Source organism: Brevundimonas sp. NPDC058933 (genome assembly GCF_049315965.1).
Classification (GTDB): domain Bacteria; phylum Pseudomonadota; class Alphaproteobacteria; order Caulobacterales; family Caulobacteraceae; genus Brevundimonas.
In genome coordinates this window covers 113,116-565,137 of record NZ_JBMOSL010000001.1, presented here as the reverse complement: position 1 = coordinate 565,137, position 452,022 = coordinate 113,116, and the positions used below count along the sequence as shown (strand labels likewise).

The window sequence follows — 452,022 nt, the reverse complement described above, 5'->3', positions numbered from 1 at the left end:
CGGCCGAAGAAGCGCTCGCCTTCATCACAAAGGCGGGTCAGGCGGCCGGCTATCTGGCGGGCGAGGACTTCCACCTTGGCCTCGATGTCGCCTCGACCGAGTTTTTCAAGAACGGCAAGTACGACCTGTCGGGCGAGGGCAAGAACTTCGACGCTGACGGCATGGTTGGCTATCTGGCTGACCTGGTCGAGCGTTTCCCGATTGTTTCGATCGAGGATGGTTGCGCCGAGGATGATTTCGACGGCTGGAAGCTGCTGACGGACCGCTTGGGCGACCGCGTTCAGTTGGTCGGCGATGACTTGTTCGTGACCAACCCGCGCCGTCTGGCCGCAGGCATTGGTGAAGGCCTGGCCAATTCCATCCTGATCAAGGTCAATCAGATCGGCACCCTGTCGGAGACGCTCGACGCCGTCGATATGGCCCACCGCGCCGGCTATACCTCGGTGATGAGCCACCGATCGGGAGAGACTGAGGACTCGATCATCGCCGACCTAGCCGTCGCCACCAACTGCGGTCAGATCAAAACGGGCTCGCTGGCTCGTTCGGACCGCACGGCCAAGTACAACCAGTTGCTGCGCATCGAAGAGATGCTGGGAGACCAGGCCGTCTATTTCGGCGACGGCATGCTGCTGAAATAGACGTCTGTCGCACGCGCCGATGCAGCGCCGCCTCCGAAGCTCGGAGGCGGCGTTCGCAATTACGGCCAAGCTACGGTTCGTTAGGCATTTTCGGTCAGGCTCAGGAAACCTTGTTTACGCTCAGAAGGAGCGTTCGTAGTGCCCGAACAGATGAAGCCCTATCTGCCATCCGCCTTTCTGCTGTTCTTGATCGTCTATCTGGGCGTTCAGGCCCTGACCGGCGAGCGTGGGCTTTTGAGTGGTGGCGAGCGTGACGCGCTTCTTTCGAAGCGTGCAGACCAGTTGGCGCATTTGACCGAGCAGCGCCGCGATCTGGAAGTCCGCGTCCGTTATCTGCGCACAGAGAGCCTTTCCAGGGATCTTCTCGAAGAGCGGGCGAGAGCCGTTCTAGGCTTTGCCGATCCGCGCGACTACGTGGTTCGCCTGAACGCCCCTGCCGCGCACAACTCTGGCGCGATCCGCGCCTCCTGAACTATTGTTACAGCTTGACCGGCTCGCTTTGCGTTTCGGGAACGAAGGCTGCTAAAGCCCCTTTCCGTAACGATAAGAGTCCCTGAAAGTGGGGGCGCAGCCGGGAGATGCCGGATGGCGAAAGCCGCCGCTCAGAAATCCTCGTCCAGCGTGGACGACAACAAAATTCCGAACACGCCTCAGGCTTCCAAGGAAGACCTGCTGCGCTTCTACCGCGAGATGGTCCTCATCCGCCGCTTCGAGGAGCGCGCTGGCCAACTTTACGGCATGGGCCTGATCGGCGGCTTCTGCCACCTCTACATCGGCCAGGAGGCCGTGGCGGTGGGCGTTCAGGAGAGCGTCCGGCAGGGTCACGACAAGATCATCACCGGTTACCGTGACCACGGCCACATGCTGGCCGCCGGCATGGACCCGAACGCCGTCATGGCCGAGTTGACCGGCCGTATCGGCGGATCGTCCAAGGGCAAGGGCGGGTCGATGCACATGTTCGACACCGCGACCGGCTTTTACGGCGGTCACGGCATCGTCGGCGCCCAGGTGGCGCTGGGCACCGGCCTGGCCTTCGCTGGCAAATACCGTGGCGATGACAGCGTCTCGTTCGTCTATTTCGGCGACGGCGCCTCGAACCAGGGTCAGGTGTACGAGAGCTTCAACATGGCTCAGCTGTGGAAGCTGCCGGCCATCTACATCATCGAGAACAACCAGTACGCCATGGGCACGAGCATCGAGCGCTCCTCGTCCACGACTGAGCTCTACATGCGCGGCGCCAGCTTCGGCATCCCGGGCGAGCAGGTCGACGGCATGGACGTGCTGGCTGTTCGAGACGCCACGGCCCGCGCCGTGAAGCGCGCCCGCGAAGGCGGCGGCCCCTACATCCTGGAAGTGAAGACCTACCGCTATCGCGGCCACTCCATGTCGGACCCGGCCAAGTACCGGACCAAGGAGGAGGTCGACGAGGTCAAGAAGACCCGCGACCCCATCGACCACCTGAAAATGCTGCTCGCCGCCGCCAAGGCGACCGAGGAAGAGCTGAAGGCCATCGACAACGAGGTGAAAGCCATCGTCGCCGAAGCCGTGCAGTTCGCACAGGAAAGCCCTGAGCCGGACCCGTCCGAGCTCTATACTGACGTCTACGTGGAGGCCTGATCCGTGACGGACATTCTGATGCCGGCGCTGTCCCCCACGATGGAAGAGGGCACGCTGACCAAGTGGCACATCAAGGCAGGCGACACCGTGTCGGCCGGTCAGGTGATCGCCGAGATCGAAACCGACAAGGCGACGATGGAAGTCGAAGCCGTCGATGAAGGCGAAGTGCTGGAAATCCTCGTCGCCGAGGGTTCCGAGAACGTGAAGGTCAACACGCCGATCGCGCGTCTGGCCGGGGAAGACAGCGCGCCTGCGCCCAAGGCCGCCGCCGCTGAAGCCCCCAAGGCCGAGGCCGTTCCGGCTGCTGCCGCAGCTCCGGCCGCGCCCCGGGTTGAACTGCGCGACCCGGAAATCCCGGCCGACGCCAAGCTGGTCAAGACGACCGTGCGCGACGCCCTGCGCGACGCCATGGCCGAGGAAATGCGTCGTGACGACCGGGTATTCCTGATTGGCGAGGAAGTCGCCCAGTACCAGGGCGCCTACAAGGTCAGCCGGGACCTGCTGCAGGAGTTTGGCGACAAGCGCGTCGTCGATACCCCGATCACCGAGCACGGCTTCGCCGGCCTCGGCGTCGGCGCCGCCATGGCGGGCCTGAAGCCCATCGTCGAGTTCATGACATTCAACTTCGCCATGCAGGCGATCGACCACATCATCAACTCGGCCGCCAAGACCCTTTACATGTCCGGCGGTCAGATCCGCGCCGACATCGTCTTCCGCGGCCCGAACGGCGCGGCCAGCCGCGTTGGCGCCCAGCACAGCCAGGACTATTCAGCCTGGTACGCCCAGATTCCGGGCCTGAAAGTCATCGCCCCCTATGACGCCGCTGACGCCAAGGGTTTGCTGAAAGCCGCCATCCGCGATCCCAACCCGGTTGTCTTCCTCGAACACGAAATGCTGTACGGCACCGAGTTCGACGTGCCGGAAGTCGACGATTACGTCCTGCCGATCGGCAAGGCCAAGGTCCGTCGTGAAGGCAAGGACGTCACCATCACGGCGCACGCCCGCATGGTCGGCTTCGCCCTCCAGGCCGCTGAAAAGCTGGCCGAGGACGGCATCGAGGCCGAGGTCATCGACCTGCGCACCCTGCGTCCGCTGGACCATGAGACCATCGTCGAAAGCGTCAAGAAGACCAGCCGCCTGGTCTCGGCCGAAGAAGGCTGGGGTCCGATGGGCGTCGGCGCCGAGGTCGTGGCCCGCGTGATCGAACACGCCTTCGACTACCTGGATGCTCCGCCCCTGCGCGTGCACCAGGAAGACGTGCCGTTGCCCTACGCCGCCAACCTGGAAATTCTGTCGCTGCCGGGCGTGGACAAGATCGTCGCCGCTGTGAAGCAGGTGATGGCGTGAGCCAACCGCCTGAGTTCCAGATGACGACGCCGGACAGCGTCGCCGCCGATCCGCAGGCTATCGAGCTCCTGCGCATGTGGTGGTCAAAGGATGAGCCGGTCATGTCGGTGAAGCCTGCCTTCAACGACCCGATCAAGTTCGGCGAGCTGCTGGCCTATGCCGCGCGTCACATGGCGCATGCCTACGCTGAGCGTCACGGCCACAACGAGCGTGAAGCTTACAACCGCATCCTGCAGGGTCTCTCCCAAGTCGTGAAGGCGGACAATGTGCAAACTGTGGCCGAGCCTGTGGCTCAAGCTAAGGGGAACGCATGATGGACGCCGCTGCGCTTGATCAACGGTCGCTGCCCGTTCCCGACGGTTTGAACGCCCCTGAGGACCAGATCATCGAACTGGCCCGCGTCTGGTGGAATGGAAACGGTCCCATCATGAACATTCGTCCGGCTCTGGCTGAGCCGGCCAACATCGGCGTCGTCCTGGCGGAACTGGCCTGGCACTATTCGCAGGCCTATGCCGAACATCACGGCTTTGATCAGGCTGTGGCGTTCAAGGCGATCTGCGACAGCTGGGACACGGCGCACGCCAAGGCCGCCGAGGTAGTCGAGACCGCTAATACGGAGTCCGCTCAATGACCGACATCCTGATGCCGGCCCTGTCTCCGACCATGGAGGAGGGCGTCCTCGCCAAGTGGCACGTCAAGGTCGGGGACGTTGTCTCCGCCGGCGACGTCATCGCCGAGATCGAAACCGACAAGGCCACGATGGAAGTCGAGGCCGTCGATGAAGGCGAAGTCACCGACATCCTGGTCGCCGAAGGCACTGAAGGCGTGAAGGTCAACACGCCGATCGCCCGCCTGAAGGACGAGGGCGGGGCTGCCGCGCCCCAGCCCGCCGCCAAGACGGAAGAAGCCCCCAAGGCTGAAGCCGCTCCGGCCAAGGCGGAGGCACCCAAGACTGCTGCCCCGGTGGCGCCCGCTCCGGCTGCGCCGAAGTCGGACAGCGGCGAGCGCATCTTCTCTTCGCCCCTGGCCCGTCGCATCGCCGCCCAGAACGGCGTCGATCTGAAATCGATCAAGGGCACCGGGCCGCACGGCCGTATCGTCAGGCGTGACGTCGAAGGCGCGCCAAAGGGCGCCGCTCAACCCGCCGCCTCGATGGCGACCGCCGCCGCGACCTCGGGCATCGCCCCGCGTCAGGCGCAGTCGCTGGCCCAGATGGGCATTCCGGACGGCAGCTACGACCTGATCCCGCTGGACGGGATGAAGAAGGCCGTGGCGCGTCGCATGGTCGACAGCATCCAGAACGTCCCGCACTTCCCGCTCTTCATCGACGTCGAGATCGACCAGCTGATGGCCGTCCGCACGAAGGTGAACAAGATGCTGGAGCCGCAGGGCATCAAGGTTTCGGTCAATGACTTCGTCATCAAGGCCGCGGCCCTGGCGCTGAAGATGGTGCCGGAGGCGAACGCCTCCTACACTCCCGAAGGCATCGCCATGCACCACAACGCCGACGTCTCGATGGCGGTGGCGATCGACGGCGGCCTGATCACCCCGATCATCAAGAAGGCCGAGACCAAGGGCCTGGCGCAGATCGCGACCGAGTCCAAGGACCTGGCCAAGCGCGCGCGCGAACGCAAGCTGAAGCCCGAAGAGTTCCAGGGCGGCACCTTCTCGGTGTCCAACCTGGGCATGTTCGGCATCAAGCAGTTCACCTCGATCATCAACGAGCCGCAAGGCTGCATCATGAGCGTGGGCGCCGGCGAGCTTCGTCCGGTCGTCAAGGACGGCCAGATCGTGCCAGCCACGGTCATGACCGTGACCCTGACCTGCGATCACCGGGTGGTCGACGGCGCGACGGGCGCTCGCTTCCTGCAAGCGTTCAAGCCGCTGATCGAAGATCCCGTGGCTATGCTGGCCTAAGGGGAGGGTGAGGTCATGACCTCGGTCTATGACTTCTCCGCCCGCGCCATCGACGGCACGGACGTAGCGCTGGACCGCTTTCGCGGTCAGGCGCTGCTGATCGTCAATACGGCGTCCAAGTGCGGCTTCACGGGTCAGTATGACGGGCTGGAGAAGCTGCACCGCGACTTCGCCGATGCGCCGTTCGAGGTTCTGGGCTTTCCCTGCAACCAGTTCGGCGCGCAGGAGCCGGGCAGGGCGGCGGAAATCGCCGCCTTCTGCGCCACCAGCTTCGACGTGACCTTCCCCCTGTTCGACAAGGTGGAGGTCAACGGACCGAACCGGCACCCGCTCTACGCCTGGCTGACCCAGCAGAAGCGCGGCTTCCTCGGCTCCCAGGCCATCAAGTGGAACTTCACCAAGTTCCTGACCGACCGCGAGGGCCGCGTCGTCGCGCGCTATTCGCCCCAGACTGAACCCGAGGCCATCAAGGCCGACATCGAGAAGTTGATCTGACCATGGCTGCTGAATTCGATCTCGTCGTCATCGGTTCGGGCCCTGGCGGTTACGTCGCGGCGATCCGGGCCAGCCAGTTGGGCCTGAAGGTCGCCATCGTCGAGCGCGAGAACCTGGGCGGCATCTGCCTGAACTGGGGCTGCATCCCGACCAAGGCCCTGCTGAAGTCGGGCGAAAAGTTCGAGAGCCTGTCGCACCTGAAGGAATACGGCCTGTCCGCCTCGGGCGCCTCCTTTGACTTCGACGCCATCATCGCGCGCTCGCGCGGAGTCGCGGCGACGATGAACAAGGGCATCGGCTTCCTGATGAAGAAGAACAAGATCGAGGTGATCGAAGGCTCGGCCACGCTCGAGAAAGGCGCTGCGGCTCCCAAGGTCGTAGTCGCTCTGAAAGCCGGCGGCGCGCGCGCCATCGAAGCCAAGACCGTCATGCTGGCCGTCGGCGCCCGCGCCCGCGCCCTGCCGCAGATCGGTCTGGAAGCGGACGGCGACAAGATCTGGGCCTATCGCGACGCCCTGGCCCCGAAGAAACTGCCCAAGACCTTCGTCGTCATCGGCTCGGGCGCCATCGGCATCGAGTTCGCCAGCTTCTATCGCGCCCTGGGCGCTGAGGTGACGGTCGTGGAAGCCGTCGACCGCATCATGCCGGTCGAGGACGAAGAGGTCTCCAAGGCCGCCCAGAAGTCGTTCGAGAAGCGCGGCATCAAGTTCAAGGTCGGCGCCAAGGTCACCAAAGTCTCCAAGGATTCCAAGGGCGTGAAGGTCGCTGTTGAAGTGAACGGCAAGGCGGAGACGCTGGAGGCCGAGGTCTGCATCTCGGCCGTCGGCATCACCGCCAACACCGACGGCATCGGCCTGGAGGCGCTGGGCGTCGAGCTGGACCGCGGCCACATCAAGACCGACAGCCACTGCCAGACCAACGTCAAAGGCCTCTACGCCATCGGCGACTGCGCCGGCGCGCCCTGGCTGGCGCACAAGGCCAGCCACGAAGGCATCCACGCCGCCGAGCACATCGCGGCCTACAAGACGCCGAACGTCCATTCGCCCATCGCCGGCTGCACCTACGCCCAGCCCCAGGTCGCCTCGGTCGGCATCACCGAGCAGGGCGCACGCGCCGAGAAGCGCGAGGTCAAGATCGGCCGCTTCCCGTTCCGCGTGAACGGTAAGGCCGTGGCCGCTGGCGAGATCGACGGCTTCGTCAAGGTCATCTTCGACGCCCAGACGGGCGCCCTGATCGGCGCTCACATGATCGGCCACGAAGTCACGGAGATGATCCAGGGCTACGTCACCGCCATCACCATGGAAGCGACGGAAGAAGACATCCACGGCATCGTCTATCCGCACCCGACCATGTCTGAAGCCATGCATGAGGCGGCTCTGGACGCCTACGGACGCGTGATCCACATCTGATCATCGTGACACCGCTAAAACGACAAAAGGCCCCGAGTCATTTCGGGGCCTTTATCATGAAAAGGATAAATATTAGGCGCGAGAGCAGTCGGATAAAAGCAGGCGCTTTACCTTTCCACTAGCTGACGTTACTCTGCGAGCGCTCAAGGCTAAACGTTTGGCGGCTCCCGTGTTGCTTCCGTGCAGGGACCAAGTAAGGTATGCAAACTCAGCCGCTGGAAAGTCGCCATTGGGTCTGAACGGAACGACCCTTCCAAGCTCTTCGATGTAGGCACGACCATTTCGGCTAATGGAATTGTATCGGGTTACGCTTCCGTGAAGCACTTCTAGAACTCTCGACTCTTCCTGAGTATTTACCCACTCCTTAGTCTCCGGTGTAAATTCTAAAAGCACAGTTCTAGGTGTGCTTATTTGTATTTTCTGAACGCCTTCTTCTCCGATCACTCTGTGGCCGTCTTGAAGGCTGCCCTCAAGAACTTCAGAAAGATAATCTAAATCGGCTGGCTCGACCTTCCCGATCGGAGGGGACTTGGCGTTGTAAATCTTGGCCAATGTAATATTTTCTGGTTCAGCATCCTGCTTTCCAGTAGCTCGACTAAAAGCTGTTTTTATAAAATCGTATATTGCCGGCGCTGCGATAGCGCTAACAACTGAAGATGTTGCAGGATATGCCTCAATTAGGCATATGAGCTCAAATACAAAGCTGCCTCTTTTTGGGGGCTTTATGTAAATTTTTGCGTTGTTCAATACTGTTGCTCGAGCGCTGACTTCGCCCGTCATGTATGCGTTTAGTGCAATATGAAATGCGCGAGTTATTCCATCGATTGATGTAGCGCCATCATAGCCAGGTAGGGCATGATCATCCGCCTTGCCTCCTTGATATTGTATTTTAAAGCGAATTTCTGATGTGCGCAGATCTTGGGACATAATTCCGTTCTGAATTGCGCCCTCTAGTTGAAGAGGGCAGCCATCCTTATGTGCGGTGAAGCTTTACGACTTATATCGGCGTTCGCTGTCCGCCCGTTATGTTTGCTGGGTCCCGTTTAGGCGAAGGAAGTATTGTTAGATTTTCTAAACTGTGGCTAAGAGGGTCGCCCTCTTCTCCACGGTTCGGAACTTCCATGATCGTCGCGCCTGATGTTCTCGGCCTGATCGGCAATACGCCTCTGGTGCGCCTTAAGCGCGCGTCGGAGCTGACGGGCTGCGAGATCCTGGGCAAGGCCGAGTTCATGAACGTGGGCGGTTCGATCAAGGACCGCGCGGCGCTCAGCATTATTCGTAAGGCGCGGGCGTGCGGCGCGCTGAAGCCCGGCGGCGTCATCGTCGAGGGCACGGCGGGCAATACCGGCATCGGTCTGGCCCTGGTCGGGGCGGCGCTGGGCCATCCCGTCGTCATCGTCATGCCGCGCAGCCAGACGGACGAGAAGAAGCGGGCGGTACGTCTGCATGGCGCCCGTCTGATCGAGGTCGATCCGGCCCCCTTCGCCAGCCCCAATCATTTCGTCGCCTATTCCCGCCGTCTGGCTGAGGAGTTGAACGAGAGCGAGCCGAACGGCGCCTTCTACGCCGACCAGTTCGACAACCTGGCCAATCGCGAAGCCCACTACGAAGGCACCGCGCCCGAAATCTGGAAACAGACCGACGGCGAAATCGACGGCTTCATCTGCGCCGTCGGTTCGGGCGGGACCCTGGCCGGATGCGCCGCCTATCTGCGGGAGCAGAAGCCCGAGGTCCGCATCGGGCTGGCCGACGTTCCGGGCGCAGCCCTCTACAGCTGGTTCACCGAGGGCAAGCTGGCGAGCGAAGGCTCCTCGATCACCGAGGGCATCGGCGTCAACCGCATCACCGGCAATCTGGAGGGGCTGGCGGTCGACCATCCCTATCGGATCGAAGACGCAGAATTCCTGCCCATCCTGTTCGATCTGGTCAAATACGAAGGCCTGTCTCTGGGGCCGTCCAGCGGGGTCAACATCGCCGGGGCCATCCGCATGGCGCGCGACCTGGGGCGGGGCAAGACCATCGTCACCGTCCTGTGCGATGCCGGCCAGCGCTACGCCAGCAAGGTCTATGACCCCGCCTTCCTGAGCGCGCGCGGCCTGCCGACGCCGGAGTGGCTGGGCCGATGAGCCGCAAGAAGGACGTCGCCGCCGAGAGCCGCATCCCGCCGCTGAACGCGCTCAAGGCCTTCGAGGCCGCCGCGCGCCGCCTGAACATCACCCGGGCCGCCGAAGAGCTGTCGGTCACGCCCGGCGCCATCAGCCAGCAGATCCGCATTCTTGAGGAACACGCGGGCGCGCCCCTGTTCCACCGCGAGGGGCGTCAGATCGCCCTGACCGACCTCGGGGCCGAGCTCTACCCGTTGCTTCATGACGGCTTTGACTATCTGAAACGGGCGGGGGATCTGCTCTATCGACCTAATCGCCGCCACGCCCTGGCGATCAGCGTGCCGCCGTCCTTCGCCGCCAAGTGGCTGGCCCCCCGCATCGCGCGCTTCTCCGCCGCACATCCCGAGGTGGAGGTCTGGATGTCTGCCGATATGCGGCTGGCGGACGTTGGGGGCGGTCGGGTGGATGTGGCCGTCCGCTACGGGCGAGGCGACTACACCGGCGTACGTTCTGAGCGGTTGCTGACCGCGGACGTGACACCGGTTTGCAGCCCAGCCTTGCTGACCGGCGCGCATCCGATGAAGCGACCTGCGGATCTGGGGCGCCATGCCCTGATCCATCTGCGGCCGAGCGATTTGGAAGAACCAAGACCGGATTGGCCGACATGGCTGGCCGCTCGCAAACTGGACCAGATCGACGCCTCGGCCGGCCCACGGTTCGACCAGACCGCGCTGGCGATCGAAGCGGCGGCCCACGGTCAGGGCGTCGCCCTGGCGCCCTACGCTTTCGTCGCCGACGATCTGGCGTCAGGCCGTCTGGTTGCGCCCTTCGCAGACGGGGCGCTTTCCACCGAGATGGCCTATCATGTGCTGACCCGGCGCAGCGGCGTGTCAGAACCTGCGCGTGCATTTGTGCGATGGATGAAATCTGAGATCCAGGCCGCCGAACAAGGTGCGGACGACCTCTAGCCAGCTCAGTGGAAATCTCGCGATCCCGGCAGGATGCGGACGTCGCGCGGATGCCGGTGGGGTGGTTGTCTGGGAGACTGAGGATGGGCGACGATGTCGGCGCGGGCCAGCTGGATTTCGGTCGCATGGTCCTCCGATAGACGGGCGAGGTCAGCGGTCCGGTCGGTGACGCGGCGGGCGACGACGTGGACGACGCCCTCGGGGCTTTTCTCGACCACGCCTTCGACCTGCATCAGCCGGGCGGCCATGACCTCGCGGCGGAACTGTTCCAGCATCCGGGCCCACAGGACGATGTTGGTTATGCCGGTCTCGTCCTCCAGGGTGATGAAGACGGCGTTGCCCTTGCCCGGTCGCTGACGTACCAGGACCACGCCCGCGACCCGCACGACGGTGCCGCCGCGTCTGGATTCGGTTTCGGCGCAGGTCAGCACCCGGTCGGCGGCGAAGACGGGGCGAAGAATGCCCATAGGGTGGGCCTTCAGCGACAGACGCACGGTTTGATAGTCGGCGGCGACGTGCTCACCCAACGGCATCAAGGGCAACTGCGCGTCTTGTTCGGAGCCTAGCTCGCGGGCGCCGCGCTCGCGCGCCTCGGCGGCGGCGAACAGGGGCAGGGGAGCGTCGTCTGGCAGGCGCCGAACTGCCCACAGAGCCTCGCGTCGGTCCTGACCCAAGGAGCGGAAGGCGTCGGCGTCGGCCAGCTTGCGCATCGCCGCAGCAGGCAATCTAGCACGCCGGGCCAGTGTCTCGATGTCGGCGAACGGTTCCTCGGCTCGTGCCACCGACAGGGCCTTGGCCCAGTCTTCTCTAAACCCGTCGATCTGGCGCAGGCCAAGCCTCAAGGCCGGTCCGCCCGGCGTCGGCTCCAGGCTGTTGTCCCAATCACTGTGCGAGACATCGATGGGCCGCACCTCGACCTCGCCGACCTCCTGCGCCTCACGCACGATCTGGGCCGGGGCATAGAAGCCCATGGGCTGACTATTCAGCAGGGCGCAGGCGAAAGCGGCTGGATGGTGGTGTTTGATCCAGGAGGAGACATAAACCAGTTGCGCGAAGGAGGCGGCGTGGCTCTCGGGGAAACCATAGGAGCCGAAGCCCTTGATCTGGTCGAAGCAACGCTGTGCGAAGACGGGATCATAGCCGCGCTCAACCATCCGCCCCACCATCCGCATCTCATAGGTATGCAGACTGCCGTCACCGCGGAATGTGCCCATGGCCTTGCGCAGGCCATTGGCCTCGGCGTCGGTGAACTCGGCAGCGACGATCGCCAGCTTCATCGCCTGTTCCTGAAACAGGGGAACACCGAGCGTCTTTTCCAGAACCGCCTTCAGTTCGTCTTCAGGGTAATCTGGCCCCGGTTTTGAATAGTCTGGCAGCTCAACTCCATTTCTGCGACGCAGATAGGGGTGGACCATGTCGCCTTGGATGGGGCCGGGGCGAACGATGGCGACCTGAATGACCAGATCGTAGAGGCGGCGGGGTTTCAGCCGAGGCAGCATGTTGATCTGGGCCCGGCTCTCGACCTGAAATACGCCGATGGACTGACCCCGACACAGCATGTCGTAGACTGCGGGGTCGTCCTGGGGGATCGAGGCCAGATGGTGATCCACGTCATGATGCGCACGCATCAGATCAAAGGCCTTGCGGATGCAGGTCAGCATCCCGAGCGCCAGAATATCGACCTTCATCAGGCGCAGGGCGTCGATGTCATCCTTGTCCCACTCAATGAAGGTGCGGTCCGGCATGGCCGCGTTGCCGATGGGGACCATTTCGTCCAGCCGGTCCTGGGTCAGAATGAAGCCGCCGACGTGCTGGCTGAGATGACGCGGAAAGTTTAGCAGGCGCGAGGCCATGTCGACCGCGCGGGCGATCATGGGATTGGTCGTGTCCAGCCCCGCCTGAACGACGTGACGATCGCCAATCTCGGTCCCCCAACTACCCCAGTGGCTGGAGGCCAGACGGGCGGTGACGTCCTCGGTCAGACCCAGCGCCTTGCCGACCTCGCGGATGGCGCTGCGCGGGCGGAAGTGGATGACGGTGGCGGCTATGCCCGCGCGATGGCGGCCATAGCGCTCATAGATGTGCTGAATGATCTCCTCACGCCGCTCATGCTCGAAATCGACGTCGATGTCGGGCGGTTCGTTGCGGTCCTCGGACAGGAAGCGTTCGAACAGCAGATCGGATTCCATCGGGTCGACCGAAGTGATCCCCAGAACATAGCAGACCGCCGAGTTGGCGGCCGAGCCTCGACCCTGACACAGGATGCGTTTGTCTCTCGCTACGCGGACGATGTCGAAGATGGTCAGGAAATAGGCGGCGATTTTCTTGCGGGCGATGAAGACCAGTTCCTTGTCCAGCAGGGCCTGGACCTTGTCGGGAACACCGTCGGGATAGCGCATGGCGGCGTGGCGGCCGGTTAGGTGCTCCAACCAGGCTTGCGGGGTCCAGTCCGGCGGGATCGGCTCTTCTGGGTATTGATAACGAAGCTCAGACAGGTCGAAGGTCGCGCGCGACAGTAGCGCGGTCGTTTCAAATATCGCGTCGGGCGCGTCACGGAACAGGCGCGTCATTTCTGAGACGGGCTTAACCCAGCGTTCGGCGTTGGCTTCCAATCGGAGGCCGGCGCTTTCGACGGTCACACCTTCGCGTATGCAGGTCAGGACATCCTGCAAGTCGCGGTCCCCGGGTGTGGCGTAGAGGACGTCGTTGGACGCTAGTAGAGGAACGCCCGCCCGCATAGCCAAGGTTTTCAGACGGGCCAGCCTGCGCCGGTCGTCGCCGCGCCTGTGCATCGTCACGCCCAGCCAGACGGCGCCGGGCGCGGCCTCGGCCAGACGGGTCAGTATGGCTTCAAGACCTGTCAGCCGGTCCGGCGGCATGAGGATCAGCAGTAGCCCCTCGACATCGGCCAACAGGTCGCCAAGGCCGATCTCGCACTCGCCCTTTTTTGCGCGGCGATTGCCCAGGGTCAGCAGTCGGGTCAGCCGCCCCCAACCTGCCCGCGTTTCGGGGTAGGCGATGATATCTGGCGTCCCGTCGTTGAAGACCAGCCGCGCCCCGGTCAACAGGCGGAAATCCTTCCCTCGCTGCTTCACCGCTTCGGACAGGGCCGGATCGTTCAGCGGGTCCTCGATGAAGGCGATCTCGCCGGGACTACCGCCATCGCGCACCTTGTCAGGCGGAATCAGGCCCTCGGCCCGCAACTCGTTCAACGCGCTCCAGGCCCGCACCACCCCGGCTACAGTGTTGCGGTCCGCCAGCCCCAGACCGGCATGGCCGCGCAGGATCGCCGTCGCCACCATTTGCTTGGGTGAGGAGGCTCCGCGCAGGAAGGAGAAGTTGCTGGCCGCCGCCAGCTCGGCGTAATCGCCGCAAGGATCGAGCGTGCTCATGCGAAGAGGCCATGGATGAACCAGCGAGGCTCGGGCGTCTCGCCATAGAGGCCCTGACGGAACAGCCAGAAGCGACGACCGTCCTGATCCTCGATGCGGTAGTAGTCGCGGGTGCGCTGGTCTGGCGCGCGCCACCATTCGCCGCTGATCCGCTCCGGCCCCTCGGCGTGCGCCACCTCGTGCAGGACGCGGCGCCAGCGGAACTTCAGAGGATAGCCGTCGGGCACCTCGGCCAAGGTCTCGACCGGCTGGGGCGGGTCGAACATCTGTAGAGGACGCAAGGGCGGGTCGTCGGGATCAAGCTCGGGCCAAGCCCCGTCGCCGGGGCGGGCCGAGGCCGGGATCAGCCGCGCCGCACGTTCGGGAATGTGGGAGGCAAAGGGCTCGAACCGCAGCACCGCCCCTGGCCCAAGTCGGGCGGTCAGCCGGTCGATGAGGCGACTGAAAGCTTCTTCTCCCGGCGTCTCGCGCTCCAGTCCTGGCTGGGTCGGCGTCAGGGTCTGGGTCCAAGGCGCCGACATGCGCATCTGGTCGAAGCCGAAGCCGGGGTCCAGGGGGTTGGACAGGGCCGCCATGCGTTCACGAAACAGGCGCAGGGTCGCGGGCGCGTCGCGCGTCGGACGGCCGGTGCGGACGACGATGCGGCGCACCTCGCCGTCCACGCGATAAAAGCCGGCCTCGAAAGCGCGCCCGCCCTGACCTGCCAGATCCAACTGATCCATGGTCTCGACCAGCATGTCGGACAGGACGCGCTCGATGTCCTCGGGCGCTGAGACCGGCTCGAAGAAAACGCGATCGACGACCACGGGGGCAGGCGGCCGATGCGGAGTAATACGCACGTCCTCGTCGCCCAGAATCCGGGCCAGACGGGCGGGGAAGTCGGCGCCGAAACGGGCGGCCAGAGGCGCACGCGGGCGATCGTCCAGATCGGCCAGACGTTTCAGCCCGGCGCGGCGCAGGGCCTGCTCCTCCTTGTCCGAAAGCTCCAGGGCGGCAACCGTCAGACGGCGGGCGGCGTCGCGATCCCGGCCTGGATCGAATCGGCCGCCAGGACCGAAGCGGGCCAGGGCGCGGGCGACCTGGGGCGTTCCCGCCAAAGCGCAGCGAGTTTGGAGCTTGGCGCGTCCGGCGCGGGTATGAACCCTCTGCAGCAGTTCCACCTCGCCGCCGAACAGGTGAGCGCAGCCGGTCACGTCCAGCATCAGACCGTGCGGCGGATCCAGAGCAATCATGGGGGTGAAGCGGCCGAAATCCTCCAGCACCCGCGCCAGCAGGGCGGCGTCGGCGTCGGGCCGGTGGGCGACGGTGCGAAGACTGGGCGTCCGCGCCTGCGCATCGGCCAGGGCCAGACCGGGGGTCAGTCCCGCCTGCGCCGCCGCAGGATCGACGGCGGCCAGCCGCAGGGCGCCCTTGATCTTCTCGACCAGGACGACAGGCGGCGCTTCAGGCGGCGCGTCGTTCTCTTGTTCCTGTCCCCACTCCTGGCGCCGCAGCCGATCGCTGGGCAGCCAGGGGAACCAGACCGCCAGATAGCGGCGCGGGCGGGCGGAATGTCCGCTGCTCACGATCCCACTCCATAATCCAGGTTCCGGTTTCCCCGCCGCCGCGTCGCCGCAGCAGGGTCGCCGAAAAAGACGGTCGTCCCGGAGCTCCGGCTTCCAGGGGTTCCGAGGCGCAGGATCCGATCGACCAGCGGGTCTCGGCCGCGCTGGGGCAGGGGTCCGCGCCCGACCGGGCTAGAAACAGCGTCGCCCCGTGGATCTCGGCTGCCAGCGCCAGCCGCCGACTGGCCGTCAGGCTGAGCGCCTTGGCCTCGCCCCAGGCGCTCAGCAGGACCGCGCCCACCGCGGAACTGCGCAGGGCGTCTTCGCCCACCGCAAGCAAAGTCTGAATATCGCGCGCCCGCACCAGCATAAGGTCGCGCGGCGCCAGTCCCATCTCATGCAGGCCGGGCCCGTACGGTCGCCCCGCTTCCTGGCTCATCATCTCATGCAGAACCCAGACGATCGGTCGCCCCTCAGACGCCCGCGACGCCATCCCCAGACCGAAAGCGTTGACCGCAACGGCATCGGCGGGCGTGGCGGCGTAGAGATCGTGCAGAACGCCTGTGGCCAGAGGCGCAAAGGCGTTGTCGACACACTCACTGGCCGACACCTCCAAGCGACGACCGGTAGAGCGATTGAGCGCTTCCAGTCGGGCCTTAAGCGTCCGCAGCGCATCAGGTTCAGAACGAATGTTCGTCATTTGTTCTTTATGCGCTCCCGTTTTGTCGAGATCAAGCGGAGGCGCGCGCGGCCCATGCGACATTGATGCGATTGTCGTGGACAGGGGGCGTGCTAGAAGACCTGATGGGATTCAGCGCGATCAGGCGGGGGGTGTTGGCGGCGTTCATGGCGTCGTTCCTGGCCCTCTTCGTTCTGGTCCCTGCCGTCGACGCCATGAGTTGCGGAACTGAAAGCGAAGCCTCCGAGGTCGCCGTTCTGGTGATCGACGACCCCAGCAGCGCCCCTCATTCCGACGACGAGACCCATGCAGTCTGTTCACATGGGCATTGCCACCACGGCGGCGCCTCTACGCCTGCGCGTCAGGACGCGTCGCTGGATGGGGTGTCCGGGCGAGGGGTTCTGCTGACGTGGCCTGCTCATCGGCTGATCTCACATCCGCCTGCCGGTCCGGAGCGTCCTCCCAGGGGCTGACGTGATCAGCGCGCTTCCGCGCGCCTTTCATGTCAACATTCCGGGAAACAGGACATGCCATCCCCTTATCGTCGTTCGCCGTGCATCACGGCGGGCTGCGCCATGGTCGCGCTAGCGACTGCCATCACCGGCCCTGCCTGGGCTGATCCCGCGCCTGCGTTTGAAATCCTGCTGCAACAGGTTGGCGCCTCACCAACAACCATTGAGGCCGAGGCCCTGCGAGACGCTGCTGACGCCCGCGTCCGACAGGCTCGGGTTCGCCCCAACCCCACGCTGGGGCTGGATGTCGAAAACGTCTTCGGTAGTGGACCTTTCGAGGGCTTCAGCAACGCCGAGACGACACTTGGGGTCACTCAGAATCTAGAACTCTGGGGGCGGCGTGGCGCTCGGTTTAATGTGGCTCGGGCCGAGGCAGGCGCGGCGCTGTTTCGTCGCGATCTTGCCGTCGTCGACGCCGCTGGGCGTCTGGCCCTGGTCTATGCCGAGGCCGAGGCCGCCGAGCGGCGCTTTGATCTGGCCGAGGAGGCGTTGGGTGTCACTCTGGCTGATGCCAGGGCGGCGCTGACCCTGGTCGAGGAAGGCCGCGAGCCCATGGTTCGCGCCCTTCAAGGCGAAAGCGAAGCCGCCACGGCTCGCGCGACACTGGATGAGGCTCAGGCCGAACGCGACGCAACCTTCGCCCGCTTGACCGTGGTCGCCATGCTGCCGACGCCGGTGACGTCGATAGAGACAAGCCTGCTTGATCAGGTCCCGTCAGCGTCGAGGTCTGGAGCCGAGACCACGCCCGTCGTGCGTGTGGCTGAGGCCGAACGCGATGCGGCGGAGCGGCGGGTCGCGGTCGAGCGCATCCAGTCCCGTCCGGATGTCAGCGCTTCGCTGGGCCTACGTCGGTATGAGGCCGAGAAAGCGACCGCCCTGACCTTGGGGCTCAGCCTGCCCTTGCCGCTGTTCGACGGGAACCGGGGCAATATCGAAGCCGCCCAGGCCGAGCTTCGCGCCGCTGACGCTCGCCTGATGGGCGCACGTCAGTTGGCGCAGGCTGATCGCAACGCCGCACTCGCGCGGCTCAAGGCCTCGACCAGCTGGGTGACCGCTACCGACGCCGGGGTGACGGCGGCGCAGGAAGCCTATCGCCTGTCGCGCATCGGCTTTGACGCCGGACGCATCTCGCAACTGGAGCTGCGTTCGTCGCGCGCCGCCCTGATCTCCTCCCGCAACGCCGCCGTCGATGCCCGCCTGGCGCGGGTTCGCGCGGAAATCGATCTGGCGCGCCTGCAAGGCCGCGTCCCGTTTGGAGCTGCTCAATGAAACGCCCGACTGGACTGAACAAGATCTGGCTGATGGCCGGGGCCGCTGCAGCCGTCCTTCTGGGGGGCGCAGGCCTCTATATGCTCAACAGCCAACCAAAAGCCTTGCCGACCGGAGCTGTCGAAGACGGCCACGTCGATGAAGGCGTCGGGGCGACCGCACAGGAGGGCGTCGTAGAACTGTCGGCGGCGCAGATCGAGGTGGTCGGCATCGCGGTCGTTACTGTGGGAAGCGGGGGTGGGGGCGAAGTGCGGTTGTCCGGCCGCGTAGAGCCGATGGTGGACGCCCGTGCTTCTGTAGCCGCTGCAGTCGCGGGACGCGTCGAGCGTGTTCTGGTGGCGCCGGGCCAATCGGTGCGTGTCGGTCAGGCGCTGGCCGTACTGGTCAGCGGCGACGCCGCCGCTCTGAGCGCCGACGCCGACGCAGCCCAGGCCACGGCGGTCGCCGCCCAGCAGGCGCATCGCCGTGAGGAGGATCTGGCTAATCAGGGCGTGGTGGCGCGGCGTGACGCAGAGGTCGCTCACGCACAGGCCCTGGGCGCCGAGGCCGCCGCCCGCGCCGCGCGGGCTCGTTCCGCCGCCGCCGGATCGCCCGACGCCATGGGACGCGTACGCGTCGGCAGCCCCATTTCGGGCCTGGTCACCAGCGTTCAGGTCGGGCCCGGTGGATTTGTGGCCCAGGGCGGCGTCATCGCAGAGATCACCAATCCGGCGCGCGTCGAAATCGTGTTCAACGCGCCGCCCGCCGTGGCCGCTCATGTCCGCGCGGGGAGTGCGATCCGCGTCACGACACCTGCCGGCGAAGTGGAGGCTGTGGTGACCGGCGTGGCCACAGGCGGCGGCGAGAGCGGCGCCACGGTCATCCATGCGCGTTCGACAGGCGGCGTCCTGCCGCCCGCAGGGTCGGCGGTAATGGGGACGGTTCTGACCGGCGAAACGGTCGCTGGCGTCACCGTCCCCTCCGACGCCGTGCAAACCGTCGAGGGCGCGACCGTCGTCTTCGTTCGCACGGCGACCGGCTTCCGCGCCGTGCCCGTACTGGTCGGACGACAGGCGGGCGGGCGGTCCGAGATCGTGCGGGGCCTGAGCGGCGCCGAGCGCATCGCAGGCGCCAACGCCTTTCTACTGAAAGCCGAGCTCGCCAAGGGCGAAGCCGAGCATGGCCACTAGGGGCGACGGATCATGTTCAAAGCTATTATTGAGGCGTCCGTCCGCTTTCGCTGGTTCGTCGTTCTGGCCGTGGCGCTCGTCGCCGCGCTCGGTCTGTTCGAACTGACCAGGCTGCCGATCGACGCCGTTCCCGACATCACTAACCGACAGGTCCAGATCACGACGGTCGCGCCGGCGCTTGCGCCCGAACAGATCGAACGACAGGTCACCTATCCGCTGGAAACCGCCATGTCCGGCATCCCCGGCCTGGTCAGCACCCGATCGCTATCGCGCAACGGCTTCAGCCAGATCACCGTCGTCTTCACCGACCAGACGGACATCTACTTCGCCCGCCAGCAGGTATCCGAGCGGATGCGGCAGGCGGCGGACAGCCTGCCTGAAGGCGTCGAACCCAATCTCTCAGCCATCACGACGGGCCTGGGCGAAGTGCTGATGTGGACGGTCGACTACGTCCCGTTCGGCCCCAAGACCACGGTCGCGACCGGCAAGCCCGGCTGGCAGGCGGATGGCGCCTATCTGACGCCGGAAGGCGAGCGGCTGATCACGCCGCAGCAACGCGCCACCTATCTGCGCACGGTTCAGGACTGGATCATCGCCCCGCAGATGCGGACCAGTCCCGGCCTGGCCGGGATCGACGTCAACGGCGGCTATGTGAAGGAATATGCGGTGCGGCCCGACGCGGCGGCCCTGACCCGCTACGGCCTGGGTATGACCGATCTGGCGCAGGCGCTGGAGCGCGCCAACACTCAGGCCGGCGCCGGCTATATTCAGCGGGCGGGGGAGGCGCTGGTGGTCCGCACCGACGCCCTGGCCGCGACCGTCGAGGATCTGGCCCAGTCGCCGGTTGTCAATCGCGGCGGCCTGATCGTCCGCGTCGCCGACGTGGCCACCGTCGAGATAGGTCAGGCCCCACGCCTCGGCGGCGCCAGTCGCGACGGCCACGAAGCCGTCCTCGGCACCGCCCTGATGCTGGCCGGCGAGAACAGTCGCACCGTGGCACAGGCCGCTGCGGAACGGCTGGAACAGGTGGCCGCATCCCTGCCGCCGAACGTCGTCGCGGTCCCGGTTCTGAACCGCAGCGATCTGGTCAATTCGACGATCTCGACCGTGGCGCGCAACCTGATCGAAGGCGCCCTGTTGGTCATCGTCGTGCTGTTCCTGCTGCTCGGAAACTTCCGGGCGGCGGCGATCACGGCCCTGATGATCCCGCTATCCTTCCTGTTCGCCGTCATCGGCATGAACCGCTTCGGCATCAGCGGAAACCTGATGAGCCTGGGCGCGCTCGACTTCGGCCTGATGGTCGACGGCGGCGTGGTGGTGATCGAGAACACCCTGCTGATGCTGACCCGGAAACGCGGCGAACTGGGGCGGATGCTGACCCGCAGCGAGCGCCTCGGCGTGGCCGTGCAAGCGGCTCGTCGGATGGTCAAGCCGGCGGCCTTCGGCCAACTGATCATCCTGCTGGTCTTCACGCCGCTGCTGATGCTGGAAGGGGTGGAGGGCAAGACCTTCGTGCCTATGGGGGCGACGGTCATGCTGGCCCTGATCGGCGCCTTTGTCTTCTCCTTCACCTTCGTGCCGGCGATGACGGCCCTGTTCGTGCGCGAGCCTAAGACGGTTCATCTGGGAGCAGACGGTCAGGCCGAGGAGCAAGAGACCCGCATCCTGCGCTTGGCCCGACGCTGGATACAGCCGGCCATAGGCGCGGCGGTGGCGCGTCCCAAGACAGTCCTGATCGCCGCCCTGGCGACGCTGGTGGTGGGCGCTGTCTCCTTCATGAGTTTAGGCCGGGAATTCATCCCGACCCTGGACGAGGGCGACATCGCCATGCAGGCCCTGCGCGTGCCGTCGGCTTCGCTGGAGCAGTCACTGGTCATGCAGATGACCCTGGAACGCGCCATCAAGGCCCAGCCCGAGGTCGAGACCGTCTTCTCGCGCACCGGCACGGCCGAGGCGGCGGTCGATCCCATGCCCGCCAATATTTCGGACGCGGTCATCATCCTCAAGGACCGCAGGGATTGGCCTGATCCCAGGCTGTCGAAGGAAGACCTGATCGCACGCATCGAGCAGGTCGCCAGCCAGCAGATCGGCAACAGCTTCGAGTTCAGCCAGCCGATCGAACTGCGGTTCAACGAACTGATCTCGGGGGTGCGGACCGATCTCGCCGTCATGGTCTATGGCGACGATTTCGACACGCTGCAAAAGACGGCGGAGCAGGTCGCGGCCAAGCTGCGGGCCACGCCCGGATCGGCCGATGTGCGGGTGGAGCAGGCATCCGGCCTGCCGACCCTGACCATCAGCGTCGATCGGTTTGCGGCGGCCAACTACGGCCTGTCCGCCGCCGATGTCTCGGAGGCGGTCTCCACCGCCATAGGCGGCGCCGAGGCGGGACGCATCTTCGAGGGCGATCGTCGCTTTGACGTGGTCGTGCGTCTGCCCGACGACGCGCGCAATGATCCCGCCACCCTGGCCGCCTTGCCTATTGTTTCGAGCTCGGGCGTCGTTGTGCCTCTTTCTTCTGTGGCCCGAATCCACATCGCCGAGGGCCCGAACCAGATCAGTCGTGAGAACGGCAGCCGCCGCATGGTGGTCCAGGCCAATGTGCGCGGACGTGATCTGGGCGGCTTCGTGACCGAAGCGCAGAGGTCCGTAGCCGAGGTCGCTCTGCCAGTTGGCTATCGGCTGGATTGGGGCGGGCAGTTCGAAAACCTGAAGCGCGCCGAGCAACGCCTGGGCCTTGTGATCCCTGTGGTTTTCGTTCTGATCGGCTTTCTGCTGTTCATGGCGTTGGGATCGTTCACGGAAGCGGGGCTGGTGTTCGCCTGCGTTCCTCTCGCGCTCGTCGGCGGCGCGTTGGCGCTGTTGCTCAGAGACATGCCGTTCTCGGTTTCGGCGGCGGTCGGATTTGTCGCCGTGTCCGGCGTCGCAACCCTAAACGGCCTGGTGTTGATGCAAGCCATCCGAGAGCGCCTGCGCGCTGGGCTGGATCCCGCGGAGGCGGCGATCGCAGGGGCGTCCGGCCGTCTTCGAGCGGTGCTGACCACAGCGCTCGTTGCCATTGTCGGATTTGTCCCCATGGCGTTGGCGCATGGGGCGGGGGCCGAGGTCCAGAAGCCGCTGGCTACTGTCGTCATCGGCGGACTGTTGACCGCCACGGCTCTGACGCTGCTCGTGCTTCCCGCCTTTGCGGCGTGGACGCACAAAGCCACGGGGGCGAGGGCCTGATGCGAGGGGCCTGCCTGCCAGAAGGCCGGGCATTGCGAATGGTTATCATCTCAGCTAGTCGCTGAGGGGGCGGACCTTTGTCCGCGCGGTGGGACATCATCGAGATAGTCCCGCCGGACCGACCGGGTCACGCCAGGAGCTTCGCCGATTGCCGGAAACGATTGATCTTCCACGGTCCAAGCGGCTGAAAGCGCTGACGCACGAAATCCATGATCGGCTGGACAAGTCGATCATGGAAGCGTCGTCGTTCGACAGCATCGAAGGCTACATCCGTTTCGCCGGGGTGCAGTGGATTTTCCACCGCGACATAGACGCCCTGTATGAAGACGCCGACCTGATGATGCTCCTTCCCGGATTGCCCGAACGGCGTCGTTTATCACTGATCGCAGCTGACCTGGCCGACCTGGGAAGTGGTGCGCCGACAGTGGAGACGCCTCCGGCCTTCCAACATTGTCGGGCGGTGGACACAGCCGCCGCGCTAGGCTGGCTTTATGTGGCTGAGGGCTCGAACCTCGGCGCGGCCTTGCTGCGCAAGGCGGCGGCCAAGCTTGGCCTGTCCGACAACCACGGTGCGCGACATCTGGCTCCAGCGGGCGAAGGTCCTGCCGCCCACTGGCGCGCTTTTACCGCCGCGCTGGACGCCGCTGTCCTAACGCAGGATGAAGAGGATCGCGTGGTTGCGGGCGCCAAAGCTGCCTTTACGCGAGTTCAGGCCTTGGCCAATGCCGCGCTTGGGTGAGCCTGAGGCGGTGACTGGCCCGTCGTCTGTGCGAGAGGGCGGGGTGGTTATCGGTATGGTTTTGTCGCGGTCTTGAGTCCCCCGAAGCACGTGAGGGCTGTGCCCGCCTGTTGCCGAATGCAGATGCATGGGCGATAAATTTCGGGTGACCAGACCCCCAAAGATCGGCCTAATCCTTCTGGCGGTCGCCTGCGTGCTCGCGGGATGCGGCGGCATCGACCGTTCTCTTTGGAATATGGCGCGTGGATACGTCGGGGCGAGAGCGACCGCGCTTGATACCTCTCTGATATCTGAGGAAGCGCAGGCTCGCGGCGCCCTGCTGTTCGCCTTCGGCGACTATGGCGGGCTCGACACCGATGCGATGCGAACCGTCGCTGTGCCGTGGAAACTGACCTCCGCCGCCCTGGTTATGGAACAGTCGCCCAACGACGTGTCTCAGGCGTCTTTGAGACGAACTCTGGCAAACTACGGGTTCCTCTATCCCGTCGAGATAGCCAACTGGCCAGTAGATGCGGGGCCGCCACCCAAGCCGGAGGCTGTGCTCGGCGTCAGCCTGGGTGTGGCTCGACGCAGCCTGCCGCCGATTGAACTTCAGATCGGCAACATTGGTTGTGCTGCATGTCATGCAGCACCGTCCTACGAGGCTGACGGACGTCCGACTCCGAACAAGGTCTGGCTGGGCGCGCCCAATCCGTCGCTCAATCTGGAAGCCTATACCCAAGGGCTCTATGTCGCCCTGTCGGCCGGCATGGCCGACCCTGATCGCCTCATGACGACGGTGCGGCGGCTCTACCCGGACGTGACCGACCGCGAGCTGGCGACGCTTCGGTCCTTTGTCCTGCCGCGCGTACGCGAGCGAATGGCAGCCATTGCAGTGACGGGGCAGGGCGTTCTGCCCTTCTCCAACGGTCTTCCCGGGGCGACAAACGGGGTGGCGGCGCTGAAGTTGCAGCACGGTCTGCTGGCGGCTGATCCGGCGACCATGATGCGAGAGGTGGGCTTCACCTCGATTCCTCACCTGGCTGATCGGGGCTGGCGTAGCGCCCTGCTGTGGGACGGCGCTTATGCGCCGCCCGGACAAAAGCGATTCCGGGCCATGAGCAAGGCGGACCTGACGGACGCCCATCGCGAAGACCTGGCTGCCATGACCGCCTATTTCACCGTGCCCAGCATGGGCGTGTCAGGCTCGCAGGCCCGAAGATCGGTCTCCGATGTGAAAACGGCTTGGGTCTTCCTGCAAACTGTGCGGCCGCAGCCCTTCCCGGCAAAGATCGACGAGGCTCGCGCCAATGCCGGGCGAGAGATTTTCCAGCGCGCCTGCGTTTCCTGTCACGGCGTCTATGTCGAGACGGCAAGGGGCCCGCGGCTGGCCAGCTTTCCCAACTGGGCGGGGGATGTCGGCACGGACCTTACCCGCGCCGAGGCAATGACGCAGGTTCTGGCGGAGCGGGTCAACGCCTCGCCGCTCCGTGCCTCAATCTCGGCGGCGCATACCGGCGTCTATGCCGCGCCTCCGTTGACCGGGGTGTGGCAGAGCGCGCCCTACCTACATAACGGATCCGTACCCAGCCTTGCGGCCCTTCTGGGTCTGGAACCTCGACCCGCCCGATTTATTGTCGGCGGCCATGCCATGGATCTGGAAAATGTCGGCGTGGCCTATCCGGACGGATATCAGCCTTACTCGCAGCCGGCGTGGGTGGACACACGGAAGCGCGGTCTGGGCGCTGCGGGTCATGAGGCGCCGTTCGCCGACCTGAGCCGCGATGAACGGCTAGCGCTTCTCGAATACCTGAAGCGGCTCTGATCAGAAGATCAGATCAGAGACCGGGCGCCGCGCGGGCGGCGGCAGGGCGCTTTCAGGGACAAGGCCGAGGCGGAAGGCGGTGACCAGCTTCGTTCCGGGCGGTTGGCCGAACCGCGCAGCAAGAGCTTCGGCGGCCGCCCTATCATCCGCCAGCACCGTCATCGGGGCGGCCGACAGTCCCAGTCTCGTCATCTCGAGCCATACCCGATGCCAACGACGGCCCGTCTCGAACGGCGTCTCACCAATGGGGCGGCGCAACAGTGCGATCGCTGCGCTGGATTGCACCACTGCGGCTTCTCCGGTCAGTGCGCCGGCCAGCCCTAGGCGATCAAGAAACTCGAACATGCCTGGCTTCAACACGACGCCGGCGCCGGCGGCCTCCAGTCCCGACATCTCCATTGCCCGCGCATTCAGGCCGTCGACGGCCCAGGAGGGATGGCGTCGCGACAATCGCATCCAGGCCAGCAATTCAGCCCGGAACCGGGCATCGCGAAAACTCTTCAAGCTGGCCTGGTCGTTGAGATGCGCAACCTGGTCGATGTCGGGCCGCTCTCGCAGTATGGTCAGATCGGGCGCGGTCTGGGCCAGTGCGTCCAGTATCGGGACGGCGCGGTCGGGCAGGAACCTGCCCCGGTAGGTGCGGCGCGCGGTGAGGAAGGACGCCAGCGGATCCGGGTCAACCTCTCCGGTTACAATCAGGCGGGCGATCTCGCTGCCCTCAGGCGCCGTCACCCTCATCTCCATCCCGCGCAGGCTTGCGGCGAGAATGAACCCCTCTACGGCCGCCCCGTGGCTGGCCTCGACGTCGCGGCCGGTCGGGTCGCCGACAGGAAGGGTACGGCGGGAGGCCTGGGCTGCCGCTACGGTGGTCGCGTCGATCTGGCGCCAGATGGTGGGCTGGATATTGTGAACATTGGGCGACAGGGCCGCGTCAGCGATCAGGGCGGCGAAAACCTCGGGGCTCATGACCAGCCCTTGTCCAGAACCTTGCGGAAAAGATGGGTTCGGTGCAGTCGTTCGCCGCCGATACGCTGCATCTGACGCAGGCTGGCCCCGTTGGGATCGGCGATCCAGGTGACGCCGCACTCGCGATAGCCGCGTTTCTGCAGAGCGCCGATGACGCGCCAGAGCATGGCGGGATTGACCCCCTTGCCTTGCGCCTCAGGCATCACGGAATAGAGAATAAGGACCGCCCGACGCGGTCGAAACTGCATCTTCAGCCAGGCCAGAAGAGCGCGAGGCCCATAGGTCGCGGCGGCATCACGCACGAAGGGGTTCAGGTCGGGAATACAGATGGCCACACCCATAGGCCGGCCCTTGTAGTGGATCACCGACGACAGGGTCGGGTCGAGGACCCACATCATTTCCCCGGCCTGAAACTCAAACTCCTCGGCGGTCAGGGGCACGAACATGGGGTTGGCGTCGAACCCGCCGTTCAGGCAAAGGCGCGCTTCTTCCATCCGCGGCTTGAAGCGACGCCGGTCGATGGGCGCGAAGGTCCAGTCGTTGGATTCCAGAATAGCCTTGGCGCCGGGTGTCAGGAGCCCATTACGGTTCGCCTCGCCGGGATGAAAGCGAAAGGTCGACATGGGAAATTCGGCCGCATAGCCGATGGCCTCCAGCTGCGCGGCCAGATAGGGCGGCGACCAGACCATGTCGGTGAAGGGAACATGCTCGAAGCCCTCCGTCACCAGGCCGACCTGCTGCATGGCGGTCAGGTTGAAGGGACCGGCGACCTCGGTGTCGCCATGTCGATGCGCGAAGGCCTCGATCCCGTCGAACAGCAGGCGCAGCGCCTCTGGATCGTCGGCGGCGTCGAGGAAGCCAAAATAGCTGCGCGACAGGCTGTGACGTTCGTTCGACGCCGGGTGCCGGTGCGCCGTGGCCCGCGCGACGGGCTGACCATCGCGCAGCACGACCAGAGCCTCCAGGTCCCCGCCGCCCTTCAGCAGCGGGTTCTTGAGCGGGTTCAGATAGCGCTTCAGGTCCGAGCGCATAGGCGAGACGTAGGGCGTGTCCTTTGGATAGACGACAAAGGGCGTGCGGAAAAAAGCTTCGAAATCGTCGCGGACCAGAGTCAGGCTCATGTGGTTGCTCCGGCCGGGCGGGCGGCGATCAGGCTCGCCATTTTCTGGAACAGGACCATGGCCCGCTCGTCCTCTTCCGTACGGGTGGATCCGCCCAGCGCGATCAACGCGACCCGCAAGGGCGTGGCGCTGATCAGGATGGCGTGGGTCGAGGCGTGACGCCGCAGCAAATCCCGGAGCTGTTCGCAGGCCTCACGATCATTGTCGGCTGGCGCACGCTCCAGTTGGACAAGATCGGTTACGGCCCCGTCCACGAAGGCTGCCAGCAGCCGGCCGTCGTCATAGGCGGATAGGTCCGGGCCTTCGACCAGAACAAGGCCCTGGAGGGGCGCTGCGCGCGACGCGGTATCGATGAAGCGGGCGAGTTGGCTGGTATCGGCCGCCGCGAGCGCCTGCTCGAAGAGGCGGCGCTGCTGATCCCCGCCGCCGGATTGAAGTCGCAGCAGAACCGAAAGGGCCAGCAGGGCCGAGACCGTGATCGCCAGCACGCCCTGGGCCTCCAGCAAGGAGGCAGGCGGGCGGGAAAACAGCAGGGCGGCGGCCAACAGGACGGAGGTCATGGCGGCCAAAGCCAACTCCTTCAGCGCGTCGACCCAGCGACGTGGCGCGCTGGCCCCGGCCGCTGCCGCATAGGCCAGGCCGAGCATGCCGAGAGCGCTGAGCCCGAACGACGAACCGAGCCCGAAATCCGTCAAGGCCAGAAGGCCTGCCGCCAGCAGGGCGCGGCCATAGGAATCCAGCGCCGCATTCTCCATCGGGGCCAGCGTGGCGCGGTCGCGAAACATGATCAGGCCGAGAACCAGGGCCAGGGCCAAGGGCACATAAATGGCCAGGTTGAAGGCCCGCTCCAGTCCCGATCCCGCCAACCCGGCGGCGACGACGCCCAGGATCGTGCCCCCTGCAACCACCAGCTTGATGGCCAGGGGCGCATGTCGCCGCAACAGATTCTCGGCCAGCAACAGGGCGCTCAGCGGCAGGGCGCAGGCCAGAATCAGGCTTGCCAGGCCGAACGCCTCGACGCCCGTCGCATTGGCCAGCGCCCGGAAGACGTAGAAAAGGCCGGCCAGGCCAAAAACGAGCATCAGTACGTTCTGGACCGTGGTTCGACCGGGGCGGCGGGCCAGCACAAGAGCCACGGCTAGCGCCCCCAAGGCGCCGAAGCCATCGACCAGCATCTGGGTGTCGGCGGCGGTCATCATCCCAACAGACGCTGCATCATCCGGCGCACCAACCAGCCCTTGGCCCAGGCCAGCGGGCCGGGCAGGGGACGCTCCCCCCGCGCTTCACGCACGTTCAGGAACCAGCCGCGACAGTCTGTGCGCGTCCGCCGTCCCATGATCAGGGACAGGGCTTCGCCTGCCATCAAGGCGCCCGCCGTGACGACCATGGGGGCGAAACTCATCCGCTTGCGCTTGCCTGCGGCCATATCAGCGGCGGCTTGAAGATCGACATGGGCGTGGGACGAGGAATGGGTGAGCACCCATTCGATTTCTTTCAGAAAGGCTTTGCTCGCCTGATCGACGGTAATCTCGCGCCAGGGCGTGCCGCGCGTCGGATAACCGAGGCGGTCTTCGGGGCGAGGGTCGGCAGGCCGCACCAGGACGACTGAGGGCAGGGGCGAGGCATAGGCGTCGATGACGCTGGCCCCGCAGCGTTGAGCCACGCGATACAACTCCACCGTCGCCGCTACGTCGTCGCAGCCGTTAACGATGACAGGATAGTCGCGCGCCAGCGTCTCCAGTTGGTCGGTCCATTCGGCCCCCAGCACGGTCAGTTCCAGGTTCGGGTTGATCTTCAGCAAGCCCTCGGCCGTCACATCCGCCTTGGAACGATCCACGGTATCGGTGAAGGCAAAGACCTGGCGGTTCAGATTGGAGACCTCAAAGGTGTCGATATCAGCTATGGCGATGCGGCCGACCCCGGCTCGGACCAGCAACTGCACGCAGGCTCCGCCCATGCCGCCGACACCGGCGACGAAGACGGCGGCGCCCTTCAGCCGCGCCTGCTCCTCTTCGCTGATAAAGCCCAGGTTGCGGGTGGTCATCTCCGCATAGAAGTGCGCGGTCATCGGGTCTCTTTCCAAGGGCGCAGGTCGCCCCAGGGGCGACTGGCTGAAAGCCAGTAGATCAGGGGTAGAACCGCCATGCGCGCCGCCATGATAACGACCAGGCCGCCTAGCCCCATGGCCGTGGTCGGCGGGGCGATCTTGCGCAGATAGCGCCCTGCCGCCGCCATATCGATGCGGCCGATCTGGATCAGGTCGTCGCCCCGATCGTAGTTCAACTGCTCGCGGCAAAACGCGTTGTACGAAGCCATCCTGTGAGGCGCGGCCTGTTCGAAGGCCTTCTTCAGGGCGTCCGAGCCGCCGGTATAGGCGTCGATGATGACAAACCGCGTCTCGTCGAATCCCGCCTCTGGGCCGACGCCAAAGGCTGTCCTGTGCCGGGCCATTATCTGGCGCGCGAGGGTCAGATGATCGAAGCTGCGCCTCGTACCTGGACGCGGCGAGGGGAAGACGTCGGAAAAGGTCTCGGCCACCATGCCGACGACGGCAGGAACCTGGCTGACATTGGAGACCCACAGGGCACGCCCCTGCCCAGCCAGAAACATCAGCACGCAGGTCAAGCCGTACAGGGTCGCCGACAGGCCAAGCCCCCGGAACGAGGGATCGACCATCACCAGCCCGAGATGCATCACCTGAGTTGATCGGCCCTCCATTTCGACGTCCAGAAGCGACAGGATGTTGAAGGCGACGGGGCGGGCGGCGTCGCCCTTGCCCTGGTAGACCACGGTCACCACGCATTGCCTCAGACGCTCGGCGTCTCCGCCCAGAACGCCATAGGACAAGGCCTCCTGATCCAGCGTCAGCGCTGCAACCGCGCGCAGGTCGGCCGTCAGCGCCTCAACCTCCGCAGGAGAAAGGGCCAGCCCCGGGCGTTCGACAATACGTGTCGTGAGGTCCCGGCCCGAGCGCCAATGCAGATTGATCATGCAACCGTCATTCGAGGGACGACCCACGCGGGTGCGCCAGCTTTACAGGAGGGTTTGCTCCTGGCCGCGTCAAGACGAGGGATCATACCGGCAAATGAGCGACGATCAATAAATTGTGGAAACAGGCGTTTCTACGGACTTCCGAAAACGCGGCTCTGCTATGCGCAGAGGATGGGCAGACGTTCAGATCATACTCGGCAGGAACTGGAGCGCCTCTTCGTAATAGAGGGCCACAGGCATATGGCCGAGGTTGGTTTTGCGCGCTTTTCGGCGCGTGAGGTGGCCAAGCGCGTCGGCTACTCAATCGGCACCCTATACAATGTGTTCGGCACCCTGGATCAGCTTCTGATCGCCATTAACACGCGGACATTTCAACTCTGGGCTGACGACGTGCGTCAGGCCCTGGAGGCGAGTGGACCGGATAAAATCCGGTGCCTGGTGGAAGCCTATTTTCGGTTTGCGCGCGCCAATACCCACAGCTGGAGGGCCATATATGACCATCACCTGCCAGCAGACGTGATCCTGTCTGACGAGCAGAACCTGCTTCGGGGCGGCCTCACTCAAATCATTCTGGAACAGGTCGAGGCCGTGCTTCCGCCCGAGGCGCAACCGGGCGCCCCGCGACTGACGCGCTCGCTGATCGCAGTGGTTCATGGTCACTGCGTCTTTGACCTGAACGGCAGCTTCGAGCTGATGGGCGTGGATCAGCCTGTCGAGTTAGCATTGGAGCGCGTCCGTGAATGCCTATGTGAGCGCTCCTAGATCCTTGGACTCCAAGTGATCGAATCCTGAGTATCTGCTGGTTCTTGGTTTCTTGGAATCCGGGGCGCGGGACAGCAGATGCCAATACCGGTCTCAGCCCTAAGACGTAGAGCGAAGCGATCGATAAAGAGTGCTCCGCGATACGCCTAAGGTCGCCGCGATCTCAGCCATAGTCTGATCTGGGTGCTGCATCAGGTGGCGTGCTTACGTCAGTTGCTTGGGGGAGAGGGCAGGGGGCGCCCGCCCATTCTGCCTCAAGCACGCGCAGCGGCTAGACCCGCCATTGTCCTTTCACGCGTCAGGTCACGCTCCATTTCGGCAAGCGCCGCCATCATATGGAAGAAGAAGCGGCCCGCCGGCGTGGTTGTATCAATGCCATCCGTCAGGCTTCGAAACTCCACGCCGTCCTGGTTCAGCTTCGCGACGAACTCGACGAGCTGACGCACAGTGCGCCCGCGGCGATCAAGCTTCCACACGACCAGCGTATCGCCCGACCGCAGATGAGAAAGGGCGGCGGCGAGACCAGGACGATCGGCTACCACTCAGCTTGTCGGAGAACATCCGCTCGCAGCCAGCACGCTCCAGCGCATCAACCTGGAGTTCCAGATTCTGCTCTTCTGTAGAGACCCTCGCGTAACCCAGCAGCATTTGTCTCAAAACTCGACAGCGATGCGCCAAGAGAGACGCTGATTTCGCGACGGGCACGCTCACGCGTGATGGGATCTTGAGAAATGGGCCCGTCCAAAGGACGGGCCCTTATCGTCTCGACCATGCCTGTCCGAGACAACGCCGGAGCCAGAGCATCTTGGCTCCCTCGGGAGGTCCGGAATATCGGGCGAAACCCGGACTCCGATCGGCGCCCTGTCAATCCATCGCCGTGGCCATCTTCAGCCGATCCATGCCGGACGGCGCCTTCACGTCCTCGAAATCGAAGGCGACGTGCTTGATCTCGCCCGTGAACGGGAACAGGCCGCGCCCCTCGTAGTCGTCGCAGACGGGGGAGACGCAGTCCATGCCGACATCCATGGTCTCGGTGCCGCAGCGCATGGGAATCTGTTCGTCGATCCGGCACTGCGAGACGACCTTGCCGTCCACCGACAGCGCCGCCGTCGCCGGGCTGCCGGGTGTCGGTCCATCCGGCAGGAAGGTCACCTTGATCTCATGCTCGCCGGGAGCCAGCTTGTCCGGCGACAGCGCGTCAAACCGCTTCATGCCGAAGAAGTTGTAGTGGAACCGTGCCTTGCCCTCCCACAGGAACAGCGAGAAGCCGGCGGCGTCCCCGCCCAGGGCGAAGATAACGCCTTCGGCGCCGCCATCCGGAATGACCACGGGCGCGGTCAGGGTGAAGGGTATGCCGATCAGTCGCGGCCCGCTGCCTTCCGGCAGGCGCACCAGGCCGGGATAGAAGGTCACCTGCTTGCGGCCGTGGAAGTAGCTGGGCCGCAGCGTGACATCCAGCCGCTCTGAGAAGCGGTCGTCGATCGGCAGGACGTTGTATTTGGCCGCGTCGCCCATGAACAACGACTTCAGCAGGGTCACCCGTTCGGGCTCCTTATCGGCCAGGTCGACGGCCTGACTGAAGTCCTCCTGGATATTGTACAGTTCCCACTTGTCGTCGGTGAAGCTGAACGATCCCGCCGTCTCCCACGGCAGGCGGCCGTGGCGGCATGAGGCGATCCAGCCGTCGGCGTACATGGCGCGATTGCCCAGCATTTCGAAATACTGCTGGGTGCGTGTGCTCGGCGCGTCGCCGGCGCCCTTTTCGAAGGTGTAGGCGAAGCTGACACCTTCGATCGGTCGCTGGATATAGCCGTTGACCTCCCTGGCCTCCTTGATGCCGACCACTTCCATCAGGGTGGGCATCAGGTCGATGACATGGTGGAACTGCGACCGCACGCCGGTGTCCTTGATCCGCTCGGGCCAGGACACGATCATGGCGTTGCGGGTGCCGCCGAAGTGAGAAGCCACCTGCTTGGTCCACTGGAACGGACAATCGCCGGCCCAGGCCCAGCCCACGGCGTAGTGTGGCGAGGTGCCCGGCATGCCCCAGCGATCCATGAAGCCGATCGCCTCGTCGATGCTCGGTTGCCGGCCGTTCAGGCTCATGACTTCGTTCGGCGTGCCGACCAGCGACCCTTCGCCGGACGAGCCGTTGTCGCCCAGGATGTAGATCACCAGAGTGTTGTCGAGTTCGCCGAGCTCCTCGATCGCGTCGACCACGCGCCCGACCTCGTAGTCGGTGTGTTCCAGGAAGTCGGCGTAGTTCTAGGCCTGCACCGAGAACAGGGCCTGATGTTCTTTGGGCTGGCTGTCCCAGGACGGAATCTGTCCCGGCCGCTCGGTCAGCTTGGTGCCCTTGGGAATGACCCCCATCTTCAACTGGTTCTCGTGGACGGTTTTGCGATACTCGTCCCAGCCCATGTCGAAGCGGCCCTTGTTGCGCCCGCGCCAGTCCAGCGGCGGCTGGTGCGGCGCATGGGCCGAGCCGGTCGACAGATAGGCGCAGAACGGCCGATCGGGCGCGATCGCCTTCTGCTGGCGAATCCAGCCCATGCACTTGTCCGCTAGGTCGATGGTCAGCTGATAGCCTTCATCGGGCGTCTTCGGCGCCTGGATGGGCGTCGTATTCTCCAGCAGCGACGGATAGAACTGGTCCGTCTCGCCCGAGATGAAGCCGTAGAAATAGTCGAAGCCCTGGTTGGTCGGCCAGTTGTCGAACGGCCCGGCCGGACTGGTCAGATTGTCCGGCACGTTGTGGTTCTTGCCAAACCAGGCGTTGGTGTAGCCCGCCTGCTTCAGCATCTCGGCGAAGGTGGCGCAACTCTTGGGAATGATGCCGCAGTAGCCCGGATAGCCCGTCGCCATCTCCTGGATGACTCCCGAGGCGACCGAGTGGTGGTTGCGGCCAGTCAGCATGGCCGCCCGGGTCGGCGAGCACAGCGCCGTGGTGTGGAACTGGTTGTAGAAGAGCCCCCGTTTGGCCAGCCTCTCGGCCACCGGCATGCGCACCAGCCCGCCGTTCACGCTGGGCCAGCAAGCTGGCCGAGAACGGCCTGACCTATTCGCAGTGGCATACGACGGCCCTGTGTTCGCCGACGCGGTCGACCTTCCTGACCGGTCGCAACCACCACCTGAACGGCATGTCGTGCATCACCGAAGGCGCCCAGGGCTACCCGGGCTGGAGCGGCCGGACCCCGGCCGAATGCGCCACCATCGGCCAGGTGCTGCAGGAGTCGGGCTGGAGCACCTTCTGGCTGGGCAAGGAGCACAATATTCCCGAACAGGACATCGCCGGCGGCGGCTATCGTTCGGAATGGCCATTGCAGAAGGGCTTCGATCGCTTCTACGGCTTCCTGGGCGGGGAGACGAACCAGTGGTATCCGGACCTGACCGAGGACAACCGTTTCATCGACCAGCCCTACGGCCCCGAGGATGGCTACCACCTGTCCAGGGACCTGGTGGATCAGGCCCTTCAGATGATCCGCGACCAGAAGGCCAGCAATCCTTCCAAGCCGTGGTTCATGTGGATGTGCCCGGGCGCCAACCACGCCCCGCACCACGCGCCCAAGGAATATATCGACAAGTACAAGGGCAAGTTCGACGACGGCTATGAAGCCTATCGTGAATGGGTCCTGCCGCGCATGATCGAGAAGGGGCTGCTGCCGGCCGACACCAAGCTGACCCCGCTGAACCCGCTGCCCGAGGACGTGGCCAATCCCGGCGACGCCGTTCGTCCGTGGGATTCGCTGAGCGCCGACGAGAAGAAGCTGTTTTCGAAGATGGCCGAGGTCTACGCCGGCTTCTCGGAATACACCGACGTCCAGATGGGGGGTCTGATCGACTATCTCGAAAAGTCCGGCCAGCTGGACAACACCATCGTCTTCTATTGCGCGGACAACGGCGCGTCCGGCGAAGGCAGCCCCAACGGGTCGGTCAACGAGAACAAGTTCTTCAACAACTATCCCGACGAACTCTCGGAAAACCTGAAATACCTGGACGTCCTGGGCGGGCCGGAGACCTACAACCACTATCCGACCGGCTGGGCGGCGGCCTTCTCGACGCCGTTCCAGATGTTCAAGCGCTATTCGGAATACGCCGGTGGCACCTGCTGTCCGATGGTCATTTCCTGGCCCAAGGGCATCAAGGCCAAGGGCGAGGTCCGCAACCAGTATCACCACTCGACCGACATCGTGCCGACCATCCTGGAGGTCTGCGGGGTCGAGATGCCCAAGACCTATCGCGGCGTCGAGCAATACCCGCTGTCCGGCGTGTCCATGCGCTACAGCTTCGAGGCCAGCGCCGATGCTCCGACGAAGAAGAAGCGCCAGTACTACGCCATGCTGGGCACGCGCGGCATCTGGGAAGATGGCTGGAAGGCCGCGGCCCTGCACGCGCCGCTGACCGGCAAGGGTCACTTCGATCAGGACGAGTGGGAACTGTACAACGTCGACAAGGACCGTTCGGAATCCACCAACCTGGCCAAGGAGCATCCGGACAAGGTTGAGGCGCTGGTCAAGGCCTGGTTCGAGGAGGCCGAGATCAACAAGGTGCTGCCGCTGGACGACCGCAGCGCCGCCGAGATGCTGGCCATGGAGCGCCCCGGCTCAGAGCCGCCGCGCGACCGCTATGTCTACTATCCCGGGACGTCGCCGGTGCCGGAAGGCGTGGCGGTCAACATCAGGGGTCGATCCTACAAGATCCTGGCCGATGTCGAGATCACCGACGCCGACTGCTCGGGCGTGGTCTTCGCCCACGGCTCACGGTTTGGCGGGCACAGCCTGTTCATCAAGGATCGCAAGCTGCACTACGTCTACAACTTCCTCGGCATCAAGCCGGAGCAGAAGTTCGTCTCCGAACCGCTCAAGCCGGGCAAATACACGTTCGGCATGGAGTTCCTGCGCGAGAAGGCCGGCGAGTACGGCGAATCCCACGGCGCCACCACGCTTTACGTCAATGAGAATGCGGTCGCCTCCGGTCCCATGAAGACCCAACTGGGCAAGTTCACCCTGTCCGGCGACGGCCTGTGCGTGGGTCGTGACAGCGGCGACGCCGTCAGCGAGGAATACGCCTCGCCCGGCGCGTTCAAGGGCGGCGAAATCCAGTTCGTCGCCGTCTCGGTCGAGAAGGAACAGTATATCGATCTTGAGAAACTGGCGGCGGCCGCGATGGCCGTCGACTGACGACGTCTGCTGTTGGTTGGCGTCGACAGGCATGGCGACGTTGACCATTGGAGGCCCGCTTCGCGAGAAGCGGGCCTCTATCTTCATGATGGGGCCGATAGGTTGGCGCCTTCCGGGCACCGGTGGATTTGAGCCGGACTAGTGTTGTTGGTCGAAGGTCGGCATTTCGGCAGCTGATGAATGTCCGCACCTGGCGCATCCGAGACCCCGGGCGCCGCCAAAGACGCCTACTCACCGGAGGTCATCGGGATGCCGCTTAAAGCGCTGCATTGCCGGGTGATCTGGCGATCACCCGGCAAAAAGCCTTTGAGAAACTTAGAGCTCCTGCGCAGTCGGGCGGAACAGTATTTCGTTGATCCCGACATCCTCGGGTTCATTGATGGCGAAAGCGACCAGCCGCGCCAACGTCTCAGCGGGCACGCCAATCTGACCCACATAATCCTGGTTGGCCTTCTGGACGTCCGTCTCGCTGATGTGGTCGAGGAGTTCAGTCTTGACTGCGCCGGGGGAGATGATCGTGGCCCGGATATTGTGGGGCGCCATCTCCTGACGGAGGCCTTCCGACAGGGCGCGCACTGCGAACTTGGTGGCGGAATAGACGGCCGAACCGCCGAACAGCTTGTGGCCCGCGACCGACGACACGTTGATGATGTGACCGGACTTCTGGGCGATCATGTGGGGCAGGGCGGCGGCGACGCCATAGAGGACGCCTTTCAGATTGACGTCGATCATCTGGTCCCATTCGTCGACCTTGACCCGCTCCAGCGGCGACAGGGGCATGACGCCCGCGTTGTTGATCAGCACGTCGATGCGGCCATAGGTCTCGACGGCGGCGCCGACGAGACGCAGGAGGTCTTCCCGCTTCGTCACGTCCGTCGCCACGGCGATGGCCTTGCCGCCTGCTTCGGCGATCTCGGCCACGAGGGCCTCGATGCGATCGGTGCGCCGCGCGCCGAGGACGACGTTGGCGCCCTTTTCGGCCAGGTGTCGGGCCGCCGCCGCGCCCATGCCGCTCGATGCGCCGGTGATGACGACGGTCTTGCCGGTAATGTTGTCGGTCATTGGTCTGCCTTTGCTTCGGTGGCCGACGTGTCGGCGAGATACTGTTCGTCGGTGACCTGCTCCATCCAGGTGACGGGCGAGCCGTTCTGGCTTTCCTGGATGGCGATGTGGGTCATGGCTTCATGGGGCGTGGCGCCGTGCCAGTGCTTGTGCTGGGGCGGGCACCACAGGACATCGCCGGCGTGGAACTCCAGCTTCGGGCCGCCCTCGATCTGGGTCCAACCGACGCCCTCCGTGACGATCAGGGTCTGGCCCAGCGGATGGACGTGCCAGGCCGTGCGGGCGCCCGGCTCGAAGTGGACGACGGCGCCGCCCACGCGCGAGGGCGCCTCGCGCTGGAACTGGCCGCTGATGGTGACGCGGCCGGTGAACCATTCGGCCGGACCGTCGATGGTGGTCTGGTCGGCCTTGCGGGTGATTTCCATGACGGGAGCGCTTTCTCGCGACTGCGTGAGGGTTTCGCCGCCGAGCAGGGCGGCCGTGGCTGAGAGAACTGAACCGATCAAGCCAGATGCTCCTCGAAGAAGCGCGTCAGCCGGTCGAACGGGATGACGTCGAGGCGGTCATAGAGATCGACGTGGCTGGCGCCGGGGATGATCAGCAGTTCCTTGGGCTCCGCCGCCGCCGCGAAGGCGGTCTCGCTCATATAGCGGGAGTGGGCGTTCTCGCCGTGGATCAGCAGGATCGGTCGCGGGGAAATCTCGGCGATATAGGTCAGCAGCGGCATATTCATGAACGACAGCGGGTTGGTCTGCGTCCAGGCATTGCCCGAGTTCACCGCCCGCGAATGGTAACCGCGCGGCGTCATATAGTAGGCGTGGTAGTCGATCATGAACTGCGGGTCGCCGCCCTTCAGTTCGTTGGACGCAGGGCCGTAGGCGGGGCTGCCGTTGCGCGCATCCTCCCAGCGCTGGCGGCTCATCTGCTCCAGTGATTGGGCCCGCTGCTCGGGCGTGACGCTGTCGTTGTAGCCGCGCGCCGACACCCGACTGATGTCATACATGGTGCTGCTCGCGACGGCCTTGACCCGCTTGTCGGCCGCGACGGCGTTCAGGGCCATGCCGCCCCAGCCGCAGATGCCGATGACGCCGATCCGCTCCTGATCGACCGAGGGGTGCAGGCCGAGGAAGTCCACCGCCGCCATGAAGTCTTCGGTATTGATGTCGGGCGAGGCGACATTGCGGGGCTCGCCGCCGCTTTCGCCGGTGAAGGACGGATCGAAGGCCAGGGCCACGAAGCCCCGCGCCGCCATCGTCTGGGCATAGAGACCCGACGACTGTTCCTTGACCGCGCCGAACGGACCGCCGACGGCGAGCGCCGCCAGGCGCTGTCCGTCGCGACCCTTGGGTCGATACAGATCGCCGCTCAGGGTAATGCCGTAGCGGTTGGTGAAGGTGACCTTCTGGTGGTCGACGGCTTCGTCGCGGGGGAACACCTTGTCCCAGTCGCTGGTCATGGTCTGCGCCCTTGCATTGGAGGTGGGGAGGAGGGAGGCGGCGGCCAGGGCGGTCACGCCGGCGCCGGTCAGTTTCATCAGGCCGCGACGGTCCATCGCGGTCGACTGGCGGGTCTGAAGGTCGGGGGAAGTCGGGGTCATGTCGGGCTCCGTGGGTTTCTGTTCAGCGGGGTTTCAGCAGGGTGCGGCCGTCGCGGACGATCAGCACGGCCATGGCGGCGAGGGCGACGCTGGCGATCAGGACGGCGTGGATCGAGAGGTGGTCGAGCAGCAGGCCGCCGACGACGGCGCCCAACAGGATGGAAGCCTGGACGGCGGCGACCATCAGACCGCCGGCGGCTTCAGGCGCGTCTTCGGCGTTCTGCGACATCCAGGTCATCCAGATCACCGACATGGCGGTGTTCATCGCGCCCCAGACGATCAGAAGAAGGCCAGCCGCGATCGGCCAGCCGCCCAGGACCAGCAGCCCGGCAGTGACCGCGCCCATGATCAAAGCGGGCAGGCGCAAAAGCCTGGAGACGTCACCTTTGATGAAGCGACCAGAAGCCCAGGTGCCGACGAACCCGGCGCAACCAAGCGCGAGCAGCAGGATCGACAGGCCGGTGACGCCCACGCCCGTCACCTGTTCGAGGAAGGGGCGCAGATAGGTGAAGAGGGTGAAGGCCGATCCCCACGACAGCATCGAGGCGATCAGGCCGATCAGGAAATAGCGGCGACGCAGCAGGTCCAGCATGTCGCCGATCCCCCGCTGTCCACGGGCGGGCAGCGACGGCAGGGCGACGATGTGCCAGGCGAGATTGGCGACGACGAGCGGCGACAGCGCCCAGAAGACTTCCCGCCAACCGAACAGGCCGCCGAAATAGCTGCCGATCGGCGCGGCGAAGGCGGCGGCGATCGCCTGCCCGCCATACATCAGCGCCAGGGCGCGCGGCACGTCCGACGGCGGGACCAGCCGCATGATGACGGATGTCGCCAGCGCCCAGAAGCCGCCGATGCACAGGCCCAGCAAGGCGCGGCCGACCATCAGAACCTCGAAGTTCGGGGCGGCTGCGACCAGCACCAGCGAGGTGCCCATCAGACCCGTCAGGCCGACGAGAACCCATTTGCGGTTCAAACGCCCCGCTACTGTGCTCACCCCCAGGCTGGCGATGACGGCGAACAGGCCGCTGATCGAGACGGCCTGACCGGTCTGCCCGACGGAGGCGTCGAGACCCTCGGCCATAGGCGTCAGCAGGCTGACCGGCATGAACTCCGAGGCGATCAGCAACGCGACGCACAGCGCCATCGACAGCACCGCGCCCCAGGCGGCGATCGGTGTCGGAGCTTTGGATGTCGGTGCGGTGGCCGCCAGCAACGTCGTCTCCCTCATTCTTCGAGAGACAAACTAGGCGCTGGCCTTCAAAGCGATTAGCCATAGAAATCGGCATGGACTAATCGATACAGACGATTAATCGAGGAGGCCGTCGATGGCGGGATCGGACCTGAACCAGTTGACCTGGTTCCAGATCGTCGCGGAGGAACGCAGCTTCACCAAGGCCGCCGCCCGGATCGGCGTGGCCCAGTCCACCCTTAGCCATGCCATCCGTCAGCTTGAGACTCGTCTCGGCATCCGGTTGCTCGACCGCACGACGCGCAGCGTCGCGCCGACGGCGGCGGGCGAACGTCTGCTACAGACGATCACCCCGCGCCTGGCCGAGATCGAACAGGAGATCGAAAGTCTGACCAGCGTGCGGGACCGGCCGGCGGGCTCTATCCGTTTGACCCTGTCCGACCATGCCCTGGACAGCGTGGTCTGGCCCAAGCTGAAGCCGGTCCTCGCCGCCTATCCCGACATCAAGGTCGAACTGATCCTCGACAGCACCTTCCGCAACATCGTCGAGGAGCGGTTCGATGCCGGCGTCCGGCTCGGCGAAAGCGTCGAGAAGGACATGATCGCCGTGCGCATCGGCCCCGACTGGCGGCTCGTCGCCGTCGCCTCATCCGGCTACCTTACCAAACGCGGCAGGCCGGTTCATCCGAAGGACCTCGTCGCCCATTCGTGCATCAACATGCGCCACGAGTCGGCCGGCAGCCTCTATGCCTGGGAGTTCGAGAAGGACGGTCAGGCCCTGCGCGTTCGCGTCGACGGCCAGGTCACCTTCAACAATTCCTACGCCATGATCGACGCGGCGGTCAGCGGGCTGGGGATCGCCTATGTGCCGGAAGACATCGTCGCGTCCCGCATCGCAAACGGCTCACTGGAACTCGTCCTCGACGATTGGTCTCCGATGTTCGACGGCTATTTCCTCTACTATCCGAGCCGCAGACAAAACCTCGCCGCCTTTCAGATCGTCGTGGACGCCCTGCGCTATCGATCAAGCTGAAGGTCTGGTTTCCAGCCAGACGTCAATGTCCGCTGCTGGCGGATACCGTTGAAAAAGTCGGCTGACTAACGGGACAGCACGGCTCGGTTGTCAGGCTGTGACGCGGTTCGCGACGCTTCAGGCCTTCAGGCGGGCGCCGGTGCGGTCTGTAAGGGGATCAGGCGGGCCATTTTGCGCAGGTTCTGGGCGGTGGCGGCGAGGAGGAACTCGTCTCGGGTCGAGCCTGAGGATGCGCTTGAGGTGGGCGAACAGCATCTCGACCTTCTTCCGTTCCGCTTGGGCAGGATCACAGACAGAGACAGACCATGAGTTTGAGGCTACCTCGGCCGGTGCATGAGCGGATGAAAGCTCTGGCAGCGCGCCGCGGAACTCGAGCCGCAGATGCTTACGTTCAAGCAGTGTCAGCGTTTATCCGTAATCGGCTTGCAACCCATCCGCACATTTTCGCTGTCGAGAACGACGCTGTGCATATCACCATCAGCATTCCTGAGACTTTTGCGCAAGATGTGCGTGACGCCGCTAGAACGCGTCGCGTGACAGCCAACGAGCTCATCTACACCGCAGTTAGCTGTGAGCTGGAAAGCCCTGATCCGACTAGCGAGTCCGACGAACCAGGGACCGGAATCCAGACAACCAGGCACCGAACGCCGGATCTATTGGCGAATCCAGCGAACTTGGCGCGCTGACACCTAAGAGCAATACGCTAACACAAAGTTCGCATAATATATCTTATGCGATTAAGCCGTCCTGCGAGAAGTGTCGGTTTTCCAGTAACGAACCACAATTGACCGCCGTTTCGATTGTTTTCCGAAATCGCACCAGAATTGATTTCCCAGCTGCTCCAGAATTTCTTCCGGCGCCCTTTCTCCAGTGTCACTCAATCCGAAGGCGTTCGATGGCGTCCTGAGTGATCCGATCATTGCCCCGAGGAATCAGGGCGCCTCCTGACCGAACTGCGCGCCCTCTCCTGCGTCTTTCAAATAGGCCCAAGACGGAGCCAAGGTCCGGCCACGAGTTTGGCTTGGACAGGGAGCGCTTACACGATGTCGGAAAGCTCATTCCCGATATGAGACAGATGGCGCGCGCGGCTCCTCCTAGCGAGACGAGCCGTCCCGACGCACCGATATTATTCGGGAAGAGGCTGACAGCGGCTCGGCAAATTTCACGCAACCCCATTTATTAGTTAAGAAACTATTAATTTCACTTGATTGAAAAAGCGAAATTCGATCAACGATGTCCCAAATTGGAATGGCCCGGCTTTTGAAGGGCAGGTTCCGAAGATGATCGCCGCGGGGGCGTTCGGGTGATTGGGGGGCGGGCCTTGTTCGCACGCTTGTTGAAAATGGCGACCATCTGCGTCGCCGCCGCGACGCCCGCAGTCGCCGGGAGCGCCCGCGCGCAATCGACGGATGGCGTCGAGATCGCTGTGACGGCGTCGGTGATGGAGCGCTGCGGCTTTTCCAGCGACGCGGCTGCAGTGCTGAACGCGTCCGCTGACCTGGAGGACGCCCACTCGCAGAGCCTGGTGTTGCGCATCGATTGCAACACGCCTTTCGCAGTCACCGCCAGGTCAGAAGAAGGACGTCTGACCAACCGGTCTGCGTCCGATGATCTGTCGGGCTACGCCTTCAACAAGGTCTACGGCCTCAGCCTTGATGTCGATACCGACACCGGTCTGGTCCGCAGCGGCCGCTGCCTTTCCACGGGCCTGGTCGAGGGTGGCGACTGCATACTGGCCCGCCCGAGCGGCCTGGTTTCTGGCGACGGCGTCTCAATTGGCGGCGACGCGACCCTCACTGTTGATTGGCCCGCTCAGTCGTCGCTCGGACGCCGACTGGCGGCGGGCGACTACAGCGACACCGTCACCATCAGCATTGCAGCGCGCGCATGACGCGTCGCTTCACCTCATTCGTGTCGGCGCTACCGCGTTGGCCGAACCCCTCGGGACAGGGCGTCTTGCTCTGCTCGATCATCCCGCCGGTCAAGACCGGCCCTATGTTCAGGACTCCCAACATGAACCGTATTGCTTTCGCCGCCGCTTCGGCTGCTGCCCTGCTGGTCGCCGGCGCCGCTTCGGCCCAAGACACGCAATCTGTCGCCATCAACGCTTCGGTTGCTGCGAAGTGCGGCGTTTCGGCCCAGCAAACCACCGTCACGCTCGGCGCTGATCTGACCGACGCCGACGCCAAGGTCCGCACCGGCGTCACCACCGAAATCGCCAACGCCCTGAACGGCGCTCGCATTATCGCCTTCTGCAACGGCGTGAACAACACCGTCGAAGTGAAGCGCGCTGTCCTGGCCCGCACCGGCTCGACCGGCTCCGGCCTGACCGACGGCGGCTTCGCCCAGTTCATCAACTACAACCTGGACGCCTCGCTGAACGGCGTCGCCCTGGACTCGACCAGCTCGGCCGGCGCCAGCACCGTCGCCTCGCGCTTCGGCGGCCACATCAGCCTGTCGGACAGCAACACCCACGTGCGCTTCGCCCAAGCCGCAAGCAACGGCGCTCCCGTCGCTTCTTCGAACGGCTCGACGCCGACCGCCACCAACTGGTCGTCGCTGACCGACCGTCGCCTGGCCGCCGGCACCTACACCGGTTCGGTTGAAGTGACCGTGACGCCGAGCGCCTAATCACGGCCCGTTAATCCCGATTTCACATGACCGGGATATCGCCGGACCGGCCTGATCAGGCCGGTCCGGTTTCTTTCCTACCCCTAGTAAATTCAAGGAATGCCATGTTCGGCGGTGCGTTGCGGACTTTACAAGCCATCTGCCTGGCCGGAGCCGCGCTTCTCGCATCGGGTATTCCAGCCGCCGCGCTGAATGTGCAGCCGGTCGTTCTCGATCTCTTGTCGTCAGGACGACGCAGCTCAGCCGTCGTCACCTTGCAGAACACCTTCACCACGACGGTGCCGGTCGAACTGGTGGCTCGCCCTGTTGAACTGGTGGACGGCGAATTCCGCGAAACCGATGCGGAGAGCGAAGATCTCCTCGTCTTTCCCGCCACCGCCACGGTCGAACCCGGCCAGTCCCAGGCTTTCCGGGTCCAGTGGGTAGGCGATCCGGCTCCGACCGCCAGTCGCCACTACTATGTCTCGGTCGCGCAACTGCCTGTGCAGTTGCCCGAAAACGAGAACGCCGTGCAGGTGCTCTATAATTTCAAGGTTCTGGTCAGCGTTGGCGCCAGCGGCGCCCGGTCCGCCCTCAGCGTCGCCTCTGCAGCGATCGAAACCGACAAGGATGGCCGCATCTTCCCGGTGATCCATGTCAGCAACACCGGCGCAACCTACGGCTATGTGGGACGTGGCCGCTTGACCGTCACCCAACGGGACGCGGCAGGCGCCGTCATCTTCCGCGAGTCGTTCGAGCCGGATGAAATTCAGCGTCGCATGGGTCTGGGCCTGATTCCTTCAGGCGCGACCCGTCGCTTGCCGATCAACCTGGACCTGCCGAGCGCCGAGGGTTCTGTCGTGGTGGACATCGCCCCGGTTGAAGGGCGCTGATCTGATGAAGCTCTGGCCTCTGGCAGTTGTTACTGCCGCCGCCGGCTCCATGACTCCGGCGTGGGCGACCACATACAACGAAGTCATTCAAACGGCGCCTGCCCCCCTGCCCGATCGCCTCAATCCCTCGGGGCGCGACATCCCTCTGGGCGGCCCGCTCCGCGACGGACAGTTCGTTCTGGGGGAGGTTGACTACATTCTGACGGCCGACGACCGCATCCTGGTGGATCTCGCCACCTTGATGCCCCTCATCGAGCCACGCGTCTCGCCAAGCGACCTCTCTCGCATCCGCCTGGCTGTGGCCGGTCAGGACAGGCTGTCCACGGACGCTCTGGCCGAGTTGGGCTTGCCGCTGGCCTATGATCCCGCGACCTTTGGCCTGGTGCTGACGCTCGATCCAACTATGAGACCCCGCCAGGCCATCAGCATCGCTGGCTCAAACTATGGGATCGTCGGCCGACTGGCTGAACCGGCGAAACTGTCCGGCTACATCACCGCCTTCGCCACAGCCGACTACATCCATCAGGGCCTGGCGGACGACACCGGCTTCGACACTCCGACCATTCTGCTGGACAGCGCCGTGCGCTACCAGGGTTTCGTCCTCGAGAATGAAGCGACCATCAGCAACGACTTCGGTCGCGACGGGACGCGGCTTGTCTATGACGATCTGGCCCGCACCGCCCGCTATACAGCGGGCGACCTGGAGCCGGTCTCACGCGGATTCTCCGGCGCATCTTCCATGGCCGGTCTTTCGATCGTGCGTTCCTATGCGGAACTGGAACCACAGCGAAACGTCCAGCCACGCGGCCAACGCACCTTTACGCTGGAGCGGCCTTCGACCGTCGAGACTTTCATCAACGGTCGGTCGGTTCAGCAGACTCGGTTGAACCCGGGCACTTACGACATTCGCGATTTCCCCTTCGCCCAGGGTGCGAATGACGTGCGGCTCGTGATCCGTGACGACTCCGGCCGCGAAAACGTCATCAACTTCTCGCTCAATTTTGACCGCAGCCTTCTGGCGCGGGGCCTGACGGAATTTGGCTTCTTCGGGGGCCTGGAGAGCAGCCCGGACGGCAGCGGCATTGACTATTCGGACACGTTGGGAGCCTCCGGTTTCTACCGGCGCGGCCTGACCGACGAATTGACGGCGGGCGGCAACTTCCGCGTCAACGACAGTGGCGGCGTCCTGGGCGCTGAAATGGTCTGGGCCTCGCCGATCGGAACCTTGGGCGGCGACATCGCCGCTTCGTCGATCAACGGCATCGGCGAAGGCTATGCCATCAACGCCAGCTTTGAACGTACTTTCGGCGACGGCTTCAGCGCCGCGCGCACGGTGACAGCCACCTTCCAGACGGTCAGCGAAGATTTCGCCACGCCAGGGGCCTTGGCCGCGGACAATCGTTACGCCTGGGAAGCAGGGCTGACCTATGCCCACACCATCGGTGCAACACAGTATGTCACGACCGACGCTTTCTATTCGGCCGGACGGGGCGCCGAACCGGACCAGCGCACGCTTCGCGCCACCTATGGCTGGCGGGCCAGTCCGCGCCTGCTGTGGAGCCTTGAGGGTATCTATGAAGATCGCCGGAACCAGGAAGAATACGGCGTTCGCCTGGCTCTAACCTATCGCTTCAGCCAGTTTTCGAGCGGCACGGCCGAGGTCGATACGCGACGCGACCGCGCCCGCGTAGGCTATCAGACGTCGCGTGGACGCGGCGTCCACTCCTGGAGCGCAGCGGCCAATATCGACCGCTCGGAAACCGCCACCGGGGTCAACGCCTCGATCACCAACGTGCTCAACCGCGTCGAACTGGGCGCCAGCCACCAGACCTTCTTCGATGCTGACGGCGGCGATATCACGGACCAGCGGACCTCGCTGCGCGCAGGCGCGTCTCTGGCCTTCGCAGACGGTGCGTTCGGGGTATCGCGTCCCATCTACGACAGCTTCGCCCTGGTGCGTTCGCATCGGTCGCTGGACGGCGCCCGTGTCTACGTGGAGCCGCGCGACGAGTTCTTCTCGGCGCGATCCGGCCCCCTCGGAGGCGCAGTCTCGCCAGAGCTCAGCGCCTATTCGCCCCGCGTCCTGACCTTCGACGTTCCTGACGCCCCGCCGGGGTACGACCTGGGCGCTGGCTCGGTTCAGGTGCTCCCGCCTTATCGGTCGGGCTATCTCATTACCGTAGGTTCGGACTACTTCGTATCCGCGGTCGGCCAATTGCACGATGGGACGGAGCAGCCCCTCAAACTTTGGGTCGGACAGGCTGTAGAATTGAACCATCCGGAACGTCCGCCGGTGCGCATGTTCACCAATGCCTCTGGCCGTTTCTCGATTCAGGGGCTGCGCCCCGGTCGCTGGCGCATTGAAAGCTCGCCGTCCTCCTCAACCGTCTATATTCTCGACGTTCCCGCTCAGGCTGATGGCCTGGTGCGGGTCGGCGTCCTTCGCCCGGAGAATCGCTGATGAAAACGCTCTTGCTCGCTGCGTCCGCCGTCCTGGCCCTGGCTGCACCTCAGGTCGCAGCCGCCGGCTGCGCCGATTTTCAGATCACCGGCACCGATCTGTCGCTGACCTATGATCCCTTTTCGGCCGCGCCGATCGAGCGCAGCTTCACCTTGCGCGTGCGCCGGATCGACAGCGCGGCCACGGCGGTCCGTTTCCTTCTGGCCGACACGGATTCTCCGGCCGCGGCTCCCCGGATCGGCACAGGGCCCGGAGGGTACGACATTCGCTGGAATCGCGACACATCCCGCCAGGTCTTCGTCGGCGGAGCTGAGCAGCCCAACGCCACCAACGGCGCCCTGGTCGGCTTTGGCCAAGGCCCGTCTGGCGACGTTGTGACAGAAACGCTGAGATTCAGCCTGCCCGCCGGTCAGGACGCTGCAGCCGGGGATTATTACGAGGCTCTGGAGGCGCGCTTCGTCTGTTACTCCGGAGACCAGATGCTCGGGTCTCCCGATTTTCAGCAAGGCGCGGGTCTCGCCGTGGACCTGAACGTGCCTGAGCGCATCTCGACCTATGTGGGGGCTGCAGGAATCCGTCGGGGAGAAATCGCCTTTGGTCCGCTGAACGCGGCTGGCGGCGTGGCTTCACGCGGTCTTGTTGTAACGACCCAGTCCACTGTGCCGTATGACATAGGCGTGGCTTCTCGCTGGGGGCGTCTGCAGCGCCGTGAGGGCGACCTCTATGGCCTGGACTACGCCATGCGGCTGTCCGGCGTGCCCGTTCAGGCCGGTTCCATCTTGAGTTGCACGCGTACGCCCGCGCCCTCTGGTCGCGCCCACCCCGTCCAGGTCGATCTGGCTCAGGATCAGGCGGCCAGGATTCCAGCAGGCGGCTATTCTGATGTCGTGACCCTGACCTTCACACCCCGTGCAGGACTTTCGTCGCCCGACGGCTGCTCGAACCGTCTTTAATCTCGCCTAGAAGATCGCGCCCTTCGGCTGGGCTTCGATGTTGACCGCAACAGGTTCGGACCCTTCGGCCAGAACGAGCGTCATGTCGCGTTCGCGATAGGCCGGACGGTTGCTGTCAACGATGACGGTCCGGGTCGCACCGGAAGCGATGGGAATGCGCTCGCCGCCCAGAACGACAAAGGCGCCTTCGAGCCCCGCAGGATGCAACAGCACCAGACGGTACCCTTCGACATTATTGCAGAGCTCGGTCAGTCGACCGAGCATCTGCTCGCCCTCACCTATCGTCGGCGCGGCGCCGCCGTCCAGTGAGACACGGCATACCGTGGCTACCCGACCCATGATGTTGATGACCGGCCCCGCAGTCGCCGGCTCCGCCAGCAGCATGACGGCCGCCAGAGAGAACAATACGCCTTTGGCTCGGTTCGCGCTCATCAGACACCCCTTATTTCTTAGGTGACCCTAGGCGACGAGGCTCAAGGTCGATTTAAGCAGGATGGTGAACTTTGGTTATCCAAGATGTCTCAATGCGAGATGCTGGATGATGGCCATTAAACTCCATACCGTGGTCGCCACGGTTTGGTTCCGCAGATGGATTTGTCCAGGCGCTACAGAACCTGTCTGGCTTCGAGACTCGGCGCGTGGAACAAGCCAGGATCATCAAGCGCATCGCGAACGGCCTGGAACCGACTACGGCTGATGGGCAGGGGGGAGCCTTCATCCATCAGCAACCTTCCCCTTGCGCCATCACGCTCGAAGCCACGGACATGGGCGAGATTGGCGATCACCGAGCGGTGGGTCCGCAGGAAGGTCGTCGGCAGTTCTGCCTCGAGTCGATCAAGGCGAGCGGCATGTAATAGCTGACGCCCTTTCGTCAGTCGCAGTTCGACATAGTCGTCCGCCCCAACCACGGCCATGATGTCTTCGAGGGGCACACGTTCAACCCCGCGCGAAGACGCTACCGTCAGACAGTGTGGTCGCGCGGCGGCGCGCGTCAGCGCAGCCTCACGCTTCTGATCATCGCGCCCCAGTCTCACGACCTCAGCCATCAAAAGGGGAAGTACAAGTCCCGCCGCGAAGAGATAGTAGGATAAGTCGATCAGCCAGGCAGGAAACAGCGTCCCGATCGCCAGAAAGACGCCCAGATAGGCCAGAGTCAGACGCGCCCCCGGGAGCCGACGATACACGGCGACCGCCGCCACAGCCGCTGACAGCGCCATCCCGATGATCAGGGCCAGCACGGTTTTCATATCAAACCCGTGCGCCAGATAGGTCGCCCCGACGGCTGCTACTGCAAGCAAGGTGAGCGAACGTCGCGCCTGCGGCCAGAAGCGCGAAACAGCATAGCTGACCAATAGAATTGCAAAGGCGGCGGTTAGAAGCCAGATCCCCACAAGCCGTAAACCGTGAACTGGATAGGCGTAGGGCGCCAGCGCCCGAAGGCTTTCGAGGATGGCCTGAAAACCCGCGATGCCTGCCAGAGCGGTTAAAGCCAGGCTCGAGCTCGTACGACGCAGGCTGTAAATGACACCAAAACCGAAAGCAGCGGCGAACAGGGCTCCTGCTGCGATGAAGGCGATCCCGAGCGGAACCGTGCGTGACGGCCAGGGATAGGCGGCGACTACAATTGCGGCGACGGGGCCATCCAGACGCACCGTCCCATGGAAGGACGACATGTGAACGACCACGACGTTGTCTGAAGGACGCCACAGACCCTCGGGTATGGGGAAGGCTGATTCATAACGACCGGGCAGTTCTATCGCTCGCGAAGCGCCCGGTTGTCCGTTCGCGCCCAGCTTCCGCCCATTGAGCCAGACCTCCGAGGAAGCGACGCCGACAACGTAGAGCGCGACGAGATCGTCGCCGGACGGCCTCTCCACAACGGATCGAAGCCAAAGCTCCCGGCCTTGCGGATCAATCACCCCTTTCAACGGGCGACAGTCGCTCAGCACCGGGCCCGCTGAGCCTGCCTTGCCGCGACACGCCTCCCACGCCTCCTGCGCCCGCAACGTCGTCGGGAGCGAGATGAAGAGAATCGCGATGAAGAGAATCCGCCACATGTCGACGACCTTATCGCCGTTCACCGGAAAGCGCTGCTGTTCGCCGACACAGAGACGCCATTCGCCGAGGGGCGCTCCGCTCGGGCGGAAATCCTGCTTCAACCCTCACCATGACCCACGCATCTCTGAACCGTCGCTCCATCCTCCTCGCCGCCGGCCTCGCGGTTCCGGCTCTGGCCATTCCCTGGAAAGCCCAGGCGCAAGAACAGCCCGGGCCCTTCCGCTTCACAGCTGGCAACGGCCTGGAGACTGATGCGGAACGCGGCTTCTTCGAGGTTCCGGAGGATCGACGCCTCCCTGGCTCGCGTCGCATTCGCCTCGGCTATGTGCGCTTTCCCTCGACGTCGCCCAACCCGGGCCCGCCTATCGTCTATCTGGCCGGCGGGCCGGGTGGCTCCGGCGTCCGCACAGCGATGGGGCCGCGATTCCCGATCTTCATGGCCTTGAGGGAAGTGGCCGACGTTATCGCCTTCGATCAACGGGGAACCGGCCTGTCGGCCAGTATTCCCGACCGGGCTTCAGCCACCCCCTACCCCGCCATGACCCACGCAGGCATGAGCGCCTGGTATCGCGAGGAGATGCAGAAGGCCTGGATCGACTGGACCCGCGCCGGCGTCGCCATGACCGGCTATAACACCGAGCAGAACGCCGACGACATTGAGGACCTGCGCCGCCATCTGGGCGCGGAGAAGGTAAATCTGTGGGGTATCAGTTACGGCACGCACCTGGCCCTTTCGGTGCTGAAACGGCATCCGAATTCGATCGGGCGAGTCGCTCTGGCCAGCCTCGAAGGTCAGGATCAAACCATCAAGCGACCAGCGCACATCGACCTGTTTCTGGACCGGGTCGATCGCTTGATGGGCGCGGACACCGCAGTTCGCGCGGCAATCCCGAACATGCCCGCCCTGATGCGCCGTGTGCATGAACGGCTGGAGGCCGATCCGGCGACGGTGACCTTCGCCGGTGAAAGCGGCTCGGTCGACGTGAAGGTGGGCGGTTTCGGGATCCAGTATATGGCCTCCGCGATGGTCGCCAATCCCCCGTCGCTATCCATGCTGCCGAAGGTCTATCTGGCGCTTGACGCAGGCAAGACTGAAGTCTTGGCACCCCTGATTCCACCGCCCCACCGTTTCTTCAACATCTCCGGCATGCCGGAGGCGATGGATCTTGCATCAGGCGTTTCTCCCGCACGCCTGGCGCTGATCGAGAAGGAGGCCAGGACTGCGGTATTGGGCGACTCCTTCAACCTGCCGATGCCGCATCTGCTAGGTTCCATTCCCGGGGTAGACTTGGGCGAAGATTTCCGTTCGCCCATCCGTATCGAGACCCCCGCGCTTCTTGTGGCCGGATCTCTCGACGGCCGCACTCCGCTTGAGGAACAGGCCGAAGTGATCGCCCAGTTCGAGAATAAGGCGCAGGTGATGGTCGAAAACGCAGGCCACAATGTCTTCGAGGCGCACCCGGAGGTCGAGACCCTGCTGGTTAAGTTCTTCGGCGAAGATGCAGTCGGCGACACCCAGCTCAGCTTGCCGCCGCCCAAGTTCCTGATCGCTTGAGGAGCGAGGGGCTCACGGCAGGCGGCCGGAGCTGTCAGCTCCGGCCCGCCGCGTCATAGTCGATCAGACCGCCGTCCCGGGTCACGCTGAAACGTTTCAATGGTGAGGTGTCGAAGGGTTTGGCGAATATGGTCGAGACCTGCATCAGAGCGGCTTCGGCCTTTTCGACCGTAAGGGTCAGAACTATGAAACCCTTGGCCGACTGGTCGCAGAAGACGACCTCGTCGTTGGCCTGCATCAGCGCTGCGCCCAGAGGGAAGCCGCCCAGGGCGTCGCCGATGGAGGGGCTGGAGACGGCGCTGGTTCCGAACTCGACGGCGCGGCGCGTGCCGCCGGCGTCCTTCAGCTCATTGACCCAGAAGGCGTGGCTGTCGCCCGCCAAAACGATGGGCTGTACCCCGGCTTCGGCGAAGGCGGCGTACACGCGTTCGCGCCCCGCCGGATAGCCGTCCCAGGCGTCTAGGTTGAACGGCAACCCCATCCTGAAAAGGAACAGCGCTTGCTCGAACTGCTCGCGGAAGGCCTCGGGCGCCTGGGCGATCAGACCCTGGACCTGCTCGGGCGTCATGGTGCGTGAGACGTCGGGGCCGACGACGCGGGCGGTGACGACCTGATTGCCCAAGACCTGCCAAGGACGGCCGGCCGCCTTGGACGACGTCAGTTCCTGCGTCAGCCAGGCGCGCTGTTCGGCGCCCATCAGGTCGCGGGCGGGATCGTTCAGCTTGACGCGGAAGGCGTCGATATCCAGCACCGGCTCGCCGTCCGGTCCCGCCTTGGCCGTCAGGTCCTTGGCGTAGTCGAGCGGTTCGGTGCGACCGGTCAGGCGCGTCTCAACCATCATCAGGCTGGCCAGGTCGCCGAAGTGGAAGCTGCGGTTGATCGCTTCCTTCAGCGCGCCCTGCCCCGCCTCGCGGATCGGCATCCACTCATAATAGGCCTTCAGCGCCGCCGCCTTGCGCACGGCGAAATCGCCTTCGGTCTCGGGCTGGTGGTTCTCGGCCCCTTGCAGCCAGGCGTCATTGGCCGTTTCGTGGTCGTCCCAGACGCAGATGAAGGGCGCACGAGCGTGGGCGGCCTGCAAATCGGCGTCGGTCTTGTACTGGGCGTGACGGATCCGGTAGTCGGCCAGGCTGACGATCTCATGACGCGGCTCAGGCGCGCGGTTCAGCGCGGCGCCGGTGGCCATGCCATAGGCGTCGGCCTCGGCCCCGTATTCGTAGATGTAGTCACCCAGGTGGACCACGGCGTCCAGCGCCGGCAGGGCCGCGATGGCCTCATAGGCGTTGAACAGACCGCCGGGATAGAGCTGGCAAGACACCACGGCCAGGTTGACCGGCGTCACACCCTCGGCCGCAAGGGTGCGGGTGCGCCCCGTAGGTGAGCGGGTCTCGCCGACCGCGAAGTCGTAGCGATAGTCGTGGCCGGGACGCAGGCCCGACGCGTCAATCTTGACGGTGTAGTCGCGCCCTGGGCCCGTTTCAAACCGGCCCGACGCGACGACCTCGCGGCCCTCGCCGTCCAGCACCCGCCACGCTACGGATACTGGGCCGCTGAAGCCCGCGCTCGGCGTGACGCGCGTCCACAAGATTACCCTGTCCGTTCCCGGATCGCCGGAAGCGACGCCGTGGGCGAAGGCGACCGAGGCCGCCTCCGCCATCACCGGAGTCGCGCCGACGGCCGCCCCGGCCCCGAACAGGCCCAACAGGCCGCGACGGTTCATGGTCATGCTGGCGGCCCTCAGTAGCGAACGGTGAAGGCCGCGCCGAAGCTGGCGGGGCGTCCGGCGATGAAGGTCGGCAGGCCCAGCCCGTCGCCCGTATTGCCGGCGTCCTTGATGTATTCCTCGTCCAACAGGTTGTCGCCGAACACCTCGACGCCCCAGTTCCCCGAGGCCGGGGCGTAGCGGACCCGCAGGTTCAGCAGGCCGTAGCTGTCCTGGAACTCGTCCTGGGCCGTGTCGGCCACGAAGTTCTGGGTCTGCAGGGCCGGGATGTCGTTGTTGTCGTCGAAGAAGACCTTGGACTGCCAGGTATAGGTCGGTTGAATCTCGATCTCGCCGCCCGTCACCGGCAGACGCCAGATCGCGCCGATCGAGGCCATGTTGTCGGGCGACAGGCGGAAGCTGTTGCCGTCATACAGACCCGCCTCGAAGCGCGAGTGGTTGTAGCCATAGGTGCCGAACAGGTCGAAGTTGTCGGCGGCGGCCCAGAAGATCTGACCCTCGAAACCATAGGCGCTGGCCTCGCCCGCGTTCGTCGTGATGAAGCGGGTGCCTTCCTGAACCGTCGTCTGGAAGTTCTCATAGGCGTAGTGGAAAACAGCACCGTCGAGACGCAAACGACCGTCCATCAGCGCCGCCTTGGCCCCGATTTCGAAGCTGTCGACCGTCTCGGCATCGATGACCTTGAAGGTCGGCGCGCCCAGCGGGGCGGCCGGGCCGCTGACGCTCAGAACCTCAGGACGACGGCCCCGGGCATAGTTGGCATAGAGGCTGGCGTCGTCGGACAGGGCGTAGCGCGCCGTCAGGCGCCATGTGAAGCCGTCGTCCTCGTGATCCTCATAGACGAAGTCGCCGTTGTTGGCGGTGGGCTGCGCCGTCAGGCCGAACAGCGGCAGGACCGAGGCCGGCAGATTGACGGCATTCGCATTGGCCAGGCCGCCCAGCAGGGCCGGAACCTGGGCGGCAGGCACGGCTCCCTGCAGCACCGCCAGCAGCCCGCCCGCGATGGAGCGGCCGTTGGCGACCGAGCTGGCGTAGCCCGTGGTCTTGTCGTCGCGGGTGTAGCGAACCCCGCCCGCGAACTCGAGCCGGTCCGTGGCCTTGAAGGTCAGGTCGGCGAACAGGTCGTAGGAGGTCAGCTCGGCGCTGTTGATCGGGATCTCGATATGGGCCGACTTCAGGTTCGCCGCGATCGGCGCGGCCAGCGCCCCTGCCCCCAGCGGCGTCAGCGTCGCCTGCAGGAACTGCCTCGCCACCGTCGGATACTGGGAAATCGGCAGGGTGTTTTGACCGACCGCCGTCGGCGATCCGTCCAGCAGCCCGGCCAGTTGCGCCAAGGCGATGCGCTCGTCGAACTGGGTCGGGGTGCGCTGATAACCTTCCTCGCGGAACCAGCCGGCGCCGGCAAAGCCGGACAAGCGGCCGCCATCGTCCCAGTTCAGTCGAAACTCCTGGCTCCACTGTTCGCCATAGGCCTCCTCCGCCGCTGTCAGCAGCGGCAGCGACAGGCCGTCGGCGTCGAAGGTTTCGTAAGAGTCAAATTGACGATAGGCCGTGGTCGAGTTGAGCGATAGCGACGGGCTTAGCGTCCACTTCACCAGACCCGTCACGCCCCAGACCTTGCGGTCCAGACCCAGGCTCTTGCCGCCGTCGAAGGCGGCGCCTGGCGTCAGGGCCGCGCCGTCCCACGGCGCGCGGCCGCCCAGAACCGCGCCCGTGATTGGGTCAGCCGGATCATAGGCGATGGACTTGAACGAGGTACCGGTGGCGGCGTCAGTCTGATAGTTGGCGATCAGGTCTGCGCGCAGCGTGTCGCTCGGTGTCCAGGCGCCGGACAGGCGGAAAGCCTTGGTCTCGATGCCGTTGTAGTCCTCGCCGCCCAGCAGGTTTTCCACCGAGCCGTCGCGGGTCTTCATCCGCGTCGCCAGGCGCACGGCCGCGTTCTCGCCCACCGGCGCGTTCACGAAGCCCTCGACCAAGCGGTAGTTGTAGTCACCGGCCTCGGCGCGCATCTCAGCGCCGAACTGGCCCGGGCGGGCGCGGTTCTGCACGAGATTGACGGCCCCGATCAGGGCGCCACGACCATAGAGGGTCGACTGCGGCCCCTTGGCGATCTCGACCCGCTCCAGATCGAACAGCTCGACATAGGACCCGCGCGACTTGGAGATCGACACCCCGTCCTGGAAGACCGAAACGCGGGGCTCAGCCGTCGCCGCGCCCGAGTCCGAAGTGATGCCGCGCATTACGAAGCCGGGGTTGTTCGGCGACTGGTTCTGCACCAGGAAGCCGGGCACGAAGGCCGACAGCTGCTCGAACTCCTGAACGCCGAGGTTCTCAAGGAACTCTCCGCTGTAGGCCGTCAGGGCGAAGGGCACCTCAATGGGGTCCTGGGCGCGGAGCTGGGCCGTTACGACGACGTCATCGACCGTCGAGACGTGATCCGCTCCTGCGCTTTGCGCCTGGGCGGCGCCCGCCACCAGGCTGAAAACCGCCGCGCTGGTCAGCAGGACTGCCTTGTTTCTCACGCACTTCATCATCGCATCCCCCTTGAAGGTCCGGGGAGGCGTAGTGGGCGTCGGTGTCGGACCGGCGACGTCCCTGCAAATCCACAGTGAAGCTGAAGCCTCAGTTCGGCGACGACCAGTCAGAGGGCAAACCATATTCGCCCAATGGAAAAGGGAGGCGCCAGCCCGGCCCCTCCCTTTCCACGAGTTTACGGGCCGCGATTTCGCTAGTCCACAGTCAGAGCTTCTACGCGCGCCACGCCATCGGCGCCCTTGGTGAGCCGGAAAGCATCGAGTTCACGCCCCGTCGCGGTGAATGCGCGATAGGTCACGGCGTCCGGCGACACGTCCAGGGTCTGGAAGGTCTGGGTACGCGAGGCCGAGCGCGACGCCCAGCCCAGGTCGGCAACGGGGTACATCTTGGGTCCCGCGACTGATACGACGTAGGTCGAACCGCGATCGGACGGCTGGCTCGGGCCTGCATTGAGCATGGGGCCCGTGCCAATGGCTCCCCGCGCATAGCCGTGATCGTGGGCCTGCAGCACCAGATCGACGCCATACTTGTCGATCAAGGGTTTCAAGGCGTCGCGCACACGTGAGTTATCGCGATCCGGGTCGATCGAGAACAGGGGGAAGTGGAGGAAGAGCGCCGTCCAGCGGTTCGGGTTGTTGGCCAGAAGCCCGTCCAGCCAGCGCACCATCTCGGCTCGCATGGCCTCGTCGCCATGGAACAGGGGGGCATCGACCGAGATCAGACGCAGACCCTGATAGTCGACGGTCCAGGCCGTCTCCTTCAGCTTCTCGACGCCCGCCGGGCCGGTTTCCGGCAGGGTGTACTGACGCCGCCACTGAGGGTTCAGCACCGGGCCGCGGCCGTATTCGTGATTGCCCGGCGTCGGCATCTGCGGCGTCTGCGCGTAGAGGAAGCCGCCGGCGGCGAACCATTCGCCCCATTCGTTGTCGCTGTCGTGGCGGTTGATCAGGTCGCCGGCGTGGATGACGAAGGCGGCGTCCCCGGCCTTGCGGAAGGCCATCCTCATGGTGCGCGAGGCCTCGCTGAGGATGTTGTTCTGCATGTCCCCCATGTAGAGGAAGGTGAAGGGCTTGGCCGTCGTCGCCGCCGTGCGGAACTGCAGCCATTCCGACCAGAGCGCTCCGTCGCCGACGCGGTAGGCGTAGACCGTCTCCGGCTTCAGCCCCTTCAGCACGGTCGAATGATAGGCCGCCCGGAACTCGGCCGCCTCGCGCACGGCGATGGTCGCGTCGTCGGTGACGGCGGTCACGCGGACCGCCTGCTGGATGAAGTCGGGGCCGTCCTGGGCCTCGGCGTATTCGATGAAGCCGAGCAGGCCCGGCGCGGTGCGCCAGGTCACCGCCATCTCGTGCGCCGGATCGGCGGTCAGGTTCAGGATGATCCGTTCCGGCTGCTCGGTCGGAGGGACCACGGGCCGGTCCGAGGCCTGGACCGGCGCGGGTTCGGGACGCAGCGGCCGCTCCGCCGTCTGCGCCATCGTCTGTCCGCCCAGGGCCGCCAGCGCGGCCCCGAGCATCAGGGCGTGGGTCGTTTTCATGCTCCCCTCCCCGATCAGAAGACGTAGGTCAGGCCGACCGAGATCGACCGCCCGTTCTTGATGTAGGCGCGGCTGGAGCTCGTGCTGGCCCCGGCCGTGTACCAGTAGGTGTGGTTGTCGAAGAGGTTCTGCACCTGCAGCGAGGCTGTCGCCCCGTTCCACAGCTTGCGCCGCACGTTCAGGTCCACGAACTCGTAGTCCTGCTCATAGGGATTGTTGCCGAAGTCCTGGATGCCTTCGAGGAACTCCGACTGATAGCTGTAGGCGGCGTAGGCCTCCCAGCCGTCCCGCGCCCAGAAGATCTGAACATTGGCGACCGCCTCGGGCGTCTCCATCAGCGGCAGGGTGTAGCCCTGCGGGTGCCATGAAATGCCGGTCTCGGCCTCGGACTTCTGCAGCGTCAGGTTCACGCTGGCGCCCAGCGCCGACAGCGGACCCGGCAGCCAGTGGAAGACCTGCTGGGCGCTCATCTCGACGCCGTAAACCCGCGCCCACTTGCCGTTGTTCGGCTTTGAGACGGTCACGCCGTCGGGGCCGATGTTCACGCCCGAGGTCCCGTCGCGGATGTTCGACGACGAGGAGCGGTAAAGGAAGTTCTCGATGTCCTTGTAGAACAGGCCCAGCGAATAGGCCCCCGTGTCGCCGTTGTAGCGCTCGACCGACAGGTCGTAGTTGATCGCCTTCATCGGCTTCAGGTCCGGGTTGCCCTGCTCGATGGAGACCAGCAGCCACTCGTTCGTCGGGTTGACCGTGCCGTTACCGTCCGGATCGCTGTCGTAGCCATACTCGCGCGCAGAGGACATGCGGGCGATGTCGGGACGGGCGAAGCTGGTCCAGATGGCGGCGCGCACCTTGGTCCGGTCGTCCAGATCGTAGTTCAAGTGGATCGATGGCAGGACGTTGATGAAGTCGCTCTTGTCCGTCGCGTAATGCGCGCCCTGAACCTCGTCGAGGATATAGGCGTCGATCTCGTTGTTGGTGCTCTCGACACGCACGCCGCCAAGGATCTGCGCCTGACCGAAACGGGCCGTCGCCATCAGATAGCCGGCGAAGATGTCTTCCTTGAAGGTGAAGCTGTCCTCGCCGCTCAGTTCGGCGTTGCCGGGATCGGTGGCGAAGCCGTCGAAGAAGTCGCTGTCGCCCTCCATGGCGCGCTGCAACTCGGCCAGCATGGCCTCGTTGTCGATGACCGTGCCCAGGCGATAGAGGCCAGAGTATTCGCCGTCGAACAGGCTGGTGACCGCCTTGCCGTAGAAGCGCGAGAAGTCCGCCAGGGTGCCTTCGGCGTCCAGATCCAGGAACTCGCCATTATAGGTCGAGCGTTTGGAGCTGTAGAACTTGCCGCCCATCTTCACCGCTTCCAGCCAGGTCGAGACCGGACGCCATTCGACGTTGACCTGGCCCTGCCACAGCACTTCTTCGGCCCCGCCGATCTCACCCGACAGACCGGCGAAGTCGTACTGGGCGTTGTCGTGGATCGCCGCCATGCCGGCGTCGTTCAGCACCCATTTGGGAAAGCGGCTGTCGCCGAAGTTGACGACGTCGACGCCCTTGTTGCCCAGCCAGCCATACTTGTCGCTGCGGAACTCCATCTCGTAGCTGTCGTCGATATTGTCCTCGGACTTGGCGTAGGACAGGTCGTAGTCGATGGTGAAGTCACCCCCACGGCTGACGCCGCCCAGGTTCAGCGACATCAGCGAACCCGTCTCGCGCGAGCCTTCCCAGAAGCGGCGCAGGCGGAAGCCCTGCGGGTCCCAGGTCCCCGAGGCGCCGTCGAGCGAGTAGTAGGAACGGGTCGAGCGGTCGGCGTCGGTGATGCGGCCGTCGCGGTCGCGGTCCACAATCTGGGCCGTGGTGTAGCTGTAGATTCGCCCCAGCTTGGCGTCCGTGCCGATGATGGCGTCATCCGGCCGGGCCAGACCGGTCATGGCCTTGTCGACCTGGGTCAGGCGGGTCGAGTTCTTGCCGGTGTCGTTGCGAAAGTTCAGGCGATTGCCGAACTCGTCTTGGGTGTATTCGTTGAACTGGCCGCGCAGGTGAAAGTCATGAGCGTCGCCGCGATAGTCGAGGCTGGCGTTCAGGCCGCGCCGCTCCACCTCGGTCTCGCCGAAGGCCAGGTCCATGCCGCGCATGACGAAGGTTTCGGGATCCCAGCCCAGGGTCTCGCTGTCGGCATACCAGACCGAAGGCTGGTTATCGCCGTCCACGCCGTTCTGCTCGAACTGCGACTTGCGGCGCGACCAGCTGCCGGTGACGAACAGGCCCCAGTTGTCGTTGAACTGGCGTCCGAACGAGCCGGCGATCTCGCCCGACTTCTCGTTGTCGAACTTGTCCAGCATCCCGGCCGAGGCCGATAGGACGCCATAGGTGGCGTCATGGTCGAAGGCCGTCGGCGTGCGGATGTCGATCGACCCGCCCAGGGCGTCGCCGTCGCGATCCGGCGTCAGGCTCTTGATGACGGTGATAGAGTCGATGCCTTCCGGCGGCAGAAAGCTGAGGCGGACGCCACGATAGAAGTTGTCATCGCGCGAGCCGGTCCCGCCCATGCGGACGCCGTTCATTGTGTAGTTGTTCAGCTCGGTCGACAGGCCGCGGATGGTGATGCGGTCGCCCTCGCCCGTCGTGTGATTGCGTACGGCGTTGACGCCCGGCAGGCGCGACAGGGATTCAGCCACGTTGTTGGCCGGCAGGTCGCCCATGTCGTCGGCGCTGATGACGTCGGAGATGAAGTCGGCCTTTCGCTTGGCGTCCAGCGACCGGCGCAGGCCCGCCGCATAGCCGACCACCTGAACGTCCTCGACCTCGAAAGCTTCAGGAGAAGCGACGCTAGCTTCATCAGATTGACGCACCAGGGTCAGCACGCCGCGCACCTCCCGCGCCTCGACCCCCGATCCGGCGATCATCCGACGCAGCGCCTCACGCGACGTCATCGCCCCCGAAACGGCGTTGGAGGTCCGTCCCCGCGTAAGCGCGGGATCAAAGACGATCTGCAGCCCCGTATCGCGTGACAGGGTCTGCAGCGCCCGGCCAAGGTCCTGGGCCGGAATGGCGATGGCGACGCGCGCCTCGGCGCTGCTGGTCGCCTGCCAGGCGTAGGCAGGCGCGGCGACAGACGCCAGAACAGCGACGGCGGCCGCCGTGAGGAGGCCGGTCTTGTGGATACGCATTCGATAGATCCCCTTCGATCGAACTTGATCGTTACGGGGTTAGACGGCGACCGAAGACGTCCTGACACCTGTCATGAAAACTTGCTCTCAAGGTCGCTTAACCTTCTGATATTTCAAATTGATCCGCCTGCTGACGAGTCAGCTTGAAGCCGTGGATCCTTACCATGGCGGCTAGGGCGTCTTCCGGCCGGTCATAGGCGAAACGGCCGCTGATCAGCGCGCGCCCTACAGTCGGACCCGACAGTGTGACCTGGACGCCTGTGGCGCGCTCCAGGTCCTCGACCACGCTGGCCAACGTCGCTTCGTCAAATTCCAGCCAGCCTTTGGCCCATGAGGGCACGTCGGTCTCCGGCTCCGGGCGTATCAGGGTTGTCCGTTCGATCACACCGCCCGACACCAATGCTCGCTCGCCGGCGAGGATCTTCATCGTCATGCCCCGGTTCGACACTACCCGGACGCTCCCCTCGAACACCACGACCTCGACCATCCTGCCTTCGGGCGTTCGGCGCTGATCGACATTGAAGCGGGTGCCGACGGCGGTGACGCGCACCCCGTCAACCTCGACCGAAAAGGGTCGGCTTCTGTCAGGCGCCACTTCGAAAAAGCCCTCGCCTTTCAGGCGCAGAACCCGTTCGTGCGCGCCCAGATCCACACGCACTTCGCTCTGTCCGTTCAGCCGAACTGCCGAGCCGTCCGCAAGGGCGATGGGCTCCGGCGCACCGCGCCTCCCCACGATCAAATCGCCCCGAGACGACAGGCCGCCGCCGATCAGAACGACGGCCGCCCCTATCCCGGCTGCCAAAGCGGCGCCTGCTATCGCTCCGCGCGGTCGCAGTCCGAGAGACCTTCGCGACGATCGTGTGTGCGCGACGCGTTGCGTCGCCCAGATCACGGCTGCGTCCTCAAGCAGCGCCTCGTGCCGCCGTAGAAGGTCTGCTCGGTCTGGTCGCCCGTCCAACCATTGATCCAGCGCCGTCTGCTGAACTTCGGACCAACCGGCGTCGCGGCGCATGTCCGCCCACAACGCAGCGTCGCGGTCGTCCCTGGGGTTTACAGATCTAGTCGACATGGCGGCCCTCCGCCGTCTGGCGCAGCGTCTGCGCCGCGCGGCTGTAATGCTTCTGCACCGCCTCTATGGACAGCTTCAGATCGCGGGCGATGGCCTCGTACGTTTCGTCGCCTGCGCGGCGCCTCACAAAAACCTCCCGCCGCAAAGGCGGCATGGCCTCCAGCGCTTTCTGGCACAGCTTCAGCCGCTCACTCATGTCCAACGCCTCCAGCGGCGTCGCCCCGCTGTCGATAGGAAGCTCGGCCTCGCCGAGGTCGTCGATCGGCACGCTGGCGACACGTCGCCCGCGATCGATCAGAATATTGCGCGCTGCACGCATGGCGTAGGACAGCGGGTCCGTAATCAGGGTTTCGCGGGCCCGCACCAGCACGCGCATGATCGCCTCCTGCGCGACGTCCTCGGCGTCGCCCGCAATCGCCAGACGTCGCCGGACATAGGCCAGAAGCACCCGATTCTGCGCCGCGAGCGTCCGGCCCACTTCCTGTTCGTGACTGATCACACGCGACACTCCCCCACGAAGCGTGGCTATAAGCAGCCGATGTGACAAAGGCGATAAATTTCAATGTCGGTTTGAAAGCGTCGCCACCCTCTCGCCAAAGCCAGGCGGGCCGCGCCCATGTGTGTCCATGGATCGGTCGTTACTTTGGGAATGGACGGCGCTAGAGAACCGTCAAACTCGGGAGCGGTGCATGAGCCACGAACACCAAGAACACGACGAGGACGGCGGCGGCTTCGATATCGACGACTGGTCGCGGCTGAAGCCCTTCACAGGGGTCGTGGCGACTCTGGATGATGTTCAGGCTCGCAGGGCCATTTTCGCCCTCGGCGAAACCGAAGACGCCAGACCCATCGCAATGGACCTGCCGCAGCCGCTCATCTGGTGGGAAGACGACGGCGAGCAGGCCGCCGTGGCCATACAGGCTGAAGCGCACATCGGGCCCGACGGCGAGACTATGGAGGTTCTCGGCCTGATCCTTCCCGACGGAAGCGGAGCGGTCGCCCTCATGGACGACGTCGATCTGGTCGATGATACCGATCCGACATGGCGCCATCTGGTCGCCAATGCGGTCGACGCCGCCGACAGCTACGAAGGCTAGTCAAGGTCGTCGCTCCCGCAGGATGGCGATCCCGCGGGAGATATCAGACGTGTGGCCGCGACCTAGAAGTTCGCCGTCACGCTCAGGGTCACAGTCCGCGGCGCGCCATAGAAGCCGATCACGGAATCGCCCGTGATGGCGCCTGGGAAGTTGTATCCCCCTGCGCGATACCGCTCGTCAGACAGGTTCCGCCCCGCCAAGCTGACGCGATATCGTGCATCTTGCGCCGTCCACATCAGGGTGACGTCGTATAGCCAGTAGGCCCCTTGGTCGAGCAGCGGGATAGCCGTCTCGAACATCTGGGTCGCGCCGCGATAAGAGGCCATCGGCGTGAAGATCAGAGAGCCCCGATCGCCCAGATCGACGCTGTATGGCAGCGCGATATTGGCGGTCCAATCGGGGGTATTCTGGAACTCGCGCTGATCAGCCATATTTTCACGCTTGCCAGTCAGCGGATTGAACGTGACGAACTTGTTGAACTTGGCGTCCAGGTAGCCCAGCGTCAGACGCGGGACGAAGCTGTCAGTGACCCTCGCGCTCGCCTCCAGCTCCCAACCCCAGATCTCGCTGGAGCCGGCGTTGTCGACGAAGCTGACGACCGAGGCGGGCGGGATGAAGAACTGCGAGGTGATCTGCTGGTCGGTGTAATCCGACTTGAACAGTGCCGTAGCGAAGTTGATGCGATGATCGAGCAGCGAGCCTTTCAGCCCCAGCTCATAGGTATCGACCAGTTCCGGCTGATAGCCGTCGATCGTCTCGGGATAGAGTGAGGCGTCGCCGCGCATGTCGAAGCCGCCTGACTTGAAGCCTCGTCCGTAGGAGGCGTAGCCCGTCAGTTCCGGCGTGAACCTGTAGCTGGCGCTGATCCGCGGCGTGAACTCGGAATAGGTGTCAGAGTTGGTGTAGTCCGTCGAAGGGCGTCCCGCCGGAATGGCCGCGCTGTTGCCGAAGAACGGGCTCTTTATGCCCAGATAGTTCTGTCGAAGCTGATCAACGCTCTTCTTGTCCTGGGTCCATCGACCTCCGACCGAAAGCGATAACTGGTCCGTAAGATCATAGCTGAAGTCGGCGAAGACGGCGAAGCTCTCGGTGTCCACCTTGCCGCCGGTGAAGGTTGTCAGACCCGCCGGCAGGCCGGGCCCCATGCTTGGATACAGTCCAATGACCGTGTCGAACGCGCCTTCAGCGGAAGCATCCATGTAGAAGACGCCTGCCACCCCCTGCCAACGCTCGCCTTCGAACAGCAGTTGGAACTCCTGAGTGAACTGGCTGTCGGCATAGTAGCCGGGGATATCCAGGATGGGCTGCGGCAGGCCATCAAAGTCGATGCCGTCTCCCTTGGTGTCGCCATCGCGCCAGGCCGTAACCGACTTGAAGGTCAGGATGTCATTGACGTTCCATTCTCCCGCGAGCGACAGGCCTCGGGTGCGAACATAGCCTTCGTCGCCAATGCCGGCGCGAGTGTCATAGATGCCGTCAGTCGTCGGCGCCTTGAGGCGATAGCCGTGACGGGCGTTGGAGTCGTCCTCGGTGATGTCCCCCGCCAGGCGGAAGAACAGGTTGTCGGCAGGGGTCCATTCGACACTGAGGCGGCCCGCCGTGACGTCCTTGTTGTAGTGATCGGCGCCCGTAGTCAGGTTCGTGCCATAGCCGTCGCGTGTGTATCGCGCGATCGCGCCGCCGACGCGCAGTGTCTCGGTGATCGGCGCGGAACCCGAAGCGATCAGATCAACCTGATTGTAGCTGCCGTAAGCGCCTTTCAGGCTCAACTCCGGGTCCTGGCTCAAGCGTTTGGTGACGTATTTGATCGCGCCGCCGATGGTGTTTCGACCATAGAGAGTGCCTTGCGGTCCCCGCAGAACCTCCAGCCGCTCGATGTCAAAGATATCCAGAACCGCGCCTTGCGGACGAGCCACGTAGACGTCGTCGACATAGAGACCGACACCCGGCTCGAAGCCCCACAAAGGATCCTGCTGGCCGACGCCGCGGATAAAGCTGGTCAGGGTGGAGTTTGTACCGCGCGCGATCTGGACCGTGGCGTTTGGCGTCTGCTGCTGCAAGGTGGTGATGTCGGCGGCGCCGGTCTGTTCCAGCCGCTCAGCGCTGACAGCGGTGACCGCGACCGGCACGTCCTTCAGGGATTCTTCGCGGCGCCGCGCCGTGACGACCACGTCGTCGATACTGGAGGCCTGCTCGGTGTCTGGCGTCTGCTGGGCCAAGGCCGGCGCCGCGCAAAGCGAGGCCGTGATGAAGGCGCTGGTCATCAGCGCCAGACGCAACTGTCCTGTCGATCGCATTCTCGTTTCCTCTCCACGCGGTCGTTTGGTCGCCGCTGATCTGTGTTGGCCTGACGGTGGTCCGCGAACGGCCTCGCTGTCAACATCATTCATTTGCTCGTGAATGATGTTTCATAATGCGGCTCGACAGCTGACCGAGCGTTGTTCATTCTCAAGTGAACGAGCGTGGCGAAGATCGCGCCTCAAGGGACGGATTTATGGATCAGATCAATCTGGCCGCGACCTCGCCCGTCGTGCGCACCCCGTCTGGCGACCTGCGCGGTCGTCGCGAAGGCCCGGCGAACGTGTTTCGCGGCGTACCCTATGCCGCCGCCCCGGTTGGCGACCTGCGCTGGAAGGCGCCGCAGCCGTTTGCGCCCTGGGACGGCGTGCGCGAGGCGGCGGATTTCGGCCCCTCAGCCCCTCAGGCCGGCCCGTCCGACGTGGCCGACATCGTCTCCATTGGCGGAGCGCCCGAACCGACCAGCGAAGACTGCCTGACGCTGAATATCTGGGCTCCTGCCGAGATCACGCTTCCAGCACCGGTCATGGTCTGGCTCCACGGCGGATCCAACAGGATGGGGGCCGGCTCCCTGCCCTTTTATGACGGCACAGCATTCGCCCGGGACGGGGTGGTGCTGGTCAGCGTCAACTATCGCCTGGGGCAGCTCGGCTTCTTCGCTCATCCGGCCCTGACTGCCGAGGCCGCTCCTGACGAGCCCTTGGGCAATCAAGCCCTGCTGGATCAGATCGCGGCGCTGGAATGGGTGCGCGATCACATATCCGCCTTCGGCGGGGATCCCGCCAACGTCACTCTGTTCGGGGAGTCGGCCGGCGGCCTCGACATCCTCGCTCTCATGACGGCGAAGCGGGCGCGCGGGCTGTTCCACAAGGCCATCGTCCAGTCCGGCGGCGGCTGGCTGCCCGCGACGCCGCTGAAGGCCGCTCAAAGACGCGGCGTCGCAACCGCGACCGCTCTCGGCCAGATCGCCCCTGCTCCGTCAGCCCTGCGCGCCATTCAGCCTGAACGCCTCGCGGCCATCGAAGGCGCGTTCGGCCCGGTCATCGACGGCCGGCTTCTGGACCGCGACCCGATCAGCGCCTTCGCACGCGGTGACTTCGCCGACGTGCCGCTGATGATCGGGGTCAACAGCGGCGAGGATTCCCTGCTCAACTACGGCGGCGGACTGAAACGTTTTGGCAAGTTGATCAAGCCGAACGTGGCGCTTGCCCGCCTCTATCCCCAGGCGAACGTCGACGAGGAGCAGTTGATCCGCCTCGGCTTCCGCGACTTCGCCTTCGCCGCCCCCGCGCGTTGGATCGCCTCGCGCCCCCGCCAGTCGAAGGCCTGGCTCTACGCCTTTGACTACGTGGAAGAAGCCCGGCGCGAGACCATGCCGCGCGCCGCCCACGCCGCCGAAATCTTCCACGTCTTCGAGACCCTGGACGCCCGCCCCGACGGCGCCCCGCCCGCGACGGAAGCTGACCGAGCCGTCAGCGCCGCCATGCACGTCCGCTGGATCGACTTCGCCAGAACGGGCGCGCCGGGCGCGGATTGGCCCGCCTATGTCCCCGCCGACGACGCCTGGATGGTGTTTGGCGACACGCCCGGCGGCGACGTGCGGCGCGGTTGGTGGAAGGCGGCATTGGACCATCATGGGCGCAGGGGTGGACTGCTGATCCTCCTGCTGCGCGGGCGGGATCGCCTGAGAACCCTTTTCTCGGCTAAAGTCGTCCGATGACCCCGACCGAGACCAGGCCGCGCTCGAAAGCACCCGCAAAGGCCAAGGGGCCACCGAAACCCAAGGCGCAGCGCCGCGAGGAGACGACGACCCGCATCCTCGATGTGGCTGAGGCCCTGTTCGCGCGCGACGGCCTTCACGGCGTCACCCTGAAGGCGGTAGCCAAGGAGGCGGGGGTCGATACGGCCCTGCTGCACTATTATTTCGACGACAAGAACCGGCTGTTCTCAACCGTCTTCGGCCGCCGCGCCGAGGTGGTGAACAGGCTGCGCCTCGACAGTCTGGATCGCTATGAGGCCGAGCACGGCGACGCCATGACCGTGCGCGGCGCCATCGACGCCTTCCTGCGCCCGCTATTCGTGCTGTTCGACAACGGTGACAAGGCGTGGCTGAACTATGCGGCCTTGGTGGCCCAGGTAAACAACACCCCGGTCTGGGGCGGCGACACCATGCACAAGCATTTCGACCCAGTGATCGAACGCTTCATCGGCGTGCTTAAACGCATCGCGCCCGACACGCCCGAGCGTCAGATCTACTGGTTCTATCACCTCTTGTCAGGATCCCTGACGCTGTCGCTGGCGCAGACAGGTCGTATCGACGTGCTGTCCGGGGGCCTGTGCAAGTCGTCCGACATGGGCGCCATCTGCGACGCCATGGAAGCCGTCTTCACCGGCGGATTTGAGGCCATCCGCCAAGCCTAGTTTGCCGAGGATCAAAGGGTGAAGCGACCGCTCCACCCGTCGAATGCGACCTCAACGTTGTCGGGAAGTTTTTTCTTTAGGGCGCGGTAATCCAGATCAATATGCAGATTTGTCAGAACCGCCCTGCCGACCCCGACGCGTGCGATCCATTCCAATGTCCTGTCGACGTGAGCATGGGTCGGATGGGGCGTGTAGCGTAGCGCGTCGACAATCCAGAGGTCAGCGCCCCGCACCGCCTCAAGCGCCGCCTCATCCAGATCAGACACGTCACTGGAGTAGGCGACCGGCCCCAGCCGATAGCCCACAGAGCGGATTGGCCCGTGCTCCTGATCGAAGGTGACGACTGGAATCCGCCCTCCTGCGCCATCAATGCCCCAAGCCTCGCCGTGCGGCGGAATGCGCTGACCTTCCAGAATGGCCGGATAGCCGTGATGGCTCTCGAAGATATAGTCGAACCGTTTGGTCAGGGCGTGATGGGTAGCCGGGTCCATCCAGGCCTGGATGCGCCGCCGCGCTTGGATGGCGAAGACCCTCAGATCGTCGATCCCGTGGGTCTGGTCGGCGTGGTCGTGGGTATAGAGGACGGCGTCGACATGGCGGATTCCGGCGGCCAGCGCCTGTTGCCGCAAGTCTGGCGAGGTGTCGATCAGGACGCTGGTGGTCCCGTTCGGCCCATGACGTCGCGCCAACATGGAACAGCGGGTGCGTCGGTTCTTGGGCTCGCCCGGATCACAGTCGCCCCAGTCGCCGTCGCCACGCGGCACGCCGCCGGACGAGCCGCAACCGAGGATGACGATTTCCAGTTCGCCCGCCTCGCTCATTCGGCAGGCCGGGGGATGCGGTCGAACAGGGCGAAGAAGGCGTCGGTTGTGCGCTGCTCGGCCTCCTGCGGCGTCCAGCCCCGAACTTCCGCGAGCTTTTGCAGCACCAGTCCGACATAGGCCGGTTCGTTGCGCCGCCCACGATGCGGGATGGGCGCCAGATAGGGGCAGTCCGTCTCGACGATTATGCGGTCCCCCGGCATCCGACGAATGACCTCGCGTACATCTTCCGCCGCCTTGAAGGTGGCGATGCCGGAAACGGAGAACCATGCGCCGAGTTCCGCTGCCGTTTCAGCAAGTTCGATACCGCTCGTGTAGCAGTGCATCAACAGTTTGAACGGCCCCTTGGCGTGTTCCTCACGCAGGATGGCGGCCATCATGTCGTCGGCCTCGCGCGTATGCACAACCAGCGGCAGACCGGTGCGGCGCGCAGCGTCGATGTGCTGGCGGAAGACTGCTTCTTGCTCGTCGCGCGGGCTGAGGTCGTAATGGAAATCCAGGCCGCACTCGCCAATGCCGATGACGCGCGGACGCTGCGCCAAGGCGACCAGCTCGTCGGCGGTCAGTTCGATGTGGTCCTTGGCCTCGTGCGGGTGAGCGCCGACGGTGCACCAGATGTCGTCGTGCGCCATGGCCAAGGCGTGGGTGGCCTCAAAGGTCGACAGCTTGTCCGAAATCTCGACCATCAAACGCACGCCCGCCTCACGAGCACGGGCGATGACTTCGTCGCGGTCCTCGTCGAACTGGTGGGCGTGCAGGTTGACGTGACTGTCGATGATCATTGAATGGCCTTGGTGCGGGCGATGTCGGCCAGGGCGCCGGCCAGGACGTCTGCGCGGTCCAGATTGATGGCGGCCGTGCGGTCCGGCAGCTCGGCCAGCCGGGCCCAAAGTTCAGCCCAGCGCGCGCCTTGGCCCGCCGGAGCCTCAAGCGCCCTCGCTTTCACCGCCGCGATCAGACGATCCATCAGCGATTCAAACCGAATCTGACCTTCTGCGCCCCGGAAACCGTCAGCGACGGCCAACTGCTCTGCTCTGTCGACGGCGGCCCCGAACACCCAACTACGGGCCAGGGCGTCGACCTCCTGCATCGTGCCCGACGACAGGGCCAAGGCCGCGCCGGGCGAGCCGCCGGCCATGTCGGCGGCCAGTCGCGCGTCGTCGGGTTCGGCGCCCGTGCGGTTGCGTACCAGGGTCTCCAGTTGGTCCGGCGTCCAGATCGGGAAGCTGAGACGACGGCAGCGCGAACGGATCGTCGCCAGCAGCCGACCCGGCGCATGGGTCGCCAGAAACAAGACGCCGCGCTCAGGAGGTTCCTCAAGAATCTTCAGCAAGGCATTGGCCGCATTGACGTTCAGATCGTCGGCAGCGTCAATGATGGCCACGCGATACTGGGCCTGAGACGGGCTCTTGGCGAAGAATCCGGGCAGGTCGCGCGCCTGATCGACCGAGATGGTCTTCTTCTGCTTGCCGCCCTCGACCAGCCGCTCCAGCACCAGCAGATCGGGATGGGACTGGGCCGACACCAACTGGCTGACAGGATCATAGGGGGAAGCCCCCAGCGGCCCGCGCGCGGGATCGGGGGCGGCGCCCAGCAGGCGGCGCGCGGCGCGATAGGCGAAGGTGGCCTTGCCGGAGCCTTCTACGCCGCACAACAGCCAGGCATGGTGCAGCCGGCCCCGGTTCAACGCGTCGAGAAAGGCCTCTTCGGCCGCGACGTCCGGGACCAGGTCGAACCGGTCACGCGGGTGTTCGCTCACAGCAGCCGCTCGGACACGGCGTTCCACAGGCGTTCGGAAACGGCCTCGAGTTCGCCCGTAGCGTCAATCACGACACAGCGTTCCGGGTGACGGCGCGCCACGCCCAGAAAGCCCTCGCGAAGCTTTTGGTGAAAAGCCAGCCCCTTGGATTCGAACCGCGTCTCGAACAGGCCGCGGCCAAAGGCGCGCTCCAGCCCGACCTCGACCGGCAGGTCGAACACCAGGGTCAGGTCCGGCTGGTCATCGGCCACGATGGCGGCGTCCAGGGCTTCGATCAGGGTCTCGGACGCACCGCCCCCCGCCCCCTGATAGACGCGGCTGGAATCGGCGAAGCGATCACAGACGACCCATTTGCCCTCGTCCAGGGCTGGCCGAATGGTACGCTCCAGATGGTCCGAACGCGCGGCGTACATCAGCAGGGTTTCAGTGCGGGGCGACCAGCGCTCGGCGTCCCCCGCCACGACGATGTTTCGGATCACCTCAGCGCCCGGCGATCCGCCCGGCTCGCGCGTCTGGATGGCGTCAATACCACGCGCGCGCAGTTGTTCGACCAACAGGCGCGCCTGAGTGGTCTTGCCGGCCCCCTCGCCGCCTTCGAATGTGATGAACTTACCGCGTTGCACCCGCGCACAATGGCGAGCGCGGCGCGACAGGCAAGCCTTAACCGCCCGATATCAACAGGGCGTCGCCAAACCCGCGTGCGATAACGGCCTGACGGGCCTGTTCGGCGGCGTTGGCGTCCGGCCAAGGGCCAACGATCACGCGAAACAGGAACTGCCCGTCGCTGCGAATGTCTTGAACCGAGGCTCGGTCGCCTAACCGTTCGGCGATTCGCCTCGCAGCGCGGCGGTCGGAATAGGCCCCGGCCTGCACCCAATAGGCCGATGCTTCCGAAATTACCGGCGCTGAGGGCGCCACGGCCCCTGCGGTAGGCGTCGGTTTGGCCGCGGACGGAGCGGCTTCCGCACGCCGCATCGTAGCGCCGCCTCCGGTTCTGGGCGCGCGCCCCACATAGCGCACCCGCACTTCTCCCACGCCCTGTGACAGCAGGCCGAGTTCCTCAGCCGCCGCGCGCGACAGGTCGATGATCCGGCTGTCGACGAACGGGCCCCGGTCATTGACGCGCAAAATGACGCGACGTCCGTTGGCGCGGTTGGTCACCTCGACCAGGCTCGGCAGAGGCAGAGTCTTGTGCGCCGCTGTCAGCGCGGCCATGTCGAACCGCTCGCCGGTCGAGGTGGGACGGCCGTTGTGCTGCGCCCCATACCAGGACGCCAGGCCCACCTCGTCATAGTTCGGCTGTTCGGCCGGTCGGTACCAGCGGCCCCGGATCTGATAGGGCCTCATGGTGCCGGAAACGATGGGCGCGGGATCGGTCACGGCCGGAGGGCGCAGCGGCGCGTCACGCCCTCCCCCAAAACTGGCGCAGGCCGCCAGGGTGGAAAAGGCGGCGGCGATCAACGCGCCTCTCAGCAATCTCGCCATCATGGCCATACGCACTCCGGTTCACTCGAAGTGATCATCACCGAGGAGGTTTCCGGTTTGGTTAACAAGGCGTTTGGGCTATGCGTCCCCGCATCACGGCGACGCCTTCGCGCCCGCGTCCAGTTTTTGAAGCGAGCGCCTTGAAACCTTCTCTCTATCAGACCCGCTCAGGAGTTTTCGCCCTGGCGACCCTGTGCTGCATCCTGTGGGGCAGCGCCTATCCGGCCATCAAGAACGGCTATGCCCTGTTGCATATCGCGCCGTCGGACATCGCCAGCCAGATGCTGTTTGCAGGGTGGCGGTTCGCGCTCGCCGGCGCGATACTGTTGCTTGTCGCAGCGGCGCTGAAGAAGCCGGTCCTGGGCTTGAGCGCGCAGCAAGTCCGTCAGGTCGCCCTGCTCGGATTGACCCAGACAGCGATCCAATACGTTTTCTTCTATGTCGGCCTCGCCCATGCGACGGGGGTGAAGTCGTCGATCATGAACGCCACGGGCGTTTTCTTCAGCGTGGTTCTGGCCCACTTCATCTACGCGAATGACAGGCTGGGTCTTCGCAAGCTGCTCGGGTGCGTGATCGGCTTCCTTGGCGTGGTCGTGGTCAATCTCGGCGGCGGCGCGCTGGGCTTTGATTTCAGCCTGCTGGGCGAAGGCTTCGTCATTATCGCCGCATTCGTTCTGGCGGCGGCTTCGATATACGGAAAGCGCTTATCGAATGACATCGACCCGATGGTGATGACGGCATGGCAGTTGTTCATTGGCGGCGTCGTTCTGACGGGGCTGGGCATGGCTGGCGGGGGTCGTCTGGAGGCGCTCAACCTGCAATCCGGCGGCCTGCTCCTTTATATGGCGCTTCTTTCCTCGGTTGCATTCGCGGTCTGGAGCCTTTTGTTGAAACATAATCCGGTCGGCCTGATCGCGGCATTCAACTTCCTGATTCCCGTGTTCGGGGTGGCCCTGTCGGCCATATTCCTCGGCGAATCCCTGCTGAGGTGGAGCTATCTGGCGGCGCTGGTTCTGGTCTGCGTCGGCATCTGGCTGGTGACCCGCCCTCCCGTACCCGCCGCAAGCTGACCACTTACGCGGCGTGACTGCGCTTTCTGCTTGGGCGGCGGCGAACTTGCCGCTATGCACGCCTCCGCGCGCTGTCTCGACTCGCGCTGGACAGGTGGCCGAGTGGTTTAAGGCAGCGGTCTTGAAAACCGCCGTAGGTGAGAGCCTACCGTGGGTTCGAATCCCACCCTGTCCGCCACGGCTCAGTCGGCTCGCTGTCCCGCCGATCACGCTCGAAATACAGAACTCGAATTTTTTCCCTCAAAGGAAGAACCGCGGCCCAGCTCACGACTTGCCGCTTAAGGAGCGAAGGCTCTTTCCGGCGAACCAGAAAGAGCCTCGATTTTATAAATTATGTGTCGTAAGTTACGCGCCTTATAAGCAAGGCCTGACCTAAAACCTAAAGGTCAGGAAGGTCCCGAGGTAGGACTGGTCCTCGGCCGTGCCCGTTTCCTTCAGGAAGTCGCCGGCCTTGGTGTAGTTGGCAACGCCCATCAGCGAGACGTAGGGCGTCAGCGCATAGCGGGCGAAGACGCCGGAGCGCCAGCCGACGTAGGAGGACTGACCTTCATTGGCCCCGCGCAGCACCATGCCGGACAGGGCATAGAGGCCGTCGTCCTTGCTTTGACGCCAAAGGCCGGCGGTATTGGCGCCGAGCGTCAGCTTGGGCGACGGACGCACCATCACCTCGGGCTGCAGCAGCACCATGTTGGCGAAGCCCAGATCGGTGCGCAGGGCCGCCGGCTGCGGGAACAGGGGATTGAAGCTGTTCAGCTTGCCGTCGTTGGGATCCTTGTCGCCAGAGCCGACATCCAGGCGCACGGCCAGGCGCGGCGACCACTTCACGCCCGAGAAGGTGCGGCCGCCGACGGCCGAGATGAACCAGGCGTCAATGTCGAGGTCGCGGAACGAGCCCCACTGTTTGACCGCCTCGACCTCATAATCCCAGGGCGCGACCTTGCCGGTCAGCCGCACCGACAGGGTGTCGCGGTCGTCGCGGCCCGCGACCTGACCGTCAAACGGCGTCACCAGACGGTCGGTGTTGGCGTAGAGCAGTTCCAGCTTCGGCGCCGTCGCCCCCTGCCCCAGGGTCTTGGCGGCCGTCGCGCCATACAGGCGATAGTCGAAGTTGGTGGCGTCGTCCCACGAGGCCTTGCCTTCCCGCAGAGCGTAGCCGGCGAAGGCGCCGCCGCTCCAGCCGGTCGGGCTGTCATACAGGACCCGCACCATGTCCAGCGCCATGCGGGCGTTGGCCCCCTCGCGCATGTCGAACAGGCGGAAGCCGCCCTGGCCGAACTCCTGACGGCCGGCACGGACGCGTAGACTTCCACCGCCCAGATCGGTCCTGGCCTCAAGGAAGGCCTGATGCAGGTCGGTACGGTTTTCCTCGATCACCGGCTCGCCGCTGTCGAGGCCCGAGGTGCGGGCGTCCTGCACGTCGACGAAGGCGCGCAGCGATGACCCCAGGTTCAGTTCTCCCCAAAGACGGGCGCGGGTCTGGAAGTCGCCGCCGGTGTCCTGGGGACCGCGACCGAAGCGTTCATTGTCACGGTTCTCCGCGCGGAACCGCAATTCACCGCCGAAGCTGGCCCAGACGGGGCTGCCCTCGCCGCCGACCGGCACGTATTTGAACTTCGACCAGGTCGACGTGCGCTTGGCCGGGTCGGCCAGATAGGCGTAGCTCTCGTCGTGGTTGATCAGCTTGAACGGCGGCGGCGCGGCCGGGGTCGCGGGAGCAACTGTCGGAGCCGTCTGGATCGGCGCCTCGGCGGTGGCGGGCACGGGGGCGTGCGAAAGCAATGCGGCGGCGGCCGCAGCAGCGATACTCATGGATTTCCTCCGGGAAAGGGCGCGGTTGGCTCCGCGCTCGGTTCGATTGGGGTGATGGATTACTCGGCGTCGGGCTGTCGGCCCGGGACGGCGTTCTGGAAGGCGGGTAGTTCGAGGCAGGCGGCCTCCAGCGCCAACAGGCGCGGCCAGCGCACCTCGACGCCGAAGCGACGGGCGTTGCCCAGTTGCGGCACAATGCACAGGTCGGCCAAGGTCGGAGCGTCGCCGAAAGCGAAGGGTCCCGGCTGGCCGGCCAGCAGCTTGTCGACGGCTTCGAGGCCCTCCTCGATGACGGTGGCGGCCCAGGCCTGGACCTGCTCCTCCGCCAGACCGAAGTCACGCAGGCGTTGCAACACCTTCAGGTTCTGCACCGGGTGGATGTCGCAGGCGACGGCCTGGGCAACCGCCCGAACCTTGGCCTTTTGCACCGGATCGGCGGGCAGCAGCGACGGCGCGGGCGAGACCTCGTCGAGGTATTCGATGATGGCCAGCGACTGGGTCAGGACCGCACCGTCGTCGGTGACGAAGGCCGGCAGCAGGCCTTGCGGGTTAAGCGCCAGATAGTCCGGCGCCCGCTGCTCGCCCTTGCGCAGGTGGTGGATGACCTGCACGGCCTCCAGTCCCTTGAGGCCAAGGGCGATACGAACCCGCCAGGAGGCCGTGGAGCGGAAATAACCGTGCAGGATCATGGGTCAGACTCCGGCGCGACGACGCACGCCGCCGAGGGTGAAGACCGCGATCGAGGCGATCACGGCGGGGATCACGGCCAGCAGGATCAGGTTCTGCGGGCTCCAGCCGGCGGCCAGCAATACGCCGCCGACCAAGGGGCCGACGATGGCGCCGATGCGGCCGACGCCCAGGGCCCAGCCCACGCCGGTGGCGCGGATGGCGGTCGGATAGACGGCGGCGGTCAGGGCGTTGCAGCCGATCTGGGCGCCGACGACGCCGAAGCCGGACAGGGCCGCGCCGAGCAGAAGAACCGTCAGATTGGTGCCGCCGAAGGCCAGCAGGGCGATGAAGGCGGCCGAGGCGGCATAGGCCGAACCCAGGACGACATAGGGGCTGAGCTTGTCGATCATCCGCCCCAGAACGATGGCGCCGACGACGCCGCCCATGTTCAGGGTGGCGGTGGACAGGATGGCCATGCTGAGCGGCAGACCGGCGCCCTTCAGCAGGGTCGGCAGCCAGTTCACCAGGAAGTACATGACCAGCAGGTTCATGAAGAAGGCGACCCACAGCAGCAGGGTCACCGGCGTGCGGCCCTCACGGAACAACTGGAAGACCGAGAAGCCCTTGGCGGCCGACGTCTGCTCGTGCTTCAGACCGGCGATGAACTCGCCGACCGAGGCGTCAGGGTCGATCTTCTTCACGATGGGGGCGATCTTGTGCTCCGGCGCGCCCTTGGCGACCATGAAGCGCACCGATTCCGGCAGCATGAAATAAAGCACCGGCAGCAGCAGCAGCGGCAGGACGCCGCCGACCACGAAGACCGAATGCCAGTCCCAGGTGGCGATCAGCCAGGTCGAGACCAGGCCGCCGATGGTCGAGCCCAGCGGGAAGCCGCAGAACATGACCGTCACCAGGGTCGCCCGCAGGCGGGCCGGGCCGTATTCGCTGGTCAGGGCGATGATGTTGGGCATGGCGGCGCCCAGACCGACGCCGGTGATGAAGCGGTAGATCAGCAGCTCGTTCATCGAGGTCGAGAAGGCCGTCAGCAGGGCGAACAGGCCGAAGATGAAGGTCGAGATCAGGATGACCGTCTTGCGGCCAAACTTGTCCGCCGCCGGGCTCAGGGTGAAGGCGCCGACCGTCAGGCCCAGAAGGCCGATGGCGAAGATCGGGCCGAACGCCGACGGGGCCAGACCCCAGTCCTCGGCGATCTTGGGCGCGACGAAGGCGATCGACTGGGTGTCGAAGCCGTCGAGCATGGCGATGATGAAGCACAGCGCCGTGACGCCGAACTGTAGCGGGCCGAATTTGGCCCGGTCGATGACGGCGTTGCCGCCCCCCTCACCCATGGCTGCCATATGTGTCGTCCTCCTGCGGAGGGCGCGTCTGTCGCGCGCCTCTCCGTGTGTTGATGATGCGTGTGAAAAGGGATCAGGCGGCGGGCGGGCCGACCTTGATGTTGAGCGGGGTCAGGCCGTCGATGGCGACCGTCATGGCGTCGCCAGGAACCACCGCGCCGACGCCTGCGGGGGTGCCGGTGTAGATCAGGTCGCCAGGCTGGATCTCCCACAGGCCCGACAGGTAGGCGACGATGTCCGCCACCGGCCAGATCAGGTCGGCCAGGTCCGCTGACTGCTTGACCTCGCCATTGACGGTCAGTTCGATCTTGCCGTGTTCGGGATCAAAACCTTCGCCCGCCTTGTGGATCAGGCCCAGCGGCGACGACTGCTCGACGTTCTTGCCCGTGTCCCACGGACGGCCCTGGGCGCGAGCCTCCAGCTGCAGATCGCGGCGCGTCATGTCCAGGCCAGTGGCGTAGCCCCAGACGTGGTCCAGCGCGTCCCGGGCGGCGATGTTGCGACCGCCCTTGCCGATGGCGACGACCAGTTCGGCCTCATAGTGGAAGTTCTCGGTCTTGGACGGGTAGGCGATGGTCGCGCCGTCCAGCACGACCGTCTCGGCCCAGGCGGTGAAGAAGAAGGGCGGCTCGCGGTCCGGGTCGCGGCCCATTTCGCGGGCGTGGGCGGCGTAGTTGCGGCCGACGCAGAAGATGCGGCGGACCGGGAATTCGTCCCCGGCGTTGGTCGGGGCAAGCACGGGCGCTTGCGGTTGGAACAGCAGGCTCATGCGTTCTCTTCCTTGTAGAGGTTCAGTTTTTCCTGGCAGGCCTTGTCGGAGTATCCGAACAGGACCAGTCGGCTGGCCGCCTTGAAGGCGACCGATTTCCACGACGGCGCGACGACGATGTCGCGCGGCTTCAAGGCGATGGTCTCGCCCTCGATGACGGCCTCGCCCGTTCCTTCCACCACCACGAAGATGGTCCCTTCGGTCGAGCGCCGCGGCTTGCTCTCAAAGCCTTGCGGCAACAGGCGCACATGGGCCGAGATGGTGGCCATGATCGGCCCGCCATTGATCGGGTTCATGAACTCCAGAGCGTGACCGAGATGCGGGTCGATCTCAGCGCCGCCCTCGGCCATGGCGTCCAGCGCGGGCCGCCACTCGGCGTAAGGGTAGTGGAACAGCGGCTGATGCGCCGGGCGACGGTCCGCCGTGTGTCCCTTCAACGGACGCATGTTGCGTCCATAACGGTTCAGGCTGTCGCCGGCCGGGGCCTGTTCGGGGAACTGGTCCTCGGCGTAACCCTCGGCGAAGCTGGCGTCGAAATGGCGGACGGTGGGGATGTCGAGGCCATCCAGCCAGATCATCGGCGTATCGGTCGGGTTGCCGTGGTCGTGCCACTGGCCGCCCGGCGTCAGCACCAGATCGAACGGCCGCATCACCGCCTTCTCGCCGTCCACCGAGGTATAGGCGCCCGAGCCTTCCATGACGAAGCGCAGGGCGCACTGGGCGTGACGGTGAGCGGGCGCGATCTCGCCCGGCAGGATCAGTTGCAGGCCGGCGTAGAGGCTGGGCGTGATCGACGACAGGCCCGGCAGGCCGGGGTTTTCCAGGATCAGCACCCGGCGCTCGGCCTGCTTGGCGCTGATCAGGTCGCCCGCCCTCATCAGATAGTCGCGGGCCTTGTCATAGGACCACTTGTGGACCTTGGCCGGCGAATCCGGTTTGGGCAGGACCAGGGCCGACAGCTTCTCCCACAGCGGATAGAGGCCTTCCGGCTCCATCTGCTCATAGAGGGCGTTCAGCTGGTACTGCTGGTCGTTGGACAGGACTTCGGTCACGCCTCAGCCCTCCATGCCGACGTGCAGCAGGCCGTCCTGAAGCTTGACCGGGAAGCTGCGCACGGCCACCGAGCACGGGGCGTCCACCGGCGCGCCGGTCTTCACGTTGAAGGTGCCCTGATGCAGCGGGCATTCGATCAACTCGCCGTCGAGGAAGCCGTCGGACAGGCTGGCCTGCCCGTGGGTGCACAGATCGGCCGTGGCGAAATATTCGCCGTCCACGACATAGAGGGCGATGCTGAGGCCATTGGCGCTGGCCTTGGCCACGCCGTGCTCTTCGAGGGCCGAGGGCGGCAAGGTCGCCACCCACGACAGGGTCGCGGCTTCGGTCATGCGGGGTACACCAGACTGTTGGGGATCATTTCGGAGTCGAAGACGACGACGCGCTCGACAAAGCGCAGGCGGTCGCCGTCGCGGACGATGCGGTCATGGCAGACGGCGGACAGGATGATGTCCGACTGCTTGTCCACCAGGGTCTGCACCACCAGCAGGTTGTGGCGGACGCTGACGCTCGCCTCATCCTGAGCCGTCACGCGCGGCGCGGTGGGGAAACGGCGATAGTAGCGCGGGGCGTACATCTGGGTCCGCGTCAGGCCGGTCACCCGGTCCTTCAGCATCCCCCGGCTCTCGGCCTGCATGGTGCAAAGGGTGTAGCCGGCCTCATAGTTCTCGCGTGGGATCACCCGATACAGGCAGTCCTCGGTGAAGAAGTCGGGCCAGGCGTGCAGATCGACGTCGTCCAGCACGCCGTAATAGGCGTCGTACAGGTCGCGGATTTCGTCGCGGGCGATGGTCTCGGTCATGCTCACAGGCCCATGACCTTGCGCCAGTAGCGGTACATGCCGCGCACGGCGGTTTCCGTGACCTGGTGATCGGTCGGCGCGATCTCACGACCGCCCATCTGCAGAATGAAGTGCCGGTCCGGCGAACCGGCGGCGCCCTGCTGGGTCATTTCCAGAACCTCGCCGTCGTCGGCCGAGACGAAGCCGGCGGGGCCGAACAGATTGGCCTGACGCGTGCGGCGCAGGCGCATCTCCGGCGTGTCGTCGGCGTAGCACCAGTGGGTCCAGTGGAAGTCGAAGCCGGCGACGCCCTTGGGCACGATCTGGCGCGTGGTCAGGCTGTTGACCTGCTGTTGCAGGATCACGCTGGGGAAGATGGTGATCATCCCGACGGTTTCCTCGCCGGGAAACTCCTGCACCACGTCCATGACGCGGGGATCTTCCAGCACCAGATCGCTCTGGAAGTTGCGGATGTCGGACATGGCTTCCGACGCCTGCTGCTCGCCCTTCCGCGAGATCAGGATGCCGTGACGGCCTTCGTCGTCGATATCCACGGCGGACTTCTGGTCGGCGCGGAACAGGCCGAAGGTGGCGAAGAACACATGCAGCAGGCCCGCATGATAGGGGTCCTTGATGTTCTCCTGCATCTGCTTCCAGTTGGCCGGGATGTGCTGACGGTTGTAGCCCAGCACCTCCAGCTTCCGGCCGTCATAGACGCGGGTATAGTGCTTCCAGAACTTCTCGCCGAGATACTCGCGGAAGGGCGGCGTCTCGTCCGAGAAGGTGGCCCAGACCACGCCGTTGACCACCTCGACACGCAGCTTGTTCAGGCTGTGGTCCTTGGGATCGAAGTCCGACGGCATGCCGCCCTGACGCTTGACGCCGCGACGGAAGGGCACGCCCTGCAGGTCGCCGTTCAGCGCATAGGACCACTGGTGATAGGGGCAGATCAGCTCCTTGGAGTGGCCGGTGCGGGTCTGGCAGAACTTGACGCCCTTGTGGGCGCAACGGTTCTCGACGACCGAGATCTCGTCCTCGGCTGAGCGAACCATGACGCAAGGCTTCTCGCCCAGGGTCGTCGTCTTCCAGTCGCCGACCTCGGCCAGCTCGCACTCCAGACCGACATAAAGCCAGTGCGGCCCATACCAGATCTTCTGCAGTTCCTCGGCGTAGATCGCGGGGTCCGTATAGACCCAGTAGGGCACGGCGGCGTCGACGTCGGCCGGCCATGCGCGTCGGTTTTCGCCTTCCGGCGGGCGCACTGGGATGTTCACTGAAAAAGCTCCCGGACAAGAATTCGAAGCAGCGATCTCATGTCGCCGTTGACCGCATTCGTGTCGTGGTTTTTGATCTATGTCAAACGCGTTGCATACTGTGCATAGCGTAAGGGAGATCACAAATGGCTGAACGCATCATCATCCTGGGGGCCGGACACGCCGGCGGCGCGACCGCTATCGCCTTGCGTGACTTGGGTTTTTCGGGCTCCCTCCTCGTCGTCGGCGACGAGGCGCACCCCCCCTACGAACGTCCAAGCCTGTCCAAGGAATACCTGTCCGGCGCAGAGGCCGATCCGGTGTGGTTGGCGCCCGTCGAACGATGGACCGAGCTGGATGTGACCCTGAAACTGGGCGCCGAAGCCGTCGCTATCGACCGCGACAGGGGTGAGATTCGTCTGGCCGACGGATCGGTCGAGCCCTTCGACAAGCTGGTGCTGGCCATGGGCGGCCGGGTGCGCCGCCTGCCCCTGCCCGACCACCCTGCCGTCCGCTACCTGCGCACCGCCGACGACGCCCGCGCCATCGCGGCGGCGGCCGAACCGGGCGCCCGCGCTCTGGTGATCGGCGGCGGCGTGATCGGGCTGGAGGCGGCTTCGACCCTGCGGGGCCTCGGTCTGACCGCCACGGTGATCGAGGCGGGTGAGCGCCTGCTGGGCCGCAACGTCCCGGCTGAGGCCGCCGAATGGCTGGCCGCCGCCCACGCCCGCATCGGCGTCGAGGTGAAGCTGGGCCGATCCTTGCGGGCGCTGGACAACGCGCCGGACGGCTCAGTTATTGCCCGACTGGACGACGGCTCGACTATTGAGGCCGACCTGATCGTCGTCGGCATCGGCATCATCCCTTCGACAGAGATGGCCGAGGCTGCGGGCCTGCCGGTCGCGGGCGGGGTTCTGGTCGGTGATGACTATCGCTCGCCCGCTGACGACCGCATCTTCGCCGTCGGTGATCTGGCCGCCCGGGTCCGCGACGGCGCCGCCGCCCGACTGGAGACCTGGGCCCACGCCCGGACCTCGGCGCGCGCCGCCGCTCTCGCCATCCTGGGTCAGCCTGCCGAAATAGAGCCTACGCCCTGGTTCTGGACCGCCCAATGCGGCCACAACCTGCAAATCCTGGGCGATCCCGCAGCAGGCGATGCGGTCGTGGCGCGCGGCGAGGCGGTGCGCCTCTACCTGCGCAACGGCGTGCTGGTCGGCGCTGTCTGCCTGGACCAGCCGCGAGACTTCGCCACGGCGCGCCGTCTGATGGGCAAAAGTCTGATCGCTGAGACCGCGAGCGATCCCGCGACTGACCTGCGCAAGGCCGCCGCCTGAACCGTCAGAACGACGGGCGGACGCCGCCCGTCGCCAGCGTAATCTCGTCGCAGACCTCGATCAGGCGTTCGCGCGCCTGATCGTCGTATTCCGCCTTGAATACGTCCGTGGCCAGAACCGTAGCGGTAAAGATCGCTTCGCCCTGCAGGTCGAAGATCGGCACAGCGGTCGCGCGCAATCCGGGGATCAGATTTCCCCGGACGGCCGAATAGCCGTCCCTCTGGACGCGCGTCCGAAGCTCTTCGACATTCACGGGCTGAAACTGCGGCTGGGTCTCGCGCTCGACCATCTGCCGCGTCGCCGCCGGGGGCCGGAAGGCCAGAAACACATGGCCCGTCGCCGAACTCAGCAGCGGCAGGGGCGAGCCGACCATCAGCGAGGTCGAGATGGCGGGCGTGCCCATGATCCAGCGCACCACGATCGGGCCGGTCGGCCCCAGCGCGCCCATCTGCACCGTCCGCCCCGTTTCCGCGACATAGTCGGTCAGGGCAATCGCCGCCTCGCGAAAGCTGTCCATCCGCGACAGGGCGGCCAGCCCCAGGCGCAAAGCGCCCGAACCCAGCTCATACCGCCCCGTCGCCGCATCCTGACGCGCCATGCCCGCCGCGATCAGACTGGCGAGATAGCGGTGCGCCTGCGATGACGACAGGTCGGATGCCTGAGCGATCGCCCCAAGCGCCGCTCCCCCGTTCTGCGACGCCAAAACGTCCAGCACGCGCAGGCCAATACCCACCGACTGAATTCCCTGACGTCGATCCCCCGCTTCGCTCATAGAGTCGCCCGTTATCGTGAAGGCTCAATGATGTCAGAGCCAGGCCTTAAGCCCAACCACAAAGCGCACGGCGTCCGGATCCAGCCCGCGCGCCTTGACGTAGTCAGCGGTGTTACCCAGCGAGCGCGTCCACTCGACGCCGACATAGGGTGCAAACTCCTTGCGGATTTCGTAGCGCAGGCGAAGGCCCGCTGTGACCGAGGTCAGCCCCGCCCCGATCTCCAGCTCGGGAATGTCGCTGGTGGAAATCGCCACTTCGATAGCCGGCTGCAGAATCCATTTCTGGGTGATGCGCTGGTCGTACTCGGCCTCAGCGCGTGCGGTCAGGTCACCCTCGGTTGACAGGAAGGCGGCGGCGCTCATCTCGAACCAATAGGGGGCCACGCCCTGAACCCCGACAGTCAGGTGGGTGGTGTCGTCACCGTCCGAGCGGAAGTCCTGGCGCACGCCCGCCTGCACGTCCCAGAAGGGCGCGACGGCGCGGCTGTAGAGCGCCTGAACCTCGGCCTCGTGCAGCTTGCCGTCCAACGCGCCCTCCCCCTCGGTCTTCCACCAAAAGCGGTTGATGTCGCCGCCGCTCCAGCCCTGGGCGTTCCAGCTATAGCCCTCCTCGCCGTCGCCGAAACCGGCCTCGAGCGTGTCGATCAGGACGGCGGTCGTGCGCACGTCGCCGTTCTCGGCCAGCAGTTGTTTACGCGAGGCGGCCATGACGGCCGGGTCGAACAGCAGGTCCGCCGCATGGGCGGGCGCGGCGCGGGCTGCAGCCGGCGGCGGCGTCTCGACCATGCGTCCGTCGGCGGCGTCGACACTGGTCGGGATGTTCGGCGCGCCGGTCGCCATGCCGCTCATGTCGTGCCCGGCGTGGGGGTCGGCGGCAGGCGTCTGGCCCATGTCGTGGCCAGCGTGCGGGTCAGCCGCCAGCGCCATGTTGTGACCGGCATGAGGGTCGGCGGCGGGGGCCGTCTGCATCCCGCTCATGTCATGCCCTGCATGCGAGTCGGTCGCAGCCGCCGGAGCGGCGCTCATGTCATGACCCGCGTGCGGGTCCGCCGCCACCGGGGTCGCAGGCGCAGCAGGCCGAGGCGCGGCGGCGCGTGGCTTGGGGTTGGGCGCGGGTCTCGGGCGCGCCTGCGGCGGACGAGCGGGCGCGGCCTGGGCGCCGTGGCCTGCATGCCCCCCGTGGGCCTGGGCGACGGCCGAACCGGCGGCCAACATCAGGGGCAGAACCGCGACGGCGGCGAACAGGGCGCGGCTCATCGGGCGGCGCCTTCCAGCGGACGAACCGTGACGACGTTGAACATCCCCGCATGCATGTGCATCAGCAGATGGCAGTGGAAGGCCCAGTCGCCCGGCGCGTCGGCGGTCAGGTCGAAAGTCACCTTCGAGCCTGGCGCCACATTGACCGTGTGCTTCAGCGGCTGATGGCCGTCGTGACCGTTGACCAGTTCGAAGAAGTGGCCGTGCAGGTGGATCGGGTGGGCCATCATGGTGTCGTTGACCAGGGTGACGCGGACCCGCTCGTTCAGCTCGAAGCGGATCGGCTCGACCAGCTCCGAAAACTTGCGCCCGTCGAAGCCCCACATGAACCGTTCCATGTTGCCGGTCAGGTGGATTTCCATGCTGCGCGACGGCGGGCGCGTGTCCTTGTTCGGCTCCAACGAGCGCAGGTCGGTATAGACCAGCACCCGGTGATCGACGTCCTGCAGGCCCTGCGGCCGCTCGCCCAGACGGTTGGCAGGCGCGGGCGAAATCATATCCACCCCGACGCCGACCGCCATGTCGGCTGGGGCGTTGGCCGGGTCGCGCATGCTCATGGCGCCGTGGTCCATCGGCGCGGCGGCGGCTCCCGCCGCTGCACCATGAGCCGAATGGTCCATCCCCGCCATTGAGCCGTGGTCCATGCCGCCCATGCCCATATCGGCCATGGTCAGGTTCGGCGCCTTGCGCAGCGGCGGAACCTCGGCCGTCATGCCCAGACGCGGCGCCAGGGTGGCGCGGCCCATGCCCGAGCGGTCGATGGCTTCGGAGACGATGGTGTAGGCCCGATCCTCGGTCGGACGGACGATGACGTCATAGGTCTCGGCGACCGAGATCTGGAACTCGTCGATCTCGACTGGACGCACATGCTCGCCGTCGGCTTGGACGACGGTCATGGCCAGACCCGGGATCCGGACATTGAAGATCGACATGGCCGAAGCGTTGATGACGCGCAGACGCACCCGCTCGCCGGGCCGGAACAGGCCGGTCCAGTTCTCCTGCGGGCCGTGGCCGTTGATCAGATAGGTATAGGTCGTGCCGTTGACGTCGAGGATGTCGCGCGGGTCCATCCGCATCCCGCCCCACATCCGGCGCTCGGCCAGATCCATCCCGTCCGCGCCGTCCAGCAGGCCGGCCAGCGTGGTCTTCTGCATGTTGAAATAGCCGGGGCTCTTCTTCAGCTTGGCCAGGATTTCGTGCGGATGCAGGAAGCTCCAGTCCGACAGGACCAGAACATGCTCGCGGTCATAACCGACCGGATCGACGCCCGCCGGGTCGATGACGATGGGGCCATAGTGGCCCATGGCCTCCTGCATCCCCGAATGGCTGTGATACCAGTACGTGCCCGACTGCCTGATCGGGAACTCATAGACGAAGGTCTCGCGCGGCTTGATGCCGGGGAAGCTGATCCCCGGCACCCCGTCCATCTGGAACGGCAGCAGCAGGCCGTGCCAGTGGATCGAAGTGTCCTCGTCCAGGGTATTGGTCACCGACAGGCGCACGTTCTGCCCCTCGCGCATTCGCAGCAAGGGCGCGGGCAACATGCCATTGACGGTGAAGGCGTGGCCCGTGCGGCCGCCGACGGTGAAGTTGGAGTGGCCCACGGTCAGGTCGATGTTGGGCCCCGTCAGCGTCGGCAGGTCGGCGCGCAGCCCCGGCGACCCCGTCTGCGCCCAGGCCGGCATCAGGCCTTGAAGACCAAAAATGCCTCCGCCCAGCGCGGCGCCATGCAGCAGTGTTCGACGATCAAGAGGGCCGCTGATCATGGCTACGCACATCCTTTCGGAAACAATCTTCCGGTTGGATAGACCATCACGACTGGCCGTTGACCTTCCCATGACAGGAAGGTTTAGAGGAGAGAGACTCGAACGACGAAAGGGTCTTCCCATGCCTGCCCCCGCCTCCAGAATCCTTGATCTGCCTGTGATCGGCATGACCTGCGCCAGTTGTGTCGGGCGGGTGGAGAAGGCCCTTCGCGCCGTGCCCCGCGTCAATGAGGCGCACGTCAATCTGGCGACGGAACGGGCCCGCGTCGTCATGGACGCCGAAGGATCACCGGCTGCGGTCGCCGTCGCCATCCGCACCGCCGGCTATGAGCCGCTGGAAGAAGAGATCGCCTATCCAGTCCGCGACATGACCTGCGCCAGCTGCGTCGGCCGGGTGGAGAAGGCGCTTGCCGCCGTGCCTGGCGTGCTGACCGCCAGCGTCAACCTGGCCACCGAACGGGCTACAGTCCGCTTCCTTTCCGGCGCCGTCGCCTTCCCCGATCTGGCCGCCGCCGTGCAGCAGGCCGGCTACGTTCTCGAACAACCCGATCAGGCCGACGCCGACGCGGGCGACCGCGAGCAGGCCGCCCGCGCCGCCGAGATCCGCAACCTGGGCCGCGCCGTCCTGATCGCCGGGATCGCCACCCTGCCCCTGTTCGTGCTGGAGATGGGCTCGCACTTCATCCCCGGCATGCATCACTGGCTGGCCGAAACCATCGGCGTGCAGACTTGGCGGGTGGTCAGCTTCGTCCTGGCCAGCTTCGTCCTGTTCGTTCCGGGCCTGATCTTCTTCCGCAAGGGCGTCCCCGCCCTGCTGCGCCGCGCGCCGGACATGAACTCTCTGGTGGTGCTGGGCGCCAGCGCCGCCTGGGCATTCTCGACGGTCGCCACCTTCGCCCCCGGCGTGCTGCCGACCGGCACGGCCAACGTCTATTTCGAGGCCGCCGCCGTCATCGTCACGCTGATTTTGGTCGGGCGCTGGATCGAGGCCCGCGCCAAGGGGCAGACCAGTCAGGCCATTCGCCGCCTGATGTCGATGCAGGCCAAGACCGCCCGCGTCCTGCGCGACGGCATTGAGCAAGATGTGCCGATCGACAGCGTCCAGGCCGGCGACCTGATCGCCGTCCGCCCCGGCGAGCGCGTCCCCGTCGACGGCGTCGTCACCGAAGGGTCGTCTTACCTCGACGAATCCATGCTGACCGGCGAACCCATCCCGGTCGAAAAAGGCGTGGGAGCCAAGGTTGTCGGCGGCACGCTGAACACCACGGGCGCCTTTCGCTTCGAGGCGCAGCAGGTCGGCGCCGAAACGGTTCTGGCCCAGATCGTCCGCATGGTTGAAACCGCCCAAGGCGCCAAGCTGCCCATTCAGGCCCTGGTGGACCGCGTCACCGGCTGGTTCGTGCCAGCCGTCATGGCCATCGCCGTCCTGACCTTCGCCGTATGGTATCTGTTGGCGCCCGAGCCGGCGCTGGGCATGGCCCTGGTCGCCGCCGTCTCGGTGCTGATCATCGCCTGCCCCTGCGCCATGGGTCTGGCGACGCCGACCTCGATCATGGTGGGCGTAGGCCGCGCCGCCGAACTGGGCGTCCTGTTCCGCAAGGGCGAGGCGCTGCAAGCCCTGCAAGGGGTTCAGGTCATCGCCTTCGACAAGACCGGCACCCTGACGGCGGGTCGCCCCGAACTGACCGACCTGACCGTCGCCGAGGGCTTTGACGAGGCTGAGGTCCTGGCCCTGGTCGCCGCCATCGAGGGACAGTCGGAACACCCCGTCGCCCGTGCACTGGTCGAGGCCGCCGCCGCGCGCGGCCTGAGCATCGCCCGCCCCGAGACTTTCGATTCCATCCCCGGCAAGGGCGTGGCGGGCGTGGTCGAAGACCGTCGCATCGAAGTCGGCGCCGACCGCTACATGGCCGAACTGGGCCACGACGTCACCGTCTTCGCCGAAGCCGCCGCCCGTCTGGGCGACGAGAGCAAGACGCCGCTCTACGCCGCCATTGACGGCAAGCTCGCCGCTGTCATCGCCGTGGCCGACCCGATCAAGCCGAGCACGGCCGCCGCCATCCAGGCCATGCATGGCCTGGGCCTGAAGGTGGCCATGATCACCGGCGACAACCGCCGCACCGCCGCCGCCGTCGCCCGCCTGCTGGGCATCGACGAGGTCCACGCCGAGGTCATGCCCGACGGCAAGGTGGCCGCGATCAACGCCCTGAAGGCCGGCGGTCGCCGCGTCGCCTTCGTCGGCGACGGGGTCAACGACGCCCCGGCCCTGGCTACCGCCGATGTCGGCCTGGCGGTCGGCGGCGGCGCCGACGTGGCCATCGAGAGCGCCGACGTCGTCCTGACCGGCGGCGACCTGCGTGGCGCGGTCAACGCCATCGGCCTGTCGCGCGCCACCATGAGCAACATCCGTCAGAACCTGGCCTGGGCCTTTGGCTACAACGTCCTGCTGATCCCGGTGGCGGCGGGCGTTCTCTATCCCGCCTTCGGCTATATGCTGTCGCCTATGCTGGCGGCGGGAGCCATGGCCCTGTCCAGCGTCAGCGTCGTGTTGAACGCCCTGCGCCTGCGCGCTTTCAAGCCCGCCAACGAAGGAGCCGCCCAATGAACATCGGCAAGGCCTCTCTCGCCACCGGCGTCTCGGCCAAGATGATCCGCTACTACGAATCCGTCGGCCTGATCCGACCGTCCGAGCGGACCGAGAGCAACTATCGCGACTTCAGCGAGCGCGATCTGAACGATCTGCGCTTCATCCGCCGCGCCCGCAGCCTGGGATTTTCAGTCGAGGAGATAGCCCGCCTGCTGTCCCTGTGGCGCGATCACAATCGCCCGAGCCGCGAGGTAAAGGCGCTGGCCGAGAAACACGTCGCCGACCTGGACGCCCGCATCGTGGAGATGCAGGCCATGGCGGACGCCCTGCGCGACCTCTCCCGTTGCTGCGCCGGCGACGATCGCCCCGAATGCCCCATCCTGTCGGATCTCGCAGGCAGGGCGCCCTCGGATATCCAGAGCACCGGTAGGAAGAGATAGGTCGAAAAATCGAAAGCCGACTAGGCGCCCGGATGAGCGGAGCCCAAGGCGGCCTTCGCTACAACCGCGAGAAAACCCAGAATCACGATTGATCCCAGAACCAGAAGGGTTCTGAAATGCCGGTGGAGAAAATAGAGAATTTCGCCCGCCATCGCCGCTTTCCAGTGATACGCGCCCCATATTGGCACAACACTGGACAAACGCAGCAACAACCGTGCGTGACCGGTTAGACGAGGCGACTTTGAACGACGGCGGCGCCAATGAAGCTGGCGAACAGCGGGTGCGGCTTGAACGGGCGGCTCTTCAATTCGGGGTGGTACTGGACGCCGATGAACCACGGATGGTCCTGACGCTCGACCGTCTCGGGCAGGACGCCGTCTGGCGACAGTCCGGCGAAGACCAGGCCGGCCTTCTCCTCGATCGCGTCGCGATAGTTGATGTTCACCTCATAGCGGTGACGGTGACGTTCGCTGATCTCGGTCGAGCCGTAGATTTCGGCGATCCTGGAGCCTGCCTTCAGCGTGGAATCATAGGCTCCCAGCCGCATGGTGCCGCCCAGGTCGCCGCCCTGCTGTCGCAGCACGCGCTGGTTGCCCTGCGTCCACTCGGTCATCAGCCCGACCACGGGTTCCGCCGCCGGGCCGAATTCCGTTGAGGTCGCCTTAGGGAAACCGGCCAGATTGCGAGCGGCCTCGATCACCGCCATCTGCATTCCGAAGCAGATGCCGAAATAGGGAATCTTGCGCTCCCGCGCAAAGCGAGCCGCCTCGATCTTGCCCTCCGCGCCGCGCTCGCCGAAACCGCCGGGAACCAGCACGGCGTGTGCGCCCTGCAAGCGTTGTTCGCAGGCCTCCGGGTCGCCTTCAAAGGTGTCGGCCTCGACCCAGTCGATGTTGACCTTGACGTTGTTGGCCACGCCGCCGTGGTGCAGCGCTTCGATCAGGGATTTATAGGCATCCTTGAGCACGGTGTACTTGCCGACCACGGCTATGGTGACTTCGCCGTCGGGGTGCAGGCGGCGACGCACGATCTCTTCCCAGCTCGACAGGTCAGGCTCGGGCGCGTCGGTGATGCCGAAGTGCGCCAGGACTTCGCTGTCCAGACCTTCGTGGTGGTAGTCCAGCGGCACAGCGTAGATGTCGGCCGAATCCATAGCCTGGATTACGCCGCTCTCCCGGACGTTGCAGAACAGGCCGATCTTGCGCTTTTCGTCAGCAGGGATCGGCTGCTCGCAACGGCACAACAGGATATCCGGCTGGATGCCGATGGAGCGCAGTTCCTTGACCGAGTGTTGCGTCGGCTTGGTCTTCATCTCGCCAGCCGTCTTGATGAACGGCAGCAGGGTCAGGTGAACAAAGCACGACTGGCCTCGCGGCAGGTCCTGCCCCAGCTGGCGAATGGCCTCAAAGAAAGGCAACCCCTCGATGTCGCCGACTGTGCCACCGATCTCGACCAGGACGAAGTCCACGTCCTCGCCGTCATCGGTCTTGGCCGGGCTGAGGCAGAACTGCTTGATCTGATCGGTGACGTGCGGGATGACCTGAACGGTCGCGCCCAGATAGTCGCCGCGACGCTCCTTCTCCAGGATGGTCGAATAGATGCGCCCGGTCGTGACATTGTCCGACTTGGCCGCCGAGACGCCCGTAAAGCGCTCGTAGTGGCCCAGATCGAGGTCAGTCTCTGCGCCGTCGTCGGTCACGAAGACCTCGCCGTGCTGATAGGGGCTCATCGTGCCCGGATCGACGTTGAGATAGGGGTCCAGCTTACGCAGACGGACCTTGTAACCTCGTGCCTGCAGAAGAGCGCCGAGAGCGGCGGAGGCGAGGCCTTTTCCTAGCGAGGAAACCACGCCGCCGGTGATGAACACATAGCGAGCCATGGGCGGACACCTTACTCCATGATTCGCGGCGGGAGCATGGCCCGACGCAAAACAACTGTTGAACAAAAGAAGAAAGCGCGCCCTGCGGCGCGCTTTCGAGGATTTCGTAGCTGTCGGCGGCTTACTGCGCCGGAGCGGCCGGAGCCTGCGAAGAAGCAGCCGGAAGGCTGGCTTCCAGATCGTCCAGCGACGGAGCGACCGGAGCAGCCGGCGTGGGAGCCGCCGGAGCGGTTGGAGCCGTCTGCTGTTCGTTGCCGACTGCAATGGCGCCGACGGCGTCAGCGTCGATCACCGAGCGCGAGCCGCGAGCGAAGTTGCCGGCGACGGTCAGGCTGATGGCGCACACGAAGAAGAGCACGGCCAGAACCGAGGTGGCCCGCGTCAGCAGGTTGCCCGCGCCGCGCGCAGTCATGAAGCCCGACGGGCCTCCGCCCATGCCCAGGGCGCCGCCCTCAGAGCGTTGCAGCAGGATCACGGCCGTCAAGGAGACCGAGATCAGGATCATGGCGACGAGAAGGATGGTCTGGAGCATGGTGTCAATCATGTGGGCGCGCAGATGCGCCGATCAAGCGGCGGCGTCTAACACCGATGCGGGACCGGGGCAAACGCCGAACGAGTAGAGACGTGAAATCCTGCGCCTAGGCGGCGCGGATGATGCCCAGGAAATCCTCGGCCTTCAGCGAAGCGCCACCGACCAGAGCTCCGCCGACTTCGGCCACAGCGAGAATTTCGGCCGCGTTCGACGGCTTGACCGAGCCGCCATACAGGATCGGCGCAACGCGACCGCCCTCGCCCAGCCTGGCCACCATGGCTGCACGCACGGCGGCGTGGACTTCCCCGATCTGTTCGAGTGTCGGCGTCAGGCCGGTGCCGATGGCCCATACCGGTTCATAGGCCACTGCAAACGCCTTGCCCGACAGGCTGTCCGGCAGCGAACCCGCGACCTGACGGCTGACGACCTCGACGGCCTGCCCCGCTTCGCGCTGCGCCAGGGTCTCACCGATGCAGATGATGGGCTCCAGATCAGCGGCCAGAGCAGCCTCGACCTTGGCGGCGACATCGGCGTCGGTCTCGCCGAAGCCTGCCCGACGTTCTGAGTGGCCTAGAATCACCAAGGTTGCGCCCGCGTCAGCCAGCATGGCGGCCGACACCGAACCGGTAAAAGCGCCGGACACTTCGGCGTGGCAGTCCTGACCGCCCAGTTCGACAACGCCGCCCGCCAGGGCGCGCGCCATTCTTTCGGTCAGGGTTGCAGGCGGGCATAGGGCCACGCGACAGTCTGCAGGCTGTTGCTGCAAGGCTTTCGCCAGGGTTTCAGCCTCGCCCAGACTCGCGCCCAGACCGTTCATTTTCCAGTTGCCGGCGACCAGCTTCACAGATTGTTTCATGGCGGCCTGTTTAGGCGCCGTTGTCGCGGAAGCCAAGATGTTGGGTTGCGTCCGCTTGCGGCGCCCTAGGGACTGCCCCTATAGGCGAGCGTGGCGCCCCTTTGACGCCGGCCCTCGTCAGGTTCTCTCTCGATGATCACGCTGTTCCGCAACTTCTCCAAGTCGAAATGGGCTGCGGGCCTGTTCGCCTTGATCATCCTCAGCTTCCTGATTGTGGGGGCGCAATCGGATGTCTTCTCGAGCTTTGGTCCCAAGCATGTGATCGACGCGGGCGAACGAAGCGTCAGCGGGCCGCAGTTCCGCGCCGACTTCGAGCGCGTGCGCAACAATCTGCAAGAGCAGGCCGGCCGCCCCGTGTCCTTCGAAGACATGGTCAAGGAGAACATCCACACCCAGTTCCTGGAAAGCCAGACGCAGCGTATGGGCTTCCTCGCCTGGGCCTGGAACGCTGGCATCCGTCCCGGCAAGGAACTGGTTCTGAAAGAAATCCGCCAGATCCCGGCCTTCTTCAACCAGGTGTCAGGCCAGTTCGATCAGGATCGCTATGAGCAGGCTCTGGCCGCTCAGGGCATGACCTCGGCGATGCTGGAGCAGGACCTGCGTGACCAGTATGTCGCCAGCCAGTTCGGCGCCGCCGTCTTCGCCGGCGCCCGCGTGCCCCGCATCTATGGCGCGCTTCTGGCGGGCCAGGCGCTGGAGAGCCGCGACGGTCGCTGGTTCACCGTGACGCAGGCGATGGCCGGATCGGCCTCCGCTCCGACTGACGCACAACTGACCGCTTTCCTGAATGAAAACGCAGCTCAACTGCGTCGTCCCGAGTTCCGCATGATCTCGATCGTGCTGTTCAACCCCGGCCCCGGCAGCCAACCGACCCCGATCTCCGAAGAACGCATCCGCGAACGCTTCGAGTTTCGCAAGGCCGCCCTGTCGAACGCCGAGAAGCGCACCTTTGTGACGCTGACGCTTCCGAACAAGGCCGCCGCCGACAAGGTCGCTGCCGACCTGCGCGCGGGCAAGACCCCAGCCGAAGTCGCTGCAACCAACAAGATCGAGGTCAGCAGCTACAACGACACCCCGCAAAGCGCCTTGGGTGATCCCGCCGTCGGCGCCGCCGTCTTCGCCCTGCCCGCCAACCAGGTCTCCAACCCGATCCAGGGACGTCTGGGCTTCACCGTCGCCAAGGTGACCGCGGTCGCCGCCGGAGCGCCTGCAACTCTGGAAAGCGTCCGCAGCGCCCTGGTGGAGGAGCTGCGCGCCGAAGACGTGAAGGGCGAAACCTACGCCAAGGTCGAGAAGTACGAAAAGGCCCGTCAGGAAGGGAAAAACCTGGCCGATGCGGCGCAGTTGGTTGGCGCCCGCCTCGTGCAACTGCCCCCCTTCACCGCTGACGGCCGTCTGCCGGACGGCCAGCCGCTGAACGCCCCGCGCCAGATTTTCGAGTCAGCCTACTCCCTGTCCAAGGGCGGCGAGAGCGACATCATCGACGCGGGCGAAGGTCAGTACTTCGCCGTCCGCGTGGACGACATTCGTCCGGCTTCGTTGCCGACCCTGGCCGAGGTCCGCGCGCCGCTGGCCCAGCAATGGACCCTGCGTGAAAACGCTCGCCGTCTGTCGGCCAAGGCCGAGGAACTGGCCGGTCGCGTCCGCGCTGGCGAGGACATCGCCAAGGTCGCCGCTTCGGCTGGCGCTCAACTGACCGCCCGCACCGGCGTCCAGCAGAGCCAGGCCAGCCAGACCGAACTGGGCGAAGGCGTCCTTCGCGGCCTGTTCGGTCAGGGCAAGGGCCAGGTCTTCACCGGCGCCCAGTCGGAAACCAGCTTCGTGGTCGGCCACGTCGACGCCATCCACGGCGCCGTCCCGGCTCTGGCCGCGCCGCTGGTCGAGCAGGTCCGCCCGCGCCTGACCCAGGCGCTGGCCAACGCCATGGTCGAGCAAAGCTTCGCAGCCGCCGCAACGCGCATGAAGGCCAAGAACGACCCGGCGGCCGCCATCGCCGCGCTGGGGATCGAAGCCCCCGCCGCCGCTCCGGCGGCTCCGGCCCCCGCGCCTGCGAAGAAATGAGTGCAGGCGTCGGACATGAGGCTGAACGCGCCGCGTTTGTCTCTGGCCTGAGCGCAGGCCGCCCCCAGGTCGTCGTGCGTCGCCTTATCGACGACCTGGAGACGCCCGTTTCGGCCTTTCTCAAGGTCGGTCACGGGCGGCCCTACGCCAGCCTGCTGGAGTCGGTCGAAGGCGGGGCGGTCAACGGCCGCTATTCGATCGTCACCCTGGCCCCCGACGTGGTCTGGCGCTGCCGTGACGGCCAGGCCGAGACCGCGCGGGGCGAGGCTGTCCTGTCCGATCGCTTCATCGCCGAAGACCGGCCCGCGCTGGAATCCCTGCGCGCCCTGATCGCCGCCACCCGGTTCGACCTGCCGGACGACCTGCCGCCGATGGCCGCCGGTCTGTTCGGCGTCTTCGGCTACGACATGGTGCGTCTGCTGGAGCCGCTCGGCCCCGCAAACCCCGACCCGCTCAACCTGCCTGACGCCGTCATGGCCCGGCCGTCGCTGGTCGCCATCTTCGATTCGGTGAAGCACGAGATCGTCTTGATCGCGGCCGCCTATCCCGATGGCGCCGCAGACGCAGACACGGCCTTCACCGCCGCCGTCGCGCGTCTGGACGACTTCGAGGACCGGCTGCGCAGCCCTCTGCCGATCCAGCGTGAGGCCGATCAGGTTCCGGCCCCCGACTTCCATTCGCCCGTCGACGCCAAGAGCTTCGACGCCATGGTCGCCCGCGCCAAGGACTACATCACGGCGGGCGACATCTTCCAGGTCGTCCTCAGCCACCGCTTCTCGGCGCCGTGGAGTCAGGACCCGTTCGCCTTCTATCGGTCCCTCCGCCGCGGCAACCCCTCGCCCTATCTCTTCTTTCTCGACTACGTCGACTTCCAGCTGGCCGGGTCCAGCCCGGAAATTCTGGTCCGGCTGAAGGACGGTCGCGTCACTATCCGCCCCTTGGCCGGCACGCGCCCGCGCGGCGCCACGCCGGAACTGGACCGGGCGCTGGAAGCCGAGCTTCTGGCCGATCCCAAGGAACGCGCCGAACACCTGATGCTGCTCGACCTGGGCCGCAACGACGTCGGTCGCGTCTCATCGCCTGGCTCGGTCGAGGTGACGGAAAGCTTCGTCGTCGAACGCTACAGCCAGGTCATGCACATCGTCTCCAACGTGCACGGCGCCGCTGATCCCAGGCTGGATGCGGTGGACACCCTGCTGGCGGCGCTGCCCGCCGGGACCCTGTCAGGCGCGCCCAAGGTTCGCGCCATGAGCATCATCGACGAACTGGAAACCGAGAAGCGCGGCGTCGGCTACGGCGGCGGCGTGGGCTATATCTCGGCCAATGGCGAGGCGGACATCTGCATCGTCCTGCGCACCGCCATGTTCGCCCAGAACAAGATCTTCGTTCAGGCCGGCGCCGGCGTCGTGGCCGACAGCGATCCTGCGGCCGAATACGCCGAAACCCTGGCCAAGGCACGCGCCCCGATGAAGGCGGCCGAGGACGCGTGGCGATTCAACGCGACGACTCGCGGCCAGGGCGCCGACGGCAAGATCTAAGGATTGGAAACCGTGGAACCCTGGTCGAACGACACGCGGGGGCCCACGACCATGGTCCCCGCCAGAAGCACCGCCGCCGTCGCGGCGAAGGCGGCCGCCGCCAGCAGGCGTAGCGGTTTCGGCTGTTCGATGGGCGGCTCGTTCAGCATGGCCCGGGCGTCGCGGATGGCGTTCATGGCGGTCAAGACGGATTTCTTCCGATGGCGATGCTCCTGTATCGCGCGGACAGCTTAACGTCCGCTTTCCTCCCGCCTTCGCTTGGCGCGTCATCCCTCCCGTCCTAAGAACCCTGCCATGATCCTCGTCGTCGATAACTACGACAGCTTTACCTACAACCTGGTCCACTACCTCGCGGAGCTGGGCGCCCAGACTCATGTCATCCGCAACGACGACCTGACGGTGGAAGAAGCCTGGGCCTTGAAGCCCGAGGCCGTGCTGCTGTCGCCCGGCCCCTGCGCGCCGGATCAGGCCGGCATCTGCCTGCCCCTGATCACGACCGCGCCGCTCGACATGCCCATCTTCGGCGTCTGCCTGGGCCATCAGGCCATCGGTCAGGCCTTCGGCGGCGACGTCATTCGCGCCAAGACGCTGATGCACGGCAAGACCTCGCCTATCGAGCATGAGGGCCGCAGCCTCTTCGCCGGCCTGCCCTCGCCCTTCACCGCCACCCGCTATCACTCTCTGGCCGTGCGTCGCGAAACCCTGCCGGATGAGCTGGAAGTCACCGCCTGGACCGCCGACGGCGAGATCATGGGCCTGGCCCACCGCGCCCGGCCGATCCACGGCGTGCAGTTCCACCCGGAATCCATCGCCACCGAACACGGCCACGACATGATCGCCAACTTCCTCGACCTGGCGGGCGTCAAGCGCCTGGCTATGGTCTGACGACATGGACGGTTTCAAGCCTTTGCTGGCCAAGCTGGTGGACGGGCGCGTCCTGACGTCGGATGAGGCCCACGACTTCTTCTCCGCCTGTCTGCGCGGCGAGCCGACCCCGTCCCAGGTCGCCGCCGCCGTCACCGCCCTGCGCATCCGCGGCGAAACGGTGGACGAGATCGTGGCCTTCGCCACCGCCATGCGCGACGCCGCCCTGTCGCTGGATCATCCGTTCGACGAGGTGATCGACACCTGCGGCACCGGCGGCGATGGCCAGCACACCTATAATGTCTCGACCGCCGCCGCCTTCGTTCTGGCGGGCGCGGGGCTCAAGGTCGCCAAGCACGGCAACCGCGCCATCAGCTCCAAGTCTGGCTCCTCCGACGTCCTGGCGGCGCTGGGCGTCAACCTCGACGCCACCATCCCGCAACAGGCCCGCGCCCTGGATCAGGCCGGGATCGCCTTCCTGTTCGCTCCCACCTATCACGGGGCCATGCGTCACGTCGGCCCGGTCCGCGCCGAGATCGGTTTCCGCACGGTTTTCAACCTTCTGGGACCGCTTTGTAATCCAGCACACGCGAACCGTCAGGTCATGGGCGTCTATGATCCGGCCCTGCTGAAGCCTCTCGCCGAGGTCCTGGGCCGCCTCGGCGCCCGGCGCGCCTGGACCGTCCACGGTCAGGGTCTGGACGAACTGACCACCACAGGCCCGACCGAGGTGGCCGAGTGGAAGGAGGGCGCCGTCCGCCGCTTCATCGTCACGCCCGCCGACGCAGGCCTGCCGCTGGCCACGCTGGCCGATCTGCGCGGCGGCGACGCCGAGCATAATGCAGCCGCCCTGACGACCCTGCTGGCGGGCGCGCCCGGCCCCTATCGCGATATCGTCGTGCTGAACGCCGCCGCCGCCCTGGTCGTGGCCGACCGCGCCGCCGACCTGCGTGAGGGCGCCGAACTGGCCGCCGCCGTCATCGACGACGGCCGCGCGGCTGCTGCGCTGGAAACCCTGGTGCGCGTCACCAACACCCCCATCGAACCGGAGGCCGCATGACCGACGTTCTGGCGAAGATCGCCGCCTACAAGCGCGAAGACGTGGCCGCCCGCAAGCTTGCCACCTCTCAGGACGCCATCGAGGCCCTCGCCGCCCAGGCCTCAGCCCCGCGCGGCTTCCGCGCCGCCCTCGAACGCGTCGCCGAGGAAACGGGCCGCCCCGCCCTGATCGCTGAGATCAAGAAGGCCAGCCCGTCCAAGGGCCTGATCCGCGCCGACTTCGACCCGCCCGCCCTGGCCAAAGCCTATGCGTGCGGCGGCGCGACCTGCTTGTCCGTCCTTACCGACGGCCCCAGCTTCCAGGGCGACGACGCCTTCCTGGCCGCCGCCCGCGACGCGGTCGCCCTGCCTTGCCTGCGCAAGGACTTCCTGGTCGATCCCTGGCAGGTGGCCGAGAGCCGCGCCCTGGGCGCCGACTGCATCCTCATCATCCTGGCCATGGTCGACGACGTCCTGGCCGCCGACCTGCTGGCCGAGGCCGAGCGCTTCGGCATGGACGCCCTGATCGAGACCCACGACGAAGCCGAAATGGCCCGCGCCTGCAAGCTGGGCGGCGATCTGGTGGGCGTCAACAATCGCAGCCTCCGCACCTTCGAGGTCGACCTCGACGCCACCGAGCGCCTGTCCATGCTCAGCCCGGTCAAAGCCCTGCTGGTGGCCGAAAGCGGCATCTTCACCCCCGACGACGTCCAGCGCGTCGCCGACGCCCACGCCCAAGCCATCCTCGTAGGCGAAAGCCTGATGCGTCAGGACGATGTGGAAGCGGCGACGAAGGCCCTGCTGTCGTTAAGCTAGTGTCGGATATCGGCTTGGCAGGAAATGTCCGCAGTCGACCCGTCGCGGACATTGCGGCTTTCAGCCGCGCGCCTTCTCTAGGATGAGCAAAGCTGGCTTGCTCGTCCTCTCACAACGCTTTTTCCCCATAGACGCCTCACAATGCGAACATCGACGTTGTTGCCCACAGCGCATCTATCAGAAGGGTAAAGACGTACCCTGTCCCGCACCCCGTCAGCCACAACGTAAGCGACCCGATATGAACCCATTTCGGTCTCGCTCATTCCAAAGCCAATAAGCTTGCCACTGACGGCAGTGCTTTGCCCGATTGGCCATAGGAGCATTAGGACGAAGAAAAGAATGAGCGAAGTGACGCCGAGGGTCGTTAGGCAGCCACCGGCGTTGGCACCATTGATGTGCCACCAAAGCTTCGCGTTTTTGGCGAGATCGTCCATGCCGCATCTCCAGAAGGTAGCAGGCTATCGGCTGATACGTCCGCTTCCCACCCATAAGCGAACTTCGGTTTACGCCCCCTATCTGAAGTTGGGGGCGTCCGCTTTTTGGCCGCTGGGCCAAGGCCCGGTTTGGGGCCAGATGCCTATGTGGCAGTCGACCCGTTGCAAACATGCGGAAGGTCCGCTTTCTGTCAGGGGCGGGGATGTCTGGTCTGGCCGGGCCAATGACGGAGGGAGACCAGTTGATGATATCCGGGGCTGCCGATACGGTCAGTCCATGATCGCAGCGCTCGTCTCAGTTCTAGCCCTTCAGGTTCCTTCAATCCCGCCCGCCCTACCTCAGGATCCGGGGCCTGAGCGGAGATCTGCCGCTTCAGCGCTTTTCAATCCTGATCCGAACACTTCGGAAAATAGTTGGGGGCTCCAGATTGCTGCGAGCAAGTTTGCCGGGGACGTCCTGAGCGAGCGCAACGCCAACGCTTATGATCGTGACACGCTTCTCTCCGATCGCTTCATCGCGCGCGTGAGGGCTGCGCCAGGCCCGTTGATCGATGAGGCAATCCATTGTGTCGCCGAGCCTTTAGCGCAAAGTCTCTACGTGCCAGATTTGGAGGCGCTAAAACATTTCGCCCGAAGCCCCGTCGGTCGACGGTTCTGGGACCACTACGTGCAAAGCCAACCTTGGCAAGCCTGTTTCGCCGTCCCTGTTCGAAGGCACCTCGAACGCTATGTTGAAGACGATTTGGCCGCCGTAATCACTGAGACACCGGTTCGGTAGCGTCTTATCGTCAGCCGTCATAGACGTTCGCAAGGCCCGCTTGCGGGCCAGGGCGCGGATGGTTGGTTTTAGGCTTGGAGCCAATGTCTGCAATCCTCCCATATGCGACGTTCAGAGGGACTGCTTTGAGTGGCAAAGCCTCCTGCCGGTGGAACTCCCGCCGACCACTGGGTTCCAGCGCCCACGCCAGTTGAATGCGGTCGAGTTGACATTCAGCAAGAACACTTACAGAACATCGGCAACGGTTCACGCCTTGTTCTGGAAGCCTTGCGACCATGCTCACCAAGAAGCAGCACGAACTCCTGATGTTCATTCACGAACGGATTCAGGAAACGGGCGTCTCGCCCTCCTTCGACGAGATGAAGGAGGCGCTGGATCTGGCGTCCAAGTCGGGCATCCACCGCCTGATCACGGCGCTGGAGGAACGCGGCTTCATCCGCCGTCTGGCCCACCGCGCCCGCGCGCTGGAAGTGACCAAGCTGCCGGAACAGGCCACGGCGGGCGCGCCGCGCGGCCACGCGGGCTTCAAGCCCGGCGTGATCGAGGGCGGCGGTCGTCCCAAGACGGCCGAACCCGCCAACGACACCCGCGAACTGTCGATGATGGGCAAGATCGCGGCCGGCACCCCCATCGACGCCATTGAGCATGAAACCGCCCGCTATCCGGTCCCGGAAGCCATGCTGGGCGCGGGCGAACACTATCTGCTCGAGATCGAGGGCGACTCGATGATCGAGGCCGGCATCCTCAACGGCGACATGGTCATCATCAAATCGACCGCCGACGCCTCGTCCGGCGAGATCGTCGTGGCCTTGGTCGAAGGCGAGCAGGCCACGCTGAAACGCCTGCGCAAGAAGGGGGCCTCCATCGCCCTGGAGCCCGCCAACCGCAACTACGAGACCAAGATCTACGGCTCGGATCAGGTCGCGGTTCAAGGCAAGCTGGTCGGCCTTATCCGCCGCTATCACTGAAGTCGGGATTGGCCTGACGCGTCCAGGGCCTACGCCCTCGCACGTCAGCGGCCCACACCGCCTTCCAGCCCGCGTCGACACGCCACAGCTCGACCGAGCCGCCGCGCCCATAGTCCACGCCGTCCAGCACCAGCCGCCCTGCGCATGACCGCGGCAGCGAGGCCAGCTCGGCCCGGCTGCTGACGACCGCCGCCGAGCGACACAGACTATCCAGTTGTTCCGCCGTCGGCGTCCTCTTGCCCCACCAAAGCGCGACCGGCCCGGCCTGTTTCGTTTCCGGCGCGCAGAAGGATCGCTTGCAGGTCCAGCCCTCCTCCACGCGCGGCGTCAGTTCCAGCCCGCGCCGCCTCGACCACAGGTCCGCCGCGAACTGGCGCACGCCGGGACGCACCACGACCGCCGTCCCTGCCTGATGAAACGCCGCATTGGTCCCTCCATCGCCGATCCACAGGTCCGGCGCCGCCGGGCGCGGCCAGATCAGCACCGCCGCCGCCAGCGGCAGGCCCAGCCACCTCAACCGCCCCCGCCACAGACAGATGAACAGGATGCCGAGGAAGGCCACAGGCAGAGCCGCCGCCGGGGCGCTCGCCACCGTCTGCACCGCGCCCGGCAGACCCGCGGTCCAGTGGCCGATGGCCAGCATCATCTCCACCCCCTTGCCCGCCAGCCAAAGGAAGGGCGCGCCCAGCCCCAACGGCTCCAACGCCGCCCCCAGCGCCAGCGCCGGCATCAGGATGAAATCCGCAATCGGCGCCGTCCCCAGATTGGCGATCAAGCCATAGACGGCCGTCCTGTTGAAATGCTGCATGGCGAACGGCCCCGTCGCCATGCCCGCCACCAGGCTGGCGGTGCAGGCCACCAGCAGCCAGCTTCCCAGCCGCTGCGTCGCCACGATGGGCCAGGGCGCCGAAATCTCCTTGATCCGGCGCGGCCAGACCTCGACCAAGGCGACCAGAGCCGCCGTCGCCGCAAACGACATCTGGAACCCGGGCGTGACGATGGCCTCGGGCTGCAGCAACAGAACCGCAAAAGCCGCGACCGCCAGGGCGTGCATGGTCACCGCCTGCCGGTCCAGCAGGATGGCGACAAAGGCGATCGACGCCGTGATCGCCGACCGTTCCGCCGGCGGCGGCGCGCCCGACACCACCAGATAGGTCCCGACCGCGATCAGCCCCGCGACCGCCGCCACCTTCTTGCCCGACACCCTAAGCGCCAGCCATGGCCAGGCCGCGACGCCCAGCCGCACGGCGAAGAAGACGAAGCCCCCGACTATGGCCATGTGCAGGCCCGAGATCGACAGGATGTGCGCCAGCCCGGAATCGCGCATGGCGTCCAGATCCTCGCGCCCGATCCAGGTCTCGTGTCCTGTGGTCATGGCGGCGGCGATCCCGCCCGTCCGCTCGCCCAATCGCGCCACGATGCGCTGCGCCAAGGCATAACGCGCCGCATTGATCTTCATCGCCATTCGCACCCGCCAGGGCGGCTCGGGCAGGACCGTGGGCCGCGTCTGCCCCAGGGCGAACAGCGTCCCGCCCATCCCTTGGAAATAAGCGTTACGACCAAAGTCATAGGCCCCCGGACTGGCCGGCGACGGCGGCGGATTCAGAATGCCGTAGAGCCGCACCGCCGTCCCCGGCGCCGGGGGCTCGCCCCGTACGGTGGCCCTCAGCCGGACCGGCGTCGCCTCGGGCGCCAGCCCCCTTATCCTCACCGGGGCCACGACGATTCGCGCCCCGCGCTCGCCCGGGCTGTCCACATCCATGACCCAGGCCTCGACCACGGTCGGCTCGGCCAGGGCCGGTGCAATCGGCCCGCTGACCGCCTCGGTTCTCAGCTTGGCCACCGCCGCCCCGCCGCACAGACAGGCCAGCATCAGCAGGATCAGCGTCCAGCGCTTCGCCAGCCCAAACCGCCGCGCCGTCAGCCAGGCCCCGCTACTCAGCACCGCCGCCACGATCAACGGCCAGGTCGCCGGTTCGCTCTTCAAGGCGAAATAGGCCGCGCATCCGCCGCCGAAGAAGACCGGCGCCCACAACCGCCAGCGATCCGTCTGCGCCGCGACTTCATCGCGCACCGCGTCAAGAACCCTTAAGGCAAGGCTTCGCTTTGGCGCGCGCGGGCGTATAAGGGCCTCCGCAACGGACCCCTTGTTTATGACCTCCCCTTCCTCGACTGTCGTCACCCGCTTCGCTCCCTCGCCTACAGGCTACCTGCATATCGGCGGAGCGAGAACTGCGTTATTCAACTGGCTGTACGCCAAGAGCCGGGGTGGGAAGTTCCTCATCCGCGTCGAGGACACGGACCGCGAGCGTTCGACCGACGACGCCGTGAAGGCCATCTTCGACGGCCTGTCCTGGCTGGAGCTGTTCGGCGACGAGGAACCCGTTTTCCAGTTCGCCCGCGCCGACCGCCACCGCGAGGTCGCCGAGTTGCTGCTGGCCTCGGGCCATGCCTACCGCGACTATCTGACGGCCGAGGAAACCGGCGCCCTGCGCGATCAGGCCAAGGCCTCGGGCAAGGACTTCGTCTCGCCCTGGCGCGACCGCGAGCCGACCGTCGACGATCTGGCCAAGCCCCACACCGTCCGTTTCCGTCGCCCGCTGGATCAGGCTGTCCTGGTCGAGGACGCGGTGCAGGGCGCGGTGCGCTGGGATTCGGGATCGCTGGACGATCTGGTCATCCTGCGCTCGGACGGCGCCCCGACCTACAACCTCGCCGTGGTGGTGGACGACCACGACATGGGCGTGACCCACGTCATTCGCGGCGACGACCACCTGAACAACGCCGCCCGCCAGAGCCTGATCTATGATGCGCTCGGCTGGGCCCGCCCGACCTTCGCCCACATCCCGCTGATCCACGGCCCTGACGGCGCCAAACTATCCAAGCGCCACGGCGCCCAGGCCGTGCACGAATACGCCGAGATGGGCTATCTGCCCGAGGCCATGCGCAACTATCTGGCGCGTCTGGGTTGGGCCCACGGCGACGACGAATTGTTCAGCGACGAACAGGCGCTGGAATGGTTCGACCTGACCGGCGTCGGCAAGGCTCCCGCCCGCCTCGACTTCGACAAGCTGGCCCATGTCAACGCCCACTGGATCAGGCTGGCCGACGATGACCGTCTGGCCAAGCTGACGCTGGACGCGCATCTGGCCAATGGTCGCGCGCTGCAGCCCGACGACGAGGCCCGCCTGTTGCGCGCCATGCCCTTCGTCAAGGACCGCGCCAAAACCGCTCTTGAACTCGCAACCCAGACCGAGTTCGTCCTCAAGGCCCGCCCGCTCACCCTGGACGAGAAAACCCGCGGTTTGCTGACTGGCGAGGGGGCAGACCGCATTTCACGACTCCGTGAACGGCTCCGCCTTTTCCAAAGCTGGGACGTTTTCGCGCTTGAGGCTGAACTTAAAGCGTTTGCCGAAGAAGAAGGCGTAGGCTTTGGAAAGATAGGGCCTTCCATGCGAGGCGCCTTGACCGGGGGATCAGCGTCCCCCGACATAGCAAGAATTCTCGCAGCGCTTGGTCGAGACGAAGGTCTCGGGCGCTTGGATGATGCGCTGCAACAGACTAAGTGAACACCCATAACCATGCAGGCTGGACGCCTCCCCGCGCCCGGCCCGAAGAAAAATAAGGGGCCTAGATGACTGAACAAGCTAAACCCGCCGGCACGGCGACCTTCACCTACGGCGACAAGAACGTCGAACTTCCTGTCCTGGCGGGCTCCACCGGGCCGGACGTCATCGACATCCGCAAGCTGTACGGCGCGACCGGCGCCTTCACCTTCGACCCTGGCTTTACGTCGACGGCGGCCTGCGAAAGCGCCCTGACCTTCATCGACGGCGACGAAGGCGTGCTGCTGCACCGCGGCTATCCGATCGACCAACTGGCATCGCAGTCCAACTTCGTCGAAGTCTGCCATCTGCTGCTGCACGGCGAACTCCCGACCGCCGCCCAGTACGAGAAGTTCGAAAACAGCATCACCATGCACACCATGCTGCATGCACAGTTTGATCGCTTTTTCGAAGGCTTCCGCCGCGACGCCCACCCCATGTCGATCATGGTCGGCACCGTCGGCGCCCTGTCGGCCTTCTATCACGACAGCCTCGACATCCATGATCCGGTGCAACGCGACATCTCGGCCATCCGCCTGATCGCCAAGATGCCGACGATCGCTGCGCGCGCCTACAAATACCACATCGGCCAGCCCTTCATCTCGCCGCGCAACGACCTGTCGTACGCCGAGAACTTCCTGCGCATGTGCTTCGCCGTTCCGGCCGAGGACTATGTGGTCGACCCGGCGCTGGTTCGCGCCATGGACCGCATCTTCACCCTGCACGCCGATCACGAGCAGAACGCCTCGACCTCGACCGTCCGCCTGGCCGGTTCGTCGGGCGCCAACCCGTTCGCCTGTATCGCCGCCGGCATCGCCTGCCTGTGGGGGCCGTCGCATGGCGGCGCCAACGAAGAAGCGCTGAACATGCTCAAGGAAATCGGCACGCCGGACCGTATTCCTGAGTTCATTCAGGGCGTTAAGGACAAGAAGTACAAGCTGATGGGCTTCGGCCACCGCGTGTACAAGAACTACGATCCGCGCGCCAAGGTCATGCAGCAGTCGGCCTACGAAGTGCTGGCGGCCACGGGTCGCGAGAACGACCCGCTGTTCCTGGTCGCCAAGGAACTGGAACGCGTCGCCCTGTCGGACGAGTACTTCACCTCGCGCAAGCTGTTCCCGAACGTCGACTTCTATTCCGGCATCACCCTGTCGGCGATGGGCTTCCCCACCACCATGTTCACCGTCCTGTTCGCCCTGGCCCGCACCGTAGGCTGGATCTCGCAGTGGCAGGAAATGATGGCCGATCCCTCGCAGAAGATCGGTCGCCCGCGTCAGCTCTACACCGGCCCGACGCAACGCGACTATGTGCCGATCGAACAGCGCGGCTAGCCAGGCCGTGTCGGGTCGAGAAGGCAGAGCCTTCTGATCACGGCCCGCCAAGAATGAAAAACGCCGGGGCGGAAGCTCCGGCGTTTTTTGTTCGCGCTGCTCCGCGGAACGGGCCAGCCATGCTAGGAAGCCACGATGAGCGACCATGACGACGCCCCTTCCGCCGAAACTCCAGTCCAACGCGCGCTGCGCCTCAAACAGGCAGCACTAAAGGCCCGCTCGGGCCCGCCGCAAAAAGGCGGCTTGAAGCGCGATCAGTCCGTTACCGTAAAGTCCGGCTCCAACAAGCCCTGGATGACCCGCTAAACGGCCGCCCGGAGGTCGGCGCGGGGGTGGAAAGCCGACAGGCTAGTGTTTACGCTAACAAGGCAGGCCGAGCCTTCAGCCCTTCCTATTCGCAATCACCCGCAACACCGCATCCGCCGCCAGTTCAGACGGATCGGGACCGCCGCGCCCCATCAGGTCCAGCGCCGCCGTCTGACCCGCGGCCTGGTCGGCTGCGGCCTTCGGGTCGGCCAACAGGCGCCCGACCGCCTCGGCCAACTTCTCGGGCGTAGCGTCGTTCTGGATGAACTCTGGCGCGATGCGGTCATCGGCGGCGATGTTAAAGAGCGTAATGTGCCTGGCCGTCACCAGATTCTTCATCAGCATATAGCTGAGCCCGTCGATCTTGTAGGCGATGACCATGGGGGCGCCGGCCAAGGCCAGTTCGGTCGAGACCGTGCCGCTGGTGGCCAGCGCGACGTTGGCGGCCTTCATCGCATCGTACTTGTCGGCCTCCTGCACCAGATGGGCGCGGAACGGCCAGGCGGCGACGCGGCCGGCCACATCGGCGGCGACCGTACCGGCGGCGACGACAGCGATCTCCAGCGACAGGTCCACCGCCTTCAGACGCTTCACCGTCGCCTCGAAGACGGGCGTCATGCGGGTGATCTCGCTGGGCCGACTGCCCGGCAGGACCAGCAGCAGGGGCGCGTCGGCGGCGATGCCGCGCGCTGTGCGGAAGCGCGCGCCGTCAGCGCTGGCCATGTCGACGTGCAGGGCCTGCGAGCCCACGACCGTCGTCGGCAGACCCTCGCGCTCGAACCACGGCGCGTCGAAACTGTAGAGCGACAGCAGGTGATCGACGCTGGCGGCGAGCGTCTTGGCTCGACCGGGCCGCGAGGCCCAGACCTGCGGCCCGACGTATTTGATCAGCGGCACGCCCGGCAGGACCTGACGCAGCGCCTTGGCCACGCGGATGGTGAAACCCCAGCTGTCGATCAGGACGACGGCGTCAGGCCGCTCGGCCTTGGCCAGCGCGACCGTGTCGGCCACCCGGCGTTTGACCAGCCCATAGGCCTTCAGGCCCTCGATCCAGCCCAGGATGGACAGTTCGGCGATGGCGAACGGGCTGACCACGCCCTCGGCCGCCATTTTGGGACCGCCGACGCCGACGAAGGCGATATCCTCGCCCAGCCGCATCTTCAAGGCATGGGCCAAGCCAGCGCCCAGAGCGTCGCCCGAAGCCTCGGCGGCGACCAGCATGATCTTCAACGGACGGCTCATGGTTTCTCTACCTCGGCCACGCCCCAGACGAACAGGCCCAGACGGTCAGCCGTCTCGACCAGCGCCTCGTGATCGATGATGATCAGTCGCCCGGCGAACCCGCCGATACCCGCCAACCCCGCAGCGGCGGCCAGTTCGATCGTGCGGGGTCCGATCACCGGCATGTCGACGCGCAGATCCTGGATCGGCTTGGGCGCCTTGCCCAGCGCGCCCTTCGGCGCGCCCGGCGCGCCGTGCAGGTCGGCAGGCAGACCCGCCACGCGGCGCAGCATCTCATCCGTGCCTTCCTGCGCCTCGACCGCCAGGACCAGGCCGTCGCAGACGACCGCGCCCTGACCGATATCCAGTTCGCCTGATTTTTCAGCGACGTGCAGCGCCTTCTTCAGGTCTGCCAGTTGCTCCGCTGTCGGCGACACAGCGCCGAGCGCACCCGCCCTCAAAGCTTCACCGCCCAGAATGTCGTCCGCGCCCTCGACTGCATAGCCCTCGGCCTCGAACACCGACAGGATCTTGCGCAGCAGGGCGTCGTCGCCCTTGGTCGCCGCCGCCACGATGCCGGGCAGCAGGGTCGCGCCCTTGAAGTCGGGCTTCAGGTTCTTGAAATCGGGGCGGTTCACATATCCAGCCAGACAGACGGCTTCGCAGCCTTCCGCCTTCATCGTCTTCAGGATGCGGCCGATCTCGGCCATGCCAAAGTCGGCGCCCGGCCAGCGCTCCAGATGGGCGTCGGCGAACCCCGTCAGACGGATGACGAAGACCGGCCGTCCTTCGGCCTCGCATCGCGCCGCGATCTTGGCGGGTAGATCGCCGCCGCCCGCGATCAAGGCCAGCTTGGGCGCCGAAATCACTGCGCGTCCGGCAGACAGAGCGGTCGCTTCGCGCCGTCGCGGATGAAGGCGACGATCTCCATGATCTCGGGCAGGTCGATATAGGCCGCCTCGACCCGGCTCAGACGCTCGGCGAAGACGCCCGCGCCCTCGAACAGGTCGCGATAGGCGGCCAGCAGGCGGCGCACCGCGTCCTTGCCATAGCCCTTGCGCTTCAGCCCGATCAGGTTGAGGCCGTGGAGGCTGGCGTGGTTGCCCCAGGCCGAGCCGTAGGGAATGACATCGCGCGTGACGGCGGCCAGACCGCCGACGATGGCGCCCTGCCCCACCCGGCCGTTCTGGTGCACGGCGCACAGGCCGCCCAGGAAGACCTTGTCGCCTATCCGGGCATGGCCGCCCAGGGTGGCGTTGTTGGCCATGACGACATGGTCGCCTACGACGCAGTCATGGCCCACGTGGGCCCCGGTCATGAACAGGCCGTTCGAACCGACGCGCGTCACGCCCGTGCCCTGCGGCGTGCCCCGGTTGAAGGTGGCGTGCTCGCGGATGACGTTGTCCGCGCCGATCTCCAGCCGCACCGGCTCGCCCCTGTAGCCATTGTGCTGCGGGTCGCCGCCGATGACGGCGAAGGGATGGATGACCGTCCGCGCACCGACGCTCGTGTCCTGCTGGACCACCACATGGCTGACCAGCGTGACGCCGTCGGCCAGGATCACGCCCGGCCCGACGATGCACCAGGGGCCGATCGCGACGCCGTCGGCAATCCGGGCCGAGGCGTCGACCACGGCGGTCGGGTGGATGGTCACGCGGCGGGCTCCGCCACAGTCACGACCATGGCCATGAACTCGGCCTCGGCGGCCAGCTTTCCGTCAATGAAGGTCTCGCCCCGGAACTTGTAGGCATCGCCCCGCGCGCGGATCACCTTGACCTCCATGCGCAGCTGGTCGCCGGGACGGGCGGGCTTCCGGAAGCGCACGCCGTCGATCGACATGAACATGATGACCTTGTCGGCCACGGCCACATCCAGCGACTTGGACATCAGCAGGGCGCCCGTCTGGGCCATGGCCTCGACGATCAGGACGCCCGGCATGACCGGATCGATCGGGAAGTGACCGGGGAAGAAGGGTTCGTTGTGCGTGACGTTCTTGATGCCGACGATGGAGGTCGCGGCCACGAAATCCTCGGCCTTATCGACCAGCAGAAAGGGATAGCGGTGCGGCAGACGCCGCATGACTTCGGCGTAGTCGATCTTGTTGTCTTCGCTCATTCTTTCGATTCCTTCGCGCCCTTCTTCCGGGACGCCTCTTTGGACAGCCATACCGTCTCGCGCAAGAACTGGCGAAGCGGCTTGGCGGGATAGCCGGACCAGATCTCACCCGGCGGAATATCCGCCAGAACGCCGCCGCCGGCCGCGACGCGTGCGCCTTCGCCGATGGTGATGTGGTCGCCCACGCCCGCCCGGCCGCCGAAGATGCAGTTGTCGCCGCTGGTGACAGAACCGGAGATGCCGGTGTGGGCCGCCATAAGGTTGTTGCGGCCGATGACGCAGTTGTGGCCTATCATGACCAGGTTATCGATCTTGGTGTTCTCGCCGATGACCGTGTCGTCATAGGCGCCGCGATCAATGCAGGAGTTGGCCCCAACGGTAACCCCGTCCTGCAGGATCACCCGCCCCAGCTGAGGAATATCCACCGGGCCCGCCTTGGATCCGGCAGCGCCGAAACCCGCCTCTCCGATGCGCGCGCCCGCCAGCAGCTTCACACGGTCGCCAAGCAGGGCGAAGCCGACGGTGACGCCAGCGCTGATCAAGCAATCGCGGCCGATCTGGACACCGGGGCCGATGACCGTATTGGCGCCGATCCGCGTGCCGCGTCCGACGCGGACCCCTTCGCCCAAGACCACGCCTGGCTCGATCACGACGCTGTCGTCCTCGGCGGCCTCAGCTGCGCTAGTCGCGCGGTCCAGCCGCAGCGGCCGGTGCAGCAGGGCGGAAGCCCGCGCCCAGGCGGCCTGAGCCTCGCTGGACACGATCACCGCTGCTCCCGGCGGCGCCGCTTCCACCGCCGAGGCCGGGACAATGACGCATCCCGCGCGGGTTTCAGCCAGGGCCGCCGCAAACTTCCGGTCGCCCAGAAACGCAATCGCGCCCCGGTCCGCAGTGGACAGGGGCGCGACGGCCGAGATGACGACCTCGCCGCCCCGGACCACCTCGCCGCCGATTTTCTCGGCGAGGACGGCGACCGTCAGGGGCGACAGGGTCTGAAAGAACCTCGGATCGGGCATGGCCCGTCTTACGACTGCGGCTGAGCCGGAACCGGCATACGGTTGAAGCTGAGAGTCGGCAGGGCCGTGTTCAGACGCTGGATGACCAGCGGCGTCACGTCCATGGTCGGGTTCATGATGAAGACGCTTTCACGGTCGACCAGGATGCCGCAGCCCTTCTCCTGATAGACGGCGACCAGGATCGGCTCGATGGCTTCCGAAATCTTCTTACGTTGCTCACCCAAGGTATAGCGAAGTTCGGCGTCACGGGTCTGTTCCAACTGCTGCGCTTCCTGAGCGCGCTGTTGCAGCGCCTGGCGACGCTGAGCCAGTTGGTCAGCCGGTATGGTCGAGGCGCCCGTTTGCAGAGCCTGATACTCGGTTTGCAACTGCTGGGCATAGGGCGAGATTTCGCCCTGAACTTCCTGCGCCAGTTGCTCCATGCGGGTCTGCACGGCCTGGCCGACGGTCGATTGGGCCAGCGCCTGCTGGTTGAAATAGACGCAGACGCCGGGGATTACCGGGCCGGGGTTGGCGGGGCCTTGCGATTGAGCCAGAGCCGACGAAGCGGCGAGCGAAGCAATGGCGAATGCGCCGATGGCGAACAGTTTCATCTTGAACCTTTGAGCAGTCTGGAAGGCTGCGGTTAGAACTGGGTCGAGGTGGAGAAGCGGAAGGTTTCGGTCTTGTCGTAGTCTTCCTGCGACAGAACCTTGGACAGGTCGAAGCGGATCGGACCCATCGGCGAACGCCAGTGAATGCTGACGCCAGCCGCCGCTCGTAGAGCCAGATTGTCGACAATGTTGGGGTTCGGCTGACCCGTGACAGTGTCGATCTGATAGCGGTCGTCCAACATACCCAGCGTGCCGAAATCGGCAAACAGAGAGGTCTTGATGCCATATTCATCGGGCAGATAGTTGGGCACCGTCAGTTCAACCGTGCCGATGGCGTAGAAGTTGCCCCCCAAGGCGTCGGTCGTGGTCAGATCGCGCGCGCCCATGCCCGCGGTTTCAAAGCCGCGGAAGGTGTTGCCGCCCTTGAAGAAGCGATCATTGATCCGGATCGGATCGCCGTTCCAGCCGGAAACATAGCCGGTGGAGCCTTGCAGGCTGACAACCCAGTTGGGGCTGAAGCCATAGTACCAGGAGGCGTCCGCCTCGGTTTTCAGATAGTTCACGTCACCGCCGATGCCGGCGAAGTCCTGCCTCAGCGAGGCCGACCAGCCGCGCGTCGGGCGAACCGGGTCGTTGGTGCGGTTGACCAGCAGCGTATAGCCGGCAGACGAGTTCAGGAATTCCCCCGCCTGATCACACAGCGCCGAAGATCCGGTGCCGTTGCAGTAGCCCGACGGAATGATGACCTCGTCCGATTTCAGGAAGTAGCGGACGCTGAAAGAGGAATAGCCGTTCAACGGATAGCTGAGGCGCAAGCCGCCGCCGGTCGAGCGATAGTCGTAGGAGGAGTATTCGCTCAGGTCATAGCGGGTGTGGAACAGGTCGAAACCGGCGCGCAGGTCCCGTCCCAGGAACTTCGGCTCGGTAAAGCGGAAGTCGATCTGTTGACGCAGGGAGCCCCATTCTGCACGGGCCACGACATTCTGGCCCCGTCCCCGGAAGTTGCGCTCCGTGATGCCCAGATTCAGCACGAAGGAGTCGACCGAGCTGAAGCCCGCGCCGACAGAAAGCTCGCCCGTCGGCTGCTCTTCAACGGTGACGTTGACGATCGAACGATCGGGCGCGCTGCCGCGCGTTTCTTCGATCTTGACGTCCTTGAAGAAGCCCAGCGCCCGCAGGTTATTGCGCGAGCGTTCCACCAGCGAGCGGTTGAAGGCGTCGCCTTCACCCACCATCAACTCCCGACGGATCACTGAATCCAGGGTTCGCGTATTTCCGACCACGTTAATCCGGTCGATATAGACGCGCTGCCCTTCCTTGATATTGAAGGTGATATCGACCTTGTCGGTTTCGGGATTGGCGCGATAGCTCGGGTTGATCTCGACAAAGGCGTAGCCTGCCGACCCGGCAGCGAACGTCAGGGTGTCGACCGCGCTCTCGATACGATCACTCTCATACAGATCACCCGAACGGATCGGCAGAAGCCGCTGCAGGAAGTCGGCGTTCAGGCGATCGTTTTCAGTGACGACCTTCACCTCGCCAAAGGTATAGCGGTCGCCCTCGTCCAGCGTCAGCGTCATCCCGAATGCACTGCTGTCCGGCTTCAGTTCCGCCACCGACGACAGGATACGGAAGTCGTAGTAGCCGCGGTTGGTGTAGAACTTCCGCAGCTGCTCGCGGTCGTAGTCCAGCCGGTTGGGGTCGTAGTTGTCATTGGAGCTGAACAGGCGCCACCAGCTGGACTGCTTGGTGACCATGACCTCACGCAGATCGCTGTCTGAGAAGGCTGTATTGCCCAGGAAGGTGATGGCGGCGACGCCGGTCTCGGGCCCCTCATCAATCTCGAAAACGACATCGACGCGGTTCTGATCCAGTTGCACCAGCTTCGGCGTGACGGTGGCCGAGATGCGACCCGACAGCCGGTACAGTTCGACAATCTTGCCGACATCTTCCTGCACGCGCGCACGGGTGTAGATGCCGCGCGGCTTGATCGTGACCTCGTCCTGCAACTTCTTCAGTGCAAGCGCCTTGTTCCCCTCGAACGTCACCTGGTTGATGATCGGGTTTTCCGCGATCTCGACAATCAGATCGCCGTTGGGTTGCAGGCCCAGTTGCACGTTGGCGAACAGATTGGTTCGCGAAAGGGTTCTCACAGCCACGTCAATCACGGCCGCATCGATCGTGTCGCCCGGCTGGATCGGCAGATAGGACAGGACCGTTGTCTGGTCGATGCGCTGGTTGCCGCGCACAAGAATACGATTGACCACAGCGCGGTCTTCGGCCGGAGCCGTGACGACCACTTGCGGATCCTGCTGGGCGGCGGCCGGCGCTGCAGCAGGCGTCGCCTGCGCGAGGGCCGGACCGGCCAGGCCGGCGGCGACGGCCAACGCCAGTGCGCTGGGTCCAAGGATACGGCCACGGGTTCGGATCATAAGGCGACTGTCGTTCTGAATCATTCGGGGAACCATCGGGGGCTGGCGTCGGCTCACGAGACGAGCCCGCCGAGGAATTTGAAGAGATTGAGTTTCTGCAGGTCGTTCCAGGTCGCGAACAACATTAAACTGGCCAGCAAAGCAAGACCGACCCGATATCCCGCCTCCTGAACCTTGGCCGCTACCGGCCTCCGCGCCATCGCCTCATAGGCGTAGAACACCAGATGCCCCCCATCTAAAACCGGAATGGGCATCAGATTTAGAAAACCGATTCCGACCGAAAGTATGGCGGCGAAGCTGGTCAGCGTCAGCAGAAGATTTCCCGCCATCGCCCAGGGATCGGGATTGGCGGCGACAGCAGCGTTCGTCAGGGCGCCAGAGGCCTTGGCTATACCCAGGGGACCGCTGAACTGATCACCAGACTCGCGGCCCGTGAATATGCGGCCGATATAGGTGAAGGTGGTGTTCAGGATGGCGCCGGTTTCCTTGAACCCCTGCCCCACAGCGGCCACCGGCCCGTATCGGACGTGACGCACCTCGTTGCGGCTGGATCCCAGCCCGAGACCAATTCTCCCGATCGAAACCCTGCCCGCGATAGGATCATTCTCAACTCGACGCTCGGGCGTGGCGGTCAGAAGGACGTCCGCGCCGGCGCGCTCGACCGTAAAGCGAACCGGGTCGCCGCTGCTCAGGGCTACGACACGCGTTACTTCTCCGCCATCGGCGATCAGCTTGCCGTTGACTCGGGTGATCAGGTCGCCAGGCAGAAAACCCGCGGCGGCGGCAGGCGAGTCCGGCTGCACCTGCAAGACACGAGCGGGACGCTGTTGGACGCCGACCAGGCTGAACAGCAGGGTGAAGATGAAGATGGCCAGTACGAAGTTGGCGAAGGGTCCACCGGCCACGACCAGAGCGCGCTGCCATAGAGGCTTGAAATACAGGTAATCACGCTCGGCGCCCGGGCCATGAACGGCGACGACTTCTTTCTTGAGCGCGTCCAGGCCAGCCTTGTCCGGCACGCCCGTCGCATCCAGATCGCCCGCGAATTTGACGTAGCCGCCCAGCGGCAGCCAACCCAGACGCCATTCAACGCCTTGTTTGTCGGTGCGCTGGAAAATGGCGCGGCCGAAGCCGATGGAGAAACGCTCCATCTTCACACCAAAGGCGCGCGCGGTCAGGAAGTGGCCCAGTTCATGGACGGTGACGACCAGAGTCAGCACCAGCAGAAACGGCACGACATAAATCAGGGCCTGCCCAAGAACACCTAGCATCCCAGTCATGTCTCCTGTCGCCCTCAGGCAGCAATCGCGAGCGAGGCGATGATGTCGTTCGCAATCCTTCGCGCCATAACGTCCACGGCCAGAGCCGTGTCGCAGGCGTCGTCGGACCCGGAACTCACCCCCGAGATCGTCGCGCGCTCCAAGGTGTCGGCGACGACTGCGGCAATATTGAGAAAGCCCAGCCGACGGTCAAGGAAGGCCAGGGCCGCCACCTCGTTGGCCGCATTGAAGATGATGGGCGCCACACCCCCCGCCGCCAGGGCCTCTCGCGCCAGCCTGAGGGCCGGGAACCGCGCCTCATCCGGGGCCTCGAAGGTTAGACGCCCCAGAGCCGCAAGGTCCAGCTTCGGTGCAGGCCAGGCCATGCGATCAGGCCAGGCCAGGGCGCAGGCGATCGGCGTCTTCATGTCCGGCGGCCCCATCTGAGCCAGGGTGGAACCATCGATATACTCCACAAGGCTGTGGATAATCGATTCGGGGTGCACGACAACATCGATCCGGTCACCGCTCATGGCGAACAGATAGGCCGCCTCGATCAGTTCCAGACCCTTGTTGGCCATGGTGGCGCTATCAACGGAGATCTTGGCGCCCATGCTCCAGTTCGGGTGGGCGACAGCCTGCTCCGGCGTGATTCGGCTCATGGCCTCCCGCTGCAGGGTGCGGAAAGGGCCGCCGGATGCGGTCAGCACCAGTTTCGCGACCTGTTCGGGCGCGTCCGCGGGGAAGACCTGAAAGATGGCGGAGTGCTCGGAATCGACCGGGATCAGCTTGCCGCCGCTACGCTTGACCCGATCGATCAGCGCTGGTCCGCAGCAGACCAGGCTTTCCTTGTTGGCCAAGGCCAGGGTCGCCCCCGTGCCGGCGGCGGCCCAGGCTGATCGCAGGCCAGCCGAGCCCACGATGGACGCCATGACCCAGTCCACCGGGCGACTGGCGGCCTCGACGATAGCCTGGGGGCCCGCAGCCGCTTCGATACCCGTTCCCGCCAAGGCCTCCCGCAAATCGGAAAGGCGCGCAGGGTCCGCGGTGACAGCCAATCGAGGACGCCAGCGCCGCGCCTGGTCCGCCAAGCGAGCGATATTGTTCCCGCCCGTCAGGACCTCGACCTGAAACGCGCCCGAACCAGCCTTTTCGGCCTGATCCATAAGATCCAGCGTGGATGTTCCCACCGAGCCGGTCGAGCCCAGGACGCTGACCTTGCGGACAATCATGCGCCCGGCCCCATCATCAGGACGATCACGCGCCCTGCCGCCACGACCACAACCGCGAACATCAGACCATCGACCCGATCCAGCAGCCCCCCATGGCCGGGGATGATATTGCCCGCGTCCTTGACCCCGAAGCGCCGCTTCAGCGCCGATTCCCACAGATCACCCGCCATGGTGGCCAGCGCTGCGGCCAGACCCAGGACCCCGCCCCAGAAAATATTCAACCGGCCCATCTCGAGCCAGCCAGCCATCGCTGCGCCGGCGATCATTCCGGCGAGCAGGCCGCCGATGAAGCCGGACCAGGTCTTGTTCGGCGAGAAACGCGGCCACAGCTTGGGCCCGCCGACGGCGCTGCCGACCAGATAGGCTAGAATGTCCGACGCCCAAGCCACGGCGAAGACCAGGACGGTCCAATAAAGGCCCTGCGCGTCGTTCAGATCACGCAGCCAGATCAGGAGCACGCACGGCCAGCCGAGATAGAGGACGCCATAGGCGGCATCCAGCGCCTCGCCGCCGCGCGACCGCGCAAACAGTCCTGCCGCCAGCGCGCCGAAGACGAGCAGGATCAGCGCCAGCGACATCTGCCCGATGTGCGCCGCAACCACAGCGATAATGAGCGCGAGCGCGACCGCCGCTCCGACGGAGCGCCAGACCCTCGGCGCGCTCATCCGCGCCCATTCAAAGGCCAGCAAACCGCAGGCCGCCACGACCAGGGCGCAGAACCAGGCGCCGCCAGCCCAGGTGGCCAGCACCGCAGCCGGCGCCAGCACCACAGCCGAGGCCGCTCTCAGGCCGATGTCGCCTATCTTCAGGGCCATCAGTTCGCCGCCGTCTTCGCTGCGGCCGCATCCGACAGCACGTCACGGCCGCCGTAGCGCCGCTCGCGATTACAATAAAGGGCGACCGCCTCGCCCAGCGCCTCGGGCCCATAGTCTGGCCAGAGGATGTCCTGAAACACCAGTTCGGCGTAGGCGGCCTCCCAAAGCAGGAAGTTCGACAGCCGCTGCTCGCCGGACGTCCGCACGATCAGGTCGACAGGCGGCGCGCCGGCGGTCGAAAGGCCAGCGCCAAGGTCGTCCTCCGTCAGTTCTCGTGCCAACTGCCCTGCCCGCGCCTGATCGACCAATCGTTGAGCCGCATCCACTAGATCGGCGCGGCCGCCATAGTTAAAGGCGACCTGCAAAAGGAAGCGGTCGTTGCGGGCGGTCTGCGCTTCGGCGCGGTCCACGATCGCTGCGATGTCGGCAGGCAGACCCTTGCGGCGTCCCAGCACCCGAATACGCACGCCGGCAGCCTCCAGCCGCTTCAGGTCGCTGCCGACGAACGAGCGGACCAGCCCCATGAGATCTGACACTTCGTCCGCCGGACGGCTCCAGTTCTCGGTTGAGAAGCCGAACACCGTCAGGCAGCGGATGCCGAAGTCCGGGGCCGACTTTATCGTTCGTCGCAACGCCTGAACCCCCTCCCGGTGCCCCACCACGCGCGGCAGGCCGCGCCGCTCGGCCCAGCGTCCGTTGCCGTCCATGATCAGGGCGACGTGGCGTGGCCCCTTATCAGGCGCCGTGGCGACGGTATCGGCCGACATTCTGCATTTCCCTCCCGACGCTTTGCTGCGTCAGACCTGCATGATCTCGACTTCCTTGACCTTCAAGGCCTCGTCGATCTTCTTGATGGCGGCGTCCGTGTCCTTCTGGACCTCGGCTTCCATCTTCTTCTGTTCGTCCTGGCTGATCTCGGTCGCCTTCTCGGCCTTCTTCAGGTCGTCATTGGCGTCGCGTCGCACGTTGCGCACAGCGATCTTCTGCTGTTCCGCATACTTGCCGGCCAACTTGACCAGGTCCTTGCGGCGCTCTTCTGTCAGCGGCGGGACCGGAATACGCAGGGTCTGGCCGTCGACGATCGGGTTCAGGCCAAGGCCCGCCGCGCGAATGGCCTTCTCCACCGGGCCGACCATGCCCTTGTCCCAGACGCTGACCGAGATCATGCGCGGCTCGGGCACACTGATGGCGGCGACGGCGTTCAGGGGCGAGGTCGAGCCGTAGGCCTCGACCTGAACCGGATCCAGCAGGCCCGAGTTGGCTCGGCCGGTGCGCAGACCCGCAAAGTCTTCCTTCAGCGAGGTGACGGACTTTTCCATCCGTTCCCGGTAGGTCTTGAGGTCAGGCTTGGCCATGGTGGTTCCTTGGTCTGATCGTTCGAAGCGGTAGCCGCTCAGGCGGCCTTGTTATTGGTGATGACGGTGAAGGTGCCTTCGCCGCGCAAGGTCTTGCGCAGCGAGTCTTCCTCGCGGATCGAGAAAACGACGATCGGGATCTCGCTGTCGCGCATCAGCGCGATCGCCGAGGCGTCCATGACGCGCAGATCCTTGGCCAGGACGTCCTGATAGGTCAGCGTCTCATAGCGGGTCGCGTTCGCATCCTTCTTGGGGTCGGCGGTATAGACGCCGTCCACGCTGGTTCCCTTCAGCAGGGCGTCGCAGCCCATTTCAGCGGCGCGCAGGGCGGCGCCTGAATCCGTCGTGAAGAAGGGAGCGCCGACGCCGGCGGCGAAGATCACCACCCGGCCCTTTTCCAGATGCCGCATCGCGCGGCGGCGAATATAGGGTTCGGCGATGGCCGCCATGGGAATGGCGCTCTGGACGCGCGTGTCGACGCCGATCTTCTCCAGCGCGCCCTGCATGGCCAATGCGTTCATGATGGTGGCCAGCATGCCCATATAGTCGGCGTTGGCGCGATCCATGCCTTCAGCCGCCTTCGACAGCCCGCGGAAGATGTTGCCCCCGCCGATGACCAGGCAGATTTCGACGCCCTGGCGTGCAACCTGGGCCACCGCGGCCGCCACGACATCGACCGTCTTCATGTCAATTCCGTAGGACTGCTCGCCCATCAGGACCTCGCCCGAGACCTTCAGCAGGACGCGCTTGTATCGGAACTCGGAAGGGGCGTCGGGCATGGGTCTGGTCCGTGGATACAGGGGTTAAGCATCCGCGCGAGGTGAATCGGCGGCTCATCATAGACGAAGGGCGCGCCGGCCATCAAAGCCGAACGCGCCCTTTTGAAAATTCTTCCCTTTCGGGAAGAAACTTCGGTGTTAGTTGCCGCCGGTCATCGAGGCCACTTCGGCCGCGAAGTCCATGGTTTCGACCTTCTCGACGCCTTCACCCAGCGCCAGACGGACGAAGCCGGCCAGGTGCAGGTTGGAGGAGCCCAGTTCCTTGGCCGAGTTGGCGACCAGTTGTTCGATGGTCACGTCCGGGTCCATCACGAACGGCTGCTTCGACAGCACCACGTCCTTCTGGAACTTGTTGATCTGGCCTTCCACGATCTTGGCGATCATGTTTTCCGGACGGCCTTCTTCCTTGGCCTTCTCGGTCAGGACAGCGCGTTCCTTCTCGATGGCGGCCGGGTCCAGATCGTCGGTGTTCAGCGACAGCGGAGCGGTCGCCGCAACGTGCATGGCGATCTTGCGGCCCAGTTCACGAAGGGCGGTCTTGTCGCCTTCGCCTTCCAGAGCCACCAGCACGCCGATACGGCCGACGCCCGGCGAAACCGCGTTGTGGACGTAGGTCGAAACCACGCCTTCCGAGACCGAGAGACGGGCGGCGCGGCGCAGTTGCATGTTCTCGCCGATGGTGGCGATCATGTTCGTCACTTCGTCCTGGACCGTCTTGCCGGCTTCCAGTTCGGCGCCGTGCAGCGCTTCGACCGAATGATGTTCCAGACCCAGTTGAGCGAACGACTTGGCGGCGTTCTGGAACAGGTCGTTGCGGGCGACGAAGTCGGTTTCCGCGTTGAACTCGATGGCGGCGGCGACTTCGCCCTTGCCGTCTTCCTTCGACGCGACGGCGACCAGGCCCTCAGCGGCGACGCGGTCGGCCTTCTTGGCGGCCTTGGACAGACCCTTGGCGCGCAACCAGTCGATCGCTGCTTCGATGTTGCCGTCGTTTTCGACCAGCGCCTTCTTGCAGTCCATCATGCCGACGCCCGAACGCTCGCGAAGCTCCTTCACGAGGGCGGCAGTGATCTCGGCCATGTTCTTCTCCTGAAAATTCAAATGAGCGGCCGGGCATGAATAGCCCGGCCGCATGTCAGTTTGGCGTAGGCCCGATCACTGACCGGGCCCGAGAGCGTCTTAGCCCTCGACCTTTTCTTCAGTCGTCGCGAGCAGTTCTTCAGCAGCGCCTTCGGCACCGGCCGGAGCGGCTTCGGCTTCAACCGGAGCAGCAGCGGCTTCACGCAGCATCGGCTCAACCGGAGCTTCCGAGGCGCCCAGGTCGATGCCCGAGGCCGAAGCGCCGGCGGCCAGGCCGTCCAGAACGGCGTCAGCGATCAGATCGCAGTAGGTCTGGATGGCGCGTGCGGCGTCGTCGTTGCCCGGGACGGGGTAGGTGATGCCGTCCGGGTCCGAGTTGGTGTCCAGGATAGCGATGATCGGAATGTTCAGCTTGCGGGCTTCCTGGATCGCAATCGCTTCCTTGTTGGTGTCGATCACGAACATGATGTCCGGGATCGAACCCATGTCCTTGATGCCGCCGAGCGACAGTTCCAGCTTGTCCTTCTCGCGCTGCAGGTTCAGCAGCTCTTTCTTGACGCGGCCTTCGCCGCCGTTGGCCAGCAGGGTTTCCAGCTCGCGCAGACGGGCGATCGAGCCCGAGACGGTGCGCCAGTTGGTCAGCGTGCCGCCGAGCCAGCGGTTGTTCATGTAGTACTGGGCGCAGCGCGTGGCGGCCTCAGCCACCGGGCCGGCGGCCTGACGCTTGGTGCCGACGAACAGGACGCGGCCGCCCTTTGCGGCGACGTCGCGCACGGCCACCAGAGCCTGGTGGAACAGCGGCATCGTCTGCGACAGGTCGATGATGTGGATGTTCGAGCGCGAGCCGAAGATGTAGCGGTCCATCTTCGGGTTCCAGCGGTGCGTCTGGTGACCGAAGTGAGCGCCGGCTTCCAGCAGGGTACGCATCGAGAATTCTGGCAGTGCCATGATCGTGGTGTCCTTTTTCCGATCAAACCTAGCGTGGGCGAGTAAAAGGACCTGCGGTCCCTCGGAACGGTGCAGGCCGGGATGTCTCCCCGGACCGCGCCACGCCCACGTGCGAAGTGCGCGCGCTCTCTAGGCCTATTGAACAGAAAAGGCAAGCCAATCAGTCAGAAGCTGCGCCCGTCCACGCGCGTCGCCGTCCAGCTCCAGGGCTCCACATCGGTCAGCGTCCGCACATTGATCGCCGCGACCTCGGATCCATCCGGCGCCACGCCATAGCCGAAGGGCTGAACCCCGCAGGTCTTGCAGAAGCGGTGATCAATCTTGTGCTGGTTGAAGAAGTAGGAGGTCGTCGCCTCCTCGCCCGCCGTCTGGCTGAAGGCTGAGCGCGGCGCGAAGGCCAGGACAAAGCCTTTTCGGTAACAGTGCGAACAGTTGCACTCGATCAGGCCCTCCAGCCCGACCTCGACCTCAAAGGCCACCGCACCGCAGTGGCAGGCCCCCTTATGCACGGCCATGGTCGAACCTCCTTCAGGATGTCGGCAGACTGTATTCCAGATCGTAACTGTGGACGCCGTCTGCGATCGCCAGGTGGAACACCCCGGCGATCCCGGCCAGTTCCCCTGCCCCCGATCCGGGCACGATGGTGATCAGCAGCTCCTGCGCGCCCCGGTCCATCAGACCGCGATGCACCAGGGTAAACGCGCCCTCACGGCCATCGATAACGCCTCGCACCCGCTCAAGAGCAACGTAGGCGCCCGACCGCTCGGGGCTCATGGTCGCCAGCATCTCGCCGGCGGCGGTTCCGGTCAGATCGCCACGAAACGTCTTGGCCAGCAGCATCCGGCCCGGCGCGTCCGGCGCCGCACCGGGCGCGGGGTGAACCGGGGTGATGACGACATCAAAGGTTCCGCGAGCCTTCCGCACGATCTGGTCCTCGCCCATTACGCGTCCTCCAGCATGACCACGCCCGGCGCCGACTTGAGCGCTCCGCGCAAGGCGGCGTCCAGACGATAGCGCCCCGGCAGCTTGATCTCGACCTCGGTGCGGCCGCCCAAGGTCGCCTGCAGCCAGACCTCGCCGCCCTTGCCCTGAGCCCGCGCCCGATCCAGTCGCGCCTTGAGCGCCTCGGCGTCCGCCGACTGCGCCGACAGCACAACCCGCAGCCCGATCTGGGTATCGTCCAGCAGCGTCTCCATCCGACTGGCGTCGTCGCCGAAAAAGCGCACCTCGCCGTCCGCCGACTTGGCCCGCACCTTGACCAGAACCGAGGTTCCAACCTCGAGGATATCGCGGCATCGCCGCAGCTGTTCAGGCGGGAAAAGGCATTCGAACTCGCCCGTGGGGTCCGAGAAGGTGACGAAGGCGAACTTCTCGCCGCTCTTGGCGCTGGCCCGCTCCTGACGACGGCGCACGACGCCGGCCATCAGGAAGGCTTCATGCCCGGCCTCGGCCAGTCCTTGCGCCTCGGCCACGAAGGTCACGCGCTTGCGCTTCAGCGCCGGCGTCAGATCCTCCAGAGGGTGGCCCGACAGATAGAAGCCGACCGCCGACAACTCCTGATCCAGCTTGTCCGGTCCGGCCCAGGGCTCGACGCTGCGCAGCCGCGGCCGGGCCGCCCCCGCCTGATCCGCCCCGAACAGGCTGACCTGGGACGAGGCGCGCTCGGCGGCCACGCTCTGGCAATAGGCGATCAGGATGTCAGCCTGTTCAAACAACTGTCGACGGTTCGGGTTGAAGCTGTCAAAGGCGCCGGACTTGGCCAGACCTTCCAGCGCCCGCTTGTTGACCGCCTTGGGATCGACCCGTTCCAGGAAATCGAAAATGTCGGCAAAGGGTCCGCCCGTCTCGCGCACCTCGACGACGTGCTTCATCGCCTCCAGACCCACGTTGCGGATGGCGCCCAGCGCATAGAGGACGCTGCCCTGCCCGTCCTTCCACTGGACGTCGAAGTCCGCTGAGGAACGGTTGATGTCAGGGGCCAGGACCGGCACCTCGAAGCGACGGCAGTCCTGATAGAAAACCGCCAGCTTGTCGGTGTTCGACAGGTCGAGGCTCATGGAAGCGGCAAAGAACTCGACCGGGTGATTGGCCTTCAGCCAGCCCGTCTGGAACGAGATCAGCGCATAGGCGGCGGCGTGCGACTTGTTGAAGCCGTAGCCCGCAAACTTGGCCACCAGGTCGAAGATGGAGCCGGATTGCGCCTCGGGGACGTTCTTCTCGGACGCGCCTTTGACGAAGCGGAGGCGCTGGAAATCCATCTCCTCCTTCTTCTTCTTGCCCATGGCCCGGCGCAGAAGGTCGGCTTCACCCAGGCTGTAGCCCGCCAGGACCTGGGCGATCTTCATCACCTGTTCCTGGTAGATGATGACGCCGTAGGTCTCGGTCAGGACCTCGGTCAGGGAGGGGTGTAGATAGTCCACCTCGGCACGGCCGAACTTCCGGTCGATATAGGTGTCGATCATCTCCATCGGCCCCGGCCGATAGAGGGAGATCAGAGCCGTAATCTCTTCAATCGACCCGCAGCGCATCTTGCGCAGGGTGTCGCGCATGCCCTGGGATTCCAGCTGGAACACCCCGACCGTCTGGCCCGAGGCCATCAGCTCATAGGTGCGCGCGTCGTCCAGCGGCAGCAGGTTCCATTCCGGCGCGGCGCCGCGCCGTTCCAGATACTCCCGCGCCCGGTCCAGCACCGTCAGGGTCTTCAGACCCAGGAAGTCGAACTTGACCAGACCCGCCGGTTCGACCCACTTCATGTTGAACTGGCTGGCCGGAATGGTCGAGCGCGGGTCCTGATACAGCGGCACCAGTTCGGTCAGAGGCCGGTCGCCGATGACGATGCCTGCCGCGTGGGTCGAGGCGTTGCGATACAGCCCCTCCAGTTCCAGCGCCGTCTCCAGCAGGGTCCTGACCGAGGCCTCGGCGTCGCGCGCCTCGCGCAGGCGCGGCTCCAGATCAATGGCCTGGGCCAGGGTCACCGGGTTGGCCGGGTTGTTCGGCACCATCTTGCAGAGCCGGTCCACCTGCCCCAGCGGCATCTGCAGCACCCGGCCGACGTCGCGCAGCACGGCCCGCGCTTGCAGGGTGCCGAAGGTGATGATCTGGGCCACTCGGTCCTTGCCGTAGTGGTCCTGCACATAGTCGATCACCTCCTCCCGCCGCTCCTGGCAGAAGTCGATGTCGAAGTCGGGCATGGAGACGCGCTCGGGGTTCAGAAACCGCTCGAACAGCAGGCCGAACCGCAAGGGGTCCAGATCGGTGATGGTCAGCGACCAGGCCACCAGAGAGCCGGCGCCGGAGCCCCGTCCCGGGCCCACGGGAATGCCGTGCAGCTTGGCCCATTTGATGAAGTCGGCCACGATCAGGAAGTAGCCGGGGAAGCCCATCTGCTGAATGATCCCGACCTCCCATTCGAGGCGGGTCCAGTATTCCTCTTCCGGTGCGGCAGGCGTGACCTGTTGCAGGCGGGACTTCAGCCCCTCGCGCGCCTGGTGCGCCAGTTCGTCAGGTTCGGAACGACCGGCGCCGGTGTCGAAGCGCGGCAGGATCGGCGCCCGCGTCGGCACCAGGAAAGCGCAGCGGCGGGCGATATCGATGGTGTTGTCGCAGGCCTCGGGCAGGTCCGAGAACAGCTGGCGCATCGCCTCCGCCGTCTTGAACCAGTGTTCCCCGGTGATGCGGCGACGGTCTTCCTGGCCGGTGAAGGCGCCGTCGGAAATGCACAGCAGGGCGTCATGTGATTTCGCCTGCGCCGCCTTGGCGTAATAGACGTCGTTGGTGGCGACCAAAGGCACGTCATTGGCGTAGGCCCAGTCGACCAGGCCACGCTCGGCGACCGGCTCCTGCGGCAGGCCGTGACGCTGCAGTTCGACATAGAAGCGATCGCCGAAGACCCGCTGCATCTCGGCCAGGGCTGCCTGGGCCTCAGCGGGCTTGTTCTGGACGAACAAAGGATCGATCGGGCCGTCGGGACCGCCGGACAGAAGGATCAGCCCCTCGGACTTATCCACAACCAGTCCCCAGGGCACGCCGGGCTCCGACATCTCGCCCGCGTCGAGATAGGCTGCGGACGACAGGGCGCAGAGGTTGAGCCAGCCCTGCTCGTTCTGGACCAGCAGGACCACGGTCGAGGTCTTGGCCCAACGCTCGGCGACCTGGCCGCCGATGCCCAGTACAGGCAGGGCGCAGGCGACGATGGGCTGGACGCCCGCGTCCTTGGCGGTCTGGCTGAATTCCAGGGCGCCGAACAGGTTGGCGCGGTCGGCCACGGCGACGGCGGGCATGCCGGCGTCGGCCGCCATCTTGCCGATCTTGCTGGCCTTGATCGCCCCTTCCAGCAGGGAATAGGCGCTGCGGACCCGCAGATGGACAAAACCCTGACTGTTCGCCGTTTCCGCCAATACCAACTCCGCTGATCCCGAAAACCGGGACCTCCTGACCCACTGCCGCGCAGCCGGTCCTAGACCATGCAGGGAGTCGATGCGGCGATCACGTCACCAGGAAAGACGCCTGCCAGATCATCCAGACGAACCCGCCGCACGACGCAAGCGACAGCATATCCCTCACCCAACGCGACATCGGCTTATCCCCAGTTAGCGTGTTCCTGAAACGTTCTATATTCCCGGTTTGTTCTCATTGCAAGACCCCGTGAACGCCTACAGCCATCCGTCTTCCCGGCTTGCGCGTATGTTGAAGAGAATGACCGGGAGTGTCCTATGTCGCGCCTTCTGCCTCTGATCGGCCTGATCCTGACGGCGGCCTGCTCGCCCAGCGAAGCGCCCGCCTGCGCCGCGCCGCTGGAGCCCGTGCCGCCGGGCTATCAGACGGCGGTCTTCGCCGGCGGCTGTTTCTGGTCCAGCGAAAAGGCGTTCGACGGCCTGCCCGGCGTGCGTTCGGCGGTGTCGGGCTTCGTCGGCGGCACGCGGCCCAACCCGACCTATGAGCAGGTGATCCGAGGCGGGACCGGCTATCGCGAGGCAGTGCAGGTGACGTTTGATCCCGCCGTCGTCAGCTATCGCACCCTGGTCGATCGCTACTGGCGCACTATCGACCCCACCGATCAGACCGGCCAGTTCTGCGATCAGGGCCCGTCCTATGTCACGGCGGTCTATGCCACCGAGGCCCAGACGGCGACCGCGCAAGCGTCTCGCCGAGCGGCCCAGGCCGCGCTGGGCGCCAAGGGCTCGCGCTTCACCACCCCGGTCTATCCCGCCATGCGCTTCTGGCCCGCCGGCGCCGAGCATCAGGATTACGCCCGCCGCCGCCCCGCCCAGTATGAAGCCTATCGCGTGGGTTGCCGTCGCAGCGTCAGGCTGCGCGCCCTGTGGGGCGACGCCGCCGTCGGCTGATCAGCAGCCCTGACCTCAGTCGGCTGGCCTCAGTAGGCTTGGGCCTCGGCGGCGCGTTCTTCCAGATGGCCGTCCTTCAGGGCGAAGACGCGGTCCATGTGACCGGCCAGCTCCATGTTGTGGGTGGCGATCAGGGCGGCGACGCCCGTGGTCTTGGCCAACTCGCGCAGGGACTCGAACACCGCATGGCTGTTGGTCGGGTCCAGGTTGCCGGTCGGCTCGTCGGCCAGCAACAGACGCGGGCTGTTGGCCAGGGAGCGGGCGATGGCGACCCGCTGCTGTTCGCCGCCCGACAGTTGCGCGGGCTGGTGGGTAAAGCGCTCGCCCAGACCCAGGCTGGTCAGCAGGGCCTCGGCCCGGCGGCGGGCTTCAGCCTCGGAATGTCCGGCGATGCGCATGGGCAGAGCGACATTGTCCCTTGCATCAAATTCCGGCAGCAGGTGGTGGAATTGATAGACGAAACCGATCCGCGACAGGCGCAGACGCGTGCGTGCGCGCTCGTCCAGACTGCCGACGTCTTCGCCGTCGATCATGACCTGACCGCTCGTCGGGCGCTCCAGCAGACCGGCGGCGTGCAGCAGGCTCGACTTGCCGGAACCCGAAGGTCCGATGAGGCCGACGACCTCGCCCGGCATGATGTCCAGATCGACGCCGCGCAGCACGGTCAGCCCGCCCGAAGCCGTCGGATAGGTGCGGGTGATGCCGCGCAGGCGAAGCGTCGGCGTGGTGTTCAGCGGACTATTCAAAGCGCAGGGCCTCCACCGGGTCGATCCGCGACGCGTTCCACGACGGCGGCAGGCTGGCGAGGCAGCTCATGAAGAAGGAGAAGACCGCGACCCAGGTCACGTCCCACGGATCGACCAGGGCCGGGATGGCGTCCAGCATGTAGACGTCGGCGTTGAACAGCTGGACCCCGGTGACGCCTTCGATGAAGTGCTGGATCGCGCCGATGTTCAGGCAGAACAGCAGGCCCAGCACCAGACCGGCGATGGTGCCGCCGATGCCGATAGCGGCGCCGGAGATGAAGAAGATGCGCAGGATCGACGACGGGCTGGCGCCCACGGTGCGCAGGATGGCGATGTCGCGGGTCTTGTTCTTCACCAGCATGACGATGCCACTGATGATGTTCATGGCGGCGATGGCGACGACCAGGCCCAGGATGATGCTCATGGCTACGCGCTCGACCTTCAGCGCGCCCCAGAAGGCGGCCAGACGGGTGCGCCAATCGGTGACGATGCTGCCGGGACCGGCGGCCTGCTGCACAGGCGTCAAAAGGCTTTCAACCTGGTCAGGCTCGCCCACCTTCATCTCGATCACGTCCCAGACGCCGTCCTTGCCGAAAAAGAGCTGGGCCTGCTCCAGCGGCATGAAGATGAAGGCGCGGTCGTAGTCGGCCGTGCCGGAACTGAAGATTCCCGCGACCCGATAGGTTTTTTCCAGACCGCCGAGGTTTCCGAAGGCGCTGTCAGCCCCGGTCGGCGAATAGATGGACAGGGCGCTGCCCACGCTGAGCCCCATCTGATCGGCCAGAGCCTTGCCGATCAGGATATTATCGCCGCCGTACTCGCCACGGCCGAAGTCAGCGCGCATTTCGGGCGTCAGGCTGTCATAGACGAATCTGGTCGAGGCCAGATCCTGAGGCCGCACGCCGCGCACGACGCCGCCGGTCATCTGACCGCCGGCTCGGAACATGGCGGGGGACTCCGTCAAAGGGGCCACCGAGACTACCCCCGGCACGTCGCTGATGCGCTTCAGCGCCGCGTCCCGATCCGGCGATGTCAGCACCGGCCCCTGCACATACATATGCCCGTTGAATGACAGCATCCGCCCCAGCAATTCAGCGCGAAATCCGGCCATGATGCTCATCACGCTGATCAGCACCGCCACGGCCAGCATGATGCCGATGAAGCTGATGATGGCGATCAGGGCAACCCCGCCCTCCTTGCGCTTGGCGCGCAGGTAGCGGAGCGCCAGCCCGATCTCCCAGGAGGAAAAGGCGCCGGCGGGCTTTACGGCAGGCGGCGCGGAGGCCGTCGCGGCGTCAGTCATTTCGTCAGCAGCTCCAGAGCGGCGTCCAGCGGCAGGGTTTGCTTCTCGCCGGTGGCGCGGCGCTTCAGCTCGACCACGCCGTCAGCCAGGCCCTTGGGACCGATGGTCAGTTGCCACGGCACGCCGATCAGGTCGGCGGTGGCGAACTTGCCCCCCGGACGCTCGTCGGTGTCGTCGTAAAGGACGTCCTTGCCCAGGGCTTCGAGTTTGGCCACGGCCTCTTCACAGGCGGCCGAGACGGCTTCGTCGTTGGCGCGCAGGTTGATCACCACCACGTCGAACGGGGCGACCGAGTCCGGCCAGATGATGCCGCCGGCGTCGTGGCTGGCCTCGATGATGGCGCCCATCAGACGCGACACGCCGACGCCGTAGCTGCCCATGTGGACCTCGGTGTCCTGACCGTCTGGTCCGGCGACCTTGGCCTTCATCGGGGCCGAGTATTTTGTGCCGAAGTAGAAGATGTGGCCGACCTCGATGCCGCGCGCCGACAGGCGGTCGCCCTCGGCGGTCTGGCTCTCGAACTGGGCCGCGTCGTGCATTTCCTCGGTCGCGGCGTAGAGGGCCGTGCGCTCGTTGAACACGCCTTCCAGCTGCTCGACGCTGAGGTTGTGGCCCGGCGCGTCCATCTCGACCAGCTTGCGGTCGCAGAAGACCTCGCTCTCGCCGGTCTCAGCCAGGACGATGAACTCGTGGCTCAGGTCGCCGCCGATAGGGCCGGTGTCGGCGCGCATCGGCACGGCCTTCAGGCCCAGACGCGAGAAGGTGTTCAGGTAGGCGGCGAACATCCGCTTGTAGGCGATGCGGGCCGAGGCCTCGTCCAGATCGAAGGAATAGGCGTCCTTCATCAGGAACTCGCGGCCGCGCATGACGCCGAAGCGCGGGCGGCGCTCGTCGCGGAACTTCCACTGGATGTGGAAGAGGTTCAGCGGCAGGGCCTTGTACGACTTCACATAGGCCCGGAAGATATCCGTGACCATTTCCTCGTTGGTCGGTCCGTACAGCAGCTCGCGCTCATGACGGTCGGTGATGCGCAGCATCTCGGGGCCGTAGGCGTCGTAGCGGCCGGACTCACGCCAGAGGTCGGCCAGTTGCAACGTCGGCATCAGCAGTTCTACCGCCCCTGCCCGCTCCTGCTCCTGACGCACGATGCCTTCGATCTTGCGCAGGACGCGCAGGCCCAGCGGCAGCCAGGCGTAGATGCCGGCGGCCTCCTGCTTGATCATGCCCGCGCGCAGCATCAGTTGGTGCGACACGATCTGGGCGTCGGAAGGGGCTTCTTTGAGGGTCGGCAGGAAGTAGCGCGACAGGCGCATGTGAGAATCTCTGCAAAATCAGTCTGGCCCGAGGTTAACCGGGCGAATGGGGCGAAAGCTAGAGCGCAGGTCCGCGCGAAAAGTCCGGCAGCGGCATCCACCCCGTCCAGACGATGAAGACGATGAAGGCCCAGACGATGGCCGACACCCAGGTCGTAGTGATGAACTTCTTCTTCAGCTGGGGATTGGCGGGCGCGCCCCACTGGCTGCCGTCGGTCGGCGGCGTCTCGACCTGCTTGGACGAGCCCAGCGGCAGGATCGTGAACAGCACGATCCACCACGAGGTCAGATACAGCGCCACCAGGGTGAAGGGGCCAAGAGGCATCGGGGCATTCCATCCATCGGTTCGTGCGCCCTTCGCATTCCGCTCACGTCAGGCGCGGGCTAAGGAAGGGTGCGAAACAAGGACGCCCTCATGCCACAGATCACCCTGGAACACTCCCCCCATTTCGACGGGACAGATTGGCGCGCCCTGGCGCTGCAAATCCATCAGTTGTGCGTCGATGTGGTCGGCGCGACGACCCAGGCCTGCAAGACCCGTATCGTCCGCTGCGACGACCTGATCATCGCCGACGGCGATCCGGCCCAGGCCATGGTCCACTGTGACCTGCGCATCCTGACCGGACGGACGCAGGAGCAGAAGACGGCGCTGGGCGAGGCGGTGCAGGCGGCATTGCTGGCGGGGGTGAAGCCCTACGACGGCCCGGCGCAGATTTCGGTCGAGATCGGGGCGCTGGACAAGGACAATTATCGCAAGGTGACGCTGGGCGGGTAAAAGCGTCCTTTCCTCCCCATTTCATGGGGAGGAAAAGCTTAAGGATGCGGCCGCCCGATGCCGTAGCGCGCCGCCCAATACGGCAGGATGTCGTCGTCCTGCAAGAACCGGGCGCCGGTCTCTGCGCTGACCTGGGCGTCAGGCCAGTCGAACTCGCCGTCCAGCACCAGCACGGGGCAGCTCTGGTTGGCCTCTCCCACCTCGGCCACCACGGCCGCGCGCGGACGGGGGTGATCCAGATGTGTGACCTGGACCTGCTCACGCAGACGCGGATAGAGGCTCAAAACGCCCTCGATCCGCGCGCCGGGCGGGCAGTACCAGGGCCCGCCCTGATCGTCGAACCAGTCGGCGTTCAGCAGATAAAGCCGGTCTGTCATTACAAACGCAGGATGACGGTTTCGACGATGGGACGGCGATCCCAGATCTGCTGGCTGGCCTTCTTCAGCACGCGGCTGACGGCCTGTTCGACCACCAGTTCATCGTCCAGCGCCTCGCCCTTCAGCTTGCGCACGGCCTGTTCGGCGCGCTCGGCCAGATCGTCGAGGATGTCGCCCAGCGGACGGTCTTCGTCACCCGGCAGGCCGATGCCGCGCACGTCGATGTCGCTGACGATCTTGCCGCGCTTGTCCATGGCGAAGCTGACGACCAGAACGCCGTTTGAGGCGGCATGCTTGCGCTCGCGCAGGGCCTCGCCCGCCTCCTCGACCAGCATGCCGCCGTCGACGAACAGACGGCCCGAGGGCACTTCGTCGATGATGGCTGCAGGTCCGGGAGCCAGACGCACCATGTCGCCGTTGCGCGGGGTCACGGTTTCCGGAACCTGCATATCCTTGGCCAGGAGGGCGTGCTCCATCAGGTGACGGCGCATGCCGTGGGTCGGCACCGCGATCTGCGGACGGGCCCAGCTGTACATCTGGCGCAGTTCATCCCGGCACGGGTGGCCCGAGACATGGATGCCGGGATGGTCCTTCTCGGTGTAGAGGCGCACGCCCCGGTCTGCCATCTTGTCCTGAAGACGGCCGATGGACAGCTCGTTGCCCGGAATGACCCGCGACGAGAAGATGCAATGGTCGCCCTTGCCCAGCTTGATGAAGGGGTGGGTGCCTTCGGCCACGCGCGAGAGGGCTGCGCGAGCTTCGCCCTGGCTGCCGGTGCAGAGGTAGAGGATCTCGTCCTCGGGCCAGACGCGAGCTTCCTGTTCGGTAAGGAAAGGCTTCACGTCGCTGAGCATGCCGACCGACTTGGCGGCTGCCGTGATGCGGTGCATCGAGCGGCCGGCCAGAGCCACGCGGCGACCGGCGGCTTCGGCGGCGCGGATCACGCTGTCCATGCGCGCCACGTTGGAGGCGAAGCAGCCCACAGCGATGCGGCCCTTCAGTTCCGAGATCAGGGCGGCCATAGCCACCTTCACGCCGCCCTCGGAACCGGCCGAGCCTTCCACGAAGACGTTGGTGCTGTCGCAGACCATGGCCAGCACGCCCTCGTCGCCGAGACGCTTGATAGCCTCGACATCGGTGCGCTCGCCCACGACGGGATCGTCATCGATCTTCCAGTCGCCCGTATGAAGCACCGTGCCCAGGGGGGTCTTGATCGCCAGACCATTGGGTTCGGCGATCGAGTGGGTCAGCGTCACATAGGTCACGTCGAACGGACCCAGGTTCACCTCTCCGCCCAGCGGCACTTCGTTCAGCTCGACCTGATCCAGGATGTTGGCGTCGCGCAGCTTTTCGCGGATCAGATAGGCGGTGAAGGGCGTCGCATACAGGGGCGCCTTGATGCGATCCCAGAGCCAGCCCAGGGCGCCGATGTGGTCTTCGTGCGCGTGCGTCAGCACGATGCCCAGGATGGTCTCGCCTTCCAGGAAGGAGGGATCGGGCACGATCACGTCCACGCCCGGCGTGGAGGGGTCGCCGAAGGTCACGCCGACATCGACGATGATCCATTTGCGGTCGTGCGCCGGCCCGAAGCCATAGGCGTTGAGGTTCATGCCGATCTCGTTCGAGCCGCCCAGCGGCAGGAAAACGAGTTCGTTGGAGTCAGATTTTTTCATATGGCCCTAAAGGTGGGTATTCCGCCGCCAGATTTCGAGTAGGCCGCGGATGGTCAGGTCCGGATCGAACCGGTCGATTGATTCTGTAGAGCCCTCAAAGAGGGAGGCGACGCCGCCGGTGCCGACGACCGTCATGGGCTTGCCCCACTCGGCCTTGATGCGGTCCACCAGGCCCTCGATCAGGGCGATATAGCCCCAGAAGACGCCGGATTGCATGGAGGTGACGGTGTCGCGCCCGATGACGACCTCGGGGCGTTGGATGGCGATGCGCGGCAGCTTGGCCGCCGCTTCGTGAAGGGCTTGCAGCGACAGGTTGATACCGGGGGCGATCAGTCCGCCCTCGAAGGCGCCCTGCCCCCGCTCGGCGCCGCCGGACACCACGTCGAAGGTCGTGGCCGTGCCGCTGTCAATCAGCAGCAGGTCGCCCTCATAGACCTGCAAGGCGCCGATGGCGTTGACCAGACGGTCGGCCCCGGCCTCGCTGGGCTTGGGGATGCGCACCTCGATGCCGAGGTTGACGTTCTCGCCGATCACCAGGGGCTCGACGTGGATATAGCGCCGCGCCAGGTTGCGTAGGTTGAAGATCGACTGCGGCACCACGCTGGAGATGATGCAGCCGTCCAGATCCTTCATGCTGAGGCCCGAGCTGAGCTTGGCGCCGCCCATCTCGAACAACTGATGCAGCCAGACGGCGTATTCGTCGGCCGTGCGCATGGCGTCGGTCGCCGTGCGCCACTGGGCGATCCATTCCGTGCCGTCGTGAACGGCGAACAGGGTGTTGGTGTTGCCTTGCTCGATCGCCAGCAGCATCAGGCGGCCTCTCCGAAAAAGACATCGCCGGCCGAGATGACCCGCAGGCTTCCGTCCGACAGTTTCAGACGCAGCGAACCGTCCGCCTCGACCCCGTCGGCCGTGCCGGTCAGGGTCTCGTTCGTCAGCCGCGCCGTGCAGGGACCGTGCAGACCGGGCGTCCGCGCGATCCAGGCATCGAGAATGGGTTGGAAGCCCAGGGTCGTCCAGCGGTCCAGCCAGACGCCGAAGGTCTCGGCCAGCACCTTCGCCGCCTCATCGACGGTCGGCGCAGAGGCGACGCCATGCGCCAGATGTTCAGCGATGCAGGTGGCGGGTCGTTCGGTGTCGCCCGGCGTCTGGGTCAGGTTCACGCCGATCCCGACCGCCAGCCAAAGGCCGCCTGACGGCGCCGGGCCGGACTCGATGAGAATGCCGGAGGTCTTGCGACCGTCCAGCAGCACGTCATTGGGCCATTTGATCGTGACCAGGGCCGCCGGGACATAGCGGTCCAGCAGGTCCGCCACCGCCAGCGAGGCGGCGAAGGTCAGTTGCGCCGCCTCGGCGGGCGATTTCTGCGTCAGCAACAGCAGCGAGGTGAAGAGATTTCCGCTGTCGCTGCCCCACTGGCGTCCGCGACGGCCACGGCCAGCCGTCTGGCGTCGCGCCGTGATCCACAGCGGTCCGACCTCGCCTGCCTCGGCGCGGCGACGCGCCTCGGCGTTGGTGGAGTCGGTTTCGTCGAGGATCAGAACCGGTGCGTCCAAAGACCCTTACCCGACCCCGACGCCCGAGGCGGCGGCGCGGGTCAGCGGCTCCAGCCAGGTCAGGGCGACGATCACCAGCGGGAAGCAGAAGGCGGCGGCCGCCAAAGCGATCCACTTGGCTTCCAGCGGCGACTTGTCGGTGGCGACCTCGGTTTCCGCGGCGTCGAACCACATCACCTTGATGATGCGCAGATAGTAGAAGCCGGCCACGACCGAGGCGACCAGACCCGCAGCGCCGGCCATCCAGTAGCCCGCATCAGCGGCGGCGCCGAAGACGAAGAACTTGCCCCAGAAGCCCGACATCGGCGGAATGCCGACGGCCGACAGCGATAGGATGGTGAGGGCGACCGCCATCAGCGGGCGATCCCTCTTCAGACCCGCCAGATCGGCGATCTTGCGGATCGGACGGCCGCTGCGGCTCAGCGACAGCAGGACGGCGAAGAAGCCGAACTGGTCGATGACGTACAAAGTCATGAACATCAGCGTGGCCTGAACACCGGCTTCGGTGCCCGCCGCCACGCCCAGCAAGGCGTAGCCGATATTGATGATCGAGGAATAGGCCAGCAGGCGCTGGATGTCCTTCTGCATCAGACCGCCGAACGAACCGACGGCGAAGCTGATCAGCGAGATCAGGATGATGACCTGGGCCCATTGACCGTGGGCCACGCCGAATCCTTCGACCAGGACGCGGGTGATCAGGACCATGGCCGCAATCTTGGGCGCAGTGGCGAACAGGGCCACGACCGGGGTCGGGGCGCCTTCATAGACGTCGGGCGTCCACATGTGGAACGGCGCGGCCGAAACCTTGAACGCCAGACCGCAGATCAGGAAGACCAGGCCGAAGATCAGGCCCGGGCCGGGGTTGGCGGTCGCGAAGGCGGCGATGTCTACGAAGCGCATCGAACCGGCGAAGCCGTAGATCAGGCTGGCGCCGTAAAGCAGCAGGCCCGACGACAGGGCGCCCAGGACGAAATACTTCAGGCCCGCTTCCGAGGCCTTCAGGTTGTCGCGGTGATAGGCGGCCAGCACATAGAGGGCCAGCGAATGCATTTCGATGCCGATGTAGAGCGAGATCAGGTCGCCCGACGAGGCCATCATCGACATGCCGACCGAGGCCAGCACGATCAGGACGGGGTACTCGAACTTGGCGATGCCGTTGCGGTGAATCCAGCCGTCGCCCAGGACGATGGCGACCGCCGCCGACAGGAAGATGGCGACCTTGCCATAGACGGCCAGAGGGTCGGCCACATAGGCGCCGTTGAAGGCCGTGCCCAGCGGGCCGACGGCGGCCAGCACTGAAGCGACAGCCAGCAGCAGGATCGACAGGCCCGAGATCAGGCGCGTCGACTTCTCGCCGGTGAAGGCACCAAGCATGAGCAGCACCAGCCCGCCGACCGCAAGGGTCAGCTCCGGGGCCGAAAGATGAAGGGCGGAAGACAGATCAGTCATTATGCTCTCACCCGCCGATGGCTGCGCGATAGGCGGTCGTCAGGGCCTCAACGGTCGGCCCGGTGTAGTCGAGGACGGCGTTGGGATAGAGACCCAGCCAGATGGTGCCCACGATCAGCGGCACGAAGATCAGCAGCTCGCGCTTGTCGATGTCCGTGATGGTCTTCAGCGCCGGGTTGGTGATCTCGCCGTACATGACGTTGCGGAACAGGGTCAGGGCATAGACCGCCGAGAAGATGACGCCCGAGGCCGCGATCAGGGCCGTCCAGGTCGAGACCTGATAGGCGCCGGTCATCGTCAGCACTTCGCCGATGAAGCCCGAGGTGCCCGGCAGGCCGACGTTGGCCATGGTGAACATCAGGAAGATGGCGGCATACCAGGGCATCCGCGCCGTCAGGCCGCCGTAGAAGGCGATCTCACGCGTATGCATCCGGTCATAGACCACGCCGACGCAGAGGAAGAGCGCGCCCGAGATCAGGCCGTGGCTCAGCATCTGGAAGACCGCACCCTGAACGCCGGTGTCGTTGCCCGCGAAGATGCCCATGGTCACGAAGCCCATGTGGGCGACCGACGAATAGGCGATCAGCTTCTTGATGTCCGTCTGACGGAAGGCGACCAGCGACGTATAGACCACGGCGATCACCGACAGGGTGAAGACCAGGGGCGTGAACATCTGCGACGCCTGCGGGAACATCGGCAGGTTGAACAGGATGAAGCCGTAACCGCCCAGCTTCAGCAGGATGCCGGCCAGGATGACCGACCCCGCCGTGGGCGCCTGAACGTGGGCGTCGGGCAGCCAGGTGTGGACCGGCCACATCGGCATCTTGACCGCGAACGAGGCGAAGAAGGCCAGCCACAGGATCGGCTGAACGGCCGGGTCGAAGGCGTACTGCTTCAGCTCGGGAATGCTGGTGGTGCCCGTCTCATGGGCCATCCACAGCATGGCCAGCAGCATCAGCACCGAACCCAGCAGGGTGTAGAGGAAGAACTTGTACGAGGCGTAGATACGGTTCGCCCCGCCCCAGATGCCGATGATCAGGAACATCGGCACCAGGGTGCCTTCGAAGAAGATGTAGAAGAGGAACAGGTCCAGCGACGTGAAGACGCCGATGACCAGGGTCTCCAGCACCAGGAAGGCGATCATGTATTCGACGACGCGCGTCTCGATCGACTTCCAGCTGGCCACGATGCAGATCGGCATCAGGAAGGCGGTCAGCAGGACGAACAGGATCGAGATCCCGTCCACGCCCAGGTGGTAACCGGCGCCGGCGAACCAGACGTAGTTCTCTACGAACTGATAGGCCGGGTTCGACGGGTCGAACTGGGCGACCAGCAGGACGGACACGGCCAGCACCACGAGCGTGGTGCCGAGCGCGATCCAGCGCGCGGCCGGAGCCGCGGCGTCCTGGCCGCCCTTGTTCATCATGCCGGCCAGAAGCAGCAGGCCGGCGCCGACCAGCGGCAGGAAGGTGACGATGCTCAGAATGTGAGGCACGAGGCTCAGGCTCCCCACGTGAAGATGGCGAAGGCAAGGAACGCAGCCACGCCGATCAGCATCACGAATGCATAGAAGTAGACGAAACCGGACTGGAAGCGCGACAGCCAGCCGCCCGATTTCAGCGAAGCCCAGGCCGCGCCATTGGGGCCGAGACCGTCGATGATCCTCACGTCGCCGATCTTCCAGAAGAAGTCGCCGATCGCCTTGGCGCCCTTCACGAAGACGACGTCATACAGCTCATCGAAGAACCACTTGTTGTAGAGGAAGGTCCACAGCGGGCCCTTGCGCTCGGCCCACTGCTTGGCGACGCCTTCCTTCAGGACATAGATCCAGAAGGCGGCAGCGGTGCCGAGCAAGGTCACGACCAACGGCGACCACTTCACCCAGGTCGGGACGTTGTGGCTCTCGTGCAGGACGTGGTTGTTGCTGCCGACGAAGATGGCGCCGCGCCAGAACTCGGCCTCATGGTGACCGATGAAGTGCGGGGCGAAGATCATGCCCGCGAACACAGCGCCGATCGACAGCACCAGCAACGGCACGACCATGGGCAGCGGGCTTTCATGCGGCGAAAGCGGACCATGGTGATGGTCGTCGTGCGCATGATCGTCGTGAGCGTCATGGCCGTCCAGCGGCTCGGAGTGCGTCTCCAGCTGGGCTTGCGAGGCGTGGTCGTCGGCGGCGTGATGACCGTCGTCCTTCCACTTGGCCGTGCCGTGGAAGGTCATGAAGACCAGGCGCCACGAGTAGTAGGCCGTCAGCAGGGCCGCCGAGATGCCGATGACGAAGGCGAACATGCCCGCGACCGAGTGGCCGCTCGTCGCCGCCGCATAGGCGCTCTCGATGATGGAATCCTTGGAATAGAAGCCGGCGAAGCCGCCGACGCCGGGCAGGCCCAGGCCGGTGATGGCGATGGTGCCGATCATCATGACCGCATAGGTCACAGGCAGCAGCTTCCACAGGCCGCCCATCTTCCGCATGTCCTGCTCGTGGTGCATGCCGTGGATCACCGAACCGGCGCCCAGGAAGAGCAGAGCCTTGAAGAAGGCGTGCGTGAAAAGGTGGAACATGGCGGGCTGATAGGCGCCCACGCCGGCTGCGAAGAACATGTAGCCCAGCTGCGAACAGGTCGAATAGGCGATGACCCGCTTGATGTCGTTCTGCATCATGCCGACGGTCGCGGCGAAGATGGCCGTGATGCCGCCGATGATAGCGATGAACAGGGACGCCGTCGGCGCGTGCTCATAGAGCGGCGACAGCAGGCAGACCATATAGACGCCGGCGGTGACCATGGTGGCCGCGTGGATCAGGGCCGACACAGGCGTTGGGCCTTCCATGGCGTCCGGCAGCCAGGTGTGCAGGAAGAACTGGGCCGACTTGCCCATGGCGCCGATGAACAGCAGCACGCCGGCCAGATCCAGAGCCGACCAGTTGTAGCCCAGGAATTCCCAGCCCGTGCCGACCTTGCCGGCGATCTGCGGGAACAGTTCGGCGAACTGGATCGTGCCGAACATCCAGAAGATGGTCATCATGCCGAGCAGGAAGCCGAAGTCGCCGACGCGGTTGACCACGAAGGCCTTGATGGCCGCAGCCGAGGCCGTGGACTTCTTGTACCAGAAGCCGATCAGCAGATAGGAGGCGAGACCCACGCCTTCCCAGCCGAAGAACATCTGCAGGAAGTCGGCGGCCGTCACCAGCGCCAGCATCATGAAGGTGAACAGCGACAGATAGGCGAAGAAGCGAGGACGGCTGTCGTCCTCGGCCATGTAGCCCCAGGAATAGAGGTGAACCAGCGACGACACCGTCGTCACCACGATCAGCATGGTGGCCGACATGGCGTCCACACGGATCGACCAGTTCGACTGGAAGTCGCCGACGTGGATGAAGGGCGCGATGTGGACGGTGAAGGCTTCCAGCCCGCCCCAGGTCCACTGGCTGAACACGATCCAGGAGATCGCGCACGAGAAGAACAGCAGGCCGGTCGTGACCGACTGCGAGACGATGTTCCCGATCCTGCGACCGAAGAAGCCGGCGATCATCGCCCCCAGAAGGGGGGCGAAGACGCCGAGAGTGACGAGAGTCTGGATAGTCACGGTTCCGATCAGCCCTTCATCACGGAGGCGTCGTCAACCGCGATATCGCCGCGGTTACGGAAGAAGGTCACGAGGATCGCCAGGCCGACGGCGGCTTCTGCCGCAGCGACGGTCAGGACGAACATGGCCATCAGCTGACCCGACACGTCGTTGAGATAGGTCGAGAAGGCGACGAAGTTGATATTCACCGCGAGCAGGATCAGCTCGACCGACATCAGGATGATGATGACGTTCTTGCGGTTCACGAAGATGCCGAACACCCCGATGGTGAACAGCATGGCGGCGACCGCCAGATAGTGCTGGAGCGAGATGTCCATCACAGAAGCTCCTCGGGGGTGACACCCTGGCCGGTGGCGACCGACTTGACCTCGACGGCCTTGGCGCGTTCGCGGTTGGCCTGGGCGGCCAGGTCCTGGCGACGCACGCCGGGGCGATGACGCAGGGTCAGGACGATGGCGCCGATCATGGCGATCAGCAGCACAATGCCCGCAGCCTGGAAGAAATAGACGTAGTCCGTGTAGAGGACGCGGCCGATCGCCTCGACGTTCGACACTTCGGGACCGGACACGGCTGGCGCGAGCGCGGCCTTGGCCGCCCCGCCCTGAACCACGGTGATCGACACCATGATCATCTCGGCCAGCAGGACGCCGGCGACGATCCCCGCCAGCGGCAGGTAGCGGGCGTAGCCTTCGCGGAGGCGGACGAAGTCGACGTCCAGCATCATGACCACGAACAGGAACAGCACCGCGACGGCGCCGACGTAGACGACCACCAGCAGCATGGCCAGGAACTCGGCGCCCAGCAGGACGAAGAGGCCGGCGGCCGAGAAGAAGCTGAGGATCAGCCACAGGACGGAGTGCACGGGATTGCGCGCGGTCACGACCAGAAGGCCCGAAACCACGGCGACCGTCGCCAGAAGATAAAACGCTATGCCTTGCAGCATGGGTGGGACAAAGCCCCCTTCAAAGTCTTGCGCAGCGATCCCATGGCGGAATCGCGGCTCGGTTTAGCGATACGGAGCGTCGAGTTCCAGATTCTTCGCGATCAGCCGTTCCCAGCGGTCGCCATTGTCCAGCAGTCGGGCCTTGTCATAGAGCAGTTCTTCGCGCGTCTCGGTGGCGAACTCGCTGTTCGGTCCCTCGACGATGGCGTCAACCGGGCAGGCCTCCTGGCACAGACCGCAGTAGATGCATTTGACCATGTCGATGTCGTAGCGCGTCGTGCGGCGGCTGCCGTCGGCGCGCGGTTCGGCCTCGATGGTGATGGCCTGGGCGGGGCAGATAGCCTCGCACAACTTGCAGGCGATGCAGCGTTCCTCGCCGTTCGGATAGCGGCGCAGCGCGTGCTCGCCGCGGAAGCGCGGCGACTGCGGGTTGCGCTCGAACGGATAGTTCACCGTCGCCTTCGGCTTCATCATGTACTTCATCGACAGGCCGACGGCGCCGAACACGTCGGTCAGCATCGCGCCCTTGGCCGCCTGAACGATACGGGTCAGCATTACGATTTCACTCCGGCGCAGTCGCGTTGATAGCGCGCGCTTTCCTTGTCGAGGGTCTGGCAAAGGCGCTGGCGCTCGGCGTCCTGCCGCTGCACCTGCTCCATCTTGCGTTCCCACTGATAGACCGAGACCGGGTCGGCCTCATAGGCCGCACAGGCCGACGCCAGAATGGGCGCGGCCAGGGCGATGATCATGACGACGGCCCGTTTCATTCGCCCACCTGCCGCTTGCAATCGTCGCGGTCGAAGCGCGGATCGTCGCGCGACAGACGCTGGCAATAGGCGCGCTTGTCAGCAACCTCGCGACGTTCCCGCTCGACCCGCTCCAGCCGCGCCCCTGCACTCTCAGGCGCAGCCGGGCTCATCGGCTTGAAGGTGCAGGCCGACAGACCGGCGACGAGGGCCAGCGCAAGCAGTGATGTGGCGCGAACGCCCATCACGCACCCACCGCGAAGACACGCCAGGCCGCCACGGCCACCACGGCGATCAGCGACGACGGCAGGAAGATCTTCCAGCCCAGACGCATCAGCTGGTCATAGCGGTAGCGAGGCACGAAGGCTTTCACCAGGGCGATCATGAAGAACCAGAAGACGATCTTGGTCGCCAGGACCAGGAAGTAGAACAGGTTGGCCAGGAAGGTCGGCCAGCTGTCGAGGAAGTCAGTCGGGAAGCCCGGATTCCAGCCGCCGCAGAACAGCAGGCTGATCATGGCGCACATGAAGACGATGTTGGCGTACTCGCCGATCATGAACAGCAGGTAGGGCGTCGACGAATATTCGACCTGATAACCGGCCACCAGCTCCGACTCCGCCTCGGGAAGGTCGAAGGGCGGGCGGTTGGTCTCGGCCAGGGCCGAGATGAAGAAGACAATGGTCATCGGGATCATGACCACGATGGTCGGCAGGGTGTCGAGGCCGCCGCCGAACATGTTCCAGTTCCAGATCCAACCGGTCTGCTGGGTCACGATCTCGGTCAGGTTCATCGTCCCCGCCAGCAGGATGACGTTGATAATGACCAGGCCCATCGAGACCTCATAGGACACCATCTGCGCCGCCGAACGCAGCGAGCCCAGGAATGGATACTTCGAGTTCGAAGCCCAGCCGCCCATGATGATGCCGTAAACGCCCAGCGAACTGATCGCGAGGATGTAGAGCACGCCGACGTTCAGGTCAGAGATCACCCAGCCCGGCGCGAACGGGATCACGGCCCAGGCGATGAAGGCCAGGATGAAGGTGATCAGCGGCGCGGCCAGGAAGACGACCTTGTCGGAACCCGACGGGACGACGATTTCCTTGAGCACGAACTTGAAGAAGTCAGCGAAGGACTGCAGCAGGCCGAAGGGGCCGACCACGTTGGGGCCTTTGCGCATCTGCACGCCGGCCCAGATCTTGCGGTCCGCCAGCAGCAGGAAGGCGAGCGAGATCAGGATCCCGACCGTGACGATCAGGATGCCGCCGATGGTGACGAGGGTCCAGCCGAGGGGGGTGGCCCAGAAGGAGTTCGCAGCGTCCATGATTTACTCCGCCGCCAGGGCGACCGGCGCCGTCCGCTCAGCGGACAGTTGGGCCATCGTTTCGCTGGCGCGCGCGATCGGGTTGGTCAGGTAGGGATCGACGATGGTCGACACGAAGGCGACGTCGCCCAGATCGCCCTTGGCGCCCAGAGCCGCCACGTCGAACGACTGAGCCGGCGCCAGATAGTCGATGCGGCCGAAGGTAGGATGGTCGCCCATCAGCTTGGCGCGCAATTGTTCCAGGGTGTCGAACGGCAACTTCTGGCCGACCCGTTCCGACAGGGCGCGGATGATGGCCCAGTCTTCCTTGGCCTCGCCCTTCGGGAAGACGACGCGTTCCGCCATCTGCACCCGGCCTTCGGTGTTCACGTACAGGCCCGACTTCTCGGTGTAGGCGGCGCCCGGCAGGATGACGTCGGCGCCGTGCGCGCCACGGTCGCCGTGCGAGCCCAGATAGACGCGGAAGGCGTCGGAGGCCGAAGCGTTCACTTCATCGGCGCCCAGCAGGAACAACACGTCCAAAGCGCCCGGCTTCAGCATGCCGGCCACATCCAGACCGCCCTCGGCGGGGACGAAGCCCATGTCCAGGCCGCCGACGCGCGCGGCGGCGGTGTGCAGGACGTTGAAGCCGTTCCAGCCGTCCTTGACCACGCCGACCTTCTTGGCCAGCACGCCCAGGGCGTGCAGCACGGCCGCGCCAGTGTCGCCGACCAGGGCGCCCGCGCCGACGATGATCGCCGGGCGTTCAGCCTTGGTCAGGAAGTCGATCGCCGCCTTGGGCAGCTTGCCGACCGTCTTCGAACCGGCGCCCAGGTAGTTGTAGTCATAGGTCAGGTCGACCTGTTCGCCGACGACGCCGATCTCGGCGGCGCCCTTCAGCCAGACCTTGCGGATACGGGCGTTTAGCAGCGGGGCCTCGGTGCGCGGATTGGCGCCGACGATCAGGATGGCGTCAGCGTTTTCAATGCCTTGCAGGCCAGAGTTAAACAGCCAGCCCTCGCGAGCCCCCTGCCCGATCGCGGCGCCGTCCTGACGGCAGTCGGTGTTGGCCGAGCCCAGGGCGCGGAACAGATCCAGCGTCGCCTTCATCGACTCCGCGTCCTGCAGGTCCCCGGCGATGACGCCTATGCGGTCAGCCGAAGCCGCCTTGATCTTGGCGGCGACAGCGTTCAGGGCCTCATCCCACGAGGCGACGCGCAGCTTGCCGTTCTCACGGACATAGGGCTTGTCCAGGCGCTGACGGGCCAGGCCGTCGACGGCATAGCGGCTCTTGTCCGACAGCCACTCTTCGTTGATGCCCTCATTCACGCGCGGCAGAACGCGCATGACCTCGGCGCCGCGCGCATCGGCGCGGATGTTCGAGCCCAGGGCGTCCATGACGTCGATGGTCTCGGTCTTCTTCAGCTCCCACGGACGATAGTGGTACTGCCAGGGGCGGTGCGTCAGGGCGCCGACCGGGCACAGGTCGTTGACGTTGCCCGACAGTTCGCTGTCGATGTTCTTTTCGAGATAGGTCGTGATCTCGGCGCCTTCGCCGCGCGAGATCATGCCGATGTCCGGCACGCCGGCCACTTCGGTGATGAAGCGAACGCAACGCGTGCACTGGATGCAGCGCGTCATGAACGTCTTGACCGTCGGGCCCATGTTCTTTTCCTCGACCGCGCGCTTGTTCTCGCCATAGCGCGAACCGTCACGGCCATAGCCGACCGCCTGGTCCTGCAGGTCGCACTCGCCGCCCTGGTCGCAGATCGGGCAGTCCAGCGGGTGGTTGATGAGCAGGAACTCCATCACCCCTTCGCGGGCCTTCTTGACCATCGGCGTGTCGGTGAAGATTTCCTGACCTTCAGCGGCCGGCAGGGCGCACGAAGCCTGCGGCTTCGGCGGTCCGGGCTTCACCTCGACCAGGCACATCCGGCAGTTGCCGGCGATGGACAGGCGTTCATGGTAGCAGAAACGCGGGATCTCGTGCCCGGCGCGCTCGGCGACCTGCAGCACGGTCATGCCGGGTTCGAACTCGGTTTCGACGCCGTTGACCTTGGCGATAGGCATTACGATTACTCCGCCGCGATCGCGTGGCCGGCGAAGTTCGCGCGGCGGCTGCGGTAGGTGTTGATGCGGTCTTCGATCTCGTGACGGAAGTGCCGGATCAGGCCCTGAACGGGCCAGGCGGCGGCGTCGCCGAGGGCGCAGATGGTGTGGCCTTCGACCTGACCGGCCACGTCGAGCAGCAGGTCGATCTCCGACGGATCGGCGTCGCCCACGGCCATGCGTTCCAGCACGCGCCACATCCAGCCGGTGCCTTCGCGGCACGGCGTGCACTGGCCGCAGCTCTCATGCTTGAAGAAGTAGCTGATGCGGGCGATGGCCTTAACGATGTCAGTGGACTCGTCCATCACGGTCACGCCAGCCGTACCCAGCGACGAGCGCATCTCGCGCATGGAGTCGAAGTCCATCAGCGCGACTTCAGCCTGTTCGCGCGTGATGACCGGGCAGGATGCGCCGCCGGGGATGATGGCTTTCAGATTGCCCCAACCGCCACGGACGCCGCCGCCGTGATCCTCGATCAACTGACGCAGCGGCATCGACATGGCTTCTTCGACCACACAGGGCGTGTTCACATGCCCCGACAGGGACATCAGCTTGGTGCCGGTGTTGTTCGGACGACCGAAGCTGGCGAACCAGTCGGCGCCGCGACGCAGGATGGTGCCGACCACAGCGATCGATTCCACGTTGTTCACCGTGGTCGGGCAGCCGTACAGGCCCGCGCCGGCCGGGAACGGCGGCTTCAGGCGCGGTTGGCCCTTCTTGCCTTCCAGCGATTCCAGCAGAGCCGTCTCTTCGCCGCAGATATAGGCCCCGGCGCCGTGGTGGATATAGACGTGGAAGTCCCAGCCGTGGACGTTGTTCTCGCCGATCAGCCTGGCCTCATAGGCCTGCTTGACGGCGGCTTCCATGCGCTCGCGCTCCAGCACGTATTCGCCGCGCAGGTAGATGTAGCAGGCGTGGGCCTGCATCGCGAAGGAGGCGATCAGCGCGCCTTCGATCAGCAGTTGCGGATCATGACGCATGATCTCGCGGTCCTTGCAGGTCGCGGGCTCGGATTCGTCGGCGTTGATGACCAGGTAGTGAGGACGATCCTTCACTTCCTTCGGCATGAAGGACCACTTCAGGCCGGTCGAGAAACCGGCGCCGCCGCGTCCGCGCAGGCCCGAGTTCTTGACGTTGGTGATGATCCAGTCGCGGCCAAGGTCCAGCATGTCCTTGGTGGCGTTCCACGCGCCGCGTTGCTTCGCCCCCTCCAGGCCCCAGTCATGGAAGCCGTAGAGGTTGGTGAAGATGCGGTCCTTGTCTTCGAGGATTCCGACCATGAGCCCTTAAAGTCCTTCCGCCATGCGGCGTTTATGGTGGCGGGTGCGCATGAAGATCGAACCGATCACCAGCGCCCAACCCACGGCCAGGACGCCATAGGCGCCCGTCACCGCATCTTCCGTAAGTCCGAACCGGCCTTCACGAGCGAACAGCACCAGTCCGGCCGCCACCACGATCAGCGCCATCCCGCCCCAGCGGAACGGCCAGCCGACGCGACGCAGCTCGGCCCGGTAAGCCGCCCTGCCCTCGTCCGTGTCCAGGTTCGGTCGCGTCATCAGGCCGGCGCCTTCTCAACGACCGGTTGCGAGTTCGGCAGCGACATGATCTTCTGTGCGCGCGAGCCGTCGTACAGCGTCGGATCCTTCAGGACCAGGGCGCCGCCCTCAGGCTCGGAGGTGTGACGACCGACGCGCGAACCCGGCTTCGGCGACTTGCCGGCGGCGAAGTCGTCGATGATCTGGGCCATCGTCTCGGGCGTCAGGTCTTCGTAGTAGTAGTCGTTGATCTGGGCCATCGGCGCGTTGGCGCAGGCGCCCAGGCACTCGACTTCCTGCCAGGTGAAGCGACCGTCGGCGGACAGGACGTCCTTGGGACCGATCTTCTCCTTGCAGACCCGCATCAGCTCATTGGCGCCGCGCAGCATGCAGGGCGTGGTGCCGCAGACCTGGATCAGGGCGGCTTTGCCGACCGGCTCCAGCTGGAACATGGTGTAGAAGGTCGCGACCTCCAGCACCCGGATGAAGGGCATGCCCAGCAGTTCGCCGATGGCGCGGATGGCGGGTTCCGAGACCCAGCCTTCCTGCTTCTGGACCAGCCACAGGATCGGGATCACCGCCGACTGGCGACGGCTTTCAGGGTATTTCTTGATCCACCACTCGGCCTTGGTCTTCGTGTCCTTTGAAAAGGCGAAGGATTCAGGCTGTTCCTTGGCGAGGCGACGAACGCTCATCGGTCCACTTCTCCGAACACCATGTCGAGCGAACCGAGGATGGCCGACACGTCCGCCAGCATGTGGCCCGTGTTCATCCAGTCCATCGCCTGCAGGTGACGGAACCCGGGGGCCGACAGCTTGACGCGGTAGGGTTTGTTGGTGCCGTCCGACACCAGATAGACGCCGAACTCGCCCTTGGGCGCCTCGACGGCCGCATAGACCTCGCCTTCCGGCGTCTTGAAGCCCTCGGTGTAGAGCTTGAAGTGGTGGATCAGCGCTTCCATCGAACGCTTCATCTCACCGCGGCGCGGCGGGGTGATCTTGTTGTTCTCGGTGATGACCGGTTCGCCGGGGCAGTTGCGCAGCTTGTGGATGCACTGTTCCATGATGCGGATCGACTGCTTCATCTCTTCGATGCGGCAGAGGTAGCGGTCCCAGCAGTCGCCGTTCTTGCCGACAGCAATGTCGAACTCGAGGTCGGCGTAGCAGTCGTAGGGCGTAGCCTTGCGCAGATCCCAGGCGATGTCCGAACCGCGCAGCATGACGCCCGAGAAGCCCCAGGCCAGGGCCTGCTCCTTGGACACCACGCCGATGTCGACGTTGCGCTGCTTGAAGATGCGGTTCTCGGTGACCAGGCTCTCGATGTCCGCCAGCTTGGCCGGGAACTCGGCGCACCAGCGGCCAATGTCGTCGATCAGTTCCGGCGTCAGGTCCTGATGGACGCCGCCGGGACGGAAGTAGTTGGCGTGCAGACGGGCCCCGCAAGCGCGCTCGTAGAAGACCATCAGCTTCTCGCGCTCTTCGTGGCCCCACAGCGGCGGGGTCAGGGCGCCCACGTCCATGGCCTGCATGGTCGTGTTCAGCAGGTGGTTCAGGATGCGGCCGATTTCCGAATACAGGACCCGGATCAGCTGGCCCCGGTACGGGACGTCCAGTTCCAGCAGGCGCTCGATGGCCAGGCAGAAGGCGTGCTCCTGGTTCATCGGCGAGACGTAGTCCAGCCGGTCCAGGTAGGGGATGTTCTGAAGGTAGGTCCGGGCCTCCATCAGCTTTTCGGTGCCGCGATGCAGCAGGCCGATATGCGGATCGACGCGGGTCACCAGCTCGCCGTCCAGCTCCAGCACCAGACGCAGCACGCCGTGCGCGGCCGGGTGCTGCGGGCCGAAGTTGATGGTGAACTTGCGATCGTCCATCGCCCGCGCGTGCGGGGTCAGGCCGTCTTCGTAGTCCTCGAACGGGTCGATCGCCCTGGGGGCGGCCGTCGTGGGGGTGTTTTCGCCAACAGCCATTACTTGGCTCCCGCCTTCTCGTCGCCCGGCAGGACCGGAGCGGGGTACTCAGCGCCTTCCCACGGAGAGAGGAAGTCGAAGTTGCGATATTCCTGGGCCAGCTTCACCGGCTCATAGACCACGCGCTTCTGCTCTTCGTCGTAGCGGACCTCGACATAGCCCGTCATCGGGAAGTCCTTGCGCAGCGGATGTCCCTCGAAACCATAGTCCGTCAGGATGCGGCGCATGTCGGGGTGATCCGAGAAGATCATGCCGTACATGTCGAAAGCCTCGCGCTCGAACCAGCCTGCCGACGGGTAGACCGACGTCACGCTGGGGACAGGCTGAACCTCGTCGGTCGAAACCTTGACGCGCACCCGCGCTGCGCGGGTCAGCGACAGCAGGTGATAGACAACCTCGAACCGCTCGGCGCGGTCGGGATAGTCGGCGCCGCAGGCGTCCATAAGCAGCTGGAAGCCGAACTGATCGCGCAGGGCCGTCATGACCTCGACGATATTCTCGCGTGCGGCGATCAGGGTCAGCTCGCCGTAGGCGACGACGGCCTCGACACCGAGAGCGGCCACCATTTCGGTCCCCAGCGGGGTCAGGGCGGATTCGCGCTCCGCGACGCGCACCAGCTCGCTCATCGCTCGATCGTCCCCGTGCGGCGGATCTTCTTCTGCAGTTGCAGGATGCCGTACAGCAGAGCCTCCGCTGTCGGCGGGCAGCCCGGAACATAGACGTCCACCGGCACCACGCGGTCGCAACCGCGCACGACGCTGTAGCTGTAGTGGTAATAGCCGCCGCCGTTGGCGCAGCTGCCCATCGAGATGACGTAGCGCGGGTCCGGCATCTGGTCATAGACCTTGCGCAGGGCCGGAGCCATCTTGTTGGTCAGGGTGCCGGCGACGATCATCAGGTCAGACTGGCGTGGCGAACCGCGCGGCGCGGTGCCGAAGCGTTCCAGGTCGAAACGCGGCATCGACAGGTGGATCATCTCGACAGCGCAGCAGGCCAGGCCGAACGACATCCACATCAGCGAACCCGTGCGGGCCCAGTTGATGACGTCGTCAAGCGAGGTCGTCAGGAAGCCCTGCTCGCCGACTTCGGTGTTCACCGCCTCGAAGAACTTGTCGTGAATCTTGGGGTCGTAGCCTTCCACGGTCGAGCGCGCGGCCGAGCCGGCGGGGACCAGGGGCGACGCCAAGGGCGACGAAGGCGCGATTATTGCCATTCCAGCGCTCCCTTCTTCCATTCGTAGATAAAGCCGACCGTCAGGACGCCGAGGAAGACCATCATCGACCAGAAGGCGAAGACCATGCCGCCGGTCGACAGGTCGAACATCGACACCGCCCACGGGAAGAGGAAGGCCACTTCCAGATCGAAGATGATGAAGAGGATCGACACCAGATAGAACCGGACGTCGAACTTCATGCGTGCGTCATCAAAGGCGTTGAAGCCGCATTCGTAGGCCGACAGCTTCTCAGTGTCGGGATTTTTCGGCGCCAGAGCCCAGGCGGCCAGCATGAAGCCGAGGCCAAGGACGGCGGCGATCGCCAGGAAAACGACGATCGGGAGGTATTCCAGAAGAAATGCGTTCATTCGAGCTGCCTCGCCCGCCGAGGGAGGGGGCGGATTCGGGGCTTCTTAGACCCAACCTCGCCGGGGTTCAAACCCATGTCGGCAAAGGTTTTTTGTTGAGAACGGTTCGCAAGCTTATGCGCGTTTTGCCGCAGGCCCCGACATTGCCAGTCGCACCGCCGATACGCGTAAATGGAGGCTTCCCAATACCGTTGTAATGAAGGTCGCAGCATGAGCCTGGCAGCCCGCTTGCTGAACACCATCGAGCGCGTCGGCAATCGCCTGCCCGACCCCGTATTTCTCTTTCTGTGGCTGATCCTGGGCCTGGTCGTGCTCAGCATGGTCGGCGCCGGTCTGGGGTGGTCCGCCGTCAACCCCGTGACCGGCGACGTGCTGCAGGCGGAGAGCCTGTTGTCGCCCGCCAACCTGGAGCGGCTGTTCATCGGCATGCCGCGCACCCTGGCCGATTTCCCGCCGCTGGGGATCGTGATCACAATTATTTACGGCGCCTCGGTCGCCGAGCGGACCGGCATGTTCTCGACCGCCATTCGCGGCGCCCTGCTGAACGCGCCGCGATTCATCCTGACGCCCATCGTGGTGGTGACAGGCATGGTGTCGCACCATGCCTCCGACGCCTCCTATGTGGTCGTCATTCCGCTGGCCGCTGTCATCTTCGCCGCCGCAGGCCGCCACCCGCTGGCCGGTCTGGCCGCAGGTTTCGCCGCCGTCTCGGGCGGCTATGCAGGCAACCTCTTCCCCGGCGCCAGCGACGCGCTGATTCTGGGCATCACAGAACCCGCCGCCCACCTGATCGATCCGTCCTACGCCGTCAGCATCGCCGGCAACTGGTTCTTCATCGTCGGCGTCGTCTTTGTCTTCACCCCAATCGTCTGGTTCCTGACCGACCGGGTGATCGAGCCGCGCCTCGGCCCCTGGGTTCCCAGCTCCGCCGCTCCCGCCACCACTGAAGAGAAGCAGCCCCTGTCCGGCATGGAGAAGCGCGGGCTCGTCTTCGCCGGCCTGACCATCCTGTCGATGATTGCGCTGTGGACCCTCATCACCCTCCTGCCGGGATCGCCCTTCGTTGACGCCGACGCCGAGCCGGCCCAGCGCTTCAACCCCCTGTATCGTTCGCTGGTCGCCTTCTTCGCACTGACCTTCTTCGGCGCAGGCGCAGCCTTCGGCGTCGGCTCCGGCTCGATCAGGAGCCACCACGATCTGGTGCGGATGATGCGCGAGGGGATCAGCCAGCTGGCCCCCTATGTCGTCCTGGCCTTCTTCGCCGCCCACTTCGTTGCCATGTTCAACTGGTCGGGTCTCGGCCCCATCCTGGCCGTCAACGCCGCCGGCTCCCTGCGCGAACTGGCCCTGCCCACGCCCCTGCTGCTGATCATCGTGGTGCTGGTGTCCTGTATCTTCGACCTGTTCATCGGCTCGGCCTCGGCCAAGTGGTCAGCCCTGGCCCCCATCGTCGTGCCCATGTTCATGTTGCTGGGGATCAGCCCCGAGATGACGACCGCCGCCTATCGCATGGGCGACAGCGTCACCAACATCGCCACGCCGCTGATGAGCTACTTCCCGCTGATCCTGACCTTCGCCCAGCGCTGGGACCCTCGCTTCGGCCTTGGATCTCTGATGGCCACCATGCTGCCCTACGCCGGAGCCTTCCTGGTCGCCGGCCTGATCATGGTGGCGGCCTGGGTGGCGTTGGATCTGCCGCTGGGGCCGGGCGTGGGCGTTCACTATACCCCGCCGCCGCCCGCCACCGCCTCGCACCTGCCGGTGGACGGCGGAATAGCAGGCCCCGTCGCCCCGCCACAGGCCGCCGCCGCTGCCAAGTAACGGAGCCCGCGCTATCTTTTCACTTATCCACAGTCGGGCCGCTTGACAGTAACGGGCCTCCCCGCCTAAACGACGCCCCTCGCCGGGACGCATTGCTTCCCGGCGGGAAACGCGGGTGTAGCTCAGTTGGTTAGAGTGCCGGCCTGTCACGCCGGAGGTCGCGGGTTCGAGTCCCGTCACTCGCGCCATTCTCTTAAAGAACAAGAGAATGGCGCGCCCCCGCCCTCCCCTTACATAGTATAATACTGGCATAGCGTTTGCGCCGACTGTTGGAGCGCGCAAGATGCATGTCGATGCTGGCCGCGTCATTCTGGTTGTCCAAAGACACAGCGGTCCCCCTGGATAGCATCAGCGGATTCGCATTTTCCCTGATCGCGAGCGTGCCGCCCGAACCCCGCCGCTACGGGTGCCGCGCCAAGGCCGCGGGGAAAGACGCCCCGCCGCCTTCCCGGAAGCCTCAATGGCCGCCAGAACAGTCCAGCAGACTCGACGTGGCGACATGTCACTCAGACTCCCGAAGCAACGCCACGGGCAGCAGCTAGTCAGCGTCGAAGCCGTGCATTACTATGAGGGAACAGTTGAAAGGGTCGCTGCTCATGCCCCGAAGGGCAGATGGCTGGGGAACTAGGACTCGAACCTAGAATGACGGTACCAAAAACCGTAGTGTTACCATTACACCATTCCCCAGCAGGACCAGTGCGCCCCGCAGTTCGTTGCTGCGAGGAGCGGTGAGATACGCCAAGGCTTTCTGGGATGCAACACCTGAAAACAGAAGAATTTTCATTGGGCCGCGACTTTTTTGAAAGCGGCAATTTCCCCGCTTGCGAGGTCCGGAACCCGTGGCTATAAGCCCCCTCCTCGGCGCAACGACGGCCTCTGGCCTGCGTCGAGACGAAATGTCGGAGTGTGGCTCAGTCTGGTAGAGCACTGCGTTCGGGACGCAGGGGTCGGAGGTTCGAATCCTCTCACTCCGACCATTTTTCTTAAATCGCTGGATGATTTCCCCATCATGGGGCCGTGCATTCGCGCGCCCGAGCATTAAGCTCTGCGGCATGATCAAACTGCTTTCCCCAACCGAAGTCGTCGCCTTCTGGATCGAGGCCGGTCCTCAGAAATGGTTCGCCAAGGACGCCGCTTTCGACGCGGCCTTCACCGAGCGGTGCCGCGATACCCATTTCGCCGCCGCCCGCCGCGAACTGGACCACTGGACCGACACGCCCGACGGCGCACTGGCCCTGATCATCCTGCTGGACCAGTTGCCGCGAAACGCCTTCCGCGACACGGCGCATATGTTCGCCACCGATTCACTGGCCCTGATGTTCGCCAAGGCGGCGATCGCGCAGGGTCATGACCGCAAGGTGGCCGCCGACCTGCGCCCCTTCGTTCTGATGCCGCTGATGCACTCGGAATCGCTCGCGGATCAGGAAAGGCTTCTGACCCTGCTGACCGAATCTGAATCGCCAGAGACATTCAAATTCGCCGTCATCCACCGCGACATCATCGCCCGCTTTGGCCGCTTCCCTCATCGAAACGCCAGTCTGGGACGCGAGACGACGGAGGAAGAAGCCGCCTTCCTGAGCGGAGACGGCTTCAAGGGCTGAGCGGCAAGCTCCCGATCGCCAACCCCAGAACCGACAGATTGATTGTACGCCCGTCAGACCCCTCTGACGGGCGTACCCATTTGTGATCATTCCGCCCACAGGTCTGGCCCGTTCGAGCCGTTGCAACGCGTGCATTTCATGCACAATGCGAATCATGACCGCCGCCCTCGCCCTCGCCGATCTTGAAACCCGCAGCGGGGCGGCTCCGGCTGATCACCCCGAATGGCAGTATCTCAACCTGCTGCGCGACATTCTCGACAACGGCGTGCGGCGCGACGACCGCACCGGCACCGGCACGCTCGGCGTCTTCGGCCGTCAGATCCGCTTTGACCTGTCGAAGGGTTTCCCCCTTCTGACCACCAAGAAGCTGCACACGCGGTCGATCTTCATCGAGTTGCTGTGGTTCCTGCGCGGCGAGACCAATATCGGCTGGCTTCAGGAGAACGGCGTCGGCATCTGGGACGAATGGGCGGACGCCAACGGCGACCTGGGCCCCGTCTATGGCAAGCAGTGGCGCTCCTGGGCCGCGCCAAACGGCCAGAGCATCGACCAGATCCAGAAGCTGATCCACGGCCTGAAGACCAACCCCAACAGCCGCCGCCATATCGTCAGCGCCTGGAACCCGGCCGACGTGGACGACATGGCCCTGCCGCCCTGCCACTGCCTGTTCCAGTTCTTCGTGGCCGACGGAAAGCTGAGCTGCCAGCTGTATCAGCGCTCTGCCGACGTCTTCCTCGGCGTGCCGTTCAACATCGCCTCCTACGCCCTGCTGACCCTGATGCTGGCCCAGGTGCTGGGGCTGGAGCCCGGCGACTTCGTCCACACCTTCGGCGACGCCCACCTCTATCTGAACCATCTGGAGCAGGCCGAGCTGCAACTGACCCGCCAGCCCCTGCCCCTGCCCACCCTGACCGTCGCCCCGAAATCCGATCTGTTCGCCTATGAGCTGTCGGACTTCGTGCTGAGCGACTACGCGCCCTGGCCGCACATCAAGGCCGCCGTCGCGGTCTGAGCCTCATGAAGATCGCTGACCTCAAGGCGGACGTCCTCCGCATCTCCGACATCTATGCGCGCGAACATTCCATCGACCGCGACCGCGCCGGAAATGGGGATTGGGCCCTGCTGAAGTTGCAGGAAGAACTCGGCGAAATGACCAAGGAGCACCTGAACCTTTCAGGTCGCGCGCGCGGCAAGCCCGACGCCGAGGCCCTGGCTGACGAAGCCGCCGATGTCCTGGGGATGCTGCTCATCTACTGTGAGCGTGCCGGGATCGACATCGAGGCCGCGATGCAGCGCAAATGGCTGAAGTGGCTGGAAACATCATAAACCGTCGTTACGTCGTCTAGCGGATTTTCGGAATTCGGCGCAACCTCCCCTGATCCGCGTCAATGCGGGCATGGAACGGGAGGGTTGTCATGTTGAAGAAGTTTGCGGCCGAACTGGTCGGGACGATGGTGCTGGTGCTGTTCGGGTGCGGGGCCGCCGTGCTGGGCGGGTTCGACCATGTGGGGCAGTTGGGCATCGCCCTGGCCTTTGGCTTCGCCATCATCGCCATGGCCTATGGCATCGGCCCGGTGTCGGGCTGTCACGTCAATCCTGCGGTCAGCCTGGGCGCCTTCGTCGCCGGGCGGATGAGCGCCAGGGACATGCTGATCTACTGGGCGGCCCAGTTCATCGGCGCCATCGTCGGGGCAGCCATCCTCGGCATGATCGCCAAGACCGGTTTCGCCAGCCTGGGCCAGAACGGCTTCGACGCCGGATCGCCGGGCGGATACGGCCTGCACGCCGCCCTGAGCTTCGAGATCGTGGCCACCGCCATCTTCATCATCGCCATTCTGGGCGTGACGGGGGCCAAGGGGCACGGCGCCTTCGCCGGCGTCGCCATCGGCATCACCCTGGCGGTCATCCACATCGTCGGCATTCAGGTGACCGGCGTGTCGGTCAATCCAGCCCGCAGCTTCGGCCCGGCCCTGCTGGTCGGCGGCCAGGCCCTGAGCCAGGTCTGGGTCTTCTTCGTCGCCCCGGCCATCGGCGCCGTGATCGGCGCGGCCTTCTTCCGCTTGAAACTGCTGGAGCCAGAGGCCTAAGTCCGATTCCGGGGGCGGCGTTCAGCCGTCCCCGCCTTTCGGAGTTCGCCAGTGTCTGTTCCCAAGATCGCCCTCGTCGTCGCCCGCGCCCGCAACGGTGTCATCGGCCACAAAGGCGACCTGCCGTGGCGGCTGCGGTCCGACCTGCAACGCTTCAAGGCCGTCACCGTCGGCAAGCCCTGCATCATGGGCCGCAAGACCTGGGAGAGCCTGCCGCTCAAGCCCCTGCCGGGCCGTCTGAACATCGTCCTGACCAAGGACGGCTCCTATGAGACCGAAGGCATGTCCAAGGGCGCCCTGGTCTGCTCGAACCTGGGCGAGGCCCTGTCCATCGCGCGCGAGACGGCGGAAGAGGACGGCGTGGACGAGGTCTGCATCATCGGCGGCACCGCTCTGTTCGAGATGGCTCTGCCCCGCGCCCAGCGCCTCTACATCACCGAGGTCGACGCCGAGCCCGAGGGCGACGCCCATTTCCCGACCTTCGACGAAACCGCCTTCGTCGAGATAGCCTCCGAGCCCCATCCGGCTGGAGACAAGGATGACCACGCCTTCACCTTCCGCACCCTCGATCGCCGCTGAACCGGAGACACGACCATGATCGTCGCCACCACCAATGACCTGACCGGCCACCGCATCGTCCGCCATATCGGCATGGTGCGCGGCGTCACCGTGCGCTCGCGCAACGCCATTTCCGACGCCATCGGCGGGGTCCAGTCGATGCTGGGCGGTCGCGTAGGCGTCTACGTCAAACTGGCGGAGACGGCGCGGCAGGAGGCCTACGACGATCTCGTCGCCCATGCGCGCGACATGGGCGCCAACGCCGTCCTGGCCATGCGCTACGACGCCAACGAGATCATGCCCGGCGTGACCGAAGTCCTGGCCTATGGCACCGCCGTCGTGGTTGAGCCGGCCTAGAGACCGAGGCTCTCGGCCACCCGCGCCGCCACCGCCGCGAAGCGCTGTGCCGCCTCGCCGTCCGGTTCGGCCGAGACCAGCGGCTGCCCGGCGTCGCCCGCTTGGCGCAGGGCGGCGTCCAGCGGTAAGTCGCTAAGGAATGCCACGCCCAGCCGGGCGGCTTCGGCCTCGGCCCCGCCGCGCCCGAAGACGTCGCCGCTCATGTTCTCGATCAGGCCCAGGGTCGGCACATTGACGCGCTGGAACAGGGTGTGGGCCCGGCGCGCATCGGCCAGCGCCACCTCCTGCGGGGTCGAGACGATGACCGCCCCGTCCAGCGGCGTTTTCTGGATCAGGGTCAGTTGCACGTCGCCGGTGCCGGGCGGCAGGTCCACCACCAGCACGTCCAGCGGCGCGTCTTCCGTGCCCCAGCGCGTCTGGGTCAGCATCTGGGTGATGGCCTGCGACGCCATCGGCCCGCGCCAGATCATGGCGTCGTCAGCCTTGGTCAACAGGCCGACCGACATCGCCTTCAGCCCATGGGCGAAATGGGGAACAATGGCCCCGTCCACATAGTCCGGCTGGCCGGACAGCCCCAGCATGGTCGGCAGCGACGGCCCATAGACGTCGGCGTCCAGTATCCCGACCGACAGGCCACGTGCCGCTAGAGCCGCCGCCAGATTGACCGCCACCGTCGACTTACCGACCCCGCCCTTGCCGCTGGCCACAGCCAGAACCCGCTTCACATGGGCCGGACGCTCGGTCGGCACCGGCGCCTTGGCCCGCCCTTGATCGGTCGCGGCCTTCGACAGGCCCGCCGTGCGACGGGGAGCCGCAGCCGCCACGGCCTCGGCGGTCAGCACGACCGAGACCCGCGCCATGCCCGGCATGGCCTTCAGCGCCGCCTCGGCCGCGTCGCGCACGGGGGCGTAGATGGCCGTCTCGCCCGCCGGAACCTCCATGACGAAGCCCGCCCGGTCCTCGGTCACCGTCAGCCCCTGAACCAGACCGGCGGCGACCAGCCCCTGTCCCGATTTCGGGTCCACAACGGCGTCTAGGGCGGCGATTACAGCGGTGCGGTCGATCAAGGTTCTGCTCCTTGGCCCTTGCCGGGCCGGTCGCGGGCGTTCTATCGCCCTCTGGTCCTGTCCGCGAGCCTGTTCCTTTGACCAAAACGCCCCGCCTCACCCTGATCGCCGGCCCCACCGCCTCGGGCAAGTCGCGTCTGGCGCTGGAAATGGCCGAACGGACCGGCGCCGTCATCGTCAACGCCGACAGCCAGCAGCTCTACGCCGACCTGCGCATCCTCACCGCCCGCCCGTCGATCGAGGACGAAGCCCGCGCCGAGCACCGCCTCTATGGCGTCGCTGACGCGGCCGAATCCTGGTCGGTCGGCCGCTGGACCCGCGCCGTCATGCCCCTGCTGGACGAACTGGCGGCGCAGGACCGGCCCGTCCTTCTTGTCGGCGGCACCGGCCTCTATTTCAACGCCCTGACGCGCGGCCTTGCCGACATCCCTGCCGTGCCTGACGAAGTCCGCGACGCGGTCCAGGCCGATTATGACACTGAGGGTGAGACCACGTTCCGTCGTCGCCTGGCCGAGGTCGATCCGACCGCCGCCGCCGCCATCACGCCCGGCGACCGCCAACGCCTGATCCGCGCCCTTAGCGTGTCCAGCCACACAGGCCGCAGCCTCACAGACTGGATCGCCGACACGCGCCCCCTTCTGGCGCCCGGCGGTTGGACCAGCCTGGTGCTGGAGCCGGAGCGCGCCAATCTCTACGCCTCATGCGATCTGAGGGTCGGCCAGATGATCGAACAGGGCGCACTGGACGAAGCGAAGGCTCTGGCAGACCGCCATCTCGATCCTGACCTGCCCGCCATGAAGGCGGTCGGCGTGCGCGAACTGATCGCCCATCTGGCCGGCCAGACCTCGATGGAACAGGCCGTAGCGCAGACTCGGCAGGCCACACGCAACTACGCCAAGCGGCAACTGACCTGGTTCCGCAACCAGACGCCGGACTGGCCGCGCGCCTAGGTCAGACGCGACGGGTCCAGGATCACGTGCCGGATGCGCGTCCGGTCATGCGTATAGGTGACATGGACCAGCCCGTCCGACGCCTGAACCACCGCGGGATAGGCGTAGCCGTGCGGCAGGGCTTCGCTCTCCAGCGTCAGCACGTTTCGCCATGACAGGCCGTCTGCCGACAGACCGACATTGAGTGGATAGCGCGGCCCCCGCCCCGGTCGGGCAGGTTCATGACCGGCATGATTGTAGATCATCAGGTGGCGCCCATCCGACAGCGTCGACGCATCCGTGCCCGAGTTGGGATTGGGCAGGTCCACAGCGCCGATGGGGCTCCATGTCCGCCCGCCGTCGTGCGACCAGCTTGACGCCAACGCCCCCTGACGCGCCCGCGCCACGGCCTGAAGCGCGCCGTTCGGATGAACCAGGACGCTGGGCTGGATGGCGTCGATATTCAGCGGCGAGCCGACCGGATCGGTCAGGGTCCAGTGACGCCCTTGATCCGTGCTGATCTCGAAATGCAGCCGCCAGTTCGCGCCTGCCGCCGACCCCATGCCTTCGCCCGCCTCGGTGCTGGACGGCGAAAGCCACGTCCCATCGGCCAGAACGACCGGCTTGTTCTTGATCGGCCCCAGAATCCCATCGGGCAGACGACGCGGCGCCGACCAGGTGCGACCACCGTCCGGCGAGGTCATGACCATGCCCCACCAATTAAAGGGATCCGGCCCGACCTTGTAAAACAGGATCAGATCGCCCTGCGGCGGTTGAAACAGCACGGGGTTCCAGGTCGGGTGACGCGATCCGTCGGGCTGAACGCCGTCGGCCAGCTGCACCCCCTCGGTCCAGGCGCCGTTCTCGAACCGGGCGAACCATATGCAGACGTCCGGGTGCTTCTCATGCGTGCCGCCGAACCAGGCGGCGGCCATGACGCCTCCCTTGGTCTCCACGATGGTTGAGGCATGGCACTGCGGATAGGGCGCCTGATCGTAGATGAAGCCGGAGCGGACAACGGCGCTCGAACCGTCTTCGTCTCTAGCCGCCGCAGCGCCCGCCGTGGCTGCGAAACCGCCCCCGAGACCTGCGCCCAGTCCCAGCCCGAGGCCCAATCCCAGTCGTCTGCGCGTGACCTCGACCATTCTGCACCCTCATTCTTATGGGCGGAATGCTTGCGGCCGTGTCTACCGGTGTCAATCGCCTTGGCCAGTGACAAATCAGCCGAAAATCCCGGGCGCGCGCGACCTTCCCCTTGGATGATCCACCGAGAAGACCTATATTGGATTTGTCCGGGTTCGCCCGGACTATGGCGATAAACGCGCTTGTAATAAGCGGACCGGACCCGGGTGCGATTCCCGGCGGCTCCACCAAATCTCTCACCGCGTTATCGGCGGGAGCTGCGGGGCCGACTAGCATCGACGGACGTGTAAAGAAGATGCTTTTGCCCGTCTTGGCCCACCGTATCGGGCCATTTTATAACTGCGAACGATAACTTCGCTGGAGAAGTCCGCCTCGCCGCGTAATGCGGTTCGGTTGATTTCGAACACTTAAGTCCTGGGGGTTCAGATCCTCAGGCGGGGCCCGGAGGGCGCCTGGCAACAGAAGCCCTCCACTTTCCTCACATCGGTCTCTTCCGTCACTCGCCTGTCGCGGGTAACAGTCGCGCGTCCCCAGTTTCGAGGCCCCGATGACGGATCAAACTCCCCCGGTCGATGAGATGTTCTACGAGCAACTCGCCCAGGACGCCCTGCGCGGCGTGATCCGCTCTGCGCTGGAACGCGCGGCCGAGCCCGCGGGCATTCCCGGCGCGCACCATTTCTACATCACGTTCAAGACACGGGCGCCCGGCGTCTCGGTGCCGCCGGACGTGCTGGCCAAGTATCCCGACGAAATGACCATCGTCCTGCAGCATCAGTACTGGGACCTCGACGTCCAGCACGACCGCTTCTCGATCATGCTGAAGTTCGGCGGCATGCCCAAGGTCCTGGCCATGCCCTATTCGGCGGTGACCCGCTTCTACGACCCCAGCGTCCAGTTCCTGCTGCAGTTCGAAGAGCCCGAGATCGTCGAGGCGGAGATCGCCCCTCTGTCGCCCCCGGCCCGCGACCCGAACGCCGCCCCGCCCCCCTCGGGCGACGACGACGGTCCCAAGGTGGTCTCTCTGGACCAGTTCCGGAAGAAGTAGGCCGCCCACAACGGACGAATCGCTCTTCCGCTAGGGTGTGGAAAGCGGACCAAGCTGGTTTATGCAGCCCGGATTTCTCCGACGTGCAAAAAAGGCGTGACCGCCGCCATCGCACGCTGGACGTATTCGGCCTTCTCGCCGACGGGCGCGACGTAACGGATAGCTTCTTCCGCGTCACGCTGAGTCGCCAAGCGCGCAATCATCCAAGCGGCCAGGTATTGCGAGGCAAGGCAGCCACCGGCGGTTGCGACATTGCCGTGCGCGGCGAAGGGCGCATCCACGACATTGACGCCCGCCTCGATGACCCAAGGCTTGGTCGTCAGATCGGTGCAAGCGGGCAGGTCGCCGATCAGCCCCAGCTTGGCCAGTAGAAGCGTGCCTGAGCACTGAGCGCCGATCAGCTGACGCGTCGGGTCCAGCGGCAGGTGCGACAGGAAGGTGGGATCGGCGGCGTAGTCGCGGGTCTTGATCCCGCTGCCAATCAGCACCGCGTCAGCGTCGGCCAAGAACTCCAGCGGCTTCTGGCGCTGGATCGTTACCCCAGCCATTGAAGTAACTTCCTGCGTGGGACACGTGATGTGGGCCGCCCAGCCCTGTGACTTCATCCTGTTCAAGATGCCTGCTGCGATGAAGGAATCCAGCTCGCTGAATCCGTCAAAGGTCAGGATGGCTATTTGCATGACTGGCTCGGGGCGGGGAGATGAGGAGGAAGACGGCACGTTCGCCGAGTTACAATCCCGACTCAAGACCGGACATCTGAATGTCCGCAACGGGTCGATTTTTGGTTCTGCTCTTAAGCCGCCGGTCGAAAGCGACCCCGCCCTCACCGCCTCGGAAACACCCGGATCGTGATCCGCTCGCGTTCGCCCTCGTTCCGCTCGACCAGCAGGCGCGCGACCTGGCTGTCGTCGTGGAACAGATAGCCCTTGATGGCGTCCAGCAGGGCCTTGGCCAGGTTGTCCAGGTCCATCCACGGGGCGTCTCCGACGTGCTCCATGCGGATCTCTACGACATAGTCGCCCCAGGCCGGGCGTGACGTCCACTCCTTGCGGAAGAACTCATAGGCCAGCGGCTTGTAGTATTTGGCCTGAGTGGTCAGGCCATCGATGGTGATCTCGACCACATCGCCCACCTCGCGTCCGCGCACCTTGCCTGTCCCGATCCAGCCTTCCACGCGCGCTTTGCTCCGTTCGCCAATGGTCGGGCCGCCTTGCCCCGCCGCGTCTGCGTGCTACACCGCCCGGCATCTTCCCGCCACGTCTGAGAACGAGCCTGCGATGACCAGCTTCCGCACAGAAACCGACACCTTCGGCCCCATCGAGGTCGCCTCGGACCGCTACTGGGGCGCGCAGGCCCAGCGCTCGCTCGGCAACTTCAAGATCGGCTGGGAAAAGATGCCCCTGCCGGTCGTTCGCGCCCTGGGCATCGTCAAGCGCGCCGCCGCCGAGACCAACCGCGACCTCGGCAAGCTGGACGCCAAGCTGGCCGACGCCATCATCGCCGCCGCCAATGAGGTGATAGAGGGCAAGCTGAACGACCACTTCCCGCTGGTCGTCTGGCAGACGGGGTCGGGCACCCAGTCGAACATGAACGCCAACGAGGTCATCTCGAACCGCGCCATCGAGATGCTGGGCGGCGAGATGGGCTCCAAGAAGCCGGTCCACCCCAACGACCACGTCAATATGAGCCAGTCGTCGAACGACACCTATCCGACGGCCATGCACGTCGCCTGCGCCGAGCAGGTGGTCAACGATCTGCTGCCCGCGCTGAAGCACCTGCACGCCGCCCTGGACGCCAAGTCCAAGGCCTGGGCCCACATCATCAAGATCGGCCGCACCCACACCCAGGACGCCACGCCCCTGACCCTGGGTCAGGAGTTCGGCGGCTACGCGCAACAGGTGGCCAACGGCATCGAGCGCATCGAGCAGACCCTGCCCAAGCTGATGGAACTGGCCCAGGGCGGCACCGCCGTCGGCACCGGCCTGAACGCCCCGGTCGGCTTTGCTGAAAAGGTCGCCGAGCAGATCGCCGGCATCACCGGCCTGCCCTTCACCACGGCGCCGAACAAGTTCGAGGCCCTGGCCGCCCACGACGCCATGGTCTTCAGCCATGGCGCGATCAACACGGTCGCCGCCTCGCTGTTCAAGATCGCCAACGACATCCGCTTCCTGGGTTCCGGCCCGCGTTCGGGTCTGGGCGAACTGGCCTTGCCCGAGAATGAGCCGGGCTCGTCGATCATGCCGGGCAAGGTCAACCCGACCCAGTGCGAAGCCCTGACCCAGGTCTGCGCCCAGGTGTTCGGCAACAACGCCGCCCTGTCGTTCGCCGGCTCGCAAGGCCACTTCGAGCTGAACGTCTACAACCCGGTCATGGCCTACAACTTCCTGCAGTCGGTCCGTCTGGTCGCCGACGCGGCCATCAGCTTCACCGACAACTGCGTCGTCGGCATCGAAGCGCGCGAGGACAACATCGAGCGCGGCCTGAACAACTCGCTGATGCTGGTCACGGCCCTGAACGGCAAGCTCGGCTACGACACCTGCGCCAAGATCGCCAAGACCGCGCACAAGAACGGCACCACCCTGCGCCAGGAAACCGTCGGCGGCGGCTACCTGACCGACGCCGAGTTCGACGAAGCCGTCCGCCCCGAGAAGATGATCTCGCCGGGCTGAGGCGCTTCGACAGACTGGCCAAGGACGGCGGCGAGAGCGATCTCGCCGCCGTTTCTCTTTGGATTATCGGCTGCGGATCATAGGCCCACCGGCGCCATCGCGCCCCGCCATGCGTGATCCAGGGGACGCCCCTGATATGGCGAAAGGCCCCGCCTGTAACAGCGGGGCCCCGGTGAAGTCGCTTTAAGGAAGGCTAGTGCTTCTCGGTCCAGCGCGCCTTGGCTTCATCCTTGGTCAGGTTCAGGTGAACGTGCTCGTCCACATGATCGACCCAGCTGACCGGGATCATGTGGTGCTTCAGGCCTGCGCCCATGTCGAACTTGGCCAGTTCGATCTGATCACCCATCACGTGGTCCACCCGACCGACGTGGCCGCCGTCCGACCCCACGACTTCGAGATGTTCCTTGATCATCGAGGCGTTTATCATCCTGGTCTCCATTGCTGATTGCGGATGATGGGGAAACGACCCACCCGCTTTCGGGTTCATCACAATGTCGACCAAGGAAGTTCACGATGTCGCTGACTAGACGCCAGTTCCTTCAGACCTGATGGGCGAGGTCGTCAATCTGAACAAGGCGAGGAAGGCTCGAGAAAGGGCTGAGGCCAAACGCGCCGCCGACGCCAATCGCCTCGCCTTCGGCCGCACCAAGACCGAGCGCCTGACCACGCAAAAGGAACGCGACCGCGAAGCCCAGAAGCTGGACGGTCACAAGCTGGACGAGCCTGAAAACTAGGCCGCCGCCGACCGTTTCGGCGCGCGGATCAGGAACAATTGTCCCGCCAGCACAAGACCCAACCCTAGGAAGGCGACCAGGCCGAACCTCGCCCCCTCGAACAGCACCGACACCAGCATGGCGATCGGCGGCGTCAGGGCCGAGATATAGCTGGCCAGGGCATAGCCCCGCATACGGGCAATGGTGAAATACAGGCCAAACGCAATCACCGAGCCGAACAGCGACAGATACAAGAGCGAGATGACATAGGCCGGGCTCCACGCCACCGACCAGGACACGCCGGTCACAAGGCCATAGAGCGCCAGCGCGGCCGTGCCATAGGCCATGGCCCAGGCCGTGCCGGGCAGGACCTGAGCCCCCGCCTCCTGCCCCTTCCAGGCGAACCAGTTGCCGAACGCCGAGGCCACCACCGCGATCACGGCGAAGCTCACGCCCTCGACCGCGTGCAGGCCCAGCCCCGCGCCCATGACCTCGCCGCCCGACAGGACCGCCACCCCGATCACCCCCATGCCAGCGCCCAGCCAGGCCGCCGAAGCCGCCTTCTGCTTCGATGCAACGCGGAACAGGATCAGGTTCAGGAAGGCCAGGGCCGCAAAGATCACCGCGACCACGGCCGAGGCGATCTTCTCCTCGGAGGCATAGACGAAGGCGTAGCTGATCGAAAACGAGAACAGCCCCTGCCCCATGGCCATCAGATGCTGCGGCCGGTTCATGGCCAGCCGCCCGCCCGTCGCCTTGACCACCAGAGCCAGCACCGCCGCCGCGATGGCGAAACGCATCACCACCGACACCACCGGATCGACCGCGCCCAGTTGGAAGGTGATGGCGTACCAGGTCGTGCCCCAGATCAGGGCGCAGACGCCGATACCGCCGATCGCCAGCGTGGCCGGGGACATCAGTGGCTTCACGGGTTCGGTCACGGATAGGGCCTCAGGGCGACTCAGTGGAAACGAAAGCGGAACCTCCGTTAACACCGGATCGCGAGCGCCGCGTCTCACGTCTTGCAGCCTTATGTGACGCTGGCGCGTTCTGCTAAGCTCGCCTTCTTACAGGATTCCTCCTCATGCGCTTCCTTCCGCTGATCGCCCCGCTCGCCCTTGTGGTCGCCGCCTGTTCCAGCGTCGCCGCGCCAGAGACCGGCAGCACGTCAATCGACGTCACCGCCGCCTATCGCGAACGCATCATGCTGCCGCCGGGCCATGTGCTGACGGTCAAGGTCGAAGACGTCAGCCTGATGGACGCCCCCGCCCGCGTTCTGGCGGAAACCAGCAAGCCGCTGGAAGGCCGAGGCCCGCCCTACGCCGTCATCCTGTCCGTGCCGAACAGCGAGATCGATGCTCGCCACAGCTACGCCGTCCGCGCCGAAATCCGCGATCCGGGCGGCGCCTTGCGCTTCACCACCGACACCCGCCATTCCGTGCTGACCCAGGGCGCGTCGAACAAGGCCGACATCATCATGGTCGGCGTTCGATAGGCCGTGAGCAGCCTCGCCAAGCGTTCCGTCCTGCTGTCCGGCCACGCCACCTCGGTGGCGCTGGAGCCGGAGTTCTGGGCCGTGCTGGACGCCATCGGGGCTGAACTGAACCTCGGCCGCGCCGCCCTGTTGATCCGCATCGACGCCTGGCGCGGCCGTCGCCCCCTCGCCTCGGCCTGCCGCGTGCTGGCCCTGCAATGGGCCGGCGGCGACCGCAGCTTTGCAGGAACCGAGCCATGACCAACGACAGCCGTCTGATCCCCGCCGCCGTCATTGGCGGTCTATTGGCCGTCGGCCTGATTGGCGCCGGCGCCTTGATTGGTCAGGGCGTGGTCAACGCTCGCGCCGGCGACCGCTCCGTCACTGTGCGCGGTCTGGCGGAAAAAGACGTCAAGGCCGATCTGGCCGTCCTGCCCATCCGCTTCACCGCATCCGGCGAGATCCTGTCGGAGGTTCAGGCCCGCATCGACGGCGACCTCATCATCGTGCGCCAGTTCCTCAAGGCTCAAGGCTATCCCGACGCCTCGGTCGATCTCGGCCCCCTGGGCGTCGCCGACACCCGTTCACGCGAATACGCCAGCCAGACCGGCGGCCCTCGCTTCATCCTGAACCAGACGGTCATCGTACGGACCAGCGACGTGGACCGGGTCCAGACCACCACACGCAACCTCAACGATCTGGTGCGTCAAGGCGTGGTGCTGCAGGACTTCCAGTGTCCGTCCTACATCTTCACGCGCCTGAACGACGTCCGCCCGGCCATGATCGCCGAGGCCACCGCCGCCGCCCGCACCGGCGCCGTCCAGTTCGCCAAGGACTCCGGCGCGCCTCTGGGTCCCATCAAGTCGGCAGGTCAGGGCTCGTTCGAAATCCTGCCCCGCGACGGTAACGGCGACGAAGCCACTTCGCTGAACAAGAAGATCCGCGTCGTCACCACCATCAGCTACCGTCTGAAATAGGCCCCGGGCGTCTCATCCCGACGAATGCGGGATGAGACGGGGCCGCATGGCCTTAGGCCGGAGCCTCAGACACGGGGGCCGCCACGGTCGGCGGCTCGGCGGGACGTGGCACGTCGGGCAGACGCGGCGCTTCCGGCAGCTTGGGCGCGGGGACATTGATGTCGAGGTTGACTTCCGGCGCCTCTGGCACGGCGGGTGCTTGCCCTCCGGAGTAAACAAACCAGCCGATGACGGCGACAGCGACGATCAGGCCTCCGACGATGAAGGCCAGCATGCCGCCGCCTCCCTTTCGCTCGGGCGCCGTGTTAATCGTAGTCTGGTGCACCACGCGTTCTGGCGGTGGGATATTGGGATCAGTCATCTAGCATCTCCTCACTGGCTGCCCGGGACGGCCGGGGCCGATACCTCTGGCAGCTTCACCTCGACATCGACGTTCTTGGTTTCCGGCGCCCCGCCCCGTCCGAACAGGAACCAGGCCAGAACCGCCACCACGACCACCAGGCCGCCGACGATAAAGGCCAGTCCGGCGTTTCCGCCTCCGCTTGAGCTCTCAGCCATTCGTTTCCCTTCCATGCTCCCCTGAGGTCGGGAGAACGAGGGTCAGGCTTGACGGTTCCCGCAGGCCATTTTCCATCGGGGCCTGACTTTGGCCGCTGTGCTGCTTATGTTCTCTTTCGAATCCGCCCTGCGTGAGCCGCTTATCCAGTGACCGACCTGCCCGCCCCCCGCATTTCCGACCTCGCGCGCGGTCAGTCGCCGCAAGGCGCCGCCGACTACCTGTCCGGTCTGAACCCCGAGCAGAGGCTGGCGGTCGAGACGACCGAGGGGCCGGTTCTGGTCCTGGCCGGCGCCGGCACCGGCAAGACCCGCGTCCTGACCACCCGCCTGGCGCACATCCTGGCCACAGGCCGGGCCAGGCCCTGGGAACTGCTGGTCGTCACCTTCACCAACAAGGCCGCACGCGAGATGCGCGAGCGGATCACCCACCTGATCGGCCCCTCAGCCGAGGGCCTCCGCTGGCTCGGCACCTTCCACTCGGTCGCGGCCCAGATCCTGCGCCGTCACGCCGAACTGGTCGGGCTGAAGTCCAGCTTCACCATCCTGGACACCGACGATCAGGAACGGCTGCTGAAGCAACTTCTCGAAGCCGCCAATATCGACACCAAGAAGCACACGCCCAAGTCGCTGGCCCACCTGATCGACCACTGGAAGAACCGCGGCTGGACCCCCGAGAAGCTGCCGCCGGGCGAGGACTTCGCCAACGGCAAGGGCCACGCCCTCTACGCCGCCTATCAGAAGCGGCTGGCCACGCTGAACGCCTGTGACTTCGGCGACCTGCTGCTGCACAACCTCACCATCCTGTCGCAGCACGCTGATCTTGCGGCGGAATATCGCAATCGCTTCCGCTACATCCTGGTGGACGAGTATCAGGACACCAACGTCGCCCAGTACCTTTGGCTGCGGCTGCTGACCGCCTCGACCGGCAATGTCTGCTGCGTCGGCGACGACGATCAGTCGATCTACGGCTGGCGCGGGGCCGAGGTGGACAACATCCTGCGCTTCGAACGCGACTTCCCCGGCGCCAAGATCGTCAAGCTGGAGCGCAACTACCGCTCGACCAAGCACATCCTCGGCGCCGCCTCGGCCCTGATCGCGACCAATCAGGACCGTCTGGGCAAGACCCTGTGGACCGAGGACGACAGCGGCGACAAGGTCCGCGTGCGCGGCGTCTGGGACGGCGAGGCCGAGGCCCGCCTGATCGCCGACGAGATCGAGACCGCCCGCAAACAGGGCATGAAATACCGGGACATGGCCGTCCTGGTCCGCGCCTCCTTCCAGATGCGGGCGTTCGAAGAGCGCTTCGTCATGCTGGCCGTCCCCTATCAGGTCATCGGCGGCCCCCGCTTCTTCGAGCGCGCCGAAATCCGCGACGCCCACGCCTACCTGCGCCTGATCCAGTCCGAGGACGACGATCTGGCCTTCGAGCGCATCGTCAACGTGCCCAAGCGCGGCATCGGCGAGACCAGCGTCCAGAAGATCCTGCACATCGCGCGCGAGAACGGCGTCTCGGCCATGCAGGCGGTTCGCCACCTGATCACGACGGATGAGCTTCAGGCCCGCACCCGGACGCCCCTGGCCAACTTCGTGCGCGACCTCGACCGCTGGCGCGATCTGGCGACCATGGGCACGCCCCACTGGCAGGTGACCGAGACCCTGCTGGACGAGAGCGGCTACACCGATATGCAGAAGGCCGACCGCACCAGCGGCCAGACACGCCTCGACAACCTCAAGGAACTGACCCAGGCCATGCAGTCCTTCGAGACGCTGCAAGGCTATCTGGAACACGTCTCCCTGGTGATGGACCTCGACCGGGCCGCGCCTGAGTCCGAGAGCGGGGCGGTGCAGATCATGACCCTGCACGGCGCCAAGGGGCTGGAGTTCCCTCTGGTCTTCCTGCCCGGCTGGGAAGAAGGCGTCTTCCCCTCGCAGCGCAGCATCGACGAGAAGGGCGTGAAGGGCCTCGAAGAGGAACGCCGCCTCGCCTACGTCGGCGTCACCCGCGCCAAACAGGACGCGCGCATCAGCTTCGCCGCCAACCGTCTGGTCTATGGGCGCTGGACCTCGCAACTGCCCAGCCGGTTTGTCGACGAACTGCCGCTGGCCCACGTCGAGCCCCAGTCGGACACCGGCTATTACGGCGCCTCAAGCGGCATGAAGGAGGCCAAGAGCCGCTGGGACGACGCCCCCTCCTTCGGCAGCGGCTACTCCAGCCCCGGCTGGAAACGCGCCCAGAGCTTCACCGCGACCCAGACGCCCAAACCCGCCTATGCCCGCCGCGCAGTGATCGAGGGCGAAGGCCGCCTGATCGCCACCGCCGACCCCAAGACCGGCTCCGGCTGGTCGCGCGGCGACCGCGTCTTCCACCAGAAGTTTGGCTATGGCGCCGTCCGCGCGGTCGAGGGCAACAAGCTGATCGTCACCTTTGAAAAGGCGGGCGAGAAGAAGGTCATCGACACCTTCGTGGAGAAGGCGTGAGCCGGCGATCCGCTTCTCCACAACTTCTCGGCCCCTGCCCTCTCCAGCTTGCGTCTCGCAGGTGCGGAGCCTACCAGAACGAACTCCGAATCGCCCCAGACTGTGTAAATGGCTGACCTCTTCTCCACGCTCGACGACGCTGAGCCGACCCAACCGAGCGTGGCTGAAAAGACGCCCGCCCCCGTTGCCCCTGTGGCGGTTGTCCCGGTCGCGCACGAACCCAAGGTCGAACTGGCGACGCACGCCAGCACGGCGACCGCAGCCGCCACCGGCTATTCCGCCTCCTCGATCGAGGTGCTGGAGGGGCTGGAGCCCGTCCGCAAACGCCCCGGCATGTATATCGGCGGCACCGACGAGCGCGCCCTGCACCACCTGTTCGCCGAAGTCCTCGACAACGCGATGGACGAGGCCGTGGCCCGCCACGCCAAACTGATCACCGTCGATCTGGACGCCGACGGTTTCCTGTCGGTGCGCGACGACGGCCGCGGCATTCCCGTCGATCCCCACCCCAAGCATCCGGGCAAGTCGGCGCTGGAAGTCGTCATGACCGTGCTGCACTCGGGCGGCAAGTTCTCGGGCAAGGCCTATGAGACCTCGGGCGGCCTGCACGGCGTCGGCGTTTCGGTGGTCAACGCCTTGTCGGACCAGTTGGACGTCACCGTCTGGCGCGACGGCTTCGAATGGCGCCAGTCCTTCAGCCGCGGCCTGGTTCAGGCCCCCATCCAGCAGGTCGGCCCCTCCAAGAAGAAGGGCACGCGCATCCGCTTCCATCCGGATGAGCAGATCTTCGGCGTCGGCGCGGCCTTCAAGCCCGCCCGCCTCTACCGCATGGCGCGCGCCAAGGCCTATCTGTTCCGCGGCGTCGAGATCAAGTGGACCTGCGCGCCGGAACGGATCACCGACGCCACCCCGGCTGAGGCCACCCTGCACTTCCCCGGCGGTCTGGCCGACGCCCTGGCCGAGCGCGTGGGCGAGCTGGAAACCGTCACCCCCGTCTTCGCCGGCCGCGCCGAGCGCAAGGGCGAGGCGGGCGCGCTGGAATGGGCCGTCACCTGGTCGCCCATCGGCTTCGGCGACGCCGACAGCTTCATCGGCTCCTACTGCAACACCGTCTCGACCCCCGACGGCGGCACGCACGAGGCCGGATTCCGCTCCGCCCTGGTCAAGGGTCTGAAGGCCTATGGCGAGCTGACCAACGAGAAGCGCGCGGCCCAGATCACGGCCGAGGACGTCATCGCCAACGCCGGCGCCCTGATCTCGGTCTTCATCCGCAACCCGGAATTTCAGGGCCAGACCAAGGACCGCCTGTCCTCGCCCGAGGGCCAGCGCCTGACCGAACAGCTGCTGCGCGACCCCTTCGACCACTGGCTGACCGAAAGCCCCAAGCAGGCCAACGCCCTGCTCGGCTTCGTCATCGACCGCGCCGAGGACCGTCTGCGCCGCCGCAAGGACAAGGAGGTCCAGCGCGCCGCCGCCACGCGCAAACTGCGTCTGCCGGGCAAGCTGTCCGACTGCTCGCGTCAGTCGGCGCAAGGCACCGAACTGTTCATCGTCGAGGGCGACTCGGCTGGCGGCTCGGCCAAACAGGCGCGCGACCGCACCACCCAGGCCATCCTGCCCCTGCGCGGCAAGATCCTGAACATCGCCTCGGCCACGGCGGACAAGCTGCGTCAGAATATCGAACTGTCGGACCTGGCCCTGGCCCTGGGCGTCCAGCCCGGCAGCCGCTTCAACATCGAAGACCTGCGCTACGAGCGCATCGTCATCATGACCGACGCCGACGTGGACGGCGCCCACATCGCGGCCCTGCTGATCACCTTCTTCTATCGCGCCATGCCCGAGACGATCCGCCAGGGTCGCCTCTTCATGGCCCTGCCACCGCTCTATCGGATTTCGGCCGGCCCCCTGTCGGAATACGCCCGCGACGACGCCCACCGCGACGAGCTGCTGGCCACCGTCTTCAAGGGCAAGAAGGTCGAGATCGGGCGCTTCAAGGGCCTGGGCGAGATGATGGCCTCGCAACTGAAGGAGACCACTATGGACCCGAAGAAACGGACCCTGGCCCGCGTCTCCCTGCCCGACAGCGAGGACGAGATCGAGGACCTGGTCGAGCGCCTGATGGGCCGCAAGGCCGAGGCCCGCTACCAGTTCATCCAGGAAAACGCCCGCTTCGCCGTGGCGGACCTGGACGTCTGACCCAAATCAACCGTCATCCCGGCCGGTCTGCAAGACCGATCCGGGACCCAGGCAGCAACTTCAAGCACGGCCGTCCTTCAGTTTGGATGACAAGCCTGGGTTCCGGGTTCCGCTACGCGGCACCGGAATGACGGTGCTAAAGGCACGAAAGAGGCCTTAGCCCTTCAGCAGCCGATCCCGCGCCGCGTTGACGCGCGCGGCCAGCCCTTCAGTCCCGCCCTGGTCGGGATGCGCTCGGGCCATCAGGCGACGCCAGGCGGCCTGCACCGCTTCGGGCGTGGCGTCCGCAGACACTCCCAGAATGGCCCGCGCCTCAGCCTCGGTGAGGTGTTCAGCCGATGGCGCACGCAGCGGCAAGGTGCGGATTCGCGACTGGACCGCCAGCCACAGCCCCGCCCCCGCCAGCCCGATCGCCGCCAGCCAGACCCCGCGCGACGCAGCCAGAACCGCCCCCGCGAACAGGGCCGTGCTGAGGATGGTCGCGGAGATGCGCCAATGCCCGCGCCGGGCGCGTTCGGTCTGGCGTCCCAGACGGGCCAGCGCCCAGACCGCCACAGCGGCCAACGCCAGCCAGATCAGGCCCATGCGACGATCAGGCCGCCGCCGCGTCCAGCGGAGCCAGGGAGCCGCCTTGCGCGTCGTCCAGACCCAGGGACTGCATCAGGTTACGCAACTCCTGACGCGCGGCCACGTGGGCCAGCGACACCGACACTGGACGGATGTCGTTCGACAAGTCGGCCACGGTCAGGCCGAACGGGAACAGCTCACGATAGATGACCCGGTCGCGCAGGCCCGGCCCGACGCGGAAACCGACTCGCTTGGCCAGCTTCATCATCTTCTCTTCCAGACGACGACGGTTGCGGGCCTCTGCCACCGCCAGACGGTTGGTGACCACGACCCAGTCGATCGTCACCTGACGGCCTTCCGTGATGGCGCGATGCTTGCGCGCCTCCCAGACGCTCTCGGAATAGATGGAGGGTTTTTTCAGATCCAGCGTCACCGGATCAACCTCGCCCAGAAGGTCGAAATCGACGAAGCTGTCGTTCATCGGCGTGACGATCTGGTCGGCGCGGCCATGCGCGGCGCGCGACAGGGCCGTGTCCCCGCCGGGCGTGTCGATCAGGATGATGTCGGCCACGCCTTGCGCCTCGGCATAGGCGGCGTCGAAACGGGCCAGTTGCTCCGCCTCGTCGGCCTTGGCCAGGGCCTTGCCGTCGCCCATGTCCGGGACGATCGGCATGGGCAGAGGCTGTTCGTTGGCCGCCGTCCACGCCCCCCGGTTGGAGAAGAACCGCTCCATCGAACGCTGACGCAGGTCCAGATCGATGATGGCGACCTTCTTGCCTGCGTGCAGCAGGCCGGTGACGATGTGAATAGCCAGGGTGGACTTGCCCGCCCCGCCCTTTTCATTGCCGATGACGATGACCTGAGGCTGCGCCATGATGAATCCCGATGTTTCGACGGGCGCGACTCATGCGTTCGCTCCCCATCCCAGACGCCCTAGATCGGGCCAAGGGGGTCAGTCGTCAACGAAACCTTAAACCGCGCCTGTGGAAGACGCCGGCGCTGCGTCCCGAATGCACCACGGATCAGACGCGGCAACGCTGGCGCAAAGGGCCTTGGCCTGGGCCGATCCGGCGCGAACCTTCAGCCGCACCAGACGCCGACCGTTGACTTCGACCGGCTCGAAGACCGGGGTCAGACCGCGCGTCCCCTGGCCCAGCTGATCCCACGCCGCCTGGGCCGAAGCCTGGCTGGCATAGGCGCCCAACTGGATCAGGGCGCTGGAAGATGCGGCCACCACAGCGGGCCGAGACGGCTTGGCCGGCTCTTGGCCGACCGTCGGCACGGCGGCGGGCGCCTCGGGATCCTTAAACGCCGGCGGCATGGCGGGCAGGATAGCCGCCGCCTGGGAGGTCAGCCCATCGCGAGCGTCCCATAGCTGATGCGGGGTCAGAAGCTCGACCTTGAGCGGACGCAGGCCTGCTGCCTCTGCGTTACGCGGTTCCGCTGGCTCGCGTGCAGGTTCGGCGTTGCGAACCGACAGGGGAATCCCCGCGACCTGGTCCGCCACCTTCTCGAACCGATGCGGATCGGCCTCCGTCATGCCGCAGCCGGCCAGCAGCGCTGCAAGGGCGCCGACCGAACCAAGCCGCAAGATGACAGAGGCGTTCATGACGCCACAATGGACGCCGCCCTTTGAGACCGGGTTAACGTTCCGCGCCGGGTCAGCCGATGGCGCCGACGCAGCCTTCCACGTCACCCGGGGCCACGTCGGCGTCGGTCAGGGCCAGGGTCCAGCCGTGGTTGGTGTTCAGGCCCCAGCGGCGCGCGCCCGAGCCGTCGCCGGCGTCGCCGCCGACCGTCACCACCACGCGGCGGCCCGTCGGCAGGGCCGGCGGATCGATCTTGCCCACGGCCAGCGAAGTCGGGGTGTCGCCGCCGTAGCCGTCGAAGACGCTCAACATCGACCATTCGCGACGCAGACCCATCCACCAGGCATCGTCGGTGTTGATCGACAGCACGGCCACGCCATGCCCCTCGGCGGCGTGCGCCAGCGCGGCCTGAGGGTCGCGGACCAGTTTGATGTCGGCGGCGGCGCCGAAGCGCAGACGGGCGCCGTCCACGGCCCTGGAAGGATCAATGGGGGCCCAGACGTGGACCTGCAGCCGGCCCTGACGGGCCAGACCCCAGCCGACGATCTCGCGCCACAGGTGCTCGACCGCCTCGCGGTTCTCGGGTTCGCACTGCTTCAGAACGCGGGCCTGAACGGCCTGTTCGCGGTCGGGGCGCAGCTTGGTGTGGGGGCCGGTCGGCGCGTCCTTGGCCTTGCCCACCTGGGCAGCGACGGCCAGACGGCGCTCGAACAGCTCAAGGATCTGGTCATCCAGGCTGTCGATCTCGGCGCGCAGAGCGGCCAGCGCCTTCTGCTCGGGGCTCAGCTCGGCGGCTTCAGCGGGCCAGACTTGCTGGAGAGTGGAATTGGGCATGGGATTTGGCTTTCAGCATTCGAATTTCGATGGGGGATGCGTGTGATCGCGTCGCCGCTCTGCGTCAGAGCGGTCGCCGGTGAGACAGTCAGAGCTTGAAGAAACTCGACGCCTCAGCCGGCGTATCGAAAGCCGTAATAGCCGTAGCCAAAATAAAAGCCGGCCACCGCGCGCGTGGTGGTTTCAAGGGTCATTTGTGCGCGCAGCGAGGACATGAATCCGGTCCGGTTTCAGGATCAGGGTTGATCCGATCCCTCTTAAGCGCGCAAAGACTATGCGCGGTCAACCCCCTGAGCGAAATCGGTTCGAATGTTTTCGCATTCGAACCCAGATATTCGCTCAAGAATTATGCGAGAGCCTGCTTCACGACATCGGTGGAATCGCGAAGCGATTTCACCTCAACCGATCAGGCTCTTGGCGCACTAAGCAGGACAAATCGCGTCCGATTGTCGCTGAAATCCTGCAAATCGTTGCGCAGAACCGACAGGCCATAGACCTCGGCCGCACGCGCAGGCGCCACGGCGGCGCGGGTCACGTCGCCCGCTTCCGCCACGGCGGCGGCGGCCCCGCCGGTGTCAAAGGCCTCGACCGACGTAATCTTCATCTCGCCCAGCGCCTTCGCGCATTGCTGTAGGGCGACCGGGTGGCTTTCCGCCGTCCTGATGTCCGACAGGCGTGCTTCGGCCAGGCCGATCAACGCCAGCCGGATCGGTCGCCAGGCTTCACTGACCACCGTCAGGCCCGCCTCGCGCACCAGGCTGGCGGCGGGCTCGACCGTGCCGATAGTCGAGTTCTCGACCGGAATCAGCGCCGACTGGCAATCGCCGGACAGCAGGGCCTCAATGGCCCCCTGAAACGTCTCAAAGCCGACCGCCTCGTCCCACGGGCGCAGGTCGAGGCAGGCTTCGTGGCTGAAGGCCCCGGGCGCGCCCTGATAGGCGACGCGGCCCGGCCCTTCGTCCTGGGTCGCCGTGGTCACGCGGCCTCGGCGCGCGCCTGACGGCCTACCTTGAGCCGTTCAGCCACCAGGAAGGCCAGTTCCAGCGCCTGATCCGCGTTCAGGCGCGGATCGCAGTGGGTGTGATAGCGGCTCGACAGTTCGTCCTCGGTCACGGGCTGGGCGCCGCCGATGCACTCGGTGACGTTCTGGCCGGTCATTTCCAGGTGAACGCCGCCGGGGTGGACGCCCTCGGCCTCCGCCACATCGATGAAGGTGCGGACCTCGCCCATGACCCGGTCGAACGGCCGGGTCTTGTAGCCGTTGGCGGCCTTGAGCGTATTGCCGTGCATCGGGTCGATCGACCAGATGACGCGCTTGCCCTCGGCCTTCACCGCCCGCATCAGGGCCGGCAGTCGATCGCCGACCTTGTCGTGGCCGAAACGGCCGATCAAGGTCAGACGGCCCGGAATATTGTTCGGGTTCAGGGCGTCGATCAGCGGCAGGATGTCCTCCGCCGTCATGGTCGGCCCGCACTTGACGCCAATCGGGTTCGAGATGCCGCGCATGAACTCGATGTGGGCCCCGTCCAGCTGACGGGTGCGCTCGCCGATCCACAGCATGTGGGCCGAGGTGTCGAACCACTCGCCCGACGAACCTTCTAGGCGCGTCAGAGCGCTCTCGACGTTCAGCAGCAGGGCTTCATGGCTGGTGAAGACCTCGACGCGCGACAGATCAGGATGGGTCTCGGGCGTGACGCCGACCGCCTCCATGAAGGCCAGGGCCTCGGTGATCTTGTCGGCCAACTCGCGATAGGCCGCGCCCGCGCCGTTGTCGGCGAAGCCCAGGGTCCAGCGGTGGATGTTGTAGAGGTCGGCATAGCCGCCGCCGGCAAAGGCGCGCAGCAGGTTCAGCGTCGAGGCCGACTGATTATAGGCCTTCAGCAGGCGCTGCGGATCGGGCACGCGCTCTTCCGGCGTGAAGCCCATGCCGTTGATGATGTCGCCGCGATAGGACGGCAGCTCGACCCCGCCGATCTCTTCCAGCGGCGACGAGCGCGGCTTGGCGAACTGACCGGCGATGCGGCCGACCTTCACCACCGGCTTGCGCCCGGCGAAGGTCAGGACCACCGCCATCTGCAGGATCAGGCGGAAGGTGTCGCGGATGTTGTCGGTCGAGAACTCCTTGAAGCTCTCGGCGCAGTCGCCGCCCTGAAGCAGGAAGGCGTTCCCCGCCTCCACCTGTGCGAGATGCTGGGTCAGTTTGCGGGCCTCGCCGGCAAACACCAGGGGCGGCATGGCCCGCAGCTCGTCTTCGACACGCGCCAGTTCGGCCATGTCAGGATAGTCCGTCGGCATATGCACGACGGGCTTGTTTCTCCAGGATTCAGGGGTCCAGCGCTTACTCATGCCGCCTAGATAGCCCTCCAGGCGGCCTTGGACAATAAATGTTGCGTCGCAGCGCCGTTTTCAGAGCGGCGACCAGGCCTCGTCGGCGGGCAAGGGTGCAAACAGGGCCTCCAGCGTCTCGTTGGTAACGCCCGACAGATCGGCCGGCGACCACTGCGGCGCATTGTCCTTGTCGACGATGACGGCGCGGACGCCTTCCTGGAAATCGTGGGTCTGCACCACCCGACCGCCCAGCGCATATTCCATCGCCATGTTGTCAGCGAAGGAGGCGATCGTCGCGCCGGTGCGTATCTGGCGCAGCGACACCTTCAGCGACTGCGGCGACTTGGTCTTCAGCGTCTCAAGCTGCTTCAGCGCCCATTCCGAGCCGTCAGCCTCCAGCGCGGCGAAGATCTCCTCGACCGTGTCAAAGGCGAACAGCCGATCAATGGCCTCGCGGTGGGCGTCCAGCGGCGCCGGCCCTGCGTCACCCGCCAACCGGTCCGCCACAGCCTTGGGGTCAGCCGGTGCGGCCAGCAGTTCGGCCTTCAGCGCCTCGACGCCTTCGCTCGGCACGAAATGGGTGTGTATGCCCAGGGCCACCGTATCCGCCGCCTTCAGCCGCGCCCCCGTCAGCGCCAGCCAGACCCCCGTCTGTCCCGGCAACCGCGACAGGAACCAGCCCCCGCCCACGTCGGGGAACAGACCGATGCCCGTTTCCGGCATGGCGTAGGTGGTGCGCTCGGTGGCGATGCGGATAGCCGCCGGCTCGCTGATCCCCACGCCGCCGCCCATGACGATGCCGTCGACGATGGCCGTGATCGGCTTGGGGTATTCGAACATCAGATGGTTCAGCTGATACTCGGTCTTGAAGAAGGCTTTGGCCTCCGACGCATCCCCCGCCCCGCTCTCGGCGATCATGCGAATGTCGCCCCCGGCGCAGAAGCCGCGCTCGCCCGCATGGTCGATCAGCACCGACCTGACGGCGTCGTCGCCCCGCCAGGCCATCAACGCCTCGATCATCGCCTCACACATGGCCCGGTTCAGGGCATGGATAGCCTTGGGCCGGTTCAGGATGATGCGGCCGACGCCGCCTTCGATGCGGGTGATGACTTCGGGTTCGCTCACTTGATCGTTCATCGCGCCAGCTCCCGCGCGATGATCACGCGCATGATCTCGTTGGTGCCTTCCAGAATGCGGTGCACCCGCAGGTCGCGCACGATCCGCTCCAGCGGATAATCCTTCAGATAGCCATATCCGCCGTGGATCTGCAGCGCCTCGTCGGCGATCTGGAAACAGGCGTCGGTGGCCAGACGCTTGGCCATGGCGCACCACTTGCTCTTCTCGGGGTGATCGTTGTCGATAGCCCAGGCCCCGCGCAGCACCATCAGCCGCGCCGCCTCCAGGTCCGTCGCCATATCGGCCAGACGGAACTGCAGCGCCTGGAACTGGCCGATGGCCTGGCCGAACTGCTTGCGCGTGGCGACGTAGTCCTGCGCCGTCTCCAGCGCCAGCCGCGCCCCGCCCAACGAGCAGGCGGCGATGTTCAGCCGTCCGCCGTCCAGACCGGCCATGGCGTATTTGAAGCCCGAACCCTCTTCGCCCAGCAGGTTGGCGACCGGAATGCGGCAGTCGTCAAAGCTGACGATGGCGGTCGGCTGGGCGTTCCAGCCCATTTTCTTTTCCTGCGCCCCGAACGACAGGCCGGGCGTCCCCGCCTCGACCACCACGGCGCTGATCCCCTTGGCGCCTTCGCCGCCCGTGCGGACCATGACGACATAGACGTCCGACGTCCCTGCGCCCGAGATGAACGCCTTGGACCCGTTCAGCACATAATGATCGCCGTCGCGCACCGCCGTGGTCCGCAGCGCCGCCGCGTCCGACCCCGAGCCCGGCTCGGTCAGGCAGTAGCTGGCGATCTTGTCCATCGTTGTCAGCGACGGCACGAAGCGCGAGCGCAGGTCGTCAGATCCGAACTTGTCGATCATCCACGTCGCCATGTTGTGGATCGAGATGAAGGCCGCCGTCGCCACGTCCCCGCGCGACAGCTCCTCGAATATCACCGCCGCCTCGACCCGGCCCAAGGCCATGCCGCCGTGCTCTTCGCCCGTATAGATGCCGCAGAAGCCCATCTCGGCCGCCGACTTCATCACATCGACCGGGAAATGCTTGTCCTCGTCCCACCGGGCCGAATGCGGCGCCAACTCGGCGTCGGCGAAGGCTCGCGCCGCGTCCTTAATCGCGCGCTGGTCGTCGTTGAGGGCGAAGTCCATGATCTATACTCCCGACTCTGGCCCTCTGACGGGGCGTTCGCGGCGCTTCTAGCGGCTGGCCGCCTGCGCGTCACCTTGGTGATGCCTCAGCGCCCCACATTCCGCTCATCCCGGCGGACGCCGGGATCCAGTAAGAGCTACGCGCGCATCGCGAATGTCCCGAGGGTGCAACAGCGTGAACTTCAAACGACCAATCCGAAGCCAAAGCACTGGATCCCGGCGTCCGCCGGGATGAGCGGTTGGGTGGGGCGACCACGGGTGGACAGTTCGCCTTTTGCCTCGCTCCCCGCTTTGTTCTAAGCCGCCCTTCATGACCCTGCCCCTCGCCCCCGCCGCCTTCCCCTACGCCCGTCCGCGTCGCCTGCGCTCGCAGCCCTGGGTGCGCCGGCTGGTCGCCGAGACGACCCTGACGCCGGCCGACCTGATCTGGCCGATCATCGTCCACGACGGAGCCGAGGACCGCGTTCCGGTCGCCTCCATGCCGGGCGTCTTCCGCCTGTCGCCGAAAGAAGCCGCCAAGGCCGCCGTCGAGGCCCGCGACCTGGGCATCCCCATGATCGCCCTGTTCCCGAACGTGGACGGCGCCATCAAGGACAGCGTCGGCACGGCCGCCAGCGACCCGGACGGCCTGATCCCCGACTGCATCAAGGCCATCAAGGACGCCGCGCCCGAGATCGGCGTCATGACCGACGTGGCGCTGGACTGCTACACCGACCACGGCCACGACGGCGTCATGGAGAACGGTCGCATCCTTAACGACGCCAGCATCGAGCGTCTGGTGGAACAGGCCTTCATCCACGCCCACGCCGGCGCCGACGCCGTGGCCCCCTCCGACATGATGGACGGCCGGGTCCAGGCCATCCGCGAAGCGCTGGAGGCCAACAGCCTGCCCGACACCCTGATCATCAGCTATGCCGCCAAATACGCCTCGGCCTTCTACGGCCCCTATCGCGACGCGGTCGGCTCGTCCAAGTCCCTGACCGGCGACAAGAAGACCTATCAGATGGACTACGCCAACGCCGACGAGGCGCTGCGCGAGGTGGCGATGGACATTTCCGAGGGCGCCGACGCCCTGATCGTCAAGCCGGGTCTCCCCTATCTCGACATCGTCCGGCTGGTCTCGGAGACCTTCAAGATTCCGACCTTCGCCTATCAGGTGTCGGGCGAGTACGCGATGATGCAGGCCTCCATCGCCAACGGCTGGCTGGAGGAAGACCGCGCCATCCTGGAAACCCTGCACGCCTTCAAGCGCGCCGGCGCCTCCGGCGTCCTCACCTACTTCGCCCCCAAGGCGGCAAGGCTGCTGGGGGCCTGACCGGTTCACGCCGTCGGGTCGACGGCCTGTCCATACTTGCCGCGGAAATAGGTCAGGGCGTCGCCGGGGTGGGTCTCAAACGCGGCGACCCGGCCCACGATCACCAGATGGTCGCCCATGACGATGCGGTCGTGGGTTACGCAGTCCAGCCGGGTCACGGCGTTGCGCAGGCGCGGCGGGGCCGGATCGCCCACCTCGAACTCGTCTTCCGACAGGGTGCAGACGCCCCAGGCGAAGCGGTCGGACATGGCCTGATCCTCGACCGGCAGCATATGCACGGCGAAGCGCTCGGCCCCGGCGAAAGCGTCGTGGCGGTCCGACTTCGCATCGAGGCACCAGAGCACCAGCGGCGGATCCAGCGACACCGAGGTGAAGCTGTTGACCGTAATGCCCAGGGGCCCCTCGGCCGTATGGGCCGTCACCACGCAGACGCCGGTGGCGAAACCGCCCAGCGCCTTGCGATAGGCCTTGGCGTCGAATTCGGAAGGAAATGAGGACCCGGACACAGGCCTGACCTAAGCCGTGGACGCCGACGCGGCAAGACCGCGTGAAAACCACCCCGCCGAAACCGCTTCTTAACGGCGACGTGGGATTCAAGGCCAACGAACGACGTTAAGATTGGCCTGCCCATGTCCGTGAGCGATCGCCCGATCCTCATCAAGAAGGTGAAAAAGGTTACGGCCGGCGGCCACCACGGCGGCGCGTGGAAGGTCGCCTATGCGGACTTCGTGACCGCCATGATGGCCTTCTTCCTGCTGATGTGGCTGATCAACACGACCGACCCGGAGCAGAAACGCGGCATCGCCGAATATTTCGCCCCGGCCAACGTCTCGGCCTCGACCTCCGGCTCCGGCGGCATTCTGGGCGGCACCGCCCTGGGCGACGACGGCGCCAAGAGTTCCGGCTCCATGGCCATGGTCGAACAGCTGGCTCCCGAGGCGCCGGAATCGCCCGAAGAGGCCGGGCAGAGCACAAACCTGTCCGCCGCCAGCGAATCCTCCCTGCGCGCCGAGATCGCCAAGCGCGAGGCCGCCGACTTCTCCAGCGCCGCCGAAAGCCTGCGCCAGGCCATGCAGGCCATGCCCGAACTGGCCGAACTGTCGAAACAGCTGATCATCGACCAGACGCCCGAGGGCCTGCGCATCCAGCTGGTCGATCAGGAAGGCCGCTCGATGTTCGAGAACGGCTCGACCCGCCCCAACCCGCGCGCCCAGATGCTGCTGCGGGCCATCGCCAAGGTCATCAACCAGCTTCCCAACCGCATCTCGATCACCGGCCACACCAGCGCCGTCGCCGGCTCCAGCCGCGCCAGCGGCGCCGGCGACTGGTCGCTGTCATCGGCGCGAGCCGACGCGTCGCGCCTGACCCTGCAAGCCGCCGGCGTGAACGCTGACCGGGTCTATTCGGTCGCGGGCAAGGCGGGATCCGACCCCCTATATCCCGACGATCCCTCGCTGGCGGGCAACCGCCGCATCGCCATCGTACTGCTGCGTGAGGCCCCCGTTCTGCCGACGGACACCAGCCTGTGACCGCGAGCGCCGCTCTCACGGCGCTTGCGAAATCATCCGGTTGCGCGCCAAATCGGGACATGAAGATCAGCGCGGCGAGAACCGAAACGGACATGAGGCCGTGACCCAGCATTTCCCCGCGCGGCAGTTGCGGTTCTTCATGACCTCGAACGCGCCCTGCCCCTATCTGCCCGGCCAATTCGAGCGGAAGGTCTTCGCCAACCTGCCCTTCAGCGACGGCGCCGACGTCAACGACGCCCTGACACAGGCCGGTTTCCGCCGCAGCCAGAACATCGCCTATCGCCCGGCCTGCGAGGCCTGCGCCGCCTGCGTCTCCGTCCGCATCCCGGTGGCCGAGTTCGCCTTCTCACGCTCGCAGCGCAAGATCCTGAACCGCAACGCCGACCTGTCGCGCGATCTGGTCGAGGCCGAGGCGACGATGGAGCAGTTCGACCTGCTGCGCCGCTACCTGACCACGCGTCATCCCGGCGGCGGCATGAGCGACATGAGTTGGTCCGACTATGTCTCGATGGTCGAGGACACGGCCGTCCGCACCCACCTGATCGAATACCGCCTGCCCGCCACCGATCAGGGCCCGGGCGATCTGGTCGGCGTCTGCCTGACCGACCTGCTGCACGACGGCCTGTCGATGGTCTACAGCTTCTTCGACCCCGAGCTTGAGCGCCGCAGCCTGGGCCAGTTCGCCATCATGGATCATCTGCGCCAGGCGAAGCTGGTCGGCCTGCCCTTCGTCTATCTCGGCTACTGGGTCCAGGGCTCGCCCAAGATGGACTACAAGGCGAAGTTCCGCCCGATGGAGGCCCTGCGCCCGTTAGGTTGGGAACGGCTCGCCTGACTCTCTCCCTCCCCTTCATGGGGAGGATGGCTGAGCCTGAAAGGCGAAGTCGGGTTGGGGCGCTTGGGTGATCCGAGCTCTGCGCGCAGTATCGCCATGCCCTCCCCACCCGGTCGCTGCGCGACCACCCTCCCCATGGAGGGGAGGGAGAAAGACGTCAGGTCAGGTCGTCGGAACCGCCGTCCCGGACGTGACCGACGGCGTCGGCCCTTCGTCTCGCCCGCCCGCAAACTTCACCAGGGCCGCGATCCGCTTCTCGATCGGCGGGTGGGTGGCGAACAGGCCTGAGAAGCCCGTCTTGTCCGCCGTATTGTCCAGGAACATGCCGCGCAGCTCATCCGGCGCGCTCAACTTCGACTGGCCCGAGACCTTCCTCAACGCCGAGATCATGGCGTCCGGGTTCTTGGTCAACTCGACCGCCCCCGCATCCGCGACATATTCCCGCGTCCGCGACAGGGTCATGCGGATGACCGCCGCCAGGCCGAAGCCGATCACCCCGATGGCCAGGCCGATCAGGATCAAAGGCATGGCATTCTTGTTGTTCCCCCCACGACCGCCGCGCACATAGAACAGGCTGCGGAACACCAGTTCGGCGACCACGCTGATGATCCCCGCAAAGATCGAGGCGATCACCATGGTCCGTACGTCCATGTTGATGACGTGGGTCAGCTCATGGGCCAGGACGCACTCCATCTCGTCGCGGCTCAGGGTCTGCATCAGGCCGCGCGTGACGGTGACGCTGTAGTTCCCCTCATGCAGGCCCGACGCATAGGCGTTCAGCGAGGGGTTCTCGATGATCCTCAGCGTCGGCGTCCGCAATCCGCGCGAGATCGCCAGGTTTTCCAGCAGGTTGTAGAGCTCGGGCTCCACCCGCCGCTCCACCTTTCGCGCGCCCGTCATGGCGTCGATCATCGCCTGGTTGCCGAAATAGGCGATGACGAACCAGATGGCGGCAACGACCAGGGCCGCCGGCACGGTCCAGCCCAGCATGGACGCCGCCAGCGCAAGGTCCTGCGACAGACTGCCGCCCGAGTTTGGCAGCAGACCAAACCCCATCATCAGCACCTGAATGCCGAACAGGATCAGCACCAGCAGCACAGGGAACCCGGCCAGCAGGATCGCCGACCGGGTGTTGTTCTGCCAGATGTGGGTCTTGAGGCCGACGGCCTGACCGAAAACCGCCATTGGGGCTTAGAACTTCACCGTCGGCGGCGCCGCGTTCAAGGCCGCGCGTTCACCCTCGCCCACGTCGAAGAAGGGCTTGTCCGACGCAAAGCCGAACATGCCGGCGAACAGCACAGTCGGGAACTGGCGACGGACGGCGTTGAACTCGCTGACGGCGTTGTTGAAGAAGCGGCGCGCGGCGGCCAGCTTGTTCTCGATATCCGACAGGTCCATCTGCAACTGCTGGAAGTTGGCGTTGGCCTTCAGGTCCGGATAGGCCTCGGACACGGCGAACAGGCGGCCCAGAGCCCCGGTCAGCATGTTCTCGGCCTGTACCTTCTCATCGACGGTGCGCGCCCCGGCGGCGGCGGCTCTAGCCTGGGTCACGGCGTCCAGGGTGCCGCGTTCGTGCGTGGCGTAGCCCTTCACCGTCTCGACCAGGTTGGGGATCAGATCCTGACGCTGCTTCAACTGCACGTCGATGTCGGCGAACGACTGATTGGCCGCCTGATCCAGCGCCACCAGTTTGTTGTAGGCCCCGACGACGACGAACAGCAGAACGACGACGATGACGCCGATGATGATCCAGGTGATCATTGAGCCTCCTCCAGCATTTCAGGAGGAATATGCGGGGCCGCAGCCTCGGCAACCAATGAATTCGGCGTCACCTTCTCCTCCCCATAAAATGGGGAGGTGGATCGACGGCGTAGCCGTCGAGACGGAGGGGCGACTTGGTTTCCGCCGCCGTCAGCCCCTCCACCGCTACGCGGCCCCCCTCCCCACGAGTGGGGAGGAAAGCAAATTTACCGGAACTTGCGCATCCCGCGCGGCCCCTGACGCCCGGCGCTGGCGCGCTTGCCCAGCCAGTCTTTCCAGTCGGGCCAGTTGCGACGACGACCGCCGCCGTCGGCCCATTCCGGTCCCGTCTCGGCGTTGAACACCGCCACGTCGGCCAGACCGCCCTGCTTGTAACCCTGCAGCTTGACCCCCTTGCCGCGGCCCATTTCGGGCAGTTCGGCGATGGGGAAGATCAGCGCCTTGATGTTCTCGCCTATGGTCGCGACGTGGTCGCCGGTGACGCGCAGCATGGCCAGCATGTCGCCGTTCAGCACCTGTTTGCCGCCGCGCTTCTGAGCCAGAAGCTCGTTTTCCGGCGCGACAAAGCCGTAACCGGCCTTGGACGCGACCAGAAGCTTCGCATTCGGTTCGTGCGCCAGAACATTGATAATCTCGGCCTTTTCATCGAGATCGATCATCAGACGCAACGGTTCGCCGTGACCCCGCCCGGAGGCCAGCTTATCGGCCCCGATGGTGAAGATGCGCCCGTCAGAAGCGCCTACCAGCAGCTTGTCCGTGGTGAAGGTCGGCACCAGGAAGGCTAGGCTGTCGCCCTCCTTGAACTTCAGTTCCGACGGGTCCTCGACCTTGCCCTTGGCGGCGCGAATCCAGCCGCGTTCCGACAGGATGACCGTGATGGCCTCGCGCGGGATGAAGGCTTCCGGCGCCACGAAGGCCGAGGCGTCCACCGCCTCGCCGATGGTCGTGCGACGCGGCGAGATCAGCGCCTTGCGCACGACCTCCAGTTCCTTGGAAATGGCCTTCCACTGCTTGCCTTCCGAAGACGTCAGCGCCTTCAGCGCCGCAAGTTCTTCCGACAGAGCGTTGAATTCCTTCTCGATCGCCATCTCCTCGATCCGCGCCAGCTGACGCAGGCGGGTGTCGAGGATGTAGTCGGCCTGGGGCTCGCTCAGACCGAAACGCGCGATCAGGACGGCCTTGGGCTGCTCCTCCTCGCGAACGATGCGGATCACCTCGTCCAGGTTGAGGAAGACGATGCGCAGGCCTTCCAACAGGTGCAGTCGCTTCTCGACCCGCTCGATCCGCCATTGCGACCGGCGGTTCAACACCACGCGGCGGTGATCCAGGAAGGCTTGCAGGCAGTCCTTCAGACCCATGACGCGTGGCGTGCCCGTGGCGTCCAGCACGTTCATGTTGATCGGGAAGCGGACCTCCAGATCGGACAGCTTGAACAGGCTCTCCATCAGCATCTCGGGCTCGATGGTGCGGTTCTTGGGCTCCAGGATCAGGCGGATATCTTCCGCCGACTCGTCGCGCACGTCGCCCAGCAGCGGCGCCTTCTTGTTCTCGATCAGGTCAGCCAGGGCCTCGATCAGGCGGCTCTTCTGCACCTGATAGGGCATCTCGGTGACGATGATGCGCCAGACGCCGCGGCCCAGGTCCTCGGTCTCCCAGCGGGCGCGCAGACGGACCCCGCCGCGACCCGTCTCATAGGCGTCGAGGATGGAGGCATGACCTTCGACCGACACCCCGCCGGTCGGGAAGTCCGGCCCCGGCACAATCTGCACCAGTTCCTCGGTGGTCGCCTCGGGACGCTCCAGCAGCAGCTGACAGGCGTCGATCAGTTCACCGACGTTGTGCGGCGGGATCGAGGTCGCCATGCCCACGGCGATGCCAGACGACCCATTGGCCAGCAGGTTGGGGAAGCCGGCGGGCAGGACCACCGGCTCCTCGTCCTGATCGTCATAGGTGGCGCGGAAGTCGACCGAGTCCTGATCGATGCCGTCCAGCAGCAGGACGGCGGCGGGCGTCAGCTTGCACTCGGTGTAGCGCATGGCCGCGGCGCTATCGCCGTCGATGTTGCCGAAGTTGCCCTGCCCGTCGACCAGCGGATAACGCTGGGCGAAGTCCTGGGCCAGACGGACCAGAGCCTCATAGATCGAGGCGTCGCCGTGCGGGTGATAGCCGCCCATGACCTCGCCGACGACCTTGGCGCATTTGCGCGCCGCCGCCTGCGGGTTCAGCCGCATCTGGTGCATGGCGTACATGATGCGGCGGTGCACCGGCTTGAAGCCGTCGCGCACGTCGGGCAGGGCCCGGTTGGTGATCGTGGACAGGGCGTAGGCGAGATAGCGCTTCGACAGCGCCTCGCTCATCGGCTCTTCGACGATGCGGCCGCCTTCAGGCGTCGGGGTGTGGATGGTCATGTGTTTTCGAATCGGTGATCTGAACGACAAAGTCTAGCGCAGCCTGCGGCTGACGCGGGGACGATCCGCGCCTATCTGTGGAGGGTCGCCGCCGAACAGGTCAGGACCCCGCCATGAAGACCGCCCTCACCGACCGCCTGGGCCTCGATCTGCCGATCATTCAGGCCCCGATGGCCGGGACCTCCACGCCCGAACTGGCCGCGGCCGTGTCGAACGCCGGGGCGCTGGGCTCTATCTCCATCGCCTCGGTCGATGCGGTCGAGGGACGGCGTCAGATCCAGGCGCTGAAGGCCCTGACGACGCGCCCGTTCAACGTGAACCTGTTCTGCCATGCGCCCACGCCGCCCGATACGGCGCGCGACCGCGTCTGGATCGACAGCCTGCGCCCACTTTTCTCTCAGTTCGGCGCCGCCCCGCCCGAGACGCTGACGGAAATCTACCAGAGCTTCCTGACCGACGAGGCCAAGCTGGCGGTCCTGCTGGACGAGAAGCCGGCCGTGGTCAGCTTCCACTTCGGCCTGCCGCAGCCTGACCAGATCGCCGCCCTGAAAGCCGCCGGCTGCCGCCTGATCGCCAGCGCCACCACGCCGCAGGAAGGCCGTCTGGCCCAGGCGGCGGGCATCGACATGGTCGTGGCCCAGGGGTTCGAGGCCGGCGGCCATCGCGGCGTCTTCGATCCGGCCGACGATCCGCGCTTCGCCACCCTGCCCCTGACGCGGCTTCTGGCGCGCGAGTTGGACATCCCGGTCGTCGCAGCGGGCGGCATCATGGACGGCGCTGGGATCGCGGCCGCGCTGGCGCTGGGCGCTGCGGGCGCGCAGCTGGGCACCGCCTTCGTCTCCTGCCCCGAGTCCGCCGCCAACCCCGCCTATCGCGCGGCTCTGGCCGGTCCGCGCGCCGAGCGCACCCGCGTCAGCCCGGTCATCTCGGGCCGCCCCGCGCGCGGCGTCGAAAACGCCTTCATGCAGCGCGCCGACGAAGCCCTGACCGCCGGCTATCCTTACGCCTACGACCTCGGCAAGGCGCTGAACGCCGCCGCCAGCGCACAGGGCGACGACGGCTACGCCCCGCAGTGGGCCGGTCAGGCCGCCCCGCTGGGCCGCGGCCTGCCCGCCGCCGAACTGGTCGAGGCTCTGGCGCAGGAAACCCGAGACGCCATCGCCGATCTTCAGCAGCGTCTGTAACCTCGACGCCATCCGATGCGTAGTCCGCAGCGTAACCCAAGGTCTGAACCCAGAGGACTGCCACGATGCTCCTGATCCTGCTGTCCTATCTGGCCGGGGCGCTGACCATTGTCAGCCCCTGCATCCTGCCCGTCCTGCCATTCGTCTTCGCCCGCGCGGGCCAGCCCTTCCTGAAGAGCGGGCTGCCCCTGCTGCTCGGCATGGCCCTGACCTTCGCCGGCGTGGCGACGCTGGCGGCGGTCGGCGGCGGATGGGCGGTTCAGGCCAATCAGGTCGGGCGCTGGATCGCCCTGGCGGTCATGGCGGTGCTGGGACTGACCCTGATCATGCCCTCGCTGGCGGACCGGCTGACCCGGCCTCTGGTGGCGCTCGGCTCGCGCCTGACCGAGAAGGCCAGCGCGGAGCAGCAATCCGGCGGCGGCGTCTGGCCCTCCTTCCTGCTGGGCGTGGCCACCGGCCTGCTGTGGGCGCCCTGCGCCGGGCCGATCCTGGGCCTGATCCTGACCGGCGCCGCTCTGCAAGGGGCCAGCGTCGGCACGACCCTGCTGCTGGCCGCCTATGCCGCCGGGGCCGCGACCTCGCTGGCTCTGGCCCTGCTGATCGGCGGCAAGGTCTTCCAGACGATGAAGCGGTCGCTGGGCGTCGGCGAATGGGTGCGAAAGGGTCTGGGCGTTCTGGTCCTGATCGGGGTCGTCGCCATCGCGCTTGGCCTCGACACCGGCCTGCTGACCCGCCTGTCGAGCGGCGGCACCAACCGCATCGAGCAGAGCCTGCTCAGCCGCTTCGGCGCCGCCCAGCCCATGAACGCCGCCCGCGCCCCGCTGAACGCCCTGCCCGTCGAAGGGGCCATGCCGCCCCTGACCGGCGCGACCGAGTGGATCAACAGCCCGCCCCTGACCACGGAACAGCTGCGCGGCAAGGTCGTGCTGGTCGATTTCTGGACCTACTCCTGCATCAACTGCGTGCGCACCATCCCCTATGTCCGCGCCTGGGCCGAAAAATACCGCGATCAGGGTCTGGTGGTGATCGGGGTCCACACGCCCGAGTTCGCCTTCGAGAAGTCACCCGCCAACGTCCGCGACGCCGTGCGCCGCTTTGGCGTCACCTACCCCGTGGCGATGGACAACGATTTCGCCATCTGGCGGGCCTTCGACAACCGCTACTGGCCCGCCCACTACTTCATCGATGCCAAGGGAAACATCCGCTACCATCACTTCGGCGAGGGCGACTACGAACACTCCGAGCGGGTCATCCAGCAGCTGCTGAAGGAGGCCGGCGCCGCCAATGTCGATCAGGCTGTCGTCCAGGTCCGCGCGCAAGGGGCCGAGGCCGCCGCCACCGCCGAGGTCGCCTCCCCCGAAACCTACGTCGGCTATGCCCGCGCCAAGCACTTCGCCTCGCCCGGCGGCTTCGGCTTCGACGTCCGCAAGACCTATGTGGCCGCCCCTCTGAAACTGAACGACTGGAGCCTGTCCGGCGACTGGATCGTGCGGCCCGAACACGCCGACCTGCAGACGCCGGGCGGACGCCTCGCCTTCCGTTTCAAGGCCCGCGACCTGCATCTGGTCATGGGACCGAGCAACATGGGCCAGCCCGTGCGCTTCCGAGTTCGCATCGATGGTCAGGCGCCAGGCGCCGACGCCGGCGTGGACATTGACGCGCAGGGCCTGGGCCGGATCGACAGCCAGCGCCTTTATCAGCTGGTGCGCCAGTCGGACGGCGCCCGCGAACGCACCTTCGAGATCGAGTTCCTCGACCCGGGGGTTCAGGTCTTCGCCTTCACCTTCGGCTGACTAGAGGCGCCCGGCCTCGGCCAGCCGCTCGATCATCCACACCCGCGCGGGCGGCAGCGGCTTGTTCAGGGCGTGAAAGACGAACTGTTCCAGGAAATGCCCGGTCAGCGCCAGCCCGGCCTTCACGTCGCCCTCTCCCAACCCCGCCTGCGCCCCCAGCATGAAGGGCGGCAGGTTCAGCAGCTTGTCGGCGTAGGGCGCGCCCGCCTCGCGGCTGACGGCGCGGCCCGTGCGCGGGCTGACATAGATCAGGTCATCCATCGACCCGGTGGCCGCACACCGCGACAGATCCAGGCCAAAGCCCAAATCCTCCAGCAGCCCCGCCTCGAACCGCACGAAGATGGCGGGCCAGACCTCTGGCAGGGCGAAAGCCCCCATCATGGCCTCGAAGGCCAGGAAGGCCCCCGGATGCGGCTCGCGCTCGGGCAAGGCCCCCTGCGCCACCGCAACCGCGGCGTTCAACCCGACCAATGCCAGCGGATCGTCGAACAGGGCCGCCGGCCCCTCGCCCACCGGCTCCAGCCGTGCCGACCCCAGCTGGTCCGAGGTCCTCGACCTCAGGTCCGCCACCACCCGCGCCCCGGCCTGCAAGAAGGGCCTCATCTTGCGCGACGCCCCGCCCGCGACATAGGCGGCGCGACGTCCGTGCCGCTCGGTCAGCAGTTCGACCACGGCGCCGGTATCGCCATGCGCCCGCGCCGACAGGACGAAGGCGTCGTCCTGAATCTCCATCAGTCGGCCTTGATCACGTCGACGACGGCGCGCGCCTTGTCGTTCGGCACGGCGAAGCTGAGGACATACTGCTCGATCTTCCAGCCCTCGTCGGTCAGCCGCAGCACGCCCGATCCGCGCGTGGTCCCATAGGCGTCGTTGTCCAGCACCTCGTCAAACCAGGCCAGGCAGCGGCAGTCGATTGGGGCGATGGTCACGGTCCGCGTCACCGGCCGATAGGTCCAGCCCTTGCCTTGCGAGAAATAGGGCATGGCGTAGGCCCTGAACTCCGGCAGGCTCCACCGCTCGGTCGCATCCGTGCCGATGAAGCGGCCGTCCGCGGTAAAGGTCTCGAAATAGGCGTCGCCGTCGGCCTTCGACGCCGCGGCGTGCATGGCGTCCAGCACCCGCTCGACAGGGGCGGTCTCGGCTTGCGGCGCAGACGCGGTCTGAACCGGGGCAGCGGACAGTTGAAGCATCATCAGAACGGCGGTGATCATGCTGATGTTCTAGTCCTGTTCTCTCGCAGGCGAAAGCACAGGCTTCTCCCTCGTGCCCGCGGAAGGAAAGATACCCCGCCCCGCGCGTTCAACCTCCTAAAACTCGACAACACGGAGAGGTCTCATGAAAATCGTCACCAGCCTCAGCTTCCAGGGCCAGTGCCGCGAGGCGCTTGAGTTCTACGCTCGTGTTTTGGGCGGCACGGTCACCGCCGCCTTTCCTTATGGCGACGGCCCGCCCGATATGCCTGTGGACGCCAAGTACAAGGACTGGCTGATGCATGGCTGGCTGGACGTTGGTGATCAGTCGATCATGGGCGCCGACATCCCGCCCGAGTTCGCGCCGAACATCGACAAGCCCAAGAACGGCTTCGACGTCTCCTATCACACCGACGATGTCGCCAAGGCGCGCAAGGTCTTCGACGACCTGTCCGAAGGCGGCAAGGTCGGCATGGCCTTCGCATCCGCCTTCTGGTCCCCAGGGTTCGGCACGTTCACTGACAGGTTCGGCATTCCGTGGATGATCAACACCAACCCGGCGGCGGACTGGCAACCTGGCGGCTGAAGGCTTTGTGATAGCGCATCGCTTCGACCAAAGCCGTATTGGAATCAGGATGATGCGGCGCCTATCTCCGCGACAGTCCCCAAGCCCTCATGGGCAGAAGTCGTCAGGTTTCCGATGTCCCGCGTCCGCAACGCCGCCCTGCAGTCGAAGATCATGTCCGCCGGGGACGCCGCGGCGCTGATCCCGGCGAACTCGACCGTGGGCATGAGCGGCTTTACCGGCTCGGGCTATCCCAAGGTCGTGCCCATGGCCCTGGCCGACCGGATCGAGGCCGAGCACGCGGCGGGCAATCCGTTCAAGCTGAAGGTCTGGACCGGCGCCTCGACCGGGCCGGAACTGGACGGCGCCCTGGCCAAGGCGGACGGCATCGAATTCCGCCTGCCCTACAACTCCGACCCCATCGCCCGCGACAAGATCAATCGCGGCGAGATGGAATACCTCGACATGCACCTGTCGCAGGTCGCCCCCGTCGCCTGGCAGGGCTTCCTCGGCCCGCTGGAGACGGCGGTGGTAGAGGTCTCGGGCATCCGCGAGGACGGCTCGCTGATCCCCTCGTCGTCCATCGGCAACAACAAGACCTGGCTGGACCGCGCCGACCGCATCATCTTGGAGGTCAACAGCTGGCAGAACCCGGCTCTGGAGGGGATGCACGACATCTACTACGGCACGGCCCTGCCGCCGGCCCGCGTGCCGATCCCGCTGACCCGGCCGACCGACCGGATCGGCGAGACGGTCTTCCGCGTCGATCCGTCCAAGATCGTCGCCATCGTCGAGACGGACAGCCCTGACCGCAACCTGCCCTTCGCCGCGCCGGACGCCAGCGCCACGGCCATCGCCGGGCACCTGATCGAGTTCCTTCAGCACGAGGTGAAGCTGGGCCGCCTGCCCGCCCATCTGCTGCCGCTGCAATCGGGCGTCGGCAATGTCGCCAACGCCGTGCTGGCGGGACTGGCTGAAAGCCCCTTCGAGCAACTGACCGCCTATACCGAGGTGCTTCAGGACGGGATGCTGGACCTGCTGGACTCGGGCAAGCTGACCGTCGCCTCGGCCACCGCCTTCTCACTCAGCCCCGAGGCCGCCGCCGACCTGAACAGCCGCATGGAGCAGTTCCGCGGCAAGATCATCCTGCGCCCGCAGGAGATTTCGAACCACCCGGAGATCATCCGCCGCCTGGGCTGCATCGCCATGAACGGCCTGATCGAGGCCGACATCTACGGCAACGTCAACTCGACCCACGTGATGGGCTCGCGCATCCAGAACGGCATTGGCGGCTCGGGCGACTTTGCCCGCAACGCCTACATCTCCTGCTTCGTCACGCCCTCGACGGCCAAGGGCGGCAAGATCTCGGCCATCGTCCCCATGGCCAGCCACGTCGATCACATCACCCAGGACGTGCAGGTCATCGTCACGGAACAGGGCCTGGCCGACCTGCGGGGCCTGTCGCCCAAGCAGCGCGCCCAGGTCATCATCGCCAACTGCGCCCACCCCGACTATCGCGACGCGCTGAAGGACTACTACGCCCGCGCGCTGAAGGGCTCCTATGGCCTGCAATCGCCCCACCTGCTGACCGAAGCGTTGTCGTGGCACCAACGCTTCATCGAAACGGGGTCAATGAAGGCATAGCCTTCTCCTCCCCGTGAATGGGAAGGAAACCAGAGCAGCGCCCTAGCGGTTCAACCCGGTTGGGAATTCACGGCCCAGAGCCTCGGCCATGGCCTGCTGGCTCAGCATGAAGACCAGGTCGCGCTGGTGGTAGTTGTTGGATAGGACCACCACGGTCACATCGGCCTCGGGTTGATAGAGGACCAGGTTGCGGAACCCGGCCCAGCTGCCCGTGTGATAGATCTGCTTGTCGTCAAAGGCGGGCTTCACCTGCCGGCCAAGACTGTTGACGTAAACGCCGTAGCCATAGGCGCGGTGCGCGCGGCCGCGCTCTTTCGGCGTGTCCGCCGGAGCGTGATCGGCGATCATCTGGGCGTAGGAGGCGTCACTGAGAACGCGGCCCTTATGCAAGGCCTGGTTCCAGGCCAGCATGTCGTCCAGCGTCGAATAAAGAGCGCCGGCCCCGAAGACGACGCTGACGTTGGCGATCGGCTGGGCCGCAAGCCCGCCGGGGAAGTTGGCGTAGCCCATGGCCAGGCCTTGCGCGTCGGCGTGGGCGTCCGATCCCGTATCCTTCAGACCCAGCGGTTTCAGGACAGCCTCGTTCAGATAGGTCTCGAACGGCCTGCCGCTGGCCTTCGCCACGATCTCGGCCGCCAGGTTATAGGCGGCGTTGTCGTAGCGGATCTTGGTCCCGGGCTCGAACTGCAGGCCATAGCGGGCCGAGGTCTCGGTCAGTTCCTGCGGGGTACGCGGGGTGATGCGGATACGCCCCCACTCAGACTGCGCCATCAGGTCAGGAATGCCCGACGTGTGGGACAATAGGTGGTGGATACGCAGCGGCTTCCAGGCATCCGGACAGGCCTCGATCCATTTGCAGACCGGATCGTTCACCGACAGCCTGCCCTCGTCCTGCAGCTTCAGGATCGCAGCGGCGGTGAACTGTTTCGACACCGAGGCCAGACGGAAGCGCGTGTCCAGCTTCAGCGGCTGGTCGTTCTCGTAATTGGCCTTGCCATAGACCTGGCGGAACAGGACCTGATCGCCCCTGGCCACCAGAATGGCGCCCATGAACTGCTTTCGCTCGCCCAGATAGTCCAGCCGCGCCTTCAGTTGCGGCAGGGCCTCGACCACCTCAACCGGCGGGCGTTCGGGCAGCGCGGGCCTGGCCGCCGTAGCCGCCTGGGTCTCGGGGGCGATGGCGTGGATGATCCATGCCCCGGCTCCGGCGGAGGCAAGGGCGACTGCGGCCAGGGATCCGAGGAACCACGGCCGCCCGCCTGCAGACTTGGGAACTACAAACACCATACTGAAACTACGCTCTTAGACGTCGAACTCCAGCCCGAACTGGGCGTAAAGGGCGCGGCTGTCCTGCCATTTGGGATCGACCTTGACGGTCAGGAACAGGTGGACGGGCCGGTCGAGCAGTTCGATCAGTTCCTCGCGCGACTTCTGGCCGATCCATTTCAGGGTCTGGCCGCCCTTGCCCAGAACAATGGGGCGCTGGCTCTCACGCTCGACATAGATGGTCTGTTCGATGCGGGCTGAACCGTCGGCCTTTTCCTCGAACGAGGTCGTCTCGACCGCAGCCGAATAGGGCAGTTCCTCGTGGACGCGCAGGTAGACCTTCTCGCGCGTGATCTCGGCGGCCAGGACACGCACCGGCACGTCGGCCGACTGATCCTCGGGGTAGAGCCACGGGCCGGCGGGCATGGAGCGTGCCAGACGCTTTTTCAGATCGTCCACGCCATCGCCGCTCAGGGCCGAGATCATATAGACCTCTTCGTAGACGCCGGTTTCGAACAGGCGCTGCGACAGGGCCAGAAGAGTGTCGCGGCGCATGCCGTCGATCTTGTTCAGGCCCAGGATGACCTTGGTGCCCGTCGCCTTCAGATTGGCGATGATGGTCTCGGTGTCCTCGGCCGAGCGGCGGTCGGCGGCGGTGCCTTCACGGCCTTCGGCGTCGATGTGGGACTGGGCGTCGATCAGGTGCAACACCACATCGGCGTCCTGTGCACCGCCCCAGGCCGAGGCGACCATGGCGCGGTCCAACCGGCGGCGCGGGGTAAAGATGCCGGGCGTGTCCACCAGAACGATCTGGGCGTCGCCCTCGATGGCGATGCCGCGCACGGGGAAACGCGTGGTCTGGACCTTTTGGGTGACGATCGAGACCTTGGTTCCCGTCAGCCGATTCACCAGCGTCGACTTGCCGGCGTTGGGCGCGCCGATGATGGCGGCGAATCCAGCGCGCTGGTTGGGGTTGAGGGTCTCGGTCAAATTACGCCTTCTCGTTTCAACAGCGCCGTGGCGGCGGCTTTTTCCGCCTCCTGACGCGAACGCCCTGTTTGTTTCACGGGGTCAAAGCCGACCACCGTCGCCTCGACCACGAAGGTCGGAGCATGATCTGATCCGGTGCGTTCCACCACCTTATAGGTCGGCAGCGGACGCCCTTGGCCCTGCGCCCACTCCTGCAGAGCGGACTTGGGGTTGGTCACGGCTGCAGCCGGAGGAGACGCGAACTCCTCCGCCCAGGCGATGTCGAACATGGCCTTGGCCGCCGTCAGGCCCCCGTCGCGATAGACGGCCGCCAGAATAGCTTCGACAGCATCGGCGATGACTCCGGCCTTTCTGCGGCCGCCCGTCTTGGTCTCGCCCGCCGAAAGACGCAGGGCCGCCCCCACGCCCAGACGCTCGCCGACGCGGGCGCAGGCGCTCTTGTCCACCAGGGCGTGCAGACGCGCGGACAACTGGCCTTCGTCCGCCGAAGGGAAATCCCGCGTCAGCCGGTCAGCGACCAGCAGGCCCAGAACCCTGTCGCCCAGGAACTCCAGCCGCTCGTTGTCGGCGACGGTGCGACCATCGACCTGCCCCCCCCCCTCGCCCACGCTGGCGTGGGTCAGGGCGCGTTCCAGCAAGGACGGATCAGCAAAGTCATGACCCAGCCGCCGCCGAAGCGTGTCGACGGCCTCGGCACGCACGTTCGCCATCAGTCCAGTATCTTGAAGAACCGGCTTGGACGCAGGTTGGCGAACCAGCTCACCGGGTTGAACAACGAAGCGCCCGGCGACCATGAGAACATGATGATCTCGGCCTTGCCCACCAGGTTTTCGGCCGGGACCATACCCACGCCTGCCGACATCTCGACGCGGCTGTCGATCGAGTTGTCGCGGTTGTCGCCCATCATGAAGAAATGGCCGACGGGGACCTCGTAGACCGGTGTGTCGTCCAGATCACCGCCGAGACCGAAGTCCTGCGTCATGAAGCTCTTGCCATTGGGAAGGGTTTCGCGAAGCTGCGTAACCGGACGCGGCCCGAACATATCAGCCAACTCGGCGCGGCTCACGACCACGTCCTTAACCGGCGCGCCGTTGATGTAGAGCTTGTTGGCGATCATCTGCACCTTGTCGCCCGGCAGACCGATCACGCGCTTGATGTAGTCGGTCTTGTTGTCGCGCGGCAGCTTGAACACGACGATGTCGCCACGCGTCGGGTCCTTGCCCAGAATACGGCCATCGAACAGCGGCGGGCTCCACGGGATCGAGTGCTTGGAGTAGCCGTAGGACCACTTCGATACGACGATGTAGTCGCCCTCGTAGAGGTTGGGCTCCATCGAGGCCGAGGGGATGGTGAAGGGCTGGAACAGCAGCACCCGCAGCACGAAGGCGATCAGCAGGGCGAAGACGACGGTCTTGATGATCTCGACCGTCTCGTTGCTCGCGGACTTCTCTTTTTTCACACGTTTGGCTTTCTTGGGACGCGGCGTGGCGTAGATCGGCTTGTCGCTGTCGAGGGCTTCGGGATCGTCGCCCAGATCGAAGGGGGCGTCGCCGTCGTCGCTCCAGATCGGTCGCTGCTCGGTGGGGTCGATGGCAGGATTGCCGGCGCCGCCGTTCGCCTTGGAGTGGTCGCTCATGGTCTGCTCGAATCCCCCGCAGAACGCGGGGTTGGAAGCCTGACGCGTAAAGGCTGATTAAGCCACGGGCAAGGCTTCGATGACCACGAAAGCGAGAGCATAAGGGTGTTCGTCGCTGAGGGTCAGATGAATACGCGGCTCATGTCCCGCCGGGATCAGTCGCGCCAGATGCTCGGCGGCGTGGCCGGTCAGGACCAGGGTCGGTTGACCCGACTTCAGGTTCACCACCCCCATGTCGCGCCAATAGACGTCGGCCCGCATCCCTGTGCCCAAGGCCTTGGCGCAGGCCTCCTTGGCTGCGAAGCGCTTGGCGTAGCTCCAGGCCGGGTCCGGCTTGCGGTCCGAACGGGTGCGTTCCAGATCGGTGAAGCAGCGCTGCTTGAACCGTTCGCCGAAGCGATCCAGCGAATTCTGGATGCGGCGGATGTCCGAAAGGTCGGCGCCGACGCCGATAATCACCGGCCGGCTCCAGAAATCGCCTCGTCCATCGCCGTCCGCATCCGTCGAATGGCGGCGTCCAGTCCGACGAAGACCGCCTCCCCGACCAGGAAATGGCCGATGTTCAGTTCCTTGATCTCAGGGATCGCCAGAACCACGCTAGCGGTGGCGTAGTCGAGGCCGTGTCCGGCATGGACCTCCAGCCCCAGGATGTCGGCCTGGGCGGCGGCGGCGGCGAGACGGTCCAGCTCGAAGGCGCGCTCGGCCGGATCGGTGAGGTGGCAATAGCGGCCGGTGTGGAACTCGACCACCTGGGCGCCGACGGCGGCGGCGGCCTCGACCTGGGGTTCCGACGGCTCGATGAACAGGCTGACGCGGATGCCGGCGTCGGACAGGGCCTTCACCACAGGGGCGATGCGGGCCTCGTGACCGGCGACGGCCAGACCGCCCTCGGTCGTGACCTCCTCGCGCCGCTCCGGCACCAGACAGGCGGCGTGCGGACGGTGGCGCAGGGCGATGGCCAGCATCTCTTCCGTCACGGCCATCTCGAAGTTCAGCGGCTTGTTCGCGCGGCGGCACAGGGCCGTCAGCACGTCGATGTCCGCGTCGGTGATATGGCGGCGATCCTCGCGCAGGTGGGCGGTGATGCCGTCCGCCCCCGCCGCCAGCGCCGCCTCGGCCGCGCGAGCCGGATCGGGATGAGCGCCGCCGCGTGCGTTACGAACCGTGGCGACGTGGTCGATGTTGACGCCCAGACGAACCCGCTCGCGCTTCATCCCGTTCTCTTTCTTTACTTGGACAGCCGGCGGCTGCCCGGGTCCTCGATCGGCAGGGCGGCCAGTTCGGGCGGCAGGGCGTCGGCCGGATAGGCCGGCACGTCCAGCGTCGCAAGCGCGATCAGCGGCACGCCGACGTCGGCGCGACCGCCCGAGCGGTCGACGATGCAGGCGGCGGCGACGACTTCGCCCCCGGCCTTCTGGATGGCGGCGATGCATTCGCGCGACGACAGGCCGGTGGTGACTATGTCCTCGACCATGACGACCTTCTCGCCCGGCTCGACGGTGAAGCCGCGACGAAGCTTGAACTCGCCGCCTTCGCGCTCGACGTAGAGCGAACGCACGTTCAGGTGCCGCGCCGTCTCATAGCCGGGAATGATGCCGCCCACGGCCGGCGAGATGGCCACGTCCACCGGACCAACCGTGGCGACGATCTTGTCGGCCAGAGCCTTGCACAGGCGCTCGCAGCGACGACCGTCCATGAAGACCAGGTTCTTCTGCAGGAAGACCGGGCTGTGCAGGCCGGACGACAGGACGAAATGGCCTTCGCGCAGGGCGCCGGCGTCGCGGAATTCGTTGAGGACGTCTTCAGTGTTCATGAGAGCGTCCCTTAGACCCTGCGCCCCTCCCCCTCAAGCGACCGATCAGGTCAGATCGCAGTTAGGCTTCAGCCCGCCTTCCAGCAACTTCATCCAGACCGTCTCAGCGTCGTCGGCGAAGGCGAACAACTCCATGTCCGACGCCTTGACCATGCCGTGCTCTATCAGGGTGTCGAAGTTGATGACCGAGCGCCAATAGGCCTCGTCAAACAGGACGATGGGGATCGGCGGCGCCTTGTCGGTCTGGCGCAGGGTCAGGATCTCGAACATCTCGTCCAGCGTGCCAAAGCCGCCGGGAAAGACCACCAGACCATTGGCGCGCATGGCCAGATGCATCTTGCGCATGGCGAAGTAGTGGAACTGGAAGGTCAGTTCCGGCGTCGACCAGGGATTGGGAACCTGTTCGTGCGGCAGGGTGACGTTGAAACCGATCGACGGCGCGCCCGCTTCATGCGCGCCCTGATTGGCGGCCTGCATGATGCCCGGCCCGCCCCCGGTGGCGATGACGTTGTCGCGCACCTCGCCCGGCGAGCCGCGGAAGGCCCCGCCCCGCTCAGAGGCGATGCGGCCGAACTGTCGCGCCTGTTCGTACCAGTGGGCGTGCCGACCGTCGCCGTTCACACCCACGCGCGCGCTGCCGAACACCACGATCGTCGAGCGCACGCCCCAGGCCTTCAGCGCCTCCTCGGCCTTTTCGTACTCCATCAGGAAGCGCACGCCGCGCATCGATTCGCCGAGCAGGAAATCCCGATCGAGGGCGGCCAGACGATAGGAGGGCGACGCCAGTTGGGCGGCGTTGGCGAGGGCTTGCTGTTCGGGAGTCATTTCAGCCTTCAGTCGGACGCGCAGGCGATCAGCCGCGCGCGCGGTCCACAGTGTCGACGGACGGATTGGCGCGCAGGGCGGCGATGATCATGGTGGCGTGGCGTGCATCCTCGACCTCGACGTCGATGTCGACGTCGAAGAAGTCCTGCTGACGATGGGCCATCGACAGGTTCAGGATATTGCCGCCAGCCTCGCCAATGATGGTCGCCACCTGCCCCAGCACGCCGGGCGCATTGCGGATCGTGGCGCGCAGACGGGCGGCGGCCACCGCATCCTGCTCCGCCTGGGGTGTCCACTGCAGATCCTGCCAGACGCTGTCGTCGTCGGCGAAGTCGGCCAGGGTCTGACAGTCGATGGTATGAACTGTCAGCCCCTTGTCGGGCTCCAGAATACCGACGATGCGGTCGCCTGGAACAGGACTGCAACAGGCGCCGAAATGGATGCTGACGCCCGGCGTCAGGCCGCTGCCGCGCACGAACAGGCGGGCGTGTTCATTGCCGATCCGCTTGCGTTCCGGCCCCGCCTTCAGCTGCCCTTTCAACGCCGGGAAGATGGTCTCGGCCACTCTGGTCGCAGCCAGACGGCCACGGCCGATGGCGTCGAACAGGTCTTCGTCCGTGGCGATGGCGTGGGCTTCCAGCACCGGTTTCAGCGAAACCTCGGCCAGCGACTTGCCTGCCCGATCCAGCGTCTGTTCCAACGTCGCCTTGCCCAGGCGCACGAACTCGTCGCGCTCTGACGTTCGGATATGGCGGCGGATGGCCGAGCGCGCCCGGCCAGTGACGGTCAGGCTGCGCCAGTCCGTCGGCACCTCGCGCTTGGTTCCGCGAATGATCTCGACCACGTCGCCGTTCTGCAACGCCGTGCGCATCGGCTTCAGTTCGCCGTTGATCTTGACGCCCACAGCCGTGTCGCCGACCTCGGTATGGACGGCGTAGGCGAAGTCCAGCGCCATGCCGCCGCGCGGCAGGGTGATCAGCGCCCCCTTGGGCGTGAAGACAAAGACCTGATCCAGATACATTTCGAGCTTGGCGTGCTCGACCCAGTCCTCGCCGCCCTCGCCGTGCTCGATGACCTGAACCAGATGGCGCAGGTTCAGCAGCGGGTCGCGCCCGCCGTCCGCCTCCATCGCCTCGCGGTCAAAGCCGTAGGAGTGGTTCTTGTAGGCCCAGTGCGCGGCCACGCCGTCCTCGGCCACCCGATCCATGATCTCGGTGCGTATCTGCATCTCGATGCGCAAGCCCCCCGGCCCGACGACCGTGGTGTGCAGCGAACGATAGTTGTTCGACTTGGGCGTCGAGATGAAGTCCTTGAATCGTTCCGGCACCATGGGCCAGGCGCGGTGGATAACGCCGAGCGCGCGGTAGCAGTCGTCTTCGGCCTCGACGATCACCCGGAAGCCGTAGATATCCGACAGGGACGAGAAGCCGACCGACTTCCTCTGCAACTTGCGCCAGATCGAATAAGGCGTCTTTTCACGCCCCTTCACGTGGGCCCGGACGCCCGCTTCGCTCAGAACCAGTTCGATTTCTCGCGACACGCCCTCGATGGCGCGACCATGTTCCAGCTTCAGCGCCTCCAGCCGACGCTGGATGGCGACCCGCGCCGTGGCGTTCAGATGCTCGAACGCCAGTTCCTCCAGCTCCGACGCGATGGAGTGGATGCCGATGGAGCGGCCCAGCGGCGCATAGACCTCCAGCGTCTCGCGGCTGATGCGCTCGCGCTTCTCCGGCTTGACGTACTGGAGGGTCCGCATGTTGTGCAGACGGTCGGCCAGCTTGACCAGAAGTACCCGCACATCCTTGGAGATGGCCAGAATAAACTTGCGCAGGTTCTCGGCCTGACGCGTGTGCTCGGCCTGAAGTTCCAGCCGGGACAGCTTGGTCACGCCCTCGACCAGGACGGCGACCTCTTCGCCGAACATGGCGGCGATATCGTCGCGCGTGGCCGAGGTGTCCTCGACCACATCGTGCAGCAGGGCGGTGACGATAGTGGCGGTGTCCAACCGATAGTCGGTCAGGATGCCCGCCACCTGGATCGGGTGCGCAAAATAGGGATCGCCCGAGGCCCGCAGCTGCGAGCCATGCATCTTCATCGCATAGACATAGGCGCGGTTCAGCAGCGCTTCGTCAGCGGTGGGGTCATAGGCCTTGACCGCCTCGATCAGTTCGAACTGGCGCATGATCGGCGCGCGTTTGGCATCAGACACTTGGGACTCGGACTGGGGGCCTTCAGACGACTTCGGCGCCGCTCCGGTAAGGAGCGACGCCGATTGGTCTTTTTGATTCACGACTGGCTTCGTCGGCGTGTCCGCCAGGGGCCGCGCCGGAAATATGGTGACGCCGTTGACAGGCTCTGCCGTCAGTAGCGTTCCTCCTGGCCGCCGTCCCGGTCGCTTTGAAGGGCGCGGATCAGTTCGGCCTCGGCCATGTTCATGTGCTGCGGCTCAGCCAGCAGCGCCACGACTTCGGCCTCATCCTCGGCCTCGGTGCGCTCGTCCACACGTTGCAGGGTGGTGATGATGTTTTCGCGCAGTTCGTCCGGGACCACACGGTCCTCGGCCAGTTCACGCAGAGCGACAACGGGGTTCTTGTCGTTGTCGCGGTCAAGCGTGAGAGCGGCGCCGTTGGCGATGTTGCGGGCGCGGTGGCCCGCCAGCAGAACCAGACCAAAGCGGTTCGGCACCTTCTCGATGCAATCTTCGACAGTGACGCGGGCCATGAAATTCCTCTGGCGGCAGGGAGAACCGCACAAAATATAGGGTTAGGCGTGATTGTGCAACGCCGCGAAGGCCGGAATGCGGCGCAAAACGCCTCAGTTCTTCCTTTGGGCCAAGGGATAGCTGATGATCAGCACAAGGTCCACCTCGCCCGTCTGACGGATGCCTACGACGTTGCCGTCGAACAGGTAGGCGGCGTCGCCTGCACGCATCGGCGTGGTCACGCCGTCCGAAGTGACGACGCCCTCCCCGCTGACTACATAGTAGACCTCGTCGTGCGCGATCGGGTGCAGACCGATGGCGGCGCCGGGGTGCAGAATGCGCTTGCGAAACTCCATCGCCCGGTTCGGCACGCCGTCAGAGATGCGATAGGCCGTACTCATGCCTTCGCCACTATGCGGCGGGACCTGACGCACCATGGTGTCGCCCTCGCGGATCACCACGCCCGTTCCCGCCGGCGGTGAAGCGGGCGCGGGCGACGATTGAAACAGGGCGATCAAGGCCAGGGCAGGCAGGAACATGACTTTGTCTCCCGGTGTCATTCAACCCGACCCTACCGGTCTTCCGGGCGGCGTCAACGCCGCAGAGGTCGCGCGTCCACGCCCACGGCAGCTCCGGACGCAAGGCCCGCCGCATTTCCCTCGATGGTCGGATGACGCCACTCCGGCGCGATTTCGGCCAGAGGTCCCATGACAAACAGGCGCTCGGCCGCGCGCGGATGCGGCAGGATCAGACCGTCGAGGTCGCCGCTCAACCGGCCGTAGGCGATCAGGTCCAGGTCCAGCGTTCGCGGCGCGTTGCGCTCGCTGCGGCGGCGATCGAACACATCCTCCATCCGAGCCAGCTTGCTCATCAGGGCGGCAGGATCATGCGCCGTCCGGACGATCACCACGCCGTTCAGAAAGGGCGGATCCGTTGGATCGGGCCATGCTTTTGACGACCACCAGGAGGATCGCGCCAACACATCGATGCCTTCGGCCCGGAATCGCGCCAGGGCCGCCTCAAGCGACTCCTCACAGGAGGCCCAGACGCCCTTGTCATTGCAGCCAAGCGCGACGATGACTGCGCCGTCCAGATCGAGATCGCCTTCGGGTATTTCAGTCGGGACCTTCATATTCTCGACCTTTCCCACGGGCTCATATTCATGACTGGCCACACGAGCGACCGCATCGCCTTGTTCATAGACGGCGCCAACCTCTATTCCTCGGCCCGCGCGCTCAATATCGATCTCGACTTCAGGAAGCTGTCCGACTGGTTTGGCCAGAAGGGTCAACTCGTTCGCGCCTATTATTACACGGCCGTGATTGAGGGCGAAGAGTTCTCGCCCATCCGCCCGTTGGTCGACTGGCTCGACTACAACGGCTTCACGGTCGTGACCAAGCCGGTCAAGCGCTTCACCGACTCCCAGGGCCAGTCGCGCATCAAGGGCAATATGGATATCGAGATCGCCGTCGATATGCTGGAGCTGGCGCCGCATCTGGATCACATGATCCTGTTCTCGGGCGACGGCGACTTCCGCCGACTGGTGCAGGCGGTTCAGGCCAAGGGCGTGCGCGTCACCGTGGTGTCGACCACGAGGACCCAGCCACCCCAGATCGCCGACGAACTGCGCCGCCAGGCTGACGCCTTCATCGAACTGGCCGACGTCATGACCCAGTTCAGCAAGCCCAAGAGCGCCGCGCCCCAGGCGACCACCCGCACCTTTGACCGAGACGACCGCCCATGAACCGCGCCCTGACGCCTGAACCGCCTCGCGATTGTCCCCTGTGCCCGCGCCTGGTCGCCTATCGCCAGGAGAATATCCGCCAGAATCCCGACTGGTGGAACGGCCCCGCACCTTCGTTTGGCGATCCGAATGCTCGGCTGCTGATCGCGGGCCTCGCGCCCGGCCGCATGGGCGCCAACCGCACCGGCCGCCCCTTCACCGGCGACCACGCCGGCTGGCTGCTCTACGACACCCTGCAAAAGACCGGGTTCGCCAAGGGAAGCTATGACCCGGACGGCAAGGACGACCTGACCCTGGTCGACTGCATGATCACCAACGCCGTGCGCTGCGCCCCACCGCAGAACAAGCCGACGGGGGCTGAGGAAAACACCTGCCGCCCCTTCCTGATCGATCGTCTGGCCGCCCTGCCCCGATTGAAGGTCATCGTCACCCTTGGCGATGTTTCACGGCGCAGCATCCTGCGGACGCTCGGCTATCCCGGCACGGCCATCCCCGCCGGACACGGCGTCGAGGGCAAGGTCGGCGCCTATACGATCATCAACAGCTATCACTGCTCGCGCCTGAACACGAACACGGGCCGTCTGACGCCCGAGATGTTCGAGGAAATCTTCCACCGGGCCAAGGCGGCGCTGGAAGCCTAGATCAACCGCCGCCGGCGACCTCGCCGGCCACCATCACCGGCGCCGAGGGCTCGCGGAAGTAGCGGTCGATGCCCTCGGCGACCGAGCGCATCAGGCGGCGACGGGCGCGCTCGTCGGTCAGGACGCGCTCATCCTCGGGATTGGTAATGAAACCCATCTCCAGCAGGATAGCCGGCACGTCTGGCGCCAGCAGGACGGCCAGACCGGCGTCGCGATGGCTGCGGCGCAGCAGCGGATGGCTGTCGCCTTCCAGATGGGTCAGCAGCACCCGCGCGAACTGGGCCGAGCGGTTCTGGGTGGCGCGCTGGGTCATGTCCAGCAGGATACGGTCGACCGAGGGGTCGCGGCCCGGCAGGCGCAGTTCGCGCTGCCAGTCGTCGCCGCGCGTATATTCCCGCACCGCGCGGCCCGCACCCTGCTCCGACAGGGTATAGACGCTGGCCCCGCGCAGGGCCGGGTCGGTCCCGGCGTCAGCGTGCAGCGAAATGAACAGGTCGGCGCCCGCGTCGCGCGCGATCTGCACCCGGCGGCCGTGAATGACATAGACGTCGCTGTCGCGGGTCAGACGCACGCGATAGCGGCCGGTGCGTTCGATCGCGGCCTTCAGCTCTCGCGCAGCGGCCAGGGTGACGGCTTTTTCTTGAGCGTGGACGCCTTGAGCGCCCGGATCGCGCCCGCCGTGGCCGGCGTCGATGACGATCAGCGGCTTTTCCTTGCGCGCCTGCTCGCGACGCGGCGGGGCGCTGGCGGAAACCGCAGCGGCGGGGCCCGTAGCCTTCAGGTCGATGACGTAGCGATAGTGTTGAACCCCGTCGCCGGGCGGCAGCAGGAAGCGGCGCTCGATCTCGGCGCCGCGCGCCAGATCCAGACGGATGCGCGACGACGTGCCGGCAGAGCTGACTTCATAGCCGCGCACCAGACCCGAACCATTGCCGCCCAGCCCCCTGCCCGGCGCCACGTCCGACAGGGCCACGACGACGCGGCCGGTCGCGCCGTCCTCGATCACTTGTCCACGCGTGGTCTTGCCCAGGTCCAGCACGACCCGCGTACGCTGGGCGTCGCCGCCAAAGCGAATAGAGGAAATCTGACTGTCAGCTCCAAAGGCCAGGCCGCGGCCAGCCGTCAGCACGACGGCGCAAATCACGACGAAGGCCAGGCCCGTCGTCGCCCATTCACGCACGCCCCAACGGGCCAGATTCTCACGCCACCGGCCATACATGGACGGACTTCACCCTTCTGGTTCAAGCCACAGTAAGGGCCAAACCTGCTAAGGATTTCGTTAACTCATGTAACGGCGGCGGTTCTTTTATTTTCCACAAGTTAGGCCTATGGTGTGATCCGTTCGCGAACGATCGCGCCCTCTGCACATAGTCGCAGGGTCAGGCGCGCCCTCCTCGCAACGCTGACTTTCACCTCATTCCGAGGATCGGCCGGCCTGGCCGACGATCCGAAGAACGGGTCCGGGACGCGGCCTTGAACGGCGCGTTCGGATCCAGGACCGACAGAACCTCATGGGCCGACCCGCCTGCGCTCCCGAACGGCAGACCATTGCCGCTCTCGCACTTCGCGAGGGGATGACGCGCGCCCTGGCCCCCATTTCCATTCGGCGAGCCGCCCCCTTGTCCGCGGATGTATCCGCAGGGCCCGGCCTGGCGCGCCAGAGAGAGACTTTTAATGTCAAAGACAATGCTGATCGATGCGGCGCACGCGGAAGAAACCCGCGTCGCCATCGTGGACGGACGCCAGGTTGAGGAATTCGATTTCGAATCCACGGCCCGCCGCCAGCTTCGCGGCAACATCTACCTCGCCAAGGTCACGCGCGTAGAGCCCAGCCTGCAGGCGGCGTTTATCGAGTACGGCGGCAATCGCCACGGCTTCCTGGCCTTCAACGAAATCCACCCGGACTATTACCAGATCCCGGTCGCCGACCGCGAAGCCATCATGGCCGAAGCGCATTCGGACGACGACGATCACGACGATCTGGGCCGTGAAGGCGACGACGAGTCCGAAGGCGGCCTGGCCGACGAGGAGCGTCTGAAGCGTCGCCTGATGCGTCGCTACAAGATCCAGGATGTCATCAAGCGCCGTCAGATCCTGCTGGTTCAGGTCGTCAAGGACGAGCGGGGCGCCAAGGGCGCGGCCCTGACCACCTGGCTGTCGCTGGCGGGTCGCTACTGCGTCCTGATGCCCAACACCGGCAAGGGCGGCGGCATCAGCCGCAAGATCACCAACACCTCGGACCGTCGCCGCCTGAAGGCCGCAGCCTCGGCGCTGAAGGTGCCCAAGGGCATGGGCCTGATCATCCGCACGGCCGGCGCCAAGCGCACCAAGGCGGAGATCAAGCGGGACTACGAATACCTGCTGCGTCTGTGGGAAACGATCCGCGAGACGACGCTGAAATCGAACGCGCCAGCCGTCATCTACGAAGAAGAGAACCTGGTCCGCCGCGCCGTGCGCGACATGTACGACAAGGACTTCGACGGGATTCAGGTCGAAGGCCTGGAAGGCTTCAAGGAAGCCCGCGACTTCATGCGCGTGCTCATGCCGTCGCAGGCCAAGAAGATTCACCTTTATCAGGGCTCCAAGCCCCTGTTCGCCGCTAACGGCATCGAAGAACTGCTGACGCAGATCCATCAGCCGGTCGTGCCGCTGAAATCGGGCGGCTATCTGGTGATCAACCAGACCGAAGCTCTGGTCGCCATCGACGTCAACTCGGGCCGCTCCACCAAGGAGCGCAATGTCGAGGCCACCGCCACCAAGACCAATCTGGAAGCCGCCGTCGAGGCAGCCCGCCAGCTGCGTCTGCGCGACCTCGCCGGCCTGATCGTCATCGACTTCATCGACATGGATGAAGGCAAGAACAACCGCGCCGTCGAGAAGGCGCTGAAGGATGCGCTGGCCAAGGATCGCGCCCGCATCCAGATGGGCCGTATCTCGGGCTTCGGCCTGATGGAGATCAGCCGCCAGCGTCGCCGTCTGGGCGTCATTGAAGGCGCCACGGAGGTCTGCCCGCACTGCCAGGGCGCGGGCCGTATCCGCTCGGCGGAATCGGCGGCTCTGGTGACCCTGCGCGCCGTGGACATCGAGGCGGGCCGCAACGGCGCCGGCTCGGTCAACCTGCGCGTCTCGACCGCCGTCGCCCTCTACATTCTGAACCACAAGCGCGACTATCTGCAGCGCCTGCTGGAACAGCGCGGACTGAACGTCGTCATCCTGATCGATGACACCCTGGCCCAGGGCGAACACGCCATCGAGCGTACCGCGACCAACGAAGACTTTGTCGCCACGGTCACCCACATCTCGGCCGCAGACCTGGACGACGGCTTCGACGACAGCGCCTTCGACCATGAGGACGAAGACGAAGACGACGAAATCATCGCCGGCGACGACGAGGACGACGCCGATCTCGAACGCGAAGACAATGACGACGACGAGCCGCGCGAGCGCGCCGAAGCTCACGATGGCGAAGGCCGAGGTCGTGGCCGTCGCCGTCGCCGCCGTGGTGGTCGTCGTGACGAGGAAGGTTCGGAAGAAGCCGTCGCCGTCGACGTGGTCGCGGTTGATGACGAAGACGACGACAGCGAGGCTGGCCGTCGCCGTCGTCGTGGTCGCCGTGGCGGTCGGCGTATGCGTGAAGACGGCGAACGCGACGCCTTCACCTGGGTGCGCGGCCGCACGCCGTCCCTGGACGACCCTTACGTCTGGTTCGACCCCATCAATCCTACGCCCTCGCCCCGCAGCGAGCGCGCGCCGGTCGAAACTTCGGAAGCCCGCGACGTCGAAGAAGTCGTCGGTGAACGCCCCGAGGGCGAACGCGCTGAACGCGAAGGCGGTCGCTCGCGCCGTCGTCGCGGTCGCGGTCGCGGCCGTGACCGCGCCGGCCTGCCCCACGACGCCAAGGTCGAAGACCGCGCCGTCAACGAGGGCCTGCCGCCCGTCGGCTCGCCGGACACGCCCATCGCCACGGTCATCTCTGCGGATGACGTCGTCGCTGCGAACGCCCCCGAAACAGTCGTCGAAGCGGCTGAAGCGCCCAAGCGTCGCCGCGTGCGCCGCAAGGTCAGCGCCGATGTCGCTGGCGAGGCGGTGATCGAAGCGCCCGAGGCGGAAGTCGAGGCTGAGGCTGAGGCTGAGGCTGAGGCTGAAGTCGTGACCGAAGCTGCAGTCGTCCCCGCCGAACTGGACGTGGCGCCTGCGGTCGCCGCCAAGATCGAGGCCGCTATCGAACAGGCTATGGCCCCCGAGCCGGTCGTCATCGCCGAACCCACGCCTGCGCCGACGCCTGAAGTCGATGTGGCCGCCATCATCGCCGAGGATCCGAACCAGATCGGCGCCGCCCCTGCCAAGCCGAAGCGCGGCTGGTGGCGCCGTTGATCGGACACGATTAGGCTTGAAGACACGGGGGAGACTGTCGCTCTGGAGCATGCCATGACCAGACTTCCCCGTGTCGCAACCCGCGTTGCAGGCCGTATCCTCGTTTCCGCCACGGCCGCCCTGGCGGTGCTGGCGGCGGCGGGATCGGCTTCGGCCCAGAGCCTGATTCGGGACACCGAGATCGAAGGCATCATCCATGAGTGGTCCGAGCCCGTGCTGGACGCCATGGGGCTTGATCCCGCCGAGGTCGAGATCCTGCTGATCAACGACAATGATCTGAACGCCTTCGCCACGCGCGGGCGGATCATGGGGTTGAACACCGGCCTGATCCTGCAGACCAAGACCCCCAACCAGCTTCTGGGCGTGATCGCCCACGAGGCCGGTCACATCAAGAACCGCCATACCCTGCGCGACGGGGCCCAGAACGCCGGCATGCAGCCTATGATCATGACCATGGCGCTCGGCGCCCTGGCCGCGATCGCGGGCGCGCCGGATGCGGGCGCAGCCCTGCTGGCCTCCAGCCAGTATTTCGGCACGCTGGGCGCCCTGCGCTATATGCAGAGCCAGGAAGGCGAGGCCGACATCACCGGCGCCCGCGCCCTGGAGCGGGCTGGAGAATCCGGCAAGGGCATGGTCGAATTCTTCGAGAATTTCCGCTCGCAGGAAGTCTTCTCGGACCAACGTCGCTATCCCTATTTCCGCAGCCATCCCCTGTCATCGCAGCGGATAGAGGCCCTGCGCCGCCCGGTCGAAGCCGCCGCTCACTATGGCCTCCGGGACAGCCCTGAACGGATGGCCCAGCACGCCCTGGTGATCGCCAAGATTCGCTCCTTCATGGACTCGCCGAACGCCACGCTGCGAGACTATCCCTCGTCGGACGCCACCCTGCCCGCCCGCTACGCCCGCGCCATCGCCTGGTATCGCGACGGCCAGACGGACAAGGCCTTGGGCGCCGTGGACGACCTGCTGATCGAACAGCCCGCCAACCCCTACTTCTGGGAGCTGAAAGGGCAGATCCTGTTCGAGGAAGGCAGGCCGGCCGAGGCCATCGGAGCGCATCAGAAGGCGGTCGAGCTGAAACCCGACGCGCCGCTGTTGCGTATCAACCTGGCCCATGCCCTGATCGAGACCAGCGACGCCGCCAATCTGGACGCTGCCGTCGATCAGCTGAAGCGCGCCATCGCGCTGGAAAAGGACAACAGCCTGGCTTGGCGCCTTCTGTCCCAGGCCTACGCCAGTCAGGGCAAGGAGGGCGAGGCGCGTCTGGCCTCAGCGGAATACTGGTTCGCCCTGGGGCGCACCGAACAGGCCAACCAGTTCGCCATGCGCGCCCGCGACATGCTGGACCGCAACTCCATTGAATGGCGCCGCGCCACCGACATCGTCCTGTCGTCGGGCGCCTCGGAAAAAGACATCACCGACGCCGAACGCCGCAACGAACAGCGCAGCAACCGCGGCGTCATCCTGCCCAATAGCTGACGCCGCCCAACTTCCCGCTACCGAGACCTTCATGACCGACGACGCACGCCCCGACGCCCCCGAGACCCCGACGCCCGTCGCACCGAAAGGCAGCGCCCTGTCGCGCCTGTCCGCCAAAACGCTCGGCGCCGCAGCTCTGGCCGTCTCGGTTCTGGCTCTGGGCGTATCGGTCGCCCCCTATCTGACCGGCGGCGACTTTGGTGGACGCGTGCGCGCCTTTCTAGTCGAGAATCCACAGGTGCTCGACGAGGTTCTGGCCGCGCGTCAGGCGCATGAGGAGCAGTCCCGCGTTCAGACCATCAACGCCGCCGCCGCCGCCAACCCGGCCCTGCTGGCCCCCGACGCGCGCGACCCCAGCTTCGGTCCCGCCGACGCCAAGGTCACGGTGATCGAGTTCTTCGATTTCCGCTGCCCGGGCTGCAAGGCCGTGGCCCACGACTATCGCGCCCTGATGGCCGCCCACCCCGAGGTCCGCTTCGTCTTCAAGGACTGGCCCATCCTGGACCGGGGCGACGACGTCACCTCGCAATACGCCGCCCGCGCCGCCCTGGCCGCGCATCAACAGGGCAAGTATCTGGAGGTCTACGACGCCCTGATGACCGAGCGCGCCCTGGACCGCGCCGCCATCGACGGCATCCTGGTCCAGCACGGCGTGGATATGACCAAGGCTCAGGCCGCCATCGCCTCGCCCGAGATGACCCGCCACGTGACCGACATCCACACCGTCGCCGCGACCCTGGGCCTGCAAGGCACGCCGACCTTCTTTATCAACGGCAAGGCCAGCGCCAGCATCGAGCCCGGCGAAATCGCCAAGCTGATCGAAGCCGCGAAGCGTTAAGCCGCCGCCAGCGTCCGCTCGCCGCCGATCCACTCGACGTTCGCGCGTCGGGTCGCCTCGGCGGCCGCTTCGGCGTTCCCCACCTTGCTCTCAGCTTCGGCCAGAACGAAGTAGCTGTAGGGGTCGCTGGGCCAGTCTTTCAGCAGTTCCTCGATCTTGGCCTTTGCTGCGCCTGCGTCGCCGCTGGCCAGCAGGGCCGCCGCCAGACTGCGGCGCGTCGGATACCAGATGATCGGCGGGTCCCCGCCCTCGTCGTCCATGGCCTGAATCTGGGCGGCGCGGGTGAAGGCGGCGACGGCGGCCGACGCATTATCCTCGATCATGGCCGCGCGACCTTCCAGAATGCGCTGGGACAGTTCTGCGAAGACCGCGCGCTGCTCGGCCATCGGGCCTGCAAAGGTCGTCGCCTCGCGCACCATCTTGATAGCCTCGGCCTCGGCGCGAACGGCGGCGGCGTCGCCGGCCCGTGCGGCAGCCTCGCCCCGGGCGTAGCGCCAGCTGATGCGCAACAGCGGATGGGTCGCCGACGGCTCCTTCAACGCCGCCACCTGCTCCGGCGTGCCGAAGCGGCCGTAGATGGCGTAGGCGTTGTTGGCGACAATCTGCCGCCAGTATTCCTGGGCGCCGATGGTCGGATAGGTGGTCAGGAACCAGTCGGCGAGCTTCAGCCCCTCCTCGCCGCCTCCGGCCATCAGGGCGCCGCCCATGCCGAAGTGGACGTTGTGGGCATGCAGGCGCATCGCCGGCACCCCGCCCGGCGGCTTGGCGAGCGCGTCATAGCGCCGGTCCAGCGCCACGGCGTTGACGTTGGACATCATGGCGTCCCGATAGCGTCCGACGCGGTAATAGGTGTGCGACGGCATATGCACCAGATGACTGGCCGCCGGGGCCAGCAGGGCCAGCTTCTCGCCGTAGGGAATGGCCTTGTGCGGGTCGTCCGACCACTCGGTCAGGTGGATATAGAGGTGGATCGCGCCCGTCTCGTTCGCGTTCCGGGCTAGCGCGCGTTCCAGCAAGCCCATGGCGCGCGGGATGGCCGGGTCGGCCGCCTTGCCGTCGTCATCCCACCATTCGTCGGCGGCCAACAGCCAGGCGTCAGCGGTGATGTTGGCGATGGCGCCGTCGTCGGGATTCTGACGCGCGATCCGGTCCATGCGTTGGGCGAAGCGATCCGCACGACTCTTCTCCTCGCCGGAATAACGCTGGATCAGGGCGTCGATCATCTGGCGCTGCACTGGCGTCGCATCGCGGGCCAGACGGCGGGCGTCGCGGGCGGCGCTGCGGGCGGCGTCGATCGAGGCCTTGTCCTGACCGCCGCCGTTCAGATTGGGGCCGATGGCCCAGGCCTCGCCCCAGGCGCACATGCCGCAGGTCGGGTCCAGCGCCCGCGCCTTGCGGAAGGCGCGCACCGACTCGGTGTGCTCGAACGCCCAGCGCAGCCGCACCCCGTGGTCGAACCAGGCCTGGGCCTCGGGGTTGGCGGTGTCGATCTTGAAGCCGCCGGTTCCAAAGCCCTCGACCATGACGATGTCGTTGGTCGGGATGGCTTCGATGGCCGAGCCGCTGGGGCCGCAGACCTGCGGCTGATCCAGCAGGTCGCGCACGGCCTTGTCCGCCGTCGCGTCCGCCACGGCCATAGGCCCGATCATGCAGGCGAGCATCGCCGTGCAGGCCATCAATCCGAAACGCATAACAGCCTCTCCCAGAGCTATTGGAGAGTGCGCCGCCAGCGACGGCGCGGCAAGCCGTGGTCTAGATCAGGCCCGCCAGCGGCGACGACGGATCGGCATAGAGGCGCTTCTTCATCCGCCCGGCCAGATAGGATTCCCGCCCGGCGATGACCGCATGCTTCATGGCGCTGGCCATCAGCAGCGGATCGCGCGCCTCGGCGATGGCGGTGTTCATCAGCACGCCGTCACAGCCCAGCTCCATGGCGATGGCCGCGTCCGAGGCCGTGCCCACGCCCGCGTCGACCAGAACCGGCACCTTGGACTGCTCGACGATCAGGCGGATGTTGATGGGGTTCTGCACGCCCAGGCCCGAGCCGATCGGCGCGCCCAGCGGCATGATGGCCACCGCGCCCGCGTCCTCCAGCTTGCGTGCATAGACCGGGTCGTCGGTGCAGTAGACCATGACCTCGAAGCCCTCGGCGGTCAGCAGCTTCAGCGACCGCAGGGTCTCTTCCATGTCGGGGAACAGGGTACGCTGGTCCGCCAGAACCTCCAGCTTCACCAGGGTCCAACCGCCCGCCTCGCGCGCCAGACGCAGGGTCCGCACCGCGTCCTCGCCGGTAAAGCAGCCCGCCGTGTTGGGCAGATAGGTATAGCGCTTGGGGTCCAGGAAGTCGGTCAGCACCGGCTGGCTGGGATCGGTCAGGTTCACCCGGCGCACGGCCACGGTGACGATCTCGGCGCCCGAAGCCTCGGCCGCCGCAGCGTTCTGGGCATAGTCGCGGTACTTGCCGGTGCCCACGATCAGGCGCGAGTTGAAGGTGCGGCCGGCGACGGTCCAGCTGTCGGTGCGGGGGGCTGTATCGGTCATGCTCCTGACCTAGCGCCACGCTGCGCCGGGGGAAAGCGCCGTTGCGGGATTTGATCCCCCCTTCCCGCTCGTCCCCGCCTCCGCGGGGATGAGCGGATTTTATGTCACCCGCCCCCGACGAACTGCACCAGCTCGATCCTGTCGCCCTCGGCCAGCGCCGTTTCGCCGTGCAGAGAACGCGGCACGATCTCCAGATTGCGCTCGACCGCCACCTTCTTCGGGTCCAGCGACAGCTCCTGAACCAGGCCCAGAATGGTCGTGGCGGCGGTGTCCCGCCCCTCGCCGTTGACTTCGATACGCATGACGTTAGGTCAACCTCTTCATCGACGCACTTTGCGCCGCGCCTTACCTGAGCTACAACGCCCGACCGAATCCGCGCGGTCGTGAGCGCCAATTTTCCGAGCGAATGCCCGAAGCCCCTGTCCTCTACGTCCTGAACGGCCCTAATCTCAACCTCCTGGGGGTTCGGGAGCCGGACATCTATGGCCACGAGACCCTGGCTGACGTCCAGGCCATGTGCGAGGCCGCCGCCGGCGATACGCGCGTCGTGTTCCGCCAGTCGAATCACGAAGGCCAATTGGTCGACTGGATCCATGAGGCGCGCGAGGAAGCCTGCGCCCTGGTGATCAATCCCGCCGCCTTCACCCATACCTCGGTGGCCCTGCTGGACGCGTTGAAGACGCTCAGCGTGCCGGTCGTCGAATGTCACCTGTCGAACCCCGCCGCGCGCGAGGATTTCCGGCGTCATTCCTATGTTTCGCTGGTTGCGACCGGCGTCATTTCGGGCTTCGGCCCCCACAGCTACGAACTGGCCGTCAAGGCCGCCCTTCGGCTGGCGCGGGAACGCGCCAAGGCCGGGGCTCGTTCGCCCAAGATCTGAAGAGAGACTCATCATGTCTGACGACAAGCACAAGAACGAAGGCATCGACGCCGGCCTGATCCGCAGCCTGGCCGACATCCTCAATGAAACCGACCTGACAGAGATCGAGGTCGAGCGCGGCGAACTGCGCATCCGCGTCGCCCGCGAGATCACCATGACGGCCGCGGCCCCGGTCCACTACGCCGCCGCCCCGGTCGCGCACGCTGCTCCGGCCGCCGCCGCCTCGGCCTCCATGCCGTCTGACCCGGCCGCCATGGTTTCGCGCAAGGGCGAAGAGGTGAAGTCGCCGATGGTCGGCACCGTCTATCTGCAGGCCTCGCCGGAGGCTCCGGCCTTCATCAAGCCCGGCGACAAGGTCAAGAAGGGCCAGACCCTGCTGATCGTGGAAGCCATGAAGACCATGAACCCGATCCAGGCCCCGCGCGACGGCGTCGTATCGGAAATCCTGGTTGGCGACGCCCAGCCGGTCGAGTTTGGCGAAGCTCTGGTTATGCTGGAAGCCTGAGACCCGTCATGTTCACCAAGGTCCTGATCGCCAACCGGGGCGAAATCGCCCTGCGCATCCACCGGGCGTGCAAGGAGATGGGCATCTCCACCGTCGCCGTGCATTCCGAAGCCGACCGCGGCGCCATGTGGGTGCGGCTGGCGGACGAAAGCGTCTGCATCGGCCCCGCACCGGCGGCCAAGTCCTATCTGAACATCCCGTCGATCATCGCGGCCGCCGAAATCACCGGCGCCCAGGCGATCCACCCGGGTTACGGGTTTCTGTCCGAGAACGCCCGCTTCGCCGAGATCGTCGAAGCCCACGGCATGACCTTCATCGGTCCCAAACCCGAGCACATCCGGGTGATGGGCGACAAGATCAGCGCCAAGCAGACCGTTCTGGACGCCGGCATACCCTGCGTGCCCGGCTCGGCCGGCGAAGTCGAAACCATCGAGGCCGCCATCGAGGCGTCCAGGACCATCGGCTTCCCCCTGATCGTCAAGGCCGCTGCGGGCGGCGGCGGGCGCGGCATGAAGGTCGCCCTGACCGCCGATGATCTGGTCGAGGCCGTGCAGACGGCCCAGACCGAGGCCAAGGCCGCCTTCGGCAACGGCGCCGTCTATATGGAGCGCTATCTCCAGAAGCCGCGCCACATCGAGATCCAGGTCATTGCCGACAGCCACGGCAACGTCGTCCACCTGGGCGAACGCGACTGCTCGCTGCAACGTCGCCACCAGAAGGTGCTGGAAGAGGCCCCCTCACCCGCCCTGTCGGCCGAGGGTCGCAAGAAGATCGGCGAGACGGTCAACAAGGCCATCGCCGCCATCGGCTACCTGGGCGTCGGCACCATCGAGTTCCTGTGGGAAGACGGCGAGTTCTTCTTCATCGAGATGAACACCCGCCTGCAGGTCGAGCATCCGGTCACGGAAATGATCACGGGCGTCGATCTGGTCCGCGAACAGATCCGCATCGCCGCCGGCCTGCCGCTGTCGTTCAAGCAGGACGACATTCATTTCGAGGGCCACGCCATCGAGGTGCGGATCAACGCCGAGAACGCCGAGACCTTCACTCCGTCGCCGGGCACGATCACCGATTTCCACGCCCCAGGCGGCCTGGGGGTGCGACTGGATAGCGCCATCTACGCGGGCTATTCGATCCCCCCCTACTACGACAGCCTGATCGGCAAGCTGATCGTCCATGGACGCGACCGCGAGGAAGCCTTGGCCCGCCTCAAGCGCAGCCTGGGCGAGATGGTGATCGGCGGCGTCGACACCACCATTCCCCTGTTCCAGAAGCTGTTGCAGGAGCCGGACATCCTGTCGGGCGACTACGACATCCACTGGCTGGAAAAATGGGCCGCCGCCCAGAAGGCCAAGGCCTAATCCCTCTTGGACGAACCCGAGTTCAGCGCCAGCAGCCCCTCCAGCGTCTTCGGACCCGAGGAGCTGCTGGCCTGCTACGCTCGCGGCGTCTTTCCGATGGCCGAGGCGCGCGACGATCCACGCGTCTTTCTGGTCGAGCCGGACCAGCGGGGCGTCGTGCCGCTGGATCGCTTCCACATTCCCACGCGCCTGCGCCGCACCGTTCGCGGCGAGCCGTACCAGGTGCGCGCCGACACGGCCTTCGGCGCCGTTCTGGACGCCTGCGCCGCGTCAACGCCGGGCCGCGAGGACACCTGGATCAACGATCCCATCCGCAGGCTCTATCTGGAGCTTCACGCACGCGGCCATGCTCACAGCCTTGAATGCTGGCAGGACGAGGGTCTGGTCGGCGGTCTGTACGGCGTGACGCTGGGCGGCGCCTTCTTCGGCGAAAGCATGTTCAGCCGGGCGCGTGACGCGTCAAAGGTCGCCCTGGTGCATCTGGTGGCGCGACTGAGACTGGGCGGCTGGGGCCTGCTGGACGCCCAGTTCCTGACCGAGCACCTCAGCCAGTTCGGCGCTGTGGAAACGCCTCAGGCGGCCTATCTTCGGCTGCTGAAGCCGGCGCTGCGCCTGACGCCAGACAAGTCAGCCCTGACCGCGCCCCTGACGGGCGCGGAGGCTGTGACCTATGCCTTACAGCCGACCACCCAGGCGTCGTAGACCGGATGCTGCAGGCCGCTGACAGCGGGCGACGATGAGAACATCCAGCCCTTGAAGATCTGACGCGCCTCGGTCGGCACGACGATCCCGCGCGGCTGAACCCCGACTTCCAGATAGGCGATGGCGTCTTCCGTCTGTTCGTCAGAGGCCGACACTTCGCAGGCGCGGGCGCTGAAGATCAGGGTCTTGTTGAAGCGAACCGGACGCCCGCCGACCTCGACTTCGAACCGCATCGATTCGGCCGTGACCTTGTCGATCGCCTGGATGACGGCCACGGGGCGCCGCTGACGTCGGCCCGGGACTGCGGCGGGTTCGGCCGCGGGCTTGGGCGTCTCGATTTCGACGTCAGGCGGAACATCTTCCTGAACCGCTGCGATCTCGGCCTCGGGCGTCACCACCACGACCGGCGTGCCCGGCGCGGCGCTCGGATCCGTGGAGGGCGTGGTGCCCTGGACCGGCGTCGCGTTCGCCGGAACCGTCGGCTGCTGATTTTGCAATGGGGCGCGGTTGGTGTCGCGTAAAAGATCCCCGACCGGATCCTGAACCGGAACTGCATCCTGAGGCAGGTCCGTCAGGGCGCTGGTCATGCCCACGCCTGCGACCGCCAGACCCGCCGCGGCCACGCCGATCAGCAGGAGGCGGCGCGAGGTCATTCCGGGCTCCAGGCCTGGTAGTCGCCGGTGGCGGCGGGGCGTTTGCCCTCGTTGGCAAGCGAACCTTGAGGACGCCACGCCATCGGCGTGCCGGTCATGTTGGGCAGGTGGTCCTTTTCCCATGCACGGCGCGGCAGCGGCTTTTCACTGGGGGCGTCGTCATAGGTGTATCGCAGCCAGCCCTGCCATTCCGGCGGAACCTTGGTGGCTTCGGCGTAACCGTCGTAGATGACCCAGCGGCGCTTGCGACCGTCATAGCTGACGTTGTCGCGCGACTGGTAATAGCGATTGCCGAACTCGTCCGTGCCGACCAGTTGGCCGCGTTTGCCGACGGTGAAAAGGGTGCCGATCGTGGCGCCGTTCCACCAGGTGAAGATCTTGCTCAGCACGTCGTCGTACTCACTTGTATCCCGTCGCTCAGGGAGGTCCGGCGACGCTGCGCGATCATAGAAACCGCAACCGCCCGCGTCCAGCCCGAGACGGCCTGGACGCGTCACGTCTCAACATCAACATCTTGGGGGTAACCCCTCCTCATGCCCCAAGATTTATTGAAAGGCCGCCAAGGGCGTCGTTAATGTCGAGATCAGGACACGCGCGGAGACGCCTGATGCGCATCAACCCCCGTTTCGCCCCCCTCGCCGCGCTCATGGCGCTGGAACCCCGCGTGATCGAACGCCCCGGCGTCATGGCATCGACCCTGGCGCCCGCCGACTGGTCCGATGCGAGAGTAGAAGCCTGGCTTGACTGGGCCGAAGGCCTGACGAATGACCTCCCACAAGGCGCGCCAGCCCTGAAAGACGACTACGCGTCGGCGCTGAACGGCGCAGTAGACCGCTGGGCGCATCGACTGGGCGCTCAGGGCCTGAAAACCGGCTTGTTCGCCACAGCCGACGACGCCCAAATCTTTGCCGAAGAAATAGGCGCTTCCCTGATCCTCGGCCTGGCTGCGCCGGAAGCGCCCCGGCCGTCGCTTGGCGGGCTCCCTTGTCTGGTCGCAAACGACCCGGGTGCGGCGGGGGCCCTGACCGAACTGGCGGCCGCCAGACGCGGCGAGCGAATGGCGAGGCGCGCCGCCGAGACCCTTTCCGACGCGCTGGCTGCGGTCGCCCACGCCGTCGATCGCTGCGAAGGACCGCGACCGGCCTGCGCCGACCCAACTGCAAACCCGGCGTTGGCTCGGGCCGCCCTGACCGCCCGCCGATGCGGGGCAAGCGACGCCGACATCCTTCGCGCAATTGATGGCGAAAGCACCTCGGTCGCCCTGCCCACTCCCTCCGCCCAGCCCCTTCAGACCGTCCTGGCCGTGCGTGACCACATTGCTTCGGGAGGGCCCCACGCCCTGATCGTAGCTAAGGCGGCTATGGAAGGGGACGTGGCGCTGGTTTTCACCGCCCGTGACGCCGAGACCCTGGCCGATGTGGAGATGGAGGTCCGCGCCACGATTCATTTGCCGGCCCTGGCCGCTATTGCAGGCGCGGAAGCTTTCGATTCAGCCCTGGAGGACCTTACGCGGCTCTGGGTTCTGGCTCTGGAAATTGAGACCGACCTCAGTGCTTGCCAGAATATGGCCGGTGCCCGTCGCCGCGAAGCAGCGCGTCCCATTGCGCTGGGCCTCTCCGGCCTGGCCGACTGGGCCGTCGCCACCGATGCCGAAAACCTTTTGACCTGTGCAGCTTCGGTCGGCGCACGCATTGCGGCCGCTGCCAGTTCGGCCTCGGTCGAGCTCGCCGCGCAGATCGGTGCTTGCGCCGAATGGGCCGCTGTCAGCGACGAGATCGTCGACGTCGCCCTTCAACGCGGACAGGACGCCACGGCGCTGAAGAACAATGGCCGTCGTCACTCCGCCATCAGCCTGTTTGTGCGCGACGCCGAACTGGCGCTCCGACTCGGCGCCTCGCCCTTTGCCGCCACTGACCTGTTCCAGACCCGGGACGGCGAGACGGAACGTCGCCTGCGTCCGTCGCTTGAACGCGCCATCCGGCGGGCCGGAGGCGACGTTGAGGAAGCCGAACGCTGCCTGTTCGGTCGACGGACCCTGGTGGGGGCACCTGGCGTCAACCATTCGGCCTTGCGAGATCTGGGCTTTACCGATCTGGAGCTTGAAGCCGTCGAAAGCGCCTTGTCACAGACGGATCAGTTGTCGGCGGTCTTTGCCCCACCCGTGCTGGACGCCGGCTTCGTCGGCGACGTGCTGGGGCTGTCGGTCCAGGAAGGCTCGGACCTGCTGCCCCGGCTGGGCTTCGACGACGCCGCCGTCGAGGCTGCTCGCTCCGCCGCCTTCGGACACGCGGACCTGTCCCGATGGGAGGCGGCGCCCGAAGCCTTGCGTGGCCTGCTGTCCGCCGATGCCCAGGCGCTGGAGGCCCAACTGCGCCACGCCATTGAGCCCTACAGCGACGCGCCCGACGTCATGCCCCTGGTCATCGACTGGCGGGCCGGTCCGCTCCAGGGCGTCCGCGCTCTGGGCCAGGCTGCCCGCGACGGCCGCCGCGCAGTCGTCCTGCGCCGCGCCCCGCCGCCTGCCGAGTTCCGTCTGGATCTGCCAGAGACCGAGGCTCCCATGCCAGGACGTATCGAACCCGAACCCCGGACGGTCGAGCGTGTGATCGAAAAAATCGTCGAGCGCGATCGCACGCGCCGCAAGCTGCCTGACCGCCGCAAGGGCTATATCCAGAAGGCTTCGGTCGGCGGTCACAAGGTCTATATTCATACTGGCGAGTACGAAGACGGCGAACTGGGCGAGATCTTCATCGACATGCACAAGGAAGGCGCCGCCTTCCGCAGCCTCATGAACAACTTCGCAATCGCCATCTCGATCGGCCTGCAATACGGCGTGCCGCTGGACGAATTCGTCGACGCCTTCGTCTTCACCCGGTTCGAACCCGCCGGGCGCGTCACCGGCAATGATTCGATCCGTTCGGCGACCTCGATCCTCGACTACATCTTCCGCGAACTGGGGGTCTCCTATCTGGAGCGCCAGGAACTCGCCAATGCCGAACCCGAAGGGCTCAATCCAGACGGACTCGGCGCTGCGGTGATGAACGACGCCGAACCTGTGCCGGCCGCTCGCTTCATCTCAAAAGGATTCGCGCGGGGCGCGGCCCCCGACAACCTCGTAGTCGTCCCATTTGGGCGAAAAGCCGATACTCCACGGACCGAAGCCCCCACGGAAGCTGTAGCCTGTCCTGAATGTGGCGACTTCACCCTGCAGAATCGCGGCGGCGGCTGGATCTGCGACACCTGTGGCGCGGCCCCGCAGATGCAAGGTTGAGCGACGGCCGGCCTTCGGCCTGTTTCTTGCTTGGCAGCGACAAAGCCCGGAGCTCCAGCATGAACCGTCTCGCAATCGCACTCGTCGCCTCGCTCATCGCCGTCACGGCCATGCCGGCCGTCGCCCAGAACGCATCCCAGATCAGCCGCGTGCGCGGCGGCGCCAGCTGCCCCGGCTGCAACCTTTTTCAGGGCGACTTCTCAGGTATGGAGGTGCGCGGCCTCAACCTGGCCGGCGCCCGGCTGCGTCAGGCCGACCTCAGCCTGGCCGTCATGAACCGCACCCGCTTCTCCCGCGCCGACATACGCGACGTGGAGGCTTACGGCGGCGTCTTTTCAAGCTCGAACTTCGCCGGAGCTGATCTGAGCAACGCCAGCTTCGTCGGCGCCTATCTGGATGGATCGACCCTGTCCGGCGCCAAGCTCAACGGGACCAATCTGTCGGGTGCGCGTCTGGCAAGAGCGGTCGGCCTGACGCAGAGCCAGCTTAACCAGGCCTGCGGCGACGATGCGACCGTGCTGCCCTCGGGACTGCGTATTCCGGCCTGCTAAGGGTCGCCTTCGTTACCGCGATTTAAGTAGGGTTATCCGGACGATGGGCGCATCTAGATAGGGTGATGAAACGCCCGCTCGCCCTTCTCCGTCGTCTGGCTCCCGCAGCAGTCGCCCTTTCCGGGCTTCTGATCGCGGCCCCCGCCTTTGCGGGCATGGCCGGCCTGTCTCAGATGCAGGATCGCGACGTCGCCCGTATGGTTTCGTTGGGCGGCAGTTGCAATCGCTGCGAACTGTCAGGCCGCGATCTTTCAGGCGCGACCTTCACCGGCGCCAGCTTCACCAACGCCACGCTAGTCGGTGCGACCCTGCGCGGAGCCGAACTGCTCGGCTCGAACTTCTCGGGCAGCGATTTCAGCCGCGCCGACATGCGGGGCGTCGAAATGCTCGGCGCCAACTTTACCAACGCCGTCTTCAGCGGGGCCAATCTGACCGGGGCCGAGGCCACGGGCGCGAACCTGATCGGCACGAATTTTCAGGACGCCAACCTGTCCTCGGCCGAGTTGAATGGGGCCAACTTCAACCGAGCTATACTGACGCGCACAAGGTTCAACAGTAGCGAAATGTTCGGCGCGACCCTGGCCAATGTCCGCGCTGTCGGCGCTGATTTCTCCAACGCCGAGATCAACGCCTCCAACCTGACCAACGGCGTGTTCGACAGCGCCAAGTTCAACAACGCCTCTCTGGACAGCGCCCGCCTGACCGGGGCCAGCTTCGATCGCGCCAACTTTTCGGGCGCCTCGATGAACCGTACAGACATTCGCGGCGCCGACCTGTCCGGCGCGCGCGGCCTGACTCAGGATCAGGTGCATGACGCCTGTGGCGACGGCGCGACCCGCCTGCCCAATGGGTTGACCGTGCGTTCGTGCGGCGGCGGCAGCATCCGCGTCATTCGCACGCCGCCGGCCCCGCCTGCACCACCGATCCCGCCACGTCAGCGCAACCTTGTCGTCGCCTCGGGCCGCTAACCTCCCCTGACGCTCAAAGAAAAGGGCGACCTGCGAAGGCCGCCCTTTCCAATTCAGCGCTGCGACGCCGCCTACTTGAGCGGCAGAGCCGTACGGATCGACAGTTCCTTCAGCTGCTTGTCGGCGGCCTCGGCGGGCGCGCTCATCAGCAGGTCCTGACCCTGCTGGTTCAGCGGGAAGGCGATGACCTCGCGGATGGCCGTCTGGTTGGCCAGAAGCATGACGATGCGGTCGATGCCCGGAGCCAGACCGCCGTGCGGCGGGGCGCCGAAGCGGAAGGCGTTCAGCATGCCGCCGAACTGCTCCTCGACCACCGAGGCGTCGTAGCCCGCGATCTCGAAGGCCTTCAGCATGATCTCGGCCTTGTGGTTCCGGATCGCGCCCGAGCACAGCTCATAGCCGTTGCAGACGATGTCGTACTGATAGGCGCGGATGGTCAGCGGGTCCTGGGTCTCCAGGGCCTCCATCCCGCCCTGCGGCATCGAGAAGGGGTTGTGGCTGAAATCGACCTTCTTCTCTTCTTCCGACCATTCGAACATCGGGAAGTCGACGATCCAGCAGAATTTGAACTGCTCCTCGTCGACCAGCTTCAGTTCGGCGCCGACGCGGGTCCGGGCCAGACCGGCGAACTTGGCGAAGACGGCAGGGTCGCCGGCGGTGAAGAAGGCGGCGTCGCCCTTGCCGAGGCCCAGCGAGGCCATCAGGGCTTCGGTCGGCTCCTGACCCAGGTTCTTGGCGATGGGGCCGCCCCAGGCCTGCTGGTCATCGGACCAGAAGATGTAGCCCAGGCCCGGCTGGCCCTCGCCCTGCGCCCAGGAGTTCATGCGGTCGCAGAAGGCGCGCGAACCACCGGTCGGCGCAGGAATGGCCCAGACGGCGTTCTTGGCGTCAGCGCCCAGGATCTTGGCGAACAGGCCGAAGCCGCCTTCGCGGAAGTGGTCCGACACGTCCTGCATCTTGATCGGGTTGCGCAGGTCCGGCTTGTCAGAGCCATACCACTTCATCGACTGGGCATAGGTCAGGCGCTCAAAGCCCTTGTGCTCGAACGTCTCGCCGAAGTCGTTGGTGAAGGTGTGGACGCCGTCGATCGGCGACACCGGCTTGCCGTCGCCGAACTCGTTGAAGACGCCGTTCATCAGCGGCTCGATCGCCTGGAAGACGTCTTCCTGGGTGACGAAGCTCATCTCGACGTCGAGCTGGTAGAATTCCAGCGAACGGTCGGCGCGCAGGTCTTCGTCGCGGAAGCAGGGCGCGATCTGGAAGTAGCGATCGAAGCCCGAGACCATCAGCAGCTGCTTGAACTGCTGCGGGGCCTGCGGCAGGGCGTAGAACTTGCCCGGGTGCATACGGCTCGGCACCAGGAAGTCGCGCGCGCCTTCCGGCGACGAGGCCGTCAGGATGGGGGTCTGGTACTCAAGGAAGCCCTGCTCGACCATGCGCTGGCGGATCGAGTGGATCACCCTGGAGCGCAGGACGATGTTCTTGTGCAGGGTCTCGCGGCGCAGATCCAGGAAGCGGTTCTTGAGGCGGATTTCCTCAGGATACTCCGGCTCGCCAAAGACCGGCAGCGGCAGCTCGGCGGCTTCCGACAGCACTTCAACGGCCAGGACGCGGACTTCGATCTCGCCGGTGGGCAGGTTGGCGTTGGTGGTTTCGGCCGAGCGGCTGACCACTTCGCCGTCGATCTTGATGACGCTTTCGGCGCGCAGGCGCTCGACGGCTTCAAAGCCTGGCGTCTCGGGGTGCAGCACCAGCTGGGTCAGGCCGTAATGGTCGCGCAGGTCGATGAACAGCAGGCCGCCGTGGTCGCGCTTGCGGTGAACCCAGCCCGACAGACGAACATTCGCGCCCGCATCCGTCGAACGGAGGGCGCCGCAGGTATGGGTGCGATAGGCGTGCATGATCGGATTTCGTCTGAAAACGGCTGCAGAACAGCGTGAATTAGGAGGGGCGAAAGGCCCATCATCGCCCCGGAAAGTCAAGGCTGGCGGCTAAATCCACAGCGTCGCGCGGTTGTCCACCGCAGCCGGGAACCTGCCCACAACGCCTGGAACAGCCTCTGCTATGGTTCAATCCATGACCGCACCCGGTTCCGACATCCAGCAACTACGCCTGCCCCTGCGGCAGGAAGCGTCGCAGCGCGCCGTTGATTTCGTCGTGTCGGAGTCCAATTCGACCGCGACCGCGGTGCTGGCGACCTGGCCCGAGACGCCAGGCTCGGTCCTGGCGATCTTCGGCCCGCCGGGCAGCGGCAAGAGCCATCTGGCCGCCGCCTGGGTCGAGCGCACCGGCGCCGTCGCCCTGCACGGAGCCGAGGCCGCCCTTGTCGATCCGGTGGAGCTTGAGGGCCAGATGGTTCTGCTGGACCGGGCCCAGGACGCCGATGACGAGAGCCTGTTTCACCTGATCAATCTGACGCAATCTGGCGGCGGCGCTCTGCTGCTGGTGTCGCGCGATCCGCCGGCGGCCTGGGCCAGCGAACTGCCCGACCTGCGGTCGCGCCTGAACGCCATCCGCACGGTGGGCGTGGATGCGCCCGACGACGCTGTGCTGGCCGCCATGCTGAAGCGCGCCTTCGCCACCCGCAACATCACGCCGGGCGAGGAAGTCGTCGATTATCTGGCCCGCCGCATAGATCGCTCGGCCGACGCCGTCGATATCATCGTGGACAAGCTGGACGCCTTCCACCGCCCTGTCACCCGCGTCCTGGCGCGGCATGTGCTGGAGGACAGCGACGAACTGTCTGACTGATCAGGTCAGATCGCGGTTGCAGCCGTCACAGGCCCGCGCGACAACAGATACATGACTGAAATCGCGCCCATCGCCGTCGACACTACTGGCGAGGAAGTCCCCTCCTCGCGCGCCCCGCAGCTGGAGCTGTCCGAGGCGCTGATGACCTCGCCCGAGCGTTTCATCAACCGCGAGCTGTCGTGGTTGGCCTTCAACGGCCGCGTGCTGGAAGAGGCCGCCAACGAGGGCCATCCGCTGCTGGAACGAGTTCGCTTCCTGTCGATCTCGGCCAACAACCTCGATGAGTTCTTCATGACCCGCGTGGCGGGTCTGAAGGGTCAGGTGCGCGAGCGTGTCCGCGTCGTCTCGCCAGACGGCCTGACGCCTGCGGAACAGCTGGAACAGGTCAATGCCGCCGCTGGCGGGCTGATGGCCGAGCAGCAGCGCCGCTGGCGCGTCCTGCGCAAGGAAATGACCGCTGCCGGGATCGAGGTGGTCGAAGGCTCAAAGATCACCCGCACCGAGCGCGAACGGCTGGAACCCGAGTTCCTGAACCAGTTGTTCGCCGTCCTGACGCCGATGGCGATCGACCCGGCACACCCCTTCCCCTTCCTGCCCAACCTCGGCTTCTCGCTGGCGCTGAAGCTGCGCCGGAACAGCGACAATCGCGTCCTTTACGCCCTGGTGCCGGTGCCGACGCAGGTGCGGCGTTTCTGGGCGCTGGCCACCGACGGACGTTCCGCGCCGGGCCGCAAGCGCTTCGTCTCGCTGGAGAACCTGCTGCTGCTCTTCATCGACCACCTCTTTCCCGGCTGCGAAATCCTGGAAAAGGGCCTTTTCCGTCTGATCCGCGACTCGGACATCGAGATCGAGGAAGAGGCTGAAGATCTGGTCATGGAGTTTGAGGAGGCGCTGAAGCAGCGCCGCATGGGCTCGGTCGTCCGCATCAAGATCCAGGCCTCGATGCCCGAGGATCTGCGCAACTTCATCATCGCCGAACTGCACGCCCAGCCTCAGGACGTGGTTCTGGTCGAGGGGATGCTGGGCCTGGCGCAACTGGCCGAACTGATCCCGGGCGGCCACCCCGACCTGAAGTTCAAGGGTTATGAGCCCCGCTATCCCGAGCGGGTCCGCGACAACGGCGGCGACATCTTCGCGGCTGTCCGCGAAAAGGATATGCTGATCCACCACCCGTTCGAGAGCTTCGACGTGGTGGTCCAGTTCCTGCGACAGGCGGCGCGCGATCCGCACGTGATCGCCATCAAGCAGACTCTTTACCGAACCTCCAAGGACAGCCCCATCGTCGCCGCCCTGATCGAGGCGGCGGAAAACGGCAAGAACGTCACCGCCCTGATCGAACTAAAGGCCCGCTTCGACGAAGAAGCCAACCTGCGCTGGGCGCGGCAGATGGAGCGGGCCGGCGTCCACGTCGTCTTCGGCTTCGTCGAGTACAAGACCCACGCCAAGCTGAGCGTGGTGGTGCGCCGCGAGGGCGAGGCCCTGCGGACCTACTGCCACTTCGGCACCGGCAACTACCACCCGACGACGGCCAAGATTTACACCGACCTCAGCCTGTTCACCTGCGATTCCGTGCTGGGCCGGGATGCGACGCGGGTGTTCAACTACATCACCGGCTATGCGGCCCCGGACGAGCTGGAGGCCCTGATCGTCTCGCCGCTGAACATGAAGACCAGCCTGCTGGAAATGATCGGCAAGGAAATGTCGGCCGCCGCCAAGGGCAAGCCTGCCGCGATCTGGGCCAAGATGAACGCCCTGGTCGACCCCGAAATCATCGACGCCCTGTACCGCGCCAGTCAGTGGGGCGTGCGCATCGAACTGGTCATTCGCGGCATCTGCTGCCTGCGCCCAGGCGTGCCGGGCCTGTCGGAGAACATCCGGGTCAAGTCCATCGTGGGCCGCTTCCTGGAACACAGCCGGGTCATCGCTTTCGCCAACGGCCACGACCTGCCGAGCAACAAGGCCAAGTTGTTCATCTCGTCCGCTGACTGGATGCCGCGAAATCTGGACCGCCGCGTCGAGCTGATGACACCCATTCTGAACGCCACGGTCCATGATCAGGTGCTGGATCAAATCATGGTCGCTAACCTGAAGGACGACGCCCAGAGCTGGACCTTGGCGGCCGACGGGACCTATCACCGCGTCACGCCTTCAGGTGCTGATCGTCCCTTCTCGGCCCACAAGTACTTCATGACCAATCCCAGCCTGTCGGGACGCGGCCGCAAGGTGAAGACCCTGCCCGGCGCCCTGTCCTATTCCGGACTCAAGCCCCGGAAACGCCGCTGATGGGCGTCGAGGCCGAATACCCGTCGCGTCAGATCGCCGTCATCGACATCGGCTCCAACTCGGTGCGTCTGGTCCTTTACAGGCTGGAGGGTCGAGCGGTCTGGACCATGTTCAACGAGAAGGTCCTGGCCGGATTGGGCCGTGATCTGGCCGCGACCAGGCGGCTGTCCGCGCCCGGCGTCGTCGCGGCCATGACGGCCTTGCGCCGCTTCGCCGCCGTCATCGAGGGCGTCCAGCCGGATCAGACCATCATCGCCGCCACCGCCGCCGTGCGCGAGGCCGAGGACGGCGCGCAGTTCTGCGCCCTGGTCGCCGCCGAAACGGGCCTGCAGGTCCGCGTCCTGAGCGGCGAGGAAGAAGCCCGCTATTCTGCACTAGGCGTCCTGGCCGGCGCACCTGGATCGCAGGGCGTCGCCGCCGACATGGGCGGCGCCAGCCTTGAGCTGACCCGCATCGGCAACGGCGGCCGCAACCGGCCGCTGGACAAGGGGGTCACCCTGCCGCTGGGTCCCTTCGCCCTGACCGATCCCAAGGGATTCGACGTCGAGCGTCTGCGCAGCCGCATCGCCAGGCGACTGGCCCCCGTCGCCGACGCATACGCGACAGAGGCCCTGCACGCCGTAGGCGGCGCCTGGCGCAGTCTGGCCCAGATGCACATGGCCATGACGGATCATCCGCTGAGAATCGTCCACGAGTACGCCATGACCGCCGCGGACGCGCGTGATCTGACCTGTCTGGTGGCCCGCCAGTCCAGGGCGTCGCTGGAGAAGTTGCCGGGCGTGTCCAAGCGCCGAGCCGAAACCCTGCCTTACGCAGCTCTCGTGCTGGATGGCCTGATTGACGCGCTCGGCCTGAAATCCGTGACGTTTTCGGCCTGGGGCGTTCGCGAAGGCCTGCTCTACGCCGGAATGTCGCCAGACATGGCGGCGGTCGATCCTCTGCTGGCCGGGTGCTCCGCCTGGGGCGGACGACAAGGCGTGGACCCGGCCCTGCCACGCGCTCTGGACGGCTGGCTGCAACCGCTCGTTTCGGCCATGCCGGATACCTTTGGTGAGGAACGCGACGCGATTCTGACCTCTTCGGTCTGTCGCCTGGCCGACCTCGGCGCCCGGCTGCACCCCGACCACCGGGTCCAACTGGTTTTCGATCAGGTGCTGCGCTCGCCCATTCCGGGGCAAACTCACGCCGAACGCGCCTTTCTGGCCGTGGCCATGAACGCCCGCTATGGCGGCGACGCCAAGACCCCCTCGTCAAACGTGGTGGAGCGCCTGTTGCCTGAACAAGGCCAGAGACGCGCCCGCGCCCTGGGCCTGGCCATGCGGCTGGCCTGCGACCTGTCGGGCCGCTCGCCGCAGCTTCTGGCCAACGCCGCCGCCACGGTCGAGAAGGGCGCGCTGCGGATCACCGCCGCCGAGGGTTACGCCGACATGCTGCTGGGCGAACAGACGCGCCGCCGCGCCAAGGCCTTGGCCGAGGCGATGGGATTGACGCTAAGGATGCAGGAAGCGACGCCGCACTGACGTCGCAAACGAAAGAGGCCGACGTCGCCGCCGGCCTCTCTTGGTTATGTGAAACTCAGCCTTCGATTTCGACCACTTCGACCCGAGAGCCGTTCAGCACCAGGGCGATTTCGCCGCGCTTCAGCTTCAAAGCATCCTCCCCGAAAAGCTGACGGCGCCAGCCCTTCATCGCTTCGATGTCGGCGTTGTCGTCATTGGCGATTTTTTCCAGATCGGCGACGTTGGCGATCAGCTTGGTGGCCACGCCCGCGTTGTCGCTCTTGGCCTTCAGCAGCACCTTCAGCAGTTCGACCACAGAGGGCGGGGCCGGCTGGCTGTGCGCCGGGCGCTCCAGCTTGGGCGCATGGGCTTCCGGATCGGCCAGGACGCGCTTCAGCTCAGCCGCCAGCTCGATGCCCAGCCGCGAGCCGCCAAAACCCTTCGGCACCGAACGCAGGCGGTTGAAGGCTTCAGGATCGGTCGGGGTCTGAACCGCGATTTCGTCGATGCCTTCGTCCTTCAGGATACGGCCGCGCGGCTGATCGCGTTCCTGCGCCGCACGCTCGCGCCAGACCGCAACGGCGACGAAGGCGGCCAGGTATTTGGCGCTGAACTTCTTGGGCTTCAGACGCTTCCACGCATTCTCCGGCGTGGTGTCATAGAGGGCCGGGTCGGTCAGGGCGCCCATTTCGGACATGACCCAATCCAGACGACCTTCCTTCTGAAGTCGGTCGCGCAGCTTGGGATAGAGGGCGGCCAAATGGGTCACGTCGCCCAGGGCATAGACCAGTTGCGCGTCTGACAGCGGACGACGCGCCCAGTCGGTGAAGCGGCTGCCCTTGTCCAGTTCCTGACGCAGCATCTGGCGCACCAGCTGCTCATAGCTGACCTGATCGCCGAAGCCGGCGGCCATGGCGGCGACCTGGGTGTCGAACATCGGCTTGGGCATGGCGCCCAGGCGGTTGAAAATTTCCACGTCCTGACGGGCGGCGTGGAAGACCTTGATGATCGATTCGTCGCGCAGCAGGGCGAGGAAGGGCTCAAGGTCCAGATCCTCGGCCATTGGATCGATGATCGCAGCGTCCGTGGGCGAAGCCGCCTGGATCAGGCACAGCTTGGGCCAGTAGGTCGTCTCGCGCATGAACTCGGTGTCGACCGTGATAAACGGGGCCTTGGCCAGCCGTTCACAGAACTCGATTAGCGCGTCATTGGTGGTGATTGGCGTCATTCCGATGCTATAGCCCCGCGCGACGCCGTTGTGGCAAGAGCGCCGCGACAGATTTTCGCCCCCGATATCGAGCCGTGACCGATGAGCGACACCCCTGAAGCCCTGAAAAACGGCCTCACCTACGCCGATGCAGGCGTGGATATCGACGCCGGAGAAATGTTGGTCGATGCGATCAAACCCCTGGCCAAGTCGACTCGCCGCCCCGGCGCCGAGGCTTCGCTGGGCGGATTCGGCGCCCTGTTCGACCTGAAGGCCGCAGGATTCGAAGACCCGCTGATCGTCACCACCACGGACGGCGTCGGCACCAAGCTGAAGATCGCTATCGAGACCGGCCGTCATGACGGCGTGGGCGTCGATCTGGTCGCCATGTGCGTCAACGACCTGCTCGCGCAAGGCGCCGAGCCGCTGATGTTCCTGGACTACTACGCCACGGGCAAGCTGGACGTAGACGCCGCGCGCCGCGTCGTCGCCGGCATCGCCGAGGGCTGCCGCCAGTCGGGCAGCGCCCTGGTCGGCGGCGAGACCGCCGAAATGCCGGGCATGTATTCGGGCGGCGATTACGATCTGGCCGGCTTCTCGGTCGGCGCGGTCGAGCGCGGTCAGGTCCTGCCCTATCTGGACCAGCAGAAGGCTGGCGACATCATCATCGGCCTGGCTTCGTCCGGTCCGCACTCGAACGGCTATTCGTTGATCCGCAAGGTGGTCGAGAAGTCCGGCCTGGCATGGGGCGACGACGCCCCCTTCGCCAAGGACCGCACCCTGGCCCAAGCCCTGATGGAGCCGACCCGCATCTATGTGAAGCCGGTCCTGCCGCTGATGAAGGCCGGCCTGATCAAGGGCGCGGCCCACATCACGGGCGGCGGCTTGATCGAGAACCCGCCGCGCTGCATCGCCGAGGGCCTGCAGGCCGCGTTCGACTGGAACGCCTGGGCCCTGCCCCCGGTCTTCGAATGGCTGGGTCAGGTCGGCGGCATCTCCGACCACGAACTGCGCCGCACCTTCAACTGCGGCGTCGGCTTCATCCTGATCGTCTCGCCCGAGAACGCAGAGCCAGTCCTGGCCGCCCTGCTGAACGCCGGCGAGGAAGCCTTCATCTGCGGACAGCTGGAAGCCGCCTGAGCGTCGAACATCTAAAACGACAAAGGCCCCGGTCGCGAGACCGGGGCCTTTTTCTTTGGCGCGAGGCCCCTACCGAACCCCGCCGTTCTGGGTCTCGTCGTAGAACCTGACCAGATCAACGTGCAGTTCCTCCAGCGCCTTGCGGCTCGTGTACATCATGTGTCCGCCTTCATAATAGGTGAACTCCAGGTTCTGACGCAGCCTGGGCTCCAGCATCATCTGGGCCAGGTCGAACTCGGTCGAGAAGAAGGGCGTGGCGGCGTCGTAGTAGCCGTTCAGCGCCAGCACCTTCAGATGCGGATTGCGTCGCATGGTTGTGGCGAGATCAACCGCCGTGTTCGGGGTCGTCTGCGGCCCGCCGACCGGCGGTCGGTGGCTCCAGTTCCAGTTGAAGCCCGGCAGGCCGCGCGCCGACTGGCGATAGTCCATGTCCGTCCGGTAGTTCAGCGTATTGGCGATGTAGTCATGGAAGACGCCGAAATAGGCCCCGGTGATGGCGCTGCTCGACGGATCTTCCTCGGGCGATCCGCCCACGGCGTCGGCGTCCATGCCCAGGTAGCGGGTGTCCAGACGGCCGATGGTCTCGCGACGATCCCGCAGCAGTTCCTTGCGGAAGGGCGACAGCTCTACCCGCAGGTTGGCGTTGTCGATGAAGGTCGGTGAAACGCCGATCAGTTCGCTCATCTGCCGGGCGATCTGGGCGCGCTCGGCGTCCGGGATCATGTGCCCCTTGGCCAGGGCCGCTGCATAGGGCCCCATGGCGAAGTCGCGCGCCCGCTGGACGTGCTCTTCCACCGTGGCGGCGCGACTGGGGACCTTGTTGTGATACCAGGCGGTCGCGGCATAGGTCGGCAGAAGGGTGAGGAAGTTCTGCGCATAGCCCGGCTGGCGCACGCCGTAGTTCATGATCGAGGACAGCAGGATGACGCCGTTCAGCGACATCCCCCGATCTTCCAACTGATGCGCCACCGCGCCGGTGCGCAGGGTGCCGTAGCTCTCGCCCAGTACGTACTTGGGGCTGGACCAGCGGTTGAACTTGGTGGTGTAGCGCATGATGGCGCGGGTGAAGGCGTCCGCATCCTGATCCACGCCCCAGAAGGCCGAGCCCGGCGTCTCGCCCAGCGGGCGCGAATAGCCGGCGCCGACCATGTCGATGAAGACCAGGTCGGTCTTGTCCAGCAGGGTCATGTCGTTGGGGCCGACATTGAACGGCGCGGGGCGCTCGACTACCGGATCGTCCGTCAGCACCCGCACGGGGCCAAAGGCGCCCATGTGCAGCCACACCGTCGGCGAGCCCGGCCCGCCGTTGTAGAGATAGGTCACCGGACGCCGCCCGACCGGCTGGCCGTCCAGGGTATAGGCGACGTAGAAGAGGCTGGCCGTCGGCATGCCGGCGTCGTCGCGGATGGTCAGGGTGCCCGCCGTGGCCTTGTAGCGCATGGCCCGGCCGTGGGCGGTGATCGAATGGCTGGTCGTCACCTCCTTTTCCTCAGGCGTCGCGCGGGCCCAGTTGCGCTCCACCTGCTCTGCAGTGACGTTGCGCAGACGGTCGCTGGCCGAGCGCAAGGGCCCGGAACCGCCGCCTGACGCCTCCTGAGCCGTCGAAACCATCGGCACAGCCAGAATCGCCGCCGCGCAGACGGCGGTAAGCAGATGACGCATTGTGAAACTCCCCCTCACGCACCGGATGTCCCGGCGCCGGGACGCTAGCGCCAAGCGGGTCCCTCCGGCAACGGACTTTGTAACGCCCCGAATAGCGGCATGGGGCTTGCCAATCCGCCGTCGCGGTCGCATCCCTCGCCTCCTCCCCGATCCGTCGCCCGAGCCGCCCAATGTCGACCGAAACCGCCCAGCCCAAGACGCGCGTGGCCGTGCTGATCTCCGGCTCCGGCACCAACATGGCCTCGCTGGTCGCGGCGGGTCAGGCGGCGGACGCCTCCTATGAGGTCGTGGTGGTCATTTCCAACATCGCGGACGTGGCCGGACTGGAGAAGGCCCGCGCCGCCGGGGTCGAGGCCCTGGCGGTCGAGCACAAGCCCTTCCGCAAGGACCGCGAAGCGCATGAGCGCGCCATCGACGCCCTATTGGCCGACCGCAAGGTCGAGGTCATCGCCCTGGCCGGCTACATGCGCCTGCTGACGCCCTGGCTGGTGCAGAAATGGGCGGGCAAGATGCTGAACATCCACCCCTCGCTGTTGCCCCTCTATCCCGGCCTGAACACCCATGCCCGCGCCATCGAAGCCGGCGACTCCGAGGCCGGCTGCACCGTCCACATTGTCACTGAAGGCGTTGATGAAGGCCCCGTCCTGGGCCAGGCCCGCGTGCCGATCCTGCCGGGCGACACGGCAGAAACCCTGGCCGAACGGGTCAAGGCAGCGGAGCATATCCTCTATCCGCAGACGCTGGCGGCCTTCGTGGCGCGCTGACAGCCACGCCAACCTTAACGATTTTTAATGCGACAGGGCGTCGCAGGCGGGAGCAGTTTCCCCGCCAAGATCGGCCCGGCTCATCCGGCGTCCGCTCGCCTGCTTTTCCACATGGGAAGACCCGATGTTCAAGACCCGCCTGATGGGCGCCGCCGGCATGGCGCTCGCCCTTGCGCTCTCCGCTCAAGCCACCTCGGCCCAGGACGCCCACGCCGGCCACGCAGCGCCGGCATCCGCCGCTGACGCGCCGCAAATCCATCCCTGGGGCTTTGACCTGAATGGTCGTGATCTGGCTGTGCGGCCGGGCGACGATTTTAACGCATACGCCAACGGGACCTATCTCAAGAACACCGAGATCCCTTCGGACAAGGCTCGATTCGGCCCCTTCGACGTCCTGTACGAAAACGCCCAGAGCCAGCTGAAGTCGATCATCGAGACCAGCGCCGCCAACCCGACCAACGCCAATGCGCAAAAGGTCGGCGCCCTCTACGCCAGCTTCATGGACGAGGCCCGCGTCAACCAGTTGGGAGCCCAGCCGCTCGCCGCTGATCTGGCCGCCGTCCGCGCCGTCGCCGACCACAGCGACATGGCCCGCCTGATGGGCGAAAGCCACGCCGGATTCGGCGGCTCGCTGTTCGGCGTCGATGTGTTCGAGGACCTGCAAAACCCCAACCTCAACTCGGCCTACATGGGTCAGGGCGGTCTTGGCCTGCCCGACCGCGACTATTACCTGAAGGCCGACTTCGCGCCTCAGCGTGAAGCCTACGTCGCCTATATCACCCGCGCCCTGACCGCCGCCGGTTGGAACAACCCGGCCCAGGCCGCCGACGACATCCTGGCCTTCGAGACCAAGGTGGCCGAAAAGCACTGGACCACGGTCGAACGTCGCCAGATCGACAAGATCTACAACCCGGCCCCGACCGCCGATCTGGCCAAGCTGGCCCCGGGCTTTGACTGGACCGCCTTCCTGCAAGGCGCCCAGATCAGCGACGTGCCTACCATCGTCCTGATGGAAAACACCGCCATCCCGGGAATCGCCCAGGTCTTCGGAGACACGTCGCTGGACACGTTGAAGGCGTGGGAAGCCTTCCAGATTGTCGATCAGGCCGGCCCCTACCTGTCCGACGCCTTCGTCGATTCTCGCTTCGAGTTCCGCGGCAAGACCCTGCGCGGCCAGCCCGAGAACCGTCCGCGCTGGAACCGCGGCGTCGCCCTGGTCGACGGCCAGTTGGGCGAGGTTCTGGGCCAGGAATACGTGCGCCTGCACTTCCCCGCCTCGTCCAAGACCCAGATGGAGGCCCTGGTCGCCAACCTCAGCGCCGCCATGACCGAGCGCCTGAAAGCCCTGGACTGGATGAGCGAACCGACGCGCGAGCAGGCCCTGCTCAAGATGTCCAAGTTCGGCGTCAAGATCGGCTATCCCGAGAAATGGCGCAGCTATGACGGACTGGAGCTGTCGGCCGGCGACCTCTACGGCAACGTCGAACGGTCCTCGGCCTTCGAATGGGCCTGGAAGCGCGGCAAGATCGGCCAGCCGGTCGATCCGCTGGAATGGGGCATGACGCCCCAGACGGTGAACGCCTATTATAACCCGCCGCGCAACGAGATCGTCTTCCCGGCCGCCATCCTGCAGCCGCCCTTCTTCGATCCTAAGGCCGACCCCGCAGTCAACTACGGCGGCATCGGCGCCGTCATCGGCCACGAGATCACCCACGGCTTCGACGATCAGGGCCGCAAGTCCGACGCCAACGGCGTCCTGCGCGACTGGTGGACGCCCGAGGACGCCGCCCGCTTCGAGGAGCGGGCCAAAGTCCTGGGCGCCATCTACGACGCCCAGGAACCCATTCCCGGCACCCATATCAACGGCGAGCTGACCATGGGCGAAAACATCGCCGATCTGGGCGGTCTTCTGATGGCGCTGGACGCCTATCACCGCAGCCTCAACGGCCAGCCCGCGCCCGTCATCGACGGCCTGACCGGCGAACAGCGCGTCTTCCTTGGCTGGGCACAGGTCTGGCGCGAGAAGTCGCGTGAGGCGGCGCTGAAGGAACAACTGACGACCGATCCGCACTCGCCGGGCGCCGCCCGCGCCGCCACATCGCCGCGCAACATCGACGCCTGGTACGCCGCCTTCGGCGTGACGCCCGATCAGGCGCAGTACATCGCCCCGGAAAGCCGCGCCCGCATCTGGTAAGCGGCGGTCTTTAGCGGACACGAAAACGGCGTCAGCTTCGCAGCTGACGCCGTTCTTGTATCCGAGCCAGGCCCGGTGGGATCAGTTAGGCTTCTTGGGGGTCGTCGCCGCACCACCGATGGCGCCGATGGCGGCGCCCGCGACGGTCGCGCCGGTGTTCCCGCCGATGGCCTGGCCAGCGACGGCGCCGCCGATGGCGCCCGTGGCCGCGCGTTGTTCCATGGTGGTGCCGCAAGCCGCCAGCATGCCCACGAGGCCGATGACGGGAGCCAGTTTGAGGATCGTCTTCATGGCGGTCTTCCTTTGATGGCTAAACAGGTAACAGAGCCGTGAAAACGAAACGGCCCGCCTCCGGTTCCGAAGGCGGGCCGTTTTATTGCAGAGCTAGGCCACGCAGGGCGGCCCACTCGCCATCAGCCGACGATGTCGGCGTCGGTGAAGAACTGGGCGATTTCGATGCCGGCGTTTTCCAGCGAGTCCGACCCGTGGACCGAGTTCTCGCCGATCGACAGGGCGAACAGCTTGCGGATGGTGCCTTCAGCGGCGTCGTTCGGGTTGGTGGCGCCCATGACTTCGCGGTACTTGGCGACGGCGTTGTCGCCTTCCAGCACCTGCACGACAACCGGCTCAGCGATCATCTGGCCGACCAGTTCGCCGTAGAAGGGACGCTCGGCGTGCACTTCGTAGAATTTCTTGGCCTGGGCTTCGGTCAGCTTGATGCGGCGCTGAGCGACGATGCGCAGACCGGCGGTTTCGATGACAGCGTTGATGGCGCCGGTCAGGTTGCGGCGCGTAGCGTCGGGTTTGATGATCGAGAAGGTGCGTTCGGTCATGGGAAGACTCTTTGCGGTTTGGTAGTTTGAGGGTCGCGGGCTTATAGCGGCGCCCTCCCCGCTTTCCAACCGCCACCTCAACGTCAGTCGTTTTACATGCTCCAGATCACAAACCTGACGTTCAACGCCTGGGGCCGCCAGTTCCTCGACGACGCGTCCGTCAGCCTGCCGCCCGGCGCAAAAGTCGGCCTGGTCGGTCGCAACGGCATCGGGAAGTCGACCCTGTTCAAGCTGATTCTGGGCGAACTGGCCGCCAATGGCGACGAGGTCAGCCTGCCCAGAACCGCCCGCGTCGGCTCCGTGGATCAGGAACACCCGGCGACGCCCGACAGCGTGCTGGACACGATTCTGGAAGCCGACGAGGAACGCCACACCCTGCTGACGCGGCTGGAAACCGCTCCGCCCGAGGAGATGGGCGAGATCTGGGCGCGCTTGATCGACATCGACGCAGACTCGGCCCCGGCCCGCGCGGGTGAAATCCTGGCCGGTCTGGGCTTCAGCCAGGAGGATCAGCAGCGCCCCATGTCCGAGTTCTCGGGCGGCTGGCGGATGCGCGTGGCCCTGGCCGCCGCCCTGTTCTCCGAGCCGGACATGCTGCTGCTCGACGAACCGACCAACTACCTCGATCTGGAAGGCGCGCTGTGGCTGGAAAGCCGCCTGCAGAAATACCCGCACACCGCCCTGATCATCAGCCACGACCGCGAACTGCTGAACAACAGCTGCACCCACACCCTTCACCTGGCGAACCGCAAGCTGGAGCTCTACACGGGGGGCTACGACATGTTCGAGAAGGCGCGCGCCGAGAAGGCCCGTCTGCAACTGTCGGCCAAGGCCAAGCAGGACGCCGAGCGCGCCCACCTTCAGGCCTTCGTGGACCGCTTCAAGGCCAAGGCCTCCAAGGCCGCCCAGGCCCAGTCGCGGATGAAGCGCCTGGCCAAGATGGAGCCGGTCTCGACCACCATCGAAGAACGCGTCGCCCCCTTCACCCTGCCCTCGCCGCCGCGCCCGCTGGCGCCGCCGCTGATCCGTCTGGAACGCGCCAACGTCGGCTATGAGCCCGGCAAGCCCATCCTGCGCAATCTGAACCTGCGCATGGATCTGGACGACCGCATCGGCCTGCTGGGCGTCAACGGCGCCGGCAAGTCGACCTTCGCCAAGATGATCGCCGGCGCCCTGAACGTCTCCGAGGGCGAACTGCACCGCGACAAGAAGATGCGCGTGGGCTGGTTCCACCAGCATCAGATCGAGGCCATGGACCCCACCGACACCCCGCTGGAGATCATCCGCCGGGCCATGCCGGACGCCAACGAGAGCAGCCGCCGCTCCAAGCTGGCCCAGTTCGGTCTGGGCTATGAAAAGCAGGAAACCACGGTCGAGAGCCTGTCCGGCGGCGAGCGCGCCCGCCTGCTGCTGAACATGGTGGCGATGGACGCCCCCCACGTCCTGATCCTCGACGAACCTACCAACCACCTGGACATCGACAGCCGCCGCGCCCTGCTGGACGCGCTGAACGACTACAACGGGGCCGTCATCCTGATCACCCACGACCGTTCACTGATGGAAATGGTCGCCGACCGCCTGTGGCTGGCCGCCGACGGCACGGTGAAGCCCTATGACGGCGACATGGACGACTATCAGAAATTCGTCCTCGACCGCGCCAAGGCCGCCGCCGTCAAGCCCAGCCAGATCAAGCAGGAGGCGGCAGCCGCAGCGCCCTCGCAGGGCGGCAAGAAGAAGAACGATAAGAAGTCCGGACCGTCGCCCTCGACCTTGCGTCATGCGGTTAAGAAGGCCGAGGAGCGCATGGCCGCCCTGACCGCCGAGGTCGCCCGCATCGACGACGATCTGGCCAATGCCGCCGTCTCCAATCCCAAGGCGCTGGAAGGCCTGACACGCGCCCGCGCCAAGACCCAGACCGATCTGGAGGCTGCCGAGGCCGCCTGGGTCGAGGCCGAAGAAGCCCTGGCCGCCGTTTCCTGATGACCAAGCCGATCCAGTTCACCAAGGAAGAGCGCACCGCCATCGGCGGCCGCATCCGCGACTTCTTCAGCAAGGAACTGGATCAGGACATCAGCCAGCTCCAGGCCGAGATGGTGCTGGACTTCTTTGGCGGGCAGATCGGCGGCTGGTTCTACAATCGCGGCCTGGCCGACGCGCAAGCCGTCGTCACGGCCAAGGCCGAGGACATCGCCGACGCCATCTACGCCCTGGAACGCGAAAGCGGGACGGGCCGCTAGACCCGCCCCGCTATGCGGTCATCATGACGAAATGGCTGATCAGCCGCAGCTGACGCGCGTCACAAGATCCGTCTTGTCGTCATAGGTGAAGGTCACGCGGTTATCCCGATAGTCCATCGTCGCGGCGCAGCTGCTGCACAGGACGCGGAAAATGCGGCCGGCGGGCGCGGCCGGGATCGTCGAGCGGTTACGACCGACATACTCCTGATAGTCGCTGGCCTTGCAGGCTACAGGCGCGGCCTCGCTGCCCGAACCGGAGGTGACTTCCTGGGTGGGCGCACAGGCAGAAAGCGCCAAAGCACCCGCAAAAGCCGTCAGCATCAAAATCGTCTTCATGGCGTCTCTCCGTTCTGGCCTAGCCGCAGCTCACGCGCTCGACGATGCCAGTTTGCTGATTGTAGAATATATTCAGCCGGTAAGGCGAATAGTCTTCTGTGACGGGACAGGTGGTGCAGGCGACGCGACGGGTCACCACATCTACCGGAACGGGAATCTCGGTCCGGGGTTTCCCGACCAGCCACTGAAGCTCGGCGGCCTTGCACATGTCAGCGTCAATCGGCGTGGTCCGCGTGCCAATCGGCTGGTTCTGGCGCGCCTCCTCGACCACACTGGGCGCAGAGGGGCGCGCGGGAGCAGGGGCGGATGAGCAACCGGCGACCGCCAGCAGCCCCACAACAATCAGGCCGCCTTTTCCCAGCGCCCTTCGTCGGTCTGTTTCCAGTAGGCCAGATTGGCGTCGGACGCCTTCAGCGCGCGCCAGCGCTGACGGGCGTGCTGCAACGCCTGTTCGTTCCGGCCGTCGAAAATAATGAAGCACCGCTCGTACCCTTCCGTGTCCCCAAGTTCTGACTCATCGACGATGAACAGCGCCTGAGCGCCATTCAGGTTCTCGCCCGATTCGGACAGAAGGACGGGTTGCAGCGCGGCATGGCCCTGCGACGCCAGTCCATGGGGCAGGAAGCTGTCGTCGCGATAGGTCCACAGATTTTCGTCGATGTCGTCCAGCCGGTGCGAGCTGGCCCCGCGCACCAGCGCGCGCCAGCCCCGCTGAAGAGTCTTCTCCAGCAGACCGGGCAGCACCTGATCCAGCGTCGAGCGCTCCAGATGGTAGAACCAGACTTCCGGCTTTGCGTCAGACATCCGGCCCTACCCTCAGAACGTGTCGGATCAGGCTTCGTATTTGTCAGCGACCATGCGGTCCAGCAGACGCACGCCCCAACCCACTGCGCCGTCCGGCACGGTCGGATTGCGGCTGTCCTTGACCCATGCGGTGGGGGCGATGTCGATGTGCGCCCACGGCGTGCCGTTGGTGAAGCGTTGCAGGAACAGGGCCGCGGTGATCGAGCCGCCAGCGCGACCATTGCCGGTGTTCTTCACATCGGCGATCGGGCTGTCGATATGGCGCTCGTACTGCGCCGGGATCGGCATCCGCCAGACGTTCTCGCCCACCTTGGGACCGGCGGCCAGGATGCCATTGGCGACATCGTCGTCGTTCGAAAAGACGCCCGCGTATTCCAGCCCCAGGGAGATGATCATGGCCCCCGTCAGGGTCGCAAGGTCGATCATGAATTTCGGCTTGAAGCGCTCTTGCGTGTACCAGAGGGCGTCGGCCAGAACGAGGCGTCCTTCGGCGTCGGTGTTCAGCACCTCGACCGTCTGGCCCGACATCGACACGACCACGTCGCCCGGACGCTGCGCCTTGCCGTCAGGCATGTTCTCGACCAGGCCGAGCACGCCGACCACGTTGACCTTTGCCTTGCGACCCGCCAGCGCATGCATCAGGCCGGCGACGGCGGCGGCGCCGCCCATGTCCCACTTCATTTCCTCCATGCCGTCGGCCGGCTTGAGGCTGATGCCGCCGGTATCGAAGCAAACGCCCTTGCCGACGAAGGCGATCGGGGCCTCCCCTTCCTTGCCCCCGTTCCACTGGATCACGGCCAGCTGGCTTTCACGTTCCGAGCCGACGCCGACGGCCAGCAGGGTGTTCATCCCCAGCTTTTCCATCTCGGCTTCGCCCAGGATCTCGACCTTGGCGCCAAGCGCTTCCAGGGCCTTCACGCGGCGAGCGAACTCGGCCGGATACAGAATGTTGGCCGGCTCGGCGACCAGATCGCGCGAGAACAGCACGGCGTCGGCCACGGCCGACAGCGGGCCAAAGGCAGCCTCGGCGGCGGCCACGTCCGAGGTGACGATGCGAACGGTCGTGACCGACGGAATCTTGTCGGCCTTCTGCTTGGTCAGGTATTTGACGAACCGATAGGCGGCCAGACGCACGGCGAAACCAACGCGCGCGGCTTGCTCGGCCGACAGGTGGGCGGCGTCGATGGTCAGGACTTCAGCGCCCGACAGCTTGGAGGCGTGATAGGCGGCGGCGGCGGCGGTCTCGACCGCCAGATCATCGAACTTGTCGGCCGCCCCGGCGCCGACCAGCAGAACCGAGTTAGCATCCACGCCAGCCGGAGCCGCGACGGTCAGATTGCTGTTGGCGGCGCCGGTGAAGCGGCTGTTCGTCATCGCCCTGGTCAACGCGCCGGAGGCGGCGGCGTCGAGCGCCGAGCCCGTCCCTGCCAGCGAACGACCTTCATGGACCATGACGGCAAGGATTTCGGCGGCGCCGGCCGAAGCGACGAACTCGATTTTCATAAAACCTACTCCAGGCCGAGGTTCTGTGCCCCGGTCATGCTTGAATCGGACAAGGACGCACCAGCAGTTTCGCCAGTGCGTCCGGATGTGTATTACATGGCCCGCATCGCTCGCGGCTGCAACTCAGTCGCCCCCGAAACCCTTCGTTTCCCGACCATGACGCTAATTCAAGGCTATCTCTTCCGTCAGATCGGCCTGCCCGTCCTGGCGGCGTGCGCGGCGCTGGCCGGAATTGGCCTGCTGAGCCAGAGCCTGGATCAGCTTGAGGTTATCGTAGAACGCGGCCAGAGCATCTGGGTCATGGCCAAACTGACCCTTTTGGCCCTGCCTCAGCTGATCGCCGTCATCCTGCCGATCGGTCTGTTTGTCGGCGCCTTGATCGCCCTGACCCGACTGCAACGCGAACAGGAACTGACCGCCGCCTACGCCGCAGGCGTCAGCCGCTGGTCGCTGATCCGTCCCGCCATCCGGATCGCGGCTATCGTGGCCGTGGTGGCTCTGGTCACAAATGTCTTCGTCCAACCTTGGGCCCAGCGCGAAGCGCGCCGTCAGGCCTTCGCCATCCGCACTGATCTGGCCGCCCTACTGGTCGAAGAAGGGCGCTTCGTTCAGGGCCCGGGCGGGTTGACCGTCTATGTTCAGCAGATCGAGCAGAACGGCTTGCTGAAGAACCTGTTCGTCTATCTGGACAACGGCAAGACGGTGACGACCTGGGACGCCGAATCCGCCCGGTTCGGCCGGGTGGACGGGCTGCCGGTTTTGACGATGCAGAACGGGTCGATGCAGCGCTATTCGTCCCGCGACGTGCTGAACCAGCTGTCCTTCGACCAGCAGGTCTTTGATCTCTCGCCCTACACCAGAACGACGGAACGCATTCGGTTCAAGCCCTCCGACCTGTGGCTGACAGAGTTGTTCGACCCCACCCCCGCCCTACTGGAAAGCGCGGGCACGCGAGGCGAATTGGCGGCCGAAGCCCATTCGCGGCTGGCCTCTCCCCTCTACGCTCTTGCGGCGATGGCACTGGCCCTGACAGCCATCCTCGGCGGATCATTCAGCCGCACGGGGTATAGCCGTCGCATCGCCAAGGCGGCCGGGGTCTTCCTGATCGTTCGGGTCATCGGGTACGGGCTGGTCGCGGCCAGCGCCTGGAACGGAGCGTTGAACCTGCTGCAGTACCTTTTGCCCCTGGCGACCTGCTTCATCGCCCTGCGCCTGCTGTTTCGCGCGTTGAAGCCGCATCGTCGTCGCGTCTGGGCGCCACTTGAGCGGTTCAAGGCAAGGTTCGCATGAGAATTCGTCTCGGCCGCATCGAGCGCTATGTGCTGGCCCAGCAACTGCGCGCCCTGGCCGTCGCACTGGCCGTTATTTCCGCCCTGGTGATGCTGATCGACTTCGTCGAGGTGTCGCGAGGTCTGAACTCGTCTGGCGAGTTGTCCAGCACCCGGATTTTTGGCCTGGTGCTGCTGAAATCGCCCTCAGTCGTCATTCAGCTCCTGCCGTTCGTCTTCCTGTTCGGAACTTTGGCCGCCTTCGTCGGTCTGAATCGTCGCAGCGAGCTTATCGCCATGCGAGCGGCGGGCGTTTCGGCCTGGCGTTTCGTCTTGCCGGCGGCTGGCTGCGCCCTGGTTCTGGGGATTCTGACCGTGACCGTGCTTGGCCCCATGGCCGCCGCGGGGGATGGGATGTGGCAGCGCGAACGCGGTCGAATTTCGGGCACGTCGCCCGGCGCCGAAACCCAGCAAGCCGTCTGGCTGCGTGAGGGGGACGCCGTGCGCCAGATGATCATTCGCGGCGGCCGTCAGGAACAGGCCACAGGACGACTGCTGGACGCGACCTTCTTCATCTACACGACCACGGCCAGCGGCCGGCGGACCTTTACAGAGCGGATTGACGCCGCATCGGCCTCCCTGACCGCAGGGCGCTGGCGCCTGACGGACGCCAGCGGCGCCCAGACCGGCCAGCGTGCGGTGCGCTACGCCACACTGGATCTGCCTTCCAACCTGGCGGACAAGGAAGCGTTCCAGCGCTTCGCTCGCCCCCAGTCGACACCCTTCTGGTCCCTGCCCAACCAGATTCAGCGAATCGAGGATGCGGGCTTCGCCTCGACCGCCTATCGTTTGCGGCTGCAACAGTTGCTCGCGACGCCGCTGATGTTCGCCGCCATGTCGATTCTGGCGGCAGCCTTCTCGCTGCGCCTGATGCGGCTGGGTGATCTCGCAAAGATGGCTGTGGCGGCGGTCGTGCTCGGCTTCGCCTTCTTCTTTGTGAACCAGTTTTCGTCGGCGATGGGTTCAGCCGAGGTCGTGCCCCCCTTCCTGGCGGCATGGCTTCCCCCCGTCCTCACGGCGCTCGCCGCCTTTACCTTGCTGTTCTATACCGAAGACGGCTAATCGGACGGCTTCCGGTCGCCCGGCAATGAGTGGATTCCGCATGAGTGATCGCCGCACAACCCGACAGGGAGCCCTGCGCGCCCGGCTCCTGGCCGGTGCGGCCGTCGTCGCCTGCCTTCCGGCTCTTCCAGCGCTGGCCCAGGACGAATCGGCGCCTGCAGTGAAGCCCGCGACCGTCGCCCAGCCCGGTCCGGGGGCGGACGGGCTGGAGCCCGGCGCCTTGTATGTGGACGCGGACTCCGCCAGCCGCCAAGGCGACATCATCACCGCCGAGGGCACACCTGCCGATCGAGTGTTCGCCCGCACCCGCGATCACAGCCTGCGCGCCGAGCATCTTACCTACGACACGCGAAGCGGCGTCGCGACCGCTGCGGGCCGTGCTGAAGTGGTGGCTCCGGACGGATCGGTCGTCCACGCCAGTCGCGTCGAGCTGGATTCGGATCTCGAAGCCGGGGTAGCCGTAAACCTGGCCATGCGACTGGCCAATGGCGCCAGCCTGATGGCGGCGACGGCCGTGCGAAGGTCAGAGAACGTCAGCGAGCTGAACCGCGTAATTTTCACGCCCTGTCCCATCTGTGACGTGAATGGGCCAAAACAGCCCAGCATCTCGATCCAGGCCGACAAGGCGGTTCAGGACCAGGACCTGCGCGCCATCCTGTATCGGAACGTCGTCTTCCGACTCGGCGGGGTTCCCATCTTCTACCTGCCGGCCTTTGCTCATCCGGATCCCAGCGTGGAGCGGGCGTCGGGTTTCTTGATTCCCTTCCCTGATTTTGACGAGGGGCGCGGGGCCTCGCTGGAGGTTCCCTATCTCCATGTCGTTTCTCCCTCCGAAGACTGGCTGATCAGCCCGCAGATCAATACCGAGGTTGCGCCCCTGCTGAACCTGCAGTGGCGCCGCCGTTTCGATAGCGGCACCGTCGTCGTGCGCGGCGGCTATACCTATGAGCGCAACTTCGGCGATTTCGATCAGGACGGCGACGGCGACGCAGAGAGCAATGTTCTTTTCGGCGACCGGACCAATCGCAGCTATCTGCTGGCGCACGGAAAGTTTGATCTGCAGGGTCCGTGGCGCTGGGGGTTCACCGCCGAGCGCACTTCGGACAAGACCCTGTTTGATCGCTACAACGTGCGTGACACCTATCAGGACAATGGCCTCTATTACGGCGACCGACGCCGTCTGATCAGCCAGATATACGCCGAGCGCCAGACCCAGAGGTCCTACCTTTCGGTTGCGGCCTTCTCGATGCAGAGCCTCAGGGTCGCGCAGTTCGATCCCGTGACGCCAGCCCTGAACGTCTTTGAAGACGACAAGACCCTGCCGCTGGTCGCGCCTTTGATTGACGGGCGGTGGGAAGCCGCCAATCCCGTCTTCGGCGGTCGGCTGCGCCTGCGGGGTTCCGCCGTCTCCCTGACCCGTGACGCCTATGTCGGCTCGCCCACCCTGGCGCCCGAGCTGATTCCGCCGGGTCCGACCGACGGTCTTCCCGGCGTCGACAGCCGTCGCATCACCGGCCAGATCGATTGGCGCCGTACGGTTACTTCTCCCATGGGCGTGCGGTGGGAGCCCTTCGTGGATGCTCGCCTCGACGTCTATTCCGTAGACGACCTGCCGCCCATGCCCGGCGTCGATGCGAACGACGTCCTCACAAGGGGACGAGCCAGCGCCGGGGTCGATGTCAGTTATCCGCTCTATCGTCGTCTGAGCGCAGACTCCGATCTGATTCTGGAGCCGATGGCCCAGGTGTCGATATCGACTGACGCCGATCTGGATCCTCGCATCCCCAACGAAGACAGCCAGACCCTGGAGTTGGACCACACCTCACTTTTCCGGATGGACCGTTTTCCGGGTTACGATCTGATGGAGGGCGGCCTTCGCTTCACGGCCGGCGCACGCGCCACCCTGCGCTGGGATGAAAAGCGCTCTGCCAGCCTGTTCATTGGACGCAGCATTAGAGCTGACGACCAGAACGCCTTCCTGACGCCGACCCCGGACGATCCCACGCTCCTGTATGATCCTTCCGGCTTGGCTGGCCGCACCTCCGACTGGGTGGTCCAGGCGACATTCGCGCCGTCCGACCGAATTCGTGGCTGGGCGCACGCCACGATCGATCCCAACGGCGAGGTTCGTCGAGCCGAAACAACCGTCGATGGTCGATGGGGCCGGCGAAACCTGGCCAGCCTTAGCTATATCATCGACCGTTCCAACCCGGTGGCGGGACCGCTGAATCGCAACTACGAGTTCGTTCAATTGGCGAGCCAGCAGTTCGTCTACGGGAACTGGGGCGTCACGGTGAACGGCATTGCAGATCTGGAGCGCGATATCATCACCCGCTCGGAAGTCGGGATTCTGTTTGACGATGACTGCTTCCGGGTCGAACTCGGCTGGCGTCGAGACAATACGCGCGTGCGTCCTTCCGGCCCCTCTGAAGGGGTCTATATTCGACTTAACCTCGCCACTTTTGGAGGTTCAGGCTATGAACGCGATGATATGCGCTAAGCATGGCGTACAGGGGCGCGCGCTCTCCGGGTTTCGGCACCGTCAACGACGCTGCCGAGCCGGGGACGAGACGGCTTTAGGGAATCAGGACTGACGATGCGTTTGATGCGTTACACGACGGGCGTGGCCATGGCCGCCCTCATGGCCGGCACGGCTGTCGGTCAGTCTGCAGCCCAGACAGCGCCGGCCCAACCGGCGCCGGCCGCAGGAACGCTGAACCCGGCCGCCGAGGAAGCTCCTCAGCGTGCCTCCGCCGCGCCGCAGTTCCGCCTGTCGGACGGCATTATCGCCACGGTCAATGACCGGATCATCACAGGCTTCGACCTGCGCCAACGTATGTTGGTCATCATGGCCATGTCGCAGGTCCAGCCGACCGAGGAGAATATCGCGGCCATTCAGCAACAGGCGTTGAACGATCTCATCGAACAACAACTGCAAGCCGCCGAACTCACCAAGTACGAAACCCTCAAGATTTCCGACCAGGAAGTCGATGAGGAAATCGCGGGTATGGCCCGTGAAGCCGGCACGACCGGCCCTAGCTACCTGGCCTTCCTCGAACAGGGCGGCATTCGACCCCAGGCCTTCCGCGAACAGCTGCGCACCGAGATCGGATGGCGTGAACTGGTCGGCGGCCGCTTCCGCGACCGCGCCAAGGTCAGCCGCACCCAAGTCGAACAGGCCATGCGCCAACTGACTGAGTCCGCGACCAAGCCCCAGTATCTGGTCGGCGAAATCTACCTTGAGGCCAGCCGTGTCGGCGGCATGCAGGAAGCCATGAACGGCGCTCGCCAGCTGGTGCAGCAGATGGTTCAGGGCGCCCCCTTCATGGCCGTCGCCCGTCAGTTCTCGGCCGCTCCCTCCGCAGCCCGTGGCGGCGACGCCGGCTGGGTGGTTCAGGGCACGGTTCAACCCGCCCTTGAACAGGCCATGGAGGCCCTGGCCGTCGGTCAGCTGTCCAATCCGATCCCGGTCGATGGCGGCGTCTACATTCTCTACATGCGCGACAAGCGCTCGGGTGCAGCCACCAGCCTGGTTCAGATGAAGCAGGTCATGATCGAACTGCCGGAAACCGCCAGCGAGGCCGATGTCACCGCTGCGACGCAACGACTTGAAGCCATTCGCAGCGGGACGACCTGCGACAACATCCTCGAGCGCGCCCGCGCCGAGCAGGGCATGCTGGGCGCCGATCTGGGCGAGAGCGACGTGGCCAACCTGCTGCCGCAGTTCCAGCAGGTCGCGCGTTCGGCCGATGTCGGCACCGTCAGCAGCGTCGTCCGCACCCCGCTGGGCGTCCACATTCTCGCCGTCTGCGGCCGTCGCCTGGGCGGGCCCGAGGCTCCCTCGGCGCAACAGGTCGAATCGCGTCTGCAGAATCAGAACTACGCCATGCTCGGCCGCCGCTACCTGCGCGACCTGCGGGCCGACGCCCTGATCGAGATCAAGCAGTAATGACGATGCGGCCGCTCATCGTCACGATGGGCGACCCCGCCGGCGTGGGGCCGGAAATCATCGCCAAGGCGTGGCCTGTTCTGGCCACGCCGCCCGGCCCGCTCGCCCCCGTCGCCCCCTTCGCCGTGATCGGCGACGGCGATGTGCTGGCGGCGCTCGGCGCGCCGGTGCAGCAGATCTTCAGCCCGTCCGAGGCCGCCGCCGTCTTCGGCCGCGCCATTCCGGTCCTGCACCACCCGGCGCCCGCGCCGGTGACGCCGGGTCAGCCCGATCCGCGCAACGCCGTCGCGGTGGCCGACTGGATCGAGCGCGCCGTCGACCTGGTCATCTCGGGCGAAGGCTCTGGCGTCGTCACGGCCCCCATCGCCAAGGCGCCCATGTATGCGTCCGGATTCCGCTTCCCCGGCCACACCGAGTTCATCGCCGAACTGACCGCCGACATGCCGTTTTCCGGCACGCGGGGCCCGGTCATGATGCTGACGGCCAGGGACCTGCGCGCCTGTCTGGTGACCATCCACGTCGCCATCGACCAACTGCCCGAGTTGGTGACGGCGGACCGCGTCATGCGCGTCGCCCGCGTCGTCCACGAATCGATGAAGCGCGACTTCGGCATCAAGGCCCCGCGCCTGGCCATGGCCGCCCTGAATCCGCACGCGGGCGAAAACGGCGCCATCGGCCTGCAGGAAATCGAGGTCCTGCGCCCGGCCGCCGCATCCCTACGCGCCGAGGGGATCAACGTCACCGACCCGCTTCCCGCCGACACGCTGTTCCACGATGAGGCTAGAGCCCGCTACGACGCGACCGTCTGCCTCTATCACGATCAGGCCCTGATCCCGGTCAAGACCCTGGACTTCTGGGGCGGAGTCAACGCCACGCTCGGCCTGCCCATCGTCCGCACCTCGCCCGACCACGGCACCGGCTTCGACATCGCCGGCAAGGGGATCGCCCGCGCCGACAGCTTCATCGCCGCCGTGCGTCTGGCTTCAGAGATGGCGGCGGCGCGCGCCACGCGCTAAGGCCTCCGTATGACGGACCTTCCCTCGCTTCGCGAAACGCTAGACGCCCACGGCCTGCTGGCCAAGAAGAGCTTCGGCCAGCACTTCCTGCTGGACCTCAATGTGACGCGCAAGATCGTCCGCTACGCAGGTCCCTTCGACGGCCGCGCCGTGATCGAGGTCGGCCCCGGCCCCGGCGGCCTGACCCGCGCCATTCTGGAAAGCGACGCAGGGCGTGTGGTGCTGGTCGAGAAGGACCCCCGTTTCATCCCCCTGCTCAGCGAACTGGACGACGGCTCTGGCCGCCTGACCATCGTCGAGGGCGACGCCCTGAACGTGCGCGAGGACCAACTGGTCGAGGGTCCGGCCCATCTGGTGTCCAACCTGCCCTACAATGTCGGCACCCCGCTGCTGATCAAGTGGCTGACCGGCCCGTGGCAGCCCTGCGCCCTCACCCTGATGTTCCAGAAGGAGGTGGCCGAGCGCATCGTGGCCGCCCCCGGCGACGACGCCTACGGCCGTCTGGCCGTCATCACCCAGGCCGTGGCCGAGGCCCGCATCGTCATGCACCTGCCCGCCGCCGCCTTCACCCCGCCGCCCAAGGTGGCCTCGGCGGTCGTGCACGTGGTCCCGTTGGCCGACCGCCCCTCGCCCGAGCGGCTGAAGAAGCTGGAACGCGTCACCGCCGCCGCCTTCGGCCAGCGCCGCAAGATGCTGCGCTCCAGCCTGAAACAGCTCGGCGGCGGCGCCCTGTGCGAAGCGGCCGGCATCGAACCCGACGCCCGCGCCGAAGTCATCGACATCGCCGGCTTCCTCCGCCTGGCCGACGCCTTGCAATGACGGTTGAAATCGACCCCTTCCGCGCCATCGGCGTCAGCCGCCTGGCCCATGAACTAAAGGCCCAGGGCCGCTCCATCATCCACATGGAGTTCGGCCAGCCCTCGACCGGCGCGCCCGACGCCGCCATCGCCGAGGCGCATCGCAGGCTGGACGCGGAACCCGGCGGCTACTGGGAAAGCCCTTCCTTACGCGCCCGCATCGCCAAGCTTTACGACGACCGCTACGGCGTGGCCGTCGACCCCGAGCAGATCGTCATGACCGCCGGCGCCTCGCCCGCCCTGGTGCTGGCCCTGATGATGCGCTTCCAGCCCGGCGACCGCGTGGCCATCGCCCGCCCCGGCTATGTCGCCTATCGCAACACCCTGAAGGCCCTGCACATGGTGCCGGTCGAGATCGACTGCGGTGCCGAGGTGCGCTTCCAACTGACCGCCGAGGCCCTGCGCGCCCTGGACCCGGCCCCCGCCGGCGTCATCATCGCCAGCCCGGCAAACCCGACGGGCACCATCATCCCCGAGGCCGAACTGAAGGCCATCGCCGAGGTCTGCCGCGAGCGAAACATCTCGGTCATCTCGGACGAGATTTACCACGGCCTGTCCTACACCGGCCCGACGCCGTCCATGCTGCAGTTCGAGCCGAACGCATTGATCGTCAACAGCTTCTCCAAATACTGGAGCATGGCGGGCTGGCGTCTGGGCTGGCTGATCCTGCCCGAGGCCGAGGTGGCGCAGGCCCGCGCCCGCGTCGGCAACATGTTCCTGACCCCCGCCACCCTCAGCCAGCACGCCGGCCTGATCGCCATGGACTGCGAGACCGAGCTTGAGGCCAACATCGACGTCTATCGCGCCAACCGCGCCCTGATGCTGAACGCCTTGCCGGCCATGGGCCTGCGCTCCATCGCACCGCCCGACGGCGCCTTCTACATCTACGCCGACATCGGCCACCTGACCGACGACAGCATCGGCTTCTGCGAGGCCCTGTTGCGCGAAACCGGCGTGGCCACGGCGCCAGGCGTCGACTTCGACCCGGTCAACGGCCACCGCTTCATCCGCTTCAGCTTCGCCGTCTCGACGACCCAGGTCGAGGACGCCCTGGCCCGCATCAAGCCCTTCTTCGCAGCGCGAGGCTGATCCTCCCCCGCTGCGCAGGGGAGGATCAATCCGCGGAACGCCCCATCATCCCGCACGTTCGGCAAGTCCCGAAACCATCGGAACTTTCATGCCCAGATCGCGTCTCGCCGCCTCCGTCGCCCTGCCCCTCGCCCTGGTCTTCCTGACCGCCTGCGGCTCCCCCGACGAGACGCCTAAGTCCGAACAGCCGTCCGCCTCGGCACAGGCTCCGGCATTGACTCGCGACGCGATTGAGACGGCGGTGTTCGCCGCCGCCCCGCCGCCCGTCGCAAACGGCCAGACGACGCCCGCCGCTCCCGATCCGGCCATCGCCCGCGCACAAATCCTGCTGGACCGCGCCAACTTCTCGCCTGGCGTCATCGACGGCCTGGGCGGCGACAACACGCGTCAGGCCATCGCCGCCTTCGAGAAGGCCGCAAACCTGCCCGAGGACGGCGTTCTCGACGCCGAAGTCTTCCAGCGGCTGACGACAGGCGATGCCGGCAAGGTCATGGCCGACTACACTCTCACCGCCGCCGACCTCGCCGGCCCCTTCATCGGTCAGGTCCCGTCCGACCTCCAGGCCATGTCCAAGCTGACGACCGTCGGCTACGCCACGCCGCTGGAAGCCCTCGCCGAGAAGTTCCACATGACCGAGGGCCTGCTGCGCGCGCTCAATCCCGGCGTCGATTTCGGCAAGGCGGGCCAGACCATCATCGTCGCGGCCGTCGCCCAGACTGATCTGGCCGGCGATGTCGCCCGCATCGTCGTGGACAAGACCGAGCGTTCGGTCCGCGCCTACGACGCCGATAACAAGCTGCTGGCCTTCTATCCGGCCACCATAGGCAGTTCAGCCCGTCCCGCGCCGTCGGGCGATCTGACCGTCGTGGGCGTCGCGCCCGAGCCCAACTACACCTACGATCCCGACCGGGTCAGCTATGACCGGGGCGACCGCAAGGTCATCGTGCCGGCGGGACCGAACAATCCGGTCGGCTCGGTGTGGATCGACCTGTCGCGCGACACCTACGGCATCCACGGCACGCCGGACCCGTCCAAGGTCGGCAAGACCTTCTCCAGCGGCTGCGTGCGCCTGACCAACTGGGACGCCGAACAGCTGGCGTCGCGGGTCAAGCCGGGCGTGCGAGTGGTCTTCCGCTAGACGGTCAGACCACTTCCTTCAACAAGGCGTCCTTGTAGCCCTCAACCCACAGGTTGCGCGTCCGGCAACTGCGCTCGGCGTGATAGATGTGCGCCAGCTCCGCATAGCTGCTGTCGAAGTCCTCGTTGACCAGGACGTAGTCGAACTCGTCGCAGTGTTCGATCTCGCCCTTGGCGTTGGCGACGCGGCGTTCGATCACGTCGTCAGCGTCCTGCGAGCGCGTCACCAGGCGGCGGCGCAGTTCTTCCAGGCTCGGCGGCAGGACGAAGACGCGCACGGCGTCGCCGGGGCATTTCTCGGCCACGTCGCGGGCGCCCTGCCAGTCGATGTCGAACAGGACGTCGCGGCCCTCGGCCAGGGCGCGGTTTACGGGGGCGGCGGGCGAGCCGTATCGGTTGCCGTGCACGTCAGCCCATTCCAGGAAGGCGTCCGCGTCGATCAGGCGCTGGAATTCCTCCTGGCTGACGAAGTTGTAGTCGCGGCCGTCGACCTCGCCCGGACGAATGCCCCGCGTGGTCATGGAGACCGACAATTCCAGCCCCTTGTGATCGGCCATCAGGCGGCGGCACAGAGACGTCTTCCCGGCCCCCGACGGACTGGCGACGATCAGCAGGACGCCACGGCGGGGGGTGCGGTTATTCGACATTCTGAACTTGTTCTCGAAGCTGCTCGATGACGGCCTTCAGTTCGAGGCCGATTCCGGTGAGCGGCGTGGTAGCGGATTTCGAGCAGAGCGTGTTCGCTTCCCGCATGAATTCCTGCATCAGGAAGTCGAGTTTCCGCCCGGCGGGGGGTTGCTGCAACAGTGTCCGCGCGGAATCGACGTGGGCGGTCAGGCGATCCAGTTCCTCGCGCACATCGGCCTTGGTGGCGAGGGCGGCTGCTTCGAGGAAGATTCGCTCCTCCAGACCCGGCGCATCCGGGGCCAGTTCGCTGATCCGGCGGATGAAGCGTTCGCGGATCGCCTCGGTCTGGCTCGAAGCCTCCAGCTCGGCCCGCGCGACCAGGGCCTCGATGGTCCCGACAAAGTCGCGGATCACCGGCGTCAGTTGCTCGCCCTCGCGCTGACGCGACAGCTTCAGGGCGTCCAGCGCCTGTTCGATGGTGGCGGCGATGGCCGCCTCGACGGCGGCGCGGGCCTCGGGGTCCTCGTCCTCCTCGGCCACCTCGATGACGCCGCGCAAAGACAGCAGACCGTCGGCCGAGGGCGGCACGGCACCCTCTTCCGCCAACTGGTTCGCCAGCTTCAGATAGGTGGCCAGGACGGCCTCATTGACGCGCGGCGCAGGCTCACCGCCCTCGGCCCGCTTGGCCTGAACGCCCAGCGTCACCTGACCGCGGTTCAGACGCGCCTGCGCCGCCGCCTTGGTCAGCCGTTCCAGATTGTCGAAGCCGCCGGGACCGCGATAGCGCACCTCCAGCGACCGCCCGTTGACCGAACGGGCCTCGACCGTCCAGGTCCAGCCGTCCAGCGCCCCGTCGGCCCGACCGAAGCCGGTCATGCCTGAGATGGAAGCGCTCATTGCGGGGCCGCCGCGGGAACCGAGATGACTTTGGCGCCCGGCGGAATGATTACAGGCGCGGCGGCCGCTTCGCCTTCACCCATCGGCGTCGCCGTCGCCCCGGGAACCGAGGCCGTCTGCCCCGGGGGCAGACCTGCCTTCCGCCGTTCGATCTCGCGCCAGCGCGCGACGTTCAGCAGGTGCTCGGGATAGGTGCGGGCGAAGACGTGACCGCCCGTCCCGTCCGCGACGAAGAAGACGTATTCCGAACGCGGCGGGTTCAGCACCGCCTTCAGCGCCTCCTCGCCGGGATTGGCGATGGGCGTCGGCGGCAGGCCGTCGATCAGATAGGTGTTCCACGGCGTCTGGGCCCGCAGTTCCGAGGCGCGGATGCCGCGTCCCAGCGGACGGCCCTTGGTCACGCCGTAGACGATGGTCGGATCGCTCTCCAGCCGCATTCCCAGCCGCAGTCGGTTGGTGAAGACCGCCGCCACCTGGGGCCGCTCCGAGGCCAGGCCCGTCTCCTTCTCGACAATGGAGGCCAGGACCATGGCTTCTTCCGGCGTCGTGACGATGGTGTTGGGCGAACGCTGCGCCCACAGGGCGTCCAGCTTGGTCTTAGCGGCGCGCTGCATCCGGGCGACGACCGAGGCGCGGGTCTCGCCGCGCGACACCTCATAGGTGTCGGGCCACAGGCTGCCCTCGGCGGGGATCTCGACCTCTCCGGTCAGGACCGGCTGCTTCATCAGGATGTCGACCGCCTGGGCCGAGGACCAGCCCTCCGGCAGGGTCACGTAGTGGCGCACCGCCTTGCCGTCGACCAGCAGGCCGACCACGGTGGCCAACGAGGCGCCCGACGGCACCTCGTACTCGCCCGCGCGGATCTTGCGGTCGGCGCCGCTCAGGCTGACGGCGGCGCGGAACAGGTCGGTCGAGCGGATCACGCCCGAGGATTTCAGATTGGCGGCGATGGCCGAGACGCCCGCGCCCGACGGCAGGGTGACGATGGTCGCCTCGCCTTCCCTGGCTGACGGCCCCGGCCCCCAATAGACCACCCAAAGGCCGATCAAGGCCGCCGCCACGAAGACGCCCAGCGTCCCGGCGGCGGTGATCAGGCCGACGCCGAAACTGGACTTGGCGGCTCCGCCGCCTCGCTTCGGCACGCGGTTCTTGGGAATGCGAACCTTGGGCTTGGGAGGACGCGACGGAGCCTTGGCCAAATCAGTCGACCTTCTTGAAGATCACGGCCGCATTGGTGCCGCCGAAGCCGAAGCTGTTGGACATGGCGACATCGATCTTCATCGGCTTGCCCTTGTGCGGGACCAGATCGATGGCCGTCTCGTGCTCCGGGTCGTCCAGGTTGATGGTCGGCGGCGCGATCTGGTCGCGGATGGCCAGGACCGAGAAGATGCTCTCGATCGCCCCGGCGGCGCCCAGCAGGTGCCCCGTCATCGACTTGGTGGAGGACACGGCGACGTCCTTGGCGTGATTGCCGACCAGACGCTCGATGGCCCGCAGCTCGATCCAGTCGGCCATGGTCGAGGTGCCGTGGGCGTTGACGTAGTCGAGGTCCGACGGCCCCATCCCGGCGCGCTTCAGCGCCATCTTCATGGCTCGCAGACCGCCGTCGCCGTCCTCGGAGGGGGCCGTGATGTGATAGGCGTCGCCGCTCATGCCATAGCCGACGACCTCGGCGTAGATCTTGGCGCCGCGCGCCTTGGCGTGTTCGTACTCTTCCAGCACCATGATGCCGGCGCCCTCGCCCATGATGAAGCCGGCGTGGCCGCGGTCATAGGGACGCGAGGCCTTCTCGGGCGTGTCGTTGTAGGCGGTGCACAGGGCCTTGCAGGCCAGGAAGCCGGCGATGCCGATCGGCACGACCGAGCTTTCGGCGCCGCCCGCCACCATGACGTCGGCGTCGCCCAGCGAAATCATCCGGGCCGCATCGCCGATGGCGTGGGCGCCGGTGGCGCAGGCGGTGACGACCGAGTGGTTCGGGCCTTTCAAGCCGTGGCGGATCGAGATCTGGCCCGAGGCCAGGTTAATCAGGGCAGAGGGAATGAAGAAGGGGCTGACGCGGCGGACGCCCTGTTCCTTCAGCACGATGGCCGTGTCGGCGATGGGCCCCAGTCCCCCGATGCCGGAACCGACCATGACGCCGGTGGCCTCCTTGTCGTCCTCGGTCTCGGGCTTCCAGTTCGCATCGGCCAGAGCCTCGTCGGCGGCGGCGATGGCGTACAGTATGAAGTCGTCGACGCGCTTCCTGTCCTTGGCCGACATCACCTGATCGGGATCGAACACGCCCGGCTGATCCGGCGCGCCGCGTCCACGACCGTCCACGGACGGCACTTCGCCTGCGATGGTGCAGCCATAGCCCTCAGTGTCGAAGCAGGTGATCGGACCAATGCCCGAGCGGCCCTCGACGATGCCCTGCCAGACATGCTCCACGCCCGAACCGAGCGGAGTGACAAGGCCGAGGCCCGTGATGACGACGCGGCGCATGGTTCGCGCTCCTTGGACTATAAGAATCGTGACCGAAAACAATAATGGCCGCCGGACGGTCCCGCTAGGGTCCCGTCACGGCGGCCATCATTTGGAAGTGCGACGGATCGCAGCTGGATTAACCAGCCAGCTTCTCGTCGATGAACTTCACAGCGTCGCCGACGGTCTGGATGTGCTCAGCGGCGTCATCCGGGATTTCGACGTCGAATTCTTCTTCGAAAGCCATGACCAGTTCGACGTTGTCGAGCGAGTCAGCGCCCAGGTCGTCGATGAAGGAGGCCTTTTCCGTGACCTTGTCCGGATCGGCGTCCAGGTGGTCGATAACGATCTTGCGGACGCGTTCGAGGGTGTCGGACATGAGTGTCTCTCTGCCTGTTTGTTTGTCGCCGTGAAGGCGGGGTCTCAGTGTTCGCCGTGTCACGGCAGCCCGTTGGAAGCAAGACCCGAGGGACTCACCAGCGCGAAGCATTCCCGCCCTTTAGCACAGCCTTCGGGCCGGGAAATAGATTGTTGCGCGTCGTGATCGTGACGCGCAACGCTTTAGATCATCGCCATGCCGCCGTTCACGTGCAACGTCTGCCCCGTGACATAGGCGGCTTCGTTGGACGACAGATAGACGGCGGCGGCCGCGATCTCTTCGCCCGTGCCCAGTCGGCCTGATGGAATCTTGGTCAGGATGGCCTCGCGCTGCTGGTCGTTCAGCACGTCCGTCATCGGCGAAGCGATGAAGCCGGGCGCGATGCAATTCACCGTGATCCCGCGCGAACCGACTTCCTGGGCCAGCGATTTGGAGAAGCCGATCATGCCGGCCTTGGACGCCGAATAGTTGGTCTGGCCCGGGTTGCCCGTCACGCCGACGACCGAGGTCACGCCGATGATCCGGCCCGAACGGCGCTTCATCATCCCCTTCACCGCCGCGCGGGTGAGGCGGAAATAGCTTTCCAGATTGATCTGGATGACGGACTGGAAGTCCTCGTCCTTCATCCGCATCAGCAGGCCGTCCTTGGTGATGCCGGCGTTGGCGACCAGGATGTCCAGCGGGCCGCCAGCGGCTTCTTCAGCTCTTGCGACCAGCCCATCGACCGATTCCGCGTCCGACAGGTTGGCGGCGGCGAAGAAGGCGCGCCCGGCCAGTTCTTTCGCCAGATCCGCCAAAACCGCTTCTCGCGTGCCCGACAGCACCACGGTAGCGCCCTGAGCGTGCAGCGAACGCGCAATGGCTCCGCCGATGCCGCCGGTCGCGCCGGTCACCAGGGCGATCTTTCCCGAAAGGTTGAACATTATTCTATCCCTATGAAATCAGAGCGACTTCGCGAACGCTTCGAGGTCTTCCGGCGTGTTCAGCGCCAGACTCTCGGCGTCGGGCGCGATGCGCTTGGCCATGCCGGTCAGGACCTTGCCCGAGCCGATCTCGGCGAAGCGGGTCACGCCGCCCTCGCCTGCCATCCACTCCATGCTCTCGCGCCAGCGCACCCGCCCCGTCACCTGCTCGACCAGCAGGCGACGCAGAACCTCCGGATCCGTTTCCGGGCGAGCCGTCACGTTGGCGACCACGGCCACCAGGGGCGCGATGATCTTGGCGTCGCCCAGAGCATCAGCCATTTCGTCGGCGGCGGGCTGCATCAGCGGGCAGTGGAAAGGCGCCGAGACGTTCAGCGGGATCGCCCGCGCGCCCAGTTCCTTGGCCTTCTCGATGGCGCGGTCCACGGCAGCCTTGTCGCCCGAGATGACGACATTGCCGTTGTTGTTGTCGTTGGCGACGACGCAGACGCCGACTTCCGAACCCGCCGCAGCAGCGGCTTCGGCCAGGGCCAGGTCGGTCTTGGGACCGATCAGCGAGGCCATCGCGCCCTTGCCCACCGGCACGGCGCGCTGCATGGCCTGACCGCGCAGCTTCAGCAGGCGCGCCGTGTCCGACAGGCTGATCGCGCCGACAGCAGCCAGAGCCGAATATTCGCCCAGCGAGTGACCGGCGACGAAGCCGGCCCTGGTCACGTCCACGCCGAACTCGACCTTCAGCACCCTTGCTGCCGCCGCCGACACGGCCATCAGGGCCGGCTGAGCGTTCTCGGTCAGGGTCAGCTGGTCTTCCGGGCCTTCGCGCATCAGGTCGAACAGCTTCTGGTCCAGCGCGTCGTCGACCTCGGCGAAGACCTCGCGGGCGCTGGCGAAAGCTTCAGCGAGGGCTGCGCCCATGCCGACGCTCTGGCTGCCCTGACCGGGGAAGAGAAGCGCGAGGGTCATAGAGGAACGATCCGTGGTCCGTTGATTCATGGCGCCGAGGGGTAGGCGAAACCCTCCCCAACGGCAAGAAGAACGGCGGATCGCCCTTCTGTCAGTCCTTGATTTCAGCCGTGCAGGGACGGCCGTCCGGCCCCGCCGCGCCGTCGCAACGGCGCAGCGCCAGCAGGCTCTGATCGCTCTCGGTCAGGCGATTGCGGCCATCCGCGCCCCGCGCCAGGGTGAAGGCGTCGTACAGTTGTCCCGTCGCGGTGAAGGCGCGGAACGACAGGCGGTCGGCTTCAACGTCGATCAGTTGATACAGCTCGGTGTTCTCGGCTGCGCGCACCGGCTGCGTGTCCGCCCGATCGTTCAGCCCGTACATCTTGGAGCCGGTGACCGAGACGACATAGACCGGCCCTTGCGGACGCCCTGCGGCGCTGTCGGCGCGCGAAGCTTCGGCTCCGGCCGGGTTGGAGACGCGACCGTAGCAGTGGTCATGCCCTTGCAGCACCAGATCGATGTTGCGGGCGTCGAAGATCGGCTTCCAGGCGGCCTTCAGCTCTTCCGTGTCCTGCGGTCGGGCGCAGGTGTAGATGGGCTGGTGGAACAGGGCGACGTTCCAGCGCGCAGGGCTGCTGGCCAGCGTGGCGTCCAGCCAGCGCGTCTGAACCTCCAGCCCGCCCAGATCCAGCGCCGCCGTGCCGTCCAGAACGATGAAGCGCACGCCCTGATAATCCACAAAGTAGCTGGTCGCCTTCACCCCCTCGGCGCCATTGTCCGGCAAGGCGAACTGCAAGGCCCAGTGCGGGCCCAGCACCCGCGATTCCTCGCCGTTGGGCAGCACGTGGTCGACGTATTCGTGGTTGCCGGTCGCGGGGAGCTGCGGCGTCATGGCGAAGGCGCGACCGCCAGCCTCGGTCCATTCGCCCCACTCGTCGTCGTGAACCTTGACCTCGCGCTGAGCCACCAGGTCGCCAGCGTGAACGACCAGAGCGGCGGGGCCAGCTTCCTTGAAGGCCGAACGGATCACGCGCGACCCGATCTCCAGAATGTCGTTCTGCGTGTCGCCCAGATAAATGAAGCGGAAGGGCGCGAACTCGGCCCTGGCTGTGCGGAACGGCAGCCATTCGCTCCAGCCGTCAGCGGCGCGGACCCGATAGACATAGCGCGTGTCAGGCTTCAGGCCGTCGAACCGAACCTGGTGATAGAGGGCCTGCCCGTTCTCGTTCTCGATCGGCGCCGTGATCCCGGTCAGGGTACGGGCGGTAAAGCCCAGCAAAGGACCGTCGATCTCTTCAGCGATCTGGGCTTCGGCGGTCGGTTGGCGGGTGTCGGTGCGCCAGGCCACGCCTGCGCCGCGCGCGGCGTCGGCGGCGGGGCTCAGCACGATCCGGTCAGCCCAGCCCTTGGCCGCCCAGCGACCGTTCGGCGCATGCAGCGGCGCCGGCATGGGGTCCGGGTCCGGCGGGGCGACGACCTGGGCCATCGACGGCGCTGAGGCGATCAGGACAGCGGCGGCGGCCAGGAAGGCGGCGGACAGGTTCATCGAAGTCTCCCCGATAGTCTGGCGCGAGGAGCTAGCTGCCCATTGCAACGGTTCGTCGGGGCTTTTGTGAAACTCCTGCGAGGATTGCACCGCCTACGACGGGATCAGGTTGATAAGCTCCCTGCCCGCCAGCACGGCGAACAGAATGGCCGCGGCCGCCAGCAGCGTGTTGGACACCCAATGGCTTCGCCATTCCCTTGGCACGCGGTCGCTGTTCAACAGCCACAGGAGAGTTCCGGCCAGGAAGGGCATGAAGAGGCTGCCCAGCACGCCATAGGCTACGATCAACCCGAACGGCCGGTCCATGAACAGCAGGGCCATGGGCGGGAATGTCAGCCACAGGGTGAAACCCCGGAAGGCGCGGCTGCGGTCGCCGCGCACCGTCTCGTCGCCCGCCCTGCCCCGCACATGGGCGGTGAAGTCGGCGAACATCAGGCTGACGCCCTGCCAGACGCCCAGCAGACTTGAGAAGCTGGTGGCCCAGAAACCGACCAGGAACAGGATGGAGATCGGCCGACCGAACCGCTCGCGCAGCACCTGATCCAGATCCAGCAGCCCTCTATCCCCGCCCTGCAAGGCGATACCCGCCGCGTGCAGCAGTTCGGCTCCCACGATGAGCATGGCCACGACAAAGACCCCTGTGACGAGGTAGGCGACCCGATTGTCCAGCCGCATGACCGACATCCAGCCCGCCCCCTGCCAGCCCTTGGCGTTCAGCCAGTAGCCATAGGCCGCCATGGTGATGGTTCCGCCCACCCCGCCGATCAGGCCCAGGGTATAGAATACAGATCCCTGCGGCAGGGTCGGCCACAGACCGGTCAGCAGAGCTGGAATGTCCGGCGTCACGATCACGGCCAGACCGACGACGGTGACGAACATGACCCCGACGCAAGCCGTCATCACCTTCTCGAACAGGCCGTATCCGCCGAACCAGACGAAGCTCAGCCCCGCAATCCCGCTCAGCATCCCCCAGACCTTCAGGTCCAGCACCGGGAACAGGGCCGCCAGCGGCAGGGCCGTGGCCGTCATGGCCGCCGCCCCGTACACAAAGCCCCAGATGACGACGTAGAGACCGAAATACAGCCCGGCCCAGTTCAGCCGCCCGCCTATGGCGCCGGGCAGCAGTCCGCGCCCCAGACTGGACCAGCCGTCAAAGATCGTCCGCTCGCTGGCCAGCGTCCAGCGCCCCACCGCCTCGGCCAGTGCGATCTTCAGCACCGTGCCGATGATGGCCGCCCACAGAAGGGCGTAGCCGAAGCGCGAGCCGGCGATCAGGGTCGCCACGAGGTCCCCCGCCCCCACGCCTGTGGCGGCGACGACGATGCCCGGCCCGATCAGGGACCAGCGCTTCTTGATATCGGCTTTCGGCGCGGGCGAGGTCATGCGGCGTCTCCGGTCGGATCGGGGACCATCGGCTGTTTCGGCCAGACTTGGCAACGCGGGGGCGTCAGCCTTGCTCTTGTGGCCTTTTTCCCCTATACGCGCCGCCTTTCCAGGGCTTCGGTCCTGTTGCGGAACGCCAAAGGGTTCGGGAAGTCATTCCGGCCGCCGCTTCAGGAGCCATCGTGGGATTGGACTTTAACCCGGTCCGCCCTGCGCCGACGCCCACAAGGGAGACTACCGCATGGCTCTTTACGAGCACACGGTCATGACGCGCCAGGATATCTCGGCGCAACAGGCCGAAGCGCTGAACGACACCATCAAGGCTCTGATCGAAGAAGGCGGCGGCAGCGTCGCCAAGATCGAGTACTGGGGTCTGCGCAACCTGACCTACCGGGTCAAGAAGAACCGCAAGGCTCACTATTCCCTGCTCGCTCTGGACGCCCCGGCCGCCGCCGTGGCCGAAGTCGAACGTCAGCTGTCGCTGAACGAAGACGTCCTGCGCTGGCTGACCGTCCGCGTCGAGGAACTCGACCTGGAACTGTCGCCCCTGCTGGCCCGTCGTGAACGTGAGCGCGATCGTGATCGCCCCGCGCGCACCGACGAAGCTGCGGCTTCGGAATAAGGAACCGGATCATGACCGACACCACCGCACCCACCCCGGGCGCTCCGGCCGGCTCCGGCTCCGCCGGCCGTCGTCCGTTCTACCGTCGCCGCAAGGTCTGCCCGTTCTCGGGCGCCAATGCGCCGAAGATCGACTACAAGGACGTGAAGCTGCTGCAGCGTTACGTTTCCGAACGCGGCAAGATCGTGCCCTCGCGCATCACCGCCGTTTCCGCCAAGAAGCAACGCGAACTGGCCAAGGCCATCAAACGCGCTCGCTACCTGGCCCTCCTGCCTTACGTGGTGAAGTAAGATGAAGGTCGTTCTGCTGGAACGCGTCGAGAACCTCGGCGCCATCGGCGACGTCGTCACCGTCAAGGACGGCTTCGCTCGTAACTACCTGTTGCCGCGTGACAAGGCTCGTCGCGCGACCTCGGCCAACCTGAAAGCGTTCGAACTCGACCGCGTCGCCATCGAGCAACGCAACGAGAAGAACAAGGCCGAAGCTCAGAAGATCGCCGACAAGATCGACGGTCAGACCTACGTGATGATCCGTCAGGCCGGTGAAACCGGTCACCTGTACGGTTCGGTCGCCGGCCGCGACGTGGCTGAAGTCATTCAGTCCGAAGGCGGCAAGGTCGAGCGTTCGCAAGTCGTGCTGAACGTCGCGATCAAGGCCCTTGGCGTCCACGAAGTGCCGGTTCGCCTGCACCCCGAGGTCCGCGCCACGGTCAAGATCAACATCGCCCGCTCGGCCGAAGAAGCCGAACGTCAAGCCAAGGGCGAGGATGTCATCCGCGCCCAGTTCGACGACGAGCGTAACGCAGCCGAGCAGTCCGCCAAGGAACTGATCGAAGGCGGCGCTGGTCAACAGGAAGGCTTCGGCGACGAAGCCTGATCTGTCGACTGACGGTATCGATCTAGGGGCGCGTCCTTCGGGACGCGCCCCTTTTTCTTGGCCGATCAGTTTAGATTTTCTGCGGCTCCGACGACATATTCTCGATATTCCGCGCCGCTTTCGCACCGCAATATCGCCATGGCTCATCCTCCCCGATGGGCGGGAGACGATGATGCGAATGCGCCTGTACGCCACCCCACACCGCTCGGTCGTTCGACCGGCGCGATGTCCAGCCCGCCGCTGATCGCCCTTCGGCCGGTCCGCCGCCGGCCCTGACCACCCAGACAATCGACGCACTCTCACGACGCCGGTCAACGGCGCCGCCCCACCCCTTGCGTCCAAATCAGAAAAGCTGACCTCTCGAGATGACCCGTCCCTTCGCCTACCGTTCCGCCCTGTTTCTGGCCTCATCCAGCGCCGCCCTTCTGATCGCGGGCGCCGTCTCCGCGCAGGAAGCGCCCGCCGCCGAACCCACCTCCGTCGACGACATCGTCGTCACCGGCAGCCGCGTGCCCAGCCGCTCACGTCTCGACACCCTGGCCCCGGTCGACGTGGTGAGCGCCGAGACGCTGTCGACGCGCGGCACCACCGAGTTCGCCGCCGCCCTCGCCCAGACCGTTCCTTCCCTGGTCTTCGCCCGCCCTTCGGTCGTGGACGGCACCGACTCGGTGCGCCCCGCCACGCTGCGCGGCCTCTCGCCGGACCAGACCCTGGTGCTGCTGAACGGCACGCGCCGTCACGCCTCCGCACTGGTCAACGTCAACGGCTCGATCGGTCGAGGCTCGGCCGCCGTCGATCTGAACGCCATCCCGACCGGCGCCCTGGACCGTGTCGAAGTCCTGCGCGACGGCGCCTCGGCTCAGTACGGCTCGGACGCCATCGCCGGCGTCATCAACCTGCGCCTCAAGGAAGCCCGCGAGGGCGGCGGCGCCAGCGTCACCTACGGCCAGTATTTCACCACGGTCGAGACCGCGCGCGGCGAACGTGACGAGACCGACGGCCGCACCGTAACCGCCTCGGCCTGGCAAGGTCTGGGCCTCGGCTCGGACGGCTTCCTGACCCTGTCGGCCGAATACCTGAACCGCGAGCCGACCAACCGTTCCGATCTGGACCCCCGCGTCACGCCCAACGCCGTAACCGCCCGCGCCGGCGACCCCGAGGTCGAGCAATGGACCGTCTTCGCCAATGCCGGCAAGCCGCTGAATGCTGACTGGGAGGCCTATGGCTGGGCCGGCTATCAGCATCGCGACAGCGAAAGCGCCGCCTTCCCGCGCCTGGCCAACAACTATACCCAGAACGTCGCAGCCATCTATCCGAACGGCTACCTGCCCAAGATCGCCGTCAACTCCCAGGACCTGTCGTTGGCCGGCGGGGTGAAGGGCGAAATCGCGGGATGGAGCGCCGACTTCAGCCTGGTCTATGGCCGCAACGCCCTGGAGTTCCGCACCGAGAACTCGCTGAACCGCACCTATGGCCTCCAATCCCTGACCAGCTTCGATTCCGGCGGCCTGACCTATGACCAACTGGTCTTCGGCGCCGACTTCACCCGTCAATTCGAGGTCGGCCTCAGCGGCCCTCTGAACTTCGCCTGGGGCCTGGAAGCGCGCCGTGAAGGCTACAAGATCGACGCCGGTCAGCCGGAGTCGTGGAACCGTGGCCCGGTCGGCACGGGTGTCGATCCCGTGAGCAACCAGCCCGTCACCTTCGCCGGCGGCGCCCAGGGCTTCATCGGCTTCCAGCCCTCGAACGAAGTGGACGAGGACCGCGACGCCGTCGCCCTTTACGCCGATGTGGAAATCCCCCTGACCGAGAAGTTCACGGTCAGCGGCGCCCTGCGGGTCGAGGACTATTCCGACTTCGGCGACGCCCAGACCGGCAAGCTGGCGGCGCGTTACGATTTCAGCCCCAACTTCGCCCTGCGCGGCTCGGTCTCGACCGGCTTCCGCGCGCCGTCGCTGCAACAGAGCTTCTTCACCTCAACCTCTTCGGTGATCCAGAACGGCTCCGTGGTCGAAACCGGCACCTTCCCGGCCACCAGCCAGGTCGCGACGGTCCTCGGCGCCAGGGCCCTGAAACCCGAGACCTCGACCAACTACTCCCTGGGCGCGGTCGTCCGTCTGGGCGCCTTTGATCTGACGGTGGACGCCTACAAGATCACCATCGAGGATCAGGTCGTCCTGTCGGAACTGATCAACCGCAGCTTCTCAGGCCAGGTGGCGGACCTGCTGGACCCGCTGGGCGTTCAGGCGGCGCGCTTCTTCCTGAACGGGGTGACGACCGAGACGGAGGGCGTGGACATAGTCGGCCGCTATCGTCTGCGCACCGAAAGCGCCGGGAACTGGGACTTCACCGTCGCCGCCAACGTCAACGACGTCAGCGTGACCAAGCTGCCGACCTCGTCGTCGGTGCTAAACCCGGTCCCGACCCTGTTCGCGCGCAGCCGTATCCTGACCATCGAGGAAGGCACGCCGGACACGAAGGTTTCCAGCTCGGCGGACTGGAGCCTGGGCCGCTGGGGCGCGACGGCGCGGGCGACCTACTACGCCGACGTGCTGCAGCCCGGTTCGACGGCGGCTAGCGACTATTCGACGGGGGCCAAGACCACGGTCGATCTGGAAGGCCGCTTCCAGGTCACGGATCGGATCGGCGTCGCCGTGGGCGTGGACAACGTCTTCGACGAATACTCGGACTTCGTGCCCGAAACGCTGAACAGCAACGGCGTCCTGGGCTTCCCCTACTATTCGCCCTTCGGCTTCAACGGCCGTTACGGCTACGCCCGTCTGAGTGTGAAGTGGTGACGGCGGCAGGGGTCCAGCGCGGCTATATCCTGCCGCCGCATCGGTCGGGCTCTGCAGGCCAGGGCGGCCTGACAGCTTCAGCGCTCACGCTGTGGCCGTCAGGTTCCGCCGACCCCCGACCCAAGCAAGTCGGCGCCCCGCGGGCGGCCCGACCATGTTCATCGAGCATTCACCGGCGAAGCAACAAGCTCGGCCATTCCAATCGGAGGGGTCCGCATGAAGAAGACGACGCTTATCCTCGCTGTCGCCGCCAGCCTGTGGGCGACGGGGGCCAGCGCCATGACGGTTCAGGAGTTCCTGACCTCGGCCAACCGCATCCCGCGCAATCCGACCGCCCTGCTGCGAGCCGACACGCGGCGGCTGATGAACGAGACCAAGCAGGCCTTCGCCACCGTCCGCAGCGAGCAGGTTGCGGCCCAGGGCGCGGGGCGGCGTCCCGCCACCTGCATGCCCGAAAAGGTCGGCGTGTCGCCTGACGCCCTGCTGGCCCGCTTCAACGCCATCCCGGCGGCGCGGCGCAACATCAGCGTGACCCAGGCCGTACGCGAATGGATGGCGGCGGAGCATCCCTGCTCGACCTGATCGTCGCTGATCCATCAGGGGTTTTCGGGACCGTCCACAGACGCTGCGGGCTGTCCACGATCAAGGCGGCGCCCGCATCTGACGCAAAGCGGTCCTAGGCGTATGGAGTAATCCGATGAACGCCTTCGCCCCCATGCCCTACGGAAACGCCGATCCGGTCTCCGTCTCGTCCATGCCCCACAACCTGGAGGCGGAGCAGGCCCTGCTGGGCTCGCTGATGTTCGACAACGCCGTGTTCGAGCGGCTGAGCGACCGTCTGCGCGGCTCGCACATGTACGAGCCCTTCCACCAGCGGCTGTTCGAGGCGATCGAGGACCATATCCGTCAGGGCATGCTGGCCGAGCCGACGATCCTGATGGAGCGGTTCAAGCAGGACCCGGCGTTTCAGGAGTTCGGCGGCTTGCGCTACCTGGCCGACCTGGTCGACCGCGCGCCCCCGGCGGCCAACGCGCCCGACTATGCCCGCGTCATCTATGACCTGGCCCTGCGTCGCGACCTGATCCGCATCGGCGGCGAGATGATCAAGGAAGCGCCCAACCCGGAGACGCCCGCCGACGAACAGATCGAACAGGCCGAGCAGACCCTCTATTCGCTGGCCGAGACGGGCAAGCCGTCGTCAGGATTCGTCAACTTCTCCACCGCCCTGGCCGGGGCTGTCGAAATGGCGGGCGAGGCCTATCAGCGCGAGGGCAAGCTGGCCGGTCTGGCCACGCGTCTGGACGATCTGGACCAGAAGCTGGGCGGCCTACACCCCTCCGACTTGCTGATCCTCGCGGGTCGTCCTTCGATGGGCAAGACGGCGCTGGCGACCAACATCGCCTTCAACGTGGCCCGCAACTATCGCTGGGAGCCGACGCCGGACGGCGGCCGCAAGACCGTCGACGGCGGGGTGGTCGCCTTCTACTCGCTGGAAATGAGCGCCGAACAGCTGGCCATGCGTATTCTGGCCGACGCCTCGGGCGTGTCGTCGGACAAGCTGCGCAAGGGCGAGATCGATTCCTCCGACTTCGGCAAGATCCGCGACGCGGCGGTCGAGATCGGCGAAAGCCCCCTCTACATCGACGCCACCGGCGGCCTGTCCATCTCCAAGCTGGCGGCGCGGGCGCGGCGCTTGAAGCGGATGGAGCACGGGCTCGACCTGATCGTGGTCGACTACCTCCAGCTCGTGACGACCGGCGACAACAGCCAGAAGAACCGGGTGCAGGAAGTGTCCGAGATCACTGGCGGCCTGAAGGCCCTGGCCAAGGAACTGTCGGTGCCGATCATCGCCCTGTCGCAGCTGTCGCGTCAGGTCGAGCAGCGTGAAGACAAGCGGCCGCAGTTGTCCGACCTGCGTGAATCGGGCTCGATCGAGCAGGACGCCGACTGCGTCATGTTCGTCTATCGCGAGAGCTACTACCTGGGCCGAGCCGAGCCACGCGAAGGCTCGGAAGAACACCTGAAGTGGCAGGAAGACATGGATCGGCTGGAGCACCAGGCCGAGGTCGTCATCGGCAAGCAGCGCCACGGCCCCATCGGCATCGTCAAACTGGCGTTCGACGCCAACACCACCCGCTTCGGCAACCTGGCGCACGACGGCCGCTACGGCGGCGCCTATGCGGATATTCCGGAATAGGCCAACCCAAAGCCGGTGGCGCCGCACAAAACTTGCGGCATAAGGGGCCTATGTCCCTCCCCGCCTCTCTCACCGTCGATCTCAGCGCCCTGGCGCGCAATTTCCACACCCTGCAGGGCCTGATCGGCGTGCCGGTCAATCCCGTCGTCAAGGCCGACGGCTACGGCCTGGGCGCCGCCGCCGTGGCCCGGCGGCTGATGGCCGAGGGGGCGCGGACCTTTTTCGTGGCGCGGGCGGCGGAAGGCGTGGCTCTGCGCGAAGCCCTAGGGACCGAGCCGGTCATCTATGTGCTGGACGGCTGTCACGGCTCGTCGGCGGGCCTGATCAAGGCGGCGAACCTGCGTCCCGTGCTGAACCAGCCCGGCCAGATCGCGGCCTGGACAGCGGCGGGCGGCGGGGCCTGCGGCCTGCAACTGGACACCGGCATGAACCGGCTAGGCTTCCGCATCGAGGACGCCCCGGAACCGTTCGCAGGGCTGGAGCTGGTCATGACCCATCTGGCCTGCGCCGATGAACCGGCGCATCCGCTGAACCGGACGCAGCGCGACGCCTATGCGGCGGCGGTCACGCGCTATCCGGGCGTGACGCGCTCCTTCGCCAACTCGGGCGGCTGCTTCCTGGGGCCGGACTTCGCCTTTGACGCCGCGCGTCCCGGCATCTGCCTGTTCGGCGGCGGGCCTGAGGGTAAGCCGGACAGCCGCATCGCCCCGGTGGCCACGCTGAACGCCCAGATCATGCAGGTGCGCGACGTGCGGACGGGCGAGACGGTCGGCTATTCGCAGGGCTATCGCGCCGAGGCGCCGATCCGGGTTGCGACCTGCGGCGCCGGCTATGCCGACGGGGTGATGCGCAGCAACAGCCCGAACGGCCAAGTCTGGGTTGCGGGCGAGCTTCGTCCCATCCTCGGCCGGGTGTCGATGGACGTGCTGGCGGTGGACGTGACCGGCCTGGACGTGGCGGCCGGCGACACGGTCGAGATCTTCGGCGCAAACCGTCTGGTGGACGACGCGGCGACGGCGGCGGGAACCATCAGCTATGAGATGCTGACCTCGATCACGCCGCGCGTGCCGCGCCTCTACGTTAGCTGAGGGCCATAGCGCCCAGGCCGACCGTGCCCACCACGAAGCTGGCGACCACGGCGGCGGCGATCATGCTGACCACCATCCACAGCACGATGGCCGAGATGACGACGACGGCGGTGTAGCCCAGAGCCTTGTCCTGCGGCGTCTTCATCAGGATCGGCAGGCCGAGGTAGAGCAGGTAGAAGCCGTAGAGGCCCAACAGGCCGCCCAGCCAGGCCAGGGCCGGAAACAGGTTGAAGATCGAAGCGACCCAGGCCGCCGTCATCGAATAGACGGCGACCTTCATCGCCTGCACCTTGTCCTTGGTCCCGTTGAATGTCGGGGCCAGGGCGTCGATGATCAGGCTGAGCACGAAGACCGACAGCAGCGACAGGCCCCAGGCGACGATGGCGCCCAGCACGCCGCCGACCGCCGGCGTCCGCATCACCGAGCCGAAGATGTGGATCGGGAACAGCTGGCCGCCGATCAGGCCGGCCACCGGGCCGATGGCGGCCAACAGCATGGCGTAGCGGGCGAACAGGCTGCGTGGCGTAGCATACTCGGCCGCAATGACCGGCCATTCCAGCTTGGGCCGCATCAGGATGTTCTGCACCCGGGCGACGAGGCCCGGATCAATGGCGGGCGGGTTGGGAGCGGTCATGGCGGCCTCGGCGGGGGTTTGAGTCGTAACAGCGTAATAGCTTGGCAGGATGACGGGCATATGCGGCTCAATGCAACCCGCGCGCGCCACCTTGCGTCAGAACTGGACGCACCCCCGCGCATGGCCCCTCGCCCGCCCCGCGATTCCTGCTAGGTCAGGAGCATGGCGCGCGACTCTCTCCTCTATGTCTGTCAGTCCTGCGGGGCGGTTCACACCAAGTGGGCGGGGCAATGCTCTGGCTGCGGCGAGTGGAACAGTCTGGCCGAGGAGTCGAAATCGGCCCCGCCGGGCGCGATGAAGCCCGCCTCGACGGCGCGCGGACGCGGTCTGCAATTCGAGACCCTGCAATCCGACACGCCCGAGCCGCCGCGCATCGTCACCGGCGTGACCGAGTTCGACCGCGTCTGCGGCGGCGGCGTGGTGCCCGGCTCGGCAATCCTGCTGGGCGGCGACCCCGGCGTGGGCAAGTCGACCCTGCTGCTGGAGGTCACGGCCAAGGCGGCGCGCAACGGCGCGCGCGTGGCCTATATCTCGGGCGAAGAAGCCATTGAACAGATCCGCGCCCGCGCCAAACGCATGGGCGTGGCCGACGCCGCCGTGTCGCTGGCCTCGGCCACCGCCCTGCGCGAAATCCTGACGACGCTGAAGCGCGACAAGTTCGACATCGTCATCATCGATTCCATCCAGACCCTGTGGTCCGACGCCCACGAGGCCGGGCCAGGCTCCGTCACCCAGGTCCGCGCCTGCGCCGCCGAACTGGTGCGGCTGGCCAAGGACAACGGCCCGGCCATCGTCCTGGTCGGCCACGTCACCAAGGACGGCCAGATCGCCGGGCCGCGCGTGGTCGAGCACATGGTCGACGCCGTCCTCAGCTTCGAGGGCGAGCGCGGCTATCCCTTCCGCATCCTGCGCGCCGGCAAGAACCGTTTCGGCGCCACCGACGAGATCGGCGTCTTCGAGATGAGCGACGTCGGATTGCGCGAAGTGACCAACCCGTCGGCCCTGTTCCTCGGCGAAGGCAAGGAGCGGGCGCCGGGCGCCGCCGTCTTCGCCGGCATCGAAGGGTCGCGGCCCGTTCTGGTGGAAATACAGGCGCTTGTCGCCCCTTCTGCATACGGCACGCCAAGGCGCGCCGTCGTCGGCTGGGACAATGGCCGCCTGGCGATGCTGCTGGCCGTGCTGGAGGCGCGCTGCGGTCTCGGCTTCGGGGACAAGGACGTCTATCTGAACATCGCCGGGGGGCTGCGGATCAGCGAGCCCGCCGCCGACCTGGCCGCCGCCGCCGCCCTGATTTCCTCGGCGCTGGACATGCCCCTGCCCCAGGGCTGCGTCGTCTTCGGCGAGATCGGCCTGTCAGGCGAGGTCCGTGCCGTCAATCGCGCCGAGGCTCGGCTGAGAGAGGCCCAGAAGCTGGGCTTCGACCGCGCCCTGGCCCCGGCGCAGGCCAAGGGCAAGGTCAAGAAGGGCGACGTCGCCATCACCTCCGCCGGCCTGCTGACCGAGGTGGTCGAGCGAATCTCCCAAAACCGCTATTGAGGCGGCCTCTCTTCCTCCAGCGCCCCCTCTTCCAAGGACCTCAGCGCGCGTGACCGGCTACGACGTCTTCGTCATCCTTGTGCTTCTGGCTTCCGGCGCCGCCGGCTGGTTCCGGGGCGGCGTGCGCGAGCTGACGGCCCTGTTCAGCTTCTTCCTGGCGGGGTTGCTGGCCCTGATCACCCTGCCGTGGACCGCGCCGTTCGGGCGGTCGCTGGTCGATCCCGACTGGGCCGGGTCGGTGCTGGCCGTGGGGCTGACCTTCCTGATTCTCTATTTCGGCCTGCGCTTCCTCGGCTCGGCCATTTCCAAGGGCGCGCGCGGGAATGCGCTGGGCGCCTTTGACCAGACCTTTGGTCTGCTGCTTGGACTGGTGCGGGCCCTGGCCCTGATCGGCGGCGCCCACCTGACCATCATGGGGGTGATGACCGACAATCCCCCGCGCTGGCTGACCCAGGCCGCCCTGGCCCCGATCAGCGCCAAGGCCGCGCAGGTGATCCAGATTGTGCTGCCGACGCTCGGAAAGGGCGCCGACGCCCTGACGCCGGTCGTGGGATCTTCCGTCCGCGAAGGATTTTCGGATCAATGAGCCTTGCCCCGGCCCCAATAGCGGACTACGTGCGCGGCGCCGCCGCCTGAGTTATCCTGTCCCGGTCATCGGAGCCTGACGATGCGCCACCATATCGCCGATCCCATCGTTCACCGCGAACACTGGCGCGAGCCGGAGGACGATCAGCTGCGGCTGGAATGCGGCGTCTGCGGCGTCTGGGGCGCGCCCGAGAACGAGGCCTCCTCCATCGTCGCCCTGGGCCTGCACGCCCTGCAGCATCGCGGCCAGGAAGCCTGCGGCATCGCCAGCGTCCATGACGACCGCTTCTACACCGAGCGCCATCAGGGCCTGGTGGGCGAGGCCTTCGGCAACGCCGAGCTGACCACCCGCCTGCCCGGCGGCGCCGCGGTCGGCCACACCCGCTATTCCACGGCCGGCGGCAGCTTCCTGCGCAACATCCAGCCGATGTTCGCCGATCTGGATCAGGGCGGCATCGCCATCGCCCACAACGGCAACCTGACGAATTTCAAGCACCTGCACGGCCAGCTGGTCTCGGAAGGCGCGATCTTCCAGTCGACCTCGGACTCCGAGGCCATTCTTCACCTGATCGCCCGCAGCCGTAAGGCCAAGATCATCGACCGCTTCATCGACGCCCTGGGTCGCATCGAGGGCGGCTACGCCCTGGTCGCCCAGACGCGCTTCAAGATGATCGGGGCCCGCGACCCTCTGGGCATTCGCCCGCTGGTGCTGGGCAAGGTCGGCGAGGCCTGGGTTCTGGCGTCCGAGACCTGCGCGCTGGACACCATCGGCGCCACCTTCATCCGCGACATCGAACACGGCGAAGTGGTCGTGATCGACGAGGAAGGCCTGACCTCGATCAAGCCCTTCCCAGGCCGCGCCGCCCGTCCCTGCCTGTTCGAATATGTCTATTTCGCCCGCCCCGACAGCGTCGTGAACGGCCGCTCGGTCTATAACGTCCGCAAGGAAATGGGCCGCCGGCTGGCCCGCGAGTTCCAGGTCGACGCCGACGTGGTCGTGCCGGTGCCGGACTCGGGCGTGCCGGCGGCTCTGGGCTATGCCCAGGAAAGCGGCATCCCCTATGAGATGGGCATCATCCGCAGCCACTATCTGGGCCGCACCTTCATCCAGCCCAGCCAGGGCGCCCGACAGAAGGGCGTGCGCATGAAGCACAGCCCCAACCGCGCGGCGCTGGAAGGCAAGCGCGTGGTGCTGATCGACGACTCCATCGTGCGCGGCACCACCTCGCTGAAGCTGGTGCGCGCCGTGCGCGCGGCGGGCGCCAAGGAGGTCCACCTGCGTTCGGCCAGCCCGCAGATCCTCTTCCCCGACTTCTACGGCATCGACATGCCCGAGCGGACGCAACTGATGGCCGCGACCCACACGATGGAGGAGATGCGAGCCATCCTCGAAGTCGACTCGCTTGGCTTCCTGTCCATCGACGGCCTGTATGACGCCATGGGCGTGGGACCGCGCAACGCAGACCTGCCTCAGTTCACGGACCACTATTTCACCGGCGACTATCCGACCCGTCTGGTGGACCGTGAGATCGAAGAAGGCGGTCGAGACGCGCGCGGTTCGCAACTTTCTCTGCTGGTGACCGCTTAAGGCTGGATGATCCAGCTCGGCTACTTCACCCTCGATACCCCTGACGTCGAAAAGGCCCGCGCCTTCTATGCGGGTCTGTTCGGCTGGACCTTCGACGAAGGCAGTTCGCACCCGACCTACGCCCACGTGGCAGCATCCAATCCGGCCTTCGGGATCACCAAGGGCGAGCACCGGGCGTTTCCGCATCTGTATTTCCGCGTGGACGATATTCACGACGCCTGCGCCCGCGTGACGGCGCTGGGCGGCCAGGCGGCCATCCCGGCGGAAAGTCCGTCCGGCCTTTCCGCCGTCGTGGCCGATGATCAGGGCGTCAGCTTCAGTCTGTGGCAGCCCGCACCGGGGTATTGATCACGTATTCCCTCTCCCGGCGGGAGAGGGTCCACCGTAGCGCTCCCCTTTCAACCCTGGCCGGAGCAGGCTATCAGCGGACCATGTCCGAACACGCGTCCCTTCCCCTCGCCAACCGTATCGCCCTGGTCGTCGGCGCCTCGCGCGGCATCGGCTACGAGACCGCCCTGGCCTTGGCCAAGGCCGGCGCCCATGTCGTGGCGACCGCCCGCACGCAGGGGGGCCTGGAAGAGCTGGACGACGCCATCTTCGCCGCCACCGGCCAGCATGCGACGCTCGTTCCGTTCGACCTGGTGGACGGCGGCGCCATCGACCGTCTGGGCGGCGCCCTGTTCGAGCGCTTCGGCAAGCTGGACATCTGGGTTCAGGCCGCCGCGACCATGGGCCCCTCGGGCCTGACGCCGGTCGCCCACGCCGAACCGCGCGAGTTCGCCAAGATCGAGAAGATCAACTTCACCGGCGTCTATCGTCTGATCCGCTCGCTGGAGCCGCTGCTGCGGGCCTCGGACGCCGGTCGCGCCGTCTATCTGACCACCAGCGTCGCCGCCAACCCGCGCGCCTTCTGGGGCATGTATGCGGCGACCAAGGCGGGGGCCGAGGCCCTGGTCAAATGCTGGGCCGACGAGATCGAGAGCACCCCGGTCCGCGCCTGCATCGTCGATCCGGGCCGGATGCGCACCCAGTTGCGCGCGCAAGCTTTTCCGGGCGAAGATCCCGAGGTTCTGCCCCATCCTTCGGAGATCGGCCCGCTGATGGTCGAACTGGCCCGGCCTGATCTCACACCGCCCCTGACCGTCAGCTTCAAGGACTGGAAGCACGGGCTGTCGGCGGACGCCCTGGTCTAGGGAAGCACCCATGTCGATCCAGTCGCCGGGGGGCCGACTTTCAGGACCGACAGGACGAAACGTTCGATTGACGGCTGACGCGCGGCCGACGCCTGTGGTGCGCGCCACCCCCTATGGCGACATCCTGGCCTTTCTGGCCTCGGTTCTGATCATCCTGATCTATTCCCAGGCCTGGGCGGCGCCCATGACGGGCTATGGCGTCCGATCCGCAGACTTCCTGCGCAACGGCTTCTATCCCGCCTACGGCCTGGCGCTCGGGCTTTTCCTCATCCGACCGGGCACGGCGCTGAAGGCCCTGGCGGGCTCGCCCCTGCTGATCCTTCTGCTGCTGCTGACAACGGCCTCGGTGGCCTGGTCGATCATGCCGGACGTGACGTTGCGCCGCGTGCTGGCGCTGGTCTTCACCACCCTGGGCGGGGTGGCCCTGGCGGCGCGCTGGCGGTGGGCGACGCTGACCGAGATCCTCGCCACCTCTATGGCCGTGCTGATGGTCGCCTCGCTCTTCCTCGGCGCCCTGATGCCTGACTGGGGACGGATGCACGAGCTGTTTCCGGGCGCCTGGCGCGGCCTCTGGCTGGAAAAGAACGCCTTGGGCGAGAACATGGGCCTGGCCGCCATCTGCATGGCCGCCGCCGCCGTCATGGTCCCGCAGAGGCGAAGGCTATGGCTTGTCTGCGCCGCCATCGCGTCGGCCCTGGTCATCCTGTCGACGTCCAAGACGGGGCTGGTGGTGCTGATCCTGTCCTTCGCCAGCATGGGATTCGTCGGCCTGGTCCAGGCGGGACCCAAGCGCGCCATCGTCGGCACCTGGCTGGCCATCGTGTTCTTCTGCGCCGCCCTGCTGATCGTGGCGACGCGCAGCGACCTGATCTTCGACCTGTTGGGCAAGGACGCCACCCTGACCGGGCGCACCGAGATCTGGAGCGGCATCCTGCACCAGATGCAGCAGCGCCCGTGGACCGGCTTCGGCTATGGCGTGGTCTGGGACGACGCCTCGCCGGGCGGTGCCAAGGCCTGGATCGCGCACGAAGCCAAGTTCAGCGCGGCGCACGCCCATAGCGGCTGGCTGGAAGTCTATCTGGCCCTGGGCATTCCCGGCGTCATCCTGCTGGCCGCCTGGATGATCGAGATGTGGGGTCGCGCGCTTTGGGCGGCCTATGCCCGACCGTCAGGTTGGCTGCTGATGCCCATGATGACCGCCTATACCCTGACCATGCTGACCGAAAGCATCACCATGAACTGGCACAACATCCGCTGGGTGCTGTTCGTCGCTCTGGCGCTGAAGGCCGTCATCGGTGATCAGGACGCCCCCGCCCGCGTCATTCCCGTGCGAGCACGAACACGCAGAACACGACAGACGCCTGCCTGATCATTCGCGGCGGCGGTCCATTGAGGCAGGCTGAAATGACAAAGGGCGAGCCGTCGTCGCCGACCGCTCGCCCTTCAACCTGTTCTGGCGACCTTCCGAGGTTGCCGTTTCCAGCCGCCTACTTCTTCGGCGCGTGCTTCTGGCCAGTGCGGACCCGGCCCGAGCGCGAAACCTGACGAGCACCGCCGCGGGCGCCTTTCTGGACCGCGATGGACTGACCGGCCTTCTTGTTGGCGCTGGCCTTCAGACCGCCCAAAGCCTTCACCTTGGGCTTGATGCCGGACTTCTTCTGCTCCAGCGCCTTGCCGGGCAGATTGGACAGGGCCTCAGCGGCCTTCTCAGCCTTCAACACCTTGCGCGGCGCGGTCTTGGCCGTACCCTTGTAGCGTTCGGGACCGGACTTGGCGCCGCCCTCGGCATAGGGGTTGGGCGCGCTGGACTTGACCGTCAGCCGGATCGGCGTGCCGGGCAGGTCGAAGCTTTCACGCAGGCTGTTCACCAGATAGCGCTGGTAATGCTCGGGCATGTCCGAGGCGCGGCTGGCCATCAGCACGAAGGTCGGCGGACGGGCCTTGGTCTGGGCCATGTACTTCGGCTTCACGCGCTTGCCGTTGACGGCGGGCGGCGGATGCCTCTGGGTGGCCATGGCCAGCCAGGTGTTGAGGTCCTTGGTCTTGACCTTCACCGACCAGGTTTCATAGGCCTTGATGATGGCCGGCATCAGCCGCTCGACGCCGCGACCATTGTGCGACGACAGAGCGACGAAGGGCGAGCCCTTCAACTGCGGCAGCTTGTTCTCGGCCAGGGACTTGAGTTCGGCCATCTTGGCCTGCGGCTCTTCTTCCAGATCCCATTTGGATGCGACGTAGACCAGGGCGCGGCCCTCGCGCTCGACCAGGTCGGCCAGTTGCAGGTCCTGGGTGTCGAAGGCGTCGTCCTTGTCCATCACCAGCACGACCACCTCGGCGAAGGTGATGGCGCGAATGGTGTCGGCGACCGACAGCTTTTCCAGCTTCTCCTGGACGCGGGCCTTGCGGCGCATGCCGGCGGTGTCGACGAAGCGGATCGCCTGACCTTCGTATTCCCAGTCGACCGAGATTGAGTCGCGGGTGATGCCGGCCTCGGGACCGGTCAGCAGGCGGTCTTCGCCCAGCATCCGGTTGATCAGCGTCGACTTGCCCGCATTGGGGCGCCCGATGATGGCGATGCGGATCGGCTTGTCCGGCTCGTCAATCTCCTCGACGAAAATGTCGACCGAGGCCGCCAACAGGGCCTGATACAGGTCCGCCATGCCCTCGCCGTGCTCGGCCGAGATGGCGACCGGCTCGCCGAAGCCCAGGGCATGGGCCTCCCCGACGCCGCCGCCGCTCTCGCGGCTTTCAGACTTGTTGGCCAGCAGGATGATCGGCTTGTGCACCTTGCGCAGACGATCGGCGAAGATGCGGTCCAGCGACGTCACGCCCTCGCGAGCGTCCATCATGAACATGATGACTTCGGCGTCGTCCAACGCGGCCTCGGTCTGCTCGCGCATACGCGCTTCCAGGCTGTCGTCGGTGACGTCTTCGTAGCCGGCCGTGTCGATCAGCGTCAGATCCAGGTCGCCGATATTGCCGTCGGCGTATCGACGATCACGGGTCACGCCCGGGCGATCATCGACAAGCGCCAAACGCTTGCCGACAAGTCGGTTGAACAGTGTCGACTTGCCCACGTTGGGCCGGCCGACGATGGCGACTTTTAGAGCCATGTCGGCTTTCTAACTCAAATTCAGAAAAAAGATCAGCGGATGCTGACCAGCTCGCCCTTGTCGGTCAGGACATAGAGGGCGCCGTTGTAGGCGGCAGGAGCGATATAGGCTTCTGCGCCCAGCTTGATGCTGGCCTGCTGTGCGCCCGTCTTCGGATCAAAGGCCACCGCCTCGCCGTCCGAATTGACCAGCACAAGACGGTTGGACGCCAGGATGGGGCCCGACCAGGTCGGACGCACGGTGCGCTTGCCGAAGCCCAGAACGCCGCCTTCCTGGCGGACGCGCCCCTCGTTCAGGTCGCGGGTCCAGTAGACCTGACCCGACTCGCGATTGACCACGGTCAGTTCGCCCGACTTGGACACGACATAGACCACGTCGCCAACCGGCAACGGGGCGTTGACGCCTGCGACCGGCAGGGACCACTTGGCCTGGCCCGAGCGGATATCCATCGATTGCAGGACGCCCGACTGACTGATGGCATAAACGAAGCCGCGGCTGACGACGGGACGGCCGGCGATGTCGCGGATTTCCGACAGGGCGCTGGTGCGGCTGGTCCGCGACAGGACTTCCTGCCAGACGGGTTGGCCGTTCGAAGCGCGCAATGCGACCAGTTCGCCCGAAGAGAAGGGCGCCAGGACCGTGTCCCCGCTGACCGCCGGGCTGGAGGCGCGCATGATACGGGCCGGCTCTGTGATACCGCGATAGGACCAGTCTTGCTGGCCCGTGTTCACGTTGAAGGCGATCAACTGGTTATCGACGTCGATGACGAAGACGCGCTGGCCCGCCACGGTCGGCGCGCCATGGATCGGCAGATCGACACGCGAGGTCCAGACCACAGCGCCGGTCGCGGCGTCCAGGGCCGTCATGCTGCGGTAGCCAGAGGAGACGAAGACCTTGCCGCCGCCGACAGCCACGCCGCCGCCGAAACCGCCGCCCCCTGCACCGCCGCCAAAACCGATTCCGAGGAAGCGCGCGCCCCTGTCGGCCTCGTCGACCTTGACGTCGGCCTTCCAGAGAACGGCCCCGGTGTCGGCGTCAACGGCGGTCACGCCGGCTTCGCCGTCCAGGACAAACACCTTGCCGTTGTCCGCCACGACGGGCGACATGACCTGACGCGTCTTGCTGGAGCCGGCGCCGATGTTGCGCTTCCAGGCGACGGTGAAGTCCGGCGCGGCGATGACGTGTTCGACCGAGTTCTCGGCGTTGCCGCCCGGCTGGGTCCAGGCCGTGGCGGCCTGCGGACCCGGCAGGAAGAAGTCACGTCCCGACAGAGCGGCCGAAGGGGCCAGTTGCTGTTCGAACTCCAGGATCGAAATGCGCTGGCCTTCAGAGGCCTTGGCCACGTCTTCCTTTTGTCCGCCCAGACCGAACGGCAAGGCGTTGCGCACCGTGCCGCAAGAGGCGACGGTCATGGCCAGACCGCACAGAAGGGCGACTTTCAGCGTTCGGTTCATACGGGGCGTCCTGAAAGCGTCGATTACGGGCGAGCGGCGGCGGGCGCCGCTTCGGCAGGAGCGGCGGCGACTGAAGGCTGAGCCGTCGCTGTCGCCGGTTGGGCCACCGCGGCGCGAACAATGGCGCCGAGGCCGGCGGCCGTGCCGGCGTCAACCGCCTGCACGCCCGCCTGGGCGCGTTGGCGGATATCGTCAGGCACGTTCTGCCCCAGTTGCAGCTGGACGAAGATCTGGCGCGCCTCGGCGGTCTTGCCGTGTTGCAGCAGAGCCATGGCCTGGGCTTCCTGAGCGAAGGCGTGCAGCGGGCGCTTATCGTCTGCCAGCGGCTCCAGACGCTTCTGAATGTCTGCCAGCGGGGCCGTGTCCATGAGCAGGAAGGCCGCCTTGATGGCGGCGGCGTCTGCGATAATCGGGTCGCCCGCGGACTTGGCGGCCTCGTCAAACAGCTTGACGGCGTCCTGGGTCTTGTTCGCGGTCACGGCGATGCCGGCCTGCTGCATCAAAGCCAAGGCCTTGTAGGCGCCGTTGCCGGACTTGGCGGCTTCGGCGAAAGCCGCGTCGGCTCCCGACGGATTATTGGCCTCGAGCGCGGTCATGCCGCGATCATAGGCTGCGGAGGCCTTGTCGGCCTGATTCGTCATATAGCTCTGCCAGCCCCACCAGCCCAGGGCCGCCACCAGGGCGACGACCAGCAGACCAGCGCCGATTGGCAGCCAGGTGCGGGCCATACGCTTGTATCGATCGGAGCGAAGCTCCTCCTCGACCTGTTCGAAGACATCAACCACGAAACGTCGCCCCAAAAACCGCTGCCAAGACTGGTCGCTAAACCGGCGCGACCCTAGAGGGTCGTCGCCCCGCCCGCAACGCAGGCATTGCACCGCGACCGGCTTTTTGCAGCAGTAGGTCGCGACTTCGTCAGGAAAACGGCGGTCAGATTTCCTGAGACAGTTTCACCACCCCGGCCGCCAGCAGGGCGACCAGCAACCCGGCCGTGGCCCAGAACAGCTGCATGCCGCCCATGGAGCCCAGGTCCATGCCCGCTACGCCTAGACGATCCAACATGGATTGGACGGCCTGAGCGCCGTCCACGCCAGCCATCGTCAGTCCCTGCCCCGCCGACTGAGCGCCCGCCGAAGCCGATGAAGACGAAGAGGCGAAGTTGAAATCGACGCTCAGGACCTCGCGTACGGCGATGACGCCGCCGACCAGGCCTGCAACCGAGAGGGCCATCGTCCGGAAACGCGAAGACTTGTTCAGTTTCGCGGCCAGGGCGGCCTCGAACTGGGCCGAATCGGCGAAGGCGGGAGCCCGCGCAAACAGACGCTCGATGGCAGGGTCGAACTCATCAACCGACATGGGATGCGCTCCCGTGAGCAACCGGTTCCGGCTGGAGCCGGGCCCGAAGTTTATCCAGACCACGCTTGACATGAGATTTCACCGTTCCAAGCGGCAAATTGATGGCGGCCGCGATTTCGGGATGGGACAAGCCCGCCCCGTGACACAGGGAGACGCACAGGCGTTCCGGTTCAGTCAGCCCCTTCATCGCCTCATCCAGATCCATGCGCCCGACGCTATCGACATTGGGCGCGACGTCGTCGCTCTCTACCTCGGCCACATAGCGAGCATCCTTCGAGCGACGCTTGAGATACAGACGTGCGGCGATCCGCTTGATCCAGGCGCCGAACGTCCCCTCGCCCCGAAACTCGGCGCATTTCTCGAACGCCAGCAGAAAGGCGTCCTGGGCCACGTCGTCGGCCAGGGCGGGTTGCGCCCCCATCCGACGCAGCAGCCCGCGCACCGCCGGACTGTGGCGACGCACCAGTTCCCCGAACTCGCGCCGTCCGCCCGCCGCCGACAGGGCGGCGAGCTCGACATCGTGCAGATCGCGCAAAGGCTTGACCATGACGGTTTCCCCTCCCCGCCCGCCTCAGCCCTTGTTCTTGTTGAAGACGCTCAGGATGATGAAGGCGAGACCGATCATGCCGGGGACGGCGGCCAGACCGACGATGGGGTAAAGAGCGTCCATCTCGGCAAAGCTCATGGCGTAACCGAAGATGGCGATGCCCAGGCTGACCGACAGCATGATGACGCCGACGCGCAGGTCGCGAGCGGCCGTCGCCGGCGGCTTGATATTGTCCTTGCTCAGGGCGTCGATGACTTCCGGCGGAAGCGGCTGGCCCTTTTCGATGGCCGCACGCAGCGTGCCCTGCATTTCCTTGCGTTCCTTGCTCTTCAGCCAGGTCGGCACGATCACGATGGCGCCGATCATGACAAACAGCGCGATGGGAATGAATTCTTCCATGGGTTTCGCCCCTTCTTGAACAGTGGAGCCGAGCGTGACGCTGCGGCCTTCTGATAACAAGAGGCGGCGATCGCGCTGATCAGATGCAGCATCCCGCATGAACTCTTCGTAAGGCGACGAACCTCGTCACCACAGCGTGACTCGACAGCGGCGCGCGGCCGTTCGAACCTGGGGGTGCGGCGTTGTTCGCGCGTGCAGTGACCTTGATCGTTCTTTCCAGACCTAAGGTGTCGCCATGCTGCCTCAACTCTCTGCGCTGGGCTGGTTTCATACGCTTGGCAGTTTGCCCGCCGTGCCCATCGGCCTGATCCTGCTGCTCATTTATGGGCGAATCGATCCTGCGACGCGCCTAGGCAAGGCCTACCTGTTCTTCATGTTCATCGGCGCCATCTCGGCCGTCTTCGTCATCAAGAGCCCGCCGGGGGCAGCGGTCGCGGCGCTCAGCCTGATCTCGCTGACAGTCGGGGCGACCGTGGGCTTCATCAGGCCCCTGGCGCACTATCGCTGGTCGATCGAGACCATTGCGCTCAGCATCTCCTATTTCACCCTGTTGCTGCCCAGCATCACCGAGACGCTGACCCGGCTGCCGGCAGGGACCCCCTTCGCTTCCGGCGTCGAGGACCCGCTGGTCGTCGGCCTCCAGTTGACCCTGCTGGTCCTGCTGATCCTCGGCGTGACCTTGCAGCTTTTGTCCCGCCGTCGCCGCATGTCGCCAACGGCCCTCGCCTGAAGGAAATCCGTGTGACCCGTATCGTTTATCGCATCGTGCCCCACGACGGCGGCTGGGCCTACAAGCTGGGCGACAGCTTCTCCGAGACCTTCGCCACCCACGACGACGCGCGCGCCGCCGCCGTCGCCGTCTCGCGCGAGCAGCAGGTGCCGGACCGCACTTCATGGATCGAGTTCGAGGACACGGCGGGCCAGTGGATCACCGAGCGCGCGGACGGCCACGACCGCCCGGAAACCACGGTCGAGGATTAGGCGCTGAAGACTTCGGCGTAGCGCTCGGGCTTGAACCCCACCAGGGTCCGTCCGTCGCCCAGGTTCAGCACCGGCCGCTTGATCATCGACGGCTGGGCCAGCATCAGGGCGACGGCCTTGCCGGCGTCGAGATCGGTCTTGTCCGCGTCGGGCAGCTTGCGGAAGGTCGTCCCGGCGCGGTTCAGCACCGTTTCCCAGCCATGCTCGGCGATCCAGCGCTCCAGATCGGCCTTGTGGACGCCAGAGACCTTGTAGTCGTGGAAGACGTAGTCGACGCCGTTTTCGTCCAGCCAGATGCGCGCCTTCTTCATCGTGTCACAGGCCTTGATGCCGTACAGGGTGATGGTCATGGCGGCGCTCCCTCGCGTGATGAGGCCGCGATGTCGCATTGGGAGGCGAAGGTCAAATTCCGCCATCTGGTTTGAAACCGATTTCCGCTTCCGCCTCCTAAGCGACGTTCAGCAGACGCGTGTTCGTGCACAGCGATCGGGAAGGCCTGGCGACTACGCGTACACGACGGGTATCATAATGATGACGACATAGATCATCGCCCTGACAAGAGCACCGGCGGCGACCAGCGCAGCCTTGCCTAGCCCGAGACCTAATTGATTTGAGAACCAACGAGTCTGCACGCAGAGGAACCAGATAGCGCCTCCAATCTGGAATGCGTAACCCCAAACGTTATTGATATCTGGCCGGTTGATGATGGAATATCCAGCACCAATTATTATCGCGCATGGGGTGGCCAAATAGCACTGCGCGTAGAATGGCGCACGAAGGGAGCTTCGCGAGAGGCGAATATTCTGGCGCCTCAGAAGCGTGACTGCAGCAACAAGGGGCACAAGACTGAAGGCTAGCGCCCTGAAAGTCGCTATATTTTGAGTTGACGCAAATACGGCTCGACCTAGGCTCGAATTTGGATCGGACGCCTCAACGCGCAATGCGCTCTCGACAAGATGAACCAAGGCGACGGTGACTAACAACAATAACGGCGGCGACAGAGCGTCGTCATAGCGGTGCTCATCGTCGTCTTTCTGCTCGGCATCTGAATAGGCCATCGTGGTCAGCGGGCGCGTGACGATGCGCCAGACGGTCAACGGGTAGAACAACAGCCATGTGGTCGCCTCGAACAGGAACTCTTCGAAACTCCGTAACAGCTTCATGAAATCCATGGCTCGACCCTCAACCCGTGGTGCTGACTGCGTGTCACCATGGCACTGGTTTTACGTAGAGTTCGTTATCAGGGGTGGGCTCAACCAGTGACCGCAACACGCTAGCTTTTCTTCGGAGATGGAGCGTGGGCGATGAAGCAGCGGCGGCGGATCTATTACTCGGCGGCCCAGCGGGCTGAAATCTGGGATCGCGTGGCCGACGCCCTGCGGCCCGACGACCACCGCGATCCTTACGGCGTGGCTGAGGCGAAACGGATGCTGGCCACGTTCTACGCCTGGCTGGACCAACGGCTGGCGGGTCGGGAATGGGCCACCGACGACGGCTTCACCCTGGTTGACTGCGCCGCCGCGCCTGCGCTGTTCTACGCCGACTGGTCGCACCCCATCGATGCGCGCTTCAAGACGCCGAAAGCCTATCGCGCCCGGCTGCTGGCCCGACCGTCGATGACGCGGGCCGTGGACGAGGCCCGGCCCTATCGCGGCTACTTCCCCTTGGGCGCGCCCGACCGGGATTAAGCCGCCTTCTGGCTCCACAGGTCCAGATCAGCCTCACGCCCGATCAGGGCCAGGCCCGAGGCGATGGATTCGAACTCGCCGCCGGTCTCGATGCGGTCGGCGCCGAAGCGGCGGATGAAGATGTCGCGCACGGCCGGCACGAAGGAGGTGCCGCCAGTCAGGAAGACGCGGTCGATCTGTGCGCCGTCCAGGCCCGACTGGGCCATAGCCTCATCGACCGCCGCCTCCATCGCCTGCAGTTCCGGCGCGATCCAGCCTTCGAAGTCGGCCCGCCTGACCGGCTTTTCGATCCGCACCGATCCGGCGATGAAGGAGAAGACCGCCTCTTCGTCCCGCGACAGGGCTTCTTTCAGGCCCGAGACGGCGCGGTACATGGCGTAGCCGTGGTTGTCGTCCAGCACCTCGATCAGGCGTTCGATCTTCTCCGGCTCCAACGCCGTCGAGGCCAGACCGCGAATGTCGCGCATATCCTTCGACGCCCGCAGCAAGGCCAGTTGATCCCAGCGGGCGAAGGCGCTGTAGTAGCGTTGCGGGATCGGCAAGCGGTTGTCGAAGGCGCGGTACAGGCTGCCCTTGCCCAGTTCCGGCGAGACCAGTTGGTCGATGATCCGATAGTCGAAGGCGTCGCCCGCCACGCCCACGCCCGAGCGCGCCAGCGGCGTCGCCTTCAGCGCGCCGTCGGCTCGTTCGAACCGCACGATGGAGAAGTCGCTGGTGCCGCCGCCGAAGTCGGCGACCAGGACATTGGCGTCCTGTTTCAGCTCGCGCGCAAAGAAGAAGGCCGCGCCGACCGGCTCATAGGCATAACGGATGTCGGTGAACCCCAGACGGGCGAAGGCCGCCTCATAGCGTTCCAGCGCCAGGGCCTCGTTCGGATTGCCCCCCGCAAACGTCACAGGCCGCCCGACGATGATGCGCGGCGGCAGGTCATTCATCGCCCCGTCCGCATGATGCTTCAGCCGCAGCAGGAAGGCCGACAGCAGGTCCTCGAAGCGATAGCGGCGGTTATCAATCCGCGTCTCGGTGAAGGCGGCGCTGGCGGCGAAGGTCTTGAACGACTGGATGAAACGGGTGTCCAGCGGGTCCTCGACATAGGCGTCGATGGCCCAGGGCCCGGCCTCGATGACCCGCTCGGGCGAGCCGCCGTCGCGGGCCTCATGCAGTTGGAAGCTCAGCGCCGAGCGGAAGGCGAACAGGTCCTTCTCCTCCGCCTGGAACCGCACCAGGGTCGCCGGGCCGTCGCCGTGGGTCAGCGACACCACCGTATTGGTCGTGCCGAAGTCGATGCCGATGGTGGCGGGCGTCGCGGACGTCATGGGAAAACCTGCGGGGAGAGGGCCGGGGTTCGTAGCCCCCTGCCCGCTGGCGTCAAGAGCGAGCGTGGAAATGGCGGCCCGCCTGGGTCACAGTGCCGGGATGCGCGATTCGTCCCCTTCCGCCCCCAGCTTCTATGAGTTCTTCGCCGGCGGCGGCATGGTTCGTGCAGGTCTGGGGCCGGACTGGACCTGCCTGTTCGCCAATGATTTTGACGCGAAGAAGGGCTTTTCCTATCAGGCCAACTGGGGAACGGGAGGCGAGCTGACGGTCGGCGATATTCGCGCGCTGGAGGCCGCGCAACTGCCGGGGACCGCGGATCTGATCTGGGGCTCCTTCCCTTGTCAGGACCTGTCGCTGGCGGGCGTCGGCGCGGGCCTGGACGGCGAGCGGTCCGGCACCTTCTATTCCTTCTGGAAGCTGATCCACGGCCTGATCGCAGAGGGCCGCGCGCCCCGCATGGTGACGGTCGAGAACGTCTGCGGCGCCCTGACCTCGCATGGCGGCAAGGACTTCGAGGCCATCTGCCGCACCTTCGCCGAGGCGGGCTATCGCTACGGCGCCCTGGTCATCAACGCCGACCTGTTCGTGCCGCAGTCGCGCCCGCGCCTGTTCGTCATCGGCGTCCACGCCGAGGTCGAGGTCGCACCCGAGCTGCTGTCGCCGGAACCTATCGAGCCCTTCCACACCCGCGCCCTGCGCCGCGCGGTCGGCAACCTGCCTGATGATGTGCGCGACAATCTGCTGTGGTGGAACGTGCCGACGCCGGAGCGACGCATCGCCGTCTTCGCCGACATCATCGAGGAGCGCCCGACCAGCGTCGCCTGGCACACGCCGCTTGAGACGAAAAAGCTGCTCGACATGATGTCGCCGGTCCATCTGGCCAAGGTCGAAGCCGCCAAGCGCGCCGGACGACGCATGGTCGGCGGCGTCTATCGCCGCACCCGCGTGGACGACACCGGCGCCAAGGTTCAGCGCGCCGAAGTCCGCTTTGACGACGTCGCCGGCTGCCTGCGCACGCCTTCGGGCGGGTCCAGCCGTCAGGTCATCCTGGTGGTCGAGGGTCGCCGCATCCGTTCGCGTCTTATCTCGGCGCGCGAGACGGCCCGGCTGATGGGGCTGAAGGACAGCTATGTCCTGCCCCGGCAATACAGCGACGCCTATCACCTGACCGGCGACGGGGTGGCGGCGCCGGTGGTCCGGCATCTGGCGGAACATGTGTTCGAGCCGATGGTTCACGGCGCGGCCGTCGCCCTCGGCGGCGTTCAGGCCGCCTGACCGCCGCCTTCAATCGACAGGACAGACGATCATGACCGCGTGGCGTTTCTGGATTGATCGTGGCGGCACCTTCACCGACATCGTCGCCCGCGCGCCGGACGGGGGCTTGCAGACCGGCAAGCTGCTGTCGGTCAATCCCGAGCAGTACGCCGACGCCGCCGTCGAGGGCATTCGCCGCATCCTGAAGGCCCCGCCTGGTCCGCTGGCGGCAGGGCTGGTGGACGAGGTGCGGATGGGCACCACGGTGGCGACCAACGCCCTGCTGGAACGCAAGGGCGAGCCGACCCTGCTGGCCATCACCGCCGGCTTTGGCGACGCACTGAGGATCGGCTGGCAGGCCCGACCTGAACTGTTCGTTCGCCACATCGTGCTGAACGATCAGCTCTATGACCGCGTAATCGAGATCGACGAGCGGGTGACCGCCGACGGCGCGCTGGATCGGCCGCTGGACGAGGACAGGGCGCGGGCCGATCTGACGGCGGCCTATGCCTCGGGCTTGCGGGCCGTCGCCATCGTCCTGGTCCACGGCTGGCGTTTCACCGCCCATGAGACGCGGCTGGCCCAGATCGCGCGCGAGGTCGGCTTCGAACAGGTCTCGGTCAGTCATGAGGTCGGAGCCCTGATCAAGCTGATCGGGCGAGGCGACACCACGGTGGCGGACGCCTATCTGTCGCCCATCCTGCGCGCCTATGTCGATCGGGTTGGTGCGGACCTGGGCGAGGCGACGCCTTTGCAGTTCATGCAGTCGTCGGGCGGGCTGACGGCGGCCGGCGCCTTTAGGGGCAAGGACGCCATCCTGTCGGGACCAGCGGGCGGCGTGGTCGCCATGGCCGAGACGGCGAAAGCCGCCGGGTTCGACCGCGTCATCGGCTTCGACATGGGCGGCACCTCGACCGATGTGTCTCATTTTGCTGGAGATTATGAGCGGACTTCCGACGCCGTGGTCGCCGGGGTGCGGTTGCGGGCGCCCATGTTGAGCATTCATACGGTGGCGGCGGGCGGCGGCTCCATCTGCCGGTTTGACGGCGGACGGTTGCGGGTCGGGCCAGAGTCCGCCGGGGCTGTGCCGGGACCGGCCGCCTATCGTCGCGGCGGGCCGCTGACGGTGACGGACTGCAACGTCATGCTGGGCAAGCTGAGCCCCGACTTCTTCCCCGCCGTCTTCGGCCCTAAGGCCGATCAGCCGCTGGACGCGGACGCCGTACGCTCCAGGTTCGAGGAGATGGCCGCCGAGGTCACCGCAGCCACAGGCCGCGCCACGACCCCGGGAGCCCTGGCCGAGGGCTTTGTTACCATCGCCGTGCAGAACATGGCCGAGGCGATCCGGTCGATCTCGATCCAGCGCGGTTATGACGTCACCCGCTATGTGCTGAACTGCTTCGGCGGGGCGGGCGGGCAGCACGCCTGTCTGGTGGCGGACGCCCTGGGCATGACCAGGGTGCTGCTTCATCCCTTCGCCGGCGTGCTGTCGGCCTACGGCATGGGTCTGGCCGAGGTGCGCGCCATCCGCCAGACGACCGTGGCGGCGCCGGCGACGAGCGATCAGGACGCGGGCCTGGCCGACCGCATGGCAGAACTGGCCCAGGCGGCGCGGGCCGATCTGGAGGCGCAAGGCTTCGCCGCCGAGGCCGTCTCGACCCTCGCGCGCGCCGAGGTCAAGTTCGCCGGATCGGACACGCCTCTGACCGTCCCCTTCGGTCCCGCCGACGCCATGGCCGAGGCGTTCGAGGCCCTGCACCGCCGTCGCTTCGGTTTCTTCGCACAGGGCAAGGCTCTGATCGTCGAGACGCTGGAGGTCGAGGCCGTCGGCCGCTCGGTTCAGGCGCCGTCGACGCCGCTCGGGGCCAGCGCCGCCGAATTGACCGCGGTCGCGCAATTGACCGTCCGCATGGCAGGCGAGAACCATGACACGCCCGTCTATCGCCGCGACGCCCTGACGCCGGGCGTCGCCGTGGACGGCCCGGCTGTCCTGCTGGAGGACACCGGCACCACCGTGGTCGAGCCCGGCTGGCGCGCCTCGGTCGATGCGGCGGCCAACCTGCTGCTGGAGCGGCTCGTCGCCCTGCCCGCCCGCACCGCCATTGGCACCGACGTCGACCCCATCATGCTGGAGGTGTTCAACAGCCGCTTCATGGCCTGCGCCGAACAGATGGGCGAGGCCCTGCGCGCCACCGCCTATTCGGTGAACATCAAGGAGCGTCTGGACTTCTCCTGCGCCGTCTTCGACGCGGGCGGCGCCCTGATCGCCAACGCGCCGCACATTCCGGTGCACCTGGGCTCGATGGGCGAGAGCATTCGCACCGTCATCGCCTCGCGCGGCGCGGGCGTAGACGGGCGCGGCATGAAGCCGGGCGACGTCTATATGCTGAACGCCCCCTACAACGGCGGCACCCATCTGCCCGACATCACTGTCATCATGCCGGTGTTCCTGGACGCCGACGACGCGCCCGCCTTCTTCGTCGCGGCGCGCGGCCACCATGCCGACGTGGGCGGGATCACGCCGGGCTCCATGCCCGCCTCGTCGCGCACGGTGGACGACGAAGGGGTGCTGATCGACGACTTCCTGCTGGTGGACGCCGGCCAGCTTTGCGAGGCCGAGACGCGGGCTCTGTTCGCCTCGGGTCCCTGGCCGTCGCGCAATGTCGACCAGAACCTGGCCGACCTTAAAGCCCAGGTCGCGGCCTGCACGCGCGGCGCCGACGAACTGCTCCGCATGACCGGCGAGTTCGGCCGCACCGTCGTCTCTGCCTATATGGGCCACGTCCAGGACAACGCCGAGGAAGCCGTACGCCGCGCCATCGCTGCACTGAAACCCGGGGCCTTCGCCTATGAGATGGACGACGGCGCCGTCATCCGCGTCCGCATCGACGTGGATGTCGCGAACCGCAGCGCGGTCGTGGACTTCACCGGGACCAGCGACCAGTTGCCGACCAATTTCAACGCCCCGCTGTCGATCGCACGGGCGGCCACCCTCTATGTCTTTCGCACCCTGGTGGACGACGCCATTCCGTTGAACGAGGGCTGCCTGAAGCCCATCGACCTGATCGTGCCGGAAGGGTCGATGCTGAACCCGCGCTATCCGGCCGCCGTCGTCGCCGGCAACGTCGAGACCAGTCAGGCCGTGGTGGACACGCTGTACGGCGCGCTGGGCGTCATGGCCTCCAGCCAGGGGACGATGAACAACTTCACCTTCGGCGACGAGGCGCGTCAGTATTACGAGACCATCGCCGGGGGCTCGGGCGCCGGGCCGGGTTTCGACGGGACCAGCGCGGTCCAGACCCACATGACCAACAGCCGCCTGACCGATCCCGAGGTGCTGGAGACCCGCTTCCCCGTCCTGCTCGAGGAGTTCTCGATCCGGCGCGGCTCGGGCGGCGCCGGGCGCTGGCATGGCGGCGACGGGACGGTACGGCGCGTTCGGTTCCTGGAGCCGATGACCGCCGCCATCCTGTCCAACCACCGCCGCGTGCCGCCCTTTGGCGTCGAGGGCGGCGAGCCGGGTGCCGTCGGGGTGAACCGGGTCGAACGAGCCAGCGGCGCGGTCGAACCTCTGGCCGCCACCGCCGAGGTCGCCATGCAGGTGGGCGACGTCTTCGTCATCGAAACGCCCGGCGGCGGCGGTTTTGGCGCAAAAGACGCTTCCTGAGCCGACCGAACGGCGCAACCCTTCGTTCGGGGAGGACGAACCATGCTGGTGCTTCTGGGGATCTTGATCGTGGTTGCGGGCTTTGTCGCCCGGATCAATCCACTGGTCGTCATTCTGGTCGCGGCCATCGCGACCGGAGTGCTGGCGGCGGTCGGGCCGGGCGTGGACGCTCGGGGCTTGATGATGGCCGGGATCGACACGATTGCGCGCTTTGGTCAGGCCTTTAACGACAACCGCTACTTCCACATCACCTGGCTGGTGCTGCCGGTCATCGGCCTGCTGGAGCGGGCCGGTCTGCAAGAGCGGGCGCGAGATCTGGTGACCAAGGTCAAGGCGGCGACGGCCGGGCGGCTGATGCTGATCTATCTGCTGGTGCGTCAGGCGACGTCTGCCCTGGGCCTGACCTCGCTGGGCGGCCACCCACAGATGGTGCGTCCCCTGATCGCCCCCATGGCCGAAGGCGCGGCCGAGACCCAGCACGGTGCCCTGACTGACAAATCCCGCTTCCGCATCCGCGGCATGGCGGCCGGCACCGACAACATCGGGCTCTTCTTCGGCGAGGACATCTTCATCGCCATCGGCTCCATCGTCCTGATCGTCGGCTTCCTGGAACAGGCCGGCATCCGGGTCGAAGCCCTGCACGTCTCGCTGTGGGCCATCCCCACCGCCATCGTCGCCTTCCTGGTCCACGGCGCGCGGTTGCTGATGTTCGACCGACAGGTGAAGAAGGACATGGCCGTGCCGGATGTCGCCGAAGACGCGGAAGCCGGCCGATGATCACGCTGGAACACGCCTATATCGCCACCGGCCTGATGTTTGCGGCCTTCTCCATCCTAAGCCTGCGCGACCCCCTGAACCCGACGCGGTTCCGCAGCGCCCTGTTCTGGGGGCTGATCGCCCTGTCGATGCTGTTCGGCAGTTGGCTGGGCGGATTGGGCAACGGTCTGCTGGTCATCGCCCTTGTCGTCATCGGCGCCAGTGGAAAGCTGGGCGTCGGCAAGCCCGCCACCACGACCTTCGAGCAGCGTCAGGCCAGCGCCGCCCGCTGGAAGAACGCTCTGTTCGTCCCCGCCCTGATGGTGCCTCTGGTGGCCGTCGGCGGCACATTGCTGGCCAAGCATACGCCCGCCGGGGCCTGGCTGATCTCGCCGGTGCAGACGACCCTGATCTCGCTGGGACTGGGCTGCGTCGTCGCCCTGGTCGCCGCCATGGTCTGGTTCCGCCCGCCGGTGATGGCCCCGGTGCAGGAGGGACGGCGCCTGATGGACTCCATCGGCTGGGCCGCCTTGCTGCCGCAGATGCTGGCCTCGCTGGGCGCGGTGTTTCTGGCCGCCGACGTGGGTCAGGTGGTCGGGGATCTGATTGCGCGGGTTATTCCCATGACCTCGGCCTTCCTCGCCGTCTTCGCCTATTGCGCGGGCATGGCCCTGTTCACCGTCATCATGGGCAACGCTTTCGCGGCCTTCCCCGTCATGACCGCCGCCATCGGCCTGCCCATTGTGGTGCACCAGTTCGGCGGCGATCCCGCCATCGTCTGCGCCATCGGCATGCTGGCCGGCTTTTGCGGGACGCTGATGACGCCCATGGCGGCCAACTTCAATGTGGTGCCCGCCAACCTGCTGGAGTTGCCCGACCGCAACTCGCCTTTGAACGGGGTCATCCGCGCCCAGATCCCCACCGCGGCCATCATGCTCGTGGCCAATATGCTGCTGATGTATTTCCTGGCCTTCAGGTTCTGACATGACCCAGATCGACATCACCCTCGCCTCGCGCTTCGCCGCCACGGCGCTGGGCCACGTGACGCGCGAATACCCCAACCACGTGATGCACGTGCTGACCGGGCCGCAGGACGCCCGCACGCCGCGCGACATGCATCCGATCTTCTTCGGCAGCTTTGACTGGCATTCCTGCGTCCACGGCTGGTGGACCCTGTTCACCCTCTATCGCCTGTATCCCGACATGGCCGAGACGGCGCAGATCCGCGCCCAGGCCGACAGCCTGTTCACGGCCGAAAATGTCGCGGGCGAAGCCGCCTATCTGGCGCGCCCCGAAAGTCGCGGGTTCGAGCGCCCCTACGGCTGGGCCTGGCTGCTGATGCTGGCCGCCGAACTGGAACGCCACGACACAGACGAAGGCCGCCGCTGGGCCGAGACCTTGAGACCGCTGACTCACGTCTTCGCCGAGCGGTTCAAGGCCTTCCTGCCGCTGGCCGATTATCCGGTGCGGACGGGGACCCATTACAACACCGCCTTCGCCCTGCGGCTGACGCTGGACTACGCCGACACGCACGACGCCGATCTGGCGGCCGCCTGTCGCGCAGCGGCCCTGCGGTGGCACGCCGGAGACCGCGACTGTCAGGCCTGGGAGCCGTCGCAGGACGAGTTCCTGTCGCCGGCCCTGATGGAGGCGGCGCTGATGCGACGCGTCCTGCCCGCCTCCGACTTTTGGGCCTGGTTCGACACCTTCCTGCCAAATCTCGGCGAGGGGCGTCCGGCAACGCTGCTGTCCCCGGCCCGCGTCAGCGATCGAACCGACGGCAAGATCGCCCACCTGGACGGCCTGAACCTGAGCCGCGGCTGGTGCTGGCGCGAGATTATTGCGGGATTGCCGGCTGACGACGCGCGCCGCGGGGTGGGCGGGACAGCAGCAGCGATCCATCTTGATAGCGCCCTGCCTCATGTCACGGGCGACTATATGGGGGAACACTGGCTGGCCAGCTTCGCGCTGTTGGCTCTGCTGACAGAGTCCTCACCCGTGGTTTGAAACGGGACCTACGCGCCCGACAACACCCCCTGCCTCTAACGGTTTCAGGCTCTCGCTGAGCCTGAACAGGCCATACGCGCTGTCGACAATAATGCGCGCAGCGAAGCTTCGCCGCATTTACGTCAGAATTGAGCGGAACTCAATTTCGCCATCTTGGTTAACAGGTTCTTAACGTCCCGCTTACGCTGGTCCAAGATTCGCGTTCCAGATGAATGAAGTCGTCACCCGTAAAGAAACGAATTAGAAATTGTTGATCACTTGAGGTCGTAAGAGATGGTTGAAAATCGTCATTTCTACAATCGTCATGAAAACTATGCCGAACCCGCGGCAGCTGTAATTGCAGTCGCTGGAGGAGCCGGTTTTCTCGGGTCTCATCTCTGCACCAAATTGATCGAAGGCGGTCACTCGGTATTCTGCATCGACAACTTCCACACCGGAAGACCCCAGAATGTCGATCACCTCAGCCTGTCAGGTCGCTTCACGCTCATTCAACACGATATCAACGACACCTTTCCGCCAGATATTCCATCGCTCGATCAAATATATAATCTGGCGTGTCCAGCATCGCCGGTTCACTATCAATATGATCGCGTCAAGACGGCCCTGACATGCTCTCTAGGGACCTTGAATCTCCTGAAAAGAGCCGCCGATGACAAGGCGCGTTTCTTCCAGGCATCGACATCTGAGATCTATGGCGACCCTGAGGTTCACCCCCAGACCGAGAGTTATAGGGGCAACGTCAACACCGTCGGGCCCCGATCCTGCTACGATGAAGGCAAGCGGTTCGCCGAGACCCTGGTGACGGACTTCGGCGCGCAGCACGGGCTGACGACGCGGATCGTGCGTATCTTCAACACCTACGGTCCCCGCATGCATCCTGATGATGGACGCGTGGTCTCCAACTTCATCGTCCAGGCCCTCCTGGGCGAAGACATCACCATCTACGGTAGCGGCGAGCAGACCCGCTCGTTCTGCTTCGTCGATGATCTGATCGAGGGTTTCGTTCGACTGATGAACGCGGAGTCCGGCATCGACGGCCCCATCAATATCGGCAATCCGAACGAAACCACCGTCAATCAACTGGCCGCTCAAATTCTCGCCATGGCCGGATCAAGATCCCAGATCGTCCACCATCCCCTTCCGGTAGATGATCCTCGCCGCCGCAAGCCCGACATTTCCAGCGCGCTGGCGCGCCTGAATTGGTCGCCGCAGGTCCCTCTGCAAGACGGCCTTGCCAAGACAATCTCCTACTTCATGGAAGAAATGAGCAACAGCGGCCGAAGCGCTACCAGCGCCATGGCCTCGTGAAGCAAGTGCAATCTTGAGAGATAATATCGACGCGACTGAGACGACATCAGTTCAACACGAAAATCCTGGGCGGGCCTTTCGATGCAAAATTATGGCAGTACGACAATTTTGATATGGCTGTTCACCATATCACAACTGCTCTATCTCGCATGCTTTCTGATTGAACTCTATTTCCGCTCCTTGCGCGTCAACACCGTGGACATGGACGACCCGCTTCCGGCTACGGAGGCGGAGATGCCCTTTATCATCCTGCTCTACCCGGTCCTGCGCGAGCTCGAGCGCACGATGGAGACGACGTTCACAGCCCTGGCCAAGCTCGACTACCCGACAAGTCGCTATCGGGTTGTCGCCATTCCCAACGCCGATGATCGTGACACAGTGGCCAGCCTGGAACGGTTGAGAGCGAAGTTTCCCTTCGTCGAAGTCATGGAGATCCCCCCGACGACAGATTCACGGTGGGACATCGTGTGGAACGCGTGGGACGCCAATCCCAAGGCCTACTGGTGGCACAGCGGCAAGCGCGCCGGCGTCAAGGACCTCCCGCCCAAGAAGACCCGCCAGTTGATATACGCCCTCTATCAGGTAGCCGAGACGCATCGCGACAAGACCAATCTCACGATTGACTATATCGACGCCGACAGCTGCCCGCCCGCCGACCACTTCAAGGCGGCCGCTATCGGGCTGCAGAAATACGACGTGCTCCAGGCCCGCAATGTCGCCGGCAACCTGAAGGCCAGCCTGGCCGCCGCCCTCCACGCCTTCGACCACATGACCTGGGACGGCGCCAAGTACGGCCACCTGTCAGACCCCAGGCAACCTTTCTGGGTGCTGGGCAAGGGTCTCTTCTTCAAGGTCGATGACCTGATCACGCTCGGCGGCTTCCATCCGTGGATCACGATCGAGGATCCGGAGGTGGGCGAACGCTTCTGGAAGAACGGCAAGACCCTGGGCATCATCGACAGCTCCCTGATCGAGGAGGTTCCCGAAACCTTCAGCGAAGGCATCACGCAGCGAAAACGCTGGGTGGCCGGCTTCTTCCAGAGCCTCGGCACGCCTTTGAAGGAGATGGATTTCACCTTCGGCGAGCGTATGCGGGCCTGGACCAACTTTCTGCCCTGCATGTCGCTGTGGGTGAACACGCTCGGCATCCCGCTGGGCATCTGGGCGGTGGGGCGGTCCTTCGTAGGAGACGGCTTCCTGCCGACGTGGCTGGTGGCGTTGGGCGTGTTCAACATCGCCGCCTTCACCCTCATGATGGTCGGCCTCTACATGCGGACATGGACGCGAACTGGCCTGGTTCTGGAACGGACAACCGACCGCGTCATCTACATGCTGATGGTCAACCCCGTCTTCGTGATGGTCTGGTGGTGCGTCTGGATCATCCCGCTCACCCTGGGTTTCGTCATGTACCTGAAGGACAGCGGTCAGGTCTGGCAGCGCACCGAAAAGATCGACGCCAACAATACGCTCGTGCGGTCAAAGCTGGACCAGTTCGGCGTGCTTCCTCACCATCACTAGGCGGACAAGATCATGGACAAGCATATCCTGATCACTGGCGGAGCAGGCTTCATCGGCTCGCATCTGGCGGACGCCATGCTGGCGCGCGGCTACCGGGTGAGCGTGCTCGACAGCCTTTCGCCCCAGGTGCACGGTGACGGCGAGATGGGTTCGGACGGCTGGCCGACCTACCTCGCCCCCGACGCCCGTCGCATCAAGGGCGACCTTCTGGACGAGGGCGTATTCGAAGCCGCGCTGGAAGGGGTGACGCACCTGGCCCACCTCGCCGCCTCGGTCGGCGTCGGGCAGAGCATGACCAACATCGTCGACTACACGCGCAACAACGTCATGACGGCGGCCGTCATGCTGGAGACGCTGTCGCAGAAGCCGCACAGGGTGGAGCGGATCGCCGTAGCGTCGTCCATGTCGATCTATGGCGAAGGCGACTACATCCGCCCGTCCACCCATGCACGCGTGACAGCGGATGTACGGCCGCACGAGCAACTCGAAGCCCGCCAGTGGGAGGTTATGATCGACGGCGAGGAGTTGGAGCCCGTCCCCACAACGGAGGAAAAGCTGCTGCAACCCAACTCCATCTACGCCGTAAACAAGCGCGACCACGAAGAGATGTTTCTCTCGGTCGGCAGAGCCTTGCAAATTCCAACCGTCGCCCTGCGCCTGTTCAACGCCTATGGCTCGCGCCAGGCGCTGAGCAATCCCTACACCGGCGTCGCCGCGATCTTTATCGCCCGCCTGCTGAACGACCAGCCGCCCCTGGTGTTCGAGGACGGCCGTCAGATGCGTGACTTTGTCCACGTCAAGGACGTGGCGCGCGCCTTCGCCACTGTCCTCGACAGCCAGCGCGAGACCTGGGACGTTTTCAACGTCGGCAGCGGCGCCCCGATTTCGGTGAACGAGATCGCCGGCGTCCTGGCGCGGCTGCTGGGCAAGAATATCGCTCCGGAAGTTCTGAATCGCTTCCGCGTCGGAGACATTCGTCACTGTTTCGGCGACATCTCGAAGATTGAGCGCGCCTATGGCTTCAAACCCGAACGCGACATGGTGACGGGAATGGAGGAACTGATCGCCTGGGTGGGGCGCACCAAGCGTCCCGTCGACCGGAGCGCTGAATGTCTGGCCGAACTCTCGCGAGGAAAATTGGTCGTCTGAAACTATTAACCAAAGTGATGCAGCGTATTTGAAGCGCCTTCCTCTGCGTCGAAAGCAATACGACGCATCGATACTATCGTTAGGGAAAGTTCATGACCGTCCAACCGCGTCGCCTCGCATCGAAATCGGCCGTCGCCGCAGCCTTGGCTGCCCTGGGCGCAGCGAGTTGGAGTGAAACCGCGGCGGCGCAAAGCGACGTGACCATCTTCGCCGGCGGCAAACTGGATGTCGCAGATTCCGCCTATGCCGGCGCTGCCGTCGGATTGCCGGGTTCCGTTGACGGCAAGGGCTGGGCCGTACGCGGCTCTATCTATACGGGCGGCTACGAATACGAGAGCGGAGCGACCACGATCGACGCCGATTTCACCGGCGGTCAGGCGGAACTGGTCTATCGCTTCGGGTCAGGGGCCACCTGGGGCAGCGTGGGCGCGGGCTATCGCTATGTCGACACCGACCTCAGTCCGGCCGACCCCGGCAACCGTCGCGACGGCGGACAGGGCGAGATGATCGTCAGCCTGGACGGTGGCCACGTCAGCGGCCCCTGGCGGGTCGATTGGTACGGGTCGTACGGCTTCCGCCTCGATGACTATGATGCGCTCGTCAGCCTGACGCATACTGTCGGAAGCTCTGACCGCGTCCGAGCAGGACTCGAAGTCGCCGCCGACGGAGACTCCAACTACAGCGCCTATCACATTGGGCCTGTTGTCGGTTTCAAGATCGGCGACCGGGCGGAATTCCAGATTTCAGCAGGCCTCAGCGACGGGGATGATCGCGGATCGGACGGCTACGTTCGCGTGGGCTTCTATCGCAGCTTCTAGCCTCGAGAACAGTTCGTTTCCGCGCGGGACATTGTCGGCGGACCATTCTATAATGGTCCGCATGCTCGCCTGCTGAAGCGAGAAGATTGTAGCCGCGCTCGAGATACCCGCGGCAATCGTTAACCCGACGTTATATCCGGGCATCTTAAGAACTCCGCTCACTCTTCTCCCTCCCTGAGAAGGCTAGGCGTGGTATGCTGACGCTTCCGTCGCGACGTTCTGTAATGACCAGTCTGGCGCTGGCGCCCGTGCTGACCGTTGCGCCGCACGGAGCCTGGGCTGAAGGCGAAGGCGCACGCACCCGCCATCCGTCGACGCCGCCGTCTCCCTCCCTGTCTCAGGCCGCACGTAGCGGCGGTCGATACTACGGGGCGGCCGCTCGCGCAGATCACTTGCGCCAGGACAAGGCTCTTCGCGCCGCCATCCTGCGCGACTGCGAAGTGCTGACGCCCGAAATCCATTTGAAATGGAATTCACTCGAGTGGCGCAAAGGGCAGTTTAACTTCGCGCCCGTCGACGATCTTCTGGCCTTTTCCGACGAGAACGGCCTGCGCGTGCGCGGCCACACCCTGCTCTGGGACCAGAGCACGCCCGACTGGGCCAAGCGCGAAATGCTCGCGCATCGCGACTGGCGATTGATGGCGGAGCATTTCTCCCGGGTGCTCGGTCGTTACGCGCCTCGCATCGACGAATGGGACGTGATCAACGAGCCGATCGACACGGTAGCAGGCGCACATACCCTGCGGCGCAACACCTTTTTCCGGGCCTTCGGGGCCACCTACATCGAGCGAGCGATGGAGGAAGCGCGAGCGCATGCGCCACAAGCGCATCTGGTTATCAACGACTACGGCTTCGAGTACGCCAACCCCGTCGACAAGGCGCGGCGTCAGGCCTTCGTGGCCTTGATGCGACGTCTGCGGGCGGCGCACGTGCCGCTGGACGGCGTCGGGGTGCAAGCCCACCTTGACCTGTCCAAGGGACCGATCGACAGGGTCGGCTTGCAGGAAATGACCAAGGCCCTGATCGACCTTGGCCTGGACATCACTGTGACCGAACTCGACGTCAAGGAAACGGAAGCCAGCGCTCCAACCCTCGCTCGCGACCAGAAGGTCGCCGATGAAACGCGCCGCTATCTGGACGTCATGCTCGCCTTCCCCGAGGTCCGCGGCGTGGTGACCTGGGGCCTCACCGACAAGTTCTCGTGGCTGACCGAGCAGGTCGACGCTCGCGTCCGCGCCGCCAGAGGCGTCAACAGAGGCCTGCCCTACGACGACGCCTACAGCCCCAAGCCCATGTATTGGGCCCTGGCCGACACCCTGCGCACCAGCGCCTAGGCATGACGATCGGAATCGCCGCCGGACGCGTCTGGCCTCCGCTTGAACATTCGGACTTTTCGCCGCCAGAGCACGCACCCTTTCGCTCTGGCTCGCGTTAGGCTGGGCGAGAACGGGGGCTAGGTTGAGAACACTCGGGAATACAATCGATCTGGTCGCAGCGTTCGACGCATCGCCCAATCCCTACATGCTTCTGGACACCGAACTCCGCTATGCGGGGATGAACCAAGCCTATCTTGAAGTGACGCGACGCCGCCGCGAGGATCTTCTGGGTCGCCCCATAATGCAGGAGTACGGTGGCGGGCCTGGGGCCGGCGCCGCCGAGAACGCCCGCCGACTGCTTGCTTCATTCCAGAAGGTGCTTTCAACCGGACAGTCGGACAGCATGGCGGTGCTTCACTACCCGATCTTGATCGACCAACCGGACGGTACAAAGACCTACGACGACCGTTACTGGAGTTGCACCCACACGCCGGTCAAGGACGCTTCGGGGCGGGTGACCCATATCCTGCAAAACACCAATGACATCACCGAGTTGGAGCGGCTGCGCCGACAGGTAGGCAAGCTCAGGCCCCAAGAGATGCCTTCGGCGCTCGATAGCCTGATAGGCGGCGGCATGTTCAGGCGCGCCATGAGCGTCCAGGCCGACAACCGCCGACTGGAGATCGAGCGCCGACAACTGCAGGACATGTTCATGCAGACGCCGGGCTTCGTCGCCGTGCTGAATGGTCCAGAGCACGTGATCCAGATGCACAACGGGGCCTACGGACAGTTGATCGGCCATCGCGACGTGCTGGGAAGACCGATCCGCGAGGCTTTGCCGGAGCTTGCGGGACAAGGCTTTTACGACTTCCTTGACGAGGTCCTGGCGACCGGAGAACCCTTTCAGGGCCGACAGAGCCAGGTGCAGATTCAGCAAACGCCGAATGCCCTGCTGGCGACCCGTTACCTCGACTTCACCTATCAACCGATCCGCAATGACGCCGCTGAAATCATTGGCGTCTTTGTCCAGGGTCATGACGTCACCGAAAGCGTCATTGCCGCCGAACGTCAGAAACTGATGATCGACGAGCTGAATCACCGGGTTAAGAACACCTTGGCCACCGTGCAGTCGATAGCCATGCAGACCGCCCGCTCGCATGACGACCCGCGCACCTTCGCCGAAACCTTCCAGTCGCGCATACTTTCGCTTTCGCACACCCACGACCTGCTGACCCGGAGCCATTGGGAAGGTGCGGACCTGCGCGAGGTGCTGGAGCATGAGACGACCGCCCACGGCCTGCATCGCCTGACCCTGAATGGGCCGAACATATCGCTGGACCCGGCCATGGCTGTATCCCTTGGCATGATCTTCCATGAACTGGCGACCAACGCGGCCAAGTATGGTGCGCTGTCCGCAGGCGACGGTCGTGTTCTGGTCGACTGGTCGATCGCGGATCTCAACGATCCTCGTCTCGCCATCCGCTGGCGTGAAACAGGCGGACCATCGGTGTCCCAGCCGGAACGTCGCGGGTTCGGCAGTCGTTTGATTGAGCGCAATGTCCGACACGATCTGGCGGGCACGGTCCAGATGCATTACCGCGACGACGGCTTCATCGCCGAGATCACCATTCCGCTGAACAAGGAAGCCGCATGACCAAAGCTTTGCAGGGCCGTCGCGTACTGATCATCGAGGACGAATCCCTGGTCGCCATGCTGCTGGAAACCATCCTCGACGACATGGGCTGCGAAGTAATCGGGCCGGATTCCAACATCGACGACGGCCTGAAGTCCGCCACAACCGAGGCCGTGCTCGACGCCGCCCTGCTTGATGTCAACGTCGCGGGCCGCGAGGTCTTTCCCGTGGCCGACGCCCTGAAGGCGCGCGGCGTGCCCTTCGTTTTTTCCACCGGCTATGGCGAAGCGGGCCTCCCGGAACATTGGCGGGGCCATCCTACAATCCAGAAGCCCTTCACCGAAGGCGCCATTCGCGACGCCCTGATGAAGGCGATGAACATCAGCCTAGCCTGATATCCTTGAGAACGGCGCGCGCCGCATTGTGACCCGGCGCGCCCGTCACACCGCCCCCGGGATGGGCGCCCGAACCGCACAGGTAGAGCCCCGGAACCGGCATTCTGTGATCTGCGTGGCCCAGCACCGGCCGTGCGCTGAACAGCTGATCCAGCGTCAGTCGCCCGTGGAAGATGTCGCCGCCGATCATACCGAAGCGCCGCTCCAGATCGCGAGGCCCCAGCGCCAGCCGCCCGACGATCGAGGCCTTGAAACCCGGCGCATGGGCCTCAACTGTTTCAATCATAAGGTCGGCCACCGTGTCGCGGTGTTCGTCCGCCAGATCCGGCGACACATGCTGACAGAACAGGCTGGCGACGTGCTGCCCCGGCGACGCCAGGCTGTCGTCCAGGGTCGAGGGGATCAGCATCTCGACGATGGGGTTTGACGACCAGCCGTTCAGACGCGCCTCTGCATGGGCGCGGTCCATATAGGCCAGGGTCGGGGCGATGATGATGCCCGCCGTCAGGTGGTCGCCCGTCCCCCGCAGGGCGGTAAAGCGCGGCAGCTCGGACAGGGCGACGTTCATGCGGAAGGTGCCAGAGCCCGAGGCGTAGCGGCTCATCCGCTCCGTGAAGTCGGCCGGAACCACGGCCGGATCGACCAGCCGGTCGAACAACAGGCGCGGATGCAGGTTGGAGACCACGGCGCGAGCACGGATCGCGTCGCCCGCCTCGGTCACGGCCCCGACCGCCCTGCCCTTCTCGATCATGACCTCGACGACGGGCGCGTCCAGCCGGATGTCGACGCCCTGCGCAACGCAGGCCGCGGCCATGGCCTGGGTGATGGCCCCCATGCCGCCGATGGCGTGGCCCCAGGCGCCCTTCTTGCCGTTCACCTCGCCAAAGACGTGGTGCAGCAGGACATAGGCCGAGCCGGGCGTGTAGGGGCTGGCGTAGTTGCCGACGACGCTGTCGAAGCCGAACAGGGCCTTGATCGGATCGCTCTCGAACCAGCCGTCCAGCCAATCGCCCGCCGACTTGGCGAAAAGGTCCAGCAGGTCGCGCTGCCCGGCCAGACCGAGCCGCGACACCCGCCGCCCCAGCGACGCCGCCTTCAGCATTTCCGGCAGGGCCGCCAGCCAGCCGCCCTCGACCACGTTGGGCGGGGTGGTCAGGGTCAGATCGCGCAGGATGGCGGCGATCGTCTCCAGGCGCGCCTCATATTCAGGCAAGCGCGCAGCGTCGCGGGTCGAGAACTTGGCGACCTCGGCCTGGGTCCGCCCCTCGCCGGTCAGCAGGTAGCGCCCGTCGTCGAAGGGCAGGAAGTTGGCCGCCCGCCGTTCGACCACCCGCAGTCCATGGCGAGGCAGTTCCATGTCAGCGATGACGTGCGGGTTCAGCAGGCTGACGGTGTAGCTGGCGGTCGAGTTGCGGAAACCGGGATGAAACTCCTCCGTCACCGCCGCCCCGCCGACGACGCCGCGCCGCTCCAGCACCGTCACCTTCAGCCCGGCCCGCGCCAGATAGAAGGCGCAGACCAACCCGTTGTGGCCGCCGCCGAGAATGACGACGTCCGTCTGTGATTGCGCCATCCTGCTCGCCCCCGCTTCCAGAGGCGGAGGCTAGCATCAGACTCGCCGCGGGGTGAACCATCCGTCCTGGGTGCGCTGCACCGACCCCGCCACGGCCAGGACGGCCAGGGTCTGTTCGATGCGGTCCTCCATCCGCCGCCCCCGACGCCCGCCGAACCGGGCCGCCAGAGCGCGCGGGCCGACCGGCACGCCTTCCTGCCGCAAGGCGTGCAACAGAGCCGAGGCCATAGGCCCCGGAGCTTCCGGCAAGGGCGGCAGGCTTGCGGCGACATCCAGCGACGCCTCGATCTGCACCGGACGCCGCAGGGTTCTCACGCGTCCCGTCTGGAACTCAGGCCGCAGGAATCGCACCTCTCCGCCCGCCTCCTCGGCAGCGCGCTCGCGGTTCAGGGCGACCAGACGCGCCACCGCCTCCTGAGCTGACAGGTCGGCCGGCCAGCCGTAGGCGCCCAGTACGGCCGCATCCAGCCGTCGATGCAGATGGTCCAACAGGCCGATGCAGCCCGCATCATGAATCACGCGCTCGGCTTCGGTCATGGGCTCGCCGGACGATAGCCGCGCCCGGGCGTTATAGAGGCCGGTCATGGTCAGGAAGGCGTGCCTGGCCAACACCCGTCTTCGCAGCTCGTCGATCTCTTCGGCCAGGGCCGCGATCTCGGCCCCGTCCTTGCCGTGAAGGTCCGGGAAGGCAAAGGAATCGAAGCATGCGCCCTTGGAGTAGACGGGTCGGTCCTCGAGTGTGCCGCCTTGCGCCAGCGACCAGTCCACATGGAGACGTGACGATAGGACGCCCAAGATCGCCGCGCTGTCCAACGCCATACAGACCAACCGATTGTCCGGCAGGATGTCCCCGTCCAAAAACCGGAACCAGCGATGCTTGGCCGTCTCGACCGTGGCGATATAGCGCCGCAAGCCTTCCAGCGCTGGCCGCAGTTCGCGACGCGGCTCGCCGAAAATCCACCAGTTCTCGCGATAGGAGGCCCGGTTGTTGCGGTCCCGCTCCGGCTTCACCGTCTCAAGGAGGTGTTGAAAGATCGCCGGGTGACGCCGCCTTGCCTCGGCCTCCCCCCAGCCGAACAGGTCGATGACGTTCACGCCGCGCGGGCGGTCCGCCAGATCGCGGCCGTTGCGATAGGCGCGGATCGGCGAGGCCGCCTCGGGCTCTGACGCCGACAGCAGGGCCGCCGCCCGGTCCGGCGCGACGATGAAGCCCGCGCCGTGCAGCTTGACCCCCGGCGAGCACAGAAGGGCGTTGGCCTTCAGCTCGACAGCTTCGGTCACATCCACTCCCACGGTCAGATCCGCTGAAATCGCGCCGCGCGCCTCACAGAAGACGATCTCTGGCGCGTCGGTGTGCAAGCCCGTTTCAGACTTGACCGTCAGCAGCCGCCCCTGCCCGTCCGGCTCGCCGCGCTCGGCCACGGTCATCGCGATGCGGACAGCGGCCCGGTCGCCGCCCTTGATCCAGGGGTGGTCGGGAATGGCGAAGAGCAGCCGCATCGGCGGCGCGCCCTTCAAATGATGCTCCAGCACGCGTCGGGAAAAGGTCTGGGTGATCGAGTTGGTGGTGATGAAGCCGAACCGGCGCAGGTTGGAGCCCTTGGCCGTCAGGATGTCCGCCGCCCGGTCCCACCATGCCGTGACCAGATCAGCCGAGCGGAACCGACCCTGCCGCACTTGCCACAAGGCGTCGACATAGCCGTCGCCCAGCTCGCGCCTCAGATCCTTGCCGCCGATGAAGGGCGGATTGCCGATAATGAAATGGACGTCCGGCCACGGCGTCGGACGCGGGTCGATCAGGCGGAGCACCTCGCGTTCCTCGGCCACAGGAAACAGAACGGGCGGGTCACCGTCCTTGCGCCCTTGTCGGGGTCTGGGCCGCGCGCGTGTGATGGGCCGCCCCACGGCGTCGCGTACCAGTTCCTCGCGCGACCAGGACAAAAGCGCGTCCGTCTGCCGGATCTTCTCGAAATTCCTCAGGATCGGCTCCGACGGCTTGGCGTCGCCAAAGACCCGGAAATGCCACTGCAGGTAGCCGATCCACATCACCATTTCAGCGATCCAGGCGGCGTAGGCGTTCTTCTCCAGCCCCCAGAACTGTTCGGGACTGACAGTGTGGCCGTCCAGCGCCAACAGGCCCTGCGCCTCGCCCATCTCGGCCAGAACGGCCAGAACCTCGCCCTCAAGCTCCTTCATCATGCCCATGGCGACATAGAGGAAATTGCCGGTGCCGCAGGCGGGGTCCAGCACACGGACGTGACACAGGTCATGGTGGAACTGGCGCACCAACTGCCTCGCCCCCCTGTGATCGCCCGCCATGTAGAGGCCGATGGCGCTGGCCTCGGCCGCCTCCCAGTCGGCGCGCAGCGGCTCCATGATGGTCGGCTCGACCAGCCGTTCGACATAGGGGCGCGGCGTATAGTGGGCGCCCAGTTCACCTCGCTCGGTCGGGTCCAGCGCCTGCTCCAGCAGGGCGCCGAAGATGGCGGGTTCGACCGATGCCCAGTCCCGACGCGCCGCCGCGATCAGGGCCTCCAGCTCGTCCTCGGTGATCGGCAGGGCCGCTGCCTGCCGAAACAAGCCCCCATTGAAACGGCGCAGGTTCTGGCGAAGCGCAGAACAGTGCCCGCCCTGGTCCATGCGCCTGAAGAAGTCGCCCGCCCCCAGGTGGAACTGATCCGCCTGTCCGCGGTAGCTTTCCAGAAAGCGGCGAAATCCCCTGTCCTCGATCAGGCCGACACTGTCGGCGAACATGGCGAAGATGCACTGCATCACGAACAGCGCCGTTTGATTGGCTCGCGCCGCCCGGGTCACGACGTCTGGCCGCCCGGACGGCCCCGCCGGCGCCCGCGCGCCGATGGAGCGCACCAGCCAGGCCAGACGCGAGGCGATGTCGGTCGTCACCTCGGCCACGCGCGCGGCGGGGTCCAGGCTCATCGGATCGGCCCAGACCCGCCTCAGCCGTTCGCGTACGTTCTCATCGCGCAGATCGGCCATGTCGATGCGATAGCGGGCGCGGTCGGGGAACGGGACATAGGCCTTGCCCTGGCGGCCGAAGTCGGACCACAGCTCGATGGCGCGGCCCACGTCCACAACGACAATGAAGGGCGGCCATTCGTCCAAGGCCTTGGCGTAGTTCTCGGCCTGGCGCTTGGCGTTGCGCATCAGGGTTTCGAGCGCATTGGACGCAGGCGCCGTCGTCTTGCGGCCCCGCCCGCCGAACAGGGCGAGTTGAGGTTGGGGGTCCAACGCCCCGCCCGCCCCGCGCTTGCCCGACTGCTTGGCCTCCAGAACAAAGGCGCCGCGTCGGTAGCAGTCGATGTAGCCGGGGTGGCTGCCGCCATCCTCATGCAGGAATTTCACGGGCCGCTCGAAGCAGTAGTCGAGGTCGCCTGCCCGCTCATCATCGGGGGCCGCGACGCCGATCAGGCGGCACAACTGGGCGACGAAGGTCTGATAGTGGGCGCGCTCGCTGATCGGCGCCTCGGACCAGCGGCGAATGAAGTCGTCTGCATCCATGGATTGTCGGCCTCCCCGCCAACAACCCTAGATTAAAAATACAGAAAAATGCAACTTTTAGGTGATTGAACCGCCAAGGTAGCGCCGATGCAGCAGGGGCGCGCCGAGCCAGTAGCAGAGCTCGGCCGGGCGGGTGATGTCCCAGACGGCCAGGTCGGCGGCCTTGCCGGCTTCCACGGTTCCGACCTCATCCTGCAACCCCAGGGCGCGGGCGGCGTGACGGGTGGCGCCAGCGATGGCCTCTTCCGGGGTCAGGCGGAACTGGACGCAGGCCAGGTTCAGCGCCGCCGTCATCGAGGCGACGGGCGAGGTGCCGGGGTTGCAGTCGGTCGCCACCGCCATGGCCACGCCGTGCTGGCGCAGCAGGGCGACGGGCGGCGCCTTGGTCTCGCGCAGCATCAGGAAGGCGCCGGGCAGCAGGACCGCGACCACGCCTGCCTCGGCCATGGCCTGAACCCCCGGCTCGGTCGTGTGCTCGATATGGTCGGCGGACAGGGCGTGATAGCGGGCGGCCAGGGCCGCGCCGCCGCCGTCCGACAGCTGATCGGCGTGCAACTTGACCGGCAGACCCAGCGCCTCAGCCTTGTCGAACAGGCGAGCGACCTCGTCCGTGGTGAAGGCGATGGGCTCGCAATAGGCGTCGACGGCGTCGACCAGACCCTCGGCATGGGCGGCGGGCAGGATTTGATCCACAGCCTTGTCCACATAGGTCGCGCGGTCGGCTTTGTGCTCCGGCGGGACGGCGTGCAACCCCAGATAGGAGGTGCGGACCCGCACCCCGGCGTCCTTCCCGATGCGGCGGGCGACGCGTAGCATCTTCAGCTCGCTGTCGTGGTCCAGGCCATAGCCGGACTTGATCTCAAGCGTGGTCACGCCGGTGGCCTTCAGCCCCTCCAGACGCTTGCAGGCCGAGGCGTAGAGTTCGTCCTCGCTGGCCTCGCGCGTCGCCTTGACCGAGGAGACGATGCCGCCCCCGGCCCGCGCGATCTCCTCATAGGTCGCGCCCTCCAGCCGCCGCTCGAACTCGCCCGAGCGGTCGCCGCCGAAGACCAGATGGGTGTGGCAGTCGATCAGGCCCGGCGTGACCCAGCGCCCGCCCAGACGGTCGGTTTCCACAGCCTTGTGCACAGGCAGGTCCGCGCGCGGACCGACCCAGGCGATGCGCCCATCCTTGATCAGGATGGCGGCGTCCTCGATCACGCCATAGGGGGCGCCGCCCTCGGTCATGGTCGCGACGTGGCAGTCGGTGAGAAGGCGGTCAGCGAGGATCATTTGCTTTCTCCGCTCATCCCCGCGGAGGCGGGGACCCAGTTCTGTCCAGCGAGGCGCAGAGGTTTCAGGATAGTCGAACGCACATTCTCAATGGCTGCGTCTGCAAGCCAAAGCACTGGGTCCCCGCCTCCGCGGGGATGAGCGGCAGGGGAGATCATCGTGCGGCGACTCCAGCCAGCAGTTCACAGAACCAACGCCCTGCCGTCAGGGAGCCGAGGTCGCCGACTTCCAGCGACGGGTCGTATTCGGTCAGGTCGACGGCGCGGACCTTGGCATGGGCGCCGATGGCGCGGGCGGCGTCGAAGAAGTCGTGGACCGAAACCCCGCCGGGGCGCGCGCCGGGGCTGGCGGGCCACTGGCTGCGGTCGATGACGTCGATGTCGAAGTCGACGTAGATGACCTCGCATAGCGACGACAGGCGCTCCAGTTCCTCGACCACGACGGTCGCCAGACCGCGCTGACGGCACTCGCGGGCGGTGCGGACGCTGATGCCCGCCGCCTCGGCCTTTTCATGGGCGCGACGGGTGTTGGCGAAGGGCGCAAGGCCCACCTGGCTGATGCGATGGCCGTCCAGCCCATCGTCCAACAGAGCCTGGATCGGATTGCCGTTGGTCAGGCCCTGATCCGTGTCGCGCAAATCGAAATGGGCGTCGAGCGTCAGCACGCCGACGCGGTCGAGGCCGAGGGCGTGAACACCGGGCCGGGTGATGGCGTTGTTGCCCCCGACAAGGATGGTCATGGCGCGATGGGCCTGCGCCTTCACCGCGTCGCGCACCGGCTCGAAGGCGTCGAACGGCGAGGCAGCCTTCAGCGCCACGTCCCCGGCGTCGTGGACCTTGAGCTCCAGATCCAGACCGGTCTCGACGTCATAGGTGGACAGGCGCGGCAGGACGGCGCGCAGGGCCTTGGGGCCGAGGTCGCAGCGACCCGGCGTCAGGGACCGCTCGTTCAGCGGCGCGCCGATCAGGGCGACGCTAGCGTCGGGATGGTTGCCCACCAGGTCCGCGACAGAGCGCCAACCGAGGGCTTCAGACGGTTCGCTCATCAACGTCATCCTTTAGTCGGGGAGAAGCGGGCGACCAGATCATAGGCCGCGCCGGGGAAGGTCTGCCACGCCCAGGTCACGCCCTGACCGTCGCGCCAGGTGCGACGCTCCAGCCGCAGACAGGGGGCGCCGTCGGCCAGACCCAGATGCTTGGCGGTCTCAACGTCGGCGCCGACGGCGGAAATCCGGTGCTCGGCCTCGGTCCAGGGCATGTGGGCCAGCAGCCAGCCGCCCGGCGGCTGGGTGGTGAAGTCGGCAGCCTCGGCCTCGGGCGCGGCGGTCAGAGAGATCAGGCGGCGTTCGAAGACGAAGGGCAGGTCGTCGGCCAGATGCAGGGTCTCCAGCTCGACCACCCGCTCGCCCAGGCCCTCGTCGGCACGCGCCGGGCGGACGATCCGGCCCAGCAGGCAATGGGCGTAGGCCAGCCCCCTGCCCTCGACCTCGGACTGGATGTCGGGGATGGCGACCAGGGCCGAGGAATGCACCGGCGGATGGGCCACCACTGTCCCGGCCCGCCGACGCCGCACCACCAGGGCCCGCGCCGACAGGTCCGTCATGGCGCGCGACACCGTCATCCGGGCGCAGCCGTATTCGGCCATCAGTTCGGCCTCGGTCGGGATGCGGAAGCCCGGCCGCCACTCGCCCGAGGCGATGCGGCGCTCGATGTCGCCGGCGATCCGTCGATGAAGCGGCTCATGATCCATGAATCGAAACTGCCTCTTGTACGCGATAATGTCTAGACATAACACTCCCCCAAACGACGGCCCAACCCGCACTTTGGGCCGCATGGAGGAATCGATGAGCGCCACGCCCAACACCCGCATCATCCGCAGCCCGCACGGCGCTGAAAAGACCGCCAAGACCTGGGCCGCCGAAGCGGCCATGCGGATGCTGATGAACAACCTCGACCCCGAGGTGGCCGAGCGTCCCGAGGACCTCGTCGTCTATGGCGGCATCGGCAAGGCGGCCCGCAACTGGCAGGCCTTCGACACCATCGTCGAACAGTTAAAGACGCTGGAAGCCGACGAGACCCTGCTGGTCCAGTCGGGCAAGCCGGTCGGCGTCTTCCGCACCCACGCCGACGCGCCGCGCGTCCTGATCGCCAACTCCAACCTGGTGCCGAAGTGGGCGACCTGGGAGCATTTCAACGAGCTCGATCGCAAGGGCCTGATGATGTACGGCCAGATGACGGCCGGGTCGTGGATCTACATCGGCACCCAGGGCATCGTTCAGGGGACCTATGAGACCTTCATGGAGGCGGGTCGCCAGCACTATGGCGGCGACTGGTCGGGCAAGTGGATCCTGACCGCGGGCCTGGGCGGCATGGGCGGCGCCCAGCCCCTGGCCGCGACCATGGCCGGCGCGTCCTGCATCACCATCGAATGCCAGCGCAGCCGTATCGAGTTCCGCCAGCGCACCCGCTACGTCGACGTCATGGCTGAGACCCTGGACGAGGCCCTGGCCCTGCTGGAGCAGTCGTTCAAGGACCAGAAAGCCTTGTCGATCGGCCTCTTGGGCAATGCGGCTGACCTTCTGCCTGAAATGGTCAAGCGCGGCGTCGGCCCCGATCTGGTGACCGATCAGACCAGCGCCCACGACCCCGTCAACGGCTACCTGCCCTCCGGCTGGACCGTCGCCGAGTGGGAAGAAAAGCGCGTCAGCGACCCCGCCGCCGTCGAGGCCGCCGCGCGCAAATCCATGGCCGTCCACGTTCAGGCCATGCTCGACTTCCACGCCATGGGCATCCCCACCGTCGACTATGGCAACAACATCCGTCAGGTCGCCTTCGATCAGGGCATCGAGAACGCCTTCGACTTCCCCGGCTTCGTGCCTGCCTATATCCGCCCGCTGTTCTGCCGCGGCGTGGGGCCCTTCCGATGGGCCGCCCTGTCGGGTGATCCCGAGGACATCCGCAAGACGGATGAGGCGATGAAGAAGCTCTTCCCCGACAACGCCGGCCTGCACCGCTGGCTGGACATGGCGGGCGAGCGCATCGCCTTCCAGGGCCTGCCCGCGCGCATCTGCTGGATCGGCCTGGGCGACCGTCACCGCGCCGGCCGGATGTTCAACGACATGGTGGCCTCGGGCGAACTGAAGGCCCCCATCGTCATCGGTCGCGACCATCTGGACTCCGGCTCCGTCGCCAGCCCGAACCGCGAGACCGAGGCGATGATGGATGGCTCCGACGCCGTGTCCGACTGGCCCCTGCTGAACGCCCTGCTGAACACGGCGTCCGGCGCTTCGTGGGTGTCGCTGCACCACGGCGGCGGGGTCGGCATGGGTTACAGCCAGCACTCGGGCGTCGTCATCGTCGCCGACGGCACGGATGAAGCCGCCAAGCGTCTGGAACGCGTCCTGTGGAACGACCCGGCCACCGGCGTCATGCGCCACGCCGACGCCGGATATGAGATCGCCAAGGACGCCGCGCGCGCCAACGGCCTGAACCTGCCCTCGCTGGACCTGTAAGCCTATGACCATCAAGATTGAAATCGGCGCCGCGCCGCTCACCCTCGCCCAGCTCCGCACGGTGCTCGACGGTCCCGTCGCCGTCAGCCTGACCGACGCCGCCTGGGCCAATGTCGAGAAGGGGGCCGCGGTCGTCGCCGCCATCCTGGCCGAGGGTCGCACGGTCTATGGCATCAACACCGGCTTCGGCCTGCTGGCCAACACCAGCATTGCGGCGGAAGACCTTGAAACGCTTCAGAAGAACCTGGTGCTCAGCCACGCCTGCGGCGTCGGCGAGCCGCTGAACGAGAACGTCACCCGCCTGCTGATGGTGCTGAAGATCGCCAGCCTGTCCAAGGGCGCCTCGGGCGTTCGGCGTCACACGCTGGAGACCCTGATCGGCATGGTCAACGCCGAGGTCCTGCCGCTGATCCCGGCCAAGGGCTCGGTCGGCGCCTCGGGCGATCTGGCCCCGCTGGCCCACATGAGCTGCGTCCTGATCGGCGTCAGCGAGGCCCGTTATCAGGGTCAGACGCTGGACGCCGTCACGGCCCTGGCCAAGGCCGGGCTGAAGCCCGTCGTCCTGGGCCCCAAGGAAGGCCTGGCCCTGCTAAACGGCACCCAGTGCTCGACGGCCCTGGCCCTGGCCGGTCTGTTCGCGACCGAGAACGTCTTCGCCGCCGCCGTCGCCGCCGGCGCCCTGTCGGTCGACGCCCTGATGGGATCGGACGCGCCGTTCGATCCCCGCATCCACGCCCTGCGCGGCCAGCCGGGTCAGATCGACGTGGCGCGCCGCCTACGTGAGCTGCTGGCCGGCAGCGCCATCCGCGACAGCCACCGCCACGACTGCGCCAAGGTGCAGGACCCCTATTCGCTGCGCTGCCAGCCCCAGGTCATGGGCGCGACCCTGGACGTCCTGCGCAACGCCGCCGCCATGCTGGAGCGTGAAGCCAACGCCGTGACCGACAATCCTCTGGTCTTCATCGAAGACGGAGACGTCATCTCGGGTGGCAACTTCCACGCGGAACCCGTCGCCTATGCAGCCGATCAGATCGCCATGGTCCTTTGCGAGATCGGCAACATCAGTGAGCGCCGCACCTCCATCCTGGTCGACCCCAAGATGACTGACCTGCCCGCCTTCCTGGTCAAGGACAGCGGCGTCAACTCGGGCTTCATGATCGCCCAGGTCACGGCGGCGGCCCTGGTGGCCGAGAACCGCATGGTCGCTCATCCCTGCGTCATCGACACCGTGCCGACCAGCGCCAATCAGGAAGACCACGTGTCGATGGCCACGCACGGCGCGCGCCGCCTGCTGGACATGGCCGCCAACACGGCGACCGTGGTCGGCATCGAACTGCTGGCCGCAGCGCAAGGCATCGACTTCCGTCGTCCCCTGACCTCGTCGCCGGAACTGGAGCAGACCTACGCCATCGTGCGCGAGGCGGCCGAACCCTATTCGTCCGACCGCTACTTCGCGCCGGACATCGCCCGAGCGACAGACGGGGTGCGGGCTGGACGCTATCGCGCCTTCGCCGGCGACCTGTTGCCCTCGGCGTAAACCGCAGAGAGCATCGCAGATGGAAGGCGTCGACGCCGCCGAAAATCCATGGCCCTCAGCGTGAACCCGGAGAGCCTCTGATCGCTTAGTCATGTGCGGCGCCTGAGCCGCGCCGTGCTGGAGCCATCAGAATGAAGACCCTGGTTTTGACCGGGCTGGCTTTGGGCCTGGTGGTTGTGGGCGCCGGCGGTTGGGCTGCCTGGAACTCGACGGCCAGTGCAAATCACGCCCCCGACGGCAGCCCCCTGCAAATCGAAGTGGTCGCTCCCCAAGAACCGGATCTTCCCGACCGCGCCATCCTGACGGTCGGCGAACTGCGTGAAGGCTACGTCCATGACCCTGAGCGGCTCCAGCCGCCCGCCGTCCTCGACGCCGAGTACGCCTATGTCGAGGCGGCCTGGGTCGAGCCCGAGCCCTCGGCCGCGCCGAGAGATCAGACTGGCGGGCTGGTATGGACCTCTCTGCGCCCCGCCGCGCCGCCCCGGCTGGAGCCTGACGACTACAGCTTCGGCTTCGATCAACCCCGGCCGCAAGAGGCGTCAGAAGACGCGCGCAGCTTCGCCGATGCAGGCGGATCGACGACGGCGACCATTGACACGGTCCCGTTAGACGAAGGCGGCCTCGACTAGGAAGGTCTAGGCCGCCCCATCGTCATCGGCGCGAGGTGACGCTGAGGGTGTAGTCGCCCTCTTCCGCCGAGCCGAGCGTGTTGGCGCGGATAGAGTAGGCGCCTGGACGAAGCTCCTGCACGATCTGGGCGCTGGTGCCGCCGCCGGTGTCATCGTCGCTAGCCAGGGAGTCGCCGTCGCACTGCGGCCCTTCATACAGGCCCAGATAGGCGTCGAAGTCGCCGGAATCGAGACGAATGGCGACGCTGCCCGCGCGCGAGGTGGTCAGGGCGTAGCAGTCGTAGAACGAGCCATCGTCGGCGCGACGATCGCTGAACTCCAGACGCCCCGAACGGCTTTCGCCGACTGAAATCGGCAGGACCTGCGTGGTCGGACGGACCCGCTCGCCCGAGGAGATGCGCAGCTCATAACGGCCGGTCTCGCCCTCGCTCAGGGTGTTGGCCTTGATGATCCAAAGGCCGCCGCTGGAGGCGAAGCGCAGCTGCGAGTTCGTGCCCATGTCGGGGCCGTCGTCATTGGTGATAGAGGTGTCATCGCAGTCCGCGCCCTCGCCAGCGGACAGATATGTGTCGAAATCCGACGAGTTGAGCGTCACCGTATAGGCCTCGTCGGCATTGGTCTGGACGACGTAGCAACGGTAGTGCGAACCGTCGCCCATGCGGGCGTCCTTGGCGGTGAAATTGCCTTGCACCGTCTGGCCCGGGCGGATGGTGCTCTGGGCCGAGGCGGCGCCGGCTACAGCCAGAGCCGACGCCAGGACTGTCGTCATCAAAAGGGTGCGCATGGGAATCTCCGTGGATATGCCGAACTAGCGCCCTAGCCCGGGCATCTAAACAGTTGATTTATTTTACACTTAGCAAGGGAACGCGCTTCAGCGCCGGAAGGCCGGCGGCGTTGGTGCAGAAGCAGACGGTGCGCAGTTGCCGGATAACGGTCTGGAAGTGATCGACCACCGCCTCGGTGGATATGGTCGCCGCCTGAATGACGCCCGAGGCCATGCCGACCAGGTCGGCGCCCAGGCGGACGGCCTTGGCGACATCGACGCCGTCGCGGACGCCGCCGGAGCCGATAATCAGGGCTTCGGGCAAGGCGTTGCGAGCCTCGGCGATGGCGCGGGCGGTGGGGATGCCCCAGGCGGCGAAGGCGGCGGCATGGACCTTGTCCGCCTGATCCACAGCGCGCTCGCCCTCGATCAGGCCCCAGTTGGCGCCCCCGGCCCCGGCCATGTCGATCCCGGCCGCGCCCATGGCGATCAGGCGCTGGGCCGTAACGGCGGAAATCCCCGCCCCCGTCTCCTTAACGAGGACCGGCGCATCCAGATCGCGGATCAGCGCCTGAAGCGCGGCGCCGACGCCCCACCAGTCGCGGTCGCCCTCGGGCTGACAGGCTTCCTGCAAGGGATTGAGGTGCACCACCAGGGCGTCGGCTCCAATCATGTCGAGCGAGCGCCGGGCCTGCTCGACGCCGAAACCGCGGGTGAGTTGCGCAGCGCCGATGTTAGCCAGGATCGGGGTGTCAGGGGCGCGGTCACGCAGCGAGCGGTCCAGCCCGCCGGTCGCCTCGCCCTCGATGGCGGCGCGCTGGGATCCGACCGCGAGGGCGATGCCTAGATGCTGGGCCGCCTCGGCCAGACGGGCGTTGATGGCCTCAGCGCGGGCCGGACCGCCGGTCATGGCGCTGATCAACAGGGGCGCCTGCAGGCGTCGCCCCAGGAAATCGGCGCCCAGGTCGATCTTGGCGTGATCCAGGTCCGGCAGAGCCTCGTGGACGAAGCGCCAGTCGTCGAAGCCAGACGCCAGGGCGTGCCGCCCGCCGCCAGACAGCACGACGTCGAGATGCTGGTCTTTTCGGCCAAGGATCAGATCATCGCTCATGTCGGGATCGTCAGGGCTGACGCTCGACCGTCAGCACATAGTCGCCGGTCGAGCCCGGGGCGAAGCTGCGGGCGCGCACGACATAGGCGCCGTCGCGGGGCGCGGTCCAGTCCAGACGGGCGTGGGTGTCTGACAGGCTGTCGTCGTCTTCCGCCAGGCTACGGAAGTCGCCGTCCTTGTCCTCGCCCACTTCGACAAAGGCGTCGAAGGCCGGCGAGATCATGATGAAGCGCAGCTTCTCGTCCGCCTTGGCCTTGAAGGTGTAGGCGTCAAAGGAGACGCCCTCGTCGTTCATGGCATCGGCTTCGGTCAGGCTGCCGCGAGCGATCGAGCCGATCAGAAGGCTGCCCGGCCCGGGCTCTGGCCCGCGGTCAGCGAACTCCAGGGAATAGAGCCCCTTGCCGCTGCTCGAATAGGGCAGCGCGCGAAGAACATAGTCACCGTCCTCTGGCAATGTGAAGGTCAGCCGCGCGTCGGTGCCCTGACGTAGGCCATCGTCGTCGGAAGCCAGTTCTTCGAATTCCTCGCCCGCCTTGCCGACCTGTAGCAGGGCGTCGAAATCGCCGGAACGCATGACGGCCTGGACGCGCTGCCCCTCGGTTCCTGTGAAGGCGTAGCCGTCAAACAGGCGTCCGGCCTCATCGGTCGCGCCGCCTTCCTTCAAGTCGCCCTGCACGGTTTGGCCGAAGCTGAGCGCCGTGGGCGGCGGCGGCGGGGCCACCTCTTCCAGTTTCAGGTCATAGGATCCCGTGGCGTCCGAGAAGCCGCGCGCCTCGATCAGATAGTCGCCATCATCGGGCAGGACGAAGGTCAGGCGCGCATTCAGCTCGCCGCCCCCGTCGTCGTCTGTGGCCAGGCTATTATGGTTGGCGTCGAACAGCTCCAGGTAGCTGTCGAAATCATCCGCCGTCAGGCTGATGGCCACGCGTTGACCGGCGCGGCCGGTAAATCGATAGAGGTCGGCGGGGGCGCCCGCGTCGCTGCGGGCGCTGTCCTCGTCCAGACGACCATCAACCTCGTCGCCGATCGCGATGCTGCGCGCCTCCGGGGCCGGCGGCCCCTGTTCCAGCGACAGGCGATAGTCGCCCTCGGCGCCGCCGCCGAGCGAAGCGGCCTGGATCACATACTCGCCCGCCTGGGGCGCCGTGAAGACGAGGTAGGAGTTCAAGCCCTTGCCGGCGCCATCGTCATTCTCGGCCGCCTGCACGAAGGAGCCGTTGACCACACGACCGATGCGCACAAGCGGATCGAAGTCGTCGGATTCCAGCAAGACCGCCACGCGCTCTCCGGCGCCCGCGCGGAAGGCGAAGGCGTCGAAATTATTGCCGTCCTCGTCCTCGGCGTCGCCAGAGGTCAAACGGCCCGAAACATTCCCTCCGACCGAGATCCGTCCCGGACGCGGCTGACGTGGGGCGACGCGTTCACTGAGCGCCAGCGTATAGGCGCCGGTTTCCAATCCCGAGAAAGGCCGTGCGCGCACGATGTAGACGCCGTCGCTTTCCGGCGTGAAGCGCAACCGGGCGTTGGCGCCGCTGCCCGCGCCGTCATCGTCTGAGGCGAGACTGTCGCCTGAGGTCCGCCCCTCGGCATAGATCTCCAGATAGGCGTCGAAGTCGCTACTGCGCATTTCAACCTGAAGCCGCTGACCGGCGCGGAGCTGAACGCGATAGTCGTCATAGCGATAGGCGTCGCCGCCGCGCGTGCGCGCATCCCCCTCCTCCAGCCTTCCGCGGACCTCGGCGCCGATGCGGGTGTCGGCCGGAGTTTGGGCGAAAACGGAGCCGGACGACAGCAGGGCGACGACGCTGACCGCTGCGAACAGGGCCCTGTACTCGGAATGACGCATGAAAACCTCTTTGCTGGCGCCATCATAGACGCCGAACCGCCACGGCTGTAAATCGCGGCCACGCTTTCACGTTCCCAAGCTCACGGAGCCGATCATGGCTGATGAACCCGCCCCCGCCGCGCTGATCGATGGCAAGGCCTTCTCGCAGACCCTGGTCGAACGCGTCGCCGCCGCCGCGTCGCGGCTGGAAAAGGCCCATGGGATCAAGCCAGGTCTGGCCGTGGTCATCGTCGGCGAGGACCCCGCCAGCCAGATCTACGTGCGCAACAAGGGTGAGACGACCCAGAAGGCTGGGATGCGGTCCGACACCCACCGCCTGTCCGACACGACGACCCAGGCCGAACTGCTGGCCCTGATCGCGACGCTGAACGCCGATGCAGGCATCCACGGCATTCTGGTGCAACTGCCGCTGCCAAAGCATATCGATTCGGCCGCCGTCCTGGGCGCCATCGACCCGGACAAGGATGTGGACGGCTTCCACGTCGTCAACGTCGGGCGTCTGGCGGTCGGGTTGCCGGGCATGATCCCTTGCACGCCCCTGGGCAGCCTGATGATGCTCAAGGACCAGCTAGGCGACCTGTCGGGCCTGAACGCCGTCATCGTCGGCCGCTCCAACATCGTCGGTAAGCCGATGGCGCAGCTGCTGCTCGGCGAAAGCTGCACCGTCACCATCGCGCACTCGCGCACCCGCGACCTGCCCGCCCTGTGCCGCACCGCCGATATTCTGGTGGCCGCCGTGGGCCGGCCCGAGATGATCAAGGGCGATTGGATCAAGCCGGGCGCCACCGTCATCGACGTGGGCATCAACCGCGTGCCCTCCAAGGACCCGGTCAAGGCCGCCGAGGGCAAGACCCGCGTCGTCGGCGACGTGGACTTCAACGAGGCGATTCAGGTCGCCGGACGCGTCACCCCCGTCCCCGGCGGCGTCGGCCCCATGACCATCGCCTGCCTGCTGGCCAACACCTACACCGCCGCGTGCCGATCGGTCGGGGTCACGCCGGATGATCTGGGCGGCTGAGAGGGTCTCCTCCCTCCCGCTCACCCCGGCGGACGCCAGGGTCCAGTGAGAACCGCACGCGCACCCGCTGAAACCTAGAAAGCCTCTGGCGCGATTGATGGCCAAAGGACTGGATCCCGGCGTCCGCCGGGATGAGCGGATTGGGTTGTCAAAATTCCGGCCTTGAAGCGGAGCCTTTCCGCTCCGATAGTCTTTAGCGGATCAGCGGTCCTGCCGACCGCCGGAGGAACTCATGGCTGGATTCTCGCCCCGTCTCGCGGCCGTCGCCGCTGTCGTCGTCCTGACGCCTGCCGTCGCGGGTTGCGGCTACAACACCATTCCGACCAAGCAGGAACGGGCCGAAGCGGCCTGGGCCGACGTCCAGAGCCAGTACCAGCGTCGCGCCGACTTGGTGCCGAACCTCGTCGCCACCGTGCAGGGCGCGGCCATCCAGGAACGCACCACCCTGACCCAGGTGATCGAGGCGCGAGCCAAGGCCACCAGCGTCAATATCGACGCCTCCAATCTTGATAACGCCGCCGCCTTCCAGCAGTACCAACAGGCGCAGGGCGAGCTGTCGTCCGCCCTGTCGCGACTACTGGTGACCGTCGAGGCCTATCCCCAGCTTCAGGCCAATCAGAACTTCCTGACGCTGCAATCGCAGCTGGAAGGCACCGAAAACCGTATCGCCGTGGCGCGCCGCGACTACAACGAGGCCGTGCGCGACTACAATACCACCTTGCGCACCTTCCCCACTGTGATCTGGGCCAAGACCCTGCATGGCGGCTCCAAGCCCATGCAGCTGTTCACCGCCACCGCCGAGGCCCAGAGCGCCCCGACAGTCAACTTCAACCTCGGGGTTCCCGGCGCCCAGCCAGGCGCCGGCGCGCCCGCGACCACGCCGGGGGCCGCGCCCGGTTCGACGCCGCCTGCCGCAGCTCCGGCGCCGGCGGCGTAGTCAACTCGCCATGACCCCTTCCGCCCTCGCTCCGAGGGAAAGACGAGCGCCGGGGCTGATTCCGGCGCTGCTGCTCGGTCTTGTCCTGTGCCTGGCGGCGCTGCCCGCCTTCGCCGCAGAGATCAAGTTCCCGGCCCTGACCGGGCGGGTTGTCGATGACGCTCAGTTGCTGACGCCGGAACAGGAACAGGCCCTGACCGGCAAGCTGGCGACGCTGGAGCAGCAGACCGGGGATCAACTGGTGGTCGTCACCCTGCCCTCGTTGCAGGATCAGGAGATCGAGGACTTCGGCTATCAGCTGGGTCGTCATTGGGGCATCGGGCAGAAGGAAAACGACGGCGGCGCCCTGCTGATTGTCGCGCCGAACGAGCGCAAGGTTCGGATCGAGGTCGGCTATGGCCTGGAGGGCGTACTGACCGACGCCTATTCCTCCATGATCATCCGCAACGACATCCTGCCGGCCTTCCGCTCGGGCGACTACGCCGCGGGCATCATCGCCGGGACCGACGCGGTCATCGCCCAGTTGACCGCCGATCCGGCCGAGGCCCAGGCGCGCGCGGCCGAAGCGAAAAGCGCCGCAAGCGAGCGCGAGGCGCCGATCCTGCCGGCCATCATCATCTTCCTGATCTTCTTCTTCCTGTTCGTCAGCCTGGTCGGCGCGGCGGCGGGCGGCAAACGTCGACGCGGCGGCAAGGGCGGCGATGGCCTGACCCCCATCCTGATCTGGGCCGCCAGCGAGGCGCTGAAGAACCAGGGTCGCGGCGGCGGACGCGGCGGCTGGGGCGGCGGCGGTGGCGGCTTCGGCGGAGGCGGCGGTGGATTTGGCGGCGGCGGCGGCGGCTTCGGCGGCGGCGGCGCATCGGGGGGATGGTGATGCAGTTCACGCAGCGGGACCACGCTCGGGTGGCCGAGGCCATTTCCGTCGCCGAGGCGAACACCTCCGGCGAGATCTTCTGCGTCGTGGCGCGGCAGGTGTCCTCCTATCGCGACGTCAGTCTGGCCTGGGCGGCGGCGGCGGCCCTGCTGTTGCCGCTGGCGCTGATCCCGCTGGGCTTCGGCCCTCACTGGCTGCCCGGGCTGCCTGGTCTTTGGGGCGCCGACTGGCAGGCCGCCCACGCCGCCGCGCGCGAGGTGGAGATCGGTCAGGCCCTGGCGGCCTATGCCTTGGTTCAGGCGGCGGTCTTCGTCGGGGTCTTCCTGCTGACCCTGATCCCGGCGGTGAAGCGACTGCTCACCCCTGCCCCCCTGCGCCGCACCCGCGTCCGTCGCGCGGCCATGCAGCAGTTCCTGGCCCACGGCCTGCACGTCACCGAGGCGAGGACCGGGGTCCTGATCTTCGCCGCCCTGGCGGACCATCAGGTGGAGGTCATCGCCGACAAGGGCATCCACGCCTGCGTCAGCCCCGAGGTCTGGGCTGAGGCCGTCGCCGCCCTGACTGCAAGCCTGCGTCGGGATCAGCCAGTCGAGGGACTGGAACAGGCTATCGCCCTGTGCGGTCAGGTGCTGGCGGAACAGTTTCCGCCACGATCCGCTGATATCAACGAAGTCCCCGACCGTCTGGTTGTCATCTAGACCGGATAAAAGGCCGCGGGATCGACCGCGCCGACAAGGACCCATGCCCAGACTCGTCACCTATAACGTGCACCGCTGCGTCGGCGTCGATCGCAAGCTGGACGTGGCGCGCGTCGCCGCCGTCATCGCCGAGCTGGAACCGGACATCGTCTGTCTTCAGGAACTGGACGTCGGCAGAGCCCGGACCAATGGTGTCGATCAGGCTCACGCCATCGCCGAACGCCTGTCCATGGCCTTTCGCTTTCACCCCGCGATGACGATCGAGGCGGAGCTTTATGGCGACGCCATCCTGACCCCCCGCCCGGAGCGGCTGATCCGCGCCGCCGCCCTGCCGACCCTGCCCAATCTGCGGGGACTTGAGCCGCGCGGAGCCCTGTGGTCGGCCATCGACTTCGACGGCGTGACGTTGAACGTCTTCAACACCCATCTGGGTCTGGTGCCGCGTGAGCAGCGGCTGCAGGCGGCAGCTCTCGTCGGACCGGAATGGTTGGGCGATCCGTCCTGCGTCGGCCCCACGATCCTGACCGGCGACTTCAACGCCACATCGATCACCCGCCCCTATCAAGCCCTGAGCCGACGACTGGCCGACGCCCAGCGCGTGCTGGGGCTGAGGCCCTCTGTAAAGACCTTCCCGTCCAGCTTCCCCGCCATCCGCATCGACCACTGCTTCGTCAGTCCCGAAATCAGGGTTACGGGCGCCATGACGCCGCTTCATCCCTTGGCGCGGGCGGCGTCAGATCACCTGCCGCTCGCGATCGACTTTGAGTTCACAGGTCAGCCCGGGGCCTGACCTCCCTCTGAGCGCGGGCGGGTGCGGTGCGTGCGGTTCAGACGCTTCCAGGGACGCCAGGCGTCCCTGGACGACATGGGATCTCCGAGCTGCCACTCCGCGAACAGCCGTTCGACCGGCGACGGCGGCGTTGAGCCCAGCAAGGTCATACGATCAGAGCCGAAAGTCATGACCGCCTGCCCGACCGAGCCCATGATCGCCTCGGCCTGGGCGAAGTCTTCGCCCGACACGCCGATAAAATGCCCGATGGAGCGTTGCCGAAACCGCCGCACCACATCACGCCCTTCGACTGTCGTCGGCTCTGCAGCCACGTCGCACTCGGTGTCCAGGCCCTGGGAGCGATTGTTCAGATTGGTCGAACCTATCCGCAGCAGCTGGTCGTCGATGATCGACATCTTGGCATGGACGATGATGCGTTCGCCCTCCGCCGTGCGCGGACTGAAGGCGGTAAAACGGTTAAAGGCGTCGGCCTGCTCGAGCCGGTAGAGAACCTCCGCGCGAGCGGTGTCCATTGTCAGGCCGTCGAACCAGCTGGGACTTCGCCCTGTTGAGACCAGAACGATTTCCGGCCCGTCGGGTTCAGCCAGCCTCTCGGCCAGGGCGGCGGCGATGATCGGCGATGTGAAGTACTGATTCTCAAGGTAGATCAGACGCTTGGCTCGGCGGATGGCCTCGAGATGGAGCGTCTCGTTCTCACGCACTTCGGAACGGCCGCGTACGGCGGGTTCGGTCCGGGCTATGCCAACCGAGACATCCGTCAGCGCAGGCTCGACGCCATCCGGCCAGGGATCATCGTTGGAGTCGTCTGGCAGAGTCCGTTCCCAGGTGGCCCGGTACCAACGTTCACGCGCCAGATCACCCAAGGCCCTGGCGGCCGCCCCGTCCATGACGCTCATCACTTCATGACGAGGCGCGCTGAACAATCCGGACGGCTGGCAGCGTCGTGGATCGAAATCCAGATGCTCGTCCGTGTCCCAGCGATCAGTGGCGATATCGCCGCCACCGCAGAACGCCACCTTGTCGTCGATGATGATGACCTTCTGGTGGTGACAGGCCCCCAGGATGCCGGGCTTGTCCAGGCGGAACTCCACCGTTCGCTTGCGAAACCAGTTCTGCGCCCGGTGGGGATAGAATCCCTGCGACGCCGCGATCAGCAGCGGCGATTTCCAGATCAGCAGACGAACATCCAGGTCCGGCTTCTGACGGACCAGACTGCGCAACTGATGCCCAATCTCGCCACGCCGGTCGGTCAGCGGCGACTCGGGGTCCAGCCTCGTTCGTGGATCGAATTGCCAGCCCAGGACGACAATCGACTTTTTCGCCTTTTGCAGGGATGACGCGAGCGCGTCGAAATAGGCGTTGTTCTCCATCAACGGAGTGAAGCGGTGCGCCGTCGCCACGCGCCAGCATCCCCGCCCTGGTTCGAGCAGACTGCCTTCATAGATGTCGCCGGGTTCACGCATTACGCCATAGCTGTCTGATTCGCGTGACGTTCCGCTACGCGCTGTTCCATACAGTGACGCTGCGACGGTTTTCGTTCCACACGCTTCAACAACGGCCAAGCTTCACAAAGGCGCCGCATTGTGGACTGCGCACGCTTCTGTCATGATGCGCCCATGCAAATGCTGCTGGAAATGCTGGCTGGCCTGATTGCGATGCTCGCTGCAGCGGCGTTGTCGCAGTTTGGCGTGGATTTGCATGCACCCCGCCACTCTGAACGCGAGATCCAACGCGTTCAGGATTGTCGGGATACGCCCGCGGCCACCGTGGCCGTCGCCGCCCCCCGCGATTGCTGACAAAGGGCTTTCTGCCCGACCATTCCTGTTTCTTCCAATGGAATCCGGACGTGTGAGTCTTTGCGCGACCGGATCGAGTCGTTAGGGTCCGATCTCCGCGCGCCCTCGCCGCGTTTCCGGCGATTAGTGAACGAGACCGACGCCCCATGAAATCCAGCCATCGGCCGCCGCTCAACCTTTCCGACCCTGAACCGGGCGACGATCAGCACGTGACCGCGCAGGTCGATGCGATCGACGAAAGCGTTACGACTGATGACGCCTTGGATGCTGAGCTCTCGCTTAAGCCTGCGCCGGAAAAACCCATGTCCGAGCGCCGACGTCGTCGTCTTCTTGAAGAGCAGCGCCTGGCGGAAGAGCGGGCCGCGGCTCTTCAAGCGCAGCCCACGCCCGATCTCGGTCCCCTGATGGTTTCCGCCGACGCACCGCCCGCCGCGGTGGAGGAGCCCCAGACTCCTGCGCCGATGATCACGCGGCGCGCGCCGGCCCAGAAGCCGGGCGGCAACGCCTATCTGATCGCCGGACTGGCCTCCGCTCTTTGGATCGGCGGCGTAGCCTCGTGGTTCGCCTACGAGTTCGGCTCGGGAGCAGTGCCGCTGGAGCCCCTTCGACTAGCCGTCTACGCCCTGATCGCCCTGGCCCCCGCCGGCCTGGCCGTCATGCTCGCCCACGCCGTGCGTCAAGGCGCGCATCTGGCCCAGGAAACCCGTCGGACCCGCGACATGGCCGAGGCCCTGGTCGGCCCGACCGCCCTGGCCGCGCATCAGACGGGACAGGTGCTGACCTCCCTGCGCGGCGACATTGATCAGGCGGCGCTGGCCGCCGAACGCGCTCGCGCCGACATGGCTCTATTGCGCGAAGCCTTGGCCGGCGAAACAGCACGCCTGAACGAAGCGGCCGACAGCGCGGGGCGCACCGCCCGCCGCCTGACTGACCAGTTGAGCCGCGAACGCGAGCAAATGGGCGCTCTCGGCGTCCAACTGGACAGTCAGGCCACCGGCGTCGTCGACGCCGTAGAGCGCCAGTCGCGCATGGTGGTGGACGCGTCGGATCTGGCCCAGACCCAGCTTCGCGAGGCCGAGGCCGCCCTGGCCGCCCGCGCCGCCGATCTGGCCGCCGCCGCCGGAGAGGCGCAGGACGCCGCCCGCGCCGCCGCTGACGATCTGGCCCGCCAGACCCTGCGCCTGGAAACCGCCGGCTCGGGCGTCGCCGAACAGATTCAGTCGGTCGAGGAAGGTCTCAGCCAGCAACGCGCCGCCCTCGTCACGGCCGCCTACGCCCTCCGCACCGATCAGGAAGACTTCTCGGCCCAGATCGAGAGCCAGCGCGCCCAGTTCACCGAACAGTTGTCCATCACCCGCTCCGCCGCCGGCGAACTGACCCAGACGACCGGCGACATGAACGAGGCCATGAAGGCCCAGATCGAGGCGGCCGTCGATCAGTTCCGCGCTCTGGTCGATCTGTCCCAGCGCGAGGCCGACGGCTTCGACCACGCCACCAAGCTGGCGCTCGACCGCTTCGAAGCCCTGGCCGCCGAGTCGCGGGATATTCTGGTCGAGGAGACGCGCCGCGCCCTCACCGCCCTGCAGGCCACCGCCGAAGAACAGCGCGCCGCCGCCGCCGCCGCCATCGAACAGGCCCAGATCCGCGCCGACCGATTGGGCGAGTCCCTGTTCGACGCCGCGCAGAAGGCGGACGAGGCCGCCGAGGCGCGCATCGACGGCGCCCGCAAGATCGTCAACCAGACGGCGGACATGGTCGACCTGACCGGCGAGAAGGTGGTCGAGCGACTGGAAGACACGCTGGCGCGGATGACTGCAGCCCTCGCCCAGGTCGAAAGCGCCGTCGCCGAGATGGACGCCCGGGCCAGCCGCTTGCCCGAAGAAGCGGCCGCACGCGTGGGGGCCGTCCGCGCCTCGGTCGAAGACGGATTGGCCGCTCTCTCGGCAGCCTCGAGAAAGGCCGCTGAAGACACCGAAGCGCTGGAGTCGGGCTTCCAGGAACGGGTGCGTCGCAACTATGACATGCTGACCGAGGCCGTGCGTGTCATGGGAGTCGTGTCGGGCGATACGCCGACCAGCCGTCGGCGCGAACCGCTGCTGTCGCCGGTCGAAGCTCCGCGCTACAAGCCGCGCTCGGTCGAACCCAAGCCCGAACCCAAGCCTGCAGATGAACGCAGCTTCGGCCTGCGCGGCAGGCTGAAACTGGAACCGACCAGGGATCAAGCCTCGCCGACGGCCCCTCTCTCCGAGAGCAACGAGCCGCTCGACTGGAACGATCTGATGGACGGCCAGGACCAGACCGCGCAGGAGCCGCCGCTGGAGCTTGACGCCTCCATGGCGTCCCCGACTGACGCCGGCCTGGAAGGCAGAATCACGGCCGCCATTCGCCGCATGGGGGTCGATCCCAACGCCTTGTTGCCACGCGCCCGAATCGAGGAAGCCGCCCGCGCCCTGGCGGCGCAGGAACCCGACCGCGCCCGCCAGATCGTGCGCCGCGTGGCGCCCGCCGCGGTCCGTAGCGTGTCGCGTCGTATCCTGGCCGACGCCGACCTGCGCGCCGACGCCGACGCCTATGTGCGCGCCTTCGGGCAGGAAATGCAGGATCAGGCGCGCCAGGGCGATGCTCACGACGTGCAGGCGCGTCTGGCGACCGACGAAGGCCGCGCCTTCATGTTGCTGGACGCCGCCATCGGCGATTTGGGATAGGCGTCTTGCCGCAAAGCCGCCTCATTTCAGCCGACGGACTTGACCTCGCCCGGGGTTTGACCGCACCTTTCCCGCCGCTGTCGCGTTAGTGTCATACAAGGTGGATTCCGTGCTGGATATGGATACCGGGGTTCGCCCCGATCGACGTCCCGCCATCGCCATCTGCGCCTGGGACCCGACCTTCACTGCCTGGGATCCGGTCGAGGATCTGTCGGGCGAGCCCTGGAACCCGGTTGGCGCACGCACCCTGCCCATTCCCGGCATGGCGTCGGCTGAAACCCTGGCCGCCGCACTCAGCGCCCTGCTCGCCAAGGGTGAATGCGGCGCACTGCTCCTGGTCGGCCAGACGGCTCATCCGGACGCCTTTCGTCTGCAGATGCGGGCCGAGAACCGTCGCCTCGACCACAGCGACCGGCTGGACCACACGGGGCCGGGCGTGGCGCGCGCCACCGCTCCCGCAGCCGAGATCGTCCGGGCCCTCGCCGACGCGGGTCTGAACGCATTGGCCGCCTCGGACGCGGAGCAAGATGCGGGCAGCTATATCCTGTATCGTATTCTCAATGATCTGCCGGACGGCCCTGCCTCGCCGTCGATCGGCCTGATCCGAGCGCCGCTGAATGCGCCGAACGCCAAGGTTCAATTGGCGGTCAAGACGGCAGCCTCGGCCATCGCCCGCCACCTGGCTCCCCTATCCCGCCCCCACGTCGCCTAGGCTTTCGCCAAGCGCGCTTGCAGAACCAGCCCCACAACTCCGCCGGTCAGCGCCAGCCCGGCCATGGCCAGATAACCCTTCAGACCGAACGCATCATAAAGCGGCCCCGAAGCCGCCGTCGCCAGTCCGATCAGCACGCCCGCCGACAGAACGGAACCGAGAGTCTGGGCCGCCGTGTGGCTGTCCGGCGGCGAAAGACGTTCGACGATCTGGACACCAGCCAGATAGGTGGCGGCGAAGCTGAGCGCGTGCAGCGCCTGCAAGGGCCACAGCGCCCACAGCGGCGGCGAGAAGGCCATCAAGGTCCAGCGCACCACCGCCGCGCCGGCCCCGATGGACAGCATCAGCCACGGCCCAATGCCGACGCGCCGCCGCCATGGCTCCACCACCCACATGAAGCCGATTTCGACCAGGACGGAAAAGGCCCACAGCAACCCGGTCACGCTCTCGGGAATGCCCTGCGCCTTCCAGGCGATGGCCGAGAAGCCGTAATAGAAGGCGTGCGCCGCCTGCACCGCGCCGACCGCGAAGATGGCGGTCATGAAGATCGGATCGACCACCAGTCGCCCCAGGCCCTTGAAGCGTTCCAGCCCCGGAACGCGACGGCCGTCCGTCACAGGTTCAGCCGGGAGGACGCGCCAGGCGGTCACGGAGATCAGCAGCGCCGCCGTTCCGATCCAGATGATGACCGCATCGGCCGAGGCCCGCGTCAGCAGGGCGCCCATGGTCACATTGGCCACGACAAAGGCCGCCGAGCCGCAACCGCGCGGCAGGGAGAAGGCAAACCCGTCGCGCTTGGCGACTCGCAGCGTCATCACGTCGCTGAGCGGGATCAAGGCCGCCGCCGCCGTCGCTCCGACGAACCAGCAGACAGCCCAGGCGGTGAAGCCCTGAACCAGACCCGCCCCGCCGTAGCCCAGCGCCATGGCCAGCCCCAGCAGGGCGATCGGCGTACGCCGATATCTGAACCCGTCGGCCCAGACAGCGAGCAGAGGGCCGGTCACCATCCGCCCCAGCATGGGGATGGCCAGCAGAGCCCCGATCTCGGCCCCGCTCAGCCCCTGTTCGCGAAACCACAGACCGGCGAACGGCAAGGTCACGCCGCTGGCGGCGAACAGCAGGACGTATTGCAGAGCCATGCGGAGGGCGGATTTCATCGCCGCTCCGATAGCAGACTCCGGGGAAGTTGTGGTCTAGACATTAGCGATGAGTCTTGATCGCAACCTGCTCGTTTTCGCCGCCTTCAACGGCGCCATGGCCGTGGCGCTGGGGGCCTTCGCCGCCCACGGGGCGGGCCCGGCGATCAAGAGCCTGCTGACCACCGGGGCCCAGTATCAGATGGTGCACGCCGTGCTGGCCGTCGTCTGCGCGACCTGGGCGACCGCGGGCAGGACCGCACGCATCGCCGGCTGGCTGGCGGCGAGCGGCGGACTGATCTTCTGCCTGGCCCTGGCCATGATCGGCCTGCTCAGCCTGCCCGCCATGGGGGCTGTCGCCCCCGTCGGCGGCGTGCTGATGATCGCCGGCTGGATCATGCTGGTCGTGGCTGCGTTCCGCTCACAAATCGTCAACGCCTGACCCGCCAATCTGAAAACCCCTCATTATCCTGACATGGCCTTTCCTGTGACCAATACCCTTCGTCGCGACCTCTATCCTGAGCTGGAAGCCTATGCATCGGGCTGGATGCAGACCGGGGGCATTCACGAGATCTATTACGAGGAAAGCGGCAATCCGCACGGCGTGCCGGTCATCGTTCTGCACGGAGGCCCGGGCGGCGCGGTCAATCCGGGCATGCGGCGCTACTTCGATCCGGCGAAATACCGCATCGTCATGTTCGACCAGCGCGGCTGCGGCCTGTCGCGGCCCAACGCCTCGCTCGAAAACAACACCACCTGGGATCTGATCGCCGACATCGAGCGCCTGCGTGAACAGTTGGGCATCGACAAGTGGGTCGTCTTCGGCGGCTCCTGGGGTTCGACCCTGTCGATGACCTACGCCATCAAGCACCCGGACCGCTGCCTGGCCCTGATCCTGCGCGGCATCTTCCTGCTGACGAAGAAGGAACTGCACTGGTTCTATCAGGACGGCGCCTCGATGATCTTTCCCGATGCCTGGGAGCGCTTCCTCGCCCCCATCCCCGAGGCCGAGCGCGGCGACCTGATGGCTGCCTATAACAGGCGCCTGATGGGCGACGACGTCGAGGAACGCAACCGCTGCGCCGTAGCCTGGTCCACCTGGGAAGGCGAAACCGTCAGCGTCCAGGGGCCAGCAGGCAAGCCGGACAAGTTCGCTGACCCGGAGTTCGCCGTGGCCTTCGCCCGGATCGAGAACTGGTACTTCACCAATGGCGGCTTTTTCGACAGCGAGAACTGGATTCTCGAGAACATCGAGACGATCCGCCACATCCCCTGCTGGATCGCGCAGGGCCGCTTTGACGTGGTGACCCCGATATCAGGCGCCTGGGCTCTGCACCGAGCCTGGCCCGAGGCCAAGCTGGACATCGTCGGCGACGCCGGCCATGCCTCCAGCGAGCCTGGCATCATCGACAGCCTGGTGCGCGGCACGGACTGGGCCGCCGGTCTCTAGGTTGCTTCACCCGCGCCGGCCGTCGAAGCGGCCGTCGGCGCGGGGTTGGTCTTCATCACCATTTCGTTGAGCTGGAAGCCGATGCGACGTGCTTCCCGCTCCTCAGGCTTCTTGATCGCGGCCAGCACCACGTTGATCTGGGTATAGTGCTGGACCAGGCGCACCGGCTTGCCGTCGGGGTTGCGACCGAAGAAGATGATCAGGTCCGGCCCCCAGAAACCGACATCCACGATCTGCATGGTGCCCTCGCCGGGCAGTCCGACGACGCGGGCGCCGATCTCCTCGTCCTTGTCCAGCTTGGCCTCGAACTCCTCGATCAGCTTGGAAAGCCGCACGAAGGCCCATTCGGCCGGGTTGTTGCGCATACGCACGCCGTCGGCCAGCACCGCCGCTTCGTTCCCGGGATCAGACATGACCGGCTGCGGACAGGGCGTGTCGCCACAGTCCGAGAACATGGAAGGATCAGCCTTGGGGATGGCGGTGGGTTCGGGCGCTTTATCGGTCATGCGACCAGCCTAGCCTCTCAGGCCGCGATCAGAACAGCCCCTGCCCCTTCGGCAGTTCGACATAGCGATGCACGTGGGTCGAAAGGATCAGACCAAAACCGATCATCACCGTCATCATGGTCGAGCCGCCATAGGACAGCAGCGGCATGGGCACCCCCACGACCGGCGCCAGCCCCATCACCATCGCGCCGTTGATCAGGACGAACAGCGCCAGGAAGGCCGTCATGCCCGCCGCGCTAATCCGACCAAAATGGCTGTGGGAGAGCGACGCGATCCGCAAGGAGATCAGGATCAACGCCGTGTAGCAGACCAGAACCGTGAAGGAGCCGACGAAGCCGAACTCTTCGGAGACGGTCGAGAAGATGAAATCCGTGTGGCGTTCCGGCAGGAACTCCAGCTGGCTCTGGCTGCCCAGGCCATAACCCTTGCCCAGCAAGCCGCCCGAGCCCAGGGCGATCTTGGACTGGATGATGTTGTAGCCCGTGCCGGAGGGGTCCGCCTCGGGGTTCAGGAAGGTCAGGACGCGATTGCGCTGATAGTCATGCATGACAAACATGACGAAGGGCGGGATGACGGCCACCGCGGCGGCGGCTGCGGCGGCGATCACGCGCCAGCTCAGCCCCGCCATGAACATGACGGCCGCGCCGGTCAGGCCGATGACCATGGCCGAGCCCAGATCAGGCTGCTTGGCCACCAGCAGGAAGGGCACCCCGATCATTCCCAGCGGGAATAGCAGTTTCCAGGACCAGCGTGCGTCCTGGGCTGAATGACCATGGTACCAGCGCGCCAGCGCCAGAACGAGGCCGATCTTGACGAACTCGGCCGGCTGGATGCGGATAAAGCCCAGGTTCAGCCAGTTCTTGGCGCCGCCGGCCACATAGCCCATCGGCGTGAACTCGATCAGCAGCACCATGAACAGCAGCAGGCCGTAAAGCGGATAGGCGGCGTGGAACCACCACTTCGGATGGACCATCGCCAAGCCGATCATGACGACCAGCAGAACGCCGAAGCGCAGCAGGTGCTTCCACGCCCACGGATCCCAATGACCGCCTGCGATTGAATACAGCATGGCCGTACCGATGCCGGCCAGGACGCACAGCAGGCCGACCACGCGCCAGTCCAGCTCCGCCAGCTTGCTGGAAATCCGGTCGCGCTCGCCGGGCCGTGTCAGAGCAGATGCGGTCACAGTGTGGGCTCCGGCGGCGGCGCGGCGACATCAACGGTCGGGGCGTCGACAGGCTCGCCGCGAGCTTCGGCCTCGCGCGCGCCAGCATCTTCAGGCGCTTCAAAGCCGGCCTGCTCGATGCGGGCGCGTATCTCGGGATTCTTGAGCAGAGCGACCCTCATGACTTCGCGAGCGCGGGGCGCGCCGGCGGTCCCGCCGCCAAGCCCGCCGTGCTGGACGATGACGGAGACCGCGTAGCGAGGGTTGTCGGTCGGCGCATAGGCGATGAAGAGGTTGTGGTCCTTCTGGGCCCAGGGACGGCCGGCGCCCTTGCGCGATCCCGCCCCATAATTCTGGGCCTGGGCCGTGCCGGTCTTGCCGGCCATGCGAACAGCCCCAAGACCCAGCTGGCTGTTGCGGAAGCCGGTGCCGCCGACATCTGTCACGGCCTCCATGCCGTCCCGCAGCACCTTCAGTAGGGACGGGTCGAACGGCAGATCGGCAAAGGCCGTGCCCGACGTCTGCTCGATCCCGCCGATCGACTTGATCAGGCGAGGCGTCACGGCCTTCTGCCCGTTGGCGATGCGCGCCGTATAGACCGCCAGTTGCAGGGCGTTGACGTTCAGCGCCCCCTGTCCGATCCCGTAGCTGGGCGTCTCGCCAGGATACCATTTGGCGTCGCCGCGCACAGGATTGCGCCGTCGCCATTCGCGGTCCGGCACCAGACCGACCTTCTGGCCGGTCAGACCAATGTCGAAACTCTGCCCAAAGCCCATCTCGCGCGCGACCTCGGCGATGGCGTCGGGCCCGAACTCGGTCGCCACGGTCATGAAGTAGACGTTGCAGGAGGCCTTGATCGCGCCGCGCATGTCCAGCGCGCCGTGTCGCCCCAGACAGGCGAAGCGACGGCCCAGGAAGAAGCTGCCGTTGCACACCACCCGGCGATTGGGATCCCAGCCTCGCTTCATGGCCGCAAGGCCCACGATCGGCTTGAAGGTCGAGCCCGGCGCGAAGGTGCCGCCCAGAGCCTTGTCGAGCAGCGGCCGCCGCTCATAGTCAGCCAGAGCCCTGTAGATCTTTGACGGCACGCCCGACACGAACAGGTTGGGATCAAACGAGGGCGACGACACCATGGCCAGGATGTCGCCATTGCGCACATCCATGACCACGCAGCTGCCGGCCTCCTCGCCAAAAACTTCCAACGCCCGGTTCTGGACGTCGTTGTCCAGGGTCAGCATGACCTCGGCCCCCTGGACAGCGGGCCTGGAGCCGGCGACATCCTCGGCCACCACCCGCCCCCGAGCATCCACTTCGACCCGCTTGCCGCCAGCTTCGCCGCGCAGATCGGTGTCCAGCGACTTCTCGATGCCCTGACGTCCGATACGGAATCCGGGGTTGAACAGGATCGAGGGCGGCTGCTCGCCCTTGTCGCGGATCGCCTTGACGTCGCGGTCGGACACCTTGGCCACGTAGCCGATCACGTGAGCGTAGGCCCCGCCGAACGGATAGTAGCGGGCCTCGTTCATGTCGGCCATGACGCCGGGCAGTTCAGCCGCGTGCAGATTGACCTTGGAGAATTCCTCCCAGGTCAGGTCCGCCTTGACCGGCACCGGCGAGAAGCGCGGCGCGGCGTTGATCTCGCGGATCAGGGTGCGGCGACGCTCCAGCGTATCCGGCAGCAATTGCCCCAGAAGATCCAGCGTCTGGTCAAGGTCCTTGGTCTCGTCGCGAACGACCAACACGCGGAAGCTGGGTCGGTTTCCTGCGATAATGACGCCGTTGCGGTCCTTGATCAGACCACGCGGCGGGGGGACCAGACGGAAGTTGAACTGGTTATTGGTGGCGAGGGTCGAGTACTCCTCGGCCTTGACGATCTGCAACTGGGCCAGCCGCGCGACCAGCGCCGTCGTCCCCAGCGCCATCGCTCCACCCAGGAGAAAGGTGCGCCGCAGGAAGGAGCCCTGCCGCTCGTTGACGTCCGAAAAGAAGATATGGGGTTCGCTGCTCATCGGAAGCGCACGTCGGCGTCGTCAAATCGCTGGATCAGCCAGTCGGCCAGGGGAAAGAGCAACAGGGTCGGAACGACCTGACCCAGGACGGCCAGGATGCTCGGCGCATTGCCCAGGCTCAAGGTAGTGATCATGTAGGCCAGGAAGAAGGCCAGACCCGTGGACGCGACATAGAGGGCGAACAGAACGATCGTCGCCTGCCCCGCCAGGAAGTTCGACGCCAGCAGGATGGCGCCATAGACGGCCAGAAGGCTGAGCGGCCAGAGCCCCAGCGTCCCGCCCCAGAAAAGGTCGAGGAACAACCCCAGGCCGAACAGGACGACGGGCGCCAGCATGGACGGTCGAATCAGCGGCCAGGCGAAGGCCAGCACGACGGGAAAGACCGGCTCGGGCAGGTTCAGGCCGAACAGCCGGAACGGAATCGCCAACAGCACCGTGACCGCAATGGCGATCAGCGCCGGATAGACGATCCATTGCAGCGGGCCGACGACGCGGACCGTGATCGCCCGTCTCACTCTGCGGCTCCAGCAGGCGCAGGAGCAGGCTCGGCGTCAGGCGTGGACGTGGGCTGAACCGGCGCAGGAGTGGTCGGTCGCGGCGCGACGGGGCGGGTTGAAGCCGCCGCCGGACGCGCCGCAACGGGACGGGCCGTCGTCGGGGCCGTCGTCGTCGCGGCGGGGGGCGCTGCGACAGGGGCAGGCGGCGGTGCGGCGTTGGCGGCCCGCACACGCTCAGCGGTTGCAGCCGCGGCGGCGGCGCGGCGGGTGGCCACGTCCTGAATGGCGGCGGCCTGGGCGGGCGTCGGCGGCGGGGCGGCGGCGAGGCTGGCCAAGGGCGGAGCGTTCAGAGCGTTCTGATCGGCCAGTTGGCTGAAGTCCTGGAACAGCAGAACCCGGACATAGTCGATGGCGGTGCGATCGCTGAACAGCTTGACGCGCCAGGACCCGTCCACCCCCTTGGCGGCCACGCCGATCGGCAGACCACGGGGGAAACCGCCGCCGTCGCCCGAGGTCATGATGCGATCGCCCTCCTGCACCGACCCCGCGCCGCGGATATAGTCGAGGCGCGGGCTGCCGCTGCCGTCGCCGGTCAGCATGGCGCGGGCGTCCGTGCGCTCGACCAGCACCGGCGTGCGCGAGGCCACGTCGGTCAGCAGCAGCATCCGGCTGTTGCCTGACGAGACGCCCATGATACGGCCGACCAGGCCATGCTCGCTGAGCACGGGGTTGCCGACGCGAACCCCCTTGGCGGCGCCGATATTCAACAGGCGAGAGCGGGCGAAGGGGCCGCGCGCGTCAGTGATCGCCAGGCCCGTCACCATGGGCACGGGGGGCTCGGTCTTCACGCCCAGCATCTGTTCGTAGCGGCCGTTGAGGTTCTTCAGCGCCAGGGCGTCGTCTCGCCAGGCGTTCAGTTCGACGATCTGCGCCCGCAGCCGCCGGTTCTCCGACACGGCGAAGAAATAGCCTTTGACATAGTCGACAGCATTGCCCGTCCAGCGGACCGGCGCCGACAGCACCCCGCCCACAGGCGCGGCGCCGGTCTCGAAGGCCGCCCGCGCAGGCGCGTAGTTGTCTGCACTCGTCGTCTGTCTGATGTCGCCAAGCAGCAGCATGACCGCGCCGACGATGCCGACGACGACCACGACCGCGGCCGTCCAGGCCAGCGGCACCTTCAGATTCTCGAACGGTCCGTCGCGAAACGCCACGGCCAGCCTTCCTACCTAGAGATCGGGACCGACGGTATGGCCGTCGGCGATGAGAGCCTATCGCAAAAACCGATTCCCGAAGAATCCGGTCCTTACGACAGGCTGTTCAGCCTCAGAGCGAGGACTCGAGGACGCCCTTCATCCACGACGGGTGCTCCAGCACCTTGCCGCAGCCGATGGCGACGCAGGACAACGGATCGTCGGCCACCTGAACCGGCAGGCCGGTGTGATCACGGATCTCGATGTCCAGGCCCCGCAGCAGAGCGCCGCCGCCCGTCAGCATGATGCCCTTGTCGGCGATGTCGGCGGCCAGTTCCGGCGGCGTGGCTTCCAGAGCGACCTTGACGGCCTCGACGATCTGCGAGACCGGCTCGGCCAGGGCCTCTGCGGCCTGACGTTCGCTCATCTTCACTTCGCGCGGCACGCCCTGCATCAGGTCGCGGCCCTTGACCTCGATCGACAGACCTTCGCCGTCGGCCGGGACGCGCGCGGTGCCGATGTCCTTCTTGATGCGCTCGGCGGTCGTTTCGCCGATCAGCAGGTTATGGTTGCGGCGCATGTAGCTGATGATGGCGTCGTCCATCATGTCGCCGCCGACGCGGACCGAACGCGAATAGACGATGCCCGACAGCGACAGGACGGCGACCTCGGTCGTGCCGCCGCCGATGTCGACGACCATCGAACCGGTCGGCTCGTGGATGGGCAAGCCGGCGCCGATGGCGGCGGCCATGGGCTCGTCGATCAGGCCGACGCGGCGGGCCGAAGCGTTCAGGCAGGAATCATTGATGGCGCGGCGCTCGACGGCGGTAGCGCCCGACGGGACGCAGACGATCATCTTGGGGTTCACGAAGCCCTTGCGGTTATGAACCTTGCGGATGAAGTGCTTGATCATCTCTTCGGCGACTTCGAAGTCAGCAATGACCCCGTCGCGCATCGGACGAATGGCTTCCATGTGGCCGGGCGTGCGGCCCAGCATCTGCTTGGCTTCCAGACCGACGGCGTGAACGATCTTGCGACCCCCGACGTTGCGCAGCGCCACGACGGACGGCTCGTTCAGGACGATGCCCTTGCCGCGCATGTAGATCAGGGTGTTGGCCGTTCCCAGATCCATCGCGATATCGTTGGAGAACATGCCGAAGAGGGGGGAAAGCATGGGCGTCGGTTACCGCTTGTTCGGGCCTGCTAGGGCGTGAGTCTTGCTTCGTCTGCTCTGGCGACGCCCTGCCCTGCGCACCCATGTGCCCAGAACCATCCTGACTCGTCCTCGCCTGGCCGACTACAGGCCCGTTTGCCCGCATGACGCGTCGATTGCAAGCGCCTATCACATGCCAATCACGGCCTTGTCACAGCAAGGCTTGAAACCCGTCTGCTCAAGCTTTTCCGGCCCCGCTTGCAGGGCGCGACATCAGAGCGGCGACAGTCCCTCGACCGCGAGCGCTCGTTGAACGGCGGGACGTGATTGCACCCGGTCCAGATGAGCGTTCAGACCCGGGAAACGCGCCTTGTCCAGCAGTTCCGCCTGACGCGCCCAGCGGCTGAAGACCATCAGGTATCCGTCCGTGACCGAATGATCCTCCCCCAGGGCCCAGGGGCCCGCCAGCAGATGTTGTTCGGCCAGATCATACTTGGCCAGCGCCTGCTCCAGCGCCTCGCCACGGGCGGCGCCTTCCAGCGGCGGGCGCGAGAACAGCACCTTGCCTATGGCCGGATGCAGAGACGACGCCAGCCAGGCGTTGAAGGCCTGAAGCCGGGCGAAGGCGTAGGCGTCGCCCAGCGGCGCCAGATCCGCTTTCGGATGTGTCTGGGCCACATAGGCCAGGATGGCGACATTCTGGGTGATCACCCCCTGGTCCGTCACGAGGGCGGGCGTCACGCCAGCCGGATTGACGGCCAGATACTCGGGCGTGCGTTGCTCGCCCTGTTTCAGGTCGATTTTCTGCAGCTCATAGTCGGCGCCCGCTTTTTCCAAGGCGATGTGCGAAGCCATGGCGCAGGCGCCGGGCGAATAATAGAGCTTCAGCATCGTCATCTCCGGTTCAACTCAACTCTGAGGGGCGCGCCGACTCGCGACGCTTGACCAGTTCACGCACGGCCAGCATCAGCGCCAGCCAAACCACAGCAACGCCGGCCAGGATCAATGAGGTCCAAACCCCGTCGCCGGACACCGCCGCCATGAAGGACCCGCCGAAGAAGGCGACCAGGGCGGTCTTGGGCAGGACTCCGAGCGCGCAACCTGCCAGAAATCCCGGAAACGAAGCCCGCACCGCGCCGAACGCCATGTTGACGACGATGAAGGGCGCCGAGGGCACGTTCCTGATGATGAAGCTGGCGGAAAAGGCGTTACGCCCCACGAACCGCTTCAGCCGCTCGGTCACGCCCCCGCCAAACCGCTCCAGCGCCCGGGCGGTGGGGCCGCGCCCCAGCCAATAGGTGACAGCGGCCGACACCACAGTGGCGATCCAGCTGTAGAGGAAGCCGAACCATGGCCCGAAGGCCACCACGCAGGCGGCGATCAGAATGAACTGCGGGATGCCGACAAAGGCCGACAGGGTGAAGACGACGATAGCGGCGACCAAGCCCCACGGGCCGATCCGGTAGCCCTCAAGCCAGGCTTCCAGCTTCTCTTCGGCGCCCAGGGTGAAATGGCTTTTGCCAAAGGCGAACAGGGCGATGATTCCCCCGAGCAGCAGCAGGCTGACCACCAGGGTCCGCCAACGCTGAGCCTCCATGTTCAGCAGGAAATCGACGATCCGCCGCATAAATTTCGCCCAAATCGCCTTTTGATCGTCCGCAAGACGCACAAACGTTGTGCGTCTGCGCCGGGTTGCGTATCAAGCCTCGCCTCCCCGGCTCTCACCACATCCACCAGACGGGATAGTCATGTCCAGCCTTCAGTCCACCGCCCTCGCCCGCGTCAAGCCTTCGGCCACCCTGGCGGTCACCGCTCAGGCGCGCGAGCTGAAACGCCAGGGCCGCGACGTGATCGGCCTGGGCGCCGGCGAGCCCGACTTCGACACCCCCGACAACATCAAGGCGGCGGCCATCGAGGCCATCAACCGCGGCGAGACCAAATACACCGACGCCGACGGCATGCCGGAACTGAAGGCCGCCATCGTGGCCAAGTTCGCGCGCGAGAACGGTCTGACCTACGCCGCCAATCAGATCCACGTCGCCTCGGGCGGCAAGCCGGTGATCTTCAACGCCTTCGTGGCCACCCTGAACCCCGGCGACGAAGTCATCGTGCCCGCGCCCTACTGGGTCTCCTACCCGGACATGGTGCTGCTGGCCGGCGGCGAGCCCGTCACCGTGATCGGTCAGGAAGCCGACGGCTTCAAACTGCGCCCCGAGGTTCTGGACGCGGCCATCACGGCCAGGACCAAGTGGATCATCCTCAACTCGCCGTCGAACCCGACCGGCGCCGCCTATACCCGCGCCGAACTGGAAGCCCTGGCCGTGGTGCTGCGCAAGCACCCGCAGGTCTGGATCCTGACCGACGACATGTATGAGCACCTCGTCTATGGCGGGTTCGAATACCTGACCATCGCCCAGGTGGCGCCCGACCTCTATGACCGCACGCTGACAGTCAACGGCGTGTCCAAGGCCTATGCCATGACGGGCTGGCGCATCGGCTATGCGGGCGGCCCCAAGCCCCTGATCGACCTGATGCGCAAGGTCGCCAGCCAGACCACGTCCAACCCCTCGTCCATTAGCCAGTGGGCCGCCGTCGAGGCCCTGAACGGCCCGCAGGACTTCCTGGCCGAGCGTTCCGCCGCCTTCGAGCGCCGTCGTGATCTGGTCGTGTCGATGCTGAACCAGGCGACGGGCATCCGCTGCCCTACGCCGGAGGGCGCCTTCTACGTCTATCCCTCGATCGAGGGCCTGATCGGCAAGACGACGGAATCGGGCGTGGTCATCACCGACGACGAGGTCTTCACCACCGAACTTCTGAACCAGGAAGGCGTGGCCGTGGTCCAGGGCACCGCCTTCGGCCTCAGCCCCTATTTCCGCGTCAGCTACGCCACGTCCGAAGCCGTTCTGGAAGCCGCCTGCGCGCGCATCCAGACCTTCTGCGCCAGCCTGAAGTAGGAGTCCTAGAGCGAAATCGGTTCAGATGCGCTCGCATCTGAACCCAGATCTTCGCTCCAGTATCAATGCTGAAGCCTGATTCACGGCGTCGGTGGAATCGCGCAGCGATTTCACCTCAACCGATCAGGCTTTAGAGCGGCGCCGGCGGAATGTTCAACGTCGGCGCCGTCTTCAAAATGAAGGACAGGCACCACTCGGTCGCGCGGCGCGAGTTGTCGTGGTCCCCATCGGCGTTGCGCGTCAGCAGGCAGGCCGCATCTGTTCTGAATTCAGCCTCGGGCCGAGCATAGAGCACCATCCCGCCTGCCGGACCGGCATCCTCGCGGTACATCATGACCAGAGGCCCGGAGGCGTGGGCGTTGAACGCCTTGGCGTCCGCCCCATCCCCGCCCAGCAGGGCGCGAGCCTGCCCCTCGGGATCATCCGGCATCAGGCGAAACAGTTCCGCCTTCAGCGCATCGCCAGGCTCAGGCGTCATCGTGAAGCGCGGCAGGTCTTGCGGCGCCGTCGTCAGCAACCCTGCAATGACGACTGCGAGCAGCATCAGGCCGCGCGACTGACCGCGAAGTCAGCCAGGTCTTCGAGTGCTGAACGCCAGTCGCTGGCCGGCAGGACCGAAAGCGCCGCCTTCGCCCGATCGGCGTAGTCGCCGGCGGCGTCCAGCGTCGCCTCGACCGCGCCCGTGCCCAGGATCAGTTCCCGCGCCCGGTTGAAGTCCTCGGGCGTGCGGTCGCCCTTGGTGATGACGCGGTCCCAGAACAGGTCTTCCTTGCCCTTGGTGCGCTGGACGGCCAGCAGCAGCGGCAGGGTGGCCTTGCCCTCGTTGAAGTCGTCGCCGGCGTTCTTGCCGAGCGTCGCCGAGTCGCTGCCGTAATCCAGGGCGTCGTCCGCGAGCTGGAAGGCGATGCCCAGGGCCATGCCGTAGTCGCGCAGCGCCGCGACCTGTTCCTCGGTCGCGCCCGCGCCCACAGCCCCCGACTCGGCGGCGGCGGCGAACAGTTCGGCGGTCTTGGCCCGGATGATCTGGAGATAGGTGTCCTGATCCAGGTTCAGGTCGTGGGCGCGCGTCAGTTGCAGCACCTCGCCCTCGGCGATGACGCTCGACGCGGTGGCCAGAATGCCCAGGGCGCGAAGCGAATCCGTCTCGACCATCAGCTCAAAGGCGCGCGCGAACAGGAAGTCGCCGACCAGGACGGACGAGGCCGCGCCCCAGATCAGATGCGCCGCCACCTTGCCGCGCCGCATCTCCGAGCCGTCGACGATGTCGTCGTGCAGCAGGGTGGCGGTGTGGATGAACTCCACGGAGGCGGCCAGCTTCTTGGGGCCTTCGATGGCGCCCGTCGCGCCGATGGCGCGGGCGGCGGCCACCGTCAGCAGGGGACGCAGGCGCTTGCCGCCCGCCGAGACCAGATGCTCGGCCAGCATGGGGATCACCGGCACGTCGGACTGCATCCGGGCGATGATCAGGGCGTCAACCGCCGCCATGTCGTCCTTCGCCAGACGAACAAGGGCGTCCACATCGCCCTTGGGGCGGGGAGCGGCGACGAGAGCTGCGTCCACGAAAATCTCTTTCAACTCAGGGGGCGAAGGGGGAGATTCGCCCGGAAATCACACGCATCCGCTTGCCCGAACGCGATGCGGCGCACAATGGTGGCGGCGTCATGATGGGTCAAGCCGGGTCAGCCCCTACGGTCGCCGCCGCGGAAATTGCGGAATCCGCCCTGCTGGGCGGACGCGTTCGGCTGCGCCAACCGGTGAAAGGCTATCGCGCAGGCATGGACGCCGCCCTGCTGGCCGCCGCCGTGGATGCGAAACCGGGCGAACGGCTCATCGAGGCGGGTTGCGGCGCGGGCGCGGTGCTGATGCAGGTCGCCTCACGACGTCCCGGCGTCGTCCTGAAGGGGCTGGAACGCGACCTGACCGCCGCCGGACTGGCGCGCGAGAACGCTGCGCTGAATGGCGTCGATGATCGCACGACTATCCTCAGCGGTGATGTGGCGCAGGGGTTTCGGGCGCTGGACCTGCCCCCCTTCGACTGGGCCGTCAGCAATCCGCCCTTCTTCGACGATCCTGGCGCATTGCGGGCGCCGGGCCCCGGCAAGATGGGCGCCTGGATGGCCGACGACGGGCTGAAGGCCTGGACCGGCTTCCTGCTGAAGGCCGTGCGCGAGGGCGGACGCATAGTCGTCATCCACCGCGCCGACCGTCTGGCCGACCTGCTGGCCCTACTGGGCGACAAGGCCGGCTCCCTCGTCATCCGCCCGATCCATCCCTACGCCGACCAGCCCGCCAAGCGGGTTCTGGTCCAGGCCATCAAGTCCGGCAAGGCGCCGTTGCGCCTGCTGCCCCCGCTGGTGCTGCACGACCGCACCGACGCCAAACATAGTCCTGAAGCCGAGGCGATCCTGCGCGGCGAGGCGGGACTGGGTTGGTGATGACGCCTCTCCCTCCCCTTCATGGGGAGGGTGGCTGACGCGCAGCGTCAGACGGGTGGGGAGGGCTTGGCGATACGAAACGCGGCGACCTATTTGCCGAAGCGCCCCCACCCGGTCTCGCCATTCGGGCTCAACCACCCTCCCCAAAATGGGGAGGGAGAGGTATGACCGCGCCATGTCCCTGCGCCCCCTCTTCCCGACCCAAATTTATGAAGCCTCGCTGGCTGCCGCGCCCGGCTGGGCCGAGCTGCACGAGGAAATCCTCGACCTCTGCCTGGTCATGGCTGAAGAGGATGAGGCTGGGATCGCGTGGTGCAAGACCAACCATTATCCGGGCTACACCTCCTACGGCTCGATCAACGACCTGCCGCACCGCTTCCCCGAGTTTGCCGAGCTGAAGCGGCTGCTGGCCAAGCACGCCGCCGCCTACGCCAAGGCCCTGCACTTCGACCTGGCGCGCAAACCCAAGCTGGACAATCTGTGGGTCAACGTCCTGATGCCCGGCGGCGGCCATACCGGCCACATCCACCCCCACGCCATCATTTCCGGCACCATCTATATCCACATCCCCGACGGCGCCTCGTCGTTGAAGATCGAGGACCCGCGCCTGGTGATGATGATGGCCCGCCCCGGCCTGACCGCCGAGGCCAGCGAGGCCGAGAAGCCCTTCGTCTATCTGAAGCCGGCCTCAGGCACGATCCTGATGTGGGAAAGCTGGCTTCGCCACGAAGTGCCCGCCAGCCGCGCCGCAGAGCAGCGGATCTCGATCAGCTTCAACTACGCCTGATCGCCCTTTCAGCGCCGCATTTGCCCTGAAGTCTGCCCTCCTGGTGAAGCTTGAGGGGGCCTCCATGCGGGCATTGGGACTGGCGACAATTCTTCTGACGGCAAGCCTCGTTGCGGGCTGCGGCGAACGGGCGGACGCTCAAACCACCGCCGAATCCGCCGCCGAGGGCGCGCCCTATGTGCTGAAGGGCACCCAGGTGTGGTCAGTGCCCGACCCCGTCTCGGGCCGGGACTACGAGGTCTTCGTCAGCCTGCCCGCCAGCTATGAGGCCGAGCCGAACCGCCGCTATCCGGTCCTCTACGTCACCGACGCCGACTACGCCTTCCCCATCATTCGCCAGATCGCCCGGCGGGTGAATCTGGAGGGGCCGGTGATCGAGGAGTTCATCCTGGTCGGCCTGTCCTACGCCAAGGGCGACGGCGGCGCCGACAGCCGCCGCCGCGACTACACCCCCACGCCCAACGGCCCGCGCAACTCAGCCGGATCGGTTCACGGCGGCGGGGCGGCCTATCAGACCTATCTGAAGACCCAGGCCCTGCCCTTCGTGGATCAGAAGTTCCGCACCGATCCGGCGCGCCGCGTCCTGCTGGGTCATTCCTACGGCGGTCTGCTGGGCGCCCAGATCATGTTCACCGACCCGACGCTGTTCAGCGGCTATGTCCTGGGCAGTCCCTCCTTCTGGTACGACAAGCGTCACATGATGAAGATGGAGGCGGACTACGCCCGCGCCCATCGCGACCTGCCAGCCGAGGTCTTCATGTACGTCGGCGGCTTTGAAGGACCGGGGCCGACCGCACGTCATAGCAGCGACGCGGACATGGTCGGCGACATGCGCACGATGGAACGCCTGCTGAAATCCCGCGCCTATCCGGGCCTCAGCGTGCAGTCGACGGTGCTGGAAAACGAGGACCATCTGACCGTCGCCCCCGTCGGCTTCACCCGCGCCCTGATGGCGGTCCTGCCGGCCAAGCCCTAGTTCCGCACAAAGACCGCATCCTGATAGACCAGCGCGATCGGGCGACCGTCAGCGTCCAGCTTGAACACCAGGCCCTCGCCCCGGAACGGGGTCAGTTCGACGCGGAGGCCTTCCGGCTCCGTCAGATACTCCGCCAACGTCTGCTGCACGCCGATGGCGACTCGCAGTCGGTCGCCCACCTCACTGATGGTCAGGGTTCCATAGCCCGGATTAATGTAATCGCCGACGTAGGCGGCGTTGCGCAGCGACAGGGTGCGCGCCCGTTTCGCTCGCTGATCCATAGCCCCCGCAATGCCGGTGCGGCGACGATCGCGCTCGATGATCAGAGCGTCCAGTTTGGCGTCATAGACCGCCCCGAGGTCAGGCAGACCCGCGACCCAGTCATAGGCGTAGTTGGCGACTACATCGGCCAGGTCCCCGGCGAAGGCGTCCTCGTTGACCATCACAGCCACGCCCAGACGCCGTTCGGGCATGAAGGAGACATGGGCGCGCGAGCCCGAGAAGTTGCCGAAGTGGTGGATCAGCACGTCGTCGCCGTACCGCCCGACCTGCCAGCCCAGACCATAGCCGGTGCGGACATAGGGGCCGAAGGTCGCGTCCTGTGTCACCTGCGAGACGTGGGTCGAGGCGATCAGCCCTGCCGGAAGGACCTGATGCCCGCCAACCCGACCGTCATTGATCTGGGCCTCCAGCCAAATCGCCATGTCGTTCGCCGTGGAGATCAGCCCGCCCGCCGACTGCATGATGGCGTCGGTCTTTTGCAGCGGCGACCGCTCGGGCTGGGCGGGGACGCGCCCGAAATGACCGACGGCGACCACGGCGCTGGACGCGCGGGCCGCGTCGATGCGCGCCGTCGTGGCGGTCATGCCCAGCGGCGTCAGGACCTCGTCCTCGACCATGTCGCGCCAGTCGCGGCCCCAGCGACGCTCGCTCAGGACGGTCGCGAGGTTATAGCCAGCGTTGGCATAGACGAACTGGCCATAGGGCGTGTCGCGCGGCCGTGTCTCCGCCGTCAGCCGCCACAGGACCTCGGGGCTCCAGTCTCCGGAATAGGCGACCCGAAACGCGATGGGGTCATTGTCCACGCCCGAGCGATGACTGAGCAGGTCCGTCAGGGTGATCCGGGCGGCGATGTCCGCCGGGACGCTGGACGGCGGCGCCCAGTCGGACAGGGGCGCGTCCAGATCCACCTCGCCCCGCCGCGCCATGGCGGCCAGCGACAGGGCGGTGAAGGACTTGGTGGCCGAGGCGATGTAGAATCGCGTCTCCGTCGTGACGGCTGCGCCCGTCGCCACGTCCGCCACGCCGAAGCCCGCCGCATGCACAAGCCCCTCCCGGTCTACCACAGCGACGGCCAGACCGGGGGCCGCCTCGACCCGCTGCATCGCCCGGCTGGCAAAGGCGTCCATCGCCGCGCCAAATACCGCGCGGTCCTGCGCACTCGCCTCGCCCGCCATGCACGCCAGCCCCGCCGCCAGCAGCGCCCCCATCGACCGTGATTTCATGAACGTCGCTCCCCTGCCCCGAGCGGGCTGACGGGTAGAGGCCGCGACGGGCGCGAACGGATGCAGCGCCTTCAAACCGCCCCGCGTTACGTCTAGAGATTTGCTCAAAGGGTCCGCGACGGCTACATCCCGCGCCGACCTCCCCATCAGATCAGACGACAGGGCGAAACCGCACCTCATGGCGCAGCAATATATTTTCCAGATGCAGGGTCTGACCAAGACCTTCCCCGGCGGCAAGAAGATCTTCGAGAACATCTGGCTGAGCTTCTACAACGACGCCAAGATCGGCGTCGTCGGGGTCAACGGCTCGGGTAAATCCACCCTGCTGAAGATCATGGCCGGCCTGGACACCGAGTTCACCGGTGAAGCGCGCGCCGCCGACGGCATCAAGCGCGGCTACCTGGAGCAGGAACCCAAGCTGGATGACAGCCTGAACGTTCGCCAGAACGTCGAGTCGTGGTGCGAAGAGAAGCAGTGGGTCAACCGCTTCAACGAGGTCGCCAACGAACTGGGCGAAAACTACACCGACGAGCTGATGGAGGAGATGACCGCCCTCCAGGAGAAGATCGACGCCGGCGACGTCTGGGACATCGACAGCCGCATCGAAATGGCCATGGGCGCCCTGCGCTGCCCGCCGGACGATTGGGAAGTCACCAACCTGTCGGGGGGTGAAAAGCGCCGCGTGGCCCTGGCCCGCCTGCTGCTGTCCAAGCCCGACATGCTACTGCTCGACGAACCGACCAACCACCTGGACGCCGAATCCGTCGCCTGGCTGCAGCACCACCTGGAGAACTTCCCCGGCTGCGTCATCCTGGTGACCCACGACCGCTACTTCCTGGACCTGGTGACCAAGTGGACGCTGGAACTGGACCGCGGCAAGGGCCACCCGCACGAGGGCAACTACTCCTCGTGGCTGGAAGCCAAGCAGAAGCGCGTCGTTCAGGAGAACTCGGAATCCGAAGCCCGCCAGCGCGCCCTCACCCGCGAACTGGAATGGGTCCGTTCGGGCGCCAAGGCCCGTCAGGCCAAGTCCAAGGCCCGTCTGGCCGCCTATGAGCGGATGGTGGACGAACAGGAATCGATGCGCGGCGCCCAGACGCACGCCCACATCCAGATCCCGCCTGGCCCGCGCCTGGGCAACGTCGTTCTGGAAGTCGAGGGCCTTAAGAAGTCCTATGGCGACAAGGTCCTGTTCGACAACCTGACCTTCAAGCTGCCGCCCAACGGCATCGTCGGCGTCATCGGCCCCAACGGCGCCGGCAAGTCGACCATGTTCAAGCTGATCACCGGCCAGGAAACGCCCGACGGCGGCACCATCAAGGTCGGCGAGACGGTCAAGCTGGCCTATGTCGACCAGTCGCGCGACGACCTGAAGCCGGACGAAACCATCTGGCAGGCCATCTCGGGCGGCACCGACGTGATGATGGTCGGCAAGCGCGAGATCAACACCCGCGCCTATGTCGGCAGCTTCAACTTCAAGGGCGGCGACCAGCAGAAGAAGGTCGGCCAACTGTCCGGCGGTGAGCGCAACCGCGTGCACCTGGCCAAGACCCTGGCCTCGGGCGGCAACCTGATCCTGCTCGATGAACCGACCAACGACCTGGACATCGAAACCCTGCAGAACCTCGAAGAGGCTCTGGAGGAGTTCGCCGGCTGCGCCGTGGTCATCTCCCACGACCGCTGGTTCCTGGACCGTCTGGCCACCCACATCCTCGCCTTCGAAGGCGACGGCCACGTGGAATGGTTTGAGGGCAACTTCGAAGCCTATGAACAGGACAAGATGCGCCGCCTGGGTGCGGACAGCATCATTCCCAAGCGCATCCAACACCAGAAGTTCGGTCGCTGATCGAACTGCCAGAATGGCGAGCGGCCCTCCGAGCAATCGGGGGGCCGTTTTTCTTGCACCCTACCCTCCCGCTCATCCCGGCGGACGCCGGGATCCAGTAAGAGCCTCAGTCGCCACACGTCGAACATCATTCCTGTAGCCAAAGCACTGGATCCCGGCGTCCGCCGGGATGAGCGGCAAGTGGTGTGAATGAGAGGGGCTGGCGTAGTCGCGAGACAGGGTTAGTCTGCCCCCCATGACCCAGCGCCCCGCCATCCTGATCATGCAGCGGCACCTCGCGCCGCTCAGCGTCTTTCTCGAAAGCGCCTACGACGTCTATCGGTTCTGGGAGGGGCCGCCGATCGAGGCCGCCGCCGATGTGCGGGTCCTGGTCGTCGCGGGCGAGTTCGAACTGGACAAGGCCCTGATCGAGCGCCTGCCCAACCTGTCGCTGATCGCCTGTTTCACCTCGGGCTATGACGGCATCGATGTGGACTGGTGCCGCGCGCGCGGCCTGCCCGTCACCCACGCCCCCGCCATCAATCATGAAGACGTGGCCGACCACGCCATCGGCCTGATCCTGGCCGCCCGGCGTCAGATCGCCGAGGGCGACCGGCAGGTCCGAGCGGGCGGCTGGACCGCGGCGTCAAAGACCATCACCCCGTCGATGGGCGGGCAGACCCTGGGCATCGTCGGCCTGGGCGCCATCGGCGAGGCCGTGGCCCGTCGCGCCGAGGTCATGCGGATGACCGTCCAGTGGTGGGCGCCGCGCGCGAAGGACGCCGCCTGGCCCCGCGCCGACAGCCTGCTCGACCTGGCCCGCGCCTCGGACGTACTGGTCGTCGCTAGCCGTGCGGACGAAACCAATCGCGGCCTGATCTCGGCCGAGGTGATCGAGGCGCTGGGGCCTTCCGGCTTGCTGGTCAATGTCGCGCGCGGCCAGTTGGTGGACGAGGACGCCGTCATCGCCGCGCTGCGCGAGGGGCGGCTGGGCGGGGCCGCCTTGGACGTGTTCGAGACCGAACCGACCGACGCTGCACGTTGGGCGACCGTCCCCAGTACGGTTTTGACTCCCCACACCGGCGGCGCCACGACCGAGGCGGTGCAGGGGATGCTGATGCTGCTGTTGCAGAACCTTTCGGCGCACTTTGCGGGGGAGCCGCTGAAGACGCCGGTTGGAACCTAGGCGCACCCCGCCTTTCCTCCCCATTTCATGGGGGAGGAAAGCAGAACGTCGATCGACTTCACCCACCCGACGAACAATCCTTGCAGCGTAACAGCTGATAGTCCCGGTTCGCAGCCAGTTTTTGCTTGCATAATCGTATAAGGATATCTTTATACGATCCCATGACACTGACCGCCGACCAGACTGTCGAGGCCCTGCGCGCCGCCGGAGAACCCACCCGTTTGCGGGTGCTGACGCTGCTGGCCGCCGAGGAGTTGTCGGTCATGGAGTTGTCGCGCGTTCTGGACCAGAGCCAGCCGCGCGTGTCGCGCCACCTGAAGCTGATGGCCGACGCCGGTCTCATCGAACGATTCCCCGATGGGGCGCGAGTCTTCTACCGCCTGTCGCACGACGCCCTGTCGCGCCGCCTGATAGACACCGTGCTCGACCTGCTGGACGACGCCGAGGGCGAGGCTGACCATCGCCGCCTGGAAGAAGTACGCAAGGAACGCGCCGTAGACGCCGCCCGCTATTTCGAACAGGTCGCACCCCAGTGGGATCAGATGCGCAGCCTCTATGTCTGCGAGAGCGCGGTCGAGACTGCCGTCGAGCAGGCGGCCGGTCCCGGCCCGTTCGAGCGGGTCGTCGATCTGGGCACCGGCTCGGGCCGGATGCTGACCCTGTTCGGCAAGAAGGCGAAGATGTCGGTCGGGCTCGACCTGTCGCAGAACATGCTGAACATCGCCCGCGCCAATGTCTCCAAGGCCGGGCTGGACAAGGTCGAGTTGCGCCACGGCGATATCTTCTCGACCCGCCTGCCCCACGCCAGCGCCGATCTGGTGATCGTGCATCAGGTCCTGCACTATCTGGCCGACCCCGCCGCCGCGGTGGCCGAGGCTGCGCGTCTGGTCATGCCGGGCGGCAAGCTGCTGATCGTCGACTTCGCCCCGCACCAGCTGGAGCACCTGCGCGAAGAGCACCAGCACCGACGCCTGGGGTTCGCTGATGATGAAATCCAGGAATGGCTGAATAAGGCGGGCCTGACCGCCGACGCCCCGGTCGCCCTGCCGCCCGACACCGAGGGCCTGACCGTCCACATCTGGGCCGCTGAACGCGCCGCCGCCTCTGTTCGAAAGACCGCCTGATGGCCTCCTCCGCCTCTCTGAATCTGGCCGAAGCCCGCGCCCTGCTGCTGTCGCCGTTGGGGCCCGTCGCGCGCGCCGGGTCGAACCGCAACGCCGTCAACGTCTCGTTCGAGTTCTTCCCGCCCAAGTCGGATGAGGCAGAGGCCAATCTGTGGACCGCCATCCGCCGGCTGGAGCCGCTGAACCCGGCCTTCGTCTCGGTCACCTATGGTGCGGGCGGTTCGACGCGCGAACGCACCCACCGCACGGTGCAGAGGATCATCAGCGAGACCACCCTGCGTCCCGCCGCCCACCTGACCTGCGTCGAAGCCAGCCGCGCCCAGGTCGATGAGGTCATCGAGGGCTACAAGGCCATCGGCGTCGATCACATCGTCGCCCTGCGCGGCGATCCGCCCGGCGGAGACGGCATCGGCGGCGCCTACGTCCCACGCACCGACGGCTACGCCAACGCCACCGAACTGTCCCAGGCCATCAACAACGTCGGCGGCTTCGACATCACCGTCGGCGCCTATCCAGAGCGCCACCCGGAAAGCCCCTCGATCGACCACGACATCGACGTGCTGAAGGCCAAGGTGGACGCGGGCGCGACCCGCGCCGTGTCGCAGTTCTTCTTCGACATCGAGGCCTTCCTGCGTTTCCGCGACCGGGTGCGGGCGGCGGGCGTGACCATTCCCCTGATCCCCGGCGTCATGCCGGTGTCCAACTTCAAGGGCCTGAGCCGGATGAGCGCGGCCTGCGGCGCCTCCATCCCTGACTGGCTGGCGGCCCATTTCGACGGGCTGGACGACGACCCCGAGACCCGCAAGCTGCTCGCCGCCTCCATCGCCGCCGAGACCTGCGCACGGCTGCAGGAAGAGGGCTTCTCGGACTTCCACTTCTACACTCTGAACCGCGCCGAGCTGGTCTATGCGATCTGCCGGGTGCTGGGCGTGCGTGAAACCAAGGCTGTTGCGTAATGACTTCTCCCCTGAGCCGCCCTGAACGGATCGCCGCCCTGCACGCGGCGGCCAAGGAACGCATCCTGGTCCTCGACGGTTCGTGGGGCGTGATGATCCAGCGGCGCAGGCTGGAAGAAGCCGACTTCCGCGGCGACCGCTTCGTCGCGGCCAACGGCTATGACGAGAAGCATCAGATGAAGGGGAACAACGACATCCTCTGCATCACCCGTCCCGACATCATCGCCGACCTGCACGACCAGTATTACGGCGCCGGCGCGGACATCAGCGAGACCAATACCTTCTCCGGCACGGTGCTGGCCCAGGACGACTATCATCTGGACGCACAAGCGGTCTGGGACATCAATCTGGAAGGCGCCAGGCTGGCCCGCGCCGCCGCCGACGCCTGGACGGCCAAGGAGCCCCACAAGCCCCGCTTCGCCGCCGGCTCCATCGGCCCCCTGACCAAGATGTTGTCCATGTCGTCGGACGTAAACGACCCCGGCGCGCGCAGCGTGACCTTCGATCAGGTCTATGAGGCCTATCGCCATCAGGTGAAGGCCCTGAACGAGGGCGGCGTCGACCTCTATCTGATCGAAACCATCACCGACACGTTGAACTGCAAGGCCTGCATCAAGGCCATCAAGGACCTCGAGGACGAGGGCCTGCCCGCCCTGCCTATCTGGATTTCGGGCACCATCACCGACCGTTCGGGCCGCACCCTGTCCGGCCAGACCGCCGAGGCCTTCTGGAACTCCGTGCGTCACGCCAAGCCCTTCGCTGTGGGCTTCAACTGCGCCCTGGGCGCCGACCTGATGCGGCCCTTCATCGCCGAACTGAGCCGCGTCGCCGACACCCTGGTCGCCGCCTATCCCAACGCCGGCCTGCCCAACGCCATGGGCCAGTACGACGAACAACCCCACGAAACCGCCCACTTCATCGAGGAGTGGGCCGCCTCGGGCCTGGTCAACATCGTCGGCGGCTGCTGCGGCACCACCCCCGACCACATCCGCCACGTCGCCGAAGAAGTCGCCCCGCTGAAGCCGCGCGAAATCCCCGAGCGCCCCGTCGCCATGCGCCTGGCCGGACTGGAACCGTTCGAGCTGGTGGCCTGAGGACGATACGATGACCGACAAGATGGCCAACCTGTTCAAAGACCCTGAACACGCCAGAACCTATGCCGAGCGCCCCAGGAAGATCATTCCGGGCTTCGACGGCCTGCACCGCATCATGGCGCAGTTGATCACCGAGGCGTCGCCCGCGAACACGCTTGTGGTCGGCGGCGGCGGCGGCCTGGAACTGAAAACCCTTATCGACACCCTGCCCGAGGGCCGCTTCTGCGCCGTCGATCCGTCGGCGGAAATGATCGCTCAGGGCAAGGCCTACCTTGGCGACCCGGCTTGCGTGGACTGGGTCGAGGGCTACGTCTTCGATGCGCCGGAAACGCGCTTCGATGCCGCGACCTGTATGCTGACGCTGCATTTCGTGCCTGATGACGGGGCCAAACTGGAAACCCTCAGGGCCATCCACAGCCGCCTGAAGCCGGGCGCCCCCTTTGTCATGGCGCATGTCAGCGTCGACAAGAACGACCCGTCGTCCGACCGCCAGTTCGACCGCTATATCCGTTTCTCCAGCGACAGCGGCCTGGACCCCGAAGTTCTCGAAAAGGCCCACGAACGCGTGCGTACCCAACTCAACTGCGTCGGCCCCGCGCGCGACGAAGAACTGCTGCGCGAAGCCGGCTTCGCCGAAGTCGAGGCCGTATTCCAGGGCCTGTCGTGGCACGGCTGGGTGGCCTACGCCTGATGCGTCCGATCTTCATCAATGTCGGCGAGCGGACCAATGTCACCGGCTCGGCCAAGTTCCGCAAGCTGGTGGTGGACGGCGACTACGCCGCCGCCCTCGACGTCGCCCGCCAGCAGGTCGAAGCCGGCGCCCAGGTCATCGACATCAACATGGACGAAGGCCTGCTGGACGGCGCTGTCGCCATGCGCACCTTCCTGAACCTGATCGCCGCAGAGCCCGACATCGCCCGCGTCCCGGTGATGATCGACAGCTCCAAATGGGAGGTGATCGAGGCCGGCCTGAAGTGTGTTCAGGGCAAGCCGATCGTCAACTCCATCAGCATGAAGGAGGGCGAAGCCGCCTTCCGCGAGCACGCGGTCAAGTGCCTGCGCTACGGCGCCGCCGTCGTGGTCATGGCTTTCGACGAGGTGGGGCAGGCCGACACCGCCGCCCGCAAGATCGAGATCTGCACCCGCGCCTACAACATCCTGGTCAACGAGGTCGGCTTCCCGCCCGAGGACATCATCTTCGACCCCAATATCTTCGCCGTGGCGACGGGGATCGAGGAGCACGACAACTACGCCGTCGACTTCATCGAGGCGGTCAAGGTCATCAAGGCCACCCTGCCCTACGCCCGCATCTCGGGCGGAGTATCGAACGTCTCGTTCAGCTTCCGCGGCAATGAGCCGGTGCGGCGGGCCATCCACAGCGTCTTCCTCTATCACGCCATCGCGGCGGGCATGGACATGGGCATCGTCAACGCCGGCGACCTGCCCGTCTATGACGACATCGACCCCGTGCTGCGCGAGGCGGTCGAGGACGTGATCCTGAACCGGCCGCAGCGGACCAATGTGTCCAACACCGAGCGGCTGGTGGACCTCGCCCCCACCTACAAGGGTGAAAAGGGGGCGGCCCGCGTCGTCGACCTGAGCTGGCGCGAACAGCCCGTCGCCGCCCGCATCGCCCACGCCCTGGTCCACGGCATCACCGAGTTCATCGAGGCCGACACCGAAGAGGCCCGCCTGTCGGTCGAGCGCCCCCTGCACGTCATCGAAGGTCCGCTGATGGACGGGATGAACGTGGTCGGCGACCTGTTCGGCTCGGGCAAGATGTTCCTGCCGCAGGTGGTCAAGTCCGCCCGCGTGATGAAGCAGGCCGTCGCCTGGCTCAACCCCTTCATGGAGGCCGAAAAGGCCGGCAAGCCGCGCGAACAGGCGGGCAAGGTCCTGATGGCCACGGTCAAGGGCGACGTCCACGACATCGGCAAGAACATCGTCGGCGTCGTGCTGCAGTGTAACAACTACGAGGTCATCGACCTGGGCGTCATGGTCCCGGCCGACCGCATTCTGGACGCCGCCATCGAGCACAAGGTGGACATCGTGGGCCTCAGCGGCCTGATCACCCCCTCGCTGGACGAGATGGTCTATGTCGCCCGTGAGATGGAGCGGCGCGGCTTTGACATCCCCCTGCTGATCGGCGGGGCCACGACCAGCCGCACTCATACGGCGGTCAAGATCGAGCCGGGCTATCGCAAGGGTTCGACCACCTATGTCATTGACGCCAGCCGCGCCGTCGGCGTGGTGGCTGGCCTGCTGTCGCCCACCGAAAAGGCGAACAACGAGGCCGCCACGCGCGACGAATACATCCGCATCCGCGAGCAATACGCCCGCGGGCAGGAAGTGAAGGCCCGCGCCACGCTGCCGCAGGCGCGCGAGAACCGATTCAACGCCGATCCCGCCGCGACCATGCCGGGCAAGCCGTCGTTTATCGGCGTACGTTCGTTTGATGCCTGGGACCTGGCCGATCTGGCCGAGCACATCGACTGGACCCCCTTCTTCGCCAGCTGGGAGTTGATCGGCCGCTATCCGCTGATCCTTGAAGACGAGATCGTCGGCGAGGCGGCCAAGGACCTGTTCAAAGACGCTCAAGCCATGCTGAAGCGGATCATCGACGAGAAGTGGTTCACGGCCAAGGGCGTGGTCGGCTTCTGGCCCGCTCAGGCCGTGGGCGATGACATCGCCGTCTATGCCGACGAGAGCCGCGCCGAGGAGATCGCCCGCTTCCACACCCTGCGTCAGCAGATCAAGAAGTCGAACGGCAAGCCCAACCTGGCCCTTTCCGACTTCATCGCGGAAGACGGCCAGGACTACGTCGGCGCCTTCGCCGTCACGGCCGGCCATGGCGAGCTGGAAATCGCCAAGCGGTTCAAGGACGCCGGCGACGACTACTCCTCCATCATGGCTACGGCCTTGGCCGACCGTCTGGCCGAAGCCTTCGCCGAGGCCCTGCACAAGAAGGTGCGGACCGAGCTGTGGGGGTATGCCTCAGACGAAACCACGACCACGCAGGACCTGATCGAAGAAAAGTACCAGGGCATCCGCCCTGCCCCCGGCTATCCGGCCCAGCCCGATCACACGGAAAAGGCCACCCTGTTCCGCCTGCTGGACGCCGGGACCAACGCCGGCATGGCCCTGACCGAAAGCTACGCCATGACGCCCCCGGCGTCCGTCAGCGGCCTCTATTTCGGCCACCCCGGCAGCCACTATTTCGGCGTCGGCAAGATCGACCGCGATCAGGTCGAGGACTACGCCCGCCGCAAGGGTTGGGACGTCGAAATCGCCGAACGCTGGCTGTCCCCCATCCTCAACTATGACCCTGAGCGAGAGGTTCAGGCTGGCGATGGGCTCTAACGTGGCTGGTTCAAACTGAAAGAGCGTGGCATTACAGAACGACTTTCAATGCGTTAGTTCTTGTGGAGAGCAATGTGCGCATTATCATCGCATCATCGATGGCGATCACCGCTGCCCTATCGCTCGCGGGACCCAGTTTCGCGCAAAACTCTGCCAGCGCGCGATCCCCTCTTCTTGAGCAAGTGGCTCGCTGCCGCCAGATCGCGGCCGACGCCGAGCGTCTGAGTTGCTTTGACAGGGCGGCCGGCGCTCTGGACACGGCGGAACGTCAGGGCGAGGTCGTCGTCGTTGAGCGGGGTCAAATTCAGGAGGCCCGCCGACAGTTGTTCGGATTTGAACTGCCGTCGCTCCCGCCCATGTTCACGCGCGGCGCGGAAGAAGAGAAGCTCGACGCGGTGGAGACGACCCTGGTCAGCGCCAATCAGGGCGCAGACGGCAAGTGGCTGTTCCGACTGGCCGATAGTTCGGAATGGCGTCAGATCGATTCTGCCCCCGTTCGATTCCAAAATCGCCAGGGCACGGACATTCGCGTGCGCCGCGCCGCCCTGGGCAGCTATCTGCTCACCGCGGGACGCAGCCGCGCCGTCCGCGTAAAGAGGCAATAGAGATGGCCGATCCCGTCGCGCTGAATGATCGCATCTGGCTTTCCGGCCAGATCGCGCCTGACGCTTTGGCCGAAGCGGCGGCGCGTCTGGGCTTTCGCAAGGTGGTGAACAACCGCCCCGATCACGAGGAGCCGGACCAGCCGACCAGCGCCGAAGTCCGCGCCGCCGCCGAGGCCGCCGGCCTTGGCTACCTCGACGCGCCCGTGCGCGGCTTGCCTGACTCGGCCACGGTTGAAAGGGTCGCGCAGTTCCTGCAGGACGGCGAGCCGACGCTGATGTTCTGCCGTTCGGGCATGCGATCGGCCGCGATTTGGGCCATGGCCGAGCGCAGTCGCGGCGGCGACGCGGACGACCTGCGCGATCAGGCTTTGGCCGCCGGCTACGACCTCAGCCGCGTCCCGCTCTAGCGAACGACGGCGGCCCGCGCGGCGTAGGGGGCGACGGGTTCGGGCGTGCACGAGGCCACGACCCATTGCGCCGCCACGAGACAGACCAGCACGACGATCACGGCTGGAAGTCGATCTGGCACAGGAAAAACAGCGGTTCGGATCACGGCGACGGCTCCCGAATAGTTTACAGGCGTTGATCGCAAGATCGGCGCCGCACCGATCGCCGCCGCTGATTGCCCAGGACGACCGCCCGTGATCCCCTACGTCCGACAGTTCGACTTCACCTATGGCCGTCGCGATCAGGTCTCGCCCCTGATTCAGCGGGTCATCGCCGACAACCCCGGCCCCTTCACCTTCACCGGGACGGGGACCTATATCGTCGGACGGGACATGCCGGGGGCGAGCGTGGCGGTCATCGACCCCGGTCCCGACGATGAGGCTCACCTGCACGCCCTGCTGCGGGCGGTTAAGGGACGAACGGTCAGCCATATCCTGGTGACCCATACCCACCTCGATCATGCCCCCTTGTCCAGGCCCTTGGCAGAGGCCGTGGGCGGTGCGCCCATCCTGGCGGCCCGCCCCCCCAGGCGCACCATCCACGCCTCCGCGCCGCTGGATGAAGACGACGACGCAGACTTCGCGCCCGACCTAGTTCTCGTCGGCGGCGAAATGATCGAGGGCGACGGCTGGACGCTGGAGGCCATGGCGACGCCTGGCCACGCTTCAAACCACATGGCCTTCGTGCTGAGGGAAGAAAACGCCCTCTTCAGCGGCGACCACGTCATGGGCTGGTCCACCTCGGTCGTCGCCCCGCCCGACGGCGACATGGCCGCCTATATGGACAGTCTGGATCGGGTTCTGGCGCGCGGCTTCTCGACCATCTGGCCGACGCATGGTCCGGCCATCACCCAGGTCGCGCCTTTTCTGAAGACCTATCGCGATCACCGGCTGGAACGCGAGGCGCAGATTTGCGCGCGCCTGGCCGCCGGAGATGAAACCATCGCCGAGATGGTCCCTGCCCTCTACGCCGCCGTCGATCAGCGCCTGTGGCCGGCGGCCAGTCTGTCGGTGCTGTCGCACCTGATCAAGCTGGTGAAGGACGGGCGGGCGACGGCCAGGCCAGAACCGACGATGGCCGCGCGCTATGCGCTGGCCTCTGACTAGGGCTGCAATCCGGTCACGACAGCCCGAGCCAGACGACAGGCCTCGTCCCCGACCTTCACGCCTTCGCGCTGCGCCACGCGGACGTCGGTGCGGCCCGGACGGATCCGGATAGCCGCATCATAGGTCAGGCCGAACCAGAAGCCTTCCTTGGCGCCATCCGCGCGGAAGGGCGCAGCCCCACGCACAGTAAAGCCCGCCGCCGCCAGCGCCGCCGCCGCCGTTTCCGGGGCCACCTGACGCGGGACTGAAACCAGAGCAGGACAGGCGACGGATGCCCCGCCCTTTCCGGCGCCTTGGCCTCGACGCATAGCGACCACCGCACGCGAGAAGGCGGGGGCCTCGGCGGCGTCGGTCGTGACGTCGTTGTCGGCTGGGACCGCAAAGCGCCGCTCCTGGATCAGGAACAAGGCCATGGTCGCGCCCGCAACGGCCAAGGAAACGGCCGCGTAGAGCCCGCGCCGTCTCACATCTTTCAACGCGATGATCACCGCGACCAGGGCCGCCGCCAAACCCGCAAAGGCCAGGATGCGGCCGAGCTTCAGCGTCAGGACATCCAGGCCGAAGCCGGCGCTCCACAGCCCGAACCGCGTCCCGAAGACGGCCACCAGAACCAGCAGAGGCGCCAGACAGGCGGCCAGCGTCAGCCAGCGCAGGCGGATCTCCGCGTTTCGCGCCTCGGTGCGGGTCGGTTCAGCCATTTGGCCCTCCTGAAAGATCAGCCTGCGGTCGGCAGGCGGTAATCCTTCATCTGCTCGCGCAGCAGCTTCTTGTCGATCTTGCCCGTGGCGCCCAGAGGGATGTCAGCCAGGAAGACCACGTCATCGGGCATCCACCACTTGGCGATCTTCCCGACCAGGAAGTCGAGGTGCTCCTGCTTGTCCTCGGTCTCGCCTTCCTTGAGCTTGATCAGCAGGACCGGGCGTTCATCCCATTTCGGATGGGCCGAGCCGATGACGGCGGCCAGAGCGACCTTGGGGTGGCCGACGGCCAGGTTCTCGATCTCGATGGAGCTGATCCATTCGCCGCCGGACTTGATGACGTCCTTGGCCCGGTCGGTGATCTGCATGAAGCCGTGATCGTCGATGGTCGAGACGTCGCCGGTGTCGAAGAAGCCTTCGTTGTCCAGGATCTCGCCGCCCTCGTCGCGGAAATAGGCGCGGGCGATGGTCGGCCCCTTGATCATCAGACGGCCATAGGTAGACCCGTCGTGGGGCATCTCCTGCCCGGCGTAGTTCTTCAGCTTCAGCTCGACGCCCAGCGGCGGCGTGCCCTGCTTGACCCGCCATTTCAACTGCTCGTCGTACGGCAGGGCGGCCAGTTCGGGGGTCATGTTGGACAGGGTGCCGATCGGCGAGGTCTCGGTCATACCCCAGCCCTGCAGCACCTCGACGCCGAACTCGTCATGGAAGGCGCGGATCATGCTTTCCGGTACGGCGGCGCCGCCGATCAGCACGCGCTTGACGGTGGAGAGCTTCAGATTGTTCTCGCGCAGGTGGTTCAGCAGGCCCTGCCAGACGGTCGGCACGGCGGCCGAGAAGGTGACGCTCTCGGCTTCCAGCAGTTCATAGATGGCCGGGCCGTCCATGCGCGCGCCCGGCATGACCAGCTTCGACCCTGCGGCCGGCCCGCCGAAGGCGATGCCCCAGGCGTTGGCGTGGAACATGGGCACGACCGGCAGGATGACTTCGCTAGGCGTCGCGCCGAGAACCGTCGCTTGCAGCCCCAGCAGGGTATGGATGAAGTTCGAGCGGTGCGAATAGAGCACGCCCTTGGGATTCCCCGTCGTGCCCGAGGTGTAGCAGAGGCCGCAGGCCGTCTGCTCGTCGAAGCCGCCCCATTCTATGTCTTCCGACGACTGCTCCAGCACGGTCTCATAGCACTCGACCACCGGAAGCCTGGTCTGCGGCATGTGGTCGGCGTCGGTCATGATCACCACGCGCTCAACCGACGGACAGTGCGGCAGGATGGCGTCCAGCAGCGGCACGAAGGTCAGATCGACGAAGATCATCCGGTCGGCGGCGTGGTTGATGATGTAGACCAGTTGCTCCGGGAACAGGCGCGGGTTCAGGGTGTGGCACACCGCGCCGATGCCCATGATGCCGTACCAGGTCTCGATATGGTCGGCAGTGTTCCAGGCCAGGGTGGCGATGCGGTCGCCGGGCTTCACGCCCCAGGCCTTCAGCGCATTGGACACCCGCTTGGCTCGCCCATGGATGGCGCCATAGGTGGTGCGCTCGATGGGTCCCTCGACCGAGCGGGTCACGACTTCTCGGTTCGGGTGCCAGTTCTTGGCGTGATCGAGAATCTTGTCGACCGTCAGCGGCCAGTCCTGCATCAAACCCAGCATCGCATTCCCTCGTGTTGCGCCTTCTAAGAATGTGGCGCTTTAGACCGACGCTATCTAGGTGAACGGCGATAAGCAACGTGCCGTTAGGGAAACAAAGTCGCAGGACCGTCACGCCTTTTCGTGAGGTCGCGCAAGACGCCGCCTGTGATCCTTCAGCGGCGACATGGTCAATCGGGCGCGGGCGGCCTAGAAGGCGCTCCAGCCGCACGGAGACAGCCCTTGACCATCCTGATCGCCATTACCGGAGGCTCCGGCTCGGGCAAGAGCACGCTGGCGGAGGCGCTGGTCGCCTCTCTGCCCGCCGGCGTCGCCGTGCTGATGCGCGAGGATTCCTATTACCTGGACGCCGCCAGCGTGCCCGGTTTCGACGCAGACACTCATGACTTCGACGACGTCGCCGCGCGCGATCATGGCCTGCTGATCGAACACCTGACCGAACTGAAGGCCGGCCGGCCAGCCGTCGCCCCGCTCTATTCCTTCCTTCACCATGGTCGCGACCCTGGCGGCGAGCCGATCCCCGCCGCCGAAGTGGTGATCCTTGAGGGCACTCACGTCTTGTGCACCCCCGCCCTGACCGCCCTGTTCGACATCAAGGTCTTCGTCGACACCCCCGCCGACATCCGCTTCATCCGACGCCTGCTGCGCGACCAGTCGGAGCGCGGCCGCACGGCGGAGTCCGTGATTCACCAATATCTTCTGACTGTCCGGCCCGGCCATGAGCGCCTGACCGAGCCGTCACGCACCCATGCCGATTTCATCATCGCCGATGCAACGGCGGCTGTCCGACTTGATGATCCGCAGGCGGTCATCCGCCTCGCCGCTCCGGTCCTGGCCCATCCGCTCCTAGCAGCTTGGCATCATTAGTTGATTTCCATTCGCAGAACCTCGTTACCGCTTGCAAAGACGGCAATTTGAAGGCACGCTGATCCTCCGCTTTCGGGGTAGGTGCTGATGACCGCCTTGGTCCACGATCTCGACGACCCTAGACGTGCCGCCATTGTGCGACAGGCGCGATTGCACTTCATCAACGAGGGTTACGCTGGCACCCGAATGGAGCCTATTGCGCGGGAATCCGGGGTATCGACCGCCACGCTCTACGCCTTTTTCGACAGCAAGGCGGTCTTGTTTGAAGCGGTGATCAACGACGCTTCGGAGGACTTCGCACGCCATATGGGCGCAGTTCCCATCGTGTCCGGCACGCCCCGCGAACGGTTGACCGCCTTCATCAGCGCCTATGCGGAGTTCATGAGCGACAGCTTCGTACGCTCGGTTTTTCGACTGGTGCTGGCCGAACGTCCCCGCTTCGAGGCGATCGCCATGCAATTCTTCGAGCGTGGGCGAAACGATTTCGGCGCCGTTCTGATGGGCATGCTGAGCGAGATGACCGCAGAGGGTCAGATGAAGGTGGGCAAGCCCTCCTGGGCGGCCGGGCAACTGATGGGGATGGTCGAACACCCCGTCTTCTTCGTGCCCCTGGTCACCGGGGACGACGTCATCGCCGAGCGAACGCCCCGCGCCATCGCCGAAGAGGCGGTGGAGACATTCCTGGCGCGCTACGCCGCCTGAAGACTAGGGCCAGAGACGAGTCCGCCGCCAGCTATCGCCAGCGCGATCAAAGCGCAGCCGATCATGCAATCGGAACGGTCGGTCACGCCAGAACTCGATCTGCTGCGGAGCCACACGCCAGCCGGTCCAGCGATCGGGACGTGGCACGTCCGCCCCCTCGAAACCCGCCGTCTTTTCCGCCACCCGAGCCTCCAGAACGGCGCGACTTTCCAGCGGACGAGACTGGTCCGAGGCCCAGGCGCCAATACGGCTCTCGCGGGCTCGACTGGCGAAATAGGCATCCGCTTCAGCATCGGTCACCGGCTCGATCACGCCGCGTATCCGCACCTGGCGGCGCAGACTTTTCCAGTGGAACAGAAGGGCGGCCGAAGGATGGGCCCACAACTGCTCCCCCTTGGCGCTTTCCTGATTGGAGAAGAAGGTGAAGCCCCGGGCGTCCACGTCCTTGAGCAGGACCATGCGCGCATCCGGCATGCCGTCCGCGTCCACCGTAGCCAGGGCCATGGCGTTGGCGTCATTCAACTCAGACGCCTTGGCGGCCTCCAGCCATTCGACGAACAGGGCGACGGGATCGTTTCGCTCGAAGATGCTCTCATCCCCGTTGGCCGCCAGTTGCGCGGCATAGTCCTCGACAGACGGGCTGGGCGGGATCACGGACTGGGTCATGGCCTCCACCTATAAACTCGCTCATCGGCTACGTCATCAGTTGTGGACTAATCCGCAACAACAGACTTCGCCATAAGGCGTTACGGCCCCAAGCGGCGCAAGGTTAACCGTGTCTTGACCATATCCGTTGGAGGGTGCCCGCCATGCGCGCTGACGCCCCTACCCTGGAAAACGCCCGGTCGATGCTGGGCCTGGCCGGTCCGGTCTCCGCCGAGACCCTGACCTCGGCTTTTCGGGCGACGATCAAGGCCGCCCGTCCCGACACCCCCGGCGGCGACGCCGAGACATTCCGCCGGGTCATCGCCTCATACCGCTTCTTGCAGGCCCAGACGCTGGCCCTGCCTGCGCCTGCATACGCCAAACCCTTTATTCAGCCCCTGCCCCCGGCGCCGCTGCTGATCCTGACGCCGATGCAGGCGATCAGCGGCGGCTGCATCCGCTTGACCGTGGCCGACCGCACCCTGCTGATCCATACTCCGCCGGGCGTGCGCACCGGCGACAAGATCCGTCTGAACCGGGGGTCTGCCAACGGCGACGAACTTCTACTGCCTGTCCTGATCCGGCCCGCCGACGGCCTGTCGGTGCTGGGCGGCGACCTGTTCATGACCTGGGCCGTGCCGCAGCGGTTGATGGACGACGGCGGCCGCATCGAGATCATGACCCACGCCGGGCTGCGTTCGTCCTGGCTGGTCCCCGACATGGTCGAGCCGGTGCGGCTGCGGTTGAAGGGCCTGGGCCTGCCCGCGCGCGGAAGCCGCCCCGCCGGCGACCTGTTCGTCAAGCTGGAGGCCTCGGCCGACCTGCCCTCAGCGGCCGAAGACCTGCTGCTTCGCTTCACGCGGGTCTGGACGCCACAGCGCATCGCGGCCTAAGCGGTAAGCCATGTCGCACAACACCTTCGGTCACCTGTTCCGTGTCACCACCTGGGGCGAAAGCCACGGCCCGGCCATCGGCTGCGTCGTCGACGGCTGCCCGCCGCTGATCCCCCTAACCGAGGCCGACATCCAGCCCCTGCTCGACCTGAGGAAGCCCGGCGGCAGCCGCTTCGTCACCCAGCGGCAGGAGGCCGATCAGGTCCGCATCCTGTCCGGCGTCTTCGACGACGGAAACGGCCCCGTCACCACCGGCACGCCGATCAGCCTGATGATCGAGAACACCGACCAGCGCTCCAAGGACTATGGCGAGATCGCCCGCGCCTTCCGCCCCGGCCATGCCGACTACGCCTATCAGGCCAAGTACGGCGTGCGCGACCATCGGGGCGGCGGACGCTCGTCGGCCCGCGAAACGGCCAGCCGCGTCGCAGCCGGCGCGGTGGCGCGCAAGGTCCTCGGGCAGAACGTTCGCATCCGCGCCGGCGTGGTCCAGCTCGGACCGCACCGCATCCCTGACGAAGCGATCGACTTCGACGCCGTCTATGATAACGCCCTCTTCGCCGCCTCGGCCGAGGTCGTCCCTGCGTGGGAAGACTATCTGGACGGCGTGCGCAAGGCCGGCTCCTCCATCGGCGCCGTGGTGGCGCTGGAGGTCACGGGCGTGCCCGCCGGCTGGGGTGCACCCCTCTACGCCAAGCTGGACGCCGAACTGGCTGCGGGCCTGATGTCGATCAATGCGGTCAAGGGCGTGGAGATCGGCGCAGGCTTTGGCTCAGCCGAACTGGCGGGCGAGGACAACGCCGACGAAATGCGCCTGGGCGACGACGGCCAGCCGGTCTTCCTGTCGAACAAGGCGGGCGGCGTGCTGGGCGGCATCTCGACCGGCCAGCCGCTGACGGCGCGGGTGGCGTTCAAGCCCACCTCCTCCATCCTGACCCTGCGCCAGACCATCAACCGCGACGGCGCCGAGGTCGACCTGCGCACCAAGGGCCGCCACGATCCCTGCGTCGCCCTGCGCGGCGTCCCCGTGGTCGAGGCCATGGCCGCTATCGTCCTGGCCGACGCCATGTTGAGACACCGGGCGCAAGTGGGCTGAAGCCATCTGAAACAAAGACAGTTGCAAATGAGATTTCGCGATCCTATCTAGGCCTCAAGCATTCCTCGGATGGGAGACCGCATCATGATCGACGTCAGACCCTTCAACACCCTCGGCGGCGCCAACCACGGCTGGCTGAACGCCAGGCACCACTTCTCGTTCGCCAACTACTATGATCCCAAGCGCATGGGCTGGGGCCGTCTGCGCGTCTGGAACGACGACGAGATCGGCGCCAAGTCGGGCTTCCCGCCCCACCCTCACGCCGACATGGAGATCATCACCTATGTCCGCACCGGCGCCATCACCCACGAGGACTCGATGGGCAACAAGGGGCGCACCGGCGCGGGCGACGTGCAGGTGATGAGCGCGGGCACGGGCGTGCGTCACTCCGAGTTCAACCTCGAGAACGAGACGACCACCCTGTTCCAGATCTGGATCGAGACGGACAAGCCCGGCGCCCCGCCGTCCTGGGGCCAGCGCGACTTCCCCAAGAACGACCGCTCGGGCCGCTTCACCGTCGTGGCCTCCGGCGATCCGGCGGACGAGGCCCTGTCGATCAACGCCGACGCCAGGATCCTGGCCGCGACGCTGAAGGCGGGCGAGAGCCTGACCTATGACCTGGCCGCCGGTCGCCGCGCCTATCTGGTCCCCGCTGTGGGCCGGGTGGACGTCAATGGAACCACGCTGAACGCCAGAGACGGCGCCGGCATCATCGACGAGGCCGTGATCACCATCACGGCCAGCGAAGACGCCGAACTGGTCATGGTCGACAGCCTGTAGACCCCGGCGCCCATCCCGGAAGCGGCGAAGGCCGTTTCCGGGATATGGCCCGCCATGATCCCGCCGTCAGGCTCTGTTCACTTCCGTCGCGCAGAATGGCGCCTCCGGAGTTTTTCATGACCATGTCCTATGCGCGGGCGACCGCCCTTCTGGCCGCTCTAGGCGGATCTCTGCTGTTGCAGGGCTGCGTTGTCGGCGCCGTCGTCGGCGCTGGGGCTGCAGTGGTCGGCGGCACGGCCAAGGCGACCGGCGCCGTGGTCGGCGCGGGCTTTGACGCCGTGACCACCTCGGACGAGGAAACCAAGGCCAAACGCGAACGCGAGCAGCGCGAATACGAGCGTGAGCAGCGCCGCTGCGAGCAACGCCAGCGTCAGGGCAAGGCCTGCTAGCGCCTAGTCCATTCCGAACGACCAGGCGTGGCCGAACTGTAGGTAGAAGACTACGCCGTCCGAACCGTAGGCGACGTCCACCCCCGCATCGAGGCCGAACTGTCGCGCGATGCGATAGCGAAAGCCCACCCCGCCGGTGTAGAGCGCGTCGGAATCCTTGTAGATTCTTGAACTCCCGGCCTCCGCAACGCCAACCCCTGCGAAGGCCAGGAACGCCCAGCGCTCGCTCCTTCGCCAGATCACCTCCGCTTCGGAGGCGTAGGTGTTCATGCCCTGGTAGCGCGCCGCCGGCACGCCGCGAAGATTGACGGCCGGAGCATAATAGATCGGAAAATCGCCCCGAATGGCGTCGGCTTCGAACTTGACGCCGTAGCGCAGTTTCTGGGAGGCCTCGCCGAACACATAGGCAGAGGCGTCGTACTCCTCATAGTCGCGGTCACTGCCGAAGGCGTCGCGATTGAATTTAGCCTCGGCCAGAAGGTTCATCCCCTGGGTAGGCGTCAGGGGATTATCGCGAGAGTCAAAATGGATCCCCAGCCCCAGGGCGCCTGTCTGCATATCCTGGCCGAACTCTCCCGCGAACGCGTCGGGCAAACCCTGCACATTCACTGTCGAACGAAGCTTGCGAAAATCGAACAGCGGCCCGAACGAGACACGGTCGTCGCCAAAGCGCCACAGGGCTGATCCCACGAGCCCGTAATCGTAACGGCTGGTGTACTCGATCCCTTCGGGCGCAAAGCCCGGATAGCTGTCAAGCGTCACCTTGCCCCGCCCAACGCCGAACCTGTAGCTCAAGCGTCCGTCCATCGCATAGCCGGACTGGAGATAGCCGACGCCGCTCGAACCGTTTCCGGTCTTGAAGGCGGCGAGGACACGGCGGGTGATCTGGCGGGGATGGTCAGGCGCGGAGGACAGGAAGGCCGCGGCTACGCCGCCGCCCCCGCCGACGGCGGGCTCGGTGATAATGATGGGAACCGGGATGAAGCCGCCATTGGCCAGAATGGACGAGAAGTCCAGGTGCCCATCCTGCGCATCGAAGAAGCGGTCACGGAACCTCTCTTTATGGGGCTCGGCGGCCATGTCCTGAACCGTAGCTTGCGGCGGCGCCGCCACAGCCTGCCCCGCCTCGGACGTCTCGCCTGAAACCTCTTGGGAGCGTGCGGGATCGACCCCGGCCAGCATCGACGTCAAAAGCAGGACCATCGCAGGCCACGCCAGTCGACAGATGTCTGGCTTCGCCCGCCTGCTGTCGATTTGAAATGGGTGAGTCACGGGCCCATTGAACGCGGAAGGACCGGCTGTAGCCATCGGGAGAAACCCGCAGGCCGGTTTCGGACGACCATGAGACGAGGCCGAATGGCCGGCGACAGACCGCTACCGTACCCCGATATACTTGTGCGTCTGGACGCTCAGGCGCCATTGCGGGTGTGTCAGGCAGTATTCGATGGCGGCGGCGGTGTTGGCGGCCTGATCGGGACCGTCCATGGGCTGGAGCCAAAAGCGCTCGAAATCCAGGTTCTCGAACCGATCCGGCATGGCCAGCGGCTGAGGGAAGACCAGCTTCAACTCCTGACCCGAGGTCTGGACCACGGCGGCGTCGGCCTTGGGGCTGATGCATATCCAGTCGACGCCATCTGGCGCGACCAGGGTGCCGTTGGACTCGATGGCGACCTCGAATCCGCGCGCGTGCAAGGCCGCGATCAGAGGCGCGTCCAACTGCATCAGAGGCTCGCCGCCGGTGCAGACCACCAGCTTGGGGTCGCCCTCGCGGCCCCGCCACATCCCGGCGACATGGTCGGCCATCGCGTCGGCGGTCCTGAACTTGCCGCCGCCGTCGCCGTTCACGCCTACGAAATCCGTGTCGCAGAAACTGCAGACCGCCGTGGCGCGGTCCCGCTCCAGTCCGCTCCACAGGTTGCAGCCGGCGAAACGCAGGAAGACGGCGGGCCGCCCGGCCTGACCGCCCTCGCCCTGCACCGTCAGGAAGACTTCCTTGGCGGAGTAAGTCACGCGCCCGCCGCCCATTCGCCATAGCCCGCCGCCCGCAGTTCGCAGGCCGGGCAGGTTCCGCAGCCGTAACCCCAATCATGGCGGTGCGTCCGGTCGCCCAGGTAGCAGGTGTGACTGGCCTCCACGATCATCTCCACCAGCCCCCGACCGCCGATCCGCTCGGCCAGGGCCCAGGTCTCGGCCTTGGTCAGGAACATCAGCGGCGTCTCGATCTGTGAGGGCTTGGCCAGTCCCAGGGTCAGGGCGTGGGCCATGGCCTGGATGGTGTCGTTGCGGCAGTCGGGATAGCCCGAGAAGTCGGTCTCGCACATGCCGCCGACCAGGACATCCAGCCCCCGCCGGTCGGCCAGGGCCGCGGCTGCGACCAGGAAGATGAGGTTGCGCCCGGGCACGAAGGTATTGGGCAGGCCGCGCGCGTCGGCCTCTATGGCGCGATCCGTGGTCATGGCCGTCTCGCCGATGGCCCCGAAACCGGTCAGATCAACGACGTGATCCGGCCCCAGCCGGTCGGCCCATTGCGGTAGGACGTTCACCATCTGCTCGCGCACGCTCTGGCGCGCCTGCATCTCGACCGCGTGTCGCTGGCCATAGTCGAAACCGATGGTCTCGACACGGTCGTAGCGTTCGAGCGCCCAAGCCAGACAGGTGGCGCTGTCCTGTCCGCCGGAAAACAGGACAAGAGCAGAAGTTTCAGAAGCTTGCGGCTTGACGCTCATGACGAACCTGCGGTCGGCCAAGGGCCGCGCGCATCCAGAAGAAACAGGGAAGATCGGATCTGATCCGCTCTATACGCCAGTCGGCCCCGCGCCGCAAAACACGACAGCTCGACCCCTTTTCATCAGTTTGAGCATTTTTGATTCGCCTTAACCCTTCTGCAAAGGATTTTCAGCAAGTGTGAACCTCCATTGTGGAGTGCCGGCCGCATGCCGACGATCGAAGTGCTGACCGAGCGCGTAGAGCCGGTGACCGCCACCACCATGGCGGTCGAGGTTTTTGCGCGCTTCCAGCGCGAGCCTGACACCCTGGTCATACCAGTCGTCGACGGTGATCGTCCCCTGGGCCTGATCGAGCGCGCCGACTTCATGATGAAGCTGGCCGGTCCCCTGGGTCAAAGCCTCTACGGCGCGCGCGAAGTCACCCACATCATGGACGACGAGCCGGCGGTCGTCGAAGCCGGCGTCCGCATAGACGCCTTTTCCGACATCATCCTGAAAAGCGGGCCGGGCGCGCTGATGCGGGGCTTCATCGTCACCCGCAACGGCGCCTACCGGGGTGTCGGCACGGCCGTCTCCCTGCTGCGCGCCGTCAACGCCATCCAGCGCGAGCAGAACCGCGACCTGACCGAGCAGGTGCGGATGTTGAACAATGCTGAAATCCAGGCAGCGGCGACCGCGCGCGCCAAGAGCCAGTTCATGGGCCTGATGAGCCGCGAGTTGCGCACGCCGATGAACGGCGTTCTGGCGGTGGCTGAACTGCTGCGCCGTCAACCGCTGAACGACCCCGCCATCGCCCACGTTCAGACCATCATCGATTCCTCCGAGACCTTGCTCGGCACCTTGCAGGACGCCCTTGATCTGGCACGGGCCGAGGCAGGCGAACTTGAGCTGGCGATGGCTCCCACGCCGCTCCGCGCCGTCATGGACGAGGTTCAGATCCTCTGGGCGCCGCGCGCGGCCCAGGACGGCGTCACCCTGCTGATCGGTTATGAGGGCGACACCGAACTGGCTGGCATGCTGGACGGCCCCCGCCTGACCCAGGTCTTCAACAACCTGATCGGTCACGCCCTGAAATTCGCCCGCAACGGCATGGTGGAAGCCAGCCTGAAGGCCTTGGTCATTGGCGATCAGGTCCGACTGGAAGCGCGCGTTCGCGACGATGGACCCGGCCTGGACGCCGCCCGGATCGAGCAGATTTTCGACCATGCCGCCGGCCCCGACGGCGCGGGGCTCAGCCTGTCGATCAGCCGCCATATCGTCGAAAAGATGAACGGGCGCATCTGGGCCGAGAACAATGTCGGCCGCGGCGCCACCTTCGCCTTCGACCTTTCGGCGCCGCGCGCCATCATCCAGCAGGACGAACCGTCGAACATCTCCAACCTGGACGAGTTGGATCTGCAAGCGCGCCCTCACATCCTGATCGCCGACGACAACGCGACCAACCGCGTCGTGGCCCAGGCCCTGTGCGAAATGTTCGGCTGCACCTCCGAAACGGTCGAGGACGGTCAAGAGGCTCTGGAGGCCGTCCAGTCCCGCCCGTTCGACCTGATCCTGATGGATATCAAGATGCCCCGGATGGACGGCGTACAGGCGACCCAGGCCATCCGCGCCCTTCCTGGCGAAAGCCGCAACATCCCCATCGTCGCCCTGACGGCGAATGCCGACCCCGAGGATGCAAGACATTACCTGGCTGTCGGCATGGCGGCGGTGGTCGAAAAGCCGATCAAACCCGAACGGCTGCGCATGGCGATGAACGCGGCGCTTGCCGCTCCGGCCGCCCCCGCGATCGAAGCCCACCCCGCCCGAAATCGGCCGGCGGCCTGACCGCTCGGCCGCGCGCCCCACTGACCGGGCCGCTAGCGCTATAGACAGCCAGAGCGTCGCACGCCACCAAGACAGGGCTGCGGCCCCTGAAAGACCGCAGGCCGCCCGAACAAGGACGTGTCTATGTCGGATCAGTTCCTGACCACCCTTTTGCCGCAACTCGCCTCCGGAGCGGCCCACACCCACGCTCTCGGATTTCACTATGAAGGCCTGGAGGGCGACCGTGTCCGCCTTCGCCTCCCCTATCGCGAGGATCTGGTCGGCGATCCCGAAACCGGCGTCCTGGCGGGCGGTCTCGTCACGACACTCCTGGACCATGTGGGCGGCCTCGCAGTCTGGGTCGGACTGAACACCTACCAACCCATCGCCACCCTGGACCTGCGTGTCGACTACATGCGCGCGGCTATCCCCGGCCGGGATCTGATCGCCGAAGCGCGCTGCTACAGGTTGACGCGCAGCATAGGCTTTGTTCGCGCCTGGGCCTTCGAAGACGATCCTGGCGACCCCGTGGCCGCCGCCCAGTCCGCCTACGTCATCAGCGCGGAAGGCGACCATCGCGCCGGAGCCAACCTGCGCGCCAAGGCCGGCGCTGGAGACGCCGCATGACCGCGCCCCTGCTCGACAGCCTGCCATACGCCCGCTTCCTCGGGCTGAAAACGCAGCTCAACGGCGATGATCTGACAGTCGTCATGCCGTTCGCCGACCATCTGATCGGCAATCCCATGCTGCCGGCCCTCCATGGAGGATCAACCGCCGCTCTTCTGGAAATGACAGCCGTGGCCCAGGTGTCGCTCAGCTACCCCCGCTTGCGACTGCCCCGCCCGATCAACGTCACCGTAGCCTACCTGCGATCGGGCCGCCCCAGCGACGTCTACGCACAAGCCCGCATCAACAAGGCCGGCCGACGCGTCGCCTATGTCGTGGCCGAGGCCTGGCAGCATGGTCGCGATCAACCCATCGCCGCCCTGACGGCCCACTTTCTGCTGGACAGCCAGGACGATACAACCTGAGGAAGCAACCGCTACCTAAGATTGAATATAACTTCTGGTAAACAAAACGCTACCAAACACGCTTAACACGCGTTAAGAAACGGTGGTGTTTTCTTTATTGAGGGGTAAAGTCATGGACCGCACTGAAGTGATTGCTGGCGTCGCCAGCGAACTCTACGCCACCGAAAAAGCGGTGGATGACGCCATCACCCACGCCACCACCCTGGTTCAGTCGATGATCGGCGCCCGCGCCGCCTTGTCGATCTCGCCGGTTTCGGGCGCTGCCTCACAAGCCAAGGCTGTTGAGGCCATCATGGCCCTGAGCACCGCTCGCGAAGCCGTCGTCGCCTGCCACGCCGAGCTTCAGAAAGACCACCGCCGCCTCGGCTATGGCGTCTACGCTGCCGGCCCGCTGAACAAACCTGATCAGTGGGACGACCGTCCGATGATCCGCAAGGCCGACCATCTGCGCGTCGCGTGAAATAATGGTAACCTAGAGGATCGGCTCTCCGGTTCTCGGTGAATCTGCGATATGTTCGCCCCCATTGTCTTGCGACAGTGGGGGCGAACCATGTTTGAGACTGTAGCGGCCTATATTGGCGCCGCCTTCATGGTCATTGTCGGCATGTTCGCTCTTCTAAAGGGCGGACCCCCGGAGAGAATCGGAGCGGGCGCCTACCTGTTCGCCTGGTTTGCTTCAGTGATGGTCCAGACCTCTGGCGGCTACTTCGGCGTTCAATGGGGCGTGTTCGCCATCGACGTCGCTGTTCTACTCATCTTCATCGCGATGGTGTGGAAGGCGCCCCGGTCTTGGCCCGTCTGGGCCTGCGCTTTGCAACTCCTGGCCGTGACCAGTCACGTCATGCTGATGATGAAGCTGCCCACCCCGATTTCGGCCTTCTATACCGTCGTCAACATGACCGGCTACGGCATCATGCTGGCCATCGCCGTCGGAACCTTCTGGGCCTGGCAGGAACGACGCGCCATTGGCGTAGACGCTGACTAGGTGGATATTCCTATCTCTATGCGATAGTTTCACGGAAATAGGCTCTCCGAGGAACCGTCCGTGCCGCTGTCTCACGCCAAGCTCTGGAACGCCCTGGACGCCCTGGCGCATCGCGAGGGCACGTCGCCGTCCGGTCTGGCGCGTCGCGCGGGATTGGACGCCACCAGTTTCAATCCCTCAAAACGCTTCGGCCCCGGCGAGCCGCCGCGCCCGCGTTGGCCGTCGACCGAAAGTCTGACCCGGGTTTTGGAGGCGACCGGCCTGTCTCTCGGCGCGTTCGCCGATCTGGCCGGCGACGCCCCCGTAACTCGCTCCATTCCATTGTTAGGCCTGGCCAAGGCTGGCGCAGACGGCTTCTTCGACGACGCCGGTCTGCCGCTGGCTGAAGGGTGGGACCAGACCGACCTGCCGACGCACAGGGATAGCCTGTTCAGCCTGACCATAGACGGCGACTCCATGACTCCCCTTTATCGCCAGGGCGATCGTGTGATCGTGGATCTGGAGGCGTCCGACGTCCGGCGCGGCGATCGCGTCGCCGTACGCACCGCCGAGGGCGAGACCCTGGCCAAGGAAATCGCAGCGATGAACGCGCGCGAGGTCACCCTCTCCTCGATCAACCCCGCCTATCCGCCGCGCACGGTCCGTCGCCATGACATCGTCTGGATGGCGCGCATTCTATGGGTCAGCCAATAGCCGTCCGGAGTGCTGTTCAGGTCGGCCTGAGGGCTCTTAGCGCACAAAGTAAAAGAGCCGCCCCAGGGGGACGGCTCTTCCTGATCAACTGATCAACTTTAGTCGCCTTAGTTCGGGGCGACGTGGTGCGCGTTCACCCAGCCGCCACCGGCGATCTGGACCCACTCGCCCTGCGAGCCGACGGCCGTAAAGGGTTGGCCGGACGACAGGCTGCCAGCCTGACGATAGTTGGTGCCCGGGCCGGTGCGGATGCGCAGATTGGATGTTGCGCGATACGAGTTGGCGGCGGCCTGGTTGGCCGAACGCGCACGCTGCTGGTTGCAGCCGACGTAGGACCCGGCGGCGGCGCCTGCGCCAGCGCCGACTACCGCCCCCAGAGCGCGTTCATTCTTGGACACCTGGCTGCCTGCCAAGCCGCCCAGAACAGCGCCAATCGCGGCGCCGGCGCGCTGGCGGCCGCCGGGCGCGTCACAGTTGGTGATGCCGTTGGCTTGAGGCATGGCGCTGGCGGTCATCGGCACGGCGGCCGAACCCAGGGCAGCGAACATTGCGGTGGCGGCCAGGCCTGCCTTGAAGAATTTCGACATACTCTCTCTCCTGTCATCGAGGGTCGTGGGGGAGAGAATGCGCCAGTGAAGCTGAAGGCTCCCCCCGCGTCGTCGTTATATTCGGTTCATCTTTGATAAGCCTGCCGGAGCCCATGTGGCCTGCCGCCTGCGGGCGACCTGAGATCGGCAGACTGGAGCGGACAAGCCGCCGCAGTTTCCTGCGGCGGCAATATTCTAAGTCAGGCGGCCAATTCGCCGTTCGCTCCGGCTTCGATCAGAGCGATGGTCTGAGGCAGACCATAGATGGCCGCGAACGACCCGAAGCGCGGCCCCTGCGAGGCGCCCAGCAGCACCTCGTACAGCGCCTGGAACCAGGCCCGCAGCGGTTCGAACTCATGCGCCTTGCCGACCGCATAGACCTCGCCCTGAATGGCCTCGCCGTCGGTCGTATCGGCCGGCAGGGCCTTCAGACGGTCTGCCAGGTCCAGCAGCGCCGCCTTCTCCTTGTCGTCGGGCAGACGATAGGTCTTCGAGGGCTTCACGAAGTCCTCGTAGTAGTTCAGCGCATAGCCCATCAGGCGATCCAGCACCGGCTCGTTCTCGGGCGTGGCGTCGGGCAGGTATTTGGCGAAATAGGCCCACAGCTGGTCCTTGCTGGAGGCGTTGGCCACGCCCACCAGGTTCAGCAGCAGGGCGAACGACACCGGCGAGGCGCTCTCGGGCGGCTGGCCTGAGTGTATGTGCCAGACGGCGTTGTCGATCTGCTTGGCCGGTTCCTGCGTCTTGTACTGCTCGATGAAGGACAGATAGTCGTCCGTCGCGCGCGGAATGACGTTGAAGTGCAGGCTCTTGGCCGACTTCGGCGACTGGAACATGTACCAGCTCAGACTCTCGGGCGTGCCATAGCGCAGCCACTCGTCCATCGTCAGGCCATTGCCCTTGGACTTGGATATCTTCTTGCCCTCGACGTCGAGGAAGAGCTCGTAGTTGAAGCCTTCCGGCGGCGTGCCGCCCAGGGCGCGACAGATCTTGCCGCTCTCGCGCACGCTCTCGATCAGGTCCTTGCCCGACATCTCGTAATCGACGTCCAGCGCGGTCCAGCGCATGGCCCAGTCGGGCTTCCACTGCAGCTTCACATGGCCGCCGGTGACGGGAACCTCGGTGCGGCCGCCCGCCGGGTCGTCAAAGACGATTGTGCCGCGCTCGACGTTGCGCTCCAGCGTCGGCACCTGCAGCACATGACCGGTGATCGGGCTGATCGGCAGGAAGGGCGAATAGGTGGCGCGGCGCTCCTCGCCCAGGGTCGGCAGCATGATGCCCATGACCTTGTCGAAGCGCTCCAGCAGCGTCAGCAGGGTCGCGTCGAACCGGCCCGACCGATAGGTCTCGGTCGAGGACATGAACTCGTAGTCGAAGCCGAAGCTGTCGAGGAAGGCGCGCAGGCGGGCGTTGTTGTGCGCGCCGAAACTGTCGTGCGTGCCGAACGGATCGCGCACCTTGGTCAGCGGCAGATGCAGGTCCTCGCGCAGCATCTCCGGGTTCGGCACCCCCTCAGGCACCTTGCGCAGGCCGTCCATGTCGTCGCTGAAGGCGATCAGGCGCGTGCGCCAGTGGTCGCCGGTCAGGGCGCGGAAGGCGTTGCGCACCATGGTAGTGCGCGCGACCTCGCCGAAGGTCCCCATGTGCGGCAGGCCCGACGGACCGTAGCCCGTCTCCAGGATCACCGGCCGGTTCAGCGCCTCAAAGGTCGCCAGAGCCTCGTCCGTCTTGCCCGCATCGATCAACAGCTTGGCCGCATCGCGCTCCGCGTCCGACAGCCGTTTCTTGAGCACGTGGGCCAGCAGGTTGCGCGCTTGCTCAAACGGCCACGAACGGGCCTCACGGGACAGGGTTTCAAGGTTCTGAAGCATCAACGGGCTTTGACGCCTTGCGCGCGCGGGGTCAACCGCAGCGGGCGGATCAGAGCCGCGCCGCCCTTACATGACAGGTATTTAAGTAGGCGTGGCTCGCTCACCGTGTTCACCCATGCCCCATGATCGAGTTGAACCGCAGATTCGCGCTTCTCAGCGGTTTTTCCGCGGCCGGATGCGCGGCCGGCCCGCCACCACCGAAAGGCGTATCCGAGTTCAGCTTGGCGCTACAGGCTCGCCTACCTCGCCGACCGCCCTTTCTGGCCATCTTCGAATACGGCGACCAGACGCTGGGCTTTGTAGCGGCAAGACATTCCATCGACGGTGATCATCCAACCTTTGCGTTAGTGCGAACCGCCTTCAATGCGGTCCAGCCGCGCGCAGTCATTATCGAAGGCATTGAAACTGCCCACGGCGAACGCCCACGCCAGATCGTAGATCAGGCTAGCCGCCTGAACGCGGCTTCAACCCCCTTCGCGGCAGGTGAAGCCGTTTACACGGCGCAGCTGGCGATGGACCGCGACATTCCCTTCTGGGGCGGAGAGCCGTCCGACCAGGCCATCTACGCCGCCTTGTTGGCCGGGGGCAGCGCCCCTCAGGACGCCTTCTACGCCTCCCTCTTTGGCCCCCTTGAGCAAAGCCGGCGGGAGGGCGACATCACCGGCCCCGACGATCCCCGCTTCGACACCGTCTTTGAACGCTGGGCCCGGTCAAGCGCGCGCGGCCTGACGCCCTCGCCAGACCCAAGCGTCGGCGCATTTCGAGCTTGGTATCGCGACCGCACCGGCCTCGACCTGAACGCCGATCCAGACTGGTTGGCAAACCACGATCCCGACTATGCAGGTCCCGTCCAAAAAGAAAACAAGCAGCATATGATGATCAGGGACCAACACCTGTTCGAGCTGATCCTATCCCGGCTGGAAACCCACGACCGCATCCTCGTGGTTTACGGCGGCAGCCACATTGCCACGATGTGGCGTCCTCTTGTCCGCAAACTGGGACGCCCGCGTCTGTTCGGAGGAGCCTAGAGCCGCGATTGGGCGTTTCTCGGCAACTGCATCTGGTTTTCGAAACTCATGGCCAGATCGCCGTCCTGATTCGTGACCCAGGTCTTGGTGCGGACTACGCCGCGATCGGGTTGGCTCTTGGAAGGGCGGATTTCAATGATCTCGCGCCGAACGGTCAGAGTGTCGCCAGGCCGCACAGGCCGCACCCACCACAGGGCGTCGATATTCATGCCGAGCAGCGGCGTATCGCCAAAATAGCGAGCATCGACAAATTCCCGCATGACCCGCGAAGCGACGTGCCAGCCGCTGGCGATCAGACCGCCGAAACGCCCCTCGGCGGCGACAACCGGGTCGATGTGCATGGGCTGGGGGTCGAATTGCCGGGCGAAGGCGACCACCTCGGCCTCGGTGATGACGAAGGGCTCGCCCGTCCAGCTTTCACCGACCGTCAGGTCGTCCAGATAGCGGTCGGTCATGGCAATCTCGCAAAACATGGCCTCTCGGGCCTGGAACAGTCTTCGGCTTTGATCTGGTGATCGTCGCCGGTCAACTGGTCCGACTAGACGTCATCGGCCACGTCCTACGACGGCGGCCACGATCGCCGCGCCCGCACTCACGACCAGCAGATCCTCGATCAGTCCGCTCCTGGTCTGGCCCAGTCGCGCCATGGCCTTCTTGCGGCCGCTCAGGGTCAGATAGGCGAGCGGGACGGCGGTCGCGACCGCCAGCGCAGCTCCGGCGCGTTCCCGCCCATGCGGCGCCAGGGCCGCCCCGGCGATACCGGCGCTCATCACCCGCGCCAGCAGGCCCAGGAAAACCGTCCGATCAGGCGCTGACTTCATCTTGTCGCCCAACAACTCGCCCACGCCCATGGCCAGCGCGCCGAACTTGAAGACGGGATGGTTCAGCAGGACCAGTCGACCCGGCGTCGGTCGATGCGCGAGGCGAGCGGCGGCCAGAGCCGCCATGGGGGTCATCGAGCGGGCGCTGGCGACGCCGCCGATCAGGACCGAGGGGAGCAGGGACGAAGTTTTCATCCTCGTCCAACACGGCATCCGCGTGAAGGTTCAGCTCTCGGCTTCGACGGGAGCTGTTTCTTCGTCCGCGCCGCCGGGCACGGCTATGCAACGCTGACGCGTGCCGCCACCCGCCGCCGGCTCCACGCGCGGCGCCACGGAGCTGACCGTCGTCCCATCCGACGCATAGGTCGCCAGGAACTGACAACCGGTGTGCAAATCAGTCAGCACATAGACCCCTGGCTGATCCGTCTCCGTTTTCGCCAGACGGGCGCCGACCACCATCTGCAGGGCGCTGGCGGGGTTCTCCATGATCTGCTGCGCCTGGGCCGAGCGGGTGTTTATCGCCTGGGCCGCGGCCTCCGCCTGGGCGGCGGTGTCCTGGATGTCCTGAAGGGCCGACGTGTCCACCTCGCAAGCGGAAACAAGCAGGACCATGGCGGAAACTGCAGAAGCGATAATGACTTTCATGACCCCTTATCTCCCGCCGCGCCGCCGGCGTCAGTCGGACACAAGGTCACGGCGCGTCCGCCCTCCGTCTTGACCCGGAGGCCTCCTCGTGGCCTTTGCCCCACCTCATGCTGACCTCAGATTTCGACTTCGACCTGCCCGATGACTGCATCGCGCTGCGCCCTGCCGAGCCCCGTGATTCCGCGCGCCTGCTGGTGGTGAAGGACGGCGCGCTGGACGACCGGATCATCCGCGACCTGCCGGACTTCCTTCAGCCCGGCGACGCCCTGGTGTTCAACGACACACGCGTCATCCCCGCGCGCCTGTCGGGCGTGCGCCAGCGGCCCAATCCGGTGGTCGGCGGTCAGGAAGGCGAAATCCTGACCGTCGAGGTCGAGGCCACCCTGCACCACCGCGACGCCCCCGACGTCTGGTCCGCCTTCATGAAGCCGGGCAAGCGCATCAAGCCGGGCGACCGCATCCGTTTTGGCCGTACCAACGACGCAGCCTGCGAACTGGGCCGCCTCGACGCCACGGTCGAGGCCAAGGATGAAGACGGCCTGGTCACCCTGCGCTTCGACCTGGCGGGTCCAGCGCTGGACGACGCCATCCGCGACGTCGGGGTCATGCCCCTGCCCCCCTATATCGCGGCCAAGCGGCCCGAGGACGACCGCGACCGATCAGACTATCAGACGGTCTTCGCTGCGTATGACGGTTCGGTCGCCGCCCCGACGGCGGGTCTGCACTTCACCCCCGCCCTGCTGGAGGCCATTCGCGCGCGCGGCGTCGCCACCCACGCCGTGACCCTGCATGTCGGCGCCGGCACCTTCCTGCCGGTCAAGGCCGACGACACCGCCGACCACAAGATGCACTCCGAGTGGGGCGAGGTTTCTTCTGAGACCGCCGCCGCCCTGAACGTCGTCCGCGCCAAGGGCGGCCGCATCGTCTGCGTCGGCACCACCAGCTTGCGCCTGCTGGAAAGCGCCACCACAGAGGCCGGCGTGGTCCAGCCCTTCCACGGCGACACCGCCATCTTCATCACGCCCGGCTACCGTTTCCACGCCTGCGACGTGCTGATGACCAACTTCCACCTGCCGAAATCGACCCTGTTCATGCTGGTCAGCGCCTTCGCCGGGCTGGAGACCATGCGCGCCGCCTACGCCCACGCCATCGACAGCGGCTATCGCTTCTATTCTTATGGCGACGGGAGCCTGCTGTTCAGGAAGGACGCATGACCGACGACCTGCCCGACGATTTCGCCGCCTCGCTCGACATCCTCGCCTCGGCGGCGAGCGATATGCAGGACGCGTGGTGGATCTTCGGCGGGGCGGCCATGGTGCTGTGGGGTCTGCAAGACTGGCGCGCGCCGGACATCGATATTCTGTGCAGTCCGCGCGACGCGCGGCGCCTGATCGAGGGCCTGCACGGTCAGGTCACGCCCGATCCCGGCGAGGGCCTGTTCCGCTCTCAGGTCTTCGGCCAGATCCTGACCACGCCGGTTCCGCTAGACGTCATGGCCAACATGGACGTGCGCGCCGGGGGCGACTGGGTTCCCGTCACCTTCTCGACTCGCGTGCCGATCGTGCTGGAGGACTTCACCGTCTTCACCCCCTCGCTCAACGAGCAGATCGAGACCTGCCGCCTGTTCGGCCGCCCCAAAGACCTGCAACGCGCGGAAATACTGGAAAGCCTGCGGGGCTGAGGCCGCACTTCATCCTCCCCCGTTCACGGGGGAGGGGGACCGCGTAGCGGTGGAGGGGGCGGCTGCACGCACACCTTCGGCCCCGCGACACATGACCAAAGCCAGAATTTTTAGCCGCAACGCTGGTTCCGCCCCCTCCACCATGCTCCGCATGGTCCCCCTCCCCCGCTTCGCAAGGGAGGATCGCATCCAAGCCTGATGACAGACGCGCCGTTCCGTGGTTGAGCACTCACAAATTCCGGCGCGCCGGGATGAGCGGAGTTACCTGTTGCCCTTTCCCTTCCAGATCAACGCCACCGAAGGCCGAGCCCGCACCGGCGTGCTGAAGACCCCGCGCGGCGACATCCGCACCCCCGCCTTCATGCCCGTCGGCACCGCCGCCACGGTCAAGGCGATGACGGTGGATCAGGTCAAGCAGACCGGCGCCGACATCCTGCTGGGCAACACCTACCACCTGATGCTGCGCCCGGGACCGGAGCGGATGGAGCGTCTTGGCGGCCTCCACAACTTCATGCGTTGGGACAAGCCGATCCTGACGGACTCGGGCGGCTTCCAGGTCATGAGCCTGTCGGGCATTTCCAAGCTGACAGAGGAGGCCGTGACCTTCTCCAGCCACATCGACGGCTCCAAACACGTCCTGACGCCGGAACGCTCGATCCAGATTCAGGCCGACCGCCTCGGCTCCGACATCGTCATGCAACTGGACGAATGCGTCGCCTGGCCTGCCGAAGAAAAGCGCGCCCGTCAGGGCATGGAGCTGTCGGCCCGCTGGGCGCAGCGCTCCAAGAACGCCTTCGGCACGCGGGATGCGCAGGCCCTGTTCGGCATCCAGCAGGGCTCGACCTATGAGAACCTGCGCCGGGAATCATCGGAACGGCTGCAAGAGATCGGCTTCGACGGCTACGCCATCGGCGGCCTGGCCGTCGGCGAAGGCCACGAGGCCATGTGCGAGGTGCTGGATTTCGCCCCCGAGTTCCTGCCCAAGGACCGCCCCCGCTACCTGATGGGCGTCGGCAAGCCGATCGACCTGGTCGAGGCGGTGTATCGTGGTGTCGACATGTTCGACTGCGTCCTGCCGACCCGCGCCGGCCGTCACGGTCAGGCCTGGACCTGGGACGGGCCGATCAACCTGAAGAACGCCCGCTTCGCCGAAGATCAGGACCCATTAGACATGGGCGTGATCTGCCCGGCGTCCAACGACTATTCAAAGGCCTACCTGCACCACCTGATCCGCGCCGACGAAATCCTGGGCAAGATCCTGCTGAGCTGGCACAACATCGCCTTCTTCCAGGCCCTGACGGCGGCCATGCGCGAAGCCATCAGCGAGGGCCGTTTCGAGCAGTTCCGGCGCGACTTCCGCGCCCGGCACATGAAAGCCTAGGGCCGGACCCGACGTGGCGCAAAGCCGGCGGGCGCCGCCGGCGGGGCGCAGTTGCGCTGCATCCCCACGCCCTTCAGGAAGGCGCGACGACGCAGGCCCGCCTGAATGGCCGACTGAACATGCTTGCTGTGCGCGTCCGCCCCACTCAGCCGCCGCACCCAGCTACGCGCCGGGATGAAGTCGGTGACCGCGCCACGAACCGCGTCCAGCGTGGCGGAAGCCGCCGCGTCGGCCGCCCGCTCGCTCATATAGGACCCGTCCTGCGACGGCGGCGCGTCTGTGTCCGGCCCCAGGGCCTCGTCCAGCCGTGCAATCTCCGCGGCGATGGTTCGGCAATGGTTGAGGTTGCGCAGGTCATAGGGGTTGGATTCGGCTTGAAGCAGAATGGTCGGAACCTCCTGCCTGCGCAGGTTCAGGTCATCCAGCGGCGCCGTGACCGCATTCCCCAGGCCCGCGCCAACCTGCTCCGCACCGCCGCGGGCCGAGGCCCCGGCGTTACACCCCGCAAGGATCAGGGACAGGGAAACAACGGCGATGGTGGAAAAAACTGAACGCATGAGGCCTTAAACCACACCGCTCTCTAACGGTGAAGGCTCGGGCGAAAACCTTGGCGATCGACCTGAAATCAGCCCTGCCGCCAGTGTGATCAGAGGATGTGTCACGCCTTCAGGGAACCGGAACGGTCTTGGGTCGTTTGTTGCGCCAGTTCGAGGAAAGCGTCGTGAATTCATACTTCTGCATCGTTAACATGCCGGGCGTCCCCGCCCGTGAGATCCGCGTGCTGAATGCAGGCGATGACAGCGCTGCCCGGGAGGCCCTTCGTCCTGTCGTCACCGAGTGGATAGGCTTCGACACAATCCTTCTCTATCAGGGTGAGCGGTTTATCGAGGTGGTGAGCAACCCCCATCTCGGCTTCCCCCAGAATGCGCTGCCATTGCCAGGCGCCCAGGTCCTCTGGGACGAAGCCGCCTGACATGAGGATGGTGGCTCCTCAAACTTCCCTATAGGCAAGGACGCTCCTGCCCGCCGTCGCGCACCACGGTTCAGAAGCGTCGTTGCAGGCTCAGACGAACCGTGCGTCCGATCGGATCCTGTACATCCCGCCCGTAGCCCGGCGCCGGCGAGCCGTCCCCCATATGGGCGCCAGGCCGCGCGTCGAGAAGATTTTCGATCTCGAGCGCCAGTTGCAGCCCGCCGCTTCGTCTGCGTTGCGAGCCGCCCTCTCCCGGGCTGGTCCGTCCAGTCGACGAGGTCATCTGAAAACTGAACTTCATGTCCACGGCGGTGAAGGGTTCCGTGATCAGATCACGCGGCGCGTCCTGACCGCTGGAACTCCGTGTGCGAAACCCGCCTTGCCACCTGGCCGAAGCGTTGACACCCCACCGGCCTCGCCGCGCATCGACCAGTATCCGGGCGTCCCGCCGCGAGATTCCGCCGCCATCGCCTTTCAGGCGATCCAGATCCGGCTGCCCCGCCAACAGGGCGACGGTACTCCTCAGACGGAAGCTATGGCTGAGCGCCACACGCAGGATTGTGGCCTCGCTCCGCGCCCCCCCCGGAGGCCGCGGCAGGTTGAAGTTCAGACTGGTGGTCAGGCCTTCCGTCAAGGTCGAGCGCAGATTGAGCGGCCGGTAGTCGACGCTAAGCAGGCGCCCGTCGCCGTCCCGCTGGAAACGATCCGGAAAGGCCGCTTCGACCTCGGCCGTCAGGTTCGGTAGAGAGCCGATCCCATTACTCGATTCCAGGCGCTGATAGCCGAGATTAGCCGACAGGCTCCATGAGGTCAGCGGACCCACGGCGGCTGTCAGAGACAGATTTTTCGATTTCGGCGATTGCAGATCCGGGTTGCCCCCTCGCAATGGAAGCACCTCCACCGCCTCCCCGCTCATGAAGTCGAACACCACGACTGGCGGCCCGTAATAGACCGGCTCAAACCTCTGCGCTTCAGGCACGCCGTCCGTCGATGCAGACCAGGTCGCATTGAGCAACAGGCCCTTGCGCGGGGTCCAGGCGACGGCTCCGCTCACCTCATCGCCGCCGCCTGCGCTGGAAGCCCGCGCCCCCCCGCCCACCGTCGCCAGCAGATCCCCGAGCACGCGCCCGCTCCACGTCTCGCCATTGGCCTTTGACAGGGTTGCGGTAAGCGAGGCTCGCGCTTCGCGCGCATTGAAGTCAATCACGGTTCGAGCCCGGTTCTGGTCCACAACCGACCGGTTTTCCGACAGGTTGGCGGCGATGTTGGCGACCATTGGCCCAGCGAACAGGTCCATCAAGGTCCGATCGGCCGTGAGGGCCAGACCGATCGATTGGCTTTCGCTTCTCCGGTCTGAAATCCCGTCTTCGCGAGCGCGAGAAGCCTGGGCGTTCAGGTTGGTCTGCACTGACCAGCCGACCATCTGGCCGTTGAATCCGAGCGCCGCGCCCAGCCTCTCCGAGCGGAGGCCGATCTCCACGACGTCCGCCCCGAAGGGCGCGACGGAGTGGCTTTTCCGGGTCTGGCCGTTCAGGCTGAAGACGCCGGACCAGGCCCCGAACGACCGTGTAAGATTGAGGTTGGCGGCGGCCAGATCAACGCGGGGCCGCAGAGTGACGGCGTCAGGCCCAGGGCCCTCCCCGCCGACCCACTCAATATCCCGATCCCTTTCCTCGGCCCTCAGGCTGGTGTCGCGCGACAGACGGGCGCCCCATTGCTGCGTATTCTCACCGGCGATCGCGGATCGACGCAGATCGCCCGACAACGAAGACGTCCCCCCCTGTGTCGGCCGCCCCCCGACGATACGAAGGTCGTGGCTGGAAAAGCGCCTTTGAAGAACCAGGTTGATCACGCGTTGGCCAGGGGCGCCGCCATAGAGAGCCGCGGCGCCGGGCGGCAACACCTCCGCGCGCACCAGGGCGTCGGGAGGAAAGCCGGAAAAGACTCCCGGATTAGCGACCCGCTTTCCGTTGATGATCACCATGGACGCCCCCCCGCCGCCCAGCGTCTCGTTCAGGCGTTGCAACACCTCGCCGACGTCCCAGGCGCCCAGGGCGTCGATCTCGGCTCCGTCCAGCTCCGTTTCCGGCGGCACGCGGGCGGCGCCGCGCCGGGCGCGCACATCGACGTCGTCAACCCGAACCGGCTCGTCCAGGCTTTGCGCTGCAATCTGAACTTCGGCCTGGCCCGGGGTCGGATCGCCTCCCCCAACCTCCCCCAGGGTGACAAGACCGATCAGCGACAGCCACACCATGCCTACTCCGCCGCAGCACGAGGCTGCCTGTACTGACGACTACACCCGATTCTCGTCCCGGCCGTCATCACCCGGTTGCTAGCCTTCGAAGAATAGTCCGGAGCGGCCGCAGCGCCCGTATTGCCCGATCCAGAAAGCAACCACTTCGGAGCAAGAAGAGCCGGGAGCCCAGGGGCGCCCGGCGAGTTCAGGAACACGGTATCAATACTCAGATCGACATGAGGATGTGGCCGCCATCGAAGGCGGTCAGTCGCTGAATCTTCCACACCAAGAAGATGCCCGCCCGCCATCGCGGATATCGATACAGGCGGCCGGAGAAAGAAGGCGCCCTGCGGCGCCTTCTCCTGGTCATGACCCAGCCGGACCGGATCAGGACGCGTCGAGCGTCGCCCAGTTCACGGTGCAGTTGCTGGGGGTGCCCGACAGCACTTGCGGCCCCGCGATGTCAATGTAGTGGCCGCCGCTGGGGTTGTCGGTCACATCGGCGACGATGCTGCCAGAGCAGTTGCCGCCGAGCACTGTCGTGGCGCCGGCGCCGGTGATGGTGACGATGGTGCTGGGGTGCGAGGCAGCACCCACGGCGATCCAGGGACCGCTGTTGGGATTCACCAGGGTGCCGCAGAACCCGCTGGCGCCGCCGCCGCCGCTGAAGGCCAGGCCGGTCAGATGCACATCGCTGCCGACGACGGTTGCGGTCGCCGAGAAGTTGCAGGTGATGGTGATCGACTGGCTGAAGTTGATCTGGCCCGTCACGGTCCCCGTAGCGGGGAAGGGCGTGGCCATGGCCGGCGCCGCGGACAGCGACACCAAAGCAACAGCCGAAGCCAGAGCAGTCAAACGAAACTTATTCATGTCAGCTTCCTCCATTATTCATTGAACAGGCGTTATTTACCGCCCACTTTTTAAAATAAAGGCACTCACGCTTGCTACTACATCAACCTAACATAGAACTTCTACAACTTAAAATTTAAAACAGCTTTTTTACACTGAATGCAAACAATCTTGGATCCAGGGTAAACACGTTCGCTGTCAGCCCCGTATCATCGCTGTTCGTGAACATGTCGGTGATCGGCGTCTCGTCGAATACGTTCTTGACATAGGCCGAGAAGATAAGATCGCGCGATTCATTCTCCAGCGACACGGAGATATTGGCGTTATCCCAGGATTTGAGCTGATCGTACTCGGTGTTGAAGATCCGCGCATAGCTGCGATCTTGCCAATAGTAGTCGCCACGAACGGTCAGATCCCATCCGCCGACGAGGAAGGTGTACTGCGCGCCCAGGTTTGCGGTCCAATTCGGCGAGTTCGGCAGTTCGTTCCCGCCCAGATCCGCCATGAAGCCGCGACCGCCATTCGGCGCTTCGGTCAGACCGTCATAGGTGAAGCCATACAGGGAGTAGAGCGGAAGGAAGGTCTCGAACGCCGGATTGAAGGACCCGTACCGCTTCGATCCCGAACACAGCCCCTGCAAGGCGTACATGGTCATTTCATCCCCGCGGTTCGCCTTGATGATCGTCTCCACATGTTTTGTCGGGGCGATACAGTTCGAAGGCACCTGGACCCAGGGGCGCAGAACCGTCCAGTCGGCGTTGCCCTGGGTGCGGTTCATCACATCGATCGAACCCTCGCCATCGCCTATGCGCGTATTCAGATAGCCGATGTTGGAGTCGATACGGAACCTGTCGGTCACGTGGAAGATGCCCTCCAACTCCACGCCCCAGATCTTCGCGTCAAAGTTCTCGTTCAGAGAGATGCGATCGACGATCTGTGAGACCTGATAGTCCTTGTAATCGTAGTAGAAGGCGTTGGCGTTCAGCCGGAAGCGGCCGTCATGGAAGGTGTTCTTGGCCCCGATCTCAAAGGCGTTGACGTACTCGGGATCAAAATCTTCGGCCAGCGGCTGATACTGAATAACCTTGGGGTTGATATCCACACGCGGCGGGTTGGTGCCGCCACCCTTGTAACCGCGCGCATAGGAAGCATAGATCAGGGTGTCGTCGGTGAAGGACAGGTCCGGTTTCCAGTCCAGCACGAAGCGGCCGGTCATCGCCCCCCAGGATTGCTTGACATCGGGTTGGGCCGGGTAGCCCTGACTGACATAGCCGCCGGACTGAACCGACTCGCTGCCGTCAAGGGTCGCCCCCATCAGCAACTGGCTGGGATAGGGGGTCGTGATCTTCTGATCGTCGGTATAACGCAGACCCACCGTCAGGCGCAGATCGGGACGAAGGTTCCAATAGCCCTCGCCGAAGACTGCCCAGGAGCGGACTTTCACTGCGTTCTTGCTGCGGAAGTAGTTGTGGCCGTCACCCGCCAACTGACTGATCGGCGTCCGATCGACGTAAACGCATTCCTTCCAGCGGGTCACGTTGGTGCTGTCGCAATTCTGCGTCACCAAACCCTGAGTGGTCGTCACATTGGGGTTAACATTGTAGAAGTATTCGGCAATCAGACTGAAAAGGTTATTGAAAACGTAGTAGTTATCCTCGGTCTTGAAATCGAGGTAATTGGCGCCAAGGCTGAAGTTGAAATTTCCGTCGTAGCTCGACTGTAGGCGAAGCTCTTGTGACCACTGCCTGTTATCCGAGACGCTCAGATCCGCGCTGATCATGCGGCTGGAAGGACCCAGTTGCGGATCGGTATAGACGCCCCCCGGCGTTACCTTGGCGCCGCCCCCCACGACAGGCCGCCCGCGCGGATCGACGAAGGCCTGTGTTGAATCCGCGAAAATCGGATTGCTGACAAAGCGATTGTAGTCCTGCGTCGACCAGAAATCGTCCTTGGCATAAGCGGTCTGGGAAATCAGGGACAGGTTGTCCGAAAGCTTGAACGCCATATTGAGCTGAACGACATCGTTCTCGGCCCGGAACTTCGGATCATAGGCGCTGGCGATCTCACGCAGATCCCGTGACTGGGTGACGCCGGCGTAGGGGTCCGCGCGATAGTTGACTGCGTTGATCGTCGTCAGACGGTTGGTCGCCGGCCGACCATACTCGATGATGCCCGCCATAAAGACGTGACCGAAGGCCCCGCCGTTCGGTGAATCATAGGCGGCGTCGCTGAACAGGGTGCGCGGCAGGCAGCCCTGGCTCAGACGGTTCTGAACCAAGCTCGAGGTGATCGCGGTATTGCCGACCCGGGTCGGTCCAGGATCCTTGGTGCAGAGTTGTTTGCCGGTGCGCGACCGCTCGTCGTCCTCGCCGAAATGCTCCCAGATCAGGTTGGCGTTGAAACGATCACTGGGCTCCCAGGCCGCCGACAAGCGGGTGGTGAACAGGTCGCGATTGTTCACGTGCCGCTCGGTGAAGGTATTGTAGTCGAAGCCGTCACGCTTGGTCACGCTGGCGGCGCCGCGCACCCAGAAGGTTTCCGTCAGCGGGATATTGACCATCATCTGGCCGCGCACGGTGCCGTAGTTGCCGACCTCCGCCTTCATCATGGCGTCGAAGTCGGGCCCCGGCAGATTAGGGATCATGTTGACCACGCCGCCGGTGGCGTTGCGGCCGTACAGCGTGCCCTGCGGCCCCCGCAGAACCTCGACGCGATTAACGTCCAGATATTCCTGCTCGAACAGACGATTCCGGGTCAGGGGCGTGTTGTTGAAACTGACCGCCACCGCCGGGTCGGAAGAGGCCGAGATCGCCTTGGTCCCGATGCCCCGGATCGAGAAGTTATACATGCTGAAATTGGATTTGGAGAAACTGACGTTCGGGATGGCCCGCATCAGCTCGGAGCCGCCCTCAATCTTCAGCGCGTCCAGATTCTCGGCGGAAAAGGCCGAGACGGCGATTGGCACGTCCTGGATGGATTCCTCGCGCTTCTGCGCCGTGACGATGATGTCGTCGACGGCCGATGCGGGCTCGGTCCCCCCGGTTGTCTGCGCCAGCGCTGGCGCCGCAATCGACAAGGCGAGAATGGATACAGTCGCAGCCAAGCGCGCATGAACGACGGATGTCGCCATTTAAACCCCTCCCCAGGGCGCGGTCCGTTCCCCAACGGATCCCGCAAACGTTTCCACGCCGCCGATATGGTTCCGTCTGCCGGGGCGGCGCCGGCAGCGGTTGCCCTCAGACCACCACGCTACTCACCGACTTGTCAATACGTATTAACAAGCATGTTGACCAAGGAAATCCTCGTTTCATATTGACATACATGTTAGCCTTGACCGCAGGGGGATTGGTTCATGGACGCGGACGTCATCATCGTAGGCGCGGGACTGGCCGGACTGGTCGCGGCGAACGAATTGGTCTCAGCCGGCAAACGGGTGGCTCTGGTCGAGCAGGAGAACCTCTCCAATCTTGGCGGACAGGCCTTCTGGTCATTTGGCGGTCTGTTCCTGGTCGATACGCCTGAACAGAGACGACTGGGCGTGCGCGACAGCATCGACCTGGCCTGGCGCGATTGGCGGGGCAGCGCCGGCTGGGACCGGCTAGAGGGGCCGCTGGCCGAGGACGAATGGGCCGTCCAATGGGCCCGCGCCTATGTGGAGTTCGCCGCAGGGGAAAAGCGATCCTGGCTGAAGCAGCACGGGATCAGCCTGACGCCCATGGTCGGTTGGGCCGAACGCGGGGCCGGACAGGCGTTCGGCCATGGAAACTCGGTCCCGCGCTTTCATGTCGCATGGGGCACGGGAACGGGCGTATCGGAGCCTTTCGCCAATCGCGCCCATCAGGCGGCGAGCGACGGACGTCTGACCTTTCACCACCGTCGCCGGGTCGATGAACTGCTGGTCGAAGGCGGGCGGGTCACGGGGGTGACGGGCGCGGTCCTGGCCCAAGACGCGGCGCCGCGGGGCGCCGCCTCCAATCGCCAGGTCGTCGGCGACTTCACGCTGAGGGCCGAGGCGGTCATTCTGGCTTCGGGCGGCATCGGCGGCGATCATGAAAAGGTGCGCCGCTTCTGGCCTGAACGACTGGGCGCGCCGCCGAGGCGCATGATCACCGGGGTGCCGGCCTATGTCGACGGACGGATGCTGGACATCGCGGGCGAGGCCGGCGCCCGGCTCGTGAACCGCGACCGCATGTGGCACTACGTCGAGGGGGTGCAGAACTGGGCCCCCATCTGGCCGAGCCACGCCATCCGCATCCTGCCAGGGCCGTCGCCGCTCTGGCTGGACGCCCTGGGGCGGCGGCTGCCCTCGCCCGCCCTGCCCGGCCACGACACCATGGCGACGTTGAAACACCTGCGGACGACGCCCGACCTGGCCGAGCACGACCACTCCTGGTTCATCGTCAGCCAGAAGATCCTGGAAAAGGAATTCGCCCTGTCGGGATCGGAGCAGAACCTCGACATCACCGACCGCAAGCTGCTCAAGGTGCTGGCGTCCCGTCTGGGCCGGGGCGCGCCCCCCGCCGTCGACGCCTTCAAGCACAAGGGCGCCGACTTCGTCTTCGCCGATGATCTGGAGACCCTGGTGGCGAAGATGAACGGCCTGACCGATCGCCCCCTGCTGGACCCGGCTCTGATCCGGCGTCAGGTCGAGGACCGCGACGCCCAGATGGACAATCCCTACGCCAAGGATTTCCAGATCATGAGCATCCACAACAGCCGCCGCTATCTTGGCGACCGCCTGGCGCGGACGGCGACGCCGCACCGGCTGCTTGACCCCAGGGCCGGGCCCCTGATCGGGGTCAGGCTGCACGTCCTGACGCGCAAGTCGTTGGGCGGGCTTCAGACGGACCTGTCGAGCCGGGTTCTGACTGCTGACGGCACACCGCTCGAAGGTCTTTACGCCGCAGGCGAGGCTGCAGGCTTCGGCGGCGGCGGATTACATGGTTACAATGCGCTGGAAGGCACCTTCCTGGGCGGGTGCATCTTCTCGGGCCGGGCGGCGGGGCGCGCTCTCGCCGGTCGGGTCTGAGGGTTCTCGGGGGAGGAAAAGACCATGGATTCACCCTTGGCCATGATCGGTCTGCCGGTCGCCCTGGGCGTCATCATGTTCGGCCTGGGGCTGGACCTGACGCCCGGCGATTTCGCCCGCATCGGCAAGCGGCCAAAGGCGGTCGCCCTCGCCCTGACGTGTCAGTTGCTGCTCCTGCCCGCCATCTGTTTCGGCTTGGTGCTGCTGTTCCGCCTGCCGCCGGTGCTGGCGGTGGGGATGATGTTGCTGGCGGCCTCGCCCGGCGGGACCACGGCCAATCTCTACAGCCATCTGTTCCGCGGCGACGTGGCGTTGAACATCAGCCTGACGGCGATCAACTCGGTCATCGCAGTCCTGACCCTGCCCGTCATCGTCAACCTGTCGATCGCCTGGTTCCAGCCGGGCGACATGACCGTAGGCCTGCAACTGAAGAAGACCATCGAGGTCTTCATGATCGTGCTGGCCCCGGTCGCCCTCGGCATGCTGGTGCGCGGATTCAAGCCCGGTTTCGCCAGCGCCATGGACAAGCCGGTTCGGCTGGCCTCGGTCGTCATCCTGACCCTGGTGATCGCCGGGGCGGTCGTCTCCAACTTCGCCGTGCTGAAGGACGACTTCATGGCCCTGGCCGGCATTGTCGTCAGCTTCTGCATCCTCAGCCTGGGTATAGGCTTCATCGTCCCGCGCCTGTTCCGCATCAATCGCGAACAGGCGATCGCCAGCGCCTTCGAGGTCGGGCTGCACAACGCCACCCTGGCCATCGTCATCGCCGAGTCGGTTCTGGCGGTCCCGGACATGTCGCTGCCGGCGGCGGTCTATGGCGTGCTGATGTTCCCGCTGGCGGCGGTCTTCGGCCTGCTGATCACCCGTAGACGGTCCTCAACAAGGGCTGTGGAGACGGGCTAGACCTCAGCGCAGCTCCCGCCGCAGCACCTTGCCGACCGCCGTCTTGGGCAGGGGCTCAGCTCTGAACTCCACCAGACGCGGCACCTTGTAGGCCGTCAGCTGCCCCCGACAGTGGGCGATCAGCATGTCCGCCGTCAGCGCGGCCGAGCGCGCTACGACCACGACCTTGATCCGCTCGCCCTGCACCGGGTCGGGCACGCCGACCGCCGCCACCTCTTCGACGAGAGGGTGCGACGCCACCACATCCTCGATCTCGCCCGGATAGACGTTGAAGCCCGAGACCAGGATCATGTCCTTGATCCGGTCCACCAGCCGCACCCGGCCATTGGCCTGCATCACCCCGACGTCGCCGGTGGCCAGCCAGCCGTCGGCCGAGATGGCCTTGGCCGTCTCGTCCGGCCTTTGCCAGTAGCCCAGCATGACCTGGGGTCCGCGCACGCACAGCTCGCCCGGCTCGTCGATCCCGGCCCAGGCTCCGTTCTCGCGCCGCATCCGCACCTCGGTCGAGGGCACGGGCAGGCCCACCGTCCCGTCGAATCCCATGCGTTCCGGGTGCGCCAGATCAACCAGGCCGATGCAGACCACCGGCGAGGTTTCGGTCAGGCCGTAGCCGTCCACCAGGGGCGCCCCCGTCACCGCCTCCCATTCCTCGGCCACCACCTTCTGCGTCGCCATGCCCCCGGCGATGGTCAGTTTCAGGTCCGAGAAGTCTCGACTGCGAAACGCCTCGGTATTCAACAGGCTGGAGAACAGGGTGTTCAGCCCCGTCATGCCGACGAAGCGCTCCTTCCTCAGGATCCATTCCACCCGCTTGGCGTCACGCGGATTGGCGATCAGGATGTTCCGTCCGCCCGCCCCGGTGAACATCATCAGGTTCGCCGTCAGGGAGAAGATATGATAGAGCGGCAGCATGGTGACGTTGCCGATCACCTCGCCCTGATCGATCTGATCCAGCACCCAGGCGCGGCCTTGCAGCGTATTGGCCAGGATGTTGCGGTGGGTCAGCATGGCCCCCTTGGCCACCCCCGACGTGCCCCCCGTATATTGCAGGAAGGCCAAGTCCTTGGGCTTGGTCTCGACCGTTTTCAGCGTCAGCCGCCGCGCCCGCCGGATCATCGCCTTCCAGCGATGCGCGTCAGGCAGACGATAGGCCGGCACCAGCTTCTGCACGTGGCGCATCATGGCGCTAACGGCCACGCCCTTCAGCCCGGGCATCATGTCGCCCATCGCCGTGACGACGACGTGGCGAACCTGGGTCCCCTCGCGCGCCTGATCCAGCGTCCTGGCGAACATGTCCATCACCACGATGGCGACCGCGCCGCTGTCCTTCAGCTGATGCTGCAACTCGCGCGGCGTGTAGAGCGGGTTGACGTTGACCACCACGGCGCCGGCGAACAGCACCCCGAACAGGGCCGTCGGATATTGCAGGCCGTTGGGCATCATCAGCGCCACCCGGTCGCCGGGCTGGACCCCGACCGATTGCAGCCAGGCGCCGAAGGCCTTGGCCGCGCTCAGCACCTGGCCATAGGTCAGGGCCGTGCCCAGGCTGACGTAGCCGGGACGTTCGGCGAAGCGGCGCGAGTCCGCCTCGAACATCTGCTGCACCGAGGTCCAGCGCGCCAGCTCGTCCTCGATGCAGGCCGGCACGCCCGCGCGGTAATGAGCGGTCCAGAACCGCTCGGCCCACAGCCGGTCCGCCTCGGCGGAAGCAGCGCTCTCGACAGCCAGATCGGTCATTTCTCCACCACCGCCACCACGCCCTGACCGCCCGCCGCGCAGATCGAGATCAGGCCGCGCCCGCCGCCGCGCCGGTCGATCATGGTCGCCAGATTGGCCAGGATGCGCCCGCCCGTCGCCGCGAACGGATGGCCCGCCGCCAGCGAGCCGCCATTGACGTTCAGCCGGCTCATGTCGATGGCCCCCGGCGCCCGCTCCAGCCCCAGACGGGTGCGGGCATAGTCCTCGTCCTGCCACGCCTTCAGGGTGCACAGCACCTGAGCGGCGAAGGCCTCGTGGATTTCATAGAGGTCGAATTCCTGCAAGCTGATCCCCAGCCTCCCCAGCATCCGCGGCACGGCGTAGGCGGGGGCCATCAGCAGCCCCTCATCGCCCTTGACGAAGTCCACCGCCGCCGTCTCTCCGGTGCGCAGGTAGGCCAGAACCGGCAGGCCGCGCGCCTTCGCCCAGTCCTCGCTGGCCAGCAGCACGGTCGAGGCCCCGTCGGTCAGGGGCGTGGAGTTGGCCGCCGTCAGCGTCCCGTTCGCCCGGTCGAACACCGGCTTCATCGTCGCCAGTTTCGCCGGGTCGATGTCGGGCCTCAGATTGTTGTCGCGCTTCAATCCCCGGAACGGCGTCACCAGGGTGTCGAACAGCCCGGCCTCCCAGGCGGCGGCGGCGTTTCGGTGGCTGGCCACGGCCAGGGCGTCCTGATCCTCGCGCGGGATGGCCCAGCGCTTGGCCATCTGCTCGCAGCTCTCGCCCATCGACAGGCCTGTGCGCGGCTCGGCGTTGCGCGGCGGCTCGGGCTTGAACGGGGCGCTCAGACCGGCCCCCAGCAGGGCCTTGATCCGCCCGCCTGTGGTCTTCTCGCGGTTGGCGGCCAGCAGGGCCTTCCTGAACTTCTCGTTCAAACCGATCGGCGCGTCCGAGGTGGTGTCCACCCCGCCGGCGATCCCGACCTCGATCTGACCCAGAGCGATCTTGTTGGCCACCAGAATGGCCGCCTCCAACCCGGTGCCGCAGGCCTGGCTGACGTCATAGGTCGGGGTGTCGTGGCCGATGGTGGTGTCCAGCAGGCTTTCGCGGGTCAGGGCGATGTCGCGCGACAGCTTCAGCACCGCCCCCGCCGCCACCTCGCCCAGCCGCAGGCCGTGCAGGTCGTAGCGGTCGGCCAGACCTTGCAGCGCCGCCGTCAGCATTTCCTGATTGGAGGCCTCGGCATAGGCGGTGTTCGACCGCGCGAAGGGAATGCGGTTGCCGCCCAGAATGGCGACCCGGCGAGGCGCAGAAGCGGTCAGCATGCGACAGTATCCTCAGGCGAAAGGGTCAGCCGACCCCGCAGATGGGCGCGGGCGCCGGTCGCGTCGCGCACCTCGAAATCACGGACGTCGCCAGAAGGCCCGGCGTAGAGCCCGACCTGTCCCGGCAGGAAGAGCGGGGCGCGGAAGGCGACCTCGACCTCGGCGGCGTCCAGCGGAGCCTGTGGCGACAGGGCGGCGACGGCCCGCGCCTTGGTCCACATGCCGTGGGCAATGGCCCGGCGAAAGCCGAACAGCCGCGCCCCCAGGGCCGAGGTGTGGATCGGATTGGCGTCGCCCGAAACGCGCGCATAGCGACGGCCCAGATCGGCGGGAACGGTCCAGGTCTCGATCGGCCGGTCGGCCTCTTCGCCGGTCAGCACAGGCGCCGGATCGCCCCGCCCAGGGCGCCCGAGCCGCAGATAGACGCTCACCCCCTCCCACACCGTCTCGCCGTCGCGCGCCGCCTTGGTTTCCAGCGTAAAGGCCTGCCCCTTGTCGTGGCTCAGGAACTGTCCCGCCCGCACCGTCAGCGTCAGCCGGTCGCCGAGGTTCAGCCGGGCGTGCTGGCGGATGCGGTTGTGCAGATGCACCAGCCCCACAGCCGGATAGGGGAAGTCCGCCCCCAGCATCAGCCGCATCTGCAGCGGAAAGGCCAAGATGTGCGGCCAGGTGATCGGCACGCCCTGTTCGGGCGCGAAGCCGCAGAGATCGGCATAGGCGGCGACCGCCTCGGCCTCCAGCATGACCTCCCGCTGCAAGGCGCGCTGTGGCAGGACCGCCTCGTCCGGCTTGCCGCGCAGCATCCCCCGCAGCGCCCCGCCGACCACCGCCGCCCCCGACAGCGGCGCGTCGAACCGCTCGATCGCCGCCGTCATGCGCCCAGCAGGCTCTGGCCGCAGACGCGCACCACCTGCCCGTTGACGCCGCCGGAGGCCGGGTGCGCCAGCCAAGCGATGGTCTCGGCCACGTCGACCGGATGGCCGCCCTGGCCCATGCTGTTCATGCGCCGCCCGGCCTCGCGGATGGCGAAGGGAATGGCGGCGGTCATCTGGGTCTCGATGAAGCCGGGGGCTACGGCGTTGATGGTGATCCCCTGCCCCGCCAGCTGGGGCGCCAGCCGGCGGACCGCCCCGATCCAGGCGGCCTTGGACAGGGCGTAGTTGCTCTGGCCCATATTGCCGGCGATGCCGCTCAGCGAGGAGACGGCGATGATCCGTCCGTTGGGGCGCATCCCCCCGCCCTCGACCAGGGCGCGGGTGATGGCCAGGGGCGCCGACAGGTTGACGGCCATGACGCTGTCCCACTCGCGCGGCTCCATCCGGGCCAGGGTGCGGTCGCGGGTGATGCCGGCGTTGTGGATCACCACGTCATAGCCGCCGCGCGCCAGAGCGTCAGAAAGGATGGCCTCGGCGGCCTCGGGCGCGGTGATGTCCAAGGCCAACGTGTCCACGCCCAGCTCGACCTTCAGGGCCGACAGCCCCTGCGCCGCCCCCGCCACGTCCAGGGCGACGACCTGCGCCCCCTCGGCCACGAACAGGCGGGCGACGGCCTCGCCGATGCCGCGCGAGGCGCCCGTCACCAGCACGCGCCCCCTGTGGCCCGCCCCCGGTTCGCTGGTCGCGACCGGCGCGCCCACCCGGATCGGCTGGCCCGAGACATAGGCCGAGCGCGGCGACAGCAGGAATTCCAGCGTGCTTTCGGCGGCGTCTTCCGCCCCCGGAGCGACATAGAGCAGGTGGACGGCGATGCTGCGCCGCGCCTCCTTGGCCAGGGAGCGGACAAAGCCCTCCAGCCCACGCTGGATCGCCTCGCCCTCGGCGTCGGCCATCAGCTCGGGCGGCGTGCCGATCACGACGATGCGGCCATGCTCGGCCACCGAACGGATGGCCTGGTGGAAGAAGCGGTAGAGGCCATCGGCCGAGGCGGCGTCGCCGCAGCCCGAGGCGTCGAACACCAGCCCGGCATAGCGCACGTCCGGCGACCATTCGACATGGAGCGTCTGACCCGCTGTCCCCGCCAGCCGCCCCAAGGTCGTCGCCAGACGCCCGTTTCCCTCTTCGCCATGGGCAGGCCCCAGCAACAAAGGCCCGACCAGACCCGCCCCCGCCTCGGCGCGACGACGCAGGGGCGCCGGACGCGGCAGGCCCAGGGCCCCCGTCAGCCAGCCGCCGACGCCGGAGTTGGCGAAGTCCAGATACCGGTCGCTCATCAGGCCGCCTTCTTCGTCGTCTTGCGCGGCGCGGCTTCGGCCGCCTGACGCCGCTCCAGCCCGGCGGCGATGTCGAAGTCGGCGGGGAAATCGTCCACCTGGATCGCCTGATCGGCATAGACGGCGAAACGGGCGATGGCGGCGCGCTCCTCGGCGGTGATCAGGCCCAGGTCCTCGGCCTTCGCCGCCCAGGCGTTCAGCAGGGTCAGGTTCTGCGGCGCGCGAGCGATGCGGCCCGCGCGGATGGCGTCCTTCAGCCGCCGCTCGATAGCCTCGACCTGGGGATAGAGGTCAAAGGCGACGAGGGTGGCGGCGATGGGATCGACCTCGATCCGCGCCGTCCACGAGCCCGCGACCAGACGGTCGCGCGCCGGTCCGTGCTGCTGGATCAGACCGGCGACGGCGGCGGCGCAGGCGTCGTCCGGCCCCGAGGCTTTCAGCCCGAACGGCGCCCCGACCAGTTTCAGGAACAGGGCCGCGCCTCGGTTCGGGTGATTGGCCAGCAGATCCCGCCACGCCGTTCCCGCCCGCGCCAGGGCGTCCTGCGCCGTCCAGTGGACGAAGGGCAGGTCTTCGCTCGGACGGCCCTCGTCCTCGAACCGCTTCAGCACGCTGGACAGGATGAAGAGCTGGGACAGGATGTCGCCCATCCGCCCGGTAATGGCGCCCTTGCGCTTCAACGCCCCGCCGACGGTGGCCATCGACAGGTCCGAGGCCAGGGCCAGCAGGGTCGAAAGGCGAGTGGCCGCGCGGTAGTAGCGCCTCAATTGCGGCGCCGCCCCGCCCGGCGCGGCGATCAGCCGCCCGCCCGTCAGGCTGAACACCAGAGCCCGCGCCATGTTGCGGAACAGGAAGCCGACATAGCCGAACAGAGCCGCGTCGAAGGGCTTGAGATCGCCCGCCCCCGCCGTCCGCATCAGGGTCAGGACATAGGGATGGCAGCGGATGGCGCCCTGGCCATAGATGATCAGGGTCCGGGTCATGATGTTGGCGCCCTCGACCGTGATGGCGACCGGAATCTGCTGATAGGCCCGGGCCAGGAAGTTGCCCGGCCCCATGCAGACGCCCTTGCCGCCGACCACGTCCATGCCGTCATTGATGATGAGGCGCGCGCGCTCGGTGACGTGATACTTGGCGATGGCCGAGACCACCGAGGGCTTCTCGCCCTGATCCAGCGCCGCCGCCGCCAGCCGCCGCACGGCGTCCGTGGCGTAGAGGTGCCCCGCCATCCGGGCCAGGGCCTCCTGCACGCCCTCGAAGGCGCCGATGGGCTGGTTGAACTGACGACGGATGGCCACGTAGGCCCCGACCATGCCCACGGCCAGCTTGGACATGCCGACATTGGACGACGGCAGGGAGATGGCCCGGCCCGCGGCCAGACACTCCATCAGCATCCGCCACCCCGTCCCGACCTGCTCGCGCCCGCCGATGACCATGTCCATCGGCACGAAGACGTCGTCGCCCGTGGTCGGCCCGTTCTGGAAGACCGCGTTCAGCGGCCAGTGACGGCGCCCGATCTCGACCCCCGGATGATCGCGCGGGATCAGGACGCAGGTGATGCCGGGCTCGGCCTCGCCGCCCAGCAGGCCGTCGGGGTCCATCGCGCGAAACGCCAGGCCCAGCACCGTCGCAACCGGGGCCAGGGTGATGTAGCGCTTGCGCCAGCTGATGCGGAAGCCCAGGGTCTCCACGCCGTTCCACATCGCCTTGCAGACCACGCCCGTGTCGGTGATCGAGGCGGCGTCGGACCCGGCATAGGGGTTGGTCAGGGCGAAGCAGGGGATTTCCTCGCCGCGCGCCAGACGCGGCAGATAGTGGTTCTTCTGCGCTTCCGTGCCGTAGTGCAGCAGCAGCTCCGCCGGGCCCAGCGAGTTGGGCACCATGACCGAAACCGCCGCCGCCGAGCAGCGCGTCGACAGCTTCTGGATCACCTGGCTGTGGGCATAGGCGGAGAAGCCCAGACCGCCGTAGGCCTTGGGAATGATCATCCCCAGGAAGCCCTTGTCCTTGGCGTAGGCCCAGGCCTCGGGCGACAGGTCCTGCCAGACCGAGGTCGTCTCCCAGTCGTTGGCCAGGTCGCACAGATGCTCGGCCTCATGGTCGAGGAAGCTCTGTTCCTCGGGCGTCAGGACCGGCGCCGGGGTGGCCAGCAGCCGCTTCCAGTCCGGCTTTCCCGCAAACAGCTCGGCGTCCCACCAGACATTGCCCGCCTCGACCGCCGCCTGTTCGGTCGGGCTCATCTTCGGCATGATCCGGCGGAAGCCCGCCATGGCCGGGCGCGACAGGATGGCGCGACGCAAAGGCCTGACGGTCAGCAGCAAGAGCACTGGCGCAGCTGCCGCCGCCATGATCGCCGTCGTGGTCGGCGCGATCAGCTCCGCCCCCCAGCCCGCCGCGATCCAGGCGGCGGCGGCGACGCTCCAGATGGTCATCCGCGCCTGCACCAGGGTCAGGATGAAGGCCCCCAGGGCCAGTGCGCCAATCCAGATCAGCATGGTCGGTCTTCCCCTCGCCGACACGGTCCCCCTGTCGGCCTCTCGCGTTACAGTCGTGGTCGTCAGCGGGTGGCGGTGTCAGCGCGCCCGCGTCCAGGTCTGGGTCCGGCACAGCATCCGGGCGATGCAGCCCCGCACCGCCAGCCGGTCGGGCTCGACCAGGGTCAGTGTCCCCGTCGCAGCCCCCTGCCCGCTGTCCGGGTCGTAGAGGGGCCCGGCGGTCCAGACCCGAGGGCCGCCCGAGGCGGCCCGCAGCACCGTCAGCCCCTTGACCGGACGGGTCCGCAGGGCCGGGTCGCGGTTGCGCACGTCGCGCTGATCCGGGTTGGCCCGCAGGGCGGCCGCGTCGACCACTTTCGCGCACAAGGCGGCGCCGCAGCGCTCGATGGCGACGACGCCGTTCTGCGCCGGCGTGCGCCAGCGCCCCAGCAGGGCCTCGTCCTGCGCCATCACCGGCGAAGCGACCCCAGCGACGAGAGCAGCGGCCAGAACCCCCGCGCGCCCCCTCATCCCTTGCCGCCTTGATAGGCGTTGCGAACCGCCGGCGGCACGCGCTGATAGATGGTCGGCGTCGGGATCTTCAACCGACGACGGGCGACGTCCAGCGGCTCGGCGAACAGGCGCTCATAGTCCTCGCCCGGCAGCCAGGCGGCGCGACGCCCGTCGCGCCAGGCCTGAAAGACAGCCCGTGCGCACGGATAGCCCGTGCGGGCGCGCATGAACTGGACGGCGATGCCCGAGGCGATCAGGCCGAAGCCGGCGCTGCGCGTCTGCGGCAGCGAAAACGCCACCACACAGGCCTCGCCCAGAGCATCGGCCTGATAGCCGGTCAGGACGTGCCAGATGTCATGCACATCGCGCATCCGGCGCGCGAACCAGGCGCGCGGGTGGGCCGCCTCGATCTCGCTGTCGGCGATCTTGCGGCTCTCCTCGGCCAGGCCATAGGCCGAGAAGTTCTGCGCGTCGATGAAGTCGCGATAGGCGGCGCCGACCGTTCCCGGCGCGAACTGAGCCAGCCAGGCCCGATCCTGCAATCGGTCCGCCAGCTCGAGCCGACGATAGGCCTGAGCCCCGCCTTCCGGCGTTTCCAGCAGACGGCTGTAGCCCCAGTCGGGCGAGCGCCCGGAAAGGGCGTTCATAATCTCGAACACCTGTTCGGTGTCGTCCTTGTCCGCCACCAGGCGCCGCATGGCGCGCAAGGCGCGGATCGGCTGCACCCGATGGGCGTTAAGCTGCGACGGCCGGCGGACGTCTATGGAAAGCTCGAAAGCAGGAAGAGTCGAGGCGGCTTGCACTTGCGGGTTCCTCTGCGGAAGCCTAGAACGGCTAACTATCTACATGAATGTCATTTACACATATGTCAATTGCCGCTCTTGAAAAACCGCGTCGTCGTCGTCGGTCGCCTGATGAAGCGCGACGCGAGGCCGTGGTCTCCGCCCGCGCCCTGCTGCTCTCGGGCGGTCCTACGGCGGTGACCCTCTCAGCGGTGGCGGCCGACATCGGCGTCACCCACGCCAACCTGATCCACCATTTCGGCTCGGCCGCCGGCCTGCAATCGGCGTTGATGGGGTCAATGGTGGCGGATCTGAACGAGGCGCTCGGCACGGCGGTCGTGCGGCTGCGCACCGACGAAGGCGCGCCGCTGGAACTGGTCAATGCCGTTTTCGACGCCTTCGCCGAAGGCGGGGCTGGCCGTCTGGCCGCCTGGATCGCGATGTCCGGCGACCTGTCTCATCTGGAGCCCGTCCGCGCCGCCGTGCGAGATCTGGTGGAGGCGATCGCCGAGAAGATGGGCGACGACGGCCAGGCGCGTGAACGTATCGGATCGGCGGTTCTCTTCATCGCCCTCAGCGCCTTCGGAGAAGCCCTGATCGGTCCCCCCCTGCGCGACATGCTGGATCAACCCGATGACGCCGGTCGCAAGGTGGTGGCCAGCCTCCTGCCGCGCTTTCTGGTGCGAACCGACCCGGCCTAACAGGATTTTCCAGCGGCGCCCGCCAGCCGCCAGCCGCCAGACGCAGATCAGGCAGTCGCCAGCACCACGCCGATAAGGACCGCCGTCCAGTGGACGCTGGCGGCGGCCACGACATGCCCGTGCCAGACGGCGCGGAACCAGGCCAGCTTCTTGCGAACATAGAATGCGGCGCCGGACATGTAGAGCGCGCCCCCCACGGCCAGGAGGATCAGGGCGATCCAGGAGCCATGGGCGACCATCGGCTTGAAGGCGATGACCACCAGCCATCCCAGGGCGATATAGACGAAGACCCAGAACCGCCGCCCTATGCCGGGAAGAAACAGCTTCCCCAAGGCCCCCAGCAGCGCCAGCCCCCATACCGCCGCCGTCATGCCCCACGCCCAGGCGCCGGTAAGGTTGTGCGTGGTGAAGGGCGTATAGGACCCGGCGATCATGAGAAATATGCCTGCGTGGTCCAGTCGCCGCAGAAGCGGACGCCAGCGCGCCGAAGCAAAATTATAGGCCGTGGAGAAACCCAGCATCGCCAGCATTCCCAAGGCGTAGACGCCGACAGCCACCACCAGGCCAAGACTTCCTTTCGCCACGGAAAGCCCAAGCAGGACCCCTCCGCCAAACAGCGCAAAGGTCAGGCCCACCATATGCACCACCAGGTCCGCGCACCTGGCGCGCGACGTCGGATAATGCCTGGGCGGTACGGTCATGTCGCTCACGTCGTTCAGCCTATCACAAACCCGGAGCCAATCACGATGTCGATCTGATTTGGCGATAACAGGGCGGTGAAATGCAGGACGCCAGACGTCGCCGTCAGACGGACTCATCGACCTGGTACACCTCGCCGCTGGCCGGCTCGCGATAGAAGTCTACCCGGCGTCCATTCCAGTGATAGTCGAGGTGTCGCCCCTGCCTCGGATTGGCGGCGAGGTCGGGATAGAATAGCCCGACGCAGAATCCTCCGATCGCTCGACGGCTGGGATAGAGGACGCCGTCCGCCTCGGCCGCTCTCAGTTGCGATGCGAGAGCCTGGGCAGGTCCGTATTCTTCCCGGTCCAGGGCCGGCGCGTATTTCGCCTCGTCCCGAAGATCATGCGCCCGGACGGCCACCGCCAGAACGATCTCGCGAAACTGGGACGTCCAGCCGGCAGGCTCGCAGGTCCGCGCCATGAACCGCCCATGGTGATGCATGGTCTCGGCCAGGGCCGTCTCCAGCTGATCAGCGACATAGAGCACGCCGTGGTCGCCCGCGGAAAACCGGCTCGGCCGGTCGGGGCTCACATGCGTAAAGGGCGACATCAGATAGCTTGCCCCCGGTCCGCCGACCCGCCGGGCCTCCGGGACCAGGTCCAGAGCGCCAAGGTTCACCATCAGCCGGGGGTTGGTCTTCTGTTCGGCGGCGATGAGCAGGGGCCAGTCCGCCGGGTCGGCGATGTCCTCGAACAGGTCAATGGGCGGATAGATGCTGCGAATGATGCGCCGCGCATCGGGCCAATCGACATCGACGCGGTCGATCTCGCGCGGATCCATCACCACCCGCCGCGTTCGGCGTCCAGATATCTGCGCACCCTCATCAGATCCGTGAGTTCACCGCCCAGCATCACCTCCAGCGCGGAACAGCCGCCAAAGGCGGTGTTCGCCGCCCCGATCCAGCGATAGGTGCGGTCAGGCTCGTTGAACATGTGACGCAGCGCCTTGTGGATGCCCATCAGGTTGGACAGCCTCGCCTTGCCGTCCCGATCGATTCTTCCCTGATCACCCGCCTTCCAGCGGCGATAGGTCCGCAGCGGCATGTCCAGAAGGACAGACGCCTGTTCGTCGGTAAGCGCCCATTTCTCAAACAGTCGCACCGTCGCACGGAACATGGCGGCGGCTTCGGCGTCCGTGATCGGTCCCGGCCGGAAATCCTGAGCGCGCGTGTCTATCAGCGTAAGGTGCATCGCCACCCCTCCATTTGGCATCAAATAGTAGAATGACGGCCAAATGGCAATGCGCGCCCGTTAACTTGCCGCTGGAAGCCACAGCCTGAAACAGCTTCCCGCCCCCGGGCCTTCGCTTTCGAGTTCGATCGCGCCGTCGTGCATCTCGACCAGTTGCCGCACCAGGGCGAGACCGATGCCCAGGCCGTCGCTGGAACGGTCATCCGGGCCCTTCGACTGGGTGAAAAGCTCGAAGATGCGCGCCTGCATTTCCTGCGGCACACCCACGCCGTTGTCGGCGATCTCGATTCTTATCCGATCCTCATCGACATCGACCGATAGCCGGATGCGGCCTTCTGCGGGCGTATACTTCGCGGCATTGGTCAGAAGGTTGCTGACGACCTGAGACAGTCGGGTGAAGTCGCCGTCGAGCCAGACAGGGCCGCCCGGCAGCTCGATCGTCAGGTCGTGACGCCCGGCGTCGATCTTGGGCCGGCTGGTGTCGACAGCGGACTCGACAATGCTCTGCACTGAGACCCGCTCTCGCTTCAGGGAAATCTTCCCCTGATCGATACGAGCCACATCCAGCAGATCCTCGATCAGTCGCGACAGGTGGTGCGCCTGGATCCCCATCCGGGCCTGAATGTCGGCCTTGCGCGCCGGGTCCGCCTGCCGTTCCAGCAGTTGCAAGCCTGCACGGAAGGCCATCACCGGGTTGCGCAGTTCATGGCCCAGCATGGCGATGAACTCATTCTTGCGGCGGTCGGCTGCACGAAGCGCCTTGGCATAGGCCTTCAACTCGTCGCGATGCGAGAGGATTTCCAACCGCTGGCGATAGAGTTCGATGAACACCTTGGCCTTGCTTCTCAAGATATCGGGTTCCACGGGCTTCTGAATGAAGTCCACCGCGCCCGCCTCGTAGCCCCGGAAACGGCGCTGCTGATCGGCGCTGCCCGCCGTGACGAAGACGATCGGGATGTGACGGGCATTGGCGGCGCCCCGCATGAACTCGGCCAGTTCGAAGCCGTCCATCCCCGGCATCTGCACATCGACCAGGGCCAGGGCGAAGTCGTGCACCAGCAGCAGTTCAAGCGCCTCGTCGCCAGAACGCGCCTTCAGGCAGACAACGCCCTCCTGTTTCAGCAGCGCCTCAAGGGCAAGCAGGTTTTCTTCAAGGTCGTCGACCAGCAGAAGGTTGATGGGCTGTTCCACGCTAATCATTTTTCTCGAGACCTTTCAGGTGCTCGGCTATGCCCGCCAGGGGCATGACGACGGCCGAGGCGCAGGCGCGTTGGGCGGCCTCCGGCATCATCCGGGCGTAGGCCGTGGCCGGCTCTTCGATCAGGGCGACGCCCCCGGCGGCGGCCACAGCTTGCAGCCCCCTGGCGCCGTCGTCGTTGGCGCCCGTGAGGATCACGGCGGTAAGTCCTGCGCCATAGGCGTCGGCGGCGCTTTCGAACAGGACATCGATCGAAGGACGGGAATAGTTGACGACCTCGTCCGACGACAGGGCAAGGTGGCCGTCAGCCTCTACAAGCAGGTGGTAGTCGGATGGCGCAAAATAGACGACGCCTGGACGCGCCGCCTCCTTGTCCTCCGCCTCCTTCACGGCCAGGCTGCAACGCGCCTCGAACAGGGGCGCCAGAACATTGCTGCGGTCGGCGGGGACGTGCAGCACCACCAGGACCGGAAGCGGGAAGTCGGCAGCCAGTTCCGGCAAGAGGGCGAGGAGCGCCTGCACCCCTCCTGCAGAGGCGCCGATCACGACGGCGCGTGGGGAAGACGAACTCATGCGTCGCGCCTCCGATAGATCTTCTCTTCGGGCACAAAGTCGGCAAAGGCGCCGGCGTGGCGTGAAAAGCGCAGGCTTTCCTTGGAACCGATGCCGAGAAAACCGTTACGAACAAGCGAGTCCCGGAACAGGCCGACGGCGCGGTCCTGAAGATCGCGGTCGAAATAGATCATGACGTTCCGGCACGAGATCAGATGCATCTCACCGAAAACAGCGTCAGTGACCAGGCTGTGGTCGGAAAACACGACATTGTTGCGCAAGGATTTATCGAAGACGGCACGCCCGTAATCGGCGGTGTAATAGTCCGACAGGGAGGATCGGCCGCCCGATTTCTGGTGATTTTCGGTGAATTTACGGATCCGGTCCAGTGGATAGACACCCGCCTCCGCCGCGCGCAGGGCGTCGGGATTGATATCCGTAGCGTAGAAGAGCGTGCGGTCCAGCAGACCCTCCTCCCGGAAAAGGATCGCCAGGGAGTAGACCTCTTCGCCTGCGCTGCACCCGGCGATCCAGACCTTCAGCGACGGATAGGTCTTGAGGTGCGGCAGAACCTGCTCGCGCAGGGCGCGGAAATAGCTGGGGTCGCGGAACATCTCGCTGACCTGAACGGTCAGGAAACCCAGCAGGCGGGGCAGCATCTCCGCGTCATGAAGCACCCGCTCCTGCAAGGCCGTGATGCTCGGCAGGCCGAAATGGCTTCTCGCCTGCAGCAGGCGACGCTTGATGGACGCCCGCGCATAGTGGCGGAAGTCGTAGTGATAGCGCTGGAACAGCGCCTCCAGCAGCAGCTGGATCTCGATGTCCTCGACTTCGTGGGTCACCGCGTTCAACGCGGCATCCAGACGCGGACAAGCGACAGCAGTTTGTCGACGTCCAGCGGCTTGGCCATGTAGTCGTTGGCCCCCGCCGCCATGCAACGCTCCTGATCGTCAGGCATGGCCTTGGCGGTCAGCATCACCACCGGCAATCCGCTCCACCGCGCATCCTTGCGCAGTTCGCGGGTGGCCGTCAGGCCGTCCATGACGGGCATCATCACATCCATGAGGACAAGGTCGATCGTCCTGGCCGGATCGCCGTAAGATCGATCCAGCAGCTCGATCGCTTCCTGGCCGTTCCGGGCGATCTCGATGACGGCGCCGCGCGGTTCCAGGACGTTGGTCAGGGAGTAGACATTGCGGACATCGTCTTCGACGATAAGAATCCGCCGCCCTTCCAGAACGGCGTCGCGATTGCGCGCCTTGCGGATCATCTTCTGCTGCTCTGCGGGCAGCTCGGACACCACCTGGTGAAGGAAGAGCGAGACCTCGTCGAGCAGCCGCTCCGGCGACTTGGCCCCCTTGATGATGATGGAGCTGGAATAGCGGCGGAGCTGCTGCTCATGTTCCGGCGACAGGTCGCGGCCGGTGTAGACGATGACCGGCGGGAAGGCGTGACCGCTCTCGCGGCTGAGCGTCTCCAGAAGCGAGAAGCCCGATGCGTCCGGCAGGCTCAGATCCAGCACCATGCAATCGAAGGTCTGGCTCTTCAGCTGTTCGAGACATTCAGCCGCCGTGCCGACGCCGACGGTCTCGACATCACCCGATTCCAGCAACTTGCTCACCGCTTCGCGCTGAACCGCGTCGTCCTCGACGATGAGGACGCGGCGCACGGTGCGCGTCAGCTTCTCCTCAAGCGAACGCAGGACCTCGGCCAGCGCATCGCGCGCCACCGGCTTGACCACATAGCCGATCGCCCCCAGCGAGAGCGCCGTCTGGCTGTGGTCGTCCGCCGACACGACGTGAATGGGGATATGGCGCGTGTCGTCGTCGCGCTTCAGGACGTCCAGCACGGTAAGGCCCGACTGATCCGGCAGGCCGATGTCCAGCACCACCGCACTGGGGCGATAGCGCTTGGCCAGCTTGAGCGCCTCCTCCGCCGTCCCGGCCACGATGCACTGGAAGCCCAGTTCGTGCGACAGGTCGCGAACAATGGCCGCGAAACGGTCGTCGTCCTCGACCACCAGCAGCAGTCTCCGGCTTCCCGTCAGTTGATCGCGGTCATCCTCGACTGCGCGATGCAGGGACTCGAGCCGCGTGTTCGGGGCGACGACGGCGTCGCGGGGGCTTTCTGCGGGAGCTGTGGGCGCCGAGACGGCGACTTCCCGCGGCGCAACCCGCGCAGCGTCATAGGCGCGCGGCAGGATCAGGGTGAAGACGCTGCCCTCGCCCGGTCGGCTTTGCAGCGTGATCCGGCCGCCCAGCAGCCGCGCCAGTTCGCGTGAAATTGACAGGCCGAGCCCTGTGCCCCCGTAGCGGCGGCTAATCGTCCCGTCCGCCTGCTGGAAGGCCTCGAACACGCTCTTCTGATGATCAGCCGAGATGCCGATTCCCGTATCCGACACCGCGAAAGCCAGTTCATTCGGCCCGGCAGCCGTGACCGACAGCTTCACCCTGCCCTTTTCGGTAAACTTGAAGGCGTTCGACAGCAGGTTTTTGAGGATCTGCTCAAGCCTCTGGCGATCCGTTTCCACCATGTCGTCGCCAGCCGCCGTCAGGTCTATTTCGAATGCGAGACCGCGATCGTCAGCCACCGGCTGGAACAACTGCCGCACATCCTCGCCCAGGCGCTGAAGCGAGACCGCTTCGGGTCTCGCCTGGATATGGCCTGCCTCGATCTTGGACAGATCGAGAATGTCGTTGATCAGCGTCAGAAGATCATTGCCAGAGGACTGGATGGTGCGGGCGTATTTGACCTGTTCGTCCGTCAGGCCGCCTTCCGGATTGTCGGCCAGCAGCTTCGACAGGATCAGCAGGGAATTGAGCGGCGTGCGCAATTCGTGGGACATGTTGGCCAGGAAGTCGGACTTGTACTGGCTGGCCTGCTCAAGTTCCCGCGCCTTGAGCCCGAGGGCGGCGGAGCCACGCTCCAGATCGTCGCGCTGGGTCTCCAGCATCTGCGCCTGCTCCTCGAGCTGGCTATTGGTCTGTTCCAGCTCGGCCTGCTGCTGCTCGAGGCGGAACTGCGTCTCCTTCAGCGCCCGGCCCTGTTCTTCCAGCTCTTCGTTGGATACCCGAAGCTCCTCGCTCTGAACCTGCAGTTCCTCGGACTGGCGTTGCGTTTCTTCCAGCATGTTCTGAAGCTGGGCCCGATAGCGGGCGGATCTCAGCGCCGTGCCGATTGCGGGGCCCACCTCTTCCAGCAGGGTCTGCAAGCGGTCGTCCACGGGGCGCAGGAAGCCAAGCTCGATCACGGCGTTGACCTCGCCGTCGGCGCGAGCGGGCGCGATCACCAGGTGTCTGGGCTTGTCCTGGCCGAGCGCGGAACCGATCGTCAGATAGCCTTCGGGCACCTCGGGGAGCGTAAGGACGGCCCCCTCGGCGGCCACCTGACCCAACAGACCTTCGCGATGACCGAACCGTTCGGGGATTCGGGCGTCGGCGGGAACGCCGAGCGTGGCGATGCGCCGATAGACGCCGCCCTCGCCCTTGAACAGAGCGGCCGCCTGAACGTCGGCATAGCGAGCCAGATAGGCCAGGATCTTGTCGGCCAGCAGTTCCATGGACTGGTCGCCCATCATGGCGTCCGCCAGCCCCACCTGCCCCCTGTGCAACCATTCCTGGCGAGCGCGAGCGCGGGCGCTGCGACGGATAAGCGTGAAGACGACGAGAGTGAGAAAGGCGCCAAGAAGTCCGGACAGAACTCCGCTGATCAAGGCCGTTCGGTAGGCGGCGTCCATTTCCGCCAGCCGTTGCAGACGCAGCCGCTGCTCTTCCTGCCGCATGAGCCCGATCTCGGCGCGGATGGCGTCCATCTCGAACTTGCCGCGATCCGTCGTCATGCGCGCCACCGCCGCCTGAACGCCTTCCGCACGCCGGGCCTGTATGGTTGTCTCCAACTCGGTCATCTTGGCGTCGACGTGACGCCGCAGTTTCTGCAGATGCGCCTGCTGCACGGGATTGTCGCTCGTAAGCGTGGCGACGTCGTCCAGACGGCGGGCGACGGCGGCCGCCGCCGTTTCATAGGGCTGAAGGTACTGGGGGTTGCCGGTGAGCAGGTAGCCGCGCTGCCCGGTTTCCGCATCCTGGGCGGTCGCCAGGAGTTCGTCCACGGCGACGATCACCCGGTGCGTGTGGATGATCTTCTGATTGTTCGCCCTCAGAACCTCGACGTTGAGATAGGCCACCAGACCCGTAGCGAGGAAGAAGGTCAGAACAAGCGCCAGTCCCGCTGCCGCCCAGGCTTCCATCTTCGAGCCCGGCTTCGGGCGGCGGTTCGACATCATCAAAAGATCTGGCCTTGGCAAGCGAATGGATGCCCTTGCGTAGAGGGGCTGCCGGGAAGCGCAAGAACCTGGGCCTGATTTTCTTCCCGGCCCAGGCCTGTGTCGCTAGGCCAATGTGCGGACCTTGGGCTCGCGTTCCCACTGGCGGGTGCGCGCCGCAGCCAGGAAGAGCTTTGATTTCGCGTCTATTTCCACCACGCCGTCGTCAGACTTCACTCCTGCCTTGTCCAGCAGGGGCTGGGCCTGAGCGCTGAATCCGATGGCCTTGAGGTGGCCGTAGGCGTCCTTGGCGAAGTCGGTCGCAGCCCCCTCTTTCAGCAGCTGGGCGCAGCCGTCGTCCGACAGGATGATCGCAACCGCATCGAACAGCACCGATGGGCTGCCCGCCAGTTGGCCGTCAGCAGCGAGCATGGATCCGTCCGCCAGCTTAACCCCGGCGACTTTCGGCGCGACGATAAAGACGGACCCGCCGTCTCCCAGGACGGCCTTGCGGACAGCCTCAACGGCGGCGCCGTCCGAACCATCGGCCACCAGGATCCCGACCTTGCGGCCCTCGAGCGTGTCCGGATACTTGCCGACGATCCGAAGGGCGGGAGACACGTCCAGATCCACAGGCTTGGCGGCAGGTTTCGAAGCGCCCGGCAGAGACAGGCCCATGCCGTCGGCCACTCGCTGGGCCAGGCTCTCATCGACATTGCGCAGATTGGCCAGAACACGAGTCCTGACGTGTTCAAGCGTGACCTTGGACAGTTCGAAGACCAGGGCGCTGGCCAGATGGGCCTGTTCGATCTCCGTCTGTGATCGGAAGAAGAGCCTTGCCTGGCTGTAGTGGTCGGCGAAACTTTCAGCCCTCAGCCTGACCTTCTCACCCTCCATCGGCACGGCGAAGGTGCGGAAGCCGCCTTGCGGATCCTCGCGCGGCCCGCCCTCCTCTCCAGCCTCGGCCAGGCTGTTCGGTTCGTAGTTGGCGCGCCCCTTGAAGACCTGGGTCTGCATATGGCCGTCGCGCTGGAAGTTCTGGAAGGGACAGCCCTTGGCCTGGTTGATCGGGATCTGATGGAAGTTGACCGTCCCCAGACGCGACAGTTGCGTGTCCTGGTAGGAGAAGAGCCGGCCCTGCAGCAGGGGGTCCTCCGAGAAGTCGATGCCCGGCACGATATTGGTCGGCAGGAAGGCGGCCTGTTCGGTTTCGGCGAAGAAGTTGTCGGGGTTTCGGTTCAGCACCATGCGGCCGATGACCCGCAGAGGGTGAACCTCTTCCGGAATCAGCTTTGTAGCGTCGAGAATGTCGAACGGCAGGGCGTCCGCCTCGGCCTGGGTCAGCAACTGAACGGCGAACTCCCACTCGGGGAAGTCGCCCTGGTCGATGGCCTCGAACAGGTCGCGGCGATGATAGTCGGGGTCGGCCCCGGCGATCTTGACCGCCTCGTCCCAGCAGGTTGACTGGGTCCCGAGCTTGGGCCGCCAGTGGAATTTGACGAAGGTCGCCTCCCCCTTGGCGTTGATCAGGCGGAAGGTGTTGACGCCGAAGCCTTCGATCATCCGCAGGGAACGGGGGATGGCCCGGTCGGACATGGCCCACATGACCATGTGGGTGCTCTCCGGCATCAGGCCGATGAAGTCCCAGAAGGTGTCATGGGCGCTCGCCGCCTGGGGATAGCCGCGATCCGCCTCCATCTTCACCGCATGGATCAGGTCGGGGAACTTGATCGCGTCCTGGATGAAGAAGACGGGGATGTTGTTGCCGACCAGGTCCCAGTTCCCCTCCGTGGTATAGAGCTTCACCGCAAAGCCCCGGACGTCGCGCGGCGTGTCCACCGACCCGGCGCCGCCGGCCACCGTCGAGAAGCGCGTGAAGACCTCGGTCTTCTTGCCCACCTCGGTGAGGACTTTCGCCGTCGTATAGTCGGCCAGACTCTCGGTCAGTTCGAAGAAGCCATGGGCGGCCGAGCCGCGCGCATGGACGATCCGCTCGGGAATACGCTCATGATCGAAGTGCTGGATCTTCTCCCGGAGGATGAAGTCCTCCAGCAGGGTCGAGCCTCTGGCGCCCGCTTTCAGCGAGTTTTGATTGTCGCTGATCGGCGCGCCATGATTGGTGGTCGTGCGCGTTTCTGGCGTCGTGGCGGTCTGGTGGAGTTCACCGCCCGCCCCCGGGCGAGCGTCGTCAACAGGCGGCTTGGCCATGGCATATCCTTCAGATCCATTTTCGGAACTGGAGGCCTAACGCGCCATCTCCTCCGGCGTTCGATGCGGGGGTGTAGAAACATCGCTGCCAGGTCGATCGCTGCTTGATAAGACATCAAAGCATGTCCAACGGCGGACCCGGGCCGGATTGGGTCGGATCGCCGCAGCCGAATCTATGGCTCCAGCGCCGGCTGGCCGTTAAGCTGTCTGTTCAGCCGCTTCGAAAGGACTTCCCCGACGCATGCCCAATGCCCTCATGCTGCTCATTCCGTTCGGGGCGCCGTTTGTTGCGGCGGTGTTGGCGATCTACCTGCCGTCACGCGCCCGGAACGCCGCAGCAGCACTGGCATGGGCGACCTCTCTGGCCGGGCTGCTGTGCCTCGTAGCCCTGTTCCCGGCGGTAGCGTCCGGCGAGGCGGTGCGGTGGTCCACGCCCTGGTTGCCGACGCTTGGCGTCAACTTCACCCTTAGGCTGGACGGGCTGTCCTGGCTGTTCGCGGTCATGGTCCAGGGGATCGGGGCCCTCGTGGTCCTCTATGCCCGCTACTACATGTCGGCGGCCGATCCCGTTCCTCGCTTCTTCGCCTTCCTGCTGGCCTTCATGGGCGCCATGACCGGCATGGTCATGGCTGGAGACCTGATCGTTCTGGCGGCGTTCTGGGAACTGACCAGCCTCTTCTCCTTCCTGCTGATCGGCTACTGGCATCACAACGCGGCGGCGCGGGACGGCGCGCGGATGGCGCTCACCGTGACGGCCGCCGGGGGGCTTTGCCTGTTCGCGGGCATGGTGGTCCTGGGTCGGATCGTCGGCAGTTTCGATCTGGACGTGGTTCTGGCGTCCGGGGACATTATCAGGAACAGCCCCTGGTATCTGGCCGCCCTGATCCTGATCCTGGCGGGAGCCCTGACCAAGAGCGCCCAGTTCCCCTTCCACTTCTGGCTGCCGCGCGCCATGGCCGCCCCCACTCCGGTCAGCGCCTATCTGCACTCGGCGACCATGGTGAAGGCGGGCGTCTTTTTGCTGATCCGCCTCTGGCCCGTGCTCGCGGGCACGGACGCCTGGTATGTCATCGTCGGCTCGGCCGGGATGGCGACCTTGCTGTTCGGCGCCTGGAGCGCCGTCTTCCAGAACGACCTGAAGGGGCTGCTGGCCTATTCGACCATCAGCCACCTGGGACTGATCACTCTCCTGCTGGGGCTGGGCAGTCCGCTCGCGGCGGTGGCGGCCATCTTCCACACGGTCAATCACGCCACCTTCAAGGCATCTCTATTCATGGCGGCCGGGGTCATTGATCATGAGACCGGCACCCGCGACATGCGAAGGTTGAGCGGCCTCAGGGCCTCGATGCCTGTCACAGCCGCCCTGGCCATCGTCGCCGCCGCCGCCATGGCCGGCGTCCCCCTGCTCAACGGCTTCCTGTCCAAGGAGATGTTCCTGGCCGAAGCCGTAGCCCACACCGGCGGTCGGCACCTGAACCTGGCCCTGCCCGTCCTGGCCACCGTCGCCAGCCTGCTCAGCGTGCTCTACTCGGTGCGCTTCATCCACCTCACCTTCTTCGGCCCCGCGCCGGTCGACCTGCCCAAGGAGCCCCATGAGCCGCCGCGCTGGATGCGCTTCCCTATCGAGGTTCTGGTGGGTCTGTGCATCATCGTGGGGGTCCTGCCGGCGATCACCATCGGCCCCGTCCTGGCGGTCGCCGTTCGCTCCGTCCTGGGCGACGACGTCCCCTATTACAGCCTGGCCCTGTGGCACGGCTTCAACCTGCCGCTGCTGATGAGCATGATTGCGCTGGTCGGCGGCGTGACCCTCTACAAACTGCTCGGCCCGCGCATCAACGCCAGCGAACGTCCCTGGCTGGTCGGGCGCGTCAACGGGGCTCGCGTCTACGACCGCGTCATGCGGGGAGTCCATCTTGCCGCCGACTGGATCGTGCGTCGCCTCGGCGCCTCGCGCCAGCAGGCGCGCCTGCGCGTGATCATCCTGACCTGCCTGTTGGCCGCCGTCCTGGGCAGCAGCATGGCCGGCCTCGGCTTTGATGACGCCGGCCTCGCCGTCCAGCGCCCCGGCCTCGGGTTCACCCTCCTGTGGATCATCGGCGCATCCTGCGCCGTGGCCGCCGCCTGGCAGGCCAAGTATCATCGACTGGCGGCCGTGGTGCTGGTCGGGGGCGCCGGTCTTGTCAGTTGCCTGACCTTCGTCTGGTTCTCTGCGCCGGATCTGGCGACGACCCAGATGCTGGTCGAGATTGTCACCACGGTTCTGCTTCTTCTGGGCCTGCGCTGGCTGCCGAAGCGCCTGCCCAACCTGGCCTCGCCTGCCCAGGAATCCAGGGCGCGGCGACGTCGCCTGACGGACCTCGCCATCGCCGGGGCCGCCGGCGCGGGCGTCGCCCTGGTCGCCTTCGCCGTCATGACGCGACCGTCAACCTCGCCGCTGGCGCGCTACTTCCTTGAACACGCCTATTCGGAAGGCGGCGGCCGCAACGTCGTGAACGTCCTGCTGGTCGATTTCCGGGCCTTCGACACCCTGGGCGAGATCACGGTCCTGGGGATCGTCGGCCTGACGATCTGGGCCCTGCTCCGCAGGTTCCGCCCTGCCTCCGACAGCGTCGGGCACACCGAGCAGAAGCAGAACCAAAACGACAGCGACGACCGTCGCGAGAACCGCAAACTGGGCGACACCCTGTCCGAGACCATGCTGATCCCGCGGGTGGTGATGCGCTGGCTCTTCCCCTTCATCGTCCTTCTGGCGCTGCATCTCTTCTTGCGCGGGCACGACCTGCCGGGTGGCGGCTTCGCAGCCGGCGTGACCCTGTCGATCGCCTTCATCCTGCAGTACATGGCGTCCGGCGCCCGGTGGGTGGAAGAGCGGCTGGAAATCCGCCCTCTGGTCTGGATCGGCGGCGGCCTGCTGATTGCGGCCCTTTCCGGGGTCGCTTCCTGGCTGTTCGGTTATCCCTTGCTGACCTCCTGGTTCCGCTATTTCGATCTGCCGCTGATCGGCAAGACGCCGCTGGCGTCCGCAGTCGTCTTTGACGCCGGCGTGGCCCTGCTGGTCGTCGGCGCGACCGTCCTGATGCTGGTGGCCATCGCGCACCAGTCGTTGCGAAAGTCCCGCCAGATCGTCCCTGCGCCGGTTGAAGAGGAGACCGTCTGATGGAACTGGTTCTTGCTCTCGGCATAGGGGTGCTGACCGCCGCCGGCGTATGGCTGCTGCTTCGTCCTCGCACCTTCCAGGTCATCATCGGCCTGTCCCTGCTCGGCTATGCGGTCAATCTCTTCATCTTCTCCATGGGCCGCCTGCGCGCCGGGTCGCCGCCCGTGCTGCGGGACGACCTTCCGGCCGATCCCGCCGCCTATGCCGATCCCGTGCCCCAGGCCCTCGTACTGACGGCCATCGTGATCAGCTTCGCCCTGACCGCCCTGTTCCTCGTGGTGCTGATGACCAGCAGGGGCATCACCGGCAGCGACCACATCGACGGACGGGAGCCGGGCGAATGACCGACTGGCAGGACCACCTCATCGTCGTTCCGGTCGTGCTGCCGCTGATCGCGGCGGCCGCCATGCTACTGCTCAAGGAGCAGCGCTATGGCCTCAAGGCCCTGATCAGCCTGCTCTGCCTGATCGCTCTGGTCGGGGTCGCCTACGCCCTGCTGCACGAAGCCGCCGTCGGCGGGCCGGCCGGCGACGACACGGCCCGCATCTACAACCTCGGCGCATGGTCGGCGCCTTTCGGCATCACCTTGGTGGCGGATCGGCTGTCGACCTTGATGCTGGCGCTGACAGCGACGCTGGCGGCCGGAGGCCTGCTGTTCTCCTACGCCCGGTGGGACCGAGCCGGGCCGCGCTTCCACGCCCTCTACCTTCTGCTGATCATGGGCGTGAACGGGGCGGTCCTGACCGGCGACCTGTTCAACCTCTTCGTCTTCTTCGAAGTCATGCTGGCCGCCTCCTATGGCTTGCTGCTTCACGGGTCGGGCGAGAAGCGGGTGCGCGCCGGACTGGGCTATGTCGCGATCAACCTGACGGCGTCGCTCTTCTTCCTCATCGGCGTCAGCCTGATCTACGGCGTGACCGGCGCGCTCAACATGGCCGACATCGCCAGCAAGGTCTCCGCCATTCCCGCGCATGACCGGGCCCTGTTCCACATCGGCTGCGCCATCCTGGGCGTGGCCTTCCTGGTCAAGGCGGCCGCATGGCCGCTGGGCTTCTGGCTGCCGGGCGCCTATGCCGCCGCCAGCGCGCCCGTCGCGGCGGTCTTCGCCATACTCAGCAAGGTCGGGGTCTATGTGATCCTGCGCCTGGCGACGCTGCTGTTCGGCGATGACGCCGGGGCCTCGACCGGATTCGGCAATATCTGGCTGCTTTCAGCCGGCGTCGCCACCGTCGTGTTCGGCGCCGCCGGCATGGTCGCGTCGCGCCGGCTGGAACAGGCGGCCGGCTATGCGGTCATGGTCTCGTCGGGCACCGTGCTCGCCATCGCGGGCACGGCCGTGCCGAACGCCATCGGCGGAGCCCTCTTCTACATGGCCGCGTCTACCCTGGCGGCCGGCGCCCTGTTCCTGATCGCCGAAATCCTGGGGCGGGGCGAGGATCAGGCGGTGTCGCCCGAGGACGCCGTCTTCGACGACGAATATGATGATCCCTTCGCCGCCGACGACGTCCATGAGGTCGGGCGCGTCCTGCCCGCCTCGACCGCATTCCTCGGCAGCGCCTTCATCCTGGTGGCCCTGGTGACGGTCAGCCTGCCGCCGCTGGCCGGGTTCGCAGGCAAGCTGAGCATCTTCGCGGCCCTGCTGTCGGGCGAAGGCGTCCTGTCGCCCACCCACTGGACCATTGTCGGCGTCCTGACATTGTCCAGCTTCGCCGCCCTGATCGCCCTGACGCGGTTCGGCGTGGCGGGCTTCTGGCGCCGCGAGGACGCCGCTCCGCCCAAGGTCCGCAGTCCGGAGTTCCTCGCCATCGGCGGTCTCGTCCTGTGCTGCCTGTGGCTGAGCGCCGGCGCGGCGGCGGGCCTGACCTATGCCGAAAAGACCGGAGAATGGCTGGCGTCCCCGGCCGCCTACGTGAACGCCGTCCTGGGAACCGCGTCATGATCCGCGCCGTCCTGCCTCACCCCCTCCTCGCCGCCGGATTGTTTGGCGCCTGGCTGCTGCTGAGCGAGCCCGTCTCGCCGGGCGACATCGCCGTCGCCCTGATCGCTGCCTTGACCATCCCCCATGTCATGCGCCTGCTGGAACCCGACCGGTCCGGGGTCCGGTCGCCTGGCGCTCTGATTCAGTTGGCGGGCTACGTGGCCGTGGACGTGGTGCGTTCGAACTACGCCGTGGCCACGATCATCCTCGGCCGCCGCAAGCGAGAGCGGGTGTCTGGTTTCATCCATGTGCCGCTGGATCTCCGCAACCGCTACGGCCTCGCCGTCCTCGCCATCATCCTCACCAGCACGCCCGGCACGCTGTGGGTCCAGTATGACCGGCCGTCGGGCCGTCTGCTCCTGCACGTCCTGGATCTGATCGAGGAGCAGGAATGGATCGACCTGATCAAGGGACGATATGAACGCCTGCTGCTGGAGATTTTCCCGTGACCGCCTCCGCCGTCCTCTACTGGGGCCTGGGCGCGGCCCAGGCCCTGTTGCTGCTTTCGATGCTGCTGGCCGCGTGGCGCATGATGCACGGTCCTCGCGCCCAGGACCGCGTTCTGGGTCTCGACACCCTTTATCTGAACGCCATGCTGATGATCCTCGTCCAGGGCATGCGTAGCGGCGTAGGCGTCTATTTCGAGGCTGCCCTGATCATCGGGATGCTGGGCTTCACCGCCACCGTCGCCCTGGCCAAGTTCCTCATGCGTGGCGAGGTGATCGAATGACGCCCTCCGACCTGCCGCTCTGGGCGGCCTGGACCATCGTCGCCGTCACGCTGGTCGGCAGCGTGCTGGCGCTGACGGGTTCAATCGGCCTTGTGATGCTCAAGCGTTTCTATGAACGCGTGCACGCCCCGACGCTGGGCGCCACCATGGGCATGGCGCTGATCGTCATCGCCTCGGTGATGTTCTGGTCAATGAGCGAGGGGCGACTGGCGCTCAGGGACCTTCTGATCGGCGTCTTCCTCACCGTCACCACGCCCGTGACCCTCATCCTGCTGGCCCGGGCCGCCGTCTATCGGGATCGCGCGGAAGGCGATGACCATATTCCGCCTGAATGAGAGTGCGGCCGATCCGCCCAGCCGGCAACACGGCCAGGCGTCCCGCATTCCCCTAGGCTGACAGAAATGGAGTGGACATGGCCGAGGTTTTCGAAGTGACGGTGGGCGAGGTTGACGGTTCATCGCGAACCATCAGGATCAAGGCCTCCGGCGAGGTCGAAGCACGGCACAAGGCGGAAACCTTGTTGCAAGGCGACGAAACCGTGGTCTTCGTGGAAGCAGCCGAACTGGACGAACTGACCTCGAGCGGCCTGAGAGATCACCCGCAGGAAGGTCCTGACCTGAACCTGGCCCCGGCGCCGAAAGCGGCCGATCTCGAGTAGGCCAGACCTAGGGCAGGTTCGCCTCTATTTTCGCCAACTCCAGATCTGCGGCAAAGGCTGCCTGCTCGCGTCGGCGCATGTCGGCATCAGGCAGGCGCAGCAGGTAGGCGGGATGGACCGTCAACAGCACCCGGTCGCCTTCCGACGTCTCGATGACCTTCCCGCGTTCCGCCTGAATGGCCGGTTTACGCCCCAGCAAAGCCAGCCCCGCCGTTGCGCCCAGCGCCAATATAAGACGCGGCCTGACCAGTTTTCGCTCATGGTCCAGCCACCATCTGCAGGCCTGCACCTCGCCGGCGTTCGGCGTCTTGTGAAGCCGGCGCTTGCCTCGCGGCTCATGCTTGAAGTGTTTGACGGCGTTGGTGAGATAGGTCTCCAGCCGATCAACGCCGGCCGCGTCCAGCGCAGCATTCAGCACCCTACCGGCGGGACCGACGAACGGTCGCCCCGCCAAATCCTCCTGATCGCCGGGTTGTTCGCCGACAATCATCAGCGACGCCCTGGCGGGTCCCTCGCCGCATACGGCCTGGGTTCCGTCACGCCATAGCGGACAACGGCGACAGCCCTGGACCCCGCGTCCCAGCTCCGACAGGGTCGAGGGGACCATGTCGTCGGTCGCCGCCCGGTCGATGGTTGGGGCGCGAAGACGCAGAAACTTCTCGTTGGGCCGCGCCGCGGCCTTCTCCACCATCACATCCGTGCGCATCCCGGCCGAAGCCACAAGTTCAGGAATCAGCGCGGCTTCCGGCAGGTTCTTCCAATAGCGCTTCGGCATTTCGGACTGCATCATCCGCGTGCGCAGACGCGCCGGATTGAAGGTCGAGGCGTAATAGGTGCGCCAGAAGTCCTCCACCTCGTCTTCCCGGGGCGCCTCGTCCTGACACGCGGGCGGTCCGAAGCTCAGACTGTCGCTATCCCAGTGCGCAGCGCCGTCGGGCGTCAGAATCGACCACCGCATGGTGCTGAACCGTCGGGCGAAGAAGGGGGCCGTCTTCTCCAGCACCCGGTGCGCCGGCTCGAACCAGGCGACCCACCGGTCGCCCGCTTCATCTGTCGTTTCGCGAAAACGGACGAAGGCCTTCATCTTGTGCGCAGCCCGGTGAACATTCTTCACCCGCTCTGCCGCGGCCGCCACGTCCGGATCGGACACGACGCGCATCAGATCGGGCTCGTCGCGCAGCCGCCACAACAGCCGGTACATCAGGTCAAAGCGATCCGGCGCGCGGTGCAGGATCAGGTCTGCAGCCGTTTCGAGGAAGGCACGGGGCACGACAAAGGCCGCGCCTTCCTGCTCACCGGCGATGACGCCATCCAATCCAAACAGTCCAGGCTGCTCCGTTTCCCCCGTGACAAAGCGCGCCTTCGCCGGTTCCACCTTCGCGATCCGCAGCGCCCGCGCCGCCGCCTTCCATCCGTCGAAGTCCGTCTCGCTCGCCAGGACGATGGTGCGCATCAGAACAGGCTCAACTGCTCGGGCGCCCGCTTCGGCGCCAGGCGGGCGCGCAGATCGGCGGCGTCGGTCAACCCTCCCGGCGTCCAGTCCAGGGCCAGGATCCACGGTCGAACCTTGTCTATCGACCGCGTCAGCCGGGCCACATCCTCCAGCCGCAGGGTGCGGTAGCGGCGCACGGACAGGATGCGGTCCACCGCCTTCACGCCCAGACCCGGCACGCGAAGAAGGTCCTCGCGCGCCGCGACATTGACGTCGGCGGGAAAGACCTCGCGCCGCTTCAGCGCCCACGCCAGCTTGGGATCAATGGCCAGATCCAGCATCCCGTCCGAAGCCCCCTCGCCGATCTCGGGAGCAGTAAAGCCGTAGAAGCGCATCAGCCAGTCCGCCTGATACAGCCGGTGCTCGCGCATAAGGGGCGGTTTCGACAGCGGCAGGACGCTCGAACTGTCGGGAATGGGACTGAAGGCCGAATAATAGACCCGACGCAGACCATAGCCGCCATAAAGAGAGGCGCTGCGGTCCAGAATCTCCGTGTCCGGCGCGCCGTCGGCGCCGACGATCAATTGGGTCGATTGCCCGGCCGGGGCAAAGGCCGGCGGCCGCTGCCGGTCGCGTTTTCCCGGCTTCGCCGCCTCCACTCCAAGTCGCACCTGCGCCATGGTCTTGCGGATCAGTCGGGCGTCCTTCTCGGGCGCCAGCCGCCCCAGGGCCTCGTCGCGCGGCAACTCGATATTGGCCGAGAGGCGATCCGCATAGCGTCCGGCCAGCGCCACCAGACGTTCATCCGCCTCGGGGATCAGCTTCAGATGGATATAGCCGCGAAAGTCGTGATCCTCGCGCAGGCGGCGCGCCACCTCGACCAGCTGCTCCATCGTATAGTCGCCCGAGCGAATGACGCCCGAGGACAGGAAAAGCCCCTCGATATAGTTGCGCTTGTAGAAGGCCAGCGTCAGATCGACGACCTCATCGATCGTAAATCGCGCCCGCTCCACGTTCGAAGATGACCTGTTGATGCAATAGACGCAGTCGTAGATGCAGAAGTTCGTCAGCAGGATTTTCAGCAGGCTGACGCAGCGCCCGTCCGGCGTATAGGCATGGCAGATGCCCATGCCCTCGGTTGAACCGACTCCCTTGCCGCCCAGGGAGTTGCGTTTCGGCGCCCCCGACGACGCGCAGGACGCGTCATACTTGGCCGCGTCAGACAGGACGGACAGCTTTCGTCGAAGTTCGATACGCGCCATTTGTTCACGGTACGTTCCTTTAAATCCAGGGTCCAGCGTAGCCGTGGAAGTTTTCTTGATTGCGCGCGTCGAGCGCCGCTCCATTAAAACCGGTGGCGCCCTTTGCCGTCTCGGGCGTTGATCAGCTTCACCGGAGGCGAGCCGATCGACAGACCTGGCCCAAAATCATTCCTTCAATCCCTCCGTAACGGCGGAACCTCCGCCTGGCGGCTGGCGAAAGCGAGAGCGGACAGGCTCAGGGCCTATGTGGTCGCCGGTGATCCTGCCTGGCAAGCGCTGCGTCGTCCCGGAAAGCCGGAGGTCATCGCGGTAGGCATTACCTTGGCGGTGGCGTTCGGTTTTCTGTTGTTCCTGGTCCTGTTCGACTGGAACTGGCTGCGCGGGCCGATCGGTCGCGCGGCGTCCGCCTCGACCGGGCGCGAAGTTCTGCTGAAGGGCGATCTGGATGTCAGGCTGTTCAGTTGGACGCCGTCCGCCACTGTACGGGGCCTCAGGGTCAGCGGTCCTGCCTGGGCGCGCAGTCAGGATACCGCCGAGGTCGACCAGCTGGACGTAGCGGTTCGATTACGGCGTCTCTTCCTGGGCCAGATTGAAGTGTCCTCTCTGACCGTAACCCGTCCGGCGGTCCATCTGATCGTTGATGATCAGGGACGCCGCAGTTGGGACCTGAATCCCGACCGACCCAACGATGGTCGGGGGGCCAGGTTGCCGGTCATCCATCGCTTGGTGATCAACGAAGGTCGGCTGACGCTGGATGAGCAACGCCGAGGCATGAAGCTTGACGCCATGATCACTGCGCGCGAGGCGCGCTCTCCGCAGGACGGCGAAAGCGGCTTCCTTCTCGACGGCAAGGGGACGATGAACGGCGCGCCGCTGACCCTTCGTGTCACGGGCGGCCCCTTCATCAATATTCGCCGCGACCGACCTTACGGCTTCACCGCCGATCTCGCAGGGGCTGGCTCCAGGCTGAAGGCCAAGGGCGCCATTACCCGGCCGTTCGACCTGGGACGGTTTAACGCCGTGCTTGAGTTGGAGGGGCAGGATCTGGCCGACATCTATCTTCTGACCGGGATCACCACGCCGAACACGCCCCCTTACAAACTGAGCGGGAGCCTGAGCCGAAACGGTTCCCTCTTCCGCTTCGCCGATTTCAGCGGTCGGGTCGGATCGTCGGATCTGTCGGGCACGCTGGAGGTGAACAAGGTCGGCGAACGCCGCCGCGTTGATGCCAACCTGACCTCACGCTCGCTGGACATTGATGACCTCGCGGCGGTCCTGGGCGCCCGTCCGCAGGTCACCAGCGGCGGCACTGTCGCGACCTCCGGCAAGCCGGGCAAGCTGTTGCCCGATGCCCCGCTGAGGACCGAAAGGCTTCGCACCATGGACGGCTCCCTGACCTATCGCGCCCGTTCGGTGAAGACCAACGCCCTCGACATCCGGCAGGTGAGCCTCGGCGCCGACCTCAAGGACGGCATACTCAAACTCAATCCCGTCTCTTTCGCCTTCAATCGTGGAGAGCTGAACGGAACGGCGCGGATCGACGCCAACCGATCGACACCCTATAGCGCGGTCGATTTCCGTCTGAGCGGCTATCCGCTCGAGTCGATCATTCCCGCGCGGGGCGGCGCGCCGACCGTGACCGGCCGCGCCCTGGGTCGGGCGAAGCTGGAGGGCCCGGGCGCCTCTATTCATGAGCTTGCGGCCAACTCAAAGGGAACCATAAGCCTGGTCGTTCCTCACGGACGCATGCGGTCCGCCTTCGCTGAACTGCTGGGCATCAATGTCGGCGCGGGCTTGGGCAAGCTGCTGTCCGGGGATCAGTCGACCTCCGACATCCGCTGCGCCGTGGCGGAGTTCGCGGTCGTCCGCGGCGTCGCCAGCTCGCGCACCTTCGTGATCGACACGGATGTGGTCCTGGCCCAGGGGGCGGGAACCATTGATCTTGGCGCCGAAACGCTGAACCTCAGGCTCGACGGCGAAACCAAGAAGCCGCGGCTTCTGCGGGTCTGGGCGCCGATCACGGTCCGTGGCTCCCTCGCCTCCCCGAGTCTTGGCGTGGACGTCTCGGCGGTGGCGACGCAGGGCGGCCTCGTCGGCGCCTTGGCGACCCTGGTCACCCCGGTAGCGGCGCTCCTGGGCTTCATCGATCCTGGCCTGGCGGAAGACGCCGACTGCGGCGCCCTGATCGCCAGCGCCCGTTGAGCGGGTGGCCCGCCCGCTCTGGCGCCCGAAACGGAACTCAGCCCCGCGCGATCTGTTCGCACGGCGCAACAACTTGAAATGATCCCCCACCCGTGACCGAAGAAATGATCTCTGGACGCGATGTCATCATCATCGGCGCCGGGCCTGCGGGGCTGACAGCAGCCCTCTACCTGGCGAGATACCGTCGCGACACCCTCGTGCTGCACGATGGCAGAAGCCGCGCGCTTCGCATCCCCCTTACCCACAACGCTCCAGGATTTCCCGATGGAGTCGGCGGGCCCGAATTGATCGCGCGCATGACACGCCATGCTGTCCAGTATGGCGCCGTCGTGGAAGAGTCGGAGGTGACCGCAATCGAGGTCGTAGACGGGGGGTTTCGGCTGCACCTTGAAGGCGGCTCGACCCACGCGAGCCGGGCCGTCATTCTCGCTACCGGGATAGACCTCAACCAGGTCGATCTGCCGGACGCAGTCCATGAGGCGGCGATACGAGCGGGGGTGCTGCGCTACTGCCCCGTCTGCGACGGATATGAGCACCTGGACAAACGGATCGGCGTAATCGGTTGCGACACCAACGGCGCCAGCGAGGCCCTCTTCCTGCGACAATACTCCAGCGACATCACCCTGATGCCGCTCAGCCACCCGGAACTCGTCCCCGCCCAGGTCCAGGAGCTGGCCGCGGCAGGGATCAAGGTAGAGCCCGGCGCCCTGGTCGCCCTGGAACCCGGAGCCGATCACATCGGCGTCCTGCTCGAGGATCGCGCGCATCTGGAGTTCGACGTCATCTATCCCGCGTTGGGATGCCGGCCACGTTCAGGCCTGGCGCAGCAACTCGGGATCGACCTTACCGAGGCTGGTTGCGTTACGGCCGCCTGCGTCATCGACAGCGGGGTCCCGGGCGTCTTCGCCGCCGGGGACGTCGTGGAAGGTCTGGATCAGGTCAGCGTCGCCATGGGCCACGGCGCCGTGGCGGCGACCAAGGCGCACAACTGGTTGCGCGAGCAGGACCAGGACACGCTGCAGCACAAGGATTAGAGCCGCCAGCTTCTCAACCGCCGCACCGAACTGCGGTGGCGCATGACGCCATCTGCGCCATCCTGCATTCAGAGGAACGGCGGCCCAGGCGCCGCGTTGCGGCCCTATGAGCGAACTTGTTGCGAACATCGTGGGGTCGGCTGCGGCCGTATGCTCCATCACCAGCTTTGCCCCTCAGGGCATCAAGATCTGGAAGGAGAAGGACGCATCGGCCGTGAGTTTGAAGACCTATGCGCTAACCGTCACCTGCTTCATCCTTTGGGTGATCTATGGAGTCATGACAGAGGCTTGGCCCGTCACGATCGCGAACGCCTGCGCTCTGGCCATGGCTTCTGGCGTGCTGTTCATGAAATGGCGCCTGCGGGACACGCAAGCCGCCCAGTCGTGACCCACGGGAAGGATGGGGACGACTTGGCCGACCTCTGGATCCTGCTGCTAGAGAGTAACCAGGCGAACCTTCGCCTCCGCATCAAAGGACGTCATGGCGCGACAATCACGGATCTCGACCCGGCTTTCCGCTGCCAGCCTGGTCCACCTTGGCGCGCCTCGCCTGGCCGACCTGCTGATCGAGGCCGGAGCCGGCAACGCCAACCTGAAGCGCCGGCTCAGGCTGGAACTCGCCGCCGAGGCCGGGCCCGCCCTTCTGGCTCTGGAGATCGACAAGCGCCTGACCGCCCTCGCCGCCGCCCGCACCCGCGTCTCCTGGCGCAAGAGGGGCGAGTTGATCGAGGATCTCCAGGCGCATCGCCGAATGATCGTCGAACGTCTGGCCCCCGAAGCGCCTGCCGAAGCCCTGGCTGTGCTCGTGCGCTGGTTCGACCTCTATCCTGGCCTCGCAGCCCGCGTGAAGGACACCAAGGGCGAACTGGTCGTCGGCTTCGAGACGGCCGCGCCCGATCTCTTCGCCCTGGCCGAGACGGCGGGCGACGCCGCCACCCGTGAACTGATCGACGCCCTTCGTCGACGGCCCCAGGACTATGGCCGATGGATCGCCGCCGCCGGAGACGCGGTGGGTCCCGATCTCGCTCGCAACTTGCTCGCCGGCCTCGACGTCGCCTCCAGAAAGACCCCGGCCGGTCGCAACCTCGTTCGGCGCCTCGCAGACAAGGCCGAGGATCTGGATCTCTGGCTGTCGCTGGTCACCCCGGAACAGGCCGGTTCGCCGGATATCGCCGCCGACATCGCCCGTCGTCTTCTCGCCGCCGGTCGCGTGGTCGAGGCCCGGGCGGCGCTCGAAGCGGCGCTCAGCCCTTCCCCGTCAAACCGCCGCTGGACCTTTGGCCGCAATCCCAGGGACGGCGCACCCCGACTGACGCCCGCCTGGGAATCCGTCTCGATCGACCTGCTCGAAGCCGAAGGCCAGCGCGACGAGGCCCAGGCCATGCGCTGGGATCTGTTCGAACGCGACCTCTCGGCCCCGGTTCTGCGCGACTACCTCGCCCGCCTGCCCGACTTCGATGACGTCGAAGCCCTCGACCGGGCCTTCGCCCATGCCGCCATCCACCCGGACTTCGAGGCGGCCATGCGTTTTCTCATGGAGTGGCCGGCGCATCGCGAAGCCGCCAGCCTTGTCCTTGCTCGACCGCGCGAGGCCAGAAGCGTCAAATCCATGGCCGCCGACTGGGCGGCGCGGCTGGCCCAGCGTTTCCCCGAGGCAGCCGAAACCCTGGGATACCAGGCCTGATCGCCACGCGCTCCGCGTCTCGAAAGGCTTCATTGGCTCATAGCCGGACAGTTGGCGTCCCGAAGATCTGACCCAGCTCTACGGAGCACAGGCGGCCGCTACCCCTGCCCTGCCAGGATCAACTCGCGGGCGTGACGGCCAGCCAGCCCTCTTCACGCAAGGCTCCGATCCGCGCACGAGAGACGGGCGCCTCCAGACCGCCGGTCAGACGCAGTCGCAGCTTTCGTCCGTCCCCGACCACGCCGACGATGGCCGCACGGGCCACCCGCCACGAGCGATGGGTCTGCACCCCCTCCACGTCCTTCAGCCCCGCCATCGCCTGTTTCACGAGACCCTGAACCGCGAAATGATCCGTTTCTTCAAGATCCATCTCTGACCGGCGCACGGCGGCGGAGCCGGCCTGCCGCCGAAGGCTGTCCGTGTGAAGGCGAAATTCGTCGGACCTGCATCCAGTGAAGCCTGTCGCGACCTCATGACCATGATGAAGCGGCTCGCCGCTCATCTTGCGCAACTGTCCTGGGGAGCGGGATGAGAGACGGTGATGCCGACAACTGGGTCTTCAGCTCGTCCGGCGGCATCGACCGTATAGAGGCGCGGTTCAGCGGCGCCGCCTTCACGCCCCACCGACATGACACCTATGCGATCGGCATCACCCTCGCCGGAGTCCAGGCGTTCGACTATCGCGGCGCGTCCCGACACTCCCTGCCGGGCCAGATGGTCGTCCTGCATCCGGACGAACTCCATGACGGCCGCGCCGGCGACGGTCTGCCGTTCCAATACAAGACAGCCTATGTCGCGCCTGCCGACATTCAACGGGTTTTAGGTGGACGTCCCCTTCCGTTCATCGAAGGCGGCGTGTCCGATGATCCGAGACTACGCCGGGTGGTCTGTGAACTGCTCAACGACCTGGAAAGCCCTCTCGAAGGTCTGGAGCACGAGCAGACGCTCACCGATCTCACGACCGCCCTGTCGCAGGCCGCGGGTCTCACCATCCCTCAAGGCGCCGCCAATCACGCCGCCGTCTGGCGAGCGCGAGACTATATCGAAGACAATCTCGACCGCGCCCTGATGCTGGGCGATCTCGAACAGGCCGCGCAGCAAGACCGCTGGCGACTTTCACGCGATTTTCGCGCCCTTCTGGGCTCCAGTCCCTATCGCTACCTGATCTTCCGGCGGCTCGACCGGGCGCGCGAGATGATGATCCGCGGCGCGGGCCTTGCCGAAGCGGCGCAGGCTGGCGGATTCGCCGACCAAAGCCATCTCACCCGCCATTTCAAGAAGACCTACGGCATGACGCCCGGCGCCTGGGTCGCCACGCACAGACGTTCAAGATCAGCCTGCCCCGCCCGGTCTATCTCGGCCTGACCCGATGCTGGAGCCTGGCCATGACAGACAAGATCAATTTCGCCCGACCTGGGGAAAGCAAAGACTCTAAGAAGCCCGTGATCGACCGACGCCGAGCCGCCATTGAACTGGCGGTCTTCGGCACGCTGGCCCTGGCCCTTCGTATCGGCTTCGACCCGCTGTTTTGGCGCTTCGCAGGGCCCGTCTCACTGATCGCGACATTGGCCTGCCTGGCGATCTATCTACGTCAGCGTGGCGAAGGATGGTCATCGTTTGGCCTCGTGCCGCTGAAAGGCGTGAAAGCCAAACTCATGGTCCTGCCGCAGGCCTTGCTGGTCTTCGGCTTGTTCGCCGCCGCCGTCGCGGGCGTCCTGCACGGCAGCGAGGCGCTCGGCTGGACCTTCATGACGACCATTCCCGAAGGGGTCGAACATCGCTGGGGCGACGTTGAGGGTAATCTGCCGATATTCCTCCTGTGGCTGGGCATCGTCTGGACCGCCGCCGCCTTCGGAGAAGAGATGTTCTTCCGGGGCTTCCTGGTCTCTCGCGGCGCGGCCCTGTTTCACGGCTTGCCCTTTGGCCCTGCCTTCGCCGTTCTCGTCGCCGCGTTCTTGTTCGGCCTCGGACACTTCTACTATCAGGGCCTCCGCGGCCTCGTGATGACAGCCGCAATCGGCATCGCGTTCGGCGCCGCCTTCCTTTTGATGAAGCGCAACCTTTGGCCCATCGTCTTGGTTCACGGTCTCATCGACACGATCAACTTCACCGCCTTGTACCTGGGGCTTGAAGACTAGGATTTTTGACGGGGGCTTGGTCGTGGGCGCAGCTATGCGGATCGTCTCGGCAAACTCACTCGCTGAAAGATCATGGAGCCACCATTGAGACATGACTGAACACGCGACATGTCGCGATCACCGCAGGACGCTCCGGTCACGACTGCAGCCGCACAACGTCAACCGGTCTCCTCCGGGGCGCCCGATGCGCACGAAATCGCCAACCATCTGGCAACTGAGCATGTGGCCGAAAACTCAGAGCGCCCAGCGAGGACGTCGAAGCGATCAGTGATCTCGGAGACACTGGCGAACGACCCAAGTCGAGTGAACGAGGGCCCTTTTCACGCCCCGGCCCCTCTCTCGTCACCACCGCAAGGCGAAGCGACCGATGATCGCGCCGACTGCTCCTGCTGCGGCGACGCCCAGAGTGTACCAGGTGGCGACAAAGGCGATGGTGGCTTCCGGGCAGTGCAGCAGGCCGTAGGCAGTCGCCGCGACGGCCCCGGCGGTCAGACCCAGCACAGCCCCGGCCGCCGACGGCCGCGTCGGAGCCAGGCGTCGCGCCGACAGATAGACGAACGGCCCCGCCACGGCCGAGATCAACAGGATGTTGCGGCCGCAGACCTCCCATGTCCGCCCGAGCCAGACAGCCAGCCGCTGATCCGGCGCCGTCATGGCCACCTCGATCACGCCCGCCGCCGCCACCAGCGCCACAAGGGCGACGAGGGCGAGGGCGGCCGGGCGAACGTCAACCCCAGGACGTCCCAGCCGCGTCGCCAGGCGCACCGCGGCGATCGCCAGGGCCAGGGTGTAGAGCGCCTTCAGCCACGGCGACGGTCCGGCGATCGCCTTAACCAGGTCCGGGCGCACGCCCAGCAGCATGACCACGCCGACAACCGCGGCCGCCGCCGCCACGGCCAGCAGCAACAGGCTGGCCCGCGCAGGCTTCACCGGTTCCAGGCCGACGGCCAGGGCATCGATCAGTTCGTCAGTCTTCATCGTTGGCCATGCTGGCGGTCAGCGTCTTCATAGAGCGATGGACGCTGACCTTGGCCGCGCCCTCGGTGAAACCATTGCGAGCCGCCGCCTCGGCCAAACTGTAGCCCCCGACCCGGACATCCTCGATCAGGCGACGCTGACGCAAAGGCAGGATGGAAAGCACCCGCCTCAGATCCCGGCGCACCACGCCGTCCTCGACCGTATGCTCGGCCAGCAGGACCGAGGCGTCTTCCAACGGCACGTCGTGTCGACGCCCCTGGCGGCGCAGGTGGTCGATCAGCTTGTAGCGTGCGATCGCATAGGCCCATGCCGTGAACGGCAGGGATCGGTCATAGGTCGCCCGCTTGGCGTGGATGGCGATCAGACAGTCCTGCACGAGATCCTCCGTGTCCGCCTCGCGGCCGATCAGACGGCGTTTGAAGAAGGGGCCCAGGGCGCCGCGCATCTCCATCAACAGGGCGCGCCAAGCCACGGGGTCGCCGTCGAGACCCCGCACCATCAATCCCTTCAACTCGGCTTCTCTGTCGACCACGCCCTCCACCATTCGCGCCGAACCGGCCAAAGGTTACACGTTGAACGCTGTCGGATAGCGAAATATTTTTCGTAACCTCCGTCGCCGCCGCGCCGAACTCTCTTGCGTCAGGCCGTCTCGATCCCGAGCGGCCCTTCACAGGAGAGATCCCATGAACACCCCCGCCAAGCTTCTGGTCGGCGCCGGCGCCTTGTTGGCCCTGGGCGCGAACGTCGCCGTTGCCCAGACCATGCCCTCCGCCCAGCAGGAACGCGGCATGGAGAAGTGCTACGGCGTCGCCAAGGCCGGTCAGAACGACTGCGCCGCCGGCCCCGGCACCACCTGCGCCGGCACTTCGACGCGCGACTATCAGGGCAACGCCTGGAAGCTGGCGCCGAGCGGCACCTGCACCTCGATCAAGACGCCCAAGGGCAATGGCTCGCTGAGCCCGATCCCGAACCGCTGATGACCCATCGACCGACCGCCGGGCTGGGTCTGAAGCCCCAACACTACGCCGAGGCCGAGGCCTGCCCGGCGGTCGGCGCCCAGGACGGCCTGTGGTTCGAGGTTCACCCCGAGAACTACATGGTCGCGGGCGGGCCGCGCCTGACCTGGCTGGAGCGCATCCGGTCGCGCCGGCCGCTGTCCCTGCATGGCGTGGGCCTGTCCCTGGCCGGGGACGAACGCCCGGATCGCGAGCATCTGGCGCGATATCGCGCCCTGATCGATCGCTTCGAGCCCTTCGTGACGTCCGAGCACCTGGCCTGGTCGCAGCGAGGCGGCGTCTATCACCCCGACCTCCTGCCCGTTCCGCGCAACCGCGAGATGCTGGCGCTCGTCTGTCGCCACATCGACGAGGCGCAGGCCGCCTTGGGGCGCCGCCTGCTGATCGAGAATCCTACGGCCTATCTGTCGATGGCGGGCCACGACTGGGACGAGGTCGACTTCCTCACCGAGCTCGCGCGGCGCACCGGCTGCGGCCTGCTGATCGACGTGAACAATGTCCACGTCAGCGCCGCCAACATGGGCTTCTCCGCTGAAGACTGGATCGATCGCGTGCCGGGCGATCTGGTTGGGGAAATCCACCTGGCCGGTCACAGTTCCGATCCGACATGGGGTCAGGCCCTGCTGATCGACAGTCACGACGCCCCCGTCGCCGACGCCGTCTGGCGCTTGCATGAGCGGCTGGTCGTGCGCATCGGCGCTCGGCCGACCCTGATCGAGCGCGACGGCCAAATCCCGGAGTTTTCGGACCTTCTGGCCGAGCAGGCCCGCGCCGCCCAGGCCCTGTCCGAGGCCCCTTCTCAGACCCCTTCAGCAAGGAGGGCCGCATGACCGCCTTTCACGCCGCCTTCTCGATCGCGCTGGACGGTCGTTTCGACGACCTGTGGCCGCACCTTGAGCCGGACGACCGTACCCTTGGCGCCCTGGCCGTCTATCGCAACACGGCGACCAAGGGCCGGATCGACGCCCTGGAAGCCAACTACCCCGCTGTCGTCGACATGGTCGGACGCGACTGGTTCCGGGCTGCAGCGCGCGAATATGTCGAGGTTGAACCCGGCGACGCCCCCGTCATGGCCGCCTATGGCGGGGGCTTCCCCGCCTGGCTGGCCCGCTTCGAGCCCGCGCGCTCCATGGCCTATCTGTCGCCCGCCGCCCGACTGGACCGCGCCTGGATCGAGGCCTACCTGGCCGGGAACGCCCCGGTGATGATTGCGCGCCAGGCCGCGAACCTGGGCTTGGCCCTGACCGGCGCGACCGTCCGCCTGCATCCGTCCGCGCGACTGTTCTGGTTCGACTGGAGCGCGCCTTCGCTCTGGCTCGCCCACCGCGATCCCCGTGCCGGGACGGAGATGAGCTGGCGACCGACGCCGGAGGGACTGCTGATCCATCGCCCCGGAGACCACGTCCTGACGCGCCGCCTGTCCCGCGCCCAGTGGGCCTTCCTGGACGCCGGTCGCCGGGGCGCCTCCTTCGCCGCCGCCGCGATGGCGGCCCAGGCCGCCCAGCCGCGCGTGGATATTCCCGCCCTCTTCGCCGAACTGATCGCTTTCGGCGTCTTCATGCCCCCCTCTTGCCCGAGCAGGCCCTCATGATCGCCCTCGCCTCCCTTTACCGAAAACTGACCGTCGCCATTCCCGAATGGCCCCTCGCCCTGCTGATGCGCGTGGGCGTCGCCGCGCCCTTCTTCCTGTCCGGGCGCACCAAGGTCGAAGGGCTGCTGACCCTGACACCGTCAACCGAATACCTGTTCGCCGAGGAATACCGCGTGCCGCTGCTGTCGCCGGAAACGGCCGCCTATCTCGCGACCTATGCCGAACACCTGCTGCCGATGCTTCTGGTCCTGGGCTTTCTGACGCGCCCGGCGGCGGTCGGCCTGCTGCTGATGACGCTGGTGATCCAGGTGTTCGTCGTGCCGACCGGCTGGCCGACACACCTGCTGTGGGCCGGTCCGCTCGTCTATCTGGCGGCGCGAGGTCCCGGCGCCGTCAGCCTTGATCGCCTCATGAGTCTCGACGGACGAGATGGTGCTCCGGGCTCATCTCGCTGAAATGTCACCCTGCAACAATGTCCGCATCATAGATATGGTCAAGGAACTCGTGCGCTTCGCCGTTCTGACCTGCACTCATGCAGGCCAAATCAGGCCTGGCTTCGCTCTGTGACGATCAGTCGGGTGTCGGGCCCGGCCAAGGTATTGGAGAAGTCGGCGGTCACGCTGCGGTATGGGTTCTCCGGCGCCCAATGCCCTCTGACGAAAAGAGGGAGCCGCGCGGTACGGCTCCCTCTCCAGTCGTTTCGTCAAGCAGCAACGATCAGCGGCCGCGCGCCGCCTGTTCGATGATCGCGGCCACGGCCAGTGCTAGCTCAGCCAGCCTACGCCTGAAACAGACGTCAAGAGAAAGGCGGGAGGCACGACGCCTCCCGCCCTGCCCTCAGAAGCTGGCCTTGACGCCCACCAGGAAGCGCGGACCGTAGTACTCGACCTGCAGCGGACGATCCTCGTCGCCGAGGTAATAGAACAGTTTCTCGTCGGTCAGGTTCGTCGCTTCGCCGAAGACGGTGACCCGTTCGCTGACGTCATAGGCGATGTTGAAGTCCAGGCTGGTGTATTCGCCGTAGTAGCTGTCCGAGGCGGCGGTCGCGCCATACTCCTCGATGAAGGCGCCCTTGTAGTTCATGGCCAGACGCCCCGAGAGGCGGCCGTCGTCATAGTAGACGGCGAGGTTGCCGAGATTGTCCGCCTGGCGCGGGATCGGCGCCTTGCGGCCATCCGGCAGTTCGAACTCGGACCGGGTGTAGGTGTAGTTGGCGTTGACGCCGAGGTGGGACAGGACGCCCGGCAGGAAGGTCAGCCGGCGCTGAAGGTTCAGCTCCAGGCCATAAAGCCAGCCGCCCTCGCCGTTGGCGGGCGCCAGGAAGGCGACGCCGTCGATGCCGCGGAAGCTCCCCACGGTGCGCGTGTCGAAGACCGGGTCCTCGATCCGCTTGTAGAAGGCGCCCGCCGACACCACGCCGACGTTGGAATAATAGCGCTCGAACAGCAGGTCGAGGTTGGTGGAATAGGTCGGCTTCAGGTCGGGGTTTCCGCCCACGAACTCCAGGTCGGCCTCGCTGAAGGCGCCGCCCGGGGCGATGTCGCCAAAGTCCGGGCGCGCGAAGGTGCGCGTCACGGCGGCGCGCAGGTTGGTGTCCTCGTCCAGATGATATGTCAGGTGCAGCGACGGCAGGACGGCGAGATAGTCGTTCGACCGGTTCTCGGGCGTCAGGACGCCGTCGACCAGGACCTGGCCGTTCACGGTCGTCTCGGTGTTCTCCAGCCGCAGACCGCCCAGGACGGTCCAGCGCGTGTCCGGACGCCAGGTGGCCATGGCGTAGGCGGCGGACTGCTTCTCATTGAGCTTGAAGGTCCGCCCCAGAGCGCCGCCGTTCGCCATCGTCGCCGACCCAGCAGCGTCGAGGATCAGGTTCTGGCGGTTGGCCTTGTACCAGGCGGTGATGTCGTCCTCGGACACCACCTGCGAGAACTGGTTGCGATACTGGGCGCCGATGTCCAGTTCGTCCAGGAAGTCGCCGCGACCGGGCTGATCCATCAGGGCGAAGTCGGCCAGGGTCGGGACCGGACCAGCCGCCGGGTTCCAGGTGTAGAACAGGTCCTCGAAGACGGCGTCGCGTTCCTTGTCGCGATATTTGGCGCCGAACTTCAGCTCCAGGGCGGGGCTGATCTCGCGGGTGTAGTTGACCTCTGCGACGACGCGGTCACGCTCGGTCACGGCGATCTTGTAAAGCTCGACGTTGGCCAGGCGCGTCAGCGCCGGATCCATCTGGAAACCGGACGGCAGGTGGTTGCTGATCGCGTAGGCCGGATCGGACCCGCCGTCGATGGTGTTGTAGGCCAGCGTGCCCGCGCCACGGTTCTCCAGACCCTGATAGCCGACGTTGCGCTGGTCGAAGCGCACGACGAAGTAGGAATTGTCCTGGCCGTCCGGGGTGTCGCCGTAGCGGAATTCATTCTGGTAGGAGCCGATCTTCCAGTCGATCTCGCCCCGGCCAACGGATGACGCCCGCCGAACTCGCCGCCGCTCAGTTCGGTGATCAGGGTGTTGAAGATGTGCTGCACCTCGACCCGGTTCGAGGCGAAGTTCAGGCGGTGCTTGTAGTGGGTCTCGTCATCTTCCAGGGTGCCGTAGATAGCCCGGCCAAACACCTGGCCGCCGTTATCGAAATTATACTCGGCGGCGGCGTTGAGCCCGAGGGTTTCCCGCGAGCCGGCGTAGTCGCGCAGTTCGAGGCGCGAAATGCCGATCCCGTCGCCGCCGCGGCGCGGCTCGAAGTTGTCGGTGGCCCAGTCGCGGACATAGCGGGTGCCGCTCAGCAGGAAGCCGAACTTGCCGTCCATCAGGCGATCGCCGACCGTCAGGCTGAAGAGGTCGCCGTATTCGCCTGCCTTGTCGGAATAGTTGAGGCCAGCCGTGGCCTGAACCATGCGCTCGCTCGGGGCCGTGCGGGTGATGAAGTTCACGCTGCCGCCGATGGCGTCGCCCTCCATGTCCGGCGTGACCGCCTTGGAGACCTCGACACGGTCAATCAGCTCGGAGGGGAAGAAGTCGAAGGCGGTGGCGCGGCTGGTGGTCTCTTCCTCGGCGGTCGGCAGGCGCCCGCCATTGATCAGGGTCGAGTTCCACTGCGAGGGCAGGCCGCGCACGGCGACGAAGCGCCCCTCCCCCTGGTCGCGTTCGATGGCGACGCCAGGGGCGCGCTGCACCGCCTCGGCGGCGTTGCGGTCCGGCAGGCGTCCGATACCGTCGGACGACACGACGTTCATGATGTTGTCGGCCGACTTCTGGATGTTCAGCGCCCGGCGCTCGCCGCCGACGATGGCCCCGGTCACGACGATGTCGTCGACCTGGGTCGCCGGATCCGTGTCGATGGACTGGGCAAGGGCGGTGTGAGCCAGGGCGGTCCAGCTGACCGCCGCGAGAAGGATCGCGCGCTTCATCGGATATCTCTTGAAAGGTTTTCGCCGACGACGGCGTCTGGCCGAATGGTCACACCATGTTCGCCAGGCATGAGCCATTTGATTGCCTCAATGCAGAACATAGATTTCACGGAGCTCATTGTTTCAAATCTGTCAAAAATACTCAGGAAGACAGATCAACGAAGCTTTCTGGAGAAATAGATCGCGCTGAATATAGTCAGCACACAGCCTATGACCGACACCCACCCGGCGCTCGCCATGAAGAAGGACAGCCAGGGCATGCTGACGCTCCCCAGGTTGCGGCCCAACGTCAGGGCCACGCTGCCCAGGTAGCCGGAGGCGTCGGCCAGATAGATGAGGAAGCCCGCCGTCCCGACCTGGCGCGTCGCCGCGATCAGCCGGTCGAACAGCATGGCGTTGAAGGGCGTATAGGCCAGGTACAGACCCGCGCCCGAGGCGATCATCCACGGCAGGGGCGCCAGGTATCCATGCTGGAAGGCCAGGGTCGACAGGCCGATCAGCGCCAGACCGAAACCGGTGATGGCGTGGACTGCCATCAGGGCCCGGCGATTGTCCCTGACCAGCATGAGACCGCCGAGCGCAGCCAGGGTGATGAAGGCGATCGGCAGTTCGCTGGCGGTGAAGACGCTGGAGGCGCCAGCGTAGCCCAGATCGATCCAGATCTCGGCGGCGAAGTTGTCGCGAAAATCGCGGAAGGCCGTCAGCATCACATAGGCCAGGACCAGCATGAGCACGCCGAAGCCGTACTGCTTCAGAAAGGCGCGGCGCTGGGCGGCGTACATGGGGCGGCGCTCGACCCGTTCGGCGATGTCCTCCGCATCGGGCTGCGGCATCCGCGATAGACCGACGACCGACAGCGCCAGCAAGGGCATGAACAGGGCGCCGGTCGCCGCCGGCATCCACCACTCGGTGACGGCATGGGCGGTCATCAGCCAGACCGCTGTCGACTTCACCACGCCCGAGGCGACGATGAAGCTGGCGCACAGAATAGCGCCCAGCACCTCGGAGGTCCGTCGCCCCTCCAGATAGCTGAACACCAGCCCCCAGATCAGGCCCAGCGGCAGGCCGTTGAGGAAGAGGGCGAAGATCTTCCACGGTGCGGGGACCACGGCGAACAAGACCAGAGCCAGCCAGGACGCCCCGATCAGCCCGAGGATGGCGGCGCCGCGACGCGCGCCCGTCAGTTCGGAGATCAGCTTGACGCCGACCAGTTTCGACAGGGCGTAGCCGACCACCTGGGCGATCACCAAGGCCACCTTGAAGTCGATGACGCCGGTCCATCCGGCGACATCGACATAGGCGGCGGCCGCGAACGGCTTCCGAAAGGCGTACATCGACAGATAGACGCAAAAGGCGGCGACGCCGCCCAGCAGGACGGGTCCGACGGCGCGTGACGGTCGGAGGGCGGGGAGAACAATGGTCATATGAATGAGGGTCCTGCGCCTCAGACCCGAACGGGCGGGATGCAGACGCAGTCCGAGCCGCCAGGCTTGCCCCCTTGGGCGATCCTGGCCTCGATTATCGCCAGCCCGTGCGACAGGTCGGCGATGCTTTCGAGAACAATATCCGCGCCGGCGGCTTCATGGGCCTCGGCGGCCTCCGCCAGACGTGCGGCGCGGTCGTCCTGCGCCAGGGCGAGATAGTCGTCCAGGGGCAGGCCGACGCCGTTTCCGGAGCCCGCCAGACCAATGGACCAGCAGCCGGCGTTGCGTCCCGCGGCGACGCCGACGGCGGCGTCGTCGACCACCACGGCGGCGTCTGTCGGCCAGGAGCCCAGTTCGACCAGAGCCTTCCAGATCATCAGAGGCGCAGGGCGGCCGGCCCGTGTCTCCCCGGCGCAGACCACCACCTCGGGTTCATAGCCCTGGGCCGCCGCCAGCGGCAGGATGCCGGCCATCATCGGGCGGGTGTAACCCGTGGTCGATCCGACCTGAATGTCGCGTGCTCGCAGCATGGCCAGGGCCTCCAGCGCGCCGGGGATCAAGGCCGCCGTCGCCTCGGCCTCGCGCCGCATGGCGGGCTCGAGTTTAGCCATCAGGCCGTCGACGTCCGCCTCGCTCCAGCCGCGCCCTCGGGCCGCGCGCCAGGCCTCGCCGATCTCGGGCTCGGACAGCATGGCCTCGACATGGGCGCGCTTGGCCATGCCCATGTAGCGCCGCACCCGGTCGTCCTCGACCGGTGCGCCCGCCTCTGCGAACACAGCCTTGAGCGCCCGCACCGGCGCACAGGAGCCGAAGTCCACCATCGTGCCCGCCCAGTCGAACACCACCGCCTTGATCGCGCTCATTACGCCGCTCCCTTCATGGAATTATTGGTCGCGGCCGCCACCACGCGTTCGCCGATGGCGAAGCCGCTCGACATGCCCGCGCCGCAGGTCACGAGCGTCATGTGCACGCCCGGAAGCACCTCCTCGGTGAACCAGGGCTCTCGGGGGGACCAGGCGTAGAAGCCGATCCAGCGCTCCACGACCGGCGCCGCATAGCCCGGCATGGACTCGCGCAGGGCGTCCAGGATCAGTTCGTCCATCTCAAGCCGCTGGAAGGGGTCAGGCGAGGCGCCGTATTCGTGGCTGTCGCCCACCACCAGGCTGCCGTCGGCCGACTGCACGGCGATCAGATGCACGCCCGCATCCAGGCGCTCGCCGCACTCCTTGCGCAGCCGCTGCGTCAGGGCCTCGGCTTCCGGCAGGGCCGCGTAGCCCTCGTACCGGGCCAGGCTGAGATCAGCCATGATCGGCGTCGCCAGACGTCGTCCTGTGGCGGCGAGACGAAGCATCTGCAGCTTGCAACGCTGCACCTCGTGACGCGCCAGGACGTCGGGGAACAGACTGCTCAGGTCGTCGCCCGAACAGATGAAGATGTGCTCGGCGCGGACCTCGCCCCGGCTGGTCGACAGGCGGCCGGTCTCGCACCCGGTCACCGCCGTCGCCGGCATGAAGGCGACGCCCTGCTCCTGCTGAAGCCAGGCGGCCAGGGCCGGCAGGGCGAGACGCGGCTCCACCCGCAGCTCGTGATCGCTGCGCAGGGCGGCGCGGAACGGCGCCAGGCCTTCGCAGTCCATCCGCCTCGCCAGCGCCCCGGGGGTCAGGATTTCGCACCCCTCCCCCATCTCGGTTTCCATGAAGGCCTGCATCACCGCCTCGGCCTCGGGGCGGTGCGCCAGCACGGTCAGCCCTGCCTGATCCACAGCGATGCCGGCCTGCGGCGCGACCTCGGCCCAAACGTCGCGGGTGCGGCGCGCCAGGCCCCACATCTCGCCGCGCGCCTGCCCCGAGACGGTGACAAAGCCGAAGTTGCGAATGCTGGCGCCGCGCGCCGCCGGTTCGCGGTCGATCACGACGACCTTCAGGCCGGCGCGCGCCGCTGCAAGGGCGTGGGCCAGGCCGACGATGCCCATGCCGACGACGGCGACATCATAGTGGGGGATCATGCAGCGACCTTTTCGGAGAGAGGATAATCCGCCCTCCCATGCCCGCACGACCGCAGCCATGTGATTTCAGCAATGGTCGCTATAGACGTCCGGCTTGGCCAAACCGTCGCATTTCCCCGCTAGATCGACGCCGAAGGAGAACCCTCCATGGCCGTCAACTTCCAGCAGCTGCGCTCATTCCACGCCGTCGCCAGCGACCGCAGCGTCACGCGTGCGGCCAATCGCCTGGCCATGACCCAGCCCACCCTGTCCAAACAGATCAAGGACCTGGAGGCTCGCTATCAGGTCCAGCTTTTCAGCGGCAGCCGCCCCCCGCTGACCCTGACGTCTGCTGGCGAAGCCCTGTTCGAACGTACGCGCGATCTGTTCCAGACCTCGGCTGACATCGAGGCCCTGCTCGGCGACACTCCGCCCGAGGAAGGCGGCCTGCTCCGCATCGGCACGGACTCCCCGCCCTACGCCGCCGATCTGGTCGCCGCCTATGCACGCGAAGCGCCCAACCTCGACTTCAAGGTCACCATCGGCAATGCGCGCGACACCAATCATCTGCTGATGAACGCCTCGGTCGACATCGCCATCGTCTGCGAGCCGATCGGCCACAACGACTACACCTACCGCCCCTATTACGAGGACCGCCTGGTCGCGATTGCGGCCGCCGATGCGCCCGAGGCCAAAGGCTCGACCTTCGACCTCTCGGCGCTGTCGCGTCGCGTCCTTCTCACCCGCGAACCGCGCTCGCGCACCCGCCTGGCGATGGAGCGCCTGCTGGAAGCACATGAGGTCAGCCCCTTCCGCGCCATGGAGGTGCACACCCGCGAGATGATCCGTGAAACCGTCGCCCGCGACCTGGGCGTCAGCTTCATGTTCGCACGGGAATGCCCGCCCGACGCCCGGATCAAGGTCATGGAGCTGGACGTCGAGCCCGCCCTCATCTCCGTCTCAGGCTATATCGCCTGCCGGACTGAACGTCGTCGCCACCCCGCCATCCGACGTGCGCTCGAACTGGCCGAGATTCTCCAGACATCCTGATCGGACCCGAGCCCCGGATCACCGATCCAGATCGTCTGATCGCCCCAGGGGCAAGCGACACCTGCGAGCCTGTCCGCGCCCAAAGTCCTCTGCGACGACGCTCTGCGGCCTGAGCTTCGAGCTGAGGCTCAGCCCATTCGCAGGACCGACGAAGATTCAGATCAGTTTCCCCAACCGGCGTTTCAACACGGCTCAAGCCTTTCGAGGCCGATCGCGGCGGCGGACAGCGGGCACTCTGAAGGTCAACTAAGAGTCGAAGCCGTGTAAAAACGCATCGGACCCGATTTTTGACGCACTAACTTGCTTTCAGGCGACTGGAAGTTGGCCGGCAGATGCAAAGAAAATGCCCCCGCCTGTCTTTAACGGCAGAAATTACGCAAATTTCTACAAGTCGGGTTTTACACAGCCTCAGTCAGCAACGGTTGTCGGCAGGGGTTCCAGAAGCGCCAATAGCGGTCATTGTCGCTAGTTCGAGAAGGCGACATTCGTCAGCAAAACGCGATGGCGCACATCTTCCGAGCCTGCATCTCCGCCGCGAGACGGTCGGGAGCGTCGAGCCTCACGCGACAGCCGCAGCCCAGTCGGTTCCCTTCAAGGCGGCGGCGTAGGTCCGGCTGACCGGAGCGAAAGACCCGTCGGACAAGGCCAAAGCGCCGCGACCGCCCTTCCACTGCACGGCCTGAACGGCGGTACGCGCGACCCACCATGACCGGTGAGTGCGAAAACCGTCCAGCGCTGACAGGACATCCAGCGCGTCCACCAACCGCATCAGGACCAGGGCCGATCCGGCCTCGGTGCGGATGCGGAGATAGTGGTCTTCGGCCTCGACCGCGATCAGGCGCGCCCGCGCCAGCCGGGGGGGAAGCTTGGTCCGGATGGCGAAAGGCGCCAAGCCGTCCGGCGTCGCCAGCCGCGTCTCGCCGCGGATGAGGGCCTTCCGCATCAGCCAAGCCAGGACCATCACGCCGACATTGATCGCCAGAACTTCGGGAAGCAGCTTTAGGACCCGGCCTACCGAAACAGATTCGCGGAACATCAACACCGGCAGAAGCGAGACCCAGACGGCGATCGGGGGCGTCATGACTGCCAACTGGGCGAGAACGAAGAGCCTCGGCCGCCCTGTCAATCGACGCGCGAGGACATGTTCGATCAGCGCCGCGATCACCCCGCCGCCGATCGTGGCTGACAGCCAGTAGAGATGGCGGTGGACGATCGAGGCTGCAGCCGTACCGAAGGGCGCGATCATGGCCAGAAAAACCCCGAACAGCCCCAGCGCGACCAGTTCAGCCGCGCCTGACCGGCCCAGCCTGATGGCCGCCAGACGTCTGATCTCTCCTGCCCTCCTCACGCCACGCTCCGTTCACGAAGAGAGTCGTCCCGTTCGCGAAGTCGAGGCTGACATGCCGGTAGGATCCAGTTCAAGCCGCACTGATCAATCAAAGGGGACTTGGACGTGGTGAAACTCGCTTCGGCGCCGGTATTCAGCCTGACGGCTGTCATAGCCTTCTCTGCGGCGCTTGCCGTTTCGGCCGGGATGGCCTCGGCGACGATCGCGGCATCTCCCCTCCCGACAGTTCGGCAGGTCGACGCCTACGTCGAGATCGGGATGAAAGACCTACACGTTCCCGGAGCGGCCGTGGCGCTGTTCTCCCAAGGCAAGGTTACCGACGTAAGAGGTCTGGGCCATGCCCAAGAGGGCGCGCCGGTGACGCCGCAAACTCCGTTTCAGTTAGGCTCCGTCAGCAAATCATTCACCGCGTTGATCGTTCTGCAACTCGCTGACGAGGGGCTGCTGTCGCTCGACGACCCGATCTCAAAGCACCTTCCCTCCTTCAGGACTCGTGACAAGGCCGGCTCGGATCTGATCACCATTCGCCATCTTCTGAACCATCGGAGCGGACTATCGACTCTGGACGGAAACCGCAGCCAATCGACGACCTACCGAGGACCGGATGCGATGGGGCGCGCGTCCGCCAGGTTGAGCAGCGCGACGCTCCAATCAACGGCGGGCAAACAGTTCGCATACTCCAACGCCAACTATACGCTGCTCGCTCATCTGATCGAAACCGTGGACCGACGATCCTTCGAGGAGGCGGTGGAGGCCCGCATCTTCTCCCGGTTGGGAATGCGGAACTCGTTCGTCCAGACCCCGAAACCTGGATCGTCCCGCCCCGCAGTCGGTCACACCCAGTGGTTCGGCCACACGGTCGAACGGGACTTTGTGGCAGGCCGGATGATGGCCGGTCCGGGCGGCGTCACGCGGCTTGCTCGCAGCCGGGGCGCCGTGGCGGACCAGCTGGCCCGCCTGATCGCCTGGCATACTGGGGCGGAGTGCGGAAGGGATGGACCGGGCTGAGTGGCCCGGTCACCCCCCTGTTTATTTCCGGAGCTGGAGTAGAGGGTAAACGTCGCGATCTGTTGGCTTGCCGCGAATGGCGTGGCCTCTGGTTTGGCTAACGTTCATGACAAGTAGAAGGTCAATATCAGGGTCGAAATCGGGCGTTGCGGCAATAACGGCGTCCGCGATCTGGATGGAAGTGCCGTTCGCCTCGAAGAGGTAGAATGAGGTGGTCTCTTTCCAAAACTTTGGATGAGCGTGCGATTGAATGGCGTTGTTGAGATCGGCGTAGCACCGATTGTAACGAGGCCGATTGCTGTCATCTAGACGGAAGGTGGCGATAAATAGTTGCGGCATTGTAGGTCCTTTGATTGCCGCTTCGCTTGACCTTTCTCGCCACTGCTTTAGGACATTGGCTGCTTATGAGATGGGGTCGCGCAAGCGGTCTCGATAAACCCCGGTGCAGAAATGCGCCGGGGTTTCGCCTTTAACGGCCGCATTGTGTCGTAATAAAGGCAATAGCGAGCGTTTGTCTCAGCATCACCCAAAATCACCATGCGCCGCTAGACCATAAACTTGGGCGGCGTTTGGTGCAAAGTATGTGTTTGATGCTGCGTATGGTTTAGCCGCGGCGTATGCTTTAAAGATGCTTTGTAACTTCTTATACTGCTGCGTGACTTGTAATTAATGATTGCGCGTCTGTATCGATCGCCTTTGTTCCGCTCGCCGCAGCGCATCTGCCTGGTCCTTGCGATGGCCGTCGTCCCAGCAGCGTGGCGAGAGCGGTATAGTCAGCAGGTGTTCCCCACTTGTGCTGTTGCGGACGCCAACCTGCATCTCTGACGGGAAGACGCCGCAGCGGCGGCAGCGAAAGCGAAGTTCGCGCAATGGGTCGTCCGCCAGGCGCGCGCCGATGGTCCAGACGTTCAGTTCGCGGATCATGTGGCAGCCGGGACAGTAGATCGACAGCGTCACGTCGCGGTGCGGAACTGCGTCCCGGGCCGTCAGCGTCTCTGCCTTCCACGCGCGCCGATCCATGACGGCGGGATACGCCCGAGAAAATGAGAACGCAAGGTGAACGAAAGCGACCAAGTCACACGTGTGACTTTGACAAAGTCACAAACGTCCCCGAAATGTTCTCAGGGGAGCGCCGCGCAAATCCAGCAATGACGGGGAAAAGAAATGGTACGCCCCCTCGGGCTCGAACCGAGGACCCTCTGATTAAAAGTCAGATGCTCTAACCAACTGAGCTAGGGGCGCACATTTTCTTGAAAACAACCACTTGGGTTGCTTCTCCGCAAACCGACGCAGCGCCTGTTTGCGGAGGCGGTTTCTGGTTCATTCGTGAATGCAGGTCAAGACCTGCAACGTCAGAAGATACTTATTTTATGAGGAAAACCCTGGCGTCGCCCTGCAAGGAAGCGAATGCCGGAGTTATCCGTATTCCGCCCGGAACGGACGCCCCTGCGACCCCATCACGTTCCAGCCGGCGTTGGTCGGGCGCAGACGCCCGGTCTTGCCGAAACGCTCGGCCAATCCGAACACCACAAGCTGGGCGCTGTTCTCCGCATCCTGCGTTCGGTTGCCGTCGACGATGTCGAGCAGGGCGGCGATGCGTTCAGCTTCAGTCACGATGGTTCCGGTGATCCGTTGATCCTGCACACCCCGTGCAGGCTTGCCGCCTCGGGAGCAAGCGATCTTCCGCCCGCCTCGACAAAAGTCATCCGCGACGCCCCCGTTCCCGAGGTCGTAGAATCTCGTGTCGCTCCAGTCCATTTCCAGTCTAGCCTCAGGGTCATGGGACCGCTCTCCGGACTGCGCATCATTGAAATCGACGGCCTTGGGCCGGTCACCTTCGCCGGTATGGTGCTGGCCGACATGGGGGCCGAGGTTCTGCGGCTGACGCGGGGCGGCGATGCGCCTGCCGCTGCATTCGACGAGGTCGGCGGCGCCGTGCTGCATCGCGGCCGCGCCGCCGTGCCGGTGGACCTGAAGTCAGCGGACGACCGCGACAAGGTGCTGGCCCTGATCGGCGGCGCAGACGCTCTGATCGAGGGGTTCCGCCCTGGCGTGATGGAGCGCCTGGGTCTCGGCCCTGAGGTCTGCGCCGCGCGCAACCCGCGCCTTGTCTATGGTCGCGTCACCGGCTGGGGCCAGACGGGACCGATGGCGGATCAGGTCGGTCACGACATCAACTATATCGCCCTGTCCGGCGCTCTCTATCCCATGGGCGCAGGCGACCAGCCCCCCTGCCCGCCGCTGAACCTGGTCGGAGACTATGGCGGCGGCGCCATGATGCTGGTCAGCGGCGTGCTGGCGGCGCTTATCGAAGCCAGAACCACCGGGCGCGGAAGGGTGGTCGACGCCGCCATGACCGACGGCTCGGCCCTGTTGACCAGCCTGTTCCACGCCCTGCGCGCGCGGGGGCTGTGGAGCGACCAGCGCGAGACCAATCTGCTGGACGGCGGTACGCCCTTCTATCGTTGCTACGCCTGTCGCGATGGCGGTTTCGTCGCCGTCGGCGCGCTGGAGCCGCGCTTCTACGCCGCCCTTCTCGCAGGCCTGGGCCTGACGGCGGATGAGGCGCCGCAGTTCGACCGCACCAACTGGCCTGCGTTGCACAACCGGTTCGCCGCTCTGTTCGCCAGCCGCAATCGGGACGAGTGGGCGGCCCACTTCGCTGGAACAGAGGCCTGCGTCACGCCGGTGCTGACCCTGGGCGAGGCCGTGGACCACCCGCACAATCAGGCGCGTGGGACGTTTTCGAAGGCCGGCGTCGTTCAGCCCGCCCCCGCGCCCCGCTTCGGCCTCGACCCGGCTGCGATCAAGGCGGGTCGTCCCGGCCTGCCACTGGATCAGGCCATGATCGATTGGGCGATCTGACATTCGCGGCCTGTCGCGTGGCGGGTTCAGTTGCGGTTCATCGGCGTTCGGTCAACAAAGGGAGGGAACCCAGCGCCAAGGTCGGCGTTTGCCACCCCATAGGGGCAAGAAATGCGTATGAACCAGTTGATTGTAAAACGTTTGCTGCTGGCGTCGTCCCTCAGCGCCGCCGCCTTCCTCGCCTCATGCGACGAGCCGCGTCAGTACGAGTCGGTCGAAATCCAGACCGAGACGCCCGCCGCCCCCGCCGCCGAGGACGCCGCCGCCCCCGCTGTGGCTGAAACCTCGCCCCCGGCCCCGACCGAGGCGCCGGCCCCCGTAGACACCCTGCCGCCCGAACAGCGCACCTCGGAACAGACGGTGCAGCCCGAAAGCGATACGCTCTTCTATTGATTCCGCCCGAACGGCGTTCCCTTCCGGCTTTCACGCCCTGAACCAAGGCTCCAGCTTGACGTCGAGGTCCCACCTCCTTTTCGCCAGTGCGGCGCTCTGGGCCCTTTGCGGCCAGGCTGCCGTGGCGGACGTGCCAAAGGCTCAGATTCGCGGCGACGTCGACGCTGAACTGCGGCGCCAGCTGGAACAGGCCGTGGGTCAGGTCGACGCCGCGCCGGCCAATCGGTTCGAGGCGCGCCGCCGCGCCCGCAGCGCCATGGAAGCGGCGCAGGCGCTGTTGCGTTCCGAGGGCTATTATCAGCCCGTGCTCGAGGACGACGTTGAGGGCGAAGAGACGCCGGTCGCCGTGATCACGGTCACTCCAGGCCGCCGCTTTGTGCTTGGCGAGACCAAGGTCAACTGGATCGCTCCTGTTCCCGACGCCGTGACCGAACAGACGGTGATAAAGGACCTTGCGTTGAAACCCGGCGATCCTGGCCGCGCCGCCGAAGTTCTGGCGGCGGAGGGTCGGATCGTGGCGGGACTGACGCGCGAAGGCTATGCCGACGCCCGGGCCGAACCCCGCCGGGTCGTGGTGGACCATGCTGACTTCACCGTTCAGCCCAATTTCAACATTGCATCCGGCGCCCTGGTCCGTCTGGACGGTGTTCTGGTGCGCACGCGCGGGCCCACCAATCCCGAATGGGTCGCCGGACTCGCGCCCTGGTCGGCCGGCGATCGCTATGATCCCGAAGACGTGGCGGAACTCGAGCGCCGGCTTCTGGACACAGGGGTCTACGAGGGCGTGGGCGTCGCGCTCGCCCCCCTGGAGCAGGTCACGCCCGAGGGCCTGCGTCCGGTCATGGTCACCCTGGCCGATCGTCCACGCAGCCTGCTGGAGGCGGGCGCCACCTACTCGACTGCGGAAGGCGCCGGCGTCGACGTGTTCCAGACGCGCTACAATCGTTTCGGCCGCGCCGCCACGCTGAAATATGGCGGCCGCTTCGCCAGCATCGACAGCCGTCTGGGCGGCGAGGTCAGCCTGCCCCATTGGCGACGGCCGGGGCGCACGCTCAAGCTGTCATCCTACCTCGTAAACGAACAGACCGACGCCTACGATCGCAGCGCCGTATCGGTGAACGCCGACCTGTCGCAGCGCATCGGCAAGACCTCCTTCTTCACCTACGGCGTGGGTCTGGATGCGGGCCGCTACACCGAAAACCGCTTCGATCCCGACACCCAGGAGCCGATCACCTTTGATCGCGACCTGGCCATCCTGACCACCCGCGGATCCGCCTACATGGATCGCTCCAATGATCCGCTGGACCCCAGGCAGGGTTACCGCCTCTACCTCTCGGTCCAGCCAACGGCCGTGGCCGGCGAAGACAGCGTCTTCTTCGTGCGCACCGAGGGTCAGGCCACCGCCTACCTGCCGCTGCAGGACGGGGCGAAGACGGTCCTGGCCGGGCGTTTGCGCATCGGTTCGATCATCGGCGGCGAGGAGCTGACCGTGCCGTCGGACCGCCTCTTCTACTCGGGCGGCGGCGGGTCCGTGCGCGGCTACTCCTATCAGAGCATCAACCCCCGCCTGCCGGACAACACCCCGCGCGGCGGCCTGTCGCTGTTCGAAACCTCGATCGAGGTGCGCCGCGACATCGGCGAAAAATTCCAGGCAGTAGCCTTCGTCGACGCGGGCGCCGTCGGCTTCCAGGAAACGCCGAACTTCAACAACCTTCGCTATGGCGCGGGCGTGGGCGTCCGCTACAAGCTGCCCTTCGGCCCCGTCCGTGCTGACATCGCCATTCCGCTGGACAAGCGCGAGGGCGACGCCGACTTCCAGCTCTACATCAGCATCGGCCAAGCGTTTTGACCGACCTTCCCCCCCCCGACTCCGAACCGGCGGCCGTCGCCGAGACTCCGACGGAAAAGGCGAAACGCAAGCGCACGCGCCTGCAGTGGATCGCCTTCATCTCCGGGATTGTCGTGGCGGCCCTTGTGGCTCTGGCGCTGGTCGCGGCGGTCGGCGGGCGAATGTATCTGGTGTCCGATTCCGGGCGTGAACTGATCACCAGCTTCGTCGCCGGCAAGAAGATCAGCCGCTATGGCCGGATCAATGTCGAAGGCCTGAAGGGCGATCTCTTCAATGATTTCACCCTGGGTCGCGTCACGGTCACCGACGCGGACGGCGTCTGGCTGGAAGCCACCAATGTCCGCGTCGACTGGTCCTACTGGCCGCTCCTCGCACGGCGTTTCCACGCCAAGGAAATCACCGCCGACCAGATTCGCCTGATCCGTCGCCCCCTGCTGGAGCCGCGCACCGAGCCAGGCGGCCCGCAAGCCCTCACCATCGACATCGACCGCTTCAGCGCCAACGTCGAGTTGATGGAGAACTTCTCCAAGGAATATGGCCGCTGGACGCTGAGCGGCGACGCGGAGCTTCCCCGCAAGGGCCCCAAGATCGCCAACGTCAACGCCTACAGCCTCAGTCGCAAGGGCGACTATCTGCGGCTGGCGGCCGTCATGGGCGAGAAGCCTGAGGACCTGCGCGTCAACCTCCGCGCCAACGAGGCTCAGGGCGGTCCCATCGCCGGCGCTCTGGGCTATTCGCCGGATCAGCCCTTCTCGGCCGTCGCCCTGGTGAATGGCGAGATCGTCGATGTCGTCGTGAAGACAGGCGACTTCACGCCGCTGTCGGTCAAGGGCCGCTACGGCAAGGACGGTGCACGAATTTCCGGCGCCGCTGACTTCTCGGGGTCGGACCTGCTGGCCCCGTTCGTCGAACGGATCGGCCGGACGGCCCGCTTCGGCTTCGCCGCCCTGCCTGACAAGTCCCGCGACGGCTTCCAGGGCGTCGCCTGGAACCTCAGCGCCGACAATATACAGTCGCGCGCCCAAGGCCTGATCCGGCTCAAGGACCGCACCGCGCCCGACGGCGTCAGCCTTGAAGTCATCACACCGTCGCTCAGCCGCCTGATCGGCCGCCCCCTGGCCGGCGCCTCGGCCTATACGGGCGTTTTCAAGGGCGACGCCAATGTCTGGACGCTGCAAGGCTCCGCCAGCCTGCTGGCCGCCGACATCGCCAGCTATCGCGCCACGCGCATCTCGGGTCCGCTGAACATCGCCGCCAACCGGGGCCGTATCGACGTCACCGCCGACATTCACGCAGCCGGCGGCTCCAGCGCCGGGATCATCGGCGCCCTGCTGGGCCCGACCCCGCGCATCCAGCTGGAGGGCGCCCGCACCGCCGACGGCGCCTTCCTGCTCAAGAAGATTGATGGGCGCGGTCAGGGTCTGGTCCTGACGGGGTCAGGCGGCCGCAGCATCACCGGCGGGCTGAATTTCTCAGGTCAGGCCGATCTCACCGACATTTCACGCATCCGCAAGGGGGCAAGGGGCTCCTTCAGGGGGCCCATTCGCGCCGCCTCCGCTCGTCCCGGCGCGCCCTGGACGCTCAGCTTCGACGGCCGTGGCTCGCGCATGGCCATCGGCATGGACGAGCTGGATCGCCTGCTCGGCCAGACGCCGCGACTTCAGGCCGCCGGCTCACTGAACCGCGGCGTCATCTCCATTGATCGCGGCGAACTGACCGGCGCCGCCGGCCGCATGGGCGCCAAGGGTCTGATCGAGGGGTCCAAACTGCGGCTGGCTCTGGACTGGGCCGCGCGTGGTCCCTTCGGCGTCGGTCCCGTCGCCATCGACGGCGCCATGAACGGCAACGGCGCCCTGACCGGCACGCTGGCCCAGCCCCGCGCCGATCTGCGGGCGTCCTTTGACAAGGTGTCGGCCAGCGGCCTGATCCTGACCAACGCCGACCTGATCCTGAGCTTCCGCAAGGGTGTCGACGCCTCTGACGGGCGCATCGTGCTCAACTCCGGCTCGAACTACGGTCCCGCCCGGGCCTCCGGCAACTTCTTCCTGGGCGGCGATCGCATCCGGCTGACGGACGTGGACGTAAACGCCGGCGGCGTGACGGCCCAGGGCGCGGTGGCCCTGTCCAACAACTTCCCTTCGAGCGCCGACCTGACCTTCACCGCGCGCCAGGGCGCCTTCCTGGCTTCCGGCGAGGCTAACGGCCGGGTGCGCCTGACGGACGGCGGCGGCGACCAGAGCGCCATTCTCGACGTCACCGGCCGCAATGTCCGGCTCGCGGGCTCGACCTGGGTGATCCGCAACCTGTCGCTGAAGGGACAGGGCACGCTGGAGCGCCTGCCCTTCACCCTGGCCGCCGATGTGGGCGGCGCCACGCCGGTCCAGTTCAACGGCACGGGCGAGTATTCGCGTCAGGGCCCTGCCCAGACCGTCACCCTGCGCGGCGGCGGGCGCGTGCGCGAAGTCGCCTTTACCACGCGCACGCCCGCCATCGTCGCCCTGAACGGCGACGGCCGCGTGGTCCGCGTCGATCTGGGCGTGGGCGGCGGCGTTCTGGCCGGTGAACTGCGCCAGGACAGCAACGGCAGCGCCATACAGGCCGACCTGACCAATATCGAGATGGGCTCCCTCGCTCCCGACCTGCGGGGCCAGGTGACAGGCCGCGTCTCGCTGCAGGGTTCGGGGGACACCCTAAACGGCTCCGCCAACATCGACCTCAAGCAGTTGCGCAGCGTTGACGCGCCGCGGGGACTGGCTGTGGATGGCGCGCTGAACGCCGACCTCACCGACAGCGTCCTGCGCATCCGCGCCCAGGCCAACGACGGGACGGCGGTTCAGGCCTCGGCCGACCTCAGCCTGCCGGTCGAGGCCTCTGCCGCGCCGCTGCGGCTGGCTATCGCCCGGACCCGCGACATGTCGGGCCAGATCGCCATCAACGGTCAGATCCAGCCCATCTGGGACCTGTTCCTGGGCGGAGCCCAGTCGCTCTCGGGTCAGGTCGCCGGACGCGCCACCCTGGCCGGCACGCTGAACGCCCCTCGCCTAAACGGCCGTCTGGACCTGACCCAGGGCGCCTTCCGCGACAGCGCCACAGGCCTGCGTCTGGAAGCCGTCACCCTGGCCAGCCGCTTCGACGACGGTCAGGCCGTGATCGAGCGCTTCGAGGCCGCCGACGGGGTCAAGGGCACGGTTGCGGGAAGCGGCGAGCTGGGCCTGCGTCAGGGTTCGGGCTCCACGCTCCGGCTGGAGCTGACGCGCTTCCGCGTCATCGACAACGACATCGCCGAGGCTCGCGCCAATGGCGTGCTGACGGCGGTGCGCGGCGCCGACGGCAATATTCAGCTCAGCGGCGACCTCAATATCGACGAGGCCAATATCTCGCCTAACCTGCCCGGCTCCAACGGCGTGGTGAAGATGGACGTGGTCGAGATCAACCGCCCCGGCGGCGACCCGGTCGAGGTCGAGGCCAAGGCGCGCGGTCCGCAGATCGGCCTGAACCTCAACCTGAGCGGACGTGAAATCCATGTGCGCGGACGCGGCCTGAACGTCGAACTGTCCGCCAACGCCCGCGTGCGCGGCACCATCGCCCAACCGCAACTGACGGGCACGGCCAACGTGGTGCGCGGCGACTACGAGTTCGCCGGCAAGCGCTTCGTCTTCGACGACACCGGCTCGGTTTCTCTGTCCACCGACCCGGCGCGCATCCGCCTGAACCTGGCGGCGGTGCGTGAAGACCCGGCCCTGACGGCGACCATCAAGGTCACGGGCACGGCGGCCGCGCCCAAGATCGAGCTGACCTCGACCCCCGCCCTGCCCCAGGACGAAATCCTGTCGCAGGTCCTGTTCGGGCGTTCGGCGTCCCAGCTGTCAGGCTTCGAAGCGGCGCAACTGGCCTCGGCCGTGGCCTCCCTGGCCGGCGGCGGCGGCTTCGACGTCATCGGCAACCTGCGTGAACTGGCGGGCCTGGATCGCCTGTCCTTCGGCGGCGAGGCGTCCAGCCTGACGGTCGCCGGCGGCCGCTACATCACCGACGACGTCTATCTGGAGGTCATCGGCGGCGGCGAAGGCGGAGCGGCGGTCAACGTCGAATGGCAGGTGCGCCGCAACCTGGCCGTCAGCTCCAAGTTCGGCGGCGAAGGCGACGCCAGCCTGTCCGTCCGCTGGCGCCGCGAAAGCGACCGCCCCGGCGGCGACCGCACCGACCGCCGCCGCAACCGCAGCCGCTAGGGCCTGTTGGAAGGCCCCTAATTTTCGTCATCCTCCGGCGAGCATAGCGAGACCGGGGGACCCAGCGGCGCCGAAGGCGATCTTTACTGTAGGCTTGGCGCGTGGAGCGTGGCCGCTATGCCCCCTCGGGCGCCGCTGGGTTCCCCGGCTCCAGGCCCGCGCGGCCCGGAGAATGACGGCATAGAAAAGCTACAGAACCTCCAGCACCGCCTCGACCGGCCGCCCGATCCGGGCGCCCTTATCGGTTTCGACGATAGGTCGCTCGACCAGCACAGGCTCGGCGATCACGGCCGCACGGATCGCGTCATCGGACGCGTCGCTCTCCAGCAGGTCGCCAGCCTTCGCCTCACGCCTGCGCAACAGACCCGACAGGCCGACGCCGGTTTCCCGCGCCAACCGATCCAGCGTCGCGGCGTCCCAGCCGGCCTTCAGATACTCGACCACCGCCGGCTGAACACCCTTCTCCTGCAACAAGGCCAGCGCCTTGCGCGAGGTCGAGCATTTCGGATTGTGGAAGAGGGTGACGGTCATGGCGATGCTCCTGTCTGACATCCTCACCTAGGCCTTGAGGCCGCCCCGCGCCATCGCCGCCGCGCCGCGCAGCCCGGCGATATGCAGAGGCAATGCTATCAGCAAGCATAGATACCCGATACTCGCCACCCACATCGGATAGTAACTGCTGTCAGCGACGCCGAGGGCCAAGGACACGGCCGCCGAAGAGAAATAATAGCCAGTCCAAGCCAACCCCAGGACACTGAGCATCCGGTTCGGCCAGCGCCACTGGATGCCCGCCAGCAGCACGAAAATCCAGGCAACCACGACCGTCCAGCCCACGATGAGATTGCGGATGTCGTCTCTGAGCGACAACGCCCCGTCCTGAGTTGTTCCGCCCGACTGCATGACCGCGTAGGCATGGTCGAAATAGAACCAGATCGCGCCGGCGTATGCGAACTGCATCACTCCGCCGAGAAGAAAGGCCCAGGCGCTGCGACGCGCGAAGCGGATCGCCATCGGACGCGCGTCGATTCGCGCGAACGGGTTCAAGCTGCTGAGCAAAGGGACTTTTCCTGAATCATCGGTCTGAAGGCAAAGCTACCCCGGCCAGGCTCTGTTTCCCAAGCCCCAGAGCGAGAAACCGCCTCGCCTTCACCTTTGCCCCCGCCCCGTCTAGGGTCCACGCCATGCGGATCGAACCTCACGACCAGGCCGTTCTCGACCACGTCGCGGCCCAGGGCGACGTCATCGTCGCGCGCACCATCGACTGGGCCAACGTCAACTCCGGCAGCCGCCACGCCGCCGGTCTGGCGCGCATGCTGGACCTGCTGGAGACCGAGGCGCGCCGCCTGCCCGCCGCCGTCGTGCGCGTGCCGACGCAAAGCTCGACCACGGTGGCCGACAGCGGCGCCGTGATCCCCGAGGCCTACGCCGACTGCCTGACCATCACCGCCAGGCCAGAGGCGCCGATCCAGGTGGTTCTGACCGGCCACTACGACACCGTCTTCCCCGCCGACAGCGCCTTCCAGACCGTCGTCACGCGCGCCGACGGCGCCCTGAACGGTCCCGGCGTGGCCGACATGAAGGGCGGGATCAGCGTGATGCTGGCCGCGCTGGAAGCGTTTGAAACCCACCCGGACAAGGCCTGCGTCGGCTGGACCGTGCTGCTGTCCCCCGACGAAGAGATCGGCTCGCCCGCCTCGGCGCCCCTGCTGGCCCAACTGGGCGCGCGCGGCCACGTCGGCCTGACCTATGAACCGGCCCTGTCGGACGGCACGCTCGCTGGCGCGCGCAAGGGCAGCGGCAACTTCCACCTGATCGTCACCGGCAAGGCCGCCCACGCTGGCCGCGCCTTCCACGAGGGCGCCAATGCGGTCGCTGGCGCCGCCATCATCGCCGCCCGCCTGCACGGCCTGAACGGCCAGCGCGAGGGCGTCACCGTCAATGTCGCCAGGATCGCGGGCGGCGGGGCGCTGAACGTCGTCGCCGACAACGCCGTGGTCCGCTTCAACGTCCGCGTGCCGGATCAGGCGGCGTCCGACTGGATCAACGCTGCGGTGCGCGCCATCGCCGCCGAGCCCCCCTTCCCCGGCCTGACCCTGGACCTGCACGGCGGCATGACCCGCGCGCCCAAGCCGATGGACGCGTCCCAGACCGCCCTGTTCCATGCCGTCCGCGACGCGGGCGAACTGCTGGGCCAGACCATCGCCTGGAAGCCCTCGGGCGGCGTCTGCGAGGGCAACAACCTGCACGCCGCGGGCCTGCCCAATGTCGACACCCTCGGCGTCGTCGGCGGCGAGATCCATTCGGATCAGGAGTTCGCCTGGCCCGCCAGCTTCGTCGAACGCGCCCAGCTCAGCGCCCTGATCCTGTGCAAGATCGCCTCGGGCGAGATCGACGCGTTGAAACTGAAACAGCTGCGACTGGAGACCCTGTAACCGCATGCTCGTTGTTCGCCCCGCCGGTCCGGCCGACCTCCACCACCTGCTTGAACTGGCCATCCTGTCCGGCCCCGGCTTCACCAGCCTGCCCGAAGACGCCGACGTGCTGAGCGAGCGTCTGGAACTCAGCCAGGCCAGCTTCGAGGGCCGCGTCCCGCCTCAGGAGGCCTGGTACACCCTGATGCTGGAAGACGGCGACACCGGCGACATCGACGGCATCGGTTCGGTCAAGGCGACCGTGGGGCTGAAGCGCCCCTTCTTCTCGTTCCGCGTGGTCAACAACACGGTCCAGTCGCCCTCGCTGGGCATGAAGCTGAACCATCAGACCCTGGTCCTGGTCAACGAATGCACGGGCTGGACCGAGGTCGGCTCCCTGTTCCTCAAGGCCGACCGTCGCAAGGGCGGCGCCGGGCGCCTGCTGAGCCAGTCGCGCTACATGCTGATCGGCGCCCAGCCCGAACTGTTCGCCGACAACGTCCTGGCCGAACTGCGCGGCGTCTTCACCCCCGACGGCTACTGCCCCTTCTGGGACCATGTGGCGCACAAGTTCTTCCCCATGGACTTCGACGACGCCGACCGCATGAGCGGCTCGACCGACAAGCAGTTCATCCTCGACCTGGCCCCGCGCCACCCCATCTACATCGACCTGCTGCCTGAACCCGCCCGCGCCGTGATCGGCAAGGTCCACCCCCAGGGCGTGCCCGCCATGGCCCTGCTGGAATCCGAAGGCTTCCGCCCCAACGGTCTGGTCGACATCTTCGACGCCGGCCCTACCGTGGCCTGCGGCCGCGACAACATCCGCACCGTCCGCGACGCCCGCGTCCTGACCGCCCGCATCGAGAAGTCGGTCGAGGTCGAACTGCCCAGCCTGGTCTCGACCGACAGCGTCTCGGCCTTCCGCGCCGTCCGCGCCCGCGTCCTGATCGACGGCGATCTGGCCCGCATGACCCCCGACGTCGCCGCCGCCCTCAAGATCAAGGACGGCGCTGTCGTCCGCGTGAAATCGTGATCCTCGGGGTTTCCCGCTCATCCCGGAGGACGCCGGGATCCAGTGAGAGCCCCACACGCTTCCTCTGCCAATTCGACCTCGTCACCCCACCGGCCGCTCAGATGCGGCCAAAGCACTGGATCCCGGCGTCCGCCGGGATGAGCGGATATTGATATGACCCGTTTCACCTCCACCAACCCCGCCACCGGCGAAACCGTCTGGGAAGGCGAAGCCGCTGCCACGGAACAGGTCGGCGCCGCCGTCGAGGCCGCCCGCGCCGCCTTCCCCGACTGGGCCGACCGCCCGCGTCAGGACCGCATCGACGCGGTCAAACGCTATCAGGCCATCCTGAAAGACCGCGCCCCGGAAATGGCCGAGGCCATCAGCCGCGAGACCGGCAAGGCCCTGTGGGAGACGAAAACCGAACTGGCCTCGATGGCGGGCAAGGTCGACCTCTCCATCCGCGCCTACGACGAGCGCACCGGCGAGCGCTCAAGCGAAACCGCCTTCGGTCGCGCCACTCTGCGCCACCGCCCGCACGGCGTCTCGGCGGTGCTCGGCCCGTTCAACTTCCCCGGCCACCTGCCCAACGGCCACATCGTCCCGGCCCTGCTGGCGGGCGACACGGTCGTGTTCAAGCCGTCCGAGGAAACGCCCCTGACCGGCCAGCTGATGGCCGAATGCCTGGACGCCGCCGACCTGCCCAAGGGCGTGTTCAACATGGTGCAGGGCGGGCGCGAGACGGGCGCGGCCCTGCTGGATCAGCCCATCGACGCCCTGATGTTCACCGGCTCGGGCGCGGCGGGCGCCCACTTCCGGCGCAAGTTCGCCGACGATCCCCACGTCATCCTGGCGCTGGAGCTGGGCGGCAATAACCCGCTGGTCGTCTGGGACGCACGTGACGCCGAAGCGGTCGCGGGCATCGTGGTCCAGTCCGCCTTCGTCACCACCGGCCAGCGCTGCTCGTGTGCGCGCCGTCTGATCCTGCCGGAAGGCGCGGCGGGCGACGCCATCGTCGAGGCCGTCGCCGCCCTGTCCGACCGCCTGAACTTCGCCCCCTGGGACAGCGATCCCGAGCCCTACGCCGGGCCTCTGATCTCGGAAAAGGCCGCAACCGCGGCTCTCGCCGCCCTGCAACAGCGCATCGACGCAGGCGCGCGCGTGATCCGCGCCTCCGGCCCTGTCGACAACCTGCCCGGCGCCTTCGTCAAGCCCGCCATCATCGACGTCACCGGCGTCGCGGTCGAGGACGAGGAAATGTTCGCCCCCTTCCTGCAAGTCATCCGCGTCCCGACCTTCGACGCCGCTATCGCCGCCGCCAACGCCACCAAGTACGGCCTGTCCGCCGGTCTGGTCAGCGACGACGCCCGGAACTGGGACCGCTTCATCAACCGCATCCGCGCGGGCGTCGTGAACTTCAACCGCCCGACTACGGGCGCGGCCGGCGACATGCCCTTCGGCGGCCTCGGCGCCTCCGGCAACCACCGCCCCAGCGCCTACTACGCCGCCGACTACTGCGCCTACCCCGTCGCCAGCTTCGAGGCGGGCGCGGTCAA

The 452,022-nt window shown here is 66.1% G+C and carries 419 protein-coding genes, 5 tRNA genes, 1 other RNA gene and 3 pseudogenes (2 of these 428 cut by a window edge); 202 read left to right on the top strand and 226 right to left on the bottom strand.

The window, feature by feature from the left end:
• The 9 genes from eno to lpdA all read left to right on the top strand — a co-directional run.
• Window positions 1-638 carry the end of a phosphopyruvate hydratase gene (eno, locus tag ACOZBP_RS02660; protein ID WP_422674911.1) on the top strand. It extends 640 nt beyond the left edge of the window, so 638 of the gene's 1,278 nt are visible here — the last part of the coding sequence; its start codon lies beyond the left edge, outside the window; its stop codon occupies window positions 636-638.
• Between the two features lie 150 nt (window positions 639-788).
• Window positions 789-1,109 carry an FtsB family cell division protein gene (locus ACOZBP_RS02655; protein ID WP_422674910.1) on the top strand — a complete coding sequence of 107 codons (321 nt, stop codon included), beginning with the start codon at window positions 789-791 and terminating at the stop codon, window positions 1,107-1,109.
• Between the two features lie 114 nt (window positions 1,110-1,223).
• Window positions 1,224-2,255 (top strand): pyruvate dehydrogenase (acetyl-transferring) E1 component subunit alpha, encoded by a 1,032-nt coding sequence (gene pdhA / locus ACOZBP_RS02650; protein WP_422674909.1) that lies wholly within the window; start codon window positions 1,224-1,226, stop codon window positions 2,253-2,255.
• A gap of 3 nt (window positions 2,256-2,258) precedes the next feature.
• A complete protein-coding gene (locus ACOZBP_RS02645; protein WP_422674908.1) occupies window positions 2,259-3,602 on the top strand; it encodes a pyruvate dehydrogenase complex E1 component subunit beta in 1,344 nt (447 codons plus the stop codon).
• A complete protein-coding gene (locus ACOZBP_RS02640; protein ID WP_422674907.1) occupies window positions 3,599-3,916 on the top strand; it encodes a DUF5076 domain-containing protein in 318 nt (105 codons plus the stop codon). Before ACOZBP_RS02645 ends, ACOZBP_RS02640 begins: the two co-directional genes overlap by 4 nt.
• Window positions 3,913-4,233 (top strand): DUF5076 domain-containing protein, encoded by a 321-nt coding sequence (locus ACOZBP_RS02635; RefSeq protein ID WP_422674906.1) that lies wholly within the window; start codon window positions 3,913-3,915, stop codon window positions 4,231-4,233. The genes ACOZBP_RS02640 and ACOZBP_RS02635 overlap by 4 nt, the downstream gene beginning before the upstream one ends.
• On the top strand, window positions 4,230-5,519 hold the full coding sequence (locus ACOZBP_RS02630; RefSeq protein ID WP_422674905.1) for a pyruvate dehydrogenase complex dihydrolipoamide acetyltransferase: 1,290 nt from the start codon (window positions 4,230-4,232) through the stop codon (window positions 5,517-5,519). Before ACOZBP_RS02635 ends, ACOZBP_RS02630 begins: the two co-directional genes overlap by 4 nt.
• A gap of 15 nt (window positions 5,520-5,534) precedes the next feature.
• Window positions 5,535-6,014: a glutathione peroxidase gene (locus ACOZBP_RS02625; protein ID WP_422674904.1), complete on the top strand. Its 480-nt coding sequence runs from the start codon at window positions 5,535-5,537 to the stop codon at window positions 6,012-6,014.
• Between the two features lie 2 nt (window positions 6,015-6,016).
• Window positions 6,017-7,423: a dihydrolipoyl dehydrogenase gene (gene lpdA, locus ACOZBP_RS02620; protein WP_422674903.1), complete on the top strand. Its 1,407-nt coding sequence runs from the start codon at window positions 6,017-6,019 to the stop codon at window positions 7,421-7,423.
• Window positions 7,424-7,495: 72 nt separating this feature from the next.
• Here the strand turns inward: lpdA and ACOZBP_RS02615 are convergent, their stop codons facing one another.
• Window positions 7,496-8,350, bottom strand: a complete 855-nt coding sequence (locus ACOZBP_RS02615) for a hypothetical protein (RefSeq protein ID WP_422674902.1) — start codon at window positions 8,348-8,350, stop codon at window positions 7,496-7,498.
• A gap of 194 nt (window positions 8,351-8,544) precedes the next feature.
• Between ACOZBP_RS02615 and ACOZBP_RS02610 the strand changes: the two genes are divergently transcribed.
• Together ACOZBP_RS02610 and gcvA are read left to right on the top strand one after the other, a co-directional pair.
• Window positions 8,545-9,549 (top strand): cysteine synthase A, encoded by a 1,005-nt coding sequence (locus tag ACOZBP_RS02610; protein WP_422674901.1) that lies wholly within the window; start codon window positions 8,545-8,547, stop codon window positions 9,547-9,549.
• Window positions 9,546-10,496, top strand: a complete 951-nt coding sequence (gcvA, locus tag ACOZBP_RS02605) for a transcriptional regulator GcvA (RefSeq protein ID WP_422674900.1) — start codon at window positions 9,546-9,548, stop codon at window positions 10,494-10,496. The genes ACOZBP_RS02610 and gcvA overlap by 4 nt, the downstream gene beginning before the upstream one ends.
• A gap of 5 nt (window positions 10,497-10,501) precedes the next feature.
• Here the strand turns inward: gcvA and ACOZBP_RS02600 are convergent, their stop codons facing one another.
• The 3 genes from ACOZBP_RS02600 to ACOZBP_RS02590 are packed head-to-tail and all read right to left on the bottom strand — an operon-like array spanning window position 10,502 to window position 16,132.
• Complete coding sequence (locus tag ACOZBP_RS02600; RefSeq protein WP_422674899.1) at window positions 10,502-13,888, bottom strand: error-prone DNA polymerase; 3,387 nt, start codon at window positions 13,886-13,888, stop codon at window positions 10,502-10,504.
• Window positions 13,885-15,315, bottom strand: a complete 1,431-nt coding sequence (locus ACOZBP_RS02595; RefSeq protein WP_422675475.1) for a Y-family DNA polymerase — start codon at window positions 15,313-15,315, stop codon at window positions 13,885-13,887. The genes ACOZBP_RS02600 and ACOZBP_RS02595 overlap by 4 nt, the downstream gene beginning before the upstream one ends.
• Before the next feature lie 16 nt (window positions 15,316-15,331).
• Window positions 15,332-16,132 carry an ImuA family protein gene (locus ACOZBP_RS02590; RefSeq protein WP_422674898.1) on the bottom strand — a complete coding sequence of 267 codons (801 nt, stop codon included), beginning with the start codon at window positions 16,130-16,132 and terminating at the stop codon, window positions 15,332-15,334.
• 146 nt (window positions 16,133-16,278) lie between these two features.
• Here ACOZBP_RS02590 and ACOZBP_RS02585 point away from each other — a divergent pair, with 146 nt between their 5' ends.
• The 6 genes from ACOZBP_RS02585 to ACOZBP_RS02560 all read left to right on the top strand — a co-directional run bounded on the left by ACOZBP_RS02585 (window position 16,279) and on the right by ACOZBP_RS02560 (window position 24,829).
• Window positions 16,279-16,584 carry a hypothetical protein gene (locus ACOZBP_RS02585; RefSeq protein ID WP_422674897.1) on the top strand — a complete coding sequence of 102 codons (306 nt, stop codon included), beginning with the start codon at window positions 16,279-16,281 and terminating at the stop codon, window positions 16,582-16,584.
• Window positions 16,585-16,638: 54 nt separating this feature from the next.
• A complete protein-coding gene (locus tag ACOZBP_RS02580) occupies window positions 16,639-17,892 on the top strand; it encodes a TolC family protein (RefSeq protein ID WP_422674896.1) in 1,254 nt (417 codons plus the stop codon).
• Window positions 17,889-19,061 (top strand): efflux RND transporter periplasmic adaptor subunit, encoded by a 1,173-nt coding sequence (locus tag ACOZBP_RS02575; protein WP_422674895.1) that lies wholly within the window; start codon window positions 17,889-17,891, stop codon window positions 19,059-19,061. Before ACOZBP_RS02580 ends, ACOZBP_RS02575 begins: the two co-directional genes overlap by 4 nt.
• 12 nt (window positions 19,062-19,073) lie before the next feature.
• Complete coding sequence (locus ACOZBP_RS02570; protein ID WP_422674894.1) at window positions 19,074-22,286, top strand: efflux RND transporter permease subunit; 3,213 nt, start codon at window positions 19,074-19,076, stop codon at window positions 22,284-22,286.
• A 148-nt stretch (window positions 22,287-22,434) separates the two neighbouring features.
• Window positions 22,435-23,025 (top strand): biliverdin-producing heme oxygenase, encoded by a 591-nt coding sequence (locus ACOZBP_RS02565; protein WP_422674893.1) that lies wholly within the window; start codon window positions 22,435-22,437, stop codon window positions 23,023-23,025.
• A 235-nt stretch (window positions 23,026-23,260) separates the two neighbouring features.
• The gene (locus ACOZBP_RS02560; protein WP_422674892.1) at window positions 23,261-24,829 is read left to right on the top strand and encodes a c-type cytochrome; all 1,569 of its coding nucleotides are present in this window, start codon (window positions 23,261-23,263) and stop codon (window positions 24,827-24,829) included.
• Here the strand turns inward: ACOZBP_RS02560 and ACOZBP_RS02555 are convergent, their stop codons facing one another.
• Genes ACOZBP_RS02555 through ACOZBP_RS02535 form a run of 5 tightly spaced genes read right to left on the bottom strand, consistent with a single transcriptional unit; the run spans window position 24,830 to window position 29,907 of the window.
• The gene (locus tag ACOZBP_RS02555) at window positions 24,830-25,795 is read right to left on the bottom strand and encodes a hypothetical protein (RefSeq protein ID WP_422674891.1); all 966 of its coding nucleotides are present in this window, start codon (window positions 25,793-25,795) and stop codon (window positions 24,830-24,832) included.
• Window positions 25,792-26,916, bottom strand: a complete 1,125-nt coding sequence (locus tag ACOZBP_RS02550; RefSeq protein ID WP_422674890.1) for a GNAT family N-acetyltransferase — start codon at window positions 26,914-26,916, stop codon at window positions 25,792-25,794. Before ACOZBP_RS02550 ends, ACOZBP_RS02555 begins: the two co-directional genes overlap by 4 nt.
• Complete coding sequence (locus ACOZBP_RS02545) at window positions 26,913-28,115, bottom strand: hypothetical protein (protein ID WP_422674889.1); 1,203 nt, start codon at window positions 28,113-28,115, stop codon at window positions 26,913-26,915. Before ACOZBP_RS02545 ends, ACOZBP_RS02550 begins: the two co-directional genes overlap by 4 nt.
• Window positions 28,112-28,984: a HesA/MoeB/ThiF family protein gene (locus ACOZBP_RS02540; RefSeq protein ID WP_422674888.1), complete on the bottom strand. Its 873-nt coding sequence runs from the start codon at window positions 28,982-28,984 to the stop codon at window positions 28,112-28,114. The genes ACOZBP_RS02545 and ACOZBP_RS02540 overlap by 4 nt, the downstream gene beginning before the upstream one ends.
• Window positions 28,981-29,907, bottom strand: a complete 927-nt coding sequence (locus ACOZBP_RS02535) for a hypothetical protein (RefSeq protein ID WP_422674887.1) — start codon at window positions 29,905-29,907, stop codon at window positions 28,981-28,983. The genes ACOZBP_RS02540 and ACOZBP_RS02535 overlap by 4 nt, the downstream gene beginning before the upstream one ends.
• A gap of 240 nt (window positions 29,908-30,147) precedes the next feature.
• On the opposite strand from ACOZBP_RS02535, the gene ACOZBP_RS02530 reads away from it, so the two are divergent.
• Entirely contained in the window at window positions 30,148-30,669 is a 522-nt protein-coding gene (locus ACOZBP_RS02530; protein WP_422674886.1) for a TetR/AcrR family transcriptional regulator, read from the top strand.
• A gap of 99 nt (window positions 30,670-30,768) precedes the next feature.
• On the opposite strand, the pseudogene ACOZBP_RS02525 reads toward ACOZBP_RS02530, so the two are convergent.
• Both ACOZBP_RS02525 and ACOZBP_RS02520 read right to left on the bottom strand, forming a co-directional pair.
• Window positions 30,769-31,317, bottom strand: a pseudogene (locus ACOZBP_RS02525) (recombinase family protein).
• A 216-nt stretch (window positions 31,318-31,533) separates the two neighbouring features.
• Window positions 31,534-33,693, bottom strand: a pseudogene (locus ACOZBP_RS02520) (arylsulfatase).
• 14 nt (window positions 33,694-33,707) lie between these two features.
• Between ACOZBP_RS02520 and ACOZBP_RS02515 the strand changes: the two are divergent.
• On the top strand, window positions 33,708-35,849 hold the full coding sequence (locus ACOZBP_RS02515; protein WP_422675474.1) for an arylsulfatase: 2,142 nt from the start codon (window positions 33,708-33,710) through the stop codon (window positions 35,847-35,849).
• 315 nt (window positions 35,850-36,164) lie between these two features.
• Here the strand turns inward: ACOZBP_RS02515 and ACOZBP_RS02510 are convergent, their stop codons facing one another.
• Genes ACOZBP_RS02510 through ACOZBP_RS02495 form a run of 4 tightly spaced genes read right to left on the bottom strand, consistent with a single transcriptional unit; the run spans window position 36,165 to window position 39,736 of the window.
• Window positions 36,165-36,911, bottom strand: coding sequence for an SDR family oxidoreductase (locus ACOZBP_RS02510; RefSeq protein ID WP_422674885.1), 747 nt, complete (start codon window positions 36,909-36,911; stop codon window positions 36,165-36,167).
• Window positions 36,908-37,417, bottom strand: coding sequence for a (R)-mandelonitrile lyase (locus ACOZBP_RS02505; protein ID WP_422674884.1), 510 nt, complete (start codon window positions 37,415-37,417; stop codon window positions 36,908-36,910). Before ACOZBP_RS02505 ends, ACOZBP_RS02510 begins: the two co-directional genes overlap by 4 nt.
• Window positions 37,414-38,508, bottom strand: coding sequence for an alpha/beta hydrolase (locus ACOZBP_RS02500; RefSeq protein ID WP_422674883.1), 1,095 nt, complete (start codon window positions 38,506-38,508; stop codon window positions 37,414-37,416). Before ACOZBP_RS02500 ends, ACOZBP_RS02505 begins: the two co-directional genes overlap by 4 nt.
• 22 nt (window positions 38,509-38,530) lie before the next feature.
• Window positions 38,531-39,736, bottom strand: coding sequence for an MFS transporter (locus tag ACOZBP_RS02495; RefSeq protein WP_422674882.1), 1,206 nt, complete (start codon window positions 39,734-39,736; stop codon window positions 38,531-38,533).
• Window positions 39,737-39,833: 97 nt separating this feature from the next.
• Between ACOZBP_RS02495 and ACOZBP_RS02490 the strand changes: the two genes are divergently transcribed.
• The 6 genes from ACOZBP_RS02490 (at window position 39,834) to ACOZBP_RS02465 (ending at window position 47,647) form a co-directional block, all read left to right on the top strand.
• The gene (locus ACOZBP_RS02490; RefSeq protein WP_422674881.1) at window positions 39,834-40,730 is read left to right on the top strand and encodes a LysR family transcriptional regulator; all 897 of its coding nucleotides are present in this window, start codon (window positions 39,834-39,836) and stop codon (window positions 40,728-40,730) included.
• A 1,321-nt stretch (window positions 40,731-42,051) separates the two neighbouring features.
• Window positions 42,052-42,621 carry a hypothetical protein gene (locus ACOZBP_RS02485; RefSeq protein WP_422674879.1) on the top strand — a complete coding sequence of 190 codons (570 nt, stop codon included), beginning with the start codon at window positions 42,052-42,054 and terminating at the stop codon, window positions 42,619-42,621.
• A gap of 122 nt (window positions 42,622-42,743) precedes the next feature.
• A complete protein-coding gene (locus ACOZBP_RS02480; RefSeq protein ID WP_422674878.1) occupies window positions 42,744-43,361 on the top strand; it encodes a hypothetical protein in 618 nt (205 codons plus the stop codon).
• A gap of 119 nt (window positions 43,362-43,480) precedes the next feature.
• Window positions 43,481-44,233 carry a fimbrial biogenesis chaperone gene (locus ACOZBP_RS02475; RefSeq protein WP_422674877.1) on the top strand — a complete coding sequence of 251 codons (753 nt, stop codon included), beginning with the start codon at window positions 43,481-43,483 and terminating at the stop codon, window positions 44,231-44,233.
• 4 nt (window positions 44,234-44,237) lie between these two features.
• Window positions 44,238-46,694: a fimbrial biogenesis outer membrane usher protein gene (locus tag ACOZBP_RS02470; protein WP_422674876.1), complete on the top strand. Its 2,457-nt coding sequence runs from the start codon at window positions 44,238-44,240 to the stop codon at window positions 46,692-46,694.
• The gene (locus ACOZBP_RS02465; protein ID WP_422674875.1) at window positions 46,694-47,647 is read left to right on the top strand and encodes a hypothetical protein; all 954 of its coding nucleotides are present in this window, start codon (window positions 46,694-46,696) and stop codon (window positions 47,645-47,647) included. The genes ACOZBP_RS02470 and ACOZBP_RS02465 overlap by 1 nt, the downstream gene beginning before the upstream one ends.
• Before the next feature lie 6 nt (window positions 47,648-47,653).
• Here ACOZBP_RS02465 and ACOZBP_RS02460 read toward each other — a convergent pair whose 3' ends face one another.
• Both ACOZBP_RS02460 and ACOZBP_RS02455 read right to left on the bottom strand, forming a co-directional pair.
• Entirely contained in the window at window positions 47,654-48,079 is a 426-nt protein-coding gene (locus tag ACOZBP_RS02460) for a hypothetical protein (protein WP_422674874.1), read from the bottom strand.
• A 173-nt stretch (window positions 48,080-48,252) separates the two neighbouring features.
• Complete coding sequence (locus tag ACOZBP_RS02455) at window positions 48,253-49,806, bottom strand: LytR/AlgR family response regulator transcription factor (RefSeq protein WP_422674873.1); 1,554 nt, start codon at window positions 49,804-49,806, stop codon at window positions 48,253-48,255.
• 8 nt (window positions 49,807-49,814) lie between these two features.
• Here ACOZBP_RS02455 and ACOZBP_RS02450 point away from each other — a divergent pair, with 8 nt between their 5' ends.
• Window positions 49,815-51,260, top strand: a complete 1,446-nt coding sequence (locus ACOZBP_RS02450) for an alpha/beta fold hydrolase (protein ID WP_422674872.1) — start codon at window positions 49,815-49,817, stop codon at window positions 51,258-51,260.
• 34 nt (window positions 51,261-51,294) lie between these two features.
• On the opposite strand, the gene ACOZBP_RS02445 is transcribed toward ACOZBP_RS02450, so the two are convergent.
• The 6 genes from ACOZBP_RS02445 to ACOZBP_RS02420 all read right to left on the bottom strand — a co-directional run bounded on the left by ACOZBP_RS02445 (window position 51,295) and on the right by ACOZBP_RS02420 (window position 61,790).
• The gene (locus ACOZBP_RS02445) at window positions 51,295-52,986 is read right to left on the bottom strand and encodes an alkaline phosphatase D family protein (RefSeq protein WP_422674871.1); all 1,692 of its coding nucleotides are present in this window, start codon (window positions 52,984-52,986) and stop codon (window positions 51,295-51,297) included.
• A gap of 11 nt (window positions 52,987-52,997) precedes the next feature.
• Window positions 52,998-55,514 (bottom strand): TonB-dependent receptor, encoded by a 2,517-nt coding sequence (locus ACOZBP_RS02440; protein ID WP_422674870.1) that lies wholly within the window; start codon window positions 55,512-55,514, stop codon window positions 52,998-53,000.
• Window positions 55,515-55,711: 197 nt separating this feature from the next.
• Window positions 55,712-57,055, bottom strand: coding sequence for a fibronectin type III domain-containing protein (locus ACOZBP_RS02435; RefSeq protein WP_422674869.1), 1,344 nt, complete (start codon window positions 57,053-57,055; stop codon window positions 55,712-55,714).
• 14 nt (window positions 57,056-57,069) lie between these two features.
• Window positions 57,070-60,222 carry a TonB-dependent receptor gene (locus tag ACOZBP_RS02430; protein WP_422674868.1) on the bottom strand — a complete coding sequence of 1,051 codons (3,153 nt, stop codon included), beginning with the start codon at window positions 60,220-60,222 and terminating at the stop codon, window positions 57,070-57,072.
• A 97-nt stretch (window positions 60,223-60,319) separates the two neighbouring features.
• Window positions 60,320-61,024, bottom strand: a complete 705-nt coding sequence (locus ACOZBP_RS02425) for a FecR family protein (protein ID WP_422674867.1) — start codon at window positions 61,022-61,024, stop codon at window positions 60,320-60,322.
• Window positions 61,025-61,280: 256 nt separating this feature from the next.
• Window positions 61,281-61,790: an RNA polymerase sigma factor gene (locus ACOZBP_RS02420; RefSeq protein WP_422674866.1), complete on the bottom strand. Its 510-nt coding sequence runs from the start codon at window positions 61,788-61,790 to the stop codon at window positions 61,281-61,283.
• Between the two features lie 190 nt (window positions 61,791-61,980).
• Between ACOZBP_RS02420 and ACOZBP_RS02415 the strand changes: the two genes are divergently transcribed.
• Window positions 61,981-62,388 carry a hypothetical protein gene (locus ACOZBP_RS02415; protein WP_422674865.1) on the top strand — a complete coding sequence of 136 codons (408 nt, stop codon included), beginning with the start codon at window positions 61,981-61,983 and terminating at the stop codon, window positions 62,386-62,388.
• Between the two features lie 62 nt (window positions 62,389-62,450).
• On the opposite strand, the gene ACOZBP_RS02410 is transcribed toward ACOZBP_RS02415, so the two are convergent.
• Window positions 62,451-64,685, bottom strand: a complete 2,235-nt coding sequence (locus ACOZBP_RS02410; protein ID WP_422674864.1) for a TonB-dependent receptor — start codon at window positions 64,683-64,685, stop codon at window positions 62,451-62,453.
• 197 nt (window positions 64,686-64,882) lie between these two features.
• Between ACOZBP_RS02410 and ACOZBP_RS02405 the strand changes: the two genes are divergently transcribed.
• Window positions 64,883-66,406 (top strand): carboxylesterase/lipase family protein, encoded by a 1,524-nt coding sequence (locus ACOZBP_RS02405; protein WP_422674863.1) that lies wholly within the window; start codon window positions 64,883-64,885, stop codon window positions 66,404-66,406.
• Window positions 66,403-67,107: a TetR/AcrR family transcriptional regulator gene (locus ACOZBP_RS02400; RefSeq protein ID WP_422674862.1), complete on the top strand. Its 705-nt coding sequence runs from the start codon at window positions 66,403-66,405 to the stop codon at window positions 67,105-67,107. Before ACOZBP_RS02405 ends, ACOZBP_RS02400 begins: the two co-directional genes overlap by 4 nt.
• Window positions 67,108-67,118: 11 nt before the next feature.
• Here the strand turns inward: ACOZBP_RS02400 and ACOZBP_RS02395 are convergent, their stop codons facing one another.
• Genes ACOZBP_RS02395 through ACOZBP_RS02375 form a run of 5 tightly spaced genes read right to left on the bottom strand, consistent with a single transcriptional unit; the run spans window position 67,119 to window position 71,175 of the window.
• On the bottom strand, window positions 67,119-67,928 hold the full coding sequence (locus ACOZBP_RS02395) for an MBL fold metallo-hydrolase (RefSeq protein ID WP_422674861.1): 810 nt from the start codon (window positions 67,926-67,928) through the stop codon (window positions 67,119-67,121).
• On the bottom strand, window positions 67,925-68,710 hold the full coding sequence (locus ACOZBP_RS02390; RefSeq protein WP_422674860.1) for a TatD family hydrolase: 786 nt from the start codon (window positions 68,708-68,710) through the stop codon (window positions 67,925-67,927). The genes ACOZBP_RS02395 and ACOZBP_RS02390 overlap by 4 nt, the downstream gene beginning before the upstream one ends.
• Window positions 68,707-69,687 carry a DNA polymerase III subunit delta' gene (locus ACOZBP_RS02385; protein ID WP_422674859.1) on the bottom strand — a complete coding sequence of 327 codons (981 nt, stop codon included), beginning with the start codon at window positions 69,685-69,687 and terminating at the stop codon, window positions 68,707-68,709. The genes ACOZBP_RS02390 and ACOZBP_RS02385 overlap by 4 nt, the downstream gene beginning before the upstream one ends.
• Window positions 69,684-70,310 (bottom strand): dTMP kinase, encoded by a 627-nt coding sequence (gene tmk / locus ACOZBP_RS02380; RefSeq protein WP_422674858.1) that lies wholly within the window; start codon window positions 70,308-70,310, stop codon window positions 69,684-69,686. The genes ACOZBP_RS02385 and tmk overlap by 4 nt, the downstream gene beginning before the upstream one ends.
• A gap of 37 nt (window positions 70,311-70,347) precedes the next feature.
• Complete coding sequence (locus ACOZBP_RS02375; RefSeq protein ID WP_422674857.1) at window positions 70,348-71,175, bottom strand: septal ring lytic transglycosylase RlpA family protein; 828 nt, start codon at window positions 71,173-71,175, stop codon at window positions 70,348-70,350.
• Between the two features lie 77 nt (window positions 71,176-71,252).
• Between ACOZBP_RS02375 and ACOZBP_RS02370 the strand changes: the two genes are divergently transcribed.
• Together ACOZBP_RS02370 and ACOZBP_RS02365 are read left to right on the top strand one after the other, a co-directional pair.
• Window positions 71,253-72,242 carry a DMT family transporter gene (locus ACOZBP_RS02370; protein ID WP_422674856.1) on the top strand — a complete coding sequence of 330 codons (990 nt, stop codon included), beginning with the start codon at window positions 71,253-71,255 and terminating at the stop codon, window positions 72,240-72,242.
• Window positions 72,243-72,330: 88 nt separating this feature from the next.
• Window positions 72,331-72,420 (top strand) — tRNA-Ser (locus tag ACOZBP_RS02365).
• A 194-nt stretch (window positions 72,421-72,614) separates the two neighbouring features.
• Here ACOZBP_RS02365 and ACOZBP_RS02360 read toward each other — a convergent pair.
• The 8 genes from ACOZBP_RS02360 to ACOZBP_RS02325 form a co-directional block, all read right to left on the bottom strand.
• Window positions 72,615-74,051, bottom strand: a complete 1,437-nt coding sequence (locus tag ACOZBP_RS02360) for an alginate export family protein (protein WP_422674855.1) — start codon at window positions 74,049-74,051, stop codon at window positions 72,615-72,617.
• Between the two features lie 59 nt (window positions 74,052-74,110).
• The gene (gene maiA, locus ACOZBP_RS02355; protein WP_422674854.1) at window positions 74,111-74,740 is read right to left on the bottom strand and encodes a maleylacetoacetate isomerase; all 630 of its coding nucleotides are present in this window, start codon (window positions 74,738-74,740) and stop codon (window positions 74,111-74,113) included.
• 3 nt (window positions 74,741-74,743) lie between these two features.
• Window positions 74,744-76,078, bottom strand: a complete 1,335-nt coding sequence (locus tag ACOZBP_RS02350) for an MFS transporter (RefSeq protein WP_422674853.1) — start codon at window positions 76,076-76,078, stop codon at window positions 74,744-74,746.
• Between the two features lie 73 nt (window positions 76,079-76,151).
• Entirely contained in the window at window positions 76,152-76,847 is a 696-nt protein-coding gene (locus tag ACOZBP_RS02345) for a fumarylacetoacetate hydrolase family protein (RefSeq protein ID WP_422674852.1), read from the bottom strand.
• A complete protein-coding gene (gene gtdA / locus ACOZBP_RS02340) occupies window positions 76,844-77,899 on the bottom strand; it encodes a gentisate 1,2-dioxygenase (RefSeq protein ID WP_422674851.1) in 1,056 nt (351 codons plus the stop codon). The genes ACOZBP_RS02345 and gtdA overlap by 4 nt, the downstream gene beginning before the upstream one ends.
• A gap of 3 nt (window positions 77,900-77,902) precedes the next feature.
• Entirely contained in the window at window positions 77,903-78,232 is a 330-nt protein-coding gene (locus ACOZBP_RS02335) for a non-heme iron oxygenase ferredoxin subunit (RefSeq protein WP_422674850.1), read from the bottom strand.
• The gene (locus ACOZBP_RS02330) at window positions 78,229-78,702 is read right to left on the bottom strand and encodes an aromatic-ring-hydroxylating dioxygenase subunit beta (RefSeq protein ID WP_422674849.1); all 474 of its coding nucleotides are present in this window, start codon (window positions 78,700-78,702) and stop codon (window positions 78,229-78,231) included. The genes ACOZBP_RS02335 and ACOZBP_RS02330 overlap by 4 nt, the downstream gene beginning before the upstream one ends.
• A gap of 2 nt (window positions 78,703-78,704) precedes the next feature.
• Entirely contained in the window at window positions 78,705-79,955 is a 1,251-nt protein-coding gene (locus ACOZBP_RS02325) for an aromatic ring-hydroxylating dioxygenase subunit alpha (protein WP_422674848.1), read from the bottom strand.
• Window positions 79,956-80,080: 125 nt separating this feature from the next.
• On the opposite strand from ACOZBP_RS02325, the gene ACOZBP_RS02320 reads away from it, so the two are divergent.
• Window positions 80,081-81,268 carry an NAD(P)/FAD-dependent oxidoreductase gene (locus ACOZBP_RS02320; protein WP_422674847.1) on the top strand — a complete coding sequence of 396 codons (1,188 nt, stop codon included), beginning with the start codon at window positions 80,081-80,083 and terminating at the stop codon, window positions 81,266-81,268.
• Between the two features lie 4 nt (window positions 81,269-81,272).
• On the opposite strand, the gene ACOZBP_RS02315 is transcribed toward ACOZBP_RS02320, so the two are convergent.
• The 3 genes from ACOZBP_RS02315 to ACOZBP_RS02305 all read right to left on the bottom strand — a co-directional run bounded on the left by ACOZBP_RS02315 (window position 81,273) and on the right by ACOZBP_RS02305 (window position 85,063).
• Window positions 81,273-82,001, bottom strand: a complete 729-nt coding sequence (locus tag ACOZBP_RS02315) for an IclR family transcriptional regulator (protein WP_422674846.1) — start codon at window positions 81,999-82,001, stop codon at window positions 81,273-81,275.
• A gap of 72 nt (window positions 82,002-82,073) precedes the next feature.
• A complete protein-coding gene (locus ACOZBP_RS02310) occupies window positions 82,074-83,297 on the bottom strand; it encodes a copper resistance protein B (protein WP_422674845.1) in 1,224 nt (407 codons plus the stop codon).
• Window positions 83,294-85,063 carry a copper resistance system multicopper oxidase gene (locus tag ACOZBP_RS02305; protein ID WP_422674844.1) on the bottom strand — a complete coding sequence of 590 codons (1,770 nt, stop codon included), beginning with the start codon at window positions 85,061-85,063 and terminating at the stop codon, window positions 83,294-83,296. The genes ACOZBP_RS02310 and ACOZBP_RS02305 overlap by 4 nt, the downstream gene beginning before the upstream one ends.
• 121 nt (window positions 85,064-85,184) lie before the next feature.
• On the opposite strand from ACOZBP_RS02305, the gene ACOZBP_RS02300 reads away from it, so the two are divergent.
• Both ACOZBP_RS02300 and cueR read left to right on the top strand, forming a co-directional pair.
• Window positions 85,185-87,668: a heavy metal translocating P-type ATPase gene (locus ACOZBP_RS02300; RefSeq protein WP_422674843.1), complete on the top strand. Its 2,484-nt coding sequence runs from the start codon at window positions 85,185-85,187 to the stop codon at window positions 87,666-87,668.
• The gene (gene cueR / locus ACOZBP_RS02295; RefSeq protein ID WP_422674842.1) at window positions 87,665-88,090 is read left to right on the top strand and encodes a Cu(I)-responsive transcriptional regulator; all 426 of its coding nucleotides are present in this window, start codon (window positions 87,665-87,667) and stop codon (window positions 88,088-88,090) included. Before ACOZBP_RS02300 ends, cueR begins: the two co-directional genes overlap by 4 nt.
• A 226-nt stretch (window positions 88,091-88,316) precedes the next feature.
• Here the strand turns inward: cueR and ACOZBP_RS02290 are convergent, their stop codons facing one another.
• From ACOZBP_RS02290 to tpiA, 3 genes are all read right to left on the bottom strand, one after another.
• Window positions 88,317-89,969, bottom strand: a complete 1,653-nt coding sequence (locus ACOZBP_RS02290; RefSeq protein WP_422674841.1) for a CTP synthase — start codon at window positions 89,967-89,969, stop codon at window positions 88,317-88,319.
• Between the two features lie 121 nt (window positions 89,970-90,090).
• The gene (gene secG / locus ACOZBP_RS02285) at window positions 90,091-90,501 is read right to left on the bottom strand and encodes a preprotein translocase subunit SecG (RefSeq protein ID WP_422674840.1); all 411 of its coding nucleotides are present in this window, start codon (window positions 90,499-90,501) and stop codon (window positions 90,091-90,093) included.
• Window positions 90,502-90,607: 106 nt separating this feature from the next.
• Window positions 90,608-91,357: a triose-phosphate isomerase gene (gene tpiA, locus ACOZBP_RS02280; protein WP_422674839.1), complete on the bottom strand. Its 750-nt coding sequence runs from the start codon at window positions 91,355-91,357 to the stop codon at window positions 90,608-90,610.
• A 132-nt stretch (window positions 91,358-91,489) separates the two neighbouring features.
• On the opposite strand from tpiA, the gene ACOZBP_RS02275 reads away from it, so the two are divergent.
• A complete protein-coding gene (locus ACOZBP_RS02275) occupies window positions 91,490-93,418 on the top strand; it encodes a peptidyl-prolyl cis-trans isomerase (protein WP_422674838.1) in 1,929 nt (642 codons plus the stop codon).
• The gene (gene trpE, locus ACOZBP_RS02270) at window positions 93,415-94,956 is read left to right on the top strand and encodes an anthranilate synthase component I (RefSeq protein ID WP_422674837.1); all 1,542 of its coding nucleotides are present in this window, start codon (window positions 93,415-93,417) and stop codon (window positions 94,954-94,956) included. Before ACOZBP_RS02275 ends, trpE begins: the two co-directional genes overlap by 4 nt.
• Here trpE and ACOZBP_RS02265 read toward each other — a convergent pair.
• Complete coding sequence (locus ACOZBP_RS02265; RefSeq protein WP_422675473.1) at window positions 94,953-95,132, bottom strand: hypothetical protein; 180 nt, start codon at window positions 95,130-95,132, stop codon at window positions 94,953-94,955. The genes trpE and ACOZBP_RS02265 overlap by 4 nt on opposite strands.
• A gap of 118 nt (window positions 95,133-95,250) precedes the next feature.
• Here ACOZBP_RS02265 and ACOZBP_RS02260 point away from each other — a divergent pair, with 118 nt between their 5' ends.
• The 5 genes from ACOZBP_RS02260 to lexA all read left to right on the top strand — a co-directional run bounded on the left by ACOZBP_RS02260 (window position 95,251) and on the right by lexA (window position 99,854).
• Complete coding sequence (locus tag ACOZBP_RS02260; protein ID WP_422674836.1) at window positions 95,251-95,841, top strand: anthranilate synthase component II; 591 nt, start codon at window positions 95,251-95,253, stop codon at window positions 95,839-95,841.
• 4 nt (window positions 95,842-95,845) lie between these two features.
• Window positions 95,846-96,880 carry an anthranilate phosphoribosyltransferase gene (gene trpD / locus ACOZBP_RS02255; RefSeq protein WP_422674834.1) on the top strand — a complete coding sequence of 345 codons (1,035 nt, stop codon included), beginning with the start codon at window positions 95,846-95,848 and terminating at the stop codon, window positions 96,878-96,880.
• Complete coding sequence (trpC, locus tag ACOZBP_RS02250) at window positions 96,877-97,674, top strand: indole-3-glycerol phosphate synthase TrpC (RefSeq protein WP_422674833.1); 798 nt, start codon at window positions 96,877-96,879, stop codon at window positions 97,672-97,674. The genes trpD and trpC overlap by 4 nt, the downstream gene beginning before the upstream one ends.
• 711 nt (window positions 97,675-98,385) lie before the next feature.
• Entirely contained in the window at window positions 98,386-98,886 is a 501-nt protein-coding gene (locus tag ACOZBP_RS02245) for a hypothetical protein (protein ID WP_422674831.1), read from the top strand.
• 275 nt (window positions 98,887-99,161) lie between these two features.
• On the top strand, window positions 99,162-99,854 hold the full coding sequence (lexA, locus tag ACOZBP_RS02240; protein ID WP_422674830.1) for a transcriptional repressor LexA: 693 nt from the start codon (window positions 99,162-99,164) through the stop codon (window positions 99,852-99,854).
• On the opposite strand, the gene ACOZBP_RS02235 is transcribed toward lexA, so the two are convergent.
• Window positions 99,835-101,928: a ComEC/Rec2 family competence protein gene (locus ACOZBP_RS02235; RefSeq protein ID WP_422674829.1), complete on the bottom strand. Its 2,094-nt coding sequence runs from the start codon at window positions 101,926-101,928 to the stop codon at window positions 99,835-99,837. The two genes, lexA and ACOZBP_RS02235, sit on opposite strands and share 20 nt — an antisense overlap.
• Before the next feature lie 79 nt (window positions 101,929-102,007).
• On the opposite strand from ACOZBP_RS02235, the gene gltX reads away from it, so the two are divergent.
• The 3 genes from gltX to ACOZBP_RS02220 all read left to right on the top strand — a co-directional run bounded on the left by gltX (window position 102,008) and on the right by ACOZBP_RS02220 (window position 105,096).
• Window positions 102,008-103,423 carry a glutamate--tRNA ligase gene (gltX, locus tag ACOZBP_RS02230; protein WP_422674828.1) on the top strand — a complete coding sequence of 472 codons (1,416 nt, stop codon included), beginning with the start codon at window positions 102,008-102,010 and terminating at the stop codon, window positions 103,421-103,423.
• A gap of 65 nt (window positions 103,424-103,488) precedes the next feature.
• The gene (gltA, locus tag ACOZBP_RS02225) at window positions 103,489-104,790 is read left to right on the top strand and encodes a citrate synthase (protein ID WP_422674827.1); all 1,302 of its coding nucleotides are present in this window, start codon (window positions 103,489-103,491) and stop codon (window positions 104,788-104,790) included.
• 135 nt (window positions 104,791-104,925) lie between these two features.
• Window positions 104,926-105,096, top strand: a complete 171-nt coding sequence (locus ACOZBP_RS02220) for a hypothetical protein (protein ID WP_422674826.1) — start codon at window positions 104,926-104,928, stop codon at window positions 105,094-105,096.
• Window positions 105,097-105,171: 75 nt separating this feature from the next.
• Here the strand turns inward: ACOZBP_RS02220 and lpxB are convergent, their stop codons facing one another.
• The 18 genes from lpxB to dnaE form a co-directional block, all read right to left on the bottom strand.
• Window positions 105,172-106,338, bottom strand: coding sequence for a lipid-A-disaccharide synthase (gene lpxB, locus ACOZBP_RS02215; RefSeq protein ID WP_422674825.1), 1,167 nt, complete (start codon window positions 106,336-106,338; stop codon window positions 105,172-105,174).
• On the bottom strand, window positions 106,335-107,186 hold the full coding sequence (lpxI, locus tag ACOZBP_RS02210; protein ID WP_422674824.1) for a UDP-2,3-diacylglucosamine diphosphatase: 852 nt from the start codon (window positions 107,184-107,186) through the stop codon (window positions 106,335-106,337). Before lpxI ends, lpxB begins: the two co-directional genes overlap by 4 nt.
• Window positions 107,183-107,971: an acyl-ACP--UDP-N-acetylglucosamine O-acyltransferase gene (gene lpxA, locus ACOZBP_RS02205; RefSeq protein ID WP_422674823.1), complete on the bottom strand. Its 789-nt coding sequence runs from the start codon at window positions 107,969-107,971 to the stop codon at window positions 107,183-107,185. The genes lpxI and lpxA overlap by 4 nt, the downstream gene beginning before the upstream one ends.
• Window positions 107,968-108,432, bottom strand: a complete 465-nt coding sequence (gene fabZ / locus ACOZBP_RS02200) for a 3-hydroxyacyl-ACP dehydratase FabZ (protein ID WP_422674821.1) — start codon at window positions 108,430-108,432, stop codon at window positions 107,968-107,970. The genes lpxA and fabZ overlap by 4 nt, the downstream gene beginning before the upstream one ends.
• Window positions 108,429-109,448, bottom strand: coding sequence for a UDP-3-O-(3-hydroxymyristoyl)glucosamine N-acyltransferase (gene lpxD, locus ACOZBP_RS02195; protein WP_422674820.1), 1,020 nt, complete (start codon window positions 109,446-109,448; stop codon window positions 108,429-108,431). The genes fabZ and lpxD overlap by 4 nt, the downstream gene beginning before the upstream one ends.
• Window positions 109,449-109,456: 8 nt before the next feature.
• A complete protein-coding gene (locus ACOZBP_RS02190) occupies window positions 109,457-110,041 on the bottom strand; it encodes an OmpH family outer membrane protein (RefSeq protein ID WP_422674819.1) in 585 nt (194 codons plus the stop codon).
• Between the two features lie 32 nt (window positions 110,042-110,073).
• Window positions 110,074-112,473 (bottom strand): outer membrane protein assembly factor BamA, encoded by a 2,400-nt coding sequence (gene bamA, locus ACOZBP_RS02185; protein ID WP_422674818.1) that lies wholly within the window; start codon window positions 112,471-112,473, stop codon window positions 110,074-110,076.
• Between the two features lie 53 nt (window positions 112,474-112,526).
• Window positions 112,527-113,744, bottom strand: coding sequence for a M50 family metallopeptidase (locus ACOZBP_RS02180; protein WP_422674817.1), 1,218 nt, complete (start codon window positions 113,742-113,744; stop codon window positions 112,527-112,529).
• A 23-nt stretch (window positions 113,745-113,767) separates the two neighbouring features.
• Window positions 113,768-114,964, bottom strand: coding sequence for a 1-deoxy-D-xylulose-5-phosphate reductoisomerase (dxr, locus tag ACOZBP_RS02175; RefSeq protein ID WP_422674815.1), 1,197 nt, complete (start codon window positions 114,962-114,964; stop codon window positions 113,768-113,770).
• Entirely contained in the window at window positions 114,961-115,779 is an 819-nt protein-coding gene (locus ACOZBP_RS02170; protein ID WP_422674814.1) for a phosphatidate cytidylyltransferase, read from the bottom strand. The genes dxr and ACOZBP_RS02170 overlap by 4 nt, the downstream gene beginning before the upstream one ends.
• Window positions 115,779-116,546: a polyprenyl diphosphate synthase gene (uppS, locus tag ACOZBP_RS02165; RefSeq protein ID WP_422674813.1), complete on the bottom strand. Its 768-nt coding sequence runs from the start codon at window positions 116,544-116,546 to the stop codon at window positions 115,779-115,781. Before uppS ends, ACOZBP_RS02170 begins: the two co-directional genes overlap by 1 nt.
• A gap of 30 nt (window positions 116,547-116,576) precedes the next feature.
• Window positions 116,577-117,134: a ribosome recycling factor gene (gene frr, locus ACOZBP_RS02160; RefSeq protein ID WP_422674812.1), complete on the bottom strand. Its 558-nt coding sequence runs from the start codon at window positions 117,132-117,134 to the stop codon at window positions 116,577-116,579.
• Window positions 117,135-117,172: 38 nt separating this feature from the next.
• Window positions 117,173-117,913 carry a UMP kinase gene (gene pyrH, locus ACOZBP_RS02155; RefSeq protein WP_422674811.1) on the bottom strand — a complete coding sequence of 247 codons (741 nt, stop codon included), beginning with the start codon at window positions 117,911-117,913 and terminating at the stop codon, window positions 117,173-117,175.
• Between the two features lie 138 nt (window positions 117,914-118,051).
• Entirely contained in the window at window positions 118,052-118,993 is a 942-nt protein-coding gene (gene tsf, locus ACOZBP_RS02150) for a translation elongation factor Ts (RefSeq protein ID WP_422674810.1), read from the bottom strand.
• Between the two features lie 99 nt (window positions 118,994-119,092).
• Complete coding sequence (rpsB, locus tag ACOZBP_RS02145) at window positions 119,093-119,941, bottom strand: 30S ribosomal protein S2 (protein ID WP_422674809.1); 849 nt, start codon at window positions 119,939-119,941, stop codon at window positions 119,093-119,095.
• 164 nt (window positions 119,942-120,105) lie between these two features.
• The gene (locus ACOZBP_RS02140; protein ID WP_422674808.1) at window positions 120,106-120,456 is read right to left on the bottom strand and encodes a GFA family protein; all 351 of its coding nucleotides are present in this window, start codon (window positions 120,454-120,456) and stop codon (window positions 120,106-120,108) included.
• Window positions 120,457-120,469: 13 nt separating this feature from the next.
• Window positions 120,470-120,883 carry a DUF3224 domain-containing protein gene (locus ACOZBP_RS02135; protein ID WP_422674807.1) on the bottom strand — a complete coding sequence of 138 codons (414 nt, stop codon included), beginning with the start codon at window positions 120,881-120,883 and terminating at the stop codon, window positions 120,470-120,472.
• Entirely contained in the window at window positions 120,883-124,338 is a 3,456-nt protein-coding gene (gene dnaE, locus ACOZBP_RS02130; protein ID WP_422674806.1) for a DNA polymerase III subunit alpha, read from the bottom strand. The genes ACOZBP_RS02135 and dnaE overlap by 1 nt, the downstream gene beginning before the upstream one ends.
• 315 nt (window positions 124,339-124,653) lie before the next feature.
• Here dnaE and msrA point away from each other — a divergent pair, with 315 nt between their 5' ends.
• Window positions 124,654-125,286: a peptide-methionine (S)-S-oxide reductase MsrA gene (msrA, locus tag ACOZBP_RS02125; RefSeq protein ID WP_422674805.1), complete on the top strand. Its 633-nt coding sequence runs from the start codon at window positions 124,654-124,656 to the stop codon at window positions 125,284-125,286.
• A gap of 29 nt (window positions 125,287-125,315) precedes the next feature.
• On the opposite strand, the gene ACOZBP_RS02120 is transcribed toward msrA, so the two are convergent.
• From ACOZBP_RS02120 to ACOZBP_RS02105, 4 genes are read right to left on the bottom strand one after another with little or no spacing between them, the layout of a single operon-like run.
• On the bottom strand, window positions 125,316-126,032 hold the full coding sequence (locus ACOZBP_RS02120) for an ABC transporter ATP-binding protein (protein WP_422674804.1): 717 nt from the start codon (window positions 126,030-126,032) through the stop codon (window positions 125,316-125,318).
• Window positions 126,025-127,335, bottom strand: coding sequence for a lipoprotein-releasing ABC transporter permease subunit (locus ACOZBP_RS02115; RefSeq protein WP_422674803.1), 1,311 nt, complete (start codon window positions 127,333-127,335; stop codon window positions 126,025-126,027). The genes ACOZBP_RS02120 and ACOZBP_RS02115 overlap by 8 nt, the downstream gene beginning before the upstream one ends.
• Complete coding sequence (proS, locus tag ACOZBP_RS02110; protein ID WP_422674802.1) at window positions 127,332-128,648, bottom strand: proline--tRNA ligase; 1,317 nt, start codon at window positions 128,646-128,648, stop codon at window positions 127,332-127,334. The genes ACOZBP_RS02115 and proS overlap by 4 nt, the downstream gene beginning before the upstream one ends.
• A gap of 58 nt (window positions 128,649-128,706) precedes the next feature.
• Complete coding sequence (locus tag ACOZBP_RS02105) at window positions 128,707-128,973, bottom strand: DUF1467 family protein (protein WP_178826887.1); 267 nt, start codon at window positions 128,971-128,973, stop codon at window positions 128,707-128,709.
• 90 nt (window positions 128,974-129,063) lie between these two features.
• On the opposite strand from ACOZBP_RS02105, the gene ACOZBP_RS02100 reads away from it, so the two are divergent.
• Window positions 129,064-129,423 carry a 5-carboxymethyl-2-hydroxymuconate Delta-isomerase gene (locus ACOZBP_RS02100; protein ID WP_422674801.1) on the top strand — a complete coding sequence of 120 codons (360 nt, stop codon included), beginning with the start codon at window positions 129,064-129,066 and terminating at the stop codon, window positions 129,421-129,423.
• Window positions 129,424-129,461: 38 nt separating this feature from the next.
• On the opposite strand, the gene ACOZBP_RS02095 is transcribed toward ACOZBP_RS02100, so the two are convergent.
• The 21 genes from ACOZBP_RS02095 to ACOZBP_RS01995 form a co-directional block, all read right to left on the bottom strand.
• On the bottom strand, window positions 129,462-129,800 hold the full coding sequence (locus ACOZBP_RS02095; protein WP_422674800.1) for a DUF3088 family protein: 339 nt from the start codon (window positions 129,798-129,800) through the stop codon (window positions 129,462-129,464).
• Complete coding sequence (locus ACOZBP_RS02090; RefSeq protein ID WP_422674799.1) at window positions 129,800-131,473, bottom strand: ribonuclease J; 1,674 nt, start codon at window positions 131,471-131,473, stop codon at window positions 129,800-129,802. The genes ACOZBP_RS02095 and ACOZBP_RS02090 overlap by 1 nt, the downstream gene beginning before the upstream one ends.
• Before the next feature lie 6 nt (window positions 131,474-131,479).
• The gene (locus tag ACOZBP_RS02085) at window positions 131,480-132,286 is read right to left on the bottom strand and encodes a type III pantothenate kinase (protein ID WP_422675472.1); all 807 of its coding nucleotides are present in this window, start codon (window positions 132,284-132,286) and stop codon (window positions 131,480-131,482) included.
• On the bottom strand, window positions 132,283-133,029 hold the full coding sequence (locus ACOZBP_RS02080) for a biotin--[acetyl-CoA-carboxylase] ligase (protein ID WP_422674798.1): 747 nt from the start codon (window positions 133,027-133,029) through the stop codon (window positions 132,283-132,285). Before ACOZBP_RS02080 ends, ACOZBP_RS02085 begins: the two co-directional genes overlap by 4 nt.
• Before the next feature lie 6 nt (window positions 133,030-133,035).
• Entirely contained in the window at window positions 133,036-134,478 is a 1,443-nt protein-coding gene (gene nuoN, locus ACOZBP_RS02075; RefSeq protein WP_422674797.1) for an NADH-quinone oxidoreductase subunit NuoN, read from the bottom strand.
• 7 nt (window positions 134,479-134,485) lie between these two features.
• Entirely contained in the window at window positions 134,486-135,973 is a 1,488-nt protein-coding gene (locus ACOZBP_RS02070; RefSeq protein WP_422674795.1) for an NADH-quinone oxidoreductase subunit M, read from the bottom strand.
• Between the two features lie 5 nt (window positions 135,974-135,978).
• Window positions 135,979-138,060, bottom strand: coding sequence for an NADH-quinone oxidoreductase subunit L (gene nuoL / locus ACOZBP_RS02065; RefSeq protein ID WP_422675471.1), 2,082 nt, complete (start codon window positions 138,058-138,060; stop codon window positions 135,979-135,981).
• A gap of 14 nt (window positions 138,061-138,074) precedes the next feature.
• The gene (gene nuoK, locus ACOZBP_RS02060) at window positions 138,075-138,383 is read right to left on the bottom strand and encodes an NADH-quinone oxidoreductase subunit NuoK (RefSeq protein ID WP_105563431.1); all 309 of its coding nucleotides are present in this window, start codon (window positions 138,381-138,383) and stop codon (window positions 138,075-138,077) included.
• Window positions 138,383-139,009 (bottom strand): NADH-quinone oxidoreductase subunit J, encoded by a 627-nt coding sequence (locus ACOZBP_RS02055; protein WP_422674794.1) that lies wholly within the window; start codon window positions 139,007-139,009, stop codon window positions 138,383-138,385. Before ACOZBP_RS02055 ends, nuoK begins: the two co-directional genes overlap by 1 nt.
• 63 nt (window positions 139,010-139,072) lie before the next feature.
• On the bottom strand, window positions 139,073-139,564 hold the full coding sequence (gene nuoI, locus ACOZBP_RS02050) for an NADH-quinone oxidoreductase subunit NuoI (protein ID WP_040345161.1): 492 nt from the start codon (window positions 139,562-139,564) through the stop codon (window positions 139,073-139,075).
• Window positions 139,564-139,776 carry a hypothetical protein gene (locus tag ACOZBP_RS02045; RefSeq protein ID WP_422674793.1) on the bottom strand — a complete coding sequence of 71 codons (213 nt, stop codon included), beginning with the start codon at window positions 139,774-139,776 and terminating at the stop codon, window positions 139,564-139,566. Before ACOZBP_RS02045 ends, nuoI begins: the two co-directional genes overlap by 1 nt.
• The gene (locus tag ACOZBP_RS02040; protein ID WP_422674792.1) at window positions 139,773-140,000 is read right to left on the bottom strand and encodes a hypothetical protein; all 228 of its coding nucleotides are present in this window, start codon (window positions 139,998-140,000) and stop codon (window positions 139,773-139,775) included. The genes ACOZBP_RS02045 and ACOZBP_RS02040 overlap by 4 nt, the downstream gene beginning before the upstream one ends.
• The gene (nuoH, locus tag ACOZBP_RS02035) at window positions 140,000-141,076 is read right to left on the bottom strand and encodes an NADH-quinone oxidoreductase subunit NuoH (RefSeq protein ID WP_422674791.1); all 1,077 of its coding nucleotides are present in this window, start codon (window positions 141,074-141,076) and stop codon (window positions 140,000-140,002) included. Before nuoH ends, ACOZBP_RS02040 begins: the two co-directional genes overlap by 1 nt.
• A gap of 3 nt (window positions 141,077-141,079) precedes the next feature.
• Entirely contained in the window at window positions 141,080-143,125 is a 2,046-nt protein-coding gene (gene nuoG / locus ACOZBP_RS02030) for an NADH-quinone oxidoreductase subunit NuoG (protein WP_422674790.1), read from the bottom strand.
• A 5-nt stretch (window positions 143,126-143,130) separates the two neighbouring features.
• Window positions 143,131-144,444: an NADH-quinone oxidoreductase subunit NuoF gene (gene nuoF / locus ACOZBP_RS02025; RefSeq protein WP_422674789.1), complete on the bottom strand. Its 1,314-nt coding sequence runs from the start codon at window positions 144,442-144,444 to the stop codon at window positions 143,131-143,133.
• 6 nt (window positions 144,445-144,450) lie between these two features.
• Window positions 144,451-144,720 (bottom strand): hypothetical protein, encoded by a 270-nt coding sequence (locus ACOZBP_RS02020; protein ID WP_422674788.1) that lies wholly within the window; start codon window positions 144,718-144,720, stop codon window positions 144,451-144,453.
• Window positions 144,720-145,394, bottom strand: coding sequence for an NADH-quinone oxidoreductase subunit NuoE (gene nuoE / locus ACOZBP_RS02015; protein ID WP_422674787.1), 675 nt, complete (start codon window positions 145,392-145,394; stop codon window positions 144,720-144,722). Before nuoE ends, ACOZBP_RS02020 begins: the two co-directional genes overlap by 1 nt.
• Window positions 145,391-146,569, bottom strand: a complete 1,179-nt coding sequence (locus ACOZBP_RS02010; protein WP_422675470.1) for an NADH-quinone oxidoreductase subunit D — start codon at window positions 146,567-146,569, stop codon at window positions 145,391-145,393. Before ACOZBP_RS02010 ends, nuoE begins: the two co-directional genes overlap by 4 nt.
• 95 nt (window positions 146,570-146,664) lie before the next feature.
• On the bottom strand, window positions 146,665-147,291 hold the full coding sequence (locus ACOZBP_RS02005; protein WP_422674786.1) for an NADH-quinone oxidoreductase subunit C: 627 nt from the start codon (window positions 147,289-147,291) through the stop codon (window positions 146,665-146,667).
• Entirely contained in the window at window positions 147,288-147,899 is a 612-nt protein-coding gene (locus tag ACOZBP_RS02000) for a NuoB/complex I 20 kDa subunit family protein (RefSeq protein WP_422674785.1), read from the bottom strand. The genes ACOZBP_RS02005 and ACOZBP_RS02000 overlap by 4 nt, the downstream gene beginning before the upstream one ends.
• Window positions 147,869-148,246, bottom strand: a complete 378-nt coding sequence (locus tag ACOZBP_RS01995; RefSeq protein ID WP_207821670.1) for an NADH-quinone oxidoreductase subunit A — start codon at window positions 148,244-148,246, stop codon at window positions 147,869-147,871. Before ACOZBP_RS01995 ends, ACOZBP_RS02000 begins: the two co-directional genes overlap by 31 nt.
• A 210-nt stretch (window positions 148,247-148,456) precedes the next feature.
• On the opposite strand from ACOZBP_RS01995, the gene ACOZBP_RS01990 reads away from it, so the two are divergent.
• Together ACOZBP_RS01990 and ACOZBP_RS01985 are read left to right on the top strand one after the other, a co-directional pair.
• On the top strand, window positions 148,457-150,067 hold the full coding sequence (locus ACOZBP_RS01990; RefSeq protein ID WP_422674783.1) for an AbgT family transporter: 1,611 nt from the start codon (window positions 148,457-148,459) through the stop codon (window positions 150,065-150,067).
• Window positions 150,068-150,178: 111 nt separating this feature from the next.
• Window positions 150,179-150,255 (top strand) — tRNA-Asp (locus ACOZBP_RS01985).
• 425 nt (window positions 150,256-150,680) lie between these two features.
• Here ACOZBP_RS01985 and ACOZBP_RS01980 read toward each other — a convergent pair.
• Window positions 150,681-150,754, bottom strand: a tRNA-Gln gene (locus ACOZBP_RS01980).
• A 213-nt stretch (window positions 150,755-150,967) separates the two neighbouring features.
• Here ACOZBP_RS01980 and ACOZBP_RS01975 point away from each other — a divergent pair.
• From ACOZBP_RS01975 to ACOZBP_RS01945, 7 genes are all read left to right on the top strand, one after another.
• Window positions 150,968-151,044 (top strand) — tRNA-Pro (locus ACOZBP_RS01975).
• A gap of 75 nt (window positions 151,045-151,119) precedes the next feature.
• The gene (locus ACOZBP_RS01970; RefSeq protein WP_422674782.1) at window positions 151,120-151,668 is read left to right on the top strand and encodes a DUF924 family protein; all 549 of its coding nucleotides are present in this window, start codon (window positions 151,120-151,122) and stop codon (window positions 151,666-151,668) included.
• Between the two features lie 154 nt (window positions 151,669-151,822).
• Entirely contained in the window at window positions 151,823-152,680 is an 858-nt protein-coding gene (locus ACOZBP_RS01965) for a thymidylate synthase (RefSeq protein WP_422674781.1), read from the top strand.
• Between the two features lie 5 nt (window positions 152,681-152,685).
• Window positions 152,686-152,994 carry a phosphoribosyl-ATP pyrophosphohydrolase gene (locus tag ACOZBP_RS01960; protein WP_422674779.1) on the top strand — a complete coding sequence of 103 codons (309 nt, stop codon included), beginning with the start codon at window positions 152,686-152,688 and terminating at the stop codon, window positions 152,992-152,994.
• An 89-nt stretch (window positions 152,995-153,083) separates the two neighbouring features.
• Window positions 153,084-153,755: an aquaporin gene (locus ACOZBP_RS01955; protein ID WP_422674777.1), complete on the top strand. Its 672-nt coding sequence runs from the start codon at window positions 153,084-153,086 to the stop codon at window positions 153,753-153,755.
• Between the two features lie 51 nt (window positions 153,756-153,806).
• Entirely contained in the window at window positions 153,807-154,334 is a 528-nt protein-coding gene (locus ACOZBP_RS01950; RefSeq protein ID WP_422674776.1) for a dihydrofolate reductase, read from the top strand.
• A 15-nt stretch (window positions 154,335-154,349) separates the two neighbouring features.
• The gene (locus ACOZBP_RS01945) at window positions 154,350-154,670 is read left to right on the top strand and encodes a YbjQ family protein (protein ID WP_422674775.1); all 321 of its coding nucleotides are present in this window, start codon (window positions 154,350-154,352) and stop codon (window positions 154,668-154,670) included.
• Here ACOZBP_RS01945 and ACOZBP_RS01940 read toward each other — a convergent pair.
• Window positions 154,667-155,737, bottom strand: a complete 1,071-nt coding sequence (locus tag ACOZBP_RS01940; RefSeq protein ID WP_422674774.1) for an Mrp/NBP35 family ATP-binding protein — start codon at window positions 155,735-155,737, stop codon at window positions 154,667-154,669. The two genes, ACOZBP_RS01945 and ACOZBP_RS01940, sit on opposite strands and share 4 nt — an antisense overlap.
• A gap of 77 nt (window positions 155,738-155,814) precedes the next feature.
• Here ACOZBP_RS01940 and miaA point away from each other — a divergent pair, with 77 nt between their 5' ends.
• On the top strand, window positions 155,815-156,687 hold the full coding sequence (gene miaA, locus ACOZBP_RS01935) for a tRNA (adenosine(37)-N6)-dimethylallyltransferase MiaA (protein ID WP_422674773.1): 873 nt from the start codon (window positions 155,815-155,817) through the stop codon (window positions 156,685-156,687).
• On the opposite strand, the gene ACOZBP_RS01930 is transcribed toward miaA, so the two are convergent.
• Window positions 156,684-157,811, bottom strand: a complete 1,128-nt coding sequence (locus ACOZBP_RS01930) for a sialidase family protein (protein ID WP_422674772.1) — start codon at window positions 157,809-157,811, stop codon at window positions 156,684-156,686. The two genes, miaA and ACOZBP_RS01930, sit on opposite strands and share 4 nt — an antisense overlap.
• Window positions 157,812-157,917: 106 nt before the next feature.
• On the opposite strand from ACOZBP_RS01930, the gene ssrA reads away from it, so the two are divergent.
• Window positions 157,918-158,283: a transfer-messenger RNA gene (ssrA, locus tag ACOZBP_RS01925) on the top strand.
• Between the two features lie 73 nt (window positions 158,284-158,356).
• Window positions 158,357-158,854 (top strand): SspB family protein, encoded by a 498-nt coding sequence (locus tag ACOZBP_RS01920; protein ID WP_422674771.1) that lies wholly within the window; start codon window positions 158,357-158,359, stop codon window positions 158,852-158,854.
• Window positions 158,855-158,913: 59 nt separating this feature from the next.
• Here the strand turns inward: ACOZBP_RS01920 and ACOZBP_RS01915 are convergent, their stop codons facing one another.
• Window positions 158,914-159,534 carry a DJ-1/PfpI family protein gene (locus ACOZBP_RS01915; RefSeq protein ID WP_422674770.1) on the bottom strand — a complete coding sequence of 207 codons (621 nt, stop codon included), beginning with the start codon at window positions 159,532-159,534 and terminating at the stop codon, window positions 158,914-158,916.
• Here ACOZBP_RS01915 and ACOZBP_RS01910 point away from each other — a divergent pair.
• The gene (locus tag ACOZBP_RS01910; RefSeq protein ID WP_422675495.1) at window positions 159,431-159,706 is read left to right on the top strand and encodes a hypothetical protein; all 276 of its coding nucleotides are present in this window, start codon (window positions 159,431-159,433) and stop codon (window positions 159,704-159,706) included. The genes ACOZBP_RS01915 and ACOZBP_RS01910 overlap by 104 nt on opposite strands.
• Here ACOZBP_RS01910 and ACOZBP_RS01905 read toward each other — a convergent pair.
• Entirely contained in the window at window positions 159,678-160,028 is a 351-nt protein-coding gene (locus ACOZBP_RS01905) for a RusA family crossover junction endodeoxyribonuclease (protein ID WP_422674769.1), read from the bottom strand. The two genes, ACOZBP_RS01910 and ACOZBP_RS01905, sit on opposite strands and share 29 nt — an antisense overlap.
• A 103-nt stretch (window positions 160,029-160,131) precedes the next feature.
• Between ACOZBP_RS01905 and fumC the strand changes: the two genes are divergently transcribed.
• Window positions 160,132-161,523 (top strand): class II fumarate hydratase, encoded by a 1,392-nt coding sequence (gene fumC, locus ACOZBP_RS01900; RefSeq protein ID WP_422674768.1) that lies wholly within the window; start codon window positions 160,132-160,134, stop codon window positions 161,521-161,523.
• Window positions 161,524-161,716: 193 nt separating this feature from the next.
• Here fumC and ACOZBP_RS01895 read toward each other — a convergent pair whose 3' ends face one another.
• Entirely contained in the window at window positions 161,717-161,950 is a 234-nt protein-coding gene (locus ACOZBP_RS01895) for a DUF2171 domain-containing protein (RefSeq protein ID WP_422674767.1), read from the bottom strand.
• A gap of 121 nt (window positions 161,951-162,071) precedes the next feature.
• Here ACOZBP_RS01895 and ACOZBP_RS01890 point away from each other — a divergent pair, with 121 nt between their 5' ends.
• A complete protein-coding gene (locus tag ACOZBP_RS01890) occupies window positions 162,072-162,257 on the top strand; it encodes a DUF4169 family protein (RefSeq protein ID WP_422674766.1) in 186 nt (61 codons plus the stop codon).
• Here ACOZBP_RS01890 and ACOZBP_RS01885 read toward each other — a convergent pair.
• The gene (locus ACOZBP_RS01885) at window positions 162,254-163,153 is read right to left on the bottom strand and encodes a DMT family transporter (protein WP_422674765.1); all 900 of its coding nucleotides are present in this window, start codon (window positions 163,151-163,153) and stop codon (window positions 162,254-162,256) included. The genes ACOZBP_RS01890 and ACOZBP_RS01885 overlap by 4 nt on opposite strands.
• Before the next feature lie 167 nt (window positions 163,154-163,320).
• Between ACOZBP_RS01885 and ACOZBP_RS01880 the strand changes: the two genes are divergently transcribed.
• From ACOZBP_RS01880 to ACOZBP_RS01870, 3 genes are read left to right on the top strand one after another with little or no spacing between them, the layout of a single operon-like run.
• Window positions 163,321-163,731, top strand: coding sequence for a YbaY family lipoprotein (locus tag ACOZBP_RS01880; protein WP_422674764.1), 411 nt, complete (start codon window positions 163,321-163,323; stop codon window positions 163,729-163,731).
• Window positions 163,732-163,734: 3 nt separating this feature from the next.
• Complete coding sequence (locus tag ACOZBP_RS01875; protein ID WP_422674763.1) at window positions 163,735-163,971, top strand: ribbon-helix-helix domain-containing protein; 237 nt, start codon at window positions 163,735-163,737, stop codon at window positions 163,969-163,971.
• The gene (locus tag ACOZBP_RS01870; RefSeq protein WP_422674762.1) at window positions 163,968-164,687 is read left to right on the top strand and encodes an SIMPL domain-containing protein; all 720 of its coding nucleotides are present in this window, start codon (window positions 163,968-163,970) and stop codon (window positions 164,685-164,687) included. The genes ACOZBP_RS01875 and ACOZBP_RS01870 overlap by 4 nt, the downstream gene beginning before the upstream one ends.
• A gap of 52 nt (window positions 164,688-164,739) precedes the next feature.
• Here the strand turns inward: ACOZBP_RS01870 and ACOZBP_RS01865 are convergent, their stop codons facing one another.
• A complete protein-coding gene (locus ACOZBP_RS01865; RefSeq protein WP_422674761.1) occupies window positions 164,740-165,048 on the bottom strand; it encodes a hypothetical protein in 309 nt (102 codons plus the stop codon).
• Window positions 165,049-165,059: 11 nt separating this feature from the next.
• A complete protein-coding gene (locus ACOZBP_RS01860; RefSeq protein WP_422674760.1) occupies window positions 165,060-165,245 on the bottom strand; it encodes a hypothetical protein in 186 nt (61 codons plus the stop codon).
• A gap of 147 nt (window positions 165,246-165,392) precedes the next feature.
• Between ACOZBP_RS01860 and ACOZBP_RS01855 the strand changes: the two genes are divergently transcribed.
• Window positions 165,393-167,723, top strand: a complete 2,331-nt coding sequence (locus ACOZBP_RS01855) for an ATP-dependent helicase (RefSeq protein ID WP_422674759.1) — start codon at window positions 165,393-165,395, stop codon at window positions 167,721-167,723.
• Between the two features lie 108 nt (window positions 167,724-167,831).
• A complete protein-coding gene (locus ACOZBP_RS01850; RefSeq protein ID WP_422674758.1) occupies window positions 167,832-169,919 on the top strand; it encodes a DNA topoisomerase IV subunit B in 2,088 nt (695 codons plus the stop codon).
• Between the two features lie 156 nt (window positions 169,920-170,075).
• Here the strand turns inward: ACOZBP_RS01850 and ACOZBP_RS01845 are convergent, their stop codons facing one another.
• The 8 genes from ACOZBP_RS01845 to ACOZBP_RS01810 all read right to left on the bottom strand — a co-directional run bounded on the left by ACOZBP_RS01845 (window position 170,076) and on the right by ACOZBP_RS01810 (window position 177,507).
• Entirely contained in the window at window positions 170,076-170,504 is a 429-nt protein-coding gene (locus ACOZBP_RS01845) for a molecular chaperone DnaJ (protein WP_422674757.1), read from the bottom strand.
• A 7-nt stretch (window positions 170,505-170,511) separates the two neighbouring features.
• Window positions 170,512-171,360, bottom strand: a complete 849-nt coding sequence (locus ACOZBP_RS01840) for a division plane positioning ATPase MipZ (RefSeq protein ID WP_114816952.1) — start codon at window positions 171,358-171,360, stop codon at window positions 170,512-170,514.
• 96 nt (window positions 171,361-171,456) lie between these two features.
• Window positions 171,457-172,095, bottom strand: a complete 639-nt coding sequence (locus ACOZBP_RS01835; protein ID WP_422674756.1) for an SPOR domain-containing protein — start codon at window positions 172,093-172,095, stop codon at window positions 171,457-171,459.
• Between the two features lie 52 nt (window positions 172,096-172,147).
• Window positions 172,148-172,909 carry a chorismate mutase gene (locus ACOZBP_RS01830; RefSeq protein WP_422674755.1) on the bottom strand — a complete coding sequence of 254 codons (762 nt, stop codon included), beginning with the start codon at window positions 172,907-172,909 and terminating at the stop codon, window positions 172,148-172,150.
• A 406-nt stretch (window positions 172,910-173,315) separates the two neighbouring features.
• Window positions 173,316-173,888: a prephenate dehydratase domain-containing protein gene (locus tag ACOZBP_RS01825; protein WP_422674754.1), complete on the bottom strand. Its 573-nt coding sequence runs from the start codon at window positions 173,886-173,888 to the stop codon at window positions 173,316-173,318.
• Window positions 173,885-175,255 carry a class II 3-deoxy-7-phosphoheptulonate synthase gene (locus tag ACOZBP_RS01820; protein WP_422674753.1) on the bottom strand — a complete coding sequence of 457 codons (1,371 nt, stop codon included), beginning with the start codon at window positions 175,253-175,255 and terminating at the stop codon, window positions 173,885-173,887. Before ACOZBP_RS01820 ends, ACOZBP_RS01825 begins: the two co-directional genes overlap by 4 nt.
• A 60-nt stretch (window positions 175,256-175,315) precedes the next feature.
• Window positions 175,316-176,374 carry an enoyl-CoA hydratase/isomerase family protein gene (locus ACOZBP_RS01815; protein ID WP_422674752.1) on the bottom strand — a complete coding sequence of 353 codons (1,059 nt, stop codon included), beginning with the start codon at window positions 176,372-176,374 and terminating at the stop codon, window positions 175,316-175,318.
• On the bottom strand, window positions 176,371-177,507 hold the full coding sequence (locus ACOZBP_RS01810; RefSeq protein WP_422674751.1) for an isobutyryl-CoA dehydrogenase: 1,137 nt from the start codon (window positions 177,505-177,507) through the stop codon (window positions 176,371-176,373). Before ACOZBP_RS01810 ends, ACOZBP_RS01815 begins: the two co-directional genes overlap by 4 nt.
• A gap of 310 nt (window positions 177,508-177,817) precedes the next feature.
• Here ACOZBP_RS01810 and hemB point away from each other — a divergent pair, with 310 nt between their 5' ends.
• On the top strand, window positions 177,818-178,822 hold the full coding sequence (gene hemB / locus ACOZBP_RS01805) for a porphobilinogen synthase (protein ID WP_178823124.1): 1,005 nt from the start codon (window positions 177,818-177,820) through the stop codon (window positions 178,820-178,822).
• 5 nt (window positions 178,823-178,827) lie between these two features.
• Here hemB and ACOZBP_RS01800 read toward each other — a convergent pair whose 3' ends face one another.
• Window positions 178,828-179,328, bottom strand: a complete 501-nt coding sequence (locus ACOZBP_RS01800; RefSeq protein WP_422674750.1) for a flavin reductase family protein — start codon at window positions 179,326-179,328, stop codon at window positions 178,828-178,830.
• Window positions 179,329-179,451: 123 nt separating this feature from the next.
• On the opposite strand from ACOZBP_RS01800, the gene ACOZBP_RS01795 reads away from it, so the two are divergent.
• Window positions 179,452-180,351 carry a flagellar motor protein MotB gene (locus ACOZBP_RS01795; protein WP_422674749.1) on the top strand — a complete coding sequence of 300 codons (900 nt, stop codon included), beginning with the start codon at window positions 179,452-179,454 and terminating at the stop codon, window positions 180,349-180,351.
• Between the two features lie 100 nt (window positions 180,352-180,451).
• The gene (locus tag ACOZBP_RS01790) at window positions 180,452-181,186 is read left to right on the top strand and encodes an arginyltransferase (RefSeq protein ID WP_422674748.1); all 735 of its coding nucleotides are present in this window, start codon (window positions 180,452-180,454) and stop codon (window positions 181,184-181,186) included.
• 162 nt (window positions 181,187-181,348) lie between these two features.
• Here ACOZBP_RS01790 and ACOZBP_RS01785 read toward each other — a convergent pair whose 3' ends face one another.
• From ACOZBP_RS01785 to parC, 3 genes are all read right to left on the bottom strand, one after another.
• On the bottom strand, window positions 181,349-182,371 hold the full coding sequence (locus tag ACOZBP_RS01785; RefSeq protein ID WP_422674747.1) for a M48 family metallopeptidase: 1,023 nt from the start codon (window positions 182,369-182,371) through the stop codon (window positions 181,349-181,351).
• A gap of 6 nt (window positions 182,372-182,377) precedes the next feature.
• The gene (locus ACOZBP_RS01780) at window positions 182,378-182,947 is read right to left on the bottom strand and encodes a LemA family protein (RefSeq protein WP_178828654.1); all 570 of its coding nucleotides are present in this window, start codon (window positions 182,945-182,947) and stop codon (window positions 182,378-182,380) included.
• Window positions 182,948-183,153: 206 nt separating this feature from the next.
• Window positions 183,154-185,355, bottom strand: a complete 2,202-nt coding sequence (gene parC, locus ACOZBP_RS01775; protein WP_422674746.1) for a DNA topoisomerase IV subunit A — start codon at window positions 185,353-185,355, stop codon at window positions 183,154-183,156.
• 113 nt (window positions 185,356-185,468) lie between these two features.
• On the opposite strand from parC, the gene ACOZBP_RS01770 reads away from it, so the two are divergent.
• Together ACOZBP_RS01770 and ACOZBP_RS01765 are read left to right on the top strand one after the other, a co-directional pair.
• On the top strand, window positions 185,469-186,539 hold the full coding sequence (locus ACOZBP_RS01770) for an NAD(P)H-dependent flavin oxidoreductase (protein ID WP_422674745.1): 1,071 nt from the start codon (window positions 185,469-185,471) through the stop codon (window positions 186,537-186,539).
• A 65-nt stretch (window positions 186,540-186,604) separates the two neighbouring features.
• Window positions 186,605-188,332, top strand: a complete 1,728-nt coding sequence (locus tag ACOZBP_RS01765) for a cytochrome c biogenesis protein DipZ (RefSeq protein WP_422674744.1) — start codon at window positions 186,605-186,607, stop codon at window positions 188,330-188,332.
• On the opposite strand, the gene recO is transcribed toward ACOZBP_RS01765, so the two are convergent.
• Both recO and ACOZBP_RS01755 read right to left on the bottom strand, forming a co-directional pair.
• Window positions 188,333-189,064, bottom strand: a complete 732-nt coding sequence (gene recO, locus ACOZBP_RS01760) for a DNA repair protein RecO (protein WP_422674743.1) — start codon at window positions 189,062-189,064, stop codon at window positions 188,333-188,335.
• Complete coding sequence (locus tag ACOZBP_RS01755; RefSeq protein WP_422674742.1) at window positions 189,064-189,543, bottom strand: nuclear transport factor 2 family protein; 480 nt, start codon at window positions 189,541-189,543, stop codon at window positions 189,064-189,066. Before ACOZBP_RS01755 ends, recO begins: the two co-directional genes overlap by 1 nt.
• 124 nt (window positions 189,544-189,667) lie before the next feature.
• Here ACOZBP_RS01755 and ACOZBP_RS01750 point away from each other — a divergent pair, with 124 nt between their 5' ends.
• Together ACOZBP_RS01750 and ACOZBP_RS01745 are read left to right on the top strand one after the other, a co-directional pair.
• Entirely contained in the window at window positions 189,668-190,108 is a 441-nt protein-coding gene (locus ACOZBP_RS01750) for a VOC family protein (protein ID WP_422674741.1), read from the top strand.
• A 114-nt stretch (window positions 190,109-190,222) separates the two neighbouring features.
• Window positions 190,223-191,731 carry an acetyl-CoA hydrolase/transferase family protein gene (locus ACOZBP_RS01745; protein ID WP_422674740.1) on the top strand — a complete coding sequence of 503 codons (1,509 nt, stop codon included), beginning with the start codon at window positions 190,223-190,225 and terminating at the stop codon, window positions 191,729-191,731.
• Between the two features lie 42 nt (window positions 191,732-191,773).
• Here the strand turns inward: ACOZBP_RS01745 and ACOZBP_RS01740 are convergent, their stop codons facing one another.
• The 12 genes from ACOZBP_RS01740 to folK all read right to left on the bottom strand — a co-directional run bounded on the left by ACOZBP_RS01740 (window position 191,774) and on the right by folK (window position 202,094).
• Entirely contained in the window at window positions 191,774-193,018 is a 1,245-nt protein-coding gene (locus ACOZBP_RS01740; RefSeq protein WP_422674739.1) for a serine hydrolase domain-containing protein, read from the bottom strand.
• 15 nt (window positions 193,019-193,033) lie between these two features.
• Window positions 193,034-193,987: a GTPase Era gene (gene era / locus ACOZBP_RS01735; RefSeq protein ID WP_422674738.1), complete on the bottom strand. Its 954-nt coding sequence runs from the start codon at window positions 193,985-193,987 to the stop codon at window positions 193,034-193,036.
• Window positions 193,984-194,697: a ribonuclease III gene (rnc, locus tag ACOZBP_RS01730; RefSeq protein ID WP_422674737.1), complete on the bottom strand. Its 714-nt coding sequence runs from the start codon at window positions 194,695-194,697 to the stop codon at window positions 193,984-193,986. Before rnc ends, era begins: the two co-directional genes overlap by 4 nt.
• Complete coding sequence (lepB, locus tag ACOZBP_RS01725; protein ID WP_422674736.1) at window positions 194,697-195,623, bottom strand: signal peptidase I; 927 nt, start codon at window positions 195,621-195,623, stop codon at window positions 194,697-194,699. The genes rnc and lepB overlap by 1 nt, the downstream gene beginning before the upstream one ends.
• A gap of 57 nt (window positions 195,624-195,680) precedes the next feature.
• Window positions 195,681-196,082 (bottom strand): holo-ACP synthase, encoded by a 402-nt coding sequence (gene acpS / locus ACOZBP_RS01720; RefSeq protein ID WP_422674735.1) that lies wholly within the window; start codon window positions 196,080-196,082, stop codon window positions 195,681-195,683.
• Entirely contained in the window at window positions 196,079-196,837 is a 759-nt protein-coding gene (locus ACOZBP_RS01715; RefSeq protein ID WP_422674734.1) for a pyridoxine 5'-phosphate synthase, read from the bottom strand. The genes acpS and ACOZBP_RS01715 overlap by 4 nt, the downstream gene beginning before the upstream one ends.
• Before the next feature lie 14 nt (window positions 196,838-196,851).
• Window positions 196,852-197,436 (bottom strand): orotate phosphoribosyltransferase, encoded by a 585-nt coding sequence (gene pyrE, locus ACOZBP_RS01710; RefSeq protein ID WP_422674733.1) that lies wholly within the window; start codon window positions 197,434-197,436, stop codon window positions 196,852-196,854.
• A 45-nt stretch (window positions 197,437-197,481) separates the two neighbouring features.
• Window positions 197,482-198,261 (bottom strand): TIGR00730 family Rossman fold protein, encoded by a 780-nt coding sequence (locus ACOZBP_RS01705; RefSeq protein ID WP_422674732.1) that lies wholly within the window; start codon window positions 198,259-198,261, stop codon window positions 197,482-197,484.
• 28 nt (window positions 198,262-198,289) lie between these two features.
• Window positions 198,290-200,443 carry a RelA/SpoT family protein gene (locus tag ACOZBP_RS01700; protein ID WP_422675469.1) on the bottom strand — a complete coding sequence of 718 codons (2,154 nt, stop codon included), beginning with the start codon at window positions 200,441-200,443 and terminating at the stop codon, window positions 198,290-198,292.
• Window positions 200,444-200,622: 179 nt separating this feature from the next.
• Window positions 200,623-200,982 carry a DNA-directed RNA polymerase subunit omega gene (gene rpoZ, locus ACOZBP_RS01695; RefSeq protein WP_422674730.1) on the bottom strand — a complete coding sequence of 120 codons (360 nt, stop codon included), beginning with the start codon at window positions 200,980-200,982 and terminating at the stop codon, window positions 200,623-200,625.
• A 93-nt stretch (window positions 200,983-201,075) separates the two neighbouring features.
• Window positions 201,076-201,501 (bottom strand): cupin domain-containing protein, encoded by a 426-nt coding sequence (locus ACOZBP_RS01690; RefSeq protein WP_422674729.1) that lies wholly within the window; start codon window positions 201,499-201,501, stop codon window positions 201,076-201,078.
• Window positions 201,502-201,554: 53 nt separating this feature from the next.
• Window positions 201,555-202,094, bottom strand: a complete 540-nt coding sequence (folK, locus tag ACOZBP_RS01685) for a 2-amino-4-hydroxy-6-hydroxymethyldihydropteridine diphosphokinase (RefSeq protein ID WP_422674728.1) — start codon at window positions 202,092-202,094, stop codon at window positions 201,555-201,557.
• 30 nt (window positions 202,095-202,124) lie between these two features.
• Here folK and ACOZBP_RS01680 point away from each other — a divergent pair, with 30 nt between their 5' ends.
• On the top strand, window positions 202,125-202,706 hold the full coding sequence (locus ACOZBP_RS01680) for an NYN domain-containing protein (RefSeq protein WP_422674727.1): 582 nt from the start codon (window positions 202,125-202,127) through the stop codon (window positions 202,704-202,706).
• Window positions 202,703-203,347, top strand: coding sequence for a uracil-DNA glycosylase (locus tag ACOZBP_RS01675; protein WP_422674726.1), 645 nt, complete (start codon window positions 202,703-202,705; stop codon window positions 203,345-203,347). Before ACOZBP_RS01680 ends, ACOZBP_RS01675 begins: the two co-directional genes overlap by 4 nt.
• Before the next feature lies 1 nt (window position 203,348).
• On the opposite strand, the gene ACOZBP_RS01670 is transcribed toward ACOZBP_RS01675, so the two are convergent.
• Complete coding sequence (locus ACOZBP_RS01670) at window positions 203,349-204,566, bottom strand: N-acetylmuramoyl-L-alanine amidase family protein (protein WP_422674725.1); 1,218 nt, start codon at window positions 204,564-204,566, stop codon at window positions 203,349-203,351.
• Between the two features lie 455 nt (window positions 204,567-205,021).
• On the opposite strand from ACOZBP_RS01670, the gene ACOZBP_RS01665 reads away from it, so the two are divergent.
• From ACOZBP_RS01665 to ACOZBP_RS01655, 3 genes are read left to right on the top strand one after another with little or no spacing between them, the layout of a single operon-like run.
• On the top strand, window positions 205,022-207,721 hold the full coding sequence (locus ACOZBP_RS01665; RefSeq protein ID WP_422674724.1) for an Rne/Rng family ribonuclease: 2,700 nt from the start codon (window positions 205,022-205,024) through the stop codon (window positions 207,719-207,721).
• Window positions 207,722-207,775: 54 nt separating this feature from the next.
• Window positions 207,776-209,200, top strand: coding sequence for a M48 family metalloprotease (locus tag ACOZBP_RS01660; protein WP_422674723.1), 1,425 nt, complete (start codon window positions 207,776-207,778; stop codon window positions 209,198-209,200).
• 31 nt (window positions 209,201-209,231) lie between these two features.
• The gene (locus ACOZBP_RS01655) at window positions 209,232-210,038 is read left to right on the top strand and encodes a thioredoxin domain-containing protein (protein WP_422674722.1); all 807 of its coding nucleotides are present in this window, start codon (window positions 209,232-209,234) and stop codon (window positions 210,036-210,038) included.
• Here the strand turns inward: ACOZBP_RS01655 and ACOZBP_RS01650 are convergent.
• The 3 genes from ACOZBP_RS01650 to thiS all read right to left on the bottom strand — a co-directional run bounded on the left by ACOZBP_RS01650 (window position 210,035) and on the right by thiS (window position 212,881).
• Window positions 210,035-211,729 carry a hypothetical protein gene (locus ACOZBP_RS01650; RefSeq protein ID WP_422674721.1) on the bottom strand — a complete coding sequence of 565 codons (1,695 nt, stop codon included), beginning with the start codon at window positions 211,727-211,729 and terminating at the stop codon, window positions 210,035-210,037. The two genes, ACOZBP_RS01655 and ACOZBP_RS01650, sit on opposite strands and share 4 nt — an antisense overlap.
• A 61-nt stretch (window positions 211,730-211,790) precedes the next feature.
• On the bottom strand, window positions 211,791-212,579 hold the full coding sequence (locus tag ACOZBP_RS01645; protein WP_422674720.1) for a thiazole synthase: 789 nt from the start codon (window positions 212,577-212,579) through the stop codon (window positions 211,791-211,793).
• A 104-nt stretch (window positions 212,580-212,683) separates the two neighbouring features.
• Complete coding sequence (thiS, locus tag ACOZBP_RS01640; RefSeq protein WP_207826766.1) at window positions 212,684-212,881, bottom strand: sulfur carrier protein ThiS; 198 nt, start codon at window positions 212,879-212,881, stop codon at window positions 212,684-212,686.
• A 104-nt stretch (window positions 212,882-212,985) separates the two neighbouring features.
• Here thiS and aroQ point away from each other — a divergent pair, with 104 nt between their 5' ends.
• From aroQ to aat, 4 genes are read left to right on the top strand one after another with little or no spacing between them, the layout of a single operon-like run.
• On the top strand, window positions 212,986-213,459 hold the full coding sequence (gene aroQ / locus ACOZBP_RS01635) for a type II 3-dehydroquinate dehydratase (RefSeq protein WP_422674719.1): 474 nt from the start codon (window positions 212,986-212,988) through the stop codon (window positions 213,457-213,459).
• Between the two features lie 13 nt (window positions 213,460-213,472).
• Window positions 213,473-213,964: an acetyl-CoA carboxylase biotin carboxyl carrier protein gene (gene accB / locus ACOZBP_RS01630; protein WP_422674718.1), complete on the top strand. Its 492-nt coding sequence runs from the start codon at window positions 213,473-213,475 to the stop codon at window positions 213,962-213,964.
• A gap of 8 nt (window positions 213,965-213,972) precedes the next feature.
• On the top strand, window positions 213,973-215,325 hold the full coding sequence (gene accC / locus ACOZBP_RS01625; RefSeq protein WP_422674717.1) for an acetyl-CoA carboxylase biotin carboxylase subunit: 1,353 nt from the start codon (window positions 213,973-213,975) through the stop codon (window positions 215,323-215,325).
• Between the two features lie 6 nt (window positions 215,326-215,331).
• Window positions 215,332-216,027: a leucyl/phenylalanyl-tRNA--protein transferase gene (aat, locus tag ACOZBP_RS01620; protein ID WP_422674716.1), complete on the top strand. Its 696-nt coding sequence runs from the start codon at window positions 215,332-215,334 to the stop codon at window positions 216,025-216,027.
• Here aat and ACOZBP_RS01615 read toward each other — a convergent pair.
• Both ACOZBP_RS01615 and ACOZBP_RS01610 read right to left on the bottom strand, forming a co-directional pair.
• The gene (locus ACOZBP_RS01615; protein ID WP_422674715.1) at window positions 215,994-216,680 is read right to left on the bottom strand and encodes a DUF2155 domain-containing protein; all 687 of its coding nucleotides are present in this window, start codon (window positions 216,678-216,680) and stop codon (window positions 215,994-215,996) included. The two genes, aat and ACOZBP_RS01615, sit on opposite strands and share 34 nt — an antisense overlap.
• Complete coding sequence (locus tag ACOZBP_RS01610) at window positions 216,677-217,069, bottom strand: NADH:ubiquinone oxidoreductase subunit NDUFA12 (protein WP_422674714.1); 393 nt, start codon at window positions 217,067-217,069, stop codon at window positions 216,677-216,679. Before ACOZBP_RS01610 ends, ACOZBP_RS01615 begins: the two co-directional genes overlap by 4 nt.
• A gap of 218 nt (window positions 217,070-217,287) precedes the next feature.
• Here ACOZBP_RS01610 and ACOZBP_RS01605 point away from each other — a divergent pair, with 218 nt between their 5' ends.
• From ACOZBP_RS01605 to ACOZBP_RS01595, 3 genes are all read left to right on the top strand, one after another.
• Window positions 217,288-219,951: a TSCPD domain-containing protein gene (locus ACOZBP_RS01605; protein ID WP_422674713.1), complete on the top strand. Its 2,664-nt coding sequence runs from the start codon at window positions 217,288-217,290 to the stop codon at window positions 219,949-219,951.
• 59 nt (window positions 219,952-220,010) lie between these two features.
• Window positions 220,011-220,502 carry a pentapeptide repeat-containing protein gene (locus ACOZBP_RS01600; RefSeq protein ID WP_422674712.1) on the top strand — a complete coding sequence of 164 codons (492 nt, stop codon included), beginning with the start codon at window positions 220,011-220,013 and terminating at the stop codon, window positions 220,500-220,502.
• 65 nt (window positions 220,503-220,567) lie between these two features.
• Window positions 220,568-221,470, top strand: coding sequence for a pentapeptide repeat-containing protein (locus ACOZBP_RS01595; protein ID WP_422674711.1), 903 nt, complete (start codon window positions 220,568-220,570; stop codon window positions 221,468-221,470).
• A gap of 71 nt (window positions 221,471-221,541) precedes the next feature.
• On the opposite strand, the gene aspS is transcribed toward ACOZBP_RS01595, so the two are convergent.
• Window positions 221,542-223,371, bottom strand: coding sequence for an aspartate--tRNA ligase (aspS, locus tag ACOZBP_RS01590; RefSeq protein WP_422674710.1), 1,830 nt, complete (start codon window positions 223,369-223,371; stop codon window positions 221,542-221,544).
• Window positions 223,372-223,546: 175 nt separating this feature from the next.
• On the opposite strand from aspS, the gene ACOZBP_RS01585 reads away from it, so the two are divergent.
• Genes ACOZBP_RS01585 through ACOZBP_RS01575 form a run of 3 tightly spaced genes read left to right on the top strand, consistent with a single transcriptional unit; the run spans window position 223,547 to window position 228,024 of the window.
• The gene (locus ACOZBP_RS01585) at window positions 223,547-224,221 is read left to right on the top strand and encodes a chromosomal replication initiator DnaA (RefSeq protein ID WP_422674709.1); all 675 of its coding nucleotides are present in this window, start codon (window positions 223,547-223,549) and stop codon (window positions 224,219-224,221) included.
• A gap of 51 nt (window positions 224,222-224,272) precedes the next feature.
• Window positions 224,273-226,504, top strand: a complete 2,232-nt coding sequence (locus ACOZBP_RS01580) for an RNA degradosome polyphosphate kinase (RefSeq protein ID WP_422674708.1) — start codon at window positions 224,273-224,275, stop codon at window positions 226,502-226,504.
• The gene (locus tag ACOZBP_RS01575; protein ID WP_422674707.1) at window positions 226,504-228,024 is read left to right on the top strand and encodes a Ppx/GppA family phosphatase; all 1,521 of its coding nucleotides are present in this window, start codon (window positions 226,504-226,506) and stop codon (window positions 228,022-228,024) included. The genes ACOZBP_RS01580 and ACOZBP_RS01575 overlap by 1 nt, the downstream gene beginning before the upstream one ends.
• 55 nt (window positions 228,025-228,079) lie before the next feature.
• Here ACOZBP_RS01575 and rnd read toward each other — a convergent pair whose 3' ends face one another.
• Window positions 228,080-229,231, bottom strand: a complete 1,152-nt coding sequence (gene rnd, locus ACOZBP_RS01570) for a ribonuclease D (RefSeq protein ID WP_422674706.1) — start codon at window positions 229,229-229,231, stop codon at window positions 228,080-228,082.
• An 81-nt stretch (window positions 229,232-229,312) separates the two neighbouring features.
• On the opposite strand from rnd, the gene purM reads away from it, so the two are divergent.
• The gene (purM, locus tag ACOZBP_RS01565; RefSeq protein WP_333612335.1) at window positions 229,313-230,350 is read left to right on the top strand and encodes a phosphoribosylformylglycinamidine cyclo-ligase; all 1,038 of its coding nucleotides are present in this window, start codon (window positions 229,313-229,315) and stop codon (window positions 230,348-230,350) included.
• A gap of 69 nt (window positions 230,351-230,419) precedes the next feature.
• Here purM and ACOZBP_RS01560 read toward each other — a convergent pair whose 3' ends face one another.
• Complete coding sequence (locus ACOZBP_RS01560; RefSeq protein ID WP_422674705.1) at window positions 230,420-232,012, bottom strand: S10 family peptidase; 1,593 nt, start codon at window positions 232,010-232,012, stop codon at window positions 230,420-230,422.
• 170 nt (window positions 232,013-232,182) lie between these two features.
• Between ACOZBP_RS01560 and purN the strand changes: the two genes are divergently transcribed.
• Together purN and ACOZBP_RS01550 are read left to right on the top strand one after the other, a co-directional pair.
• A complete protein-coding gene (purN, locus tag ACOZBP_RS01555; RefSeq protein WP_422674704.1) occupies window positions 232,183-232,776 on the top strand; it encodes a phosphoribosylglycinamide formyltransferase in 594 nt (197 codons plus the stop codon).
• Between the two features lie 124 nt (window positions 232,777-232,900).
• Window positions 232,901-234,970: a M13 family metallopeptidase gene (locus ACOZBP_RS01550; protein ID WP_422674703.1), complete on the top strand. Its 2,070-nt coding sequence runs from the start codon at window positions 232,901-232,903 to the stop codon at window positions 234,968-234,970.
• Window positions 234,971-235,051: 81 nt separating this feature from the next.
• On the opposite strand, the gene ACOZBP_RS01545 is transcribed toward ACOZBP_RS01550, so the two are convergent.
• Window positions 235,052-235,261, bottom strand: a complete 210-nt coding sequence (locus ACOZBP_RS01545) for a hypothetical protein (protein WP_422674702.1) — start codon at window positions 235,259-235,261, stop codon at window positions 235,052-235,054.
• Between the two features lie 122 nt (window positions 235,262-235,383).
• Window positions 235,384-235,803 carry a nucleoside-diphosphate kinase gene (gene ndk / locus ACOZBP_RS01540; protein WP_422674701.1) on the bottom strand — a complete coding sequence of 140 codons (420 nt, stop codon included), beginning with the start codon at window positions 235,801-235,803 and terminating at the stop codon, window positions 235,384-235,386.
• A gap of 96 nt (window positions 235,804-235,899) precedes the next feature.
• Here ndk and ACOZBP_RS01535 point away from each other — a divergent pair, with 96 nt between their 5' ends.
• Together ACOZBP_RS01535 and ACOZBP_RS01530 are read left to right on the top strand one after the other, a co-directional pair.
• Complete coding sequence (locus ACOZBP_RS01535) at window positions 235,900-237,783, top strand: ABC-F family ATP-binding cassette domain-containing protein (protein WP_422674700.1); 1,884 nt, start codon at window positions 235,900-235,902, stop codon at window positions 237,781-237,783.
• Window positions 237,783-238,040 carry a DUF2164 domain-containing protein gene (locus tag ACOZBP_RS01530; protein WP_422674698.1) on the top strand — a complete coding sequence of 86 codons (258 nt, stop codon included), beginning with the start codon at window positions 237,783-237,785 and terminating at the stop codon, window positions 238,038-238,040. The genes ACOZBP_RS01535 and ACOZBP_RS01530 overlap by 1 nt, the downstream gene beginning before the upstream one ends.
• A gap of 39 nt (window positions 238,041-238,079) precedes the next feature.
• Here the strand turns inward: ACOZBP_RS01530 and ACOZBP_RS01525 are convergent, their stop codons facing one another.
• The 4 genes from ACOZBP_RS01525 to ACOZBP_RS01510 all read right to left on the bottom strand — a co-directional run bounded on the left by ACOZBP_RS01525 (window position 238,080) and on the right by ACOZBP_RS01510 (window position 240,683).
• The gene (locus tag ACOZBP_RS01525) at window positions 238,080-238,376 is read right to left on the bottom strand and encodes a hemolysin (RefSeq protein WP_422674697.1); all 297 of its coding nucleotides are present in this window, start codon (window positions 238,374-238,376) and stop codon (window positions 238,080-238,082) included.
• Window positions 238,377-238,395: 19 nt separating this feature from the next.
• On the bottom strand, window positions 238,396-238,584 hold the full coding sequence (locus ACOZBP_RS01520; RefSeq protein WP_422674696.1) for a hypothetical protein: 189 nt from the start codon (window positions 238,582-238,584) through the stop codon (window positions 238,396-238,398).
• A 134-nt stretch (window positions 238,585-238,718) separates the two neighbouring features.
• Complete coding sequence (locus ACOZBP_RS01515; RefSeq protein WP_422674695.1) at window positions 238,719-239,180, bottom strand: DNA polymerase III subunit chi; 462 nt, start codon at window positions 239,178-239,180, stop codon at window positions 238,719-238,721.
• Between the two features lie 27 nt (window positions 239,181-239,207).
• Window positions 239,208-240,683, bottom strand: a complete 1,476-nt coding sequence (locus ACOZBP_RS01510) for a leucyl aminopeptidase (protein WP_422674694.1) — start codon at window positions 240,681-240,683, stop codon at window positions 239,208-239,210.
• 96 nt (window positions 240,684-240,779) lie between these two features.
• Here ACOZBP_RS01510 and ACOZBP_RS01505 point away from each other — a divergent pair, with 96 nt between their 5' ends.
• The 8 genes from ACOZBP_RS01505 to ACOZBP_RS01470 all read left to right on the top strand — a co-directional run bounded on the left by ACOZBP_RS01505 (window position 240,780) and on the right by ACOZBP_RS01470 (window position 251,122).
• Window positions 240,780-241,973, top strand: coding sequence for an LptF/LptG family permease (locus tag ACOZBP_RS01505; RefSeq protein ID WP_422674692.1), 1,194 nt, complete (start codon window positions 240,780-240,782; stop codon window positions 241,971-241,973).
• Window positions 241,970-243,073, top strand: a complete 1,104-nt coding sequence (lptG, locus tag ACOZBP_RS01500) for an LPS export ABC transporter permease LptG (protein WP_422674691.1) — start codon at window positions 241,970-241,972, stop codon at window positions 243,071-243,073. The genes ACOZBP_RS01505 and lptG overlap by 4 nt, the downstream gene beginning before the upstream one ends.
• A 40-nt stretch (window positions 243,074-243,113) precedes the next feature.
• Entirely contained in the window at window positions 243,114-245,573 is a 2,460-nt protein-coding gene (locus ACOZBP_RS01495) for an LPS-assembly protein LptD (protein WP_422674690.1), read from the top strand.
• A gap of 96 nt (window positions 245,574-245,669) precedes the next feature.
• Window positions 245,670-247,022 (top strand): peptidylprolyl isomerase, encoded by a 1,353-nt coding sequence (locus ACOZBP_RS01490; protein ID WP_422674689.1) that lies wholly within the window; start codon window positions 245,670-245,672, stop codon window positions 247,020-247,022.
• Window positions 247,022-248,038, top strand: a complete 1,017-nt coding sequence (pdxA, locus tag ACOZBP_RS01485; RefSeq protein ID WP_422674688.1) for a 4-hydroxythreonine-4-phosphate dehydrogenase PdxA — start codon at window positions 247,022-247,024, stop codon at window positions 248,036-248,038. Before ACOZBP_RS01490 ends, pdxA begins: the two co-directional genes overlap by 1 nt.
• Before the next feature lie 9 nt (window positions 248,039-248,047).
• Window positions 248,048-248,857 carry a 16S rRNA (adenine(1518)-N(6)/adenine(1519)-N(6))-dimethyltransferase RsmA gene (rsmA, locus tag ACOZBP_RS01480; protein ID WP_422674687.1) on the top strand — a complete coding sequence of 270 codons (810 nt, stop codon included), beginning with the start codon at window positions 248,048-248,050 and terminating at the stop codon, window positions 248,855-248,857.
• Window positions 248,854-249,984 carry a pyridoxal phosphate-dependent aminotransferase gene (locus ACOZBP_RS01475; protein WP_422674686.1) on the top strand — a complete coding sequence of 377 codons (1,131 nt, stop codon included), beginning with the start codon at window positions 248,854-248,856 and terminating at the stop codon, window positions 249,982-249,984. Before rsmA ends, ACOZBP_RS01475 begins: the two co-directional genes overlap by 4 nt.
• 88 nt (window positions 249,985-250,072) lie before the next feature.
• Window positions 250,073-251,122: a L,D-transpeptidase family protein gene (locus tag ACOZBP_RS01470; RefSeq protein WP_422674685.1), complete on the top strand. Its 1,050-nt coding sequence runs from the start codon at window positions 250,073-250,075 to the stop codon at window positions 251,120-251,122.
• Between the two features lie 4 nt (window positions 251,123-251,126).
• On the opposite strand, the gene gmk is transcribed toward ACOZBP_RS01470, so the two are convergent.
• The 9 genes from gmk to ACOZBP_RS01425 all read right to left on the bottom strand — a co-directional run bounded on the left by gmk (window position 251,127) and on the right by ACOZBP_RS01425 (window position 260,278).
• Window positions 251,127-251,768 carry a guanylate kinase gene (gene gmk / locus ACOZBP_RS01465; protein ID WP_114816669.1) on the bottom strand — a complete coding sequence of 214 codons (642 nt, stop codon included), beginning with the start codon at window positions 251,766-251,768 and terminating at the stop codon, window positions 251,127-251,129.
• Window positions 251,758-252,645, bottom strand: coding sequence for a YicC/YloC family endoribonuclease (locus ACOZBP_RS01460; RefSeq protein WP_422674684.1), 888 nt, complete (start codon window positions 252,643-252,645; stop codon window positions 251,758-251,760). The genes gmk and ACOZBP_RS01460 overlap by 11 nt, the downstream gene beginning before the upstream one ends.
• Entirely contained in the window at window positions 252,642-253,844 is a 1,203-nt protein-coding gene (gene mltG, locus ACOZBP_RS01455; RefSeq protein ID WP_422674683.1) for an endolytic transglycosylase MltG, read from the bottom strand. Before mltG ends, ACOZBP_RS01460 begins: the two co-directional genes overlap by 4 nt.
• A gap of 1 nt (window position 253,845) precedes the next feature.
• A complete protein-coding gene (gene fabF, locus ACOZBP_RS01450) occupies window positions 253,846-255,126 on the bottom strand; it encodes a beta-ketoacyl-ACP synthase II (RefSeq protein WP_422674682.1) in 1,281 nt (426 codons plus the stop codon).
• A gap of 118 nt (window positions 255,127-255,244) precedes the next feature.
• Entirely contained in the window at window positions 255,245-255,484 is a 240-nt protein-coding gene (locus tag ACOZBP_RS01445; protein ID WP_105564338.1) for an acyl carrier protein, read from the bottom strand.
• Window positions 255,485-255,666: 182 nt separating this feature from the next.
• Window positions 255,667-256,407 carry a 3-oxoacyl-[acyl-carrier-protein] reductase gene (fabG, locus tag ACOZBP_RS01440; RefSeq protein WP_422674681.1) on the bottom strand — a complete coding sequence of 247 codons (741 nt, stop codon included), beginning with the start codon at window positions 256,405-256,407 and terminating at the stop codon, window positions 255,667-255,669.
• A gap of 18 nt (window positions 256,408-256,425) precedes the next feature.
• Window positions 256,426-257,370: an ACP S-malonyltransferase gene (gene fabD, locus ACOZBP_RS01435; RefSeq protein ID WP_422674680.1), complete on the bottom strand. Its 945-nt coding sequence runs from the start codon at window positions 257,368-257,370 to the stop codon at window positions 256,426-256,428.
• A 91-nt stretch (window positions 257,371-257,461) separates the two neighbouring features.
• On the bottom strand, window positions 257,462-258,895 hold the full coding sequence (locus ACOZBP_RS01430; RefSeq protein ID WP_422674679.1) for a fibronectin type III domain-containing protein: 1,434 nt from the start codon (window positions 258,893-258,895) through the stop codon (window positions 257,462-257,464).
• Between the two features lie 93 nt (window positions 258,896-258,988).
• The gene (locus tag ACOZBP_RS01425; protein ID WP_422674678.1) at window positions 258,989-260,278 is read right to left on the bottom strand and encodes an Nramp family divalent metal transporter; all 1,290 of its coding nucleotides are present in this window, start codon (window positions 260,276-260,278) and stop codon (window positions 258,989-258,991) included.
• A gap of 241 nt (window positions 260,279-260,519) precedes the next feature.
• Between ACOZBP_RS01425 and rpsF the strand changes: the two genes are divergently transcribed.
• The 7 genes from rpsF to alr all read left to right on the top strand — a co-directional run bounded on the left by rpsF (window position 260,520) and on the right by alr (window position 267,859).
• Window positions 260,520-260,900: a 30S ribosomal protein S6 gene (gene rpsF / locus ACOZBP_RS01420; RefSeq protein ID WP_178827467.1), complete on the top strand. Its 381-nt coding sequence runs from the start codon at window positions 260,520-260,522 to the stop codon at window positions 260,898-260,900.
• A gap of 11 nt (window positions 260,901-260,911) precedes the next feature.
• Entirely contained in the window at window positions 260,912-261,190 is a 279-nt protein-coding gene (rpsR, locus tag ACOZBP_RS01415) for a 30S ribosomal protein S18 (protein ID WP_300201412.1), read from the top strand.
• Between the two features lies 1 nt (window position 261,191).
• The gene (gene rplI / locus ACOZBP_RS01410) at window positions 261,192-261,776 is read left to right on the top strand and encodes a 50S ribosomal protein L9 (RefSeq protein ID WP_422674677.1); all 585 of its coding nucleotides are present in this window, start codon (window positions 261,192-261,194) and stop codon (window positions 261,774-261,776) included.
• 365 nt (window positions 261,777-262,141) lie between these two features.
• The gene (locus ACOZBP_RS01405; RefSeq protein ID WP_422674676.1) at window positions 262,142-264,574 is read left to right on the top strand and encodes a TonB-dependent receptor plug domain-containing protein; all 2,433 of its coding nucleotides are present in this window, start codon (window positions 262,142-262,144) and stop codon (window positions 264,572-264,574) included.
• A gap of 216 nt (window positions 264,575-264,790) precedes the next feature.
• The gene (locus ACOZBP_RS01400) at window positions 264,791-265,156 is read left to right on the top strand and encodes a hypothetical protein (protein ID WP_422674675.1); all 366 of its coding nucleotides are present in this window, start codon (window positions 264,791-264,793) and stop codon (window positions 265,154-265,156) included.
• A 115-nt stretch (window positions 265,157-265,271) separates the two neighbouring features.
• Window positions 265,272-266,771 (top strand): replicative DNA helicase, encoded by a 1,500-nt coding sequence (locus ACOZBP_RS01395; RefSeq protein ID WP_422674674.1) that lies wholly within the window; start codon window positions 265,272-265,274, stop codon window positions 266,769-266,771.
• Window positions 266,772-266,821: 50 nt separating this feature from the next.
• On the top strand, window positions 266,822-267,859 hold the full coding sequence (gene alr / locus ACOZBP_RS01390) for an alanine racemase (protein ID WP_422674673.1): 1,038 nt from the start codon (window positions 266,822-266,824) through the stop codon (window positions 267,857-267,859).
• Here alr and ACOZBP_RS01385 read toward each other — a convergent pair.
• Window positions 267,852-268,493, bottom strand: coding sequence for a YIP1 family protein (locus tag ACOZBP_RS01385; RefSeq protein ID WP_422674672.1), 642 nt, complete (start codon window positions 268,491-268,493; stop codon window positions 267,852-267,854). The two genes, alr and ACOZBP_RS01385, sit on opposite strands and share 8 nt — an antisense overlap.
• Before the next feature lie 162 nt (window positions 268,494-268,655).
• Here ACOZBP_RS01385 and radA point away from each other — a divergent pair, with 162 nt between their 5' ends.
• The 6 genes from radA to ACOZBP_RS01355 all read left to right on the top strand — a co-directional run bounded on the left by radA (window position 268,656) and on the right by ACOZBP_RS01355 (window position 274,764).
• On the top strand, window positions 268,656-270,029 hold the full coding sequence (gene radA / locus ACOZBP_RS01380) for a DNA repair protein RadA (protein ID WP_422674671.1): 1,374 nt from the start codon (window positions 268,656-268,658) through the stop codon (window positions 270,027-270,029).
• 49 nt (window positions 270,030-270,078) lie between these two features.
• On the top strand, window positions 270,079-270,615 hold the full coding sequence (locus tag ACOZBP_RS01375; protein ID WP_422674670.1) for a CvpA family protein: 537 nt from the start codon (window positions 270,079-270,081) through the stop codon (window positions 270,613-270,615).
• A gap of 81 nt (window positions 270,616-270,696) precedes the next feature.
• Window positions 270,697-272,202, top strand: a complete 1,506-nt coding sequence (gene purF / locus ACOZBP_RS01370) for an amidophosphoribosyltransferase (protein ID WP_422674669.1) — start codon at window positions 270,697-270,699, stop codon at window positions 272,200-272,202.
• A gap of 6 nt (window positions 272,203-272,208) precedes the next feature.
• Window positions 272,209-272,550 (top strand): VOC family protein, encoded by a 342-nt coding sequence (locus ACOZBP_RS01365; RefSeq protein ID WP_422674668.1) that lies wholly within the window; start codon window positions 272,209-272,211, stop codon window positions 272,548-272,550.
• Between the two features lie 83 nt (window positions 272,551-272,633).
• Window positions 272,634-273,395, top strand: a complete 762-nt coding sequence (locus ACOZBP_RS01360; RefSeq protein WP_422674667.1) for an SDR family NAD(P)-dependent oxidoreductase — start codon at window positions 272,634-272,636, stop codon at window positions 273,393-273,395.
• A 67-nt stretch (window positions 273,396-273,462) separates the two neighbouring features.
• Window positions 273,463-274,764 (top strand): O-antigen ligase family protein, encoded by a 1,302-nt coding sequence (locus ACOZBP_RS01355; RefSeq protein ID WP_422674666.1) that lies wholly within the window; start codon window positions 273,463-273,465, stop codon window positions 274,762-274,764.
• A gap of 118 nt (window positions 274,765-274,882) precedes the next feature.
• On the opposite strand, the gene der is transcribed toward ACOZBP_RS01355, so the two are convergent.
• The 6 genes from der to ACOZBP_RS01325 form a co-directional block, all read right to left on the bottom strand.
• Entirely contained in the window at window positions 274,883-276,508 is a 1,626-nt protein-coding gene (gene der, locus ACOZBP_RS01350; RefSeq protein ID WP_422674665.1) for a ribosome biogenesis GTPase Der, read from the bottom strand.
• 32 nt (window positions 276,509-276,540) lie between these two features.
• Window positions 276,541-277,962: a PQQ-binding-like beta-propeller repeat protein gene (locus tag ACOZBP_RS01345; protein ID WP_422674664.1), complete on the bottom strand. Its 1,422-nt coding sequence runs from the start codon at window positions 277,960-277,962 to the stop codon at window positions 276,541-276,543.
• Between the two features lie 23 nt (window positions 277,963-277,985).
• Complete coding sequence (locus ACOZBP_RS01340; protein WP_422674663.1) at window positions 277,986-278,747, bottom strand: tetratricopeptide repeat protein; 762 nt, start codon at window positions 278,745-278,747, stop codon at window positions 277,986-277,988.
• A 145-nt stretch (window positions 278,748-278,892) separates the two neighbouring features.
• Entirely contained in the window at window positions 278,893-279,318 is a 426-nt protein-coding gene (locus ACOZBP_RS01335; protein WP_422674662.1) for a hypothetical protein, read from the bottom strand.
• The gene (locus ACOZBP_RS01330) at window positions 279,308-279,865 is read right to left on the bottom strand and encodes an RNA polymerase sigma factor (protein ID WP_422674661.1); all 558 of its coding nucleotides are present in this window, start codon (window positions 279,863-279,865) and stop codon (window positions 279,308-279,310) included. Before ACOZBP_RS01330 ends, ACOZBP_RS01335 begins: the two co-directional genes overlap by 11 nt.
• Before the next feature lie 24 nt (window positions 279,866-279,889).
• Window positions 279,890-280,264, bottom strand: coding sequence for a DUF6249 domain-containing protein (locus ACOZBP_RS01325; protein WP_422674660.1), 375 nt, complete (start codon window positions 280,262-280,264; stop codon window positions 279,890-279,892).
• A gap of 235 nt (window positions 280,265-280,499) precedes the next feature.
• Here ACOZBP_RS01325 and ACOZBP_RS01320 point away from each other — a divergent pair, with 235 nt between their 5' ends.
• Together ACOZBP_RS01320 and ACOZBP_RS01315 are read left to right on the top strand one after the other, a co-directional pair.
• A complete protein-coding gene (locus ACOZBP_RS01320; protein WP_422674659.1) occupies window positions 280,500-280,994 on the top strand; it encodes a hypothetical protein in 495 nt (164 codons plus the stop codon).
• An 11-nt stretch (window positions 280,995-281,005) separates the two neighbouring features.
• The gene (locus ACOZBP_RS01315) at window positions 281,006-281,245 is read left to right on the top strand and encodes a DUF2188 domain-containing protein (protein WP_422674658.1); all 240 of its coding nucleotides are present in this window, start codon (window positions 281,006-281,008) and stop codon (window positions 281,243-281,245) included.
• Here the strand turns inward: ACOZBP_RS01315 and ACOZBP_RS01310 are convergent.
• On the bottom strand, window positions 281,242-281,595 hold the full coding sequence (locus ACOZBP_RS01310; protein WP_422674657.1) for an ArsC family reductase: 354 nt from the start codon (window positions 281,593-281,595) through the stop codon (window positions 281,242-281,244). The two genes, ACOZBP_RS01315 and ACOZBP_RS01310, sit on opposite strands and share 4 nt — an antisense overlap.
• Window positions 281,596-281,748: 153 nt before the next feature.
• Entirely contained in the window at window positions 281,749-282,417 is a 669-nt protein-coding gene (locus ACOZBP_RS01305; protein ID WP_422674656.1) for a hypothetical protein, read from the bottom strand.
• A gap of 132 nt (window positions 282,418-282,549) precedes the next feature.
• Between ACOZBP_RS01305 and ACOZBP_RS01300 the strand changes: the two genes are divergently transcribed.
• On the top strand, window positions 282,550-282,933 hold the full coding sequence (locus ACOZBP_RS01300) for a glutathione S-transferase family protein (protein ID WP_422674655.1): 384 nt from the start codon (window positions 282,550-282,552) through the stop codon (window positions 282,931-282,933).
• On the opposite strand, the gene ACOZBP_RS01295 is transcribed toward ACOZBP_RS01300, so the two are convergent.
• The gene (locus ACOZBP_RS01295) at window positions 282,930-284,249 is read right to left on the bottom strand and encodes an Hsp70 family protein (RefSeq protein WP_422674654.1); all 1,320 of its coding nucleotides are present in this window, start codon (window positions 284,247-284,249) and stop codon (window positions 282,930-282,932) included. The two genes, ACOZBP_RS01300 and ACOZBP_RS01295, sit on opposite strands and share 4 nt — an antisense overlap.
• 100 nt (window positions 284,250-284,349) lie before the next feature.
• Here ACOZBP_RS01295 and ACOZBP_RS01290 point away from each other — a divergent pair, with 100 nt between their 5' ends.
• From ACOZBP_RS01290 to ACOZBP_RS01235, 12 genes are all read left to right on the top strand, one after another.
• A complete protein-coding gene (locus ACOZBP_RS01290; RefSeq protein ID WP_422674653.1) occupies window positions 284,350-285,525 on the top strand; it encodes a DNA cytosine methyltransferase in 1,176 nt (391 codons plus the stop codon).
• 31 nt (window positions 285,526-285,556) lie between these two features.
• Window positions 285,557-289,171: a hydantoinase B/oxoprolinase family protein gene (locus ACOZBP_RS01285; RefSeq protein WP_422674652.1), complete on the top strand. Its 3,615-nt coding sequence runs from the start codon at window positions 285,557-285,559 to the stop codon at window positions 289,169-289,171.
• Window positions 289,172-289,213: 42 nt separating this feature from the next.
• Window positions 289,214-289,948 (top strand): DUF969 domain-containing protein, encoded by a 735-nt coding sequence (locus ACOZBP_RS01280; RefSeq protein WP_422674651.1) that lies wholly within the window; start codon window positions 289,214-289,216, stop codon window positions 289,946-289,948.
• Window positions 289,945-290,910: a DUF979 domain-containing protein gene (locus tag ACOZBP_RS01275; protein WP_422674650.1), complete on the top strand. Its 966-nt coding sequence runs from the start codon at window positions 289,945-289,947 to the stop codon at window positions 290,908-290,910. The genes ACOZBP_RS01280 and ACOZBP_RS01275 overlap by 4 nt, the downstream gene beginning before the upstream one ends.
• A 1-nt stretch (window position 290,911) precedes the next feature.
• A complete protein-coding gene (locus ACOZBP_RS01270; protein ID WP_422674649.1) occupies window positions 290,912-291,934 on the top strand; it encodes a DUF2891 domain-containing protein in 1,023 nt (340 codons plus the stop codon).
• 273 nt (window positions 291,935-292,207) lie between these two features.
• Entirely contained in the window at window positions 292,208-293,242 is a 1,035-nt protein-coding gene (locus ACOZBP_RS01265; protein WP_422674648.1) for a UDP-glucuronic acid decarboxylase family protein, read from the top strand.
• Window positions 293,243-293,476: 234 nt separating this feature from the next.
• Window positions 293,477-294,760 (top strand): glycosyltransferase family 2 protein, encoded by a 1,284-nt coding sequence (locus tag ACOZBP_RS01260; protein ID WP_422674647.1) that lies wholly within the window; start codon window positions 293,477-293,479, stop codon window positions 294,758-294,760.
• 12 nt (window positions 294,761-294,772) lie between these two features.
• Window positions 294,773-295,909 carry an NAD-dependent epimerase/dehydratase family protein gene (locus ACOZBP_RS01255; protein ID WP_422674646.1) on the top strand — a complete coding sequence of 379 codons (1,137 nt, stop codon included), beginning with the start codon at window positions 294,773-294,775 and terminating at the stop codon, window positions 295,907-295,909.
• Between the two features lie 92 nt (window positions 295,910-296,001).
• Window positions 296,002-296,727, top strand: coding sequence for a cellulose biosynthesis protein BcsS (gene bcsS, locus ACOZBP_RS01250; RefSeq protein ID WP_422674645.1), 726 nt, complete (start codon window positions 296,002-296,004; stop codon window positions 296,725-296,727).
• 224 nt (window positions 296,728-296,951) lie between these two features.
• A complete protein-coding gene (locus tag ACOZBP_RS01245) occupies window positions 296,952-298,061 on the top strand; it encodes an endo-1,4-beta-xylanase (protein WP_422674644.1) in 1,110 nt (369 codons plus the stop codon).
• Window positions 298,062-298,185: 124 nt separating this feature from the next.
• Window positions 298,186-299,697, top strand: a complete 1,512-nt coding sequence (locus tag ACOZBP_RS01240; protein ID WP_422674643.1) for a sensor histidine kinase — start codon at window positions 298,186-298,188, stop codon at window positions 299,695-299,697.
• On the top strand, window positions 299,694-300,071 hold the full coding sequence (locus tag ACOZBP_RS01235; protein ID WP_422674642.1) for a response regulator: 378 nt from the start codon (window positions 299,694-299,696) through the stop codon (window positions 300,069-300,071). The genes ACOZBP_RS01240 and ACOZBP_RS01235 overlap by 4 nt, the downstream gene beginning before the upstream one ends.
• On the opposite strand, the gene ACOZBP_RS01230 is transcribed toward ACOZBP_RS01235, so the two are convergent.
• The 5 genes from ACOZBP_RS01230 to ACOZBP_RS01210 all read right to left on the bottom strand — a co-directional run bounded on the left by ACOZBP_RS01230 (window position 300,058) and on the right by ACOZBP_RS01210 (window position 308,184).
• Window positions 300,058-301,644: a phytoene desaturase family protein gene (locus ACOZBP_RS01230; RefSeq protein ID WP_422674641.1), complete on the bottom strand. Its 1,587-nt coding sequence runs from the start codon at window positions 301,642-301,644 to the stop codon at window positions 300,058-300,060. The two genes, ACOZBP_RS01235 and ACOZBP_RS01230, sit on opposite strands and share 14 nt — an antisense overlap.
• 36 nt (window positions 301,645-301,680) lie before the next feature.
• A complete protein-coding gene (locus ACOZBP_RS01225) occupies window positions 301,681-305,163 on the bottom strand; it encodes a class I SAM-dependent DNA methyltransferase (RefSeq protein WP_422674640.1) in 3,483 nt (1,160 codons plus the stop codon).
• 57 nt (window positions 305,164-305,220) lie between these two features.
• Window positions 305,221-306,432, bottom strand: a complete 1,212-nt coding sequence (hutI, locus tag ACOZBP_RS01220; protein WP_422675468.1) for an imidazolonepropionase — start codon at window positions 306,430-306,432, stop codon at window positions 305,221-305,223.
• A gap of 157 nt (window positions 306,433-306,589) precedes the next feature.
• Window positions 306,590-307,480, bottom strand: a complete 891-nt coding sequence (locus tag ACOZBP_RS01215; protein WP_422674639.1) for an agmatinase family protein — start codon at window positions 307,478-307,480, stop codon at window positions 306,590-306,592.
• Window positions 307,481-307,485: 5 nt separating this feature from the next.
• Window positions 307,486-308,184 carry a UTRA domain-containing protein gene (locus tag ACOZBP_RS01210; RefSeq protein WP_422674638.1) on the bottom strand — a complete coding sequence of 233 codons (699 nt, stop codon included), beginning with the start codon at window positions 308,182-308,184 and terminating at the stop codon, window positions 307,486-307,488.
• A 94-nt stretch (window positions 308,185-308,278) separates the two neighbouring features.
• Between ACOZBP_RS01210 and hutU the strand changes: the two genes are divergently transcribed.
• The 3 genes from hutU to ACOZBP_RS01195 all read left to right on the top strand — a co-directional run bounded on the left by hutU (window position 308,279) and on the right by ACOZBP_RS01195 (window position 312,112).
• Entirely contained in the window at window positions 308,279-309,946 is a 1,668-nt protein-coding gene (gene hutU / locus ACOZBP_RS01205; protein WP_422674637.1) for a urocanate hydratase, read from the top strand.
• Window positions 309,947-309,950: 4 nt separating this feature from the next.
• Entirely contained in the window at window positions 309,951-311,483 is a 1,533-nt protein-coding gene (hutH, locus tag ACOZBP_RS01200; protein WP_422674636.1) for a histidine ammonia-lyase, read from the top strand.
• Between the two features lie 131 nt (window positions 311,484-311,614).
• Window positions 311,615-312,112 carry a hypothetical protein gene (locus tag ACOZBP_RS01195; RefSeq protein ID WP_422674635.1) on the top strand — a complete coding sequence of 166 codons (498 nt, stop codon included), beginning with the start codon at window positions 311,615-311,617 and terminating at the stop codon, window positions 312,110-312,112.
• A gap of 22 nt (window positions 312,113-312,134) precedes the next feature.
• On the opposite strand, the gene ACOZBP_RS01190 is transcribed toward ACOZBP_RS01195, so the two are convergent.
• Genes ACOZBP_RS01190 through ACOZBP_RS01180 form a run of 3 tightly spaced genes read right to left on the bottom strand, consistent with a single transcriptional unit; the run spans window position 312,135 to window position 315,832 of the window.
• Window positions 312,135-312,896 (bottom strand): peptidase, encoded by a 762-nt coding sequence (locus ACOZBP_RS01190; RefSeq protein WP_422674634.1) that lies wholly within the window; start codon window positions 312,894-312,896, stop codon window positions 312,135-312,137.
• 58 nt (window positions 312,897-312,954) lie between these two features.
• On the bottom strand, window positions 312,955-313,986 hold the full coding sequence (fni, locus tag ACOZBP_RS01185) for a type 2 isopentenyl-diphosphate Delta-isomerase (RefSeq protein ID WP_422674633.1): 1,032 nt from the start codon (window positions 313,984-313,986) through the stop codon (window positions 312,955-312,957).
• Between the two features lie 10 nt (window positions 313,987-313,996).
• The gene (locus ACOZBP_RS01180; protein WP_422674632.1) at window positions 313,997-315,832 is read right to left on the bottom strand and encodes a PPC domain-containing protein; all 1,836 of its coding nucleotides are present in this window, start codon (window positions 315,830-315,832) and stop codon (window positions 313,997-313,999) included.
• A gap of 94 nt (window positions 315,833-315,926) precedes the next feature.
• On the opposite strand from ACOZBP_RS01180, the gene folD reads away from it, so the two are divergent.
• The 5 genes from folD to ACOZBP_RS01155 all read left to right on the top strand — a co-directional run bounded on the left by folD (window position 315,927) and on the right by ACOZBP_RS01155 (window position 320,149).
• Complete coding sequence (folD, locus tag ACOZBP_RS01175) at window positions 315,927-316,850, top strand: bifunctional methylenetetrahydrofolate dehydrogenase/methenyltetrahydrofolate cyclohydrolase FolD (RefSeq protein ID WP_422674631.1); 924 nt, start codon at window positions 315,927-315,929, stop codon at window positions 316,848-316,850.
• A gap of 232 nt (window positions 316,851-317,082) precedes the next feature.
• Window positions 317,083-317,787: a LemA family protein gene (locus ACOZBP_RS01170; protein ID WP_422674630.1), complete on the top strand. Its 705-nt coding sequence runs from the start codon at window positions 317,083-317,085 to the stop codon at window positions 317,785-317,787.
• A gap of 10 nt (window positions 317,788-317,797) precedes the next feature.
• Window positions 317,798-318,661, top strand: coding sequence for a TPM domain-containing protein (locus ACOZBP_RS01165; protein ID WP_422674629.1), 864 nt, complete (start codon window positions 317,798-317,800; stop codon window positions 318,659-318,661).
• Window positions 318,661-319,359, top strand: a complete 699-nt coding sequence (locus ACOZBP_RS01160) for a TPM domain-containing protein (protein ID WP_422674628.1) — start codon at window positions 318,661-318,663, stop codon at window positions 319,357-319,359. The genes ACOZBP_RS01165 and ACOZBP_RS01160 overlap by 1 nt, the downstream gene beginning before the upstream one ends.
• 43 nt (window positions 319,360-319,402) lie before the next feature.
• Window positions 319,403-320,149, top strand: coding sequence for an endonuclease/exonuclease/phosphatase family protein (locus tag ACOZBP_RS01155; protein WP_422674627.1), 747 nt, complete (start codon window positions 319,403-319,405; stop codon window positions 320,147-320,149).
• Here the strand turns inward: ACOZBP_RS01155 and ACOZBP_RS01150 are convergent.
• A complete protein-coding gene (locus ACOZBP_RS01150; RefSeq protein WP_422674626.1) occupies window positions 320,134-321,711 on the bottom strand; it encodes a phospholipase D-like domain-containing protein in 1,578 nt (525 codons plus the stop codon). The genes ACOZBP_RS01155 and ACOZBP_RS01150 overlap by 16 nt on opposite strands.
• A gap of 54 nt (window positions 321,712-321,765) precedes the next feature.
• On the opposite strand from ACOZBP_RS01150, the gene ACOZBP_RS01145 reads away from it, so the two are divergent.
• The 3 genes from ACOZBP_RS01145 to ACOZBP_RS01135 all read left to right on the top strand — a co-directional run bounded on the left by ACOZBP_RS01145 (window position 321,766) and on the right by ACOZBP_RS01135 (window position 325,362).
• A complete protein-coding gene (locus ACOZBP_RS01145; RefSeq protein ID WP_422674625.1) occupies window positions 321,766-321,945 on the top strand; it encodes a hypothetical protein in 180 nt (59 codons plus the stop codon).
• Window positions 321,946-322,247: 302 nt separating this feature from the next.
• Window positions 322,248-324,650 carry a tipN gene (locus ACOZBP_RS01140; RefSeq protein WP_422674624.1) on the top strand — a complete coding sequence of 801 codons (2,403 nt, stop codon included), beginning with the start codon at window positions 322,248-322,250 and terminating at the stop codon, window positions 324,648-324,650.
• A gap of 118 nt (window positions 324,651-324,768) precedes the next feature.
• A complete protein-coding gene (locus ACOZBP_RS01135; RefSeq protein WP_422675467.1) occupies window positions 324,769-325,362 on the top strand; it encodes a hypothetical protein in 594 nt (197 codons plus the stop codon).
• Here ACOZBP_RS01135 and ACOZBP_RS01130 read toward each other — a convergent pair.
• A complete protein-coding gene (locus tag ACOZBP_RS01130) occupies window positions 325,359-326,519 on the bottom strand; it encodes an MFS transporter (protein ID WP_422674623.1) in 1,161 nt (386 codons plus the stop codon). The genes ACOZBP_RS01135 and ACOZBP_RS01130 overlap by 4 nt on opposite strands.
• Window positions 326,520-326,568: 49 nt before the next feature.
• Between ACOZBP_RS01130 and ACOZBP_RS01125 the strand changes: the two genes are divergently transcribed.
• A complete protein-coding gene (locus ACOZBP_RS01125) occupies window positions 326,569-326,940 on the top strand; it encodes a DUF423 domain-containing protein (RefSeq protein ID WP_422674622.1) in 372 nt (123 codons plus the stop codon).
• Window positions 326,941-326,973: 33 nt separating this feature from the next.
• A complete protein-coding gene (gene pip, locus ACOZBP_RS01120; RefSeq protein WP_422674621.1) occupies window positions 326,974-327,948 on the top strand; it encodes a prolyl aminopeptidase in 975 nt (324 codons plus the stop codon).
• On the opposite strand, the gene ACOZBP_RS01115 is transcribed toward pip, so the two are convergent.
• The 8 genes from ACOZBP_RS01115 to ACOZBP_RS01080 all read right to left on the bottom strand — a co-directional run bounded on the left by ACOZBP_RS01115 (window position 327,945) and on the right by ACOZBP_RS01080 (window position 336,095).
• Complete coding sequence (locus ACOZBP_RS01115) at window positions 327,945-328,454, bottom strand: DUF6173 family protein (protein WP_422674620.1); 510 nt, start codon at window positions 328,452-328,454, stop codon at window positions 327,945-327,947. The genes pip and ACOZBP_RS01115 overlap by 4 nt on opposite strands.
• 28 nt (window positions 328,455-328,482) lie before the next feature.
• Entirely contained in the window at window positions 328,483-329,640 is a 1,158-nt protein-coding gene (gene rodA, locus ACOZBP_RS01110; protein WP_422674619.1) for a rod shape-determining protein RodA, read from the bottom strand.
• Window positions 329,637-331,628: a penicillin-binding protein 2 gene (mrdA, locus tag ACOZBP_RS01105; RefSeq protein WP_422674618.1), complete on the bottom strand. Its 1,992-nt coding sequence runs from the start codon at window positions 331,626-331,628 to the stop codon at window positions 329,637-329,639. The genes rodA and mrdA overlap by 4 nt, the downstream gene beginning before the upstream one ends.
• Entirely contained in the window at window positions 331,625-332,143 is a 519-nt protein-coding gene (locus ACOZBP_RS01100) for a hypothetical protein (RefSeq protein ID WP_422674617.1), read from the bottom strand. Before ACOZBP_RS01100 ends, mrdA begins: the two co-directional genes overlap by 4 nt.
• The gene (gene mreC / locus ACOZBP_RS01095) at window positions 332,140-333,336 is read right to left on the bottom strand and encodes a rod shape-determining protein MreC (protein WP_422674616.1); all 1,197 of its coding nucleotides are present in this window, start codon (window positions 333,334-333,336) and stop codon (window positions 332,140-332,142) included. The genes ACOZBP_RS01100 and mreC overlap by 4 nt, the downstream gene beginning before the upstream one ends.
• 112 nt (window positions 333,337-333,448) lie before the next feature.
• Window positions 333,449-334,489, bottom strand: coding sequence for a rod shape-determining protein (locus tag ACOZBP_RS01090; RefSeq protein WP_292036126.1), 1,041 nt, complete (start codon window positions 334,487-334,489; stop codon window positions 333,449-333,451).
• 252 nt (window positions 334,490-334,741) lie between these two features.
• Window positions 334,742-335,359: a glutathione S-transferase family protein gene (locus ACOZBP_RS01085; protein ID WP_422674615.1), complete on the bottom strand. Its 618-nt coding sequence runs from the start codon at window positions 335,357-335,359 to the stop codon at window positions 334,742-334,744.
• Between the two features lie 13 nt (window positions 335,360-335,372).
• Window positions 335,373-336,095, bottom strand: a complete 723-nt coding sequence (locus tag ACOZBP_RS01080) for a TVP38/TMEM64 family protein (protein WP_422674614.1) — start codon at window positions 336,093-336,095, stop codon at window positions 335,373-335,375.
• A gap of 121 nt (window positions 336,096-336,216) precedes the next feature.
• Between ACOZBP_RS01080 and ACOZBP_RS01075 the strand changes: the two genes are divergently transcribed.
• Window positions 336,217-337,422 carry a pyridoxal phosphate-dependent aminotransferase gene (locus ACOZBP_RS01075; protein WP_422674613.1) on the top strand — a complete coding sequence of 402 codons (1,206 nt, stop codon included), beginning with the start codon at window positions 336,217-336,219 and terminating at the stop codon, window positions 337,420-337,422.
• 130 nt (window positions 337,423-337,552) lie between these two features.
• Here ACOZBP_RS01075 and ACOZBP_RS01070 read toward each other — a convergent pair whose 3' ends face one another.
• Together ACOZBP_RS01070 and ACOZBP_RS01065 are read right to left on the bottom strand one after the other, a co-directional pair.
• Window positions 337,553-337,966, bottom strand: a complete 414-nt coding sequence (locus ACOZBP_RS01070) for a hypothetical protein (RefSeq protein WP_422674612.1) — start codon at window positions 337,964-337,966, stop codon at window positions 337,553-337,555.
• Window positions 337,966-338,940, bottom strand: a complete 975-nt coding sequence (locus tag ACOZBP_RS01065; protein ID WP_422675466.1) for a polyprenyl synthetase family protein — start codon at window positions 338,938-338,940, stop codon at window positions 337,966-337,968. The genes ACOZBP_RS01070 and ACOZBP_RS01065 overlap by 1 nt, the downstream gene beginning before the upstream one ends.
• A gap of 143 nt (window positions 338,941-339,083) precedes the next feature.
• Here ACOZBP_RS01065 and ACOZBP_RS01060 point away from each other — a divergent pair, with 143 nt between their 5' ends.
• The 3 genes from ACOZBP_RS01060 (at window position 339,084) to ACOZBP_RS01050 (ending at window position 341,620) form a co-directional block, all read left to right on the top strand.
• Window positions 339,084-339,857, top strand: coding sequence for a tRNA1(Val) (adenine(37)-N6)-methyltransferase (locus tag ACOZBP_RS01060; RefSeq protein ID WP_422675465.1), 774 nt, complete (start codon window positions 339,084-339,086; stop codon window positions 339,855-339,857).
• Between the two features lie 175 nt (window positions 339,858-340,032).
• Entirely contained in the window at window positions 340,033-340,644 is a 612-nt protein-coding gene (locus ACOZBP_RS01055; protein ID WP_422674611.1) for a TIGR02466 family protein, read from the top strand.
• Between the two features lie 64 nt (window positions 340,645-340,708).
• A complete protein-coding gene (locus ACOZBP_RS01050) occupies window positions 340,709-341,620 on the top strand; it encodes an alpha/beta hydrolase (protein ID WP_422674610.1) in 912 nt (303 codons plus the stop codon).
• Here the strand turns inward: ACOZBP_RS01050 and ACOZBP_RS01045 are convergent.
• Window positions 341,617-343,125 carry a serine hydrolase gene (locus ACOZBP_RS01045; protein WP_422674609.1) on the bottom strand — a complete coding sequence of 503 codons (1,509 nt, stop codon included), beginning with the start codon at window positions 343,123-343,125 and terminating at the stop codon, window positions 341,617-341,619. The genes ACOZBP_RS01050 and ACOZBP_RS01045 overlap by 4 nt on opposite strands.
• A gap of 178 nt (window positions 343,126-343,303) precedes the next feature.
• On the opposite strand from ACOZBP_RS01045, the gene ettA reads away from it, so the two are divergent.
• The 9 genes from ettA (at window position 343,304) to ACOZBP_RS01000 (ending at window position 353,682) form a co-directional block, all read left to right on the top strand.
• On the top strand, window positions 343,304-344,971 hold the full coding sequence (ettA, locus tag ACOZBP_RS01040; protein ID WP_178823659.1) for an energy-dependent translational throttle protein EttA: 1,668 nt from the start codon (window positions 343,304-343,306) through the stop codon (window positions 344,969-344,971).
• Between the two features lie 235 nt (window positions 344,972-345,206).
• The gene (locus tag ACOZBP_RS01035; protein ID WP_422674608.1) at window positions 345,207-346,136 is read left to right on the top strand and encodes a 2-hydroxyacid dehydrogenase; all 930 of its coding nucleotides are present in this window, start codon (window positions 345,207-345,209) and stop codon (window positions 346,134-346,136) included.
• A gap of 161 nt (window positions 346,137-346,297) precedes the next feature.
• Window positions 346,298-347,260, top strand: coding sequence for an ArsR/SmtB family transcription factor (locus ACOZBP_RS01030; RefSeq protein WP_422674607.1), 963 nt, complete (start codon window positions 346,298-346,300; stop codon window positions 347,258-347,260).
• On the top strand, window positions 347,260-348,216 hold the full coding sequence (gene metF / locus ACOZBP_RS01025) for a methylenetetrahydrofolate reductase [NAD(P)H] (RefSeq protein WP_422674606.1): 957 nt from the start codon (window positions 347,260-347,262) through the stop codon (window positions 348,214-348,216). Before ACOZBP_RS01030 ends, metF begins: the two co-directional genes overlap by 1 nt.
• On the top strand, window positions 348,216-349,310 hold the full coding sequence (locus ACOZBP_RS01020) for a homocysteine S-methyltransferase family protein (RefSeq protein ID WP_422674605.1): 1,095 nt from the start codon (window positions 348,216-348,218) through the stop codon (window positions 349,308-349,310). Before metF ends, ACOZBP_RS01020 begins: the two co-directional genes overlap by 1 nt.
• 10 nt (window positions 349,311-349,320) lie before the next feature.
• Complete coding sequence (locus ACOZBP_RS01015) at window positions 349,321-350,001, top strand: class I SAM-dependent methyltransferase (protein ID WP_422674604.1); 681 nt, start codon at window positions 349,321-349,323, stop codon at window positions 349,999-350,001.
• Window positions 350,001-352,670 (top strand): methionine synthase, encoded by a 2,670-nt coding sequence (gene metH / locus ACOZBP_RS01010; RefSeq protein ID WP_422674602.1) that lies wholly within the window; start codon window positions 350,001-350,003, stop codon window positions 352,668-352,670. The genes ACOZBP_RS01015 and metH overlap by 1 nt, the downstream gene beginning before the upstream one ends.
• Before the next feature lie 74 nt (window positions 352,671-352,744).
• Entirely contained in the window at window positions 352,745-353,275 is a 531-nt protein-coding gene (locus tag ACOZBP_RS01005; RefSeq protein WP_422674601.1) for a hypothetical protein, read from the top strand.
• A gap of 2 nt (window positions 353,276-353,277) precedes the next feature.
• A complete protein-coding gene (locus tag ACOZBP_RS01000) occupies window positions 353,278-353,682 on the top strand; it encodes a TIGR01244 family sulfur transferase (protein WP_422674599.1) in 405 nt (134 codons plus the stop codon).
• Here the strand turns inward: ACOZBP_RS01000 and ACOZBP_RS00995 are convergent.
• Window positions 353,679-353,828 (bottom strand): hypothetical protein, encoded by a 150-nt coding sequence (locus ACOZBP_RS00995; protein ID WP_422674598.1) that lies wholly within the window; start codon window positions 353,826-353,828, stop codon window positions 353,679-353,681. The genes ACOZBP_RS01000 and ACOZBP_RS00995 overlap by 4 nt on opposite strands.
• Before the next feature lie 88 nt (window positions 353,829-353,916).
• Here ACOZBP_RS00995 and ACOZBP_RS00990 point away from each other — a divergent pair, with 88 nt between their 5' ends.
• Complete coding sequence (locus ACOZBP_RS00990) at window positions 353,917-354,828, top strand: MBL fold metallo-hydrolase (RefSeq protein ID WP_422674597.1); 912 nt, start codon at window positions 353,917-353,919, stop codon at window positions 354,826-354,828.
• On the opposite strand, the gene ACOZBP_RS00985 is transcribed toward ACOZBP_RS00990, so the two are convergent.
• Both ACOZBP_RS00985 and ACOZBP_RS00980 read right to left on the bottom strand, forming a co-directional pair.
• Window positions 354,825-355,526 carry a DUF1499 domain-containing protein gene (locus tag ACOZBP_RS00985; RefSeq protein ID WP_422674596.1) on the bottom strand — a complete coding sequence of 234 codons (702 nt, stop codon included), beginning with the start codon at window positions 355,524-355,526 and terminating at the stop codon, window positions 354,825-354,827. The genes ACOZBP_RS00990 and ACOZBP_RS00985 overlap by 4 nt on opposite strands.
• A gap of 17 nt (window positions 355,527-355,543) precedes the next feature.
• Window positions 355,544-357,175, bottom strand: coding sequence for a long-chain-fatty-acid--CoA ligase (locus ACOZBP_RS00980; RefSeq protein ID WP_422674595.1), 1,632 nt, complete (start codon window positions 357,173-357,175; stop codon window positions 355,544-355,546).
• A gap of 219 nt (window positions 357,176-357,394) precedes the next feature.
• Here ACOZBP_RS00980 and udk point away from each other — a divergent pair, with 219 nt between their 5' ends.
• Together udk and ACOZBP_RS00970 are read left to right on the top strand one after the other, a co-directional pair.
• A complete protein-coding gene (udk, locus tag ACOZBP_RS00975; RefSeq protein ID WP_422674594.1) occupies window positions 357,395-358,039 on the top strand; it encodes a uridine kinase in 645 nt (214 codons plus the stop codon).
• 87 nt (window positions 358,040-358,126) lie between these two features.
• On the top strand, window positions 358,127-358,741 hold the full coding sequence (locus tag ACOZBP_RS00970; RefSeq protein ID WP_422674593.1) for a TetR/AcrR family transcriptional regulator: 615 nt from the start codon (window positions 358,127-358,129) through the stop codon (window positions 358,739-358,741).
• Window positions 358,742-358,744: 3 nt separating this feature from the next.
• Here ACOZBP_RS00970 and pdxH read toward each other — a convergent pair whose 3' ends face one another.
• Window positions 358,745-359,407, bottom strand: a complete 663-nt coding sequence (gene pdxH / locus ACOZBP_RS00965; protein WP_422674592.1) for a pyridoxamine 5'-phosphate oxidase — start codon at window positions 359,405-359,407, stop codon at window positions 358,745-358,747.
• Window positions 359,408-359,550: 143 nt separating this feature from the next.
• Between pdxH and ACOZBP_RS00960 the strand changes: the two genes are divergently transcribed.
• From ACOZBP_RS00960 to ACOZBP_RS00945, 4 genes are all read left to right on the top strand, one after another.
• Window positions 359,551-360,279, top strand: coding sequence for a DnaJ C-terminal domain-containing protein (locus ACOZBP_RS00960; RefSeq protein WP_422674591.1), 729 nt, complete (start codon window positions 359,551-359,553; stop codon window positions 360,277-360,279).
• Between the two features lie 10 nt (window positions 360,280-360,289).
• Window positions 360,290-361,375: a chorismate synthase gene (aroC, locus tag ACOZBP_RS00955; protein ID WP_422674590.1), complete on the top strand. Its 1,086-nt coding sequence runs from the start codon at window positions 360,290-360,292 to the stop codon at window positions 361,373-361,375.
• A gap of 84 nt (window positions 361,376-361,459) precedes the next feature.
• Window positions 361,460-362,155, top strand: a complete 696-nt coding sequence (locus tag ACOZBP_RS00950) for a pirin family protein (RefSeq protein WP_422674589.1) — start codon at window positions 361,460-361,462, stop codon at window positions 362,153-362,155.
• 116 nt (window positions 362,156-362,271) lie between these two features.
• Window positions 362,272-362,544 carry a hypothetical protein gene (locus tag ACOZBP_RS00945; RefSeq protein ID WP_422674588.1) on the top strand — a complete coding sequence of 91 codons (273 nt, stop codon included), beginning with the start codon at window positions 362,272-362,274 and terminating at the stop codon, window positions 362,542-362,544.
• A 3-nt stretch (window positions 362,545-362,547) separates the two neighbouring features.
• Here the strand turns inward: ACOZBP_RS00945 and ACOZBP_RS00940 are convergent, their stop codons facing one another.
• From ACOZBP_RS00940 to queC, 3 genes are all read right to left on the bottom strand, one after another.
• On the bottom strand, window positions 362,548-363,624 hold the full coding sequence (locus tag ACOZBP_RS00940) for a hypothetical protein (protein WP_422674587.1): 1,077 nt from the start codon (window positions 363,622-363,624) through the stop codon (window positions 362,548-362,550).
• 294 nt (window positions 363,625-363,918) lie between these two features.
• On the bottom strand, window positions 363,919-364,554 hold the full coding sequence (gene queE, locus ACOZBP_RS00935) for a 7-carboxy-7-deazaguanine synthase (RefSeq protein ID WP_422674586.1): 636 nt from the start codon (window positions 364,552-364,554) through the stop codon (window positions 363,919-363,921).
• The gene (queC, locus tag ACOZBP_RS00930) at window positions 364,551-365,270 is read right to left on the bottom strand and encodes a 7-cyano-7-deazaguanine synthase QueC (protein WP_422675464.1); all 720 of its coding nucleotides are present in this window, start codon (window positions 365,268-365,270) and stop codon (window positions 364,551-364,553) included. The genes queE and queC overlap by 4 nt, the downstream gene beginning before the upstream one ends.
• Before the next feature lie 207 nt (window positions 365,271-365,477).
• On the opposite strand from queC, the gene ACOZBP_RS00925 reads away from it, so the two are divergent.
• The 6 genes from ACOZBP_RS00925 to ACOZBP_RS00900 all read left to right on the top strand — a co-directional run bounded on the left by ACOZBP_RS00925 (window position 365,478) and on the right by ACOZBP_RS00900 (window position 369,782).
• Complete coding sequence (locus ACOZBP_RS00925) at window positions 365,478-367,094, top strand: response regulator (RefSeq protein WP_422674585.1); 1,617 nt, start codon at window positions 365,478-365,480, stop codon at window positions 367,092-367,094.
• A 123-nt stretch (window positions 367,095-367,217) separates the two neighbouring features.
• Window positions 367,218-367,700: a PaaI family thioesterase gene (locus tag ACOZBP_RS00920; RefSeq protein ID WP_422674584.1), complete on the top strand. Its 483-nt coding sequence runs from the start codon at window positions 367,218-367,220 to the stop codon at window positions 367,698-367,700.
• A complete protein-coding gene (locus ACOZBP_RS00915; RefSeq protein ID WP_422674583.1) occupies window positions 367,697-368,104 on the top strand; it encodes a PaaI family thioesterase in 408 nt (135 codons plus the stop codon). Before ACOZBP_RS00920 ends, ACOZBP_RS00915 begins: the two co-directional genes overlap by 4 nt.
• A gap of 112 nt (window positions 368,105-368,216) precedes the next feature.
• Window positions 368,217-368,564, top strand: coding sequence for a hypothetical protein (locus ACOZBP_RS00910; RefSeq protein ID WP_422674582.1), 348 nt, complete (start codon window positions 368,217-368,219; stop codon window positions 368,562-368,564).
• A gap of 90 nt (window positions 368,565-368,654) precedes the next feature.
• Window positions 368,655-369,089, top strand: a complete 435-nt coding sequence (locus tag ACOZBP_RS00905; RefSeq protein WP_422674581.1) for a hypothetical protein — start codon at window positions 368,655-368,657, stop codon at window positions 369,087-369,089.
• Window positions 369,090-369,149: 60 nt separating this feature from the next.
• Window positions 369,150-369,782 carry a S24 family peptidase gene (locus tag ACOZBP_RS00900; RefSeq protein ID WP_422674580.1) on the top strand — a complete coding sequence of 211 codons (633 nt, stop codon included), beginning with the start codon at window positions 369,150-369,152 and terminating at the stop codon, window positions 369,780-369,782.
• A gap of 107 nt (window positions 369,783-369,889) precedes the next feature.
• On the opposite strand, the gene ACOZBP_RS00895 is transcribed toward ACOZBP_RS00900, so the two are convergent.
• Window positions 369,890-370,369: an SH3 domain-containing protein gene (locus ACOZBP_RS00895; protein WP_422674579.1), complete on the bottom strand. Its 480-nt coding sequence runs from the start codon at window positions 370,367-370,369 to the stop codon at window positions 369,890-369,892.
• A gap of 200 nt (window positions 370,370-370,569) precedes the next feature.
• Window positions 370,570-372,240, bottom strand: a complete 1,671-nt coding sequence (locus ACOZBP_RS00890) for a lysine--tRNA ligase (protein ID WP_422674578.1) — start codon at window positions 372,238-372,240, stop codon at window positions 370,570-370,572.
• Window positions 372,241-372,362: 122 nt separating this feature from the next.
• Between ACOZBP_RS00890 and ACOZBP_RS00885 the strand changes: the two genes are divergently transcribed.
• Window positions 372,363-373,268: a hypothetical protein gene (locus ACOZBP_RS00885; protein ID WP_422674577.1), complete on the top strand. Its 906-nt coding sequence runs from the start codon at window positions 372,363-372,365 to the stop codon at window positions 373,266-373,268.
• Here the strand turns inward: ACOZBP_RS00885 and ACOZBP_RS00880 are convergent.
• The 3 genes from ACOZBP_RS00880 to ACOZBP_RS00870 form a co-directional block, all read right to left on the bottom strand.
• A complete protein-coding gene (locus ACOZBP_RS00880; RefSeq protein WP_422674576.1) occupies window positions 373,265-373,723 on the bottom strand; it encodes a MaoC family dehydratase in 459 nt (152 codons plus the stop codon). The two genes, ACOZBP_RS00885 and ACOZBP_RS00880, sit on opposite strands and share 4 nt — an antisense overlap.
• Window positions 373,724-373,813: 90 nt before the next feature.
• On the bottom strand, window positions 373,814-374,284 hold the full coding sequence (locus ACOZBP_RS00875) for a hypothetical protein (protein WP_422674575.1): 471 nt from the start codon (window positions 374,282-374,284) through the stop codon (window positions 373,814-373,816).
• Between the two features lie 30 nt (window positions 374,285-374,314).
• Entirely contained in the window at window positions 374,315-374,734 is a 420-nt protein-coding gene (locus tag ACOZBP_RS00870; RefSeq protein WP_422674574.1) for a hypothetical protein, read from the bottom strand.
• Window positions 374,735-374,841: 107 nt separating this feature from the next.
• Here ACOZBP_RS00870 and queA point away from each other — a divergent pair, with 107 nt between their 5' ends.
• From queA to tgt, 3 genes are all read left to right on the top strand, one after another.
• Complete coding sequence (gene queA, locus ACOZBP_RS00865) at window positions 374,842-375,948, top strand: tRNA preQ1(34) S-adenosylmethionine ribosyltransferase-isomerase QueA (protein WP_422674573.1); 1,107 nt, start codon at window positions 374,842-374,844, stop codon at window positions 375,946-375,948.
• Window positions 375,945-376,415, top strand: coding sequence for a hypothetical protein (locus tag ACOZBP_RS00860; protein WP_422674572.1), 471 nt, complete (start codon window positions 375,945-375,947; stop codon window positions 376,413-376,415). The genes queA and ACOZBP_RS00860 overlap by 4 nt, the downstream gene beginning before the upstream one ends.
• Window positions 376,416-376,680: 265 nt before the next feature.
• The gene (gene tgt, locus ACOZBP_RS00855; RefSeq protein WP_422675463.1) at window positions 376,681-377,796 is read left to right on the top strand and encodes a tRNA guanosine(34) transglycosylase Tgt; all 1,116 of its coding nucleotides are present in this window, start codon (window positions 376,681-376,683) and stop codon (window positions 377,794-377,796) included.
• On the opposite strand, the gene ACOZBP_RS00850 is transcribed toward tgt, so the two are convergent.
• Entirely contained in the window at window positions 377,793-378,353 is a 561-nt protein-coding gene (locus tag ACOZBP_RS00850) for a hypothetical protein (protein ID WP_422674571.1), read from the bottom strand. The genes tgt and ACOZBP_RS00850 overlap by 4 nt on opposite strands.
• Window positions 378,354-378,481: 128 nt before the next feature.
• Here ACOZBP_RS00850 and ACOZBP_RS00845 point away from each other — a divergent pair, with 128 nt between their 5' ends.
• Window positions 378,482-378,769 carry a hypothetical protein gene (locus tag ACOZBP_RS00845; RefSeq protein WP_422674569.1) on the top strand — a complete coding sequence of 96 codons (288 nt, stop codon included), beginning with the start codon at window positions 378,482-378,484 and terminating at the stop codon, window positions 378,767-378,769.
• 70 nt (window positions 378,770-378,839) lie between these two features.
• On the opposite strand, the gene ACOZBP_RS00840 is transcribed toward ACOZBP_RS00845, so the two are convergent.
• The 3 genes from ACOZBP_RS00840 to ACOZBP_RS00830 form a co-directional block, all read right to left on the bottom strand.
• A complete protein-coding gene (locus ACOZBP_RS00840) occupies window positions 378,840-381,023 on the bottom strand; it encodes a TonB-dependent receptor (protein WP_422674568.1) in 2,184 nt (727 codons plus the stop codon).
• 369 nt (window positions 381,024-381,392) lie between these two features.
• Window positions 381,393-381,875, bottom strand: coding sequence for a hypothetical protein (locus ACOZBP_RS00835; protein WP_422674567.1), 483 nt, complete (start codon window positions 381,873-381,875; stop codon window positions 381,393-381,395).
• Between the two features lie 115 nt (window positions 381,876-381,990).
• A complete protein-coding gene (locus ACOZBP_RS00830; protein WP_422674566.1) occupies window positions 381,991-384,984 on the bottom strand; it encodes a TonB-dependent receptor in 2,994 nt (997 codons plus the stop codon).
• A gap of 222 nt (window positions 384,985-385,206) precedes the next feature.
• On the opposite strand from ACOZBP_RS00830, the gene ACOZBP_RS00825 reads away from it, so the two are divergent.
• The gene (locus ACOZBP_RS00825; RefSeq protein WP_422674565.1) at window positions 385,207-386,883 is read left to right on the top strand and encodes an FAD-binding dehydrogenase; all 1,677 of its coding nucleotides are present in this window, start codon (window positions 385,207-385,209) and stop codon (window positions 386,881-386,883) included.
• A gap of 24 nt (window positions 386,884-386,907) precedes the next feature.
• Window positions 386,908-387,786: a bile acid:sodium symporter family protein gene (locus ACOZBP_RS00820; protein WP_422674564.1), complete on the top strand. Its 879-nt coding sequence runs from the start codon at window positions 386,908-386,910 to the stop codon at window positions 387,784-387,786.
• 3 nt (window positions 387,787-387,789) lie between these two features.
• On the opposite strand, the gene ACOZBP_RS00815 is transcribed toward ACOZBP_RS00820, so the two are convergent.
• The 7 genes from ACOZBP_RS00815 to ACOZBP_RS00785 all read right to left on the bottom strand — a co-directional run bounded on the left by ACOZBP_RS00815 (window position 387,790) and on the right by ACOZBP_RS00785 (window position 396,805).
• Complete coding sequence (locus ACOZBP_RS00815; protein WP_422674563.1) at window positions 387,790-389,523, bottom strand: AMP-binding protein; 1,734 nt, start codon at window positions 389,521-389,523, stop codon at window positions 387,790-387,792.
• Window positions 389,520-390,806, bottom strand: a complete 1,287-nt coding sequence (locus tag ACOZBP_RS00810; protein WP_422674562.1) for an acetyl-CoA C-acetyltransferase — start codon at window positions 390,804-390,806, stop codon at window positions 389,520-389,522. Before ACOZBP_RS00810 ends, ACOZBP_RS00815 begins: the two co-directional genes overlap by 4 nt.
• Entirely contained in the window at window positions 390,800-391,681 is an 882-nt protein-coding gene (locus tag ACOZBP_RS00805) for a MaoC family dehydratase (RefSeq protein WP_422674561.1), read from the bottom strand. Before ACOZBP_RS00805 ends, ACOZBP_RS00810 begins: the two co-directional genes overlap by 7 nt.
• The gene (locus tag ACOZBP_RS00800; RefSeq protein ID WP_422674560.1) at window positions 391,678-393,015 is read right to left on the bottom strand and encodes a 3-oxoacyl-ACP reductase; all 1,338 of its coding nucleotides are present in this window, start codon (window positions 393,013-393,015) and stop codon (window positions 391,678-391,680) included. The genes ACOZBP_RS00805 and ACOZBP_RS00800 overlap by 4 nt, the downstream gene beginning before the upstream one ends.
• A complete protein-coding gene (locus tag ACOZBP_RS00795; protein WP_422674559.1) occupies window positions 393,015-395,510 on the bottom strand; it encodes an acyl-CoA dehydrogenase in 2,496 nt (831 codons plus the stop codon). Before ACOZBP_RS00795 ends, ACOZBP_RS00800 begins: the two co-directional genes overlap by 1 nt.
• Before the next feature lie 78 nt (window positions 395,511-395,588).
• Window positions 395,589-396,020 (bottom strand): DUF2147 domain-containing protein, encoded by a 432-nt coding sequence (locus ACOZBP_RS00790; protein WP_422674558.1) that lies wholly within the window; start codon window positions 396,018-396,020, stop codon window positions 395,589-395,591.
• Complete coding sequence (locus tag ACOZBP_RS00785; protein ID WP_422674557.1) at window positions 396,017-396,805, bottom strand: Coq4 family protein; 789 nt, start codon at window positions 396,803-396,805, stop codon at window positions 396,017-396,019. Before ACOZBP_RS00785 ends, ACOZBP_RS00790 begins: the two co-directional genes overlap by 4 nt.
• 62 nt (window positions 396,806-396,867) lie before the next feature.
• On the opposite strand from ACOZBP_RS00785, the gene ACOZBP_RS00780 reads away from it, so the two are divergent.
• Window positions 396,868-397,485, top strand: coding sequence for a TetR/AcrR family transcriptional regulator (locus ACOZBP_RS00780; protein ID WP_422674556.1), 618 nt, complete (start codon window positions 396,868-396,870; stop codon window positions 397,483-397,485).
• Window positions 397,486-397,532: 47 nt separating this feature from the next.
• Here the strand turns inward: ACOZBP_RS00780 and trhA are convergent, their stop codons facing one another.
• From trhA to ACOZBP_RS00740, 8 genes are all read right to left on the bottom strand, one after another.
• A complete protein-coding gene (gene trhA, locus ACOZBP_RS00775; protein WP_422674555.1) occupies window positions 397,533-398,186 on the bottom strand; it encodes a PAQR family membrane homeostasis protein TrhA in 654 nt (217 codons plus the stop codon).
• A gap of 103 nt (window positions 398,187-398,289) precedes the next feature.
• A complete protein-coding gene (locus ACOZBP_RS00770; RefSeq protein WP_422674554.1) occupies window positions 398,290-399,006 on the bottom strand; it encodes an RES family NAD+ phosphorylase in 717 nt (238 codons plus the stop codon).
• Window positions 399,006-399,416, bottom strand: coding sequence for an MbcA/ParS/Xre antitoxin family protein (locus ACOZBP_RS00765; RefSeq protein ID WP_422674553.1), 411 nt, complete (start codon window positions 399,414-399,416; stop codon window positions 399,006-399,008). The genes ACOZBP_RS00770 and ACOZBP_RS00765 overlap by 1 nt, the downstream gene beginning before the upstream one ends.
• Before the next feature lie 60 nt (window positions 399,417-399,476).
• Window positions 399,477-400,616: a hybrid sensor histidine kinase/response regulator gene (locus tag ACOZBP_RS00760; protein ID WP_422674552.1), complete on the bottom strand. Its 1,140-nt coding sequence runs from the start codon at window positions 400,614-400,616 to the stop codon at window positions 399,477-399,479.
• Window positions 400,609-401,187: a chemotaxis protein CheB gene (locus ACOZBP_RS00755; RefSeq protein ID WP_422674551.1), complete on the bottom strand. Its 579-nt coding sequence runs from the start codon at window positions 401,185-401,187 to the stop codon at window positions 400,609-400,611. The genes ACOZBP_RS00760 and ACOZBP_RS00755 overlap by 8 nt, the downstream gene beginning before the upstream one ends.
• Window positions 401,184-402,008 carry a CheR family methyltransferase gene (locus ACOZBP_RS00750; protein ID WP_422675462.1) on the bottom strand — a complete coding sequence of 275 codons (825 nt, stop codon included), beginning with the start codon at window positions 402,006-402,008 and terminating at the stop codon, window positions 401,184-401,186. Before ACOZBP_RS00750 ends, ACOZBP_RS00755 begins: the two co-directional genes overlap by 4 nt.
• A gap of 5 nt (window positions 402,009-402,013) precedes the next feature.
• On the bottom strand, window positions 402,014-405,412 hold the full coding sequence (locus ACOZBP_RS00745; RefSeq protein WP_422675461.1) for a response regulator: 3,399 nt from the start codon (window positions 405,410-405,412) through the stop codon (window positions 402,014-402,016).
• 141 nt (window positions 405,413-405,553) lie between these two features.
• The gene (locus tag ACOZBP_RS00740; RefSeq protein WP_422674550.1) at window positions 405,554-407,635 is read right to left on the bottom strand and encodes a catalase; all 2,082 of its coding nucleotides are present in this window, start codon (window positions 407,633-407,635) and stop codon (window positions 405,554-405,556) included.
• 241 nt (window positions 407,636-407,876) lie between these two features.
• On the opposite strand from ACOZBP_RS00740, the gene ACOZBP_RS00735 reads away from it, so the two are divergent.
• The 7 genes from ACOZBP_RS00735 to ACOZBP_RS00705 all read left to right on the top strand — a co-directional run bounded on the left by ACOZBP_RS00735 (window position 407,877) and on the right by ACOZBP_RS00705 (window position 414,158).
• Window positions 407,877-410,792, top strand: coding sequence for a monovalent cation/H+ antiporter subunit A (locus ACOZBP_RS00735; protein ID WP_422674548.1), 2,916 nt, complete (start codon window positions 407,877-407,879; stop codon window positions 410,790-410,792).
• The gene (locus ACOZBP_RS00730; RefSeq protein ID WP_422674547.1) at window positions 410,792-411,136 is read left to right on the top strand and encodes a Na+/H+ antiporter subunit C; all 345 of its coding nucleotides are present in this window, start codon (window positions 410,792-410,794) and stop codon (window positions 411,134-411,136) included. Before ACOZBP_RS00735 ends, ACOZBP_RS00730 begins: the two co-directional genes overlap by 1 nt.
• Window positions 411,133-412,731, top strand: a complete 1,599-nt coding sequence (locus ACOZBP_RS00725) for a monovalent cation/H+ antiporter subunit D (RefSeq protein WP_422674546.1) — start codon at window positions 411,133-411,135, stop codon at window positions 412,729-412,731. The genes ACOZBP_RS00730 and ACOZBP_RS00725 overlap by 4 nt, the downstream gene beginning before the upstream one ends.
• Window positions 412,728-413,219, top strand: a complete 492-nt coding sequence (locus ACOZBP_RS00720; RefSeq protein ID WP_422674545.1) for a Na+/H+ antiporter subunit E — start codon at window positions 412,728-412,730, stop codon at window positions 413,217-413,219. The genes ACOZBP_RS00725 and ACOZBP_RS00720 overlap by 4 nt, the downstream gene beginning before the upstream one ends.
• Window positions 413,216-413,500 (top strand): K+/H+ antiporter subunit F, encoded by a 285-nt coding sequence (locus ACOZBP_RS00715; RefSeq protein ID WP_422674544.1) that lies wholly within the window; start codon window positions 413,216-413,218, stop codon window positions 413,498-413,500. The genes ACOZBP_RS00720 and ACOZBP_RS00715 overlap by 4 nt, the downstream gene beginning before the upstream one ends.
• On the top strand, window positions 413,497-413,835 hold the full coding sequence (gene mnhG / locus ACOZBP_RS00710) for a monovalent cation/H(+) antiporter subunit G (protein WP_422674543.1): 339 nt from the start codon (window positions 413,497-413,499) through the stop codon (window positions 413,833-413,835). The genes ACOZBP_RS00715 and mnhG overlap by 4 nt, the downstream gene beginning before the upstream one ends.
• 77 nt (window positions 413,836-413,912) lie before the next feature.
• Window positions 413,913-414,158: a hypothetical protein gene (locus tag ACOZBP_RS00705; protein WP_422674542.1), complete on the top strand. Its 246-nt coding sequence runs from the start codon at window positions 413,913-413,915 to the stop codon at window positions 414,156-414,158.
• Window positions 414,159-414,165: 7 nt separating this feature from the next.
• On the opposite strand, the gene ACOZBP_RS00700 is transcribed toward ACOZBP_RS00705, so the two are convergent.
• On the bottom strand, window positions 414,166-415,611 hold the full coding sequence (locus tag ACOZBP_RS00700) for a UdgX family uracil-DNA binding protein (protein WP_422674541.1): 1,446 nt from the start codon (window positions 415,609-415,611) through the stop codon (window positions 414,166-414,168).
• Window positions 415,611-416,852 (bottom strand): putative DNA modification/repair radical SAM protein, encoded by a 1,242-nt coding sequence (locus ACOZBP_RS00695; RefSeq protein ID WP_422674540.1) that lies wholly within the window; start codon window positions 416,850-416,852, stop codon window positions 415,611-415,613. The genes ACOZBP_RS00700 and ACOZBP_RS00695 overlap by 1 nt, the downstream gene beginning before the upstream one ends.
• A gap of 246 nt (window positions 416,853-417,098) precedes the next feature.
• Here ACOZBP_RS00695 and ACOZBP_RS00690 point away from each other — a divergent pair, with 246 nt between their 5' ends.
• The 4 genes from ACOZBP_RS00690 (at window position 417,099) to ACOZBP_RS00675 (ending at window position 421,772) form a co-directional block, all read left to right on the top strand.
• On the top strand, window positions 417,099-419,054 hold the full coding sequence (locus ACOZBP_RS00690; protein WP_422674539.1) for an AsmA family protein: 1,956 nt from the start codon (window positions 417,099-417,101) through the stop codon (window positions 419,052-419,054).
• A gap of 104 nt (window positions 419,055-419,158) precedes the next feature.
• A complete protein-coding gene (locus ACOZBP_RS00685) occupies window positions 419,159-420,088 on the top strand; it encodes an NAD(P)/FAD-dependent oxidoreductase (RefSeq protein WP_422675460.1) in 930 nt (309 codons plus the stop codon).
• A gap of 106 nt (window positions 420,089-420,194) precedes the next feature.
• The gene (locus ACOZBP_RS00680; RefSeq protein WP_422674538.1) at window positions 420,195-420,476 is read left to right on the top strand and encodes a SemiSWEET family sugar transporter; all 282 of its coding nucleotides are present in this window, start codon (window positions 420,195-420,197) and stop codon (window positions 420,474-420,476) included.
• 93 nt (window positions 420,477-420,569) lie between these two features.
• Window positions 420,570-421,772 (top strand): DUF6880 family protein, encoded by a 1,203-nt coding sequence (locus ACOZBP_RS00675; RefSeq protein WP_422674537.1) that lies wholly within the window; start codon window positions 420,570-420,572, stop codon window positions 421,770-421,772.
• Between the two features lie 118 nt (window positions 421,773-421,890).
• Here ACOZBP_RS00675 and ACOZBP_RS00670 read toward each other — a convergent pair whose 3' ends face one another.
• Entirely contained in the window at window positions 421,891-422,142 is a 252-nt protein-coding gene (locus ACOZBP_RS00670; RefSeq protein ID WP_422674536.1) for a LytTR family DNA-binding domain-containing protein, read from the bottom strand.
• Between the two features lie 158 nt (window positions 422,143-422,300).
• Here ACOZBP_RS00670 and ACOZBP_RS00665 point away from each other — a divergent pair, with 158 nt between their 5' ends.
• Together ACOZBP_RS00665 and ACOZBP_RS00660 are read left to right on the top strand one after the other, a co-directional pair.
• On the top strand, window positions 422,301-423,137 hold the full coding sequence (locus tag ACOZBP_RS00665) for an AraC family transcriptional regulator (RefSeq protein WP_422674535.1): 837 nt from the start codon (window positions 422,301-422,303) through the stop codon (window positions 423,135-423,137).
• 20 nt (window positions 423,138-423,157) lie between these two features.
• Entirely contained in the window at window positions 423,158-423,910 is a 753-nt protein-coding gene (locus ACOZBP_RS00660) for a lysostaphin resistance A-like protein (protein WP_422674534.1), read from the top strand.
• 342 nt (window positions 423,911-424,252) lie between these two features.
• Here the strand turns inward: ACOZBP_RS00660 and ACOZBP_RS00655 are convergent, their stop codons facing one another.
• Window positions 424,253-424,888 (bottom strand): NrsF family protein, encoded by a 636-nt coding sequence (locus tag ACOZBP_RS00655; RefSeq protein WP_422674533.1) that lies wholly within the window; start codon window positions 424,886-424,888, stop codon window positions 424,253-424,255.
• The gene (locus ACOZBP_RS00650) at window positions 424,878-425,420 is read right to left on the bottom strand and encodes a sigma-70 family RNA polymerase sigma factor (protein WP_422674532.1); all 543 of its coding nucleotides are present in this window, start codon (window positions 425,418-425,420) and stop codon (window positions 424,878-424,880) included. The genes ACOZBP_RS00655 and ACOZBP_RS00650 overlap by 11 nt, the downstream gene beginning before the upstream one ends.
• Before the next feature lie 151 nt (window positions 425,421-425,571).
• On the opposite strand from ACOZBP_RS00650, the gene ACOZBP_RS00645 reads away from it, so the two are divergent.
• Genes ACOZBP_RS00645 through ACOZBP_RS00630 form a run of 4 tightly spaced genes read left to right on the top strand, consistent with a single transcriptional unit; the run spans window position 425,572 to window position 427,950 of the window.
• Window positions 425,572-425,865 carry a DUF2282 domain-containing protein gene (locus tag ACOZBP_RS00645; RefSeq protein ID WP_422674531.1) on the top strand — a complete coding sequence of 98 codons (294 nt, stop codon included), beginning with the start codon at window positions 425,572-425,574 and terminating at the stop codon, window positions 425,863-425,865.
• Window positions 425,865-426,734 carry a DUF692 domain-containing protein gene (locus ACOZBP_RS00640; RefSeq protein WP_422674530.1) on the top strand — a complete coding sequence of 290 codons (870 nt, stop codon included), beginning with the start codon at window positions 425,865-425,867 and terminating at the stop codon, window positions 426,732-426,734. Before ACOZBP_RS00645 ends, ACOZBP_RS00640 begins: the two co-directional genes overlap by 1 nt.
• Window positions 426,731-427,495, top strand: coding sequence for a DNA-binding domain-containing protein (locus ACOZBP_RS00635; RefSeq protein ID WP_422674529.1), 765 nt, complete (start codon window positions 426,731-426,733; stop codon window positions 427,493-427,495). The genes ACOZBP_RS00640 and ACOZBP_RS00635 overlap by 4 nt, the downstream gene beginning before the upstream one ends.
• Window positions 427,492-427,950 (top strand): DoxX family protein, encoded by a 459-nt coding sequence (locus ACOZBP_RS00630; RefSeq protein ID WP_422674528.1) that lies wholly within the window; start codon window positions 427,492-427,494, stop codon window positions 427,948-427,950. The genes ACOZBP_RS00635 and ACOZBP_RS00630 overlap by 4 nt, the downstream gene beginning before the upstream one ends.
• Before the next feature lie 382 nt (window positions 427,951-428,332).
• Here ACOZBP_RS00630 and ACOZBP_RS00625 read toward each other — a convergent pair whose 3' ends face one another.
• The 5 genes and pseudogenes from ACOZBP_RS00625 to ACOZBP_RS00605 form a co-directional block, all read right to left on the bottom strand.
• Entirely contained in the window at window positions 428,333-429,925 is a 1,593-nt protein-coding gene (locus ACOZBP_RS00625; RefSeq protein ID WP_422675459.1) for a TonB-dependent receptor, read from the bottom strand.
• A 509-nt stretch (window positions 429,926-430,434) separates the two neighbouring features.
• Window positions 430,435-430,896, bottom strand: a pseudogene (locus tag ACOZBP_RS00620) (TonB-dependent receptor plug domain-containing protein); the annotation flags it as partial.
• Window positions 430,897-431,051: 155 nt separating this feature from the next.
• Window positions 431,052-432,320, bottom strand: a complete 1,269-nt coding sequence (locus ACOZBP_RS00615) for a DUF5690 family protein (RefSeq protein ID WP_422674527.1) — start codon at window positions 432,318-432,320, stop codon at window positions 431,052-431,054.
• Between the two features lie 20 nt (window positions 432,321-432,340).
• Complete coding sequence (gene phnX, locus ACOZBP_RS00610; protein ID WP_422674526.1) at window positions 432,341-433,183, bottom strand: phosphonoacetaldehyde hydrolase; 843 nt, start codon at window positions 433,181-433,183, stop codon at window positions 432,341-432,343.
• On the bottom strand, window positions 433,183-434,325 hold the full coding sequence (locus ACOZBP_RS00605) for a TIGR03364 family FAD-dependent oxidoreductase (RefSeq protein WP_422674525.1): 1,143 nt from the start codon (window positions 434,323-434,325) through the stop codon (window positions 433,183-433,185). The genes phnX and ACOZBP_RS00605 overlap by 1 nt, the downstream gene beginning before the upstream one ends.
• Before the next feature lie 147 nt (window positions 434,326-434,472).
• Between ACOZBP_RS00605 and ACOZBP_RS00600 the strand changes: the two genes are divergently transcribed.
• Window positions 434,473-435,354: a LysR substrate-binding domain-containing protein gene (locus ACOZBP_RS00600; protein ID WP_422674524.1), complete on the top strand. Its 882-nt coding sequence runs from the start codon at window positions 434,473-434,475 to the stop codon at window positions 435,352-435,354.
• A 559-nt stretch (window positions 435,355-435,913) separates the two neighbouring features.
• Here the strand turns inward: ACOZBP_RS00600 and ACOZBP_RS00595 are convergent.
• Window positions 435,914-436,702, bottom strand: a complete 789-nt coding sequence (locus ACOZBP_RS00595; RefSeq protein WP_422674523.1) for a LytTR family DNA-binding domain-containing protein — start codon at window positions 436,700-436,702, stop codon at window positions 435,914-435,916.
• 105 nt (window positions 436,703-436,807) lie between these two features.
• On the opposite strand from ACOZBP_RS00595, the gene ACOZBP_RS00590 reads away from it, so the two are divergent.
• Window positions 436,808-437,710: a serine hydrolase domain-containing protein gene (locus ACOZBP_RS00590; protein ID WP_422674522.1), complete on the top strand. Its 903-nt coding sequence runs from the start codon at window positions 436,808-436,810 to the stop codon at window positions 437,708-437,710.
• Window positions 437,711-437,731: 21 nt separating this feature from the next.
• Here ACOZBP_RS00590 and ACOZBP_RS00585 read toward each other — a convergent pair whose 3' ends face one another.
• The 4 genes from ACOZBP_RS00585 to ACOZBP_RS00570 all read right to left on the bottom strand — a co-directional run bounded on the left by ACOZBP_RS00585 (window position 437,732) and on the right by ACOZBP_RS00570 (window position 439,324).
• Window positions 437,732-438,049, bottom strand: a complete 318-nt coding sequence (locus tag ACOZBP_RS00585) for a hypothetical protein (RefSeq protein WP_422674521.1) — start codon at window positions 438,047-438,049, stop codon at window positions 437,732-437,734.
• 327 nt (window positions 438,050-438,376) lie between these two features.
• The gene (locus ACOZBP_RS00580; protein ID WP_422674520.1) at window positions 438,377-438,730 is read right to left on the bottom strand and encodes a hypothetical protein; all 354 of its coding nucleotides are present in this window, start codon (window positions 438,728-438,730) and stop codon (window positions 438,377-438,379) included.
• A 145-nt stretch (window positions 438,731-438,875) separates the two neighbouring features.
• A tRNA-Lys gene (locus ACOZBP_RS00575) sits at window positions 438,876-438,952 on the bottom strand.
• A 174-nt stretch (window positions 438,953-439,126) separates the two neighbouring features.
• Window positions 439,127-439,324, bottom strand: a complete 198-nt coding sequence (locus ACOZBP_RS00570) for a hypothetical protein (RefSeq protein WP_422674519.1) — start codon at window positions 439,322-439,324, stop codon at window positions 439,127-439,129.
• 165 nt (window positions 439,325-439,489) lie between these two features.
• Here ACOZBP_RS00570 and ACOZBP_RS00565 point away from each other — a divergent pair, with 165 nt between their 5' ends.
• From ACOZBP_RS00565 to ACOZBP_RS00550, 4 genes are all read left to right on the top strand, one after another.
• A complete protein-coding gene (locus ACOZBP_RS00565; protein WP_422674518.1) occupies window positions 439,490-440,575 on the top strand; it encodes a CaiB/BaiF CoA transferase family protein in 1,086 nt (361 codons plus the stop codon).
• Between the two features lie 117 nt (window positions 440,576-440,692).
• Complete coding sequence (locus ACOZBP_RS00560; protein ID WP_422674517.1) at window positions 440,693-440,968, top strand: hypothetical protein; 276 nt, start codon at window positions 440,693-440,695, stop codon at window positions 440,966-440,968.
• A 55-nt stretch (window positions 440,969-441,023) separates the two neighbouring features.
• Window positions 441,024-442,817 carry an autotransporter assembly complex protein TamA gene (locus ACOZBP_RS00555; protein WP_422674516.1) on the top strand — a complete coding sequence of 598 codons (1,794 nt, stop codon included), beginning with the start codon at window positions 441,024-441,026 and terminating at the stop codon, window positions 442,815-442,817.
• Window positions 442,814-447,043 (top strand): translocation/assembly module TamB domain-containing protein, encoded by a 4,230-nt coding sequence (locus tag ACOZBP_RS00550; protein WP_422674515.1) that lies wholly within the window; start codon window positions 442,814-442,816, stop codon window positions 447,041-447,043. Before ACOZBP_RS00555 ends, ACOZBP_RS00550 begins: the two co-directional genes overlap by 4 nt.
• Window positions 447,044-447,232: 189 nt before the next feature.
• On the opposite strand, the gene arsC is transcribed toward ACOZBP_RS00550, so the two are convergent.
• Both arsC and ACOZBP_RS00540 read right to left on the bottom strand, forming a co-directional pair.
• Window positions 447,233-447,574, bottom strand: coding sequence for an arsenate reductase (glutaredoxin) (gene arsC / locus ACOZBP_RS00545; protein WP_422674514.1), 342 nt, complete (start codon window positions 447,572-447,574; stop codon window positions 447,233-447,235).
• A gap of 27 nt (window positions 447,575-447,601) precedes the next feature.
• Entirely contained in the window at window positions 447,602-448,099 is a 498-nt protein-coding gene (locus tag ACOZBP_RS00540; protein ID WP_422674513.1) for a hypothetical protein, read from the bottom strand.
• A 125-nt stretch (window positions 448,100-448,224) separates the two neighbouring features.
• Here ACOZBP_RS00540 and ACOZBP_RS00535 point away from each other — a divergent pair, with 125 nt between their 5' ends.
• From ACOZBP_RS00535 to astD, 3 genes are all read left to right on the top strand, one after another.
• The gene (locus ACOZBP_RS00535; protein WP_422674512.1) at window positions 448,225-449,475 is read left to right on the top strand and encodes a hydrolase; all 1,251 of its coding nucleotides are present in this window, start codon (window positions 448,225-448,227) and stop codon (window positions 449,473-449,475) included.
• 4 nt (window positions 449,476-449,479) lie between these two features.
• A complete protein-coding gene (locus tag ACOZBP_RS00530) occupies window positions 449,480-450,487 on the top strand; it encodes an arginine N-succinyltransferase (protein ID WP_422674511.1) in 1,008 nt (335 codons plus the stop codon).
• Window positions 450,488-450,640: 153 nt separating this feature from the next.
• A protein-coding gene (gene astD, locus ACOZBP_RS00525) for a succinylglutamate-semialdehyde dehydrogenase (RefSeq protein WP_422674510.1) crosses the window boundary here: on the top strand, window positions 450,641-452,022 show its 5' portion. 34 nt of this gene lie beyond the right edge of the window; only the first 1,382 of its 1,416 coding nucleotides appear in the window; it begins with the start codon at window positions 450,641-450,643; its stop codon lies beyond the right edge, outside the window.

Coding starts and splice junctions, on each gene's coding strand:
- ACOZBP_RS01580 (WP_422674708.1), top strand. CDS start 224,273: ATGACTGAAATCGCGCCCATCGCCGTCGACACTACTGGCGAGGAAGTC.
- metH (WP_422674602.1), top strand. CDS start 350,001: ATGCGTCCGATCTTCATCAATGTCGGCGAGCGGACCAATGTCACCGGC.
- ACOZBP_RS02220 (WP_422674826.1), top strand. CDS start 104,926: ATGAGCGACCATGACGACGCCCCTTCCGCCGAAACTCCAGTCCAACGC.
- fabD (WP_422674680.1), bottom strand. CDS start 257,370: ATGACCCTCGCGCTTCTCTTCCCCGGTCAGGGCAGCCAGAGCGTCGGC.
- ACOZBP_RS02430 (WP_422674868.1), bottom strand. CDS start 60,222: ATGCGTATCCACAAGACCGGCCTCCTCACGGCGGCCGCCGTCGCTGTT.
- ACOZBP_RS00770 (WP_422674554.1), bottom strand. CDS start 399,006: ATGGATCCGCGCGAGATCGACCGCGTCGATGTCGATTGGCCCGATGCG.
- ACOZBP_RS01890 (WP_422674766.1), top strand. CDS start 162,072: ATGGGCGAGGTCGTCAATCTGAACAAGGCGAGGAAGGCTCGAGAAAGG.
- ACOZBP_RS00940 (WP_422674587.1), bottom strand. CDS start 363,624: ATGGCCGCCGAGCCCCATAAAGAGAGGTTCCGTGACCGCTTCTTCGAT.
- ACOZBP_RS00970 (WP_422674593.1), top strand. CDS start 358,127: ATGACCGCCTTGGTCCACGATCTCGACGACCCTAGACGTGCCGCCATT.
- parC (WP_422674746.1), bottom strand. CDS start 185,355: ATGACCATCCACACCCCGACGCCTGAAGGCGGCCGCATCGTCGAAGAG.
- ACOZBP_RS01325 (WP_422674660.1), bottom strand. CDS start 280,264: ATGGAAGAATTCATTCCCATCGCGCTGTTTGTCATGATCGGCGCCATC.
- gmk (WP_114816669.1), bottom strand. CDS start 251,768: ATGTCGAATAACCGCACCCCCCGCCGTGGCGTCCTGCTGATCGTCGCC.
- ACOZBP_RS00880 (WP_422674576.1), bottom strand. CDS start 373,723: ATGACCGACCGCTATCTGGACGACCTGACGGTCGGTGAAAGCTGGACG.
- ACOZBP_RS02180 (WP_422674817.1), bottom strand. CDS start 113,744: ATGCTAGGTGTTCTTGGGCAGGCCCTGATTTATGTCGTGCCGTTTCTG.
- ACOZBP_RS01290 (WP_422674653.1), top strand. CDS start 284,350: ATGCGCGATTCGTCCCCTTCCGCCCCCAGCTTCTATGAGTTCTTCGCC.
- alr (WP_422674673.1), top strand. CDS start 266,822: ATGTCCCTCCCCGCCTCTCTCACCGTCGATCTCAGCGCCCTGGCGCGC.
- ACOZBP_RS02400 (WP_422674862.1), top strand. CDS start 66,403: ATGACCCCGACCGAGACCAGGCCGCGCTCGAAAGCACCCGCAAAGGCC.
- ACOZBP_RS00740 (WP_422674550.1), bottom strand. CDS start 407,635: ATGGCCAAGCCGCCTGTTGACGACGCTCGCCCGGGGGCGGGCGGTGAA.
- ACOZBP_RS01605 (WP_422674713.1), top strand. CDS start 217,288: ATGCGCATCAACCCCCGTTTCGCCCCCCTCGCCGCGCTCATGGCGCTG.
- ACOZBP_RS00645 (WP_422674531.1), top strand. CDS start 425,572: ATGAACACCCCCGCCAAGCTTCTGGTCGGCGCCGGCGCCTTGTTGGCC.
- ACOZBP_RS01260 (WP_422674647.1), top strand. CDS start 293,477: ATGCCCTTTATCATCCTGCTCTACCCGGTCCTGCGCGAGCTCGAGCGC.
- ACOZBP_RS00730 (WP_422674547.1), top strand. CDS start 410,792: ATGGAACTGGTTCTTGCTCTCGGCATAGGGGTGCTGACCGCCGCCGGC.
- radA (WP_422674671.1), top strand. CDS start 268,656: ATGGCGCGCGACTCTCTCCTCTATGTCTGTCAGTCCTGCGGGGCGGTT.
- folD (WP_422674631.1), top strand. CDS start 315,927: ATGGCTGATGAACCCGCCCCCGCCGCGCTGATCGATGGCAAGGCCTTC.
- nuoI (WP_040345161.1), bottom strand. CDS start 139,564: ATGCTGACCCGTATCGTTCAGGCGGCCAAGGGCGCGATGCTGACCGAC.
- ACOZBP_RS00800 (WP_422674560.1), bottom strand. CDS start 393,015: ATGAGCGACCGGTATCTGGACTTCGCCAACTCCGGCGTCGGCGGCTGG.
- ACOZBP_RS01215 (WP_422674639.1), bottom strand. CDS start 307,480: ATGAGCGAACCGTCTGAAGCCCTCGGTTGGCGCTCTGTCGCGGACCTG.
- ACOZBP_RS02290 (WP_422674841.1), bottom strand. CDS start 89,969: ATGGCTCGCTATGTGTTCATCACCGGCGGCGTGGTTTCCTCGCTAGGA.
- ACOZBP_RS01930 (WP_422674772.1), bottom strand. CDS start 157,811: ATGGTCGAGGTCACGCGCAGACGACTGGGATTGGGCCTCGGGCTGGGA.
- der (WP_422674665.1), bottom strand. CDS start 276,508: ATGGCTCTAAAAGTCGCCATCGTCGGCCGGCCCAACGTGGGCAAGTCG.
- ACOZBP_RS01170 (WP_422674630.1), top strand. CDS start 317,083: ATGGCTGGATTCTCGCCCCGTCTCGCGGCCGTCGCCGCTGTCGTCGTC.
- ACOZBP_RS02100 (WP_422674801.1), top strand. CDS start 129,064: ATGCCACAGATCACCCTGGAACACTCCCCCCATTTCGACGGGACAGAT.
- ACOZBP_RS02510 (WP_422674885.1), bottom strand. CDS start 36,911: ATGACCGACAACATTACCGGCAAGACCGTCGTCATCACCGGCGCATCG.
- ACOZBP_RS01405 (WP_422674676.1), top strand. CDS start 262,142: ATGACCCGTCCCTTCGCCTACCGTTCCGCCCTGTTTCTGGCCTCATCC.
- ACOZBP_RS01915 (WP_422674770.1), bottom strand. CDS start 159,534: ATGCAAATAGCCATCCTGACCTTTGACGGATTCAGCGAGCTGGATTCC.
- ACOZBP_RS02495 (WP_422674882.1), bottom strand. CDS start 39,736: ATGAGGGAGACGACGTTGCTGGCGGCCACCGCACCGACATCCAAAGCT.
- aspS (WP_422674710.1), bottom strand. CDS start 223,371: ATGCACGCCTATCGCACCCATACCTGCGGCGCCCTCCGTTCGACGGAT.
- ACOZBP_RS00915 (WP_422674583.1), top strand. CDS start 367,697: ATGACCGCGCCCCTGCTCGACAGCCTGCCATACGCCCGCTTCCTCGGG.
- arsC (WP_422674514.1), bottom strand. CDS start 447,574: ATGACCGTCACCCTCTTCCACAATCCGAAATGCTCGACCTCGCGCAAG.
- ACOZBP_RS01395 (WP_422674674.1), top strand. CDS start 265,272: ATGAACGCCTTCGCCCCCATGCCCTACGGAAACGCCGATCCGGTCTCC.
- ACOZBP_RS01865 (WP_422674761.1), bottom strand. CDS start 165,048: ATGACTGATCCCAATATCCCACCGCCAGAACGCGTGGTGCACCAGACT.
- ACOZBP_RS02115 (WP_422674803.1), bottom strand. CDS start 127,335: ATGACTGACGCCGCGACGGCCTCCGCGCCGCCTGCCGTAAAGCCCGCC.
- phnX (WP_422674526.1), bottom strand. CDS start 433,183: ATGAGCGCGATCAAGGCGGTGGTGTTCGACTGGGCGGGCACGATGGTG.
- ACOZBP_RS01255 (WP_422674646.1), top strand. CDS start 294,773: ATGGACAAGCATATCCTGATCACTGGCGGAGCAGGCTTCATCGGCTCG.
- ACOZBP_RS00825 (WP_422674565.1), top strand. CDS start 385,207: ATGGACGCGGACGTCATCATCGTAGGCGCGGGACTGGCCGGACTGGTC.
- ACOZBP_RS02600 (WP_422674899.1), bottom strand. CDS start 13,888: ATGAGCACGCTCGATCCTTGCGGCGATTACGCCGAGCTGGCGGCGGCC.
- ACOZBP_RS01090 (WP_292036126.1), bottom strand. CDS start 334,489: ATGCTTTCCCCCCTCTTCGGCATGTTCTCCAACGATATCGCGATGGAT.
- ACOZBP_RS01545 (WP_422674702.1), bottom strand. CDS start 235,261: ATGAAGACGATCCTCAAACTGGCTCCCGTCATCGGCCTCGTGGGCATG.
- ACOZBP_RS01265 (WP_422674648.1), top strand. CDS start 292,208: ATGGTTGAAAATCGTCATTTCTACAATCGTCATGAAAACTATGCCGAA.
- ACOZBP_RS01460 (WP_422674684.1), bottom strand. CDS start 252,645: ATGAGCGCTTCCATCTCAGGCATGACCGGCTTCGGTCGGGCCGACGGG.
- ACOZBP_RS02445 (WP_422674871.1), bottom strand. CDS start 52,986: ATGACCATGAACCGTCGCGGCCTGTTGGGCCTGTTCGGGGCCGGGGCG.
- ACOZBP_RS01995 (WP_207821670.1), bottom strand. CDS start 148,246: ATGAACGCATTTCTTCTGGAATACCTCCCGATCGTCGTTTTCCTGGCG.
- ACOZBP_RS01680 (WP_422674727.1), top strand. CDS start 202,125: ATGACTGGCCACACGAGCGACCGCATCGCCTTGTTCATAGACGGCGCC.
- ACOZBP_RS02345 (WP_422674852.1), bottom strand. CDS start 76,847: ATGAGCCTGCTGTTCCAACCGCAAGCGCCCGTGCTTGCCCCGACCAAC.
- ACOZBP_RS01020 (WP_422674605.1), top strand. CDS start 348,216: ATGACTTCTCCCCTGAGCCGCCCTGAACGGATCGCCGCCCTGCACGCG.
- ACOZBP_RS01160 (WP_422674628.1), top strand. CDS start 318,661: ATGCAGTTCACGCAGCGGGACCACGCTCGGGTGGCCGAGGCCATTTCC.
- ACOZBP_RS00745 (WP_422675461.1), bottom strand. CDS start 405,412: ATGGAAGCCTGGGCGGCAGCGGGACTGGCGCTTGTTCTGACCTTCTTC.
- ACOZBP_RS02545 (WP_422674889.1), bottom strand. CDS start 28,115: ATGATGACCGCCGCCGACACCCAGATGCTGGTCGATGGCTTCGGCGCC.
- ACOZBP_RS02610 (WP_422674901.1), top strand. CDS start 8,545: ATGATCGTCGCGCCTGATGTTCTCGGCCTGATCGGCAATACGCCTCTG.
- ACOZBP_RS01740 (WP_422674739.1), bottom strand. CDS start 193,018: ATGGTGTTTGTAGTTCCCAAGTCTGCAGGCGGGCGGCCGTGGTTCCTC.
- ACOZBP_RS01595 (WP_422674711.1), top strand. CDS start 220,568: ATGAAACGCCCGCTCGCCCTTCTCCGTCGTCTGGCTCCCGCAGCAGTC.
- ACOZBP_RS01345 (WP_422674664.1), bottom strand. CDS start 277,962: ATGAACCGAACGCTGAAAGTCGCCCTTCTGTGCGGTCTGGCCATGACC.
- ACOZBP_RS00860 (WP_422674572.1), top strand. CDS start 375,945: ATGACCGACGACCTGCCCGACGATTTCGCCGCCTCGCTCGACATCCTC.
- ACOZBP_RS01280 (WP_422674651.1), top strand. CDS start 289,214: ATGCTGGTGCTTCTGGGGATCTTGATCGTGGTTGCGGGCTTTGTCGCC.
- ACOZBP_RS00895 (WP_422674579.1), bottom strand. CDS start 370,369: ATGTCGAAATTCTTCAAGGCAGGCCTGGCCGCCACCGCAATGTTCGCT.
- ACOZBP_RS00565 (WP_422674518.1), top strand. CDS start 439,490: ATGGGACCGCTCTCCGGACTGCGCATCATTGAAATCGACGGCCTTGGG.
- ACOZBP_RS02010 (WP_422675470.1), bottom strand. CDS start 146,569: ATGGACGATCGCAAGTTCACCATCAACTTCGGCCCGCAGCACCCGGCC.
- ACOZBP_RS01330 (WP_422674661.1), bottom strand. CDS start 279,865: ATGGTCAAGCCTTTGCGCGATCTGCACGATGTCGAGCTCGCCGCCCTG.
- pdxH (WP_422674592.1), bottom strand. CDS start 359,407: ATGACCCAGTCCGTGATCCCGCCCAGCCCGTCTGTCGAGGACTATGCC.
- ACOZBP_RS01385 (WP_422674672.1), bottom strand. CDS start 268,493: ATGACCGCTCCCAACCCGCCCGCCATTGATCCGGGCCTCGTCGCCCGG.
- ACOZBP_RS02630 (WP_422674905.1), top strand. CDS start 4,230: ATGACCGACATCCTGATGCCGGCCCTGTCTCCGACCATGGAGGAGGGC.
- ACOZBP_RS01000 (WP_422674599.1), top strand. CDS start 353,278: ATGGCCGATCCCGTCGCGCTGAATGATCGCATCTGGCTTTCCGGCCAG.
- ettA (WP_178823659.1), top strand. CDS start 343,304: ATGGCGCAGCAATATATTTTCCAGATGCAGGGTCTGACCAAGACCTTC.
- ACOZBP_RS02490 (WP_422674881.1), top strand. CDS start 39,834: ATGGCGGGATCGGACCTGAACCAGTTGACCTGGTTCCAGATCGTCGCG.
- mrdA (WP_422674618.1), bottom strand. CDS start 331,628: ATGAGCAGCGAACCCCATATCTTCTTTTCGGACGTCAACGAGCGGCAG.
- pyrH (WP_422674811.1), bottom strand. CDS start 117,913: ATGCCCGACGCCCCTTCCGAGTTCCGATACAAGCGCGTCCTGCTGAAG.
- msrA (WP_422674805.1), top strand. CDS start 124,654: ATGTCGCGCCTTCTGCCTCTGATCGGCCTGATCCTGACGGCGGCCTGC.
- gcvA (WP_422674900.1), top strand. CDS start 9,546: ATGAGCCGCAAGAAGGACGTCGCCGCCGAGAGCCGCATCCCGCCGCTG.
- ACOZBP_RS00985 (WP_422674596.1), bottom strand. CDS start 355,526: ATGGCTGAACCGACCCGCACCGAGGCGCGAAACGCGGAGATCCGCCTG.
- ACOZBP_RS01210 (WP_422674638.1), bottom strand. CDS start 308,184: ATGGATCATGAGCCGCTTCATCGACGGATCGCCGGCGACATCGAGCGC.
- ACOZBP_RS01275 (WP_422674650.1), top strand. CDS start 289,945: ATGATCACGCTGGAACACGCCTATATCGCCACCGGCCTGATGTTTGCG.
- rplI (WP_422674677.1), top strand. CDS start 261,192: ATGAAGGTCGTTCTGCTGGAACGCGTCGAGAACCTCGGCGCCATCGGC.
- ACOZBP_RS01235 (WP_422674642.1), top strand. CDS start 299,694: ATGACCAAAGCTTTGCAGGGCCGTCGCGTACTGATCATCGAGGACGAA.
- ACOZBP_RS01015 (WP_422674604.1), top strand. CDS start 349,321: ATGACCGACAAGATGGCCAACCTGTTCAAAGACCCTGAACACGCCAGA.
- ACOZBP_RS00950 (WP_422674589.1), top strand. CDS start 361,460: ATGATCGACGTCAGACCCTTCAACACCCTCGGCGGCGCCAACCACGGC.
- ACOZBP_RS00830 (WP_422674566.1), bottom strand. CDS start 384,984: ATGGCGACATCCGTCGTTCATGCGCGCTTGGCTGCGACTGTATCCATT.
- ACOZBP_RS01195 (WP_422674635.1), top strand. CDS start 311,615: ATGAAGACCCTGGTTTTGACCGGGCTGGCTTTGGGCCTGGTGGTTGTG.
- nuoE (WP_422674787.1), bottom strand. CDS start 145,394: ATGAGCGTTCGTCGCCTCGCCAAGGAACAGCCTGAATCCTTCGCCTTT.
- ACOZBP_RS02575 (WP_422674895.1), top strand. CDS start 17,889: ATGAAACGCCCGACTGGACTGAACAAGATCTGGCTGATGGCCGGGGCC.
- ACOZBP_RS00925 (WP_422674585.1), top strand. CDS start 365,478: ATGCCGACGATCGAAGTGCTGACCGAGCGCGTAGAGCCGGTGACCGCC.
- bamA (WP_422674818.1), bottom strand. CDS start 112,473: ATGATCCGAACCCGTGGCCGTATCCTTGGACCCAGCGCACTGGCGTTG.
- ACOZBP_RS01575 (WP_422674707.1), top strand. CDS start 226,504: ATGGGCGTCGAGGCCGAATACCCGTCGCGTCAGATCGCCGTCATCGAC.
- ACOZBP_RS01910 (WP_422675495.1), top strand. CDS start 159,431: ATGTGGGCCGCCCAGCCCTGTGACTTCATCCTGTTCAAGATGCCTGCT.
- ACOZBP_RS02170 (WP_422674814.1), bottom strand. CDS start 115,779: ATGGCCCTGAAGATAGGCGACATCGGCCTGAGAGCGGCCTCGGCTGTG.
- ACOZBP_RS00805 (WP_422674561.1), bottom strand. CDS start 391,681: ATGACGGCGGCGATCGAGCGGTTCGACGCGCCGCTGTCGGGGGCGGCG.
- ACOZBP_RS02360 (WP_422674855.1), bottom strand. CDS start 74,051: ATGAGTATCGCTGCTGCGGCCGCCGCCGCATTGCTTTCGCACGCCCCC.
- ACOZBP_RS02190 (WP_422674819.1), bottom strand. CDS start 110,041: ATGAAACTGTTCGCCATCGGCGCATTCGCCATTGCTTCGCTCGCCGCT.
- ACOZBP_RS00890 (WP_422674578.1), bottom strand. CDS start 372,240: ATGCTTCAGAACCTTGAAACCCTGTCCCGTGAGGCCCGTTCGTGGCCG.
- ACOZBP_RS01045 (WP_422674609.1), bottom strand. CDS start 343,125: ATGAAATCACGGTCGATGGGGGCGCTGCTGGCGGCGGGGCTGGCGTGC.
- ACOZBP_RS01190 (WP_422674634.1), bottom strand. CDS start 312,896: ATGCGCACCCTTTTGATGACGACAGTCCTGGCGTCGGCTCTGGCTGTA.
- ACOZBP_RS02580 (WP_422674896.1), top strand. CDS start 16,639: ATGCCATCCCCTTATCGTCGTTCGCCGTGCATCACGGCGGGCTGCGCC.
- queA (WP_422674573.1), top strand. CDS start 374,842: ATGCTGACCTCAGATTTCGACTTCGACCTGCCCGATGACTGCATCGCG.
- ACOZBP_RS02020 (WP_422674788.1), bottom strand. CDS start 144,720: ATGACGCGACCGAACCTGGACACGGACGAGGGCAGGGCGGCTTACCGG.
- ACOZBP_RS00840 (WP_422674568.1), bottom strand. CDS start 381,023: ATGGTGTGGCTGTCGCTGATCGGTCTTGTCACCCTGGGGGAGGTTGGG.
- ACOZBP_RS02055 (WP_422674794.1), bottom strand. CDS start 139,009: ATGCTGCAAGGCATAGCGTTTTATCTTCTGGCGACGGTCGCCGTGGTT.
- ACOZBP_RS00605 (WP_422674525.1), bottom strand. CDS start 434,325: ATGATCCCCCACTATGATGTCGCCGTCGTCGGCATGGGCATCGTCGGC.
- ACOZBP_RS02570 (WP_422674894.1), top strand. CDS start 19,074: ATGTTCAAAGCTATTATTGAGGCGTCCGTCCGCTTTCGCTGGTTCGTC.
- thiS (WP_207826766.1), bottom strand. CDS start 212,881: ATGCGTATCGAAGTCAACGGCGAGGGGCGGGACACCGCCGCCACGACC.
- uppS (WP_422674813.1), bottom strand. CDS start 116,546: ATGTCGGCCGATACCGTCGCCACGGCGCCTGATAAGGGGCCACGCCAC.
- ACOZBP_RS01400 (WP_422674675.1), top strand. CDS start 264,791: ATGAAGAAGACGACGCTTATCCTCGCTGTCGCCGCCAGCCTGTGGGCG.
- ACOZBP_RS02480 (WP_422674878.1), top strand. CDS start 42,744: ATGAACCGTATTGCTTTCGCCGCCGCTTCGGCTGCTGCCCTGCTGGTC.
- ACOZBP_RS00705 (WP_422674542.1), top strand. CDS start 413,913: ATGGCCGAGGTTTTCGAAGTGACGGTGGGCGAGGTTGACGGTTCATCG.
- ACOZBP_RS02655 (WP_422674910.1), top strand. CDS start 789: ATGAAGCCCTATCTGCCATCCGCCTTTCTGCTGTTCTTGATCGTCTAT.
- ACOZBP_RS00875 (WP_422674575.1), bottom strand. CDS start 374,284: ATGAAAACTTCGTCCCTGCTCCCCTCGGTCCTGATCGGCGGCGTCGCC.
- ACOZBP_RS01495 (WP_422674690.1), top strand. CDS start 243,114: ATGAGTGATCGCCGCACAACCCGACAGGGAGCCCTGCGCGCCCGGCTC.
- rnc (WP_422674737.1), bottom strand. CDS start 194,697: ATGGCGAACGTGCGTGCCGAGGCCGTCGACACGCTTCGGCGGCGGCTG.
- ACOZBP_RS02530 (WP_422674886.1), top strand. CDS start 30,148: ATGGCCGAGGTTGGTTTTGCGCGCTTTTCGGCGCGTGAGGTGGCCAAG.
- ACOZBP_RS00680 (WP_422674538.1), top strand. CDS start 420,195: ATGAGCGAACTTGTTGCGAACATCGTGGGGTCGGCTGCGGCCGTATGC.
- ACOZBP_RS02140 (WP_422674808.1), bottom strand. CDS start 120,456: ATGGCCGTGCATAAGGGGGCCTGCCACTGCGGTGCGGTGGCCTTTGAG.
- ACOZBP_RS02625 (WP_422674904.1), top strand. CDS start 5,535: ATGACCTCGGTCTATGACTTCTCCGCCCGCGCCATCGACGGCACGGAC.
- ACOZBP_RS00600 (WP_422674524.1), top strand. CDS start 434,473: ATGGCCGTCAACTTCCAGCAGCTGCGCTCATTCCACGCCGTCGCCAGC.
- lptG (WP_422674691.1), top strand. CDS start 241,970: ATGAGAATTCGTCTCGGCCGCATCGAGCGCTATGTGCTGGCCCAGCAA.
- tsf (WP_422674810.1), bottom strand. CDS start 118,993: ATGGCCGAGATCACTGCCGCCCTCGTGAAGGAGCTTCGCGAGCGTTCG.
- ACOZBP_RS01225 (WP_422674640.1), bottom strand. CDS start 305,163: ATGGATGCAGACGACTTCATTCGCCGCTGGTCCGAGGCGCCGATCAGC.
- ACOZBP_RS02105 (WP_178826887.1), bottom strand. CDS start 128,973: ATGCCTCTTGGCCCCTTCACCCTGGTGGCGCTGTATCTGACCTCGTGG.
- gltX (WP_422674828.1), top strand. CDS start 102,008: ATGACCTCCCCTTCCTCGACTGTCGTCACCCGCTTCGCTCCCTCGCCT.
- ACOZBP_RS01860 (WP_422674760.1), bottom strand. CDS start 165,245: ATGGCTGAGAGCTCAAGCGGAGGCGGAAACGCCGGACTGGCCTTTATC.
- metF (WP_422674606.1), top strand. CDS start 347,260: ATGGCCTCCTCCGCCTCTCTGAATCTGGCCGAAGCCCGCGCCCTGCTG.
- rnd (WP_422674706.1), bottom strand. CDS start 229,231: ATGACGCCAATCACCACCAATGACGCGCTAATCGAGTTCTGTGAACGG.
- ACOZBP_RS01430 (WP_422674679.1), bottom strand. CDS start 258,895: ATGAACCTGTCCGCCGCCTTCCTGGCCGCCGCCGCTGTCCTGATCGCC.
- ACOZBP_RS00685 (WP_422675460.1), top strand. CDS start 419,159: ATGATCTCTGGACGCGATGTCATCATCATCGGCGCCGGGCCTGCGGGG.
- ACOZBP_RS01880 (WP_422674764.1), top strand. CDS start 163,321: ATGCGCTTCCTTCCGCTGATCGCCCCGCTCGCCCTTGTGGTCGCCGCC.
- fumC (WP_422674768.1), top strand. CDS start 160,132: ATGACCAGCTTCCGCACAGAAACCGACACCTTCGGCCCCATCGAGGTC.
- ACOZBP_RS01285 (WP_422674652.1), top strand. CDS start 285,557: ATGACCGCGTGGCGTTTCTGGATTGATCGTGGCGGCACCTTCACCGAC.
- ACOZBP_RS01080 (WP_422674614.1), bottom strand. CDS start 336,095: ATGCGGCGGATCGTCGATTTCCTGCTGAACATGGAGGCTCAGCGTTGG.
- ACOZBP_RS01845 (WP_422674757.1), bottom strand. CDS start 170,504: ATGGGCCTGATCTGGCTGGCGTTGGCCGCTGTGGCGGTCTGGGCGCTG.
- proS (WP_422674802.1), bottom strand. CDS start 128,648: ATGCGCCTGTCGCGCTACTTCCTGCCGACCCTCAAAGAAGCCCCTTCC.
- ACOZBP_RS01815 (WP_422674752.1), bottom strand. CDS start 176,374: ATGAACGATCAAGTGAGCGAACCCGAAGTCATCACCCGCATCGAAGGC.
- ACOZBP_RS01785 (WP_422674747.1), bottom strand. CDS start 182,371: ATGGCGGTTTTCGGTCAGGCCGTCGGCCTCAAGACCCACATCTGGCAG.
- ACOZBP_RS00820 (WP_422674564.1), top strand. CDS start 386,908: ATGGATTCACCCTTGGCCATGATCGGTCTGCCGGTCGCCCTGGGCGTC.
- ACOZBP_RS01920 (WP_422674771.1), top strand. CDS start 158,357: ATGACGGATCAAACTCCCCCGGTCGATGAGATGTTCTACGAGCAACTC.
- ACOZBP_RS01530 (WP_422674698.1), top strand. CDS start 237,783: ATGACCAAGCCGATCCAGTTCACCAAGGAAGAGCGCACCGCCATCGGC.
- ACOZBP_RS02405 (WP_422674863.1), top strand. CDS start 64,883: ATGGATCAGATCAATCTGGCCGCGACCTCGCCCGTCGTGCGCACCCCG.
- trpC (WP_422674833.1), top strand. CDS start 96,877: ATGACCGACGTTCTGGCGAAGATCGCCGCCTACAAGCGCGAAGACGTG.
- purM (WP_333612335.1), top strand. CDS start 229,313: ATGAGCGACACCCCTGAAGCCCTGAAAAACGGCCTCACCTACGCCGAT.
- ACOZBP_RS01675 (WP_422674726.1), top strand. CDS start 202,703: ATGAACCGCGCCCTGACGCCTGAACCGCCTCGCGATTGTCCCCTGTGC.
- ACOZBP_RS01780 (WP_178828654.1), bottom strand. CDS start 182,947: ATGATCACCTGGATCATCATCGGCGTCATCGTCGTCGTTCTGCTGTTC.
- ACOZBP_RS01310 (WP_422674657.1), bottom strand. CDS start 281,595: ATGACCATCACCCTGTACGGCATCAAGGCCTGTGACACGATGAAGAAG.
- ACOZBP_RS01655 (WP_422674722.1), top strand. CDS start 209,232: ATGACCGACGACGCACGCCCCGACGCCCCCGAGACCCCGACGCCCGTC.
- dxr (WP_422674815.1), bottom strand. CDS start 114,964: ATGATTGTCCGCAAGGTCAGCGTCCTGGGCTCGACCGGCTCGGTGGGA.
- ACOZBP_RS02320 (WP_422674847.1), top strand. CDS start 80,081: ATGGCTGAACGCATCATCATCCTGGGGGCCGGACACGCCGGCGGCGCG.
- ACOZBP_RS02470 (WP_422674876.1), top strand. CDS start 44,238: ATGAAGCTCTGGCCTCTGGCAGTTGTTACTGCCGCCGCCGGCTCCATG.
- ACOZBP_RS00905 (WP_422674581.1), top strand. CDS start 368,655: ATGTTTGAGACTGTAGCGGCCTATATTGGCGCCGCCTTCATGGTCATT.
- ACOZBP_RS02310 (WP_422674845.1), bottom strand. CDS start 83,297: ATGAGCCGCGCCCTGTTCGCCGCCGTCGCGGTTCTGCCCCTGATGTTG.
- rpsR (WP_300201412.1), top strand. CDS start 260,912: ATGACCGACACCACCGCACCCACCCCGGGCGCTCCGGCCGGCTCCGGC.
- ACOZBP_RS00615 (WP_422674527.1), bottom strand. CDS start 432,320: ATGACCATTGTTCTCCCCGCCCTCCGACCGTCACGCGCCGTCGGACCC.
- ACOZBP_RS00885 (WP_422674577.1), top strand. CDS start 372,363: ATGATCGAGTTGAACCGCAGATTCGCGCTTCTCAGCGGTTTTTCCGCG.
- rsmA (WP_422674687.1), top strand. CDS start 248,048: ATGACGGACCTTCCCTCGCTTCGCGAAACGCTAGACGCCCACGGCCTG.
- ACOZBP_RS01060 (WP_422675465.1), top strand. CDS start 339,084: ATGATGGGTCAAGCCGGGTCAGCCCCTACGGTCGCCGCCGCGGAAATT.
- ACOZBP_RS00810 (WP_422674562.1), bottom strand. CDS start 390,806: ATGCTGACCGCTTCTGCGCCTCGCCGGGTCGCCATTCTGGGCGGCAAC.
- ACOZBP_RS02410 (WP_422674864.1), bottom strand. CDS start 64,685: ATGCGATCGACAGGACAGTTGCGTCTGGCGCTGATGACCAGCGCCTTC.
- ACOZBP_RS01030 (WP_422674607.1), top strand. CDS start 346,298: ATGACACTGACCGCCGACCAGACTGTCGAGGCCCTGCGCGCCGCCGGA.
- ACOZBP_RS00530 (WP_422674511.1), top strand. CDS start 449,480: ATGCTCGTTGTTCGCCCCGCCGGTCCGGCCGACCTCCACCACCTGCTT.
- ACOZBP_RS00720 (WP_422674545.1), top strand. CDS start 412,728: ATGATCCGCGCCGTCCTGCCTCACCCCCTCCTCGCCGCCGGATTGTTT.
- ACOZBP_RS02450 (WP_422674872.1), top strand. CDS start 49,815: ATGACCCACGCATCTCTGAACCGTCGCTCCATCCTCCTCGCCGCCGGC.
- aroC (WP_422674590.1), top strand. CDS start 360,290: ATGTCGCACAACACCTTCGGTCACCTGTTCCGTGTCACCACCTGGGGC.
- ACOZBP_RS00665 (WP_422674535.1), top strand. CDS start 422,301: ATGAGAGACGGTGATGCCGACAACTGGGTCTTCAGCTCGTCCGGCGGC.
- ACOZBP_RS01850 (WP_422674758.1), top strand. CDS start 167,832: ATGGCTGACCTCTTCTCCACGCTCGACGACGCTGAGCCGACCCAACCG.
- ACOZBP_RS01035 (WP_422674608.1), top strand. CDS start 345,207: ATGACCCAGCGCCCCGCCATCCTGATCATGCAGCGGCACCTCGCGCCG.
- ACOZBP_RS02390 (WP_422674860.1), bottom strand. CDS start 68,710: ATGATCATCGACAGTCACGTCAACCTGCACGCCCACCAGTTCGACGAG.
- ACOZBP_RS01715 (WP_422674734.1), bottom strand. CDS start 196,837: ATGAAGCGCGAGCGGGTTCGTCTGGGCGTCAACATCGACCACGTCGCC.
- cueR (WP_422674842.1), top strand. CDS start 87,665: ATGAACATCGGCAAGGCCTCTCTCGCCACCGGCGTCTCGGCCAAGATG.
- ACOZBP_RS02245 (WP_422674831.1), top strand. CDS start 98,386: ATGATCGCAGCGCTCGTCTCAGTTCTAGCCCTTCAGGTTCCTTCAATC.
- ACOZBP_RS00700 (WP_422674541.1), bottom strand. CDS start 415,611: ATGCGCACCATCGTCCTGGCGAGCGAGACGGACTTCGACGGATGGAAG.
- pyrE (WP_422674733.1), bottom strand. CDS start 197,436: ATGAACACTGAAGACGTCCTCAACGAATTCCGCGACGCCGGCGCCCTG.
- ACOZBP_RS00560 (WP_422674517.1), top strand. CDS start 440,693: ATGAACCAGTTGATTGTAAAACGTTTGCTGCTGGCGTCGTCCCTCAGC.
- ACOZBP_RS02585 (WP_422674897.1), top strand. CDS start 16,279: ATGGCGTCGTTCCTGGCCCTCTTCGTTCTGGTCCCTGCCGTCGACGCC.
- ACOZBP_RS01135 (WP_422675467.1), top strand. CDS start 324,769: ATGGATACCGGGGTTCGCCCCGATCGACGTCCCGCCATCGCCATCTGC.
- bcsS (WP_422674645.1), top strand. CDS start 296,002: ATGACCGTCCAACCGCGTCGCCTCGCATCGAAATCGGCCGTCGCCGCA.
- ACOZBP_RS01795 (WP_422674749.1), top strand. CDS start 179,452: ATGTCCGTGAGCGATCGCCCGATCCTCATCAAGAAGGTGAAAAAGGTT.
- recO (WP_422674743.1), bottom strand. CDS start 189,064: ATGGAGATTCAGGACGACGCCTTCGTCCTGTCGGCGCGGGCGCATGGC.
- ACOZBP_RS02265 (WP_422675473.1), bottom strand. CDS start 95,132: ATGAACGCCATCCGCGACGCCCGGGCCATGCTGAACGAGCCGCCCATC.
- ACOZBP_RS00535 (WP_422674512.1), top strand. CDS start 448,225: ATGCGGATCGAACCTCACGACCAGGCCGTTCTCGACCACGTCGCGGCC.
- ACOZBP_RS01955 (WP_422674777.1), top strand. CDS start 153,084: ATGTTGAAGAAGTTTGCGGCCGAACTGGTCGGGACGATGGTGCTGGTG.
- tpiA (WP_422674839.1), bottom strand. CDS start 91,357: ATGAAACAATCTGTGAAGCTGGTCGCCGGCAACTGGAAAATGAACGGT.
- ACOZBP_RS02590 (WP_422674898.1), bottom strand. CDS start 16,132: ATGACGAACATTCGTTCTGAACCTGATGCGCTGCGGACGCTTAAGGCC.
- ACOZBP_RS01300 (WP_422674655.1), top strand. CDS start 282,550: ATGAAGCAGCGGCGGCGGATCTATTACTCGGCGGCCCAGCGGGCTGAA.
- fabZ (WP_422674821.1), bottom strand. CDS start 108,432: ATGAGCGAAGACAACAAGATCGACTACGCCGAAGTCATGCGGCGTCTG.
- ACOZBP_RS02550 (WP_422674890.1), bottom strand. CDS start 26,916: ATGAGCCTGACTCTGGTCCGCGACGATTTCGAAGCTTTTTTCCGCACG.
- ACOZBP_RS01055 (WP_422674611.1), top strand. CDS start 340,033: ATGTCCCTGCGCCCCCTCTTCCCGACCCAAATTTATGAAGCCTCGCTG.
- rpoZ (WP_422674730.1), bottom strand. CDS start 200,982: ATGGCCCGCGTCACTGTCGAAGATTGCATCGAGAAGGTGCCGAACCGC.
- ACOZBP_RS01490 (WP_422674689.1), top strand. CDS start 245,670: ATGCGTTTGATGCGTTACACGACGGGCGTGGCCATGGCCGCCCTCATG.
- ACOZBP_RS01665 (WP_422674724.1), top strand. CDS start 205,022: ATGTCAAAGACAATGCTGATCGATGCGGCGCACGCGGAAGAAACCCGC.
- rpsF (WP_178827467.1), top strand. CDS start 260,520: ATGGCTCTTTACGAGCACACGGTCATGACGCGCCAGGATATCTCGGCG.
- ACOZBP_RS01115 (WP_422674620.1), bottom strand. CDS start 328,454: ATGACCGATAAAGCGCCCGAACCCACCGCCATCCCCAAGGCTGATCCT.
- lexA (WP_422674830.1), top strand. CDS start 99,162: ATGCTCACCAAGAAGCAGCACGAACTCCTGATGTTCATTCACGAACGG.
- purF (WP_422674669.1), top strand. CDS start 270,697: ATGCGCCACCATATCGCCGATCCCATCGTTCACCGCGAACACTGGCGC.
- purN (WP_422674704.1), top strand. CDS start 232,183: ATGTCGACCGAAACCGCCCAGCCCAAGACGCGCGTGGCCGTGCTGATC.
- ACOZBP_RS00735 (WP_422674548.1), top strand. CDS start 407,877: ATGCCCAATGCCCTCATGCTGCTCATTCCGTTCGGGGCGCCGTTTGTT.
- ACOZBP_RS01965 (WP_422674781.1), top strand. CDS start 151,823: ATGACCGCCGCCCTCGCCCTCGCCGATCTTGAAACCCGCAGCGGGGCG.
- ACOZBP_RS01885 (WP_422674765.1), bottom strand. CDS start 163,153: ATGTCCCCGGCCACGCTGGCGATCGGCGGTATCGGCGTCTGCGCCCTG.
- mnhG (WP_422674543.1), top strand. CDS start 413,497: ATGACGCCCTCCGACCTGCCGCTCTGGGCGGCCTGGACCATCGTCGCC.
- aroQ (WP_422674719.1), top strand. CDS start 212,986: ATGCCCGAAGCCCCTGTCCTCTACGTCCTGAACGGCCCTAATCTCAAC.
- frr (WP_422674812.1), bottom strand. CDS start 117,134: ATGGCCAAGCCTGACCTCAAGACCTACCGGGAACGGATGGAAAAGTCC.
- ACOZBP_RS01895 (WP_422674767.1), bottom strand. CDS start 161,950: ATGATAAACGCCTCGATGATCAAGGAACATCTCGAAGTCGTGGGGTCG.
- ACOZBP_RS00675 (WP_422674537.1), top strand. CDS start 420,570: ATGGCGCGACAATCACGGATCTCGACCCGGCTTTCCGCTGCCAGCCTG.
- ACOZBP_RS01180 (WP_422674632.1), bottom strand. CDS start 315,832: ATGCGTCATTCCGAGTACAGGGCCCTGTTCGCAGCGGTCAGCGTCGTC.
- ACOZBP_RS01270 (WP_422674649.1), top strand. CDS start 290,912: ATGACCCAGATCGACATCACCCTCGCCTCGCGCTTCGCCGCCACGGCG.
- ACOZBP_RS01305 (WP_422674656.1), bottom strand. CDS start 282,417: ATGGATTTCATGAAGCTGTTACGGAGTTTCGAAGAGTTCCTGTTCGAG.
- ACOZBP_RS02135 (WP_422674807.1), bottom strand. CDS start 120,883: ATGGGCGAGGACCAGATCGTGCGGAAGGCTCGCGGAACCTTTGATGTC.
- ACOZBP_RS01870 (WP_422674762.1), top strand. CDS start 163,968: ATGACCAACGACAGCCGTCTGATCCCCGCCGCCGTCATTGGCGGTCTA.
- queC (WP_422675464.1), bottom strand. CDS start 365,270: ATGAGCGTCAAGCCGCAAGCTTCTGAAACTTCTGCTCTTGTCCTGTTT.
- ACOZBP_RS00585 (WP_422674521.1), bottom strand. CDS start 438,049: ATGCCGCAACTATTTATCGCCACCTTCCGTCTAGATGACAGCAATCGG.
- ACOZBP_RS01700 (WP_422675469.1), bottom strand. CDS start 200,443: ATGCGCCAGTTCGAACTGATCGAGGCGGTCAAGGCCTATGACCCCACC.
- folK (WP_422674728.1), bottom strand. CDS start 202,094: ATGAAGGTCCCGACTGAAATACCCGAAGGCGATCTCGATCTGGACGGC.
- ACOZBP_RS02300 (WP_422674843.1), top strand. CDS start 85,185: ATGCCTGCCCCCGCCTCCAGAATCCTTGATCTGCCTGTGATCGGCATG.
- ACOZBP_RS02395 (WP_422674861.1), bottom strand. CDS start 67,928: ATGAGCGAGGCGGGCGAACTGGAAATCGTCATCCTCGGTTGCGGCTCG.
- nuoF (WP_422674789.1), bottom strand. CDS start 144,444: ATGGTCGGAATCCTCGAAGACAAGGACCGCATCTTCACCAACCTCTAC.
- ACOZBP_RS00670 (WP_422674536.1), bottom strand. CDS start 422,142: ATGGATCTTGAAGAAACGGATCATTTCGCGGTTCAGGGTCTCGTGAAA.
- trpE (WP_422674837.1), top strand. CDS start 93,415: ATGAGTGCAGGCGTCGGACATGAGGCTGAACGCGCCGCGTTTGTCTCT.
- ACOZBP_RS01765 (WP_422674744.1), top strand. CDS start 186,605: ATGCTCCTGATCCTGCTGTCCTATCTGGCCGGGGCGCTGACCATTGTC.
- ACOZBP_RS02045 (WP_422674793.1), bottom strand. CDS start 139,776: ATGAAACGGGCCGTCGTCATGATCATCGCCCTGGCCGCGCCCATTCTG.
- ACOZBP_RS02555 (WP_422674891.1), bottom strand. CDS start 25,795: ATGAGCCCCGAGGTTTTCGCCGCCCTGATCGCTGACGCGGCCCTGTCG.
- ACOZBP_RS02095 (WP_422674800.1), bottom strand. CDS start 129,800: ATGACAGACCGGCTTTATCTGCTGAACGCCGACTGGTTCGACGATCAG.
- ACOZBP_RS01830 (WP_422674755.1), bottom strand. CDS start 172,909: ATGCCCAATTCCACTCTCCAGCAAGTCTGGCCCGCTGAAGCCGCCGAG.
- ACOZBP_RS01820 (WP_422674753.1), bottom strand. CDS start 175,255: ATGAGTAAGCGCTGGACCCCTGAATCCTGGAGAAACAAGCCCGTCGTG.
- ACOZBP_RS01335 (WP_422674662.1), bottom strand. CDS start 279,318: ATGTCGGTTGATGAGTTCGACCCTGCCATCGAGCGTCTGTTTGCGCGG.
- ACOZBP_RS02635 (WP_422674906.1), top strand. CDS start 3,913: ATGATGGACGCCGCTGCGCTTGATCAACGGTCGCTGCCCGTTCCCGAC.
- nuoK (WP_105563431.1), bottom strand. CDS start 138,383: ATGGACATCTCGCTCCAGCACTATCTGGCGGTCGCCGCCATGCTGTTC.
- ACOZBP_RS01075 (WP_422674613.1), top strand. CDS start 336,217: ATGTCCAGCCTTCAGTCCACCGCCCTCGCCCGCGTCAAGCCTTCGGCC.
- ACOZBP_RS02040 (WP_422674792.1), bottom strand. CDS start 140,000: ATGGGCGTTCGCGCCACATCACTGCTTGCGCTGGCCCTCGTCGCCGGT.
- pdxA (WP_422674688.1), top strand. CDS start 247,022: ATGACGATGCGGCCGCTCATCGTCACGATGGGCGACCCCGCCGGCGTG.
- ACOZBP_RS01155 (WP_422674627.1), top strand. CDS start 319,403: ATGCCCAGACTCGTCACCTATAACGTGCACCGCTGCGTCGGCGTCGAT.
- hutH (WP_422674636.1), top strand. CDS start 309,951: ATGACCATCAAGATTGAAATCGGCGCCGCGCCGCTCACCCTCGCCCAG.
- ndk (WP_422674701.1), bottom strand. CDS start 235,803: ATGACCGAACGCACCTTCTCGATCATCAAACCCGACGCTACGCGCCGC.
- lpdA (WP_422674903.1), top strand. CDS start 6,017: ATGGCTGCTGAATTCGATCTCGTCGTCATCGGTTCGGGCCCTGGCGGT.
- ACOZBP_RS01585 (WP_422674709.1), top strand. CDS start 223,547: ATGACCGCACCCGGTTCCGACATCCAGCAACTACGCCTGCCCCTGCGG.
- ACOZBP_RS00910 (WP_422674582.1), top strand. CDS start 368,217: ATGGACCGCACTGAAGTGATTGCTGGCGTCGCCAGCGAACTCTACGCC.
- ACOZBP_RS01755 (WP_422674742.1), bottom strand. CDS start 189,543: ATGATCACCGCCGTTCTGATGATGCTTCAACTGTCCGCTGCCCCGGTT.
- ACOZBP_RS00635 (WP_422674529.1), top strand. CDS start 426,731: ATGACCGCCTTTCACGCCGCCTTCTCGATCGCGCTGGACGGTCGTTTC.
- ACOZBP_RS01615 (WP_422674715.1), bottom strand. CDS start 216,680: ATGACCTCGCGCCGCCTCCTGCTGATCGGCGTGGCCGCGGCGGGTCTG.
- ACOZBP_RS02005 (WP_422674786.1), bottom strand. CDS start 147,291: ATGAGCGAGCTGGTGCGCGTCGCGGAGCGCGAATCCGCCCTGACCCCG.
- ACOZBP_RS02275 (WP_422674838.1), top strand. CDS start 91,490: ATGATCACGCTGTTCCGCAACTTCTCCAAGTCGAAATGGGCTGCGGGC.
- ACOZBP_RS01835 (WP_422674756.1), bottom strand. CDS start 172,095: ATGAACGCCTCTGTCATCTTGCGGCTTGGTTCGGTCGGCGCCCTTGCA.
- nuoN (WP_422674797.1), bottom strand. CDS start 134,478: ATGACTGATCTGTCTTCCGCCCTTCATCTTTCGGCCCCGGAGCTGACC.
- ACOZBP_RS01810 (WP_422674751.1), bottom strand. CDS start 177,507: ATGGACTTCGCCCTCAACGACGACCAGCGCGCGATTAAGGACGCGGCG.
- ACOZBP_RS00850 (WP_422674571.1), bottom strand. CDS start 378,353: ATGCGTTCAGTTTTTTCCACCATCGCCGTTGTTTCCCTGTCCCTGATC.
- ACOZBP_RS02305 (WP_422674844.1), bottom strand. CDS start 85,063: ATGATCAGCGGCCCTCTTGATCGTCGAACACTGCTGCATGGCGCCGCG.
- ACOZBP_RS01085 (WP_422674615.1), bottom strand. CDS start 335,359: ATGCTGAAGCTCTATTATTCGCCCGGCGCCTGCGCCATGGCTTCGCAC.
- pip (WP_422674621.1), top strand. CDS start 326,974: ATGGCCTTTCCTGTGACCAATACCCTTCGTCGCGACCTCTATCCTGAG.
- gltA (WP_422674827.1), top strand. CDS start 103,489: ATGACTGAACAAGCTAAACCCGCCGGCACGGCGACCTTCACCTACGGC.
- ACOZBP_RS01445 (WP_105564338.1), bottom strand. CDS start 255,484: ATGTCCGACACCCTCGAACGCGTCCGCAAGATCGTTATCGACCACCTG.
- lpxD (WP_422674820.1), bottom strand. CDS start 109,448: ATGCCCGATCCGAGGTTCTTTCAGACCCTGTCGCCCCTGACGGTCGCC.
- ACOZBP_RS02535 (WP_422674887.1), bottom strand. CDS start 29,907: ATGATCAATCTGCATTGGCGCTCGGGCCGGGACCTCACGACACGTATT.
- ACOZBP_RS01130 (WP_422674623.1), bottom strand. CDS start 326,519: ATGAAATCCGCCCTCCGCATGGCTCTGCAATACGTCCTGCTGTTCGCC.
- ACOZBP_RS02460 (WP_422674874.1), bottom strand. CDS start 48,079: ATGAGCGCGAACCGAGCCAAAGGCGTATTGTTCTCTCTGGCGGCCGTC.
- ACOZBP_RS02540 (WP_422674888.1), bottom strand. CDS start 28,984: ATGACCGCGCACTTCTATGCGGAGATGACCACCCGCAACCTGGGCTTT.
- pdhA (WP_422674909.1), top strand. CDS start 1,224: ATGGCGAAAGCCGCCGCTCAGAAATCCTCGTCCAGCGTGGACGACAAC.
- ACOZBP_RS00760 (WP_422674552.1), bottom strand. CDS start 400,616: ATGATTAGCGTGGAACAGCCCATCAACCTTCTGCTGGTCGACGACCTT.
- ACOZBP_RS02375 (WP_422674857.1), bottom strand. CDS start 71,175: ATGATGGCGAGATTGCTGAGAGGCGCGTTGATCGCCGCCGCCTTTTCC.
- ACOZBP_RS01245 (WP_422674644.1), top strand. CDS start 296,952: ATGACCAGTCTGGCGCTGGCGCCCGTGCTGACCGTTGCGCCGCACGGA.
- ACOZBP_RS01705 (WP_422674732.1), bottom strand. CDS start 198,261: ATGACTCCCGAACAGCAAGCCCTCGCCAACGCCGCCCAACTGGCGTCG.
- nuoG (WP_422674790.1), bottom strand. CDS start 143,125: ATGCCTATCGCCAAGGTCAACGGCGTCGAAACCGAGTTCGAACCCGGC.
- ACOZBP_RS00870 (WP_422674574.1), bottom strand. CDS start 374,734: ATGAAAGTCATTATCGCTTCTGCAGTTTCCGCCATGGTCCTGCTTGTT.
- ACOZBP_RS01745 (WP_422674740.1), top strand. CDS start 190,223: ATGTCCCGCGTCCGCAACGCCGCCCTGCAGTCGAAGATCATGTCCGCC.
- ACOZBP_RS01945 (WP_422674775.1), top strand. CDS start 154,350: ATGATCGTCGCCACCACCAATGACCTGACCGGCCACCGCATCGTCCGC.
- ACOZBP_RS02560 (WP_422674892.1), top strand. CDS start 23,261: ATGGCGCGTGGATACGTCGGGGCGAGAGCGACCGCGCTTGATACCTCT.
- ACOZBP_RS02350 (WP_422674853.1), bottom strand. CDS start 76,078: ATGGCAGCCATGGGTGAGGGGGGCGGCAACGCCGTCATCGACCGGGCC.
- ACOZBP_RS01960 (WP_422674779.1), top strand. CDS start 152,686: ATGAAGATCGCTGACCTCAAGGCGGACGTCCTCCGCATCTCCGACATC.
- ACOZBP_RS01070 (WP_422674612.1), bottom strand. CDS start 337,966: ATGCTGCTCGCAGTCGTCATTGCAGGGTTGCTGACGACGGCGCCGCAA.
- ACOZBP_RS01125 (WP_422674622.1), top strand. CDS start 326,569: ATGAGTCTTGATCGCAACCTGCTCGTTTTCGCCGCCTTCAACGGCGCC.
- trhA (WP_422674555.1), bottom strand. CDS start 398,186: ATGACCGTACCGCCCAGGCATTATCCGACGTCGCGCGCCAGGTGCGCG.
- rpsB (WP_422674809.1), bottom strand. CDS start 119,941: ATGGCACTGCCAGAATTCTCGATGCGTACCCTGCTGGAAGCCGGCGCT.
- ACOZBP_RS00790 (WP_422674558.1), bottom strand. CDS start 396,020: ATGAGGGGGCGCGCGGGGGTTCTGGCCGCTGCTCTCGTCGCTGGGGTC.
- ACOZBP_RS01365 (WP_422674668.1), top strand. CDS start 272,209: ATGATCCAGCTCGGCTACTTCACCCTCGATACCCCTGACGTCGAAAAG.
- ACOZBP_RS02465 (WP_422674875.1), top strand. CDS start 46,694: ATGAAAACGCTCTTGCTCGCTGCGTCCGCCGTCCTGGCCCTGGCTGCA.
- ACOZBP_RS01840 (WP_114816952.1), bottom strand. CDS start 171,360: ATGGCGCAGCCTCAGGTCATCGTCATCGGCAATGAAAAGGGCGGGGCG.
- ACOZBP_RS00945 (WP_422674588.1), top strand. CDS start 362,272: ATGACCATGTCCTATGCGCGGGCGACCGCCCTTCTGGCCGCTCTAGGC.
- ACOZBP_RS00815 (WP_422674563.1), bottom strand. CDS start 389,523: ATGACCGATCTGGCTGTCGAGAGCGCTGCTTCCGCCGAGGCGGACCGG.
- ACOZBP_RS02090 (WP_422674799.1), bottom strand. CDS start 131,473: ATGAAAAAATCTGACTCCAACGAACTCGTTTTCCTGCCGCTGGGCGGC.
- ACOZBP_RS01140 (WP_422674624.1), top strand. CDS start 322,248: ATGTCCGAGCGCCGACGTCGTCGTCTTCTTGAAGAGCAGCGCCTGGCG.
- trpD (WP_422674834.1), top strand. CDS start 95,846: ATGGACGGTTTCAAGCCTTTGCTGGCCAAGCTGGTGGACGGGCGCGTC.
- ACOZBP_RS02415 (WP_422674865.1), top strand. CDS start 61,981: ATGAGCCACGAACACCAAGAACACGACGAGGACGGCGGCGGCTTCGAT.
- fabF (WP_422674682.1), bottom strand. CDS start 255,126: ATGCGCCGCGTCGTCATCACGGGCCTCGGCCTTGTCACTCCGCTCGGT.
- ACOZBP_RS01505 (WP_422674692.1), top strand. CDS start 240,780: ATGGCCCGCATCGCTCGCGGCTGCAACTCAGTCGCCCCCGAAACCCTT.
- ACOZBP_RS01550 (WP_422674703.1), top strand. CDS start 232,901: ATGTTCAAGACCCGCCTGATGGGCGCCGCCGGCATGGCGCTCGCCCTT.
- ACOZBP_RS01990 (WP_422674783.1), top strand. CDS start 148,457: ATGAGCCTGGCAGCCCGCTTGCTGAACACCATCGAGCGCGTCGGCAAT.
- ACOZBP_RS01470 (WP_422674685.1), top strand. CDS start 250,073: ATGCCCAGATCGCGTCTCGCCGCCTCCGTCGCCCTGCCCCTCGCCCTG.
- ACOZBP_RS00695 (WP_422674540.1), bottom strand. CDS start 416,852: ATGGCGCGTATCGAACTTCGACGAAAGCTGTCCGTCCTGTCTGACGCG.
- ACOZBP_RS00780 (WP_422674556.1), top strand. CDS start 396,868: ATGTCAATTGCCGCTCTTGAAAAACCGCGTCGTCGTCGTCGGTCGCCT.
- lepB (WP_422674736.1), bottom strand. CDS start 195,623: ATGAGCGACCACTCCAAGGCGAACGGCGGCGCCGGCAATCCTGCCATC.
- ACOZBP_RS01660 (WP_422674723.1), top strand. CDS start 207,776: ATGACCAGACTTCCCCGTGTCGCAACCCGCGTTGCAGGCCGTATCCTC.
- ACOZBP_RS01770 (WP_422674745.1), top strand. CDS start 185,469: ATGAAGACCGCCCTCACCGACCGCCTGGGCCTCGATCTGCCGATCATT.
- ACOZBP_RS00640 (WP_422674530.1), top strand. CDS start 425,865: ATGACCCATCGACCGACCGCCGGGCTGGGTCTGAAGCCCCAACACTAC.
- ACOZBP_RS02440 (WP_422674870.1), bottom strand. CDS start 55,514: ATGAAGTGCGTGAGAAACAAGGCAGTCCTGCTGACCAGCGCGGCGGTT.
- ACOZBP_RS02370 (WP_422674856.1), top strand. CDS start 71,253: ATGCGTCCCCGCATCACGGCGACGCCTTCGCGCCCGCGTCCAGTTTTT.
- ACOZBP_RS01475 (WP_422674686.1), top strand. CDS start 248,854: ATGACGGTTGAAATCGACCCCTTCCGCGCCATCGGCGTCAGCCGCCTG.
- ACOZBP_RS01520 (WP_422674696.1), bottom strand. CDS start 238,584: ATGTGCAAGGCCGCCGAGCTTCAGTGGCTGGTCGGGAAACCCCGGACC.
- ACOZBP_RS00580 (WP_422674520.1), bottom strand. CDS start 438,730: ATGGATCGGCGCGCGTGGAAGGCAGAGACGCTGACGGCCCGGGACGCA.
- ACOZBP_RS00755 (WP_422674551.1), bottom strand. CDS start 401,187: ATGAGTTCGTCTTCCCCACGCGCCGTCGTGATCGGCGCCTCTGCAGGA.
- ACOZBP_RS01650 (WP_422674721.1), bottom strand. CDS start 211,729: ATGCGTTTCGGATTGATGGCCTGCACGGCGATGCTCGCCTGCATGATC.
- ACOZBP_RS01690 (WP_422674729.1), bottom strand. CDS start 201,501: ATGTTCCTGCCTGCCCTGGCCTTGATCGCCCTGTTTCAATCGTCGCCC.
- ACOZBP_RS02335 (WP_422674850.1), bottom strand. CDS start 78,232: ATGACCGAAGCCGCGACCCTGTCGTGGGTGGCGACCTTGCCGCCCTCG.
- fni (WP_422674633.1), bottom strand. CDS start 313,986: ATGAGCGATGATCTGATCCTTGGCCGAAAAGACCAGCATCTCGACGTC.
- ACOZBP_RS02500 (WP_422674883.1), bottom strand. CDS start 38,508: ATGACCCCGACTTCCCCCGACCTTCAGACCCGCCAGTCGACCGCGATG.
- ACOZBP_RS01510 (WP_422674694.1), bottom strand. CDS start 240,683: ATGAAAATCGAGTTCGTCGCTTCGGCCGGCGCCGCCGAAATCCTTGCC.
- ACOZBP_RS00765 (WP_422674553.1), bottom strand. CDS start 399,416: ATGCACCTTACGCTGATAGACACGCGCGCTCAGGATTTCCGGCCGGGA.
- ACOZBP_RS01515 (WP_422674695.1), bottom strand. CDS start 239,180: ATGTCTGACGCAAAGCCGGAAGTCTGGTTCTACCATCTGGAGCGCTCG.
- ACOZBP_RS00795 (WP_422674559.1), bottom strand. CDS start 395,510: ATGCTGATCTGGATTGGCGCACTGGCCCTGGGGGCCTTCATCCTGACC.
- ACOZBP_RS00835 (WP_422674567.1), bottom strand. CDS start 381,875: ATGAATAAGTTTCGTTTGACTGCTCTGGCTTCGGCTGTTGCTTTGGTG.
- ACOZBP_RS01145 (WP_422674625.1), top strand. CDS start 321,766: ATGCAAATGCTGCTGGAAATGCTGGCTGGCCTGATTGCGATGCTCGCT.
- ACOZBP_RS00630 (WP_422674528.1), top strand. CDS start 427,492: ATGATCGCCCTCGCCTCCCTTTACCGAAAACTGACCGTCGCCATTCCC.
- ACOZBP_RS01320 (WP_422674659.1), top strand. CDS start 280,500: ATGCTGCCTCAACTCTCTGCGCTGGGCTGGTTTCATACGCTTGGCAGT.
- ACOZBP_RS00960 (WP_422674591.1), top strand. CDS start 359,551: ATGCGCGCTGACGCCCCTACCCTGGAAAACGCCCGGTCGATGCTGGGC.
- accC (WP_422674717.1), top strand. CDS start 213,973: ATGTTCACCAAGGTCCTGATCGCCAACCGGGGCGAAATCGCCCTGCGC.
- ACOZBP_RS02260 (WP_422674836.1), top strand. CDS start 95,251: ATGATCCTCGTCGTCGATAACTACGACAGCTTTACCTACAACCTGGTC.
- ACOZBP_RS01425 (WP_422674678.1), bottom strand. CDS start 260,278: ATGACCTCGCCCGCGCCGAAAGCCGATATCAAGAAGCGCTGGTCCCTG.
- ACOZBP_RS01645 (WP_422674720.1), bottom strand. CDS start 212,579: ATGACCGATACAGCCCCCCGCACCGACAGCTGGACCGTCGCCGGCCGC.
- ACOZBP_RS01165 (WP_422674629.1), top strand. CDS start 317,798: ATGACCCCTTCCGCCCTCGCTCCGAGGGAAAGACGAGCGCCGGGGCTG.
- secG (WP_422674840.1), bottom strand. CDS start 90,501: ATGCTCCAGACCATCCTTCTCGTCGCCATGATCCTGATCTCGGTCTCC.
- fabG (WP_422674681.1), bottom strand. CDS start 256,407: ATGTTCAACCTTTCGGGAAAGATCGCCCTGGTGACCGGCGCGACCGGC.
- ACOZBP_RS00655 (WP_422674533.1), bottom strand. CDS start 424,888: ATGAAGACTGACGAACTGATCGATGCCCTGGCCGTCGGCCTGGAACCG.
- hutU (WP_422674637.1), top strand. CDS start 308,279: ATGAGCGCCACGCCCAACACCCGCATCATCCGCAGCCCGCACGGCGCT.
- ACOZBP_RS01295 (WP_422674654.1), bottom strand. CDS start 284,249: ATGACGTCCGCGACGCCCGCCACCATCGGCATCGACTTCGGCACGACC.
- ACOZBP_RS01560 (WP_422674705.1), bottom strand. CDS start 232,012: ATGCGTCATCTGCTTACCGCCGTCTGCGCGGCGGCGATTCTGGCTGTG.
- ACOZBP_RS01670 (WP_422674725.1), bottom strand. CDS start 204,566: ATGTATGGCCGGTGGCGTGAGAATCTGGCCCGTTGGGGCGTGCGTGAA.
- ACOZBP_RS00920 (WP_422674584.1), top strand. CDS start 367,218: ATGTCGGATCAGTTCCTGACCACCCTTTTGCCGCAACTCGCCTCCGGA.
- ACOZBP_RS02330 (WP_422674849.1), bottom strand. CDS start 78,702: ATGACCGAGACCATCGCCCGCGACGAAATCCGCGACCTGTACGACGCC.
- ACOZBP_RS01525 (WP_422674697.1), bottom strand. CDS start 238,376: ATGAAGACGATTTTGATGCTGACGGCTTTTGCGGGTGCTTTGGCGCTT.
- accB (WP_422674718.1), top strand. CDS start 213,473: ATGTCTGACGACAAGCACAAGAACGAAGGCATCGACGCCGGCCTGATC.
- ACOZBP_RS00980 (WP_422674595.1), bottom strand. CDS start 357,175: ATGCTGGGTTTGATGCAGGACTGGCCGCTGACGGTCGACAAGATTCTC.
- nuoH (WP_422674791.1), bottom strand. CDS start 141,076: ATGGACGCTGCGAACTCCTTCTGGGCCACCCCCCTCGGCTGGACCCTC.
- ACOZBP_RS02615 (WP_422674902.1), bottom strand. CDS start 8,350: ATGTCCCAAGATCTGCGCACATCAGAAATTCGCTTTAAAATACAATAT.
- ACOZBP_RS01750 (WP_422674741.1), top strand. CDS start 189,668: ATGAAAATCGTCACCAGCCTCAGCTTCCAGGGCCAGTGCCGCGAGGCG.
- ACOZBP_RS02000 (WP_422674785.1), bottom strand. CDS start 147,899: ATGGAAGAAGGGAGCGCTGGAATGGCAATAATCGCGCCTTCGTCGCCC.
- hemB (WP_178823124.1), top strand. CDS start 177,818: ATGACCCTGCCCCTCGCCCCCGCCGCCTTCCCCTACGCCCGTCCGCGT.
- ACOZBP_RS01360 (WP_422674667.1), top strand. CDS start 272,634: ATGTCCGAACACGCGTCCCTTCCCCTCGCCAACCGTATCGCCCTGGTC.
- ACOZBP_RS01970 (WP_422674782.1), top strand. CDS start 151,120: ATGATCAAACTGCTTTCCCCAACCGAAGTCGTCGCCTTCTGGATCGAG.
- ACOZBP_RS00725 (WP_422674546.1), top strand. CDS start 411,133: ATGACCGACTGGCAGGACCACCTCATCGTCGTTCCGGTCGTGCTGCCG.
- ACOZBP_RS01230 (WP_422674641.1), bottom strand. CDS start 301,644: ATGGCGCAATCACAGACGGACGTCGTCATTCTCGGCGGCGGCCACAAC.
- maiA (WP_422674854.1), bottom strand. CDS start 74,740: ATGATCCTGCACGGTTATTTCCGCTCCACGGCCTCCTGGCGGGTTCGT.
- ACOZBP_RS02435 (WP_422674869.1), bottom strand. CDS start 57,055: ATGAAAACGACCCACGCCCTGATGCTCGGGGCCGCGCTGGCGGCCCTG.
- ACOZBP_RS01600 (WP_422674712.1), top strand. CDS start 220,011: ATGAACCGTCTCGCAATCGCACTCGTCGCCTCGCTCATCGCCGTCACG.
- lpxB (WP_422674825.1), bottom strand. CDS start 106,338: ATGAGCCGTCCGTTGAAGATCATGCTGGTCGCCGCCGAGGCTTCGGGC.
- ACOZBP_RS01535 (WP_422674700.1), top strand. CDS start 235,900: ATGCTCCAGATCACAAACCTGACGTTCAACGCCTGGGGCCGCCAGTTC.
- ACOZBP_RS01050 (WP_422674610.1), top strand. CDS start 340,709: ATGCGGGCATTGGGACTGGCGACAATTCTTCTGACGGCAAGCCTCGTT.
- ACOZBP_RS00660 (WP_422674534.1), top strand. CDS start 423,158: ATGACAGACAAGATCAATTTCGCCCGACCTGGGGAAAGCAAAGACTCT.